We start from the raw sequence: 449,728 nt of genomic DNA on the forward strand, positions 1-449,728 counted from the left end.
TCCCGCGTACTGCTGCTCCCAATCATCGCCGCAAGCAGGACACTGAGTCGGGAACGGACTGACCGTCGCCATTTCCCGCCTTAGCTCACCTGAGCCGTTCCGCGCGACCTTCGCGTGGAAGCTCCAGCCGGTATAGCCGTTCGCTGTGTTCTTGACCTCGCCCGACCCGGGATTCAGCTTGCTCGGGCGAAACGAATATTGAACAGCCTGGCCATCCCGCGTCCATTCCGTGGCGTCGAGCGCGTCCAGCGTCTGCACTGGCCGCGGCCAGTAAACGATGTAGTTGTCCGCGGTGCGCTGAAGGCTGACTTGGTCAGGAAGCTTCGCGAGCTCGGGAACGTCAGCTAGGAGCATGGTCCGGACGGATTGCTCCTGCGGTTCGCCCTCTGGCGCGAAACCGCCAAGGAACACGTCGCCGCAGTTCTGGCAGTACAAGAGTTCAAGCACTCTCGCCCCGCACTCACATCGCGTCGCAGGCTCTGCGTAAAGTTTCCCGATGGCGCGGTCGGGCGATGGGTCCGTGACCGCTGAGCACGCGGGATCCGAGCATGCCCACATTCCTGCCACATTGCGGAAGAAGAGGTGGGCACGGAGCTTCGGGTCGCTTTCGTCGGGCGCAGCGGCGAGGCCCTCCAGCACGCGGGCAACTGCGTCGCGAGCAACGGATGAATCCGCCGCAGGGAAGATGGCCGAGGCGAGGTCCCCCAGCTTCTTGGCCGCGCCCCTTCTGTCGTGTAGCGCGGTCCGCAGCGATTCGACCACTCCCGCATCACGTGCTGTGCTAGCCGCTTCGTCGGCGGGCATCGCGGCCAGGGCGGCGGGATCTTGGGTTGACACCGGGTCCGTCGACGCGGGCACCTTGTTCGTGCCTTCGACGAAGGCGAAGGTGTCTGGTTCGACATCGAAGAACTGGTGCAGGTAATGGTGGTCGCGTTTTGGGTCTAGCGAAGCGGATGCGGCCAAAACGCGGAATTGCTCGGGGTGCTCATCGAGCCCGAGGCGACGTTTGAGGTGCCTTAGCAAATACGCGACCTCGCTACCGGCCGTGCCGCGATACGTGTGAAGTTCATCGACGACAAGCGTGAAACGGTTCGCGGGATCCTTGAGCCATTCGCGAGTCGAGTCGAAGAAGTGTGTGTCGCGGTCCCGCAGGAGCATGACGTTGAGCATCGAGTAATTGGTGATGAGAATGTCGGGCGGCGCGTCGACCATGTCCCAGCGCGAGCGCATTTCCGCGCCGTCCAGGCGCGGCACGAAGTATCGAAGGTCCTCATCTGAGAACTGCTCCGCGAGTTCTCTGGCTCGTTCACCGCGGGCTTCGGTGGCGCGAAGATAGCTTGCGAGCTCTCGTACCCTCAGCCCGTTAGTACGCGACCCAGTTACAGGCGTGGCGCCCGTGTACCTGCCGAAGTAAAAGCGGTGCCCATCCCGATGCTCGTCGAGCCACTCACGTACCTCGTCGCCATCGAGCGCACGTCGTAGCCGGATGAGCTGGTCGTCCACCAGGGCGTTCATCGGGTACAGAACGATGGCCCGGACGGCGGAGCGGCCTGCATCAGACTGACGTTGGGAGACGAAACGAGGGCTGCCTGACTGCCACCAGTTTTGTCCGCGAGTCGAGGGACCTTTCCAGCCTCTCGACTCTTCGAGCAGCGACGAGAGCAAGGGGAGCATGAACGACTCAGTCTTTCCTGAGCCCGTACCCGCGGTGATGACCATATTCCGGCCCGGGGTTACTCCTGCGGCAAGCGCTGCTTCCTGGTGACCGTGAAGCGCTCCAACGCCTTTCAGGAGGCCACGTGAGGCGAACTCGGCCAGCTCCGGCGCCGCACCCACTGTCTGCACCGACTCGGCCAGAGACCGGCCGGTGCCCTCGTACTCAGGGCGCAGCTCAAGCAGGGGCTCTCGGAAGACGCCGCCATCTCGGTCCAGGAGCGCCTGTCGTTCCGCCTGCAGGCTCGCGTCGGATAGTCCGAATGGGGTGTTGTAGTAATTGAAGTACGCCTCTCGCAGGTGCTCAAAGGTCTTGACTGCGTCGAGGTGACGCGGAGCAGGAGCGTTCATTAGAGGACAGACCTTTCAGTCGATGACAAGGGATTGACCGAGGGACATACCTACGCGGGCCGCGACTGTGCGAGGCACGTTTTCGAAGATGGCGGTCGTCGCGGTGGACCCATATTTTGGCGGTAGACCCGTACACAGGACGAGTGCGCGAGAGTGGACAGCTGGCAGGGGCGCTCCCCAGTCGACGAACACAGTGCCCACGTCGGCCGCCCTGCGTGCTGGGTCTGGTCGCCACCGCACCGCTGACTCTTTACGGCGAGCAAGCTCGGCGAAGATGCCGGTAGAGAGGTCGCACGCGAACCACTCGCCGTCCGAGCGTGTGATGTGCCGCCATCTTCCATGCACCTGCTCGCGATAGAGGCCATCGGGAGGGTTCGCCTGCGTAGCGCTTGTAGGCCGCCAGTCTCGGGGATGCATCGCTTCCAGCCGGCTGACCGCCGACCCATACGCGGGTGGCCCAGTGCGGACGTGAGGCCTGCACACGGACATCGTGCGGGCCATCCGCTCCGCCGCCGTGCCGGCGAACACCAAACCGCCTGCAGCGGTGGCCTCGACCAGCTCAGCTTCGCTCCGGAACGTTAAATAGTAGGTAATGGGCAACGGCACCTCCCCCGCGGGCGGAACCCGTCGTGCCATTGCGAGCGAGCCCCAGAACTCCTCCAACGAACGCATCGTGCGAGGTCGCCTGGCCCCCGCGATGACCGCCAGTCCGTCAGCGGCTGGAAGGCGGACGAGAGTCGGCGGTGCTACCGACCATAATCCCGCGTCCCAATCCACTTCGCAGTGACCGAGAGATGAAACGTCCCGGAGCCATCGTCCGCTCGCATAAGAGGGCGGTTCGAGGTTAACCGTCCTGCAGATCCAATCGATTCGACTGCGAAGGTCGGCGACTGTTCCTGATCCGACCTCACTCATCCATCGAAATAGGAGGTCGCCGACCGTCTCATCCACGGCCAAGTCCAAGCTGAAGTGCCCACAAAGTTTGGCCGGAAGAATCGTACGTCCGCGCCCACGTTTCTAGGACGTCAAACGATGCCCTGATCTCACTCGGCATCTCGGGAGTCAACCGCCTGAGGATCCAGGTAGATCCGCTGAGCTGCGCGATCCATCGCGCGGACTGGCTAGCCGGAACCTCAAAATATGCAGGCTCGAATGAGAACCCGGCTCCGTGCATGAAGAGCGGCGGGCCTGGCTCAATACAACGCTGAACCTCTCCGCCTTCGAGCAGAAGCCAGGTCTCTTCTCTGCCACGTCGGCACATCACCGGCGGAGTGTCCTCCGGCCCATCGACGACGGCCCCGAGGATGTGCGTATTTTCGGTCACTAGGGCGATGGTGCCGTCAGCAGACCAGCCCAGAGCGGCTGTGCCCTTCGGTGCTGCTTCGGCGACAGACTCGGCGTGGAGGGTGAAACGCAACTTCTGGCCATCCGCGATAACCTCGGTCTCTCCTTCGGGACGAGGGAAGCGTCGTATGGGGAAGGGAAACCCGCCGGCCATGACGAGTTCCTCCTTGCCGTTGAGTGACAGAATTACGGGGCGGGGCTCCTCTTCGGTTGGCAGCAGGATGTCAGGCTCGCCGCCGAGTAGATAGTGATTTGGGGCGAGCTCGCGATCGACAGGGAGGCCCCGGACGAACCGAGCCCGCGGAATCAGGGTGGGAGCGACACCGAGTGCTCGCAACTGGGGTTCGGCCTTAAGCGCGCTCTGCAGCGCCGTGTCATTACTGAATCGGACATTCTCATAAATGGTGAAGCTAGGAAGCAGGGGATTTCGTCCCTGCCTCCGCGGCGCCCAGCCGACATCGGCGGCGTGGTCGAGGACGCGAGATACCGCGGGTGACTCGGCCGTCGTAGCGGCGATAATGTGCGTCTCATACGGGGTGATTCCAGCGGTCGACGACCACGCGCCGGTCTGCGGGTCGCGGGCGAAGATGAGAACCTCCGCCTTCGGAAACTCCGCGGCGAACTCGGGCCCCCGCAAGCGGAAGCCTTGGCGGATGAGCTCACCGCTGACGGTCGGCGCGTGCTCGGCCAGGTAATAGCGGGATGGCGGGCGGAGGGAGAGAGACACTCGTGCGTCCACGGACGTGAGTCCGTCGAGCACGATGGGCGCTGGTGCTCTGTCCTGGACGGGGAACAACCACTCCGTTGTCCATTCCTCGAGGTCGATTCCCAGTCGGATGGCGATTCGGCTGCGGCCGTCTCTTGTGATGATCTGACCGTCCCACGCCGCGGCGCACGCCAGCACCACGAGGGCGATCAGACCCTTCGTTTCGGCGTTCTTCAGCGCAGCCATGAAAGTTTCACCGAGCCGGTTCTGATTTGCCGTCGTCCAGACCTCCAGGGCACGGAGCATCACATGTTCGTCCGGGAGACCGGATTCGCCAATGTTAAGCGCTGCAAAGAACCGAGTTAGCACGGCTCGGTCGCTGCGGGTGAGCAGCGCCTGCGATTGCGGATACCCGATGCGCCTCAGTCGTTCGTGCGTGCGAATTGTCGAGACTCCGATTCGACCCTCCTGCTCGGCGACCCATTCGTCCAGCGCGCACCACATCGTGACCACATCGAGGAATGCCGACCCAGCAACCTCGTCGCGCAACTCTGCCAACTGGGGGCCGGCGGCTTCCGGCTCGATCGATTCGGCGAGGCGCCGATAGTAGTTCGTCGAAAGGGCCTGCCCGTCCGAGTGCATCCGAGTAGCCGCCAGCACCGTAAGGGCAAGCACCGGGAGCACAGGCGGCGGCAGAGCGCGGTCTCCGCGCTTCCATTCCTGGCACGCTCCCTCCACTCGGCTGAAGTAAGCGCCCCGGGCCGGCGAGCTCGCATCGCGCACGGCGCGTGCCAAGTCGGCGGCCGGGTCGTTGAGCCCGGGCGCGATCTTCCGGAGCTCATCATCGTCGACAAAGAGCACTAGCGGGCCGACCTGTGGGACCAAGAACGAGTCTGAGAGCGCCTTCTGCCACCACCAGTAGCGCTCATCCATCATTGGCTACCAATCCCCCTGTCAAATAGTCACCAAGATCCTCAATAGACCCCTCATTGGATTATCGACGTCCCAATTTGTGGAACGGAGCCTAGTGAGTCCTGCCGGTTCAGAGGAGCACGATTCGGCCCTCGTACTAAGGGCTCGCCTGAAGGGGGGCGCCAAACTCAGTCGAACTGTAGCGTCGAGCGCCCCGCCCCAACGTGATCCGAGTACGGCTTGTCGAACTGGGCAGCACGTCTCCATGCTTCCGGCCGCCAGGACTAACTCACGCGATTCTGGTGGTTTTCGAAGTACTCGTGTCTGCCATGGTCGGCCTGACCCGTAAAACCCTTGAATTGTCCGAGACGATATCGAGTGCCGCGTGAAGTAACGTCCACTTCGAGCTCAAAGTCCTGCGATAGCCGAGCGAGTCGCGTTTCGACGCTCGCCAGACTGTTCGCATTGAGGGCCGCTACGAGAGCGTCCGCGCTTACAAACTCATCGGTTGCAGCCAACGCTCGGTAGACCGGGTCGTGCACGTCCGCGGTGAGTTCGTGGCGCTCGTGAGGGTTGCCGACGTGGTTTAGGGCATCCATGATTGCGCGGCCAACAGCCTCTGCCACGGGGGGCGGGAATGCGTTGCCGATCTGACGGTACTGGGCGGTCTTTCTCCCCATAAAGATCCAGTCATCCTCGGCCGACCACCCTTGAAGGCGTGCCACCATCTCATTCGTCAGGCGGGGAAGTACAACGGCGGGAGACGGTGAATCGGGACCCGGAGCAGCGTCAGCGATGCCCTTTCCATCGACGCCCAGTGCTTCCCACGCTCGCTTAGCACGTGTGGGACCGAGATCTGCGCCGCCATGCTTCTTGCTTCCCCCGACGATAGTAGGGCCGATGCCCGATGCCAGCCGTGCCCACTCATCTGCATGGAGCCACCCGTTTGCGCCCATGAGGTCGCGAAGAAGTTCACCCACTGTAGTCCGCGTCTTCTGCGGCTCTGGCCACCTGAAGTACGCGGCATCTTCGGGGCGCATCGCGACAAGAACAAACCTCGGGCGCAGTTGCGCGACACCGAAGTCCGATGCGTGGAGCAAGCGCCATTCCGCTGAGTAGCCAAGCTGGGCCAACCGGTCAAGCACCCGTTGCCGGTAGCCCGAGAACCTGGCAGAGGCGAGGCCCCTGACATTCTCGAGGAGCACCGCGCGCGGCCGGATAACCGCGACTTGCTCGATCGCCCAGGCAAAGAGGTCACGTTCATCGGACGAGCCCAGTTGCTTTCCGGCTATTGAGAACGGCGGGCAGGGGACGCCGCCTGCAAAGAGGTCGACGTGCTCGAACTCGGCTGGGCGCCATACTCTTGCGTCTGCTACATCTCCCACCGCAACACGCGACCCAGTGTTATGCCTGAGAGTTGCAGCCGCGGTCTCGTCTAGTTCCACGGCCAGAACGGACCGGAACCCAGCCTTGTGCAGCCCGAGCGCCTGACCCCCAGCGCCAGCGCAGATTTCAACAACCGAACGCCCGGCACCGTCCATCAGTTCGCTCTCCTTGCTCGTGCGTAAGTCAAGTCTCTCGCTTGCCGAGCATGGTGCCCCCCACCGACACTCGCCGTGCGTTCACGATAGGCAAGAGCTAAGACGTCTGAGACGATGCCCAGTGCTGTCTGGGGGGCAACATGCTCCCAGACCCGGATCACTCGCCAGCCAGCTGTCTCAAGGGCAACGGTCTGAGCTCGATCCCTTGCGCGGTTTCGTTCGAGCTTTGGCCGCCAGTAATCCGTGTTCCGTCGTGGCTCAGTGAAGTGCTCTGGGCATCCGTGCCAGAAGCATCCATCTACAAAAATCGCCACCTTGGCCCTGGGGAAGGCGATGTCCGGACGCGCGCGTACTCCTTCGAGGTCTACCCGAAAGTCGCAGCGGTAGCGGAACCCTTCTGCGAACAGCAGCGAACGCAGCGCCCGCTCTGGGGCGGTGTCTCGGCGGCGATTTGCCTGCATGTTCCGACGCCGGTCGTTCGGTTCAGCAGCGCTCACAAGTCAATTGTCACTGTTCCTGTAGCTCGGATGTGTCGCGCCGAGGTTCTCACTTTTCGCGAACCCCGCGATCCGGCAGCGTAGGAGCAGACGTTGTCACGAGGTCGCCTGGACGCCATCGCCGCCATCGTCGCCCGGCGATCATCACACCATGGGTGGGATCCTCCGATGGCACCACGCGCACAGATAGGTATTGCAGCGCAGTCAGTTCCGGGAAGCCGAGAGCTGCGACCAAATGAGCGTGGTACTTCCCACTCAGCACAAGGAATCCCTCGGGCGCCAAGGACGTGCGTGAGCCTCCGTTGGCCCGGACTCGCTTCTGGTCATCGAGCTGCATTGCAACGGTCCGTACCGTCGATCGATGAACAGCGCGCCCCTCCGCGACACGGAACAACTGGTCAACGCGCGCCGCGCCAGAGCGCTGACCAAAGATCCGGTCTACCTCGACTGGGGGAATCTGCAGAAGGACGCTTGCGGGAAACGGCGCATTCCGCCAAACCCACTGGACCTGCGTTCGGCCGAACCTGCTGAGAGTCAACTTCTTGTCACGATTGCCTTCTCCACTCGACAGGTACTCGCGCTTTGCGCGCACGACCCCCAGCGAGAACCGTGCAGAAGCGTCACTACCAGTCGCGACCAACGCAAGGTGTCCGATCACCTCCGGTGGAAGCATCCACTTCCCATCGTCCTGGCTCCATTTGGCGTCAACTTCGATGCCAGCAATTTCGAAATCAAGCTTTTGGCCGTCCGCGAACCTGAATGCGCGCTGGGCGTTGATCTCGAAGATGGTCCCGAAATGGGTCTTCTCCGTCTTCGCCAGCTGGTCCCATCGATACCTACCGGTCTCGGCTCCGTTGTAGATGGTGTCGTAGGTATGACGAACCACGGCCCCCCATCGCTCGCCGGACGGGTCCATCTCCATGAGCGCGCGGACGACTTCGTCGCGTTCTGCATCGGCTTCGGTTTCGTCGCCGAACAATAGGGTCACAACCGTCGACTGTAGTGTTTCGCGGGGCTTGTTCTCGACGGCGCCGCCCATACCGGTCATTTTCCTGGCCTGCGGGAGTGCGCGTTCACATGCGCCAGCGTGGTCTTCTCGTCGAATTCGATCTGGGTTCCACCGGCGACTGCATGGATGCCAGCGGCATCCATGTTCAGCCGCGGTCGAGGGGAGGTTTCTCGATTCGCGCAACTGGCGCAACGATCGGACTAGTGGACCCCGGCATAGACTGCGGACAATATGGACGAGTCGGCCGCCCTCGACACGACCGCGGCGCGCGCCGTCGAGACGGCTGACCGCGAGCGCGTGCCGTGGTCGGATGCCGACCGGGAGTGGGCGAGCCGAGCCGCCGCGACGATCGTGGGGGAGCGCGCGAGCGCCGAGGAGTTCCTGGGGCGGCGGGCGCAGCTCGTGCTCGAGCGGATCGGGACACGCCAGCCGGCCGTGACGCGGACGGTGCGCGGCATCCGTTGGCGGCCGTGGGTGGGCGTCGTGACCGTGATCGGAGCCTTCGTGTTCGGCGTGGTCATCGACCGCATCGGCGGCGGGTCGAGCATCAACCTGCTCGCGCCGCCCGTGTTCGCGCTCGTCGCGTGGAACCTGGTCGTGTACGTCTGGCTGCTCGTGCGGCCGCTGGTGCTCGGGCGCGGCGCGGCCGGTCCGTTGCGGTCGCTGCTCATCCGGGTCGCGTCGGTGAGGGCGCCGCTGCGAAGCGAGCCGGCGGATGCCGCGACCGCCGCCCGGCGCACCGTGCTCGCCGCCCTTCCGCGCGAGTGGGCGCGCGTCGCCGCGCCGCTCTACGGAGGGCGCGCTGCTCGCGTGCTGCACCTCGCCGCCGCGGCGACCGCGCTCGGCGTGATCGCCGGCCTCTACCTGCGCGGGCTCGCGTTCGAGTACCGCGCGTCGTGGGAGAGCACGTTCCTCGGCGCCGAGCAGGTGCACGCGCTGCTGAGCGTGACGCTCGCGCCGGGCTCGTGGATCACCGGCATCCCGGTGCCCGACGTCGCCGCGATCGAGGCGATCCGCGCGCCCGCGAGCGAGAACGCCGCGATGTGGATGCACCTCATGGCCGGCACGGTCGCCGTCGTCGTCATCGTGCCGCGGCTCGTGCTCGCGCTCGTCGCCGGGCTGGTCGAGCGGCGCCGCGCGAAGCGGGTGCAGCTGCCGCTCGACGAGCCGTACTACCGCCGGCTCGTCGCCGGTTGGGTCGGCGAGGCGACGCGCGTGCGCGTCATCCCGTACAGCTACACCCTCACACCCGAGGCGCGGGCGGGGCTCGAGGCGATCCTCGCGCGGGCGTACGGCAATGCGGTCGCGACGATCGACGAGCCGGTCGGGTGGGGCGATGACGAGTGGCTGAGTCCGTCGACGGATGCCGCGGGCGGCGGTTCCGAGGTTCGGGTCGCGTTGTTCGGGCTCACGGCGACGCCGGAGGAGGATGCGCATGGGGCGTTCCTGACGGAGCTCGGGTCGGGGAGTGGGCGGGGCGGGGCATCCGGTGGCGGCGCTGTGCTCGTGGATGAGTCGGGGTTTCTCGCGCGGTGGGGTCGGGATGCGCAGCGTCGGGAGGAGCGGCGGGCGGCATGGCGGGAGTTGGTCGAGGCGCACGGGGGTGTTGCGGTGTTCGTGGATCTCGGTGAGCCCGACCTGGCGGCGGCGGAGGCGGAGCTGGGGGATGCGGCATCCGGTCATGAAGGCAGCGAAGCGCGCGACGCGAGGCGACGGGGATGAGCGGGGGCGGATCCTCCCGTTCGTCGAGTAGCGCCGCTGCAGGCGACGCGTATCGAGACGAGGGGAGGGGTCTCGATACGCGTCCGGCTTCGCCGGGCGCTACTCGACCGCCGGAGGTGCCCGGGCTCGACGCCGGGGCCGTGTCGCTGTCGCTCATCTCGCACACGAACGCGGGCAAGACGACGCTCGCGCGCACGCTGCTCGGACGCGACGTCGGCGAGGTGCGCGACGCCCCGCACGTCACCGCCGAGGCGACGCCGTACCCGCTCGTGCAGACGCGGGACGGCGACCTGCTCACGCTCTGGGACACCCCGGGCTTCGGCGACAGCGTGCGGCTCGCGCGGCGGCTGCGGCAGGACCGGAACCCCATCGGCTGGTTCCTGTCGCAGGTGTGGGACCGCTACCAGGACCGCGCGCTGTGGCTCAGCCAGCTCGCGGTGCGCAACGTCGCCGAGCAGGCCGACGTGGTGCTCTACCTCGTGAACGCGGCCGAGGCGCCCGCCGACGCAGGCTACCTCGCGCCCGAACTCGAGGTGCTCGAGTGGATCGGCAAGCCCGTGCTCGTGCTGCTGAACCAGACCGGTCCGCCGCGCGAGCGCTCTCTTGAAGCAGCGGATGCCGCGCGCTGGCGCGCCGCGCTCGCCTCCTCGGGGCATGTGCGCGAGGTGCTCGCGTTCGACGCGTTCGCCCGCTGCTGGGTGCAGGAGTTCACGCTGTTCCGGGCGATCGAACCGCTGGTGCCGGATGCCTCGCGGCCGGCGTTCGCTCGTTTGTCGGAGGCGTGGCGCGAGCTGCGCATGTCGGCGTTCGCCTCGGCCATGGCGGCGCTCGCCGGGCCGATCGCGCGGGCTGCGGTCGATCGGGAGACGTTGCCGACCGAGCCGACGCTCACGAAGAAAGTCGGCGGGTCGCTCGGCCTGCCGAGTCCGGCGCGCACGCAGGCCCGAGCGGATGCCGCGGAGCAGCTGTCCGCTCGACTCGAGGCGGACCTGCGGCGGAGCATGGAGCGGCTCATCGCGATCCACGGGCTCGAGGGACGCGCCGCCGACGAGGTGCTCGAACGGGTGGCGGGCGACATCCGCATGGATGCGCCGCTCGACGCGACTCGCACCGCCGCGGTGGGCGGGGTCGTCTCGGGGGCGTTGACGGGGCTCGGTGCCGACCTGCTCGCCGGCGGACTCACGTTCGGGGCGGGCATGGTCGCGGGCGCGATCCTCGGTGCGCTCGGCGGCGCCGGCGTTGCTCGTGGCGTCAACGTCGTGCGCGGACGCAGCGAGTCGAGCCTGCGCTGGGAAGAGGCGTTCCTCGACGGGCTCGTGACGTCGGCGCTCCTGCGGTACCTCGCCGTCGCGCACTACGGACGCGGCCGCGGCGCCTGGCGGCAGGGCGAGTACCCGCCGTACTGGCGTCCGATGGTCGTCGACGCGGTCGTCGCGGAGGGGGACCGGCTCGCGCTGATCTGGTCACGTCGCGGCGAGGGCGAGGAGGCGCTGCAGCGAGAGCTCGAGGAGGTGCTCGAGGACCTGGCGCTCGGGCTGCTCGACGAGCTGTATCCGGGGGCGCTCGAGCCGCCGCCTCTGGGTGGACAAACTTACTAATCTCGGCTTCGGGTAATTCTCCACAGTTCGAACAGTTCTCCCCATCGTCCCGCCTCCGATGGGAGAATGAAGCATGTCCGAATCGCCCGCCGCGCTCCAGTCGCTGGAGGCGCTGCAGGCCGATCTGGCGGGCGTGTGGTCGGGCGCGCTGCTCGGGGCATCCGCCGACACCGAGTCCGATGTGCGACTTATGGGCGATGCTGGATTGGTGCGTGTCACCGAGGCGCTCGCCCGCGTGCAGCGTCGCGTCCAGGTGCTGCAGGCGCGCTGCGCGGCCGAGCTCGCGGCGCGGTCGCGCACGGGCGACGAGACCGACGTGGCGAAGCAGCACGGGTTCGCGTCGGCCGAGCGTCTCATCGTCGAGGCCACGGGCGGTCGCTACACGGATGCCGCGCGGCTGGTGTCCATCGGCGAGGCCACGGCGCACCGGGCGACGTTCACGGGCGAGGTGCTGCCCGCGCGACATCCGCACCTCGCCGCCGCCTTCGAGGCGGGGTCGGTGAGCCTCGAGGTCGCCGACGTGATCCGTCGCTTCCTCGACCATGTGGCTCCTCGCGCAGACCGTGACGACCTGCGCGAGGCCGAGACCCTGCTCGTCGAACGCGCGCCGAGCATCGGCGTCGAGGGCACGCAGCGGCTCATCAGGCAGCTCGAGGCCTACCTCGACCCTGACGGAGTGAAACCGCGCGAAGACGAGTTGCGCTCGGCGCGGTCGCTGAAGATCTGGCAGGATGCCGCGGGCATGATCAACCTCCGCGGAGCGTTCGATCCCGCGACCGGCGCACCGATCAAGCTGGCGATCGAGACGCTCGTGGGTGCCGAGCTGCACGCTGCGCGCGATGCGCGTCATGGGTTCGGTGCCCGCCACGGTGAGTCCGGCGTTGCCGCGACCGCGGGCGCGAGTTCGGAGGTAGGCAGCTCGCCCACCTCCGACTCGACGACCGGCTCCGGAGCATCCAACCCGACGGCCGGCGCGGCGGCATCCGATCCGCTGTTCGCCGAAGATCGGTCGATCGCCCAGATGAACGCCGATGCGCTCGCCGACATCGCGCGGCTCTCGCTCTCGAGCCCTGAGGCGCCGCCCGCACTGCGGTCGGCCACCGTCATCGCGCGCGTCGACGCCGAAGCCATCGTGACCGGCCGGGGGCACGCGACGATCGACGGCGTCGACCAGCCGGTGTCCATCCAGACCGCCCGTGAACTGGCCATGTCGGCGGGCATCTCGCCGTTGCTCATGGCCGACGGATGCGAGAAGGTGCAGCTCGGGCGCTCGCTCCGGTTGTTCAACTCCGCGCAACGGGCGGTGCTCATCGCGCGCGATGGTGGCTGCGCGTGGCCCGGATGCCAGCGGCCCCCGTCGCATACCCAGGCCCACCACATCGAGTGGTGGACCCGAGATCACGGACCGACCGACCTCGAGAACGGCATCATGCTCTGCGCCCACCACCATCACCGGGTGCACGGCGACGGCTGGAAGATCCTCATCCGCGAGGGGCGTAGCTGGTTCATCCCTCCGCCACACCTCGATCCCGTCCGGCGCCCGCGGCCGGGTAACACGGCTCCCGATCACCTCGCCCGCGGGCATCTCGCGGTTCGGCGGCGAGCCCGCAACGCGGGTGGGTACGCTTCCGCGCCAGCGCTCGCGGGCTCTGCGACCGCGTGATCAGCGCGCCCTCGGCATTGGGCGCGAGCGGTTCGCACTGACCGCACGCACGCGCGACCGCCGTCGCGTGCATGCGCCGCGCCGCGCCGCCGCGACCGAGACGCCGGACCGCAGAGGCTGCTCGACGATCGCGCCGCCCTGCGCTACCGATGCAGGTGCGCCGACTCGCCGGTGACGCCGGCGATGTCCTTCTCCGTCGTGTGCAGCAGGCGCTCCGAGAGGTTGCGCAGCGCGCGCGACACCGCGAGCTCGTCGCCGATCTCGTGCACGCTCGGATCGAGCGGATTGCGCTGCGCCTGCCCCACGCCGGTCACCTCCTGACCTGCGGGCGTGCGGACGCTGACGTGCGCCAGCGTGGTGTCCTCGTCGAATTCGTCGATGTCGACGGTGATGTCCCAGTGCTTCGTCGCAGACATGGAACTCACCACCCTCCCCGGTCTGGTTCCACGCTCAGCGTACCCACGTGTCGCACGCGCGGCGAGGGTCAAGATTCGGCGTCGACGCCCTACACGACGACCGCGATCGCGAGCCCGTCCCACCCCTTCGCGCCCACGGTCTGCAGCGCCGTGGCATCCACCCGCGGGTCGCTGCCAAGCAACTCGAGCCCGCGCTGCGTGCCGACCACCATCGAGTCCTTGCTGCCCGGGTCGGCGACGTCGCCCGCGCGGCCGATGTTGTCGACGACGATGACGGTGCCCGGATGCCCCAGCCGGATCGCCCAGTCGAGGTAGATCGTGTTCGACTCCTTGTCGGCGTCGATGAACACCAGGTCGAACGGCTCGTCGCTGCGCTCGGCGAGGCGCGGCAACGTGTCGGACGCCCGCCCGACGACGATCTCGACACGCGCCGACACGTCCGCCCGCTCGAGATTGGCCCGCGCGACGTCGGCGTGCTTCTGTAGCAGCTCGAGCGTCACCACACGACCGTCGCTCGGGATGCCGCGAGCCAGCCAGATCGTCGAGTAGCCGCCGAGCGTCCCGATCTCGAGCACGCGGCGCGCTCCGGTCATGCGCGCGAGCAGGTTGAGCAGCTTCCCGGCGACCGGGGTCACCTCGATGGCGGGAAGGCCCGCCGCATCCGAGTCCGCGCGGGCTGCGGTCAGGGCCGGATCGTCGTCGAGCAGGGTCGCGGCGAGATAGTCGTCGACGCGACGCCAGTTCTGCGGAGTGGAGTCAGCCATGCGGCCAGCCTCCTCGTGGTGACGACGGTCCGTCAACCGACCTCCCGCAGGGCCGGCAAGGTGCAGATGTGACACCGGCTGCGACCTGGGACGGCGATGACCAGGTGCAGCCCACGGCGGGCCGCACCTGGTCCGATCACCTCGGCCTACGACCGGTCACCGCCGTCGCGCGCCGGCGTGAGCACCACCTTGCCGCGGAGCTCGCCGGCCTCGCCGAGTCGGTGCACCGTGGCGAGTTCCTCGAGCGGATAGCGCGCGCTCACATCGACGCGCAGGTCTCCGGCGTCGACCAGCTGCGCCAGGCGTGCCAGCTGAGCCGCATCGCTGCGGACGAAGAGGCTCACGGTGCGGACATCGGTGCCTGCCGGTGCCACGCCCGGCGTGGTCGTGGAGACGAAGACGCCGCCGGGCTTCACGAGCGCCACGAGCGACTCGGTCTCCTCGGGTGACGTGCGCACGAGGTTCACCACGACGTCGAACGGCTCGGTCACGACGTCGGCCACCGACGCGGTCGTGTAGTCGATGACCTCGGCTGCGCCGTGCGTCGCGACCGCATCTCGGCTTCGCGCGCTCGCCGTGGCGATCACGGTCGCGCCGGTCGCGGCGGCGAGCTGCACGGCGAATCCGCCGACCCCGCCGCCCGCACCGTTCACGAGCACACGCTGACCGGCGCGGACGTCAGCCCGCTCGACGATCGCCTGCCAGGCGGTGAGGCCGCTCGAGGAGAGCGCCGCGGCATCCGGAAGCGGGATGGACGTCGGCGCAGGGGCGAGCAGCTCGGCGGGCACGATCGCGTACTCGGCGGAGGCGCCGGGCCCAGTCATCGGCAGGAACGCGAAGACGTTGCGGCCGATCAGGTCTGCCGGGACCCCTTCACCGACGGCGACCACCGTGCCGCTGACATCGATACCCGGCACGTGCGGCAGGTCGACAGGGAACACCTCCGTCAGGTAGCCGGCGCGCATGGTTGCGTCGACCGGGTTGAACGTCGTGCCCGCGACTCTGACGAGCGCCTCGCCGGGCCCCGCCTCGGGTCGGGGGAGTTCGACGGTCTCGAGCACCTCCGGCCGGCCATAGCGGGTGAACTGGACCGCGCGCATGGTGGTGGACCCGGCCGTGGTCGCGTTCATGCCGCGAGTCGTGTCTGAGATGGTCATGGATAACTCCTTCGAATTCGAACTATCTGTCCCACTCGACAACGCGCGCCACTCGTCAGCTATTTCCAATTCGAACCAAATGAGTGGATAGGCTTCGGGCATGTCGGACCCCATCGTTCCGCCGAGCCTGCCCAGGGAGTTCGGCGTGTACTTCGCGCTGCTCGAGGTGAGCGCCCTCGTGCAGCACGGCGTGGAGGGCCAGCTGCGGCGCGACGGCGGGCTCAGCTTCGTGCAGTTCCAGATCCTCGCGATCCTCGGCGAGGACCCGTCATCACCACGCAGCATGACCGAGCTCGCCGACCGGCTGGTGCACAGCAGGAGCGGCCTGACGTACCAGGTCGATCGACTCGAACGGACGGGGCTCGTCGCTCGCGTGCCCTCGGAGCACGATGAGCGTGGTGTGAACGTGACGCTCACCCCGAAGGGTGCCGCGGTGCTCGCGCGCGTCCTCCCCGGCCACGCCGACGAGGTGCGCGAGGTCATCGTCGATGCGCTCGACGGCGCCGACCGCGACGAGCTCACGCGCCTGCTCCGACAGGTCGCCCGGCACCTGCGTTCGCGACCGCCTCGCTCGGCTCGCCGGGCTCCGACCCGAAGCGCCGAGGCGTAACCACGACGCGCGTCGCTTGACGCATGTCATGTCGTGAGTCAGGATTGAGACGATTCATCGAGAAAGCGCTTTCCCAACCTGTCTCGATCCGATCACCGCGGCGAGCACGGACGCTGCACCCACCGAGCACCACGCATCGATCGAAGGAGATCCAGTGGGTCCAGTCGTCCGACATGGCCGCGCGCGGCCGATCATCGCCGCGCTCGCCGGCGCCGCACTCGTTGCGGGCGCCGCCCTCACCGCATCCCCGGCTGCCGCCGAAGAGCCCGCAGGAGACGGGGCGACGACGGCCGAGGCATCCGTCGACTACAGCTTCGACTTCGGCGGTCCGAGCACGCCGGTCGCCGCCGGCTTCATCGGCGTGCACCCGGGCACCACCTACAACGCGACGCAGGGCTACGGGTTCACGACGGCGCCAGCAAGCAACGGCTTCCGCGACCGCGGCGGCGACGACCTGCTGCGCCGCGACTTCACCATCGCGAACAACCAGGCGTTCGCGGTCGACGTGCCGAACGGCACGTACGAGGTCACCACGTGGGCCGGCGACCTCATCGCGGGCAACGGCACGAACTTCGATGTCGAGGGCACGGCCTACGCGGGTCCGCGCACGAGCACGGGCGTCATCCACGAGGCGTACTTCCCGGCCGTCGCGGTCGCCGACGGGCAGCTCAACATCCGGGTCACGGGCGGCGACGGGCGCGTCAACGGCATCCGGGTGCAGACCCCGCTGCCCGCACCAGCGGGCCTGCAGGCCACCGACATCGACGCGGTGAACGAGACCATCACGCTCGGCTGGCAGCCGGTGGCGGAGGCCACGGGCTACGCGATCTTCCGCTCTGCGCCAGGCGGCGAGCTCGCCGAGATCGGCCGGGTGGCGGATGCCGCGACGACGAGCTTCACCGACACGGGCGTGGCCCTCGGCGAGACCTACGACTACGCCGTGGCGACCGTGAAGGACGCACGCGTCTCGAAGCCGGGCGAGCGCGTCGCGGCATCCGTCGTCGACCCCGACGTCGCGAAGCCCGTGACGCCGACGGGCATCGCGACCGCCTCGATCGACCGCAACAGCGTCACCCTGAGCTGGACCGACGCGGGCGACGCGCTGCAGTGGAAGGTGTTCCGCACGACGCGCGAGGACATCCCGTTCGAGCAGGTCGGCACCACGACCGAGCCGACGTTCACCGACACCGACGTGCTGACGACGCGGCCGTACCTGTACCAGCTCGTGGCGTTGAACGCGGGCGGGGCGTCCGCGGCATCCGAGACGTATGCGACCGCGGTCGCGACCACGCTCGTGCGGCAGGCCGAGTACCTCGACCGCGCGCCCGTCGCCGTGCAGACCGACGACGGGGTCTACCTCGGCTGGCGCCTGCTCGGCCTCGACGCGCGAGACCTCGGGTTCAACGTGTACCGTGACGGCGAGCTCGTCAACGACGAGCCGATCACGGGGGCCACGAACCTCGTCGACGCCGAGGGCACGACCGAGTCGACGTACCTGATCACCGCGCTGCAGGGCGAGGACGACGCGGCCCGCGAGATCACCGTCGCCGATGACGTGACCGTGTGGGACGAGCAGTACCTCGACATCCCGTTGGACAAGCCGGCCCCGTCGACCCTGCCCGACGGCCAGACCGTCACCTACTGGCCGGGCGACGGCACGGTCGGCGACGTCGACGGTGACGGCGAGTACGAGCTCGTGTTCCTCTGGAACCCGTCGATCTCGAAGGACAACTCGCAGTCGGGCTACACCGGCACGGTCTACGCCGAGGCGGTCGAGTTCGACGGCACGAGCCTGTGGCGCATCGACCTCGGCGTGAACATCCGCGCCGGCGCGCACTACACGCAGCTCGAGGTCTTCGACTTCGACGGCGACGGACGCTCGGAGGTCGCGTTCAAGACGGCCGACGGCACGGTCGACGGCGTCGGCACCGTGATCGGCAACCCGAGCGCCGACTACCGCAACTCGAGCGGCTACATCCTGAGCGGGCCCGAGTACCTCACGGTCTTCGACGGCACGACGGGCGCGGCGATCGACACGGTCGACTACAAGCCGGGTCGCGGCAACGTCGGCTCCTGGGGCGACTCCTACGGCAACCGCGTCGATCGCTTCCTCGCCGGCGTCGCGTACCTCGACGGCGAGCACCCGTCGCTCATCACGAGCCGCGGGTACTACACGCGCACCGTGATCGTGGCGTGGGACCTCGTCGACGGGCAGCTCGTCGAGCGCTGGACATTCGACTCGAACCAGGCCGGCTCGACCTACGAGGGCCAGGGCAACCACCAGTTCGTGCCCGCCGACGTCGACCGCGACGGCCTCGACGAGATCGTGTTCGGCTCGATGACGATCGACGACGACGGCACGCCGCTCTACAACACGCGTCTCCTGCACGGCGACGCGCTGCACGTGGGCGACTTCGTCACCGACCGCGCGGGCCTCGAGGTCTACGCGGTGCACGAGACGCCGAGCGGCAACGGCGGAAAGATCGCGTCGATGCGCGACGCCGAGACCGGCGAGATCCTCTGGTCGAACGCGGGCAACCGCGATACCGGACGCGGCACCGCGGCCGACATCGACCCGGCTCACCCGGGCGCGGAGGCGTGGAACATCGGCGGCGACTACGCGTGGAACTCGCGCGTCGGCACGCTCAACGCGGCATCCGGCGACGTGCTCTCGACCGACATCCCGGCGGCGAACTTCGTCACGTGGTGGGACGGCGACCTCACCCGCGAGATCACCGACCACGACTACTCCGAGGCGAACGCCTCGGGCGTGCCGACGATCTCGAAGTGGGACCCGGCGACGGCATCGCAGGAGCTGCTGCTGCGCCTCGACGGCACGCTGACGAACAACACCACCAAGGGCAACCCCGTGATCCAGGCCGACTTGTTCGGCGACTGGCGCGAGGAGCTCGCGGTGCGCACCGCCGGCGGCGACGCGATCCGCATCTACACGACGACGGATGCCACGGACGCGCGCATCCCGACCCTGATGCACGACTCGCAGTACCGTGTCGGCGTCGCCGGGCAGAACTCGGCGTACAACCAGCCGCCGAACCCGTCGTACTTCATCGGCGCCGACATGGCGGAGCCGCCCGCGGCCTCCATCGCCTACGTGGGCGCGCCGGGCCTCGACGAGACGGCACCGGTGATCTCGGGCCTGCCGTCGGGCACGGTGGTGTCGGATGCCCCGCTGCAGCTCGGCATCGCGATCGAAGATGCCGAGAGCGGCATCCGTTCGCAGTCGGTGACGATCGGTGGTGTCGCGGTCGACGCGGATGCCGCGGTGGACCTCGCCGGACTCGGCATCGCCGGTGACGTGACGGTCGAGGTGACGGCGACGAACCACACGGGGCTCACGTCGACAGCCTCGTCGCAGCTGCTGGTCGTGCCGTCGTCGGATGCCACGACCGCACCCGGTCGCGGCACGCTCTCGAACACGAGCGGCTGGGAGTACGGCCTGCACGACGGGAACTTCGACGTCGTGATGAACCTCTGGTGGGGCACGCCGGGCACGATCTTCCGGCTCTACGAGAACGGCGCGCTCGTGTCGACTCGAGTGCTGGGCGACACCGCCGGAATGGCGCAGACCTCGGGGGTGTCGTTCGAGGGGAAGCCCAACGGCACCTACGTCTACACGGGCGAGCTCATGAACGCGCACGGTGCGACGGCCACCACCTCGACGACGGTCACGGTGACGGATGCCGCTCCGGGCATGCCTTCCGTGAGCACCGACCAGAAGAAGGGCGCGTCCTCGTTCACCGCCACCGCGAACCTGTGGTGGGGCACGAACGCGACGTCGTACCGGTTCGAGCTCGACGGCGTCGTGGTCGGGTCGGGATCGCTGACGGCGGCCTCGCCGGGCGCGCAGTCGGCGTCGGTGCCGCTCAGCGGCGTGGCATCCGGTGAGCACACGCTCGTCGCGGTGTTCGCGAACGCGAACGGCGAGACCGCGTCGAAGCCGCTGAAGGTGACGGTGAAGTAGCGGCTCGCTGCATCGCGACTGCGGTCGCGGCGAGGGGCCGGGCGCTGGTGCGCTCGGCCCATCGTGCGTCTCCGTACCGGGCACGGTGCCCGAGTGCCCAAGTGCCTACAGCTCGGGCGGGTCCTGCAGCGCTCGCACCTCGATGGGCGTCTGCACCGCGCGCGACGCCTGGGTCGCCCAGTCGATCGCCGCGGCCTCGTCGGGCGCCTCGATCACCCAGAAACCGCCGACGTAGGCGGGCGCCTCGACGAACGGCTCGTCGAGCACGCGCGGCTCGCCCGACGACGTGTCGACGGTCTTCGCGGTCGACGGCGGGTGGAGGCCGCCCGCGAACAGCCAGGCGCCCGAGTCCTGGAGTGCGGTGTTGAAGGCCTCGACGGCGGCCATCACCGCGGCGAGCTCCTCGGGGTCGAACTCCTGCATGGACTCCATGGTCGGCTCCGTCGCCGTGTCGTGGGGCATGGTCAGGAAGTACTGGGTCATCGCTCATCCTCTCGTCTGGGGATGCCGTAGGGCCGCCCTCACTGTGACGTCGAACGGGCGAGGGCCCCGATCGACATCCGGTTCGGATGACCTGCGGATTCGTTCTCGGTAGGTGGAGCACCCAAACGTCGGTAGTGCGCGGCGCGAATATCCGTATGGCCCACGGATTCGCCCGCGCGGCATCGAGAGGAGTGTGGTGTGCAGCGGGAATCCGCCCGCACAGCACTCACTCGAAGGAGGTGCACGAATGCTCGCAACGATGCTCGTCCTCGGGACGCTCGCCGCCACGGCGATCGCCTCGGCCGTCGTCCAGTTCGGCCGCGACGGCTACCGCCGTACGCCCACCATCTCGCAGTAAGGCACCCCGTCCACCGACCGCTCGGAAGATACGGCGATCGCCCGATCCGAACCCACCACCTCAGCGAAGAACCTGAATGCAGACGGCGACCCCCGCCCTCGCAGATCGAATGGAATGATCATGAACCTCGCAGCCGGCTACATCGCCCAGACGCTGCAGACCCACGACGAGCTCGTCGCCGCGCGTGTCAACCAGCACCGCCGCGCCGCTGCCGACCGCCGCGCCGACCGCGACGAGCAGGCTGTGCGCGCTGCGCGGCCCGGCCTGCTGCACCGCCTCGCGGCGCTCTGGCACGACGGCCGCACCGCGTCGACCATCCGACCCGCCCACTGACCGACCGTCAGTGCGGCGCGGCCGTGCGGCGGCGCTGAGCGCCCTGCCGCATGCAGCGGCACTCGCATGACGCCGACCGTCGGAGATGACCGTGCCTCGAGCACTGCACCCCGTGCGGGAGACCGCCACACGGGTTACCGTGGGCGCATCGACCGACGGAGGGCGAAATGAGCGACACCACCGACCGTGACGACGCGGAGCGCGAGCAGGTGCTGCGCCGTGCCGCCGAGGCGAACCCACCCGACGAGCGGCCGTTCGCCGACAGCGCGCGCGAGCAGGCGCGGCTCAAGGCCGAGCACGATCGCGAGCTCGGCGTCGACCCGTTCTGGGAGGGCGCGAACATCACCGAGAGCGACGGTCCCGACCTCGAGGCCGGCGACGACCTCGACCTGGGCGGCGGTCACCGCACGCCGCGCGACTGAGCCTCCGGCCGTTCCAGGGCGGCCGCGGCATCCGCATCGTGAGGTTCGGCGCGGGATTCGAGCTCAGGCGACCCGACCTCGATGCGATCCGCGAAGTAGAACCGTGAGAGACGCACCCGCAACCGCTCGGCGAGCGTGAGTGCGCCGCGCGCGTTCGGTCGGAGCTGCAGCGGGCGCGGGGCATCCGTCACCTTGATGCGGGCGCGCTCGGACTCGCTCAGCTGCTGGTGCACCTCGACGTACTCGCCACCCGGGAGGCGGACGATGCGTCCGGTCTCGAAGCCGTGCAGCAGGATGTCGCGGTCCTTGCGCTGGAGGCCGAGGCAGACGCGACGGGCGACGGAGAACCCGATGACGGGGCCGAGCAGGAGCGCAGCCTGCAGCGTGGCGATCACGGTCTCGAGGCTCACCGAGAACTGCGTCGCGATGAGGTCGGCGCTCGCAGCGAGCCAGAGGACGCCGTAGAACACGATCCCGGCGACGCCGATGCCGGTGCGGGTGGCCGTGTTGCGCGGCCGATCGAGGAGCTGGTGGTCGCGGTGGTCGCCCGTGATCCATTCCTCGACGAACGGGTACGCAACGACGGCGAGCAGGTAGACGCCGACGACCGCGAGCGGCACGAGGATCGCGAGCGTCCAGGTGCGGCCGAGCCAGACGAACTCCCAGTCGGGCGGCACAAGCCGGAGGGCGCCGTCGAGGAAGCCCGTGTACCAGTCGGGCTGGCTGCCGGCGCCGGCGGCAGCGGGGTCGGCCGGGCCGTAGAGCCAGATCGGGCTCACGGTGACGGTCGCCGACACGAGCAGCAGGAGCGCCGTGACGAGGAGGAACAGGCCGCCGGCGCGGGCGGCCGCGGTCGGCAGGAGCGGGACGCCGATGACGTTCGCCTCGGTGCGTCCGCGACCGGGGAACTGCGGGGGTCCGTGCCGCCAGGCGGCAAGGCCGCGCAGCACGACGAGCGCGATGAGCAGTGCCGGGAAGACAACGACGTGCAGCGGGTACAGGTGCTCGATGATCTGGCCCGGGAAGGAGCCGCCGAACAGCAGCGACGCGAGCCAGGTGCCGATGACCGGGATGCCGAGCGCGATGCCCTCGGTGATGCGCAGGCCGGTGCTCGAGAGCAGGTCGTCGGGGAGGGCATAGCCGCTCCAGCCTGCGGCGAGGGCGCTCACGAAGACCAGGAACAGCAGCACCCACATGCCGCGACGAGGACGGCGGAACGCGCCCGTGAAGAACGTCGTCAGCAGTTGCATGATGATCGCGGCGGGCAGCAGGAGCGCCGCCCAGTGGTGGGCCTGCCGGATGAGCAGGCCGCCCGGGACGTCGAACGTGATCGCCATGGTCGACGCGAACGCCTTCGACACCTCGGCGCCGTGCAGCGGCGCGTACCCGCCGGCGTACGTGGTCGTATCGCTCGACGGCGTGTAGAAGAACATCAGCCACAGGCCCGTGAGCGTCACGACCACGATGCACGCGAGGGTGACGATCCCGAAGAGGTTCGTCCAGTGGCTCGGCACGCGTCGGCGGCGGGCCTCGGCCCTGAGATCAGTGAGGCGGTGACCGAAGATGGTCGCCGCTCCGACGCGTGCGGTGATGCGGTCGGTGATGGAGTGGTTTCGCATTCGTGCTCCTCGAACGTCCTTCACTCCATACGACGCCGGACGGGGCCGATTTGTGACATCCCGGTTAGCCTGAGCGCGACCGAGCCACTCCGAATGATCGAGGGAGGCCGAGATGAGCGGCACCGAGGCACGCGTGGTCGTGAAGCTGCGCGAGGAGGTCCGAGGGCAGCGCGAGGTGCGGGATCCGTCGGCTGCGGGGTCGCGCGGCGGGGCGCCGCCCGACGACCTGGGACAGGCCATCGCCGACGCGTTGGCCTTTGTGGCCGACCTGATCGCGGAGTTCCAGGATCGCACCGCCGAGGAGGCGTACCTCGGTTCGGGCCGACCGAAGCGTGACCGCGACCGCCCCCGAGGCGCCGGGTTCGATGGGCACATCACGATCGGCATGCGCGACGCGGCATCCGCCGAGCGACTCTGGCACGAACTCGAAACGAACGACGGCGTCGAGCGCGTCGTCTTCGAAGTGGGCTCGACGCCGCGATGACATGACCCGGCCGAAACGCGCGACGCGTCCCGGCCGGGTGACCTGGAGTGGTGCCTACTCCTCGACGCCGGGGTCGCCGCCCTCGAGGCCGCCCTCGGTGGAGTCGGTCATCGGTTCGGCGCTCGTGGGCGCACCCGGCGTGTCGGCGCCGACCTTGCCGGGCTCGTCCGTCGGACCGCCAGCGGCCACGCGGTCGTCGTCGCTCTGGCTGCCTCCGGTGCCGGTCTTGCCGGTGTCGGCCTGCTCGGTGTCGTCGGGAACGGGCTGGATGTCGTCGGAGAGGTTCGAGTCGGTCATGGTCGCTCCTTCGTGATGTGGGGGGTGATGGTTTCATGCAGCGGTGCCCGTCAGGCCTCGGAGATCTCGGCGACGGTCTCTCCCGTCTCCTCGGCTGACAGCGCCAGCGCGACATCCGCCTGGCTGATGATGCCCACGAGGTCGTAGCCGTCGAGCACCGGGAGGCGGCGCACTTGGTACTTCTGCATCACCTCGAGCGCCTCGCTGATGTCGTCGTCGGCGCCGATCGTGGCGGGACGACCCTCGCCGAGGCTGCCGGCCGTGGTCGTGCGTGGGTCGCCGCCATCGGCGAGGCACTTCACCACGATGTCGCGGTCGGTCAGCATGCCGCGCAGGCGGTCGTCGTTGCCGCAGATGGGCAGCGCGCCCACGTCGAGGTCGCGCATCATGCGGGCGGCGTCGACCAGGGTCTGGTCCTCCCTCACGCACGTCGGGTCGGCGGTCATGAGGTCGCGTGCGACGGTCATCGGTTCGTCCTCTCTCCGGGTCCCGTCGGGTCTGGGATCCGGTTCCGGCAGGCTAACGAGCGTGGGCGCCGACGGCACGGGGGTTGACGCGGGCGGCGCCGGCCGTGCCCCGTTCTGGTGATGGTCTTTGCGCGGAGGCCGGTCGTACCGTGAGCACGTGGGCCGATCTCGGGCCCCGACCATGCTGCGCGACCTGGGTGACGCAGCCGCCGGAGCAGACGGTGCGGAGCAGCTGGCGACCGACGCCGGCACGCTCTTCGCGGTGTTCGCCGCGATCGCGCTCATTTCCTCGGTGATCGGCATCGGGACGGCGGTCGCCGCGGCGATGTTGCGGTCGAGCTCCGAGCCTGCGACCGACACCGCGCTGGCCACCCGCGATCCACTCAGATTCCTCGAAGCCGCCGGAGTGCTCGCAGTAGCGTACGTGGGAACGGGAGCGAAGCGATGGGTTCCGGCGACGATCCTTCAGCTCGCCTGCTCAGGGGTGCTCGCCGTGATCGATCGTCGGTCGGCGGTGACCGGGTCGTGGGAGACGGATGAGGACGACGACATCCAACTGGAGTTGGCCGCGCTGCCGCCCGGATTCGGGCCCGCAGATGCAGGTGCCGGAGCACTCGTCATCCGTGGACTGTTCGGCGAGCATCCCGCGGTGGGAATGCGGGTCGCAGCCGTTCGGGTGGGTGCGATCGCGGATCGATTGGGCGACGCGACGCGCGCGGGCTTCGCACGCGCGGATGAGCGGTACGTCGATCACCGCGCCGCGGCGCGGCTTCCGGCTGTTGCGATGGTCGCCAGCAGTATCGGTATCGTTTTCGCCTTCCTGGCGCTGGCGTTGGGCCGCTACGTGACCAGTCCCGTCCCTGGCATCGCGATCGTGCTCGGGATCGCCGGGGTCGTCATCAGCGCAATGCAATGGACTCGCGGCCCGTTGAACTCCTCGGGCCGCCTGCTCAGGGAGCGCGCCGGACGCGTCGCGACGCTGATCGATGCATCACCCGCGACGTCGGTCGCCGACGGCGAGCGGTTGCTGCCGTGGGCCGTGCTCTTCGACCGATGGGCGGTCATCGACCGGCTGGGCTCGGTCGTGCAACTCTCCGGTGTTGCACCCACGTGGTTCCGGTCGGACGCGCCGTTCCGGTGGAAGCGGTTCACATCCTGCATCGAAGCCATCGTGCTGCGGACCTCGAGCGTCGAGTACGTCGTGACGCTGCAGGGGTGATCGGCGTCCATCGCGACCGCCGGTTTCGAGAGTCGTCCGGGTGTGATCGAGGTGGCTCGGCATCCGTTCACCGCTCGAGGAACGAGCGCCCGTAGAGCGTGTCGGCGTTGCGCCATGCCATGAGCTCGGCGATGCGGATCATCTCGTCGACGGGCCAGCCGTGGTCGGCGACGTACGACCCGAGCACGCGGGTCGTCGCGTCGCGCCACACCGCGGCGCCGAGCAGCACGCGCTCGGGCACGCCCCACGCGTCGGTCGAGAAGAGCACCTTCGAGAACGGCGCGAGGTCGAGCGACTCGCGCACGAGCGTGTCGGCGTTCGCGCCGACGTGGGCGAGGGCGAGGCCCGCGTCGAGGAACACGTGCGGGTAGAGGTGCGCGAGCATGCTCGCCTCGCGGAGGTACGGGTGGCAGTGCAGCAGCGCGATCCGCCCGCCCGTCGCCTGCGTCGCCGCGATGAACGGCTGCAGCAGGAACGGGTCGGCCCGGTCGAGCCGCAGGTCGGGGTCGCCGAAGCCGACGTGCACCTGCAGCACGGCGGGTCCGCCGGCGTCGCCGTGCTCGAGCGCCCACCACGCGAGGTGCCTGATGATCACCGGGTCGACGAGGCGCACGGATGCCGCGCCGCCGCGCCGGCTCGCCGCGTGCCACGCCTCGGCGGCCTCCGCCAGCTCTGCGGGCGAGGGCTTCGCCGGATCGAGCGCGAGTCCGCCCCGGTACGCGGCGACGGTCTTGAACCCGACCGCGCTCGCGGCGGCGACCTCGAGCGCCACGACCAGCCGGTCGACGAAGTCGGCGCCCGACGCGGCATCCGTCATGACCGACTCGGCCAGCGTCTCGAGGCGCACGATGCGGTGGACGCGGACGTCGTCGGTGGCGCCACCATCGCCACCGCCGCCACCCGCGCCACCGGCGCCACCGGCGAGCTCGGCGAGCTCCGCGTCGGAGAGGAGCCGCTCGGGCGCGTGGCCGTCGTCGATCAGGTACGTGCGGATCCCGGAGGCGCCGAGCAACCGGCGGGTGGCCTCGTCGAAGCCGAGTCGCTCACGGGCGGCGAGGTAGTCCGCGCCATCCGCGAACGGCGGCAGCCCGAGCGCCGGGGCGCAGAAGCGGCGCAGGGCGAATCCGAGCTGGCTGTCGAGGATCGTGGCACGGTCGGTCGCGTGCTCGGCCTGGGTCAGCGCGTCGAGCAGGTCGCGCTCGGCGAGCGGCGGACGCAGCAGGCTGTGCGCGTGGTGGTCGACGAGCGGCATGGCCTCGATGGCATGCGCGAGCTCGGCGTTCGCGGTCATGGGGCGATTCTCTCGCGTGCGTGGCGTTCGCGGCGGCATCCGATCGCCCGATCCCACCCTCGAATTGGGGCGGAGGGCACACACGGAATGCGCGGTTCCACGCATGGCCCCGGATGCCGCGCGGGAGTAGCGTGCGGGTCATGGGATGCGTGCTCGTCCCGGCGCTGCACCAGGTGGCAGGGCACCTGGGCACCGCCGGCACAGGAGAGGGTTCGTACGCGTTGGAGGCACCGGCGCTCGCGCCGGCGCTGCTGCCGATCTTCGCGCTGATCGCCTCGGTCATCGCCGCGGTCGCGGTGGGATCGCTCGTCGTCATGTGGCTGCGCGTGCCCGAGCCGACGGGCCTCATCGAGGTGACCGATCCGAAGACGGCCGGGCTGATGTCGGTGGGGTTCGCTTCGGGCGGGGCGTCGCGACGGTGGCTGGCCGCGACGGTCGTGCAGCTCGCGTGCGACCGGGTCATCACCATCGACGACCGGCGAGCGGGGGCGGATGCCGCGGGTGTGCGTCCGAAGGACGTGCGGCTCGTCTTCGGCACCGCGAACGCCGAGGCGGAGCGGGCGGCGGCCGGCGTGCTGGCCGGCGGCGGGACGTACGAACGCGAGGGCGGAGTCGTCGCCGCGGTGTTCGAGCCCGGCATGACGGGTGGCCCCCGGGAGCCGGTGCCCGGCACGAGCGTCGACGTGGATCGCGTCGTGACCAGGAACGGGACGCTCGCCGCGCTCACCGGCGATCGGTTCAGGGAGGCGATCGGGTGGTACCGCGAGCCGAGGCCGAAAGCGCGCTTCCGAGTGGGGACGGTCGGCAGCCTGGTCGGCCTGGTGCTCGGGTTCCTCTCGGTCGGGCTCGATGCCACGTCCGCGTCGATCGCGTGGAGCGCGATCGTGATCGGGGCGATCTCGCTCGGGCTGCGCCTGCTGCTGCCGCGATGGATTCCGCTGAACGCCACGGGACTGCTGCTGCGCGAGCGGGCGAACCAGCTGCGCGAGATCATCGCCACGGCCGAGGTGCCGACGCTCGCCTCCGGTGAGCAGGTGCTGCCGTGGGCGGTGCTGTTCGACGAGCAGGGGACGATCCGGCGTATCGCTGAGGTGGCCGAGGGCTCGGGCGGTGCGCCGGCCTGGTACCGGTCGACGGAGCCGTTCACGGCAGATCGGCTCGTGTCGTGTCTCGCGATCGTGACGACCGAGCTGTCGCAGCCCATCCGCGTCGGGGCGAAGGCGCCGTGGATGCGTGACGACGGCCGCTTCGGCGTGCCGCTCGTCGGCGACTACCGCGGGTGGAGCAGTGCGTACTACTACGGCAACGCCGGCTTCGGCGGAACGGTCGGTCCGGGCGGAGGCGGGGTCGACGGAGGGACGGCCGGCGGGTTCGACGGCGGTGGCTTCGGCGGGTTCGACGGCGGCGGCGTCGGGGGCGGCGACGGCGGCGGGTTCTGAGGCGCCTCGGTCGGGGAGAGGATGAAGACGTGTCCCGACGTCACGCCACCCTGCCGACCGCGATCGGCGACCTCCTGGTCGTCGCCGACGGCGACGCGCTCGTGGGCATCTACTTCCCGGGGCACTGGCATCCGCCGGTTGCCGGCTCGCTCGGCGTCGAGGTCGACGGCGACTCCGACGCGCTCGTGCAGCGGCTGGGTTCGGAGCTCGCCGAGTACCTCGACGGTCGCCGCACCGAGTTCGACCTGCCGATGGCGCCGGTCGGCGACGAGTTCCAGCTGACGGTGTGGCGGATGCTGCGCGGCATCCGCTACGGCGAGACGACCACCTACGGCGAGCTCGCCGAGCGCCTCGGCGACCGCAACCTCGCGCGTCGCGTCGGCGGTGCGGTCGGGCGGAACCCGCTGAGCATCCTCGTGCCGTGCCACCGCGTGGTCGGCGCCGACGGCTCGCTCACCGGATACGCGGGCGGGCTCGACCGCAAGCGGTTGCTGCTCGAGCTCGAGGGCGCCGAGGTGGTGGCGCAGCGGCGGCTGTTCTGAGCCGGGACGTCGCTCGCGTCACCGCTCGTCGTCGCTGGTGACCCAGGGCGCGCCCCAACTGGATGCCGCCCGGCGGGCGGCGTTGCGGCCGTCCTCGTCGGCTCGCGAGGGACCGGGGAGCGTGTCCTCGCCTTCGACGCGCTGCATCTCCTCGTAGCCCGCTTCGACCTCGTCGTGGTCGCGTCGACCCATGGCGACCTCCTTCGCTCGCGCCGGTGCGAGGATTCCTCGCTCCAGCCAGTCTCCTCCGTCCGAACGGATGCCGCGACCACCGACCGCGCGAGTTCGGATGCTGTTCATCCGAGCCGGGGCCGCCGCGGCATCCGGGTCAGCCGAGCACCCCGTCGGGATCGAGCACGACGACTCGCGGCGACCCGTCGGGACGCGCTCCAACGGCCGCCGGCAGCGCGTGGAAGAGCTGGCGCACCGCACTGCCGACCCGGGTCACGCCCGAGAAGTCGAGCACGAGGCATCCGTCGTCGGTGACGAGTGGAGCGAGTCGGGTGAGCACCTCCTCGGCGGCCGCGAAGTAGATCTCGCCGCGGAGCGTCGCCACCGTCTCGCCGTCAGACGTGGTGAGCGAGGCGATCGGCGAGAGCGCATCGCCGCGGTGGGCCAGCATGTGCAGCCCGAACTGCGACGAGAGGCGCTCGAGCATCGTGACGCCGCGCACGCTGTTTCCGCGTGCATCCAGCCGCGGACTGAACGTGCCGATGCCGAACTGGCCCGGCTGCACCGCCACGATGCCGCCGCCGACGCCGCTCTTCGCGGGCAGGCCGACGTGCACCATCCAGTGGCCCGACTCGTCGTACATGCCGCAGCTCGTCATGACCGCGGTCGTCCAGCGCGCGGCATCCTCGCTGATCACGCGCTCGCCCGACACCGGGTTCACGCCGCCGGTCGCGAGCGTCGCTGCCATGATGGCGAGGTCGCGTGCGGTGACCGAGAGCGAGCACTGGCGGAAGTACGCGGTCGTCGCGACCTCCACGTCGGCGGCGAGCGTGCCCGCCGACTTCGTGAGGTAGGCGAGGGCGCGATTGCGGTCGCCGGTGCGCGCCTCCGATGAGAACACGTCCTCGTCGACGACCAGGTCGCGGCCCGCGAAGCGCTCGAGGCCCGAGCGGATGACGCCGAACTTGTCCTCCACGGTGTCGCCCGCGATGAGCGACGTGGTGACGATCGCGCCGGCATTGATCATCGGGTTGAGCGGGCGACCGGATGCCGCCTCGAGGCTGATCGCGTTGAACGGTTCGCCGCTCGGCTCCAGGCCGACGTGCTTCGTGACCTCGTCGACGCCGAGCGCGTCGAGCGCGAGCGCGAACACGAACGGCTTCGACACCGACTGGATCGTGAACGCCTCGTCGCTGTCGCCGGCGTCGTGCACGTCGCCGCGCGTGCTCACGAGCGCGATGCCGAGGCGCTCGGGCTCGACGTTCGCGAGCTCGGGGATGTACGACGCCACCTCGCCGCTCGTGTCGGGACGTGCGGCGTCGAGCACGGCGTCGAGCGTCGCGCGGACCGGATGATGCAGGTCGACCGGCATGCGGTCAGCCTATGGGGCACGGATGCCGCGCGTCACGAGTCGGGCTCGTGAAGCGTAGGTACGAGATCACGCCGGTCGAATCGCGGCATCCGGTCGATTCGCGGCATCCGCCTTCGTCGTACCAGCAGACGACCAGTACGCAACGGAGGGAACCGCCATGCTCACGAGCCTCGAACACGAGCGCCGCATCAACCAGGCCGAGGTCGCGTGGATCGTGTCGAAGCGTGCCGCGGCGATGCGCTCGCGCGACGCCGACTGGCTCGCCGCCCGCTACCTTCCGGGCGCGCCGGTCGTCGGTCCGACGCCGCCGGTGACGCGCATCGCCGACCCCGGCCGCGACGCCTCGCGGCTCTGGGAGTGGTTCGAGCTGCTGCAGGGACGCATTCGCTGGTCGACACGGGTCGAGAAAGTGCGAATGACGGGCGACCAGGCGATCTGCCACTGCGTCGAACAGGTCAGCGTGCGCGCCTGGATGCAGGCGCGGGTGCGGATGACGCTGACGACGACCGTCGCGCTGCGGCGCGTCGACGACGTGTGGCTCATCGAGTGGGAGCACGCCGTGGCGGCGTGAGCAGCCATAGCCCGCTCTCGGCTGCCATTCGGCCCGTGTAGAGCGCTCTCACAGCCGCGCGGGGTACATTTTCGATTGGGACATTCGACCCACTTCCCCCGGTGGGAGTCCCCCGGCCGGCGCCATGGGGCGGAGCCGCTCGACCCCCCGAGCCGAGCTCCTCGTGCCCCGGCGCCGGTCCGCGTGCGTCCGCGTGCCGGATCCGAACCCTATCCGGATCCGGCGCGCCGCACCGCGCTCCGTGACCACGCGCTCGACCGTCACCAGACGGATGCCGCGAACGCGCGCATACGCTCGGCGAGCTCGCCCGGCACTTCGGCCGCCGTGAAGTGCCCGCCCGCCTCGAGCCGACCGAACTCACGCAACCCGCGGTAGTGCTGCCGAGCGAGCGATTCGGGGTACTCGGCCTCGTGCCGCTGGATGTACACCGCGGCCGGCACGTCGGTCGGCGGGATCGGGTCGGGCTGGTCGGCGCCCTCGTGGTAGGGACGGAACGACGTGCCGATGGACTGGGTGACCCAGTAGATCATCGCCTCGGTGAGGATCCGCTCGCGCGAGATGCGGCGCTCGACGGCCGACGGATCGCCCGGCGGGGTGTCGCTCCACTCGACGAGCTTCTCGGCGAGCCACGCGAGCAGGCCCGCGGGGGAGTCGTTGAGCGCGGCGGCGAGCGTGTCGGGCCGCGTGGACTGCACGTGCCCGTAGGCGCCGTCGGTCTCGTGCTTCGCCGCGAGGGCCGCGAAGAACGCCTGCTCGTCGGGATCGGTGAGCTCCGCGCGTTCGTCGTACGTCGGGAAGTGCGAATGTGTGGCGAGGATGCCGGCCACCTCGGGGAAGCTCGCGGCGATGAGGTCGCTCACGTTCGCCGTGACGTCCTCGCCGTAGGTCACGTAGCGCTCGTAGCCGAGCACGTCGGTCATGAGGGCGTGCATCGTCGCGGCGAGGCGCTTCTCGGTCATCGGCCCGTCTGCGTACGGCGACGAGAAGGCGAATCCGGGCATGCTCGCCACGACGACGTGGAAATCGGGCAGTGCGTCGGCGAAGTCGAGCTGCAGCGCGAACGTGTGCGGCCAGCCGTGCATGACCAGCAGCACTGGGGCATCCGCTTGCTCGGCTCGACGGTGCATGAAGTGCACGACCGCGTCGTCGATGGGCACGGTGAACTGCGGATGCCCGTTGAGCCACGCCTCGCGTTCGCGCCAGTCCCACCCGAGCCACGTGTCGACGAGCTCGCGAAGGTAGGCGGCGCTCATGCCGGACGTCGGCTTGCGCGGCGAGTCGTCGAGGAAGCGGGTGCGCGCGAGGCGCTGGCGGAGGTCGACGAGGACCTCGTCGGGCACGTGGAGCTCGAAGGGCTGCGGCTCGCTCATGGGCTGACGCTACGCCTGCCCGCCGACATGCGAGCGGGCCCCGTGCGCCGATTGGAAACGACGGGCCCACCTCCGAGGAGACGGGCCCGCCGTGGTGTTGCGAGTGCGGATGCTGCCCTACTGCTGCGTCACCGCCGGGTTGGTCACCATGACGCTCATGGTGCCGCCCGTGTTCTGCTGGGTGACGGTCACCGAGACGCCGTGGCCGGCCACGTAGACGCCGCCGAGCGGGTTGCTCGCGTGGAAGTACGCGTCGGTCTTGGCGTCGGAGAACGTCGCCTGCCGATCCTCGGAACCGGTCGTGCCCACGGCCTCGACCGACTCCACGGTCTGGCTCTTGCCCTTGCCGACCAGGACCTCCTTGTGCAGCGACACCGCATCGAACTTCTTCAGCCCGAAGGTCGCGTCGAACGGCTGTCGGCGGTTGCTCGGCGCCGTGCCGTCGGGGTACGTGAACTTCGCCGGACGGGCGTCGATCGGCAGCGCCAGGCCGTGGCCCTGGTGGTCGATCGTGTTGTTGTCGGTGTAGGTCTCGTCGACCGCCCAGACGAGCATGCCGTCCTGGTAGGGGAAGCGCTCGACGTGGTCGGGCGCCGTGTACGCCTTGTCGAACTGGTACGGCCCGGTGCGGAGCGTGTCGTCGTAGCCGACGTAGGTGCGGTTCTCGACCAGGTAGTAGCGGTCGCCCGAGGAGGTCTCGGAACCGGTGCTGATCTTGAAGCCGCCCTCGGCCGTCCACTCGTTCTCGCCCGTCTCGGCGTCGTCGGTGAACAGCGTGGTGCCACCGTTCTTCACGACGATGTCGTCGAGGAACGCGCCCGCGAGGTGCACGCCGCCGTCGCTCTGGTAGCGGAAGCGGAACAGCGTCTCGGCGTTGCCGCCCGGGATCGAGTACTTCAGCGTGGTCCAGCGGCCGCTCGAGGTGTCGGAGAGCGTGCCGACCGTCGTCCAGTTCACGCCACCATCGGTCGAGTACTCGCCGTAGAGGTAGTCGTACCCGGCCTCGATGTCGTACCAGGCCTTCGCCTGCACCGTCGCCGAACGCACCGCGCTCAGGTCGAACGTGCGCGTGAGCGTGGTGTTCAGGTCGTCCGCGCTGGAGGTCCACCAGGCGTGGCCGCCATTCGGCGTCACGTACTCCTCGGTGATCTCCTGGTCCGGCACATCGACGACGAGCGCCTGGTCCTGGCCGTCCGTCTGGAGGGCGGCCGGGCTCAGCGTGTACGCGGCATCCGTCGTGCCCGGGTTCACGATCGAGTAGTCGAGCCAGCCGAGCTGGAGCTTCTCCCACGGGCCCATGTAGTTCGGCGTGGTGCCGATGTCGTCGCCGCCGCGGTTGAGCCACGAGCCGCTCGACATGAGCGTCCAGAACGCGGACGAGTTCTCGCCGCCATTCGTGTCGTAGAAGTCGGGCAGGCCGAGGTCGTGCGCGTACTCGTGCGCGAAGACGCCGAGGCCGCCGTTCTCCGCCTCCACGGTGTAGTCGCCGATCCAGAGTCCGGTGTCGCCGATCTGCGCGCCGCCGAACTTCGCGCCCTCGGGCCCGGTCACGCCGTAGTCGGTCGAGTTCACGTACCAGCGGTGCGACCAGATGGCGTCCTCGCCCTGTGCGCCGCCGCCGGCGTCCTCGCCCTCACCGGCGTGCACGGCCTGGAAGTGGTCGAGGTAGCCGTCGGGCTCGTCGAAGTCCCCGTCGTTGTCGTGGTCGTAGCGGTCCCACACGTCGAAGCTCGCGAGCTCGGCCTTGATCGCTTCGGGGCTCAGGCCGGCCGCGACCCGCGACTGATACCAGGCGTTGCCGGCGTCCTCGATGAACTGCCAGGCGCCGCCGTAGTCCTCGACGCTGTTGTCGCCGTAGGTCGAGGCGTTGCCGGGCACCTTCACCCACTTGCTCACCTCGCCGTCGACGGTGTACGCGCCGTTCGACTGCTTGGTGTAGAAGTCCGCGAACGACTCGCCGTCACCGAAGAAGAGCTCCTCGTACGACGCCGTGTTGAAGTCCGAGATCCAGTGCGTGCTGTTGTTGACATCGCGGTCGGGCTTCGGGATCTCGTTGTGCAGCGGGCCGGGCGTGGTGCCGAGCTTGCCGCTGCCCTCGTTGCCGAACTCGGCCAGGATCGTGAACAGCCGACCCGTGCCGGTGACGGCTGCCTCGTAGTACTTGTCGCCCGCGAGCTGGACGACGCCGTCCTCGCTCGGGGAGGCCTGACCCGAGAGGATCAGCTTCTGCGCCGCCTTGCGCCGCTCGTTCTGGCGTTCGGTCAGGGGACCGGGGCGGTTGTCGAGGCGCTGGGCCGCCGACGGGGCCGGGTCCTTGGCGGGGGCAGCGAACGCGGCCGGTGCGAACGCTGCACCGGCCACTACCGTCGCCCCCGCCGCAGCGACGGCCAGCAGGCCGCGCGTGCGTCGATTCACGGGTTTCTCCTTCGGATTGAATGCCCGGGATCGCCGGGCACAGTGCGGGAAATCTAGCACCGCGAATCCGCCTTGGGAAGATGTTGACTTCGGTCACCTTTTTCGCGTTAATGCAGCGAATTCGAAGATCCTGCAGTGCACGTCGAACGGATGCCGCGACGCCCCGTCGACGCCACTACACCCACCCGCGCCGCACGGCCTCCGCGCCGAGCTGGATGCGCGTCGTGACCTCAGCGAGCTCCATGAGTTCGGCCACGCGACGCTGCACCGTGCGCACCGACATGCCGAGCTGGGCGCCGGCCGCGGCATCCGTCAACCCGAGCAGGAGCAGCTTCAGCAGGTCGCGATCGACCGGCTCCTCGACGGGCTCCACTACTTCGGCGCGCTCGGCGAAGAGGCGCGGCGCGTTGCGCCAGGCCTCCTCGAACATCGCGACCACGAGGTCGAGCAGCCCGCTCGGGTGCACGAGCAGCGCGCCCGACACCTTGCGCTCGCCGTGCGAGTACATGGGCAGCAGCGCGAGCGAGCGATCGGCGAGGAAGAGGCGCGTGGGCAGGCTCGGGAGTACGCGCACCTCCTCTCCGAGCGGCTCGAGGTCACGCACGACGTCGACGAATCCCGGGCGGTCGAGTACGGCCGTCTCGACCACGACGCGATAGCGCACACCACGGGCGAGGGCACGGTCCTCCTCGGTGTTGTCGGCACCGCTGAGCAGCGCCACGTCCTCGAGCACGAACGCGCAGACCTCGTCCTTCGCGGCCGCCTGCAGCTGGCCGAGGCGCTGCACCACGGCCTCGGGGCCCAGCACCACGTCGACCACGTCGGGAGCCGCCCGCTGCGCCGCGCCCTCGCGGTACAGGTCGCTGAGGTGCACGAGCGCCTCGTGCGCCTCGGTCAGGCGGCGCTCTCGCTCGAGCAGGATCGGACGCAGCGCCACCGAGGGCGGCGACGCCACGACGCGGTCGGGCGCCGAGGCCTGCCGGGCGATGAGCCCGAGCTCCTCGAGGTCGTCGAGGATGCCGCGCGCCTCCCGCACCGACAGCGACGCCTCCTGGGCGACCTGTTCGAGGTCGGCCGAGGGCAGCGAGAGCAGCACGCGGTAGACGGCCGTGTGGGTCTCGTCCAGTCCGATCGCCTCGAGCACGAGCACCTCCTCACCGTGCCGGATCTGGGTGCGCCGCGACGACGAGAAGCATCCTCACGCGTGGCGGATGGCAGCCATGGCATGTCTCCGCCACCACCCTAACGGGGGACTCGTGGGAGCGTGCAAGGCAACCAGCCTCCTCCGAAAGGGGTTCCTCCATGCCACGACGACGCACCACGAGTGCCGCCCGTCGCCGGCGCGCGATCGCCGCCGCCATCGGCGGCCTCGCGATCGGCATCGCCGGTGTCGGCGCCGCGCTTCCCGCCGCCGCCGCGCCCGAACGCGGGAGCGGCGACGCGCCGCCCCCGGCGCCCGTGATCGCGGGCGCGCCGACCGGCGAGCACCGCGTGACGCTCATCACCGGCGACCGGGTGACGGTCACCGACCTCGCCGACGGCACCCATGCCGTCTCGGTCGAGACCGCCGTGCCGGGCGCCGGGTACCAGACGGTCACCGCCCACGGCGAGCTCAGCATCATCCCGGCCGCGGCCGAGCGCTTCCTCGCCGCGGGCGTCGTCGACCCCGACCTGTTCAACGTGACGCGCCTGATCGAGTACGGGTACGACGACGCCTCCGTCGACGCGACGCCCGTCATCGTCGAGCTCGACCAGGGGCCCGCTCCGTTCAGCGCCGAGCCGCCGGTGCCGGGTCTCGCCGTGGGCACGCCCCTCGAGAGCATCGGCGCCGCCGCAGCGACGGCGGGGCACGCGGATGCCGCGTCGACCTGGGCCGCGCTCACGGGCACGGATGCCGCGGCCGACGCCGGCCCGCGCAGCTTCGGCGCCGACTTCGACGACGCCTCCCTCGGCGGCGGCATCGCCGCCATCCACCTCGACGGCAAGGTGCGGGCCACGCTCGACTCGAGCGTGCCGTGGGTCGGCGCGCCCGAGGCGTGGGCCGAGGGCTACACCGGCACGGGCGTGACGGTCGCGGTGCTCGACACCGGCTACGACGACACGCATCCCGACCTCGCGGGCCGCGTGCTGCCCGACTCGACGAGCTTCGTGCCGGGCGAGGAGGTCGCTTGGGATCCGAACGGCCACGGCACGCACGTCGCGTCGACGATCGCGGGCACCGGTGCGGCGAGCGGCGGTGGCCACCGCGGTGTCGCCGACGGGGCGAGCCTGCTCGTCGGCAAGGTGCTCGACCAGAGCGGCTACGGCCAGGACTCGTGGATCATCGACGCCATGGAGTGGGCCGCCGAGCGCGCCCCGATCGTGTCGATGAGCCTCGGGTCGATGCAGGCGTCCGACGGCGACGACCTCATGGCCGACGCGCTCGATGGCATCGCCGAGCAGACCGGCGCGCTCTTCGTCGTCGCGGCCGGCAACAACGGCGCCCCCGAGACGATCGGATCGCCGGGCTCTGCCGAGCACGCCCTCACGGTCGGCTCGGTCGACGACCCGAGCGGCGCCCTCTCGTGGTTCTCGAGCCAGGGACCGCTCGTGCGGTCGGGTGCGATGAAGCCCGAGATCGCAGGGCCCGGCAACGAGGTGACGGCGGCGCGATCCGCCGACTACGCCGGTGGTGACGGGTCGTACCTCACGATGAGCGGCACGTCGATGGCGACGCCGCACGTCGCCGGCGGCGCGGCGATCGTGAAGCAGCAGCATCCGGAGTACACGGCCGACCAGTTGCGCGCCGCCCTGCTCAGCACCGCCACCGACGTCGGCCTCACGTCGTACCAGGCCGGTGCGGGCGTGCTCGACGTCGGCGAGGCCGTGGACGCGCCCGTCGTGGCCTCCGGTTCGGGCGACTTCGGCATGCTCGTGTGGGGCGAGGAGCCCGCCCCGGTCGTGCGCACCATCGAGTACGCGAATCGCGGCGACGCAGAGGTCGTGCTCGACCTGGCCGCGGCGCTCGCCGACACGACCCCGGGCGGCGGCGACGTCGATCCGATGTCGGCCGACGCGGCATCCGACGTGCTGGTGCTCGACATCGAGACGGTCACGATCCCGGCCGGCGAAACCCGGACGGTGATGCTCACCGCCGACCCCGCGAAGGTGCCCGCGGGCGCCCAGCTGTCGGGTGCGCTCGTGGCGTCGATCGACGGCGAGGCCGTCGCCCGCACCGCGCTCGGCATCATCGCCGAGCCCGAGCGCTACGACCTCACGATCACCGCCACGGGGTTCGACGGGGAGCCCGTGGAGGCCTACGCCGTGCTCTACGACCACGATGCGCAGCAGTACGGCCTCGTCGGCGTCGCCGGGGAGACCACGCTGCGGCTCCTCGCCGGCCGCTACTCGGTGATGTCGGTGCTGGAGCTCGACCGCGAGGCCGACACGGTGGCCCAGGTGCTCGTCGGCGACCCCGACCTCGTGCTCGACGGCGCGGCATCCGTCGCCCTCGACGCGCGGGCCGCGAAGCCCGTGACCGTCGACGTCGGCGAGGACGGCCTCGCGGCCACCGTGCGTCGCATGGACGTGAGCGCCGACGGCTACGGGAACGGCGTGTTCGCGCCGGTCTGGACCGACGAGCTCTGGGCGCAGCCGATGGACGCCCCGAACGTCGAGCACTTCGATTTCACCGCGCGCTGGCGCCTGCAGGAGGCGCCGCTCGCGCTCGAGGCGGGCAAGGAGCGCCTCGACCTCATCCCGCAGGCCGGATCCATCCGCCTCGACGGCTCGCTCAAGACCGGCGCGGTCGACGTCGGCACGGGCAGCGTCGACGAGTTCGCCGCGGTCGACGTGCGGGGTGCGGTCGCGATCGCGACCCGCTCCGACGCCGTGTCGCCGCGGGAGCGGGCCGCCAACGCGCTCGCCGCGGGGGCCGCGATGCTCCTCGTCGCGAACGACGCCGACGGCGAGCTCAGCGAGTGGGTCGGTGCCGACGACGGGACCGAGGTCGGGATCCCGGTCGCCGCGATGAGCGGCGTGCAGGGCAGGCAGGTGCTCGACGTGCTGGCATCGAAGGGCCGGCTCACGATCTCGGGCGAGGGCGTCGCCAACGCCGACGAGATCTGGGACCTCGCCCGCTACGACGAGGGCTCGATCCCCGAGGACCTCGACTACCGCCCGACCGACCTCGCCCGCATCGACACGACCTACCACGGCGACGAGGGCGACCTGGTCGGCGAGTTCCGCTGGGACTTCGCGCCCAACGCGAAGTACGGGTTCGGCCTGCCCATGGGCATGGGCCGCGGCATCGAGCGCACCGAGTGGGTGAACACCGACGTCGGCTGGTACCAGGACGCCACGGTCGTCGAGGTCGGCTGGCAGGTGCGCGACGTGCTGCGCACCTACGAGCCGGGCGAGCACGTCGAGACGAGCTACTTCGGCCCGATCGTGCGCCCGTTCGTCGGCCCCGGCTACTGGGCGCCGCACCGCACGGGCGACTTCCTCCAGGTGAACCTGCCCTCGTGGGCCGACGGCGGGGAGCCTGAGCACACGGGCACGTTCGACGTCTTCGCCGGGTACCCGGGCTTCTCGCAGACGACCGACCTCTACCTGAACGGCGAGTACGTGAAGTCGTCGCCGTTCCAGGGGGTCAACGTGTTCGGCCTGCCCGACGGCGACGCGGAGGTGCGCGTGGTGAACACCGCGGTGCACGACGGCACGTCACTCGCGTCGTCGACGAAGACGGTCTCGGAGTGGAACTTCACCACGTCGGGTTCGGTCGACGACTACTCGCTCCGGCTCGAACCGATGCTGCAGGCGGTCTACGACATCGAGCCGGATGCCGCGGGCACGGTCGGTGCCGGGCGCAGGAAGGGCGCTCCGGTGCAGCTCGGCCTCGAGATCGGGCACATCGCCGGCGCCGCTGACAGCGCGGCGGTGACCGGGACCACGCTCGAGATGCGGGTCGCCGGCGGCGACTGGGTGGCTGTTCCGCTCGAGGTCGTGTCGGGCGACTCCGGCCCGGGCGAGCCCCCGAGCTGGATCTTCCCCGAGGGTCGCGCCTTCGTGACCGCGTACCAGGCGGACCTCCCCGTCGCCGACGCGGGCGGTTGGATCGACTTCCGGGTGACGGCGGAGGATGCGGCGGGCAACACGTTCAGCCAGGAGATCGAGCGCGCCGTCGAGGTCGCGTCCGTGAAGCGCGGCGGGAACTGACCCCTCCGCTGGTCGAGTAGCGCCGGCGAAGCCGACGCGTATCGAGACCCGAGGCCCGGGCGTCCCCGTGACGTCCGGGCCTCGGCGTTGCGCCGAGTTCGCAGGATGAGCGCCACGATGCGGCCCACCGAGCCATCGATTGGTCCGGTCGTCCTGCGAACTCGGGTCGCGCGGCGTGCAGGCTACGCCGCGGCCGCTTCCCCGCCCACCGCGTCCCGCAGCGCGTCCACGAGCGGCGTCGTCGGCCGCCCGATCAGCCGCGACAGCGTTCCGTCGCTGTCGCCGAGGATGCCGCGACGGATCGCGTCGTCGATGCCGGCCACGAATGCCGCGGTGCCGGCGTCGAGCCCGACGGACTCGAGTGCGGCGACGTGCTCCTCGGTCGTGAGCCGCTGGTAGGCCACCTCGCGGCCGAGCACCTCGGATGCCGCGGCGGCGAGCTCGTCGTAGGTCCAGGGGGTGTCGCCGGCGAGCTCGTACACCTCGCCGAGGTGCCCGTCCTCGAGGAGCACGACCGCGGCGGCGTCGGCGTAGTCGGCGCGGGGAGCGCTGGCCACGCGACCGTCGGCCGCGGACGACGCGATCACGCCGGTGTCGGCAGCGCGCGCGACATCCGCCGTGTAGTTCTCGGTGTACCAGTCGTTGCGCAGGATCACGGCGGGCACGCCCGAGGCGGCGATCGCCTCCTCGGTGGCCTTGTGGTCGGCCGCGAGCGGGAAGTCCTCGGCGGTCGTGGCCTTCGGCGCGCTCGTGTAGACGAGCTTCGCGACGTCGGCGGCCTTCGCGGCGTCGATCACGTTGCGATGGCCCTGCACGCGGGCGCCGGGCACCGAGCCCGAGACGAGCAGCACCGCGTCGACACCCTCGAGCGCGGCGGCGATCGTGTCGGGGCGGTCGTAGTCGAGCTCGGCCGTGCGGATGCCGCGGGCCGCGAGGTCCTGCAACTTCGACGCGTCGCGCGCGGTCGCGACGACGTCGACGGGCGCGGCGCCGCGGGCGAGCAGCGCCTCGACGACGAGGCGGCCGAGGTGGCCCGACGTGGCGGTGACGAGGATGGTCATGGGAGCGGTTCCTTCCGGTCGGTGGCGCATCGCCCTCGAGGGGCGCGCTTCACCGATGGCAACCGGATGCCGCGGCTGTACCTTCCCTTTCGGAGGTACCCACTTTGAAGTAAGGTACCCACATGGTGGTAAGTCTTGCGGAAATCCGGGAGACGTCCGGCGAGGTCTTCATGGAAGGCTGTCCGACGCGCGTCGTGCTCGACCACATCATGAGCAAGTGGGGCGTGCTCGTGCTGCTCGCACTCACCGACGGCACGCACCGCTGGGGCGAACTGCGCCGCGAGGTGCAGGGCATCAGCGAGAAGATGCTCGCCTCGACGCTGCGCACGCTCGAGGCCGACGGCCTGGTCGTACGCGAGTCCTACCCCGAGGTGCCGCCGCGCGTCGAGTACGCGCTCTCGCCGCTCGGCCGGGAGCTGATGGATCGCATGCTCCCGCTCGTCGAGTGGGTGGCGCAGCACGCCGACGCCATCGTGGCCCGGCCTGCCTGAGCGGCCGACGCAGCCGACGGGCCCGGGCGGCGTCGCCCAGGCCCGTCGTCTCGGCCTGTCAGCTGACCGCCGACGCGACCAGCTCGGAGTAGCGCTGCTCGATCGCGGGTGTCCACGTGCGCACGGCGAAACCGATGGGCCAGAAGTCGCCGTCGTCGAGGTTCGCGCGGTCCTCGAACCCGATGGTCGCGTAGCGCGCCTTGAACTTGTCGGCAGGCTGCATGAACGTCACGACCTTGCCCTCGCCGTTGGCGAACGCCGGCATGCCGTAGTAGGTCTTCGGCATGAGCTGCGGAGCGACCTCCGAGACGACCTTGTAGAAGCCCTCGGCGATGGCGCGGTCCTCACCCGACATCGCCTCGATCGCCTCGCGGATCGCCTTCTCGCCTGCGGCACGGTTCTTGCCGGCCTTGGCCTCGGCCCGCAGCTCCTTCGCGCGGTCCTTGACGGCCTCGCGCTCGAACTCTGAGAGGCCCTCGGTCTTCTCGGCCATGATCATCTCCTCCAGGTCGGTGAGCCGCTTCGTTGGGCTCGTGCTCGTCACGTTACGCGGCCCCGCCGGCGCGTGCTTCTCGATTCCTGACCGACGCCGTGATCGTCGGCGGCCGGGAACATTCCGCACCCGACGGCGGTTCGCCTCAGCATGACGACGATCGGAATCATCGGAGCAGGCAACATCGGCAGCCAGGTCGCGCGCGCGGCCATCGCGAACGGCTACGACGTGGTGATCGCGAACTCGCGCGGGCCCGAGACGCTCGCCGACCTCGTGGCCGACCTCGGCCCGAAGGCGCGTGCGGCGACGGCGACCGAGGCGGCCGAGGCGGCGGATGTCGCCGTCGTGACCGTGCCGTTCAAGGCGTACGACGCGATCCCGGTCGAGCCGCTCGCCGGCAAGATCGTGATCGACACGAACAACTACTACTGGGAGCGCGACGGCCACGTGCCCGCGCTCGACCAGGGCCACGCGACCGTCAGCGGCCTGCTGCAGGAGCACCTGCCGACCAGCCACGTCGCCAAGGGCTTCAACCACATCATGGCGAGCGACATCACGACCGCCGGCCTGCCCGCGGGCACGCCCGGTCGCCGTGCGCTCGCGACGGCCAGCGACCACGCGGATGCCGCGCAGTTCGTGACCGACCTCTACGACGCGTTCGGCTTCGACACGGTGAACCTCGGCCCGCTCGCCGAGAGCTGGCGCGTCGAGCGCGACCAGCCCGCCTACGTGGTGCCGCAGGACCGCGACGAGCTCGTGGCGAACCTCGCGCGCGCGGAGCGGCTGGCGGCGTAGCCGACCTGCCGGCACGGGGGTCTCGATACGCGTCCGGCTTCGCCTGACGCTACTCGACCACCGGGGGTGGCAGGCTGGAGGGGTGTCCGCCAGCTCGCCGCACCCGCCCTCCGCGTTCCCGGCCGCCGCGATCGACGTGCTCGCCTCCCGCGTGCTGGCGCTCGCCGAGGCATCGGGCGGGCGCGTGCTCATCGGGGTGACCGGGTCGCCCGGCGCGGGCAAGACGACGCTCGCCCGCTCGGTGGTGGCGGCGCTCAACGAGCGGCACGCGGCATCCGCTGCGCACCTGCCGATGGACGGCTTCCACCTCGCGAACGCGACCCTCGACCGGCTCGGCCTGCGCGACCGCAAGGGCGCGATCGAGACGTTCGACGGCTGGGGGTTCGTCGGCCTGCTCGAGCGCGTGCGCCGCGAGGTCGACCACCCCGTGTACGCGCCGGCGTTCGAGCGTCACGTCGACGAACCGGTCGCGGGCGAGATCGCGATCGAGCCGAGCACCCGCGTGGTCGTGGCCGAGGGCAACTACCTGCTGAGCGACGAGGAGCCGTGGCGGCGCATCCGCGACCTCGTCGACGAGTCGTGGTTCTGCGCCGCCGACGACGACGAGCGGATGCCGCGACTCGTGCACCGGCACACCGAGTTCGGCCGCACGCCCGACGCCGCTCGCGCGTGGGCGGTCGAGGTCGACGGCGCGAACGCCCGGCGGATCGACCCGACGCGCGTGCACGCCGACCTCGTCGTGTCGGGCGTCACCGGCGAGATCCTCGGCGAGGTGGGCGAGGACGGCGGGGCGAGCGACGCTGGTGAGCGCCGTGAGCAGGGCTCGGCCTAGCCCGTCGCCGTGATCTCCATGATCGTGTTCAGCGCGAGCACGATGATGAACCCGTTGAAGAAGTAGCTGAGCACGGAGTGCCACGTCACGGTCCAACGGATGCGGGAGGTCGTGTTGATGTCGTTCGGCGTGAAGCTGGTGCCGATCATGAACGCGGCGTAGACGAAGTCGATCAGGCCCGGATCGTCGCGGTCGGGGAACATGAGCGGCCGGCCGCGCGGGTCGTCGGGCACGCGGTTGTCGAGCCGGTAGTAGATCTGCGCGAAGCCCCAGTGCAGGAAGCCCCAGGCGATCAGCATCGCCCACACGCCGACGAAGTTCATCGCCTCGCCGAGGTCGGGATCCTGGCGGAGGACCAGCAGCTGGCCGGCGGCCGTGACGCCGATGAGGCTCGACAGGATGGTCGTGACCAGGCTCGCGACGCGACCCGGCCGCCGGGTCGCGATGAGCGTCGGCGTCCCGCGCCACTCCCGTCTCGAGATCCGCCCGAGCACGATCATCCACGCGGCCATGTAGGCCGTCGACAGCAGGCACCACACCGCGAGCACGATGATCTCGAAGACCGGCTCCTCGCCGACGAGGAAGGTGATGCCGAGCACGACGATGACCGTGAGCGTCGTGATGTTCACCGCCCGCGCGACGCGGTGGTTGTGCGTCGTGACGGTCGCGCTCGTCGCCTCCGCCATGCGCGCCCCCCTTCGCCGTCGCGGTGGACACCACGATGGCCCCGAGTCCCGCGCCGCGTCAAGGTTCCTGCTCCGGCGGCCCGGTCACGGAGGAGGATGGGGTCGTGGACGCGAGGGTGCGATGGGACCGCGGGAACTGGCTGGTGTGGGCGCAGTTCGCGCTCTTCCTCCTGCTCCTGCTGCCCGGCGACCCGCTCTGGAGCGCCACCTGGATCACCGTGCTCGCGGCGCTGCTCGTGGCGGCGGGCCTGGGCGTGGCCATCGCGGGCTTCGCGGTGCTCGGGCGCGACCTCGTGGTGTGGGTCGCGCCGAAGCCCGACGCGCCGCTGCGCACCGACGGGATCTACCGCCTCACCCGCAACCCGATCTACCTCGGGCTCATGATCGCGGCCGCCGGATGGGTGCTCTGGCGGGCGCGCCTCGAGCTCGTCGTCGTGTGGCTGCTGCTCTGCGTCGTGCTCGTGATCAAGGCGCACGTGGAGCAGCACCGGCTCCTCGACGCGTTCGGCGACGACTACCGCGGGTATGCCGAGCGAACGCCGCTGCTGCTGTTCGGCCGCGGCATCCGCTGACGGGCGCTCAGGCCGGCCCTGACGAAGGCGCCGCAGGGGGCGCGGTCGACTCGCGGAGCATGCGGAACTCGTGCCGCCGCAGCATCCGGAGCAGCCACGACGCCGGTGGGCCGAACGCGCGCAGTCCGTCCTCGGTCGGGCACGGCCCGATGCGGTCGATGGAGTACTCGCGGCCGTGCCAGACCACCACGGCGTGGCTGGCCGCCACCACGTTCCGGTACCAGTTCACGCCCGCGCCGTAGGTGAGCTCGGCGACGAACCCGTCGGGCACGCGCGCGAGGATGAGCGGCGTCTCGAATGTCGCACCGCTCCTGCGCCCGACATGCCGAATGAGAGAGAACGGGCCGATCCCACGCCGCGCCATCCGCAGGGTGAGGGGATTGAACGTGTACTTGATGGTGGTCAGCCAGGCCTGCTTGAAGCGTCCCATCGCGTCGCCGTCCCGGTGGGTCAGGCCAGCGACGGAGTGGGCGCGTCGGGCTCGGACGCCGCGTCGCCCGCCCGGGTCGGCCCCGACTCGAGCAGGCTCATGATCGCGTGCAGCGGGATGGCCGCCCACGTCGGGCGGTTCCGGGTCTCGTAGATCGCCTCGTACACAGCCTTGTCGAGCTCGAACGCGGCGAGCAGGTCGCGGTAGCCGCTGAGGTCGAGGCCGGATGCCGCGACGTAGCCCTCGAGGAACGCCCGCCGCGCGGCATCCGCCCACGCGACGGCCGACCCGGCGCGCTCGGGCAGCGCGAGCCCCGTCGACCCGGCCACGTAGTCGAACGAGCGCAGCATGCCGGCGACGTCACGCGCAGGCACGTCGGGACGCTGCCGGTCGTGCATGGGGCGCATGGGCTCGCCCTCGAAGTCGAGGAGCACCCAGCCGCGGTCGGGCACGAGGAGCACCTGCCCGAGGTGCAGGTCGCCGTGGATGCGCTGCAGCTCGGGCCACGCGCCGTCCTTCGCCCGCGCGTAGAACGCCTCGATCGCCGCGCGGTGGGGTTCGAGCTCGGGCACCTCCGCCACCGCGATGGCGAGCCGTCGCGTCCAGGCCGACGTGATCGCGTGGATGTGCTCGGGCGTCGACGGCTCGCGGGGGAACAGCCGGCCGAGCGACAGGTGCACCTCGGCGACGGCGCCGCCGAGCGCGCGGGCCTCGTCGGTGAACGGCCTGCCCGACGCGGCCGACGAGAGCGCGACGCGCCACGCGTCCTCGACGCCGGGCAGGAACTCCTGCGCGAAGGCGAGGTGCCCGCGCGCGCGTCCGTCTGGACGCCCGACGTCGTCCCACTCGCCCACGACGTCGCCGACGCTCGCGGGCACGTGCGGGGAGCCCGACGCCGCGAGCGCGGTCTGCAGCGTGACGTCGGGGTTCTCGCCGTGGTGCAGCTGCCGGAAGACCTTGCAGATGATCGGTGCCGTGTCGGCCGGGCGGAAGATGATCGACGTGTTCGACTGCTCCCCACCGAGCACCGATGCCGGAGCGGTCGTCGGCGGGCGCGTCGCGTCGCCCGAGTAGTGCCCGATCGCGACGGCGCCGTCGGAGGTCGCCTCGCGATCGCCCACGATGGTGGCGAGCAGCGCGTCGGTGTAGGCGCGGTCGTGCGGTCCGTCGTAGAGGAAGCCGTCGTCGGGCAGTCGCCCGATGACGTGATCGGATGCCGCGGGAGACGCCAGGCGGTCGACCCGCTCGACGACCGGCACCTGGTACAGCACGGGCGGCTCCGACGCGTCGTCCATCACGAGGAGCGTGCGCACCCGCGCCTCCTCCTCGACCGTGGGCAGTTCGAACGCGCCGATGAGCCGCAGCGACGGCGTGTGGCCCTTGCCGCCGAACCAACGCTGCAGCGGCATCCACTCGGCGATCGCGGCCACGGCGCTGTCCATGCCTGAACCGTACGACGCGCCCCGGCCGATGTCGAGGAGCGACGCCGCGGGTCCCGACGCCGTTCAGACCCCCGGAACGGGGCGCACCGGGTCGCCGACCCGGATGAGCGCGGGGCCGCCGTCGTCGAGCCGGGGCACGAGCAGGATGCCGAACCAGGTCGTGCCGTCCCACTTGCGGTGCTTCGCGAGCGTGCGGATCGGCTCGGGGCCGCGCACGAGCGTGGTCGGGTCGATCGTGGTCATGACGCACCGGTCGCAGACCGCCGTCACGCGGAAACGCACGTCGCCGAGGTCGACGAACGGCCAGGCGTCCTCGGCGAACGGCACCTCGCCGTCGATGACGACGTTCGGGCGGAACCGCAGCATGTCGAGCGGCGGGACCTCCTCGCCGGTCCACGCGTCCAGCTGCGCGAGCGACGCCTCGCTCGTGAGCAGCAGCGGCGCCACGTCGGCGAGCGTCACGCGTTCGCCGGGCAGGCCGCCGTGCGACGGGTTCACGGTGCGCACCGTCGGGTCGGGCTGCCACACGAGGCGCACGCCGGCGCCGATCCGGGCGGCGAGCCACTCGTCGGCCTCGTCGCCCGCGGGTCGCGCGGTGCCCTGGCGCGTGAAGCCCACCGGGATCGGCGCAGCGTCGACGGGCGGGTCGACCTGCAAAGGATCGCTCCTGCCGTCGTCGAGCAGCACCCCGCCGCCCGCCAGCGGCTCGGCGCGCAGCGCGAGCAGCCCGTTGCGCTCGCGCGCGGTGACCACGGCGCCGGATGCCGCGTCGACCACGCCCCAACGACGGTCGGCCGCGAGCCCCCACGGCTCCACCACGGCCGAGCGCACGTCGTTGCCCGCGAACGACTTCACGGGGTGGACGCGGACGCGCGTGACCTGCATCCGATCACGCTACCGGGCGCACGCGCGTGTGCCGAGAATCGGGGGCTTGTCGCGGCATCCGCGTGCTCGTATCGTCGCGTTCGACCGCATCCCTTCGACGACGAACGGAGCCGACATGCCAGCGACCGCGCTGCCCTCGAGCGGAGATCAGCACGCAGCATCCGGCCCGCCCGTGAAGACGTGCGACGCGAGCGGCATGGCGGACATCCACCGCATGTTCCGCGCGGGGTTCGGCGAGGGGCGGATGCTCGTGGAAGCCGTGCCCGAGGGCGATGCGGCGCAGGCCGACCTCGTCGGCGATCACCTCGACATGCTCTCGGTCGGCCTGCACGCGCACCACGAGGGCGAGGACACCATGCTCTGGGCTCCGCTCGAGCAGCGCGCGCCGTCGTGCGCCGCGCACGTCGAGCGCATGAAGCAGCAGCACGCGGCGCTGCTCGTGCACCTCACGGCGATGGACGAGGCGCTGCCGGCCTGGCGGACGAGCGGGCGATCGGCGGATGCCGAGGACGTGCTCGCGGCGCTCGACGGCATCAACGCGGCGCTCGCGGCGCACCTGCCCGACGAGGAGTCGAACATCGTGCCCGTCATGGAGACGGTGATCACGCAGCCCGAGGTCGATGCGCTGTCGGAGCACGGCCGCAAGTCGACGCCGAAGGGCAAGGCGTTCCTGCAGCTCGGCGCGATCCTCGCCGCGCAGCCCGACGGTGGCGCAGAATGGCAGCGCAAGCACCTGCCGCCGCCCGTGCGGCTCATCTGGCGGTGGTTCGGCCGGCCGAAGTACGAGGCGCACCGTCAGGCGCTCGTGAAGGCGTAGCGCCGCGCACGCGGATGCCGCGCCGGGAGCGATCCCGACGCGGCATCCTGCTGCCCCCTTCCGTCAGTCGAGCAGGTGGTCCAGTGCGCGGCCCATCCACTCGGCCCGCGCGTCGGCGCCCGTGATGCCCTCGAACCCGAAGCCGGTCGTCAGCGAACGCGGCGTCGCCACCACCGCGGCCTCGGGGAACCCGGCGGCCGTCGTGAAGATGAAGTCGTTCGCGTTCGGAGCGCTGCCTTCGGGCGGTCCGGTGACCTCCCAGCCGCCGGTGTCGCCGCCCTCGAACGACGTCGTGCCCTGGCCGGTCGACACCGCGATGTCGTCGACGAACACGCCCAGCCCCTGGGAGGCCCAGTCGCTGATGTACGCGATCGACACCTCGACCTGTCCGCCGGCGTACGCCGACAGGTCGACGCTCCACTGCTGCCAGCCGCCCGAGTTCCCGGATGCCGCGTTCCACGCGCCGGTGGTGCCGGTCGGGTCGCACGACGTCTCGTCCACGAACGTCTGGTAGTGGTCCAGGTGCGGGTGCAGTTCGCGCCATCCGGCCGGGCAGCTCTGCCCGGTGCTCTGGGTCGTGTTCCCGTTGACGTCGGGAAGCGTCGTCCAGTCGTCCGCTCCGGCAGTGCGGGCCTCGACGGCCACGTGGTCCCACTCGCCCTCGGTGTCGTACGAGGTCCAGAACGTCAGGTCGGCGCCGCCCGCAGGCACGTCGATCGTCCGTGTCAGGCGCTTGTACGACACGTCGGCGATCTGCGAGTAGACGTAGGCGTCGCCGGTGTGCGGCTCGAACGGGCCGCCCGCACGGTCCCACCTGCCCGCGACCCAGCTCTCGAACTGCGGGTACTGCGCCGGGTCGAGGATGCCGCTCGTCGTGATGAACGAGTTGCTGTGGTCCTGGTTCTTGGCGCTCTGGCCGCCGTTGAACCCCCAATCGAGACCGGTGAACGGCGTGTCGACGCCGAGCACGTCGAGGAGGCCCTGGACCTTTCCATTGGCGTTGAAGACCGTCCCGGCATCGTTGACGACGAGGAACGCACCGAGCCAGTACTGCAGGGTGTCGTTCGTCAGGTCGCCCGACCCGCCGAGCAGCCGGCATCGCGCCTCGACCGCAGGATCGGCATGGCACTGCGCGTTCGCCTCGGTCGGGTCGTAGAACTGGAGGTTGACGAAGCCGGGGTTGTACTGCGTGCCGGCGTACTTCCCGGTGTACAGCACCTCGCCGCCCTCGTTGAGGAAGTCGCGCACCTCGAGGATCTGGTCCAGCGCCAGCCGTGAGGCGTTGCCGCCCGCCCAGCCGGGTTCTCGGGTGATGATGTCCTCGCCCGTGTACCAGATCACGGCGTCGTAGTGCGACAGCACGCCGAGCGCGTCCGAGGCGATGCGGCCGCGCGCGTCGACGTCGTACACGTCGAACCCGGTGCCGTTCGCGTCGAGCGCGTCCTCGTAGAACTCGAGGTAGTTCGGCCCACGACGCTGCACCGGCGAGGCGCCCGTGTAGTCCTCCGCCGCGACGATGAGCACGTCATCGGTCGACTCCTCCACGGCCTGGTAGGTGAACGACTCACTGGTCGCGCCGCCGCCCTCGAACCAGACCTCGACGGTGTCGCCGGGTTCGGTGCCGGTGACGAGTCCGCTCATGACGCGGTAGTAGACGCCGGTCTTGCCGCCGTAGCGGTCACCGCCCGTCCACTCCTCGGTGGCCGCGCTGACCGCCGGAGCGCCGTCGATGGAGTACTTCAGGGTCACGTCGCCCAGGCTGCGCTTCGCGATGACGCGCACCTCCTGCGGGTCGCCGTAGGAGGTGGAGAACGTGAAGTTCGCCAACGGCAGCCCGTACTTGTACGTGTCGTCGCTCTTCAGGTAGAACGGCTTCGTCTCGAGGCCCAGGTGCGAGACCGGGTTCTCGGGGTCGGCCGCGGACTTCGCCACGTCGAGCGCAAACGGCAGCACGCGTTCGAACTCGGCCTGCACGAGTTCCTCGTCGTCGGGGAACACGAACATCGAGCCGGGAATGCCCTCGCCGAGCTCGGGGGTCCAGGCGAGCGTTCCCCGCTGGGCGTGCGCGAAGTCGGTGGTCTCGCCGTTCGTCACGTACAGCACGTCGGACGACAGGCCCGGCTCGAAGTCGGGGATGGCCGGATCGTCCCGGTTGCCCGACAACGCGAAGTAGATCGGGTCATCCGCGGTCGGCGTGCCGGTCTGCCAGCCCTCGGCGTAGAGCAGCCACTGCCCGAACGAGTGCCAGTTGATCTGGAACGAGAAGTCGGCCCGGTCGAACAGCGACATCATGGCCTGCGTCTCGGGCTCGGATCCGGCCGACGGTCCGCGATAGGTGTCGCTCGAGATCACCGCCGACGAGCCCTCCTCGTCGTAGCCGAAGTGCTCGGGGTAGTTGCGGTTGGGGTCGACGCCGTCGGCCCGGGTGATCTGGCCGTCGCCGTCGTTGTCGCGAAGGTTCTTGCGCCACAGCCGCTCCGTGTCGAACGTGTACTGGTAGCCGTCGGGGTTGGCCACGACGAGGAACCAGAGCTCGTTGTTCTGCAGGAGGTCCCTGACCTCGGTGTTGTTCGCGCGCCACTGGTCGACATACCAGGTCATGAGACGCCGGTTCACCTCGGTCGAGATCCACTCGCGAGCATGCTGCGTCGAGCTGTGCAGCACCGCCGGGCGGGACCCGTCCGCGATGCCCTGCGCACCCTGGGTGAGCTTCAGCGCGATGAGCTCGCGACCCTGGTAGGTCTCGCCGAGCACCACGAGCTTCACCAGCTGCGGGTTGTCGGCGGCGAGCTGGTACAGCTCGTCGCGGATGCCGCCTGGCTCGTCCCACGACCGGAAGACCTCGAAGCCCGACGCGGCCTGCTCGGCCGCCATCTGCCGGGCGGACTTGCCGTCCTTGTTCTTCTTGACCGCGACGTCGAGGCCACGCTCCTGGAGGCCCTTCGCCTCCTCCGCGGTGAGCACGACGTCGACGCTGACCCCGGTGTCGGTGTACCTGCTGTCGGCGATCTCGATGCCGGCGGCGGCGAGGTCGGCCGCCTCGGCGGCGGTCACGTCCGCGGTGTACACGTCGAGTGCGCCCTCGTCGTCGGCGACGGCGCTCGCGCCGACGGGACCCAGCATGGAGAAGGCCACGGCGAGCGCGGCGACGCCGACCACGAGGCGCTTGGAAGCAGTGGAGCGAGATCCGGCCATGAGGGACTCCTTCGGTCCGTCTCGGCCAGAGCGCGGGTGTGTGACGTCATCGTCTCGGGTTCCCCAATGTCCGTCACGCCTCTGGTGCTCACTGCGGACCCTAGGAGCCAGCCTGCCGAGCCGCGCCCGCGGCGTCAAGAGGTTTCCGAGGTTTGCTCACTTACGCAGACGACGGATGCCGCGCCGGGCGAACCCGACGCGGCATCCGTTCACCTGCTCCCTTCGATCAGATCCCGAAATGGGCCAGGATGCGGCCGACGACCTCGGCCCGCTCCTCAGCGGTGGCCAGCTGCTCGAGGCCGAAGCCGAAGAGCAGCGTGTCCTCCGTGGCGGTCACGGACGCGAGCTCCGCGAGGCCGTCCGAGCGCTCCCAGTCGGAGAGGTTCTCCGGGCTGCCCTCGGGGGAGCCGAGCACCTGCCAGGCGCCGAGCCCCTGCTCGAAGCCCTCGGCCTGGGACGTGCCGGCCGTGGTGACCAGCTTCGTGTCGTCGATGATGGCGCCGAGGCCACCCGTCGCCGGGTCGGTCACGTAGCTCACGACGACCTCGACCTGGCCGCCCGCGTACGCACTGAGGTCGTACGAGACCGGAATCCAGAGCGTGGAGCCGGTCAGGGCGTTCCAGTCGCCCGTGCCGCCGGAAGCGGTGCACGGGTTGCCCGGGGTGAGGTAGTTCAGCAACCACGGGTGGAGGTCGAGGAGGAAGCCCGCCTCGCACTCCGTCGGGACGTCCGAACTGGTCGCGCCACTGGCCTCCGGCAGCGTGGTCCAGTCGTCGGATCCGACCGCACGGGCCTCGACGATGACGTTGTCGTAGCCCTCCTCCGTGTCGAACGCGATCTGGGCCGCGAACGCGGGAGCGTTCGCCGCGGTCAGCCCGGTCAGGTCGTACGTCCGCCCGAGCCGCTGGTAGCCGTCGTCCACGTGGCCGGCGGCCGCAGCCCAGTCACCCTCGACCGCCGCGAACGGGTCGGGGTACTCGGCGAGGCCCTCGCTCGCGAACTGCGGGAACTCGTCGACCGGGAGCACGTCGCTCGTCACGACGAACGCGCCCGCCTCGTTGACGTCGTTGTCGAGCTCTGCGTTGCTTCCGAACTCGACCGTGACGCCGTCGAGCGGAGGCGCGATGCCCTCGGTGCCCGATTCCGCCCCGGAGTTCTGCCGGCCGTACGCCCCCATCCAGTACTGGGTGAAGTCGTCCGCGAGCAGGAGGCAGTCGGAGAACGGGTCGACGGTGACCACGCAGTCCTCTTCGGGTGCACCGTCGAGTCCGTACCAGATGCCGCCGAAGTTGCTGGCGCCGAGGCCGTAGTACGCCGTCGTCTCGCCGTCGTACGCGACCTTGCCGCCCTCGTTGAGGTAGTCGCGCACCGCGAGCGTGAGGTACTGCTGGCGCTCCGCGACGGCCAGGTTGGGCAGCGGCGTGCCGAAGTACGAGGTGACGACGTCCTCCTGGTCCTGCGTCAACCGGTTGTCGCCGAGGTACCAGAGCACCGCGTCGTAGTGGCCGAGCACGCCGAGGTCGTGGGGCACGGCCTGGGCATCCACGTCCCAGACGTCCGCCGTCACGCCGTTCGCCGCGAGCGCCTCGACGCGCTCGTCGAGGTACTTCAGGCCGTCGTTGCGCGGCGCCGGCTCGGGGTTGTAGCCGGTGTAGTCCTCGTTCGCGAGGATGAGCACCGAACGGTCCGTGTCCTGCGCGACCTCGTAGGTGAAGTGCACGCTCTCGCGGGGTCCGGCCTTCTCGCCCTTCGGCAGGTCGTTCTTCGAGGCCACGCCCGTGAACCACACCTCGACCGAGTCACCGGGCTTCGCACCGTTCACGACCCCGCGGTACTCGGCGTAGTAGTCGTCGTTCTCGAAGCCGTAGCGCTCGCCGCCGTCCCACTCCGACAGGCTCGCCTCGACGGCGGGTCCGTCGTTGATGGAGTAGAAGAGCTTCTTCGCCTTGAGCGCTCGCTTGGCGGTCACGGCCACGGGCTGCGGATCGCCGTACGACACCGTGAAGCTGTCGACGCGGAAGTCCTCGGCGTCACGTCCGACCACCGAGACCGGGTCGTCGGGGTCGAGGGCCGACTTCGCGACGGCGAGGGCGAACGGGATGTTCTTCGCGAACTCCGCCTGGATCAGCTCCTCGTCGTCGGGGAAGTCGAATCCCTGCAGGTTGTCGGCGCAGTCCTCAGCCGTCCAGTCGTCCGAGGGGTTCGATTCCACGGCGGCGAGGCAGGTCGACATCTCGGGGGTGAAGCCGAGCGTGCCGTGCGCCTCCTGCATGTGGGAGTCGATGTCGCCGTTCGTCGTGTACAGCTCCGCCGAGATGTCGGGGTCGTACCCCGGCACGGCCGGGTGCGCGTCGTCGCCGACCATCGCCTCGTAGATCACGTCATCGGGCGACGGGGTCGCGACCTGCCAGCCGATGCCGTGCAGCAGGAGCTCGGCGGCCGAGTGGTAGTTGATGAAGAACTCGGGCGTGATCTTGCCGAACAGCGCGTCGATGGCCTCCGACTCCGGCTCGGAACCGGGCGACGGACCACGGTAGGTGAGGCTGACGGGGTTCGGCGACGAACCCTCGTTGTCGTAGCCCCAGCGCGTCGGCGAGTTGCGGTTCAGGTCGACGCCGTCCCCGCCGTCGAGCTCGCCGTTCTCGTTGTTGTCGCGCAGGTTCTTGCGCCACATCCGGGTGCCGGTGTCATCCGATGTCGGCGGCACCTCGAACGTGAAGTCGTACCCGTCGGGGTTCGCGACGGGGATGAACCACATCTCCGTGTTCCGCACGAGCTCGGTGATCTCGGGGTCGCTGCCGTACGACGTCAGCACCTCGTTCAGCAGGCGGCGCACCATCTCGGGCGTGATCCACTCGCGCGCGTGCTGCGCCGCGAGGAACACCGTCGTCGGCCGCTTGCCCTCGGCGACCTTGCCGGGGTTCCGCGTCACGCGGACGGCCTGCATCTCGGTGCCCTCCCACGTCTCGCCGAACGTGACGAGCTCGGCGATGTCGGGATATGCGGCGGCTTGGGCCGCGAGCTCCTCCGCGATGCCGCCCTCGCCGAGGTAGGTGCGGAACACGCCCTCGGGCACTGCCTCCGCGGCGAACGAGCGCATCCGCTGGTCGGCCGTACCCTCGTCGACCACGGGCTGCAGGTCGATGCCCTGCGCCCGGACCTGCTCGGCCTGCACAGCCGGCAGGACGACCTGCACGGCGAAGGTGCCCTCCCCGGCCGGCTCGACCCGGAGCTCGCCCTCCGCGCGGTCGACGCCGAGCTCGGCGATCGCCGCGAGGCCGTCCTCATCGACCGTGGCCTCGTACACACCGACGCCGACGTCATCGGGGAGGTCGGATGACGGTGGACTCGCCATGGCCGGCGCGGCGCCGACCCCCGAGATGACCAATGCCGCTGCGGTGGCGACGGCGAGCTGACGGAACATGCGTACCCCCTTGTGCGCGATGCGTCTTCGCCGGGGTGATCACCCGGCTGTCCGCTCGCGGAGGTTCGCCGCGACACGAACGTTCCTCATCTTGGTGCCCGCCTCGGGCGCGGGTCAACCCGTTGCGGAGAACATTCGCCGAATCGTGTGGCCGAGCCGCCCCGAGTGCGGCGGCTGCACGACGTCGGGCGCCCGGCGCGCGTGTCGGCGCCGCGTGCGAGCATGGGTGCATGCCCGCCGAGCCCGCGTCCCGCGCCGACGCGCGCGGCGAGCGGGCCTCCGACTGGCGTCGCGCGATCGCCTCGCTCACCGCCGCGCCGTCGGGTCCGCCGGCTGCGTCCGACGAGACGGATGCCGCGTCGCCCCGCGCGCGCGACGGGCGACCGGTCGCGGCTCCGCGCCCCCTCGCGCTCCAGTTCGAGCTGCGCCGCGACGTGCCACGACGGCCCGGGGAGTGGCAGGGTCGCCGCGACGAGCCCGCGCGGCGCGCGGCATCCGTCGACCGGCTCGCGGTGCGCCCCGGCACCGCCGGCGCCCGCGGTCGCTGGGTCAAGGCCGGGCTCACCTGGCAGAACATCGCCTACCAGGCGAGCGCCGGCGGGTTCGACCACGCGCAGTCCCGATGGTTCGGGCAGTTCGCGCTGCTGAAGGGCGGTTCGACCGCGGTCTACCAGCCTTCCGGGTCGGAGTGGATCGCGCTCGACGAGTTCGAGAGCCCGCTGCTCTGGGCGCTGCTCGCCGAGGCGAGACGGCTCGGCATCGCGCTCGCCGGGTCGACGGCGACGCCCACGGTCGTCGTGCACGACGCGGCATCCGTGGCGCTCGACGCGACGATCGACGACGACGGCGACCTCGTGCTCGAACCGATCGTGCGCATGGGCGAGGCGGGCGACGTCCGCCCCGTGCAGCACGTGCGGCTGATCGGCGGGCACGGGCTCTACCGCTTCGACTTCGACGCCGGGGTGCTCGAGCTCGCGCCGCTCGCGGCACCGCTCGGGCCGGCCGCGTCCGCCGCGCTCGACGAGGGTCGCACGGTGCGGGTGCCCGCCGCCGAGGTGGCCGAGTTCGTGCGCGCGCATGTCCACCGGCTCGCGCGGTCGATCGCGGTCGTGAGCCGCGACGGCAGCTTCGCGCCGCCGGCCGCGCCGCCCGCGACGCTCGTGCTCGACGCGCGGCACGAGCCGGGCGACGTGCTGCGCCTCGCGTGGCGGTGGGAGCACGCCGACGGGCGCACGACGGTCGTCGACGCATCGGTCGCGGCATCCGCCGAGGACCCCGACCTCGACGACGACCTGCTCGCCCGGGTCGCCGACGTGCTCGGCTGGGTGCCGCTCGACGCGGTGCTCCTGCGTGGCGCCGACGCCGCCGAGTTCACGGTCGAGCGGATGCCGCGACTCGAGCGGCTCGCGGAGCGCGGTCCGCTGCGCATCGACGTGCGCGGCATTCGGCCCGACTACCGCCGCGCCGAGGGCGAGCCGCGCCTCAGGGTCACGGCCGTCGAGTCGCAGAAGGCCGACTGGTTCGACCTCGGCGTGCAGCTCACCGTCGACGGTCGACCCGTGCCGTTCCAACGGCTGTTCACGGCGCTGGCGAAGGGCCAGCGCCGCCTGCTGCTCGTCGACAAGACGTACCTCTCGCTGGCGGATCCGCTGTTCGATCCGCTCCGTGAGCTCATCGAGGAGGCCGGCACGGTCGCCGAATGGGAGACCGGCACGCTCCCCATCCACCGCAGCCGCATGGGGCTCTGGGCCGACTTCGAGGACCTCGCGCACGAGGCCGAGCCCGCGGTCGCCTGGCGTCGCATCGTCGAGGGGCTCTCGCACGGGGGCGAAGGCGACGTCGTCGAGGAACTGGCACCGCCCGAGGGGCTCGCGCTGCCGTTGCGTCCCTACCAGCTCGCGGGGTTCCGGTGGCTCGCGTTCCTGTGGGCGAACCGGCTCGGCGGCGTGCTCGCCGACGACATGGGGCTCGGCAAGACCGCGCAGGCGCTCGCGCTCATGCAGCATGCGCGCAATACGGTGGCCGCACCTCCGTTCCTCGTCGTCGCGCCCACCTCGGTCGCGTCGAACTGGGTGCGCGAGGCGGCGCGCTTCACGCCCGGCCTCCGGGTCGCCGCCGTCACCGCGACCGAGGCGAGGCGTCGCGGCCGCATCGCCGAGGCCGCGGCGTCCGCCGACGTCGTGATCACGACCTACGCGGTGCTCCGGCTCGAGGCCGCAGCGTTCGCCGCGCTCGAGTGGGGCGGGCTCGTACTCGACGAGGCGCAGTTCGTGAAGAACTCCGCGACGAAGGTGCACGACGCCGCCCGCGGCATCCGTGCGCCGTTCCGGCTCGCCATGACCGGCACGCCGATCGAGAACCACGTGGGGGAGCTGTGGGCGATCCTGCGGATCGTCGCGCCCGGCCTGTTCCCGTCGCGGCGCGCGTTCGACGAGACCTACCGCCGCCCGATCGAGCAGGACGGCAACGCCGAGCGTCGCGAGCGGCTGCGCCGTCGCATCCGGCCGCTCATCCTGCGCCGCACGAAGGAGCTCGTCGCGCCCGAGCTGCCGCCGAAGCAGGAGCAGGTGCTCGCGGTCGAGCTCGCTCCGAAGCACCGGCGCCTCTACGACGCGACCCTGCAGCGCGAACGGCAGAAGCTCCTCGGACTCGTCGACGACCTCGATCGCCAGCGGTTCATCGTCTACCGGTCGCTCACGTTGCTGCGCATGCTCGCGCTCGACGCCGCGCTCATCGACGAGGAGCGCTACGCCGGCTACCCGTCGGCAAAGCTCGACGCGCTCTTCGAGCAGCTCGACGACGTGCTCGCCGAGGGCCATCGTGCGCTCGTGTTCAGCCAGTTCACTTCGTTCCTCGGGCGGGCGCGGGCTCGACTGGATGCCGCGGGCATCCCCTACGCCTACCTCGACGGGTCGACGCCGGTGCGCCGCCGCGACGCCGAGATCGCGCGGTTCCGCGCCGGCGAGGCATCCGTGTTCCTCATCAGCCTGAAGGCGGGCGGCTTCGGCCTGAACCTCACCGAGGCCGACTACGTGTTCCTGCTCGACCCGTGGTGGAACCCGGCGAGCGAGGCCCAGGCCGTCGATCGCGCCCACCGCATCGGCCAGGCGAAGCAGGTCATGGTCTACCGGCTCGTCGCGCAGGGCACCATCGAGGAGAAGGTGATGGCGCTGAAGGCGCGCAAGGGCGAGCTGGTCGCGTCGATCCTCGATGCCGGGGCGGATGTCGCGGGCTCGCGTGCCGGCGATGCGAGCGGCGCGTCGGGCCCCGCCCGCCTTCGGGGCGCCGACCTGCGCGCGGCCGAGATGCTCACGGCCGACGACCTGCGGGAGCTGCTCGAGGGGTGAGCCTCAGCGCGGCGCGACCGTCGTCGCGACCCGACGCCCCGGCTGACGGCTCGCCGCTCGGCGCCGACGCATCCACTTGTCGCCCTCGACCACCACGAGCAGGATCAGCGTCAGCCCGATGCACTCCAGCCACTGCCAGCCCGTGAGCGACACCGTGCCGAGCGCCCGCTGCAGCAGCCCGACCTCCGTCGACGCCACGATGAGCACGACCGGCCAGATGAGGATCTTCGTCACCGCCCAGATCGGGGGCAGCAGCCCCGACTCGGGCGTGCGACGCATGAGGAGTGCGCTCAGCACCGTCGCGAGGCCGAGCACCACGTAGGCCATGGTCATCGACGCCGTCGGCTCGCTCGGGCTCGGCTCGTCGGGACCCCAGACGAGCGGGACGAGCGCGATGAGGAAGATGACTGCGCCGTACACGAGCCACTCGACGAGCGACACCGGGTTCACGACGCCGATCCGCGGGTCGCGCGGCGGGTGGTTCATGATGCCGGGCGGGTTCGCGTCGGCGGCGATCGCGAGCACGGCGAACAGGGCGACGAAGAAGTTGATGAACAGCACCTGCGCGGGGAAGAGCGCGACGCCCTCGGCGATCGAGAACGCGCTCGCGGCGAGGAACAGCATGATCAGGCTGAGCAGCTGCGTCATCTGGAACCGGAGGTACGCCGTGATCTTCGAGTACACGATGCGGCCGAGCTCCACAGCGTGCACGAGCGTGGCGAAGTTGTCGTCGGTGAGCACGAGCTTCGCCGCCTGCTTCGTGACCTCGGAGCCCGAGCCCATCGCGACGCCGATGTTCGCCTGCTTGATCGCCGCCGCATCGTTCACGGCGTCGCCCGTCATGGCGACGATGTTGCCCTTCGCCTGGAGCAGTCCGACGAGCCGCAGCTTGTCGTCGGGTGTCACGCGACCGAAGACGTGCAGGTCGGGGAGGCGGCGCGAGAGCTCCTCGTCGCTCATCTGCTTGAGGTCGGCGCCGCTCACGGCGCCCGCCCCGAGCCCGAGCTCCGCGCCAATCGCGCCGGCCGTGACGGCGTGGTCGCCGGTGATCATGCGCACGTCGATGCCGGCGTTGTGGGCGATATCGACGGCCGCCTTGGCCTCGGGGCGCAGCGGGTCGACGATGCCCACGATGCCGATGAGCACGAGCTCCTCGACCCACGACATCGGATCGGCGGCGATGCGTCCCTCGTCGGCGTCGTCGACGAAGCGAGCCGCGAAGGCGAGGGTGCGCAGGCCGGTCGCCGAGAGGCGCTCGAGTTCGGCGGTCGCCGAGTCGGCTGCGACGGGGACGACCTCGCGGTCCTCGCCGAGCATCGTCGTGCACCGCTTGAGCACCACGTCGGGCGCGCCCTTCACGAGCAGCACGAGCCGCTTCTCGCCGCGGACGGGGATCCGCTGCAGCGTCGCCATGAACTTGTAGTCGGAGTCGAAGGGCACCTCCGCGAGCCTCGGGTACTCGCGGCGGGCGTCATCGGCGTCGACGCCGAGCTTGGCGGCGAGCACGATGAGCGCGGCCTCGGTCGGGTCGCCGACCACGTCGCCCTCGGTCGAGACCGTCGCGTCGTTGGGGAGCCCGATCGCGAGCCCGAGCGTCGGCGCGTCGAGCGGCTCGTCGGTCGTGCCGAGCACGCGTCCGTCGAACGAGTACCCCTCGCCCGTGACGCGGTAGGCGTTGCCACCCGCCCACGCGGTGCGCACGGTCATCTGGTTGAGCGTGAGGGTGCCGGTCTTGTCCGAGCAGATCGCGCTCGTCGCGCCGAGCGTCTCGACGTCGTTGAGCGACGCGACGATCGCCCGCTCCTTCGCGAGCTTCGAGGCGCCCCACGCGAGCAGGCTCTGCACGAACACGGGCAGGCCGGTCGGGATCGCGGAGATCGCCACGGCCGTCGCGAGGAACAGCAGCTCGTCGAGGCTCTGCCCCCGCGCGAAGCCGATGAGCACGATCACGAGCACGGCGCTCCAGGCGATGATGCCGAGCACCTTCGTCAGGCTGTCGAGCTCGAGCTGGAGCGGCGACTTCTTGTCGCCGACCTGGGTGAGCAGCGAGGCGATGCGGCCCATCTGGGTGCGCATGCCCGTCTCGACCACGACGATGCGCGCGGTCCCGCGCGTGACCGACGTGTTCTGGAACACCATCGAGGTGCGGTCGGCGAGCGCCGTGTCGGCGGTGTTCTCGGCCGGGCCCTTCGGGATCGGCAGTGACTCGCCCGTGAGGGCGGACTCCTGCGTCTCGAGGTTCGCCGACCGCAGGATGCGGCCGTCCGCCGGCACCAGGTCGCCCGACTCGAGCTCCACGATGTCGCCCGGGACGAGCTGGGTGGCGTCGACCTGCGACAGGCTGCCGTCGCGCACCACGCGGGCCTGCGGCGTCTGCAGCTTGGCGAGTGCGTCGACGCTGCGGCGCGCCTTCACCTCCTGCCGTGTGCCCGTGATGACGTTGAACAGCACGAGGATCGCCACGATGATCGCCGTCGTGAACTGCTGGATGAGCAGCGACACGATCGTCACCGCGATGAGCATGAGCGTCATGAGCTCGAGCACCTGGCTCAGCGCGATCCGCCACACGCTCGGCGGTGGGGCGCTCTGCAGGGCGTTCAGGCCGACCTCCGCGCGTCGCTTCTCGACCTCGGCCGCGGCCAGGCCGCGCGCCCCGTCGGTCTTCGCCTCGGTCACGGCGGTGTCGGGGGCGAGCGCCCACCATTCGACGCCGTGATCTTCCGCCTCGGTCGTGGTGCTCTGGACTTCGATGCTCACAGGACCCCCAGGGACGTCGTGCCGACTGTGGCCAGAGTAACGCCGCGGATGCCGCGAAGGGGAGAGTCCGAACGGGGCAATCCGAACCCTCAGCGCCCGAAGCGGCCCCAGCGGTCGCGGCGGCGCGAGCGCGGCTCGTCGAGCCCGATGTGCACGCGCGTGCGCTTGCGCTCCCAGATGATCATGCCCGCGCCGAGCGCCCAGAGCGGCACCTGTGTGAGGAACGCGATGCGGAAGGCCTCGAGCGAGTAGGTCGCGGGCGTGCCGGCGCCCTGCGCGTCCATGGCGATGCCGATGAACAGGATCGCGAGGAGGCCGGCCAGGAAGCCGCCGCCGTTCACGATTCCGGTCGCGGTGCTGAGGCGGTGGCTCGGGTTGAAGGTGCGCGCGTGGTCGAACGCGATCATCGACGCCGGGCCGCCCGTGCCGAGGGCGGCCGCGAGCAGGAACAGGAGCAGGAGGGGGGCCGGCCCGGGCCAGAGGATGACGGCGAGCCACGCGACCGCCTGGATCGCGATGGTCGGCAGCACGAGCATGCGGGACCGGCGCATCGGGTGCCGGCTCGACAGCGCTCCGATGACCGGGCCGACGAGGATGCCGAAGATCACGAACGACGTCACGACGAGCGACGCGACCGCGGGCGACAGGCCCTCGCCGGCAGTGAGGAACGGGAACCCCCAGAGCATGACGAACGCGGTGCCGGCGAACGGCGTCGCGAAGTGCGACCAGAACGCGAGCCGGGTCGCGGGGTGCGCCCACGACTCGCGGAAGCCCTCGCGCAGGTCGGCCGCGCTCGTCACGACGCGGATGGCGCCGGTCTCGGTGTCGACGGCGACGTCGGCGTTCCGATCGGGCGGGTGGTTGCGGATGATCGCGAACGTGAGGATCGTGAACAGCACGCCGAGCCCGGCAAGGCTGCCGAACGCGATGCTCCACGAGGTCGCGTGCAGCAGCGCGGCGAGCGGGAGGATCGAGATGATCTGTCCGAACTGGCCGATGAGCCCGGTGAACTGCACGAGCACGGGTGCCTGCCGATCGGGGAACCAGACGGCGATGAGGCGCAGCACGCTCGGGAAGACGGCCGCGTCGCCGGCGCCGATGAGCACGCGGGCGAGGATGCCGATGCCGACGTCGGTGGCGAACGCCATCACGAGCTGCCCGAGCGCCATGAGCACCATGCCGGCGGTCACGATCGGGCGGGCACCGAAGCGGTCGAGCAGCAGGCCCACGGGGATCTGCATCGCGCCGTACACGGCGAGCTGGATGACCGCGAACATCGACAGCGTCGAGGCATCCGCGTCGAACCGGACGGCGGCGTCGACGCCGACGGACGACAGCGACGTGCGGTTCGTGACCGAGAACACGTAGGCGGCCACGCCGACGGTCCACACCAGCCACATGCGCCACGGGCGCGCGGGGGTGGGGAGAATCGTCACTGGGCCTTCAGGGGGATCGGTGCCGCGGCGGCATCCGGGCGCCGCCGTTCCAGCCTAGCCGGGGTGGTCAGCGCTCCGAGGCGGAGAGCTCGGGGGCTGTGGAGAGCGCCGGCGCCTCGCCGACGCGCGCTGCCCGCACGCCGACCGCCGCGAGCACGTCGACCAGCGTTGAGGGGTCGCCGACGTTGCCGGGCACGACGATGTAGAGCTTCTCCTCGCGTTCGGGCGTGACCACCCGCCACGCCGAGACGCCCGGCAGCACCTGGCCGAGCACGGTCGCGGTGCGTGCGCCGAGGCCGACGCGGGCGATCTCGGCCGAGGTGATGCCGCCCTTCGACACGACCACGTCGACCGAGTCGCGCAGGCGCGCGGTGGCGGTCGTGAGCGCGGTCATCACGCGCTCGCCGTGGTCGAGCGTGTTGTGCGCGCGGTCGCGCCGGCGGGCGGATGCCACGACGGCGAGCCCGTGCACGGCCGCGGCCACCGCGGCGGCGTTCGCCACCCGTTCGCCCTCGGCCGCGGGGTCGTCGAGCGCGCGTCCGGTGTCGACCACGGATGCCGCGCCGAAGTCCCGCTCGACCGGCTCGAGCTGGCGCGTGGCGCCGATCGTGTGCGATCCGCAGACGAGCAGCGTCGGGGCGGGATCGCGCCGCAGCGGGCTCGGCAGCAGGCCCGTGCTCGCCACGCCGGCGAGCTCCGCCGCGAGCGGGGAGGCCGACCGCACCACGACGCCGACGCCCGACGCCCATGCGGCGCGCACCGCCGAGGCGATCGCCCGGACGTCGTCGTCGGTCTCGGCGTCGGGCACGACCACGGTCCCGGGCGCCGCGCCCACGAGCGCGGCGAGCAGGTCGGAGCCGCCCGAGCGCACGTCGCCCAGCGACACGTGCACGCCCAGGCGGCCGCTCTTCTCGGCGACGTACTCGGTGAGCACCGCGGTGCGGAACGGGAACACCGGGTCGTCGGCGTACTCGCTCTCGTGAGCGGGGACCACGCGGTCGCCGACCCGCACGTAGTGCGTGCCGTCGACGGTCGTGCGTCCGCCGTCGGGGAAGGCCGGGACGAACAGGATCACGTCGTCGGGCCCCGTGAAGACGGCGGTCTCGGGGAAGACGTGGCCGCGCAGGGTCGAGTCGCCGCGGAGCACGACGTGCACCGGCTCGCCGAGCGCTGCGGCCGCGGCATCCCGCTCGCGTCGGATGCGCCGGAGGAGCTCGACCGCGTCGGGCTCGTGCATGGCGCGGGTGTTGGTGAGCAGGTAGACGCTGTCGGCGCGCCGCAGCGCCTGCGTGAGCACCTCCGCGTCCCAGTCGAGCAGGACCTCCACGCCCGTGGCCGACTGCGTGCCGGTGGGATCGTCGTCGAGCACGATGAGCTTCATCGGAGCTCCTCCAGGACGCGCTCGACGATCGCGGCCTTCGAGAGGCCGTAGCGGTCGTGCAGGGTCGGCAGGGCGCCGGCGTCGAGGAACGCGTCGGGCAGGCCGATGGGCACGACCCGGCGGGTGCGGCCGCGGCGCACGAGCGCTGAGGCGACGGTCTCGAAGAGCCCGCCGACGACGGTGTGGTTCTCGAGGGTAACGGCGAGCCGCGGGGTGTCCAGCTCGGCGAGCACGGTGGCCTCGTCGAAGGGCTTGAGCGTCGGCGCATGCACCACGGCGACGTCGACCTTGTGCGCGGCGAGGGCCTCGGCCGCCTGCAGCGCTCGCATGGTCATGAGCCCGCTCGAGACGAGCACGACGTCGTTGCCTGGGCGCACGACCTTGGCCTTGCCGAGCTCGAACGCGTAGTCGTACTCGTCGAGCACGGTGGGCACGTTGCCGCGCAGCAGGCGCAGGTAGGTCGGCCCCGCGTGCGCGGCGAGCTGCGGCACCGCCTGCTCGAGGTCGACCGAGTCGCACGGATCGACGATGGTGAGGTTCGGCATGCCGCGGAAGATGGCGACGTCCTCGGTCGCCTGGTGGCTCGGGCCGTATCCGGTGGTGAGGCCGGGCAGGCCGCCGACGATGTTGACGTTGAGGTTCGGCTCGGCGATGTCGAGGCAGATGAAGTCGTAGGCCCGCCGCGCGGCGAACACCGAGTACGTCGACGCGAACGGCACGAGGCCGGTCTCGGCCATGCCCGCGGCCGCGCCGAACAGCAGCTGCTCGGCCATGCCGACCTGGAAGAACCGGTCGGGGTGGGCCTTCGCGAACACGTGCATGTCGGTGTACTTCGACAGGTCGGCCGAGAGGCCGACGATGCGCGGGTCGGTCTCGGCGAGGGCGGCGAGCGCGTGCCCGAACGGAGCCGGCGCGGTCTTCTGCCCCGGATCGGCGAACGAGGCGATCATCGCCGAGGTCTTCAGTCGGGGCGCGCGCACGGCGCCGTCCTTCACGGTGCTCATGCGTTCACGCTCCCTGCGTAGCCGGCGGTCAGTTGGTCGCGGCAGGCCTGCCACTCGTGCTCGTCGATGCGCATGAAGTGCGCCTTCTCGCGCTGCTCGAGGAGCGGCACCCCCCGGCCGATCCTCGTGTCGCAGAGGATGACCGAGGGCGTGCCCTCCGGTGCGGCGTGCGCCGCGGCGCGGTCGAACGCGTCGAGGAGGGCCTCGACGTCGTTGCCGTCGACGCGCTGGGTGAACCATCCGAACGACGCCCACTTGTCGTGGGCCGGTTCGATGCCGAGCACGGTCTCTGTCCTCCCGTCGGCCTGCAGCGCGTTCATGTCGACCATCACGATGAGGTTCCCCAGCCGGTGGTGGTGGGCGCCCATCGCGGCCTCCCACGTCGAGCCCTCGTCGAGCTCGCCGTCGGAGACGAAGGTGAACACGCGCGCCGGGTTGGCCTGGAGCCGCAGCCCCAGCGCCACCCCCACCGCCACCGCGAGGCCGTGGCCGAGCGACCCGCCCGAGATCTCCATGCCGGGCGTGTAGCTCGCCATGCCCGACATCGGCAGCCGCGAGTCATCCGACCCGTAGGTCTCGAGCTCCTCGACCGGGATCACGCCCGCCTCGGCGAGGGCTGCGTAGAGGCCGATGGCGTAGTGCCCCGTGGAGAGGAGGAACCGGTCGCGCTCGTTCCAGTGCGGGTCGTCGGCCCGGTACCGGAGCTGGTCGACGTAGGTCACGGCGAGCAGGTCGGCCACGCCGAGCGCCTGGCCCACGTAGCCCTGACCCTGCACCTCGCCCATGTCGAGCACGTGGTGTCGGATCCGGTAGGCGGCGTCGCGCACGGCGGTCACCCGGTCGGTGCGCACGGCGGTCGCGTTGTCGGTCATGGTGTTGCTCCCGTGGTGGTGGGGGTGGTGACGGATGCCGCGGCTCAGCCGAGCTCGCCGGTCTTGATCGGTGCGGTCTCCCTCGTGATCGCGGCGACCACGGTCGAGATCACGCCGAGCGCCATGAAGATCAGCGCGGGACCGACCCAGCCGATCCAGCCGTACATCGCCGTCGCGAGGAAGGGCAGGAGGCCGGCGACGATCGAGGCGCCGTTGTAGCCGAGCGAGATGCCCGAGGCGCGCACGTTGCGGTCGAACAGCTCGGAGAACCAGGATGCCTCGACGGCGAAGATCGGGTCGTGGCTGAAGAGGAGGCTCATCGCGACGGCGACGATCACCATCACGACGGCGCCCGTGTTGATGAGCAGGAACATCGGGAACGCGAAGAGGATCGTGAACACCGAGCCGATGAGGAACACGCGCTTGCGCCCGATCCTGTCGCTGAGCGCGCCGTAGAGCAGGTGGCTCACGAGGCCGAGGGCGGACCCGATGATCGTGCCGTAGAGCACGTACTGGGTCTCGGTGATGCCCGCGAGCACGACGTAGGAGATCACGAAGCTCGTGGTGATGTAGTAGCCGCCGGTCTCGGCGAGGCGGAGGCCGATGATGCGGAGCACCGAACGCCAGTCGCGCTTCAGCACCTCCACGGCCGGGCGCTTGTGGATCTCGCCGGCGGCCTTCATCTTCTCGAAGTCGGGGGACTCGGTGATGCCGAGGCGGATCCAGAGGCCGATGGCGACCATCACGATCGAGAGGAGGAACGGCACGCGCCACACCCAGTCGCCCTCGAAGATCGCCGCCGACAGCAGGAAGGTGCCGTTCGCCAGCAGGAGGCCCGCAGGGATGCCGATCTGCGTGACACTGCCGAAGAATCCGCGGCGCGCCTTCGGCGCGTGCTCGACGGTCATGAGCACGGCGCCGCCCCACTCCGCGCCGTAGCCGATGCCCTGCACGGCCCGCAGCACGATGAGGAGGATCGGCGCGAGGACGCCCACCGTCGCGTAGGTGGGCAGCACGCCGATGAGGAAGGTCGCGACGCCCATGATGGCGAGCGCGGCGATGAGGATGGTCTTGCGGCCGACGCGGTCGCCGAAGTGCCCGGCGAGGTAGCCGCCGAGGGGGCGGAAGAAGAACCCGATGGCGAGCGTCGCGAACGAGGCCAGGATGCCGATCAGCGGGGTGTCGGCGGCGAAGAACGCGGTGCCGAAGTAGGCGGCCGCGGCGGTGCCGTAGATGAAGAAGTCGTAGCTCTCCACCGCGGTGCCGATCATGGACGCGATGGAGACCTTCAGGGGATTGTCGCGCTGCACCGTGGTCGCGGGCGGGCGCTCGGCCGTGCTGGTCATGGGGTGTTCCTCCTTGAACGGATGCTGCAGGTCGGGTGTTGCGGGGTGGGTGGCTAACGCGTGAGCGCGGCGGCCCGGGTGTAGGTCTCGATGACGCGGGAGTCGTCGCGTGCGCCGAGGCCGGCGTCGGCCGCGGCGAGGTAGCGCGTGCGGGCCGCGTCGAGCAGTGGGGTCTCGGCGCCCGCGCCGCGAGCGGCGTCGGCGACGAGGCCGGAGTCCTTGACGAAGATGTTGATCTGGCTGGTGACCTCGACGTCGGTGTCGCCGAGCATCCGCGGGCCGCGGTCGGACAGCATCCAGGACGCGGCGGCGCCCGACTCGACGAGCGGGAGCACCTGGGCGGCGTCGAGCCCGAGCGACTCGGCCAGGGCGAGCGCCTCGGCCGCGGCGACGATGTGCACGGCGCAGAGGTGCTGGTTGACCACCTTGATCGCCTGCCCGTCGCCGAGCGAGGGGCCGACGACCTTCACCGTGCCGAGCGGCGCGAGCACCGGGACGATGCGGTCGGCGTCGGCGGGCGCGCCGGACAGGAACATCGTGAGCTCGCCCGTGCGGGCGCGGGCGACGCCGCCGGTCACGGGCGCGTCGACCACGTGGGCGCCCGCCCGCTCGAGCCGGTCGCCCTGCTCGACGACGGCGGCGGGGCCGACCGTGCTCATGACCACCCAGGTCTGGCCGGCGGTAGTGCCGGCCGCGAGTGCGGCATCGACGAGCTCGGCGAGCTGGTCGGGGGTGGCGACCATGACGATCACGGTCGCGGCGTCGGCGACGTCGGCGATGCTCGCGACGGCGCGGATGCCGGCGGCGGCGGCGCGCTCGTGGGCAGCGGGGAAGGGGTCGACACCCGTGACGTCGGCGCCGGCCTCGTGGAGGCGGACCGCCATCGGGAGCCCGATGGCCCCGATGCCGACGAAGGCGATGTGCTCGGTCATGGTGTCGAAGCTCCTTTGGTCCGGATCGCGGGCCGTTCAACTGGGGCGCTGATTGGTTCTACCAATCCGTTACGCGTCGATGATACGCACACCCCGGACGTGATGTCAACAATTGGTTGAACCAATGTTCCAAGCGGGCGAGCGGAGCCTCCGCACCGCGTGCGCGTCAGCGCACGGGTTCGATGTGGAGCTGCAGCCAGTTCTCGAAGTGCTCGCGCATGGCTGCTCGCGCGGCATCGGGATCGCGTGCCTCGAGCGCGTCGACGACGTCGTAGTGCACGGCGTCGGTGCGCCGCACCCCGTGCTCGTCGACCGGCTCGACCCGCACCGCCTGGAGCCGGCGATAGCGGATCGTCTCGCGGAGCACGTGGCTGAAGCCCTCGTGCATCAGCCGGAAGATCGGGTTGTCGACGATGCCGTTGAGCCGGGAGTGGAAGCGCACGTCGGCTTCGAACGCGGCTTCGTGGTCGCCGGCCTTCGTGGCGGCGATCATGGCGTCGACATCGGCCCGAAGGGCCTCGACCTGCTCGTCGGAGGCGACCCGGGCGGCCTGCTCGGCGATGGACTCCTCCAGGAGCACGCGTGCGTCGGCGAACTGCTGATCGTTGAGATAGCCGAGCTGGCGCGAGATCGTGAAGTAGCTGCGCACGAAGTCGTCGCCGGGGGTGTCGATGTAGGTGCCTCGACCCTGCGTGCGGTGGAGGAAGCCCAGCAGCTCGAGCACCGAGAGCTGCTCGCGCAGCGCGCCGCGGCTCATGTTGAGCGCCTCGCCGAGTTCCCGCTCGGGCGGCAGGCGTCGCGCGGTCGTGCCGGGCTCCGGCGTCGCGAGGCGCATGAGCTCGCTCACGATCGACTCGAGCGATGCCGTGGCCATGCCGTCTCCGTCTCCCCCGTGAAAGGTCCAACCATTCGAGACCATGCTACGGGAGCCGGCTGGAGATTCGTCCGAGGCACCGTGCGCGGCCGTCGGAGGCTCGGGTCACGCGGAGACGCCGGAGGGCCGGGGTGGACGCGCCACCCCGGCCCTCCGCGAACCGCATCGGCTCCTAGAGGTCGCCCTCCGCGGCCACCGCGTCGACCTTCTCCTCGATGATGTCCTCGAGGGGGCGGGTCGTCTGTGCGGGCGCCTTGCTCGCCTGCTCGGCGGCCTCTTCGGCGTCGAGGTCGGTCGCCGCCTGCTCGAACTGCGAGTTGTAGAGGCGCCAGTACGCGCCCTGCTTCGCGATGAGCTGCTCGTGGTCGCCCTGCTCGACGATGTCGCCGTGCTCCATCACGAGGATGAGGTCGGCGTCGCGGATCGTCGAGAGGCGGTGGGCGATCACGAACGAGGTGCGTCCCTGGCGCAGCGCCGCCATGGCGTGCTGCAGCAGCAGCTCGGTGCGGGTGTCGACCGAAGACGTCGCCTCGTCGAGGATCAGCACCGAGGGCTGCGACACGAACGCGCGGGCGATCGTGATGAGCTGCTTCTCGCCCGCCGAGACGTTCGAGGCCTCCTCGTCGAGCACGGTCTCGTACCCGTCGGGCAGCGAGTGCACGAACCGATCGACGTACGTCGCCTTCGCGGCGGCGATGATCTCGTCGTCGGTCGCGGTCTCGCGGCCGTAGCGGATGTTCTCACGGATCGTGCCGGCGAACAGCCACGGGTCCTGCAGCACCATGCCGGTGCGGGCGCGGACGTCGTGCCGGGTGAGCTCGGCGATGTCCTGCCCGTCGAGCAGGATTCGGCCGCCGTCGAGCTCGTAGAACCGCATGATGAGGTTCACGAGCGTCGTCTTGCCTGCCCCCGTCGGTCCGACGATCGCGACCGTCTGCCCGGGCTCGACGCGGAACGACAGGTCGCTGATGAGCGGACGGTCGGGCGTGTACGAGAACGAGACGTTCTGGAACTCGATCGTGCCGTCGCCCTCGACCGGCGCGGGCGCGTCGGCGGCGTCGGGGTCCTGCTCGTCGGCGTCGAGCAGCTCGAAGACGCGCTCGGCCGACGCGGTGCCCGACTGGACGACCGCGGCCATGCCGCCGAGCTGCGACAGCGGCTGCGTGAACTGCTGCGAGTACTGGATGAACGCCTGCACGTCGCCGAGTCGGAGCTGCCCGCTCGCGACCATGAGGCCGCCGAGCACCGCGATGCCCACGTACGTCAGGTTCCCGACGAACATCATGCCGGGCATGATGATGCCGGAGAGGAACTGCGCCTTGAAGGAGGCCTCGTAGAGCTCCTCGTTCTCATCGCGGAACTTCTGGCTCGAGTCCTGCTCGCGGCCGAAGACCTTGACGAGGGCGTGGCCCGAGAAGGACTCCTCGACGCGCGCGTTCAGGCGGCCGACCTTCTTCCACTGGATGCCGAACGCGGCCTGCGACTTCGGCCCGATGACGCCGAAGATCACGCCCATGAGGGGCAGCGCGACGAGGGCGACGAGCGAGAGCTGCCACGAGATCGAGAACATCATGACGATCACGCCGAGCACGGTGAGCACGCTCGTGAGCGCGCTCGACAACGACTGCTGCATCGTCTGCGTGATGTTGTCGATGTCGTTCGTGACACGCGAGATCAGCTCGCCGCGCTGCATCCGGTCGAAGTAGCTGAGCGGCAGGCGGTTGACCTTGGACTCGACGTCTTCACGGAGGCGGAACATGGCCTTCACCATGATCACGTTGATGACGTAGCCCTGGATCCACGAGAGCACCGACGCCACGATGTAGAGCATCAGCACCACGACGATCACCTGGCTGAGGCGCACGAAGTCGATGCCCTCGCCGGGGGTCAGCGTCGCCGCGCCGACGATGTTCGCGAGGTCGTCCTGCCCGGTGGCGCGGAGTTGCTCGACGACCTGCTCCTGCGTCACGCCCGAGGGGAGCTGCAGGGAGATGAAGCCCTCGAAGATGATGTTCGTCGCCTCGGCGAGCACCTTCGGTGCGATGACCGTGAGCACGACGCCGATGGCGCCGAGCAGCGAGACGAACGCGAACGACCACTTCCACGGCGCGAGCAGGCCGAGCATCCGCCGGAAGCTCTTGCCGAAGTCCTGCGCCTTGCCGGGCTTCACGCTGTCCCAGTCGCCGGAGTTGAGGCGGGCCTGCTCGGCGAGCTCGGCCTCCATCCGCTCCTCTTCGGTCAGCTCGGGCTCGACCACGGGTGCGCCGCGGCGGCCACGGCCGCGTCCGCGGCCCTCGTTCTGCATGTCCGCGCTCATGCCCGTGCTCCCGCCGCCAGCTGCGACTCGACGATCTGGCGATACGTCTCGCAGGTCTCGAGCAGCTCTTCGTGCGTGCCGATGCCCACCATGCCGCCGTCGTCGAGCACGACGATCCGGTCGGCGTCGGTGATCGTCGACACGCGCTGGGCGACGACGATCTTGGTCACGTTGGGCAACTCGCGCCACAACGCCTGCCGCAGCCTCGCGTCGGTGGTGAGGTCGAGCGCCGAGAACGAGTCGTCGAAGACGAGGATGTCGGGCTCGTGCACGATCGCCCGCGCGATGGCGAGGCGCTGGCGCTGTCCGCCGGAGACGTTCGTGCCGCCCTGGGAGATGCGCCCGTCGAGGCCGCCCTCCTTCTCGGCGACGAAGTCGCTGCCCTGGGCGATGGCGAGGGCCTCCCAGAGCTCGGCGTCCGTGGCATCCTCACGACCGAACCGCAGGTTCGAGGCGATCGTGCCGGCGAACAGGAACGGACGCTGCGGCACGAGGCCGATCGTCTTCCAGAGCCGGTCGAGGTCTGCGTCGCGCACGTCGACGCCGTTCACGAGCACGGAGCCGCCGGTCACGTCGAAGAGCCGGGGGATGAGCGACACGAGCGTCGTCTTGCCGGCACCCGTCGAGCCGACGATGGCGACGGTCTCTCCGCGGTTCGCGCGGAACGAGATGCCCTCGAGCACGGGGTGCTCGGCGCCCGGGTACTGGAACGCGACGTCGCGGAACTCGATCGTGCCGACCTCGGGGAAGGCCGAGACCGGGTTCTCGGGACGCGCGAGCGTCGACTGGTTGTCGAGCACCTCGCCGATGCGCTCGGCCGAGACCGCGGCGCGCGGGATCATGATCGTCATGAAGGCGGCCATGAGCACGCCGCCGAGGATGATGCCGACGTACTGCATGAAGGCGAAGAGCGTGCCGATCAGCACGTCGCCCTCGTCCACCTCGATCGCGCCGAACCAGAGCACGGCGACGACGGTCACGTTGAGCACGAGCATGAAGAGCGGGAAGAGCGTGATGAACAGGGTGCCGACACGGCGACCGACGTCCATGATGTCGGTGTTCGCCCCGCGGAAGCGCTGCTCCTCGATGCGCTCGCGCACGAACGCGCGCACGACGCGGATGCCCGTGAGCTGCTCGCGCAGGATGCGGTTCACGTTGTCGAGCTTCTTCTGGTACGTGCGGAACAGCGGCACCATGCGGGTGATCACGACGGCCGCGACGACCAGGATGATGAGCACCGAGGTCCAGATGAGCCAGCTCAGCCCGACGTCTTGACGCAGGGCCATGACGATGCCGCCGATGGCGAGCAGGGGCGCCTGCACGAGCATGGTCGCGCCCATCATGGCGAGCATCTGCACCTGCTGCACGTCGTTCGTGTTGCGCGTGATGAGCGAGCCCGGGCCGAACTGCGACACCTCGCGCTCGGAGAACCCGCTCACCTTGTCGAAGACGTCGTTGCGGATGTCGCGGCCGAGCTTCATCGCCGCCTTCGCCGCGAAGTAGGTCGCGATGATGGCCGCCGTGATCTGGGCGAGCGAGATCGCCAGCATGAACGCGCCGGTCGACCAGATGTACTCGGTGTCGCCCTTGCTCACCCCCTCGTCGATGATGTCGGCGTTGAGGCTGGGCAGGTAGAGCGACGCGAGCGCCGACACGAACTGGAACACCAGCACGCCGAGCAGGAGCCACCCGTATGGTCTGAGGTAGCGGATCAAGAGTTTGCCGAGCATGGTTCTCCGGGAAGGGCGGGGTGGATGGCGGGAGCGTGAGGGACCCGCGGGGACGCGACGCCGAACCCCCGATCGGCATCGCACCCGCTAGTCTGCATCGAACCCCTACCCTCCGACATCATCCGTCCGGCGGATATCGCTGAGAGCGCAATCATGCGCGTGATCGGGGCTCACAGCACGGGACTCGGCGCCATCCGATAGGCGGTCAGCGAGGCGATCGCGAGCCACGCCCAGCCGGTCACGACGGCGAGCCAGAGCAGTCCCACACCGGCGGGCACCATGGCGAGCGCCGCACCGCCGAGGAAGCCGAGCACGACGACGGCGGCCGCGACGTACGACGTGATCGCGACGCCGCGCCGGCGCTCGCGACGGAACCAGCCGCCGACGACCACGGCCGCCGCGGCGAGGCTCACGAACCCGATCGCGCCCGCCACGAGGTGCAGCAGGCCGCTCACCGACGCCGTCGTGGCATCCGTGCCCCCGGGCGGGAAGCCGCCCATCGGGTCGGGCGGGAAGAGCGCCGCGCCGAAGAGGCTCACACCGTAGAGGCCGAGCAGGATGCCGGTCGCGACCCCGCGAGCGCCGGGCAGCAGCCGCGCGAAGCCCACGGCCGCGGCGAGCACCATGAGCCCGCTGAGCACGAGGTTCAACGCCTGGATCCAGCCGAGCGGCCCGAGCAGCAGCAGGCTCAGGGCGTGCCGCGAGAGGTCGAAGCCCGGCACGAGCAGCGCCTGCGCGAGGCCGACCACGAGGTAGAAGGGTCCGGCGACGACGCCCCAGCCGAGGAGCGACTTCGTGACGGCGCGGCCGCGATCGAAGGTCGCGCGGGGCGTGGTTCCTGGGACTGCGTTCGACATCGTGCTCACCTGTTCGTCATCTCGTGGGTGTGCCGAGGGCATTATTGCCCTCATGGGTGTAATATTACACCGAGTCATGTAAAAGTAAACGGATGAGTGCAAGAGATTCGGAGCGGGGATGAACAGCGCGACGTCGACGACCGACCGGGCCGACTACGAGGACCCGCGGATCACGCGTTCCCGCGCGCTCATCATGGAGGCCGCCGCCCGCGTGTTCCTGCAGCGCGGCTACCCCGGCACGAGCGTCGACGACATCGCCGCCGAGGCCGGCGTCTCGAAGCGCACCGTCTACAACGTCTTCGACGACAAGGAGCAGCTGTTCCGCGCGATCCTCGACCAGGCGATCACGACGGCCGAGCGGTACTCGCTCGAGTTCGGCGAGACCGCGGCCGAGGCCGACGACGCCGAGACGGCGCTCACGGCGCTCGCGCGCGAGCTCGCGGCATCCGTGCTCAGCGGTCGCGTGGTGCCGCTGCGGCGGCTGCTCATCGGCGAGGCGTCGCGCTTCCCCGAGTTCGCCGCAGAGTACTACGAGCGGGCGCCCGGACGCGTGATGGCCGCCGTCGCGAACGCGCTCCGCGGCTTCGGCGAGCGGGGGCTGCTGCGCGTCGACGATCCCGAGCTCGCCGCCGAGCACTTCGCGTTCCTCGCGATCGGGCCGTCGCTCGACCGCGCGCTCTTCGACCTCGAGAGCGACACGGATGCCGCGACGGCGACCCGCGCGGTCGAGCGCGCCGAGCGCGGCGCCGCCGCGTTCCTCCGCGCCTACGCGGCCGCGGCCTGAGTCGGTCCTGATGCCGGTCGTCGTCTCGGCGCAGAATGGCATCCGGAGGTCGACGATGAGCACGCACGAGGTCCTGAACCAGGCACCGCCCCGCGAGGGGATCGACGAGTTCGCGGCGAACGTGCCGCTCGTCGAGGCCGTCGCGCGCTGGGGGCGCGGGGGGTCGCAGACGGGCGGCGGCTCGCCCGCGCCCGATTCGCCCGACGCCGACGGCATCGACGCGGCATCCGTGCTGCACGACCTCGGACGGCACGTCGGCACGGCCGCCTTCCAGCGCGACGCGGAGCGCGCGAACACCCGCCCGCCGGTGCTGCACACGCACGACCGGTGGGGGAACCGCATCGACGAGGTCGAGTACGACGACGCGTACCACCGCATCATGGCCGCGGCGGTGGGCGCCGGGGCGCACACGTCGGCGTGGGCCGAGCCGGGTCCTGGTGCGAACGTCGAGCGCGCGGCGACGTTCTACCTGCTCGCGCAGGTCGAGCCCGGGCATGCGTGCCCGGTGTCGATGACGCACGCCGCGGTGCCGACGCTCGAGCTCGCGGCATCCGGGCTCGCCGTCGACTGGATGCCGCGGCTGCTGAGCCGGGAGTACGAGCCGGGGCTCGGCGGGACGGGCGTCGTGAAGCGGTCGGCGCTCGTCGGCATGGCGATGACCGAGAAGCAGGGCGGATCCGACGTGCGCGCGAACACGACGCGCGCCGAGCCGACAGGGGCCGACGGGCCGTGGGGCAGCGAGTTCCGGCTGACGGGCCACAAGTGGTTCTGCAGCGCGCCGATGAGCGACGCGTTCCTCGTGCTCGCGCAGGCGCCGGGCGGGCTCAGCTGCTTCCTCGTGCCGCGCGTGCTGCCCGACGGCTCGCGCAACGTGTTCCGCATCCAGCGCCTGAAGGACAAGCTCGGAAACCGGTCGAACGCGTCGAGCGAGATCGAGCTCGACGGCACCGCGGCGTGGCTCGTCGGCGAGGAGGGCCGCGGCGTGGCCACGATCGTGCAGATGGTCACGCGAACGCGCCTCGACTGCGTCATCGGCACGGCGGCGGGGATGCGCCAGGCGGTCGCCGAGGCCGCGTGGCACGTGCGGCACCGTCGCGCGTTCGGCGAGCTCCTCGTCGACCAGCCCGCGATGCAGGCGGTCGTGGCCGACCTCGCGCTCGAGTCCGAGGCCGCGACGGTCACGGCGATGCGGCTGGCGCGCGCCTACGACGACGATACGGATGCCCCGGAGCAGGCGTTCCGGCGCCTCGCCACCGCCGTCTCGAAGTACTGGGTCTGCAAGCGCGGCCCCGGTCATGCCTCCGAAGCCCTCGAGTGCCTCGGCGGCAACGGCTACACGGAGGCGTTCCCGCTCGCGCGGCGCTACCGCGAGCAGCCGCTGCTCGCCATCTGGGAGGGCTCAGGGAACGTCATCGCGCTCGACGTGCTGCGGGTGCTCGCCCGGGAGCCCGAGGCGTTCGACGCCTTCTTCGGCGTGGTCGCCGACGCGACCGGGGAGTATCCCGCGCTCGACCTGGAGGTCGCCGAGGCGCAGGCGGTCGTGCTCGAGGTGTCGCGGGATCCCGCGAGTGGCGCCGTGCGCGCCCGGGAACTCACCGAGCGGCTCGCGCTCGTGCTGCAGGCGTCGTTGCTGGCGCAGCATGCGCCGGCCGCCGTCGCCGACGCGTTCGTGCGCTCGCGCATCGAGGGCGACGGCGGCACCATGTACGGCGCGCTGCCGCCCGGCCTCGACACGGCCGCGATCCTCGCGCGGGCGTAGGTCGCGAGCCTGCGCGGGCGCTCGCTCGCCTCAGCTCCGGATCGGCACGTACCGCGCGACCGTCACGCCCTTCGGCGTCGTCGTGCTGTGCGTGAGCTCCATCGGCTGGTGCGTCGAGCCGAACAGCTTCGTGCCGGTGCCCAGCACGAGCGGGTGGATCACGAGCACGTACTCGTCGATCAGGTGCGCCGCCGCGAGCGACCGCACGACCATTCCGCTGCCGAGGATCGAGAGGTCGGGTCCGTCGCCGTGCTTGAGCGTGGCCACCGTCTTGATCGCGTCGCCGGCGAGGAGCGTCGAGTTCTCCCACTCGAGCCGGGTCGCGGCGTTCCGCGACACCACGAACTTCTCGACGCGGTTCAGGTACTCGGTGAACGGGTTGCCGTCGGCCTGGTGCGGCCAGAACGCCGCCATGCTGCGGTACGTGCGGTGCCCGAACAGCATCGCGCCGTCGGCGCCCATGCCGACGGCCATCTCGGCCGCCAGCGCGTCGTCGCTCCCGGCGACGGCCCAGCCGCCGTACGGGAACTCGCCGCGGGTGTCCTCCTCACGCGACGCCGGCGCCTGCATGACGCCGTCGAGGGAGATGTTCTCGGTCACGGTGATCCTGCGCATGCGGCCCATCCTCCGCCCGGATGCCGCGCGCCGCCAGTGCGGGGTCAGCCCGCGAGCAGCCGCTCGAGCGCCGCGAGCGCCGGGCGCTGGCCCTTCACGAGGCGATCGAGGGCCTCGGCGGGGGTGAACCAGGCCGCAGCATCCAGCTCGGGGAACGACTGGCGCCGGCCCGACCGCGGCGGCCACTCGATCTCGAACAGGTTGCTCCGCACGTCGTCGGCGTCGAAGTCGGACTCGCCCGCGAACACGTGCACCACCTTGCCCGAGGAGTAGCGGAACGCGCCGAGCTCCCGGTACTCGACGTCGGGCGCGGGCCGGCCCACCTCCTCGGCGAACTCGCGCAGTGCGGCGGCAAGCGGCGTCTCGTCGGTGAAGGTGCCCTTCGGGATCGACCAGGCCGACGCATCCTTGCCGCGCCAGAACGGCCCGCCCATGTGCCCGAGGAACACCTCGAGCCCCGGCTGCCGCCGGTAGAGCAGGATGCCCGCGCTGGTCTCCGCCATGCGGACACGCTACCGCCAGAGGAACGGCGGATGCCCCGCCGGCGCCTCGTCCGCCGCGACGAGCCGCGCGAGCCGCACCGCCCCGTCGAGCGGCGTCCCCGCTGCCGCGACGAGCGACGCCGACGGCGCGAGCCGCCCGAACTCGGCCGCGAACGACTCCACGAACGCGCCGCCCGCCGCGAACACCCCGCCCGTCCCGGCCGCGAGCGGCGGCACCTCGGGGTCGAGCGCAGCGGCGAGCGTGGCCGCGACCTCGGTGCCGGCCCGCCGCATGATGCCGGATGCCACGGCGTCGCCGGATGCCGCGAGCCCCGCGACGTCCGCCGCGAACCCGGCGAGCAGGCCCGCACGGTCGGGCCGCGTGAGCAGCTGCCCGGGCCACGACGGCGCCGCGCCGAATCGCGCCACGGCCGCGTCGAGGAGCGCCGCGGCATCCGTCGTCACGCCGTCGTGCGTGCGGATCGCCGCCTTGAGCGCCTCGATGCCGATCCACGCGCCGGAGCCGCGGTCGTCGAACAGGTGGCCCCAGCCGCCGACGCGCTTCCAGCGGTCGCGCAGGTCGGTGCCGATCGCGATCGCGCCCGTGCCCACGGCGACGACCGCGCCGCCGCGTCCGCCGAGGGCGCCGAGGTGCGCGGTGACCGCGTCGATCGCCAGGGCCACGGGAGCGCCCGCGGCACGGGCGAGCCGGGCGGCCGCTTCGTCGGGGGAGCCGACGAGGGAGGCGAGGCCGGTGGCGCCGACGCCGACGCCCGCGAGCGCGGCATCCGGCCAGGCATCGCGCACGTCGGCGATGAGCGCGACGGCGACGTCGACGACGCTCGAGCCGGCGGATGCCACGGCGACCCGGCCGCCCTCGAGCACGCGCCGTTCGGCGCCCACGGGTGCGCCGGCCGCGCCGGGCCCCCCGAGCGGCTCGAGCGCGGCGCGCGATCCCGTGCCGCCGACGTCGATGCCGAGCACCCAGCTGGCGGCGCCGGACTCGCCGGACTCCCAGCCGCCCGATGCGACACTCTTCACGGCCCGAGCCTACGGCCGGGGCATCCGACGCGCCCTCGTGAGGTCGCAGGGTTCCGGAAGATCACGATTTCGGAAAAAACTTGCAAACATGACATCGCTCACGAATACTACTTCCCAGTGTCACATTCCGGGCGCGCGTCGCGCCATCGAGATTTCCAATGAAGGAGGCATCCATGAAGAAGCGCTTGCTGCCCGTCGCCGCGCTCGCCACGGCCGCGTTCGGGCTCACCGCGTGTGCGGGCGGGTCGAACAGTGGAGACGGCGGTGACGTCAGCGCCGAGGGCGAGACCCTCACCGTCTGGATCATGGAGGGCACGAACCCCGATTCCGACGCGTTCTTCGACGAGGTGGGCGAGGCGTTCACCGAGGCGACCGGTGCGGAGCTCGACGTCGAGTTCGTGCAGTGGGCCGACGCCCACGACCGGTTCGTGACGTCGATCGCCGGCGGCACGACCCCCGACGTCGCCGAGACCGGCACCACGTGGACCGCGGAGTTCGCCGACGCCGGCGCGCTCGCGCCCATCGGCGACTACGTCGACGACGAGGGCCTGGGCGACGACCTCGTCGAGGGCCTCGTGACCTCGGGCACCTACGACGACGAGCTCTACGGCATGCCCTGGTACGCCGGCGTGCGGTCGCTCGTGTACCGCTCCGACATCTTCGAGGAGCTCGGCCTCGAGGCGCCGACCAGCTGGGACGAGATCGTCGCGGCGGGCGAGGCCATCAAGGCCGCGCACCCCGAGATGATGGCGTTCGCGGTTCCGGGCGACGCCGAGTTCGGCGTGTACCCGTGGGTCTGGGGCGCCGGTGGCGAGGTCTCCGTCCAGGACGGCGACGAGTGGGTCTCGGGCCTCGACAGCGCTGAGTCGCAGGAGGGCATCCAGTTCTACACCGACCTCGCGCTGAAGCACGGCTTCTCCTCGGCCGGTGCCACGACGTGGAAGGAGACGGACGTCCTCGACAACTTCTCGCAGGGCAACGTCGCCATGGCGCTCATGGGCTCGTGGACGCCCGCCGCGATCGTCGAGAAGAACGCGGAGCTCGAGGGCAAGTTCGCCGCCACGCCGATCCCCGGCAAGGACGGCGGCATCGCGCCCTCGGTCCTGGGCGGCTCGCACCTGAGCATGTTCAACACCGCGAAGAACCCCGAGCTCGCGTGGGAGTTCATCAAGCTCATGACCACGGGCGAGTTCGCCGAGCAGTGGGGCGAGCAATCGGGCTACTTCCCGGGCCAGCAGTCGCTCCTCGCCGAGACCATGGAGTCGGACGACCCGCTGGTCGCGCCGTTCGCCACGCAGCTCGTCGACGGCGGCGGCACCGTGCCGGTGACGCCGAAGTTCGGCGCCGTGCAGGCGAAGAAGACCACGAACACCGCCATCCAGGCGATCCTCTCCGGGCAGAAGACGGTCGAGCAGGCCACGTCCGACGCCGCAGCGGAGATGAACGAGATCATGAACGGCAACTGAGTCCGTGACCTCGACGATCCAGGTACCGACGTCCGCGCGGGGGGCCGAGTCCCCCCGCGCGGGCGGCGGCCCCGTGCACCGCAAGAACCCGATCACGCGGCTGCGGCCGTGGCTGCTGCTGGCGCCCGCCCTCGCGGTGCTCGCCGTGCTGCTGCTCTGGCCGCTCGTGCGCGTGTTCCTCTTCTCCCTGCAGGACTACGGCCTGCGCGAGATCGTCTCGGGCGAGCCGAACTGGATCGGCATCGACAACTACCTCGAGGTCTTCACCGACCCCACCCTCTGGACCGTCGTCCTCCCCAACACCGTGGGCTTCGCGGTCCTCGCCGTCGCGGGCACCGTCGCCCTCGGCACGGCCGTCGCCGTGCTCATGGCCTCGCTCGGCCCCTTCTGGCGCACCGTCGTCGGCAGCGCCATCATGATCGCCTGGGCCATGCCCGCGGTCACCGGCACCTACGTCTGGGTCTGGATCTTCGACGCCGACCGCGGCATCTTCAACGAGACCCTCCAGGCGCTCGGGCTCCAGGACGAGCCCGTCAACTGGTTCACCAACCGGTACACCTTCTACGCCATCGTGCTGCTCAACGTCGTGCACCACGGCTTCCCGTTCGTCGCGATCACGATCCTCGCCGGCCTGCTCGGCGTGCCGAAGGAGATGCTCGAGGCCGCCGAGATGGACGGCGCCGGCCCGTGGCGCCGGTTCTGGCGCATCATCGTGCCGAACCTCAAGCAGGTCTTCGCGGTCGTCATCATCCTGTCGACCATCTGGGACTTCAAGGTCTTCGCGCAGGTCTACCTCATGCCCGGCGGCTCGGGCTCGAACCGAGAGGCGCTGAACCTCGGCGTGTGGTCGTACGTCGAGTCGTTCGGCCAGAACCGCTACGGCTTCGGCTCCGCCATCGCGGTGCTGCTCACCCTCGTGCTCCTCGCGATCACCGTCGTGTACGTGCGCACCATGCTGAAGGAGGAGGAGCTGTGAGCACCGTGACGCCGGCCCCCACGACCGCGCCCGCGGCATCCGCTGCCGTCGACGGCCCCGCCGACGAGACCCGCCGCATCGCGCGCAGCCGCCGCACCGGCCGCAAGACCCGCGCCGCCGCGCTGAAGGCCGTGCTCGTCGTGCTGCTGCTCGCGTTCACGCTGTTCCCCGCCTTCTGGATGCTCTCGAGCGCCTTCGACGCGAAGGCCGGCACCGGCGGCCAGACGCTCCTCCCGCGCGAGTTCACGCTCGACAACTTCGCCTACGTGCTCACCGAGGGCGGGTTCGACGTGTTCCTGCGCAACTCGGCGATCGTCGCGCTCGTCACCGTGCTGGCGAGCGCCGTGCTGGCGCTGCTCGCCTCGGTCGCGGTCGCCAGGTTCCGATTCCGGTCGCGCACGGCGATCCTGCTCATGATCCTCATCGTGCAGATGGTGCCGCTCGAGGCGCTCGTCATCCCGCTGTTCGTGCAGGTGCGCGACCTCGGCATGCTCAACACGCTGCTCGGGCTCATGGTCGTCTACGTCGCGCTCTCGCTGCCGTTCGGCATCTGGATGCTGCGCGGATTCGTCGCGGCCGTGCCGGTGGAGCTCGAGGAGGCCGCCTACATCGACGGCGCGAGCTGGGGGCGGATGTTCCGCTCCGTGCTCCTCCCCCTCGTGATGCCGGGCCTCGTCGCGACGTCGGTGTTCTCGTTCATCACCGCGTGGAACGAGTTCATCTTCGCCATGACGCTGCTCGGCGGGGCATCCGAGAACTACACCGTGGCCATCGGCCTGAAGCAGTTCTTCGGCGAGCACACCAACGAGTGGGGCTACATCATGGCCGCCTCGACGATCATCACGATCCCCGTCATGATCTTCTTCGTCATCGTGCAGCGCCGCCTGTCGGCCGGACTCGTGGCGGGTGCGGTCAAGGGATGAGCGCCATGCACGACCCTGCGCTGCGACGGCTCGTGGGCGCGGTGCTCTGGCCCGGGTACCTCGGGCGCGAGCTGCCCGACTGGCTGCGCCGCGAGCTCGCCGACGGCGGCCTCGCGGGGGCGGTGCTGTTCTCGCACAACCTCGCGATGCATCAGGGTCTCGATACGTCTGCTTCTCGGCCTCCTCGACCACCGGTCTCCGCCTTCCGCGACCTCCGCGACGACCTCCTCGTCGGCATCGACGAGGAGGGCGGCAACGTCACCCGCCTCGAGGCGGCGACGGGCTCCACGCTTCCGGGCGCCGCCCAGCTGGGCTTCGTCGATGACACGGATGCCACCGCCGCCACCGGCCGCGCGCTGGCGGAGCGTTCGCTCGCGGCCGGTGCGAACGTGGTGCTCGCCCCCGTCGCCGACGTGAACACCGACCCGCGCAACCCGGTGATCGGCGTGCGCGCGTTCGGCGACTCGCCCGAGCTCGTGTCGAGACACGTCGCCGCGGCCGTGCGCGGCATCCAGTCGGCGGGTGCCGCTGCCTGCGTGAAGCACTTCCCGGGCCACGGCGACACGCACGTCGACTCGCACCACGCGCTGCCGACGCTCACGATCGACGTCGACGAGATCGAGCGGATGCACCTCCCGCCGTTCCGCGCCGCGATCGAGGCCGGCGTCGCCGCCGTCATGACCGGGCACCTCGTCGTGCCCCAGTGGGGCGACGCGCCCGCGACGCTGAATCCGTCGGTGCTTTCGCGTCTGCGCGCGATGGGCTTCGAGGGCGTCATCGTGACGGACGCGCTCGACATGGCGGCCGTCCGCGCGACCGTCGGCGCGGGGCCAGGCGCCGTGCAGGCGCTCCTCGCCGGGGCCGACCTGCTCTGCATCGGCAACCCGCGCAACCCGGGCTCCGCCGCGGCGCCCGACCAGGACGAACAGGACTTCCGCGAGGTGCAGGCCGCGATCCTCGCCGCGCTCGACGATGGCACCCTACCCGTCGTCGCGCTCGAACGCGCGGCGGATCGGGTGCGGAAGCTCGGTGCCGCGCTCGCCGGTGGGGGATTCTCCGGCGGGCGCACCGAGGCGCCGGGAACGACGGATGCCGCGAACTGGGGAGTCGACGCGGCATCCGTCGCCCGGTTCGCCATGACGGTGGACGGACCCGTCGCGCCGGCGCCCGCACCCCGGACCGTGCTCGATGTGCGCGGTCGCGCGACCATCGCGGTCGACGGCGATGCCGACTACGTGGCCGACGCGCTCGCCGCGGGCGGACGCGTCGTGCGGCTCGACACGAGCGCGGTGCCCGGCGACGACCTGCGCGGCGCGGTCGCCGCGGCCGCCGAGGCGCGGGGCGCGTTCGTCGTGCTCGTCGACGCGGTCGGCGCGCACAGTGCACAGCGCGACGTGATCGAGCAGCTCGGCGCGATCCGCCCGGGCGCGGTCGTCGTGAACGTGGGGATGCCGGGAGCGCGACTCCCGCTCTCCGCCGTGCACACGCGGGCCGCGAGCCGGCTCGCCGCCGCGGCCGCGAGCGCGCTGCTCGCGTCGGGTTCGCGCCTGGAGGCGACCGCATGATCGTGCTGTCCCTGCAGTCGGGCACCTCCGCCGACGGCATCGACGTCGCCGTGGTCGACGTCACGAGGGTCGATGAGGGCTCGCACCTGGCCATGCGCGTCCTCCACGCCGACACCCTCGACTGGGCGCCCGACCTCCGCGCTCGCACACTCGCCGCGACCGCCGGCGAGCCGCTGACGGCCGGCGCCTTCTGCGAGCTCGACACCCGGCTGGGCCAGGCGTTCGCGGATGCCGCGGCCGACGGCTCCCGCGCCGCGGGCGTCGTGCCCGACCTCGTTGTCTCGCACGGCCAGACGATCTTCCACTGGGTGGCCGACGGCCGCGCCCGGGGAACCCTGCAGCTCGGCGAGCCCGCGTGGATCGCCGAGGCCGTCGGCGCTCCCGTGGTCTCCGACCTGCGCGCAGCCGACATCGCCGCCGGCGGTGAGGGCGCCCCGCTCATGGCGGTCTTCGACCGGGCCTGGCTCGGCGCCGAGGCCGCCGCGACCGGGCGCGCGCTCGCGACCGTGAACCTCGGCGGCATCGCGAACGTGCAGGTCGTGCATCCCGACGGCGACGTCGTGGCGTTCGACAGCGGACCCGGCAACGGGCTGATCGACGGCGTCGTGGCACGAGCCACCGACGGCGCGCGGTCCTTCGACGAGGATGGCCGGCTCGCGGCATCCGGACGCGTCGACGAGGCGCTCCTCGTCGAGCTGGGGCGGCATCCGTACTTCGCAGCACCCGTGCCGAAGACCACCGGACGCGAGACCTTCGACCTGCGCGTCGTCGACCGCGCCGTGGCGGCGGTCGGAGCATCCGTCGTCGTGGCATCGGGCGGCGCGGCACCCGCGAACGAGCCTGCGCTCGAGGACCTCGTCGCGACGCTCACCGAGCTGACCGCGCGCTCCGTGGTGGACGCGATCCCCGGCTACCCGGCCGTGCTCATCGCCTCGGGCGGCGGGGCGCGCAACCCCGTGCTGCTCGGCCGCATCGCGGCGCTGGCCGCCGAGCGCGGCATCGTCGTCGAGTCGAGCGAGGCGCGCGGGATCGACCCGTCGTTCAAGGAGTCGCTCATGTTCGCCCTGCTCGGCTACCTCGGTTGGCACGGCGTCCCGGCGCGACTGTCGTCGGGCGGTTCGGGGGAGCCACGCGTCGCCGGCCGGTTCACGAGCGGTCGGATGCCGCTCCGCCTGCCGCCGCCGCTCGCCGGCGTCGCATCCGTCACCATCACCAGCACCGACCACGGGGGAGCACCGCGATGAACCACACCGTCCCGGCCGAGGACCATCGCGCGTTGCGCGAGCTCCTCGGCGAGCTCGCCACCGAGGGCGTGAACGACGCGCACGGCGAGTTCGACCTGCTCGCGACCGAGGCGCAGCTCGCCGCGATGCAGGCGGAGAGCGCGCAGGCGGTCGCTGCGGTGACGGATGCCGCGCCGCAGGTCGCCGCGGCGATCGATGCGATCGTGCCCCGGCTTCGCGCCGGCGGGCGACTGATCTACCTTGGCGCCGGCACCGCCGGGCGCATGGGGGTGCTCGACGCGAGCGAGATCCCGCCGACGTTCGGCACCGACCCGTCGCTCGTCGTGGGTGTCATCGCGGGCGGAGAGGTCGCGCTGCGCTCCGCCGTCGAGGACGCCGAGGATGACGCCGACCGCGGCGCCGCCGACCTCGAGGCGATCGGGCTCACCCCCGCCGACGCGGTCGTCGGCATCTCGGCATCGGGGCGCACGCCCTACGTCGTCGGCGCGCTCGAGCACGCCCGAGCGCTCGGCGCGCTCACGGTCGGGCTCTCGTGCAACGCCGGGAGCCGGATCGGCGAGGTCGCCGACCTCGCGATCGAGACGGTCGTCGGACCCGAGATCGTCGCCGGGTCGACCCGCCTCAAGGGCGGCACCGCGCAGAAGCTCGTGCTCAACGCGATCTCGACGATCGCGATGGTACGGCTCGGCAAGGTCCACGGGAACCTCATGGTCGACGTGCAGGCGACCAATGCGAAGCTGCGCGCCCGTGCGGAGCGCATCGTCATGCTCGCGACGGGCGTCGATGCGGCGGCGGCATCCGAGGCCCTCGAATCGGTGGGCGGATCGGTGAAGGCGGCCATCCTCGTGACCATTACTGGGGTGTCACCCGATGACGCACTCGCGCGCCTCTCGACGCACGATGGGGTGTTGCGCGATGCTCTGACTGAGGTTCGCGCGGTGCCGCTGCCCGTGATCCGACCAGAGGAGACCGATGTCCGTTGACGTGCTCCAGAGCGTGCGGCAGTCCCTGCCGCGCCTGAGCTCGTCGGAGGCCCGCGTCGCGGAGGCGATCATCGCCGACCCCTCGATCGTCGTCGACCTCACGATCACCGACCTGGCGAAGCGGTGCGGCACGTCGCTCTCGACGGTCGCGCGGTTCTGCCAGACCCTCGGCTACAGCGGCTACCGCGAGTTCCGCATGGAGGTCGCGAGCGCCATTAGCCGCGAGGCTGCCGAACGCGACCGGTTCGGGCTCGCCGACTCCGACATCGGCCCCGACGACCCCGCCGCCGACGTGGTCGCCAAGATCGCGTTCCACGAGGTGCTCGCGATCGAGCAGACCGTGCAGGCGCTCGACATCGCGGAGCTCGACCGCGTCGTCGACGCGATCGCCGGCGCCGCGCACGTCGACCTCTACGGATTCGGCGCGAGCGGCCTCACCGCGCAGGACCTGCAGCAGAAGCTCGCGCGCATCGGCATCTCGGCGTTCTGCTCGGTCGACGTGCACCTCGCGCTCGTCTCGGCCGCGCTGCGCAAGCCCGGCGACGTCGCGATCGGCATCTCGCACTCGGGGCTCACGACCGAGACGGTCCACGCGCTGAGCGTCGCCCGGGATGCCGGTGCGACCACGGTCGCGCTCACGAACTCGCCCGAATCGCCCGTCACCGAGGTCGCCGACATGGTGCTGACGACCCAGGCGCGTGAGTCCACGTATCGCATGGGCGCCATGTCGAGCCGCATCGCGCAGCTCGCCGTCGTCGACTTCGTGTTCGTGCGCGTCGCCCAGCGACGGCACGAGGACGTGGCGGCGCCGCTGCGCCGGACCTACGAGGTGACCGCGAGCCACAAGGTGAGCTCGCGGAAGCGGCGCGAGCAGGGGTAGGGGTCTCCCGGACGATCGGCTCGATTGTGGCCGACCCGCGCGTGTACCCCAGGGGTTGTCGCCCTCCCGTGCGTACCGTGGGCGCCATGACGAACCAGGTGCAGATGACGGTCGCGCACGACGTGCTCGACGAGCCGTGCCCCCGCTGCGAGTCGACCGCCGTGCGAGCGGTCGTGTACACCCGCGCGGTCGACGTCGTCATCGACGCGGATGCCGCCGCCGACCCGTTCGCCGCAGACGGGCCCCTGTTCGACTGCCGCGAGTGCGGCTTCGAGTGGGGCGAGCTCGTCCGCGACCTCATGCGTTAGGCGGAGGCCCGGCGGAAACGGTCGGTCGGGCTGACGTGCGCGCCTGTGGATAACCCGGCGAGACGGGCGGCCGGGCTCACCTAGGCTCGACGCCATGCCGATCCCCCGCCGCCGCCGAGCCGTGCGACGGGCCGCTTCGGTCGTCGCGGCGACGGGCCTCGCGCTCGTGCTCGCCGGATGCGTCGGCGGGCCCACGCCGACGCCGACACCCACGACCGCTAAGACGCCCACGCCGATCTTCGCGTCGGACGAGGAGGCGCTCGCGGCGGCCGAAGCTGCGTACGCGAAGTACAACGCCGCGTCGGCTGTCGTTACGGCGGACGGAGGGACGAATCCCCAGCGTGTGGACGAAACGGTTACGTCGGAGTACGCCGAGACACTTCACGAAGAGTTCGCGGCACTTGCGGACGCGGGCCTTCGCATGACTGGCGAAACCACCTTTTATGAGGCGGCGCTTGCGGAGAATGCGGTGGATGGAGAAGGCGCAAGGGTCACGATCTACCTTTGCCGTGATGTGAGTGCCGTGAGGGTTGTTGCGTCGGACGGTAGCGACGTAACCCCCGCAGATCGTGACGCATCCGCTCCGACTCAAGTGTTCTTTGTGTCGACTGCCGAGAATCCCACTGTCCTGCTCGTCGACGGGGTAGATCGTTGGACTGGCGAAGATTTCTGTTGATACCGAGCGCGCTAGCGCTGACGGCGGCAATGGCAATTGCGTCGCCGGCGAAGGCGGATGGTGGTAGCGGCTGCTCTGACGCGCTGGCGGGTTTGGGCTGCCCCGATGTTGGAGGCAGCCTCAGCACAGGGGAGGCAATTCTCGAGGCCATTCGGCCAGGCGGTGAGCAAGGCTCCACTGAGGAATCCGAGCAGCCGGTGGGCGCTCCAACTGTTGGCAGCGACACCTCGGAGCCGCCGCAACCCCCGCCCCCACCAGCCAACTGCAGCCCCAACAACCTCACGCTCTGCGCGGGCGACCCGGCCGCGCCGCCGGAGGAGCCCGCGGCGCCGATCGTCGTGACGCTCCGCGACATCGCGTCATTCCGCCCGGCGACGCCCGGCAACGGGATGGAGCCCGGGGGATGGGCGGTGGTCGGGCTGCCGGCGAACTTCGTGGCCGCGGCATCCGTCGAGGTGGTCTCGGGCACCTTGCTCGGGCAGCCCGCCGACGTGCGATTCACCCCGGTCGGCTACCGCTGGAGCCACAGCGACGGCGGGATCGTCGAGTCGGGCAGCCCCGGCGCGACGTGGGACGCCCTCGGGCAGCGCGAGTTCACCCCGACGCCCACGAGCCATGCCTACCCTGCACCGGGTGAGTTCAGGGTGGAGCTGGAGGTCGCACTCCGCGCCGAGTACCGGTTCGCGGGTTCGCCCTGGCGGTCCATCGCGGGCACCCTCGCAGTGACGGGCCCGCCGCAGCGGGTGCTCGTGGGCGAGTTCGACACCGTGCTGACGCGCGGCGACTGCATCGCCGACCCGTCAGGGCCCGGCTGCTGAGTTCCAGCCCACGATGAGGTCGATCCCTACAGCGGCGACGTCGTCGGCTCGCCGCTGCGGCCCTGGTTCGCGACGATGGTCGCGTCGAGCAACCGCCGAACCCCGGCCATGCCGTCGATCGCGAAAGCCGCACGCTGCCGCTCCGCGCCGGTGCCCGCGCGGCGCAGACGTCGCACCGAGCTCTGGACGGCGTCGAGGTCGCCCTCCTCCTCGAGCTCGTCCGTGAGCAGGAGCACGAAGCGGCCCAGCACGTCGCCGGCCGGAGCGAGTCCGCCGGAGATCGGGTCGAACACGTCGGCGCGCATGCCGTGGTGCGCCGAGTGCAGCAGCGCCGCGCTGAGCAGCTCGGGCGGCACCTCGGCCGAGGCGTTCGCCGCGGCATCCGTCGCCGCGGGCCTCGTGAGTGCGTGACTCACGACCGCGCGGCAGAGCGCGGCGACGAGCAGGGTCGACTCGACGTCGAGCTGCGCGTCGGCCATGCGGAACTCGATCGTCGGGAGGTGCTCGGAGAGGCGCACGTCCCACGAGATCAGGCCGAGGTCCTTCGTGCCGCCGATGCCGAGGAGCCGGTGGACACGGCGGTCGTAGTCGGCGGCGTCGATGAACGACGGCGGGCAGCCCGAGATCGTCCAGCGGCGCAGCAGGATGGTGCGCCAGCTGTCGTAGCCCGTGTCGTGGCCACGCCACAGCGGAGAGTTCGTCGAGATGGCGGTGAGGAGGGGCATCCACGGCCGGACGGCGTTGAGCGCGACGACGCCCGCCTCGCGGTCGGGCACCCCGATGTGGACGTGCAGGCCGCTCAGCTGGTGGTCGGCGATGATCCCGCCCAGGTCGGCGACGATGCGGTGGTAGCGCTCGACGTCGGTGATCGAGGGGAACGGCGTCGTCTGCGGGGGAGTGCCCACGCTCGCGGCGACGACGCCGAGCGCGTCGGCGCGCTCGGCCACGAACCGCCGGAAGCCGAGCAGGGACGATCGCGCCTCCTCGAGCGAGGAGAACACCGCCGACGCGTGCTCGACCTGCGAGGCGAGGAACTCCTTGTGCGTGACGTCGGCCCACTGCGGCGACGCCATCAGGGCGCCGTACACGTCGGCCGCGACATCCGCCGGGCGCAGCGTCATGCGCTCGAGGAACTGGAACTCCTCTTCGATTCCGAACGTCCTCACGACGTGACCCCTCCGCCGACCCCGACCTGACCTCGAAACTGTCCCCCGATTCGACCATCGGTGGCTGGAATCCTCCTGTCAACCCCGTGACGGATGAACGGATCTCGGCTATCCGGTGACCCCCGAGGGAACGGCGCATCGGGCGGAAAGACCCGTCCGGGGGCACGTGTCGAGAACGCGCCGACAGCCTCGACATACTGGTGGGAGCGCGGTCCAGCCTCCTGAACGAAACGACGACGATGCACGATCGAAGGAGCTATTCCGATGAAGTACCTCATCCAGATCTATAGCAACCCCGAGTCGCGGGCGATGTGGGACAGCTTCACGCCCGAGCAGCAGGCCGAGGGCTACGCCTACTACCAGGCGATCAGCGAAGAGCTCGTGTCGAGCGGCGAGTACGTGGCCGCCGAGGCGCTCGCCGACGCCTCGCTCGCGAAGCGCGTGACGCAGGCCGACGGCAGCGCCGTGGCCAGCGACGGGCCCTTCGCCGAGACGAAGGAGCTGCTCGCCGGGTTCTACCTCGTCGACTGCGAGACCGAGGCGCGCGCCGTCGAGATCGCGGGCCGGTTCCCCGAGGCCGAGTTCGGGCTCATCGAGGTGCGCCCGGTGCTCGACATGGCCGCCCGCGGCGACGTCTGAGGCGACGAACGCGACGCCGGGCCAGGCGATGAGCGACGCCGTGAGCGACGCCGTCCGAGCACTGCGAGATGCCGCACCGTCGGCGCTCGCAGTGCTCGTGCGGCGCTACGGCGACTTCGAGGCGTGCGAGGACGCCATGCAGGAGGCGCTCATCGCGGCATCCGCCCAGTGGCCCCGCGACGGCGTGCCCGACAGCCCGCGCGCGTGGCTCGTGCAGGTGTCGTCGCGGCGATACATCGACCAGGTGCGATCGGATGCCGCGCGCCGCCGCCGCGAGTCGCTCGCCGCCGACCTCGAGCCGCCGCCCACGCCGATCCCCGCCGTCGACGACACCCTCGCCCTGTTCCTGCTCTGCTGCCATCCGGCGCTCACCACCCCGTCGCAGGTGGCGCTCACCCTGCGGGCGGTCGGCGGGCTCACCACGGCCGAGATCGCGCGCTCGCTGCTCGTGCCCGAGGCCACCGTCGCCCAGCGCATCTCGCGGGCGAAGGCGCGCATCAAGGCGAGCGACGAGGGCTTCCGGATGCCGCGCCCCGACGAGCTCGAAGCACGGCTCGGCGCGCTCCGCAGCGTGCTCTACCTCGTCTTCACCGAGGGGCACACCGCGAGCTCGGGCGACCGGCTCGCCCGGGTCGACCTCTCGGCCGAGGCGATCCGCCTCACGCGGCAGCTCCACGACGCCGACACCGATGCCTCGGGCGAGACGACCGGGCTCCTCGCCCTGATGCTCCTCACCGACGCGCGCCGTGCCGCCCGCACCGACGACGCGGGTGCGATCGTGCCGCTCGACGAGCAGGACCGCTCCCGCTGGGACCGGGTCATGATCGACGAGGGCGTCGCGCTCGTGACCGAGGTGCTCGATCGGGCGCCCGTCGGCCCGTACCAGCTGCAGGCCGCGATCGCGGCGGTGCACGACGAGGCGGACTCGACCGCGACGACCGACTGGCTCGAGATCCTCGGGCTCTACGACCTGCTCGCGCGCATGGCCCCGAGCCCGATGGTCACGCTCGGACGCATCGTCGCCCTCGCCATGGTGCAGGGCCCCGAGGCGGGACTCGCAGCGCTCGACCGCGCCGAGGCCGAACACGACGGCGGGCTGTCCGACCACCACCGCACCTGGGCCGTGCGCGCGCACCTGCTCGAGCAGTCGGGGTCGACGGATGCCGCATCGCTCGCGTTCGCGGAGGCCGCGCGCCGCACACTGAACGGCCCCGAGCAGCGCTACCTCGCCGCGAAGGCGGAGCGCCTGCGCAGCTCGGCCCGCTGAGCGGCCGCCCGCGGGATCGCGCACGCACCGCGGGAATCCCGTCCGTGCGCTGGAATCCCGACCGGGCGGGATTCCCGCGCGTCAGCGGGATTCCAGCGCGCGTTCAGAGGTCGAGGACCTCGAGGGCGACCTCGACGTCGTCGCCCTCCTCGATGCGCTCGGCGGTGCGCACGGCCTTCTTCACCGGCAGCACGTAGCTGCCCTGCTTCGAGTCGGGGAACACCGAGGTCGACCAGGTCGTGCCGCCCACCGTGACGCGCACGCGCACCGACCCGAAGCCGCGCGGCATGCGCGGCACCTCGCGGATGTCGTCGCCGATCTCTTCGGGCAGCGTCACGAAGAACCAGCCGCCTTGCGCGCTCCACTCCCAGAGCGGCGCCGTGAAGCGGAATCGCATGCCCGGATGCTACCGGCGACCGCCGACGCGCCGCCGGCCGCGCGGGTCGGACGCCGCCGGCTCGTCGGGCAGCGGAACCGTGGTGTGCTCGTCGGGGGCGCGCACGGGCAGCGTCACGGTGACGGTCGGCGCGGTCGTGCCACCCACGCCAGGCCCGACCGTCGCACTCGCCGGCTCCGCGTGCGGCGCAGTCCTGCGGGGCGGTGCGTCCTCCCGGAACAGCGCGACCAGCCGCTCGTGCGCGTCATCGTGCCCGGGCCGGGGCGCCGTGTGGGGACTCCACTTCGCGCCGTCCCAGTAGCGCAGGAGCGCGGCATCCGCGTCGTCGTCGTACCAGCCGGCCGCGCGCCGAGGCTCAGGCATCGTCGCGCTCCTTCCGCGTGAGCCGCACGGCGCGCACCGCGAGCTGCACGGCCGCGATGACCATGAGCGCGGCGAACAGCCACGCCGACCATTCGGGCGAGAGCAGGAACGCGATGGCGACGCCGCCGAACGAGGCGATCGTCGCCGCGATGCCGACCACGAGTGCGACCCGGAGGTCGACGATGCCCGCCCGCGTGTTCGCGACCGTGCCGCTGATCGCGGTGGGGAGCATCACGGCGAGCGACGTGCCCTTCGCCACGAGGTCGCTCATGCCGAACAGCGCGATGAACGCGGGCACCATGATCACGCCGCCGCCGATGCCGAACAGGCCCGAGGCGATGCCGATCACGATGCCGAGCGCGATCATGCCGAGGATGGGCAGGACGTCGAACTCGATCGACGTGTCACCGCGCACCGGCACCACGAGCACCATGCGCACCGCCACCGCGATGAGCAGCCCGACGAACAGCCACCGCAGCCAGCCGAGCGAGAGCCGGCGCAGCAGCCACGACCCGATCCACGACCCGACGATGCCGCCGATCGCGACGAACAGCGCCGCGAGCAGGTCGATCTCGCCGTTCGCGAAGTAGGTGAGCGATCCCGCGAGGGCGGCGGGCACGATGGCCGCGAGCGAGGTGGCCGACGCGCGCCGCTGGTCCATGCGCGCGAAGAGGATGAGGAGCGGGACCATGAGGATGCCGCCGCCGACGCCGAACGCGCCCGACAGCAGTCCGCCCGCCGCCCCGACGAGCGCGAGCCGCACCCACGGCACGCGCGCCTGATCGGCGGGAGCGTCGGGGGAGGTCACCCGCCCAGCGTAGCGGCGCGCGGCAGCCGGATCAGGCGGCGCGGTCGCCGGTCGCGAGCAGGACGGTGGACTCGGTGCGCTCGGTGGCGCCGACGCTCATCGACGGGTCGGCGACGACGTCGGGCAGCGACTCGATGGCCGGCACCGGCAGCGCGGCGGCGACCCGGGCGGATCGGCGCACCATGCGGCCGGCGAGCACGAGCAGCACGCCGAACACGGCGCCCGCCGTGTTCATCACGAGGTCGCGCGGGTCGGAGATGCGGTGCGGCTCTGGCACCTGGATGAGTTCGATGACGGTGGTGAACGCCAGCCCCGCGAGCAGCGCGAGCGCCCAGCGACGGCGCGGGATGAGCAGGGCCGCGAGCACGCCGACCGGGATGAACAGCGCCACGTTGAACGCCATCTCGGAGAGGTAGCCGGTGGTCCAGGTGGTCGTCGCCGTCCACGACTCGGGATTGAGGATGCCGCCGTCGAGCTGGCTGCCGCTGCTCGTGCGCCAGGGCGTCGGCCCGACCGTCGCCCACAGCACGAGGGCTGCGTAGGCGAGGGCGACGAATCGCAGGGGGCGGCGGTTCATCCCACGATTCTCCTCCGGTTCCCTATGAGCACGCTGGCACGTTGCCGCATGTCCGCCGATCGGCGGCAATGCCCACCTGTCGAGGACGAGTCGCTCGGGGTCGCGGACGAGGCGGCCGGGTCGGGAGCACCGCTCGGTTCAGGTCCGGGATCCACGTCACCGCACGTCACCTGTGGATGAAACCGTGCCGGATCGGCCCGAGTGCATTAGTGTTGGTTGACCTCCATCAGCGGGCATTCGCCCGCGCCTCCACCTGATTGCCCGGAGGCGGACCGATCCGCATGGCATGACCCGATACGAGACGGCGGATGCCGAGCGCATTCCGTCCCTCGCCCAAGACGCCTCGGCGGCACCGTGTCGCCGGAGCCGCGATCGACCGCCGATCGCACCGGGCACGCAGCCGGCGGCCCGCATGAGAGAAGGACAGCAGTATGGCAACCGGAACCGTCAAGTGGTTCAACGCCGAAAAGGGCTTCGGCTTCATCGCCCCCGACGACGGCAGCGCCGACGTCTTCGCGCACTTCAGCGCCATCACGGGCAGCGGCTACCGCTCGCTCGAAGAGGGCCAGAAGGTCGAGTTCGAGGTGGCGCAGGGTCCCAAGGGCCTGCAGGCCGAGAACATCCGCGGGCTCTAGGCTTCGCACAACCGGACGCCGTCGTGACTCGCTCGCGACGGCGTCCGTCGTCTCGGCCGGCGCCCGACCCGATGATGAGGATCGGGCTCAGCTGGGGCGCACGGATGCCGCGGCATCCGTCACCTCGTCGCGCCACGAGTGCCGCGGCTCATACCCGAGCATCCGGCGCGCCTTGTCGATCGAGAGCATCGTGTCGTTGACCCCGAGGTCACCGCGCACGGGCACGTCGGGGAACACCTCGGCGACGAGCTCGGCGTTCGGTCGGGTCATGACCGTGTCGGCCGCGGCGATGATGTAGCGCTCGAACCCGGGGTGCGCCGTGGCGAGCGCGAGGCTCACGGCCTGTGCGCCGTCGCGCGCGTCGATGTAGCCCCAGAGGTTCCACTTGCGCAGGCTCGCGTCGGCGTCGAACGACGGGAACGCGTCGTAGTCGGCGGGGTCCATCACGTTCGAGAAGCGCAGCGCCGTGATCGAGAGCTCGGGGTGCCAGCGCACGAGCTCGATCGCCATCTGCTCCTCGAGGTGCTTCACGAGCGAGTAGGTGCTCTCGGGCCGGGCCGCGTACTCCTCGTCGACGGGGATGTAGGGCGGCGGCACGTCGAACGGGAGGCCGAGCACGGTCTCGCTCGAGGCGTACACGATGCGCGTGATGCCGAGACGGCGGGCCGCCTGGAACGCGTTGAACGTCGACAGCATGTTGTTGTGGAACGTCGCGACGTCGCTCACGATGCCGGGCGCCGGGATCGCGGCGAGATGCACGATCGCGTCGACCCCGGCGTGCCGGTCGTCGACGCCCGCGATGGCGTCGATCACCTGCCCGTAGTCGGTGAGGTCGACGCGGGTCACCGACTCGCGGTCCCCCTGCTGGTCGAGGTTCACCACCTCGTGGCCCTCGTCGCGGAGCGTGCGGACGACGGTGCGGCCGAGCTTGCCCGAGCCACCGGTGACGGCGATGCGCATGCCCCAAGTCTGGCACCGGATGCCGCGGCGGCGCGTTGCGGCATCCGTCGCCGTTCACCGCGCTCGCGTGCGCGGCTTCGCCGCAGCCTTCGCCGTCGGTGCGCCGTTCTCGAGCGCCTTCGGCTTCGCGTTCGACCCGGTCGTCGCCCGGCCGCGCGCCGCCGGCCCCTTCGGCTTCGCGCCCGGCGGCTGCGCCATCAGGCGCTCGATCGCCTTCGCCATCGTGACGCCGCGCATGGCGTCGAGGTGGACCTCGATCGCGCGGAGGTCCTTCCGCAGCTCGGGGTCGTCGACGCGCGTCCGGAGCCGCCGCACGACCTTCACCCCAGCGTCGACCTCCTCGGCCGTGAGCTTCACCGTGTCGTCGCGGGCGAGGCCCGCGCTGCGCTTCATGAGCTCGGCGGTCTCGCCGAGCAGGTCGCGGTCGCCGAGCGCCGCCGCGAGGACGGGCACCTCGACGCGCTCGAACAGGGCGATCCACTCGCGTCCGGCGTCGGTCGTGGCGAGCAGCTTGTCGCGCACCTTCCGGAGCGCGTTGACCTCGGTCTGCGCGCGGAAGAACTGGAGTCCGATGAGCTCGATCGCGCAGATGCTCTGCTGGAGCAGCGCCACCATGCCCGACTTCGCGTCGCGCTTGACGGGCTCGGGGTCGGCGGGGTGGAACGACTCCTCGGCCGAGCCCACGTAGGGCCCCGTCTCGAACGTGAACCCGTAGGTCTTGCCGAGGCGGGAGCTCGCGATGTGCCGGCCGTAGGCGTAGTCGCTCCACGTGCCGGTGGTGGGGTAGAGGGCGACGCTCGCCTGATTCGCGTAGGTGCGGCCGCGCACGGCCGCGATGGCGTCGCGGATGCGTCCGCCCACGGTCTTGAACCGCTGCAGGTCGCGCGGCGCGAGGTACTCCTGGTACCCCGGGATGCCGATGGGCGCGCACGTGCCGGTCGGCAGGGTCGTGAACTTCTTCGACGGATCGGTCGTCTGCGTCGGGGCGTGCCCCCACGGCCAGAGGATGAGCTCGGAGTACGAGTGCACGTCGACGAACGTGTCGACCCGGTGCGTGTCGAGCAGGTGCTTGACGTTGCGGTTCTCGGGCTCGCTGAATGCGCTCGGCCCGACGTAGATGTCGGTGCACGGGTTGCACGAGGTCTGTCCCTGCGTCACGCCCCACACGAAGTCGGCGTTGCGGTTGAGGTCGACGCCGATGCACGACGTGCCCGCGTTCGTCCGGCGGTTCTTGCGCCACATCCCGTCGACCGTCATCACGTGGACCCGTCCGTCGGGGTTCACGCACGGCACCATCCAGATGTCGAGGGCCTCGAGCATGAGCTTGACGTCGGCGGCGGGCCAGCGCCGGCCGCCGTAGACGAGGTCGCGCTCGTTGACGTAGCTCGTGAACAGGTCGACGGCGAGCTCGACGATCGCGTCGGGATTCATGAGCTCGCGCGCGTGCGTGCCGCCGACGAGCAGCACGCCGCGTCGCTCGGGTCCCGTGCCGGCGCGCAGCCGGAGGGCGAAGACGGGGCGTCCCTGCACGGATGCCTCGGGGAGCTGGATCCGCGTGAAGAAGTCGGGGAACCACGTGGCGAGGAGCTGCGTCAGCGAGTCGAGCTGCGCGACCGTGCGGTACATCAGCCCTCCTCCTCACGCGGGATGCCGGCGACGCGTTCGTCGAGCCAGCGCTTCGCGTCCTCGTCGGACTGGATGAGCTTCGGATCGAGCGGCTCGATCGGCACGGTGCGGAACACCCGCACCTCGTAGCCGCGTCGCACGAGCTCGGCGAGCTCCTCCGCCGTGACGACGACGCGCACCCCGCCCTGCGGATCGGGGATGCGGTCGAGGTCGAGGTCGGACACCTGGCTCAGCGCGACGTCGCGCTCGCCCGGGTGCACCGTCGCCTCGAAGCGGCCGCCGTCCTGACGACCCGGCCTCTCGTCGACGCCGTCGTCGCCGTCATCGCGCTCTGCGCGCTTCGATCGCCTGGCCATGAGACTTCCCCCTCAGGTCGATGGCACGCCCGAAGGTCGATGGCGCGCCCGGCGCGCTCGCGCGGGCATGTCGACTCGCGCGGGCGCGTCGAACGGGCTCCCCCCGGACCCCTCTGGGCGTCAACGTACTCCCGCCGCAGAAGTGACGCAACCTCACGTGAGGCGGGCCACTGGATGCCGGTGGACGCGGCATCCGGCGCGCCTCACAGGCCGTGTTCATGTCGGGGCCGTAGCGTTCGAGCATCTGCAGCGGGCGATCGCCCGCGTGACCCGGCTGGGAAGTCGACGACCCGCTGGGAATCCGACATCTCACACACCGAAACGCTCGGTGCGATCAGGGCCACCAAGCCCCGCACCGGCTCTGCCGACATCACCCGCAGCTACACCGCCCTCTCCCGGGTCGTCCGAGAATCCGGTCTCCTGCATCGCACGCGCTGGTTCTACCTCGGACTCGTGTCGCTGCTGACGCTCGCCCTCGGCGGCGCCATCACGGGGTTCATCCTGCTCGGCGACTCCTGGTTCCAGCTCCTCATGGCCGGCGCGCTCGGGCTCATCTTCACGCAGTTCGCGTTCCTCGCGCACGAGGCGTCGCACCGCCAGGTACTGGAGTCCGGGCCCGCCAACGACCGCATCGGGCGGATCCTCGCCGCCGGCGTCGTCGGCATCAGCTACTCGTGGTGGATGACGAAGCACACCCGCCATCACGCCAACCCGAACCGGCTCGGCAAGGACCCCGACATCGAGTTCGACACGATCTCCTTCACCGAGACGGATGCCGCGAGGCAGCGCGGCGTGCTCGCGCTCATCACGCGCCGACAGGGCTGGCTGTTCTTCCCGCTGCTCACGCTCGAGGGCCTCAACCTGCACGCCCGGTCCATCCGGACCCTCTTCGACCGCGGGCCGGTCAAAGGTCGATGGATCGAGCTCGGGCTCATCGCCGCGCGATTCACCGTGTACGTCGGCGCGATCTTCTGGGTCCTTCCCCTTGGCATGGCATTCGCGTTCATCGGCGTGCAACTCGCCGTCTTCGGGGTGTACATGGGCGCCTCGTTCGCGCCGAACCACAAGGGCATGCCGCTCATCCCGGCCGATGCGAAGCTCGACTTCCTCTCGAAGCAGGTGCTCACCTCACGCAACATCTCGGGCGGATTCTGGGCGAGCGCGCTGCTCGGCGGCCTCAACTACCAGGTGGAGCACCACCTCTTCCCGAACATGCCGCGCCCGCACCTGGCGAAGGCGCGCGAGATCGTGCGCGAGCACTGCCGCACGCTCGACGTGCCCTACACCGAGACGACGCTCGTCCGCTCGTACGGGATCGTCATCCGCTACCTCAACGAGGTCGGACTCTCTGCGAGGGATCCGTTCGACTGCCCGATGGTGAATCGCTTCCGGCGGGCCTGACGCTCGTGCGGTTCGTCGGGGACCTCGATGGGCATCACGCCGACGTGTCGGCGTCTTCGGAGCTTCGCTCAATAGGGTCATGGTGACGCCGATGTTCGCGGACGACCCTGAGGAGGATCCCCCGATGCAGTGCCCCAATGACGGAACCGTGCTCGTGATGAGCGAGCGCAGCGGCATCGAGATCGACTACTGCCCGACGTGCCGCGGCGTGTGGCTCGACCGCGGCGAGCTCGACAAGATCATCGAGCGCGACGCCCGCGAATTCGGCCAGGCCGCGTCGGCCGCCCAGGCCCCCGCTGCGCCGGCCGCACCGCCCGCGCCGCCGCAGTACCAGCAGCCCGCCTACGGGCAGCAGTCGTACGACCCCCGCTACGACCGTGGCTACGACAATCGCGGCTACGGCGACCAGGGCTACCGCAAGAAGAAGAAGGAGAGCTGGCTCTCCGACCTCTTCGACTGAGTCGCAGCACTCCGCCGCTCGCTAGAAGCGGCGGAACACGTGGAACGACGTGGGCGTGCAGGTGTAGGTCGACGACCCGACCTCATGCACGCCGGTGCCGAGCTGGGCGCAGGTCTGTGCCGCATCCACGAGGTTCGGGACGATCGCCCCGAGGATGAGGAGCGTCACCGTGACGCCGACGCCCGCGATCACGATGCCGGCGATCGCGAACCCGTTCTGGTGGCCCGCTCGCTTCGATCGCACGAGCGCGACGATGCTCAGCGCGAGGGCGACGACGTTGACGAGCGCGAGGAACGAGAGGGCGAACCCGACGATCCCGAGGGTCCGCCCGGGGACCGGAGCGGTCGGCGAGGCCGCGGCAGGTGCAGCTGCGCCGGCGAGCGGCGGCCCGGGAGTCGGCGGCGAGTCGGAGGCGGACAGGGGCGTGGGGGCGTCGGCAGGGGCGACGTCGACCGGTTCGGGCATGAGCACCATCATGGCGGGTGCGGGGCGCCGGCGGCACCTCCCGAACGAGGGCGCCGGCACCTCCCGAATGAGGGCGGCAACCGGATGCCGCTGCGCCGTCCGCGTCAGTCGGCGAGCGCCTCGAGCACCCGGCGCGCGACCGAGGCGCTCGACTGGGGGTTCTGCCCGGTGATGAGATTGCCGTCGACGACGACGTGGTCGCTCCAGGGCGCAGCCGACTCGATGACGGCGCCGGCGTCGCGGAGCGCGGTCTCGACCCACCACGGGGTGTTCTCGCCGGTGCCGCCGGTGCGCTCCTCCTCGTCGGTGAAGACGGTGAGGCGGCGTCCGGCGAAGGCATTGGTGCCGTCGGCGAGCGTCGCGGACAGCAGCGCGGCGGGTCCGTGGCAGAACGGCGCGATGATCGTGCCGGCGTCGTTCGCGGCGACGAGCACGCGGCCGACGGCCGGGTCGGATGCGAGGTCGGCCATCGGGCCGTGGCCGCCCGGGAGCACGACCGCGGCGTAGTCGGCCGGGTCGACGTCGGCGACGGGCACCGCGGCGGTGAGCCCGTCGGCGATCGACGCGAGGTACGCCTCGAGTTCGCGCGCCGTCTCGGCGCTGCCGACGGCGGCCGCGTCCAGGCTCACGGCATCCACCGTCGGCGTGACGCCGCCGGGCGTCGCGATCGTGATCCGGTGGCCGGCCGCGACGAGGTCGCGGTGCGCCGTCACGAGCTCCTCGGCCCAGAAGCCGGTCGGATGCTCCGACCCGTCCTTCATGGTGAGGCTGGTCGCGCCGCTGACGATCATGAGGATGTCGCTCATTCGTGTTCCTGTTCTCGAAGCGGGGTCGGGTTCGGTCCTGGTCGATGTGCGACTCAGGCGACGGATGCCGCGGGCTCGCGCTCGGGCGAGGCGGGCGTCGTCGCGGCATCCGCTGCGGGCGTCGTCGCGGCATCCGCTCGCCCTTCGCGACGAGCCGTGACCGCCGCGACCGTCATGACCGCGAGCGCAGCGAGCGTGATGACCGCGCCCGCCCAGATGGGCGACGTGTAGCCGAGGCCCGCAGTGATGCCGACGCCGCCGGCGAACGCGCCGAGCGCGTTGCCGAGGTTGAACGCGCCGATGTTCGCGCCCGACGCGAGCGTGGGGGCCGAGGCGGCGTAGCGCATGATGCGGCTCTGGAGCCCGGGCACGGTGCCGAACCCGAAGGCGCCCATGAGCACGAGCAGCACCACGGTGGCGACGGGGCTCCAGGCGAGCCAGGCGAAGAGCGCCAGCACGACGACGAGTGCGCCGATGAAGGCGAGCAGCGTGCCGTCGATCGAGCGGTCGGCGAGGCGTCCGCCGACCCAGTTGCCGACGACGAGGCCCGCGCCGAAGAGCACGAGGAGCCACGGCACCGCGTTCGCCGCGAAGCCGCTCACCTCGGTGAGCGTGTAGGCGATGTAGGTGAACGCCCCGAACATGCCGCCGAAGCCGAGCACGGTGACGAGGAGCGAGAGCCACACCTGTCCCGAGCGGAAGGCGCCGAGCTCGCGACGCAGGCTCGGGGCCGGCCCGTCGCGGTGGAGCGCGGGGACGAGCGTGGCGATGCCGACGAGCGCGAGCACGCCGATCGCCGCGATCACCCAGAACGTCGAGCGCCAGCCGAACTGCTGGCCGAGGAACGTGCCGAACGGCACGCCGAGCACGTTCGCGGCGGTGAGACCCGTGAACATGATCGCGATGGCGCCGGCGGCCTTCTCGGGCGCGACGAGACCGGCTGCGACGACCGAGCCGATGCCGAAGAACGCGCCGTGGCAGAGCGCCGCGATGACGCGGCCCGTCATCATGAGCTCGTACGTCGGGGCCAGCGCCGACAGCGCGTTGCCGACGATGAAGAGCACGAGCAGGCCCATGAGCACGGGCTTGCGGGGGAGACGGGTGGTGGCGGCGGTGAGTCCGAGCGCGCCCACGACGACGGCGAGCGCGTAGCCCGAGATGAGCCAGCCCGCCGCGGCCTCGGTGACGCCGTAGTCGGCGGCCACCTCGGGCAGCAGGCCCATGATGACGAATTCGGTGAGGCCGATGCCGAAGCCCCCGATGGCGAGGGCGACGAGTCCGAGTGGCATGCGGAAGATCTCCTGGGAAGGGGTAAGATAGTTGCAGACGCGCTCTATTGCGAACGCGGGCACAATACTTGCACACGCAAATACAAAGCGCAAGCAACTACTTTCGGAACGAGATCCGAGGAGCATCACATGGGCATCGCCGACGACGCGGTCGAGGTGCGCGCACAGGGCTGGCGCACGCTGGCCGCCCTGCACGGCATGATCGAGGCGGAGCTCGAGCGCGCGCTCGCCGCATCCGTCGACCTCTCGGTCGTCGAGTACACCGTGCTCGACGCGCTGAGCCGGCAGGACGGCTGGCACATGCGCATGCAGCAGCTCGCGCGCGCCGCAGCCCTCAGCCCGAGCGCCACCACGCGCCTCGTGAACCGGCTCGAGGATCGCGCGCTGCTCACGCGCATCCTCTGCGCCGACGACCGGCGCGGCATCTACACCGAGCTCACGCCGGCCGGCCGTGCGCTCTACGAGCGTGCGCGGCCGATCCACAACGAGACGCTCGAACGCGTGCTCGCCGAGGCCGCGGATCAGCCCGAGCTCGCGCCCGTCGTCGAGGCGCTGCACGGCGCAGCCGTGCCGACCCGCTGACGCGTCGACGCGGCATCCGCCGCCTGAGGTGACGGATGCCGCGTCGTGATCGTCAGGCGGCCGCGCCGCCGATGTTGACGAGCCAGCTCACGCCGAAGCGGTCGACGAGCATGCCGAAGGCGTCGCCCCAGGGCGCGACCTCGAGCGGCTGCACGACGGTGCCGCCGTCGGCGAGCTTGTCCCAGTAGCCGCGCAGCGTCGCATCCTCGTCGTTCGTGCCCGAGAGCGACACCGAGAATCCCGAGATGCCGTTGTAGTCCATGCGCTTGGGCGTGTCCGCGCCCATGAGCGTGAGGCCCGGCCCGTCGAGCTGGGCGTGCATCACGAGGTCGTTCTCTGCGGGGTCCTCGGCCGACTGGAAGTCGGCGAACGTCGAGACGTTGAGGTCGCCCCCGAAGACGGAGTGGTAGAACTCCATCGCCTCGCGGGCGTTGTCGCGGAAGTTCAGGTACGGGTTGAGCGTGACCATCGTGGCCTCCAGATCGTCGTCGGTCCTCCGCCCGATTCTGCTCCGGATGCCGCGGCGATGCGAGGGGGTCCCGGCAAACTCTTGACGACCATCCGGGATGGGCGTACTCTCGTAATCAATCAAATGATTGATCAAGCATCGAGTTGACAAAGGAGGCGGCCATGATCTACGACCCGAGCGCCGACGACCGCCTCAACCGGGCCTTCATGGCCCTCGCCGACCCGGTGCGCCGCCGCATCATCGCCCGGCTCAGCCGGGGCCCGGCGACGGTCAACGAACTGGCCGAGCCGTTCGAGATCACCAAGCAGGCGGTCTCGAAGCACATCCAGGTGCTCGAGCAGGCGGGGCTCGTGACGCGCACGCGCGACGCGCAGCGCCGGCCCGTGCACCTGGATGCGGCGCAGCTCGAGGCGCTCACCGCATGGATCGACCGCTACCGGCTGATCCACGAGCGGCAGTTCCGCAACCTGGACGCGCTGCTCACCGGCCACGGCACGGACGCCGCGGCATCCGACACCGAAGCCCCGAACACCGGGGCCGCACAGGAAGCGACGGAACCATGACGAACCCCGTCACCATCAACGCCCCCGAGGGGCTCCCCTTCATCGAGATCATCCGCGAGTTCGACGCGCCCGTCGAGGCCGTCTTCCGCGCCCACGCCGAGCCCGAGCTGGTGAAGCAGTGGCTCGGACCGAACGGCTACGAGATGGACGTCGAGCGCTGGGACTTCACGACCCAGGGCGGCTACCGCTACGTGCACCGCAGCCCCGACGGCGAGGAGTACCGGTTCAACGGCACGTTCCACACGGTGCGCGACAACGAGTTCGCCGTGCAGACCTTCGAGTTCGAGGGCGTGCCCGACGTGGTCGCCGTCGAGAGCATGACCTTCGAGGACCTCGGCGACGGCCGCACCCGGCTCCGCGGCTGGTCGACCTACCCGAGCGTCGAGGCACGCGACGGCATGGTCGAGTCGGGCATGGAGATCGGCCTGCGCGAGGGCTTCGAGCGCCTCGACGCGATCCTCGCCGCCTGACCAGCACCCACCGGCGCGATCGCCTCGCGCCGACCCGCACCGACCGAGACGCCACGAGAAACGGAGCACACCATGGACTGGACCCTCGAGGTCGTCCTCCTCCCCGTCACCGACATCGACCGGTCCGTCGCGTTCTACCGCGACCAGGTCGGATTCGACCTCGACCACGACACGCGCAACGAGCACATGCACGTCGTGCAACTCACCCCGCGCGGATCCGGCTGCTCGATCGTGATCGGCGACCTGCCCTCCCAGCGCGAGATGGCGCCGGGCTCGATGCGCGGGCTGCAGCTCGTCGTCGCCGACGCGGCCGCCGCACGCGAGGAGCTCATCTCCCGCGGCATCGAATGCAGCGAGATCACCGTGTTCGACGAGCGCGACGGCGGCACCTTCTTCGGGTTCGCCGATCCCGACGGCAACACGTGGGCCGTGCAGCAGATCAAGGCGCGCGGCGAGCGGCCGCTCATCCCGCTCGACGCCCGCCAGCGCTTCGGCGCCGAGCAGGAGGGCTGACGGCGCGGCCGACCAGGCCTGCCGCACCCCGCAGCGGATGCCGCGAGCCCATCCCCCACGAGAGGATCGGCCCGCGGCATCCGCTCGTCTGCGCCCTCGCCCGCGCGTTCGCGCCGCCTCCCCCGATCCCGCGTGGAAACCCCGCGACATCCGACCGCCGAACCATTGCATCGAGCCGCGTCCGCAGCGATCATGATCCGGGGGGTTCTGAATGGGGAGGCAGGCGAAGGCGACCTGGATCGGCGAGCACGGAACCGCAGCATCCGTGACGCTGCACCTCGAGGCCGCTGGATTGCAGATCTCGGGCGAGCGCCGGGCGCGCGTGCCCCGTTCGGCGTGGTCGCATGTCGAGGCGGCCGACGGCGTGGTGTCGTTCGAGGCCGACGGGCGGATGTACCGGTTCGAGCTGGGCGCGGCGGCGCCGACGTGGGCGACGGCGCTCACCACGCCGCCGCCGTCGCTCGCCGAGAAGCTCGGGGTGTCCGACGGCGAGACGGTCGCAGTGCGAGGCGCGCTGCCACTGCACGAGCTCGACGACGCCCTGGCCGGCGCCATGCGGGTGCCCCCATGGGAGGCCGACGTGGTCGTGGTCGTCGTGCACAACGACGGGGAGCTCGAGTCGCTGCCCGCGTGGTTCCGCGAGTGCGGCATCGCCTCGCACGTGTGGGTCGTGCACGGCAAGGGCCGCGCGAGCACCGCGCCCGGCGACAACGCCGTGCGCGCCGTGCTGCGCGGCGCCGGGTGGCGCGATACGAAGGTCAGCGCGGTCGCCGACGACTGGTCGGCCACGCGCTACTCGCCGACGAAGGCGTCATGAGCTCGGAGCCCAGGGTCCTGCGGTACACCGCGTTCGCCGACGATCCCGAGGGCGGCAACCCGGCGGGCATCGTGCTCGACGCGTCGACGCTCGACGATGCGGCCATGCAGGCGATCGCGACCGAGGTCGACTACTCCGAGACCGCCTTCGTGACGGCTCACGAGGGCGACGTGCGCACCGTGCGCTACTTCTCGCCGATCTCCGAGGTGCCGTTCTGCGGGCACGCGACCATCGCCGCGGCGGTCGCCATCGCCGAGCGCGAGGGCCCCGGCGTCGTCCGGTTCGCCACGCCCGTCGGCGAGATCGTGATCGAGACCCGCGACGACGGCAACGGCCTGCGTGCGGCCTTCACGAGCGTCGACACCGACGTCGCGCACTTCCCCGAGTTCGCGCTCGACGCCCTGCTCGAGCTCATCGGCGTCGATCGCACCCACCTCGACGAGCGCTACCCGCCCCGGCTGGCATCCGCCGGCGCCTGGCACCCGATCATCGTCATCGCCGACTCGCACGTGTTCGACGACTTCGGCTTCGACCCCGGCGCCATGCGCGCGTTCATCGACGCGCAGGGCTGGCCGCTCACCATCGCCGTGCTGCATCGGGTGTCGGATGCCGCGGAGGGCGCCCTGCACTTCGAGGCGCGCAACATCTTCCCCGTCGGCCGCATCGCCGAGGACCCTGCGACCGGCTCGGCCGCCGCCGCGGTCGGCGGCTACCTGCGGGGGATCGGCGCGGTGCGTCCGCCCGCGCGCGTGGTGATCGAGCAGGGCCGGCACGTCGGACGCCCCGGGCGGCTCATCGTCGACATCCCCGAGCAGGGCGGCATCGTCGTGAGCGGGCGGGCGGTGGCGATCCGCTGACGCGCGGGCGCGGCATCCGTCGAGCAGCAGCGGCACCCGGCCGGCGTCGCGATCCCGGCAACCGCCTTCCGAGCTCGCGGCTAGGCTCGATCGCATGCAGACCCGCACCCTCGGCCGCACCGGCCGCACCGTCTCCGCGATCGGCCTCGGCACCTGGCAGCTCGGCGCCGACTGGGGCGACGTCGACGAGGCCGACGCGCTCGCCGTGCTCGACGCTGCCCACGAGTCGGGCGTCACGTTCTTCGACACCGCCGACGTCTACGGCGACGGCCGCAGCGAGACGCTGATCGGGCGCTGGCTGCGCGAGCACCCCGGCTCGGGCGTGACGGTGGCCACGAAGATGGGCCGGCGGATGCCGCAGGAGCACGCCAACTACTCGCTCGATCACTTCCGCGCCTGGACCGACCGCTCGCGCGCCAACCTCGGCATCGACACGCTCGACCTCGTGCAGCTGCACTGCCCGCCGACCTCGGTGTACGCCGACGACCGGGTGTTCGACGCGCTCGACACGCTCGTCGACGAGGGCGCCATCGCCGACTACGGCGTGAGCGTCGAGACGGTCGAGGAGGCGCTCACGGCGATCGCGCGTCCGCGGGTGGCGAGCGTGCAGATCATCCTCAACGCGTTCCGCCTGAAGCCGCTCGACGACGTGCTGCCCGCCGCCCGCGCGAACGGCGTCGGCATCATCGCGCGCGTCCCGCTCGCGAGCGGACTGCTCTCGGGGCGCTACACGCTCGAGACCGAGTTCCCGGCGAACGACCACCGCAGCTTCAACCGGCACGGCGAGTCGTTCGACGTCGGCGAGACGTTCTCGGGCGTCGACTATGCGACCGGCGTGCGCGCGGCATCCGAGTTCACCGAGCTCGCGCGCCAGGCCGCGCCTGACGCCACGGCCGCGCAGGTCGCGCTCGCGTGGGTCGCCGCGCAGGACGGCGTGAGCTCGGTCATCCCGGGCGCGCGCAGCCCCGAGCAGGCGCGGGCGAACGCGGACGCGGGCTCGCTCGAGCTGCCGGCATCGTTCCAGGCGCAAGTGCGCGAGCTCTACGACCGCGACATCCGCCCGCTCGTGCACGACCGCTGGTAGGCGAGCCCGCGGCGCACCTCAGCGCGACTCGTACTCCCAGCCGGTGACCCAGTCGGGGTCGATGCCGTGCTCGTACGCGTACTCGCGCGCAGCGGCCCGCGCCGCGTGCCACTCGTCGGCGATCTCGGCCACGCCGGGTCGCTCGGCGAGCCCCGGCACGCGGTGGATCACGTCGAGCGCGAGCCGGTAGCGATCGAGGTCGTTGAGGTGCAGCATGTCGAACGGCGTGGTCGTGGTGCCCTTCTCGACGAAGCCGCGCACGTGCAGGTTCTTGTGGTTGGTGCGCCGGTACGCGAGCTGGTGGATGAGCGACGGATACCCGTGGAACGCGAAGACCACGGGCCGGTCCTTCGTGAAGATCGCGTCGAACGCGAGGTCGTTGAGCCCGTGCGGATGGTGCGACGGATCCTGCAGCCGCATGAGGTCGACGACGTTCACCACGCGCACGCGCAGGTCGGGCAGCCGCTCGCGCAGCAGCAGCGCGGCCGCGACGGTCTCCATGGTCGGCACGTCGCCCGCGCAGGCAAGCACGACGTCGGGCACGGATGCCGCGGGGTCGGCTGCGTCGTACCCGGGCTCGTTGCTCGCCTCGGCCCAGATGCCGACCCCCTGCTCGACATGCGCCTCGGCCTCGGCGTGCGTCATCCACTGCGGCGCCGGCTGCTTGCCCGCCACGATGACGTTCACCCGGTTCTGCGTGTCGAACACGTGGCGCATGACGACGAGCAGGGTGTTCGCGTCGGGCGGCAGGTACACGCGCACGACGTCGGCCTGCTTGTTCACGACCACGTTGAGGAATCCCGGGTCCTGATGCGAGAACCCGTTGTGGTCCTGCCGCCACACGTGCGACGACAGCAGGTAGTTGAGCGAGGCGAGGTCGCCGCGCCATGGCACGTGCGTCGCGGACTCGAGCCACTTCGCGTGCTGGTTGAACATCGAGTCGACGATGTGGATGAACGCCTCGTAGCTCGTGATGAGCCCGTGCCGGCCGGTGAGCAGGTAGCCCTCGAGCATGCCCTGCATGAGGTGCTCGCTGAGCGCCTCCGTCACACGGCCCGACCGGGCCAGGTGCTCGTCGAGCGGATGCAGCGACTCCGCCCACACCCGCTTCGTCACGTCGAACACCGCGCCGAGCCGGTTCGAGAGCACCTCGTCGGGGCCGAAGAGCCGCACGTCGTCGGGATTGCGTCGCATGAGCTCGGCGAGCCAGTCGCCGAACACCCGCGTCGACTCGGCGGAGTCGCCGCGATCGCCGGGGTCGACGTCGACGGCGAAGTCCTCGGTCGGCGGCAGGTCGAGCGGCCGCACGATGCCGGCGTTCGCCACGGGGGTCGCGCTCATCCGCAGCTCGCCGCGGGGGCGCAGCAGGTCGAGGTCGGCGACGGGACGCCCGTCGGCGTCGAAGAGCTCCTCGGGGCGGTACGAGCGGAGCCAGGCCTCGAGCATCGCGAGGTGCTCGGGGTTCTCGCGCACCTCGGCGAGCGGCACCTGGTGGGCGTGGAACGTGCCCTCCACCTGCACCCCGTCGACCACGCCCGGGCCGGTCCAGCCCTTGGGCGTGCGCAGCACGATGGCGGGCCAGCGCGCGGCGTTCACGTCGAACGCGCCGGCCGCGGCATCCGCCCGGATCGCGCCGATGCGCTCGTAGGCGACGTCGATCGCGTCGGCGAGGCGGCCGTGCACGGCCATGTGGTCTTCACCGTCGAAGCCGCCCGTGACGAGCAGCGGCTCGTAGCCGTTGCCGCGGAAGAAGTCGACGAGCTCCGCCTCGGGTATTCGCGCGAGCAGCGTCGGGTTCGCGATCTTGTAGCCGTTGAGGTGCAGGATCGGCAGCACCGCTCCGTCGGTGACCGGATTCAGGAACGAGTGCCCGCGCCAGCTCGCGGCGAGCGGCCCGGTCTCGGCCTCGCCGTCGCCGATGACGCACGCCACCACGAGGCCCGGGTTGTCGAGCGCCGCGCCGAACGCGTGCATGAGCGAGTACCCGAGCTCGCCGCCCTCGTTGATCGAGCCGGGTGTCTCGGGCGCCGCGTGCGACGGGATGCCGCCGGGGAACGAGAACTGGCGGAACAGCTTCTCCATGCCCGGCCGGTCGGACGTGATCGCCGGGAACAGCTCGGAGTACGTGCCGTCGAGCCACGTGTTCGCGACCATCGCCGGGCCTCCGTGACCCGGCCCGCACACGTACAGCGTCGGCGTGCCGCGTTCGACGATCGCGCGGTTGAGGTGCGCGTAGACGAGGTTCAGCCCGGGGGACGTGCCCCAGTGCCCGAGCAGGCGGGGCTTGACGTCGTCGGGCTCGAGCGGGCGGTCGAGCAGCGGGTTCCGCATCAGGTAGATCTGGCCCACGCTCAGGTAGTTCGCCGCGCGCCACCACGCGTCGACGACCTCGAGGGCGACGGATGCCCCGCCGCTCGACGCCATGTCGTCGCCGCCGCTCAGACCGGCCGCCTCCCGAGTGCGAGCAACGACCAGCCGTAGAGCACGGCGATCACGCCCGTGCCGGCGGCGAGGAGCGCCACGCCGAACGCGACGATCGACGTGAACAGCGAGGTGCGCAGGTACGAGGCGGTCGCCGCCGTCTCGCGCAGCGGGTCGTCCTGGTCGAGCTCGGCGTAGGTCTTGCCCCCGGTCGCCTCGAGCGCGTGCTTCTGGATGACCTCGGCCTGGGCCCATGCGGTGATCGGGTCGAGCACCTGCTGGCCCTGCGCGAACGCGGCGTCGTCGCTGACGACGATGTTCTCCTCGGCCAACTGGGTCGTCACGCCGATCCAGGCGGCGACGCCGCCGAGGATCATCAGCGCGCCGATGATGATGCCGACGATGCCGGTGAATCGGGAGCCGCCGCCGCCTCGGCGCGGCTGCTCGGTCGTGGTGCGTTGGGTGTCGTCCACCTGTCCGCTCATGGCTTGTTCCCCCTCCCAGTCGGGGGCGATTCCCGCCCTCGGGGGCAGCGTATCGGGCGGCGCCGGTCGGGCGGAAGGACGAAAGTCCCGGTCCCGGGGCGATGCTCCACGTCGGCGTCGAGGGCGAGGGACGTCCGAGTCGTGCGCGCGCCGGTAGGCTCGTGGCGATGATCCGCCCGTCCCGTGCACCGCGTCAGGGCGTGCGCGCGTGATCGGCATCCTGACCGGCTTCGCGGTCATCGCCCTCGCCGTCTTCGTCGGCTGGCTGGCGGCGCGCACCGGGGTGCTCCCGCCCGAGGCGAGGCCCGTGCTCGCCCGCCTGAACTTCAACGTGCTGGCGCCGTTCCTGCTCTTCTCGGTGCTCGCGACGGCGGACGTCGGCGCGCTGTTCTCGGCGCTCCTGCCCGTCTCGGCGATGACGGCCGTCGCGATGATGGCGGTCTTCGCCCTCGTCGCGCTGCTCGCCTGGCGGCGCACGCTGGCCCAGACCGTGATCGGCTCCCTCGCCTCGGGGTACGTCAACGGCAACAACTTCGGCATCCCGATCGCCGTCTACATGCTCGGCGACGCCGCCTGGTCGGCACCCGTCGTGCTCCTCCAGCTGCTGCTCTTCGCCCCGATCGCGCTCGCGGTGCTCGGCGCGAAGGTCGAGGGTCGCGCGTCGGCGTGGGAGATCGTGCGGTCGACGTTCACCAACCCGATCATCGTCGGCTCGCTGCTCGGCGTCCTGGTGGCCGTCACGGGTCTGGAGCTGCCCGCGTACGTGCTCGAGCCGATCGAGCTCATCGGCCACGCCGCGGTGCCGCTCATGCTCATCGCCTATGGCCTCTCGCTGCACGGCCAGCGGCTCCTCGAGCCGGGCACCGGCCGCCGCGACGTGCTCCTCGCCGCGACGCTGAAGCTCGTGGCCATGCCGCTCGCCGCGTGGGCGCTCGGGCGGTTCGCGTTCGGGCTCGACGGCATCGAGCTCTACGCCGTCACCGTGCTCGCCGCGCTGCCGACGGCGCAGAACGTGTTCGTCTTCGCGCAGCGGTACGAGACGGCCGAGGTCGTGGCCCGCGACACGGTCTTCGTCACCACGATGGGATCGGTCCCGGTGCTCTTCGCGGTGGCGCTGCTGCTCGGCTGACCGCACGCGGCAGGATGGTCGCGAGCGCGCTCGCCGACCCACGGGCGTGCGCGACCTCGCGAGCGAAGGAGACCGCATGCCGTTCCGCACCGACGACGGGCAGCCCCTCGGCGAGCTGCTGCTCGCCCAGCGCCCCGCCGACGGCTACCGCTTCGAGGTGCGAGCCGGCTTCGTCTACGACGACCCGGTGTCGGGGCGCCGGTACACGGTGCCCGCTCGCGCGCCGCGCGCGCCCCTGCCCGACCCCGGCGTGCCGGAGCCGGCAACGCACGGCGTGACCGACCTGGCGTCGGTGCCCATGTGGATGTGGAGCTTCATCGCGAGCTACGGTCGCCAGTCCGCGCCGGCCATCCTGCACGACGAGCTCTCGCTCGACGCGGTGGAGCTCGGCGATCGACGTGCCACGCTCGTGCAGCGCCGCGAGGACGACCGCGTCTTCCGCACCGCCCTCCGCGAGCAGCGCGTCCCCGTGCTGCGGTCGTGGCTGATGTGGGCGTGGGTCGCCGTCGACCGCGAGCGGCAGTTCGGCGGGGCGGCGGGCGTGCTGCTGCTCGTGCAGGTGATCGTCGGCGCGATCGTCGTCGTCGGGGCATCCGTCGCCGCGTTCTGGAACCCGTGGTGGCTGCTCGCCCTGCCTGCTGTCGCGCTCGCCGGGTCGGCGTGGGCGGCCGCGGGCCTCGCGACGCTCGTGCTGCTGCTCTCGGGGTCGCTCGCGGTGCTCGGCCCGCTGCTCGCGCTGCACCTCGTCGCGCTCGTGCCGTTCCGCCTCGTCGAGGCGCTCGTCGAGGTGCTCGCGGGCGGCGACCCACGGGACGTGGTGCGACCGACGGCGCTGCCGCCCGTCAGATCACGGTGACTCGACGCGGGGGCGACGCCTGACCGCGCGCTCGTGGTCGCTCGATCGCCGGATCAAGCGCCCTTCTCACGAGCGCGCGGTGCGACGGCGGCGCAGCGCGACGTATGCGCGCATGAGCTGCGGAACGACGAGGTAGACGGCAAGCGGCACGACGACGAGCGTGAGCACGAAGGCCCGCAGCACCGGATGCCACGACTCCGCGATCGGGGCGATGAGCAGCATGCCGACGGCGACGAGCGGGAAGATCGCGAGCCACGTGATGACGGCGCGCACGTGCACCGACGGCGGGGTGGGGACGGCGCGCGCGGTCGCGGGCGCGGCAAGGTGCGCGGCGGTCGTCGGCGCGGAGGTCGTGGGCGCGGCGGCCTCGACGACGGGGGTGGGGGCGGTGGTCATGGCGACTCCTCAGGTCATTTCCAACTGAACGGTTGTAATTGAACCACGTCCCGATTGAATTCGCAACTGTTCGGTTGGAGATTGCTACACTGGGTGCATGGCCTGGGACACCGAGCGCACCAAGCGACTGCTGCTGGATGCCGCGACCGCCGAGTTCAGCGAGCACGGGCTGGCCGGTGCGCGAGTCGACCGCATCGCCGCGGCCGCGGGCGTCAACAAGGAGCGGATCTACCAGTACTTCGGCAAGAAGGACGACCTGTTCGCGGCCGTGCTCGCCGCTCGGCTCCGCACGTCGATGGACGAGGTCCCCATGCGCGGCGTCGGCGCCGAGGCCGTGGGCGACTACGCCGGCCGCCTGTTCGACCACCACCTCGTCGACGGGGTCATCCCCCGCCTCGTCTTCTGGGAGGGGCTCGAGCGCGGCGCGGCGACCGTGGCCGACGCGGCGCGCGCGGCCTACCACGAGCAGAAGGTCGAGCGGTTCCGCGAGCTGCTGCCGGGCGTCGACCGCGAGACGGCCGGCGAGCTCCTGCTCACGATCGTGTCGCTCGTGAACGCGTGGCCCGTGCTCGGGCACCTCGACGCGTTCCTCGTCGACGGCCACTCCGACCGGGCGACGCGCCGTCGCGCGGTGCTCGTCGCGTCAGCGTCGGCGCTCGCCCGCGAGGCGATCGACGCCGCGGCGTCCGCCGCCTGAGCCGCACGCTCGGCACCTCGCCGCGCATCCATCGCCCGCGTCGGCGAGGTTCAGTGATAACCCTGATGCCCGCCGTTCGGGGCGTCCGTAGCGTGGGAACCGGTCGTCGAGCCGCGGACCGCAGGGGGAACTGTCACCGCGGACGGCGACCGGAGAGCCGGTCGGCACCTCGGGTGCGACCGGCTCCCCCCGTTCTCCCCGGAATCACCGGGACCACCAGCCCACCAGCGCACACGACGAGCGCACACACGACCGGCCGCGACGAGTCCGGACCGACGAGCGGAGCACCAATGGACCACACCACGCGCGCCGAGCGCCTCACGCAGTCCCGACCGGCGCACGCCGCCCTGCTGCCGAAGCGGCTCGATCGCGCGGTGAGCTGGACCGACTTCCGCACCGCGGTGCGGTACGACCCGGCCAACCGGCTGCTCATCGCCGTCCCGGCCATCAGCGCCAAGCGCGCCGAGCACACGTGGCTCGGCGAGGCCGTCACGCTGCACACGCAGCTCGGCGACGCCGACGTGTACCGCCGCGGGTACGAGCACGGCGCGGTGTACTGGTCGGAGCGCACGGGCGCGCACGAGGTGCACGGCGAGATCGCCGAGCGCTGGCAGGCGGTCGGCGGCGAGCGGTCGTTCCTCGGCCTGCCGACGACCGACGAGCAGCGCCTCGGCGGGCTGTCGCTCGACGCCGGCGGCTTCGCGCACTTCGAGGGCGGCTCGATCTACCGGACGTCCCGCCACGGCGCCGCCATCGTGCACGGCATGGTGCGCGACATCTGGGCACTGCTCGGCTGGGAGCGCTCGAACCTGGGCCTGCCCGTCGCCGACGTGCTCGTGGACCCGGCGACCGGGGCGATGAGCGGATGCTTCGAGCACGGCACCATCGCCTGGTCGCCGTCGCGCGGGCCCGAGATCACCGTCGCCGACGCCGACGCCGCGCTCGACGCGGCCGACCGCGACGCGGTCGGACGGCTGCGCACCGCGTTCGCGCCGCAGGCGTAGCGGCGCGCCCCCGCTCGGCCGCATGACAGACTCGGTCGGGTGACCGCGCCGCTCCTCGACCTCGCCCCGCGCCCGTACGACGCCGACGCGATGTACGACGCGTTCGTGGAGTGGGCCGCCGGCCGGGGCTTCTCGCTCTATCCCGCGCAGGACGAGGCGGTCATCGAGATCGTCTCGGGCGCGAACGTGATCCTGTCGACCCCGACCGGCACGGGCAAGTCGCTCGTCGCGGTCGCTGCGCACGCGGCATCCGTCGCCCATGGCGGTCGCAGCTACTACACGGCGCCGATCAAGGCGCTCGTGAGCGAGAAGTTCTTCCAGCTCGTCGAGATCTTCGGCGCGCAGAACGTGGGCATGGTCACGGGTGACAGCTCGGTCAATCCGGATGCCCCGATCATCTGCTGCACGGCCGAGATCCTCGCGAACCTGGCCCTCCGGCACGGCGCTGACGCCGCCGTCGACCAGGTCGTCATGGACGAGTTCCACTACTACGGCGACCCCGAGCGCGGCTGGGCGTGGCAGGTGCCGCTCATCACGCTGCCGCGCGTGCAGTTCGTGCTGATGTCCGCGACGCTCGGCGACGTCACCGCCATCGCCGACGACCTCGCCCGCCGAACCGGCCGCGACACCGCCCGGGTCACGGGCGTCGATCGACCGGTGCCGCTCCACTTCTCGTACGCGAAGACGCCCGTGCAGGAGACCGTCGAGGAGCTGCTCGACACCCGGCTCGCCCCCGTCTACATCGTGCACTTCTCGCAGGCCGCGGCGATGGAGCGCGCGCAGGCACTCTCCTCGATCCGGGTCGTGTCGCGGGAGCAGCGCGACGAGATCGCCGAGGCGATCGGCGGGTTCCGGTTCACGACCGGGTTCGGCAAGACCCTCTCGCGGCTGGTACGGGCGGGCATCGGCGTGCACCACGCGGGCATGCTCCCGCGGTACCGACGGCTGGTCGAGACGCTCGCGCAGCGCGGGCTCCTCCGGGTCATCTGCGGCACCGACACGCTCGGCGTCGGCATCAACGTGCCGATCCGCACCGTGCTCATCACGGCGCTCTCGAAGTACGACGGCCAGCGGATGCGGCAGCTCACCGCCCGCGAGTTCCACCAGATCGCAGGGCGCGCCGGCCGCGCCGGCTACGACACGGCCGGCACCGTCGTCGTGCTCGCGCCCGACCACGAGATCGAGAACGAGGTCGCGGTGCGCAAGGCCGGCGACGATCCGAAGAAGCTCAAGAAGGTCGTGCGCAAGAAGGCGCCCGCCGGGTTCGTGACCTGGGGCGAGGGCTCGTTCGAGCGGCTCGTCGCCGCGGAGCCCGAGGCGCTCGTGCCGCAGCTGCAGCTGACGGCGGCGATGCTCATCAACGTGATCGGGCGGGGCGGCGACGTCGTCGGCGGCATCCGATCGCTCGTCTTCGACAATCACCAGTCGCGCGCCAGGCAGTACGAGCTCGCCCGCCGCGCGCTCGAGATCCTGCGGACGCTGAAGGTGGCGGGCGTGGTCGAGATCCTCGAGCCGACCGCGCCCGGACGACTCGCCGACCTGCGGCTCACGGTCGACCTGCAGCCGAACTTCGCGCTCAACCAGCCGCTGTCGCCGTTCGCGCTCGCGGCGATCGAGCTGCTCGATCCCGAGACGAGCGAGCAGGGCACGGGGCACTACGCGCTCGACGTCGTGAGCATCATCGAGTCGACGCTCGACGACCCGCGGCCGATCCTCTCGCAGCAGCAGTACAAGGCGCGCGGCGAGGCCGTCGCCGCGATGAAGCGCGACGGCATCGAGTACGACGAGCGCATGGCGCTGCTCGAGGAGGTGACCTGGCCGAAGCCGCTCGACGAGCTGCTCGCCGTCACGTTCGAGACGTTCGCCTCGAGCCAGCCGTGGGTGCGCGACTTCGAGCTCTCGCCGAAGGCGGTGGTGCGCGACATGTTCGAGCGCAGCATGTCGTTCGGCGAGTACGTCTCCTTCTACCAGCTGCAGCGCAGCGAGGGGCTGGTGCTGCGGTACCTCTCCGACGCGTTCCGGGCGGTCCGCCAGACGGTGCCGAGCGATGCGAAGGACGAGGAGCTGCTCGACATCATCGAGTGGCTCGGCGAGCTCGTGCGGCAGGTCGATTCGAGCCTCGTCGACGAGTGGGCCGAGCTCGTCGACCCCACGTCGCACCTGCCCGAGGACGAGCAGGCCGTCGTGCCGCCGGCGCCGCCCTCGGTCGTCACGAATCGCCGCGCCTTCACGGTGCTCGTGCGCAACGAGCTGTTCCGGCGCGTGCAGCTCGCGGCGCTCGAGCGCGACGAGGAGCTCGCCGAGCTCGACCCCGACGTCGGCTGGCCCGACGCGCTCGACCGCTACTACGGCGAGCACGACGAGATCCTCACGGGCGGTCCGGCGCGCTCGCCGCGACTTGTCACGATCGACGAATCGGATGCCGCGAGCGGCCTGTGGCGGGTCGAGCAGGTGATCGACGACCCCGCGGGCGACCACGACTGGCGCATCCGCGCGGAGATCGACCTCGAGGCGTCGGCCGAGGAGGGCGCCGCGGTCGTGCGGGTGACCGAGGTCGTACGGCTGTAGCCCGTCGGTCGAGGAGCGCCCGCCGGATACGGACGAGTCCGAAGACCCGACTACGCGACCGCGAGCATCCCCGCGGCGGTCAGCGCGAGCACGAGGCCGACCCATTGCACGGGCGCGATGCGCTCCTTGAGCACGAGCGCGGCGAGCAGGATCGTGCCCGCCGGGTACATCGCGCCGAGCACCGCCGCCACCGAGAGGTCGCCGGCGCGGATGCCGACGAGCAGCAGTCCGTTCGCCACGACGTCGACGGCGCCGCACGCGATCGCCAGCTGCACGCCCGCCGCGGTCGTGCTGCGCACCGGCGCGACGGCGGCGCCGATCGACGTCGGCCGCGGCATCCGCTCGGCCCTCGGCTCGTCGCGACGACGACGGCGAGCGACGCCGATGAGCGCCAGCACGCCGAGCACGGCGAACATGATGGCGCCGTTCACGACGCGGTTGACGAGGAGCGGGAGGACGCCGCTCTCCTCCGACGTCTGGTCGATCGTGATGAAGAACGTGCCGATCGCGATCCCCGACCCGATGGCCATGAGGATGCCGCGCAGGCTCGGTCGCACGGCGCCGCGCTCGGGCACGAACCCCACCAGCACCACCGCGACGAGCGCGAGCCCGAGCGCCCAGTAGCCGAGCGTCGCGAACCGCTCGCCGCCGACGACGAGCCCCCACACCATCGGCACGACCGCCGAGACGAGGGCGGTGAGCGGGGAGAGGATGCTCATCGGCCCGATCGCGAGGCATGCGTAGAGCAGTGAGATCGCCACGGCGCCGGCGATGCCCGAGAGCACGCTCCAGAGCAGGTCGTCGTCGGTCCAGGTGCCGCCGAGGAGCGGGAGGGCCGCGAGGAGCAGCACGAATCCGGTCAGCGACGCGACGGCCGTGGCGAGGATGGAGCTCACGCGCTTCGCGGCGAGACCGCCGAGGAAGTCGGCCGCGCCGAAGACGAGCGCTCCGGCGAGCGAGAAGACGGCGGTGAGCATGGTCGTTCCAGCGTAATGGCGGCGCTCGCGTGCTCATCCGAGCAGGGGGCGGGGCCTATGGTGCACATCTGCGCGCGATCCGTGAACACCGCATGAAAACCGGCGTACGAAGCAACGGAAACCCCTTGGCAGCGTCGGAAGGGGTGCTTAGGCTACGGGCAGTGCTCCCTGCGAACCCGACCCGACACCGTCGTCGAGCCTGAGTCCCCGCATGGCGCATCTATGAGGCAGTGGGGATCAGAGGAGAGTCATGCCACGTCGCAGCACCGTTCAACGTCTGTCAGCCGTGGCGGTCGCCGCGGCCGGCGCCCTGGTGGCGGGAGTCCTCTCCGCGCCAGCAGCGCACGCCGTCCCGGTCTCGCACACGATCGCGGCGGTGCAGGGCACCGGGACCGCGACGCCGGTCGCGAACCAGACCGTGACGGTCGAGGGCGTCGTGACCGCCGACCACCGCGTCGACGGCAGCTACCGGGGCTTCTACATCCAGACGCCGGGTCCCGATACGACGCCGGGCGCATCCGACGGCATCTTCGTCCTCGTCGGCACCGCGGCCACGCCGTCGTTCGCCATCGGCGACCTCGTGCGCGCGACGGGCGTGGCGCAGGAGTCCGGCTCGGTCACCCGGGTCAACGCCTCGGGTGCCGGCGCCTCGGTTGAGGTCGTGCAGGCCGGCTTCGGGGCGCTCGCGCCGACCAACCTGGCCGCGACCGTGCTCGGCTCTGCGCGGGAGGCGTTCGAGGGCATGCTCGTGCACCCGACCGGTACCTTCCGGGTCGTCTCGAGCCACAACCTGCAGAACTTCGGCGAGCTGTGGACGAGCGCGGGCGGCGCAATGCCGGTCGAGGCGTTCGAGCAGCAGGCTCCCACGACGACTGCCGCCAACAACATCACGGCCGCGAACAACAACGCCCGCCTGATCCTCGACGACGGATGGGACGTGAACACCTCCGACGCCAGGCACCCCGGCGGCCAGCCCTACTTCACCAAGGAGCTCGTCGTACGCAACGGCGACAACGTGACCTTCCCGACTGGTGGGGGCGTCCTGAGCTTCGGGTTCAGCAACTGGCGCGTGCAGCCGCCGTTGCCGATCAACGACGCGAGCCCCGCGAACCTGAAGCCGACGTTCACCGCGGTCAACACGCGCCCGGGCCTGACCGCGCCGGCGGTGGGCGGCGACGTGACCGTCGCCGCGTTCAACGTGCTCAACTACTTCACGACGTTCAGCGACGACAACCCCGAAGCCCGCGGTGCCGCGAACGCCGAGGAGTTCGCGATCCAGAAGTCGAAGATCGTCGAGGCGATCAACGGCCTGGACGCCGACGTCGTCGCGCTCCAGGAGATCGAGAACTCGGTGAAGCTCGGTGAGGCGCCCGACGAGGCGCTCGCCGATCTCGTCGCGGGCCTCAACGCCGACGCAGGCTCGAAGGTGTGGGACTACGTGCGCACGCCCGCCGCGCTGCACGACGCCGCGATCACCGACTTCATCACCAACGCGATCATCTTCAAGCCCGCCGTGGTGAAGCCGTCGGGCGAGGCGCAGACGATCATCGACGAGGCCGTGTGGGACATCGCGCGTGAGCCGATCGCCCAGACCTTCAAGTACGGCAAGTCGTTCCTGACCGTCGTCGCGAACCACTTCAAGTCGAAGAGCGGCACCGACCCGACACCGCAGCAGGGCCAGGACGCCTTCAACGACGAGCGCGTCGAGCAGGCGAATGACCTGCTGGAGTTCGCGAACACCCTCTCCGAGGGGAAGAAGAACGCGGTCTACCTCGTGGGCGACTTCAACGCGTACTCCAAGGAGGACCCGGTCCAGGTCTTCGCGAAGGCCGGTTGGACCGACCTCGCCTTCGCCAAGGCTCGCGGCCAGTACACCTACACCTTCGACGGAGAGCTCGGCTCGCTCGACCACGTGATCGCGTCGCCCGCGGCGACCGACCGGGTGGCCGGTGTCGGCGTCTGGCCGATCAACTCGCCCGAGTGGCAGCAGCGCGAGTACTGGGGAACGGCCGCCGAGGCCGGGACCCCGTACCGCTCGAGCGACCACGACCCGATCGTCGTGGGTGTCGGCTCGCCGAACGCGAGCACCAAGGTGGACATCGACCTCGTGACCGTGAACGACTTCCACGGTCGCATCGAGCAGTCGGCGCCGTCCGGCGGCATCGCCGCGCTGTCGTCCGCGGTCAAGCAGATCCGTGCGGCCAACCCCAACACGATCTTCGCCGCTGCAGGTGACATGATCGGCGCGTCGACGTTCACGTCCTTCATCCAGCAGGACGTGCCGACGATCGAGTCGCTGAACGCGGCCGGGCTCGACGTCAGCTCCGTGGGCAACCACGAGTTCGACCAGGGCTTCGCCGACCTCACCGATCGAGTCATGCCGCTCGCCCTCTGGGAGTACCTCGGCGCCAACATCTACGAGAAGGGCACCAAGATCCCGGCGTTGCCGGAGTACTTCATCCAGGAGTTCGAGGGGGTCCGCATCGGTTTCGTGGGTGCGGTCACCGATGAGCTGCCCTCGCTCGTGAGCCCTGACGGGATCGCGGACATCACGGTGGGCGACCCGACCGAGGCCGCCAACCGCGTCGCGAACCAGCTGAGCGACGGCAACGGCGGAAACGGCGAGGCCGACATCGTCGTGCTCCTCGTGCACGAGGGTGCGGCGACGACCAACAAGCCGGATGCGGTCGACCCCGCGTCGCGCTTCGGCAAGATCGTGCTCGGCGTGAACCAGAACGTCGACGCCATCGTCTCGGGCCACACGCACCTCGCCTACAACCACGTGATCACCGACAAGGACTCGACGCAGTTCAAGCACGCGCCGATGCCGGTCATCTCGAGCGGCCAGTACGGCGAGCGGTTCTCGAAGATGGACATCACGTACGACAAGAAGACCAAGACGTTCACCATGAACAACGAGATCTTCAACCTGATGGACGGCACGACGGCGCTCTACCCCGACGACCCGGCCGTGAAGCCGATCGTCGACGCGGCAGTGGCGAAGGCCAATGAGCTCGGCAGCGTCGTGCTCGGCACCGCGACGGCGGACTTCGGCCGCGCCGTGGCTTCGGCGCCGATTCCCGGCCAGTCGCTGCCCGAGAACCGAGGTGGCGAGTCCACGCTCGGCAACCTGGTTGCCGACGTGCAGCTCTGGTCGCTGAACGAGGACGGCACCCGCGACGTGGACATCGCGTTCATGAATCCGGGCGGCCTGCGCGCGGACCTCGCCGGCGGTGAGGTCACCTATCGCGAGGCGGCCGACGTCCAGCCGTTCGCCAACACGCTGGTGACGCTGAACCTCACCGGGGCGCAGGTCAAGCAGGTGCTCGAGGAGCAGTGGCAGCCCGCGGGTGCGACGCGTCCGTTCCTCAAGCTCGGCGTGAACAAGGAGCTCGAGTACACCTACAACCCGGCTGGTCCTGTGGGCAACCGAGTCACCGAGATGCTCTTGAACGGCGTCCCGATCGATCCCGCCGCGACCTACTCGGTCGGCGCCAACTCGTTCCTCGCGGCAGGTGGAGACAACTTCTTCACCCTCGCGCTGGGTACCAACAAGGCGGACAGCGGCAAGATCGACCTCGAGTCGATGGTCGACTACTTCAAGGAGTTCGGCTCCATCACGCCTGACAACGCCCAGCGCGCCGTCGGCGTGCAGGCGGCCGGCGACGGCACGTACGCGCCGGGCGAGCTGGTGACGGTGAACCTGTCATCGCTCGACTTCAGCCGCACCGAGCCCGCTGCCGAAACGGTCGTGGTGTCGTTCGGCGGCACCCAGCTCGACACCTCGCCCGTCGACCGAACCTTCACCCCGACGGTCGACGAGATCGGCAAGGCCACGGTCGAGTTCACGATTCCGGCCGGCACCTCCGGACCCACGCGGTTCGACATCACGGTGCCGACGACGGGAACGACGAGCTCGTTCGTGCTCAACGTCGGGTAGTCGGTCGATACAGAGAACGGCCCCGGGCGCGAGCCCGGGGCCGTTCCCGTCCGCTTGTGCCCCGTTCGCGATCAGCCGCGCCGGTTAGGCTGATCGGGTGATCTCCCGGGGCGCACGAGTTGCACGCGGAACGGCCGTGGCCGTGTTCGCGACCTTTGTGGCCGCCCTGGCGCACACCATCGGCGGCGGGGCGCCCCCGGGGCCCGTCGCCCTCGTGCTCGCGCTCGCCTTCTCCGCGCCGCTCGCCATGGTGCTCTCGGGCGCTCGGGCGAGGATGCTGCGCACCGCTGTCTCCGCCCTCGTCGCCCAGGGCGTCCTGCACCTCACGTACGCGATCGGCACACCGTCGACCCCGTCGATGCGGAGCGGACATGCGTCTGCGCACCTCAGCGTGCCCGCGGCATCCGTCGACCATGGAAACGCCTGGATGCCGCTCGCGCACCTCGCGGCCGCCGCGCTGACGCTCGCCGCGCTCGTGGCCGGCGACCGGGTGTTCGACGCGGTACGGCGTGCGCTCCGCGTCGTCGTGCGCCGACTCACGACGATCCCGGTGCCGATCGTCCCTCCGACGTTCTCGCTGCTCGCGGACGCGCCGCGGCCGCGCTTCGCCGCGCTGCTCCTGGTCTCGGGGCTGGGATCGAGAGGTCCGCCGAACGCCGTCGCCGCATCCTGACGCGGCCGACGCTTCCCACCTCTCCTTCCTTGCGGACACCTCGCGCACGCGCGCGCCCGCACCGAACACGAAAGCATCCCATCATGCGCATCGCACGCCTCTCCGCCGCCGGCCTCGCCGGCGGCGCCGTCCTCGCGCTCGCGGCCGTCCCGCTCGCCGCCAGCGCCCACGTGACCGTGACACCCAGCGGCACCGCCGCCGGCAGCTACACCGTGCTGACGTTCGCGTACAGCCACGGCTGCGAAGGCTCGCCGACCACCGCGATCGCGATCGACATCCCCGAGTCGATCGCGAGCGTCGCGCCGACGCTCAACCCGAATTACACGATCGAGAAGGTCGCCGACGGCGACCGCACCTCGCAGGTCGTCTACACCGCGATCACGCCGGTGCAGGACGGCTACCGCGACACCATCGAGCTCTCGCTGCAGCTGCCCGAGGACGCGGCCGGCGAGACGCTCGCATTCCCCGTGCTGCAGACCTGCGAGGTCGGCGAGACGAACTGGAACCAGGTCGCCGAGGAGGGCGAGGAGGAGCCCGAGAGCCCGGCACCCGCCATCGTCGTGACCGAGTCGACGGGCGACGAGCACGGTCACGGCGCCGCGACCGACGAGGCAGCCGCCGACGAGCACGGCGACGGCCACGCCGAAGGCACCGAGGAGGTCGCGGCCACGTCGGACGACGCCGACACCGTGGCCCGCGTGCTCGGCATCGGCGGCCTCGTCGTCGGCGTCGTGGGCATCGTGCTCGCGCTCGCCGCGCGTCGTCCGCGGTCGGGGGCGTGATGTCGCCGACGGGTGCGGTGCCGCGGCCGGCAGCGAGGCGGCGTCACGGCGCGGCGCGGCTGGGCCGGCTCGCGGCGGTCGTCGCGGCATCCGCGGCCCTCGCCCTGCTGCCCGCCCTGCCGGCGTCGGCGCACAACTACGTCGTGGCGACGACGCCCGCCAAGGGCGCGGTCGTCACCGCGCAACCCGGCACGGTCTCGCTCGAGACGAACGAGGCCCTGCTCGACGTCGAGGGCGGCTCCGTCATCCAGGTGCAGGGTCCCGACGGCCGGTACTACGGCGACGGATGCGCCGTGGTCGACGGTCCCGTCGCCACCACGCAGACGCAGCTCGGCGAACCCGGCGAGTACACCGTGACCTGGCGCGTGGTCTCCACCGACGGGCACCCGATCTCGGGCACGTGGGCGTTCACGTGGCAGCCCGTCGACGGCATCGCGCTCGCCGAGGGATCCGACGAGCCGGGCGCCTGCGGCAGCGCATCGACGGCCGCCGAGCCCGAGGCGACCGAGTCCGCGGACGAGTCCGAGGCGCCCGACGAGTCGAGTGACGCGGCATCCGCGGCACCGCTCGACGCGCTCTGGATCGTCGGCGGGGTACTGCTCGCCGCGGTCGCCGCGATCGTCACCTGGCTCGTCGTCCGCCGGAGGGCGTGACCGCCGTGCTCGCCTGAACCCGTCCTCCCCAGCCCGGCAGCCGGAGCCGGCCGCCGGGCTCGGGAGGGTTCCGGCTCACCCGTCGGGGGTGCTCGTTACACTCGACGGGTGAGCTGGAACGCGGAATCCCACGGCCCCGAGGAGGTCCCCTGGGATCCCGATGAGCTCGCTCCGCCGCCAGACGACGAGTGGGCTCCGCCGCCCCCCGACGATGGGAGGCCGCCGGCCGCCGAGCCGGGCTGGGTCCCGCCGACCGACGCCCCGATCGCAGGCCGCTCCGGCACCCGGGCCCACGCGGTGCGCCCCGCACCCGCCCGGTTCGCGACCGCCGACGAGGCGCTCCACACGGTGTTCGGCTACGACACTTTCCGCGGCGAGCAGGCGGCGATCATCGAGCAGGTCACCGGCGGCGGCGACGCCGTCGTGCTCATGCCCACGGGCGGCGGCAAGAGCCTCTGCTACCAGATCCCCGCGCTGCTGCGCGAGGGCACGGGCATCGTGGTCTCGCCGCTCATCGCGCTCATGCACGACCAGGTCGACGCCCTCGTGCGCAACGGCGTGCGAGCCGCCTACCTCAACTCGAGCCAGCTGCCGGCCGAGCGCGCCGAGGTGGAGCGGGCCTACCTCGCCGGCGAGCTCGACCTGCTCTACATCGCCCCCGAGCGCCTCAACGCCGAGCCCGTCAAGCGGTTCCTCGAGGGCGGCCGCATCGCCCTGTTCGCGATCGACGAGGCGCACTGCGTGTCGCAGTGGGGCCACGACTTCCGGCCCGACTACCTCGCCCTGTCCGAGCTCGCCGATCGCTGGCCCGACGTGCCGCGCATCGCGCTCACCGCCACGGCCACCGAGGCGACGCACCGCGAGATCACGACCCGCCTCTCGCTCGACGGCGCGAAGCACTTCGTCTCGAGCTTCGATCGGCCCAACATCCAGTACCGCATCGCGCCCAAGCTCGAGGTGCGCCGCCAGCTGCTCGACGTCATCCGCAGCGAGGGCATGGATGCCTCCGGCGCCCCGGTCTCGGGCATCGTCTACGCGCTCTCCCGCGCGAGCACTGAGAAGATCGCCGCGTTCCTCGCCCAGAACGGGGTGAATGCGCTGCCGTACCACGCGGGCCTCGAGGCGGGCGTCCGGCGTCGCACACAGGAGCGCTTCCTCCGGGAGGACGGCGTCGTCGTGGTCGCGACCATCGCGTTCGGCATGGGCATCGACAAGCCCGACGTGCGCTTCGTCGCGCACGTCGACCTGCCGAAGTCGGTCGAGGGCTACTACCAGGAGACCGGTCGAGCAGGCCGCGATGGTGCGCCCGCCACGGCCTGGCTCGCCTACGGGCTGCAAGACGTCGTGCAGCAGCGTCGCATGATCGACGAGAGCCCCGGCGACCTCGCGCACCGTCGTCGCTTGTCCCAGCACCTCGACGCGATGCTCGCCCTGTGCGAGACCGTGCAGTGCCGCCGGCAGAACCTGCTCGCGTACTTCGGCGAGCGCAGCGATCCCTGCGGCAACTGCGACACATGCCTCGAGCCGCCGGCCGCATGGGACGGCACGGTCCCGGCGCAGAAGCTCATGTCGACGATCGTTCGGCTGCAGCGCGAGCGGCGGCAGCGCTTCGGCGCCGGCCACCTCATCGACATCCTGCGCGGCAAGGAGACCCCCCGCGTGCGCCAGTACGGGCACGACGCGCTGGCGACCTGGTCGATCGGCGACGACCTGAGCGAGCAGCAGTGGCGCGGCGTCGTGCGGCAGCTGCTCGCGCAGGGCCTCCTCGAGACCCACGGCGAGTACGGCACCCTCGCGATCACCGATTCCGCGTCCGACGTGCTGTCGGGCGGGCGCACGGTCATGCTCCGCACCGAGCCCGAGCGAGCGGCGCGCTCGCGCGGGCAGAAGGCGGCCCCGGCAGCGGCCGACCTCGAGCCGGCCCAGGCCGAGCTCTTCGAGGCGCTGCGGGCGTGGCGCGCGGGGGAGGCGCGCGAGCAGGGCGTTCCCGCCTACATCGTGTTCGGCGACGCCACGCTTCGCGCCGTCGCCGTTGCGCGGCCCGCGAACCTCGGCGACCTCGACGGCATCACGGGCATCGGCGCGAAGAAGCGCGAGGCCTACGGCGAAGCGATCCTCGCGGTGGTCGCTGCGGCATAGCCCGGCCGTCGGCTGCCCCGCTAGGATCGCGGCAAGCGCGGTTCGCCGCGGCATCCGTTCGCCCGACCGAGGGAGTGCCATGTCAGACCAGTTCGCGACGAAACGGCCGCTCGGCGTCACGATCGTGGCGGCGCTCTCGATCATCGCCGGCATCATCGACGTGATCGCGGGCATCATGCTGCTCGCCGTGCAGCTGGACCCCGAGGTCGTCGAACGGATGGGTGGCTCCGGGCTGGTGGTGACCGCCGCGATCTTCTCGCTGCTGCTCGGCGCGGCGATCATCATCATCGCCTTCGGCCTGCTGCGCGGGAACGCGACCGCCCGGATCGCCGCGACCGTCGTGCAGGTGGTCTCGCTGGCGCAGTCGATCTGGCTCGCCGTCGTCAACCCGGCGCTGCTCCCGAGCGAGATCCTCAGCGCCCTCCTCGCGATCGCCCTGCTCTTCCTGCTGTGGTCGGGGGAGGCGAGCCGCTACTTCAAGGGCCTCGCGCCCGACGAACCCACCGCCTGAGCTCAAAACCAAGCGACAATTCCGCCGCACCGAGCCGTCGAGATCGCCATCGGCCGGCGGATGCCGCGCGCCCTCGCCGCGGCATCCGCCACCGCGCTAGCATCGGCCTCACGGGACGCAGTGGTCGCGTCTCCCGAAGCGAATGGGGTGCGCATCATGACGGATTCTGTAGAGGTCAAGCGGCCGGTCGTCGTCTCGATCGTCGCGGTCGTGGCGTTCATCTCGGGCGTGTACGACATCATCTCGGGCATCCTGCTGATCTTCCAGGCGAACGATCCCACGGTGAACGCCGCGTTCGGCGGGTCGGGCGGCGTGCTGGCCGCCTCGATCGGGTCGATGATCCTCGGCGCCATCGTGGTGGCCCTCTCGTTCGGCCTGTGGACCGGCAACTGGGTCGCGCGCATGATCGTGACCGTCGTGCGAGCGCTGTCGCTCATCAAGTCGCTCTTCCTCGCGGTGGCGTGGATGGGCAACCCGGTCGGGGAGTGGGCGAACGTCGCGCTCTCCGCGATCGTGCTCATCCTGCTCTGGACGCGCCCCGCGAGCGCCTACTTCAACGCGACGGCCCGCGCCAAGGAGCGTGCCAAGCGCTAGCATCGCACCAGGCGCGCCGCGTCCTGGCGGCGCCGACGAGGTGGGGGAGTCATCATGTCGAATTCCGTCGCGCGTCCCGGCGGGGTGACGCTCGTCGCAGTGTTGACCTGGATCGGCGGTGCGCTCGACATCCTGGGCGGCACGATCTTGCTGTTCCAGACGAGCATCGCGTCGACCGTCGAGCAGTTCGGCGGCGCCAGTCAGCTCATCCTGTTCGCGATCGGCGCGATCCTCGTCGGCGCCATCCTCATCGTCGTGGCCGTCAGCCTCATGCGAGGCCGCAGCTGGGCCCGGGTCGTGATCACGGTCTTCGAGGTGATCTCGATCATCATCTCGATCTTCTTCGCGATCGCGTACCCGGCCGGTGCGATCGGCGAGTACGTCGGCGTGGCCATCTCGCTCGTGATCATCGCCCTGCTCTGGACGCGCCGGGCGAGCGCCTTCTTCCGCAGCTGAACCGCGGTCCGATGGGCGGATGCCGCGGCATCCGCCCATCGTCGCCGTCGCGGGGCACGGATGCCGCGGCATCCGCTTGTGGACACTGCAACGCGCGGTCGACGCGCGTTTGTAGGGTCCCGACAGCCCCGTCCGAGGGGTCCCGCGCGCCGTTTGTAGGCGGCGGACGCCTCGTTTCCGGCCCTCGTGAGGGCGTCCTAGCGTGGAACGGCAGCCCGCCGAACAGCGAAGGACAGAACCGACGATGGTTGACACGGCAACCCCTACTTCCTCGAAGACCACCGGCGACACGACCGCCGCCACCGTTCCCGCGACGCCCGCGCGCGACCAGTCCGCCGCGCCCATCCAGGCGCCGCCCGCCGCGGCGCAGCCCGACTCGCCGCGCATCGACGTCGAGCAGCTCGCGCACCAGCTCCTCGGCACGTGGCCCGAGATCCGGCTCGCGGCCCGCGCCCGCGCGGCGGAGCCCGAGTACCAGCGCATCGACGGCCAGTCCATGGAGGAGCACCGCGAGCGCGTGCTCGGGCAGCTCAAGCGACTCGTCGAGTCGGGCGCCGTGCACAAGGCGTTCCCGAAGGAGCTCGGCGGCGAGGAGGACCACGGCGGCAACATCGCCGCGTTCGAGGAGCTCGTGCTCGCCGACCCCAGCCTGCAGATCAAGTCGGGCGTGCAGTGGGGCCTCTTCGGCGCCGCGGTGCTGCACCTCGGCACGACCCCGCACCACGAGAAGTGGCTACCGGGCATCATGAGCCTCGAGGTGCCCGGCGCCTTCGCGATGACCGAGACCGGGCACGGCTCCGACGTCGCGGCCATCGGCACCACGGCGACCTACGACCCCGAGACCGAGGAGTTCGTGATCCACACGCCGTTCCGCGGCGCCTGGAAGGACTACCTCGGCAACGCGGCTGTGCACGGCATCGCAGCGGTGGTGTTCGCCCAGCTCGTCACCAAGGGCGTGAACCACGGCGTGCACGCGTTCTACGTGCCGATCCGCGACGAGCAGGGCGAGTTCCTGCCCGGCATCGGCGGCGAGGACGACGGCCTCAAAGGCGGCCTGAACGGCATCGACAACGGCCGCCTGCACTTCACCGAGGTGCGCGTCCCGCGCGAGAACCTCCTCAACCGCTACGGCGACGTCGCGGTCGACGGCACGTACACGAGCCCCATCGCGAGCCCCGGCCGTCGCTTCTTCACGATGCTCGGCACGCTCGTGCAGGGTCGCGTGTCGCTCGACGGTGCGTCGACCATCGCCGCGGCGATGGGCCTCGACATCGCGATCACCTATGGCAACCAGCGCCGCCAGTTCAACGCCGCGAGCGACGTCGACGAGGAGGTGCTGCTCGACTACCAGCGTCACCAGCGCCGGCTCCTCCCGAAGCTCGCCACGACGTACGCGCAGGTCTTCGCGCACGACGAGTTCCTCGTGAAGTTCGACGCGGTGTTCTCGGGCAAGGCCGACACCGACGACGACCGGCAGGACCTCGAGACCATCGCCGCCGCGCTGAAGCCGCTCTCGACGTGGCACGCCCTCGAGACCCTGCAGGAGGCCCGCGAGGCCTGCGGCGGCGCCGGGTTCCTCGCCGAGAACCGCATCGTGGGCCTGCGCCAGGACCTCGACATCTACGTGACGTTCGAGGGCGACAACAACGTGCTGCTCCAGCTCGTCGCCAAGCGCCTGCTCACGGACTACTCGAAGCAGTTCGCGAACGCCGACGCCGGCGCGCTCGCGCGCTACGTCGTCGCGCAGACGGCCGACCGCGCGTACCACGGCTCCGGCCTGCGCCGGCTCGCGCAGACGATCGCCGACTTCGGGTCGACGGCCCGCTCGGTCTCGGAGCTCCGCGACGAGGAGACCCAGCGCGAGCTGCTCACCGGCCGCGTCGAGACCATGATCGCCGAGATCGCGGGCCGGCTCCGCGATGCGCGCAAGCTGCCGAAGGCGGACTCAGCGGCCGCGTTCAACCGCAACCAGAACGAGCTCATCGAGGCCGCCCGGGCGCACGCCGAGCTGCTGCAGTGGGAGGCGTTCACGCGCGGCCTCGCCAAGACGACCGACCCGGGCACCAAGCGGGTGCTCACGTGGGTGCGCGACCTGTTCGGCCTCGGCCTCGTCGAGAAGCACCTCGCGTGGTACCTCATGCACGGGCGCCTCTCGCCGCAGCGCGCACAGGCCGTCACGGCCTACATCGACCGGCTCGTCGAGCGCCTGCGCCCGCACGCGCAGGACCTCGTCGACGCGTTCGGCTTCGCGCCCGAGCACCTGCGTGCGAGCATCGCGTCGGGTGCCGAGCTCGAGCGCCAGGACGAGGCGCGCGCGTACTACGCGAAGCGCCGCGCGGCGGGCACGCTGCCCGCACCGGAGAAGAACTCGAAGAAGTAGTTCACCGGTGGTCGAGTAGCGCCCGCCGGAGGCGGACGCGTATCGAGACCTGGCGACCGATCTCGATACGCGTCGCGCTGCGCGCGGCGCTACTCGATCACCGGGGGCGGGGCGTTCACCGCCGCAGCCGCCGATACGCCGACGCCGCGAGCGGCACGAACACGAGGGCGATCACGAGCGGCCACACGGATGCCGCGAGCACCGCGTTCTCCGCGAGCCATCCGCTCGTGACCCCGGTCGGGTTGCCGAACAGCTCGCGCGCCGCCGTGGCGGTTGCCGACACCGGGTTCCACTCGGCGATCACCCCGAGCCACCCGGGCATCGTCTCGGCCGAGACGAACACGGTCGAGAGGAAGCCGACGGGCCACACGAGCACCTGCACCGCCGTCGTGGCCCCCGTGCCGCGGAAGCGGAGCCCGAGGAAGATCCCGACCCACAGCAGGGCGAACCGGAGCCAGAGCAGGAGCAGCACGCCCAACGCGATCTCCGCCGGCCCCGTCGTCGGCCGCCAGCCGATGAGCAGGCCGCCCACCATCAGCACCGCCAGGTTGAGCACCGAGTTGCCGAGGTCGGCGATCGCCCGCCCGAGCGCGACCGAGGCGCTCGAGATCGGCAGCGACCGGAAGCGATCGGTGATGCCGCGCTTCGCGTCCTCGGACATGGCGGTCATCGTGGTCTCGAGGCCGAACAGCATCGCCAGCGCGAACATCCCGGGCAGGAGGTAGGCGATGTAGTCGCCGCCGCCCGGCACCTCGATCGCGCCGCCGAAGAGGAACGCGAACAGCAGGATCAGCATGATGTTGAACGCGAGGCCGAAGACGACGCCCCACGGCTCGCGCACCTGGTGCAGCACGTCGCGCCCGGCGATGAGCGCGCCCTCGCGGAGCGGATTCGAGCGGCGGTCGCGCAGCCCGGGGGCGGCGGCGATGCCGCGGGCGGGCGTGGGGTGGTTCGCGGCGCTCATCGGGAGACCTCCTCGTCGGATCGGGCGGACGGTGGACGGTCGGAATCCGCGGCATCGGGCGCGGACTCGGGCGCCTGTGCGGGTGCGGTGAGGTGCAGGAACACCTCGTCGAGCGTCGGGCGGCGCAGCGCGAGGTCGTCGACGTCGAGCCCGGCGGCGTCGAGCGCCCGCACGATGGGGGCGAGCGCCTTGGCGCCGTCGGCGACCTCGACCGTGACCGTGCGGGTGTCCGCGTCGACGGATGCCGCGGCATCCGTGACCCGCGAGATCGCGTCCGCGGCATCCGCCAGCCGGTTCGCGTCGGCGAGCACGGCCTCGACCCGGTCGCCGCCGAGGCGACGCTTGAGCTCGGTGGGTGTGCCCTCGGCGATGACCCGGCCGTGGTCCATGACCGAGACGCGGTCGGCGAGCTGGTCGGCCTCGTCGAGGTACTGCGTCGTGAGGAGGACGGTGGTGCCGGCGGCGGCGACCTCGCGGACGGCCTGCCAGACGGCGGCGCGGCCGCGCGGGTCGAGTCCGGTGGTGGGCTCGTCGAGGAACAGGATGGCCGGAGTCAGCACGAGGCCGGCGGCGATGTCGAGGCGGCGGCGCATGCCGCCCGAGAACCCCGAGGTCGGGCGGTCCGCGGCATCCGCCAGCCCGAACGCGTCGAGCAGGTCGCCGGCGCGCGTCGCCGCGCGGCGCTTAGACAGGCCGCTGAGCCGGGCGAAGAGCATGAGGTTCTGCCGGGCGGAGAGGGCGTCGTCGACGGCGTGGAACTGGCCGACCAGGCCGATGCGCTCGCGCACGGTCGCCGGATCGCGCCGCACGTCGACGCCGGCGATCGCGGCGGTGCCCGCGTCGAACGAGGTCAGCGTGGTGAGGCAGCGGACGGCGGTGGTCTTGCCGGCGCCGTTCGGGCCGAGCAGGCCGTGCACGGTGCCGGCCGCGACGGTGAGGTCGAAGCCGTCGAGCGCCGGTTCGTGCCCGAAGCGCTTGCGCAGGCCCACGGCCTCGAGGGCTGGAGGGGGAGGGAGGGTGGCAGTCATCGAGCCCTTTCAACGTACGGCGTACGGGGTTGTTCCATTTGACCGTACACCATACGGAGAATGTAGGCTAGCCCCCGTGTCGACCGAATCCACGGGCCGGGGCGAGCCCGATCGCACGCTGCGCCTGCTGTGGCGCGACCGGCTCGGCGAGCCGGTGGGCTCGCGCGGTCCGAAGCAGCGCGCGAGCGTCGACGCGGTCGTCGACACGGCGATCGCGCTCGCCGACGAGGAGGGCATGGAGGCGCTCTCGATGCGCCGCATCGCCGAGCGCCTCGGCCTGAAGCCGATGTCGGTCTACACCTACGTGCCGGGCAAGGCCGAGCTCATCGACCTGATGGTCGACCGGGTCGCGGGCGAGCAGCCGCTCCCGGAGCTGCGGGGATCGCTGCGCGAGCGCCTCGAGCAGCTGGCGCAGCTGACGTGGAGCGAGCTGCTGCGGCATCCGTGGCTACTCTCGATCGACACGAGCCGGCCGCCGCTCGGCCCGAACGTCTCGGACCGCTGGGAGTGGAGCCTGCGGGCCATCGAGGGCCTCGGGCTCAGCGACCTCGACATGGACCAGGTGATCACGCTCGTGGTCGGCTTCGTCGCTGGGCCGGCGCGCGCGTACGTCGACGCCGAGCGCCTGCACCGCTCGACCACCGAGACCGACGAGGAGTGGTGGGAGCGGAACGCGCCGGTGCTCGGCGAGATCATGGACCCGACGCGCTACCCCATCTCAGGCCGGGTCGGGCAGGCGGCAGGTGAGGAGTACGGCGCGCCGTCCGATCCCGAGCGCGCGTTCCACTTCGGTCTCGCCCGCGTCATCGACGGGATCGAGGCGTACGTCGCGTCAGCGCGCTGAGCTCACTCCGACGGCGGCTTCATGAGCGCGCCGGCCGCGAGCCCGACCGCGAGGCCGGCCGCGAGCCACAGCCAGAACCCGGTCCAGAGGCTGATGCCGACGCCGACCACGGCTCCCACGACGAGCCCCACGATGAGCTGCTTGCGGCGGGCGCGGGACATCGGTTCGGAGGCCATGCCTCCAGCCTAGGCGGCGCGAGTGCGCGGTCAGCGGGGGCGGTACTCGCGCACGTGCGCCACCTCGAACACGAACGGCAGGGCGTCGAGGTCGCGCGGGGCATCCGTCGGCAGCTCGTAGACGTCGAGCATGAGCTGCACCGGGTAGGCGATCGACTGCTCCACGGTCTTCACGAGCCGACCGTCGACGAAGAAGCGCAGCCGCTCGGGCAGCCACTCGACGGCGTAGTCGTGGAACTCGGTGAGGTCGCCGTCGACGCGCACTTTCTCGAAGTCCATGACGAGTCGGGGGTCGTGCTGCGGCTTCACGCCGACGCCGACGAGGCCCGAGTCCTCGCCGACCTCGCTGCCGAAGATCTCGAAGATGCAGATCTCGCCGCAGTTCACCGTCTCGTCCTCGAATCCGATCGGCCAGAGCGCGACCATGGCCGACGGATGCCGGATAGCCCGCACGCGGGCCTCGATGACGCCGAAGTGGGGCAGCCAGAGCCGCTCCTCGTCCTGCTCCTCGCGAACGACGAGGCCCGCGCGGAAGCGGTGCTGGCCCACCGGGCTGCCGAGCGGGCCCGAGAACTGGCCCGTCTGCAGGTGCGAGACCCGTACGTCGCCGTCGTACTCGGGCGACCACGGCTCGGTGTCCCGGTCGATGCGCAGCTTCAGCGTGCCGTCGGAGACCTCGTATCGAGCACGTGTCGCCGCGCGCGAGCTCCAGTGCGGCGTGTAGTAGGGGAACCAGCGAGTGTCGGCGAGGTCGTCGCCGTCGAACAGCTCGTCGACCGCGAGCACGTAGCCGTCGAGGTCGAGGGTCGTGGCATCCGTCGTCATCGTCGGTCGCTCCCCTTCCGCGACGCACGCGTCGCCCGCTGCTGCTGTCGCTACACGAGGCCGAGGGCTCGCACCGCGTCGCGCTCGTCCTGGAGCTCGGCCACGGAGACGTCGATGCGGTGCCGGGCGAACGCGTCGAGCTCGAGCCCCTGCACGATGCGCCAGGCGCCGTCGACCGACTCGACCGGGAACGACGACACGAGGCCCTCGGGCACGCCGTACGATCCGTCGGACACCACGGCGGCGCTCGTCCACCCGTTGGAGGCGCCGAGCACCCAGTCGTGCACGTGGTCGATCGTCGCGCTCGCCGCAGACGCGACCGACGAGGAGCCGCGCACCTCGATGATCTCGGCGCCGCGCTTCGCCACGCGCGGGATGAAGTGGTCGACGAGCCATTCGCGTGCGGCCTCTGGTCCGCCGAGGCGGTACGAGAGGAGCGCGGCCACCGACTGCCCGCCAGCGGTGGCGTGCGCGACGTCGGGGAACTGCGTGGCCGAGTGATTGCCCCAGATCGTCAGGTCGCGGATGTCGCCCACGGGCGTGCCGACGGTCGGCGCGAGCTGCGCGAGCGCGCGGTTGTGGTCGAGGCGGGTGAGGGCCGTGAAGCGGTCGGCCGGGACATCCGGAGCATGCGCCGCCGCGATGAGCGCGTTCGTGTTCGCCGGATTGCCGACCACGACGATGCGGACGTCGTCGGCCGCGCCCGCGTTGATCGCCTCGCCCTGCGGGCCGAAGATGCCCGCGTTCGCCGCGAGCAGGTCACCGCGCTCCATGCCCGCGGTGCGGGGCCGCGCGCCCACCAGCAGGGCCAGGTTGGTGCCGCGGAACGCGGCCGCCGGGTCGTCGTAGACCTCGACGTGGGAGAGCAGCGGGAAGGCCGAGTCGTGCAGCTCGAGCGCCGCACCCTCGGCGCCGCGCAGCCCCTGCGGGATCTCGAGGAGGTTCAGTCGCACCTGGGTGTCGGGTCCGAGCATCGCGCCCGACGCGATGCGGAAGAGCAGCGCGTAGCCGATCTGCCCCCCGGCGCCCGTGATCGTGATCGTGATCGGCTTCTTCGCGGCCATACCCACAGACTATGCCCGGGTGCGCGGGCGCGAACGAGGAGCGGTCGCCACGAGCGGCGGCCGACGCCGCGCGCCCGGCGCCGGACGCATCACCAGCCGAACGAGCCCGGTCCGCCCTTGAACGGGCCGACGACGTTCGAGGTGATCCAGCCGCCGTAGAACCCGCCGGGTTGCGGCACCACCGTCTCGCCGTCGACGGTGCACGCGTCCATGGGCCCCGCATAGACGGCGACGCGATCGGCGAGCACCTCGAACCCGGCCGACGGGCTGGGGTAGTTCCACGCCGCACGCTTCGCGACGGTGCCGCCTCCCCGCACGGAGAAGTAGCGGGCCGCGCCCTTGAACTCGCAGAATGACCCGCCCGCGGCGGGATCGAGCGAACCGGGTGCGAAGGCCGCGATCGGCACGTAATAGACGGGCGGATGACTGGTCTCGAGCACGCGCACGACGTCACGAGTGTCCACCACGCGCTCGCCGCCGAGGACGATCGTCACGCGCACGTCCACGGCCTCGGCGCGCGGCGGACGCGGGTAGTCCCAGACGGACTCCTGGCCGGGTGCCGCGGATGCCGGGACGGGACGCATGGCGGGAGCGTACGACGCGAGGCTGGGAGCGCGCGGCACGGGGCGGGTCGGGGTCCAGCGGCGGCGCGGCGGGTGTCGGCGGCATCCGCGGATCGTCTAGCGTGTCGGCATGAGAGACCTCTATCCCGAGATCGAGCCGCTCGAGACGGGCATGCTCGACGTGGGGGACGGCCAGCACATCTACTGGGAGGTGTCGGGCAACCGCGAGGGCAAGCCCGTGGTGTTCCTCCACGGCGGCCCCGGCGCCGGCACGACCCCCGAGCACCGCCGCCTGTTCGACCCCGAGCGGTACCGGATCGTGCTGTTCGACCAGCGCGGCTGCGGCCTCTCCATCCCGCACGCGTCGGAGCCCGGCGCCGACCTCTCGGCGAACACCACGTGGCACCTCGTGGCCGACATGGAGCGGCTGCGCAACCACCTCGGCATCGACCGGTGGCAGGTCTTCGGCGGGTCGTGGGGCAGTGCCCTCGCCCTCGCCTACGCGCAGACGCACCCCGAGCGGGTCACCGAGCTCGTGCTGCGCGGCATCTTCACGTTGCGCCGGCAGGAGCTCGACTGGTTCTACGAGGGCGGTGCTGCTGCCGTGTATCCCGACCTCTGGGAGGAGTTCCTCGCGCCCGTCCCGGCGCTCGAGCGCGGGCACCTCATCGAGGCCTACGGCCGGCTGCTGAAGGACCCCGATCCCGAGGTGCACCAGCCCGCCGCGATCGCCTGGTCGCGCTGGGAGTCGTCGACGATCACGCTCCTGCCGCAGGCCGATACGATCTCGCGGTTCACGGCGCCCGAGTACGCCACGGCGTTCGCGCGCATCGAGAACCACTACTTCCGGCACGGCGGCTGGTGGGAGGAGGGGCAGCTCATCCGCGACGCACCGCGGCTCGCCGGCATCCCCGCCGTCATCGTGCAGGGCCGGTACGACATGTGCACGCCCGCGATGACCGCCTGGGACCTGCACAACGCCTGGCCCGAGGCCGAGTTCCACCTCATCTCCGACGCCGGGCACGCCTTCGACGAGCCGGGCATCCTCGATGCGCTCATTCGCGCGACCGACCGGTTCGCGGGCGATCACGAGGGTGACGGCGACGAGCCGGTGACGGATGCCGCGACCGGCGACTCGGAGGACGCGGAGAAGGTGAAGGATGCCGACGCGGACGATCGCGACGACGAGGTTGACGACGACCGCGACGACGCGGACGAAGACGGCGAAGCGGACGACGAAGCCGACGGCGACGAGAACGGCGACGACGACCGGGACGACGACGAGGATGCGGAGGTCGACGCGGTCACCGTCGACACGGGACCGCTCCGACACCGGAGGGGCTTCATTCCCGCCCGACCCGACGTCGTCAACCCCTCGCCGGAAGACGGCGGAGATCGGCTCCCGACGCCGCGCGAAGAGTAGCGTCATGCCATGACGTTCAACCCGAACGCCGACATCGGCGGTGGCAAGACCTCGAAGCGTGGACGCAACACCGGCATCGCCGTCGGCGGCGGCCTCGGCGTGATCGCACTGGTGATCATCTCGCAGCTCCTCGGCGTCGACGTGACCGGCCTCCTCGGCGGAGGCGGCGGCCAGCCCGCGGCCGAGGACTCGGCCCTCGAGGAGTGCCAGACCGGCCAGGACGCCAACGAGCGCATCGACTGCCGTATGAAGGGCGCGGCCGCGTCCCTCGAGGACTACTGGGTGGAGGCGGCGCCGACCATCGGGGTCGCCTACGCGAGCCCCCAGGGCTTCGTGCTCTTCACCGACGCCGTGTCGACCGGCTGCGGCAACGCCTCGTCGGCGACGGGTCCGTTCTACTGCCCGCCCGACCAGACCCTCTACGTCGACACGACCTTCTACGACCAGCTCGAGAGCCAGTTCGGCGCGAGCGGCGGCCCCCTCGCCGAGATGTACGTGGTCGCGCACGAGTGGGGACACCACATCCAGAATCTCGCGGGCATCCTCGAGCGCGCGCAGGACGGCCAGACCGGACCGACGTCGAACTCGGTGCGCACCGAGCTGCAGGCCGACTGCTTCGCCGGCTCGTGGGCCGCGGCCGCCTCGCAGACCACGGATGAGCGCGGCGTCCCGTTCCTGCAGCCGATCACCCGCGAGGAGTACGCCCAGGCGATCGATGCCGCTGCTGCCGTCGGCGACGACCGCATCCAGGAGGCGACGCAGGGCCAGGTGTCGCCGCACTCGTTCACCCACGGGTCGAGCGAGCAGCGCGTGCGCTGGTTCGAGACCGGGTACCAGGGCGGCGCGCAGTCGTGCGACACCTTCTCGATCGACGGCTCGCAGCTGTGATCGGCGCCGGTCGGTGATCCGCCGCCGCGTCGTCGGGATCGCCCTCGGCGTCGTCGGCGTGCTCGTGCTCGCCGTCGTCGTGTTCCTCGTCTGGGCGCACATCGTCATGGCGGGCGAGCGACCCGCCTCGCTCGAGGCGTGGCGCGACCCCGAGGTGACCATCACGCACACCGAGCGCTCGTTCGTCATCGAACCGGCCGAGGGCGGCAGCGACGTCGGGCTCGTGTTCATCCCGGGAGCGCGCGTCGACCCCTCCGCCTACCTGCGGAAGCTCAGCGGCATCGTCGCCGAGTCGGGCGCGACCGTCGTGATCACCGAGCCCGTGCTCAACCTCGCGTTCTTCGACACGCGCCCGCTGTCGGCGTTCACCGCCGACGCACCCGACGTGTCCGAGTGGTACGTCGGCGGCCACTCCCTGGGCGGCGTGCGCGCCTGCCAGCTCGCGGGCACGGGCACGGATGCCGCGGCCGACCCGCCGGTCGCCGGCGTCGTGCTGTTCGGCAGCTACTGCGCGAACGACCTCGCAGACACCGATCTGCGGGTGCTCTCGCTCGTCGGCGAGCGCGACGGACTCTCGACGCCCGAGAAGGTGGCCGACGCGGCGCACCTGCTGCCGCCGACCGCGGAGACCGTGCTGCTGCCGGGCGCGAACCACGCCGCGTTCGGCGACTACGGCCCGCAGCCGGGCGACAACACGGCGACCGCGTCCGACGAGGAGACCCGCGACCGCATCACCGATGCCGTCGCGGGGTTCCTCTCCTCAGTGCAGTGACCCGGACTCAGCCGATCGCGGCGGCGATCGCCTGGCCGAGCTGCACCGGCTTGGTGAACTGCGGCCAGTGCCCGGTGGGCAGGTCGACGTAGTCGACGTGCTTCACCTGCGCGAGCTCGCGCGTGAACGGCGAGTCGGCAGCGATCCACTCGACGAGGGCAGCACTCGGGAACTCCGACGCGATGATCGTGATCGGCACATCGTAGCGCCGGTCGTCGCCGAGCGAGATCGGGTCGTAGGCGACGCCCTTGGGCTCGGAGATGGCGCGCTCGCGGAACTGCGCGCGCAGCTCGTCGTCGAGGTCGACGAGGTCGGCGTCGTCGAACACCGACCAGTCGGGCAACGGGATCTCGCCGTCGACGACCGGCAGCTGGTCGTTGACGGCGTTGCCGTCGCCGAGCGGACCCGCGTCGACGTAGACCACGCGAGCGATGCGGTCGGGGCGGGCGTCGGCCACGCCGTGCGCGATCGCGCCGCCGCCCGAGTGGGCGACGAGCACGATCTGCGCGTCGGCCGGATAGCCGTCGACGATATCGGCGACCGCGTCGATGTGGTCGCGCAGGCCGATGCCCGAGCGATCGGCGTCGGGCGACTCGAGTCCTGGGAGGGTGAGGGGATTCACGCGGTGGCCCGCCTCTTCGATGAGGGGGGTCACCCGCTCCCATGACGACGCGTCGAGCCAGAAACCGGGGATGAGGATGACGTCCATCCTTCGACGCTATCGCCGACCGCCGACACGCGGACGGTCAGGCGACGGCCGGCTGAGGCGCCCGCCCGCGGCCCGTCGTGGCGAGCACGACGATGCCCGCCGCGAGGACCGCGAGGCCGAGCAGCCCGCCCGCCGACAGGGTCTCGCCGAGCACCGCGACGCCGAGGATGCCCGCCGTGAGCGGCTCGGCCAGGGTGAGCGTCGACACGGTCGCGGGGGCGAGTCCGCGCAGGCCGATCCCGAACAGCACGTACGCCAGCGTCGTCGCCACGAGGCCGAGCCACAGCGCCATGACGAGGCCCGGCCCGGTCGCGAGCCACGAGGCATCCGTCGACAGGAGCACCGGGAGGCTCACGATCGCGGCGACGCCGAAGAGCCCGCCCATGCTGCCGGTGGGCGTCCAGCCGCGATCGAGCAGCGCCTTGCCGGCCAGCGTGTAGACCGCGTACGAGGCGCCCGCGCCGAGGGAGGCGAGCAGTCCGAGCGGGCTGGCGCCCCCTGAGCCCTGGTCGGTCGCGGCGGCGAGGATCGCGACGCCCGCGGTGGCGATCGCGGTGGCGACGAGCCAGCGGTGTCCGGGGTAGCGGCGCCGCAGCATCCAGTCGAGCGCGCCCGTGATGACCGGGGCCGAACCGAGTGCCACGACGGTGCCCACCGCGACGCCGTTCGCGGCCGTGCCCGCGAAGAACGCGGGCTGGTACGCGAGCACGCCCAGCGCACCGATGCCGACGATCGCCCACGTGGGCACCCGTCGCCGAGTCGCGAGGCCGACGCCGGGCGTCGACGCGGCGGATGTCCCGGTCGCGCCGCCTCGACGCCCGGCGAAGTACAGGAAGAGGGCGATGAGCCCCAGCGCGCCACCGCCGATCAGGATGCGTGCGGCACCCACGGAGGCGGAGCTCGCCTCGGGCCCGAGCGCCTGCGCAGTGCCGGTCGTGCCGAAGCACACCGAGGCGAGGAGGACCGCGACGACGAAACGCATGCGATATTGTTACACAATCCTGTCGTGCCACCGCAACTCGCTGCGAACGCATGGACCTGCGCGGCGAGGTAACATCGCGGGTGTCGCGCGACCTGCGGCGACGGAACGCAGTGCCGCGGACCGTCTCCTCCCCCTCAACAGGTGCCGCCGCGGCATCCGTCACGTGGTTCCCCAGCCCGTCGGCGGAGCGACCCCGAACGGAGGACCCCTGTGCGTGCCGTGCTCGTGAACGCCTTCGGCGAGACGCCCCAGGTCGCCGACGTGCCGGAGCCGCTGTGCCCGCCGCGCGGCGCCGTGATCCGCGTGCGCGCCACGGGCGTCTGCCGCAGCGATTGGCACGCCTGGATGGGCCACGACGACACCGTCGCGCTGCCGCACGTTCCCGGCCACGAGTTCGCAGGGGAGATCGCCGCGCTCGGCTCGGAGGTGCCGGCCGAGGCGGGCTGGCGCGTCGGTGATCGCGTGACCGCGCCGTTCATCTGCGCGTGCGGCCGCTGCCCCGAGTGCCTCGCGGGCAACGAGCAGGTCTGCGACGCGCAGTCGCAGCCGGGCTTCACGCACTGGGGCTCGTTCGCCGAGCTCGTCGTGGTCGACGAGGCGGCGCGCAACCTCATCCGGTTGCCTGACTCGCTCGGCTTCGTCGAGGCCGCGTCGCTCGGATGCCGCTTCGCGACCGCCTACCGCGCGATCGTGTCGCGCAGCCGCCTCGCCCCGGGCGAGCAGATCGCGGTGCACGGATGCGGCGGTGTCGGCCTGTCGGCGATCATGATCGCCGTCGCGGCGGGCGTGACCGTCTACGGCGTCGACGTGTCCGACGCGGCGCTCGAGGCGGCGGAGCAGCTCGGCGCGGTGCCGGTGCGCGGCGGCGAGGGCGCCGCGGAGCGGATCGTCGCGGCATCCGGCGGCGGCGTCGACGTGTCGTTCGACGCGTACGGCTCGGCGGCGACCGCGCTCGACTCGGTGCGCAGCCTCAAGAAGCGCGGCCGGCACGTGCAGATCGGCCTCATGTTCGGCGACAACGCGCTCGCGGCCATGCCCATGGACGCCGTCATCGCGGGCGAGCTCGAGATCCTCGGCAGCCACGGCATGGCGGCGCACGAGTACCCGTCGATGCTCGGCGCGGTGGCGTCGGGCGACTTCCGTCCGGTCGAGCTCGTCGGCCGCACGATCGCGCTCGACGAGGTGCCCGCGGCGCTCGCCGCGATGGGCACGGCCGGCGGCGCAGGCTCGGGCATGACGGTCGTCGAGCTGTAGCGGCATCCGTCGCGCCCGACCACCGGGTGACGGATGCCGCGGCCATCGCCAGAATGGGGGGATGGATCCCGTCGCGGCGCTCGAGGAGATCGCCTTCCTGCTGGAGCGCGACCGAGCCTCGCGGTACAAGTCCACGGCGTTCCGCAGGGCCGCGGCGATCATCGAGGAGTACACGCCCGAGGAGCTCGCGGCGCGCGTGCGCGATGGCCGCCTGAAGCGCACGAAGGGCATCGGCGACAGCACGTACGCGGTCATCGCCCAGGCGGTCGGGGGCGAGGTGCCCGACTACCTCGCCGACCTGCGCGAGCGCAGCGGCCCGGCGGTCGCGGCCGCGAAGCCGGGGCTGCGTGCGCAGCTGAAGGGCGACCTGCACAGCCACACCGAGTGGAGCGACGGCACGACCCCCATCGCGACGATGGCCCGGGCGGCCGAGCTCGTCGGTCTCGAGTACCTCGTGGTCTCCGACCACTCGCCGAACCTCACGGTCGCGAACGGACTCAGTGTCGAGCGGCTGACCGAACAGCTCGGCGTGCTCGACGAGCTGGACGCGGCACGGGAGGGCGGCATCCGGCTGCTCTCGGGCATCGAGGTCGACATCCTGCTCGACGGAGCGCTCGACCAGACGCCCGAGATGCTCTCGCGCCTCGACGTGGTCGTCGCCAGCGTGCACTCGAAGCTGCGCATGGAGTCACGCGAGATGACCCGGCGGATGCTGGGCGCCATCGCCCACCCGCAGATGAACGTGCTCGGCCACTGCACCGGGCGCCTCGTCGAGGGCTCGCGCGGCACGCGGCCGCAGTCGACGTTCGACGCGCGCGCCGTCTTCGCCGCCTGCGCCGAGCACGGGGTCGCGGTCGAGATCAACTCCCGGCCCGAGCGCCAGGACCCGCCTGACGACCTCATCCAGCTCGCGCTCGAGGCCGGATGCCTCTTCAGCATCGACAGCGACGCGCACGCGCCGGGGCACTTCGCGTTCCTCGAGCTCGGGGCGGCGCGCGCGGAGGCGAACGGCGTGCCCGCCGAGCGGATCGTCACGACCTGGCCGGCGGACCGGCTGCTGGAGTGGTCGCGCCGGAACCGGTGATCGGCAGCTTCGCCCGTCGGGCGGGCGTCAGCCGCGTCGGGCTGCGTCGACGACCGCGGCGACGGTGGCCTCGTCCGTCGGCAGGTGCGCCTCCTCGAGTCGCTGGCGCGCCATGGCCGTGAGGTCGTCCACGTGTCCGAGCTCCGCGTCGCCGCGCATCTGCTGCGCCACGCCCGCGATCTTCTCGTCGATGCCGGCCTCGCGGCTGCCGTCCTCGATGGGTGCGTCCTGGGTGTCCATCGGCTCAGCCTCGCACGCGGGGGCCCTCGCCGCCGCCCCTTGACAGCCGCGCTCGAATACGGATCTTTGCCGGACGCAGGGGGGCGCGTACAGTGGTCGCACCGATGGGAGGACCCGACCCCCGAGGAGCTGGCATGAGCGGTGTGACGCGCACGGCGGTCGTCATCCACGACCTCGACTCGGCCGAGCGCGAGCTCGGCGCCCACTTCCCCGACGTCCGCCTCGGACGGGTCGAACGCGAGGGCTTCCGATCGACGTTCGCGACCACCGCCGGCGACCGCTTCACGGTCATGGAGTACTCGTTCGAGGGATCCGGCGCCGCGACGTCGGGATCGGAGGACCTCGTCGTCATCATGAGCCGTGGCCGCGGCTACGAGCTGGCGCACGGCCGGGAGGCCGTCGACACCTCGCGACCGTTCCTCGCGCCGGCGGAGGGACTCGCCGGGCGCTGGGACGCGTTCGACGCCAAGCTCGTGCGGCTCGACCTCGGTGCCGTCGAGCGGATCGCGCAGTCGGCCGCGGGGGATCCGTCGTTCCGCCTCGTCCGGCGAGGCACCGCGCCCGTGTCGGCCGAGCGCGCCCGCCACTGGAGCCTCGCGCTCGGCGCGTTCGAGCGCATGCTCGCCGAGGCGCCCGAGGCCTTCGACTCGCCGATCTTCGCCGAGGGGATGTTCCACCAGCTGGCCACGGCGTTCCTGCACGCCTTCGACACGAGCTGGGTCGACGTCGCCGAGCGCGGCGACGGCCACGGTTCGCCGACGGCGGTCGTGCGGCGCGCCGTCGAGTACATGCACGAGCACGCGGGCGAGGCCATCACGGTGCAGCAGGTCGCGGATGCCGCGTTCATCTCCACGCGCGGCCTGCACTACGCGTTCACGCGCGACCTCGGTCGATCGCCGTCGGAGGTGCTGCGGCGGATCCGACTCGAGCGGGCGCGCGCCGAGCTCGCGGCATCCGATGGACGACGCACCGTCGCCGCGATCGCGCGGCGCTGGGGCTTCGCCAACGCCTCGCGGTTCGCGCAGGCGTACCACCGGGCGTTCGGCGAGCACCCGGGCGAGACCCTCAGACGCTGACCGGCTCGGGGACGCCGACGGGCACGCCCTCGCCGGGGCGTCCGACGGGTCGCGGTGGCTCGAGCGGCTCGGGCACGGCCATGAGGCCGCTGTTCGCGTTGGCCGAGAGGGCGAGCAGTTCGAGCCAGGCCCGGTTCAGCGCCGGACGACGATTGCCTGAGTAGACGAACTCGATGGCGATCGACGGGCCGATCCAGCACACGATCTGCTGCGCGCCGTCGTCCCACGTGAACGTGAACGACTCGCGGCGGCGCAGCTTGTTGATGATGACCACCTGCAGGTGCGCCATGGTGCGGTCGTCGACGGCGAGCGAGATTCCGCCGTTGTAGATGAGGGTGCCCATCGGGGTCTCCAACCGGTCGGGGATCCGCGGGCGGGGTGTGCCGCGGAGGACGCGCGAACCGAGGGTTCGGCCGGCGGGGCCCCCACCGCCGGCGTTCGTCCGCTCACACCGTATGGCGGGCGCCGTCTCAGGTCGCCGCCGTCGGAGCATCCGTTCCGCCAGCGGATGCCGCCGTTCCGATCGCGGATGCCGCGGGGCGCCCGAGCACGGCCGGTCCGTGCCGGCGCGCGCCGGGCCGATCCCTCGCTCAGTGCGTGCGCAGCTCGTTCAGCACCTCGACGAGCACGTTCGAGATGCCGTTCGCCTGGATGGCGAGCTTCGCCACGGCGTCGAACACCGCGCTGCCGGGTGCGACCTCGCCGCTGTCGGCGAGCGCGCCGATCGCCTCGGTGGTCTCGGACGCCAGCGCCTTCAGCATCTGCGCCCGCTCGATCGGGTTGATGGCCATTCGGGCTCCTCGCGTTACGCGTCGGTGACGGGCGGATGGTGCGGGCTGCGGTGGACCTCCTCGACGTGCGCGAGCCCCGGCGCGTCGGGGTCGTCGACGATCGGACGGTCGGCCATGAAGAGCCGGATGACGTGCGCGAGCTCGTCGGGATGGCTGAAGTTGATGGCGTGCGCGGCACCCTCGATGACCACGAGCACGACGTGGTTGTCGGTGTTGGTCGCGACCTCGCGCACGATGGCGGGCGGCGGCATGAGCGGATCGCGGTCGCCGACCACCGCGAGCGTCGGGATGTGCAGGGCGAGCAGGCGCTCGTACGACGGGTAGCGCGTGAGCGACCTGAACATGCGCACGGTGCTCGGGATGCCGAACTTGAGGTAGTCGGGCACGGCGACCCGCAGCATGCGCTTCGGCTCGCGGCCGCCGTCGCGCGCGAGCTGCGTGATGGCCCCCATGAGTGGCTGGTTGTAGACCCCGCCGGCGGGTGAGACGAGGATCGCTCGGTCGATGCGGTCGGGGAAGCTGTAGGCGAACTCGGTGATCACCGGGCAGCCCATCGAGTTGCCGACGAGCGTCGCCCGCTCCACGCCGCGGTCGTCGAGGAACCGGGCGGCGGTCTGCGCCAGCCCGGGCACGTCGAGCGCCCGCGGCGCGCGCCAGCTCCGCCCGAACCCGGGGAGGTCGGGCACGTACGTGCGGTACTCGTCGGCGAGCCGCTCGGCCGTCGGCAGCAGGTACCGGCCCGAGAGCCCGAAGCCGTGCAGGTGCACCATGACGGGGGCGTCGGCCGGCGGGTGGGGGGACTCGCGATAGAACACGTCGACGCCGTCGATCCTCGTCCAGTGCTCGGCCAGGCTCGACTCCGGCCGGCGGGGTCCGCGCGGCTGGGGGCGCTGGGCGCCGCGGACGTCAGGTGCCGACAACGCCGCCCCCTCGCCCGATGGCCACCAGTGCCCAGACCATGCCGGCCCCCGATCCACGTCTGCGATGCCGCGCGGTGCTGCCTTCAGGGCGAGTCTAGATCGAAGCCCCGGCCCGAACGTATGGTGGGCACGACCCGTCCGAACATCCGGAAGGAGCACGCATGTCCATGCCAGCCGATCCATCCGCTGGGGCGAGCGTCCCGGCGAGGAACGTGGTCCTCGTGCACGGGGCGTACGCCGACGGGTCGTCGTGGGCCGACGTCATCGCCCTGCTGCAGCAGGCGGGCCTGTCGGTCACCTCGGTGCAGAACCCGCTCACCACGCTCGACGACGACGTCGCCGCCACCCGCCGTGCGCTCGACCGGCAGGACGGCCCGACGGTGCTCGCGGGTCACTCCTGGGGCGGCACGGTCATCTCGGAGGCGGGTCTGCACCCGAACGTCTCGGCGCTCGTGTTCGTGGCCGCCCGCGGCCCCGACGTCGGTGAGGACTACGCCGCGCTCGCCGCGCGCTTCCCGACGCCGCCCGCCATGGCGGGGCTCGTCAAGGAGGCCGGTTTCATCCAGTTCGGCGAGGAGGCGTTCCTGGAGGACTTCGCGAACGGGGTCGACCCCGACCGGGCGCGCGTGCTCTTCGCCGTCCAGGGCCCGATCTCGGACACGCTCTTCGCGAGCCGCACGACCGTGGCGGCCTGGCGCGAGAAGCCCAGCTGGTACGCGATCTCGGCGCAGGACCGCACCACGTCGCCCGAGCTCGAGCGGTTCGTCGCCGAGCGGATGGGGGCGACCAGGGTCGAGGTCGAGAGCGGGCACCTCTCGATGGTCACGCATCCCCGCCAGATCGCCGACCTGATCCTCGCGGCGAGCGGACGCGGCTGAAACGATCGAGAGTGCTCGAACGGTCGGAATGATCGCGTCATTCCGACGTTTCGAGCACTCTCGGCGCCGCGTCGCGGCATCCGTGGTCGTCGCTCAGCCCGACGTGCTGCCCGTGATCATCGCCGCGCGGACCTGCTCGAGCACGAGCTCGGGGCGCTCGTTGCCGATGAAGTGGCCGCTGTCGGTCTGCGTGACGTGCGCGGCGCCGAGCGAGGCCGCGAGCCGCGTCTGCGCCTCGATCCACGCCGGCCAGTAGGTGGTGGCGTCACCGATGCCGAGGTAGTCGAACGGCCGGTCGGCGGTGAGCACCGCCACCGGCATCGAGGGGAGCGGCGGCGTCGCGGCGAGCGCGGCGATGCTGGCGGGGTAGTCGGGCGCCTCGCCGCCGGGGTTCGCATCGCCGGCCTTCGCGATGTCGGCCATCCACTGCGCCCAGACGTCGGGCGGAAGCGTCTCCTGCAGGTACTGCGAGCCCGGGTCGACCAGCACGAGCCCGGCCACGTCCTCGGGATGCTCGCGCGCGAAGGTCGCCGCGATCATGCCACCCCACGAGTGCCCGACGACGACGTAGGGCCCCTCCACCTCGGCCTCGGCGAGCATCGCCGCGAGGTCGGATGCCGCGTCCTGAGACGTCGTCGGCTGCGGCACGTCGGTCGATCGGCTCGGCTGCCCGTCCATCTGCTCGGTGCCCGGACGGTCGTACGCGCACACGCGCGTGGACATGGCGGCCTGCGGGTACACCGCGTCGTCGGAGGGCACCGCCGGGTCGGTCGCACTGGTCGGGTCGCCGACGTACTCCCAGTCGTCGGCGGCCACGCCGGCGCCCGAGATCAGGACGACCGTCGGCGATCCGCTGCCGCTGCACTGCAGGAACACCTCGCGTCCGTCGCCGAGGTCGACGAGGCCTGACCGTTCGCCGTCACCGGGCACGAAGGCATCGGATGCCGCGGTCGAGGCGTCCGACGCGACGGGGCTGCCCGTCCCGGTCTGGGCGACCGGGCCCAGGCTGCAGCCCGCGAGCAGCGCAAGCACGCCGACGGCGCATCCCGCGGCGAGCGTGTGTCGGTGCTCCCGATGGGCCGGCATGCGAGACCTCGATTCGCCGGATGCGTCCCAGGTGCGGCACCTGCTCGACCAGGTGTCGGCGCGGCCCCCGACACGCCGCAATCTAGTCCCCGGCCTGCAGGTGCGGCAAGGTCGGCGATCGCGCCGTCGCGGCATCCGTCGAACGCCTGCGAAGAGCTGGATGTTGCGCGTCAGTGCGAATCGCGGCTGACCGTCGAGCCCGACCCACCGACGAGGAAGTCGAGGTCGGCGCCCTGGTCGGCCTGCAGGACGTGGTCGACGTAGAGGCGTTCCCAGCCGCGGCGCGGATTCGCGTAGCCGTCGATCGTCGCCTCGTTCGGCCGGCGGTTCGCGAGCTCGTCGGCCGGCACGTCGATGTCGAGTCGGCCGGCGCGCACGTCGAGGGAGATCCAGTCGCCGGAGTTGACGAGCGCGAGCGGCCCGCCGGCGGCGGCCTCGGGGGTGACGTGCAGCACGACGGTGCCGTAGGCGGTGCCCGACATGCGGCCGTCGCAGATGCGGACCATGTCGCGCACGCCCTGTTCGAGGAGCTTCTTCGGCAGCGGCATGTTGGCGACCTCGGGCATGCCCGGGTAGCCGCGCGGGCCGCAGCCGCGCAGGACCATGACCGAGTCGGCATCGATGTCGAGGTCGGGGTCGTCGATGCGGGCGTGGAAGTCCTCGATCGAGTCGAACACGACGGCCCGTCCGCGGTGCTTCAACAGGTGCGGGGATGCCGCCGCCGGTTTGATGATCGCCCCGCCGGGAGCGAGCGACCCACGCAGCACCGCGATCCCCGCGGCCGGGAGCAGCGGCGTTTCGCGCGGCGTGATGACCTCGGGATCCCAGATCCGGGCGTCGTCGAGGTACTCGACGAACGGGCGACCGGTGATCGTGAGCGCGTCGGGGTCGAGCAGGTCGCGAACCTCGCGCATGACGGCGAGGAATCCGCCGGCCCGGTAGAGGTCGTCCATCAGGTACTTCCCGGCGGGCTGCAGGTTCACCAGCAGCGGGACCTGCTCGCCGATGCGGTCGAAGTCGTCGATCGTCAGCTCGATCCCGAGGCGGCCCGCGATGGCGAGCAGGTGCACCACGGCGTTGGTCGAGCCACCGATCGCGGCGAGCGCGACGATCGCGTTGTGGAAGCTCCCGGCGGTGAGGAACGTCGACGGCCGCCGGTCGTCCGCGACGAGCTGCACCGCGAGCCGTCCGGTCTCGTGCGCCGCCTCGAGCAGCCGCGCGTCGGGCGCGGGTGTTCCGGCGAGCCCGGGCAGCACCGTGCCCAGCGCCTCCGCCACCAGCGCCATCGTCGACGCGGTGCCCATCGTGTTGCAGTGCCCCTTCGAGCGGATCATCGACGACTCCGACTTCAGGAACATCGCCTCGCTCAGCGTGCCGGCGCGCACCTCCTCGCTGAGCCGCCACACGTCGGTGCCGCAGCCGAGCGCCTCGTTCCGGAAGTGCCCGCTCAGCATCGGCCCACCCGGCACGACCACGGCGGGCAGGTCGACGGATGCCGCGGCCATCAGCAGCGACGGGATCGTCTTGTCGCACCCGCCGAGCAGCACCACGCCGTCGATCGGGTTCGCGCGCAGCATCTCCTCGGTCGCCATCGCCGCCATGTTCCGCCACAGCATCGCCGTCGGCCGCACCTGCGTCTCGCCAAGCGACACCACCGGGAGCTCGAGCGGGATGCCGCCCGCCTCGTAGATCCCGTTCTTCACCGACCGGGCGACCTCGGTCAGGTGCGCGTTGCACGGCGTGAGATCCGACGCGGTGTTGGCGATCGCGATCTGCGGCCGACCCGTGAACGCGGAGTCGGGGACCCCACGACGCATCCACGCCCGGTGGATGTACGCGTTCCGGTCGTCGCCCGCGTACCAGGCGGAACTCCGCAGGACCTTGCTCATGATCTCCACCCTTCGGAATAACGGGTCCGTCATGTGAGACTGCGGTGAGCATATGGCCCGAGAGGGGAGACGCGCGAGCATGTCGGCACCGGAGTCCCCCGCATGAGCGCCGACCGGCTGACGCTCGCCACGGCAGAGCCGGGCGTGCTGTCCGAGGGACCGTTCTGGGACCCGGTCCGCCGCAGCATCCACTGGGTCGACATCCGCCGCGGCGAGGTGCTCACCGGCACGCTCGCCGACGACGGGACGATCGACGCCGTCGGCCGAGTCTCGCTACCCGGCACGGTCGGCGCCATGGCCCCGTCGGCGACGGGGGAGTGGATCGTCGCGAACGGCGACGATCTCGTCGTGATTCGAGACGGCCGGGTGGTGCACCGCATGCCCGTGATCGGCAGCGACGGTGCGCGCCGGTTCAACGACGGCAAGCCGGATGCAGCGGGCCGATTCCTGGTGGGCACGATGTCGCTCGCGGGGCCGTCCGAGCGCGAGGAGCTGCTCGTGGTCGAGCGCGACGGCTCGCAGCGCGTGCTCGATGACGACCTCACCCTCGCGAACGGCCTCGGATGGTCGGTCGACGGCGCACGCCTCCACACGATCGACACGCTCCGGCGACGGGTGTACACGCGCGACTACGACATGGAGACCGGAGCGACCGGGCGCCGGGAGCTGCTCGTCGAGCTCGACGCGGGCTTCCCCGACGGCATGTGCGTCGACGCCGAGGACCACCTCTGGATCGCCGTCTGGGGGCTGGGACAGGTGCGCCGCTACACCCCGGGCGGCGATCTCGTTCGCGTGATCGAGGTGCCCGCCCCGCACACGTCGAGTGTCGCGTTCGCTGGGGCCCGGCTCGACACGCTCGTCATCACCACTGCGGCCGACGAGTTGTCGCCACCGCAGCTCGAGCAGTACCCGCACTCCGGATGCCTCTTCACGATCGTTCCGGGCGTCACCGGGCTGCCCCAGCCGCTGTGGGCCGGTTTCGTCGACGCGAGCGGCGGGGATCGAGCATGAGGGCGCTCGTCATCACCGGCCCGGGTCGTGCCGAGGTGCAGGACGTGCCCCCGCCCGCGGCAGTGCCTGGCGAGGTCGTCGTCGACGTGGGCCGCGCCGGAATCTGCGGGACCGACCTCGAGTTCTTCAGCGGCGAGATGCAGTATCTCCACGACGGGCACGCCACCTACCCGATGCGCATCGGCCACGAGTGGATGGGAACGGTGTCCGCGGTCGGCGACGGCGTCGATCCGTCGTGGCTCGGTCGTCGGGTCACCGGCGACACCATGCTCGGCTGCGGGGTGTGCCGTCGGTGCCGCACGGGCTACCAGCACGTCTGCGCCGACCGGTCCGAGATCGGCATCCGTCGTGGCCGGCCGGGCGCACTCGCCGAGCAGGTGGCCGTGCCCGCTCGCGCCCTGCATGCGCTGCCCGACACCGTGGACGACATGGCCGGCGCGCTCGTCGAGCCCGGCGGCAACGCCTTCCGCGCGGTGCAGGCCGCCGCCCTGGGGCCGGGCGACCGCGTGCTCGTCACGGGCCCCGGCACGATCGGACTGCTCTGCGCGATGTTCGCACGGGCAGGCGGCGCCGAGGTGCACCTCCTCGGGCGCAGCGAGCGCTCCCTCGACTTCGCGCGTGCGCTCGACTTCGAGCAGGTGTGGTCGGAGGATGCGCTCCCGGAGCTGCCGTGGGACGCCGTCATCGACGCATCCAACGCACCCGAACTTCCCGCCAGGGCGGTCGAGCTCGTGGAACCGGGCAAGCGCGTCGTCTACATCGGCCTCGCGGGCTCGCCCAGCCTGCTCGACACCCGGATGCTCGCGCTCGCCGACGTCACCGCGGTCGGGATCCTGAGTGCGTCACCCGGCCTCGAGGGCACGATCCGCGCCTTCGCGCACGACCAGGTCGATCCGCGCCCGCTCGTCGCCGCGACCGTGTCCCTCGGGGACCTGCCGGCGGTGCTCGCGGGCGAGCGCCCCGAGGGCTCGGGCCCGGGGCCGAAGTTCCACGTCGCGATCTGACGCGTGGTGACTCGCCTGCAAGCACCGAGACCCCGGGATGCCCCGGGGGTCTCGTCGCGGTCGCGTCGGCCTCAGAACGTGAGCAGCACCTTCGTGGCGCGTCGCTCGTCCATCGCGCGGTAGCCCTCGGCGGCCTGCTCGATCGGCAGCGTCAGGTCGAAGACCGTTCCCGGGTCGATCCGGTCGCGCATGATGAGGTCGACCAGGTCGGGCAGGAATCGGCGAACTGGCGCGGGTCCGCCGTGCAGGTGCACGCCGGAGAAGAACACCTCCAGTCCGGGGAGCTCCACGTCATGCGAGACGCCCACGTAGCCGACGTGGCCGCCCGGGCGGGTGGAGCGGATCGCCTGCATCATGGACTCCTGCGTGCCGACGGCCTCGATGACCGAGTGCGCGCCGAGCCCGCCGGTGAGCTCCTTGACCTTCGCCACGCCGGTGTCGCCGCGCTCCTCCACGATGTCGGTCGCGCCGAAGCTCCGCGCCAGCGCCTGCCGGTCGGCGTGCCGGCTGAACGCGATGATGCGCTCGGCGCCGAGCTCGTGGGCGGCGAGGATGCCGAGCAGTCCCACCGCACCGTCGCCGACGACCGCGACGGCCTTGCCCGGCCCCGCCTCGGCGGCGACGGCGGCGAACCAGCCGGTGCCGAGCACGTCGGATGCCGCGAGGAGGCCGCGGACCTGACGCTCGTCGGGCTGCCCCGGCACGGTCACGAGCGTGCCGTCCGCGAACGGGATGCGGGCGTACTCGGCCTGCGTGCCGTCGAGCCCGGTGGCGTGCACGCAGCGGGACTGGTAACCGGCCCGGCAGATCTCGCAGGTGTTGTCGGACGCGAAGAACGACCCCACGACGAAGTCGCCCGGCTTCAGGGTGGTCACGTCCGCGCCGATCTCCTCGACCACGCCGACGTATTCGTGGCCCATCGGGATCGGCCACTGCGGGTCCTCCGCGCCGCGATAGGGCCAGAGGTCCGATCCGCAGATGCAGGCGGCGGTGACGCGGATGATCGCGTCGGTCGGCTCCTGGATCACGGGATCGGGGCGGTCCTCGACGCGGATGTCGCCGGGGCCGTGCATGATGACACCACGCATGGGGGGTGTGCTCCTTCTCTTCGGGGTTATCGGTCCGCAGCCGTCGCGAGGGCGTCGGCTGCAGGGGTGTGGGGGTCGATCGAGGCCGCCCGCGTCTGGTCGCGACGCGGCGCGAGCAGGGCGACGGATGCCGCGGCGAGGGCGATCCCGGCGACGGTGACGATGCCGAGCGGCAGCATGGTCCCGGCGCCGGCGATCCCGACCAGCGGCGCCGCGGCGCCGCCGAAGGCGAAGCGCGCCATGCCGAGCAGCGAGGACGCGGTGCCCGCCATCTGCGGGTATCCGGCCAGGGCGATCGTGGTGGTCGGCGGCGAGGTGACCGCCACCCCGCTGACCATCATCAGCAGCGAGACGATGACGACGGCGACCGGCAGCGCGAGGATGCCGGCGGCCAGCAAGCTGAGGGCGCCGAGCGCGCACATCACGAGGCCAACCACGAGCGTGCCGTGCAGGCTCCATCGTTCGGCACTGCGTGCGGCGAGCCATCCGAAGACCATGAAGCCCGCGGAGTTCAGGCCGAACGCGAGCGCGTACTGCTGCGGCGAGAGGCCGTAGATGCCCTGGAGCACGTAGGTCGCGCCGGCGAGGTAGGCGAACAGTGCGGCGCTGACGAAGCCGCTCACGAGCACGGCGCCCACGAAGCGGCGATCGCGGAGGAGGGTGCGGTAGCTGCCGACCGTGTGCGCGAGCCCGCCCGTGGTGCGGTGATCCCGCGGCAGCGTCTCGCTGAAGGCGAGCAGCACGGCGAGCAGGATGGCGGCGCCGATGGCCGCGAGGAACAGGAAGAGGCCGCGCCAGTCGGTGACGGTCGCGAGCAGCCCGCCGGCCAGCGGGCCGAGGATCGCGGCGAGGCCGCTGAGCACCGTCACTCGCCCGAAGTAGCGCAGGAGCGCCCCGCCCGAGTACAGGTCACGGCCGGCGGCCTGCGCGATGACGAGTCCGACGCCGCCGGCGAGGCCCTGCACGAAGCGGGCGACGATGAGCAGCTCGACGCTCGGCGCGATGGCGCACCACGCGGAGGCGAGGATGTAGGCGGAGACGCCGATCAGGAGCGGTCCGCGTCGGCCGAACCGGTCGGACATCGGACCGGCGACCAGCTGGCCGAGGGCGAGGCCCACGAGGCACGCCGTCACGGTCAGCTGCGCCATCGATGTGGTGGCGCCCAGGTCGAGCGTCAGCGCGGGCAGCAGCGGCAGGTACAGGTCCATCGAGATCGGACCGAACACGGTGAGCAGGAGCAGCACGGCCGGCAGCAGCCGGCGGGTGGAGGCCGACGCATCGGGAGTGGAAGCGGTGATGGGCACGACATCAAGTGGACGCGATCGCCACCGTTCGAGGGAGTCCCTGACGAACCGTGTACTGGCAGGGCACCCCTCGTCGGCGGCATCCGACCTACCCTGTGAGCATGGACAACCGAGCCGAGGTGCGAGAGTTCCTCATGTCGCGCCGGGCGAAGCTCACGCCCGAGCAGGCGGGCCTGCCGGCCGGACCGAATCGCCGCGTGGCAGGCCTGCGGCGCACCGAGGTCGCCGTGCTCGCGGGCGTGAGCGTGGAGTACTACGCGAAGCTCGAGCGCGGCGCGATCGCCGGGGCATCCGCCTCGGTGCTCGACGCCATCGCCGACGCGCTGCAGCTCGACGACACGGAGCGAGCGCACCTGTTCGACCTCGCGCGTGCCGCCGACGGCATCCCCGCATCGGGCCGTCCACGCCGGCGGACCACCCGGCAGGCGCCCTCGCGGGCGAGCCTGCAGTGGACGCTCGAGTCCATCACGGGCGGCATCGCGTTCGTCCGCAACCAGTACTCGGACCTCCTCGCGACGAACGCCCTCGGACGCGCGTTCTACTCGCCGCTCATCGGCGACGGCGGTCGCACCCCGAATCTCGCCCGCTTCCAGTTCCTCGACACGGCGTCGCGCGAGTTCTACCCCGACTGGGACCTGTTCGCCGAGATGTGCGTCGCGATCATGCGGGCGGATGCCGGGCGCAATCCGCACGACCGAACGATGCAGGACCTCGTCGGGGAGCTCTCGACCCGCAGCGTGACGTTCCGCAGGCTCTGGGCCGCGCACGACGTGCGCACCCACGGGGCCGGCACGAAGCGCTTCAACCATCCCGTCGTCGGCGAGCTCACCCTGGCCTACGAGGAGTTCACGCTCACGGCCGAGCCCGGACTCGTCATGCTCGTCTACACGGCCGAGCCCGGCTCGCCCTCGGCGGAGCGGCTCCAGCTGCTCGCGTCGTGGGCGGCGACGCAGCACGCCACGGCCTGACGCGCCGGACGACGCCGATCCCGCGTTGCCGGTTCAGATCCTCACGAGGTCGTCGGGCTTCCAGGTCTGGTCGTAGAACGCATGCTCCGTGCCATACAACCGGAAGGCCACGATGAAGTTCCGGCCCGGAATCGTCTGCACGAACGCGGCATCCGCTGCTTCGTCGGGTTGGACGGGTCCGAACCAGAGGTCGATCGAGCCGTCGTCGTTGGCCGGGATGTCGTAGTACCCGTTCGTCGACGGCAGCAGCTGCTCGGTCTCGGGCATGGTGCCGTCGACGATGTTGTACGCCGTGGCGGCCCAGAAGAGGCCGGCCGGGATGTTCGGCGGCACGTGCAGCCGGTAGGTGCTGCCGCCGTCGAGGAACGCTCCGTCGGCGTCGCGGTAGGTGTACGGATACTTCGATCCCGCGCCCGTGCTGTGCATGTTCATGGCGGGAGCCGACGAGTAGGCGTACTGGAAGAATCGCGCCCGCGTGTTGACGTCGAGGTAGCTCTCCTGCATCCAGTCGTTCGTGCCGCCCGCCCATGCCAGCTCCCATTGCCGGTCGTGGTAGTACCGGTTCCGCTCGTCGTCGCGGCCGAGCTGCGCGAGCGCGAGGATCATCCGAGGCGCCGTCTCGAGCGCCCGCTCGAGCTGTTCGCGCTGCCATCCGCTCGGTTCGAACGGTCGCCCCTTGATGATGCCGATCGAGGCGAGGACGCCGCGCAGCTCCGGGTCGATGGCGCTCACGGGCTCGTAGTCGACGAACTCCTTGAGCTTCGTCCAGTACGCGAAGTCGGTCGGATACATCATGTCGAGGCGGATGCCGCTCGCGTTCGGGAACTCCATCGGCCGAACGTCCTTCTCCATCTCCCAGAGCGGGAAGACGCGGGTCTGCTCCGCGACCTCGACGCCCGCTGACGGGTCGGGTGCCCCATCGCCCCGTCCCATGATCGTGCGGAAGAACAGGAAGACGTTGTACGTGGACGACCGGAAGGGGAAGTACCCACCGGGCACCGGCCCGTCGTAGTCCGGCGGGAGCAGGAGGTACAGGCCGCCACGAGCGCGGTCGGGGCCGATCGCTCCCACGTCGGTGATGGTGCGCTGGAAGAAGTCGGTGAACATCCCGATGACGTTCGCGGGCGCGTTCACGACGAGCGGGCCGGTCTCCTTGAGGTCGAGGTAGCTCATCGAGTAGATGACATCCGCGTTCGGCGTCGGCACCCACGTGCGCGCGTCCATGCGGTCCTTCCAGATCGGCAGGACCTGGTAGCCGCGACCGAACGCCGCTTCCGAGCCGTCGCGCATGCCGATCACGTTCAGCGCGGGCTGCATGGTGAAGTACGCGTGGATCGCGCGCTGGTAGAAGAGCTCAGCTCGCAGCGCCTCGGCTTCCTCCTGGGGCAGCCAGTTGCCGCCGTTGACCTGCCGCACCAACGGCGACGTGGTCTCCGCGTCGCCGAACCCGATGTCACGCCCGTCATCCGTCATGGATCCCCCGATCGAACGCGCCGCACATGTCGGCGTCGGGCTTCAGCTTGACCGAGGGCGTCCCGTCAGGGCAAGTGCGTCGTCCGGGAATCCGGGCTCACGCCTCGGGGATGCTGCGTCCGTGCGTCTCGAGCCTGATGGCCGCCGGCTCGGGGCCGCCGCGGACCCCGGTGTCGAGGGCGTCGATCGCCGCCAGCTCGTCGGACGACAGCTCGAAGCCGAGCACGTCGAAGTTCTCCGCGATCCGCCGGGGGTTCGTCGACTTCGGGATCGCCGAACGACCCTGCTGGAGGTGCCAGCGCAGCATGACCTGCGCGGGCGTCCGGCCGTGCGCGTCGGCGATGCCGAGCAGCATCGGGTCGGCGAGGGTGCTGCGCCGATCGTCGCCGTAGCCGGGGTAGAACGTGATGCCGCCGATGGGCGACCAGGCCTGGTTGAGGATGTCGTGCTCGGCGTCGAGGGCGAGCAGCTCCCGTTGCTGGAAGTACGGGTGGACCTCGACCTGGTTGACGGCGGGCACGATCTCGGTCGCCTCGAGGAGCCGAGCCAGATGCTCGGGCATGAAGTTGCTGACGCCGATCGCACGGACCCGGCCTTCGGCCTGGAGTCGCTCCAGCGCGCGATAGGCGTCGATGGTGCGGTCGAAGGCGGACGGCAGCGGCTGGTGCAGGATCAACAGGTCGAGGCGATCGACGCCGAGCTTGGCCGCGGACTTGTCGAAGGCGTGGAGCGTCTTGTCGAAGCCGTAGTCGCTGATCCAGACTTTCGTCTCGAGGAACACGTCGTCGCGCGGTAGGCCCGACTCGGCGATGGCGCGGCCGACCTCGCGCTCGTTGCCGTAGGCGGCGGCGGTGTCGATGTGCCGATAGCCGACCCGCAGCGCCTCGGCCACAGCGCCGAGGGTCTCGTCGGGCGGGGTCTGGAAGACGCCGAAGCCGAGGGCGGGCAGCGTGACGCCGTTGTTCAGCGTGAGGTTCGGGACCGCCGAGTCCGTCGCACGTCGCGGTTCGATCCGGAGGGTCGTCGCCTTGGCCGTCGCGCTCGTGATGGCTCGAGTGGCCGATCCGCTGCCGTACTTCGCGGAGTAGGCGGCATCGATCTCGGGATCGTGGGTCGCGTCGTGGGCGTACCCGACGGCGACGAGCCGACCGTTCCAGGCGATCGCGCCTTCGAGTCGGCGCGTGACGCCTCGGTACCACTGTCCGTCCGCTCCCTTCACGGATCGCACGAAGAGGGCGCCGTCGACGACGACGTGCCAGACGATCGTGGGCGTACGGAGGGAGCCGTCCTTCCGCCCGCCTGCCACGCGGATCTCGGGGGCGCGGTCGAGGGAGCGGAGTTCGTCGGGGGTCCACGTGGGCATGGGGTTCCTTTCGTCACGTGCGACCTCCACTGTGAACCGCATGGCGCTCACGTGGCAGGCTCCGTCAATACCTGTCACGCCAGGGTCTCCCGCGCGCACGATGGAGGACGTGGGATGGAGGTGGCCGCGGGCACCACGCCGCCCCAGGAAGGAACGACCATGCACACGAGAACACTCGGCCAGGGCCTCGGGGTGTCGGCCATCGGGATCGGCGCCATGGGCATGTCCATGAGCTACGGGCCGAACCCGGGCGATCGCGACGACATGATCGACGTGCTGCGCTACGCCGTCGAGCACGGCGTGACGTTCATCGACACCGCCGAGGTCTACGGACCCTACGTGAACGAGGAGCTCGTCGGCGAGGCGATCGCGCCCGTCCGCGATCAGGTGGTGGTCGCGACGAAGTTCGGATGGAACATCGTCGACGGCCGCATGCAGGGCCTCGACTCGCGCCCCGAGCAGATCCGGCGGGTCGCCGAAGCCTCCCTCCAGCGGCTCGGGGTCGACCGGATCGACCTGTTCTACCAGCACCGCGTCGATCCCGACGTGCCCGTCGAGGACGTCGCCGGCGCCGTCGGCGAACTCATCGCCGAGGGCAAGGTCGCGCACTTCGGGCTCTCCGAGGCGGGGGCCACGACCATCCGTCGTGCGCACGCGGCCTTCCCGGTCACGGCCGTGCAGAGCGAGTACTCGCTGTGGACCCGCGACCCCGAGGGCGAGGTGCTGAACGCGTGTGCCGAGCTCGGCATCGGGTTCGTGCCGTTCAGCCCGCTCGGCAAGGGTTTCTTCACCGGTGCGGTCTCGGCCGACGCCACCTTCGCACCCGACGAGATCCGTGCGCGCGTGCCCCGCTTCGAAGCCGAGAACCTCGCCGCCAACCAGGTGCTGATCGACCAGGTTCGCGCGCTGGCGGAGCAGCGGGGCGCGACACCGGCGCAGGTCGCGCTCGCGTGGCTGCTCGCCCAGCGCCCGTTCATCGTGCCCATCCCCGGCACCCGCCGTCGCGAGCGCGTCGACGAGAACGCGGGCGCGACGTCCGTCGCCCTCTCGGCCGACGACCTCGCCGACCTCAACGCGCTCGTCGAGCGGGTCGGCGTGGCCGGCAACCGCTACGACGCGTCGGGCATGCAGATGGTCGGCCGGTGACGGATGCCGCGGCATCCGCTCATCGACGACCACGCGGCATCCGCCCGCCGACGAGTACCCACCGGCGTGAGCCGCGCAGCCGGTGAGGAGGCCTAGGGCTTCTTCGCCGGCGCGCTCGCGGGCACGGCCTCGTCGGCAGCCGCGAACTCCGCCTCGTGCGTCGCGGCCCACGAGGCGAGCAGCTTGAGCGCGTCCGCCGAGGGCGAGCCGGCCGGGGCGGTGTAGACGTTGAGCACGAGCCCGGGCTCGCTCGGCAGGTCCATCGACTCGTAGTCCAGGTCGAGGTCGCCGACGACCGGGTGGTGCAGGCGCTTCCGCCCGCTGCGGTGGAACTTCACGTCGCGCGAGGCCCAGCGCTCGCGGAACAGCTCGCTCTGCGTCGACAGTTCGCCGACGAGCCGGATGAGCTCGGGATCGTGCGGGTTGCGGCCGGCCTCCATGCGCAGCATCGCCGCGGCGTCGTGCGTGACCTGGTCGTAGTCGCGCCAGAACTCCTTGGCCGCGGGGTTCAGGTACGCGAAGCGGGTCGTGTTCACGGGCCGTCGCGGATCGTCGAACACCGGCGAGTAGAGGGCGCGAGCCAGCCGGTTGGCCGCGAGGATGTCGTGGCGTCCGTTGCGGACCCACGCCGGGGCATCCGAGAACGCATCGAGCACCTGCAGCACGGCCGGCCGCACCGAGGCCTTCGGCTTCGCGGTGCGCGTGAGGCCCGGCCCCGAGGCGCGCGCGAGGTCGTAGAGGTACTGCCGCTCGGCCTCGTCGAGCTGCAGCGTCGTCGCGAGCGCGTCGAGCACGCTGTCGGATGCCCCGCCGAGATTGCCGCGCTCGAGCCGCACGTAGTAGTCGACCGAGACTCCGGCGAGCATCGCCACCTCTTCGCGCCGCAGGCCCTTCACGCGCCGGTTGCCGCCGTACGCGGGGAGCCCGGCCTGCTCCGGGGTCAGCCGAGCGCGGCGGGAGCTCAGGAACTCCCGGACCTCGGCGCGAACATCAGCCATGCTCACCACGGTAGGCCGGACCGCGCGCTTCTGGGAGGGCCTGGCGGTGCCTGCCTGGCGTAGCATGCCCGCATGGCGCGAGCAGACTCGGACGGGGCCGAATTCACGATCAGGCCGCTCGGTCCCGAGACGTGGGACGCGTACGCCGCGCTCATCGAACGCCACAACGGCGTGTGGGGCGGGTGCTGGTGCACGTACTTCCACACGATGCCCGAGGAGAAGACCTACTCCGCCGACGACAATCGGGCGTTGAAACAGCGGCTCGTCGCGGAGGGTCGGGCGCATGCGGCGCTCGTGTTCGACGGCGAGGAGGCGATCGCCTGGTGCCAGTATGGCCCGCCCGCCGAACTGCCCAACATCTACCACCGCAAGGAGTACGACGCGGGCGTCGTCGAACCTCCCGACTACCGCCTCACCTGCTTCTTCGTCGACAAGCGCCATCGCCGAAGCGGCGTCGCGGCGGCGGCGTTGCGCGGCGCGCTCGAGCTGATCGCCGAGGCGGGCGGTGGCGTCGTCGAGGCCTATCCGCACGACACCCAGGGCAAGAAGACCTCGGCGTCCTTCCTGTACAGCGTCACCCGCAGCATGTTCGAGCAGGAGGGGTTCCGGTTCGACCGTCCGAAGGGCAAGAGCAACACCGTCATGGTGAAGACGGTCGCGCCGGCGCGTTCGCGTCGAAGCGCTCCCGCGCCTCGGTGATGCGCGGGTAGTTCTCGATCGCCCAGCCGGCCAGGGCCATGGACGGCTCGATGAGCGTGCGGCCGACGTCGGTGAGCTCGTACTCGACGCGCGGCGGGACCTCGGCGTGCACCGTGCGCGCGACGAGTCCGTCGCGCTCGAGCTGGCGCAGGGTCAGGGTCAGCATCCGCTGCGAGATGCCGGGGATGTGCCGCTGCAGCTCGGTGAAGCGCAGCAGGCCGTCGACGAGCGTGACGATGACGAGGAGCGACCACTTGTCGCCGATGCGGTCGAGCACCTCGCGCACGGCGCGCCCGTCGCCGTCACCACGGCTGGCGCACGCGCCCTCGTACTCGCTGCGAGCGGGCTGCGACTGCGAATCCAGGGCGATCGTCATCGTGTCCTCCGATGTTCCTCACGCACACGCATGTGCCTCCTGCACGCTGATGTGCCTTTTGCACGTCCCTCAATACTCACGCATCATGTGGTCACGCACAAACAGTAACTATCGCCACTCGAGAGGGGACCTCATGCTCATCGCGTTCTGGATCGTCAGCGGCCTCGTCGCACTCGCCTTCTTCGCCGCCGGCCTCATGAAGCTCGTCCGCCCGAAGGCGACGCTCGCGGCATCCGGCATGGCCTGGACCGAGGACTTCAGCGAGCCGACGCTGAAGGTCATCGGCGCCGCCGAGGTGCTCGGCGCCATCGGCATCGTGCTGCCCGCACTCACCGGCATCGCGCCGATCCTGAGCCCGATCGCCGCGTCCGCGCTCGCGCTCGTGATGGTGGGCGCCATCGTGGTGCACGTGCGTCGCAAGGAGAACCCCACGGCGAACGTGGTGCTGCTGCTCCTCGCGGCGACGAGCGCCGTGCTCGGGTTCGCCGCGCTCCTCGGCTGAGCGGCGAGCGGGCTGGGACGCTCCGGTTGCTGGGAAATCCCCTGACGCGTTCGGGGTTCCGTCGCGGACGGGTTCTGTTGAAACGCCTGATGACGGTGACGTTCGGTTCGCAGTGCCCCTGTTCGGGCGTTTGCACAATGCCGACCTGACGGCTTCAGGTGCGCGGTTCGACTCTGCTAAGAAAGGAACACCCCTGCCCTGCCAGTGATTGGAACGCACCGATGAACGCCAACCGTGACGAGCAGTCCGACACCCAAGCGCGAAGCGACTACGACGCGGTCGGCGGCGGCCAGGCGGTCGCCGCGGTGGTCGACCGGTTCTACGTCCTCATCCTCGACGACGACCGACTCCGCGGGTACTTCGACGGCGTCGAGATGGACCGACTCAAGCGACACCAGACGGCCCTCGTGTCCCAGGTGATGGGTGGTCCGGTCGAGTACTCCGGCCGTCAGCTGCGCACCGTCCACCAGGGCAAGGGCATCACGACCGATGCCTTCACCGCCGTCGCGGGTCACCTCGTGACCGCACTCACCGAGGCCGGGGTCGAGCCCGCGATCATCGACCGCACGGTGACGGCGGTCGCGGGCACGGCACCCGACATCATCGAGAACGACACGGCGGCCGGGTGACGCGGTGGACACCGCTGCGCTGAAGCGGACATGGGCGGCGGCCGAGAGCCTCGGCGATGAGGTGCCGCTGTTCTTCTACTCGCACCTGTTCCTGTCGCACCCCGAACTGCGGGGCATGTTCCCCGTCTCGATGGCGACGCAGCGCGATCGGCTCGTCGGTGCGCTCGGGCGGATCGTGTCGAGCGTCGACGAACTCGACGAGGTGGTCGGGTTCATCGAGCAGCTGGGCCGCGACCACCGGCGCTTCGAGGTCATCGCGGCGCACTATAACGCCGTCGGCGCATCGCTGCTCGCCACCCTGAAGCACTTCCTCGGCGACGGGTGGACGGATGAGGTCGCCGCCGACTGGGCCGAGGCCTACGGGCTGATCGCCACGGTCATGGTCAAGGCGGCCGAGGAGTCCGAGTCGACCAGCCCGGCATCCTGGGGCGGTCACGTGACCGCGGTCGATCGGCGCGGGATGGACCTCACGGTCATCCAGGTCCGCCCCGAACCTCAGCTGGCGTTCGAGCCGGGCCAGTCGGTTGCGGTGGAGATCCCGGCCCGGCCGAGGCTGTGGCGCTATCTCAGCCCGGCCAACGCACCGCGTGCCGACGGCAGCGTCGAGTTCCACATCCAGATGGTCCCCGGAGGCCAGGTCAGCAGCAGCATGGTCCGCCACCTCGAGGCCGGCGAGACCATCCGCATCGGCGCCCCCGTCGGCCAGGAGCTGACCCTCGACCAGGAGGAGCGCCGGCGCGACCTCATCATGGTGGCCGGCGGCACCGGCCTGGCTCCGCTCCGCTCCCACCTCGAACGGATCGACCTGGAGTGGCAGGCGACGGGCAAGGCTCCCCAGGTCCACCTCTTCCACGGTGCACGGCTGCCGTGGAACCTCTACGAGAACCGGTTGCTGAAGAACCTGGCGGTCCGGCCCTGGTTCACGTATACGCCCGTGGTCTCCGACGACCCGAGTTATCCCGGCCGGAAGGGCCTCGTCGGCGATGTCGCCGCGGAGGAGGGATCGCTGCACGGACGCCTCGCGCTGGTATGCGGCTCGCCCGAGATGGTGCGGCACACGGTGTCCCGGCTCCGTGCCGCGGGGATCGCCCCGACCGACGTCCGATTCGAGCAGTTCGCGACGCTCGACGAAGACAGTCATGAACTTCACCACCACACCCATGATCCGGAGCCGGTTCGGCTGCCGGGGAGCGAATAGGGGTACCACGCATGTCGCAGAACGAGACCGACCCCGACACCCTCGCCGAGTCGGGCAGCGGGCCCGAGCACGACCTGGCCGTCGCGGTGAGCCACCTCCCCGACCCCCATTCGGTCGAGTTCACCATGAAGATCCGGGGCGGCGCCTACGACCGCCTCGAGGTCGACAACTTCATGCGCGACCTCGCGACGGCGATCGCCGAGGTCAAGGCGGCCGCGGCCGCCACGCGGCAGGAACTCGCTGAACTGCGAGCCCAGAAGACCACGCAGGGTGCGTCCGGTCCCGACTCCGACGACGAGATCACGGCCGGCGCGGTCGGGCTGCTCACCCAGGCCCAGCTCATCGCCGACAAGGCCGTGGCCGACGCCGAGCAGTACGCACGCGACCTCGTGCTGACCGCACGCAGCCAGTACCGCGAGATCCTCGAGCGCGCCGAGAGCACCGCCAGCCAGGCGGCGACGGCGACCATCCCCGCCGAGCACGTTCCGCCCGTCCCCGAGATCGAGTACGTCCGCACCTACGCACAGGTCGCGCAGATCCAGCTGCGCTCGGTCCTCGAGGCGCTGACCGAGCAGGTCGACCGCCTCGGCAGCCTGCCGCAGCCGTCGGCCGAGGCCGGTGCGGCGCCCGCCGAAGCAGACGCCTCCACCGACGAGGACGAGGGTCCGACCGGGGAGCCGGATTGGGCGCCCTCGGCCTCGGGATCGGCCGCCGAGTCGCACTGAGGGTCCGTTCGTCAGTCGCCGCGTTCGACACGCTGCGCGGGCAGGGTGCGGTCGAGGCCCGGCCCAGTGCCCGGCGCTCCGTAGCGAAGCGGTGAGGCCGCGACGACCCCGCTCGCGACGAGGGCGAGCACGGTGCCGATCGAGCATGCGCGCACGATGACGGAGACGGTCCTCGTTGCATGCCGGCGACGTGCGCCGGCGATCAGTCCGAGGCCGGCCAGGCCGCCGCCGGTGTTCACGATGACGTCGGTCACGTCGGAGCTCCCGACCGCCAGCACGTACTGCGCGATCTCGAGGCCGAGGCTCGCGCCGGCGAACACACCCGCCGCCCTCCACCACGACCACGACGGCGCGAGGAGACGGAGGTAGACGCCGAACGGCACGAAGAGCAGGAGGTTCGCGACGACCTCGATCGGCCGGCTGGCCCCGGTTCCGTCGCCGGGCACGAACGGGACGAGCTTGACCACGCGCCGCCCGTCGTCGCCGACCCACGGGACCTCGAGCTTCCAGAGCACCAGCCACACGAGCAGGACGAGGTAGACGGCGAACAGCACGACCAGGACGGTCCTGGATCGCGACCCGTTCACTGCTGCATCCTCGGGTCCTGCGTGGGATCGGCATACGTCGCGGGGCATCCGCTGCCGACCGCCTCGGGGCGCAGCTCGTAGTGCCAGGGCTCGTTGTCGTACGTGGGGCAGAGGCCGTACGCGGCGCCGAACTCCGAGAGCCACGCCGCATCCGTCGCCCCGAGGTCGACCGCGTCCCCCGAGACGTGCGCGGAGGTGTCGGCCGTGGCGACCCACCGGGCGGCCTCCGCCTCCGAGCCGTACGTGGCGAGAGCCTCGCGGAGCAGCCGGTCCTGGTACTCCGCGGAACGCCACCCGCTGTTGACGAGGAACTCCACGCCGTCGGCGGAGGCATCCGTCGCCGCATCGCGCAGCGCCCGGAGCAGCTCGGGGTCGAGGTTGGTGACGCCGGCGTAACGGTCGTCGAAGACCGTCACGCCGTCGGGCAGGACGCCGTCGGCCTCGGTCATCGCGCCGTCGGTCTCGGTCGCTGCGCCGTCGGTCGCCGGGCCGGGGAGATCGCCTCGAGGGATCTCGCCGAACGGGGTCGCCGACGACGGCGGCGACTGGGCTGCGGATGCCCCGATGACGGCGGCGGTGGCGACGGCCAGGCCGACCGCGAGGAACGCGAGGGTCCGGCGCAGCCGTCGTCGTGCGGTGGTGGATCGACTCATGCGCCCAAGTCAACGCAGCGCGGCGTTGCCAGGCCGTATGCGGTTTTCGATAGGCGGACGATATGCGCCGCCTTCTAGCATCGAGGACATGCGCGTTCTGGTCGTCGAGGATGAGCCGTTCATGGCGGAGGCCATCCGCGCCGGGCTGCGCCTCGAGGCCATCGCGGCGGACATCGCCGGCGACGGCGACACGGCACTCGAGCTGCTGGGCATCAACGCCTACGACATCGCCGTGCTCGACCGCGACATCCCCGGGCCGTCGGGCGACGACATCGCCCGACGCATCGTCGCATCGGGCAGCGGCATGCCGATCCTGATGCTGACCGCCGCCGACCGGCTCGACGACAAGGCGTCGGGGTTCGAGCTCGGCGCCGACGACTACCTGACCAAGCCGTTCGAGCTGCGGGAGCTCGTGCTGCGGCTGCGGGCGCTCGACCGCCGGCGCGCGGTCAGCCGGCCGCCCGTGCGCGAGCTCGCGGGCCTGCGCCTCGATCCGTTCCGCCGCGAGGTCTTCCGCGACGGGCGGTACATCGCGCTGACGAGGAAGCAGTTCGCCGTGCTCGAGGTGCTGGTCGCCGCAGAGGGCGGCGTCGTCAGCGCCGAGGAACTGCTCGAGCGGGCTTGGGACGAGAACGCCGACCCGTTCACCAACGCCGTGCGCATCACGGTCTCCGCGCTGCGCAAGCGGCTCGGGGAACCGTGGCTGATCGCCACGGTTCCCGGCGTCGGCTACCGCATCGACACGGGACCCGCCTCGGACGGCGAGGGAGGCGGACATGGCTAGGGCGCCGGGCCTGAGCGTGCGGTTCAAGCTCACCCTGAGCTACGCCGGCTTCCTCATGGTCGCGGGCGCCGCGCTGCTCGCGGTCGTGTGGCTGTTCCTCCTGCGCTACGTGCCCCCCGAGGCGATCCAGACCATCGCCGGGTTCGTACCGGGCCGCGACGACCTCGTGCGCGCGTTCGTGCCCGCGGCGGCCTGGGCGCTGTGCTTCCTGCTCGTGTTCGGGCTGCTCGGCGGGTGGCTCCTCGCCGGCCGCATGCTCGCGCCGCTCGCGCGCATCACGACGGCGACCCGCAGGGCCGCGAGCGGGTCGCTCTCCCACCGGATCGAGCTGGAGGGCCGCCAGGACGAGTTCCGCGAGCTCGCCGACAGCTTCGACGCCATGCTCGCGCGGCTCGAGGCCCAGGTGGCCGAGCAGCAGCGGTTCGCGGCCAACGCCTCCCACGAGCTGCGGACTCCGCTCGCGATCACGCAGACCCTGCTGGAGGTCGCCCAGAACGATCCGCGGCGTGACGACGATGAGCTCATCGAACGCCTCCGCATGGTCAACGCCCGAGCCATCGAGCTCACCGAGGCGCTGCTCCTGCTCAGCCGCACCGACCAGCGGTCCTTCACCCGAACGCCGGTCGACCTGTCCCTCATCGCGGAGGAGGCCGCCGAGACGCTCCTCCCGCTCGCGGAGAAGCACGGCGTCGGCATCGAGACGTCGGGGGAGATCACCCCTGCCCTCGGATCGCACGCGCTCCTGCTGCAGCTGACGACGAACCTCATGCACAACGCGATCGTCCACAACCTGCCCGAGCACGGCACGGTGCACATCGAGACCGCGGTCCACGCCGAGTCGGCCGTGCTGACCGTCGAGAACACGGGCGAGCAGCTCAGCCCGCAGCTGGTCTCCACGCTCACCGAGCCGTTCCAGCGCGGCACCGAACGCATCCGCACCGACCACGCGGGGGTCGGCCTCGGGCTGGCCATCGTCGCGAGCATCACCCGGGCGCACGACGGGACGCTCGCCATCGCCGCCCGCCCCGGCGGAGGCCTGCGGGTCACGGTGCGGCTCCCCGCGGCATCCGTCATGGCGATGCACGGAGCGACCGCCGCCGACTGACGCCGAGGACCGGGATGCCGGGAGCACGATGACCCCGTGCGTCGCTCCGTGCGAATTCGGGACCGACGCGACCATTAGGATAGCCTTACCTACCGTCGTGAGGATCCCTTCTATGCGCCCCCTGCTCCGTGCTGCCCTCGTTCCGCTCGCCGCCGGCTCGCTCCTGCTCGCGGGTTGCGCCACGGGAGGAGGAGCCGCGCCCGACGACGCGCTCGTCGTCTACAACGCGCAGCACGAGCAGCTCACCGAGGAGTGGGTCGCGGCCTTCACGAAGGAGACGGGGATCGACGTCGTGCTCCGCAACGGCGGCGACAGCGAGCTGGCGAACCAGCTCGTCGCCGAGGGATCCGCCTCGCCTGCCGACGTGTTCCTCACCGAGAACTCGCCCGCCATGTCGCTCGTCGAGGAGGCCGGCCTGTTCGCGCCGGTCGACGAGGCCACGCTCGAGCTCGTGCCCGAGCAGTACCGACCCTCCACGGGGGCGTGGACCGGCATCGCCGCGCGCTCGACCGTGCTCGTCTACAACCCGTCGCTCATCACCGAGGCAGAGCTGCCGGCGTCGCTCATGGACCTCCAGCAGCCCGAGTGGAAGGGCCGCTGGGGCGCGGCGCCGAGCGGTGCCGACTTCCAGGCCATCGTCTCGGCCGTGCTCGAGACCCAGGGCGAGGACGCCACCAGCGCGTGGCTCGAGGGCATGCACGAGAACGCCACGATCTATCGCAACAACATCGCGACGATGAAGGCCGTCAACGCGGGCGAGGTGCCCGTCGGCGTGATCTACCACTACTACTGGTACCGCGACCAGGACGAGACGGCCGAGAACAGCGGCAACACCGAGCTGCACTACTTCGGCAACCAGGACCCCGGTGCGTTCGTGAGCGTCTCGGGCGGCGGGGTGCTGCAGTCGAGCGAGCGCGCCGAGGAGGCGCAGGAGTTCCTCGCGTGGCTCGCCGGCACCGAGGGGCAGACGATCCTCGGCGAGGGCTACAGCTTCGAGTACCCCGTGAGCTCGGGGGTGCCCGCCCGTGAGCCGCTGCCGGCGCTCGACTCCCTCGGCGCGCCCGCGATCGACCCCTCGAAGCTCAACGGCCCCCAAGTCATCGACCTCATGACGGAAGCCGGACTCCTCTGACCCAGACGGCGACGACACGAGCACCGGCGAGGGTCGCCGATCGGCGGCGACCGCCCGCCGGACTCGTCGTGCTCGTCGCCGTCCTCGGCGCCGCCGCGCTCATCCCCGTCGGCTACGTCGTCCAGGTCGCCGCCGAGATGGGGTGGCAGCAGCTCGCCGAGCTCGTGTTCCGCCCCCGCGTGGGCGAACTGCTCGTGAACACGGTCCTGCTGGTCGTGCTGGGGGTGCCGCTGACCGTCGTGCTCGGCGTCGGCGGAGCCTGGCTGGTCGAGCGCACGGCCCTCCCGGCCCGGCGCCTGTTCGCCGTGCTGCTCGTCGTGCCGCTGACGATCCCCGCGTTCGTCGCGAGCTACGGCTGGGCGAGCGCGATCCCATCGATCAACGGTCTCGGCGGCGGCCTGCTCGTCGCCGTGCTGGCCTACTACCCGCTGGTGTACCTGCCGGCGCTCGCCGCGCTCCGCGGCCTCGACCCGGCGCTCGAGGAGTCGGCGCGATCGCTGGGCATGGGTTCCTGGGTGGTGTTCCTCCGCGTCGTCCTCCCGCAGCTGCGGCTCGCGATGCTCGGCGGCGGCCTCGTCGTGGCCCTGCACCTGCTCGCCGAATACGGCGCGTTCGCGTTCCTCCGCTTCGAGACGTTCACCACCGCGATCGTCGTCGCCTACCAGTCGAGCTTCGCCGGCCCCAACGCCGCGGCGCTCGGCGTCGTGCTCGCGCTGCTCTGCTTCATCGTGCTCCTCGTCGAGGCCACCGCACGCGGTCGCCTGCGCTACGCCCGGGTCGGCGGCGGCTCGCCGCATCCGGCCCCGCGGCTCGGCCTCGGTCGCGCAACGCCGCTGGTCGTGATCGCGCTCGTCGCGCTGGCGGTAGCCTCGTCGGTCGTGCCGCTCGTCAGCGTGGTGCGCTGGGCGCTGGTGACGGATGCCGCGAGCTGGGCGCCCGTCGTCGACGCCACCGTGCAGACGCTGCTGCTCGCCGTCGGCGGCGCGGTCGCCGCGCTGGCGGTCGCCCTGCCGGCGGCCTGGCTCTCCGCGCGGTATCCGGGGCGGGTCGCTCGGACGCTCGAGGGCGCGTACTACTTCGCCAGCAGCCTGCCGGCGATCATCGTCGCGCTCGCGCTGGTGACCGTCACCCTCCGCGTGCTGCCGGGTCTCTACCAGGCGGTCGCGACGGTGATCGCGGCCTACGTGGTGATCTTCCTCCCACGCGCCCTCGTGTCGGTGCGGGCCGGCATCGCGCAGGTGCCCGAGTCCCTCGAGGAGGCGGCCCGCTCGCTGGGCACGTCGCCGTTCGCTGCGAAGCTCCGCGTGACGGGTCCGCTGCTGCTTCCGTCGCTCGCGGCCGGTGGCGCACTCGTCGCGCTCGGCGCCGCGAACGAGCTCACCGCGACGCTGCTGCTCGCCCCCACGGGGACTACGACGGTGGCCACGGGGTTCTGGGCCGCGGCATCCGCGGTCGACTACCCGGCCGCCGCACCCTACGCACTCACGCTCGTGCTGCTGTCGATCCCGGCGGTGGCGCTCATGCTCGCCCAAGTGAAAGCCAGGAGGACTCCATGAGCCTGCAGCTGACCGACGTCTCGAAGTCGTTCGGCCGCCTCGGCGTGCTCGACGCGGTGTCGATCGACGTGCCGCGCGGCGCGCGCCTGGCGATCGTCGGCGCCTCCGGGAGCGGCAAGAGCACGCTGCTGCGCATCATCGCCGGCTTCGAGCGCCCCGACTCGGGCACGGTCGCGCTCGACGGCCGCGCGCTCGCGGGTCGCGGCCCCGACGTTCCGGCGCATCGGCGGGGCATCGGCTACGTCGCCCAGGACGGCGCCCTGTTCCCGCACCTCACGGTGGCACGGAACATCGCCTTCGGCATCCGCCGTCGTCCCGACCGTGCTCGGCGCGTGCGCGAGGTGATGGACATCGCCTCGCTCGACCCCGCGCTCGCCGACCGGTACCCGCACCAGCTCTCGGGCGGGCAGCAGCAGCGCGTCGCACTCGCCCGTGCGCTCGCCCTCGAGCCGTCGGTGATCCTGCTCGACGAGCCGTTCAGCGCCCTCGACACCGGCCTGCGCGCGCACACGCGCGCGGCGATGGTGGAAGCGCTCGATCGAAGCGGCGTCACGACGGTGCTGGTCACACACGACCAGGAGGAGGCGCTGGCGTTCGGGCACCAGATCGGCGTCATCGCCGACGGTCGCCTCGTGCAGTCCGGTCGGCCGTCCGAGGTCTTCGACGCCCCGGTCGACGCGGAGATCGCGGAGTTCCTCGGCGACGTCGTGATGGTCCCGGCTGAGGCCGCGGGCGAGGCGCTCGCCATGTGCGCGTTCGGATGCCTCCAGGTGCGCCACGACCGCAGCGGGGGCGCTCCCCGCGTCTGCGCCATGCTCCGGCCGTCGCAGCTCCGGGTCGACGATGCCGCCGACGGCGGCAACGCGACCGTCGTGGGGATGCGCTCGGCGGGCAGCACCGCGGAGCTGCGGCTGCGGATCGGGGCATCCGAGATCCACGTCGAGGTGACCCACCGGGTGCCGCTGCACGAGGCGGCGCGGTTCAGCACCGGCTCCGCCGTGACGGTCGACGTCGACGGCGGTGTGGTGCTCTACCCCGAGACCGCGCTCCGGCGGCGCGCGCTCGTCCCCGACGCGACTCCGGCCGGCTGACGTCGGCGGCGCAACGCGCCGAGGCCCTTCGTCGCCAGGCGATAGGCGTACCACGCGGCCACGCCCACCGCGAGCGAGAGCAGCGTGCCGAGCCACGGCGCCGACTGCTCCCACGGTGGGTACACTACCCAGTGCGTCAGGTAGATGAAGAGGGATGCCCCGGCCAGGAGCCGCACGACGGGCACGAGCGGGCGCGGCATCCGAAGGCTCGGCGCCCAGACGAGCAGCAGGATGCCCGTGATCACCACCCCCTCGCGCACCGGATCGCCGAAGAACCCGACGGTGGCCGCAACGGCGACGGCCGACACGAGGAGCCGCTTGCGCACGGTGTCGGCCCGCGCGACCGCCCAGCCGAGCACCAGGCACCACAGCACGGTCGCCACGGCGTAGCGCTCGACGCCGTGCGCGTCGATGCCGACGAGCGCGAATCGCAGTCCCAGCGTCGCCGCGAGCAGCGCGAGTGCGAACGCCCACGGATGCCGCCGCTCGAGCCGGTCGACGGGCCGGACGGCGAACAGCAGGGCGAGGCCCAGCATCGTCCAGACGGCCGCCTCGAGGAACCAGAACTGCCACTGCTCGTTCCAGCGTCCGTCGCCCGGAACCAGGTTGTTCACGAGCAGCGCGGTCGTCGGCATGTACTTGCCGCTGACCAGCGCGACCGCGCCGATCCAGAGCACCGCGGGGATCGCGATCTGCGCCGCGCTGCGGAGCAGGCGCCGGGCGCGGGCACCGCCGGCCCCCGTCGCGAGCTGGAACCGGGCGAGGTTGTACCCCGCCACGGCGAGCAGGAGATGGGCGCCGCCCTTCACGCCGAGCAGGTCGGCGTGGGTCGCGACGATCAGGACGATGGCGATCGCCCGCAGGGTCGCCGGGGTCTCGACGTGCGGGAACCAGGAGCGGGAGCGCTTGGCGGCCTTCCGGCGGGGCTCGGCTCCCGGTGCGTCCGCTGTCGCCGGGGCTCCGTCGGGTGCGGATTCGGCGCCCGCGCGGCCGTCGGCGGCGGCATCCGTGGTCGCGTCGGCCTCGGCCAGGGCGCGTGGGGACTGCGAGGGCCAGTCGCGTGGAAGGCGGCCGAGCAGCTCCTCGAGCCGGAGGGAGACCTCGACATAGCTGAGCGAGTCGCCGCCCAGCCCGGCGAAGGTGTCGTCGGGCGTCGCGTCGGGCCGGCCCAGCAGCTCGGCGTAGAGGTCGCGAATGGTGTCGGCCGTGACCGTGCCGCCCGCGGCACCCGTGGCGGTCTCGTCGGCGCGGCGGTCGAGCAGGTCGGCGTGGCGCACGAGAGCGGCGAAGTCGGGCTTGCCGGTCGACGTGCACGGGAACTCCGCGATGGGGTAGGCCCGCACGGCGTGACCGGGGATGCCGAGCAGCGCCGCCGCCCGCGTCCGCGCCGCCTCGAGCTGTCGCTCGGCGCGGACGAACACGAGCAGCCGCTCGCCTGCGCTCGCGGTGCGCACCTCGATGCCCTCGTCGGCGAGAAGGCGCTGCACCGCGTCCAGGTCGACCCGGAGCCCGAAGACCTTGACGAACCGGTTCATGCGGCCGACGACCTCGAACAGGCCGTCCTCGCGCTGCTTCGCGAGGTCCCCGGTGCGGAGCTCGTGGACGGTGCGCCCGAGCGCGAAGTCCTCGGGCGACTCGGCGTACCCGAGCATCACGTTCGGGCCTTCGTACACGAGCTCCCCGACGTGCGCACCGGGCTCGGCGTCGATGCGGAGCCGGCCGCCCGGGATCGGCCGGCCGATCGAGCCAGCGGCCTGCTCGGCCAGCTCGGCGGGGACGTACGCCATGCGCGCCGTCGCCTCGGTCTGGCCGTACATGACGAAGAACTCGAACGCCCGGCGCTCGCCGAGCCGGGCGAACCGGCGCACGGCCTCGGGCGCCAGCCGTCCGCCGGCCTGCGTGAGGTAGCGGATGCTCGAGGGCATCCGCTCGGCGAACCCGCCGGCCTCGAGCAGCTCGAAGGTGTAGGGCACCCCGGCGAACGACGTGATCCGGTGCTCGGATGCCTCGTGCCAGAACCCGGCATCGGTGACCGAGCGCTCGGTGAGCACGAGGCTCGCACCGGCGACGAGGTGGCTGTTGATGACGGAGAGCCCGTAGCAGTAGTGCATCGGCAGGGTCGTCGCCGCCCGGTCGTCGGGTGTCAGCCGCAGGTACTCGGCGATCGCGCGCGCGTTGCTCTCGAGGTTCTTCCGCGAGAGGCGCACGAGCTTCGGGGACCCGGTCGAGCCCGACGTGCTGGCCAGCAGCGCGAGCTCAGGAGCGAACCGGTGCACACTGCCCTCGCGGACCTCGTGCAGCGCGACCGCGTCGCCCGACCCGGCCGCGACGAGGTCGGGGTCGAACCGCTCAGCGAGCGACGCGCGATGCCGGATCGATCCCTCGTCCTCGCCAGGGGCGACCAGCAGCACCGGGTGCCCGCCGGCCAGTGCGGACAAGTACGTGACGATGGGCTCCACGGCGTTCGCCGCCTGCAGCATCACGAGGCGTCGGCCGGTGCCGAGCTCGACCCGTCGCGCGTCGACCCGGTCGGCGAGCTCGCCGTAGCTGATCCGTTCGTCGCCCGACACCAGTGCGACGTCGTGGGGGTTCCCACCGAGGAGGGTCAGTCCGGGCGTGGGTGCGGTTCTGAGCACGACGGATCTCCGGTTGGCGAACAGGGGGTCAGGTTAGCCTACCCTAAGGCGCCAGTGTCGGCTCAGCTACTTCGCGTCCAGTGGTTCACCCTCTCCACCCTCGAGGTCGACGACGAAGACCTGCCGTTCGGGCCGTCCGAGCGATGGGGCCGCCGGCGTGCGTCCGACACCGGTGATGATCGTGACGTTCAGGAGCCGTCGACCGACCTGGAGCGCGTGGTACTGCTCGTGCACGGCCACCGGCTCGCCGATCCTGACGGAACTTCTCAGGTCGCGGTGGTGCCAGACCACGGCGGACGCATCCTCGAGCAGGTAGTCGACGGTCACCGCACCGTCGTCGATCGCGGTGATCACCCCGTCGCGCCACCCCTCCGGCGTGCGCCCGATGGCGCCGGCGTGGATCGGATGCAGCTGATGGCCGGGCCAGAATGAGTGGCACGGAGTGGATTCGCAGGGTCGGATGTCGTGCATGGATCGTCCCATCATCGGGGGCGTGCGCCCTTCTTACCCGCCGTCGGTCCACCGCGGGTCAGGTCTTCTCCGGTGGGCACCGTGCCGGGAGCGCGGTTGCCGTCCACCCTGTCCGGAGGCTGCGGGTGGATCTCTTGACCGGAACCCACCATAGACGTGAGCACCGACATCCGCCCATCCGCCCACCGATCAGCCGCGGTGGGATCTTCAGCTTGGCGGGCGCCTCGGGCGACACCGGCGAACCCTGCTACGGTGATCACCGCGCAGACTCCGCTCCTTCTTGGTAGGCCGCCCAGCCCGGGCGGCTCATTCCGAAGGAGACCCATGTCTGAGCACCTTTCCGTCACCTCGTCCGGCCCGAGCATCCCGATCGATGTCGCGTTGGTCCGTCAGCGGCACGCTGATGCCGAGGAGACGAACACCTTCTGGGCGTGGCTGATGGTTGCACGCTGGGTGCCGGCCCTCCTCGACGAGATCGTGGAGCTGCGACGGCGGTTGCGTGAGACTGAGGCCGTCTACCGACGGCGGGTGGAGGCACTCGGCGACGAGCCGGTCCATCCCGACGAGGACATCTGGCTCAGCGAGCTGAGCGCGTCGATCCTCGGCGAGTGACGGAGGGTGCCCGGCCACCCAGGGAAGGTGGGAGCCGGGCACAGCTCCTCCACCGGCCAGATGAAGGTGGTCGCCGGAGAGAGATGTAGATATCAGCACGCACGAGCGCCCAACGGGAAACCCCCGGACCTTCGTCCGGGGGTTTTCGATGTGGCTCCGACCGGCATCGATTCGGTGACCTTTCGATTTTGAGTCGGCCCGGATGCCGCGCCCCTTCGGGCTCGTCAGCGCGCGATCCCAATGAACACGCGGAATCCTGGTGCCACGTGATCACGTTGCGGCTCGATCAGACCGAACCCTCCCGTGGCAGTGGGGGTGGAACGCCCCAACGCAAACTGACTCTTGTGTGATTTGTGATCACAGATTACAGTTTTCTTCAATTCAGACGAAGGAGTACTGAGATGAAGGATGTCGTGATCGTCGGCGGGGGACTCGCCGGCCTCTCAGCGGCCTGGCGGCTGCGTCACTGGGACACGCTCGTTCTCGAGTCCGACCAACGGGTCGGCGGCCGTATCCGCTCCGAGCGTCGGGGCGACTACTGGTTGAACTGGGGCGGGCATGTGTTCGCCGGTCTGGGTTCGTCGACTGATGCCCTACTCAACGAGGTCGGGGTCATGGCGGTCGCCGTCCCCGGTTCGCTCCAAGCGCTTTCGATGAACGGGAAGTTCATCCGCAAGGGACATATCGCGACCTATCCGCTGCGCATTCCGATGTCACTCGGTGCTCGCGTGGCGACGTTCAAGGCGGGGCTCAAGATCGTCCAGGGCGTCGCGAAGTACACGGGTGTCGTGCGCAAGCGCCCAGGGGAGTCGGGCGCCATGCGACAGCAGCGGATCTACGACTTCGCCAACGGCGAGACGTTCGCGGACTTCATCGGCGACCTCCCCGAGGATGCGGCCGCGCTGTTCAAGACGACGGTGACACGCTCGGCGGGGAACATGGACCAGATCTCCGCCGGCGCGGGGATCGGATACTTCAGCCTCGTGCTCGGATTCGGCCAAGGCCTGAGCCGTGGGATCGTCGGCGGCCCCTCGACCCTGACCGAGTCGGTCGCCGCCGCGCTCGGAGACCGCGTGCAGCTCGGCGCCGAGGTGCAGGAAGTCATCCACAAGCAGAACTCCGTGGTCGTCCGCTACCGCCAGGACGGCACGGACCGTGAGGTGGAAGCCCGCACCGTGATCCTGGCCACGACGGCCGACGTGTCCCAGCGGATCGGCGTGGACCTGCCGGCCGAGCTTCGCGAGGCCCTCGGCCGCATCAAGTACGGCCCTCACGTGAGCTCCGCGTTCCTCACCGATGAGACGTCCCCCCGCCCCTGGGACGACATCTACGCGATCGCGGCGCCGAAGCGTTCGTTCGCGATCGCCCTCAACCAGGCCAGCATCGTGCGCGGCTCCGAGTCCGTTCGCCAGCCGGGCGGCAGCTTCATGACCTTCTCTCCGGCCGCCCTCGGCCGGGCGCTCCTCGACAAGAGCGACGACGAGATCACTCGAACTCACCTCGCCGACCTCGAGCAGGTGCTGGACGCACCGGGCTTCTCGAAGACGGTGGTGGAGGCGAAGGCCGAACGCTGGGAGGTCGCCTCCCCGTACTCGTTCCCCGGCCGCGCGAAGCTGCAGCCGACACTGCTGCGCGGCGCGCCTCGCGTGTTCCTCGCAGGCGACTACCTCGGCACGCTCTACACCGAGACGTCGATCACGTCGGGTTTCTCGGCCGCGCAGGATGCTGCGAGCGTGCTCGCCACCGAGCGGCAGACGCGCACGACGGTCAGCCGGCCCACTCCGCTGGCGTCCGCTGCGAAGACCACTTCACTCCACCCTGTCCAGGAAAGGACCATCGCATGACCAGCCAGCTCCGGGGCGTCCTCACCGCGCTCACCACCCCCTTCGGCCCTGACGAGTCCATCGACGTCGCGGCGCTGCGTCGAGTCGTGGACCGATCGATCGAGGCCGGTGTGGACGGCGTCGTCGCCGCCGGATCGACCGGTGAGGTCGGGGCGCTCTCGTCCGACGAGCGCCGCGAGCTCATCGACACGGTCATCGACCACACCGCCGGCCGCGTCCCCGTCATCGCCCAGACCGGGGCGACCTCGACCTCGGAGGCCATTCGACTCTCGCGGGCCGCCCAGCGGTCCGGTGCCGACGTGCTCATGCTCATCACGCCCTACTACGAGCCGCTCTCGACCGCCGAGACGGTGGTCTACCTCACGGATGTCGCGGAGGCGGTCGACCTGCCGGTCATGCTCTACAACATCCCGTCGGTGACGGGCGTCAACCTCGATCCCGACACCGTCCGCGCGCTCGCGAGCGACGTCGAGAACATCCGGTACATCAAGGATTCGAGCGCGAACTGGGAGCAGGCGCTCCAGCTCATCCACCACCACGACGACGTCATCGGCACGTTCATCGGCTGGGACGCCTACCTCTACAGCGCCCTGGTCGAGGGGGCAGCGGGCGTGATGGCCGGCACGGCCAATGTCGTGCCCAACGAGATCGTTGCGGTGAGCAGGCTCATCGCGCAGGGCGACCTCAACGGTGCGCTGACACGGTGGCAGGCACTGTACCCCGTGATCGACGCGTTGCTGTCGGCGCCGTTCATCCCCGCCGTGAAGGCCGGCCTCGCCCTGCAGGGCGAACCGGTCGGCTCGCCCCGTCGCCCGACCACGAAGCTCGGTCCCGAGGTCCTCGACCGCATCGAGGGGGCGCTCTCCGCGCTCGCTCCAGTCGGCGCGCGATGAAGTGATCGCTCGACAGTCCCGAGCGATCTCCAAGAACCTCCATCGGCACGGCGCCCTCGCCGAGTCGGCCCGAACTCAACGAAGAGCCGGAAGGACATCCCCATGACCACGATCAACGCGTTCGATGACGCGCCACTCTCGAAGTTCCACAAGCGCCTGGCCGTCTTCACGGCCGGCGGGCCGTTCCTCGACGGCTACATCCTCAGCATCATCGGCGTCGCGATGGTGCAGATCACGCCCGCCTTCGACCTGACCGCATCCGAACAGGGCCTCATCGGTGCAGCAGCACTGATCGGCATCTTCTTCGGTGCGTTCCTGGGCGGATGGCTCACGGACAAGTTCGGACGCCACCTGCTCTTCACGGTGGACCTGATCGCCCTCGTCGCGTGCTCGGTGCTGCAGGCGTTCGTCCACGATGCGTTCTGGCTCATCGTGCTGCGCCTGCTCATCGGCGTCGCCGTCGGCGCCGACTACCCGATCGCGACCTCCCTCCTTGCGGAGTTCACGCCGCGGCGATACCGCGGCCGGCTGCTCGGCGCCTTCGTCACGACGTGGTTCATCGGCGCTGCGGTGGCCTACATGGTCGGGCAGTTCCTGCTGCAGTTCGACGACGGCTGGCGCTGGATGCTCGCGAGCGCCGCCCTGCCCGGACTGATCATCGTCCTGGCGCGCATGGGCACACCCGAGTCGCCGCGCTGGCTCATGAAGCGAGGCCGCGTCGAGGAGGCGCAGGAGGTCATCACGAAGGTCTACGGGCGCGGAGTGACCACCGACGACCTCATGGCGGCCGATGAGGGCGCGAGCAAGGTGAGAATCCGAGACCTCCTTCGCGGGGGCTACGGCAAGCGGATCGCCTTCGTCACCCTGTTCTGGACCTGCTCCATCGTTCCGTTGTTCGCGGTCTACGCCTTCGGGCCGGCCATCCTCTCCGCCCTCCACATCGGCGACGACCTCGCCCACATCGGAGCCGCAGTCATCACCGTGATGTTCCTCGTCGGCTGCCTGATCGCCGTGGCGCTCGTCGAGCGGATGGGACGCCGTCCGCTCATCATCCACAGCTTCATCTGGAGCGGACTCGCCCTGCTCGCGCTCGGGATCTTCCCGAACGCCAGCACCGCCGTCATCCTGCTGCTATTCGCGGCGTACGCCGTGCTGATCGGCGGCACCCAGATCATGCAGTGGGTCTACCCGAACGAGCTGTTCCCGACGGAAGTGCGTGGGTCCGCCGTGGGTCTCGCCTCGTCGTTGAGCCGTATCGGTGCCGCCGTCGGCACGTACCTCGTGCCGCTCGCACTGTCGGGAATCGGCATCGGGCCCACCATGATCCTCGCAGGCGTGATCACACTCGCCGGAGGTGTGCTGTGCATCGTCATGGCGCCCGAGACGCGAGGGAAGACGCTGGCTGAAGCGGCATCCCTCACGCCCGCTCGTGAGAGAGCCCACAGCACGGTCGGGTAGGCGGACGCGACGATCACGGAGCACCGGCACTCGATCGAGCTCGAAAGGAGTTGAGGAACCATGCAGAGTCAGGCATACGACATCACGTCGAAGCGATCGCCCGTAACCGTCTCGCGTCCGTCACCGCGACGAATCTCGACTCCGCGCACCATGTCGCGATCGGCGAGGGGCATCGCCTGGTCGCTGCTCGCCAGCACGCTGTTCGGCCTGATGTTCTACGTCTCCGGGATCATCGACGCCTCGCCCGATGCCGTCTTCGCCTGGCGGATCGTCATCACCGCCGCGTGCTACGCGACCATGCTGATCGGCCGGGCCCAGCGTCGAGCGTTCCGCGAGTTGCGGATCGTCCTCACCGGGTCGTGGTGGTCCCCACTGCTGCTGCTCGTCACGAGCGGGTTGGTGGGGGTCCAGATGTGGTTGTTCGCCTGGGCACCGGCGCACGGGTTCGCGTTGGACGCGTCGCTCGGCTACCTGCTCCTGCCGATCGTGCTGGTGCTGGTGGGTCGCTTCGGATTCAGGGAACGCGTCTCCTCACTGCAGTGGATCGCAGTGGGCGTCGCAGGCGTGGCCGTCGGGCTGAACTTCGCCCTCACCGGTGCGGTCTCATGGGTCACCTTCGCGATCTGCGTCGGGTACGCCCTGTACTTCGCGGTGCGGAGGAAGTCGGGGCTCGACGGATCCGCAGCCTTCGGCGCGGAGGTGGCCCTGCTGAGCCCGTTGGCGATCTGGCTCCTGTTCACGACCGACGGAGCTGGGACCGCAGTCGGGCAGCTCGCCGTGATCGTGTCGGGGTTTGCGGGGGCCGTCGCCATGGCGTCGTACCTTGCGGCATCCCGCGCGCTCAGCATGCCCGTGTTCGGGATGCTCACGTATGTCGAGCCGCTCCTGCTCTTCGTCGCGGCGCTGCTGCTCGGCGAGCAACTGCACGGCACGGACGTCATGGTCTACCTCATCATCGCTGCCGCGCTGGCACTGCTCGCGGTCGACGCATTCGCGTCCGCCCGATCGTGGACGAGGAGAAGGAGGTTCGCCGATGCATCCGCGTGAGGCCGTGCTCGGAGCTCCGCTCGGCTGCAGTCTCGCGAGAATGCGCGCCCGATAGGATGCCGACCATGCCCCTGCCGAGACTCGAGACCAGCGGTCGTGTCGGCGACCAGGCGTTCGAGGCGATCCGCTCGGCGATCCTCAGTGGTGAGCTGCCCGTGGGTCAGCGGCTGCGCATCCGCGACCTCGCCGAGGAACTCGGAACCAGCGTCATGCCGGTCCGCGAGGCGATCCGGCGACTCGAGGAGATCGGACTCGCGGAGGCGATTCCGTACCGGGGCGCGATCGTGAAGGGATTCACCGACCGAGAGCTCCTCGACCTCTATGCCGTGCGCCGAGTGCTCGAGACGGAGGCCACGATCCTCGGCTCGACCCGGGTGTCGGCCCACGCGATCGCCCGCATGGAGGAGGAGTACGCCGCCATGGCGAACGCCTTGGCCGATCACGACATCGTGGAGTACCTCGCGCGGGACGAGGAATTCCTCGCCATCGTCTACGCGGCATCCGACAACTCGGTCCTGCTCGAGATGATCCGGGTGCTGTGGGATCGCTGTCGGTCGTACAAGATCGTCGGCGCACGGCGAGAGCTCGAATCGGGCGACCCGTCGATCCTCCTCCGGTACCAGCGCGACATCCTCGAAGCCGTTCGAGTTGCGGATGCCGCGGCGGCCGGTCGCGTCACCGCGGCGTCGCTCGATGCCGCCACCCAGCGCATCGAGCAAGCGCTGCATGCATCACCACACGCCTGACCGCACGAGTACCTCATTCCGCCGCGGGCCTGCCTGTGCCGAACAGGAGGGGCCGGCGGCCGCCGCGACGCTCGCCGCGCGCAAGGTCCGACGCCGACCGTGGGCATGCTCACCGCAAGCTCTTGCGAGCGCATGCCTTCTGGGCACGTCGCCCAGCGAGAAAGCCCCCAGACCTACGTCCGGGGGCTTTCGCTCGTGGCTCCGACCGGCATCGATCCGGTGACCGTTCGATTTTCGGTCGGCCCGGATGCCGCGGGATCTCACGGGTCGCGCCCTGCGATCCCAGTGGTTACGCGGAGGTTGGGGCCGCCGTAATCACTTGGGAAGTCCAAGAAACGCCTTCGGTTGTGGGCAACGTGTGGGCACGCCTCTCCGCATCCACGCGACGCCCGGCCGCGACGGGCAGGAGCGCTCGATCATTCTTGAGGCAGAGAGTTGGCGAGAGAACGCGCCACTGTACCGACCGCGCGTCCTTCAGTTCCCCTCGGTGAGACGTGTAGTGGACCCTTCGCCTGACGAGAGTCGCTGGCAACTCTGGCGCGACGGTCGGCGCACGGTAAGAGTGCCGCCGTCATCGTGTGAGGCCGAAGCTCCGTCGTTTGCAGGGTGCCATGTGACCTACGACCCAGCGAGGCGTCGCGTCCAGGGTCATCCTGAACGCATGTTCGCCAGGGTCATCGCAGGTTGGGACGGAACGCCGGAGTCGGAGGCGGCCGCGGAGTGGGCCGCCGAGTGTGATCAGGACGCACCACTGACGCTCCTCCATGCCATCGGCGCGAAGCCGACGGGCGGCGAGTACCCGCAGGCCGACGATGAACGAACGGAACGGTCGAGGTTGATGGACGCCGCGGAACGACTGCGGGCGTCGCACCACGGTCTCCGAGTGAAGACGGAGACCGTCCACGGCACGGCGATCGACGCGTTTGCAGAGCGGCTCGCGCCCGACACGCTCGTCGTGGTCGGCGGCCCGAACCACCGCTCGACGACCAGGTGGACCGTCGGATCGCGCCTGGCCGGCCGCCGCGAAGGGGGACCCGTGGCGGTCATTCCGAAGACCCCGGCGATCGAACGGCGGGGACCCGTGGTCGTCGGGGTCGACGGGTCGCAGGCGTCGATGGCCGCCCTCGAGATCGCGGTGACGGAGGCGGAACGCCTCGACGCACCGCTGGAGATCGTGCACGCATGGCAGGTCCCCGCCCAGTGGGACAGGGCGATGTCCGGGTACGGGGCGGACGTCGACACGCTCGAGGAGATCCACCGCGACCTCCTCGACGAGGCGGTCGAGTACGCGCGAGGGCTGGGCGCAAGGCCGACCGGTTGGCTCGAGATCGGCCCTGCGGCGGAGGTTCTGCGCACCATCGGCCGCACATCGCGGCTACTCGTCGTCGCGAGCCACGGCGCAGGGGCATTCACACGGTTCTACATTGGATCGGTCAGCCACGACCTCCTCGTGGAGCCGCCGACGCCGGTGCTGATCGTCACCCCAAGTGCGTGAGCATCACCGACGATGCGCCGGCGGAGATGCGAGGTGCTCCTCGAGTACTCCACCGATCGCTTGGCGCTTCTCGAGCTCGAGGTGTCAGGCGCCCAGCTTCGTTACAGGCGCGAGGATCGATCGTCCTGTCGAGGCGGGATCGCGTCACAAGCGGGTCGCTTCGCGCTCTGAACCCAAAAGGACAGGCAAGTATCCGGCCTCGATGGTCCGCAGAAGGTCCCAGGTATCGAGTTCGGGTGTGTCGTCGTGCATGCGCCAACTCCAGTATGTCCAGGCGGTGGCGGGCCTGAAGGCCTCGAGATGCGCCTCTGCGACCGTCCGGTTGTAGGTTCGCCGTTCGTCGTCCAGCATCTCGGCGAGTGCTCTCTGCTTCGTGTCGATGCACCACTCGCCGACCATCACGGGGAAGTGGCTCGAAGCCTCCGACAAGGTGGCGCCGAAGGTGTCGGCGATGTACTCGAGGTACCCCGCCAGATCGCGTTGGCCGGCCATCATGATGTACATGTGCGTGTCGACTACGAAGTTCTCGAACTCACCCGAATCGAGGACTCCGAACCACTCCCGCATGCGGAAGCCGTCGTGGAACACGATGCGAACCCCCGGCGCCACGGCCCGGATGCGTCGATAGGCATCGCGGTAGTACGCACGGAGGAACTCCGTCGGGACCGCCTCGGAACCCGCAGCTCGCGCCGGGTCAACTGCCGGGTAGCGCTTGGGCACGTCCAGCAGCTTCCAGAGGTCAGGCGAGATCGGCTCATTGAGGAGCTCGATGCCCCAGAGTCCGGGTCGTGAGCCGTATCTCGATGCGAGTCGTTCGAGCACGGAGAGCGCGAATTCGACATGCTCAGGTTCCTGGTGGAATCGACACACTCCGGTCACCCCGCCGTTGTCGAATCCGTTCTGGCTCTCCGGCACGGTGTGAAGGTCAAGGAGGATCTTCAGGCCGTATCGCTCGGCCCAGACGAACGCGCGGTCGAGATACTCGGCACAGCCGAGGAACGGTGGGACGTCGCCGAAGACGAAATACGGCACCGGGAGCCGGAGAAGTCGAATCCCGCGTGCGGCGAGATACGCGAAGTCACGGCCGGTCAGCCACGTGTCACGGTGCACAGTGAACCGTTCCCTGCGCGCGACGTCGCCCAGCGCGTGCGTCAGGTACCACTCGTCCTCGGTATCAGTCCCATCGAAGAGTTCCGGCGCCATCCACTTCTCGAGGACGAGCCAGTTCCCGAGGTTCACTCCCATCATCTCGCTCATGGTGATCCCTTCTCCGATTCCGGTTGGATGTACTCTTGGCGAACCCTCGGGAGCACGTCGTCGTCCTGCGCGGCGAGGTATGTCGAGAGTGCTTCGCGCACGTCGAACTTCAGCAGTTCGACGGCGTCGCTCGCGGCGCTGAACTGGGCGAGCAGCACGATGCCGTCGGGCGCTGTGTCGCCAACGCGAAGCTCCAGGACTCGGCCGTCCCAGTATGGAGACGACGAGACGACCCGTTTCAGCTCCTCCCGGACCTTCCCGACCGGTACCTGCCAAGCAGTGGTCATCCGCACCTCACCGATGGCGGTGTTGCCCGAGTGCGACCAATTCTCGAACGGCGTCGTGATGAAGTACGTGCACGGGAGAATGAGCCGGGTCTCGTTCCAGATCTGGATCACGATGTAGGTGAGGGTGATCTCCTCGATCCGCCCTTGGCGGCCTTCGACGACGACGATGTCGCCGACGCGGATCTCATCCGTGAATGCGATCTGGATGCCGGCGAAGATGTTTGCGAGGCTGGTCTGCGCTGCCAGGCCCGCGATGATGGAGAGGACCCCGGCCGAAGCGAGCAAGGTGACGCCGATGGCGCGGACTGAGGGAAACGTCCAGAGCACTGCGCCGACAACTACGGTTGCCACCGCGGCGACCGCAATGCGCTGGATGAGGAGGATCTTCGTTCGCGCGTGGCGAGATCGTTCGTCGCGCAGGCCCGTGTCGGGATAGCGTGCCAGCGCAGCCTTCGTCGCCGTCCGGATCAGGACGATCGCCAGCCAGCCGATCGCGCAGATCAGCAGGATGCTCAGCAGGTGCGCGAGTCCCGGTGCCCAACGGGAATCGATCTCCGCGACGACCGGCTGGATCGTCGCCAGCATGACGACGGCGACGACAGGAGACTGCCAGAGCCTTCCCGTGAGAACCGTGACATTCCACTTGCGCGCGAGCCGGCGCAGGAAGTAGACCGTCACGACGCCGACGAGGAATGAGACGAGAAGCACACTGAGGGCTATGAGCAACAGCTCGGACGCCGTGGCTTCGCTCAGGTCGGTCGTCATCAGGATCCTTCGCCTTCGCCAGGAGGATTGATCCATGACTGTAGGCGGGTGGTGGGCCGTCCTGCATCACGCGTGTGCGTAGTCTTCAGAGGTCGTCTGACACTGGCAGCCGGCGGGGTCCACCGTCTTCACCCCGCTCAGCCAGCGCCAGGTGAAGTCGACTCCGCGACGCGATCCCAAGCTTTCGGAACGTCTTTCGCAGGTGATAGTCGACGGTGCTCGCGCTCAGGTGCAGCCTCACGGCGATCTCGGTGTTCGACAGCCCCTCGCTCGCGAGCCGAGCGACCGTGGCCTCTTGTGTCGAGAGCTCCTCGGAATAGCGGTCCCGGTGGCCGTGCCCCCGTCCGAGGGCGGCGATCTCGGAGCGTGCTCGGCTCGCGAACCCGTGCGCATTCATCGCGGCGAACACCGTGAGCGCGGCTTCGAGTTGCGCTCGCGCGTCTGCTCGCCGGCGTTGACGTCGCAGCCACTCGCCGTAGACGAGCTGGGCGCGCGCGAGTTCTGCGCGGAGACCCGTGCGAGAGAGATGCCGCACGGCCGCTGCGTGAAGCTGCTCGGCCTCCTGCGGGTCGAGTTCCAGCAGCGCCGAAGCGCGCGCCTCGACCCCACGCGCCCAGTCCGTTCCAGCGGCCCTCGTTGAGACGCGAAGACGATCGAGTGCATCCTGGGCGATCTGCCGGTCGCCGGTCCGGGCGCCGGCTTCCACCAGTTCGACCAGACCCCACGTCGAGTACAGGATCGTCAGAGGAAAACGGGATGCAGCCTGCGCGTGCGGCACCGCCTCGGCGTATCGCCCATTCGCGTTCGCGTGGAGCGCTGTCGCCCAGTGCACCAGAGGCACTCCCATCCCCTCGCCACGAGCAGTGGACTCATTGAGGGCGGTCGAGAACACCCCTTCGCTCTCCGGCGAACCTTCCCACGCGGCCACCACGACAGCGCCATACGGGGCGGGCGGTATCTGGATGCTGTTCCAGATCTGGATCGCCTCGTCGGCCGACTGCCGGGCGGCGACGCCGTCGCCGCTGAGCAGTTCCACGGCGGCTTCGGTCGAGAGCGAGGCCGCCGCCGCCGTGAGGGCCCCGGCGGCGCGCGCGATCGCCACGCCCTCCCCGACGAACGCGCGCCACAGGTCCTCATCCCAGCCGATGGCGGCCAGCCGGCTGGCGACCCACAGCCACCGTGCGCGAACGCCGGGGTCGTCGTCGGCGTCGGAGAACTCGCGAAGGTGCCGCTTGAGGAGCGTGAGGCTCTTGGTCGGCGGATCGAGTGCGATACCCCGCATGACGTCGAGGAGGTGATCGGTTGCCCGAGCTTCCTCCGGGGACAGGACCGGTGCGGCCAGCGTTCGCGCTGCGGCATCCCGGATGCCCGATCCATCCGGTCCCGCCGCGGCGAGCGTCGCTGCTGAGAGGGCATCGAGGTACGCCTCACGTGCCGCGGGGACGTCGGAGGCAGCGAGGACGCTCGCCGCGGACAGGAACAGCTCCACCGGACGTTCACTTCTCTCGAGCGTGAACAGCAGGTGGCCGCGAACGAGATCGATGCGTGCACGAGTCTCGTCGTCGGCTGCGTACTCATGCGCGTCGTCGAGAATGCGCAACGCACGCGGCTGAGAGCCTGCGAGCTCGAGGGCTCCGGCGGCCGCCAGCGCGCAGCGGACGCGTGTCGCCGGCAGCTCCGCGATCTGCGCAGCCCGCTCGTAGAACGCGGCCGCTGCGAGGAATCCGCCACGCGCGCCGGCTCGGCCCGCGGAGTGTTCGAGCGCTGCGGCAACGGTCTCGGATAGGCCGAACGTTCCGAGCGCCGAGTGCCACGCCCTACGATCAGGGTCTCGCTGCCGGTCGGTGGCACGGGCGAGCGCGTCGTGCACTCGTCGTCGCATCTCCGGGTCAGCACGCTCATACACGCCCGATCGCACCAGTGGGTGCTCGAATGTGATCCGCCGCCCTACCCGGACGAGCCCCGCCGCCTCGGCCGGGATGAGGTCATTCACGGATGAACCGAGCAGGGGGGCGGCGCGGGCGAGCAGCCGCGGGTCGCCCGTGGGGTCCGCCGCCGCGAGCAGGAGGACGACGCTCGTAGCATCCGGCAGACGCGCGCTCCTGTTCGCGAAGGCTCGCTCCAGACGGCTGGCGATCGGAAGCGACGCATCGGACAGGTGCGTCGTCACTCCGATATCGGTGGACCCGCTCTCCCGTGCGAACTCGCGGATCAGCAACGGGTTGCCGCGGGCCTCCTCGACGATCCGCAACGCGATCGCGTGGTCCATCGGGCCCACGACGACGGTGTGCAGGAGGGCGAGCGAGTCCTGCTCATTCAGTCCCGGGACCGGCAGCACCGGCGTGGAGTCGAGATCGGGGACATCGAGACCCGATCGCTTCACGAACAGCATGGCAACCGGGATGTCCTGCGTACGCCGGGCCACGAACCCGAGCGCCTGTATGGTCGAACCATCCAGCCAGTGCACGTCATCGACCACGCACAACAGCGGTCGGTCTCGAGACGCCTCGGTGAACAGGCTCAAGAGTGCGAGCCCGACGAGCAACGGACTGGGCGCGGGATCGTCCGCGAGACCGAGTGCGACGCGGATGGCGCGACTCTGCGGCTCCGGCAGATCATCGGAGTAGTCCGGGAGGTCGGCGAGGAGCTGCTGGAGCCCCGCGAACGGCAGCTCCTGTTCGGCTTGGACGCCGACGCCGCTCACGATCCGGAACCCGCCAGCAGAATCGATCGCGCACTCGAGCAGTGCTGTCTTTCCGATCCCCGATTCTCCCTCGATCACGAGAGCGGCACCTCGTGCGCTGCGCGCGTCGTCGAGAACGCGTCGGAGAACCCGCGTTTCAGTTGTGCGTCCGAACACGGCTGTAGACCCCTGGACCAGTCTGCGAAGGAAGGTCGCTCCTCGGTGCGCCACCTGCCCATGTAAAGACTACGCGTTCTCGTGATGCATGGGCAGGACCGGCGCCATAACGTGGGCCGACACAGAACAACCAACCCGACTCGGAGGATCTCATGTCCATGGATACCGTCTTGGTCATCGCATCGACCTACGACACCGTCGACGATGCCATCGCCGACTACGACGCCCTCCGAGGGATGTGGGCAGAGACCGACATCGGCGACACATACGACGCCGCGGTCATCTCTCGCGACGAGGACGGGAAGGTGCGGGTCGAGAAACGGCACGAGGAGCCGACACTTCAGGGCGGCGTCCTCGGGGGTGGCATCGGCATCGCGGTCGGAGCGCTCGCGGCGCTCTTCCCCGCCATCGGGCTCGGTGCCGGCGTTCTCGTCGGAGGCGCGGTGGGAGCCGGCCTCGGCGCCGCTGCGGGACACGTGACCGCCGGCATGAGCCGATCCGACCTGAAAGACCTCGGCGAATTCCTTGATGACGGTTCCGCTGCCCTCCTGGCGGTCGTCGCGCAGGACACCGAAGCACGGGTCGAGGCGACGCTGAAGCGCGCCCGGAAGACCGTCAAGAAGCAGATGCGTGCCGACGAGAAGGCGCTGGAGCAGGCCCTCGACGACGCCGCTCGCGCATCCGGGGAGTGACTGGAACCATCCGATGCCGAACTGGCAGCCCGATATCCTCGGGACGCCCTTCGAGCGATTCGAGCTCGAGTTGGCGCCAGACGCAGAGGGTCCCGTATGCGCCACACTGGTGCGTCGCCCGCGGGATGAAGTCATCGACGGGCCCGGGGCTTTCGACGTCCTCTATGTGCACGGTTGGTCGGACTACTTCTTCCAACGCGAGCTCGCCGAATACTGGATCACTCGAGGCGCCCGTTTCTATGCACTCGACCTGCGCAAGTACGGGCGAAGCCTTCGGCCGCACCAGACACCAGGGTACGTCGAAGACCTCGCGACCTACGACGAGGACATTGCCGCTGCGCTCGACATCGTCCGCAGACGGTCGGCTGCTCCATTCGTGCTGATGGGTCACTCCACGGGCGGGCTGACGTTGAGCATTTGGGCGTCTCGGCATCCGGATGTTCCTGACGGACTCGTACTCAACGCGCCATGGCTCGAACTTCAGACACGCGCCGTCGGGCGCGCGCTGCTCGAGCCCGCGGTCGCACTCGGGGCGGTTGTCCATCCGCATGCCGAGTTCCTGGAGGTCGATCTGGGCTTCTACAGCCGCACCGTCTCGGCGCGGCTGGGTGGTGAGTGGGACTACGAGACCGTCTGGCGTCCGGAGCACGGATTCCGCGCGAACCGCGGCTGGCTGAACGCCGTCCTACGCGGTCAAGCGTCCGTCTCGAAGGGCCTCGGGCTACGGATGCCGGTCCTGGTTCTCCTTTCGACGCGGAGCATGCTGCAGCCGATGTGGTCGGAGCAGATGCGGCACGCCGACACGGCGATCGAGGTCGCCGGAGTCGCTCGTCGTGCCGCCGACCTCGGACTCGACATATCCATTCGGCGGATCGAAGGTGCCCTGCACGATGTCACGCTCTCGTCTGGGCCCGTCCGCGCCGCCGTCTGGGAAGCCATCGACCGATGGCTTCCGGCAGTGGTCGAGCCCGCCCCCCGGCCCATCGGGCGGGAAGGGCTGGGACCGGTTGGAAGAGCGGTGCCGAGTCGTCGCCCCGAGGAGGAGCTATGAACGCGCGTAGGAACGTCGGCACCTGGTTCGCCCGACTGCCGCGCTGGCTGCGAGCGGTGATCGGCGCTGCTGGCGTCCTGCTCGGCCTTGTCATCGTGTTCCGGCCGACGACGTCGCTGGGCGTATTGGCGATCCTCATCGGCACCGGCCTGGTCCTCAGCGGCGTGCTCGAACTCGTGGGCGGCGGGGAGGATGGGGGCGCGGAGCGAACGCCGGTATGGCGGATCCTGATGGCCGTCCTCTGGATTGCAGGCGGCGTATTCGTCCTCGTCTTCCCGGGGCTGACTGTGCGCGTTGTCGCGGTCGTCGTCGCGATCGGGTTGATCGTCAACGGCGGCGGCAACGTGATAGCAGCATTCGGACGCGGGAAGACCCTCGATGGACGGATCTCATCGGTCCTGCTCGGCGTTGCGGGCATCGCGTTCGGACTCCTCGCGCTGCTCTGGCCCGACATCACCCTGCTGGTGGTCGCCGTGGTGTTCGGTGCTCGGCTGATCATCGTGGGGCTGCTCGAACTCTGGCACGCGGTGCGCGGCACCACACGGGCGGAACGGACGGGCCCGCCGTCCGCCCTGCTGCGCTGGACGCGAACGATCGCGGCAGTGGTCGCGGTAATCCTTGCGGTCGTGGCGGGGTCGGTCAGCGCATCGCTCCGAGCGGGTTCGCCGGTGGTCGACGAGTTCTACGCAGCCCCGCGTGAGGTGCCCGACGAGCCAGGCCGGCTGATACGTGCCGAGCCGTTCGCACGCGGCCTGCCCGAGAACGCGACGGGCTGGCGCATTCTGTACACCACTACCGACGAGACCGGCGGCCCGGCGGTCGCGAGCGGCCTGGTCGTGGTGCCCGAATCGGGCGGCGGCGACTATCCCGTGATCGACTGGACGCACGGCACGACGGGATTCGCCCAGCCCTGCGCACCGTCCCTGCTCGCGGAGCCGTTCGAATCAGGGGCCCTGTTCCTGCTGCCGCAGATTATCGACCAGGGTTGGGCATTGGTTGCAACCGACTACATCGGCCTCGGCACACCTGGCCCGCACCCGTACCTGATCGGCGCATCGAGCGGATACGCCGCGCTCGACGCCAGGCGCGCGGCCGCCGAGCTCGACGCCGCCGACCTCGGCGAGCAGACCGTCGTGTGGGGGCACTCGCAGGGCGGTGGAGCAGCACTCTGGACCGGTGCCATCGCGGACTCGTACGCCCCCGACGTCGAGCTCGCCGGGGTGGCGGCGCTCGCGCCGGCGTCGAACCTCCAAGGGCTCATGCGGAACCTCCCTGAGGTGACCGGTGGGTCGGTGTTCGCCTCCTTCGTCATCGCCGCGTACACCTCGGTCTACCCCGACGTCACGTATCGTCAGTACGTACGCCCCGGCGCCGAGGTCACCGTGCGTCAAATGGCCGACCGGTGCCTCGCCGAGCCCGGGGTCGTCGCCTCCGTGCTCGACGTTGTGGGCCTGTCGAGGGATCCGGAGATATTCTCGGACGACCCGACCACCGGCTCGTTCGGCGACCGCCTCACGGAGAATGTTCCGCCTGCGACGATCAGCGCCCCCCTGCTGCTCGGTCAGGGCGCCGCGGACACCCTCGTCGTACCGTCGGCGCAGGACGCGTTCGTGGAGGACGCCTGTGCTGCCGGCCAGCAGATCGACTATCGCCTCTACGCCGGGCGCGACCACGTCCCGCTCGTCGAGGCCGACTCGCCGCTCGTGCCCGAGCTCATCGAGTGGACGACTGCACGCCTCGCCGGCGAGGACGTCGTTCCCGGCTGTACCCGGATCGAGCGATGAGAACCACCCCGCACAAAGGAGAGCGACATGAGTACGGGTGACCTTCCCCACAAGTATCGAACGCCGTGGTACCTCAGAGTCCTGCGCGCGACGACCTGGCTGCTCTATGCGTGGGTCGTGGTCGGCGTGGTGGCGCTCATTCTTCGCGTGATCCTGTTGCTTTTCGGAGCCAACCCCGCCAGCCCGTTCGTCGACCTGGTGTACCGGGTCTCGGAAAGCTACATGGCGCCCTTCAGGGATATCTTCCCCACGCCTGAGGTGGTGTCGGGGAGCTATCTCGATGTCTCTGCCATCTTCGCAATCATCGTCTACGGCCTCCTCGCCGGTTTGGTGAGCGCGGCCGTGGAAGCCATTGCGAGGAGCATCGCCCGAGCCGAGCAGCGCGAGCGTGACGAGCGGCAATGGTCCTCCGCCCCGCAGGCCGGCTCCGGCACTGTAGCCCAACGGCAGATACCGGAATCTCCGGCACCCGCTCCCATGGCTTCGCGAGTAGACGGCCCATGAGGGTGCCGGCCGCGGTGCTGGGCCCCATGAAGTGATCAGACGGGCCTCGTGGGGCGTGACGAGGCGTCCTCGACCTGGATCGCCTCGTCGCGATGGCGGCGGACGACAACGGAGCTTCGGCCGTGGTACGAGGCGCCGAAGGTGTCGGCACGTCGACGCTGCTCAGCTCAGTCCGTTGTTCAGCGGCCGACCGCGGCCGAATTCGGACGTCGGAATGGCAGCGGAGCGCGCGGAGACTACGAGAACACGTGATTTGGCCTCCGGCATCCCACGGCTAGCGTCGCCACTGTCAGTCGATGAAGGGGAGATCATGAGTTCCGCAGATCAGATGGAAGTGCTCCAGGCACGAGCCAAGGAGGCATCGGACCGGATTCGCATCGCGCAGGGCAAGGCCAAGGCGGATCTGGAGCAGCAGGTCGCCAGGGCCCGCGCCTCGGCCGATGAGTTCTCCGCTCAGGTGCGAAGCAAGGTCGACGACTCCCAGAGCCAAGTGTCCGCCTGGTGGGCCGACACCCAGCGGGCCTGGGACGAGCAGGCGAAGCGCATCCGTGACGGCGTCGCGGATCGCAAGGCGGAGCGCGACGCGAAGCACGCCGAACGTCGAGCAGAGAACGCCGAGGGCGACGCGCTGTACGCGATCGACTTCGCGCTCGGCGCGATCGAGGAAGCCGAGTACGCCGTGCTCGACGCCACGCTCGCGCGGATGGAGGCCGACGAGCTCGTCACTGGGTAGCGAGTCCCCAACCAAGACGATGCACCGCAGGGATTCGTCGCGCTGGCGCATCGACGTCGCAGAAACGACCTTCGGGCGCGGGCGCGGGCAGCGCCGTCATGCGACCATCCGGGCTCGCGCGAACGGCTGAGCAGGGAGGACGACCGATGGATCCCGCATCACTGATCAGCGTGGGGTTCCATGTCAGCTCTGGCTTGACCGCGTTCGCGTACGGACTGATCGCCTCGCGCGGGGACCTTCTCTACGTCTTCCGCCGACCGCGCCTCCTCGCGGTCTCCCTACTGGCGATGTTCGTCGTGGTACCCGTCCTCGCCCTCGCCCTCGACCTCTACTTCGACTTCCCGTACGCAGCGAGGGTTGGTCTGGTGGTGCTCGGACTGACACCGATCTCGGCGGGCCTTGCTGCGAAGGAGATCTCCGCTGGCGGACGAGCCGCGTACGCGTATGGACTCTCGTTCGCCGTCGCAGTCGTCGGGCTCGTGATCGTTCCGGCAATGACCGCGTTCCTCGGAGACGTCATGGGCCGAGAGTTCTCAGCGCCGTTCGCCCTGCTCGTCCCAGCGCTCATCGGCTACGTGCTCGCGCCTTTGGCTGTCGGCATCGTGATCGCACGATTGGCGCCGAAGCTCGTGTCGCGCGTCCGTGAGCCTGTTCGACAGATCTCCAACATCTTCCTCTGGGTGGCTCTCCTGCTGACGCTCGTCCTCATCTTCCCGAGCGTGATTTCGGTCGTGACACTGCGCACCGTTGCAGCCATGGCGTTGTTCGTCATCGCCGCCCTGGCCATCGGCCATGCGATGGGCGGCCCAGGCAAGAACCACGCCGTCGTCCTCGCGATCGCGTGTGCCAGCCGGAACCCGGGTCTCGCAATCGGGATCGCTGCAGCGAACTTCCCCGCAGAGAACTTCGTTGCGACGATGGTGCTGTACGGCATCCTTTCGGGACTGGTCATGCAGCCGTATCTCCGCTGGCAGACGAAGCGGCTCCTTCACGCCGAGGCACCGGCTACCCCCGCGCACGGCGCTGAAACAGATGGGAGCGAAACGGGCGACGGGTCGGCTCGCCCGTAGCGCCGACCGATCGCGAGGGCCAGGCCGCCAGCGCTTGGTGCTGGCCGACCCTCGAGGTCGTTGATGCGATGAGATCCATGCCGTTCGATATCTCGCCGTGAACAAAGTGTGGGCAAACAATGCACAGGCATGCGTTCAGATCTGCGAGCACAACGAGAAAACCCCCGGTCTCCCGGGCGTTTTCGATGTGGCTCCGACCGGCATCGATCCGGTGACCTTTCGATTTTCAGTCGAACGCTCTACCAACTGAGCTACAGAGCCTCGGGGCATCAGCTGACCTGGATGACCAGGTCAACACCACCTCGATAAGGAGAAAGCCCCTTCTCTCGAAAGGGAAAGGGCTTGTCGCCTGAGCGACCCTGACGGGACTTGAACCCGCGACCTCCGCCGTGACAGGGCGGCACGCTAACCAACTGCGCCACAGGGCCTCGTAAAGAAGCTGTTCAATTGTAATGCCTTCGTGGTGACCCCAACGGGATTCGAACCCGTGCTGCCGCCGTGAAAGGGCGGTGTCCTAGGCCACTAAACGATGGGGCCGGGTGGCCTTGCTTTAGGGGCATGACCGCCGACAGCCAAGCATACGTGCCAACGCGCGCGAGCGCAAAACGAGGCCGGCGGATGCCGCGAGCACCCCGTTCCCACGCCACGAGACGAGCCCCGCGGCATCCGCCACGCGCGCCCGAAATACCCGGAAACCGTCAACCTCGCGCCTAACGTGAAGGCTGCCACTGCCCGCACGGGCAGCCGATCACCGACCCACGAGAAGCCGAGAGACGCGAGGAGCGCGGGGCGAACGAGCCCGCGTGGACGGGGAACCATGGACCGCACCACCATCCGCATGCCGATCGCCCGAGACCGCACGACCTCGCCACGGGGCATCCGTCGCCGGCCCGGCCGACCGGCGTCGAGCGCGCCCGGAGCGACCGATGCGATGCGCGCGACGAGGACGCTGCGCCACCGCGTGCGGCACGTGATGGCCGGCATCTCGATCGCGGCGTTCGCGCTCGTGGGGGCGATTGCGGTGCCGGCGAGCGCACAGGCGGCGGCGTACCCGACCTGGGATGAGTTGCAGGCGGCGAAGGCGAACACCGCGGCGGGCGCCGCCGCCGTGCAGCAGATCACGGGACTCATCGCGCAGCTCGAGACGAACGTCCAGGTCACCAGGGCGGAGGCCGAGCTTCGCACCGACGAGCTCATCGTGGCGCAGCAGAAGTTCGACGACGCGGTCGCGCGCGCCGACCAGATCCAGGCGCAGGCCGACGCCGCAGCGGCCGAGGCGGCCGCGGCGGAGCGCAACGCGGGGCAGGTGGCGGCGCAGCTCTACCGCGCGGGCACGGGCGACGTGGGCGTGAGCCTGTTCCTCGACGCGGGCGACTCCGCCGCGACCGAGACGCTGCTCGCGAAGCTCGGCAGCATGGAGAAGATGGTCGAGCGCACGTCCGACATCTACAACTCGGCCCGGGAGAAGCAGAACGCGGCGAGCTCGCTGGCCGGACAGGCCGAGGTGGCCAGGGCGGAGCGCGAGAAGCTGCGCATCGCCGCCGAGGAGGCGCTCGCGGTGGCGCAGGCGGCCCAGGCGGCGGCCGAGGCGGCGCTGGCCGAGTCGCAGGCGAAGAAGATCGAGCTCGAGCAGCAGCTGAAGTTCCTGCAGGACACCGAGGCGAAGACCGCGGCGGCCTACCAGGAGGGCGAGCGCATCCGCAAGGAAGAGGAGGAGCGCCGCCGCCAGGAGGCGCTGAAGAACGGCTCCCCGGGCGCGGTGGCGGCGTCGGGCTGGGCGCGGCCGGCCGCGGGGCGCATCACGTCGGGCTACGGCTCGCGCAGCTCGATCTGCACCGGCGGCGGGTGCTCGAACTCGTTCCACTACGCGGTCGACCTCGGCACCGGATGCTCCGCGCCGATCTACGCGGCGAACAGCGGCGTCGTGCGCTTCGCGGGCTGGTCGGGCACCTACGGCAACTACGTGCAGATCGACCACGGCGGCGGCGTCTGGACCGGCTACGCGCACATCCGGCCCGGTGGCACGTTCGTGGGCACCGGACAGTGGGTGGAGGCCGGCCAGAACATCGCGTCGAGCGGCACGACCGGAGCCTCGACCGGATGCCACCTGCACTTCGAGGTCTTCGTCGGCGGCAGCCGCATCAATCCGATTCCGTTCATGGCCGACCGGGGAGTGGGCCTTGGCTGAGCACCGTACTCGACCGATCTCGCGGGTGAAGCCCGTGACCGTCTTCTCGACCGTCGCGGTCGGCGCCGTCACGGCGTCGGTGGTCGTGGCGGGCGGTCCGGCGATGGCCGAGCCCGACTACCCGTCATGGAGCGAGATCGAGCAGGCCAAACAGAACGAGCAGACCAAGCAGGCCGAGATCGCCCGCGTCGGCGAGCTCCTCGTGGGCTTGCAGCAGGCGGCGGATGCCGCGGCGATCGCGTCCATGCAGGCCGACGAGGCCTGGCGCATCGCCGTCGACCAGCGCGACCGGGCCGCCGAGCGCGAGCGCATGCTGGGCCAGCAGGCCGACGAGGCCGATGCCGTCGCCGAGATCTCGAAGATGCGCGCGGGCCTGCTCGCCGCCCACCTCGCGAAGACCGCCGGCAGCGACTTCACGACCGAGCTCATGTTCTCGGGCGACGATGCGCGCGGGCTGCTGCAGCAGCTCGGCATGGCCTCGAAGCTCGGCGAGCAGTCGAACGAGGTGTACGAGCAGGCGCTCGCCGACCGCAACACGGCCGACTCGCTGCGCGAGCAGGCAGCGGATGCCGCGGCGGAGCGCGAGCGGCTCGCCGGCCTCGCCGAGCAGCGCGCCGACGAGGCGCGCGAAGCCGCCGACCGGGCGAACGCCGCCGTCGCGGTGCAGGAGCAGAAGTCCGCCGAGCTGTACGCGCAGCTCGCGAGCCTCAAGGACACCACCGCCGAGCTCGAGCGCGAGCGTGCTGAGGGGCAGGCGCGCGAAGCCGCTGCCGCCGCAGCGGCGGCCGCGGTGGCTGCGGCAGCGGCCGCGTCGCGTGCGGCGCAGCCCCCCGCTCCCGCTCCGCCGGCGCCCGGCGAAGGCGGCGTGGCACCGGCTCCGCCGTCGGCGCCCGCCCCTCCGAACTCGGGTGCGGTCGAGACTGCGATCGCGTTCGCCCGCGCGCAGCTGGGGGAGCCGTACCGGCTCGGCGGTGCCGGGCCCAACGTGTGGGACTGCTCGGGTCTCACGAAGATGGCGTACGCCAACGCCGGCATCTACATCGGCACCCACTCGGCGACGAACCAGTACCGCACGCTCGCTGGGCGCGGCCTCGGCGTGGCGGTGTCGCAGGCCCAGCGCGGCGATCTGCTCTTCTGGGGATCGGGCGGCGACTACTACCACGTCGCGATCTCCCTCGGCGGCGGCCGCATCCTCGAGGCACCGCGCGAGGGCGTGCCGGTGCGCGAGTACTTCATCTGGGGCTCGCCCTCGGCGGCCGCCCGTCCGGCCGGCTGACCGCAGCCCCGGCTCGCACGGTCCCCGCAGGGGTGTGTACGGAATGCAGGAACAACGAGGGACACGCCGCTGCCCGCGTCACGACTCGCCAGTGGGACCCGAGTTCTTCCTGCATTTCGTGCACGCGGCCGGGTTTCGAGACGCGGGCTGCGCCCCGCTCCTCAACCCGCGGGTCCTCCGGACACGACGAAGGGGCGAGCCGAACGGCTCGCCCCTTCGTGCAGCTCAGGCCGGATCAGTGACCCGGGTAGGCCTCGATCGCCTTCTGGATGAGCGACTCGGCCTCCGCGGCATCCGCCCAGCCCTCGGTCTTGACCCACTTGCCGGGCTCGAGGTCCTTGTAGTGCTCGAAGAAGTGCTCGATCTCCTTGCGCGTGAACTCGGGGATGTCGGCGACGTCCTGGATGTGGTTCCAACGCGGGTCGCCCGCGGGCACGCCGATGATCTTGGCGTCGCCGCCGCCGTCGTCGGTCATGTTGAACACGCCCACCGGGCGCACGGTCACGCCCACGCCCGGGAACAGCGGGTACTGGGTGAGCACGAGCACGTCCAGCGGGTCGCCGTCGTCGCCGAGGGTGTTCTCGAAGAAGCCGTAGTCGGTCGGGTACTCGAACGACGTGTAGAGCACGCGGTCGAGGAAGACGCGGCCGGTCTCGTGGTCGACCTCGTACTTGTTGCGGCTCCCCTTCGGGATCTCGATGATGGCGGCGTACTCGCCCATGCTGGTTCTCCTTGCTGTCTGGCGGAAGCTTCGGCCGTGCAGGCCCGCGACAGGACGGCGGGAACGGCGCAATAAGGTTACTTGATGGCTCCCGAGGACCCTTCGGCGCGGCGTCCGCGCCTCACTCCGCCGATCGCCGACGTGCGTCGCGCGGTCAGGGCCGTGCTCCCGACCGGTGGTCGAGTAGCGCCGCCGGAGGCGGCGCGTATCGAGACCTCGTCGCCCGATCGAACCGAGGGTCTCGATACGCGTGCTTCGCTCGCTACTCGACCACCGGACCAACTCGTGCTCGTCGCGCTCTCGGGCGGCGCCGACTCGCTCGCGCTCGCCGCGGCCACCGCGTTCGAGGCGCCGCGCGCGGGGCTCCGCGCGGGGGCGGTGATCGTCGACCACGGCCTGCAGGATGCCTCCGCCGCCGTCGCCGAGGCGGCCGCCGACGCCGCGCGGGCCCTCGGGCTCGATCCCGTGCTCGTGCGCCGGGTCGAGGTGACGGGCGAGGGCGGCCCCGAGGCATCCGCTCGCGCCGCGCGCTACGCCGCGCTCGACGCGGCCGCCGACGAGACGGGCGCCGCGCTCGTGCTGCTCGGCCACACGCTCGACGACCAGGCCGAGACCGTGCTGCTCGGGCTCGCGAGGGGATCGGGCGCCGCGAGCCTCGCGGGCATGCCGCCGCGGACCGGCCGCTACGCTCGGCCGCTGCTCGGGATCCGCCGGGCGACCACCCGGCAGGCGTGCCTCGACGCGGGCCTCGAGCCGTGGGACGACCCGCACAACACCGACCCCGCGTACACGCGCGTGCGCGTGCGCGACCGCGTGCTGCCCGTGCTCGAGGCGGAGCTCGGACCCGGCGTCGCCGAGGCGCTCGCCCGCACGGCCGAGCAGCTGCGCGAGGACGAGCAGGCCTTCACGAGCCAGATCGACGAGTTCATCGAGGAGCTCTGCGAGCCCGCCGAGGCCGGGATCGCCGTGTCCGCCGCGGCCCTCGCCGCGAACCCCGCCGCGCTGCGGCAGCGGATCCTCCGGCACGTGGTCGCGAGCGAGTTCGGCGTCTCGCTGACGCGCACGCAGACCCTCGAGGTGGCCCGGCTCGTCACCGACTGGCACGGGCAGGGGCCGATCGACCTGCCCGGCGGCATCCGCGCCACCCGGGCGGGCAGCCGCATCGTGTTCAGCACGACCGGGTCGACCGAGGTGCTGCCGCACGACCACTGAGTCGTGCGCGGAGTCGTGCCGACCCTCTGGCCGTGCGCGCCTGCGGCGTTAGGCTCTGAGCATCCGTTCGCCACGACACCAGGGAGCAGGCATGGACGCGCGCGAGATCGACGGCGACCTGACCGAGGTGCTCGTCACCGAAGACGTGATCCATGCGAAGCTCGCCGAGCTCGCCCGTCGCATCGAGGCCGACTACGAGGGCCGCGACCTGCTACTCGTCGGTGTGCTGAAGGGCGCGGTCATGGTCATGGCCGATCTCGCCCGGGAGCTGCGACCGCACGTCGAGATGGACTGGATGGCGGTGTCGTCGTACGGTGCGGGCACGCAGTCGAGCGGCGTCGTGCGCATCGTCAAGGACCTCGACACCGACCTTACCGGGCGGCACGTGCTCATCGTCGAGGACATCATCGACTCGGGCCTCACGCTCAGCTGGCTGCTCGGCAACCTCGAGTCGCGCGGCGCCGAGTCGGTCGAGATCTGCGCGCTGCTGCGCAAGCCCGATGCCGCGAAGGTCGAAGTGACCGTCAAGTACCTCGGGTTCGACATCCCGAACCGGTTCGTCGTGGGCTACGGGCTGGACTACGCCGAGCGGTACCGGAACCTGCGCGACGTCGCGATCCTCGCGCCGCACGTGTACAGCTGAGGCGCGGGATCGGATCGGGGGGCGATCCATGGGCGACGGACGGGGTCGGAGCCGGCTGCGTGACGCGGCCGGCGCCTTCACGAGCAACGCGCTCAATCCCAACCTTCGGCGCGCGCAGCTGAGCTTCCTCGGCGCGTGGACCGCCGAGTGGGCGTTCACGGTGGCGCTCGGCATCGTCGCCTACCGCGACGGCGGCGCGGCTGCGGTCGGACTCGTCGGCCTGCTCCGCATGGTGCCCTCCGCGATCTGCGCACCGCTGCTGTCGCCCATCGCCGACCGCGGTCGCCGCGAGCGCGTGCTCGTGCTCGTGTCGACGGTGCGCGGCGTCGCGACCGCGGCCGCGGCGGTGGTCGCGGCGATCGCGGGCCCCGCGGCGATCGTCTACGCGCTCGCCATCGTGTCCACGATCGCGGCCACGCTCTTCCGGCCGGCGCACTCCGCGCTGCTGCCGTCGCTCTGCCGCACCGGCTACGAGCTCGCGAGCGCCAACATGGTGCGCGGCCTGCTCGACTCCGCCGCGACGCTCGTCGGGCCGCTGCTCGCGGCGATCCTGCTGCAGTTCACGGATGTCTCGGTCGTGTTCGCCGTCGCCGCGGCCGCGTCGCTGTGGGCGGCGGCGCTCCTCGCACGCGTGCGCTACGACGCCCCGCCGCGACCGCCCGCCCAGCGCAGGGACCTGCTGCGTGAGGCGGCCGAGGGCGTGAAGGCCGTCGCGCGCAACCGCGACCTCGCGATCATCATCGGGCTCGCCGGGGCGCAGGCGTTCACGCGGGGCGCGCTCACCGTCTTCTCCGTGGTCGTCGCGATCGAACTGCTCGGCACCGGCGAGCCGGGTGCCGGCGCGCTCATGACCGCGGTCGGCGTGGGCGCCGTGATCGCGTCGCTCGTCGCATCGCTCCTCGTCGGCACCAAGCGACTCGGAGCCTGGTTCGCGGTGGGCGTGGCCCTGTGGGGCCTGCCGCTCGCCCTCGTCGGGGTGTTCCCGCAGCAGGCGGCGGCGCTCGTGTTCCTGTCGTTCATCGGCGTCGGCAACGCGCTCATCGACCTCGCCGGATTCACGCTGCTCGGCCGGCTCGCGCCCGACGAGGTGCTCGCGCGCGTCTTCGGCGTGCTCGAGAGCTTCGTCGCCGTGTTCATCGGGATCGGCGCCGTCGCCACCTCCGGGCTGATCGCCTGGATCGGGCTGCAGCCGGCGCTCATCGCCGTCGGCCTGGTGTGCCCGGTGCTCGCGGTGGTCGCGTGGCGGCGCCTGCACGGCCTGGACCGGGCGGTGGGTGCGCTCGACGCGGACGTGGGGCTGCTCCAGCGGGTGCCGATGCTCGCGCCGCTGCCGCTGCCCTCGATCGAGCAGCTCGCACGCGGCCTCGAGCCGGCCGAGGTGCCGGCGGGCGCGACGGTGTTCTCCCAGGGCGACGTCGGCGACCGCTATTACGTGATCGAGTCGGGCGAGGCCGACGTCGTGGGCGGCGGCCGCGTCGTCGCGACGCTCGGCCCTGGGGAGGGCTTCGGCGAGATCGCACTGCTGCGGCGCACGCCGCGCACCGCGACCGTGGTCGCGACGAGCCGGCTCGAGCTCCGGATGCTCCGCTCCGACCAGTTCCTCCCGATCGTGCTCGGCTACACCCCGAGCGCGCGCGAGGCGGAGCTGGCGGTCGACGCCGAGCTCGAGCGCTACTCGCCCGACGAGGCATCCGGGGACCCGTCACCCCCGGCCTGACGCCGACCCGTTGAGTTGCCGACGCAGAGATGACAAGGTGAGGCATGGATTCGGGGCGGGCGGTCCTGCTGATCGCCGACATCGGTGGCTACACCGAGTACATGAGCACGCACCGCATGAGCCTGGCCCACGCCGAGGTCAACACGGCGCGGATGCTCGAGAAGATGATCGACGCCGCCCCCGGCTTCGACCTCATCGAGATCGAGGGCGACGCGGCGTTCCTCTCGCGGAAGGCCGAGAACGGCGACGCGCAGACCGCGATCGTCGAGATCCTCGAGGCGGCCGTCGCCATGCACCGCGCCTTCCACGAGGAGCGCCAGTACGTCGCCGCGAACCTGTGCCCGTGCACCGGGTGCAAGGGGGCCGCCGACCTGAAGCTGAAGTTCGTGGCCCACGTCGGCGACGTCGCCACCCAGACCATCCGCGACCGCATCAAGCTCGTCGGGATCGACGTCATCCTCGTGCATCGCCTCCTGAAGAACCCCGTCGGGATCCCCGAGTACGTCCTGCTCTCCGAGGACCTCTACCGCACCGGCCCCGACGCCGTGCGGCAGCCCGTGCAGGAGGTCGCCCCCGACCTCGAGGGCTTCGGCACTGTGCGCGCGTACTTCGTCGACGTGGGCGACCTCGAGGATCCGCTGCCGCCCCCGCCCCCGCCGGCCTGGCCCGGGCGCCTCTCGCGCACCGCGGCGGCCGCCGGCAAGGGGCTGCCGTACATGATGGGGCTCAAGCGGACTCGTCGCGAGGCATCCGATCAGGTCGACGCCTAGGGCCCTGCGCGCTTTCAGCGAACAGGGAGCCGGTGCCCAGCACCACCGGGGTAGCCTTGCAGGACCATGAACATGAAGAAGATCCTGCGCGGGCCGATCATCTACATCCTGCTCGCGATCGTCGCCGTGTGGATCGGATCGAGCCTCATCACCGCCTCCGGGTTCCGCGAGGTGTCGACCCAGAAGGGCCTCGAGCTCCTGCAGGACGACAAGGTCTCGTCGGTCAAGATCGTCGACGGTGAGAACCGCGTGGACCTCACGCTGAAGGAAGCCGACGACGAGCTCGGCAAGCAGGTGCAGTTCTACTACGTCACGCCCCGAGGTGAAGACGTCATCAACGCCGTCGACGCGGCCAACCCGACCGACGGCTTCAACGACGAGGTCCCGCAGCCGAACTGGTTCCTCTCGATGCTCGGCATCCTGCTGCCGCTCGTGCTCATCGGCCTCTTCTTCTGGATCATGCTCTCGGGCATGCAGGGCGGCGGCAACCGCGTCATGCAGTTCGGCAAGTCGAAGGCCAAGCTCGTCACGAAGGAGAGCCCGAAGGTCACGTTCGACGACGTGGCGGGCGCCGACGAGGCGATCGAGGAGCTCCAGGAGATCAAGGAGTTCCTGAAGGAGCCGGCGAAGTTCCAGGCCGTCGGCGCGCGCATTCCCAAGGGCGTGCTGCTCTACGGCCCTCCCGGCACCGGCAAGACGCTCCTCGCTCGCGCGGTCGCGGGTGAGGCGGGCGTGCCGTTCTACTCGATCTCGGGTTCCGACTTCGTCGAGATGTTCGTCGGCGTCGGCGCGAGCCGCGTGCGCGACCTCTTCGACCAGGCGAAGCAGAACGCGCCGGCCATCATCTTCGTCGACGAGATCGACGCGGTCGGCCGGCACCGCGGTGCGGGCCTCGGCGGCGGCCACGACGAGCGCGAGCAGACGCTCAACCAGCTGCTCGTCGAGATGGACGGCTTCGACCCCAAGACGAACGTCATCCTCATCGCGGCGACGAACCGCCCCGACATCCTCGACCCCGCGCTGCTGCGCCCGGGCCGCTTCGACCGCCAGATCGGCGTCGACGCACCCGACCTCAAGGGCCGCCAGAAGATCCTCGAGGTGCACTCGAAGGGCAAGCCGCTCGCGAAGGGCGTCGACCTCGAGGTGCTCGCGCGCAAGACGCCGGGCTTCACGGGCGCCGACCTCGCGAACGTGCTCAACGAGGCCGCGCTGCTCACGGCGCGCTCGAACGCGCAGCTCATTGACAACCGCGCCCTCGACGAGGCCGTCGATCGCGTGATCGCCGGCCCGCAGCGCCGCACCCGCGTGATGAAGAACAAGGAGAAGCTCATCACGGCCTACCACGAGGGCGGACACGCGCTCGCGGCGGCGGCGATGAACTACACCGACCCCGTCACGAAGATCACGATCCTCCCGCGCGGCCGGGCCCTCGGCTACACGATGGTGCTCCCGCTGGAGGACAAGTACTCCGTCACCCGCAACGAGCTGCTCGACCAGCTCACGTACGCGATGGGCGGCCGCGTGGCCGAGGAGATCGTGTTCCACGACCCGTCGACCGGCGCCTCGAACGACATCGAGAAGGCCACCGCGACCGCGCGCAAGATGGTCACCGAGTACGGCATGTCGGCGAACGTCGGCGCCGTGAAGCTCGGCCAGTCGCAGGGCGAGGTCTTCCTCGGGCGCGACATGGGCCACCAGCGCGACTACTCCGAGGAGATCGCGGAGCGGGTCGACGCCGAGGTTCGCACGCTCATCGAGCAGGCGCACGACGAGGCGTGGCAGGTGCTCAACGACAACCGTGACATCCTCGACAAGCTGGCGGCCGAGCTGCTCGAGCACGAGACGCTCGACCACAACCAGATCGCCGAGATCTTCAAGGACGTGAAGCGGCTCCCCGAGCGCCCGCTCTGGCTCTCGAGCGACCGTCGCCCCGTCTCCGACCGCCCGCCGATCGCGTTCCCCGCCGAGGAGAAGATGCCGATCGACCAGGGCGCCGTCGACGGCGGCGTCGACTCGGGCCAGACCCCGGTCGAGGAGCCGGCCGCAGCGCGCGCGCCGCGGACGGGGCCGCGGCCCGCGACGGCCTAGCCGACCGACCCGAAGAGGGGGTGCCATGGCCGGTGTGGACACCGGGCGCATCGAGCGCGCCGTGCACGAGATCTTGCTCGCGATCGGCGAGGACCCGGAACGCCCGGGGCTCGAGCGCACCCCCCAGCGGGTCGCCGAGGCGTACGCCGACTTCTTCGGCGGCCTCGCGGTCGACCCGATGACGCACCTGGCCGACACCGTGCCGCTCGGCGACACCGAGGCGGGCGTCCCCGCCACGTCCGACGCGGTCGTGCTGCGCGACATCGCCTTCCGCTCGGTGTGCGAGCACCACCTGCTGCCCTTCGTCGGCACGGCGCACGTCGCCTACCTGCCGGCCGAGCGCGTCGTGGGGCTCGGGCGCATCCCCGCGGTCATCGAGACGCTCGCGGCGCGGCCGCAGCTGCAGGAGCGGCTCACCGAGGAGATCGCGGACACGCTCGAGGCGGGCCTCGACCCGAAGGGCGTACTCGTCGTGCTCGACGCGCAGCACCGCTGCGTCACCACGCGCGGCTCCCGGCAGGAGCGCAGCTCGACGATCACCATCGCGAGCCGCGGCGCGCTCGGCGAGCCGGCCGCCCGTGCCGAGATCATCGCGCTGATCGGATCCGCCGACCGTGGGTGACGGATCGACCCTGATCATGGGCGTCGTGAACGTCACGCCCGACTCCTTCAGCGACGGCGGGCGCTGGTTCGACGCCGACGCCGCCATCGCGCACGGGCTCGAGCTCGTGGCCGACGGCGCCGACGTGCTCGACGTCGGCGGCGAGTCCACGCGTCCCGGCGCCGCGCGCGTCGAGCCCGAGGAGGAGCTGCGCCGGGTCGTGCCCGTCGTGCGCGAGCTCGCCGGTCGCGGCATCCGGGTCAGCGTCGACACCATGCGCGCGGCGACCGCCCTGGCCGCGGTCGAGGCCGGCGCCGAGATCATCAACGACGTGTCGGCCGGGCTCGCGGATGCCGCGATGGCGCCGATCGTGGCGGAGACGGGCGTGCACTACGTCGCGATGCACTGGCGCGGGCACTCCGATCGCATGGACGCGCTCGCCGAGTACGGCGACGTGGCGGTCGAGGTGCGCGACGAGCTCGCGGTGCGCGTCGACGCCCTGGCCGACGCCGGCGTCGCGCGCGAGCGCATCATCCTCGACCCGGGCCTGGGCTTCGCGAAGCGCGGCGCGCAGAACTGGGAGCTGCTCGGCCGGCTCGACGTGCTCGGTGAGCTGGGGCTGCCGATCCTCGTGGGCGCCTCGCGCAAGCGGTTCATCGGCGCGCTGCTCCCCGACGATGCGCCGATGGAGGACCGCGACCTGCCCACGGCGGTCGTGAGCGCCCTCTCGGCGCAGGCCGGCGCCTGGGGCGTGCGCGTGCACGACGTGCGCGGCACCCGCCGCGCGCTCGACGTCCTCGGGGCGTGGCAGAGTGGACGACGTGGCTAGGACCCCCGACCGCATCACCCTCACCGGCGTGCGCGTCCGCGCGCACCACGGGGTGTTCGACTTCGAGCGAGAGCAGGGCCAGGAGTTCGTGATCGACGTGTCCGTGGCGGTCGACCTCGCTGCCGCGGCATCCGGCGACGACTTGGGGCGCACCGTGCACTACGGCGAGCTCGCCGAGGCCGTGGCCGACGCGGTGCGCCGCGACCCGGTCGACCTCATCGAGACCGTGGCCGAGCGCGTCGCCGACGTCGCCCTCGCATACCCGGCGGTCGAGGAGGTGGAGGTCACGGTGCATAAGCCCGAGGCGCCCATCTCGGTGCCGTTCGACGACGTGGCCGTCACGATCGTGCGGAGCCGCGCATGACCCGCGCCGTCGTCGCGTTCGGGGCGAACCTCGGCGCACGCGAGGTCACGATCGACGCCGCCGTGCGCACCCTCGCCGAGACGCCGGGCGTCGAGCTCGTGGCCGTCTCGCCGATCTACGAGACCCCGGCGATCAAGGACTCCGGCGTCGACCGCGACGCGCCCGGGTACCTCAACGGCGTGCTCGTCGTCGAGACCGCCCTCGACGCGCACGCGCTGCTCGACGTGCTGCAGGGCCTCGAGCACGAGCACGGCAGGGTGCGCACCGAGCACTGGGGCGACCGCACGCTCGACCTCGACCTCATCGACTTCGGCGGGGCGGTGTCGTCCGACGAGCGGCTCGAGCTGCCGCACCCGCGTGCCTGGGAGCGCGCCTTCGTACTGCAGCCGTGGCTCGACGTCGACCCCGACGCCGTGCTCCCCGGGCGCGGCCCGGTCGCCGAGCTGCGCGCGGCGGCGCACGACGAGGTGGTGCGGCGATGAAGCGGACGCACGCCTCGACCGTCATCGCGTTCGTGCTCGCCGGCGCGGTCGGGGGCTACCTCGTCGACCTCGCCATCGTCTCGGCGGGCGGCAACGCGATCGTGCCGCCGCTGTCGCTGCCCATCACGCTCGCCGGCGTCGCCGCCCTCGTCGTCGCGTTCGCCTGGCCCATCCGGCGCGCCGTGAAGGGCAAGGCCACGAAGCACCTCGACCCGTTCCGCGCGATGCGCACCGCCGTGCTCGCCAAGGCGTGCAGCCTCAGCGGCTCCCTCGTGCTCGGATTCGGCATCGGCATCACGCTGTTCCTGCTCACGCGCAGCGTCGTGCCGCCCGCCGGCACGATCTGGCTCGCCCTCGCCACCGCGATCGGCGCCGGGCTGCTGCTCGCGGCCGGGCTCATCGCCGAGGCCTTCTGCACCCTCCCGCCCGACGACACCGAACCCGAGAAGGAAGAGCACGCGCATGCCTGAGATCCGCGACGACGCGGGCCGCATCGAGCCAGGCGAGGGCGCGGTGCCGGGTCAGCGTCCCGCTGCCGTGCCCGAGACGCCCGCGGCGCCGGGGGTGCAGCCGACGGATGCCGCATCCGCTCCGGTCTTCGCATCGGATGTCGGAGCGCAGCCGCTCGCACCGGAGCCCCCGGTCGCTCCGGCCGCTCCGGTCGCCCCGGCCGCACCCACGGACACCGGCTGGCTCCGCGTCTCCCCGAAGTACATCGTGGTGGAGGTCGTCGGCTCGCTCATCGGCATGGTCGTCTTCGTCGGCGGCCTGCTCGTGGCGTACGCCCTCTGGGGCATGTGGTGGACGCTCTGGGGCGCCATCGTGATCGGCGTGATCTCGCTCATCGGCATCGCGTTCGAGCCGCGGCGCGTGCGCTCGATCGGCTACCGCCTGCGCGAAGACGACCTCGTCTTCAAGCGGGGCATCATGTTCCAGCGCCAGGTCGCGGTGCCCTACGGCCGCATGCAGCTCGTCGACATCACGCGCGGGCCCGTTGCCCGGGCGCTCGGACTCGCCGACCTGAAGTTCGTGACCGCCGCGGCCGCCACCGCCGTCACCGTGCCCGGCCTCCCGATGGAGGAGGCCGACCGGCTCCGCGACGAGCTCGTGGCGCTCGCCGAGACCCGCCGAGCCGGGCTGTGAGCGCAGTGGGCGCAGGGAGCATCCGGTGACCGCACCCGTCCGGCCCCAGCCGGTCACGAACCTCGCCGACGGCGAGTGGCACCGGCTGCACCCCGCGAGCCCGCTGCTGCGCGGCGGCCTGGTGTTCATCGCCGTGCTCGGCTTCATCATCGCGAACCTGCGCGAGCGGCTCGTCGACATGTTCATCGTGGTCTTCGCTCCCGATCTCGGCGACGACTTCGAGGGCGAGTTCGAACGCTGGCAGGGCGACTGGGCCAACGACCCGATCGGCGGCATCGTCAACCGCGGCCTCGTGGGCTGGGCGGTCGCGGGCGTCGGCGTCGTGATCGTGCTCGTCATCATCGGGTTCTGGCTGTCGTGGCGCATGCACACGTTCCGCGTCACGAACGAGGCGGTCGAGGTGCGCAGCGGCATCCTGTTCCGGTCGCACCGCAGTGCACGGCTCGACCGCATCCAGGGCATCAACGTGAACCGGCCGGTGTTCGCGCGCCTCTTCGGCACGGCGAAGCTCGAGGTCTCGGTGGCGGGGCAGTCGGCGAACGTGCAGCTGTCCTACCTCGGCTCAGCGCTCGCCGACGGCCTCCGCGCCGACGTGCTGCGACTCGCCTCCGGGGCCCGCGCCGAGAAGGCGGCCGCGCAGGCGGCGCCGGTGACGGATGCCGCGGTCGTGACGGAGGCCGGTGCGGTGACGGATGCCGCGGGCCCCACGGTCGCCCCGACCGCACCGGGTGCGCCCGCGGCATCCGGGCCCGCAGCCAACGGACGCGCCTCGGTGTCGACCGTGATCGGGCACCGCGTCGACGAGTTCCTCGCCCCCGAGCTCGACCCGAACCTCGCGCCGCCCGAGTCGGTCGTGCACCTGCCGCTCGGCCGCGTGATCGGCTCGACACTGCTCGGCGGCTCGACGGTGTGGGCCATCATCCTCGTGGCGATCATCGTGATCGGCGTCTCGACGGGCCAGCTGTGGGTGCTGTTCTCGTTCGTGCCGGCCGCGATCGGCCTCGTGAGCTACCTCTGGTCGCGCATCACGAAGTCCCTGCGGTACTCGATCGCGGGCACGCCCGACGGCGTGCGCATCGGCCACGGGCTGCTCTCGACGGGCAACCAGACGATCCCGCCGGGCCGCATCCACGCGATCGAGGCGCAGCAGTGGATCCTCTGGCGGCCGTTCGGCTGGTGGTCGATCCGCATCAACGTCGCTGGCCAGTCGGTCAGCGCCGGGAACGAGGCCGCGCAGCGCACGCTCGTGCTCCCCGTCGGCACGGTCGTCGACGTGCACCGCGTGCTCGGCCTGCTCCTGCCCGACTCCGCGGCATCCGTCGACGCGTTCGTCGACGCGGGGCTCATCGGACGCGACGGCGACGGATTCTCGCGCACCCCGCGTCGGGCGGCCTGGCTGCGGCCGTTCTCGTGGCGGCGCATCGGCTGGAACGTGATCGACGGCGTCGCGCTCATCCGCCGCGGCTGGCTGCTGCGCAGCCTCACGCTCGCGCCCCTCGCGCGCATGCAGTCGGTCGCCATCCACGTCGGCCCGGTGAAGCGGATGCTGCGGCTCGCCGCCGTGCGCATCCACACGGTCGCCGGGCCCGTGTACGCGACCCTTCCGGTCGCCGACCGCGACGAGGCCGACGGGCTGTTCGAGCGGCTCGCCACGGAGGCGGTCGACCGCGCCGCTCGCGACACCTCGCACCACTGGGGCGCCGCGAGCGCTGCGGGCGGCGCGGGTGCCACCGCCGCCGGCGCACCGCAGGAGTCCGCCGATGCCCGCTGAGCGATCCGGCCGACTCGGCGTCGGCGCGATCGGCGCCGGACGCGTGGGCGCCGTGCTCACCGCGGCCCTCGCGGGCGCCGGCCACGCTGTCACGGGCATCGCAGCCGTGTCGGATGCGAGCCGCGAGCGCGCGGCGGCGATGCTGCCCGCCGTGCCGGTGCTGCCGATCCCCGAGATCGTCGAGCGCAGCGAGCTCGTGCTGCTCGCGGTGCCCGAGCGCGAGCTCGAGGGGCTCGTCGCGGGGCTCGCCGACGCCGGCGTGTGGCAGCCCGGCCAGCTCGTACTGCACACCGCCGCCCGCTTCGGCACGGGCGTGCTCGATCCCGCCCGCCGCGCCGGCGCGATCCCGCTCGCCGTGCACCCGGCCATGGCGTTCACGGGCACGAGCATCGACCTCGCGCGCCTCGCCGGCACGTGGTTCGCCGTCACGGCGCCGGCGCCGGTGCTGCCGATCGGCCAGGCCCTCGTGGTCGAGATGGGCGGGGAGCCGTTCGTCGTGGCCGAGGCCGACCGCCGGGCGTACGCGGAGGCGATCGACACCGCGGCATCCTTCTCGAGCGCCATCGTCGACCAGGCGAGCGGGTTGCTCGACGGCATCGGCGTCGCCCGGCCCGGCGCCGTGCTCGCGCCGCTCGTGCGGAGCGCCGTGGAGAACGCGCTGTCGCGGCACGACCCCGGGCCGTTCCTCGACGGGACCGGTACGATCGACGGGGCCGGCACCGACCGGCCACTGGGAGGTGGCTCGTGACCGAGGCGGCTTCGGGCATCCGCACCGTGCCCACGATCGCGGAGCTCCGCGAGCTCGTCGCCCGACGACGCGCCGACGGTGGGCGCGTCGCCCTCGTGCCCACCATGGGCGCACTCCACGACGGCCACTTCGCGCTCGTGCGGCGGGCCCGCGAGCTCGCCGACCTCGTCGTGGTCTCGATCTTCGTGAACCCGCTGCAGTTCGGCGCCGGCGAGGACCTCGATCGCTACCCGCGCACGTTCGACGCGGATGTCGCGGCGCTCGAGGAGCTCGGCGTCGACGCGGTCTTCGCCCCGGCCGTCGACGAGATGTACCCGAACGGACGAGGTGGCACGACCGTGCAGGCCGGGCCAGTCGGCTCGCAGTACGAGGGCGCCTCGCGCCCCGGCCACTTCGACGGGGTGCTCACGGTCGTGGCGAAGCTCTTCAACATCGTGCAGCCCGATGTGGCCCTGTTCGGCCAGAAGGACGCGCAGCAGGTCTTCCTCGTCACGCGCATGGTCGCCGAGCTCGACATGCCCCTGCGCATCGAGGTCGTGCCGACCGTGCGCGAGCACGACGGCCTCGCCCTGTCGAGCCGCAACCGCTACCTCGACGCGGGCCAGCGGCAGGCGGCGCTCGTGCTGGCCGAGTCGCTGCGGGCAGCGGATGCCGCGGCATCCGACGGCCCGTCGGAGCTGCTCGCCGAGGGCGTCGCCGCGTTCGGCGACCACGACGGCGTGAGCCTCGACTACCTCGTCGTGGTCGACCCCGACACCTTCCTGCCCGTCGGCGAGGACTACCGCGGGAGGGCGCTCGTGCTCGTCGCCGCGATCGTCGGCTCGACGCGGCTCATCGACAACGCCTTCGTCGAGGTCGGCGGCTGACCGAGCGGGTGCCGCGCTGCCGAGAACCTCGGAGCCACGGCTGAGTAGGCTTGGGCACGCACATTTCCGCGAACCGAGAGTGAACGATGGCCGAAACCACCACGGAAGCCGCAGCCGAGCCCACCGCCGAGGAGATCTCGGAGCAGAAGGCCGTGCGGCTCGCCAAGCGCGAGCGGCTCATCGCGGCATCCGACGACCTCGGACTCGGCGCGTACCCGGTGCGCCTGCCGATCACGGCGACCATCCCCGAGGTGCGCGACCGCTTCGTGGGCCTCGGCGTCGACGAGGCCAGCGGCCAGCAGGTCGGCCTCGCGGGCCGCATCGTCTACTCGCGCAACACCGGCAAGCTCTGCTTCGCGACGCTGCAGTCGGGTGACGGCAGCCGCATCCAGGCGATGGTGTCGCTCGCCGAGGTGGGCGAGGAGTCGCTCGCCGACTGGAAGGAGCTCGTCGACCTCGGCGACCACGTGTTCGTCTCGGGAGAGGTGATCACCAGCCGCCGCGGCGAGCTGTCGATCCTCGTGAAAGAGTGGCGCATCGCGTCGAAGGCGATCCTGCCGCTGCCGAACCTGCACAACGAGCTCTCCGAGGAGACCCGCGTGCGCAGCCGGTACCTCGACCTCATCGCCCGCGAGCAGGCCCGCCGCAACGTCGTCGACCGTGCCAAGGTCAACGCGAGCCTGCGCCGCACGTTCGATGCGCTCGGCTACATCGAGGTCGAGACCCCCATGCTGCAGGTCATGCACGGCGGGGCATCCGCTCGCCCGTTCGTGACCCGCTCGAACGCGTTCGACACCGAGCTCTACCTGCGCATCGCACCCGAGCTCTACCTGAAGCGCGCCGTGGTCGGCGGCATCGAGCGCGTCTTCGAGATCAACCGCAACTTCCGCAACGAGGGCGCCGACTCAACGCACAGCCCCGAGTTCGCGATGCTCGAGGCCTACGAGGCCTACGGCGACTACACCACCATGGCCGCGCTCACCCAGCAGCTGATCCAGGATGCCGCGGTGGCCACGAGCGGTTCGCACGTGGTGACCTGGGCCGACGGCACCGAGTTCGACCTCGGCGGCGAGTGGGACCGCATCTCGATGTACGGCACGCTGTCGGAGGCGGTGGGGGAGCAGATCACCGCCGAGACGCCGATGTCGCGGCTGAAGGAGCTCGCCGACGCCGAGGGCATCGAGATCGACCACCCGCTGCCCGGCAAGTACGTCGAGGAGCTGTGGGAGCACCACGTGAAGGGCTCGCTCGAGCGGCCGACGTTCGTGATGGACTTCCCGCTCGACACGTCGCCGCTGGTGCGCGCACACCGGTCGACCCCGGGCGTCGTCGAGAAGTGGGACCTCTACGTGCGCGGCTTCGAGCTCGCCACGGGCTACTCCGAGCTCGTCGACCCCGTCGTGCAGCGCGAGCGCTTCGTCGAGCAGGCGAAGCTCGCCGCCGGCGGCGACCCCGAGGCGATGCGCCTCGACGAGGAGTTCCTGCGGGCGCTCGAGTACGGCATGCCCCCGTCGGGCGGCATGGGCATGGGCATCGACCGCCTCCTCATGGCGGTGACCGGCCTCGGTATCCGCGAGACCATCCTCTTCCCCCTCGTCAAGTGAACGGATGCCGCGAATGAACGACTACCTCCCCAAGAAGGAACTCGAGCCCGACCCCGACCCGAAGCGCCCGTCGAACGCGCGCATCGCGATCTGGATCGTCGTCGGCGCGGTCGGCCTCTACCTGCTCGGCTCGGGCATCTGGGGCATCATCACCGCCGGCTGACCCACTCCGACGCACCATTCACGAAGGCCCGATCCCGCGCGGATCGGGCCTTCGCTGTCCCGCCCACTCGTTGTCGCTCGAGGCGGCGGTGCGTCATGCAGGAAGAGCTTCCCGACACGCCGTTCCGTGGTCCGCGACACACCGGTCCTGCCCGGGTTCTTCCTGCATTCGGGCGGCGTGCGATGCCACGGAGGCAGGGGCGCGGGCCGTCGATGAACATCGTCCCGGCATCCGATCGTCCCGAAATCTTTGAAGGTGTTGCTTTCTGTTGGTTCATGTGTGAATATTGCTCACAACACGTCGACGGCGACCGACCGGCGGCGGAATCACAGGCAGACGCAGACCGGAGGACGGGCCGATGTACGCGACGGAGCGACACCAGCAGATCGCCGACACGCTCGAGCTCGTCGGTCGCGTCTCGGTCGCGGGCCTCGCACGCGACTTCGGCGTCACAACCGAGACCATCCGCCGCGACCTCGATGCGCTCGAGGAGGCCGGGCGCCTCCGCCGCGTCCACGGCGGCGCGGTCCCCGCCGAGCAGTCGGCCCTCGCCGAGACCTCCCTCGTCGAGCGCCTCGGCCGCAACGCCCGGCAGAAGGACGCGATCGCGCGCGCCGCACTCCATCTCGTCCCGCCGACCTTCCGCGGATCCGTGCTGATCGACTCCGGCAGCACCACCGGCAGGCTCGCCGAGCTCCTCGAGAACTGGTCGCCCGACGTGTCCGGCGCGACGCTCGACGTCTCCACGAACTCCGTGCCGCTCGCCGCGCGCCTCCACGCCGCCGCGAACCCGCACCTGCAGCTCCGCAGCCTGGGCGGCTCGGTCCGCGGTATCACCGGCGCAGCCGTCGGACCGACCACGATCGCCCAGCTCAGCGACATCCGCCCCGACCTCGCCTTCGTCGGGGCCAACGGGGTGAGCTCCGCGTTCGGCTTCTCCACGCCCGACGAGACCGAGGCGGCCGCGAAGGCCGCGATGGTGCATGCCGCCCGCCGCGTCGTCGTGCTAGCCGACTCGACGAAGCTCGACGCCGAATCGCTCGTGCGGTTCGCGTGCCTCGATGAGGTCGACACGCTCATCACGGATGCCGCGCCCCCGCCCGAGCTCGCCGAGGCCCTCGCCGACGCCGACGTGCAGGTGGTGCTCGCATGATCGTCACGCTCACGGCCAACCCGTCGCTCGACCGCACCGTGGAGCTCGCCGAGGCGCTCGAGCCCGGCGCCGTGCAGCGCGCCACGAGCACCCGGCAGGACCCGGGCGGCAAGGGCGTCAACGTCACCCGCGCGCTGCGGGCGTCGGGCGTCGAGTCCATCGCCGTGCTCCCCGCCGGCAGCGGTGACCCGTTCCTCGCCGCACTCGACGCCGAGGGCGTGCCGCATCGCGCGGTGCCCATCCACGGCGCCGTGCGCACGAACCTCACGATCGTGGATGCCGCGGGCGTGACCACGAAGGTCAACGAGCCCGGCCCCGAGCTCGACGACGAGGCGCAGGCGCGCCTCGTCGAGGCGACCGCCGAGGCATCCGTCGGCGCCGACTGGCTCGTGCTCGCCGGCTCCCTCCCGCCCGGCGCACCCGACGACTTCTACGTGCGCGTCGTCGAGGCGGCTCGAGCCGCGGCCGAGCGAGCCGGCGCCGCGGCCCCGCGCGTCGCGGTCGACACCTCGGGGGCGGCGCTCGCCGCGCTCGTCGAGGCGGGCATGGGCGTCGACCTGATCAAGCCCAACGCCGAGGAGCTCGCCGAGCTCACCGGCTCCTCCGACGAGGCCGCCCTCGAGGCCGGCCCCCACGAGGCCATCGACCTCGCGCGCTCGATCCCCGTCGAGCGGGTGCGCGCGAGCCTCGTCACGCTCGGCGCCGAGGGCGCCGCACTCGTGTCCGAGGACCACGCCTGGTTCGCGCGGGCTCCCCGCGTCGTGCCGCGAAGCACCGTGGGGGCGGGCGACTGCTCGCTCGCGGGCTTCCTCGTCGCCGCGGTGGAGGGCGCGTCGCCGGCCGACGCGCTCGCCCGAGCCGTGGCCTCCGGCGCCGCCGCCGTCGCCCTCCCGGGCAGCGCGGTGCCCACCCGAGACCAGGTCGACCCGGCCCGCGTCGTCGTCACCGAGGTCGCCGGCCAGCCGGTCGGCGACCACCAGTAAGGAGAACCCCATGTCCGACATCATCGAACCGGGGCTGGTCGTGCTCGATGCCGACCTCGGGCCCGAGAAGTCCAGCGTCATCAAGGCGCTGGCCGCCCGGGTCGCCGAGAGCGGCCGCGCCACCGACGCCGAGGCCCTCTTCGCCGACGCGTGGAAGCGCGAGGAGCAGGCGCCCACCGGCCTCCCCGGTGGGATGGCCATCCCGCACGCGAAGTCGCCCGCCGTGAAGCAGGCGAGCCTCGCGGTCGCGCGACTCGCGCACCCCGTCGAGTTCGACGAGGGCGAGGACGCCGATCTCGTCTTCCTCATCGCAGCGCCCGACACCGCCGCACAGGACCACCTCGCGCTCCTGTCGACGCTCGCCCGCTCGCTCATGAAGGAGGACTTCGTCGCGTCGCTGCGCAGCGCCGCCACGCCCGACGAGGTCGTCGGCATCGTCCAGGGTGCGCTCGCGGGCGACGACGAGCAGGCATCGGATGCCGCGCCGGCAGCGGCTGCGGCGGCGACCGCGGGCGCGGCGGCCACGGCTGCAGCGCCGACGGATGCCGCTACGGTCGACGCCGGGGCATCCGATCGCCGTTCGATCGTCGCGGTGACCGCGTGCCCGACCGGCATCGCGCACACGTACATGGCCGCCGACGCGCTCGCCGCGGCCGCTGGACGAGCGGGCGTCGACTACCACGTCGAGACACAGGGCTCGTCGGGCGCGAAGCCGCTCGACCCCGCCGTCATCGCCGCGGCCGACGCCGTCATCTTCGCGGTCGACGTCGACGTGCGCGACAAGGCCCGGTTCGCCGGCAAGCCGGTCGTGCAGGTGCCCGTCAAGCGCGGCATCGACGAGCCCGACGCGCTCGTCGCGCAGGCGCTCGCCGCGGCATCCGACCCGAACGCCCCGCGCGTGCCGGCCGGCGGAGCGCCGACGGGCGCGACCGCGGTCGCCGGCGGCGCGTCGTTCGGCGCGAACCTCAAGCGGTGGCTGCTCACGGGCGTGAGCTACATGATCCCGTTCGTGGCCGCGGGCGGCCTGCTCATCGCGCTGTCGTTCCTCATCGGCGGGTACGACATCACCGACGGCGCCTTCGAGACCGTGCTCAACTCCGCGCTGTGGAACCTGCCGCCGGGCGGCCTGGCCGAGTACCTCGGGTCGGTGCTCTTCGTGATCGGCGCCTCGTCGATGGCGTTCCTCGTGCCGGCCCTCTCGGGCTACATCGCCTACGCCATGGCCGACCGGCCCGGCATCGCTCCCGGCTTCGTCGCCGGCTCGGTCGCCCTCGTCATGAACGCGGGCTTCCTCGGCGGCCTCGTCGGCGGACTGCTCGCCGGTCTCGCGGCCATGTGGCTCGGACGCCTCCGCCCGCCGCGCTGGCTGGCGGGCCTCATGCCCGTGGTGATCATCCCGCTGCTCGCCTCGGCGTTCTCGTCGGGTCTGCTGCTGCTCATCCTGGGTGCGCCCATCGCGACGCTCATGATGTGGCTCACCGACTGGCTGAACTCGCTGACGGGCGTCAGCGCGATCGCCCTCGGTGCGATCCTCGGCCTCATGATGGGCTTCGACCTCGGCGGCCCCGTGAACAAGGTCGCGTACGCCTTCGCGGTGACCGGGCTCGCGGCGGGTTCGCTCGAGAACCAGGCGCCGTGGATGATCATGGCCGCCGTCATGGCGGCGGGCATGGTGCCGCCGCTCGGCATGGCGCTCGCCTCGACGGTGCTCGCACGCAACCTGTTCACCGAGCCCGAACGCGAGAACGGCGTGGCCGCGTGGCTGCTCGGCCTCTCATTCATCTCCGAGGGCGCGATCCCGTTCGCGGCCGCCGACCCGATCCGCGTGATCGCGTCGTCGATGGTGGGCGGTGCGACCGCCGGCGCCATCTGCATGGCCGCGGGCGTCACCTCACAGGCACCCCACGGTGGCATCTTCGTGTTCTTCGCCATCGGCAACTTCGGGATGTTCATGCTCGCGATCCTCGTCGGCACGCTGGTGATGGGTTTCCTCGTGGTCGCCCTGAAGCGCTGGGCGCGCCGCGCCCCGGTCGCCGCCGAGGAGGCCGCGCCGGTGCCCGCCGCGGCCGCTGCAGCGGCCTGATCCGCACCGAAGGACGCGGCGGGTGGAGCACCCGCCGCGTCCTTCGACGTCGCCGTCGCGGCATCCGTTCACCGAACCCGAGGAAACCCCCGTATCCTTGAAGGGCTATGAACGAATTCTGGGCGAATGCGATCTGGTCGCTGGCGCCGACCGTGCTCATCGGGCTGATCTTCTGGTTCGTGATGCGCGCGATCATCCGCGCCGACCGCGGCGAGCGCAAGGCGTACGCCCGCATCGAAGCCGAGGAGCGAGCCAAGCTCGGGCGCGAACACCCGGCCGGATGACGGAACGCCCCGCCGGATGACGATCGACATCTCAGCGCCCGAGTTCACGGCGTTCGTCGCCGGCGCGATCATCCTGATCGACATCGTCATCCGCATCATCGCGGTCATCGTCGTGCCGCGGAACCGCCGCCCCACCGCGGGCATGGCCTGGCTGCTCGCGATCTTCTTCTTCCCGGTGGTCGGCGGCCTGATCTTCCTGCTCATCGGCAATCCCAAGCTGCCCAAGCGCCGCCGTGAGAAGCAGGCCGAGGTCGACGAGTACATCCGCGAGTCCACGCACGGCGTCGAGCGCATCAGCGACAGCCGCACCTGGCCGACGTGGTTCGACGGCGTGGTGCGCCTCAACCGCACGCTGGGCGCGATGCCGCTCATCGGCTCGAACAGCGCAAGCCTCATCAGCGACTACCAGGAGTCGCTCGACGCGATGACCGACGCGATCGACGCCGCGCAGCGCTACGTGCACGTGGAGTTCTACATCTTCGCGTACGACCCCACGACGGCCCGGTTCTTCGACGCCCTCGGCGACGCCGTGGCCCGGGGCGTCGAGGTGCGCGTGCTGCTCGACCACATCGCCTCGATCCGGGTGAAGGGCTACCGCAAGACCCTGAAGCGCCTCGACACGATGCAGGTGCGCTGGCACTTCATGCTGCCCGTGCAGCCGCTGAAGGGCCGGTACCAGCGTCCAGACCTGCGCAACCACCGCAAGATCCTCGTCGTCGACGGCGAGGTCGGGTTCATGGGCTCGCAGAACATCATCGACCGCTCCTACAACAAGCGGTCGAACATCCGCCGCGGCCTCATGTGGAAGGAGCTCGTCGCCCGCGTCGAGGGGCCGATCGTGTCGGGCCTCGAGGCGATCTTCGCCACCGACTGGTACCTCGAGACGGGCGAGGCGCCCATGCGCGAGATCGTGCCGCTCGGGCAGGAGGGCGAGGCGCAGGACCTCGACTGCCAGGTCGTGCCGAGCGGCCCCGGCTACACGAACGAGAACAACCTCAAGCTCTTCCTCGCGCTCATGTACGCGGCGCGCGAGCGCATCATCCTCACGAGCCCGTACTTCGTGCCCGACGAGGCGATGCTCCGCGCGATCAGCGGCGCCACGCAGCGCGGCGTGCACGTCGAGCTGTTCGTCTCGGAGATCGGCGACCAGGCGCTCGTGTACCACGCGCAGCGGTCGTACTACGAGGCCCTGCTGCGCGCCGGCGTGCGGATCTACCTCTATCAGGCGCCCTACATCCTGCACTCCAAGCACTTCAGCGTCGACGACGACGTCGCGGTCATCGGCTCCTCGAACATGGACATCCGGTCCTTCGAGCTCAACATGGAGGTGTCGCTGCTCGTGCGCGGCGCCTCGTTCGTGCGCGATATGCGCGCGGTCGAGAACGGCTACCGCGAGAACAGCGGCGAGCTCACGCTCGACGAGTGGCTCACGCAGCCGCTGCGCTCGACCGTGCTCGACAACCTCGCGCGCCTCACCTCCGCGCTGCAGTAGCGACGGGCGACGGATGCCGCGACCGGCGCGCTCCGACACACGCGCGTAACCCGACCGCACGTAGCCTCGACACGTCGGCGCAGGTCGAGCGGGGCGCAGCCGCCCACGCTCCCGGCGCCATGGCGTGCTGCGCGGCGACGAGCGAGACCGCACGAAAGTCGCAACAATCTTGATGCACACGCAATGAATCGGTCTGGAATGCGCTTCACGCCGCATGCCAGAGTGGCACTACCGCTCGACTGACGCAGGATTCCCGCATCATCGGATCCAGCGTCGTACACGCCCGCCCCGCACACCCGCGACGGCGGGCGCGCTCCACCCCTCTACCGACACACGCAACTGCCGACCACGCAACGCAACGCACGCTACGCAGAAGACCACGCAGAAACGGAGCACCATGTCGTTCCAACGCCTCCTCGCAGGCACGGGCATCACGGCGGTCGTCGCCGCGACGCTCGTCGCCGGTGCGGCGCCGGCGACCGCGGTCGAGGCCCTCACGGCCACGCCCATCGCCACGCCGATCTCCTCGCTCGTCGTCCCGCCCACGAGCTACCCGTCGCAGCCGCTGCTGCCGACCGTCCCCGACGACCCGACCGACGCCTCCATCGCCCGCGGCGTGACGCCGTACGACGAGATCGCGCCGTTCCTCAACTCGCTCATGGCGACGAGCGACCGCATCTCGGCGCAGGTCGTCGGGCAGTCGACGCTGGGCCGCGACATCCACCTCGTCACCCTCACCGCGAAGGAGACGAAGGCGCAGACCGCCAAGCAGAGGGAGTTCCGCGAGCTCATCAAGCAGGACCCGGCGGCGGCCGCGACGAACAAGCCGCTCCAGAACCAGTACAAGGTGCCGATCTGGTTCAACGGCAACATCCACGGCAACGAGTGGGAGGGCACCGACGGCATCCTCGACTACATCGAGTACCTCGCCACCGCGCCGTGGCCCGAGGTGCGCGACCTGCTCCAGGACTACCGGTTCTACTTCACGGTCACGAACAACCCCGACGGCCGTGCGCTCGGACAGCGCGCGAACGCCGACGGCTTCGACATCAACCGCGACATGATCACCGGCGCGACGCCGGAGTCCCGCATCGTCCGCGACCTGTCGAGCGTCATCCAGCCGACGTTCTTCATCGACCTGCACGGCTACACCAACGTGCTGCAGATCGAGCCGTGCGGTCCGCCCCACGGCGAGAACTACGAGTACGACCTGTTCCTGCCGCACGCCTACGCCGCGGCGCTCGAGATCGAGCAGGCCGTCGTCGACGCGAACATCCCGGGCAACACGTACCTCGACCGCACCACCGGGCAGGTCACGCAGACGAACACCGGCAACATCCGGATCCCGTACCGCGACATCCGCTCCGGCTGGGACGACTGGCCCCCGATCTTCACGCCGCAGTACGTCGCCTACCAGGGCGCGATCACGAACACCGTGGAGCTGCCGCTCGGCCGCACGAACAACCAGCAGACGAACCAGGCGAACTCGAAGGTCAACATCGAGGTCGCCGGCGTCGTGATCGAGACCGCGGTCGACTACGTGGCCGACCACGCCGACGCGCTGCTCGCGAACCAGATCGAGATCTTCCGTCGCGGCACGGCGGGCGAGCCGCTCCGGGTCACCCCGGCCGACGTCGACCCGGCGAGCGTGCCGGCGCCGAACGAGTGGGCCGAGATCTGGGACGAGACCGACGTCTACAGCGCCGAGTTCCCCCGCGCCTACGTGATCCCGGTCGACGAGTCGCAGCGTTCGGTGACGGATGCCGCGACCCTCGTCGACCAGCTCATCGCGAACGGCGTCGAGGTCTCCCGCGCCGCGAGCGACTTCACGGCCGGCGGCGTGGACTACGCCGCGGGCTCGTACGTGGTCGACATGCACCAGCCGCTGCGCGGCATGGCGAACGTGCTGCTCGCCGACGGGTCGGACATCTCGGACCGCGTGCCCGACATGTACGACATCTCCGCGTGGAGCCTCGCGCTCCTCTGGGGTGCCGACGTCGAGGCGGTCGGATCCACAACCGACGGCCCGCTCGACGTCGTGCTCGAGTCCGTCGCCGAGGCCGCGCCCACGGGCTCGGTGCCGGCGCAGGGCTCCTACCTCGAGCTCGCCACGAGCGGCGTCGCCGAGTACCAGGCGATCAACGCGCTCCTCGATGCGGGCATCCCGGTGTCGGCGTTCGAGGACGGCTCGGTCATCCTCGGCACCGACGCCGCGTCGTACGCCGCCGCGAGCGACGTGGCCGACGAGTACGGCGTCGCGTTCACCGCGTCCGACGGTGCTCGCCTCGCGACCGAGGAGAGCACCGGCCTCGACGAGCTCACCGTCGCCTACTCGGGCAGCCAGGACGAGCGCGTCTCGCTCGGCAAGCTCGGGTTCGACGACCTCAGGCAGGTCACCTCCGCGAACCTCACGAGCGGCCAGGTGCAGCTCGATGACGTCGACGTGCTCTGGATCGGCGCGAACCTCGCGTTCACCGGGAGCCAGGCCGCCGGACGCGCCGAGGTCGCCGACTACCTCGCGACGGGCAAGGGCGTCGCGGGCAAGGGCACGGCGATCGCGACCTTCGCGAACACGTTCGGGCTCGTCACCTCGACGGCGACGCAGGGCACCAGCGGCTCGAACGGCATCGTGTCGGTCGAGAACCCCGACGGCGGGCTGCTGTCGACCTACCCGCAGGACACGGCGTTCGTCTACCCGGCGGTCTGGTACACCGGCCTCGGCGCGAACGCGGTCGTCGAGCAGCGATACGCGACCGACGGCACGTTCATCTCGGGCCACTGGGCGGCCACGCAGGCCGGGCGTTCGATCGCGGATGCCGCGGGTCAGGCGTCGGTCGTCTCGGCCGAGTCGGCGGCGGGGTCGAAGGTGCTCATGTTCGGCACGTCGCTGAACTTCCGCACCCACCCGGTCGGCGGCTTCAGCCAGCTGGCGCGCGGCCTGTTCTGGGCCGGCACCGAAGGTGCGGAGGTGCCCGCACCGTAGTCGGCGGATGCCGCAGCACGGCGCCGGTCGGGAGCTCCCGGCCGGCGCCGTCGCGTGGGGGCGAGTCCGTCGTCAGGCCCGGGGCTTCAGCCGCACGGTCGGCAGGTCGGGCGCCGGGAGCGGTGAGCCGTCGTACCCCTGCACCGTGCCGAACCGGCCGTCGGGGTTGTCGCGGCCGATCACGTCGGCCTGCCACTGCCGGCGGAAGTCGACGATCTCGTCGTGCGTGCGGCCGATGAAGTTCCACCACATCACGATGGGTTCGCCGAACGGCGCGCCGCCGAGGAGCAGCACGCGCACGGCCACGTCGCCCGCGACGAGCTCGAGCCGACGGCGACCGGGCTCCACGTAGGCGAGCTCCGACCAGGCGACGTCGGTCGCGGCATCCGCACCCTCGACCCGGATCGACACCGGCCCCGCGTCGACGAGCACGCCGTGCTCGAAGGTCGGCTCGAGGTCGAGGCTCACCCGCCCGCCCGCCGGGAGGTCGACCTGCGCGCCGAGGAGCTCGGAGAAGACGGTGACGTCGGCGTCGAGGCCGGCGAGCGAGCCGACGAAGACCCGCACGGTCGCGTCGTCGACGGTCGTCGTCTGGGTCTCGGCGTGCTCGAAGAACGGGCCGATGTGGCGGGATGCCTCGGGCAGCGCCACCCACAGCTGCACGCCGTGCAGCGTGGTGGTGCCCGGCGTCGACACCTCGGAATGGGAGATGCCGCGACCCGCGGTCATGAGGTTCACGCCGCCGGGCCGCACGATCTCGTGGCTGCCGGCGCTGTCGCGGTGCTCGATCTCGCCCTCGAACAGCCAGCTCACGGTCTGCAGCCCGGTGTGCGGATGCGGCGGCACGACCATGCCCCCGGACTCGGCGACGTCGTCGGGGCCGTAGTGATCGGCGAAGCACCACGCGCCGATGGTCGTGCGACCGCGCTGGGGGAGGGTGCGACGCACGTTCATCGCGCGGGGACCGCCGAGGGGCACGTCGCGCGGCGCGAGCACCTGCACGACCGGGCCGACCGGCTCGTCGGGCGGACACAGCAGCTCCACCGGGTCGCGCTCGAGGTTGCTCATGTCGGCATGCTACCTTCGCGCGACGACGGCCACGGCCGCTGCCACCGCTGCGTAGCACGCGGCCAGCACGATCGCCGCGGCATCCGTCGAGGCGACCTCGGGCGGGAGGAGTCCCACCCCGATGTTGTGCGCCGCGTGCGCGACGAGCACGACGCCGAGCGCGCCCCGGGTGCGGCGGAGCAGCCACGCGTACACGACTGATGTCGCGATGAGGCGAACGGATGACGCGACGAGGTCGACGGCGTCCATGGCCGCGCCGGCGGGGGTGAGCAACGGCCACTGGTGCCACACGCTCCAGAGGGCTCCGACGAGCACGGCGGCGGTGACCATGCCGAACCGACGTTCAAGCCGGGGCTGGGCGAAACCGCGCCAGCCGAGCTCCTCGCCGAGGGAGCCTGCGATCACCGGCCCCACCAGGGCCAACGCCGATGCTGCGGTCGGCACGGCGATCCATGCCGTCGGTCGGGCGGTCCCCATCGCGACGACGACGGCCGTCGTCGCGAACACGATTGCGAGCGGGCCCAGGAGCGCGAGTGCGTACCACCCGACGTTCGCCCGCCAGCGCAGGAGCATCCGTGCCAGCGCCGACGCATCGTGGGTGAAGGCCGCGACGACCAGCGCGGTGAGTGATGGCGAGTAGGCGATCAGGATCACCGGGAGCGAGATCTCCTCGAAGCTTCCGCCGGAGGCGTTCAGCCAGAAGGCGCATGCGGCGGTCACCGCGAGGAGCACCGCCGCCCAGACGGCGACGGACCAGACACCCCCGACCGTGCGCGCCGGGTACGGTGGCGTCATCTGCGGGGCAGCTCCGACGGATCGCGCTCCAGGTGACCCATGCCCGCATGCTACTCGCGGAGCGTGCGGGCCGAGCGGCTCGGATCGAACTCCCGAACCTACCGCCGATTCGACCGTCCGTCCCGCTAGCATGGCCGCATGGCTCCCTCCGTGCGTCTTCGTCGAGTCGGCTTCGCAGCAGTGGCGCTCGCGTCCGTGTTCCTGCTCTCGGCGTGCAACCCGTCGGGCAACGCGGCCGAGAACTTCTCCGGCCTGCCGGTCGCCTCCGAGGCCGAGCCCATCGACGTCGACCCCGAGTCGGGCGGCGAGACCGATGACGTCTCCGAGGAGGAGGTCGAGGGACCGACGTTCGAGGAGTCCGACGAGCCGCAGGTCGCGTGGTGGGAGCAGGGCGGCCAGCTCGCCCTCGTCATCTACGGCAGCTCGAGCTGCCCGACGGTCGGCAAGGAGATCCGCGTGCTCGAGCCGGCCGGCGAGGGCAACCGCGTCGCTATCGACCTGGTGCAGCGCCCCGAAGACGAGATCTGCACCATGGACTTCGTGCCGCACACCACGATCTTCTGGACCCCCGTCGAGGTGACCACGACCGAGCCGCTCATCGTCGAGGTCGCGGGCTACGAGGTCGAGGTGCCGATCAAGTAGGGCTCGACCCGCGCGGCCGCAGCACGAGCAGCTCTCCGACCTCGCAGTCGAGCGCCCGGCAGATCGCCTGCAGCGTCGAGAAGCGGATGGCCCTCGCGCGATCGTTCTTCAGCACGCTGAGATTCACGAGGCTCACGCCGACCAGTTCGCTGAGCCGCGTGAGCGTCATGTCGCGGGCCTCGAGCAGCTCGTCGAGCCGGCAGTGCAGGTCGGATGCGTCGTCGGGCTCGGCCGGCGCCATCAGACGAGCCCCTCCGTGTCGCGCTGCAGTCGCTCGCCGATCGAGAAGACCGTGCTCATCATGGCGACGACGAACGCCGCGAGGACCAGCGTGAACGGGTCCACCGACATGATGACGTTGTCGAACGTGCGATCGCTGATGGCGGCGAATCCACCGTTCGCCGCCATGTTGCCGAAGAACGGGACCGCGGCGTACCCGAGCAGTCCGACGATGCCAGCGGTGGCGACCAGGGCGGTGTTCGTACGCGAGAAGGCGACGCCGCGGGCGAGGTTCCGGCTGAGCCAGATGAGGGCGGTGACGACCGTGACCACGGTCGCCACCAGCACCACCTGCTGGATGACGATCGCCCAGACCGAGGCGATCGGGAGCTCGGGCACCGTGAGCACCGCCTCCTCGAGTGCGACGGTCACCGGCGCGCCGTCGGGTCCGATCGGGGCCTCGGCAGGGGTTGCGGCGAACACGCCGAGCACCGCAACGTCGTGATTCGGCAGCACGTCGACGATGCGGGCGACGGCCGACCAGGCGACCCAGACCGCGATGGCCGCGCCCGCGGCGATGAACAGCCAGAGGCTGACCGCGTCAGCGCGCTTGACGAACTGGCGAGGGGTCGTGACGGTTGCCTGCATTTCCAGACCGATCCTAACGATAAACGATAATAACGATAAACGATAACTTACGGATGCCGCGTCATGCTGTCAAGGGCGGGGGTCGCGTCGCGGCATCCGTCATCGCGACGCTCACGAGGTCCCGTAACGGCGCTGCGCCCACGGCGAACATCCGCCCGCGCGGCATCCGCGGTGTCTACGCTCGTTGTATCGGAGCCCCCTACCTGAAGCCGGCGCCGTGAGGAGTTGAGGATGTTCGAGAGATTCACCGACCGAGCCCGCCGTGTCGTCGTCCTGGCCCAAGAAGAGGCCAAGATGCTGAACCACAACTACATCGGCACGGAGCACATCCTGCTCGGGCTCATCCACGAGGGTGAGGGCGTCGCAGCGAAGGCGCTCGAGTCGCTCGGCATCTCGCTCGACGCGGTGCGCGAGCAGGTGCAGGACATCATCGGGCAGGGTCAGCAGCAGCCGACGGGCCACATCCCGTTCACGCCGCGCGCCAAGAAGGTGCTCGAGCTGTCGCTGCGCGAGGCGCTGCAGCTCGGCCACAACTACATCGGAACCGAGCACATCCTGCTCGGCCTCATCCGCGAGGGCGAGGGCGTCGCCGCCCAGGTGCTCGTGAAGCTGGGCGCCGACCTCAACCGGGTGCGCCAGCAGGTCATCCAGCTCCTCTCCGGCTACCAGGGCAAGGAGCAGGTGCAGGTCGGCGCCAACGACCAGGCCCAGCCCCAGGGCGGCTCGCAGATCCTCGACCAGTTCGGCCGCAACCTCACGCAGGCCGCGCGCGAGTCCAAGCTCGACCCGGTCATCGGCCGCGAGAAGGAGATCGAGCGGGTCATGCAGATCCTCTCGCGCCGCTCGAAGAACAACCCCGTGCTGATCGGCGAGCCCGGCGTCGGCAAGACCGCCGTCGTCGAGGGCCTCGCGCAGGCGATCGTGAAGAACGAGGTCCCCGAGACGCTGAAGGACAAGCAGCTCTACTCGCTCGACCTCGGCTCGCTCATTGCGGGCAGCCGCTACCGCGGCGACTTCGAGGAGCGCCTGAAGAAGGTCACCAAGGAGATCCGCACGCGCGGCGACATCATCGTCTTCATCGACGAGATCCACACCCTCGTGGGTGCGGGCGCCGCCGAGGGTGCGATCGACGCGGCCTCGATCCTCAAGCCGCTGCTCGCCCGCGGCGAGCTGCAGACCATCGGCGCCACGACGCTCGACGAGTACCGCAAGCACTTCGAGAAGGATGCCGCGCTCGAGCGCCGCTTCCAGCCGATCCAGGTCCAGGAGCCCTCGCTGCCGCACGCGATCAACATCCTGAAGGGCCTGCGCGACCGCTACGAGGCGCACCACAAGGTCTCGATCACCGACGGCGCGATCGTGGCGGCGGCGAACCTCGCCGACCGCTACATCAGCGACCGCTTCCTGCCCGACAAGGCCATCGACCTGATCGACGAGGCCGGCGCCCGCCTGCGCCTGTCGATCCTGTCGTCGCCGCCCGAGCTGCGCGAGTTCGACGAGAAGATCGCCGTCGTGCGCGCCGCGAAGGAGACCGCGATCGAGGAGCAGGACTTCGAGAAGGCCGCCTCGCTGCGCGACGAGGAGAAGCAGCTGCTCGGTGAGCGCCTGCGCCTCGAGAAGCAGTGGAAGTCGGGCGACGTCAAGACCACCGCGGTCGTCGACGAGGGCCTGATCGCCGAGGTGCTCGCACAGGCCACCGGCATCCCCGTCTTCAAGCTGACGGAGGAGGAGTCGAGCCGGCTCGTCTTCATGGAGAAGGCGCTGCACGAGCGCGTCATCGGCCAGGAGGAGGCGATCTCCGCCCTCTCGAAGACGATCCGCCGCACGCGCGCCGGCCTCAAGGACCCGAAGCGTCCCTCGGGCTCGTTCATCTTCGCCGGCCCCACCGGCGTCGGAAAGACCGAGCTCGCCAAGGCGCTCGCCGAGTTCCTGTTCGACGACGAGGCGGCGATGATCTCGCTCGACATGTCGGAGTACGGCGAGAAGCACACGGTCTCGCGGCTGTTCGGCGCCCCTCCCGGCTTCGTCGGCTTCGAGGAGGGCGGCCAGCTCACCGAGAAGGTGCGCCGCAAGCCGTTCTCGGTCGTGCTCTTCGACGAGATCGAGAAGGCCCACCCCGACATCTTCAACTCGCTCCTCCAGATCCTCGAGGAGGGCCGCCTGACCGACGGCCAGGGTCGCGTGGTGGACTTCAAGAACACCGTGATCATCATGACCACCAACCTCGGCACGAAGGACATCTCGACCGGTCCCGTCGGCTTCCAGCTCGAGGGCGACCCGCGCACGGGCTACGACCTCATGCGCGGCAAGGTGAACGAGGAGCTGAAGAAGCACTTCAAGCCCGAGTTCCTGAACCGCGTCGACGAGATCATCGTGTTCCCGCAGCTCACCAAGGAAGAGCTGCTGCAGATCGTCGACCTGTTCATCAAGCGCCTCGGCGACCGCATGCTCGACCGCGACATGACGGTGGAGCTCACGCTCGCCGCCAAGGAGCGCCTCATCGAGGTCGGCTTCGACCCGGCGCTCGGCGCCCGGCCGCTGCGCCGCGCGGTGCAGCACGAGGTGGAGGACCGCCTGTCGGAGAAGATCCTGCACGGCGAGCTCAACTCGGGCGACCACGTGCTGGTCGACTACCGCGACGGCGAGTTCGTGATGACCACGACCCAGCGGGCCCTGCCCGTGGGCGTGGGCGTGAACTCCAGCGCCGCGATCGGCACGGGTCCCGTGAGCCCCGACCTGGCAGCCGCCTCGGGCGACTGAGCGCATGACACGAAGAGGGCGGATGCCGCGGCATCCGCCCTCTTCGCATGCGCCTACGATGATCGGATGACCGACTACACGGTGCGCCGGGCGCGCACCAGCGACGTGCCGAAGATCCTCGCGCTGGTGGAGCCGCTCGTCGCCCGACGCATCCTGCTCGGCAAGGAGCGCGTCGACCTCTACGGGTCGGTCCAGGAGTTCCGCGTCGCGGAGACCGACGGCGGCCGGCTCATCGGCGCCGGCGCGCTGCACGTGATGTGGGAGGACCTCGGCGAGGTGCGCACGCTCGCTGTCGACGACGCGTGGCTCGGCCACGGCGTCGGCCACGCCCTGCTCGAGGTGCTCGAGCAGGACGCCCGCGAGCTCGGCCTGAGCCGCCTGTTCTGCCTCACGTTCGAGGTCGAGTTCTTCGGCCGTCACGGCTTCGAGGACATGGGCGCCGAGACGGTCGACCCCGAGGTGTACGGCGAGCTCGTGCGCTCGCACGACGAGGGCGTCGCCGAGTTCCTCGACCTCGCCCGCGTGAAGCAGAACACGCTCGGCAACACCCGCATGCTGAAGCGCTTCTGAGCAGGCGCCCGGCGCGCCGCGAGGCTCCCGGGACGAACGGCCCGGCGGTCGTACCCTGTGGGCATGTCGACGAATCCCGCACCGGCGCGGCGGCATCCACCGCACGTGTACCGGCGTCGTCGGCTCATGGTGCTTCTCGGACTCGTCGCGGTGATCGTCGCGATCGTGCTCATCATCGTGCGCCCGGGCGCGAGCCAGGGCGACGAACCGGATGCCGCCGCCCAGGGCACCCCGTCGGCCACGCCGCGTGCGACCGAGCCGGCGACGCCCCCACCCACCGTGATCCCGACCGAACCCGCCGACGCGGACGGGGATCGCTGCAAGGAGGGCGCGCTCCTCGTGGAGGCGATCACCGACAAGTCGGTGTACGAGGCGGGGGAGCAGCCGGCGCTCTCGGTCACGATCACGAACATCGGCAAGAACGTCTGCGTCATCAACGCCGGCACGAAGGCGCAGGTCTTCACCATCACGAGCGGCACCGAGGTCTACTGGCTCTCGACCGACTGCCAGGTGGACCCCGTCGACGCAGAGGTCTCGCTCACCCCCGGAACGCCGATCAGCTCGAGCGTCCCGATCGTCTGGGACCGCACGCGATCGAGCGTCGACACGTGCCAGGGCCCGCGTGAGGCGGTGCCGGCGGGCGGCGCCTCGTACCACCTGGCAGTGACGGTCGACGGCTTCGCCTCCGAGGCGACGAAGCAGTTCCAGCTCTACTGAGCGGCCGTCGTCCTCTTCTCGCGTTCAGGCGACGCTCAGAAGGTGGGGACGACGTGGCCGCGGGTGGAGAACGCGCTGTCGTCGGTGAGGCCGGCGAGGTCGGGGGTGGGCGATGCCTCGATCGACGCGGAGCCGTCATCGTCGGAGAGCGGTGTCAACTCGGCGTCGGCCGACCAGAGGACGATCCCCATCACGAGTGCGACCACCGCCAGCATCAGCAGCGTGATGATCCCGCCGAGGATCCGATCGTCATCGAGTGCGCCCTTGACCATGCCCATCCTTCGACGCTAATCGCGGCGTTCGCCCCATCCATCGGGGACAGCCCTGAGTGTCCCCCGGACGGGCGTCAGGCGCGCGGCGCGCGGCCGTGCACCGCGGTGAACGCGATGGTCTCCGTCCACCACGCGGCATCCGTGCACCTCGTGAGGAAGCCGTCGATGAGCGCGTCGGTGAGATGGCCGCTCGCCGTGAGCTGGTCGCGCAGCTCGGTGACCGTGTCGATCCAGTAGGTGGCCCACGGCGAACCGCCGTTGTAGACGGCCGTCTCCGCGGTGCCCCCGAGGTCCTCGATGCCGAGGGCCGCCAGTCGCGGCGCGAGCGTGCGGCCGATGTGGTAGTCGATGCCCGCCTCGCGGGACCACGCGAGCCAGCCGTCCCAGAACGCCTTCACCTCGGGCGGCTCGGCGACGCTCACGGGCAGGAGGTCGGGCTCGATGAGCAGGATGCCGCCGCCGGGCTTCAACGAGGCGACGAGGTTGCGCGCCGCGGCATCCGCGTCGGCGACGTGGTGGAGCACCGCACGGGCGGTGACGAGGTCGAAGGTGCCCGCGTCGATGGGCCCGGCCACGATGTCGTCGGTGCGGAGCTCGAGGTTCGGCGCGCGCACGTCGACGAGGGAGAGGTCGATGTCGTCGGCCACGGCCGTGCCGCCGGGTGCCACCCGATCGGCCAGCCAGGCGGAGATCGAGCCGTTGCCGCATCCGACCTCGAGGGTTCGATCGCCCGGATGCACCCCGAGCGCCTCGAGGTGCCGCCGGTGCATCGGGTCGAGCAGGCGCGACATCAGGGCGAGTCGCGAGCGCTCGCCGTCGAGGTGGTGGTCCAGGACGTACTCGGCCATGGTGCTGCATCCTACGTGCGGCCGCTCCCTGACCGCAGCATGGGGGTCTTGATCGGCGCGGGTCACCGGCGCAGACTCATCGCATGAACGCCGAAGAGGAGGCGCGCGCCGTCGACCAGGTCGTGGATCGCCTCGCGCAGCGATTCCCCGACGTGCCCCGGGATCGCGTCGCCGCCATCGTGGGCGAGGAGCACCAAGTGCTCGCCGGCAACCGCATCCGCGACTTCGTCCCGGTGCTCGTCGAGCACGAGGCGCGCGACCGGCTCCGCGCCGAGGGCGCGACGCCGGTGCTCACGGCGGATGCCGCTGCGGCGCTCGAGCCAGGCGACGCGGTCTCGTAGCATCCGCTCGTTACGCTGGAGGCATGGCGCAGCGAAAGAAGTCCGGCAAGCCGAGCGAGCCGGTGGAGTTCCGATCGCAGGCGCTCGCCGATGCGCTCGAGCGGCAGGACATGGCAGCGGTGGCGCTCGCCCTGCGGCACGGCAACACCGTCGTGCCGCTCGTGAAGCCCGGACCGCGCGACATGCCGCTCGACGGCGGCGAGGTCTGGACGTACCGCGACCCCAAGACCGGCGAGGTCGCCCTGCTGCTGTTCAGCGACGCGGCGAACAAGCCCGCGAACCTGCCCCCGGCCGTCGGGCTGCAGAGCCCGGCGTGGCTGCGCACGTTCCTGAAGCGCTACGAGTCGACCATCACGACGGTGTTCCTCGACATCGCCGGGCCGCACCCGATGCAGGCGCCGCCCGGCGAGCTGCTGCGGGCGCTCGAGGCGTAGCCCCGGCGCCGCGCGTCAGAAGGCGGCGTCGAGCTCGCGTTCGCGGCTCGACGTGGACGCCAGCATCGCGCGCTCGACGGCGGCGCGCACGCTGCCGACCTCGACGTCGAGGATGGTCGTGTAGCCGAGGCGGCGCGCCTCGTTGCCGCGCTGCGTCGCCGAGGTGACGGGTCGCACCTCGCCGGCCAGGCTGATCTCGCCGAAGGCGGCGAGCTCGTGCGGCACCGCGCGATCGCGCATGGCCGAGGCGATCGCCACGGCGATGGCGAGGTCGGCGCCGGGCTCGGCGAGCCGCACGCCGCCCACCGTCGAGACGTAGACGTCGTGCTCGCCGAGGCGGCCGAGCCCGGCGCGACGTTCGAGCACGGCGATGATCATGGCGACGCGCGAGGGATCGACGCCGTTCACCACGCGGCGCGGCTGCGGCGCCTTCGTCGAGACGACCAGCGCCTGCACCTCGACGGGAAGCGCACGGCGTCCTTCGAGGGCGACCGTGACGCACGTGCCGCTGACGGCGGTGCGCGCGCGGCTGAGGAAGAGACCCGAGGGATCGGGCACCTCGGCGATGCCGTCGCCGGTCATCTCGAAGCATCCGACCTCATCAGTGGGGCCGAACCGGTTCTTGAGCGCCCGCACGAAGCGGAGCGCGGTCTGGCGGTCGCCCTCGAACTGGCAGACGACGTCGACGAGGTGCTCGAGCAGTCGCGGGCCGGCGATCGAGCCGTCTTTGGTGACGTGCCCGACGATGAGCACCGGCAGGCTGCGCTCCTTCGCCACGCGGATGAGGGTGGACGCGACCTCGCGCACCTGGCTCGGCTGTCCGGGGAGGCCGTCGGAGAGCGAGCTCGAGACCGTCTGCACCGAGTCGACGATGAGCAGGTCGGGCGCGACCTGGTCGACCTGCCCGAGGATCGTGGCGAGGTCGGTCTCGGCGGCGAGGTAGAGCTCGTCGTGCAGCGCGCCCGTGCGGCCGGCCCGCAGCCGCACCTGCGCCGTGGACTCCTCGGCGCTCACGTAGAGGACGCGCCGGCCGGTGGACGCGATGCGGGCCGCGACCTCGAGAAGCAGCGTGGACTTGCCGACGCCCGGCTCGCCCGAGAGCAGGATGGCGGCACCCGCGACGATGCCGCCGCCGAGCACGCGGTCGAACTCGCCGATGCCGCTCGGGCGGTGCGCAGTGTGCTCGGCCTCGACCTGGCCGATCGGCCGGGCCGCCCGCGCGGCGGTCGGCGTGACCGCCTGCACCGAGCGCACGATGCCGGTCTGCTCGGCGGCGTCGACCACGGTGCCCCACTGCTGGCACTCGGCGCAGCGGCCGACCCACTTGACGGTGCTCCAACCGCACTCGGTGCAACGGAACGCGGAGGTCGGTCGGGCCATGACCGCAGCCTAGCCACGGCATCCGACACCGCAGCCGCCCGCACTGGGGTGTCGCCCCGCAGGTCGCGCGGGCATACGCTGGCGGCATGTCCGCGGACGTGGACGTCCTGGTGATCGGGGCTGGCCAGGCCGGCCTGGCGATGAGCCACGAGCTGGGCTCCGCCGGGGTCGAGCACGTCCTGTTCGAGGCCGACCGCGTCGCCCGGTCGTGGGCGAGCCGATGGGACTCGTTCCGCCTCGTCACGCCGAACCACACCGTGCGGTTACCCGGCGGCGAGTACCGGGGCTCGGATGCCGCGGGCTTCCTCGCGCGCGACGAGATCGTGACCCACCTCCGCGACTATGCGGCCTCGTTCGACGCTCCCGTCGAGGAGGGGCGCCCCGTGACCGCGCTCGCGCAGGAGGACGGCGGATTCCGTGCCGAGACGCCGCTCGGCGGCATCCGTGCCCGGAACGTCGTGGTCTGCACGGGCGCGTACCAGCGCGAGAACCGGCCGCCGTGGGCGTCGGAACTCGCCCAGCGGGTGTACGTGACCGGTCCGGGCGGTTACCGCTCGCCGGACTCGTTGCCTGATGGTCGAGTGCTCGTGATCGGCGGCGGGCAGACCGCCGCGCAGCTGACGGAAGAGCTCCACGACGCGGGCCGCGACGTCGCGCTCGCCGCTGGGGCCGCGCCCTCCATGCCGCGGCGGATCGCCGGGCGCGACACGGTCGACTGGCTGGAGGACTCCGGCTTCTTCGAGCACACGCTGGCCGACATGCCCTCGCCGGCCGTGCGGTTCGCGGCGAATCCCCTCGCCACCGGAGCGAGCGGCGGCCACGACCTCACGCTGCGCACGCTCGCCGCGTCGGGCGTCCCGCTCAGCGGCCGCGTCACGGGCGTCGACGGGGACGAGTTCGTCGTCGCCGACGACCTCGCCGTGTCGGTCGCGGTCGGCGACGAGGCGTACCGGCAGATCTGGGGCGCGGCGATCTCGGTCGCCGAGGCGCAGGGGCTGCCCGCCCTCCCGCCGCTCGACCTGGACGACGCGCCGCTCGAGGCCACAGCGCCGCCTCGGGTGTCCGAGGTCGGTGCGGTGGTCGTCGCCTGCGGCTACCGGCCGGCGTACGGCTGGATCCGCATCCCCGGCCTGGTCGACGACATGGGGTTCCCGGTGCACGAGGGCGGTCGCAGCATCCATGCGCCCGGCCTGTGGTTCGTGGGCATGCCGTGGCTCACGCACCGCAAGTCGCCGCTGCTCCTGGGCGTCGGCGAGGATGCCGCGGCGGTCGCTCGGCGGATCGCGGCGTGACGGCGGCCTGGAGTCGACCGTCGCACCGGCGCCGCAGTCGGTCGGCCGGTCGGGCTGGGCTCAGGCGACCTCGGCGTGGTCGTGCCCCGCGTCTACGAGGCGGCGGGCGACGAGCGCGAGCAGGGCGGGACGGAAGGCGTCCGCCCAGATGCGGTAGCCGTGGTCGTTCGGGTGGAACATGTCCTCGGCGAACTGCGTCAGGATGCCGCGGAGCCCCTGCCGCTTCGTGAGTTCGTGCAGCGGCACGACCGTGAGCCCGCGCTCGGCGGCGAGCCGGCGGAGGATGCGATTGGCGACGGCGACCTTGCGCTCGTTCTTCGGGAAGTGGAAGCAGGGCAGGTCGGCCACGATCGCGTCACCGGGCACGGCGTCGAGGATCGCGCCGACGTTGCGCTCGAAGCGCGCGGGATCCCACTGGGCGATGTCGTTCGCGCCGATCGCGACGGTCACGAGGTCGGGATGCAGCTTCGCGAGTCGGGGGAGCTGGTCGAGCACGGCGAGCTCGGTCGTCGCGCCCGAGACGCTGAGGTTCACGACGCGCAGCGACCGGCCGGTGAGGTCGCGGATGTCGTCGGCGAGCACGCCGACATAGCTGCGGTCGGGCCGGCTCGCGCCGATGCCCTGGGCCGCGCTGTCGCCGATCGCGACGTAGAGCATCTCGCCGCGCTCCTTCGCGTGGTCGCGCCACCACTTGGAGTGGATGGGGAGCGTTTCGTTCAGCACGAGCGAATTCGCGCTGAGCTTCGCGCGGAACCGGCGCCAGCCCACCGCCGCGAGTGCGCCGACGGCGGCGATCGCCCCCATGGCGATCGCCGGAGCGAGTAGGCGCTTCGACGTCACGTGTGCCGACGGTACCCTCGACGGCTGGATGAGGGCTGGATGTTCGCTGGATGGTGGCGCGGCGTGGGTGGTCGTGCGGATGCCGCGACGGCCGCGGCATCCGCTCGTTTTGGCCGTTGCGCGGGAGTCGTCTAATATCGATCCCGGTACCGTGTCCGAGCGGCCGAAGGTGCAACTCTCGAAAAGTTGTGTGGGTTAACGCCCACCGTGGGTTCAAATCCCACCGGTACCGCCACGAAGAACCCCCCGACTCACGCAGGATTCCGCGGAAGTCGGGGGGTTCTTTCTTGTTCGAGACCGAGTGTCATCACAGCCGAGGCGTGGCCGAGCATCCATTGCACGGCCTTCACGTTCGCGCCGGCACTGATGGCCAAGCTCGCCGCAGAGTGTCGGAGATCGTCGCCTTGCAAATTCATAGATGGCGATCTATTCTTTGGCCATGAGAACTGCAGCGATCACCACGACGGGGTGGGTAGTCATCGCCGCATTCGCGCTGAGCGCGTGTGCCGGGCAGCCGAGCAGCGACTCCGGCGGAGGAGGCTCGAGCCTTCGCGGAACAGTCGTGACGGATGGATCGTCGACCGTGGGTCCGCTGACGAAGGCTGCCGCGATCGAGTTCGAAGGGGTCCAGCCCGATGTGCAGGTCACCGTGCAGATCACGGGAACCGGTGGCGGATTCGAATCCTTCTGCTCGGGGCAGACCGACATCTCGAACGCCTCTCGCCCGATCGACGACGACGAGGAGGCGAAGTGTGCCGACGCGGGCGTGGACTTCACCGAGATCGTGGTCGCCAACGACGGCATCTCCGTCGCGGTGAATCCCGAGAACGATTGGGTCGACTGCATCACCGTGGAGCAGCTGCAGAAGATCTGGGCACCCGAGTCCCAGGGGACCGTCACGAACTGGAACCAGGTCGACCCGTCGTTCCCGGACGAGCTGCTCACGCTCTTCGGTCCCGGAACCGCGTCAGGCACGTTCGACTACTTCACCGACGCGATCAACGGCGAAGAGGGAGCCAGCCGCACCGACTACGCCCCATCCGAGGACGACGAGGTGATCATCCAGGGCGTCAAGAGCGAAGCGGGCGCCACCGGCTACTTCGGCCTGACCTACCTCGAGGAGAACGCCGAGTCCGTCCGGGGTCTCGAAGTCGACGGCGGCGATGGATGCGTGTTCCCCTCCGTGGAGACGGTTCAAGACGGGACGTACACCCCCCTCAGTCGTCCGCTCTTCATCTACGTCAGCAACGCCTCGTACGCGGAGAAGGACGCGGTGAAGGCGTTCGTCGACTATTACGTGGACAACGCCGTCACGATCGCGGAGTCCGCCCTCTTCGTCCCCCTCACCACCGAGCAGACCAGAACCGCGCAGGACGAGCTCGCGAGCCTGGTCGGTTGACGCGCGCCCGACCGACCACCGACCGCCGCCGGCTGATCCGCGATACACGGTGTCGTTAATTCACGATGCGCTGTACTGTAGGCGCCATGACCACCGCAACCGCGACCGTCACGCATACGGCCGCGCTCGCCCGGCTCGGGCACGCCCTCTCGGATCCGACCCGGTCGAGCATCCTCCTGGCGCTTCGGGAGGCGCCGGCATACCCGTCCGACCTCGCCGATGCGCTGGGGGTCTCGCGGCAGGTCATGTCGAACCAGTTGGCCTGCCTGCGCGGATGCGGCCTGGTGGAGTCGATCCCCGATGGTCGTCGCACGTGGTATCGCCTCGCAGACCCGCATCTCGCGGAAGCGCTCGACGACCTCCTCCGCCTCGTCCTGTTCGTCGATCCCAACTGCTGCGAGGGCGAGGGGTGCACCTGCTGATGACCTCGACCGCCGCCATCACCGACGCGCGCCGAACGATCCTGCATCGTCGCATCCGCCTGATCGTCGCGGCGACCATCGGCTACAACGTGATCGAGGCCATCGTCGCGATCACCGCAGGTTCGATCGCGTCGTCGGTCGCGCTGCTCGGATTCGGGCTGGACTCGACGATCGAGGTGCTCTCGGCCGCCGCGGTGGCATGGCAGTTCACGCGCCGCGACCCTGAGCGATGGGAGCGAGCCACGCTGCGGGTCGTCGCGATCGCGTTCTTCGCCCTCGCGGCCTACGTGACCGTGTCCTCGGTGCTCGCGCTGGCCGGCGCCGTCGAGCCCGAGCACAGCACGGTCGGACTGGTCCTCACCGCCGTGAGTGTCGCCGTCATGCCGCTCCTGTCGTTCGCCGAGCGTCGCGCAGGACGCGAGCTCGGCTCCGCCGTCGCCGTCGCCGACTCCAAGCAGACCCTGATCTGCGCGTTCCTCTCCGCCGCGGTGCTCCTCGGGCTGGTGCTCAACAGCCTGTTCGGCTGGTGGTGGGCCGACCCGATCGCCGGCCTGGTGATCGTCGTCTTCGCCGTCCGCGAGGGCATCGAAGCGTGGAAGGGCGACGCCTGCGCGACCTCGGTCGGGATGATCCTCGAAGACGGCGAGTCGCAGGACCACGATCACGATCACGATCATGACCGCTGAGACCGACCCCGTGACCTCGCCCGGGACGGGGCATCGTGACGGTCGCGTGCGGATCGAACTCCTGCACATCGCCGACTGCCCGAACTGGGAGGAGACGCTGCGCCTGCTTCGCTCGGCGCTGGACGCGACGGGACACCGAGCCGTTCCGATCGGAGTGCGGATGCTCGACTCCCAGGAGGCAGCCGGCGCATGGGCGTTCGCGGGTTCGCCGACGATCCTCGTCGACGGGATCGACCTGTTCCCATCGGCTGGACGAACGCGATCGCCCGCCTGTCGCGTGTATGCGACGCCCCGGGGATTCTCGGGGCATCCGACGCAGGCTCAGCTCGAGGAGGCGATCGTCTCGAGGATGATCGCCGGCTGCTCCTCGACGGGCGTGGCAAGCCCACGCTCGGCGAGGTAATGCTCGGCATCGAGCGCGGCAGCGCACCCCGTGCCTGCGGCGGTGACCGCCTGTCGGTAGCGCTTGTCGACGAGATCGCCGCACGCGAAGACACCCTCGAGGTTCGTGTGCGTCGACGGATGCCGCACCCGCACGTAGCCGTCCGTGTCGAGTTCGATCTGGCCGGCGACGAGCTCGCTGCGGGGGTCGTGACCGATCGCGATGAACAGGCCGGTCGCGTGGAGTGCGGTCTCGGCACCGGTCACGGTGTCGCGGAGCTGGAGGCGCTCGACGCCGTCAGCGCCTTCCACCGCTGCAACCTCGGCGTTCCAGTAGGGCCGGATCTTCGGGTTGGACAGCGCTCGCTCCTGCATGATGCGGGAGCCGCGCAGCGAGTCACGCCGGTGGACGAGCGTCACGGAATCGGCGAACCGGGTGAGGAACATGGCCTCCTCGAGAGCTGAGTCGCCGCCGCCGACCACGGCGATGTCTTTGCCCTTGAAGAAGAATCCGTCGCAGGTCGCGCACCACGAGACGCCGCAGCCGGTGAGACGTTCCTCGCCCTCGACTCCGAGCTTGCGGTAGGCGGAGCCCATGGCCAGGACGACCGCGTGCGAACGGTACTCGACACCGTTGATGGTGCGGACGAACTTCACGTCGCCGGTCAGGTCGACCTCGGTCGCATCGTCGTAGACGATGCGAGCGCCGAAGCGCTCTGCCTGCGCACGCATCTGCTCCATCAGGTCGGGTCCCATGATGCCGTCGCTGAACCCGGGGAAGTTCTCCACCTCGGTGGTCGTCACGAGCGCTCCGCCGGCTTCGACCGAGCTTGCGAGCACGACGGGCGCCAATCCGGCGCGGGCGAGGTAGAGCGCCGCGGTGTAGCCCGAAGGGCCGGAGCCGATGACGACGACGTTCTCGACGCTCATGCGCGTGCGGGAAGGAGCTCGCCCACCAGCTGCGTCACGCGCCGCTTGATCTCGTCTCGGATCGGTCGAACGGCCTCGATGCCCTGACCTGCCGGGTCGTCGAGCTCCCAGTCCTCGTAGCGCTTGCCGGGGAAGATGGGGCAGGCGTCGCCGCACCCCATCGTGATCACCACGTCGGACTCCTTGACCGCATCGACGGTGAGGATCTTCGGCGTGTTGCCGGTGATGTCGATCCCGTCCTCGGCCATGGCCTCCACCGCGACCGGGTTGATCACGTCCTTCGGCTCCGATCCGGCAGAGCGGACTTCGATGCGGCCGGCGCCCAGCTCGCGGAGGTATCCGGCGGCCATCTGGGAACGCCCGGCGTTGTGGACGCAGACGAACAGGACGGAAGGGTTCTCGGTGGTCATGATCAAATAATAGACGACAATCTATGATTGCGCCAACGCCGACTCCACGGGGTGTCCGGACGTTCTCGAGGTCGGTGATCAGAGGGTGGCGAGGAGGTCTCGAACCCGACGATCGATGTCGTCGCGGATGGCGCGGACGTCCGCGATCGGCCGGCCGACCGGATCGTCGAGGTCCCAGTCGAGGTAGCGGCGTCCTGGGTAGATGGGGCAGGCGTCGCCGCAGCCCATCGTGATCACCACATCGGCGGCGCGGACGACTTCATCGGTGAGCGGCTTCGGGTACTCGCCGGCGAGGGGCACGCCGACCTCGTCCAACGCGGCGAGGATCGTGCCACGAACCTCCCCGGCGGGCTCCGAGCCCGCGGTGCGGACGTGCACGCGGTCGCCGGCGAGGTGCCGCAGGATCGCAGACGCCATCTGCGAACGTCCGGCGTTCTGCACGCAGACGAAGAGCACCTCGGGGACTCCGTCGGCGGGCCGCTCGTGCTCCTGGGCGAGGGCATCGAGGCGATCGGCGGCGAACGCTGCGGCATACGACGGCAGGTGGCGCCCGGCGTCGGGTCGCGCCGCGAGCAGGTCGTAACTCTCCTTCACGTACTGCTCGATCGTCTCGCGGCCGAAGGTGCCCTGGAACCGGGAGGTCAGGTTGTCGATGATCTGGTCGAGGCTGCTGTCGAGCGAACCCGACGCGTCCTGGGTTCGAAGGATCGCCCCAAGCCGGTCGATCCGATCCGGGGGTATGGAATACCACGTGCGACGACCGTCGGGCTGCTTCTCGACCAGGCCCTCGTCGAGCAGCGCCTTCAGGTGATGACTGACCGTGGGCTGCCGAAGCTGCAACTCCTCGGCGAGCCGTCCGGTCAGGACACGTCCCTCAGGAGCTTCGAGGATCGAGCGCAGGATGCTCGCTCGCGTCGGATCGGCGACGATCCTCAGTTCGCGTGCGGCCTCCGCGGTGGCATCCATAGATTGAAGTCTATGCCACGGAGGCCGCTCGCCGGCTCAGCTGCAGCAGCCCGATTGCGCCGTGCCCGCTACGGCGGTCTCGGTGCCGCAGGATGCCCCGTCGGCTGGGAGGCTGGTCGAGCACACGCCGGTCGCCGGCAGCTCGAGTGTGACGCGGCTGGCCGCGGCGACATCCCCGGCGATCCACGCCGTGATCGAGCGGACCTGCTCGTAGCCGGTGGCGAGCAGGAAGGTCGGAGCGCGTCCGTAGCTCTTCATGCCGGCGAGGAAGAAGTTCGGCTCGGGATGCTGCAGCTCAGCGAAGCCGTGCGGCTCGACCGTGCCGCACGTGTGGACGTTCGGGTCGATGAGCGGTGCGAGGCGCTTGGGCGCCTCGACGATGTCATCGAGTTCGAGGCGGATCTCACGGAGCATGTCGAGATTCGGCCGGAAGCCGGTGGCGTTCACGACGAGGTCGGTCTCGTGCTCGACGAGCTCGTCACCCCGCAGGCCGTAGAGGCGGACGCCGTCGTCGGTGCGAACCAGGCGGATGGTCTCGAACCGGTCGACGACGTCGATCCGGCCGGCGTGGACGAGCGCGTCGACTCGTCGGCCGATCGATGCGCGGGCGGCGAGGCCGTCGTCGTCGGACGTGGTGACACGGACCGCGCTCGCGTTGCGGATGAGCCACGTGACCCGCGTGCCCGGTTCCTGCTCCGCCAGCTCCGCCAGCGCGAGGATGGTGTTGGCAGCGGAGTGCCCGGCGCCCACCACGGTCGTGTGGTGCCCGGCGAAGCGCGCACGCTCCCGCCAGAGCACGTCGGGCAGCGCGTGGCTGACCCGATCCGCGACGTCGGGGAGGCCGAGGGGCTCGAGGCCGGAGGAGGCGAGGCTGTTCGGGTGGTCGTAGGTGCCCGAGGCGTCGATCACCGCTCGTGCGGTGATCTCCTCGACGCCGTCAGCGGTGCGGACCCGGAGGAGGAACGGCGTGGAGGACCGGCGCGCGGTGCGCGTGCGGTCCATGCCCTGACGCGTGATCGCGTCGACCGTGACGCCGGTGCGGATGCGGGATCCGATGGGCTCGAGTGCGGCGAGCGGTTCGAGGTACTGCTCCACGAGCTCTGCGCCGGTGGGGAGGCTCTCGGGCGCCGGCAACTCCCACCCGGTCGCTGCCAGCAGCTCACGTGAGGCCGGGTCGACGACGTGCTTCCACGGCGAGAACAGGCGCGTGTGGCCCCATTGACGGATGCTGCTGGCGATGTCGTCACCCGCTTCGAAGATCACGAAGTCGATGCCTCGTTGCACGAGGTTCGCCGCGGCGGCCAGGCCGATCGGGCCGGCGCCGACGATCGCGACGGGAAGGGCGTCGAGGCTGCGCTCGCGCAGGCTCGGGACGGTGAGGTCGACCAGGGTCATGATCGGGTAGCCTCCTATGGCATCGATGAACTTCGATATTGAGTGTCGTCAGTCCATCGATGTTTGTCAATATTCGGTTTAGGATGGCGTCATGACGACCACGCTGCTTCCGGTGATCCAGCCCGACCCCGAGGTGTGCTGCACGCCGCTCACGCGCGAGGCGATCGATGCCGAGCGCGCGGAAGACCTTGCTCGGAAGCTGAAGGCGTTGGCCGACCCGACCCGGCTGCGCCTCGTGTCGATCGTCGCGGCATCCGATGGCGAAGAAGCCTGCGTCTGCGACCTCATCGAGCCGGTCGGGCTGAGCCAGCCGACCGTGTCGCATCATCTGAAGATCCTCATGGAGGCCGGCTTCCTGAGCCGGAGCAAGCGGGGCACCTGGGCGTACTACAAGCTCGTGCCGGGCGCGCTCGGCCAGCTCTCACAGCTGCTCGACGTCACCGCGTCCCGGTGACCACCCTCTCGACCAGGCAGCACCGGCTCGGAGTCCGGCTCGGTGCGCTGTCGGTCGGGCAGGTCATCAGCTGGGGCATCCTCTACTACGCCCTGATCGTCGCCGGGCCCGCTATCGCGGATGAGACCGGCTGGACGCTCCCCGCGATCACGCTGGCCTTCTCCGCAGGGCTCATCGTCTCGGCGCTCTCGGGCATCCTCGTCGGCCGGTGGCTGGACCATCGCGGTCCCAGGCTCATCATGACCGCCGGTGCGCTCATCGGGGCCGTCGGCATGGTCGTCGTGAGCGCGGCGCCGAACCTCCTCGTCTTCGCGGCCGGCTGGCTCGTCTGCGGACTCGCCCAGTCGGCGGTGCTCTACCAGGCGGCGTTCACCGTGATCACCCGCCGTCACGGCGACGGGCGGCGCAGGGCGATGACGATCCTCACCCTCGCCGGCGGTCTGGCGTCGACGGTGTTCGCGCCGATCGTCGCAGGACTGCTGACCCAGCTCGACTGGCGTGCGACGTTCCTGGTGCTCGCGATCCTGCTCCTCGTGCTGACCGTGCCGTTGCACTGGTTCTTCCTCGAGCACGACTGGACGCCGCTGCCGCCGGCGCATCCCGACGAGCACGTCCATCACGTCGCATCCGTGGCTCGGACTCGGCGGTTCTGGGCGCTGGAGCTCTCGATGCTCTCGCTCGCGATCGCACTGTTCAGCGTGACGCTCGCCGTCATCCCGCTCTACATGGAGAAGGGCCTTTCGTACGAACTCGCGGCATGGGCGCTCGGCCTGCTCGGCGCCGGACAGGTCATCGGTCGATTGGTTTACGTGGTGTTGCCGCATCGCACCGCACCATGGGTGCCGCTGGCCATGACGTCGGGCCTCGCGGTCGTACTGCTTGGCCTGATGGCGCTTGTGCCCGGACCGCCATGGCTGCTCATCGCGATCGGGATGGCCGCGGGGGCTGTCCGAGGAGCGCAGACGCTCGTCCAGGGTTCAGCGGTCGCCGACCGCTGGGGAACGCGGAACTACGGGTCGATCAATGGCGTGTTCGCCGCCCCGATCACGGCGATCACCGCGCTCGGGCCGGCGCTTGGACCGGTCGTCGCGGCCGGGGTCGGGAGCTACGCGACCATGGCGCTCATCATGGCCGGCTTCGGTGCGATCGCACTCGTGTCGGCGCGATTCTCGTGAGCCGGGGCTTTCGTCGTCGGCGTCGCGGGACCTCCGCTGTCAACGGGGAGCGTGGTGATGCGTCGGCATCGTAGCGTTGAGAGGTCGAAAGGAGCACGATGCGACCTCACCCGCTCGGCCTCGTCGCGATCGTCGTGGCGTTCACGATGACGGCCTGTTCACCGGCGTACGACGCGGAGACGCGCGACGGCCTCCGCGAACACGTCGTCACCGTCAGCGAGGCGAGCGCCGCGGGGGATTGGCAGGCCGCCATCGATGAACTCGACGTGATGACCGCCGAACTCGCCACGGCGCGCGAGGACGGCCAGATTGACGACGATCGCTTCGAGGCGATCGTCGGAGCCATGGAACTCGTGCGCCTCGACCTGGAGGCCGCGATCGCCGCAGCCGCCGATGAGGCGGAGCGCCAGCGCCTCATCGAGGAGCAGGCGCGGCTGCAGCAGCAGATCGAAGAGCTCCAGAAGCAGGGCGACGACGACAAGGGCGAGAAGGGCAAGGGCGACAAGGAGGACACGGAGAAGGACGACGACCGGTGAACCGATGGGCTCGAGTCGGCGCCGCGCCTATTGCCGCTCCTTGCGCCCGTCCTGCAGGTTCCTGATCATCTCCGCGATGCGCACGGTCCGCTGCTCCGGGTTCCGCTTCGTCGAGTCGATCCACCGCAGCCAGGCGGTGCGGTAGAACTGCGCCAGCGAATCGAAGAACGCCGCGGCATCCGGAGCCTCATCGAGCGCCGCCGCCACGTCGGGTGCGAGGTCGGAACGCTGCGGTCCTTCGGGCTCGAGCACGACGTCGACCTCGGACCCATCGCGCAGGGGGAGGCGCGTCCACGCCGGTCCGAGCGTGATGGTGGGTCCGTCGTCGTGCTTCTCGATGTTGCCGCGCATCGAGCAACCGGCGATCGATCCGCGCACCGGGTGACGTGGTTTCACGCCCCACACCTCGTCGGGGTCGAACGGGATCGCCACGATCGTGCGCCCGCGCCGGTCGATCACCAGCGCGGTGTGGAAGCGCTGCTGCGTGCCCATGGTCGTAGCCTGCCACGCCGCATGCCGCACGAGAACGGGGCGAGGACGAGCGGTGGCCAAGCGGCCGGCGACCGCATCACCAGTGGAACCCGCCCCAGTGGTGTCCGTGGTGGTGGTCGAGCAGGTGGCCGGCCTTGGTCTCCGAGATGCGTTCCCCCGGGGCTCTGCGCGCATGGAAGAGCGCATAGCCCGACAGGATGAGCAGGCCCCAGGTCGGGGCCACGGAATCCAGGTGGGCGAGCGTGCCGAACAGGAGACCGACGCCGGTGGCGGTGACGCCCAGAACGACCTGGCAGAAGACGACCACCTCGATGTCGTCGTCCTGTCCGAGGTTGAGGTACATCCACGTCGACCGCGTGCTCGAGGTCGCCGCCCCACCGGCCGCGGCGAGCGTGATGACGACGCCGCTCAGGATGGGCAGGGCCACCTGGGCGCCGCCGTACTCCGTGATGAGCGCGATGACTCCGGCGGTAACGCCCAGCGCCGCGGCCGTCAGCAGGAGGCCCCGGATCGTCGCCCGATGCCGGCTCAGGGTCCAGAGCGCCGTGAAGAGCAGGCTCCCGACCGCGGTGAGCGCCACGATCTGGTGCAGGGCCTCCGATTCCTGGCCGTGCAGGGTCGCGCCGTGCACGCTGTAGAAGCTCGTTCCGAGTGAGATCGAGATGAACAGGATCTGCGTGATCAGGAACTCCCGGACCCACGGGTACCGGCGGTCGGGCCGGGCGCGCAACGCCGTGAGGATGCCGACCGGTCGGTGGCGGACGGCCGGACCGGATGCCGTCGGACGGATCGGCAGCAGGGCGAGGGCGGCGACGACCATCGCCGTGACGCCGATCCACAGGAGCGTCACGTGGGCGTCCTTGCCCCTCGGGTCGAGGAAGAGCAGGCCCATGACGACCGTGATCGCCAGCGTGAGGATGGAGCCGCCGGTGCTCTGCACGACGCTGATGGCCGACTTCTGCGACGGTGCGAGCGAGGAGGACATCACCTCCACCACGGCGATCGACGCCACGCCCGCGAGAACCCCGAGCACCGCGGCGACGATCCAGAGGGTGTTCAGCCACACCTCGTCGACCAGGGCGATCGCGATGCCCGTGATCGCGAACACGGTCGCGATGAGGATCAGGATCAGCGCGAGCGACCTCGAGACGGATCGCAGCCCCAGCACGCGCGGCGCCAGGATCACCCCGAGCAGGTTGGCGGCCGTGTAGGTGGGGAAGATCAGCGCGGCGGCGAAGGCGCTTCCGCCGAAGGCGACGCAGATGAACGGGAGCACGACGGCCACCGCAGTGAGCTGGTTCGCGACCGCGAAGCTCACGCTCTCCGTGGCCGCGGCGACGAAGTTCCGCCGAGTGGATGGCGCGATCACCACAGCACCACGGTACAAGCGACGGGTCGCGCACGGGGTGCCAGTGCGCTCACCACCCGCCGCGTGTCGGCATGTGTCCCTCCCGCGCGTCGTCGGGCATCGCCATCTCGGCGCGCAGCCCGAGGAGCCGGATCGGCCGGTCGGGTTCGATGCGGTCCGACGCCAGCTGCAGCACCCGCGCGAGCACGTCGTCGCGATCGAAGGACGAGGGAACGCGACGCTGGTACGTCTTCGTGACGAACGGGGCGTACCGCACCTTGAGCGTGAGGCCGATCACCGGCCGGCCCTCGGCGGCGACGTCGTCGAGCACGCGAGCTGCGAGCTCGCGCAGGGCGGCCTCCACCTCCGCCGGGTCCGCCAGGTCCTGCTGGTAGGTGGTCTCGCGGCTGTGCCCGCGGGCGACCCAGGGCGTGTCGTCAACCTCGCGCGCCCCCTCGCCGCGCCCGAGCAGCGCGTACCACGGGCCCATGCGCGGCCCGAACTCCTCGATCATGGGCGCCGGCCGCGCCGCGGCGAGCTCCGCCACGGTGGTGATCCCGAGCTTCGCGAGCCGCTGCGAGATGCGCGAGCCGACGCCCCACAGGTCGATCGTCGGCCTGTCGCCCATCACCTCGAGCCAGTTGTCGACGGTGAGCCGGAACACGCCGCGCGGCTTGCCGAAGCCCGTGGCCACCTTGGCGCGCACGAGGGTGTCGCCGATGCCGACCGTGCAGTGCAGCCGCGTCCGCTCGAGCACGTCCTGCTGCAGTCGCCGTGCGTACGCCTCGGGGTCGTCGGTCTCCACGCCAACGAAGGCCTCGTCCCAGCCGAGCACCTGCACCGTCGCTCCGGGTTGCGCGCGCAGCGTCGACATCACGGCCTCGGATGCCGCGAGGTAGTGCTCCGCGTCGACGGGCAGGATCACGGCATCGGGTGCCTTCCGCGCGGCGAGGCGCAGCGGCATCCCCGAGCCGACGCCGAACTCTCGTGCCTCGTAGGAGGCGGTCGAGACGACGGCCCGCTCGGTGGGATCGCCGCGTCCCCCGACGATCACGGGCTTGCCGGCGAGCTCGGGATGGCGCAGCACCTCGACCGCCGCGATGAACTGGTCGAGGTCGACGTGCAGCACCCACGGGTGCACGCGCCTACCACCACTCCGAGCCGATGACCTCGCCCTGCCCGGTCGCCCAGCCGCCCGCCCGGTCGCCCCGGTACATGAGCATCACGCCGTCGGCCCGGACGGCGAGCAGGTCGACCGCGGCATCGCCGCTGAAGTCGCCGGGTCCCGTGATGACGATGAACTGGTCCCACGAGGTGCCGACCACCCGGCCGTTGGAGTCCGACCATCCGCTCGTGCCGTTCCCCGGGTAGAGGCGGAGTGCGCCGCCGTCCACCGCGAGCACGTCGACCTTGCCGTCGCCGGTGAAGTCCCCGGGGGCGAGGACCTTCGAGAACCGGCCCCACCCGGAGCCGATCGGGGTTCCCGATCCGGTGAGCCAGCCCCCGGCGCCGTTGCCCGCGTACAGGAGCATGACGCCGTCGGGTCGGATCGCGATCACGTCGACGTTCCCGTCGCCGGTGAAGTCGCCCGGGGCGATCACGAATCGGAAGATGTTCCACGACGACCCGATCTGCCGGCCGCTCCCGGTCGCCCAGCCGCCCGCTCCGTTGCCGTCGTAGAGGCGCATGATGCCGTCGGTGCCGAGCCCGATGAGGTCCGACCGGTCGTCCCCGCCGAAGTCGCCGGGCGCGAGCACCAGGGAGAAGGCGTTCCATCCGCTGCCGATCAGGCTTCCCGACGGCTTCCACGATCCCCGCCCGTCTCCGCCGAGGAGGTAGAGGAGGCCGTCGCTGGTGACGCGGAAGACGTCGGCGAATCCGTCGCCGTCGAAGTCGGGACTGCCGATGGCCACCCTGGAGAGCACGCCGTCGGTCGACCGGGTCGGCTCCGACGGCAGGCGCAGGATCCCGGTCGCCGGCAGGGCGAGGTGGATGTGGTTGCACGCGTCCTCGATGCGACTCGTGATGTACTCGAACGCGACGTTGCTTCCGCACTGGGACTGGCCCGCCAGCGTCCCGCGCGGCACGAAGGAGTCGAGGTACCGCAGGAACGGCAGGGACTCCGATCCGCCGCGCAGCACGGTTCCGCCCACACGCACGAAGTCGATGGCGCGCGCCGGGTCTGCGCAGTGCGGCGAGATGTACGTCGTCGGGCAGGGCGGGTCCTGTGAGACACCGGGGCAGGACCGGGCCAGGTCGCTGATCACCAGCGATCCGAAGTGCTCCATGATCTGCACGAGCACCTGGAAGACGCGGACATCGATCCGGCACCCCGCCGCGGGAGTCTCACCCCGCGCGACCGGCGCGATGAGCACGTCGACGACGCCCCACGAGATCGAGTCGAAGCGGCCCGCGGCACGACCGTCGAGCAGGGCCTGCGCGAGCACGCGCGGATCGTCGGGGATCGCCTCGGCCCGGTCCGCCGGCGCAGGAACCACGGTCGTCACGAGGACGAGGGTGCCCAGCACGAGGGCGATGACCCACCGAAACGGCCTCGCCCGCCTGGGCACGGACCTCCCGTGCACCGGCGACCCGCTCACGCCATCCCCCCTTGCCGCGCGAACGTGCGCAGCCCCATCGACGACGCTAGGGGCAGATGACGACGCGGGCCGGAAGACCGCGCCGTGATCGGCGTAACCCGCTCAGTGGGTTGGACGCCGGGTGGGTCGAAAAGGGGACCCCCCGAACGGGGTATTGCGGGACAATGGAAGCCATGGACCCTTCCGCTCGCACGTCGCGAACCAGGCCGGCCGCACGAGGCGTACGCCGAGCGAGATCCGTCGGTCCCGGCGCCGGCCTCGCCGTCGGCCTCGCGGCGGCCCTGGTCCTCCAGCCCTCCCTCGTCGATGCGGCATCCGCGAGCGAGGGCGCTCGCGGCGAGCAGCTCGCGTCGGTGGCGACCGCACAGGCATCGACGGCGGCCGACGGGGGTCCCTCCCTCCGCGCCACCGGGACACGGGACTTCGACGGCGATCGCATCGGCGACGTCTTCCGCGTCACCGAGGACGGCGTGCTGCTGCTCTACCGAGGCGATGCGCGGGGCGGCTGGGTGAGTGGGGCGGGCACCGTCGTCGGCAGCGGCTGGAACGTGTTCGCCGGGATCGTCGCCCCGGGGGACTTCGACGGCGACGGCAACGCCGACCTCATCGGCGTCGGTGGCGGCGGCGCGCTGCGCCTCTACGCCGGCGATGGTCAAGCCGGCTGGCTCGACGGCGTCGGCGCGGACCCGCGCGGACCGGGCGAACCGCAGCGCGCGTTGCTGGCCCCGGGCGATTTCTCGGGCGACGGGATCGCGGATCTCATCGGCGTGGGTGCCGACGGGATCCTGCGGCTCTTCGCCGGCGATGGTGCCGGCGGCGTCAGCGTCGGGGTCCCGATCGGCTCCGGCTGGGATCCGTTCCTGCACGTGTTCACGGCGGGCGACTTCACCGGGGACACCAGGCCCGACGTCCTGGCCGTCACGCCCGAGGGTGCGTTCATGATCTACCCCGGTGACGGGCGCGGCGGGTGGCTCAACGAGTTCGGCTTCGCGCGCGGATCCGGGTGGGACATGTTCGCCGTGCTCACGAGCCCTGGCGACTTCACCGCCGACACGAAGCCCGACGTCCTCGGCGTGACCCCCGACGGCGCGATGCTCCTGTATCGCGGCAACGGCGTGGGCGCGTGGATCACGGGCGTCGGCGAGCTCATCGGGACCGAGTGGTGAGCCGCGGCGCCCGTCGGAGCTAGCGCGTCCGCCACCCCGTCGGCAAGGGGTTGCTCGCCGGGCGACGACGTGGAATCGTGCGGATCACCCCGATTCGAAGGAGCGCACATGAGTTTCCTCGCATTTCTCGTCCTCGGCCTCATCGCCGGCGCGATCGCCAAGCTGATCCTGCCCGGCAAGCAGGGCGGAGGCTGGTTCATCACCCTGCTGCTCGGGGTCGTCGGCGCACTGCTCGGCGGCTGGCTCGGCAGCCTGATCCTCAACCGTCCGCTGACGGAGTTCTGGGACCTGGGCACGTGGCTGCTCGCCATCGGCGGCTCGATCATCGTGCTGCTGATCTGGGGGCTCATCACGCGCAACCGCACCCGCACCACCTGAGCGGGCGAAGCCGATCCGAGCGGATGACGCGACCGCGCGTCATCCGCTCGATCGCGTTCGAGAGGCGTTCCAGCCGGGAGTGCCGGCGCAGCCGCGAGTGCTAGCGTGAGGCGAGACGCGCGAGAGGAGGCCGAGGTGGAGCTGCTCGTCATGCTGCTGCGCCAGGTGCAGTCCTCGCTCGACATCGCCGTCGCCTCGAACCCGCAGGTCACCGTGATCCTGCTGGGTGTGCTCGGTGCGGCGGCCGTGGTCCTCGTGGCCGCGGCGTGGAGCTCGGTGCCCGCGCTCGTCGCCGCCGACCAGAGCGGCGCCGCCACGCGACTTCGGCAGACGGCCGATCCCGGCACGCTGCTCGCGCAGAGCGACCCCGACGCGGCAGGGCGGCCGCGACCCAGGGCGCCCGGACGCGGCATCCCGGCCGCATAACCGCACCGACCATCGACGACCCTGCTCGGCAGGGTGCACGGTCGACCCCCGCTGTTCCGCGGCCAGACGGATCCCGCATCCCTCCGACCGTTTGGAACACCTCATGGACCTCTACGCCTTCCCGCCCATCGCCGCCGTGCTCGACGGCGCCCACGCACTGCTCATGGGCCTCGGCGACCTGCTCCAGCCGCTCGTCGGCGTCTCGAGCGCTGCAGCGGCGATCGTGCTCGTCACCCTCCTCGTGCGCGCCGCGCTCATCCCCGTCGGCGTCTCGCAGGCGAAGGCCGAGCGCACGCGCGCACGCCTCGCGCCGAAGCTCGCCGAACTGCGCCGGAAGCACGGCAGCGACCCCGAACGCCTCCAGCGCGAGACGATGGCGCTGTACTCCGACGAGGGCGCCTCGCCGTTCGCCGGCTGCCTGCCGATGCTCGTGCAGGCGCCGATCGTCGGCGTCATCTACGCGCTCTTCATCCTGCCGACCATCGCCGGTCACCCGAACGCGCTGCTCGACCACACCCTGTTCGGAGTGCCGCTTGGATCGAGCCTGGCGGGCGAGCTCGCCGCCGGCACCCTCGCGCCCGGGACGCTCGCCGTCTACGCCTCGGTGGTCGTCGCCATCGCGCTCGTCGGCGAGGTGACGCGGCGCGTCTTCCGACCGCAGCTGCCGGATGCCGCGACGACGGCTACCGCGACCTCCTCGGCCGGTGGCTCCGACACTGCTTCGAGAAACGCATCAGTGTCGGAGCCGCTCGCCGCCCTCTCGTCGGCCGGCATGCAACGCGCGCTCGGACTGCTGCAGTTCATCACGGCGGTGATCGCGGTGTTCGTGCCGCTCGCGGCCGCGTTGTACCTCCTCGTCACGGTGGCGTGGACGCTCGGCCAGCGGGTGGTGCTTCGCCGGGCGTATCCGCCGATGCCGCTGGCGGCCTGACGGCCCGTTGCCCGGGGCGTTCGCGCCTCGGGCGTCGGCGTCAGGCCTCGGCGTCGGCGAGCTCGACGAACCGCCGCAGCATCCGTCGCGGCTCGGTGACGGATGCCGCCGCCACGCGCGTGCTGAACTCCTCGAGCGCATCGGCCGCGAAGTAGCCGTGGTGACGGTACACGTGGCCGCGGGCGATGAAGTCGTCGGCCGTGACCTCGGGATGGAACTGCGTCGCGTAGACGCGGTCGCCGACCCGGTAGACCTGCGCCGGGCACGCCGCCGACGAGGCCAGCAGCACCGCCTCGGCGGGCAGCGCATCGGCGGCCTCCTTGTGCCCGCCGAACGCATGGAACCGCAGCGGGAGCACACCCACCAGCGGATCCGCGACGCCCTCGGCAGTCAGCGTGATCTCGATCGCGGCGGCGGGCTCGGCGTACCGCGTTCCCAATGTGCCGCCGATCACGCGCGTCAGCACCCCGATGCCGTAGCAGGTGTAGAGCACCGGGAAGTCGTGTGCGATGGCGGCCTCGGCGAGGCGGGCGAGGCCGTCCTCCAGGCGTCGCTGCGTCGCGGACTTCTCGTGCTCGGGCGTGATCACGTTGTACGGACTGCCGCCCACGACGATTCCTGCGACGTGGTCGAGGGGTGACTCGTCGAGCGGCTCGCGGTCGAGCCGCACGTGCACGAGGCGCTCGGGCTCGAGGCCCATGGCGAGGCGCATCGACTCGTACTCCGGGGCGGCCGCCTCCGACTCCGGACGGGCGCCGAGGAAGAGGAACGGCTTCATCGCCCGCGACCGCCGCGCTTGCGTGCGGTGCGACCCGAGCGGGCGGATGCCGCGCGCCCGGTGCCGCGACCCTTCCCGCCCGCCGTGCCGGCGCCGCCCTTCGCCGAGCCCTTGGCGGAGCCCTGGCCGGCCGCCGGCTTGGACGTGCCGGACGACGTGCCGGTCGCGTGGTCGTCGCCGGCGTCGCCGCGCGAGCTCCGCGTCGTGCGGCCGCGCACGACCCCGACGAACTCCTGGATGTCGGCGTCGTCGCGCTCGACGCGCCAGACGAGCGCGATGCGCGTCGGCGCGGCATCCGTCACCGGCACCGCCGTGACGTCGCGGCGGTGATGCAGCCGGGCGAGGCTGTGCGGCAGGATCGCGTAGCCCGTGCCCGCGGCGACGAGCTCGACGGTCATGGCCGGGTCGGGCTGGGCGGGCGCGGCGGGCTCGCCCTCGAGGTCGGCGAGCGTGAGGGCCGCGGCGTCGGCGAGCGGGTGGTCCTTCGGGAGCACGGCGACGGCGACCTCCTCCCAGAGCGGGATGCGGTGCAGGCCCTCGGCGTCGACGGGCAGCCGCACGAAGGCGAGGTCGGCGTCGCCGGAGAGGACCTCCGCAAGCTGCTCGGGCTGCTCGACGCGCACGGCCTCGAGGGGCAGGTCGGGGCGGCGCTCGGCCCAGGCGCGCAGCCACTTCGCGGGGCTCACCCCGGCGACGTAGCGGAGCCTCAGCGTCACAGCGCCCCCGTCCGATGTCCGACCCCTGCGGCCTGCCCACAGCCTAGCCACTCGGGTGCGCACGGCAGCCGCCGGGCGTCACACGACGAGCGGCGGGCGGATGCCGCGGAACGGGGCTACGGTGGCAGGGTGAGCCAGTCCCAGTCGATGAAACCCGAGACCGCCGCGAAGAAGCTCGGCATCCTCCTCGAGGCCGCCCCCGCGGACTTCCGCGAGGGCGTCGTGACGCGGGACGAGCTGAACGCGCTGCAGGCGGATCCGCCCGAGTGGCTGCAGGTGCTGCGCCGCGAGGGGCCGCACCCGCGCAGCGTCGTGGCCGCGAAGCTCGGGGTCTCGAACTCCGGACTCGCGCGCGGCGGGGTCACCGAGGCGCTCACGACCGCCGAGATCAAGGACCTGCTCGCCGCGCCGCCGCCCTGGCTCGTGCAGGAGCGCGCGACGCAGGCGGGCGTGCGCGCCGAGAAGCGCCGCGTCGCTGACCGCGACGTCGAGCGCGCTGCGAAGCGTGCCGAGGCGGGCGGCGGCGGAGGCGGCGCGGGCGTCTAGCTCGCGTACTGCGCGCGCAGGAACGCGGTCACGTCGGCGAGCTCCCGCTCGGAGACGGAATGGCCGAGGCCCTCGTAGATGCGCGCGTCGAGGTCGGCGTGCTCGGGCAGCCACTCCTGGGTGCGGGCGACGGATGCCGCGGGGATGACCTCGTCGTCGGTGCCGCGACCCCAGAAGACGGGCGGCGCGAGCTGCGACATCCGCTCGTCGCCATCGCGTACGCCGGGCAGCGCGAAACCGGAGAGGCTGACCGCGAACGCGAACCGGTCGGGTGCGCGGCGGAGCAGTTCGAGCGCGATCGCAGCGCCCTGCGAGAAGCCGAGGAGCCCGACCGACGCGGTGTCGGGCGCGACGCGATCGAGCCAGTCGATGATCGCCGTCGTCGCCTGGTCGGCGTTGTCGAGCGCCTGCGCTTCGCCCTGCGCGAGCAGCGGGAACCACGCGTAGCCGTAGCCGGCGTCGATCGGCGCCCGCAGCGACGCGATCGCCGGAGCGAGCGGGAGGTACGGGGCGAGTCCGAAGAGGTCGCCCTCGTGGGAGTTGAAGCCGTGCAGGAGCACCAGGAGCGGGCGCCCGGCCCGGTCGGCCGACGATGCCGACCAGAGCACCGCCTCGTCGTCGATCCGCATCAGGGCATCGTACCCCGGGCCGCCGAGCCGACCGTGAGGCAGAATCGAAGGCATGAGCGTGCGCACACCCGATCCGGACTGGAACCCCGGCGACGAGCCCGTCGTCCGTCCGCCCGCGAATCCGGGCTGGCTCAGCGATCTCGAGCTCGCCGAGGTGCGCGGCCGGCTCCCGCTGCTCTACGTCGAGGCGGTGCCCGTGCGGGTCGACGGGCTCGGGCAGGTCACCGAGGTCGGCATGCTGCTGCGGGCGAACGCGGTCGGCGAGATGACCCGCACCCTCGTCTCAGGACGCGTGATGTACGGCGAGACCATCCGCGACGCGCTGTTCCGGCACCTCGAGAAGGACCTGGGGCCCATGGCGTTCCCGCTGCTGCCCGCGAGTCCGGTGCCGTTCACGGTCGCCGAGTACTTCCCGCTGCCCGGCCTCACGCCGTTCACCGACGAACGACAGCACGCCGTGTCGCTCGCGTTCGTCGTGCCCGTCACGGGCACGTGCGAGCCGCGCCAGGACGCGCTCGAGGTCACGTGGATGACGCCGGTCGAGGCGGCATCCGAGGCGATCGCGGCCGAGATGGAGGGCGGCCGCGGAGTGCTGCTGCGCCAGGCGCTCGCCTCGGTGGGCGCGCTGCGCTGAGTCGCGCGGCGTCGGAGGGGCCCGCCTACCCCGAGAGCCCGAGCGTGTCGAGGAACAGCCGCGCGATGCGCTCGGCGTCGACGCCGAGCGCGACCTCGACCTGCGTCCACTCGCCGGCCAGGCCGTGCACCATGTCCTCGCCCGCGAAGGCGCGGCGGTCGACGAGCGTCTGCCCGCGACCGTAGCCCGCGAGCTCCACGCGCACCGGTCGCACCTCGGTGCGGATCGCCAGCGGATCGACGATCGAGCAGACCGCGCCGGCATCGCCGATGAGGCCGGTGTACTCGGCGCGCTCGTCCTCGGAGAGGGCGACGCGGTTGCCGATCAGCGCTCCGACCACCCGGCCGAGCCGGTCGTCGCCGTGCTCGAGCGCGATCGCCGTGTCGTGGTCGACGGCGACGCGGTTGAACACGTCGAGCCCGTACATGTAGGCCGGCACGCCCGAGTCGAGCACGATCGCCGCGGCCTCGGGGTCGTGCCACACGTTGAACTCGGCCACCGCGGTCGCGTTGCCGACGCTCGCCGATCCGCCCATGAACACGATGCGCTCGAGGTTGCCGGCGACCTCGGGGTACGTGCGCAGCAGCAGCGCGAGGTTGGTCTGCGGTGCGAGCGCCACGAGCGTCACCGGTCGGTCGTGCTCGAGGATGAGCCGGCGCAGGAGCTCGACCGCGGCGACGGGCTCGGGCTGCCGCGTGGTCGCCGGCAGCGCGATGCCGCCGAGTCCGTCGGCCCCGTGCACGTGGCGGGCCTCGCGCGGCGCCTCGAGGAGGGGTCGCGGGGCGCCGGCGGCCACTGGCACGTCGGGCGCGCCGACGGCGTCGAGCACGCGCAGCGTGTTGTCGACGACCTGCGCGAGCGGCGCGTTCCCGGCCACGCACGAGATGCCGAGCAGGTCGAGGCCCGGATGCCGCACCGCGAACATGATGGCCAGGGCGTCGTCGACGCCCGTGTCGACGTCGAGGATGACGGGAACGCTCATCGGATCACCGTAGCGCGGCCGCGGCATCCGCTGCCGTCATGCGTTCACCGGACGAAGCGGACCTCGTGGATCTCCTCGCCGAGGAACGGCACGACCTGCTCGCCGCCGTCGAGCGCGTACCCGTTGCGCTGGTAGAACCGGTGCGCACGCGGGTTGTCGGACGCCACCCAGAGGTAGGAGGGGTCGGTGCCGACGGCGGCATCGAAGAGCTTCTGGCCGATGCCGGTGCCGTGGTAGGCGTCGAGCAGGTAGATGAAGTAGAGCTCGCGCTCGCGCGGGGCGTCCTCGTCGCGGGCCGGGCCCGAGCCGACGAAGCCGACGATCTCGCCGTCGACGAGTGCGGCGAACTGCTGGTACTCCTCGCCGCGCTCGGCGTAGTGGTTCCACAGCTCGGCCATGCGCCGAGGGGAGAGCTTCTCGAAAGCGGCTGCGCTGATGAGGTGGTCGTACGTCTCGTGCCAGCAGATGGCGTGGACGCGCCCCAGGGCCTCGACGTCGGAATCGCGGATGGGACGGACGACGACTTCGGCAACAACATCGGTGCTCATGCCGAAAGGCTAAGCCAGCGCGCGCGCGACGCGAAATCGAGCGTCACGCAGCCGGTGGTCGAGTAGGGCCGGCGCAGCCGACCCGTATCGAGACCCATCGGTGCGTCTCGATACGCGTCCGGCTGCGCCGGGCGCTCCTCGACGAGCGGGGAGGGGGCTCAGCCCTGCGCGCGGCGGTTGGTGCGCTGGTTGCGGTTCGGCGAGACGAGGCTGCCGACGCGCAGCGGCTGCTTCGCAGTCGAGCGACCGGATGCCCCGCGCTGCGCGCCCGACGTCTGCGCGCCGCGGCTCTGGCCGGCGCCCTGCTTGGGGGCGTGCGCCTTCACCTCGGCCGGACGGCCTGAGCGGTCACGGCGCGGCGTCGCGGGCGCGACATCCGAGCTGCCCTGACCGCGACCGCGGCCGCGGCTGCGACGGCCCTCGCCGGCCGGGCGCTGCGCACCGGCACCGCCGGCGGCGAGCTCGTCGCGACGGGCACGCTTGCGCTGTGCGTTCGCGCCCTGCGAGCGGCCGCCTCCGCCGTTCCCCGAGCCCGTCGAAGGACGCGGCGCGGGCTTCACGTAGGGGGCGACCTCGCCGACGAGCGCCGTCACCGACGCCGACTCGGCGGTTACCCGCTCGGGCGTCACGGTGATGGCGGCCTTGCGGAGCAGGGTCTTGAGGTCCTGCTTCTGGCCGGGCAGGCAGATCGTCACGACGTCGCCCTCGCTGCCGGCACGCGCGGTGCGGCCCGAGCGGTGCAGGTACGCCTTGTGCTCCATGGGCGGGTCGACGTGGATCACGAGCTCGACGTTGTCGACGTGCACGCCGCGCGCCGCGACATCCGTCGCGACCATGACCTTGACCGAGCCGTCGCCGAACGCGGCGAGGTTGCGGTCGCGCTGCGGCTGCGACAGGTTGCCGTGCAGGTCGACGGCGGGGATGCCCTGCTCGGTGAGCTTCTTGGCGAGCTTCTTCGCGTGGTGCTTGGTGCGCATGAAGAGGATGCGGCGGCCGGTGCCCGACGCGAGCGTGCGCACGAGCTCGTTCTTCGCATCGACGTCGTCGATCTCGAAGACGTGGTGGGTCATCTGGGCGACGGGGGAGTTCGCCTCGTCGACCGAGTGCAGCACCTCGTTCTGCAGGTAGCGCTTCACGAGCTTGTCCACGCCGTTGTCGAGCGTGGCCGAGAAGAGCAGGCGCTGCCCGCCGCGGGGCGTCTTGTCGAGGATGCGCGTGACGACCGGCAGGAAGCCGAGGTCGGCCATGTGGTCGGCCTCGTCGAGCACCGTGATCTCCACGGCGTCGAGCGTGATGAAGCCCTGCTGCATGAGGTCCTCGAGGCGGCCCGGCGTAGCCACGACGATGTCGACGCCGGCACGCAGCGCGTCGACCTGGCGCTTCTGGTTGATGCCGCCGTAGATCGTGGTGGCCTTCAGGTCGTACGCGGCGGCGAGCGGCTCGAAGGTCGCGGTGATCTGCGTCGCGAGCTCGCGGGTCGGTGCGAGCACGAGGGCGAGCGGACGGCCCGGGCGGCGTCCGCCGCCCGCGAGGGAGGTGCCGAGGCGCGCGGCGATGGGCAGCGCGAAGGCGAGGGTCTTGCCCGAGCCGGTCTTGCCGCGGCCGAGCACGTCGCGTCCGGCGAGCGTGTCGGGCAGGGTGTCGACCTGGATCGGGAACGGGGAGGTCTTGCCGTCGGCGGCGAGGGCCGCGACGAGCGGAGCGGGCACGCCGAGCGTGCTGAAGCTGATGTCGGTCACTGGTGCCTTTCGGGGGCAGAGCGCACCGCAGGTCGGATCGACGCGCAGCTGCGCATCGGGACCCGGCGGTGGGAAGTGGCGAAGGCGCCGGTCGGCGCATCCGTTCGCCGTATGAGAGTCATCGGGCGCCCTCTCGAGGAGGCCCTGCCCGGAAGCGTTTCTACGACGCAGGCGGCGCGTTCGTCGCGCTCGCCGTCGACCACCATAGCGGATGCCGCAGGGCGATCGCTGTGAACGCGCGCGGTCGCGGTCGCGTCAGCCGGCTCAGCGCGGCATCCGCTCGCCCACCGGGATCTCGTCGCGCAGGGTGTTGCCCGGCTGCGCGAGCGGGCACGACCACGACGGGTCGTAGGCGCACGAGGGGTTGTAGGCGAAGTTGAAGTCGATGACGAGCGTGTCGTCGCCGGCGCCCGGACCGAGGTCGGCGCCCTTGACCGTGTCGAGCAGGTAGCGCCCGCCGCCGTACGTGCCGCCCGGGAGGCCCGCGAGGCCGTCCTTCACGGGCAGGAACAGGCCGCCGCCGTAGCCCGTGAGCCGCCACACGTCGAGCGAGCCCAGGTAGGGGAGGCGCACCGTGCCCACGAGCGAGAACGGGATCTTGCCGTCGGTGGCGCTGTCGACGACGATGCGCACGGGCTCCTCCGAGCGGTGCACCTCGAGCTCGAACCGCCAGTCGGGGTCGTAGCGCGCGATGCGCAGGCCCGTGAAGTTCGAGCGGTCGTCGGGCAGCAGCGGCGACTGCGGATGTCCGGCGAACAGCTCGTCGCGCCCCGACTTCCACAGCTCGTGGCCCGACGCGGGGTCGTGCACGCTGAGCTGGCGCACGCCGGCGTAGAGGCCGAAGACCCGTCGTCGCCAGTCCGCGAGCTGCAGCGACCCGATCGAGGTGTTCACGCGGCGGCTCCGGCGGTGACGGATGCCGCGCCGGACGCCCCGGCGGTGGCTGCGCTCGCCGTCGCGTCGCCCGCTGCGCCGGCGGCGGCCGCGGCATCCGCCGTGCCGGGCGGGTCGAACGACCACGTCGGCGCGAGCTGCCGGAGCCGCATGCCGCGCCACTGCCAGAACGCCCACGTCGGATACCAGGCGACCACGTCGAGCGCGCCCGCCCGTGCGAGCAGCTGGTCGCGGTAGAGCGTGCGCCCGTCGGGCAGGGCGGAGACCGCCATGCGGTGGTCCCATCGGTCGAAGACGGCGAGCGGGCCGGTGAGGGCGCCGCCGCCGTCGCGCAGCATCCGAACGCCCGCCGGCAGCCCGCCCGGGTAGCTCACGTCGACGAGCTCCTCGCCCGCCGGGAAGCGCCGGAACGCGAGCGCCAGCATGCGGTGCTGTCCCTCGGGCCACGTGGTCGGCAGGCCCTCCTGCTCGAGCGACGAGAAGTCGAGCCAGGGGGCGACGACCTCGCGCAGCACGGCCGGGCTCCGCAGCGCGCGCCACGCGGCATCCGGCGTGCAGTCGAGCGTGAGTTTGAGGAGCACCCGCATGTCCAGAGAGTAGGCCGAGCGGATGCCACTGCCAAGGATCCCCGCCGGATTCACGGCGCCCGCCCGGCCGGGGCTCGGCTGCGCGTCCTAGACTCCGGCCATGGCCGACGCGCTCTGGTGGTTGCCGTCTCTGGTCGTGTTCGGGGCCGCGGCTGTGGCGCTCGCCGCCGGGGTCGTGGGCTTCCGTCGGCTCGGCGCGCGGCGCGAGCGCGCGGAGCTCGGCGACGGGCACGCCCTCGAGGTGCGGGCGAAGGGCCTCATCGTGCAGGCCGACAACGCCGTGCGCGACGCCGACCGGGAGGTCGCGTTCGCCGAGGCCCAGTTCGGGCCCGCGGTCGCGCGCGACGTGCGGACCGCCCTCGAGACGGCCCGCGGGCGGCTCCGCGAGGCGTTCCTGCTGCAGCAGCGGCTCGACGACGCGGCACCCGCCACCGCGGCGTCGCGGCGGGCCTGGAGCACCCGCATCGTCGACCTCTGCGAGTCCGCACTGCGCGAGCTCCACGAAGCGGATGCCGCGCTCGCCGGCCGCCGCCGGGCCGAGCGCGGTGCCCGCGACGACGTGCCCGCCCTGCGCGCGGATTCCGCACGCCTCGAACGCCGTCGTGCGGAGGCGGAGGCGGGGCTCGAGCGGCTCGGCACGCGGTTCACGCCGTCGGCGCTCGGCGTCGCGCGGGCGGCGGCCTCGCGGGCCGCATCGGCGGTCGCGGGCGCGACCTCGGCGCTCGACACGGCCGAGCGGCAGGTCGCCGGGACCGAGCCGGCCGCCGACACGCTCGCGACGGTCGCGGACCTGCTCGATCGCGCCGGCCGTGACCTCGGGGTCGTGGAGGGCGTCGAGCTCGAACTCGCCGCCGCACAGGAGGAGGCAGCGACGCAGGCCGCGGCGCTCGACGCCGACCTCGTCGCCGCCCGCGGTGAGCGGGACGCGCAGGAGGACGCCGACGCGCAGCAGGCCCTCGGCACGGCGATCGGGGAGGCGTCCGCCGTGCTCGCCGCACGTCGCGACGTCGCGGGCGACCCGTTCGCCGACCGCGACCGGATCCACGCAGCCCGGGATCACCTCGAGGTGGCGCGGGCCGCGGCCCGGAACGCGCAGGGTCGGCTCGACGGAGCGCGCGGCGCATTGGGTGGTGCGATCGCGATAGCGGAGAGCCAGGCCCGTGTCGCCCGCGCCGCGATCGACCGGGCGGGTCCGCGCGTCGGGGCGGACGCCCGCACCCGACTCGCCGAGGCCGAGCGGCAGCTCGTCATCGCGCGCCAGGAGCCCGATCCCGTGGCCGCGCTCGATGCCGCGCGGCGGGCCGCCGCCCGCGCGAACGACGCCGAGGCGCTCGCCGCGTACGACACGCTCGGCGACGGGCGGTAGCGCGCGTCGTCGGGTTCCTCAGCGGGTGCCCGCGTCCGTCGCGACGTGCTACGGGCCGTCGGCGCGTGCGCAACTCCGGACGCGGCGGCGGCGCGCCGGGCGTGAGCGCCCGTCGGTCGGCGAGTCGGCCGCGGCATCCGGAGCTGTACTCCCCGAGGTAGCCTGTCGCGGTGAGCGAGACGAGCGCGCCCGGTGGGCAGGCGAAGTACCAGGTCCGACTCGACTGGGGTGTCGCGGGTGCGGAGCGCATCGTGCCAGGTGCGCACGTCGCGGTCGTCGTCGACGTGCTGCCGTCGCCCGACGGCGGAGTGATCGCCGCCGCGCTGGCCGGACGCGACCTCGTCGTGCTCGAGGGGTCGCTGCGCAACCGCAGCGCGGTGGCCCGATGCATCCTCGAGCTGCAGGAGGAGCGCGGGGAGCGACTCATGGTCGCGATCGTGGCCGCAGGCGAACGGGACGGCGGAGCCGACGGTGGCGCCGTCCGTTTCTCCGTCGAGGACCAGCTCGGCGCCGGCGCGATCGTCGACGCGCTCATCGCGCTCGGCATCGACCACACGTCACCCGAGGCTGCGGTGGCGTGCGCGGCGTTCGAGGGCCTGCGGCACGCGGCCGTGCACCTCATCGGCGCGTCGGCGAGCGGTGCCGAGCTCGTCGCGCAGGGCCGCCGGCCCGAGGTCCGCGCCGCGACGGAGGTCGACGCGTCCGACGAGGTGCCGTCGGCCGGCTGATCGGCGAGCAGGCTCGCGGCAGCGCCGTAGCCCGCCGCCGACTGATCGACCGGCGGGCGCAGGCTGCCGCGGGCGCCTAGCTGCTCGAGTTGTCCTTCTCGGGCAGGTACGGCTCGATCGCGGCCGCCAGCTTCGCGGGCGTCATCGACTGCAGCCACACATGGCCCGGGCCGTGCAGCTGCGCGAGCATGAGCGAGTCGCCGAAGAACTTGTTCTTCACGCCCTTCACCGTGGCGAACTCGAGTGGCATCTCGGCGCGGAACATCGCGAGGTGCCCGGGGTGGATGAGCAGCGACTGCCCGGCCTGCAGGTCGTACTCGACGAGCTCGCCGGCGAGCTGCACCCAGGCCGTCCCGTTGCCGGTGAGCTTCTGGAAGACGACGCCGGCGCCGCCGAAGATGCCCGCGCCGAGCTTCTTCTGCAGGCCCACCGAGACCACGACGCCGTGCGTGCTCGCCATGTAGGAGCCCGACTGGATCATGAACTCGTCGGACGGGTCGATGCGAAGCTCGCGGATCGTGCCGGGCAGCTGGGCTGCGAACGCGACGAACCCACCGCCCTGCGGCGCGGTGTACTCCGTGAGGAAGAGCTGGCCGCCGCCGAGGACGCGCTTCAGGCTGCTCATGAACCCGCCTTGGCCGCCGCTGCCGTGGGCGGTCGACGTGTCCATGCGGAATCCGTTGGTGAGCCAGGAGACGTCGCCGCCTTCTGCGACGATCTGCTCGCCCTGGGCGAGGGTGAGCTCGAGGATGGGCATGGTGGTTCCGACGATCTTGGGCTCCAAGGCCGCACGGTACCAGCGGATGCCTCGCGCGGCCGGGCCATCCGGAGGGAAGCCGCCGGTTCGACGTCCGAAGGTCGGTTCGACGGATGCCGCAGCCCGACGTGAAGTCAGCCCGGGAGGCTCAGGCCGCCTGGCGGTCCGCCTTCCGGGCGCGCGCCCGATGCGCTCGCACCTTGGCACGGTTGCCGCAGCGCTGCATCGAGCACCACCGCCGGGTGGCCGCCCGCGAGGTGTCGAGGTAGACGATGCCGCAGTCGCCGCTGCACTCGCGGATGCGGTCGGCGTTCGCGTCGTCGAAGAGGTCGACCGCATCGCGGGCGATGGTCGAGAGCGCCTGTCCGACCGTCTGCACCGAGCGGCCGGCCTGGCGCGAGCCGCCGGACAGCACGGGCGGGATGTCGGGCGTCGCCGCGTAGAGGTTCACGAGGTCGATGTCCTGCGCCCGCACGTCGTCGCCGCGCGCGGCGGCGAACGCCATGCGCCCGATCGCGTCGCGCAGCGAGATCGCGTCGAACAGGTCGCGCGACCGGGCCGTGCCGACGGCCACGGGGAACCGGTCGCGGAGCCACGTGGTGAGGTCGTCGGGCGCGTGCAGCCGCTCCCAGGCGGGGTTGCCGCCCATGGCGCCCGTGTAGGCGAAGTCGAGCGCGAACGATCCCGAGTCGAACCACCAGCGGACGCCCTCCGCCGACGTGAACCACTGTCCGACGGGGATGGAGACGGTGGAGACGGGCATGGGGGAACCATCCTCGGACGTCGCGGACGCCGCATCCGCGCTGCTGGGGAGGACGCATGCGCCGGCGGGCATGCGCTCGACGGCCCGGCCGACTCGGCGGTCAGCCGGCTGCCGCGCTCGCGGCCCGCCGCCGCACCGCAGGCGTGATCTCGCGATGACGCCAGACGATGAGGTTCGCCCGATCGAAGCCGCGACGGCACAGACCGCAACTCAGGGGGCGCTGGGGTTCACGGTAGCGGAAATGCTCGTGCCCCGCCGGGCAGCGACCCACCCACGGCGCCAACTCGTGCGCGACCTCGCCGTCGTGCGTGCGCCGGCCGACGTAGCCGAGGTCGGCCGCGACGGTCGCCCACTTCGGCCCGTGCCCGGCGCGCGGGCCGGCCACGGCGTGCGCGACCTCGTGCAGCAGGATCTGGTGGATCTCGTCGTCGTCGTAGCGGGCGGCGAGGTAGCGCGACACCGAGATGTGCTTGGCCGTGTAGTTGCACAGGCCGGCGCGCTTCTTCGCGTTGTCGAAGCCGAAGCTCCACACCGCGGCATCGAGGTGCAGGACGATGAGGGCCTCCGCCCACCGCCGAACCCGCTCGAGATCCGCCATGGGATGAGGATAGCCCTGCCCGCGGACCTGGCGGCGGAGGCGCTGGCCCCCGAACGGGGCCCGCGTTTCCCCGCCGTTCCGGGCTTTCCGGGTTCTCCGGGCCGGGTGCGGCGTCCGCTACCCCGCCGGCGCGAGCCGCACCCGGTACAGCCGGTCGTCGCCGTCGGTGGGCGAGCCGCGTCCGTCGGTGTTGTTGGAGATGAACCAGAGCTCGCCGTCGGGGCCCGCCGTCACGTCGCGCAGCCGCCCGAGCTCGCCGGTGAACCAGGGTGTCGAGGTGAGCCCGCCGCCAGCGGTCGCGGGCGCGATCGTCCAGAGCCGCTGGCCGCGGAGCGCGGCGAGGAAGAGCGTGTCCCCGACGATCGCGAGCCCGCTGGGGCTGGCCTCCGCCGTCGACCACTGCTGCACCGGGTCGACGAAGCGCGGGTCCCCGGCCTGCCCCTCCACGACCGGCCAGCCGTAGTTCGCCCCCGGCTCGATGCGGTTGAGCTCGTCCCACGTGTTCTGGCCGAACTCGGCGGCCCAGAGGTCGCCGTTCGCGTCCCAGGCGATGCCCTGCGGGTTCCGGTGCCCGTACGACCAGGTGAGGTTGCCGAACGGGTTCCCGGGCGCCGCCTGCCCCTCGGGCGTCATCCGCAGGATCTTGCCCGAGAGGGAGCTGGGATCCTGCGCGGCGTCGCGGTTCCCGGCGTCGCCCGCGGTGGCGTAGAGGAACCCGTCGGGTCCGAACGCGATGCGCCCGCCGTCGTGGTTGCCCGCCTTCGGGATGCCGGTGAGCACGTCCTCGGGGGCGCCGACGCCGAGCGACCCGGGCGCGCCGGTGAGCGGCATCCGCACGATGCGGTTGTCGGATGCCGCGGTGAAGTACGCGTAGATCCAGGCGGGGTCGTCGTCATCGCCGTCGGTCGGGCGGAGCGCGAGGCCCATCAGGCCGCCCTCGCCGCCGGGGACGACGCCCGGCACGGTGGCCGCCACCCGCAGCGACCCGTCGCCGAGCACCTCGACGATGTTCGCGGTGTCGCGCTCGCTCACGAGCACGCCGCCACCGGGCAGCCGGAGGATCGACCACGGTGCCTGCAGCCCCTGCGCGACGACCTCGACGCCGCCGCTCGGCAGCAGCACGGGCGGCGGGCCCGACGGGGTCGGAGGCTCCGAGGCGGTCGGCGATGCGGGCGTGCCGGGCGGTGTCGACGGCAGCGGGCTGCGCTGGGGGGCGCCGACGCACGCGGCGAGCACGGCGACGGCGGCGAGGGCGACGGATGCCGCGGCCGCGGCGCTCCGGGCACCGGATCGACGCCCCCGGCGCCGCGTACGTACCGCGTTCGGCATGCGACCTCCCCATCCCAGTGTGCGCGCTGCTTCGGCAGAATGGGAGCATGACGCCTGGGATCGACCTCAACAGCGACCTCGGCGAGTCCTTCGGGGCGTGGCGGGTCGGCGATGACGAGGCGATGTTCGCGATCGTCTCGAGCGCCAACGTCGCGTGCGGCTACCACGCCGGCGACGCCCTGACGATGGCCGAGAGCGCCGGCCGCGCGGTGCGCCACGGCGTCGCCCTGGGAGCCCACCCCGGCTACCGCGATCTCGTCGGCTTCGGGCGCCGCGCGCTCGACACGAGCCCGGCCGAGATCGCCGCCGAGCTCCTCGTGCAGCTCGGCGCGCTCGACGGCGTCGCCCGCGGCGCGGGCACGCGCGTGCGGTACGTGAAGGCGCACGGCGCCCTCTACCACCGGCTGTCCGCCGACGAGCGCGCCGCCCACGCGTTCGCGGAGGCCGTCGCCCGCTACGACCCGACCCTGCCGCTGCTCGGCTCGCCAGACAGCGAGCTCGAACGCGCAGCGGATGCCGCGGGCCTGCGCTTCGCCCGCGAGGCCTTCGTCGACCGCGGCTACGTCGCCGACGGCTCGCTCGTGCCGCGCGGCGAGCCGGGCGCCATCGTCGACGACCCCGCGGCTGCCGCCGACCGCGCGCTGGAGCTCGCCGAGACGGGAGGCCTCACCGCCGACGACGGCAGCCGCGTCGAGCTCGCTCCCGACTCGCTGTGCCTGCACGGCGACACCCCGGGCGCCGTGGCCATGGCGCGCGCCGTGCGCGATGCGCTCGAGGGCGCGGGCGTCGAGATCCGGTCGTTCGCATGAGCCGCCGACTGCTGCCGAGCGGCGATGCGGCCCTGCTCATCGAGTGCGACTCGCTCGAGGAGGTGCTCGCGCTGCACGACGCACTCGCTGCAGACCCGCGCCCGGGCGTGGTGGAGCTCGTGCCGGCCGCCCGCACGATCCTCGTCGCGGTCGACCCGGCGCGACTGCCGCTCGAGTCCGCGGCGACGTGGGTGCGTCGCATCCCGGCCGAGGCGGGCTCGCGGGTCGCCGGCGCCGCGGCGGACCCGGTCGTCATCCCCGTGACCTACGACGGCGAGGACCTCGCCGTCACGGCGACGCTCCTGGCCGTCTCGCCCGAGGCGCTCGTCGCGGCGCACACCGCGGCCGAGTGGCGCGTCGCGTTCGTCGGCTTCGCACCGGGCTTCGGCTACCTGGTAAGCGACGACTGGCCGTTCGAGGTCCCCCGGCTCGATGCCCCGCGTCCGCGCGTGCCCGCCGGCTCGGTCGCCGTCGCCGGTGCGTTCGGCGGCGTGTACCCGCGGCAGAGCCCGGGCGGCTGGCGGCTCATCGGGCGCACCGACGCGACCCTGTGGGACCCCGAGGCGGACGAGCCCGCGCTGCTGGCTCCGGGCCGCCGAGTGCGCTTCGAGGCGATCGGCTCGGCATGACCGGCCTGCGCGTCGAGCACCCGGGCGCCTCGGCGCTCGTGGAGGATCTCGGCCGGCCCGGCCTCGCGCACCTCGGCGTCCCGGCCTCGGGTGCGCTCGACCGCGGCGCGCTGACGCTCGCGAACCGGCTCGTCGGCAACCCAGACGGGGCTGCGGCGCTGGAGGTGCTGGTCGGCGGCTTCCGCGCCCGGTTCGACGGTGAGGCGTGGTTCGCGGTCACGGGCGCGTGGGGCCCGGTCACGCTCGACGGACGACCGGTCGCGCCGTACGCGGCGGCGCGGGCGCGCGACGGCTCGGTGCTCGAGCTCGGCACGGCGGCGCGCGGCATCCGCTACGTGCTCGCGGTGCGCGGCGGCCTCGACGTGCCGCCGGTGCTCGGTTCGCGATCGCGCGACACGCTCGCCGCGATCGGCCCCGAACCGGTGGCTGCGGGACAGGTGCTGCCGATCGGGCCGGAGCCCGCGGCATCCGTGCCCGTGATCGACCAGGACGTCGCGTTCCCGCCGCCCCAGGACGCGGTGCGGCTGTCGCTCCTGCCGGGCCCGCGCGCCGACTGGTTCACGGATGCCGCGCGCGCCGCCCTGTTCGAACGACCCTGGCGCGTCTCGGAGCAGGCCGACCGCATCGGCGTCCGGCTCGTGGGGCCGGCGCTCGAGCGGATCCGCCCGGGGGAGCTCGCGAGCGAGGCGACCGTGCCGGGCTCGATGCAGGTCGCCGGCGACGGGCAGCCGACGATCCTGCTCGCCGACCGGCCGGTCACGGGCGGCTATCCCGTCATCGCGATCCTCGATCCGGGCTCGCTGGATGCGATGGCGCAGGTGCGTCCGGGGCAGGAGGTGCGGTTCCGGCACGCGCACCGGAGCTGAGGGGACGATCTCGGAAGCAACGCTTCACAACCATCGGCGAGTATGGAAGTATCTTCCAAACCGAACTGCTTGGAGGATCGATGACGCACCCTGAGTCCACGCCCGCCGACCAACCCGCCGCAGCGCTCGGCCGCCGCGGCTTCCTCACGCTCGCGGTCGCGGGCGTCGCGGCATCCGCCTTCACCGTGACCATCGGCGGCCTCGCGCCGGCGCCGGCGCACGCGAACGCCTTCGGGGCGACGGCCGGCGCGACCGCGGCCGTCGTGGCACCGCGCAAGCGCGAACTGCGCGCGATGTGGATCTCGTCGGTCGTGAACATCGACTGGCCGAGCCGCACGGGCCTCAGCGCCGACGCGCAGCGCGCCGAGTTCCTCCACTGGCTCGACGTGGCCGAGCAGTTCCGGCTCAATGCGGTCTTCGTGCAGGTGCGGCCGACCGCCGACGCGTTCTGGCCGAGCCCGCTCGAGCCGTGGTCGCAGTACCTCACGGGCGTGCAAGGGCAGGACCCGGGCTACGACCCACTCGCGTTCATCGTCGAGGAGGCGCACGCGCGCAACCTCGAGCTGCACGCCTGGTACAACCCGTATCGCGTGTCGATGCAGGCCGACCCGGCGAAGCTCGTGCCCGAGCACCCGGCTCGCCTGCACCCCGACTGGATCTGGGCCTACGGTGGCAAGCTCTACTTCGACCCCGGCCTGCCCGAGGTGCAGGAGCACATCCAGCAGGCGATCCTGCACTCGGTCGAGCACTACGACCTCGACGGCGTGCACTTCGACGACTACTTCTATCCGTACCCGGTGGCGGGCCAGGTGATCCCGGACGCCGCGACCTACGCCGCGCACGGCGCCGGCTTCGGCGACGTCGCCGACTGGCGGCGGCACAACGTCGACACCTTCGTGCGGTCGATCTCGGAGCGCATCAAAGCGCTGAAGCCGTGGGTGAAGTTCGGCATCAGCCCGTTCGGCATCTGGCGCAACCGCGCGACCGACCCGCTCGGCTCCGAGACGGGCGGCTCGCAGTCGTACGACCTGCAGTTCGCCGACACCCGCAAGTGGGTGCTCGAGGGCTGGCTCGACTACATCAACCCGCAGGTGTACTGGCAGATCGGGCTCGCGGTGGCCGACTACGCGAAGCTCATGCCGTGGTGGGCCGACGTCGCCGCGGCATCCGGCACGCACCTCTACATCGGGGAGGCGCTCTACAAGGTGACCTCGGGCGTCTTCACCGACCCGGCGGAGCTGTCGAACCACCTCAGCATGGACCGCGGCATCGACGCGGCCGGATCGCCCGTGCACGGCAACGTCTACTTCTCGGCCAAGCACGTGCCCGCCGACCCCCAGGGCTCGATGTCGCGGGTCGTCGCCGACCACTACGCGCACCCCGCGATCGTGCCCGCCATGCCGTGGCTGCCGGCGACGGACGTGCGCCCCCCGGTGCTCGCGCGGGCCGAGCGCTCGGTTGGCGGCGTCGAGCTGCAGTGGTCGGATGCCGCGCCGCCGGCCCACCGTGCGACCTCGTTCGCGGTCTACCGCGTCGACGGACCGGCCGACGCGATCGACGTCGAGGACGCGACGAACCTCGTGGCGACCGTGCGCGCGGGGGCCGGCGTCGTGCAGACCTGGACCGACGCGACGGCCGAGGCCGGCCGCGACTACGCGTACGCGGTCACGGCGCTCGACCGGGTCTGGAACGAGAGCGGGCCGAGCGCGGTGCGCGTGGTCCGCTGACCGGCGGAATCCCGATGGTGCGGTGGAATCCCGCACGTACGGGATTCCACCGGCGTCACGGGATTCCTGCGCGAAGCCGTCGGCGCGGCGCGCACCGCGCGGTCAGCGACCGGGCTTCGACAGGAAGACCGAACGCGCGGGCGGCGGCGACGGCACCGCCGTGGCATCCGTCACCACCGGAGCGCCGGCGATGAACCGGCGGAGCTCGTCGCCGTCGACGAGCTTCGCCGGGGCCGGGTCGCTCGCGAGCCGTCGCGGCAGGCCCGCGAACGGCAGCTCGTCGGCCGACGCGTACATCACGACGTTGCCGAACCGTCGGCCCTTCAGCATCGACGTGTCGGCCGCGATGGCGACGTGCTCGAACACGTGCGCCAGCGTCGCCGCCTGCGAGCGGGCGAACGCGAGCCCGGCGCCGTCGGCGACGTTCACCGCCACGATGCCGCCCGGCGCGAGTCGCGGCTGGAGCAGGCCGTAGAACTCGGCGCTCGTCACGTGGGCGGGGGTGCGCGCACCCGAGAAGATGTCGACGACCGCGAGGTCGACCGCGCCGTCGAGGCCCGCCGGCAGCTTCTGCAGCACCTCGCGCGCGTCCCCGTGCCGGATGCGCACCTGCGCACCGCGGGGGAGCGGCAGGTGCTCGCGCACGAACTCGACGAGGTCGCTCTCGAGCTCGACCACCTGCTGCCGGGAGCCGGGCCGGGTCGCCGCAATGTAGCGGGGCAGGGTGAGCGCGCCGCCGCCGAGGTGCAGTGCCGTGATGGCCTCGCCGTCGGGACGCACGAGGTCGGCGGCGTGGCCGATGCGCCGCACGTACTCGAAGCCGAGCCAGTCGGGCCGGTCGAGCTCGACGTGCGACTGCGGCGTGCCGTCGACGAAGAGCGTCCACGATCCGGGCGCGCTGCGCGACTCCTCGAGGCGGGCGACGTGGCCGCTCACGGCGAGGCGGCGTTCGAGGTCGGGCACGGATGCCACGCTACCCGCCTCGTGCGCGACCGGAGGCGTGTGCGGCATCCGCTCGGAGCCGTTCGCAGCTCGCCGAGCTCAGCAGGCGCCCCAGAGCGCGGCGTCGAGCCGGTGCCCCGTGAGCACCGTCGCCGGGAACGGGCCGCTCAGCGCGAGCCGGTCCTCGAGGCCGGGCGGCAGCCCGTCGGGCGCTGCGACGAGGATCGCGTTCCCCTCCTCCGCGCCCGAGAGCACGGTCGGGTCGCCCGCGACGAGCAGGTCGGCGCCGGGATCCGCTCGCGCCAGCGCCAGCGCCCGCACCTGCGCGCGCAGGCGGGTGAGCCCGGCGGCGTCGGCCACGTTCACGGCCAGCAGCCCTCCGGGCGACAGCAGCGCGAGGCATCCGCCCATGAAGGCCGGCTCGTCGACGAAGGCCGGGGCGTCGAGCCCCGCGTAGAGGTCGACGACGACCGCGTCGAACCGGCGGGCCGCCGCGAGCGCCGAGAGCATGCCGTGGGCATCGGCGACGAGCACCGCGATGTCGGCGTCGGCGGGCAGCGGCAGCCGGTCGGCCACCAGGTCGACGATCTCGGCGTCGTGCTCGATGACGACCTGCGTGGAGGCGGGCCGGGTCGCGGCGACGTAGCGCGGGAGCGTGAACGCGCCGCCGCCGAGGTGCAGCGCCCGGATGGGCTCGCCCGGCGTGCGCACGGCGTCGAGCACGTGGCCGATGCGGCGCACGTACTCGAAGAACAGGCGAGTCGGATCGTCGGGATCGACGTGCGACTGCGCGGTGCCGTCGACGAGGAGCGTCATCCCGGTGGGGGAGAACACGTCGGCCTCGAACTCGATGCGCGGTGGCGCCATGCCTGCATCGTGCCACGATCCGGCGGCGGCGCGCCGGGTGAGCAATCGTTGCTCATGCGCTCCGGCCGGGAATGCCCGACACTGGGACCACGCGACGAGGAGGAGGCGGCATGGCCGAGGTCTACGAGCAGCTCGGCGGCCCTGACGGGGTGCGCACGGCGGTCACCGTCTTCTACAACCGCATCACCGCCGACGACGAGCTCGGCCGCTGGTTCGAGGGCATCGACCTCGATCGACTCAAGGCCCACCAGCGTGCGTTCCTGACGGCCGCGTTCGGCGGACCGCAGGTCTTCTCGGGCCGGAGCCTTCGTGACGCGCACGCCGACCTCGCGATCACGGATGCCGCGTTCGACACGATGGTGTCGACCCTGCTCACGAGCCTCGCCGACCTCGGCGTGGCGAAGGAGGCCGTGACCGCGGTCGGCGAGCGGCTCGAGGAGGCGCGGGCGGAGGTCGTCACCGCCTGAGCCGGCCCGCGGCCCTCAGGCCCGGAGCTCGTGCCGTCCGCGGATGCCGAGCTTCGCGTACGTCGACTGCAGGTGGTTGTTCACGGTGCGCGGCGAGAGGAAGAGGCGCGTCGCGATCTCGTTCGAGCTGAGCCCCTGTGCCGCGAGCGATGCGATCTCGCGCTCGCGCGGCGTGAGCGGCTCGGCGCCGTCGGAGAACCGCAGCAGCGGCGTGCGTGCGCCCTCGCAGCCGGCGGCGAGCGACGCCGCGCGCTGCAGGTCGGCGGTCGCCTCGCGTCCGTGGCCCGCCGCCCGAGCCGCCTGCCCGGCCGACGCGTACGCCTCGGCCGCGTAGAGCAGGTGCCCGATCGACTCCCACTCGGCGCCCACCGCTCGCAGATCGGCCGCGCCGGCGGCCGCCTCCGCCCTGGCGTGCGCGAGCCGACGGCGCACGGCCGGCGAATCGGATGCCGCCGCGAGCCGCGCCAGCCGCTCGGCCGCCGTGCGCGCGTGGGCGCGCGATCCGAACCGCACGAGGTGGTGCAGCAGGCCCGCCGCCACGCTCACGGCGCCGCGCTGCTCGATCACGTCGACGCGCGCGAGGATCGTGGCGGCCGCGGCATCCGGGCGCCCCTCGCCCACGGCGATCCAGGCGTCGGCGAGCGCGGTGACCGAGTTGTCCTCGTCGAGACCCGCGATGACCTGCGCGCGCAGCTCGCGTGCGCGCGCGAGGTCGCCCTGCTCGGCCGCGACGATCGCGAGGAAGCAGCGCGCGAACTCGCGCAGCGACTTCGGCCCGTGCAGCTCGGCGCCGCCGACCGTGTCGCGGAACCAGCGCGCGGCGGTGTCGAGGCGTCCCAGCTGCCAGAAGATGCGGCCCATCATGAACTCGTCGAGCCGGGCGGTCAGGGCGTCGTCGTGCCGGATCGCGTCGTGCAGCGATTCGATGACCGTCGCCCGGGCGTCGTCGAGCCGGTCGGCCGCGATGAGCACGTGCGCGAGTGCGAGCTCGGCGCGCCGGGGCACGAGGACCGAGCGGTCGCCCTTCGCGAACCGCACGGCGCGCTCGGCCGCCGCGATCGCCTCGGCGTCGCGTCCCAGCGTCACCAGCGGCATCGCACGCGACAGGTCGAGCACGGCCTGCTCGAACGTGCTGTCGCCCGCGACCGCTGCTGCGGAGTCGACATGGGCGAGCGCGTCGTGCGCGTACTCGAGGTTGACGAGGAGCACCGCCTTGCTGAGCGCGATCGTCGCCGACTGTCCGGGGAGCGCGTCCTCGAGCGACTCGAGCAGCTCGAGTCCGCGGGCGCTGCCGAGCGGGTCGCCGCCGAATACGTCGGCGCGGGCCGCGCCGATCGCGGCCAGCAGCTCGGGCGGGTCGTCGTCGGCCACGGCGCGCTCCTCGGCGCGCGCGAGCACGGTGAGCGCGTCCTCGGCCCGGCCGAGCGACCAGAGCAGCTCGCCGTGCAGCAGGAGGGCCGCCGCGTCGTCGGCGCCGGCGGCCACGGCCGCGGCGGCGAGGCGCTCTGCGGTACGGCGATCGTGGGCCAGGCGGGCGAGCGACGCCGAACGGGCGAGCACGCCGGCGTCGGACGGACGGCCGGCGTCGAGTCGCCAGATCGCCACCCGGAGCTCGTCGGCCGGGGTCATCGGCCGGCTGGCGACGAGGTCGGCCTGCTCGAGGAGGAGCGAGACGGAACGGAGCCGCGGAATGCTGTCGCGCACGGCCGAGGCGTAGTGCGGATGCGCCAGTCCCACCCGCATCCGGGCACCCGACTCGTCGACGCGGATGAGGCCGCGCATCTCGAGCCTGGCGAGCGCCTCGGGCGCACCCGGCCGGGCGAACTCGTCGAACGCCAGCGGCTCGCAGAGGGCGAGGCGTTCGACCGTGTCGCGCTCGTCGTCGCCGAGCACGCGCAGCCGGGCGCGGATGAGGTCGCGGAGGGCGGGCGTGCCGACGGGCTCGCCGACGAGCTGCCAGAGTCCGTCGGCCGAGACGAGCGAACCGGCGTCGGCCGCGCCGATCGCGAGCTCGCGGAGGAAGAGGGGATTGCCATGCGAGACGGCGTGCAGCTCGACGGCGTCGCGATGCGCGATCGGCCCCCCGAGCACGCGCGTGAGCAGTTCGCCGACCTCGTCGACGTCGAGCGGCGCGATGTCGAGGCGCACCGCGTCGCCGGCGGCGGCGAGTGGGAGGAGCCCCTCGGGCACCGGATCGGACTCGCGCACCGTGCCGATGAGGCGCAGCACGCCCGACTCCACGAGCTGGGCGATGAGCGCGACCGACACCGAGTCGACCGCTGAGACGTCGTCGACCGCGAGGATGGTGCGCCGTCCGGCCGCGACCTCGCGAACGGCGGCGCTCGCCGCGGCGTAGAGCGCGATCGGGTCGCCCGCCGCCGTCACCATCGCGACCGGGTCTCCCGCGAGCACCGGCGCGAGGGCGCCGAGGGGCACCGCGCTGAGGGCCGTGTTGCCGCTCGCCGTGAGCACGCACCAGTCGTCGTCGCCGAGGCGCTCGGTCACCGCCTGCATCACCCGGGTCTTGCCGATGCCCGAGGGGCCGTAGAGCAGCACCGTCCGTGCCGGGGCCGCGAGCGCGGCGACGCCGCGATCGACGAGCGCGTCCCGGCCGACCAGCGGCCACGCCTCGTCGAGCCCGCGCGGCGCGCCCCCCGACTCACCAGGTTCCACCGACACCCTCACCCTCGGTTCCCGGCGACGCCGGTGGACTCACTGTACGACCTCGCCCCTCGCCGGAGCAGGGCACCGCTGTCCCCCGAACGGGTGGTCCAGATGAGCAACGGAAGCACCTCCCTGAGCAATCGCCGTCGTCGCATGAGCAACGGATGCCGCGACGTGAGCAACGCCCTCCCGATGCGAATGAGCAGCACCTGCCCATCCGCGAGCGCACGTCGCCGAACGAAGCTGATCTCCGGCAGCCGACGCTGCCCGCGAGGCCGGGGGCCCCGCAGCCCACGACCAGCAGGAGCGAGCGAGATGCGATCCACCACCCACGTGCCCGAGTCGGCCAGCGACGCGCGTCGCACGATCACCGCGCGGCTCGCGGCACTCGGCCTCGTCGGGGTGCTCGCGACCACCGTGGCGCTCGTCGCGGCGCCGGCGGGCGTCTCGGCGAGCGATCGCGGGGCCTCCGGCGAGGCGCGGGTCGCGGCATCCGCGCGGCTCGTCGAGCTCGAGGCCTACGTCGAGCGCGCGGTCGCCGAGTACGACGTCGCACCGGCGCAGGCGCCGATCGCCGCATCCGCCACGCGGATCGGCCTCGCCGCCGATCGGCACTGACCCACAACCACACGAACACCGACACCGGGCGATCCCGGCACGCACCCTCAAGGAGCAGATGATGAAGATGTTCAAGCAGTTCGGCGACATGGCCAAGATGGTCCAGGCCGCGCCCGGCCTCATCGCCCAGGCCGACGCCCTCGCCGCCCAGTCCGAGGCGTATCGCGCCCGGATGGATGCGCAGGCGGTGCACGCGATGACCGCCCAGCCGCAGCCGGGCAACCTCGAGCCCATCGCGGGCGTCGACCTCGACCGGTACGCGCGCATCGTCAAGGGCATCGCCGCCTACCAGTACGACGAGACCAAGCTGCCCCTCGTCGCCGGGATGTTCGGCGTCGACCCGGCTTCGTGGGCCGAGGCGCAGGCGGGCTGGGGCGCGCGCATCCAGGCCGACCGCGGCGTCGGCCGCACGTTCAACGAAATCTACGCGGTGGTGTGAGATGGGCTTCCTGAAGGACCTCACGACGCTCACCCGCCAGGCGAACGCGGCCTACGACCGGATGGACGTCGGCGCCTCCATGGCCGCCGCGAGCCGTTCGATGGAGGATGCGAGCCGCGTCCTCGCGGCGACCACCCCGCAGCCCGAGGAGGCGGCGTTCGAGGCCGTGCGTCTGCACGCCACGGCGAACGTCGTCGACGCGCGGCAGCTGCCGATGGTCATCGGCATGAACGTCGTGGTCGAGCTCGACCTCGTCGTGGCGATGCCGAACGGGTTCCCGCTGCCCGTGACGCGCACCGAGCAGGTCGCCCCGCTGCATCTCGCCCGTGTGACGCCCGGCTCCACGGTCGACGTGAGCATGGTGCCCGGCCGGCCTGACACCGTACGGATCGAGTGGGGCGCCTGACCACGCCGACGCGCCTCCACGCACAGCCCGACGCCCCGCCGGCCCCCTCACCGGCGGGGCGTCGTGGCGTCGACGGGCGTCCGTCGCACGGGCGCGGGCGGGAATCAGCGGAGGCGTCGGGCGGGAATCAGCGGAGGCGTCGGGCGGGAATCAGCGGGGGCGTCGCGGGGTTATACCGGACATCGGCGGACCAGTCAAGATTTCAACTGGACATGGCGCGTCGCATGACATATAGTTGTTCTTTGCGCTCCCAGACCTACCCTGCCTTCATATTGTGGTCGGCTTTCGCGTGCCGGGGTTCATGACCTCAGGCAATCGCGACACGTCTCGGGGGTCCTACTCTCCGCTACCGACAGTGAACCGGCCCGACGGGGCCGATGGAGGTTAATTCACTTGGCTGCTGCGCGCAACGCAACCACGCCCACCCCCAAGAACGGACGCGGTGCAAGCCGCCTCTCGTTCGCAAAGGTCACCGACACCCTCACGGTACCCGACCTGCTCGCCCTCCAGACCGAGAGCTTCGACTGGCTCGTCGGCAACGACGCGTGGAAGGCGCGCGTCGAGGCGGCGGTCGAGGCCGGTCGTCAGGACCTGCCCGAGGCCACCGGCCTCGAGGAGATCTTCGAGGAGATCTCCCCCATCGAGGACCTCGGCGAGACCATGCAGCTCTCGTTCACGAACCCCGAGCTCGAGCCGCCGAAGTACACGATCGATGAGTGCAAGGAGAAGGGCAAGACCTATTCCGCCCCGCTCTACGTGAACGCCGAGTTCATGAACCACCTCACGGGCGAGATCAAGACCCAGACGGTGTTCATGGGCGACTTCCCGCTCATGACCCCCAAGGGCACCTTCGTCATCAACGGTACCGAGCGCGTCGTCGTGTCGCAGCTCGTCCGTTCGCCCGGCGTCTACTTCGAGCGCACCCCCGACAAGACCTCCGACAAGGACATCTACTCGGCGCGCGTCATCCCGAGCCGCGGCGCGTGGCTCGAGTTCGAGGTCGACAAGCGCGACCAGGTCGGCGTCCGCATCGACCGCAAGCGCAAGCAGTCGGTCACGGTCTTCCTGAAGGCCCTCGGCCTCACCTCCGAGGAGATCCTCGAGGAGTTCGCCGGCTACGAGTCCATCGCGCTCACCCTGGAGAAGGACAACATCCTCACCAAGGAGGAGGCGCTCAAGGACATCTACCGCAAGCTGCGTCCGGGCGAGCAGGTCGCCGCCGAGGCCGCGCGTGCGCTCCTCGACAACTTCTACTTCAACCCGAAGCGCTACGACCTCGCCAAGGTCGGCCGGTACAAGATCAACCAGAAGCTCGGCCTCGAGGCCCCGCTGACGGACTCGGTGCTCACGGTGCAGGACATCGTCGCCACGATCAAGTACCTCGTCGCCCTGCACGAGGACCGCCCCACGCTGCCCGGCCGCCGCGGCGGCCAGGACGTGGAGATCCGCCTCGACGTCGACGACATCGACAACTTCGGCAACCGTCGCATCCGCGCGGTGGGCGAGCTCATCCAGAACCAGGTGCGCACCGGCCTCAGCCGCATGGAGCGCGTCGTCCGCGAGCGCATGACGACGCAGGACATCGAGGCGATCACCCCGCAGACCCTGATCAACGTGCGACCCGTCGTCGCGGCGATCAAGGAGTTCTTCGGCACCTCGCAGCTGTCGCAGTTCATGGACCAGAACAACCCGCTCGCCGGCCTCACGCACAAGCGCCGCCTCTCGGCGCTCGGCCCCGGCGGCCTCTCGCGCGACCGCGCGGGCGTCGAGGTCCGCGACGTGCACCCCTCGCACTACGGCCGCATGTGCCCGATCGAGACGCCGGAAGGACCGAACATCGGCCTCATCGGCTCGCTCGCGTCGTTCGCGCGCATCAACTCGTTCGGCTTCATCGAGACGCCGTACCGCAAGGTCGTCACGGGCAAGGTCACCGAGCAGATCGACTACCTCACCGCGATGGAGGAGGACGACTACATCGTCGCCCAGGCCAACGCGCCCCTCAAGGCCGACGGCCACTTCGTGGAAGACCGAGTGCTCGCCCGCAAGAAGGGCGGCGAGGTCGACCTGTTCCCCGCCGACGAGATCGGCTACATGGACGTCTCGCCGCGCCAGATGGTGTCGGTCGCCACGTCGCTCATCCCGTTCCTCGAGCACGACGACGCCAACCGCGCCCTCATGGGTGCGAACATGCAGCGCCAGGCGGTGCCGCTGCTCCGCAGCGACTCGCCGTTCGTCGGCACCGGCATGGAGGGCTACGCCGCGGTCGACGCGGGTGACGTGGTCACCGCCGACCGTGCGGGCGTCGTCACCGAGGTCTCGGCCGACTTCGTGACCGTGCAGCTCGACGAGGGCGGCACCGACACGTACTACCTGCGCAAGTTCGACCGCTCGAACCAGGGCACGTCGTACAACAACCGCGTCATCGTCTCCGCAGGCGACCGCGTGGAGGCCGGCGAGGTCATCGCCGACGGTCCCGCGACCGACAACGGCGAGCTCGCGCTCGGCAAGAACCTCCTCGTGGCGTTCATGCCGTGGGAGGGCCACAACTTCGAGGACGCGATCATCCTCAGCCAGAACCTGGTGAAGGACGACGTCCTCTCCTCGATCCACATCGAGGAGTACGAGGTCGACGCGCGCGACACCAAGCTCGGCAAGGAGGAGATCACCCGCGACCTCCCCAACGTGAGCCCCGACCTGCTGGCCGACCTCGACGAGCGCGGCATCATCCGCATCGGCGCCGAGGTGCGTCCCGGCGACATCCTCGTCGGCAAGGTCACGCCGAAGGGCGAGACCGAGCTCTCGGCCGAGGAGCGCCTGCTCCGAGCGATCTTCAACGAGAAGAGCCGCGAGGTGCGCGACACGTCGCTGAAGGTCCCCCACGGCGAGCAGGGCACGATCATCGGCGTCAAGGTGTTCGACGCGCAGGACGGCGACGACGAGCTCGGCTCGGGCGTCAACCAGCGCGTGGTCGTCTACATCGCCCAGAAGCGCAAGATCACCGAGGGCGACAAGCTCGCGGGCCGTCACGGCAACAAGGGCGTCATCTCGAAGATCCTGCCGGTCGAGGACATGCCGTTCCTCGCCGACGGCACCCCGGTCGACGTCATCCTCAACCCGCTCGGCATCCCCGGCCGCATGAACTTCGGCCAGGTGCTGGAGACCCACCTCGGCTGGGTCGCCAAGCAGGGCTGGAAGGTCGAGGGCAAGCCGACGTGGGCGAAGCGCCTGCCCGAGGCGGCGCACGAGGCCGCTCCCGGCACGAAGGTCGCGACCCCGGTGTTCGACGGTGCGCTGGAGGAGGAGATCGCGGGCCTGCTCGACTCGACGCTCCCCAACCGCGACGGCGAGCGGCTCATCGACTCGAGCGGCAAGACGCAGCTCTTCGACGGTCGCTCCGGCGAGCCCTTCCCGTACCCGGTCTCGGTCGGCTACATGTATATCCTGAAGCTGCACCACCTCGTGGACGACAAGATCCACGCGCGCTCCACCGGCCCGTACTCGATGATCACCCAGCAGCCGCTCGGTGGGAAGGCGCAGTTCGGCGGCCAGCGCTTCGGTGAGATGGAAGTGTGGGCCCTCGAGGCCTACGGCGCCGCGTACGCGCTCCAGGAGCTCCTCACGATCAAGTCCGACGACATCCTCGGCCGCGTCAAGGTGTACGAGGCGATCGTCAAGGGCGAGAACATCCAGGAGCCCGGCATCCCCGAGTCCTTCAAGGTGCTCATGAAGGAGATGCAGTCGCTCTGCCTGAACGTCGAGGTCCTCTCGGCCGACGGCACCGCGGTGAGCCTGCGCGACACCGATGACGAGGCCTTCCGCGCAGCGGAGGAGCTCGGCATCAACATCTCCGCGCGCTTCGAGTCGTCGAACATCGACGAGATCTGATCCCCGGCCAGAACGACGACAGAGACTTTTTTCTAGGAGAGAAATTGCTCGACGCAACCACTTTTGACGAGCTTCGCATCGGTCTGGCCACCGCCGACGACATCCGTCGTTGGTCCTACGGCGAGGTCAAGAAGCCCGAGACCATCAACTACCGCACGCTCAAGCCCGAGAAGGACGGCCTCTTCGGCGAGCAGATCTTCGGCCCCAGCCGCGACTGGGAGTGCGCGTGCGGCAAGTACAAGCGCGTGCGCTTCAAGGGCATCGTCTGCGAGCGCTGCGGTGTCGAGGTCACGAAGTCCTCGGTGCGCCGTGAGCGGATGGGCCACATCGAGCTCGCCGCCCCGGTCACCCACATCTGGTACTTCAAGGGCGTGCCCTCGCGCCTCGGCTACCTGCTCGACATGGCGCCGAAGGACCTCGAGAAGGTCATCTACTTCGCCGCCTACATGGTCATCGACGTCGACGACGAGGGTCGTCACGCCGACATGCCCGGCCTCGAGAACGAGCTCCGCCTCGAGATCAAGACGATCGGCGACCAGCGCGACGCGCGCATCGCCGAGCTGATGGCCCGCAAGGAGGCCGAGCTCGCCGAGCTCGAGGCCGAGGGCGCCAAGAGCGACGTGCGCAAGCGCGCCGAGGCGGCCGCCGACAAGGAGATGGCCGGCGTCCGCAAGTCGGCCGACGAGCAGATCGCGCACCTCGAGCGCGTGTGGGAGGACTTCCGCACCCTCAAGGTCGGCGACCTCAAGCCCGAGGACTCGGTGTTCCACGAGCTCCAGGACCGCTTCGGCATGTACTTCGACGCCTACATGGGCGCCGAGGCCATCAAGAAGCGCCTCGAGGCGTTCGACCTCGCGGCCGAGGCCGAGGACCTGCACCTGCAGATCGCCGAGGGCAAGGGCCAGAAGAAGATCCGCGCGATCAAGCGCCTCCGGGTCGTCAACTCGTTCCTCGCCACGGGCAACTCGCCCGCCGCGATGGTGCTCGACGTCGTCCCGGTGATCCCGCCCGAGCTGCGCCCGATGGTGCAGCTCGACGGCGGCCGCTTCGCGACGTCCGACCTCAACGACCTGTACCGTCGCGTGATCAACCGCAACAACCGCCTCCGTCGCCTGCTCGACCTCGGTGCCCCCGAGATCATCGTGAACAACGAGAAGCGGATGCTGCAGGAGGCCGTCGACGCGCTGTTCGACAACGGCCGTCGTGGTCGCCCCGTCACGGGCACCGGCAACCGCGCCCTCAAGTCCCTGAGCGACATGCTCAAGGGCAAGCAGGGTCGCTTCCGCCAGAACCTGCTCGGCAAGCGCGTCGACTACTCGGGCCGTTCGGTCATCGTGGTCGGCCCGCAGCTCAAGCTGCACCAGTGCGGCCTGCCCAAGCAGATGGCGCTCGAGCTGTTCAAGCCGTTCGTCATCAAGCGCCTCATCGACCTCAGCCACGCGCAGAACATCAAGGCTGCCAAGCGCATGGTGGAGCGTTCGCGTCCGCAGGTGTGGGACGTGCTCGAGGAGATCATCCGCGAGCGCCCCGTGCTGCTGAACCGCGCGCCCACCCTGCACCGACTCGGCATCCAGGCGTTCGAGCCGCAGCTCGTCGAGGGCAAGGCCATCCAGCTGCACCCGCTCGTCTGCGCCGCGTTCAACGCGGACTTCGACGGCGACCAGATGGCCGTGCACCTGCCGCTGTCGGTCGAGGCCCAGGCCGAGGCCCGCATCCTCATGCTCGCGTCGAACAACATCCTGAAGCCGTCGGACGGCCGTCCGGTGACCCTGCCCTCGCAGGACATGATCATCGGCCTGCACCACCTGACGACGCAGAAGGACGGCGCAGCGGGTGAGGGCCGTGCGTTCTCGTCGATCGCCGAGGCCATCCTCGCGTTCGACCAGAACCGCTTCGGCGCGCTCGAGCTCGACCTCAACGCCAAGGTGCGGATCCGCCTCGACGACCTGCACTTCGCCGAGGGCGAGGAGCCCGAGGGCTTCGAGTCCGGCAAGCCGTTCCTCCTCGAGACCACGCTCGGTCGTGCGCTCTTCAACGAGGCGCTGCCGGCGGACTACCCGTACTTCAACCAGCAGGCCGGCAAGGGCCAGATCTCGTCGATCGTCAACGACCTCGCCGAGCGCTATCCGAAGACGGAGGTCGCCGCGACCCTCGACCGCATCAAGGACGCCGGCTTCCGCTGGGCGACCCGCTCGGGCGTGACCGTGGCCCTCTCCGACATCGTGACGCCGCCGAACAAGGGCGAGATCGTCTCGAAGTACGAGAAGCAGGCCGCCAAGGTGCAGTCGCAGTTCGAGAAGGGCCTCACGACCGACCTCGAGCGTCGCCAGGAGCTCATCCAGATCTGGACCAAGGCCACCGACGAGGTCGCCCGGGCCATGCAGGAGAACTTCCCGACCGACAACACCATCAACCGCATGGTGACCTCGGGCGCTCGAGGCAACTGGCTGCAGGTGCGCAACATCGCCGGCATGCGAGGCCTCGTGAACAACCCGAAGGGCGAGATCATCCCGCGTCCGATCATCTCCTCGTACCGCGAGGGGCTGTCGGTGGCGGAGTACTTCATCGCCACGCACGGTGCCCGCAAGGGCCTCGCCGACACCGCGCTCCGCACCGCCGACTCGGGGTACCTGACCCGTCGTCTGGTGGACGTCTCGCAGGACGTCATCATCCGCGAGGACGACTGCGGCACGACCAAGGGCCTCGACCTGCCGATCGCGACGACGGATGCCTCGGGCGAGCTCGTGCGCGACCCCAACGTCGAGAACTCGGTGTTCGCCCGCTCGCTCGCGGCCGACGCCGTGAACGCGAAGGGCGAGGTCGTGGCCGAGGCGGGCTCCGACGTCGGCGACGTGCTCATCAACGAGCTCATCGCGGCGGGCGTCGAGTCGATCAAGGTCCGCTCGGTCCTCACCTGCGAGTCCGCGGTCGGCGTCTGCGCGAAGTGCTACGGCCGTTCGCTCGCGACCGGCAAGCTCGTGGACATCGGCGAGGCCGTCGGCATCATCGCGGCCCAGTCGATCGGCGAGCCGGGCACCCAGCTCACCATGCGCACCTTCCACACCGGTGGCTCGGCCTCGGCCGACGACATCACGCAGGGTCTTCCCCGCGTGCAGGAGCTCTTCGAGGCCCGCACCCCCAAGGGCGCGTCGCCGATCGTCGAGGCCCCCGGCCGCATCACGATCGACGAGACCGAGAAGCAGCGGAAGGTCATCCTCACGCCCGACAACGGCGACGAGCCGATCGCGTACAACGTGCTCAAGCGCTCGACCCTCCTCGTGGAGGACGGCCAGCACGTCGAGCTCGGCCAGCAGCTGATCGTCGGCACCGTCGACCCGAAGGAGGTCCTCCGGGTCAAGGGCGTCCGCGAGGTGCAGAAGCACCTGGTGGACGGCGTGCAGGACGTGTACCGCTCGCAGGGCGTGCCGATCCACGACAAGCACATCGAGGTCATCGTCCGCCAGATGCTCCGCAAGGTCACCGTGGTCGACCACGGCGACACCGAGCTGCTGCCGGGTGAGCTCGTCGACCGCTCGCGGTACAACGAGATCAACCGTGCCGCGCTCACCGAGGGCAAGAAGACGGCGTCGGCCCGCCAGGAGGTCATGGGCATCACCAAGGCCTCGCTCGCGACCGAGTCGTGGCTGTCGGCCGCGTCCTTCCAGGAGACGACCCGCGTGCTCACGCAGGCCGCCATGGAGGGCAAGTCCGACCCGCTCGTCGGCCTCAAGGAGAACGTGATCATCGGAAAGCTGATCCCCGCAGGCACCGGTCTGAACAAGTACCGGAGCGTCGCGGTCGAGGCTACGGAGGAGGCGAAGGCGGAGCGCTACCCGAACCGCATCTTCGCCGACGACGCGGCCTTCGCCGAGGGCGACCTCAGCTTCGTCGACTTCGACGCGTTCTCGAGCGACGACTTCACCCCCGGCAACTACAGCTAGTCGCCGAACCGCACGAAGGGCCCCGGAGCATTCCGGGGCCCTTCGTCGTGCCGGGGACGTGCGAACCCGCCGCTCGGATGACGGGCGGGCGGTGCCGCCCGAGCGGTACCATTCGGGCACGACGACTCGACCTCGAGCCGCTCCGACGGAAGGATCTCCGTTGACGCAGGTGCCCGACGCCCCTCGTCCGCCGCTCGCGCGGCGGCCGTCGTTCTGGCTCGCACTGGCCGCCGGGCTGCTCCTCGCCGCGATCGCCGTGGTGCTCGTCGTCGCCCTGCTCGCACCCGAGGGCACCACGGATGCCGCGTCGACGTCCACGCCGACGACGGCCGCCGCCTCGACGTCCGCTCCGCCGACGACCGCCCCGGCGCCGGAGCCGCCGCCGGAGCCGGCGCCCGCGGTCGTCGCGATCCCGTCGTCGTGCGACGCGATCTACACCCGCGACTGGTCGGCCGACCTCGCGCCGCGCGTGCTCAACCCGGCGTGGATCGACGACCCCGCGAGCGGGTTCAAGCGGTGGGGGAGCAACGACGTCGGCCTCGTGACGATGCTCGAGGGCACGACGCAGCTCGAATGCAACTGGGTGCCCGAGAGCGGAACAGGACATGTCTTCCTGGTCACGAGCGTCGCGTCGCTCACCCCCGAGCAGCAGGGCAGCACGCTCGATTACCTCGTCACGACCGGGATGGACTGCTACGACCAATCGGGCGGGACGCGCTGCGTCGTCGAGGGCGACGAGGGCGGGGAGGCGTGGGGCGAGTCGCACTTCGTGCGCGAGGGGATCTGGATCGCCACGCGCTGGGGCGGCAGCGGTCCGACCGGCTACACGCAGGACATCGTGACGGCACTGTTCGGCTGAACGACGCCCGCGCGGCTCCGCGGCGGGGCGTGCGCCCGTTGCTACAGTGAGCCCAGTCGCGGGTGCGAGGGCGCCCGGAAGGAGCGCGATCATGAGCAGCACGACTCCCGGATCCGACCCGGAGCGCCCGCACGACCCCGACGCCGTCGACCACGAGCCGTCGGTCGACGACGCGTCGGCCGACACGGGCGCGCATGAGCCGCTCGGCGCCGATGACGCGGCCGCGGCATCCGCGCCCGACGCCCCGGCGGAGCCCGAGCCCGAGCCCGCCGTCTCGTCCGAGTCCGACGTGCGGTCGGCGGACGCCGCGCCGGAGGTCGAGCCCGAACGCGAGCCCGAGCCGGCGGTGACCGAGCCCGAACGCGAGCCCGAGCCGGTGGTGACCGAGCCCGCGGCATCCGAGCGCGCCGCCGCGCCGGAGCCCGAGCCGGCGCCCGCGGCACCCGTGGTGACGGAATCCGCCCCCGCCGACGACACGTCGCGGCTCGACGCGGCGGTGCAGCGGGCGAACGCCGAGCCCGTGGCATCCGACGACGTGGGGGAGCACGGCGCCCCCGAGCCCGTGCCCGCCGGCAGCGTGCGCCGCGAGACGTACGTGCCCGCCGCGACGGTCGCCGCCGGCACCGCTGCCGGCGCGGCGACGCTCGCCCCCGAGCCCGACGCCGTGCCCACGGCGCTCGCCGCCCCGCAGACCGTCTACGTGCAGGCGCCGAACCCGCCCAAGTCCCGCGGCAACCGGGGGTTCGGCGTGGTCGTCGCGCTCGTCGCGGCCGCCGTCTTCGCCCTGCTGTACGCGGGCATCGGCTACCTCGTGCTGCTCGCGCAGAGCGACCCGACGCGGGCCGCGACGGTGTTCGTCCAGTTCGCGGCGCAGCCCGTCTACTGGGTGCCGATCATCGCGACGTTCGTGGGCTTCACCCTCCTCGCCGCCGTCGTGAACCGCGGCGCCTGGTGGTACTACGCCGTGTTCGGCCTGCTGGTCGGCGTGTTCGTGTACCTCTCCTACATCGGCGCCGCGTTGCTGACCGTCGAGGCCTGGACCATGACGATCGAGCAGGCGAACGACTTCATCCGGGCGCGCTGGCTCGACCCGTTCGCCCTCATCGCGGGCATCCTCGCCCGCGAGATCACGATCTGGCTCGGCGGCTGGGTCGCCTCTCGCGGCCGCGCGGTCACCGAGCGCAACCGCCTGGCCCGCGAGGCCTACGACCGCGAGCTCGCGGCGGGGCCGCAGCCGATCCGCCCCTAGGGCTCCAGCAGCGACCGGAACGTACCCGGCGGCGTCGCGGCCGCCGGGTACGCTGCTGTGTCGGGGATGGTGACTCCTCCCCATCGACAGCGCCCGCGCGATCGGGTTTGCTGGCTCGTTGACCCTGCACCCGAGGAGCCACGTGAGCATCACCATGCACGTCGACGACGCGCCTGCGCCCGGTCTCGACGCCGCCGGGCGACCCGACCCGGCGTACGCGGCCCGTCTCGGACTCCGGCCCGCGCCGTCGGGTCGACGCGCCGCCGCGTTCACGCTCGACGCCGCCGCGTATGCGCTGGCGGCGTCGCCGGCGATCGTCGGCGCGGTGCTGCTGGCGAACGCGATCGTCGGGTCGGATGCCGCGACCGGCGTCGATCCGTCGTCGCTCGTGCTGCCCCTCGTGCTCGTCGCCGTCGGGCAGCTGCTCGTGACCGCGTTCGGCATCGCGCAGCTCGCGATGCACGGACGACGCGGCGTCACGCTGGGCAAGCGCGCGCTCGGACTCCGCTCGGTGCAGGTCGCCGACTTCGGACGCGCCGGGTTCTGGCGCGTCGTGCTGCGCGTGCTCGTGCTCTGGGCGTCGCAGGTCGTGCTGCCGCTCGTCGGACCCGCGCTGATGTTCGCATCGGGACTCTGGGACCCCGAGCAGCGCGGACGCAGCTGGCTCGACCGCGTCGGACGCTGCTGGGTCCTCGACGTGCGCGAGGGACTCGACCCGTTCGACCTCAAGGCGCTGCGCCACGCGCGCCGACAGCTCGACGCGCCGGCCGCCTCGGTCGCGCGCATGCCGTCGCTCGCGACGGATCGCGGGGTCGACGAGGAGACGTTCATCCCGCAGGCGCGCTCCGCCTCGGGGGTCGTCGCCGCAGTGGCCGAGGCCGGCGCATGGACGCCGCCGCCGATCGCGGCGCCAGCGGCGTCGTCGGCGGCGGTCGCGTCGCCGGGGGCGCCGGCCGTCGCGGCATCCGGTGCCGTGCCCGCTCTCGCCGTCGCGGCATCCGGTGCCGTGCCCGCCCCCGCCGTGGCGCCCGCCCCCGCGGCCGCGACCGCGCCGACCTCGTCGCCCGCCCCCGCCGCCGTGTTCGCGTTCGACGACGGCAGCCGCCTCGATGCCTCGGGCACCGGCCTCCTCGGCCGCCGCCCCGCGCGAGCCGATGGCGACCCTGCGGGCACCCTGCTCGTGCCCCTCGCCGACGACTCCATGGGCATCTCGAAGACCCACGCACGCTTCGACGTCGACGACGCCGGCATCTGGATCACCGACCGCTGGTCGCGCAACGGCACGAGCGTCGCCGCGCCGGGCCGCGCCCCGGTCGAGCTCGTCCCCGGCGCGCGCACGCGCGTGGACGGCGGCACGAAGGTCGAGCTCGGCGGCCGCTGGTTCGTCGTCGAGGAGGTGACGGCCCGATGAGGCTGAAGCTGGGCCTGCGCCGCCAGTCCGGCGCCGCCGCCGACGTCGTCGTGACGACCGACGCGACGGCGACGGTCGGCGACGTGGCGCGATCGATCGCCGATGACGATCCCGCGTCGGCGCACCTGCCGCGGCATGCTGGGCCGTTGACGCTCGCGGTCGCGCCGCCCACGTCGAGCGAGCCCGTCGTGCTCGACCCCGACCTGCTCGTCGCCGACGCGCCCATCGGCTCGGGCTTCAACGCGGCCGTGGTGTCGCCGAGCGCACGACGCGCGGCCGATGCGGGCACCGTCGCGATCCTGCACGTGCACACCGGGCCCGAGGCCGGCCGCCAGGTGCCGCTCGGCCGCGGCCAGCACGTCATCGGGCGCAGCGCCGACGCCGACGTCGTGCTGCAGGACGCCCTCGTCTCCAAGCGCCACGCGCGCATCGAGGTCGACCAGGCCGTCGAGCTCGTCGACCTCAACTCCGCGAACGGCCTCATCGTCGACGGCGGCCCCATGACGCGCATCCGGGTCATCCCCGGCCAGCGCGTCACGATCGGCGACACCGACGTGTCGTTCTCCATGGTCGCGGGCACGGATGCCGCGGCCGACCCCGTGCTCGAGCGCGGCGGCGCGCTCATGTTCAACCGCTCGCCCCGCGTCGAGGCCCGCTACCCGGGCACCGAGCATCCGCAGCCGCGCATCCCCACCGAGGAGAACCCGCGGCTGTTCCCCTGGCCGATGATCGTCTCGCCGATGATCGCCGGCCTCGCGATCTTCGCGCTCAACGGTCGCCCGGCGTCCCTCCTCATCGTCGTGCTCTCGCCGCTCATGCTGCTCGCGAACTGGTTCGGCTCGCGCACGCAGTCGAGCCGCAAGCTCAAGCAGGAGATCGAGACCTTCGAGGTGCAGCTCGAGGAGCTCGAGGAGACGCTGACGCGCGAGGTCGTCGTCGAGCGCGAGCGCCGGCAGGGCGAGACCCCGCCCGTCGCGGTCGTCTACGAGCAGGCGATGCGGCTCGGTCCGATGCTCTGGACGCGGCGCCCCGAGCACTGGAACTTCCTCGCGCTCCGGCTCGGGGTCGGCTGCGCGCCGAGCCGCAACACGATCGCGACGTCCGAGGCGGCGCTGCCCGGCATCGTCACGTACGCCCGTCAGGTGGAGGTGCTGCGCGACCGCTTCGCCGAGATCGACGACGTCCCCGTCATGGAGCTCCTCACGAGCTCCGGGGCGCTCGGCGTCGCCGGGCCGATGCACCTCGCGGCAGACGCCGTCCGCGGCCTCGCCGTGCAGCTGTTCGGCCTGCACGCGCCGAACGAGGTCGTCGCGGCTGCGATCGTGGACCCCGCCTGGAGCCGGGAGCTGGAGTGGCTGAAGTGGCTGCCGCACACGTCGAGCGCGCGGCATCCGCTCGCCGACGTCGCGCTCGCCGACAGCCAGTCGGCCGGGGCGAGCCTGCTGAGCGCGCTCGAGGAGACGATCCTCGAACGGCTGTCGGCCTCGGCCGCGCGCCGCGGACCGCTCGCCGACACGAAGGCGTCGATGTTGCGCGGTGCCGACATCGGCTCGCCGTCGGGCGAGCGCTCCGACGACCCGCGGCCGGACAGCGCGCTCATCCTCTTCGTGTCGGCGGATGCCCCGGTCGACCGCCCGCGGCTCATCCAGCTCATCGAGCGCGGGGCCGACGCCGGCATCCACACGGTGTTCGTCGGCCCGACGGTCGAGTCGCTGCCGGCCGCGTGCCGCACCTTCGTCGACGTGACCGCCGGCCTCGACCGGGCCACGGTCGGCGTCGTGCGCTCGGGCGCGGAGTACGCAGGTGTACGCGTCGAGGGCGTGTCGGCCAGGTACGCCGAGGTCTTCGCGCGCCGACTGGCTCCCGTCGTCGACGCGAGCACCGTGGTCGAGGACTCGAGCGACCTGCCCCGCAGCGTCTCGATGCTCACGCTCATCGGCGACGAGTTCGCCTCGAGCCCCGCGGGGGTCGTCGACCGCTGGCGGCAGAACAACTCGGTCGTCGACCGGTCGGGTGCGAAGCTGCCCCGGCTGAAGCGCGCCGGCACGCTGAAGGCGTTCATCGGCCAGTCGAGCCCCGACGCGATGACGCTCGACCTGCGCACGCAGGGGCCGCACGCGCTCGTCGGCGGCACGACCGGTGCGGGCAAGTCGGAGTTCCTGCAGGCGTGGGTGCTCGGCATGGCCGCGCAGTACAGCCCCGACCGCGTCACGTTCCTCTTCGTGGACTACAAGGGCGGCTCCGCCTTCGCCGACTGCGTCGACCTGCCGCACTGCGTGGGCCTCGTGACCGACCTCAGCCCGCACCTCGTGCGACGCGCGCTCACGAGCCTGCGCGCCGAGCTGCACCACCGCGAGCACCTGTTCAACCGCAAGAAGGCGAAGGACCTGCTCGAGCTCGAGAAGCGCCAGGACCCCGAGACGCCGCCGGCGCTCGTGCTCGTCATCGACGAGTTCGCGGCGCTCGCCGGAGAGGTGCCCGAGTTCGTCGACGGCGTCGTGGACATCGCGCAGCGCGGCCGGTCGCTCGGCATCCACCTCATCATGGCCACGCAGCGCCCCGCGGGCGTCATCAAGGACAACCTCCGCGCGAACACGAACCTGCGCGTGGCCCTGCGCATGGCCGACGAGTCGGACTCCCGCGACGTCGTGGGCGATGCGGTGGCCGCGGGCTTCGACCCGTCGATCCCCGGGCGCGGCATCGCGAAGACCGGGCCTGGACGGCTCGTGCCGTTCCAGTCGGCGTACGCCGGCGGCTGGACCACCGCCGAGGTGGCCGAGGCGGAGGTGAAGGTCGCCGAGCTGCGGTTCGGCTCGACGATCACCTGGGAGTCGGACGCCGAACCCGAGAGCGACGCGCACGACGAGGACCCGGGTCCCAACGACCAGAAGCGCATGGTGCGCACGTTCATCGCCGCGGCCGCCGAGGCCGGTGTTCCGGCGCCGCGACGTCCGTGGCTCGACGAGCTCGCCGCGACGGTCGCCGTCGAGTCGCTGCCGCAGCGCGGCGACGCCGAGATCGTCTTCGGCCTCGCCGACGTGCCCGAGCGGCAGCTGCAGGCGCCCATGGCCTTCGTGCCCGACCGCGACGGCGCCATGCTCGTCTACGGCACGAGCGGCTCGGGCAAGTCGACCGCGCTGCGAACGCTCGCGGTCGGCATCGGGCTGCGTCCCGACCTCGGTGCGGCCGAGGTGTACGGGCTCGACTTCGGCGCCGGCGCCCTGCGGTCGCTCGAGGCACTGCCGCACGTGGGCTCCGTCGTGTCGGGCGACGACCCCGAGCGGGTGCAGCGCCTGCTGCGCACGCTCAACGAGGTGCTCGATCGCCGTGCCAAGGCGCTCAGCGACGCGAACGCCGCGACCCTCACGGAGTACCGCGAGCTGACCGGCCGCGACGAGCCGCGCATCCTGCTCCTGCTCGACGGCTTCGCCGCGTTCAAGACCGAGTGGGACTCCACCACCGTGCGCATGCCGTTCTACAACGTGGTCATGCGCATCCTCGGCGAGGGCCGCCCGCTCGGCGTGCACGTCGTGGCGACGGCCGACCGTGCCGGCGCGGTGCCGACGGCGGTGAGCGCGAACGTCACGAAGCGCGTCGTGCTGCGCCTCAGCGACGAGTCGGGCTACCAGGTGCTCGGCGCGCCGAAGGACGTGCTCACCGAGCGCTCCGCTCCCGGCCGCGCGATCGTCGAGGGCTTCGAGACGCAGCTCGCCGTGCCCGGCGGCACTACGAACGTCGCCGAGCAGACCCGCGTGCTCGAGTCCCTCGCACGCGAGCTGCGTGCCCGCGGCGCTCGCGACGTCCCGCCGATCGGCTCGCTGCCCGCGGTCTTCGGGGCCGCCGAGCTGCCCTCGACCGTGGGGGAGGAGCCCGCGCTCGGCATCGCCGACGACACGCTCGCGCCGATCGGGTTCGAGCCCGTCGGCACGTTCGCGGTCACCGGCCCGCCGCAGAGCGGCAAGACGAACGCCATGCGCGCCATCGTCGACGCGGTGCGCCGGTTCGACCCAGAGGTGAAGCTCTTCCACCTGGCCGGACGCCGGGCGCAGCTCGCCGACCACGCGCCGTGGGTGCGCAGCGCCACCACGGTCGACGGGGTGAAGCTCCTCGCCAAGGAGCTCGTGGACGTCGTGGGCGACGCCGACGTGCCCGGACGATTCGTCATCGTGGTCGAGAACGTCACGCAGTTCGCCGACTCCGACGCCGAGCGACCGCTCAAGGAGCTGTTCCAGGCGATCAACCGCAGCGATCACTTCCTCGTGGGCGACGCGGAGGTGGCGACGCTCTCGGCCGGGTTCGGCTTCGTCGGCGACTTCAAGGCGGGCCGTCGCGGGCTGGCGCTGAAGCCCGACGCGTTCGACGGCGACTCCGTGTTCAAGACGCCGTTCCCGAAGGTCAAGCGCTCGGACTTCCCCGAGGGCCGCGGCATCTTCGTGCAGAACGGCCGGATCATGACCGTGCAGGTCCCGCTCGCGGGCTGATCCGCGGCGCCACCGTGCCGTGGAGACCGCCCGGCGTGGGCCTCGGCGACGCGGTCGACGAGGTGGGGAGTGGGCGGGGAGCAGGGTGGGGAGTGCTCCCCATGTGACCCGCGTTCGACCTTCCGTACTGTGGAGCACACCGGCCCGGACGAGGGTTCGGACCGATCGAACGGAAGGATCCCCCGATGGCGGATTTCGGCGCCTCCTACGGCGAGATGGAAGCGATGGCCAACAAGCTGAACGACGCGCGTGACGACATCCAGTCGCAGCTCGACCAGCTGAAGAACTCGGTGGACTCGCTGCTCGGCAACGACTTCAAGACGCAGCACGCGTCGGGCAAGTTCGGCCAGGGCTACGAGGAGCTCACCACCGGCCTCAAGAACGCGGTCGACGGCATCGGCGAGATGGGCGAGGCCCTCCGCGGCATGATGCAGGCGATCCAGGACCTCGACCAGCAGCTCGCCGGCCGCTGACGCATCGCACGGCGGGAGGCATGATCCTCCCGCCGTGCGTCGTCCCCGAGGCATCCGACGCGCGGATGCCGCGCCCCCACCCACGCACACCGCACACGACCGAGGAGCCCGCTGGTGACCGACATCCTGATCGAGTACTCCGTGCTGAACGAGCTCAACGGATCGCTGAAGCAGATCATCGTCGAGCTCGAGAAGGCCGAGGAGCGCGCCACGAGCCTCGAGGGCGACATCGGCGACCCCTACGGCCGCGACACGCTCCGCGAGGCGGCGGAGGAGTTCGAGGACGGCTGGGACGACCGCCGCGCCGCGCTCAAGGAGGACCTCATGAAGATCCAGGAGCGCGTCGAGGCGACCGGCAAGGGCTGGGCCGAGTGGGACACCGCGGCCGCCAAGGAACTCGCCGTCGAGGCGAACGAAGTCGACACCATGCCCCGGGCCTGACCCCGAGATCACGAGGAGCACCAACTAGATGGAGCCGTCACCCGCCGGGAACCCGATCGAGGTCGTCACCGGCAACGCCTTCGGCATCCGCACGCGCGGGCGCGCGATCGAGGACCTCGGCGACCAGATGATCGGCGCGGCCGGCGTGCTGCGGGCCATCGCCGACAACGGCGTGCCGCAGCAGGGCCTCTCGATCGACAAGATCAAGGAGGTCATCGGCGAGATCGACGGCGAGCTGAAGCTCGCCGGCGAGCGGTACAAGCCGTCGGGCACCGCGCTCGTGGCCTACGCGGACGCCCTCGACGGCGTGCAGCAGCAGATGCGCCTCATCGTGCCGCGCTGCCAGGACGCGTGGGACGACTACCAGGCCGCGCTCGGCCGCTACCAGGACGCCAACCACCCGCTGCCGCCCGGCCAGGCCGGCACGCCGCCGGCCGGTGGCGGGCAGAGCCCCGAGCAGGAGGCGCACGACCGCGACATCCAGTCGGCGCTGAACCGCGCGAACGACGCCTACGACGAGTTCCTCGCCGAGGCCCGCAGCTTCGACACGCAGTTCGAGACGTGGGAGGACGCGTTCGAGGCTGCGTCGAACGGCATCCGCGACGCCACCGGCGGCGGCATCTCCGACGGGTTCTGGGACGACGTCGACGGTTTCGTGGCCGGCGTGCTCGTCGTGCTGCAGTGGGCCGGGATCGTGCTCGCCGTGCTCGCGTTCGTCATCGGCGGTCCCATCATCGCGGCGCTCGGCGCGATCGTCGCCATCGCGACGCTCGCCATCACGATCTACCAGAAGGCCCGCGGCGACACGGGCTGGCTCGAGTTGGGACTCGCCATCGTGGGCGTCATCCCGTTCGGCAGCCTCGCCAAGTTCTCGGGCGGGTTCAAGCCCGGCATGACCGGCTTCCTCGACGACATGGTCGGCGGCCTCGGCACCTCGGGCAGCCGCGCGATCATCGGCAACGCCATCCGCCGGTTCCCCGACACCTACGGCATCAGTCGCGCGTTCGGCGCCTCGCCGTTCACCTCGTTCGTCGCCGCCGCCCGCGGCGGGCACTCGGGCGCCGACATCGCGGCCCGCCTCATGGGCATCGGGTTCGGCGACGAGTCGACCCGGGCGATGTCGAACGGCTGGGGCGCAGCGGCCCACGTCTTCGGCCACTACGGTTGGGTGGTGAACTCCCCGCTGAACGCCGGCATGACGATCGCCGACGCGGTGGGCGACCTCTTCGAGAACGACGTCGAGACCTGGGAAGCCCAGCTCGCCGCGTGACCGACCCCATCCACGACCGGAAGGCCGGCATGAACCTGCGCGACGAGCTGCTGGGCACCGCCCGCCCCGTGCCCGAGTACACCCTCGTCCTGCCCTCGGGCTGGGCCGAGTACGACGCGACGGCCGAGTCCGAACGTGAGCTCCTGCGCCTCGCGAGCACGCGGCTCCGGCAGCAGCACCGCCCCGACCTCGACGCACAGTTGCGGGCGCTGACCGGCCGCGCGTTCGCCGGCCTCCGCTCGGCGAACACGCACCGCATCTACCTCCAGACCGAGGCGTGGGCCGACGAGCTCGTGCTGCCGCTGTCGATCACGGCCGCGGTGCGCTCGGCGCCCGGCGGCGGCACGCTCGACGCGATCGTCGCCGAGCTCATCCGCGACGGCGCGACCTCGCTGCACGGCGACAAGCGCTTCGTGCGCTGGGAGCGCGACACCACCGTCGCGGTCGGCACCACGACCGTCGGGCAGCGCACGGCCGCCTACCTCACGCCGTTCCCCGACCGTCGCACGAAGGCGCTGCAGTTCACCGCCGTGGCCGTGCACCCCGTCGACGACCCGACCGAGGCGTGGCGCCCGGTGGTCGAGCGGATGCTGGAGCTCACCGACGCCGTCGTGAGCACGTTCGCGTGGCGGGCGACCGCATGAGGCTCGACGTCGAGGTGGACGAGCGCTACTGGGCGCACCTGCCGGGCGAGTTCCCGTCGGACGCCCATGCCGACCGCGGCGCCTGGGAGCGCGACGTCGTGGCTCGGTACCTCGCGGTCCGGCCCGATGCCGACGACGCGACGCGGGCCGCCGCGGCCGGCATCGCCGAGGCGGCGGTCGACGGCCTCATGCCCTCGGCGCTGTTCGGGCTCCTGTTCTGGCCGACCCGCCGGGCGGAGGCCGCGCTGCTGCACGTCGACCTCGCGCCGACGCTCCGGCCGGGCGACGATCCCGTGCGGGAGCTCCTCGACGGCGTCCCCACCGCCCTGCCGCCCAGCGTCGATCCGGTCGAGGTGCCGGGGGTCGGCAGCGGCGTCGCCGTGCGGTTCGTGCTGCCGGCCGCACCGGGCGAGACGCCCGTCGCGGGCATCGGCTACGTGCTGTCAGGCCCGCAGGGATCGGTGCGCATCGTCTCGTCGCCCACCAGCACGACCATGGTCGGCATGCTCGACGGGCCGCTGCGCGAGCTCGTGGGCACGCTCCGCTTCGTCGCATGACCGAGCCGAGCGCCCCGGTGGCGGCCAGGCCCACCGCGACCGAGTACGCCCGAGCCGTGTCCGGCGATGCTGAGCGGTTCGACTGGACCGAGTTCGAGCGCAGCCTGCTCTCGCGGCGCGCCGACCTCCTCGAGCAGTGGGAGTCCGCGTTGCGGGACCTGCGCGCGCCGCGGCGTGCCTCCGCCTGGCGTGGGGCGGGCGTGTTCGTGCTGTCGATCCTGCCGTTCGTCGTGCCGGGGTTCCTCGTCATCGGCATCCGCACCGACCAGCCGCTCGCGGGCTGGCTCGCCGCCGCGCTCGTGCTCTCGCTGGCACACGTCGTGTTCCGCCTCGTGCAGCTCCGCGCCGCCCGTCGCGGCGCCGCTCCCGACGCGCCGCAGGGCCTCGTGCTGGCCGGCGTCTCGGTCGCGTTCGCCGTGCTCGCCGCGGTGCTCGCGGCGCTCATCGCGATCCTGCGCCCGCAGCCGCTCGCCTGGCCAGCGGCGATCGCCGCCGTCGCGATGGCCGCGGTCCTGGTGACCTGGGTCGTCGCCGAGCGCCGTCGCAGCCGTGCGGCCGGCACCGCGGATGCCGCGCCCGGCGACGCCGTGGGGGCGCTTCGCGCCGCGGTCGACCGGCTCGCGCCGAACGACCGGGCCGCCATCGAGCGCGATCGCGACGACGCCCTCGAGCTGCTCGTGCGCAACGGCGTCTGCTCCGACGACGAGCGACGCGACGCTGCCGGCGCACCGCTCGGCGGGATCGCGCGGTGGGCCTGGGCCGCCGAGCGCCGAGCCTCCGACGCGCGCGGCTGACCGTCGTCGCGACGGCGGCGTACGCTCGGAACGATGGACCTCTCCCGTCGCAACGCCTGGGTCGTCGCCGCCTTCGCCGCCGCCCTGGACTTCGCCGCGATCGTGTGCGCGTGGGGATTCGTGAGCCTGCTGACCGACGCCGACGTGATCGCGGCTCCCGATGCGGGCCTGTTCGTCGGGCCGGCGGCGGCCGGGGCATCCGTCGCGGCCGTGCTGCTCACGCTCGCGCACACGCTGCGGCGCCCCGAGCGGCAGCTGCCGAGCGTGCTCTTCTCGGCGCTCTGGAGCTGGGTGGCGCTCGTCGTCGTGGCGACCGTCGGCTACGCGATCGCGACCGGGACGCTGCTCGCCGCGCTGCTCTTCGGCCTCGGGCTCGGCGTCACGTGGTTCGGGCTGCTCGTCCCGGCGCTCGCCGCCGTGGTCGCCTCGTTCGCGGTGCTCGTCGCACGCGGACGCTCGAGCGGCATGGCCCGTCCGCGGTGGCCGTGGGAGCGCGACGACGAGGAGTGACGAGCGCTCCGGGCTCGTCGACGACGGACCCCGAGCCCGTCGAAGGGCGTGCGCCGCGCCATCCGGTCGCCGGATCGGGGGCCGCCGCGCGGTCGCGCAGTATCGTGAACGCGTGGAGGGTTCGATCGAGGCGCGCGTGAGCCACGAGGTCGACCGATGGCTGGCGTGGTTGCCGAGGTGGCGGCCCGGCACGCATCGCGGCCGCGTGCGGCTCTGCACGCGCTGCTTCGGATCGCCCATCCTCGCCGCAGCCGGCCTCGACGTCGACGTCCCGCACCCCGTGCAGCACGCGTTCTCGATGCGCATGAAGGGCATCATCGATGGCGCCGTCGACGACTACACCGCACGCAACCTGCCGATGCTGCACCGCGAGATCCGACTCGCCGAGGAACGCAAGGCGCGGAGGCCGTACCGCGCGGGCGAGGGCCTCGACCCCGAGTTCCTCGGACTCGACCTCGACCCCGAGCCCGTGCCCGACCAGCCGTTCCTCTTCACCCTGACCGGCCTCGAGGCCGACACGGCGGCCGAGGCGAACGAGCCCGCGCCACGCCCGTTCACGCCCGAGGAGAAGGAGGCCCTGCGCGAGGAGGTGCGCATGGCCGACGAGTTCGCCAAGCAGCTCGGACGACGCATCTGCGTGGAGCTCGCCCAGCACCGCGAGCGGATCGGCGCGGCCGTCGTCGCCTACGTCGAGCCCCAGGTCGAGGAGCTGCTCGCCGACCTCGACCGCGAGCTCGACGCTCCGGGTTGGCCGGGAATGCCCTGAGAACCGCCGACGTTGCATGACACGGTGGAGTGCGCGAGCCCCGGCCACGCGCGGGTTCCGCCCTCGGAGAACGTGCCGCCCGCGGCATCCGTCGTCATTTGACCGTGAGGTTACGCGGCATTACCATTGAGCGGGTGTGCGCGTTGACGCGCGCTTGAACCGTGCCCGCCGGCAGATCTGCAGATCGACCGGCGGCACGTCTCCGGTTCGCACCAGAACGCACACGCCAGGGCACCCGACGGGTCGCCCCCACGGCATACCCACCACTCCAAGGCCCCGCAGCTCTGCGGTGCCGGTGGGTCGTGATGTGAATTCCATCAACCGCTGTCACCGTGCAGCACAACGAGGAGAAGCAGTGCCAACCATTCAGCAGTTGGTCCGCAAGGGTCGCTCGCCGAAGGTCACCAAGACCAAGGCTCCCGCCCTGAAGGCCAACCCCCAGCAGCGCGGCGTGTGCACGCGCGTGTACACCACCACCCCCAAGAAGCCGAACTCGGCGCTCCGCAAGGTCGCCCGTGTGAAGCTCTCGAACGGCACCGAGGTGACCGCCTACATCCCCGGCGAGGGCCACAACCTGCAGGAGCACTCGATGGTGCTCGTCCGCGGCGGTCGTGTGAAGGACCTCCCCGGCGTGCGCTACAAGATCATCCGCGGCGCGCTCGACACGCAGGCCGTCAAGAACCGCAAGCAGGCTCGTAGCCGCTACGGCGCGAAGATGGAGAAGAAGTAATGCCTCGCAAGGGACCCGCTCCGAAGCGCCCCGTCGTCGCCGACCCCGTCTACGGCTCGCCGGTCGTCAGCCAGCTCGTCAACAAGATCCTGATCGACGGCAAGAAGGACCTCGCGCAGCGCATCGTCTACGAGGCGCTCGAGAACGTCGCGAACAAGTCCGGCCAGGACGCCGTCGCCACCCTCAAGAAGGCGCTCGACAACGTGCGCCCCACCCTCGAGGTGCGCTCGCGCCGCGTCGGCGGTTCGACCTACCAGGTCCCCGTCGAGGTCAAGCCGCACCGCGCCAACACCCTCGCCCTTCGCTGGCTCACGAGCTACGCGAAGGCCCGCCGCGAGAAGACGATGACCGAGCGTCTCACCAACGAGATCCTCGACGCGTCGAACGGCCTCGGTGCCGCCGTGAAGCGTCGCGAGGACACGCACAAGATGGCCGAGTCGAACCGCGCCTTCGCCCACTACCGCTGGTAGCAGGTGAGCGGATGCCGCGAGGCCCGCGCCCGCGGCATCCGCTGCACCAACCCCATCCGAACCTGAACTCCCCCGGAGGAACCCCGTGGCACTTGACGTGCTCACCGACCTGAGCAAGGTCCGCAACATCGGCATCATGGCGCACATCGATGCCGGCAAGACCACCACCACCGAGCGCATCCTGTTCTACACGGGCGTCAACCACAAGATCGGCGAGACGCACGACGGCGCGTCGACGACCGACTGGATGGAGCAGGAGAAGGAGCGCGGCATCACGATCACGTCGGCCGCCGTGACCTGCTTCTGGAACAAGAACCAGATCAACATCATCGACACGCCCGGCCACGTGGACTTCACGGTCGAGGTGGAGCGCTCGCTCCGCGTGCTCGACGGTGCGGTCGCCGTCTTCGACGGCAAGGAGGGCGTCGAGCCCCAGTCCGAGACCGTGTGGCGTCAGGCCGACAAGTACAACGTCCCCCGCATCTGCTTCGTCAACAAGATGGACAAGCTCGGCGCGGACTTCTACTTCACGGTCGACACCATCGTCAGCCGCCTGGGCGCCAAGCCGCTCGTGCTGCAGCTGCCCATCGGCGCCGAGAACGACTTCGTCGGCGTCATCGACCTCATCGAGATGCGGGCCCTCGTGTGGCCCGGCGACGCCAAGGGCGACGTGACGATGGGTGCGAAGTACGAGATCCAGGAGATCCCGGCCGACCTCAAGGAGAAGGCCGAGGAGTACCGCAACACGCTCCTCGAGACCGTCGCCGAGACCGACGACGCGCTGCTCGAGAAGTTCTTCGGCGGCGAGGAGCTCACCGTCGAGGAGATCAAGGGCGCGATCCGCAAGCTCACGGTCAACTCCGAGATCTACCCCGTGCTCTGCGGCTCGGCCTTCAAGAACCGCGGCGTGCAGCCCATGCTCGACGCCGTCATCGACTACCTGCCGTCGCCACTCGACGTGCCGGCGGTCGAGGGTCGCAACCCGCGCAACGAAGAGGAGATCATCGAGCGTCACCCCGACGCGAACGACCCCTTCGCCGCGCTCGCGTTCAAGGTCGCGGTGCACCCGTTCTTCGGTCGCCTCACCTACATCCGCGTGTACTCGGGCCACCTCGACTCCGGCGGCCAGGTCGTGAACTCGACCAAGGGCAAGAAGGAGCGCATCGGCAAGATCTTCCAGATGCACGCCAACAAGGAGAACCCGGTCGACTCGGTCACCGCGGGCAACATCTACGCGGTCATCGGCCTCAAGGACACGACCACGGGCGACACCCTGTGCGACCCCGACAACCAGGTCGTCCTCGAGTCCATGACGTTCCCGGCCCCGGTCATCGAGGTCGCGATCGAGCCCAAGACCAAGGCCGACCAGGAGAAGCTGGGCACCGCGATCCAGAAGCTGGCCGAGGAGGACCCGACCTTCCGCACCGAGCTCAACCAGGAGACGGGCCAGACCGTCATCAAGGGCATGGGCGAGCTGCACCTCGACATCCTCGTCGACCGCATGAAGCGGGAGTTCAAGGTCGAGGCCAACGTCGGCAAGCCGCAGGTCGCGTACCGCGAGACCATCAAGCGCGCCGTCGAGAAGCACGACTACACCCACAAGAAGCAGACGGGTGGCTCGGGCCAGTTCGCGAAGATCCAGTTCGCGCTGGAGCCCCTCGAGATCGAGGGCGACAAGACGTACGAGTTCGAGAACAAGGTCACCGGTGGCCGCGTCCCGCGCGAGTACATCCCCTCGGTGGACGCCGGCTTCCAGGACGCCATGCAGTACGGCATCCTCGCGGGCTACCCGATGGTGGGCGTCAAGGGCATCCTGCTCGACGGCGCCGCCCACGACGTCGACTCCTCGGAGATGGCGTTCAAGATCGCCGGCTCGATGGGCTTCAAGGAGGCCGCTCGGAAGGCGAACCCGGTTCTGCTCGAGCCGCTCATGTCCGTCGAGGTGCGCACCCCTGAGGAGTACATGGGTGACGTCATCGGCGACCTGAACTCGCGTCGCGGTCAGATCCAGTCGATGGAGGACGCCGCCGGCGTCAAGGTCGTGCGCGCGCACGTCCCGCTCTCGGAGATGTTCGGGTACATCGGCGACCTGCGGTCGAAGACCTCGGGCCGTGCCGTGTACTCGATGGAGTTCGAGAGCTACGCGGAGGTCCCGAAGGCAGTCGCCGACGAGATCGTCCAGAAGAACAAGGGCGAATAGCCCTGGGAGCGCTGCCCGACCGGGTCGCGTAACATAACAACACAACCCCCGTAGCCAACCGTGCGCAATCCAGCGCCCGGCGACGGCTGCATGAAAGTCCTGAGGAGGACCCACAGTGGCTAAGGCCAAGTTCGAGCGGACCAAGCCGCACGTCAACATCGGTACGATCGGTCACGTCGACCACGGCAAGACGACGCTCACCGCGGCGATCTCGAAGGTGCTCGCCGACAAGTACCCGTCGGCAACCAACGTGCAGCGTGACTTCGCGTCGATCGACTCGGCTCCCGAGGAGCGCCAGCGCGGCATCACGATCAACATCTCGCACGTCGAGTACGAGACGCCGAAGCGCCACTACGCGCACGTCGACGCCCCGGGTCACGCCGACTACATCAAGAACATGATCACCGGTGCCGCCCAGATGGACGGCGCGATCCTCGTGGTCGCGGCGACCGACGGCCCGATGGCCCAGACCCGCGAGCACGTGCTGCTTGCGAAGCAGGTCGGCGTGCCCTACCTGCTCGTCGCGCTGAACAAGGCCGACATGGTCGACGACGAGGAGATCCTGGAGCTCGTCGAGCTCGAGGTCCGCGAGCTGCTCTCGAGCCAGGGCTTCCCCGGCGACGACGCTCCGGTCATCCGCGTCTCGGGCCTCAAGGCGCTCGAGGGCGACGCGCAGTGGACCCAGTCGGTCCTCGACCTCATGGACGCCGTCGACGAGTCGATCCCCGACCCCGTGCGTGACAAGGACAAGCCGTTCCTCATGCCGATCGAGGACGTCTTCACCATCACCGGTCGTGGCACGGTCGTCACGGGTCGCGCCGAGCGCGGCACGCTGAAGATCAACTCCGAGGTCGAGATCGTCGGCATCCGCCCGACGCAGAAGACCACGGTCACGGGTATCGAGATGTTCCACAAGCAGCTCGACGAGGCGTGGGCCGGCGAGAACTGCGGTCTCCTGCTCCGCGGCACCAAGCGCGAGGACGTCGAGCGCGGCCAGGTCGTCGTGGCCCCGGGCTCGGTCACCCCGCACACCAACTTCGAGGGCACTGCGTACATCCTCTCGAAGGAGGAGGGCGGCCGTCACAACCCGTTCTACGCGAACTACCGCCCGCAGTTCTACTTCCGCACCACCGACGTCACCGGCGTCATCACGCTGCCCGAGGGCACCGAGATGGTCATGCCCGGCGACACCACCGACATGACGGTCGAGCTCATCCAGCCGATCGCCATGGAGGAGGGCCTCGGCTTCGCCATCCGTGAGGGTGGTCGCACCGTGGGCGCCGGCACGGTCACGAAGATCATCAAGTAGCACCCTTCGCGTCGCTCGCGGCGCGGAACCGACACGGGGTCGGGCCTTCGGGTCCGGCCCCGTTTCGCGTCCCGGCACGGGGTCGGGGCTGCGCGGACGCTGCGGGGGTCCGGCCCCGTTTCGCGTCCCGGCACGGGGTCGGGGCTGCGCGGATGCCGCGAGGCATCGCCCCTTTCGTCGTGCCTGCGTCAGCACCGAGGCGAATGCGGGAACTTTCGAGGGTCCGGCGGCGTGCCGCGGGCGCGGCACGCCGGGAACGCGCCGGAAGTTCCTGCATTCGCGACAGGAACGCGGCGTCCGGGCACGGCATTCGGGCGCGGGATCCGGTACGCGCGACCACGTCCGAGCGGGCGCGTATCGTGCGGCGGGAGCCGCGTCAAGTGCGGTCACGGCGATTCGGCCACACCTCTCGAACGGGTTACCCTTGACCGGATGGCAGGTTCCCCCACGCCAGTGCCCCGCACCACCGTACGGCCCGAGATCCAAGCGCTCCGGGCCGTCGCCGTGGGCGCCGTCGTCCTCCACCACGGGTGGCCGGCCGTGGCCCCCGCCGGCTACATGGGTGTCGACGTGTTCTTCGTCGTCTCGGGCTACCTCATCACGGCCCTGCTCCTCCGCGAGGTCGCCCGCACGGGCCGCATCTCGCTGGGCGACTTCTACCTGCGCCGGGCGCGCCGGATCCTGCCCGCTGCCGTGGCGGTGCTCCTCGCTGTCTCCGCTGCCACGCTGGCCGTGGTGCCGCAGCAGGACTGGGCCGACTGGTTCCGCCAGATCGTGGCGAGCGCGCTGTACTACGAGAACTGGCAGCTCGCGGCCGACTCGCAGGTCCCCGCCCGGGCCGACCTCGCGTCGACGCCCGTGCAGCACTTCTGGTCGCTGTCAGTAGAGGAGCAGTTCTACCTCGTCTGGCCCTTGCTGCTCATCCTCGGCGTGCTCGTCGCCCGCCGACGCGGGCGCTCGGTCGTCACCCCGCTCCTGGTCGTGCTCGGCGTCGTCACGGCGGCCTCGTTCGCGCACTCGATGGTGCTCACCGCAGCCGACCACAACCTCGCGTACTTCTCGACGATCGCGCGCACGTGGGAGTTCGGCGCCGGCGGCCTGCTGGCGGTGCTTGCTGCGTCGCCGATGGCGGGCCGCGAGCGCCTCCGCAGCGCAGTCTCCTGGGCGGGCCTCGCGCTCATCGTCGTGCCGATCGTCACGTTCCGCGATCCGCAGGGCTTCCCGGGCCCGTGGGCGCTCCTGCCGGTGGTGGGCACGCTCGCCGTGATCTGGGCCGGCATGCCGGCGACCCGGTGGTCGACCGCCCGCCTCGCCGGCCTGGCGCCCGTGCAGTGGATGGGCGACGTCTCCTACTCGCTGTACCTCTGGCACTGGCCGATCTTCATGTTCACGCCGTTCCTCATCGGGATGCCGAGCCCGGCGTGGGTCATGGCGCTGCTGGTGGTGCTGTCGCTCCTCGTCGCAGGGCTCTCGAAGCGCCTCATCGAGGACCCGTTCCGCACGCGGACCAACCCGGTCGCTGCGCGGCCGGCCGTGCTCCTCGGCGCGATCGGCGTCGTGGTGGCTGCGGTGGTCGGCGCGGGGCTGGTCGCACCGGGCGTCGCGGCCGAGCGGCAGATGGCCTGCGAGCGGTCCGACGCGAACTGAGCGCGGCGCGCCGTAGGCGCCGAGCGGATGCCACGTGCGCGGCGCTGCCGCAGCATCCGTCAGCGCGGTGCGTGCCGGAGCTCGGTGCCGTCGACGGTCGTGGGCAGCTCGACCACCTCGTCGATCGTGCGGGCCACGGTGCATCCGCGCTCGATCGCCTTGGTCATCACGTCGAGGAGCTGCTGCCGCTCGTCGGCGTCGAGCGCCGACAGGTCGAGGAGGAACTCCTCGTCGATGCGGTGGTAGCGGTTGTCGTCGGCCGACTTGCCGTGCGCCCAGACCGTGAGGGCGAAGTCCTCGCCCAGTCGGCGCGCCGTGACACGGTCGGCGCTGAGGCCCGAACAGGCGATGAGGGCGAGCTTCAGCAGCTCCCCGGGCGTGAAGTGCTCGCCCTCGAGCTCGGGGCCGCCGACGCGCAGCGTCGCGCCGCGCTCGTTGAGCCCCTCGTACATGCGCGGGCCGATCCGCGCGACCGAGACGCTGCCCGGTCCGATGCGCTCGCTCACGGCGTGCGCGTGCTGGGTGGTGGGCTGCTCGTCTGCGGTCGTCATCCCTCGATTCCACCACTCCGGGAGGCCCGCGGCATCCGCAAACCGACAGGAGCCTGTGAACCCGCGGAGCGCGACACGCCCGGGTTGCACGGAGGGGCCCGGCTATGGCAAACTCGTTGGGTTCAACATTTCGAACGCGCGCCTTGTTGCGCGCCGTTTCGGATCACTGCCAGGCAGTGCATAACCACCGGAAACCGCGAGGTCACCGGGTCAGGTTAGGCCGCAGGCAGCAGAACACGACAATCGACACCCACCACTCACGGGGGAACCCGTGTGTGTTCGCGCGGGCGACACGCCCGAGCGCGGGGGTCGGGCTCGGGGTCGAGCGTGTCGAGGCCACCGCGGCTGTCCAACAGCGCAGCGGGGTGCCTTCGACAGGCTCGATCAACGGCCGTTGACAGCAGAACAGTGGTGCTCCATACAAGCAGTGCTACGCGGCGTCCAATGCCCTCGGAAGGGGTACGACGCCTTGACAGAGAGAGAGTCAGCAATGGCGGGACAGAAGATCCGCATTCGACTGAAGTCGTACGACCACGAGGTCATCGACACCTCGGCGCGCAAGATCGTCGACACGGTGACCCGCGCGGGCGCCACGGTCGTCGGCCCCGTGCCGCTTCCGACGGAGAAGAACGTGGTGTGCGTCATCCGCTCGCCCCACAAGTACAAGGACAGCCGCGAGCACTTCGAGATGCGCACCCACAAGCGCCTCATCGACATCGTGGACCCGACGCCCAAGGCCGTCGACTCGCTCATGCGTCTCGACCTCCCGGCCGACGTCAACATCGAGATCAAGCTCTGAGGTACCTGATGTCCACCGCTACCAAGAACGTGAAGGGTCTGCTCGGCACCAAGCTCGGCATGACCCAGGTGTGGGACGAGAACAACAAGCTCGTGCCCGTCACCGTCATCGAGATCGCCCCCAACGTGGTGACCCAGCTGCGCACCCCCGAGAAGGACGGCTACGAGGCCGTGCAGATCGCCGCGGGCGCCATCGACCCCCGCAAGGTCAACCAGCCCGCCGCCGGCCACTTCAAGGCCGCCGGCGTGACCCCGCGCCGCCACCTCGCCGAGGTCCGCACCGCTGACGCGGCGAGCTACGAGCTCGGCCAGGAGCTCACGGTCGACGGCACCTTCGAGGCCGGCCAGCTCGTCGACGTCGTCGGCACGAGCAAGGGCAAGGGCTTCGCGGGTGTCATGAAGCGCCACAACTTCAAGGGCGTCTCGGCTTCGCACGGTTCGCACCGCAACCACCGCAAGCCCGGCTCGATCGGTGCGTCCTCGACGCCCAGCCGTGTCTTCAAGGGCATGCGCATGGCCGGTCGCATGGGTGGCGAGCGCGTCACCGTCCTCAACCTCCGCGTGCACGCCGTCGACGCCGAGAAGGGCCTGCTGCTCGTCAAGGGCGCGGTTCCCGGTGCTCGCGGCCGTCTCGTGTTCGTCCGCAACGCAGTGAAGGGGGCGTAGTCCATGGCTACCGCGACCAACACCATCGACACCCTCGACGTCACCGGCAAGAAGTCCGGCACGGTCGAGCTCCCCGCTGAGCTCTTCGACGTGCAGACCAACGTGCCGCTGATCCACCAGGTCGTCGTCGCCCAGCTCGCCGCGGCGCGCCAGGGCACCCACAAGACCAAGACCCGCGGCGAGGTCTCCGGCGCCGGCCGCAAGCCCTTCAAGCAGAAGGGCACGGGCCGCGCCCGCCAGGGCTCGATCCGCGCGCCGCAGATGACCGGCGGTGGCATCGTCCACGGCCCGCAGCCGCGCGACTACTCGCAGCGCACCCCCAAGAAGATGATCGCCGCCGCCCTGCTCGGCGCGCTCTCCGACCGCGCCCGCGGCGGCCGCGTCCACGCGGTCGAGGCCTTCGTGGCCGGCGACGTGGCGAAGACCCGCGACGCGATCGCGCTCCTCGAGGGCATCGCCCCCGCCAAGCACTACCTGGTCGTGCTCACGCGCGACGAGGAGCTCAGCGAGCGCGCGGTGCGCAACATCCAGACCGTGCACGTGCTGCCGGTCGACCAGCTCAACGCCTACGACGTGCTCGTCGCCGACGACATCGTCTTCAGCACGGCCGCGCTCGAGGCGTTCATCGCCGCGAAGCAGGCGAAGAAGGAAGAGGTCTCCGCATGAGCGCCGCGAACAACAAGGACCCGCGCGACATCATCATCGCGCCCGTCGTCTCGGAGAAGAGCTACGGCCTGATCGACGAGGGCAAGTACACGTTCATCGTGGACCCCCGCTCGAACAAGACCGAGATCAAGCTCGCCATCGAGAAGATCTTCAACGTGCAGGTCGCGTCGATCAACACCCTGAACCGTCAGGGCAAGACCCGCCGCACCCGGTTCGGCATCGGCAAGCGCAAGGACACCAAGCGCGCGATCGTCACCCTCAAGTCCGGTTCCATCGACATCTTCACGGCTGTCGGCTGAGGAGCATAGAGAAACATGGCTATTCGTAAGTACAAGCCCACGACCCCGGGTCGTCGCGGTTCGTCGGTCGCCGACTTCGCGGAGATCACGCGTTCGACGCCCGAGAAGTCGCTGCTCCGCCCGCTGTCCAAGACCGGTGGCCGCAACAACCAGGGCCGCATCACGACGCGTCACATCGGTGGTGGCCACAAGCGCCAGTACCGCGTGATCGACTTCCGTCGCAACGACAAGGACGGCGTGCCCGCCAAGGTCGCGCACATCGAGTACGACCCGAACCGCACCGCGCGCATCGCGCTGCTGCACTTCGTGGACGGCACCAAGCGCTACATCCTCGCGCCGAACAAGCTGCAGCAGGGCGACCCGATCGAGTCGGGTCCCAACGCCGACATCAAGCCCGGCAACAACCTGCCGCTGCGCAACATCCCGACCGGTACGGTCATCCACGCCATCGAGCTCCGCCCCGGCGGCGGCGCGAAGATGGCGCGTTCGGCCGGTGCCGCCGTCCGCCTGGTGGCGAAGGACGGCCCCTACGCGCAGCTGCGCCTGCCCTCGGGCGAGATCCGCAACGTCGACGCGCGCTGCCGCGCGACCGTCGGCGAGGTCGGCAACGCCGAGCAGTCGAACATCAACTGGGGCAAGGCCGGCCGCAAGCGCTGGAAGGGCGTCCGCCCGACGGTCCGCGGTGTCGCGATGAACCCGATCGACCACCCGCACGGTGGTGGTGAGGGCAAGACCTCCGGTGGTCGCCACCCGGTGAGCCCCTGGGGTCAGCCCGAGGGCCGCACGCGTCGCCCCAACAAGGAGAGCGACAAGCTCATCGTCCGTCGTCGCACCGTCGGCAAGAAGCGCAAGTAGGAGTAAGAGAAGATGCCTCGCAGTCTCAAGAAGGGCCCCTTCGTCGACGAGCACCTGCTTCGCAAGGTCGTCGTCCAGAACGAAGCCGGCAGCAAGAACGTCATCAAGACGTGGTCGCGCCGCTCGATGATCATCCCGGCCATGCTCGGCCACACGATCGCCGTGCACGACGGCCGCAAGCACATCCCGGTGTTCGTCACCGAGACCATGGTGGGCCACAAGCTCGGCGAGTTCGCGCCCACCCGCACCTTCCGTGGACACGTGAAGGACGACAAGAAGGGCCGCCGCCGCTGACCGCGGTGGCGTGAAGGAGGAAGAAATGGTGGAGTCGATCGCCCGCGTGCGACACATCCGCGTCACCCCCATGAAGGCTCGCCGCGTCGTCGACCTGATCCGCGGCAAGCAGGCTCAGGAGGCCCTGGCCATCCTGAAGTTCGCACCCCAGGGTGCGAGCGAGCCCGTGTACAAGCTCGTCGCCTCGGCCATCGCGAACGCTCGCGTCAAGGCCGATGCCTCGAACACCTACCTGGACGAGCAGGACCTGTACATCACGCGCGCATTCGTCGACGAGGGCACCACCCTCAAGCGATTCCAGCCGCGTGCGCAGGGCCGTGCCTTCCGCATCAACAAGCGCACGAGCCACATCACCGTCGTGCTCGGCACGCCCGAGGAGGGTACGAAGTAATGGGTCAGAAAGTCAACCCGTACGGCTTCCGTCTCGGCATCACCACCGACCACGTGTCGCGCTGGTTCTCCGACTCGACGAAGCCCGGTCAGCGCTACGCCGACTACCTCGCCGAGGATGTCAAGATCCGTCGCCTGCTCCAGACGTCGCTCGACCGTGCGGGCGTGTCCCGCATCGAGATCGAGCGCACCCGCGACCGCGTCCGCGTGGACATCCACACGGCGCGTCCCGGCATCGTGATCGGCCGCCGCGGCGCCGAGGCCGAGCGCATCCGCGCCGACCTCGAGAAGCTCACCGGCAAGCAGATCCAGCTCAACATCCTCGAGGTGAAGAACCCCGAGGCCGACGCCCAGCTCGTCGCCCAGGGCATCGCCGAGCAGCTCTCCGCCCGCGTGGCGTTCCGCCGCGCGATGCGCAAGGGCCTGCAGGGCGCGCAGCGCGCCGGCGCCAAGGGCGTCCGCATCCAGGTGTCGGGCCGTCTCGGCGGCGCCGAGATGAGCCGCTCGGAGTTCTACCGCGAGGGCCGCGTGCCCCTGCACACGCTCCGCGCGAACATCGACTACGGCTTCTACGAGGCCAAGACCACGTTCGGCCGCATCGGCGTGAAGGTCTGGATCTACAAGGGCGACATCACCAACAAGGAACTCGCGCGCGAGCAGGCGGCCCAGAAGCCGTCCCGCGAGCGCAGTGACCGTCCCCGCCGCGACCGTGCCCCCAAGGCCGAGCCGGTGGCAGCAGGAGTTGAGGCATAAACCATGTTGATTCCCCGTCGAGTCAAGTACCGCAAGCAGCACCACCCCGGCCGTTCGGGCCAGGCCACCGGCGGCACGAAGGTCACCTTCGGCGAGTTCGGCATCCAGGCCCTGAGCCCCGCCTACGTGACGAACCGCCAGATCGAGTCCGCTCGTATCGCGATGACCCGTCACATCAAGCGTGGCGGCAAGGTGTGGATCAACATCTACCCCGACCGTCCGCTCACGAAGAAGCCGGCCGAGACCCGCATGGGTTCCGGTAAGGGTTCGCCCGAGTGGTGGGTCGCCAACGTCAAGCCGGGTCGCGTCCTCTTCGAGGTCTCGGGCGTCTCCGAGGAGCTCGCTCGCGAGGCCATGACCCGTGCCATCCACAAGCTGCCCCTCAAGGCACGCATCATCAAGCGCGAGGAGGGCGACGCATAATGGCCGTCGGAACCAAGGGGCTCGAGACCATCGAGCTCGACACCTTCGAAGACGAGCGACTCGTCGACGAGCTGAAGAAGGCCAAGGAAGAGCTGTTCAACCTGCGCTTCCAGTCGGCCACCGGCCAGCTCGAGAGCCACGGCCGCCTTCGTGCGGTCAAGCGCGACATCGCCCGCATCTACACGGTCATCCGTGAGCGCGAGCTCGGCATCCGTGCCACGCCCGCCCCGGTCGAGGCTCCGGCCAAGGCCGAGAAGAAGACGAAGAAGGCCAAGGCCGAGGCTGACGCCCCGGCCGAGGCCGCAGAGACGAAGGAGGCCTGATCATGGCTGAGACCAAGAAGGCTGATGCAGCCGAGGTCGCCGAGACGGCCTCGCACCGCCCGTACCGCAAGGTGCGTCGCGGTTACGTCGTCAGCGACAAGATGGACAAGACCATCGTCGTCGAGGTCGAGGACCGCGTGAAGCACCCGCTCTACGGCAAGGTCCTGCGCCGCTCGTCGAAGGTCAAGGCGCACGACGAGCAGAACACCGCCGGCATCGGCGACCTCGTCGTGATCAGCGAGACCCGTCCCCTCAGTGCCACCAAGCACTGGCGCCTGGTCGAGATCGTCGAGAAGGCCAAGTAAGCCCCCGGCTTGCTTGAGAGAAGGAATCCAAGATGCTTCAGCAGGAATCGCGCCTGAAGGTCGCCGACAACACCGGCGCCAAGGAGCTGCTCACGATCCGTGTCCTCGGTGGTTCGAAGCGCCGGTACGCCGGCCTCGGCGACGTCATCGTCGCGACCGTCAAGGACGCCATCCCCGGCGGCAACGTCAAGAAGGGCGACGTGGTCAAGGCCGTCGTCGTCCGCACCGTGAAGGAGACCCGTCGTCCCGACGGCTCCTACATCAAGTTCGATGAGAACGCCGCGGTGATCCTCAAGAACGACGGTGACCCCCGTGGCACCCGTATCTTCGGACCGGTCGGCCGCGAGCTCCGCGACCGCAAGTTCATGAAGATCATCTCGCTGGCACCGGAGGTTATCTGAGTCATGGCCAACATCAAGAAGGGTGACCTCGTGCAGGTCATCTCGGGCCGCAGCCAGGCCCGCGGCGGAGACCGCGGCAAGCAGGGCAAGGTCATCGAGGTGCTCGTCGCCGAGAACCGCGTCGTGGTCGAGGGCGTGAACTTCGTCACGAAGCACGTCCGCGTCGGCCAGACCCAGCGCGGCACGAAGACCGGCGGCATCGAGACCCACGAGGCCCCCATCCACGTCTCGAACGTCGCGCTCGTCGACCCCGAGTCGAAGAAGCCGACCCGCGTCGGCTTCCGCACCGAGACCGTCACCAAGGACGGCGTCACCAAGACGGTCCGCGTCCGCTACGCGAAGAAGTCAGGTAAGGACCTGTAACGATGACTGACACCGCGACTGCCGCGCCGGCTGGCAAGATCCAGCCGCGCCTCAAGCAGAAGTACAAGAGCGACATCACGAAGGCGCTCACCGAGGCCAACGGGTACACCAACCCGCACCAGGTCCCGGGCCTCGTGAAGATCGTCGTGAACATGGGCGTGGGCGAGGCCGCCCGCGATGGCAAGGTCATCGACGGCGCCATCGCCGACCTCACCCGCATCACCGGCCAGAAGCCGCAGGTCACCAAGGCCCGCAAGTCCATCGCGCAGTTCAAGCTGCGCGAGGGCCAGCCGATCGGCGCGCACGTCACGCTGCGCGGCGACCGCATGTGGGAGTTCCTCGACCGCCTGCTCTCGCTGGCGCTGCCCCGCATCCGCGACTTCCGCGGCCTGTCGGACCGCCAGTTCGACGGCACGGGCAACTACACCTTCGGCCTCGTGGAGCAGTCCGTGTTCCACGAGATCGACCAGGACAAGATCGACCGCGTCCGCGGCATGGACATCACCGTGGTGACCACCGCCAAGACCGACGACGAGGGTCGCGCGCTGCTCAAGGCGCTCGGCTTCCCGTTCCGGGCGACCACGCCCGAGAGCTGAACTCCGGATGCCGCGGGCGAGGCGTCCGCGGCATCCACCCGGTGACGGCATCCGCCGCCACCTCCCACCACAGGTCATCACTCGTGTAACGGGTGCTGAAACCTGGTGAACGTAAGGAAACATCCGTCATGACGATGACCGACCCGGTCGCTGACATGCTGACCCGCCTTCGCAACGCGAACTCGGCGCACCACGACTCCGTGTCGATGCCGAACTCGAAGCTCAAGGCGCACATCGCCGAGATCCTCGCCAACGAGGGCTACATCGCCGGCTTCGAGGTCACCGACGCTCGCGTGGGCAAGACGCTCACGCTGCAGCTGAAGTTCGGCCCGAACCGCGAGCGCTCCATCGCCGGCATCAAGCGGGTCTCGAAGCCCGGCCTCCGCGTGTACGCGAAGTCCACCGAGCTCCCCAAGGTGCTCGGCGGCCTCGGCGTCGCGATCCTGTCCACTTCCAGCGGTCTGCTCACCGACCGCCAGGCCGAGAAGAAGGGCGTGGGTGGGGAAGTCCTCGCCTACGTGTGGTAGTTCCATGTCACGAATCGGACGACTTCCCATCGACATCCCCAGCGGTGTCGACGTCACGGTCGACGGCAGCGCCGTCACCGTCAAGGGCCCCAAGGGCGAGCTCTCGCTGACCGTCCCCTCGCCGATCGAGGTCAAGATCGAGGACAACCAGGTCCTCGTCACGCGCCCCGACGACGAGCGCGACTCGCGTTCGCGCCACGGCCTCACCCGCACGCTCATCGCCAACGACATCTTCGGTGTCACCCAGGGCTACTCCAAGGGCCTCGAGATCGTCGGCACCGGCTACCGCGTCGCGCAGAAGGGCAGCGCGGTCGAGTTCGCGCTCGGCTTCTCGCACCCGGTGACCGTCGAGCCCCCGGCCGGCATCACGCTGACCGTCGAGGGCAACAACAAGATCACGGTGTCGGGCATCTCGAAGCAGGCCGTCGGTGAGACCGCCGCCAACATCCGCAAGATCAAGAAGCCCGAGCCGTACAAGGGCAAGGGCATCCGCTACGCCGGCGAGGTCGTGCGTCGCAAGGCCGGAAAGTCAGGTAAGTAATCATGGCTGTGAAGAGCAAGACGGCCGCGCGCTCGCGCCGCCACACCCGCCTTCGCAAGAAGATCGTCGGCACGGAGCTGCGTCCGCGCCTCGTCGTCACGCGTTCGGCCCGCCACGTCTTCGTGCAGGTCGTCGACGACAGCAAGGGCCGCACCGTGGCCTCGGCCTCGACCATGGAGGCGGACCTCCGCGCGTTCGAGGGCGACAAGACCGCCAAGGCCAAGAAGGTCGGCGAGCTCGTGGCCGAGCGTGCGAAGCAGGCCGGCATCGAGTCGGTCGTCTTCGACCGCGGCGGCAACAAGTACGCCGGTCGCGTCGCCGCCATCGCCGATGGTGCGCGAGAGGCGGGGCTGAGCCTGTGACCGACAACAAGAAGGAGAACGAGGTGGCTGCAGAGGCACCCGTGGAGACCGCCGCTTCGAGCGAGGCTCCCCAGAACGAGCCGCGCGAGGCCCGTCGCGGCAGCCGCGACCGTGGCCCGAGCCGCGACCGCGGTGGCCGTGACGCTGAGAAGAGCCAGTTCCTCGAGCGCGTCGTGACCATCAACCGCGTGTCCAAGGTCGTCAAGGGCGGCCGTCGCTTCAGCTTCACGGCGCTCGTCGTCGTGGGTGACGGCAACGGCATGGTCGGCGTCGGCTACGGCAAGGCGCGTGAGGTCCCGACCGCGATCTCGAAGGGCGTCGAGGAGGCGAAGAAGAACTTCTTCCGCGTCCCGCGCGTCGGCGCGACCATCCCGCACCCCGTGCAGGGTGAGGCCGCTGCGGGCGTCGTCCTGCTGCGTCCGGCGTCGCCCGGTACCGGCGTCATCGCCGGCGGCCCGGTGCGCGCCGTGCTCGAGTGCGCCGGCATCCACGACGTCCTGAGCAAGTCGCTCGGCTCGTCGAACACCATCAACATCGTGCACGCCACGGTCGAGGCCCTGTCGCAGCTCGAGGAGCCGCGTGCGGTCGCCGCCCGTCGTGGTCTCGACTACGACGAGGTCGCCCCGGCCCGTCTGCTGCGTGCCGAGGCCCAGGCGGCCGAGGCCGCTGCAGCAGCGAAGGCAGGTGCCTGATGGCCAAGCAGCTGAAGGTGACCCAGATCAAGTCCAAGGTGAGCGAGAAGCAGAACCAGCGCGACACGCTGCGCAGCCTCGGGCTCAAGCGCATCGGCGACTCGGTCGTCCGTGACGACACCCCGCAGAACCGCGGCTACGTCAAGACCGTCGCCCACCTCGTGAAGGTTGAGGAGATCGACTAATGGCTGAAGAGAAGAACGAGGCCGTGGCCGAGGAGACCCCGAAGAAGGCTCCGGCGCGCAAGGCCGCTGCGAAGCCGGCCGCCGAGAAGGCCGCCGCGAAGCCGGCTGCCGAGAAGGCCCCGGCGAAGAAGGCTCCCGCCAAGGCCGCCGCTGCCAAGGCCGACGACGCGAAGGCCGACAAGGCTCCCGCGAAGAAGGCCCCGGCGAAGAAGGCCGAGCAGGATGTCGCGAAGCGCGAGCCCGTGCTGAAGGTGCACCACCTGCGCCCCGCGCCCGGTGCCAAGAAGGACAAGACCCGCGTCGGACGCGGTGAGGGTTCGAAGGGCAAGACCGCCGGTCGCGGCACCAAGGGTTCGAAGGCCCGCAACAACATCCGCCCCGGCTTCGAGGGTGGCCAGCTTCCGTACCACATGCGTGCGCCGAAGCTCCGCGGCTTCAAGAACCCGTTCCGCGTCGAGTACCAGGTGGTCAACCTGGACAAGCTCGCCGAGCTCTACCCGAAGGGCGGCGATGTCACCGTCGCCGACCTCGTCGACAAGGGTGCCGTCCGCAAGAACGAGCGCGTCAAGGTGCTCGGCAACGGCGACATCCAGGTGAAGCTCAACGTCGAGGTCGATAAGGTCTCCGGCTCCGCCGAGCAGAAGATCGTCGCCGCCGGCGGCTCGGTCAAGTAGGCCGCAGCATCACCGATTGTTCGAGCCTGTCGGGACCTCGCGTATGATTCACGGGGGTCTCGACAGGCTCGAGCCGCATACGGACTGAGTCCGCAAGCGCAGCAACCCGCTCCACGACGGAGCTACAGGAGGACGAGTGTTCAACGCCATCGGGCGGATCTTCCGCACGCCGGATCTTCGACGCAAGATCGGATTCACGCTGGGCATCGTGGCCCTGTTCCGCCTCGGCTCGTTCATCCCGGCGCCGTTCGTGGACTTCGGCAACGTGCAGGCGTGTCTGGCGGCGAGCCAGGGGGCATCCGGCCTCTACGAGCTCGTGAACCTGTTCTCGGGCGGCGCGCTGCTCCAGCTGTCGATCTTCGCGCTGGGCATCATGCCGTACATCACGGCGTCGATCATCGTGCAGCTGCTGCGCGTCGTGATCCCCCACTTCGAGACCCTCTACAAGGAGGGCCAGGCGGGCCAGGCGCGCCTCACGCAGTACACGCGCTACCTCACCATCGCGCTGGGCGTGCTGCAGTCGACGACGCTCATCACCGTCGCCCGCTCGGGCGCGCTGTTCCCGTCGAGCGCCCCCGAGTGCTCGCAGCTCATCACGAACGACGCCTGGTACGCGATCCTGCTCATGGTCATCACCATGACCGCGGGCACCGGCCTCATCATGTGGATGGGCGAGCTCATCACCGAGCGCGGCATCGGCAACGGCATGTCGCTGCTCATCTTCACGTCGATCGCCGCGACCTTCCCCGGCGCGCTGTGGGCGATCGCGATCTCGCGCGGCTTCGACGTCTTCTTCGTCGTGCTCGCCATCGGCCTCCTGGTCGTCGTCGGCGTCGTGTTCGTCGAGCAGTCGCAGCGGCGCATCCCGGTGCAGTACGCGAAGCGCATGGTCGGTCGGCGCACCTACGGCGGCAACAACACGTACATCCCGATCAAGGTCAACATGGCCGGCGTCGTGCCCGTCATCTTCGCCTCGTCGCTGCTGTACCTGCCGGCGCTCATCGCCCAGTTCAACCAGCCTGCGGCGGGCGAGGAGCCGCAGCCGTGGGTCGTCTGGATCACCAACTACCTCACCCAGGGCGACCACCCGCTCTACATGCTCCTGTACTTCCTGCTCATCGTCGGGTTCACGTACTTCTACGTGGCGATCACGTTCAACCCCGACGAGGTCGCGGAGAACATGAAGAAGTACGGCGGCTTCATCCCCGGCATCCGTGCCGGTCGCCCGACCGCCGAGTACCTCGACTACGTGCTCACCCGCATCACGCTCCCGGGCTCGGTCTACCTGGGCCTCATCGCGCTCATCCCGCTCATCGCGTTCTCGCTCGTCGGGGCCAACCAGAACTTCCCGTTCGGCGGCGCCTCGATCCTCATCATCGTGGGCGTCGGCCTCGAGACGGTGAAGCAGATCGACGCGCAGCTCCAGCAGCGCCACTACGAAGGGCTCCTCCGATGACGGCTTCCGCGAACAGCTCCGCCCGCTTCCTGATCGTGGGGCCGCAGGGCTCCGGCAAGGGGACGCAGGGCGTGCTCGTCGCGGAGGCCTTCGGGGTCCCGTCCATCTCGACCGGCGACGTGTTCCGCGAGAACATCTCGGGCGGCACCGAGCTCGGCAAGCGAGTGCAGTCGATCGTCGAGGCGGGCGACCTCGTCCCCGACGAGCTCACCTGCGAGCTGGTGCGCGACCGGCTCTCGCAGTCGGATGCCGCGGGCGGCTTCCTGCTCGACGGGTTCCCGCGCAATCGCGGTCAGGTCGACGACCTCGCCGACTTCCTCGCCTCGCGCGGCGAGGCCCTCGACGCGGTCATCGAGCTCAGCGTGCCGCGCGACGAGAGCATCGCCCGCCTGCGGGGGCGTGCCATCGACCAGGGCCGCACCGACGACACCGAGGAGATCATCGCCAACCGCCTCGCGATCTACGAGCGGGAGACGGCGCCGATCCTCGACGTCTACCGCGGGCAGGGCCTCGTCGTCGACATCGACGGCGTGGGCACGCTCGACGAGGTCACCGCGCGCATCTTCGAGGCGCTCGCCGCCCGCGGGCTCTCTGCGAGCCACGACGGCGGCAACGGCGCGGCGGCCTGACCCGCCGCGTGTTCAAGCGCTCGATCTACAAGTCGCCCGCCGAGCTGCGCTCGATGCTGCCGGCCGGCGCCGCCACCGCGGCGGCGCTCGCGGAGGCTCGACGCCTCGTTGCGCCCGGCGCGACGCCGCTCGAGCTCGACGCGGCCGCGGAGCGCGTGATCCGCGGACTCGGCGGCCGGCCGAACTTCCAGCTCGTGCCCGGCTACCGGCACACGCTCTGCGTGTCCGTCGACGACGACGTCGTGCACGGCATCCCGGGTGAGCGCCCGTTCCGCCCCGGCGACATCGTGTCGGTCGACGGCGGCGCGGAGCTCGGCGGCTGGAACGGCGACGCGGCCTTCACGGTCGTGCTCCCCGACCTCGACCGCCCCGACGTGGTGCTCGCGCGGCAGGCGCTCTCCGACGTCACCGAATCCGCGCTCTGGCGCGGCATCGCCGAGCTCGCGACCGCGCGCCACCTCAACGAGGTCGGCGCCGCGATCGAGGAGCACGTCGAGGCGGCGGGCGGGTACGGCATCCTCACCGACTACGTCGGCCACGGCATCGGGCGCACCATGCACGAGGAACCGCCCGTCTTCAACTACCGGGTCAGGCAGAAGGGACCGGCGGTCCGGCCGGGCCTCGTCGTCGCGATCGAGCCGATGATCGTGGCGGGCTCGATCGACACCTTCGTGCGTGACGACGAGTGGACGGTCACGACCGCCGACGGCGCGGATGCCGCGCACTGGGAGCACTCCGTCGCGGTGCACGACGACGGCATCTGGGTGCTGACCGCCGAGGACGGCGGTGCGGCGGGCCTCGCGCCGTTCGGCGTCACGCCAGTGCCGATCGCCGGGCGCTGACGACCGACGCGCGCGACCCGACCGGTCACGCCGCGTGCGGCTCCATGAGTCGCGAGAGCTCCGCGAGCAGTCCCGGGTAGTCCGTCGCGCCCACCACGAGGCGCTGCACGTTCTCGCGCTCCGAGAACGCCTCGACGAACTGGTCGAACACCTCCTGGAACTCCGCCCGGCCGCTCTCGGCGAACGCGATGAGCGCGACCACGTTGACGCTCGCGCCGCCCCAGTCGATCGGCACGTCGTCGATCGCGATGGCGATCGCGGTGCGGCGCGCGGTCATGGTCATCGCGTGGGGCACCGCGAGGTGCTCGGTGAAGGCCGTCGACGACAGGCGCTCGCGTTCGAGCGCGCCCTCCACGTAGGAGCGGTCGATCACGCCGGCCGAGATCATGCGGTCGCCGAGCATGCGGATGGCGGCGTCGCGATCGAGGCCGCGCAACCCGCGCACGAAGAGCTCGGGCGCGATGTAACGCGACAGCGAGGCCGCGAGCCGGGCCCGCCGGCGCGCCCGGCGCACGCGCGCGATCTCGGCACGCACCCGCTCGAGGTCGACCTCGGTGGGGAAGGGCGCCACGAGCACGAGTCGCTCGACGGGCGACGACGGCTCGATCACGGCCACGAGCACGTCGGCGCGCTCGGCCTCCTCGCCCGGCGCGAGCACCTCGACCTCGTCGTCGACCGCCGAGCGGATGCGGGCCGCGAGCGCCGTGTGCACGTCGTGGTACGCCGGCGCCGAGACGGCCACGCGAACGGCCTCGCCCCGAGAGCGCCGCTGGTCGAGGTAGGCGCCCACGTGCATGGCGATGTACGCGATCTCGTCGTCGTCGACGGCGATGCCCTCGGTGCGCGCGAGCTCGCTCGCGATGTACACGGCGAGCTCGTAGATGAGCGGGTAGGCGGCCTTGATCGACGCGGTGAGCGGGTTGCGCGAGAGGTTCGACGTGCTCGCCCGCGCCACGAGGTTGTCGACGTGCAGCGCGAGCCGGTCGATGAAGTCCTCGTCGTCGAGGTCGACGAGGTACGCCGCGGAGGCGCTCGCGACGATCCGCCGCACGAGCGGCACCCGCGGCGAGATCGGGCGGCCCGGGGCATCCGCCTGCGCCGCCGCCGTCGTTCGCGTCGCCGCGCGCGTCTCGAGGAGCCGGGTGAGGTGCCCGAGGTCGGCCGGCCCCACCGAGGTGCCGAAGTGCTGAGCGACCAGCCTGGCGAGGAGCTCGGCGAGCGGCCCGGCCGGCGCGTCGGGCGTGGGCGCTGCGGATGCCACGGCCGGGGCCGTCGAGGCGTCCGACGACGCCGGGGGAGCCGCCGTCTCGGCCTCGTCGAGCGGATGGTTCGTGGCGACCCGGTCGAGCGCGATCGCGGTGTGCAGCAGCACGTCGTTGAGCCCGTACTCGTTCGGCGCGTAGCCGGCGTCGGCGAGCCCCGCGACCAGCGCCGTCCGGAACTCGGTCACCTCGGGGAACGCCGCCCGCAGCTGGTCGAGCTCGAGCATGCCGCGCGCCGACTCGTCGCGGAACAGTGCGCCGAGCAGGCGCCGGCGAGCGGTCTCGGGACCCTCGAGCGTGATGCGCGGCCCCTGCCGCACGAGTGTGAGTCCCGTGCCGTCGAGCCGCGCCCGCACGCGCCCGAGGTCGGCCTCGAAGGTCGAGTCGCTCACGTGGTTCGCGGCCGCCGTCTCATGCACGTCGAGGCCGTCGGTGGCGTCGATGAGCGAGCGGATGACGCGCGCGGCCCGCACCTGCGGCGACGAGTCGCGACGGGCGGGCGCGGCCCGGGACGCCCAGGCCGCGCGGTCGAGGCGGTACCCGGCCGGCCCCGACTCGACGATGACGCCGCCGGAGTTCGCCTGCGCGGCGTAGTTCCGGATCGTGCGCGTGGTCACGCCGAGGCGGTCGGCGAGCTCCGACGCGGTCGTCCAGCCGTCGGCATGGCCGAGCGCGTCGACGAGGCGCTCCCACTTCTCGGCCACTGCAGCTCCGGTTCCTCGGCGCCACGCGACGCCGTGCGGTGCAGACAGTCAACCACCGGTGCCGCACGGGATGGGCGGTTCCGTCGCGGATTTTCCGGGGGTGCGGAAGAAGATCGGGTGGAGGCCACCGGAGTCGCGCGGGCAGAATCGACCTGATCGCGGCACACGCCGCGGCCGAACGATCGACGAGGACCGGGCGATGGCCGGGCGAGGAGGCTCAGCGATGCGCATCATCGTGGTCTGCGGCGCGGGCGCGTCGAGCACCTTCGTCGCCCACCGGATCCGCCGGGCCGCCACGGCCAGGGGTCTCGAGGTGCGCGCGACGGCGACGAGCGAGTCCCAGCTCGACGTGGCGCTCGCAGACGCCGACGTGCTCCTCGTGGGCGCACATCTCGCCGATCGCGTCGACCTGCTGCGCGCACGCGCCGCCGCGGCATCCGTGCCGATCGCGATCCTCTCCGACGTCGTGGCGACCTCGCCCGACGGCGGCGGAGCCCTCGACGTCGCCCTCGAGATCGCTGGGGCGCCGTCATGAGCCCGCGCGTCCCGCGCGCCGTGGTTCCCACCGCAGAGCCCCCGGGCTATGGTGAACGAGGGAACGGAAGCCAGCGACGGGAACCGGAATCATGGTGGAACGCACTGTTCGAATCGGATCGACCCACGGCCTGCACGCACGGCCGGCCAAGCTCTTCACCCAGGCTGCTGCCGCATCGGGGTCGTCCGTCACGATCCAGAAGACCGGTGGCTCACCCGTCAATGCGGCGAGCATCCTCGCCGTCATCGCGCAGGGGATCGACCACGGCGACGAGGTCACGATCGTCGTCGACGGCGGCGACGAGCAGTCGACCCTCGACCAGCTCGTGGAGCTCCTCAGCACCGACCACGACGAATAGCGCGCGGCATCCGTCGCCCATTCAACCGAACTGGAGGGGCGAGTGATGGAGATCAACGGCACGGGCATCGGACAGGGTGTCGCGGTCGGACCGGTCGTGCGGATGGCCGAGCAGCTGCCCCCGCCCGTCGACCGGCCGAGCCACCTCGACCCCGAGCGCGAGGGCGAGCGCGCCCGCGCGTCGCTCTCGGTCGTCGCGGCCGAGCTCGCGAATCGCGGGGCGAAGGCCGGCGGCGCCGCGAAGGACGTGCTCGAGGCGCAGGCCATGATGGCCGAGGACCCGAGCCTCGTCGACGAGGTCACGAAGCTCCTCGCGACGGGCAAGACGGCCGAGCGGGCCGTGTACGAGTCCTTCGCCGCCTACCGCGACCTGCTGCTCGGCATGGGCGGGTACATGGCCGAGCGCGCCACCGACCTCGACGACATCTCCCAGCGCGTCATCGCGAACCTCCTGAAGCTGCCCGCGCCCGGCGTGCCGAACCCGGGGCATCCGTTCGTGCTCGTCGCCCGCGACCTCGCGCCGGCCGACACCGCCACGCTCGACCTCGACCAGGTGCTCGGGCTCGTCACGATCGACGGCGGCCCCACCTCGCACACCGCCATCCTCGCGCGCGAGAAGTCCATCGTCGCGATCGTGGGGGCGACGGATGCCGCGACCCTCGCTGACGGCGACACGGTCGTCGTGGACGCGGCGAACGACCTGGTGATCTCCGCCCCGACGTCCGAGCAGGTCGCCGACGCCGAGGCTCGGATCGCCGAGCGCGCGGCGCTCGAGGCCGCGCCGGTGACGCCGGGCGCGCTCGCCGACGGCACGCCCATGCCGCTCCTCGCGAACCTCGGCTCGGCCGACGGCGCCGCCGAGGCCGTGAAGCTCGGCGCAGAGGGCGTCGGCCTGTTCCGCACGGAGTTCCTCTTCCTCGACGCCGACACCGCGCCGAGCGTGCGCGAGCAGCAGGAGCACTACACGCGGCTCCTGAGCGCGTTCCCCGGCCGCAAGGTCGTCGTGCGCGTGCTCGACGCCGGCGCCGACAAGCCGCTCTCGTTCCTCAACGACGCGCACGAGGAGAACCCGGCGCTCGGGCTCCGCGGCATCCGTGCGCTCCGCCACTCCGAGATCATCCTGCGCGAGCAGCTCACGGCGCTCGCGATGGCGGATGCCACGACCGATGCCGACCTGTGGGTGATGGCGCCCATGATCGCCACCGTCGAGGAGACGGAGTACTTCACGAAGCTCGCCGACGAGCTCGGGATCAAGGTGGCCGGCGTGATGGTCGAGACCCCGTCGGCCGCGCTCATCGCCGACCGGGTCCTGCGCGTCGCCGCGTTCGCGTCGATCGGCACGAACGACCTCACCCAGTACACGATGGCGGCCGACCGGCTCCTCGGCACCGTGGCGAACCTGCAGAGCCCGTGGCACCCCGCGGTGCTGCAGCTCATCGCGGACGTCGGCGCGGCGGGCGCCGAGCTCGGCAAGCCCGTCGGCATCTGCGGCGAGGCCGCAGCCGACCCGCTCCTCGCCGTGGTCCTCGTCGGACTCGGCGCCACCAGCCTGTCGATGTCCCCATCGGCACTCGCAGATGTCCGCGCCTCCCTCGCGCGGTACACGCCCGACGACGCGAAGGCGCTCGCCCGGGCGGCCCTGGCCGCTGAGGGAGCGGCCGACGCCAAGCAGGCGGCCCAGGCCGTCGCGACCGAGATCACCACGACGCGGGCATCCGCGACGTGACCACGAGAGAGGCATTCGCATGACAACGACGTCACCCGAGACGAAGCGGCCGGGGGGAGCACGCGTCGCCGTCCAGAGGGTCGGTACATTCATGAGCGGCATGATCATGCCGAACATCCCGGCGCTCATCGCCTGGGGCATCTTCACCGCGTTCTTCATCGAAGTGGGATGGACGCCGAACGAAGCGTTGGCGACGATCGTCGGACCCTTCATCCACTACCTGCTGCCGCTGATCATCGGCTACACGGGCGGCAGCCTCGTCTACAACGTCCGTGGTGGCGTCGTCGGCGCGATCGCGACGATGGGTGCGATCGCCGGGTCGGACTACCTCGTCGCGCAGTTCAACGCGGGACTCGAGGAGGGCGCGGCCCCCCTCGGCCAGGTCCACATGTTCATCGGCGCGATGATCCTCGGACCCCTCGCCGCGTGGACGATGAAGTGGCTCGACTCGCTGTGGGAGGGCAAGATCAGGGCGGGCTTCGAGATGCTCGTCAACATGTTCTCGGCCGGCATCTGGGGCTTCGTGATGGCGATCGTGGGCTTCTACCCCATCGCCCTGCTCGTGAACTGGCTGATGGCGGTGCTCGGATTCGGCGTCGAATGGCTCGTGGATGCGAACCTCCTGCCGCTCACGAGCATCCTGATCGAGCCGGCGAAGGTGTTCTTCCTCAACAACGCGATCAACCACGGCGTCCTCACGCCGCTGGGTCTCTCGGAGGCGGCCGAGACCGGCTCCTCGATCCTGTTCCTGCTCGAGGCGAACCCCGGCCCCGGCGTCGGACTGCTCCTGGCGTTCACGTTCTTCGGGATCGGTGCGGCACGCGCGTCCGCTCCCGGTGCGGCCGTCATCCAGTTCTTCGGCGGCATCCACGAGGTGTACTTCCCGTACGCGCTCATGAAGCCGATCCTCATCCTCGCGCTCATCGCGGGCGGTGCGACCGGAGTCACGACCAACATGCTCCTCGGCGGGGCGCTGCGAGCGCCGGCGGCGCCGGGAAGCATCTTCGCGGTCATCCTGCAGACGGCGCCGGGCGCGTACTTCGCGGTGATCCTGTCCGTCATCCTCTCGGCGGGTGTCACGTTCCTCATCGCCTCGGTCATCCTCCGGGCCTCGCGCAAGCGGGACCTCGAGGCGATGGCGATCACGGACGACGCCTTCGGCGCGGCGATCACGCAGACGGAGGCGGCGAAGGGTCGGAGCTCCGACCACCTCACGAGCCTCCGCGGCGGCGCGGCGACCGAAGCCGACGGCCGCGGCGGCCCGGCGACGGGCACCGTGCCGGTGATCAAGAACGTCGTGTTCGCCTGCGACGCGGGCATGGGCTCGTCGGCGATGGGCGCCAGCGTCCTGCGCAACAAGTTCAAGAAGGCCGGGATCGACGACGTCACGGTGGTCAACAAGGCGATCGCGAACCTCGACTCCTCCGCCGACCTGGTCATCACGCAGAACCAGCTGACGGATCGCGCTCGGCACCAGACGCCCGACGCCGTCCATGTCTCGGTCGACAACTTCATGAACTCGCCGAGGTACGACGAGGTCGTGGACCTGGTCAAGGGACAGCACGAGGGACAGTCCGAGACGAAGTCCTGACGAGGGAGCTCCGGGGCCGGATGCGCGCGAGCGCCGGCCCCGGAGCTCTCGGCAGCATACGGAACCGACGAAAGGGCGAAGAAATGGCGCAGGAGATCCTCAGCATCGAGCAGGTTCGGATCCACCCCTCGGGCGCGGCCAAGGAGGTCGCGATGAAGGAGGCGGCCGACATGCTCGTGGCAGCAGGCGCCGTCACGAGCGGCTACTTCGACGCGATGCGCCAGCGCGAGGAGACGGCCTCGACCTACATGGGCAACGAGCTCGCCATCCCGCACGGCACGAACGAGACGAAGGACACCATCCTCGCCTCCGGGCTCTCGGTCGTGCGCTACGACGGCGGTGTGGACTGGGACGGCGAGCCCGTCACGTTCGTCATCGGCATCGCCGGGAAGGGCAACGAGCACCTCGAGATCCTGTCGCAGATCGCCATCCTGTTCTCGGACGAGGACGAGGTGGAGCGCCTCAAGACCGCGCAGACGCCTGAGGAGCTCTTCGGCATGCTGAGCTCGGTCAACGAATCGTGAAGGCCGTCCACTTCGGCGCCGGCAACATCGGGCGCGGCTTCGTCGGCCTCCTCCTGCACGAGGCCGGCTACGAAGTGGTGTTCGCCGACGTGGACGCCGAACTCATCGACGCGCTCGCGGCATCCGACCACTACACCGTGCACGAGGTCGGCGTCGGCGCCCGTGACCAGGTCGTCACCGGCTACCGGGCGATCAACAGCCAGGCGGATGCCGCGGCCCTCCTCGACGAGCTCCGCACCGCCGACGTGGCGACCACCGCCGTCGGCCCCACCATCCTGCGGTTCATCGCACCGCACCTCGTGATCGCGCTGCGCGAGCGGCCGGCGGATGCCCCGCCGCTCGTGATCATGGCGTGCGAGAACGCCATCAACGCGACGAACCTGCTGCGCGACGAGATCGCCGCGCTGTCGAGCCCCGAGGAGTGGCCCGAGCTCGAGGCGCGGGCGGTGTTCGCGAACACGGCGGTCGACCGGATCGTGCCGGGCCAGGCCGCCGACGCGGGCCTCGACGTGACGGTCGAGACGTTCTTCGAGTGGGCCATCGAGCGGCCGCCGTTCGGCCACGGGGCGCCCGACATCCCAGGCGCGCACTTCGTCGACGACCTCGCGCCGTACATCGAGCGCAAGCTCTTCACGGTCAACACCGGGCATGCTGCGACGGCGTACTTCGGCGCGGCCGCCGGGCACAGCCGGATCAGCGATGCACTCGCGGACCCGGCCGTCGCCGAGGCGGTCGAGCGTGCCCTCGAGGAGACGTCGGCGCTCATCGTCGCCAAGCACGACTTCACCGCCGAACAGCAGGACGGCTACCGCGCCACGATCCTCGAGCGGTTCCGCAACCCCGAGCTGCCCGACACGGTCGAGCGCGTCGGACGGCAGCCGCTGCGCAAGCTGAGCCGGCACGAGCGGTTCATCGGGCCCGCCGCGGAGCTCGCCGAGCTCGGGCGACCGGTGCCGGGGCTCCTGGCGGCCGTCGGCGCCGCGCTGCGCTTCGACGTGGCCGCCGATCCCGAGAGCGTCGAGCTGCAGGCCCTGCTCGCGAGCCGGGAGCCCGAGGTGTTCGTGCATGACGTCACGGGCATCGAGCCGGGGCATCCGCTCGAACCCGGACTCGTGGCGGTCGTCGAGGGGGCGAAGGGCGGGGCCTGAGCAGGCCGGTCACCGGCGGGTCGCGGCGCGGAATCCGGGCTCGGACCGGACCGCCGCGGCATCCGTGCGCTCGACTGGCGAAGATGCCCCGGATCGCCTATAGTTGACCCTTGGTGTTCTGGCACGCCCGCTTCGGCGTGCCCGACGAGCGATCGTCGTTGAGCACATCGCACGACCAGCATCCCAAACTCCAAGCGATAGTGAGGCTATGGCCAAGAAAGACGGCGTCATCGAGATCGAAGGCTCGGTCATCGAGGCACTCCCGAACGCGATGTTCCGGGTGGAGCTCACGAACGGGCACAAGGTCCTCGCGCACATCTCAGGGAAGATGCGCCAGCACTACATCCGGATCCTCCCCGAGGACCGCGTGATCGTCGAGCTGAGCCCGTACGACCTGACGCGCGGCCGCATCGTCTACCGCTACAAGTGAGGGCTGTCGGAAAGTAACGGCCCGCGGCACCCCGCGGGCACGAGGACAGCGAACCCAAGGAAACAACTGTGAAGGTCAACCCCTCCGTCAAGCGCATCTGCGACAAGTGCAAGGTCATCCGCCGCCACGGCCGCGTCATGGTGATCTGCGAGAACCCGCGCCACAAGCAGCGCCAGGGCTAGTCGCACGCACCGCGGGCCGGTCGCCGGCCCGCACCCACAACTGAACACCGCATCGGCAACGCCAGAACCCCGACCTTCGGATGTCGGGGGGACACCTCGGGTCGGAGGCCCGGGCACCGGCGCTGCTCCACACCTCCACTTCGAAACAGGAGAACAGCCAACATGGCACGTCTGGCAGGAGTCGACATCCCGCGCGAGAAGCGCGTGGAGATCGCACTGACGTACATCTACGGCGTCGGCCGCACGCGAGCGCTCACCACGCTCGCCGAGACCGGCATCGACGGGAACATCCGCGTGAAGGACCTCAGCGACGAGCAGCTCGTCGCCCTCCGCGACTACATCGAGGGCAACTTCAAGGTCGAGGGCGACCTCCGCCGCGAGGTCGCCGCCGACATCCGCCGCAAGGTCGAGATCGGATCCTACGAGGGCCTGCGCCACCGTCGCGGCCTCCCGGTCCGCGGCCAGCGCACCAAGACCAACGCTCGTACCCGCAAGGGCCCGAAGCGCACCGTCGCCGGCAAGAAGAAGCCCGGCCGCAAGTAACCGCTCGCGCCAAGATCTAGGAGATTTCGAACATGGCAGCACCCAAGGCGGCTACTCGCAAGCCGCGCAAGAAGGAAAAGAAGAACATCGCCGTGGGCCAGGCCCACATCAAGTCGACGTTCAACAACACGATCGTCTCGATCACCGACACCACCGGTGCCGTGATCAGCTGGGCCTCCTCCGGTGGCGTCGGCTTCAAGGGCTCGCGCAAGTCCACGCCGTTCGCCGCGCAGCTGGCCGCCGAGTCGGCCGCCCGCCAGGCGCAGGAGCACGGCATGAAGAAGGTCGACGTCTTCGTGAAGGGCCCGGGCTCGGGTCGCGAGACGGCGATCCGCTCGCTCCAGGCCGCCGGCCTCGAGGTCGGCAGCATCAACGACGTGACGCCGCAGGCGCACAACGGATGCCGCCCGCCCAAGCGTCGCCGCGTCTAGTTCTCCGTCCTGCGGACCGGGGGGCCGCAGGCCGCGCCGAGATCCCCGAGGGATCGCCGCGCCGTGCCCGCAACCGGGCCTCCCGGACTCCGCAGCTTCCGTTCTCTCAACAACTCAAGATCCTCGACCTCGCAGGTGTCATATAGCGGACACCCTGCCGAAAGGAATCCAACCGTGCTGATCGCACAGCGCCCGACGCTCACCGAAGAGAACATCTCGGAGTTCCGTTCGCGTTTCGTGATCGAGCCCCTCGAGCCGGGCTTCGGTTACACCCTGGGAAACTCCCTCCGTCGCACCCTCCTCTCGTCGATCCCCGGCGCGGCCGTGACGAGCATCCGCATCGACGGCGTGCTCCACGAGTTCTCGACCGTCCCCGGCGTGAAGGAGGACGTGACCGAGATCATCCTCAACATCAAGAACCTCGTCGTCTCGAGCGAGCACGACGAGCCCATCACCGCGTACCTCCGCAAGCAGGGCGCCGGTGAGGTCACCGCCGCCGACATCTCCGCTCCGGCCGGTGTCGAGGTGCACAACCCCGAGCTCGTGATCGCGACGCTCAACGACTCGGCGAAGTTCGAGCTCGAGCTCACGATCGAGCGCGGCCGCGGCTACGTCTCGGCCAGCCAGAACCGCAACGAGTACTCCGAGGCCGGCCAGATCCCGGTCGACTCGATCTACTCGCCGGTGCTCAAGGTCACCTACCGCGTCGAGGCCACCCGTGCCGGCGAGCGCACCGACTTCGACCGCCTCGTGGTCGACGTCGAGACGAAGCCCGCCATCTCGCCGCGCGACGCCATCGCCTCGGCCGGTCGCACGCTCACCGAGCTGTTCGGCCTCGCCCGTGAGCTCAACGTCGCCGCCGAGGGCATCGAGATCGGCCCCGCGCCGGTCGACGCCGTGCTCTCGAGCGAGCTCTCGATCCCGATCGAGGACCTCGACCTGTCCGTCCGCAGCTACAACTGCCTCAAGCGCGAGGGCATCAACACGGTCTCCGAGCTCGTCGCCCTGTCGGAGTCGCAGCTCATGAACATCCGCAACTTCGGCCAGAAGTCGGTGGATGAGGTCAAGGACAAGCTCACCGAGATGGGTCTTTCGCTGAAGGACTCCGTCCCCGGATTCGACGGCGCCCACTTCTACACGGGCTTCGACGACGAGAACTGAGTCGTCCCCCCGACGTACCGACCCCCCACCACTGGAGAGAACGAACCATGCCGAAGCCCACCAAGGGCCCCCGCCTCGGAGGCGGACCCGCGCACGAGCGGCTCCTGCTCGCGAACCTCGCCGCTGCGCTCTACACGCACGAGCGGATCACCACGACCGAGACGAAGGCCAAGCGCCTCCGTCCGCTGGCCGAGCGCCTCATCACGTTCGCGAAGCGCGGCGACCTTCACGCCCGTCGCCGCGTCCTCGCCGTGATCGGCGACAAGGCCGTGGTGCACAAGCTCTTCACCGAGATCGCGCCGCAGGTGGCCGACCGTGAGGGCGGCTACACCCGCATCACCAAGATCGGCAACCGCAAGGGCGACAACGCGCCCATGGCGGTCATCGAGCTCGTGCTCGAGCCCGTGACCCCGAAGAAGCGCGCCGCCAAGCCGGCCGCGGCTCCCGCCGCCGACGAGGCCCCCGCCGAGGAGCCCGTGGTCGAGGAGACGCCCGAGGAGGTCGTGACCGAGGCCGAGGCCGCGGTCGACGAGGCCGCCGGTGCCGAGGCGTCGGAGGAGTCCGCCGAGGAGCCCGCCGAGGTCAAGTAGCCTCGTAGCCACGCCGGAACGGGCCCCTGTGCACATCGCACAGGGGCCTGTTCCCGTCTGTGCCACAATCGTCGTCGTCGGCCGGCCGAGTGCCGGCGTGTGCGACGTCGCACACGTGAGCGCCGGCGAGGACGGCACGAAAGGGGCGGTGTGCGCGCACAGGTGCGGATTCCCGAGGATCGCGACCTCTCGATCGACTTCGCCCGGGCGCTCTGCCTCCCCGTCGTCGTGCTGCTGCATGCCCTGCAGATGGGCATCGGCGGCGAGCCGCTGCGCGCGTTCAACGCCCTCGACGGCTTCGAGCCCCTCGCGTGGGCGACGTGGCCGCTCATGATCATGCCGGTGTTCTTCATCTGCGGGGGCTTCGCGTCGATCACGCAGTGGCGCCGGCTGCGCGGCCACGGCGAGACGGTCGGCCATTACCTCAGGGTGCGCGCCGTGCGCCTCCTGCAGCCGGTCGTCTCGGTCACCGCCGCGGTCGGACTCGTCCTGGCGCTCATGCTCGCCTTCGGCGCGGACGCCGGATTCGTCGAGAGCTTCGCATTCCGGCTCGCCGAACCGCTCTGGTTCATCCCCGTCTACCTGATCTGCACGGCGCTCGTGCCGGTCATGTCGTGGCTGCACCGGCACGCGCCGTGGCCGACGTACCTCGGCCTCGCCGGTTCCGCGCTCCTCGTCGACGTGCTCACCCGCGCGCTCGGCCTTCCGCTCGGCGCGCTCAACTGGGTGTTCGTGTGGCTGTTCGCGCAGCAGCTCGGGTTCGGCCTGCGCGACGGGTGGTTCGCGCGTCGTTCGCCGTGGCTGCTCGGCGCGATCGCAGCCTTCGCCTACGGCTTCATCGGCCTGCTCGTCGCGGCGTTCGGCTACTCGCACGACATGCTCGACAACCTGAACCCGCCGAGCGTCGCGATCCTCGCGCTCGCGCTCGGACAGGTCTGCCTGTTCGCACTCCTGCAGCCCGCGATCCGTCGACTGGTCGGCCATCGCGCCGTGCTCGGTGTCGTCGTCGTGTTCGGCGTCTACGGCATGGTGATCTACCTCTGGCACACCTTCGCCATGGCCGTGGTCACGGCGACCCAGCTCGCCCTCGGCCTCCCGTTCCCGCCGGTGCTCTCGCCGGCGTGGTGGGCCACCCGGCCGGCGTGGGTGGTGGCGATCGCGGTCGTCGTCGCGGCGTGCTGCGCAGTGGTGCCGAAGCTCGAGCGCAGGTGGCCGAAGCCCGTCGACCGGCGAACGCCGCTCGCCGCGGTCGTCGTCTGGTCCGTGGTCGGCATCGTCGGCGTCGGCGTGTTCCTGACCATGGGGTACGTGCCGTGGCAGCACGGCGTGACGGCGTGGTCGCTCGTCACGGTCGCGGTCATCGCCCTCATCGTCGGCGGACCCGGTGCGCGGACGCCGCTGCCCCCCGCGGCCGTCGACGTCGCGCAGGCGGCTCGCGCGGCCTGACGGATCCGCTCGACGCGAACCAGGGCCGTTGTCGCATGCGGAGCCGTCGCGGGCGCCGCCGTAGGCTGGACGCATGTCCGAGCACGAGACGGTCGCCGATGCGGATGCCACGGCATCCGTCGTGCGCGTGCGGCTCGGCATCGCCTACGACGGCACCGACTTCAACGGCTGGAGTCGCCAGCCGGGACTCCGCACCGTTCAGGGCGTGCTCGAGGACGCGCTCGCCACGCTCTTCCGCCGCACGGGCACCGCGCCGCGGCTGACGGTCGCCGGCCGCACCGACGCGGGCGTGCACGCGCTCGGCCAGGTCGCGCACCTCGACATCGCGGAGGACGCCCTCGCCGCCGTCGCCCGTCCGCGCCGCGGGCAGGACCCCGACGCGTCCGCCGAGACGGCGCTGGCGCGGCGCCTCACGGGCATCATCGGCGCCGATGCCGACGTGGTGATCACGCACGCCGAGCGGGCGCCGGCGGGCTTCGACGCGCGCTTCTCCGCGATCTGGCGACGCTACGAGTACCGGGTGGCCGACGCATCCGCCGTGCGCGACCCGCTGGAGCGGCGCCGCACGGTCACGGTGCCCCGCGACCTCGACGAGCGCGCGATGGATGCCGCGGCGTCCTCCCTCGTCGGACTCCACGACTTCGCGGCGTTCTGCCGACCGCGCGAGGGCGCGACCACCATCCGCACGCTGCAGGCCTACCGCTGGACTCGGGCCGGCGACGGCGTGCTCGACGCGTCGCTCCAGGCCGACGCGTTCTGCCACTCCATGGTGCGTGCCCTCGTCGGGGCCTGCGTCGCGGTGGGGGAGGGGCGCCTCGACGCGTCCGACCCCGAGGCGCTGCTGCACGCGGGCGAGCGCACCAGCGCGTTCAAGGTGATGCCCGCGAAGGGGCTCGTGCTGACCGAGGTCGGCTACCCCGACGACCACGAGCTCGAGGCGCGTGCCACGCAGACCCGCGCACGTCGTGAATTGCACGTGGAGGGCCTCGTCGGCTAAGCTACCTCTTTGGTGCCGCCATCTGCGCCGGCATCCGAAGTTGAGCCCTCCACCAGGGCGTTCGCTCGCATCGCGGGTGAACACCCCCCGGAGCGGGATTCACGAACCCCTCACTCGATCAGAAAGCAGCACTTCCGTGACGCGCACCTACACCCCGAAGGCGAACGAGATCCAGCGCGACTGGGTCGTCATCGACGCCACCGACATCGTCCTCGGCCGCCTGGCCAGCCACTCCGCAGCCCTGCTGCGCGGCAAGCACAAGCCGATCTTCGCGAACCACGTCGACACCGGCGACTTCGTGATCATCGTCAACGCCGACAAGGTGGCCCTCACCGGCCAGAAGCTCGAGCAGAAGAAGGCGTACCGCCACTCCGGCTACCCTGGCGGCCTCAAGGCCGTCGGCTACGCCGAGCTCCTCGAGAAGAACCCCGTCCGCGCCGTCGAGAAGGCGATCCGCGGAATGCTCCCCAAGAACTCGCTCGGTCGCCAGCAGCTGAAGAAGCTGAAGGTCTACGCCGGCCCGGAGCACCCGCACGCGGCTCAGCAGCCCAAGCCGTACACCCTCACCCAGGTCGCCCAGTAAGCCCGGCGAACTCGACCTTCTCGAACTAAGGATTCACAACCACCATGGCGAAGATCGCAGACCAGATCGACCAGGCTCCCGAGAGCTACACGACCGAGAGCGCGCCCGCCGCGGCTCCGGCCACGCCCCGCCCCGTCCTCAACGTCTCGGGTGCGGCCGTCGGCCGCCGCAAGCAGGCCATCGCCCGCGTGCGCGTCGTGCCCGGCGCCGGCACCATCACGGTCAACGGCCGTGAGTTCGCGGACTACTTCCCGAACAAGCTGCACCAGCAGCTCATCACCGACCCGTTCACCGTGCTCGAGCTCACCGGCTCGTACGACGTGATCGCCCGCATCACCGGCGGCGGCCCCTCGGGCCAGGCCGGCGCGCTGCGCCTCGCGATCGCGCGTGCGCTCAACGAGATCGACCGCGAGAACAACCGCCCGACCCTCAAGAAGGCCGGCTTCCTCACGCGTGACGCCCGCGTCATCGAGCGCAAGAAGGCCGGTCTCAAGAAGGCCCGTAAGGCGCCTCAGTTCTCGAAGCGCTGATCCGGGTTCCCGGTTCTCCGTATGCCTCGGCTCTTCGGAACCGACGGGGTCCGGGGCCTGGCCAACCGTGAACTCACGGCTGACCTGGCCCTGGGCCTCGCCCAGGCGGCTGCGGCCGTCCTCACGCAGGGACGCCACGCCGACGAGCTCCGCGCGGCCGGTCGCCGGCCGGTCGCGGTCGTCGCGCGCGACCCCCGGGTCTCGGGCGAGTTCCTGACGTCGGCGGTCGCCGCCGGCCTCGCGAGCTCCGGCGTCGACGTGCTCGACGCCGGCGTCATCCCCACGCCCGCGACCGCGTTCCTCATCGACTCCATCCACGCCGACTTCGGCGTGATGATCTCGGCGTCGCACAACCCCGCGCCCGACAACGGCATCAAGTTCTTCTCGTTCGGCGGCACGAAGCTCCCCGACGAGGTCGAGGACCGCATCGAGTCCTACCTCGGCAAGCAGAAGCTCGCCCCCATCGGCGGGGGCGTCGGCCGCATCCGCCGCTTCTCCGACGCCGAGGACCGCTACGTCGTGCACCTGCTCGGCACGCTGCCGAACCGCCTCGACGGCCTGCACGTCGTGCTCGACTGCGCCCATGGTGCGGCCGCCGGCGTCTCGCCCGAGACGTTCCGCGACGCCGGGGCGAAGGTCACCGTCATCGGGGCCGACCCCGACGGCATGAACATCAACGACGGCGTCGGTTCGACCCACCTCGAGCAGCTGCAGGCCGCGGTGCTCGAGCACGGTGCCGACGTCGGCATCGCGCACGACGGCGACGCCGACCGCTGCCTCGCCGTGGACGCCGAGGGCAACGTCGTCGACGGCGACCGGATCATGGCGATCCTCGCCGTGTCGATGCACGAACGGGGCGTGCTCACCGACGACACGCTCGTCGTGACGGTGATGTCGAACCTCGGGCTGCGACGTGCGATGGCCGAGCGCGGCATCCGCGTGATCGAGACCAAGGTCGGCGACCGCTACGTGCTCGAGGCGCTCGCGGCCGAGGGGCTCGCCCTCGGCGGCGAACAGTCGGGCCACGTGATCATGACCGAGTTCGCCACGACGGGCGACGGCGTGCTCACCGGCCTGCACCTCGTGGCCGAGATGGCGCGCACCGGCAAGTCGCTCGCCGAGCTCGCCTCGGTCATGACGGTGTACCCCCAGGTGCTCGTCAACGTGCGCGGGGTCGACCACCACGCGCTCTCCGACGACGATGTGATCGCAGCCGCGGTGGCCGCTGCGGAGGCCGAACTGGGCGACACGGGTCGCGTGCTGCTGCGTCCGTCGGGCACCGAGCCCATGGTGCGCGTCATGGTCGAGGCCTCCGAGCAGGAGACCGCCGAGCGGCACTCCGCGACGCTGGCCGAGGTCGTGCGCGAGCGCCTGGCGCTGCCGGCCTAGAGCTTCCGCAGGAGCACGCTCGAGACCGTGTGGTCGGCGCTCTTGCGCAGCACGAGCGACGCCCGCGACCTCGTGGGGCGGATGTTCTGCAGCAGGTTGGGCTCGTTGATGGAGCGCCAGATCTCCCGAGCGCGCTGTCGCGCCTCCGTCTCGGTGAGGCTCTCGTAGCGGTGGAAGTACGAGCGCGGGTTCGAGAACGCCCCGCGCTGCAGCTTGAGGAACCGCTCCTCGTACCAGCGCGCGATGTCGCTCGTGCGCGCGTCGACGTAGATCGAGAAGTCGAACAGGTCGCTGACCGCCAGCCGATGGCCGGGGCCGGGCGGCTGCAGCACGTTGAGGCCCTCGAGGATGAGCACGTCGGGTCGGCGCACCGTGATCTTCGCGTCGGGGACGATGTCGTACGCGAGGTGCGAGTAGAACGGCGCCCGGACCTCGGGCGCGCCGGCCTTCACCTCGCTCACGAAGCGGAGCAGCGCGCGGCGGTCGTACGACTCGGGGAAGCCCTTGCGCGTCATCAGGCCGCGCCGCTCGAGCTCGGCGTTCGGGAACAGGAACCCGTCGGTGGTCACGAGCTCGACGCGGGGCGTGTGCTCCCAGCGCGCGAGGAGCTCGCGCAGCAGGCGCGCGATCGTCGACTTGCCGACGGCGACCGAGCCCGCGACGCCGATCACGAAGGGCGTCGGCTCCACGCGCTCCCGCAGGAACTCGCTCGTCACGCTGTGCAACGACTTCATGCCGCCCACGTAGAGGTTCAGGAGGCGGCTGAGCGGCAGGTACACCTCGGCGACCTCGCGGAGGTCGAGCGGCTCGCCGAGGCCGCGCAGCTGCACGATCTCGGTCTCGCGGAGGGGCGAGGGCATCGACGGTGCGAGCGCCGCCCAGTCCGCCCGGTCGAGCTCGGTGAAGGGCGAGATCTGCGCGGCGTTCGACGACGGGCTCAGCGGATCCAGCACCGTGTCAGTCTAGTGAAGGGGCGGGGGAGGCCTTCCCGGCCCGCGCTGGAGGGTCCGCGCACCGGGCTCCCAGCCCGCTGCGCATACAATCGAGCGCATGTGTGGAATCGTCGGATACGTCGGGGAGCGCAACAGCCTCGACGTCCTCATGGGCGGCCTTCGCCGCCTCGAATATCGCGGCTACGACTCGGCGGGAGTCGCGATCGTCGACGACGACGGCGTCATCGAGACCGCCAAGCGCGCGGGCAAGCTCCAGGTCCTGGCCGACGACCTTGCGGTCAGCCCCCTGCACGAGGGCGGCACCGGCATCGGCCACACGCGGTGGGCGACCCACGGCGGTCCCACCGACCGCAACGCGCACCCGCACCTCGGCGACGAGGGCCGGCTCGCGCTCATCCACAACGGCATCATCGAGAACTTCGCCGAGCTGAAGGACGAGCTCCTCGCCGAGGGCTTCACGTTCGAGTCCGAGACCGACACCGAGGTCGCCGCCGTGCTGCTCGGCCGCGAGTACCGCCGCATCGGCGAGCTCACCGAGGCGTTCCGTGCCACGGTCTCCCGCCTCGAGGGCGCGTTCACCCTGCTCGCCGTGCACCGGAACCAGCCGGGCGTCGTCGTCGGCGCCCGCCGCAACTCCCCGCTCGTGATCGGCCTGGGCGACGGCGAGAACTTCCTCGGCTCCGACGTCGCCGCGTTCGTGGAGTACACGAAGCGCGCCGTCGCGATCGGCCAGGACCAGATCGTCACCATCACGGCCGAGGGCGTCACCGTCACCGACTTCGACGGCGGGGCCGTCGAGGTCGAGCCGTTCGACGTCGCGTGGGACGCGTCGGCCGCCGAGAAGGGCGGCTGGTCGTCGTTCATGCGCAAGGAGGTGTCCGAGCAGCCCGAGGCCGTCGCGAACACCCTGCGCGGACGGGTCATGGACGGCAGGGTCGCCATCCCCGAGCTCGAGTCCTTCGGGGACGACGAGCTCCGCGGCATCCGTCGCATCACGGTCATCGCGTGCGGCACGGCCGCCTACGCCGGCATGGTCGCGAAGTACGCGATCGAGCAGTGGGCGCGCGTGCCCGTCGAGGTCGAGCTCAGCCACGAGTTCCGCTACCGCGAGCCGGTGCTCGACGACGGCACCCTCGTCGTCTCGATCAGCCAGTCGGGCGAGACGATGGACACCCTCATGGCGGTGAAGTACGCCCGCGAGATGGGCGCCCGAACGATCTCGATCTGCAACACCCAGGGCGCGACCATCCCGCGCGAGTCCGACGCGGTCGTGTACACGCACGCCGGCCCCGAGGTCGCGGTGGCGTCCACGAAGGCATTCGTGGCGCAGATCGCCGCGCTGTACCTGTTCGGCCTGCACCTCGCCCGCGTGCGCGGCACGCTCGACGACGCGGCGCTCGCCGAGAACCTCGCCGAGCTGCAGGCCGTGCCCGAGAAGCTCGCCACGGTGCTCGAGCAGGCGGAGCGCGTAGAGCAGCTCGCGCACTGGATGGCGGACACGCGCTCGGTGCTGTTCCTCGGCCGTCACGTCGGCTACCCGATCGCCCTCGAGGGCGCGCTGAAGCTCAAGGAGCTCGCGTACATCCACGCCGAGGGCTTCGCCGCCGGCGAGTTGAAGCACGGCCCCATCGCGCTCATCGAGCCCGGCCAGCCGGTGTTCGTGGTCGTGCCGAGCCCGCGCGGGTCGGCGAACCTGCACCCGAAGGTCGTGTCGAACATCCAGGAGATCCGTGCCCGCGGCGCCCGCGTCATCGCGATCGCCGAGGCCGGGGATGCCGCGGTGCTGCCGTTCGCCGACGAGGTGCTCCGCATCCCGCTCGCCGCGCCGCTGTTCGAGCCGCTGCTCGCGGTGGTGCCGCTGCAGGTGTTCGCGATGGAGCTCGCGCAGGCGAAGGGCCTCGACGTCGACCAGCCGCGGAACCTCGCGAAGTCCGTGACGGTGGAGTGACGACGAGGCGGGAGGTCGTGTCGTGATCGTCGGGATCGGCATCGACGTGGTCGACATCGTGCGCTTCGAGCGCTCGATCGAGCGCACGCCCGGGCTGGTCGAACGCCTGTTCGCCGAGAGCGAACGCGGTCGCCCGGCCCGCTCGCTCGCGGCCCGGTTCGCCGCCAAGGAGTCCCTCATCAAGGCGCTCGGCGGCCACACGATCATCCGCTGGCACGAGATGACGATCGTGCAGGATGCCGAGGGCAACCCCGACTTCCGGCTCACGGGCGGCATGGCCGAGCACATCCGCCTGCTCGGCATCGACCGCGTGCACCTCTCGATGAGCCACGACGCGGGCATCGCGAGCGCGTTCGTCGTGCTCGAGTCCGATCGGGGCGAGGGGTGAGCGAGACCCCGTCGATGGATGCCGCGTCGCGTCCGTTCCGCGAGGCCCTCATCGACCTCGACGCGGTGCGCGAGAACGTGGCCGCGCTGATCGCCCAGGTCGCGCCGGCCCGGGCCATGGTCGTGGTGAAGGCGGACGGGTACGGCCACGGCGCCGTGCCGGTCGCCCGTGCGGCGCTCGCCGGCGGCGCCGCGTGGCTCGGCGTCGCCGACCTCGACGAGGCGATCGCGCTCCGCGACGCGGGCATCGACGCGCCGATCCTCGCCTGGCTGCACGATCCCGACGCCGACTTCGCCCGGGCCGTGCGGCGGAACGTCGACGTCGGCGTCTCGTCGATCCCGCAGCTGCTGGCCGTCGCGGAGGCCGCGGCATCCGTCGGCGAACGCGCCGACGTGCACCTGAAGATCGACACCGGCCTCAGCCGCAACGGCGTCGCGCCCGACGAGTGGCAGGAGGCCGTCCGCACGTCCGCCGACCTCGAGGCGCAGAGCCGGGTGCGCGTGCGCGGCGTCTTCAGCCACCTGGCGAACACCTCGCCCGATGAGGACGCCGCGCAGCTCGCCGCGTTCGATGCCGCGCTCGCAGCGGCATCCGACGCCGGCCTCGCACCCGAGGTGCGGCACGTCGCGTCGACCGCGGGCGCGCTGCGCCGCCCCGAGTCGCGCTACGACCTCGTGCGCCTCGGCATCGGATGTTACGGCGTGCCCCCGTTCGGCGACGGCACGACGGCCGCCGAGCTCGGGCTCCGTCCCGCCATGACCCTGCGCGGGCGCGTCGCCGCCGTGCGCCGCATCGCACCGGGCACGGGCGTCTCCTACGGACACGTGTGGCGCGCCGACCGGCCCACGACCCTCGCGCTCGTGCCGCTCGGCTACGCCGACGGCGTGCCGCGGCAGGCGTCGGGCCGAGCGGAGGTCTGGCTCGCGGGAGCCCGCCGACCCGTCGTCGGGCGCATCGCGATGGACCAGTTCCTCGTGGAGGTCGGCGACGCCGCCGTCGCGGTCGGCGACGAGGTCGTGCTGTTCGGCGACCCCGCGACCGGCGCGCCGTCGGCCGACGACTGGGGCGACGCGGCCGACACGATCGGGTACGAGATCGTCACGCGCATCGGACCGCGGGTGCCGCGCACCTACGTCGGAGGCGCGTGATGCGGGTCGACGCTCCCGACACGGCGGCGATGGAGGCGTTCGGCCGCGAGCTCGCGACCGGGCTCCGCGCGGGCGACCTCGTGCTGCTCACGGGCCCGCTGGGCGCCGGCAAGACGACGCTGACCCGGGGCATCGGCGAGGGCCTCGGCGTCCGCGGACCCGTGCAGAGCCCCACGTTCGTGCTCGCCCGCACGCACCCGAACCTCGCCGGCGGGCCGCCGCTCGTGCACGTCGACGCGTACCGGCTCGAAAGCGCGCTGTACCTCGACGACCTCGACCTCGACTTCGACCGCTCCGTGGTGGTGGTCGAGTGGGGCGTGGGCCTGCTCGACGGCGCGAGCGACTCCTGGCTCGAGGTCGTCATCGAGCGGCCAGAAGGCGTGTCGGCCGAGACGACGACGGATGCCGCGGACGCCGAGCACCTCGGCGCCGACGAGCCGCGCGTGCTCCAGCTGCGCGGCTACGGGCCCCGCTGGGCGGGGACCCCCTTCGACGCGTCGAAGTAGGCTGGATCCATGCTCCTCGCGATCGACACCTCGACGGGCACGAGTGTCGCCGTCGTCGATCGCGATCGCGGCATCCTGGCCGAGGCAGGCACCGACGACACCATGCGGCACGCCGAGGTGGTCGGCGAGCTCATCCGCGACGCGCTCGCCGGCGCGGGCGTGCGTCCGGCCGACCTGTCGGGCGTGGCCGGCGGCATGGGTCCCGGGCCGTTCACCGGGCTCCGCGTGGGCATCGCCGCGGCGCATGCGTTCGCGGTCGGCATCGGCCGCCCGTTCGTGCCGGTCGTGAGCCACGACGCCGTGGCGTGGGCGTGGTACCGCGCCGGCAACGAGGGACCGCTCCAGGTGCTGACCGACGCGCGCCGGCGCGAGTTCGCCGTATCGGGCTACGACGGGCTCGACGACGACGACCTGCCCGTGCGCGTCGACGGCCCGGTGCTCAGCCCCCGCGACGACGTGCCCGACGCGGTCGGCACGCGGCTCGAGGCGCACTACGTGCAGGCCGGCGCCGTGGGCATGCTCGCCGAGCTCGCCTTCGCCGCGCGCCGGCTCCCGCTCGCGGAGGACGCGCCGCTCTACCTGCGCGCGCCCGACGTGACGCCCTCGGCCGGGAAGCGGGTCCTGCAGTGAGCGTGTTCATGCGACGGGCGAAGGTCGACGACCTCGAGGCGATCATGCGGCTCGAGCGCTCGACGTTCGTGAACGACGCCTGGCCCGAGGCATCCATGCGTCGCGAGCTCGAGAACCCGCACGCCTACTACCTCGTGGCCGTCGACGACGACGCCGAGGACCCCGAGCAGCGCCTGCTCGGCTACGCCGGCCTGCTCGCGCCGCCCGACGGCGGCCAGGGCGACATCCAGACCATCGCGGTCGCGGAGTTCGCGCGCGGGGTCGGCCTCGGCCGCGGCCTCATGCACGCCCTCATCACCGCGGCCCGCCGCAGGCACGTCGCCGAGATCTTCCTCGAGGTGCGCGCCGACAACCCGATCGCGCGCTCGCTGTACCGCTCGCTCGGCTTCGTCGAGATCGGCGTGCGTCGCGGGTACTACCAGCCCGACGGCGTCGACGCGATCTCGATGCGGCTCGAGGTGCCGGACGCCGTCACGCGCCCCGCGGCATCCGGGAGCGGCGCATGAACCGCGACGCCCCCCTCGTGCTGGGCATCGAGACGTCGTGCGACGAGACCGGGGTCGGCATCGTGCGCGGCTCCGACCTGCTCGCCAACGTGATCGCCTCCTCGATGGAGGAGCACGCGCGCTACGGCGGCGTCGTGCCCGAGGTCGCGGCGCGCGCCCACCTCGAGGCGCTCGGCCCGACCATCGAGGCGGCGCTCGCCGAGGCCGACGTGTCGCTGTCCGACGTCGAGGCCGTGGCCGTCACGAGCGGACCCGGGCTCGCCGGTGCGCTCATGGTGGGCGTCGGCGCCGCCAAGGCCCTCGCCCTCGCGCTCGACCTGCCCATCTACGCCGTGAACCACCTCGTCGGGCACGTCGGCGCCGACATCCTCGACGACGCGGCGCCGCTCGAGACGCCGACGATCGCGCTGCTCGTCTCGGGCGGGCACACGTCGTTGCTGCTCGTCCGCGACCTCGTCTCCGACGTCGAGCTCCTCGGCGAGACGATCGACGACGCGGCGGGCGAGGCGTTCGACAAGGTCGCGCGGCTGCTCGGCCTGCCGTACCCGGGCGGGCCCGAGATCGACCTCGCGGCGATCGACGGCGACCCGGCCGCGATCCGATTCCCGCGCGGACTCACCCAGCCGAAGGACCTTGCCGCGCACCGCTACGACTTCAGCTTCTCGGGGCTCAAGACCGCGGTGGCGCGCTGGGTCGAGCAGCGCGAGGCGGCGGGGGAGGCCGTGCCGCTGGCCGACGTCGCGGCGAGCTTCCGCGAGGCCGTCGTCGACGTGCTCGTCTCCAAGGCGATCGCGGCCTGCACCGACCTCGGCGTGCCCCGGCTGCTCCTCGGCGGGGGCGTCGTGGCCAACGCGCGGCTCCGCGAGGTGGCCGAGCAGCGGGCGGATGCCGCGGGCATCGCGCTGCGCATCCCGCCCCTGTCGCTGTGCACCGACAACGGCGCGATGATCGCCGCACTGGGGGCGCAGCTCATCATGGCCGGGCACGGCCCGTCGGGGCTCGGCTTCGGCGCCGACTCGACGCTTCCGGTCACCGACATCCAGGCCTGAACGCCCCGCGCGGGAGGCTGTGCGCGGCCGATCCGGAGCGATAGTGTGTGCAACGTAAGCGGATGCCGCGAATGCGCGCGCCGCCGCCGGCGCCCGGGTGTGGCGCGGCGACCAGTGAATCCACAGCACCGAGGGGACAACGACCGTGACCGATCCGAACCTTCCCGAGCAGCAGCCCGGCGGCGCGGTGCCGCCGCCTCCGCCTCCGCCGCCGCCGGCGCCCGACTACGGCACGCCGCAGCCCCAGCAGCCGGCTCCCGCCTACGGCCAGCAGGCCCCCGCGTACGGCCAGCCCGCACCGGCCTACGGGCAGCCCGCGCCCGGGTACGGCCAGCCCTACGGCCAGCCCGCCAAGAAGACCAACGTGCTCGCGATCGTCTCGCTCATCGCGTCGATCGCCGGCTTCGTGATCGCGTGGGGCATCGGCTCCATCGTCGGCATCATCTGCGGGCACATCTCGCTCAGCCAGATCAAGAAGACCGGCGAGGAGGGACGCGGGCTCGCCGTCGCCGGCCTCATCGTCGGCTACATCGGCCTCGCCCTGGCGATCCTCTCCGTCATCGTCCTCGCCATCGTGTTCGGTTCGATCGCCGCCTCCGGCGGGTTCACGACCCAGTACTGAGCATCACCGACTCCGACCACACGAAAGGCCGATGACATGAGCGATCCCAAGAACCCCGACGCGCCCGGTCCCGAGGAGCCGACCGTCCCGACGCCCGACGAGCCCACGGTTCCGTCGGAGCCCGAGCCGACGTTCCCGTCGCCCACCGAGCCCACGGTCCCCGACGCGCCGACCGCACCGCCCGCGCCCGAGGCGCCCTCGGCGCCGGGCACGCCCGAGGTGCCGTCCGCGCCCGTGCCGCCGTCGGCGCCCGAGCCTCCCGCGCCGCCCGCGCCGCCGAGCTACGGTGCCGCGACGCCGCCCCCGCCGCCTCCGCCCGCCACTGGCTACGGCGCGCCCGCTGCGGCGGCCGACCCCGGCTCGCCCTACGGCGCACCGCAGCCCGGATACGGAGCCCAGCAGCCCGGCTACGGCACGGGCCGCCCGCCCGGTTACGGCGAGCCCGGCTACGTCGCGCCCGCCTACGGCACGGGCGCGCCGGCGAAGCCGACGCCCGTGTTCAGCCTGATCTCGCTCATCGCCGGCATCATCGGCGTCGTGGGCGGGTTCGCCGTGGTGTGGATCCCGTTCGTGGGCGGCATCATGCAGCTCATCATCCCGGCCGGCGCCGTCGTGCTCGGCTTCCTCGGCCGCAAGAAGGAGCCCGCGGCCAAGGGCATGTGGCTCACGGGCATCATCCTCGGCTTCGTCGGCATCGCCATGGCCCTGCTCTCGATCATCTTCTGGAGCATCGCCTTCGCGTCCTTCCCGAACTACGTCGACTACACGTACTGAGGCCTTCCATGATCGACCGCGACGGGGTCCCGCCCACGGGCGGGGCCCCCGACCGTTCTCCACCCGAGGTGCCGCCCGCCGGGGGTGACACGCCGACCGCTCGGGAGCCGGGCGACGAGCGCGCGGCACGCGACGCGAGCGACGCTCCGGTCGCGCCCGACGCGAGCGACGCTTCGGTCGCGCCCGACGCGAGCGACGCACCCGTCGCGCCCGACGCGAGCGACGCACCGGTCGGGGCTGAGCCGATCGCGCGGGAGGCCGACGCGGCATCCGACCGTGGAGCCGACCGGGACGAGGCGCTCGTGGCGCCCCCGACCGAGCCGACGCTGCGCGCCGACCCCGCGGTTCGCGAGTTCGAGGTGCCGTTCGACACCGGCGAGCTGCAACGGGTTCCGACCGGCCAGCTCCTCGTGGTGCACCGGCCGGAGCTCCCCGACCGCGCGTCCGCCGACGACGAGGAGCAGGACGACACCCAGCGCCGCGTCTACAGCTGGGTGGCCGCGGTCATCGGCGTGATCGGCGCCGCCGCCTCGCTGTTCGTCGGCTGGATGCTGCCGCTCTCGATCGCCGCGCTCGTCTTCGGCGTGCTCGGGCTGCGCCGCGAGGAGGAGGGGCGCACGCTCGCGTTCGTGGGCATCGGCACCGGCATCGCGGGCCTCGTCTTCTCGGCCGTCTGGATCGGCTACTACGCCATCGTCTTCGGCGCGCTGCCCCGCTGATCGCGGCTCAGACGCGTTCCACGAGGAGCGCCACGTGTCGCCCCGCTTCGCGCGTGAGCACGATCGTCGCGCTCTCGTCGCCGCGCAGCTTCAGTCGCGTGCGCAGCGCCGCCGGGTCGACGTCGATGCCGCGCTTCTTGATCTCGAGCGTGCCGATGCCCCGCGCCGCCAGCGCCTGGCGCAGCTGCCGCTCGTCGGCGGGGAGGCGGTCGAGCACGCGGAAGCCGCGCGCGAACGGCGTCTCGAGCGCTGCGTCCGCGGTGAGGTACGCGATGCCGTCGCTCAGCATCCACGCGCCGTTCGCGCGGGCCAGGTCGCCGATGAGGCGCGCGCGGATGACGGCGCCGTCGGGCTCGTACAGGTAGTCGCCGAGGGGCCCGGTCGGGGCGTCCTCGCTGTCGGCCGGAGCCGTGAGCTCGGCGGCGCGGTCGTCGCGGATGACGAGCGCCGCGCGGCCGATGCCGGGCCGCGCCACCGCGCCGAGCCACACGGCGAGCTCGACCACGTCGCCGTCGACCGACACCCACTGCGCCTCGGCTCCGGCGGGGATGACATCACGGTCGGTGCCCGGGCCGAGCTTCACGCCCACCGGCAGGCGGTCGGCCAGCCCGAACGCGAACTCGAGGCTCGGCGAGTAGTCCGCGGCATCCGCGAGGCGACGGGTCGTGCCGCCCGAGGTCGTGCGGCGGGCGGGGTCGAGCCAGGCGCCGCCGATGCCGCCGAGGGGCACGTCCTCGGCGCGGGCGTGCAGCACGCGCGCCTTCGGGAAGGGCGTGAGGTTGAACGCGGCGATGGCGGCCGTCACCTCGTCGGCGTCGGCCGCGGTGACCTCGAGGTCGACCGCGGCGAGGGCGAGGGCGTCGCCGCCGATGCCGCAGCCGAGGTCGGCGACGTGGCCGATGCCCGCGCGCGCGAAGCGGCCGGCGTGCAGCGCCGCGACCTTCAGCCGCGTGGCCTGCTCGAGGCCCGCCTCGGTGAAGAGCATGCGCGACGCGAACTCGCCGAACTTGGCCTTCGCCCTGGCGCGCAGCTTCGACTGGCTGAGCACCGCGGCGACGAGGCCGGGCGGATGCCCCTGCCGACGCAGCTCGGCGACGGTGCGCACGATGTCGGCCTTCGAGTCCCATTCGGGGAGCTGGTCGAGGAGCCGCAGTCCCTCGGGGGAGAGGAGTTCGACGAGGTCGGCGCGGTCCACCCGGCCACGCTAGCATCGCGCACTGCGGAGTTCCGCAGCGGCTGGCACTCACGTTGCACGAGTGCCAAATCGCGCCTAGACTCGGCTTAGCACTCTCGCAATGAGGCTGCTAATCAGTCTTCGCAGACACAGTCATCCGCCAAACAGAGAAGGGGTCAACCGTGTCGGTTTCCATCAAGCCGCTCGAGGATCGCATCGTCATCAAGCAGGTCGAGGCAGAGCAGACCACCGCGTCGGGTCTCGTGATCCCCGACACCGCCAAGGAGAAGCCCCAGGAGGGCGAGGTCGTGGCGGTGGGCCCCGGTCGCATCGACGACAACGGCAACCGTGTCCCGCTCGACGTGGCCGTCGGCGACAAGGTCATCTACTCGAAGTACGGCGGCACCGAGGTGAAGTTCGGCGGCGAGGACTTCCTCGTGCTGTCGGCTCGCGACGTGCTCGCGGTCGTCGTCCGCTAGGTCGACACGAACCATCCGAGGCCCGGACGCCCATGCGGCGTCCGGGCCTCGTCGTATCCGGGGGGAGTGCCGGCGTAGTCTGAGCGGGTGTCATCCCGCTCCGAGACCGAGACCCCAGCACCGCCCGCGCACCACGCCTCGGTGAGCCGGTCGGGGCTCGCGTTCGCGATCGCGGCTTACGGCCTCTGGGGCTTCCTCCCCGTCTACTTCATCGCGCTCGAGCCGGCCGGTCCGATCGAGATCGTCGGATGGCGCGTGCTGCTCTCGCTCGTCTTCTGCGTGCTGCTCATCACGGTGACGCGCGCCTGGCGCCCGTTCATGGCGCTCGTGCGCGATCGGCGGGTGCTGTTCACGATGGGGCTCGCGGGCGTGCTCATCTTCGTGAATTGGTCGACGTACGTCTATGCGACGCTCACGAACCAGGTCGTCGAGGCGGCGCTCGGCTACTTCATCAACCCGATCGTCACGGTGTTCCTCGGCGTGCTCGTGCTCCGCGAGCGCCTGAACGTCACCCAGTGGATCGCCGTGGGCATCTCGATCGTGGCGGTCGTCGTGCTCGCCGTCGGCTACGGACAGCTGCCGTGGATCGCGCTGGTGCTCGCGTTCTCGTTCGGCTTCTACGGGCTCATCAAGAAGCGGGTCGGACCGAAGGTCGACGCAGTCTCGGGGCTGACGCTCGAGACGGCATGGCTCGCGCCGCTGGCAGTGGCGCAGCTCGTGTTCGTCGCCATGACGAGCGGGCTCACGATGGGCACGGTCAGCCCGTGGCACACGGTGCTGCTGCTCATGGCCGGCGTGGTGACGGCCATCCCGCTGCTGCTCTTCGCCGCGGCCTCGCGGCGCCTCCCGCTCATCTTCATGGGCTTCATCCAGTACTTCGCGCCCTTCATCCAGTTCCTCGTCGGGGTGTTCGTCCTGCAGGAGCCCATGCCGCCCGAGCGATGGATCGGGTTCGCCCTCGTCTGGCTCGCCCTCCTGGTGCTCACGTTCGACCTCGTGCGCGGCGCGCGGTCGGCGCGACGCGCTCCGGTGGAGCCGATCTAGGGGTTCGTCGTGGCGTCGGGGCCCGCGTCCGGGGGTCACGCGCGATCCGCGCGTCGGAAGCCTCCGACACGACGATTCCGTGCGTGCTCGCGCAGGAAGGTGTCGGCAAGGTAACGATTCCGAGGGTGTTACACGGTTGTGACCGGGTTCACTTGTTTCCTCCAGAGGCGGGCAATACTGTCAAAACCACGGCGTCTCCAGACGCTGCTTTGTGTACCAGTCCTTCAGTCCCAAGGAGCAACATGAGCGTATTCGCGAAGGCCACGGCCTCGCGCTCGGCTCGCGCAGCGTGGACGGGGGTCGCCATCGCCGGCGTCAGTGCCCTCCTCCTCACCGCGTGCAGCACGGGTGCCCCGGCCCCCGCCGAATCGGAAGAACCGACCGAGGCGGCCGGCGACGCCCTGCCCATCGAGGCCGGCGAACGCGACCTGACCCTCAAGGTCGGCACGATCCTCCCGCAGAGTGGAACGCTCGCATTCCTCGGCCCGCCCGAGGAGGCCGGTGTCGCGCTCGCGGCGCAGGAGATCAACGACGCCGACCTCGGCATCAACGTCGAGGTCGTCTACCGCGACTCGGGTGACACCACCACCGACATCGCCACCGTCTCGGTGACCGACCTCCTCTCGCAGGACGTCTCGGCCATCATCGGTGCCGCGTCGTCCGGTGTGTCGTTCACCGTGATCGACCAGATCACCGCCGCGGGCGTCGTGCAGTTCTCGCCGGCGAACACGTCGCCCGACTTCACCGACTACGAGGACAACGGCCTGTACTTCCGTACCGCGCCGTCCGACCTCCTCCAGGGTGAGGTGCTCGGCAACCTGATGGCCGAGGACGGCGCTTCGACGCTGGGCCTGCTCGTCCTGAACGACCCCTACGGCACGGGCCTCGCGGCCGCGACCAAGGAGTCCTTCGAGGCGGCGGGCGGCGAGGTCGTCGCCGAGGAGCTCTTCAACACGGGCGACTCGAACTTCGACGCGCAGCTCGCGGCCATCAACGCCGCGAACCCCGACGCCGTGGCGCTCATCACCTTCGATGAGTCCAAGGTCGTCATTCCGGCGCTCGTCGGTTCGGGTTACCCGGGCGACCAGCTCTACCTGGTCGACGGCAACCTGTTCGACTACAGCGCGGACTTCGCGCCCGGCCTGATCGCCGGCGCCAAGGGCACGCTGCCCGGCCCGAAGCTCGAAGACGACTTCCGTGACCGCATGCTCGGCATCAACGCCGACCTGCAGGACTACAGCTACGGACCCGAGTCGTACGACGCGCTGATGCTCATCGCCCTCGCGGCGTACGCGGCGAACAGCACCGAGGGTGCCGACATCGCCGAGTACCTGCGCCAGGTGTCGGGCGGCACCGGCGACGGCGAGGCGGTCTCCTCCTTCGCCGACGCTGCGGCGCTCCTCGCCGAGGGCCAGCAGATCGACTTCGACGGTGCGTCGGGTCCGATCACGCTCGACGAGAACGGTGACCCGACCGAGGCGACCATCGGAATCTACGAGTTCGGCGACGACAACACGTACTCGCGCATCAACTAGTACGCGTCGCCTGGAAGGGCCCCGGCTCCGGCCGGGGCCCTTTCGCGTGCCCGGGCGCTCTGGTCGTACTGCCGACCGCGGGGCTGGCCGTGTGGGCTCGGCGCGGCTCAGGCGATCGGCCGGGATATCAGGCCGCATTCGGCGATCCGGCCCTGAGCCGCGGCCGATCGCCGAAATCCGGGTCCGGTGGCGTCGACCGGCACAGCTCCGGTGGACGCGTCGGCAGGAGGTCCAGCCCCCATCGGACGCGTCGGGCCCAAGCGCCGCCCTCGGGCGGGGCAGCCGCGGTCGAGGCGTCCGTCGGATGCGCTCAAGCCCGTCCACCACGCGCTGCTTTCGCGACGCGGGGCGGATGCCGCGGATCCACGTGCCACATTCGGGCAAGCCGGAGCGGCATCCGTCGGACGCTGCGCTCACCGCCCCCTGCGGACGCGCGCGCCGTCCACCGGGCCGCAGGAGGCGGCCGCTGCGGCATCCGGGACCACGGCCCGCCCCTTTTCGCGCGCTGGACACGCGAAGAGGGGCGGATGCCGCGGCATCAGCCCCTCTTCGGGATCGATCGGGTCTACTCGTCCTGGCCGAGCGTGCCCAGGTACAGGCCGATGACCTTCGGGTCGTTCAGCAGGTCGCGACCGGTGCCCGTGTAGGCGTCGTGGCCCTGGTCGAGCACGTAGCCGCGGTCGCAGATCTGCAGGCAGCGGCGGGCGTTCTGCTCCACCATGATGGTCGTGACGCCGGCCCGGTTGATCTCCTTGACTCGCAGGAACGCCTCGTCCTGGCGCACCGGCGACAGGCCCGCGCTGGGCTCGTCGAGCAGCAGCACGTGCGGGCCCATCATGAGCGCGCGGGACATGGCGACCATCTGGCGCTCGCCGCCCGACAGCGATCCGGCCCGCTGGCCGAGGCGCTTGCCGAGCTCGGGGAAGATCTCGGTCACGAACGCGAGGCGTTCCTTGAGGCCCTTGGGCTTCTGGAACATCCCCATCTCGAGGTTCTCCTGGATCGTCAGCGAGGGGAAGACGTTGTTCGTCTGCGGGACGAAGCCGACTCCCTTCGCGACGAGCTTGTTCGCCTTGAGGTTGGTGATCTCCTCGCCCTGCAGCCGGATCGCGCCGTCGCGCACCTTCACGAGGCCGAAGATCGACTTCAGCAGCGTGGACTTGCCCGCGCCGTTCGGACCGATGATCCCGATGAGCTCGCCCTGCCTCGCGATGAGGGAGCACGAGTTGAGGATGTTCACGCCGGGGAGGTACCCCGCCGTGACGTTGTCGACCTCGACGACCGCGTCGGCCACTGGGTCGAGCACCGCGCCGGCAGCGGGTTCACTGTTCGTCATCGATGAGCTCCTTCATGGCCTCGACGTGCTCGGTGTCGGTGGCACCGAGGTCGGTGTCGTGGTGGGCGCCGAGGTAGGCGTCGATCACGGCCTGGTCCTGCATCACGGTGTGGGGGTCGCCCTCGGCCACGATCTTGCCCTCAGCCATCACGATCACCCAGTCGGCGATGTGACGCACCATGTGCATGTCGTGCTCGACGAAGAGCACCGTCATGCCCTGCGTCTTCAGGTCGAGGATGTGGTCGAGCAGCGACTGGGTGAGCGCCGGGTTGACGCCCGCCATCGGCTCGTCGAGCATCACGAGGGTCGGGTCGCTCATGAGCGCCCGCGCCATCTCGAGGAGCTTGCGCTGTCCGCCGGAGAGGCTCGCCGCGTAGTCCTCCTGCTTGGTGTCGAGCTTGAACCGGGTGAGCAGCTCGACCGCCTTGGAATGGATCTCGTCTTCCTGCTTGCGCCAGATGAACGGCAGCACCGAGCGGAACAGGTTCTCGCCGGTCTGGCCCTTCGCACCGAGCTTCATGTTGTCCATGACGGTGAGCAGGCCCAGTGCCTTCGTGAGCTGGAACGTGCGGATGAGGCCCATGCGCGCCACGCGGTAGGCGGGCACGTGTGCGAGCGACCGGCCGTCGAACTCCCACTTGCCCTCGTCGGGCTTGTCGAAGCCCGTGAGCAGGTTGAAGAACGTGGTCTTGCCGGCGCCGTTCGGACCGATGAGGGCCGTGATGGCCCCCCGCGGGATCTCGACGTGCTCGACGTCGACGGCGGTGAGGCCGCCGAAGGTGCGCTTCACGCCGTCGGCGATGAGGATCGGGTCGACCTTCTGGACGCCCGGTGCGGCGTCGCCGACGTGGAGTCCGGTGGACTTCACCGGCTTGGACGTGGGAGTGGTGTCACTTGACAAAGGCCAGCTCCTTCTTGTTTCCGAAGATGCCCTGAGGCCTGAACACGACGATCAGCATGATCGCCACGCCGACGAGGATGAACCGGAGCTGGCCGGCCTGCACCTGCGTCATGAACGGGAACCAGCCCGCCTCCACCGCACGGGCGACGAAGCCCGAGAAGAAGGAGAGCAGCACCCAGAAGATCATCGAGCCGATGATCGGCCCGAGGATCGTGGCGGCCCCGCCGAGGAGCAGGATCGCGTAGATGAAGAACGTGAGCGACGTCTGGTAGTTCGCCGGCACGACCGCGCGCGGCATGATGAAGATCATGCCGGCGAGGGTGCCGTACACACCACCGAGGATGAGGCTCTGCATCTTGTAGGAGTACACGTTCTTGCCGAGTGCGCGCACGGCGTCCTCGTCCTCGCGGATGCCCTTGATCACGCGGCCCCACGGGCTGCGCATGATCAGCCAGGTGAGCAGCGCGAAGATCACGACCAGCGTCCAGCCGACGATGCGGATCCACCAGTCGTACGCGTTGTACGTGAACGGTCCGAAGCCGTAGGTGCCCGGCGGGATGGGGTTGAGGGCGGCGAAGCCGTCCTTGTAGCCCTGGAGGCCGCTGGCGGAGCCCGTGATGGCGTCGAACGTGTTCGTGGTGAAGATGAGCCGCAGGATCTCCGCCGCCGCGATCGTCACGATCGCGAGGTAGTCGGCCCGTAGGCGCAGCGTCGGGATACCGAGGATCAGGGCGAAGATCACGGACGCTCCGATACCCACGAGCACGGCCGCCCACACGGGGAATCCGAACGTGAGGATGGAGATCGCGTACCCGTATGCGCCGAGGGCCATGAAGCCCGCCTGACCGAAGTTCAGGAGGCCCGTGTATCCGAAGTGGATCGCCAGGCCGAGGGCGGCCAGGGCGTAGGCGGCGGTGGTGGGGCTGATGAGCTCCTGCGCCGCGTTGGAGAGGATCTGAATCCAGTCGATCATTGTCGGCTCCTTATCCGATTCTCTCGCGGCGACCGAGGATGCCCTGCGGTCGGAACAGCAGCACGAGGATCAAGACGACCAGTGCGCCCACGTACTTCATGTCTGAAGGGATCCAGAGCGTCGACAGCTCGATGAAGAGGCCGACGATGAGGGAGCCGACGAGCGCCCCGTACGCGGTGCCCAGGCCGCCGAGGGTGACCGCGGCGAAGATGAGCAGGAGGATCTGGAAGCCCATGTCCCAGCTCACGCCTGGGCGGAAGTACGCCCAGAGGATGCCCGAGAGGCCGGCCAGCGCACCGCCCGCGATCCACACGATGCGGATGACCCGGTCGACGTCGATGCCGCTCGCCGCGGCGAGGCTGGCGTTGTCGGAGACCGCGCGAGTCGCCTTGCCGATGCGGGTGCGCTGCAGGAAGAACGCGAAGGCGAGGAGCACCACGATCGAGGTGGCCATGCTCGCGACGTCGATCCACGAGAGCGTGATCGGCCCGAGACGGATGTCCGAGGGGGCGGATGCGCCTGGCAGCTGCCGGGTCGACCCGCCGTAGAAGAACTGGAAGGTGTACCGGAGGGCGAGTGAGAGGCCGATGCTCACGATCATGAGCGGGATCAAAGCGACCCCGCGCCGTCTGAGCGGTTTCCAGATCGTGGCGTCGAGCGTGTAGCCGAGGCCGGCGCTGAGCACGATGGCGATGCCGATGGCGAGCCAGATCGGCAATGCCAGGTCGACGCCGAAGGTCAGCACCATCAACGCGCCGAACGTCACCATCTCCGCGTGCGCGAAGTTGGAGAGGCCCGTCGTGCCGAAGATCAGCGAGAGACCGATCGCCGCGAGCGCGAGGAGGAGGCCGAAGTTCAGGCCGTTGACCACGCGGATGAGCACCTGGGCGCCGATGTCCGTCGTGGTCCTCGTGCCTTCACCGAGGAAGAAGTTCACCGCCTTGCGGTTGGTGAGGCCGAACTCGGCGGTCACCGTGGACTGGCCGTCCTGGACGACGACGCCCTCGGGAAGGGTGTCCTCGTTCAGCGTGAGCTCGTACTCGGCCTTCTCGGGCACGCCGAGGGTCCAACGGCCATCGGCGTCGGTCTCGGTCGAGGCTTCGAAGCCGCCGCCCTCGACCGTGATCTCGACGCCCTCGAGGGGCTCGTCGTCGAACGTGACGTTCCCGACGAAGAAGTTCTCGAACTCTTCCTCGGAATTCGGGCTGGGCGTACTCCCATCCTCCGCCATCGCAGGGGACGCTGCGATGCCGGACAGAGTGAGTGCGGACAACAGAATTCCGAGGAGGATGAGCCACCTCCCGCGAGACCGTCTGGCGACTGTTTGCGTGGGTTCCACTGCACCTCCTGGGGTCCCGGGGGCTGTTGGCCGTCCGGGTCCGGTCTTTCCTGCCGACAACGTCGTCTGACAGTACGTGCCGATTATGTCCCATGTGTTTCGCACACAGTCACAATGGCCCTCGATTGTTATCCGGGGAATGCCCGCCGCGCAAACTCGCTTAAGATTGATGCATCCCGGGAGCTCCACCACTCACGGGTGCGCCATGACTCGGAGAGACGAAGGGGAGACATGGATCAGGCAGATCCGTTCGGATTCACAGGGCTGACCTACGACGACGTCCTGCTGCTGCCAGGTCACACCGACGTGATCCCGAGCGAGGCCGACACGACCTCGCGGCTGACACGACGCATCGACGTCGCGACGCCCCTGCTGTCCGCCGCGATGGACACCGTCACCGAGGCGCGCATGGCGATCGCCATGGCCCGCCAGGGCGGCATCGGCATCCTGCACCGCAACCTCTCCATCCAGGAGCAGGCCGACATGGTCGACCGGGTGAAGCGCAGCGAGTCGGGCATGGTCTCCAATCCGGTGACCACCACTCCCGACGCCACGGTCGCCGAGGTCGACCACCTGTGCGCCACCTATCGCGTGAGCGGCCTGCCGGTCGTCGACGGCGAGGGCGTGCTCGTCGGCATCATCACCAACCGCGACATGCGATTCGTCTCCGACTTCGAGAAGCCGAGCACCTACGTGCGCGACGTCATGACCAAGGCGCCGCTCATCACGGGCCGCGTGGGCATGGACCCCGACGAGGCGATCGCGATCTTCGCGCAGCACAAGGTCGAGAAGCTGCCGCTCGTCGACGGCGCCGGACGCTTGACCGGCCTCATCACCGTCAAGGACTTCGACAAGTCCGAGCAGTACCCGAACGCAACGAAGGACGCCGAGGGCCGCCTGCGCGTCGGCGCGGCCATGGGCTTCTTCGGCGACGCGTGGGAGCGCGCAGAGGCGCTGCGCGACGCGGGCGTCGACGTGCTCGTGGTCGACACGGCCAACGGAGAGAGCGCCGGCGTGCTCGACATCATCCGCCGCCTGAAGGCCGACCCGTCCTTCGCCCACATCGACGTGATCGGCGGCAACGTCGCGACGCGCGAGGGCGCCCAGGCGCTCGTCGACGCGGGCGCCGACGCCGTGAAGGTCGGCGTCGGACCCGGCTCGATCTGCACCACGCGCATCGTCGCGGGCGTGGGCGTGCCCCAGATCACCGCCGTGTACGAGGCGTCGAAGGCCACGAAGCCGGCGGGCGTCCCGCTCATCGCCGACGGCGGCCTGCAGTACTCTGGCGACATCGCGAAGGCGCTCGTCGCCGGCGCCGACACCGTCATGCTGGGCTCGCTCCTCGCGGGCACCGCCGAGAGCCCCGGCGAGCTCGTCTTCCAGAACGGCAAGCAGTTCAAGGCCTACCGCGGCATGGGTTCGCTCGGCGCGCTGCAGACCCGCGGCAAGAAGACGTCGTACTCGAAGGACCGCTACTTCCAGGCGGATGTCCCGTCGGACGACAAGCTCATCCCCGAGGGCATCGAGGGCCAGGTGCCGTTCCGCGGTCCCGTCTCGGCCGTCGCGTACCAGCTCGTCGGCGGGCTGCGCCAGTCGATGTTCTACGTGGGCGCGCGCGACATCGCCGAGCTGAAGACGAAGGGCCGGTTCGTGCGCATCACGCCCGCCGGCCTGAAGGAGTCCCACCCGCACGACGTGCAGTTCATCGTCGAGGCGCCGAACTACACCAGGTAGGCGTCAGCGCGCCTCGGCCAGCCGCGTCACCGCCTCCGCCAGCACCTCCGGCGTGCACGCGAAGTTGAGGCGTGCGTGGCCGCGGCCGACGGTTGCCCCGAAGGCGGGTCCGCCCGTGAGCGCCACCTTCGCGTGCTCGAGCGCGTGCGGTGCGGGGTCGTCGCCCCAGCCCAGCGCGGACAGGTCGAGCCAGGCGAGGTACGTGGCCTCCGGCATCCGATAGCGCACGTCGGGAAGTTCGTCGGCGAGGAGGTCGGCGAGCAGGCGGCGGTTGTCGTCGAGGCTCGCGAGCACGCCGTCGAGCCAGTGGCCGCCCTCGCGGAAGGCCGCGATCGTCGCAATGGCGCCGAACTGGCTCATGCGCCACGAGACCTCCTCGGGCATCCGGGTGCGCACGGCGTCGCCGCGTTCGCTCGCCGTGACGATGAGCGCCGCCTTCAGCCCCGCGATGTTGAACGCCTTGGTGGCACCGGTGACGGCGACGCCGTGCTCGCGCGCGGCATCCGACACCGTGAGGAACGGCGTGTACGGCGTCGTCGGCTGCGCGAGCGCGCCGTGCACCTCGTCCGACACGATCGTCACGCCGAACCGCGCGGCGAGCTCGGCCAGGGCGGCGAGCTCCGCCGATGCGGGGTTGATGCCGATCGGGTTGTGCGGGTTGCAGAGGACCATCGCGCGGGCGCCCGCCGCGAACGCCGCCTCGAGGCCGTCGAGGTCGAGGGACCAGCCCTCGTCGATGCCGCCGCGCATGGGCACCTCGACGACGGTGGCGCCCGCCTCGGCGACGAGGGCGTAGAACGGCGGGTAGACCGGCGGCGTGAGCACGACGCCGTCGCCCCGCTCGGTGACCTGGCGCAGCACCTCGACGATGCCCATGCTCACGTCGGCCGTGCACGTGATGCGGGCCGGATCGACGTCCCAGTCGAGGCGCGCGGCCGCGAAGCCCTGGAACGCCTCGGCGACCTGGCGCCCGCCCGACGCGTAGCCGGTGTCGGAGCGGTCGATCGCGGCGTGCAGCGCGTGCGCGATGGGCTCGGCCAGCGGGTAGTCCATCTCGGCGACGGGCAGCGGCAGCACGTCGGGCGGGAACGTGCGCCACTTGACGCTGGTCCGGCTGCGGAGGACGTCGAGGGGCTCTGCGGCGACGCGTTGCATGCGTCCAGCTTGCCCCACGACGGCACGGTGGCGTCGGATGCCGCTGACCGGTAGTCTGATCGGCTGCCCTCCGGGCGGCGCGGCTCACGCCGCGAACGGATCGGACATTCACCCATGGGCTTCATCGACGTCAACGGCGTCTCCTTCTCGCTCCCCGACGGGCGGCCGCTGCTCGCCGACCTCGCATTCCGCGTGACCGAGGGGCGCACGACCGCGGTCATCGGCGCGAACGGCGCCGGCAAGTCGACCCTCCTGCGGATCATCCGCGGCGACCTGCGATCCGACGAGGGGAGCGTGCAGGTCGACGGCGGGCTCGGCGTGATGGACCAGTTCGTGGGCACCGGACGGACCGTGCCGGGCGCCGCGCCGACCGTGGCGGGACTGCTCGTGTCGGTGGCGCCGGAGCGCGTCCGCGACGCGGCGCTCGAGCTCGAGGCATCCGAGGACGCCCTCATCGAACGCGACGACACCGAGACGCAGATGCGCTACGCGTCGGCGCTCGCCGAGTACGCGGAGGCCGGCGGCTACGAGCAGGAGGTCGTGTGGGACCACTGCACGATGGCCGCGCTGGGCATCCCGTTCGAGCGGGCGAAGTGGCGCGAGCTCGCAACGCTGTCGGGCGGCGAGCAGAAGCGGCTCGCGCTCGAGGCGCTGCTGCGCGGGCCCGAGCAGGTGCTCCTGCTCGACGAGCCCGACAACTCGCTCGACGTTCCCGGCAAGCGCTGGCTCGAGGCGCAGCTGCGCGCGACCCCGAAGACCGTGCTGCTCGTGTCCCACGACCGCGAACTGCTCGCGCGCGCCGCCGACCGCATCGTGACGCTCGAGCTCGGCGAGGCGGGCAACACCGCGTGGGTGCACGGCGGCAGCTTCGAGGGCTACCACGAGGCGCGCGAGGAGCGCTTCGCGCGGCTCGACGAGCTGCGCCGGCGCTGGGACGAGCAGCACGTCGCGCTGAAGACGCTCGTCGCGACCCTCAAGGTGAAGGCGACGTACAACGACGGCATGGCGTCGCGCTACCAGGCGGCGGTCACGCGCCTGCGCAAGTTCGAGGAGGCCGGGCCGCCCGAGGAGCGGCCGCCGGCGCGCGCGGTGTCGATGCGGCTGCGCGGCTCCCGCACGGGCAAGCGCGCGGTCGTGTGCGAGCGCCTCGAGCTGAGCGGGCTCATGAGGCCGTTCGACCTTGAGGTCTGGTACGGCGACCGCGTCGCCGTGCTCGGCTCGAACGGGTCGGGCAAGTCGCACTTCCTGCGGCTGCTCGCCGGCGGCGGCACCGAGCCCGACCGCACGCTCGGCCACGTGACGACGGTCGGCGAGACGCTGGCGCGCGTCCCGCACGAGGGCCGCGCCGTGCTCGGCGCCCGGGTGGTGCCGGGGTGGTTCGCACAGAACCACGAGCATCCCGAGTTCCACGGCCGCACGCTGCTCGACATCCTGCATCGCGGCGACGCGAACCGCGAGGGCATGGCCCGCGAGGCGGCGAGCTCGGCACTCGACCGGTACGGGCTCGCGGCCGCAGCGCAGCAGCGGTTCGAGTCGCTCTCGGGCGGGCAGCAGGCGCGGCTGCAGATCCTGCTGCTCGAGCTCTCGGGCGCCACGCTGCTCCTGCTCGACGAGCCGACCGACAACCTCGACCTCGTCTCGGCGGAGGCGCTCGAGGACGCGCTGTCGCGGTTCGACGGCACGGTGCTCGCGGTCACGCACGACCGGTGGTTCACGCGAAGCTTCGACCGGTTCCTGGTCTTCCGGTCCGACGGCGAGGTCGTCGAGTCGGATGCCCCGGTGTGGGACGAGGCGCGGGTGGTGCGGGCGCGGTAGCGGCGTCGTGCAGCGTCGCGTGGCGTCATCGTTCGGCGTCGCGTGGCGGCATCGTGCGGCGTCGCGTGGCGGCATCCGTGTGCCCTGAGGGGACCCTTCGGTAGGGTTGACGGGTGACCCAGGAGATCGAGATCGGCCGCTCCAAGCGAGGCCGCCGCGTCTACGCGTTCGACGACATCGCGATCGTGCCGAGCCGGCGCACGCGCGACCCCGAGGACGTGTCGGTCGGCTGGTCGATCGACGCGTACCAGTTCGACATCCCCTTCCTCGCCGCGCCGATGGACTCGGTGGTGTCGCCGCGCATCGCGATCATGATGGGCCAGCTCGGCGGCCTGGGCGTGCTCGACCTCGAGGGCCTCTGGACGCGCTACGAGGACCCCGAGCCCGTGCTCGCCGAGATCCGCAACCTCACGCCCGAGCGGGCCACGTCGCGCATGCAGCAGCTCTACGCCGAGCCGATCAAGCCCGACCTCGTCACGGCCCGGCTCGCCGAGATCCGCGCGGCCGGCGTGACGGTCGCGGGCGCGCTCTCGCCGCAGCGCACGCAGGAGCTCTACGAGACCGTCGTCGCGGCGGGCGTCGACCTCTTCGTCATCCGCGGCACCACCGTCTCGGCCGAGCACGTCTCGAAGAACGTCGAGCCCCTCAACCTCAAGAAGTTCATCTACGAGCTCGACGTGCCCGTCATCGTCGGCGGCGCGGCCACCTACACCGCGGCGCTGCACCTCATGCGCACGGGCGCGGCGGGCGTGCTCGTCGGCTTCGGCGGCGGCGCGGCCTCGACCACGCGCGCGACGCTCGGCATCCACGCGCCCATGGCGACGGCGGTGGCGGATGTCGCGGGCGCGCGTCGCGACTACCTCGACGAGTCCGGCGGCCGCTACGTGCACGTCATCGCCGACGGCGGCGTGGGCAAGTCGGGCGACATCGTGAAGGCGATCGCGTGCGGCGCGGACGCGGTGATGCTCGGCGCCGCGCTCGCCCGCGCGACCGACGCCCCCGGCGGCGGGTACCACTGGGGCGCCGAGGCGCATCACTCGAAGCTGCCCCGCGGCCAACGCGTGCAGGTCGGGCAGGTGGCGTCGCTCGAGGAGGTGCTCTACGGGCCGGCTCCGGCCGCCGACGGCAGCGCGAACCTCGTCGGCGCGCTGCGGCGCTCGATGGCGACGACCGGCTACTCCGACCTCAAGGAGTTCCAGCGCGTCGAGGTCGTCGTCGCGCCGTACCAGGGGGCCTGACGCTCCTGGCCGTCGGGCCCCAGTCGCTGCCACCCGTCCTCCACAGGCGGGCCCGGGTCGGCGGTGCTGGGAGACGTCCGCGCGTCCGTTCCATCCGTCCGGGCGCTCGGGTAGCGTGGATCCCGGATCACGCGGTCTCGCCGTGAAACCGCGGGGATGGGGTACGACGATGGCACGTCTCAAGTCGGTGACGCGTTCGACGAAACTCGGACCCGAGGAGCGCGAGGCCGCGCTCGCCCGGCTCAAGGAGAAGGAACTCGACATCCTCGTGGTGGGCGGCGGCATCGTCGGCACCGGCGCCGCGCTCGACGCGGTCACCCGAGGCCTCTCGACGGGGCTCCTCGAGGCCCGCGACTGGGCGTCGGGCACGTCGAGCCGATCGTCGAAGCTCGTGCACGGCGGCATCCGCTATCTCGAGCAGCTCGACTTCCGGCTCGTGCGCGAGGCGCTCATCGAACGAGGCCTGCTGCTGCAGCGCATCGCGCCACACCTCGTGAAGCCCGTGCGCTTCCTCTACCCCGTACAGAAGCGCATCTTCGAGCGCTTCTACGTGGGCGCCGGCATGATGCTCTACGACATCTTCAGCTATACCGGCGGTCGCCCACCCGGGGTGCCGCACCACCGCCACCTGTCCAAGCGCCAGGTCATGAAGGCCATCCCGTCGCTGTCGAACGATGCGCTCGTGGGCGGCATCACGTACTACGACGCCCAGGTCGACGACGCGCGCTACGTGGCGAGCCTCGCCCGCACGGCGTCGTTCTACGGCGCGCACGTCGCGAGCCGGGTCAACGTCGAGGGCTTCATCAAGGTCGGCGAGCGGGTCGTCGGCGTGAAGGCGCACGACCTGCAGACGGGCGAGCACTTCGAGGTGCGCGCGCGGCAGGTGGTGAACGCCACCGGCGTGTGGACCGACGACACGCAGCGCATGGTCGGCGAGCGCGGCACCTTCAAGGTCCGCGCGTCGAAGGGCATCCACCTCGTGGTGCCGCGCGATCGCATCCAGTCCGCCATGGGCATGATCTTCCGCACCGAGAAGAGCGTGCTGTTCGTCATCCCGTGGGGCCGGCACTGGCTCATCGGCACGACCGACACCGACTGGAACCTCGACAAGGCGCACCCTGCGGCCACGGCGGCCGACATCGACTACCTGCTCGAGCACGTGAACGCGGTGATGGCCGTGCCCCTCACGCGCGAAGACGTCGAGGGCGTGTTCGCCGGGCTGCGTCCGCTGCTCGCCGGCGAGAGCGACCAGACGTCGAAGCTGTCGCGCGAGCACATCGTCGCGCACACCGTGCCCGGGCTCGTCGTGGTCGCGGGCGGCAAGTGGACGACGTACCGGGTCATGGCGAAGGACGCGATCGACGCCGCCGCCGACGCGATGGACGGCCGGATCCCGCCGTCGACGACGCAGGACATCCCGTTGCTCGGCGCCGAGGGCTACCAGGCTGCCTGGAACAAGCGGGGCAAGATCGCCCACGCGTTCGGCGTGCACAAGGTGCGCATCGAGCATCTCCTCAACCGCTACGGCACCATGACCGATGAGCTGCTCGACCTCATCCGTGCCGAGCCCGAGCTGGGGGAGCCGCTGCCCGGCGCCGACGACTACCTCGCTGCCGAGGTCGTCTACGCGGCCTCGCACGAGGGCGCGCTGCATCTCGACGACGTGCTCGCCCGCCGCACCCGCATCTCGATCGAGGCATGGGACCGCGGCGTCTCGGCGGCCCCGGTGGCGGCGAGGCTCATGGGCAAGGTGCTCGGATGGGACGAGGAGCGCGAGGCGCTCGAGACCGAGCGCTACCTGCAGCGCGTCGCCGCCGAGCGCGCGTCGCAGCAGCAGCCCGACGACGAGTCCGCCGACCGCGTGCGGCTCGAGGCGCCCGACATCGTGAAGGTCGAATGACCCGGCGCGGATAGACTGGGGCGCGGGCCTGATCGAGTCCGAGGAGTGCGCGCCATGGTTGATGTCCGCCGGGTCACCCTTCCCGGTGTCGGCGTGCTGCACTCCTTCGCGGCGGCCGACGGCGGCGAGGTCGCCGTGGTCGCCCACCGCACGGGGTCCAGCGACCTGGTGAGCCGTCCCCCCGGCGCTCGCGACGACGACGATGCCGTGACCGTGCGGCTCGACGAGGAGGAGGCGCACACGCTCGCCGAGCTGCTCGGCGGCACGCGGATCGTCGAGTCCATCGCCGAGCTCGACGAGCTCCCCGGCGTGCCGATCGACTGGATGACGGTCGACGAGGGCGACGCGATCGTCGGTCGTCCCCTCGGCGAGGTGCCCGCGGCATCCGGCGTCGCGATCGTCGCGGTCGTGCGCGACGACCACGCCCACCCGTCGCCCGCCGCGGACTTCATCGTGCAGCCCGGCGACACGGTCGTGGCGGTCGGCCCCACCGACCGCATCGCCGAGGTGTTCCGGGTGATGAACGACGGCCCCGCGCGAGGTGCCGAGGCCTGATGCTCCAGATGATGCTGCGCCCCCGGTGGGTGCTCGCGCTCCTCCTCGCCCTCGGCATCGCCGCGGGCTTCGCGCTGCTCGGCCAGTGGCAGCTCGAGCGCGCAGTCGAGCAGGCCGTGGTGCAGGAGCGGCCCACCGAAGAGGTGCGCCCGCTCGCCGACGTCGCCCAGCCCGACGGGCCCACCGAGCAGGCGGCCACGGGCCAGCGCGTGGAGGTGACGGGCACGTTCGTGCCCGGCGACACGGTCATCGTCGAGGGTCGGCTCAACGACGGGGTCGCCGGCTACTGGCCGGTGGCGCACCTCGAGGTGACGGATGCCGCGCCGGGCGGCCTGCCCATTGCCCTCGGTTGGGCGCCCGACCTGGAGGCTGCGCAGCAGGCCGCCGACCGCTTCGACGCGCAGGCCGGCGGCGAGGCCACCGTGGTCGGACGCTTCCTGCCGAGCGAGGCGCCCATGACTCCCGACGACGAGGCCGACCCGAACTCGATGCAGACCGTCGCGGTGGCGCAGCTCATCAACGTCTGGGCGGACTACGACGATCGGCCCGTGTACTTCGGCTACGTCACGGTGACCGAGCCGGCCGCCGGGCTCGAGGCGATCTCGTCGCCCCCGCCCGAGGAGTCCGTGGAGCTCAACTGGCTCAACGTGTTCTACGCGGTCGAGTGGGTGGTGTTCGCCGGGTTCGCGATCTTCCTCTGGTACCGGCTCGTGCGCGACGCGGTCGAGCGCGAGCGGGACGCGGCGGAGGAGGCTGACGCTGACGCTGACGCCGACGCCGACGCCGAGGCCGAGGCCGATGCGCACCCGGAGGTCGCCGCGCCCGGCCCCGACCGGCCGGGGGGTTGACGGTCTGCGAGGCCGCGATGGAGCGCTGCCGGGCGGCGGTCACGGCGCGTTCGAGCCTCGCCGACGGATGAGTACCAAGGCGGCGCCGGTGGTGATCATCAGCACGCTGCCGATGGCGACCGCAACAGGCTCGACGCCCGAAGCGGCGAGCGCGGTCGCCTGCCCCGAGTCGGTCCCGCCGGCCGGCGCAGCTGGTGCTGGCGACGGGGACGGCGTGGGACCGGGCGTCTCGAGCGGCGCGACGATGACGGTGTCGCCGGTCTCCGTCGACGCCTCGACCGTGACCGTGAACCCTGCTTCGGGATCGGTGTAGCGCTCGCCGGGCAGCAGCGTGATGGCGTTCATCGCAGACGAGTCGGAGGGGCGATCCCGCCCGTCGGCCGCCTGCGCGACGATCGATCCGCTCGTCGTGTCCCCGATGACGCGGTAGATGAGCACCCCGGATTGCTGGGGCTCGTCGGCGTTGTCTGGGCTCGGCTCGGGGCGGCGGGATTCGATGGCCAATCCATTGAACCGTTCCGTCCTGATGACTGCAAGGGCGGTCTGGCCGCGCTGTTCGACGGCTTGGAGTGCGACACGGGTCGAGCGCGACGGATCGACGCAGAACACACGATCGTCGTCGATCCAGCCGAGTCGCCAGAGTGTCCACGCGATGAACTGCGACCGGCCGTCGGCGTAGCTCATGGGGTCCCATTGCCCGATGAACCGTGAAACGTCTTCCTGAGGGCCGGGGAGGATCGAACCGTCGACATCGTAGAGATCGGGAAGCCCGAGCGTGTGGCCCGTCTCGTGCAGCACCGTGCCGGTCAACAGGGAAGTCGGAAGGACCACACGCCGCGTGATCTCGTGTCCGTCTGCCAACCATGCCTCGTCGTTGTCCGCCGCGGCGCGTCGCGCGAGCGTCGGATCCGAGTGGTAGAAGACCCACACGACGTCGATCCCGGTGAAGTCGACAACCGGATCGGCGACGCCGATCGCCTCGGTCGTGATCTTCGTCATCGTCTCACCCGTCCAGACATCGCCCGGTCCTGCCGGGTAGGCGGTCGTCGGACTCGGTAGCGTCAGCCAAGATTCATGCGCCTGAATGCTCAGATCCAGGCGGTCGTCGGACTGCTCCTCGAGCTCGCCGGCCTCGGTATCGGCAATCCGCAGCAGTGCCGCCATCATCTCGCCGTCAGGGTCGTCGGCCAGTCGGTCGGGGAAGTCGACGAAGAGTGCCTGGGCACGCAGGGTCCCGACGGAAGCCGCGGCGCTCGGGTGGCCCGGGAAGGCCTGCTGGAATCCGAAGTTGATGGATTCCACCTTGCACTCCTCGGCAGGGAGGCGGTCTTCCGCGACGGCTGCGCTCGCCGCGGGTGCGCCCAAGGCGAGGCCACACAGCACCAGGGCGGGGCCGAGCAGGAGTGCGCTCGATCGTCGAGCGATGTTCGAGCGCATGGCGCTCCCATCCTCGGGTCGTCCCGAGCCTAGGGGCGACCCGAGGATCCCGACGAGTCCCACTTCGGGGCGCGGCATGCGCCCTTCGCGTTCCGCCCGGGGCGAACTCCGCCCGCGCGCGCCCGCCGCGGGCGGATGATCGACGTGTGGACGAAGCAGACCCCCTCGACGCGTACTCGGCCGTGGTGACGCGGGTCGCGGCATCCGTGCTGCCGAGCGTCGCGAGCCTCGCGGTGCGCACCTCGCGCGGCGAGGGCGCGGGCAGTGCGAGCGTGATCTCCACCGACGGCGTGCTGCTCACGAGCGCGCACGTCGTGTCGGGGGCGCGGTCGGTCGAGGCGACGTTCGCCGACGGCACATCGGTCACGGTCGACGTGATCGGACGCGACGTGCTCTCGGACCTCGCGGTGCTCCGCGCGCGGGCGAACGTGCCGGCGCCCGTCGAACTCGGCGACGCCGCCGGCCTCCGGGTCGGCCAGCTCGTCGTCGCACTCGGCAACCCCATGGGCCTCGCCGGCAGCGTCACGGCCGGCATCGTCTCGAACCTCGGCCGGTCGCTGCCGACCGCCTCAGGGCGCGTCATCGACGAGGTCATCCAGACGGATGCCGCGCTGAACCCCGGCAACTCGGGCGGCGTGCTCGCCGACGGCGCGGGCCGTATGGTCGGGGTGAACACCGCGGTCGCAGGCGTCGGGCTCGGACTCGCCGTGCCGATCAACCGGGCGACGCGCGACATCATCGCCACGCTCACGCGTGCCGGACGGGTGCGCCGGGCGTGGCTCGGCATCATCGGCACCAAGGTGCAGCTGGCCCCCGAGCTCGCGGCGCGCATCGGCTCGCCGACCGGGCTGCAGGTCGCGGGCGTCGCGCCCGACAGTCCGGCAGACCTCGCCGACATCCATCGCGGCGACATCGTCGTGTCGCTCGACGGCAACGACGTCGTGACGTCGACGTCGATCCAGCGGCTCATGGTGGAGGACGCGATCGACCGCCAGGTCGAGATGACCGTGTGGCGCAACGGTGCGCTCGTCGACGTGTTCGTAGTGCCGCGGGAGCTCGTCGACGCGTCGTAGCGCGCGGGCGGGCTTGCGTCTCGATACGCGTCGCCTCCGGCGGCGCTACTCGACGAGCGGTGCATCGCGTCGCCTCCGGCGGCGCTACTCGACGACCGGTGCATCGCGTCGCCTCCGGCGGCGCTACTCGACGAGCGGTGCATCGCGTCGCCTCCGGCGGCGCTACTCGACGAACGCCGCGGCGAACTCGGGTGCGGGCGGGATCTCGGTGATGACGTCGACGAGCACGCCGCCGGGGTCGCGCACGATCACGTGCCGCTGCCCGAACGGCTCACTGCGGAGCGCCTGCACGATCGGCACGCCCGCACCCTCGAGCCGGGTCGCGACGGCGTCGACGTCGTCGAGCTCGAGGTTCACGAGCACCCCGCGCGCGACCTCGCCGTAGCCGTCGGGCACCGACGGGTGCGACGGGTCGAGCAGCGCGAGCTCATCACCCGAATCGGGATGCCGCAGGCTCACGTACCAGTCGGCCTCGAACGCCGGCTCGAAGCCGAAGTGCTCGATGTAGAACGCCGCGCTCGCGGCGACATCGGCGGACCCGAGGACGGGGTAGCAACTGCGGAGCATGATCGATCCTCCCGAACAAGATACGTACAGTCTGTATGTATCCTCATCCTCGTTGACATACAGTGTGTATGTCAAGGGGAGGTGCGATGGCGACGAAAGCCGAGCAGCGCGAACGTACGCGCGCCGAGTTCGTGCGGATCGCGACCGTGCGGTTCGCCGAGCGCGGCTACGCCGGCGTCGCGCTCGAGGACCTCGTCGCCGAGGCGGGGCTCACCCGCGGCGCGCTCTACCACCACTTCGGCAGCAAGCAGGGACTGTTCCGGGCGGTTGTCGAGCACGCGCAGGCCGGCGTCGCCGACGCCGTCGAGCTCGCGGCATCCGGTCACGACGACGCGCTCGAGGACTTCCTCGCGGGCTGCCGCGCGTTCCTCGAGGCGAGCCTGGCGCCCGAGGTGCGGCGCATCCTGCTCGTCGACGGCCCGGCCGTGCTCGGCTGGGACGCCTGGCGGGCGGGCGACCTCGACACGAGCGTGCGCCAGCTCGACGCGGGCATGGCCGAGCTCGTCGAGGCCGGGGTGATCGAGGATCGCGCGCTCGCGACGGTCGGCGCGATGATCTCGGGCGGGCTCAACGAGGTCGCCCTCGCGAACGCGGCATCCGCCGACCCGGCCGCCGGCATCGACGAGGCCGTCGAGGTGCTGCGCCGCCTGCTGCGGGGTCTGGCGCCGTCGCGCGCCACGTAGACTGTTCGCATGCCCCTCGAGCCGAAACTCGCCGATCTGCCGCGCATTCGCGGGGCGCTCCGCTTCTACCAGGTCGCCGCGATCATCACCGGTGTGCTGCTCCTGGCGCTGTGCGCCGAGATGCTCATGAAGTACGCGTTCGGGCTCGAGCTCGAGCTCGGCGGCCCCAACGGCTTCCTCGCATTCGTGCCGACCGACACCGTGACGGCGGTCAACCTCTCGACCGGCATCCTCATCGTGCACGGCTGGTTCTACGTCGTGTACCTGTTCAGCGACTTCCGCCTGTGGAGCCTCATGCGCTGGCCGTTCATGCGGTTCATCGTCATCGCGCTCGGCGGCGTGATCCCGTTCCTCTCGTTCATCCTCGAGGCCCGCATCGGCCGCGAGGTGCGCGCGTACCTCGCACGACGCGAGTCCGAGGCATCCGTCGCACCGGGTGCCGCCACGGATGCCGCGACCGACCCCGCCGACTCCATGGAGGCCCAGCAGTGACCGACGCGTCCCCCGAGCAGCCCACCGAGCAGCGTCCCGTCCTCGTCGTCGACTTCGGGGCGCAGTACGCCCAGCTGATCGCGCGGCGCGTGCGCGAGGCATCCGTGTACTCGGAGATCGTGCCGCACACCATCACTGCCGAGGAGGTGCGCGCGAAGAACCCGGTCGGGATCGTGCTCTCGGGCGGGCCGTCGTCGGTCTACGAGGAGGGCGCGCCGGCGCTCGACGAGGGCATCCTGCAGCTCGGCGTGCCGACGCTCGGCATCTGCTACGGCTTCCAGGTCATGGCGCAGCAGCTCGGCGGCGAGGTCGCCCACACCGGCCACCGCGAGTACGGCTCGACGGCCGTCACCGCGCGCACCGACGACGACAACGCGCTGCTCTCGGGCCAGCCCGAGGCGCAGATCGTGTGGATGAGCCACGGCGACTCGGTGTCGCGCGCGCCCGAGGGCTTCGAGGTGCTCGCCTCCACGGCGACGACGCCCGTCGCGGCCTTCGCGAACGACGAGCGGTCGCTCTACGGCGTGCAGTGGCACCCCGAGGTGAAGCACTCCGAGTTCGGCCAGCGCGTGCTCGAGAACTTCCTGCACCGGGCGGCCGGCATCCCAGCCGACTGGAACCCCGACAACGTCATCGCCGAGCAGGTCGAACGCATCCGCGCGCAGGTCGGGTCGTCGCGCGTGATCTCGGCGCTCTCGGGCGGGGTCGACTCGGCCGTCTCGACCGCGCTCGTGCAGCGTGCCGTCGGCGACCAGCTCACCGCGGTGTTCGTCGACCACGGCCTGCTGCGGCAGGGCGAGCGCGAGCAGGTGCAGCAGGACTACGTCGAGGCGACCGGCGTCCGGCTCGTGACGATCGACGCGGTCGACACGTTCCTCGACGCGCTCTCCGGGGTGACCGACCCCGAGGAGAAGCGCAAGATCATCGGCCGCGAGTTCATCCGGGCCTTCGAGCAGGCCGAGCGCGACCTCATCGCCGAGGCGGCGGCCGACGGGGAGCCGATCCGCTTCCTCGTGCAGGGCACGCTCTACCCCGACGTCGTCGAGTCGGGCGGCGGCACGGGCACCGCGAACATCAAGAGCCACCACAACGTGGGCGGCCTGCCCGAGGACCTGCAGTTCGAGCTCGTCGAGCCGCTGCGCACGCTCTTCAAGGACGAGGTGCGCGCCATCGGCCGCGAGCTCGGGCTGCCCGAGGCGATCGTGGGACGCCAGCCGTTCCCGGGCCCGGGCCTCGGCATCCGCATCGTCGGCGAGGTCACCCGCGATCGCCTCGAGGTGCTGCGCCAGGCCGACGCGATCGCACGCGAGGAGCTCACGGCCGCGGGCCTCGACCAGGAGATCTGGCAGTGCCCGGTCGTGCTCCTCGCCGACGTGCGCTCGGTGGGCGTGCAGGGCGACGGCCGCACCTACGGGCACCCGATCGTGCTGCGTCCCGTCTCGTCGGAGGACGCGATGACCGCCGACTGGACGCGCCTGCCCTACGATGTGCTCGCGCGCATCTCGAACCGCATCACCAACGAGGTGCGCGAGGTGAACCGCGTGGTGCTCGACGTCACGTCGAAGCCGCCGGGCACCATCGAGTGGGAGTAGCGGGCCGGAGGTCCGCCGCTCCCACTCGCGATCAGCGCTGCGTGGCACTCGATGGCGCAGCGGAGCGGAGCCATCGAGTGGGAGTAGCGGGCGGGAGGTCCGCCACTCCCGCCTGACGGGCGACCCGGCAGCGCTGGCAGGATGGGCGCATGGGAGTCGTCGAGAATTCGAAGCTCACGGTCGTCGGTGCGGGCAGCGTGGGCGCCAGCCTCGCGTACGCCACGCTCATCCGCGGGTCGGCGAGCGAGGTCGCGCTGTACGACATCGCCGCCGAGAAGGTCGAGGCCGAGGTGCTCGACCTCGCGCACGGCACGCAGTTCACCGAGGCGCGCGTGACCGGAGGCACCGACCTGTCGGTGGTGGAGGGCTCGCACCTCGTCGTGGTCACGGCGGGGGCGAAGCAGCATCCGGGGCAATCGCGGCTCGAGCTGGCCGACACCAACGTGCGCATCCTCGAGGACCTGCTGCCCGCGCTGCAGGAGCGGGCGCCCGACGCGATCTTCCTGCTCGTGACGAACCCGGTCGACGTGCTCACGGTCGTGGCGCAGCGCATCACCGGCCTGCCGCCGAACCGCGTGTTCGGCTCGGGCACGGTGCTCGACACGTCGCGCCTGCGCTGGCTGCTCGCCGCGCGGGCGGGTGTGTCGACGTCGAGCGTGCACGCCGACATCGTGGGCGAGCACGGCGACACCGAGTTCCCGCTGTGGTCGAACGCCCGCATCGGGCCGGTGCCGATCATGGACTGGAGGGGCGGCGATCCGTTCACCCTCGGCGAGCTCGACGAGATCGCCGACGAGGTGCGCAACGCCGCCTACCGGGTCATCCGCGGCAAGGGGGCCACGAACTCGGCGATCGGGCTCGCGGGTGCGCGCATCGTCGAGGCGATCCTCGACGACGAGCACGCGGTGCTGCCCGTGAGCACCGTGCTCGACGGACCGTACGGGATCGAGGGCGTCGCGCTGTCGGTGCCGTGCGTCGTGGGCGGCGACGGCGCGTTCCCGCTCGAGGGCGTGCCGTTCTCGGCCGACGAGGTGGGGCAGCTGCGGGCGTCGGCCGACGCCATCCGGGCGTCGGTGGAGTCGCTCGGGCGGTGAGCTCACGGATGCCGCGGCATCCGTGTCGAACCCTTGGCCGATGCGTCGTGGCATCCGCCGGGAAATGCGGAACGGCCGCCCCGAGGGGCGGCCGTCCGAGTGTCGAGGCTTTCGCTAGTCCCGCGCGATGGCGAGGAAGCGGAGGATCTCGAGGTAGAGCCAGATGACGGTGACCATGATGCCGAAGGCGCCGGTCCAGCCGTACTTCTTGGGGGCGCGGTTGCGCACGCCCTGCTGGATCATGTCGAAGTCGAGCACGAGCGAGTAGGCGCCGAGCAGGATCACGAGCACGCCGATGATCAGGCCGAGCGGGATGCCGGCGATCTCGACCCCGCGGAGGCCCCACGGGTCGTTGTTGACGCCGGTCCACATGAGGATCACGTTGACGAGCGAGAACACGAGGTAGCCGACCATCGCGATGAGGAAGACCTTCGTGGCGCGCTTCGAGGCGCGGATCTTGCCGGTCGCGAACAGCGCGAGCGTGACGCCCACGACGGCCAGCGTGCCGATGACCGCCTGCGCGACGATGCCCGACCACTGGGTCTCGAACATGAGCGAGATGCCGCCCAGGAAGACGCCCTGCGCCGCGGCGTAGGCGAGGATGAGCGCCGGCGAGGGCTCCTTCTTGAAGATGTTGACGAGCGCCAGCACGAAGCCGACGAGCGAGGCGACCCAGAACACCCACGGCGCGGCCGGGGTGATCATCCAGCCGGCGGCGGCGAAGACGACGAGCACGCCGAACGCACCGGCCGTCTTCGCGACGGTGTTCTCGACCGTCATGACCTCGCGGTCGGGCAGCGTCGCGGGCTGGTCGTACATCGCCTGGAGCTGCTGCGCCGACACGTCTTGTGCGACGGACTGGGCTCCCTGCTGCGAGAATGCGGAATTCCGCGAGAACGCGGGATTGTCGAGAGCCATGAGGTTCCTCTGCTTTCGGCTGTCGTCGATGCTGGGGGCGGCGACCGGATGCGGCATCCGTGCCGTGCACCAATCTACCGGTGCTAGCAGTGATAACGCCCAGAGTTCTGCGCGGATTCCCCCGGTTGCGCGGGTCTCCGCCGCTACGCTGGGGCCCATGCTGCACGACTCCGGCGCGCGACCCCTCGTGATCGGGCACCGGGGCGCGTCGGGGTACCGCCCCGAGCACACGGGGTCGGCCTACGAGCTCGCGTTCGCGCTCGGCGCCGATGCCGTGGAGCCCGACATCGTGTCCACCCGCGACGGCGTGCTCGTGCTGCGGCACGAGAACGAGATCTCGGGCACGACGGATGTCGCGACGCGGCCCGAGTTCGCCGCGAAGCGCACCACGCGCGAGGTCGACGGCAAGCCGCTCACGGGCTGGTTCACCGAGGACTTCACGTGGGCGGAGCTCTCGACGCTGCGTGCCCGCGAGCGGCTCGGCGCCCTGCGCCAGGCGAGCGCGAGCTTCGACGACCGCTACCCCGTGATCCGGTTGCGCGACCTGTTCGGGCTCATCGACACGGCCGCCGACGAGCAGCGCCGCCTCATCCGCATGGTCGCGGAGTTCAAGCACGCGTCCCACTTCGCGGCGCTCGGCCTGCCGCTCGACGAGTTGTTCGCCGGAGAGCTCGACGACGCGGGGTGGGGCCGCGGCGACGACCGGCTGATCATGGAGGCGTTCGAGCTCGACGTGCTCGACCGGCTCGGGGCGCGCGGCATCCGTGGACCGCGGGTCTTCCTCGTCGAGGCGACCGGATCGCCCGTCGACCTGGTGCTCGCGGAGGGTCGCGGCGCGCCGAGCTACGACCAGTACATGACCGAGGCCGGGCTGCTCGGCCTCGCCGGGCGAGTCGACGGCGTGAGCGTCGGCAAGGCGCGGCTCGTCGGCCCATGGCGCAAGCCGGCGTCGCTCACCGGCTCCGACCTCGTCGACGCCGCACACTCGGCGGGACTCGTCGTCTACACGTGGACGCTGCGGCCCGAGAACCGGTTCCTCGCCACGGGCTTCCGCCGCGGCGCCGCGCGGTCGGCGTTCGGCGACTGGATGGGGGAGTTCCGCGAGGTGATCGGCACGGGCGTCGACGGCATCTTCGTCGACCACCCCGACCTCGGCGTCGAGGCGCGGCGCGCGGCATCCGGCGTGGCGTGAAGGTCGTTTGCGCCGCATCGCGCGCCCGCGGGCCCGCGCGGTCGTCGAATCACGAGTTCCGGTCGCTGCCAGGACGCGGATGCGGCGAGAACTCGTGAGTCGATGCAGCATCAGGGTCGCCAGCCACGCGACCTGAGCGCCGAATCGAGCCAGTCGAGCGCCGCGGGATCCGTCGTGCCCTTGTGGACGCGAACGACGAGCCAGCCGTCGCGTGCGAGGTCGTTCAACCGGTCGACGTCCCGCGTCGACTGCCGGGTGTCGGTGCGATGGTGGGCGCCGTCGTACTCGAGGACCACGCGGTACCGCCGGAAGACCAGGTCGCCGTGCGTCACTGCACCGGTCGACAGGCGGATGGGACCGTTGAGCTCGGGCTCGGGATACCCGGCGGGTGCGCGGAGCACGAGCAGTCGCAGCCCGGTCTCGCGCGGCGAAGCGGATCGGGGGCGCATCTCGCGACGAGCGGCACGCAGCGATCGGATGCCGCGGGTCGACCCGAAGCGGACGAGCGCCGCGTCGACCTCACCCGCCGTCGCGAGCGGCGACGGCCAGCCGAGGAGTCGGTCGCCCGCGAGGATGAGTTCGTCGACGGTGAGCCGGCGATTCGTCGGCCCGCGTTCGGAACTGGTCGGAATCGCGACGCTCGCGAGTTCGCACCACGCGTCGGCCGGCGCCGCCAGCGGGAGTCCGAGGTGGAAGCGGACGTCGCGGATTGCGGTGATCCGATGGCCGACGACGCCGCGTCGGGTCGGTTCCCGGCCCGTCGTGCTCACGTGCAGGCGCTGGTCCGCGCGCGCAACGCGCGGGAGCGGTAACCCCCACAGCAGGGCGGCGGTCGTATGGCTGAAGTACTGGCCGGGAGCCATCACGGCCTCGAGTGCGCGGCAGCGTGCGACGAGGTCCTCGGACGGCGTGCTCGACCGCACGCCGCGGAAGGGCGCGTGCAGGTCGGATGCCCGCAGTCGGCGAGGTGTGATGCCGAGCTGTTCTGCCTCGGAGACGCGGAAGGGCGCCATGCGCAGCAGGTCGGGGAGCGGGCGTGCACGCGGCATCCGTCGACTGTGGCATCTGCCGGCGTCGGCGGACGGCGGCTCTCCACATGGAGGCGCGGGTGGTGATCGACTCACGGGTTGTGGTCGCTCCTGCGACCTGGATGCGACAAGAACTCGTGACTCGCGAGCCGAGTAGGCGGGGAGCGGAAGAGCGCGGCATCACGGCGGCGCGCGGCATCCGGCGTGGCGTGAGAGCGCAGCGCGAAGCGCGCCCGCCGCAGGGCCGGCTGTCGGATGCCGCGCCTAGACTTGACGGGACATGACGCTGATCCTCGACCCCGACGACCCGGCCGGCTGGCGCGAGGCGCCGCCCGCGTCCGCCGCACCGTCCGCCGCCGCTCCGGTCGGCACCTCGCCCTCCGCCGGCGGCGACCGCCTCACCGACGGGCTCAACCCCGAGCAGCGCGAGGCCGTGGAGTACCGCGGGCCGGCGCTGCTCATCGTCGCGGGCGCCGGATCGGGCAAGACGCGCGTGCTCACGCACCGCATCGCGAGCCTCATCCAGAGCCGCGAGGCGTGGCCGAGCCAGATCCTCGCCATCACGTTCACGAACAAGGCCGCCGCCGAGATGCGCGAGCGCGTCGAGGCGCTGCTCGGCGAGGCCGCCGGCGGTATGTGGATCTCGACGTTCCACTCGGCGTGCGTGCGCATCCTGCGTCGCGAGGCCGAGTCGCTCGGGCTCTCGTCGACGTTCACGATCTACGACTCCGCCGACACCCGCACGGTGCTGAAGCGCATCATCAAGGAGCTCGACGCCGACACCATGGGCTTCACGCCCGCGAGCGCGCAGGCGAAGATCTCGCGGCTGAAGAACGAGCTCGCCGACGTCGAGACGTACGCGCGCAACGCGAACACGAACGACCCGAACGAGGTCATGTTCGTCGAGATCTTCCGGCAGTACACGCGTCGGCTGCGCGAAGCGAGCGCCCTCGACTTCGACGACCTCATCGCCGAGACCGTCTACCTGTTCCGGGCGTTCCCGAAGGTCGCGTCGCTCTACCAGCGCCGCTTCCGGCACATCCTCGTCGACGAGTACCAGGACACGAATCACGCCCAGTACGCGCTCATCCGCGAGCTCACCCAGTCGATCCCGGCCGATCGCGTGCACGAGATGGAGGGCCACGGCGTGAACGTGGCCGCGCTGACGGATGCCTCGGGCGGCATCCCCGGCGCCAGCCTCACGGTCGTCGGCGACTCCGACCAGTCCATCTACGCCTTCCGCGGCGCCGACATCCGCAACATCGTCGAGTTCGAGCGCGACTTCCCCGGAGCGAAGGTCGTGCTGCTCGAGCAGAACTACCGGTCGACGCAGAACATCCTCTCGGCCGCCAACGCCGTCATCTCCAACAACTTCGATAGGAAAGACAAGAAGCTGTGGACGGCCGTCGGCGACGGCGAACTGATCACCGGCTACACCGGTTACACGGCGCACGACGAGGCCCAGTTCGTCGCCGACGAGATCGAGTCGCTGCACCGCGCCGGCATCGCGTACCGCGATATCGCCGTGTTCTACCGCACCAACGCGCAGACGCGGGCGCTGGAGGAGATCTTCGTGCGGTCGGCCCTGCCGTACCGCGTCGTCGGCGGCACGAAGTTCTACGAACGCGCCGAGATCAAGGACGCGATGGCGTACCTCATCTCGGTGGCGAACCCGCTCGACGAGCTCGCGCTCCGCCGCATCCTGAACACCCCGAAGCGGGGCATCGGCCCCGCCACCGAGACGGCGCTCGCGAGCTTCGCCGAGCAGAACGGCATCTCGTTCCGCGAGGCGATGCGCAACGCCGATGCGCTCGGCCTCGGCCCGAAGGTCACGGGCGCCATCCTCGGGCTCGCTCGCGTGCTCGACGAGGCGGCCGCGAAGCTCGTGCCGTCGTCGCGCGGCGTCGCCGAGGGCACCAACGAGGGCGCCTCGCCGGTCTCCGACGTGCTCGTGTTCCTGCTCGAGAGCTCGGGCCTCATCGACGCGCTGCGCAACAGCCGCGACCCGCAAGACGAGACGCGCGCCGAGAACGTCGAGGAGCTCGTGGCGCAGACCCGCGACTTCGACCGGGAGAACCCGGGCGCGACGCTCGTCGACTTCCTCACGCAGGTGTCGCTCGTGGCGGCGGCCGACGAGATCGACGACGCCTCGGGCACCGTGTCGCTCATGACGCTCCACACCGCCAAGGGCCTCGAGTACCACGCGGTGTTCCTCACCGGGCTCGAGGAGGGCCTGCTGCCGCACCAGATGTCGGCGTCGGAGCCAGGCGGCCCCGCCGAGGAGCGCCGCCTGTTCTACGTCGGCATCACTCGCGCCCGCAAACGCCTCTTCCTCTCGCTCGCGATGAGCCGCGCCCAGTTCGGCGAGGTCGCCGTGGCGATGCCGTCGCGCTACCTGCAGGAGATCCCCGAGGGGCTCATCGACTGGCGGCAGTCGCCCGGCATGGCGACGTCGCGCGGCGGCACGCAGCCCCGTGCGCTCAACGCCCGCCGCCCAGGCGGCGCGTGGGGCACGCGCGACCGCGACCTCGAGAAGTTCAGCGTGCTGAAGAGCGCCGCGCCGAAGGCCGAGTGGGCGAACCGGGTCACGGGCACCGTGCGGGACAACGGCGACCTCACGCTCGAGGCCGGCGACCGCATCCGGCACGTCGACTTCGGCGAGGGTCGCGTGACCCAGGTCACCGGAGAGGGCACGAAGCGCATCGCGCACGTGGCGTTCGACACCGCGGGGCAGAAGAAGCTCCTGATCAAGATCGCGCCCATCGAGAAGCTCTGACGCGCCGCGGCCGGTGCAGCGGAATCCGGCTCGTGCAGCGGAATCCGGCTCGTACAGCGGAATCCCGTCGCAACGGGATTCCGCCACGGCAGCGGGATTCCCACGGACGTCCGCCATCAGCCGGAGGGCTCCGGCGGCAGCCCCGCCGGTCGCGGTAACCGAGCGATGAGCGCCATCGCGTCGAACGGCGCCCGCACCTTGACGTCGTTGTCGAAGTAGAGGAACGCGTCGCGGCCCGCGTCGAGGTGGGTGCGCGTCCACGCCGCCCAGCGGTCGAGCGACGCGTCGTCGTAGCCCGACGCGTACAGCTCCTCCTCGCCGTGCAGGCGCGCGTAGGCGAAGTCCGCGGTCGTACGGTCGATGCGCGGGTAGCGGCCCGCGGTGTCCGCCGTGACGGAGGCCACGCCGTGCCGGGCGAGCAGGTCGGTCCACTCGTCCTGCCGGTCCTCGAACTCGGGATGCCGCACCTCGATCGCGTGACGCAGCGGGCGCTCCGCGATCGCCGTCGCGTCGAACCACGAGCGCCCCGACATCCGCTCGTCGTGCCCGGCCGCGAGGGCCGCGGCATCCGTCGTCGTGCGGGGCAGCAGCCCGAGGAACCGGTCGGCGACCGCGGGGTCGAGCCCGAGGTTCGGCGGCAGCTGCCAGAGCACCGGACCGAGCTTCGACCCGAGCGCGAGTACGCCCGAGGCGAAGAAGTTCGCGAGCGGCGCCTCGACGTCGCCGAGCCGCTTGAGGTGCGTGATGAAGCGCGGTCCCTTCACGGCGAAGACGAACCCCTCGGGCGTCGCGTCGCGCCAGCGCACCCAGTTCGCCGGCTTCTGCAGCGAGTAGAACGAGCCGTTGACCTCGATCGACGTCATCCGCTCGGCGGCGTAGGCGAGCTCGTCGGCCTGGCGGAGTCCCCGCGGGTAGAAGCTCCGGCGCCAGTTCGGATACACCCAGCCCGAGATGCCGACGCGCGCCTCGGCCATGGCTACACGGCGGTCCCGAGGAGCGCCCCGATCACCCACGTGACCACCAGGGCGAGCGCCCCGCCGATGACCACGCGCAGCACGGCCCGCCCGCGCGGGCTGCCGCCGATCCATGCCGAGAGCCAGCCCGTGATCGCGAGCGCGACGAGCACCGCGACGAACGTCGTGGCGACGCGCCACTCGGGCGGGGGCAGCAGGATCGCGAGCATGGGCAGCACCGCGCCGATGAGGAACGACAGCGCGGAGGCCCAAGCCGCGTGCCAGGGGTTCACCACGTCGTCCTGCGAGATGTGCAGCTCCGTCTCGAGGTGGGCCGCGAGCGCATCGTGCGCCGTCAGCTCGACGGCGACGCGCTCGGCGGTCTCGGCCGAGAGGCCCTTCGCGCGGTAGAGGCTCGCGAGCTCGTCGAGCTCCTGCGACGGCATCGTCTCGAGCTCCCAGCGCTCCTTGGCGATGAGCGCGCGCTCGGTGTCGCGCTGGCTCGAGACCGAGACGTACTCGCCGAGCCCCATCGAGATCGCGCCGGCCAGCACGGCGGCCACGCCCGCGATGAGGATCGCGGCGACGTCGGTCGTGGCGGCCGCGACGCCGACCACGAGGGCCGCGACCGAGACGATGCCGTCGTTCGCGCCGAGCACGCCGGCGCGCAGCCAGTTGAGCTTCGCGTGCACCGATCCGTCGTGCGGATCGGTGCGATGGATCGGTTCCACGGGGTCGACCATTCCGCAAGTCTCCCAGCGGCGTCGCGGCCCCGCCAGCATGGCGAGCCTGTCCTCACGCGCGCTCGCCGCGACATCCGCTCGCTGTCATGGTCATCGGATGCCGCCGCCGCATGTCCGGGACCCCGGACATCCCGGTTCGGACGCCCCACGACGGGGGAGTACGATGGTCGTCGGCCCGCTATCTCGATATCGAGAGAATTCTCGACGTCGAGACAATCTTGGCCGGGCCTCTCATCCCACCATCCCTGCGCGATCACGCGCGGACCGATTGGAAGCAGAGCGTGGATCTTTACGAGTACCAGGCCAGAGACCTCTTCGAGAAGTACGGGGTGCCGGTGCTCGCCGGCATCGTCGCCGACACCCCCGAAGACGTGCGCAAGGCCGCCGAGCAGCTCGGCGGCGTCGTCGTGGTCAAGGCCCAGGTGAAGACGGGCGGCCGTGGCAAGGCCGGCGGCGTCAAGGTCGCCAAGACCCCCGACGAGGCGGAGGAGGCCGCGAAGGCGATCCTCGGGCTCGACATCAAGGGCCACGTCGTCAAGCGCGTCATGGTCGCCGCGGGCGCGAAGATCGCGCAGGAGTTCTACTTCTCGGTGCTCCTCGACCGCGCCAACCGCTCGTACCTCTCGCTCACGAGCGTCGAGGGCGGCATGGAGATCGAGCAGCTCGCCGTCGAGAAGCCCGAGGCGCTCGCGCGCGTCGAGGTCGACCCCGGCACGGGAATCACCCCCACCAAGGCGCGCGAGATCGCCGAGGCCGCGAACTTCCCGGCCGAGCTGGTCGACAAGGTCGCCGACGTGTTCGTCAAGCTCTACGACGTGTACGACAGCGAGGACGCGACGCTCGTCGAGGTCAACCCGCTCATCCTCGACGAGGATGGGAACATCATCGCCCTCGACGGCAAGGTCACGCTCGACGAGAACGCCGAGTTCCGCCACGCGGGCCACGCGCTGCTCGAGGACAAGGCCGCGGCCGACCCGCTCGAGGCGCAGGCCAAGGCGCTCGACCTCAACTACGTCAAGCTCGACGGCGAGGTCGGCATCATCGGCAACGGCGCAGGCCTCGTCATGTCGACGCTCGACGTGGTCGCCTACGCCGGCGAGAACCACGGCGGCGTGAAGCCCGCCAACTTCCTCGACATCGGCGGCGGCGCCTCGGCCGAGGTCATGGCCAACGGCCTCTCGATCATCCTCGGCGACCCGCAGGTCAAGGCCGTGTTCGTGAACGTCTTCGGCGGCATCACGGCGTGCGACCAGGTCGCGAAGGGCATCGTCGGCGCACTCGCCGAGCTCGGCTCGAGCGCGAACAAGCCGCTCGTCGTGCGCCTCGACGGCAACAACGTGGCCGAAGGCCGTCGCATCCTCGAGGAGGCGGCGCACCCGCTCGTCACCCTCGCCGACAACATGGACCAGGGCGCCGACAAGGCCGCCGAGCTGGCGAACGCGCAGTAAGGGACTCGAGACACATGACGATCTTCCTCAACTCGGACAACAAGGTCATCGTCCAGGGCATCACCGGCGGCGAGGGCTCGAAGCACACCGCGCGCATGCTCGCGGCGGGCACCCAGGTGGTCGGCGGCGTGAACGCCCGCAAGGCGGGCACCACGGTGCTGCACAAGGACAAGGACGGCAACGACGTCGAGCTGCCCGTGTTCGCGTCGGTGACCGAGGCCATCGAGGCGACGGGCGCGGATGTCTCGATCGCCTTCGTGCCGCCGGCCTTCACGAAGGACGCCGTGATCGAGGCCATCGACGCCGAGATCCCGCTCCTCGTCATCATCACCGAGGGCGTGCCCGTGCAGGACTCGGCCGAGTTCTGGGCCTACGCCAAGGAGCAGGGCGACAAGACCCGCATCATCGGCCCGAACTGCCCCGGCATCATCAGCCCGGGAGAGTCGCTCGTCGGCATCACCCCGGCGAACATCACCGGCAAGGGCCCCATCGGCCTCGTCTCGAAGTCGGGCACGCTCACGTACCAGATGATGTACGAGCTCCGCGACCTCGGCTTCTCGACCGCCATCGGCATCGGCGGCGACCCGATCATCGGCACCACGCACATCGACGCGCTCGCCGCGTTCGAGGCCGACCCCGAGACCAAGGCGATCGTGATGATCGGCGAGATCGGCGGCGACGCCGAGGAGCGCGCGGCCGACTTCATCAAGGCCAACGTGACGAAGCCCGTCGTCGGCTACGTCGCCGGCTTCACGGCGCCCGAGGGCAAGACCATGGGCCACGCCGGCGCCATCGTGTCGGGCTCGGCCGGCACCGCCCAGGCGAAGAAGGAGGCCCTCGAGGCCGCCGGCGTCAAGGTCGGCAAGACGCCGTCCGAGACGGCGCAGCTGCTGCGCGAGGTCTACGCGGCGCTGTAGTCGCGAGCGCGCAACAACGAGCGGATGCCGCGGCCCCACGCCGCCCGCAGCCGAACGGAACGGAGCCCCGCATGGCCATGGCCTGCGGGGCTCCTCCCTTGGTGGCGGACGTTCGGGGGGTCGCATCCGTCACCTCGTTGCTACCTCACGGGTCGATCACGACCGTGCACACGTAGGTGCCCGGCTGCAGGTTGCTCTTCGTGAACGATCCGTCGCCATTCGCACCGGTGGTGGCATCGAACGGCGGGTCGGCCGCGGCGTCGCAGTCGATCGTCGACGCGGTGCCGCCGTCGATCTGCGAGTTCACGCTCACCGTGATGTCCGTCAACGGCATGTTGGTGAACACGACGGGCGTGGCGGTGTCGCAGTCGGTGTCCTCGACCACGGTTCCGGTCTGCGGGTTGGCGGAGGTCACCGCGTAGCCCGTGGGCACCGTCTCGGTCACGGTGTAGCTGCCGGCGGTGATATCGGGGATGCAGGCCTCGCCGTTCGCGTCGGTCGTGACGGTCGTGCCGGCGGGGAGGTCCCCACCAGTCACCGAGAACACGACACCGGCGTGCGGGTGGTCACCGGGGCCGTCGGCCGCGTGCTTCTTCGTCTTCTCGATCGCGAGGGCGCCGCAGTTGTTGAGGCCGGTCGCGGTCGGGGCGATGAAGTCCTTCAGCGCTGCGGTGAACGAGTCGGAGGACCGGCTCTTCAGGTACGCGCTGCCGAACGCCACGCAGCCTTCTCCACCGAGCACGTCGAAGTCCACGGTGGCTTCGCCGAAGGTCCGCGCGGAGACGGGCCCCAGTCCGTCGGACTCGGCCGCCGGGATGGGCGTCGTGTTGATCGAGCCGGTCGCATCACCTGCGGCGGTGAGGTTGACCCGAACCCCCCAACACGGCGTGGAGTTCGACGCCTGGCACTGGTTACCCGGACCCGAGGCGACCCACGTCGAGAGGAACAGCTGCGGGTTGGTGCCGCCCTGCGCCAGGTCGTACTGGATCAGCAGGTCGCCGGCGGTGCGCACGGGTGTGATGCCGTTGGCCGACAGCGTCTCGGACTTGTTGAACTCGAAGTCCATGTTGGTCGTGCCGCTCGGCTCCTGGACGCGATGCCAGAACAGGTGCAGGAAGTCACCGGCCGCCGCCTCCTCGAGGTACAGGCCGAAGTTCAGCAGGTCGCTCTTGTTCGGCGGGATGCTCCCGTCGACGACCGACGGGACGGCGGTGTCCTCCTTCGAGCCCTGGCCGAACGAGTCGTCACCGGAGCCGCTCGGCGCGTCGGCCTTGCGGATCTCGCTGACGTTCGCCCAGTCGATCGACGGCGCCGGGTCGTCGACCTTCAGGTTCGCGTCGGTGTCGATCTCGAAGTCGCTGCCGGGCAGGCTCACCTCGGGGTGGGACGCCATGGCGGGGCCTGCGACGAGGGTGGCACCGACGAGTGCCGCGAAGCCGCCGGCTGCGGCCAGGCGTAGACATCGCTTGCGGAACGCCAGTCGTTCTTCGGGCGTTCGGATTCGGGTTGTGCGGGACATATTCGTCTCCCGGCTCGCAGTTACGTCCGGTCCGGGCGGGCCGGACGGTCCTCTGCGGGGCGACGGGGCGGGATCGGGTTCCCGTCGACGGCGCGTCCAGCGACGTGGGTAGGTCGTCACCGGGCGTGCATCGCGCCGTAGGGGGTATCTCACGCCACTCCGCACGTTACACCCGGGGCGGCTGGCCGGTAAGTGTTGCTGAGCAAAGCTCATATCCCCAAATCGGGGGTTACCGAACGGGCCTGAGGAGTCGACCAGGGCCCCGCCGACGCTGCCGGCGGGGCCCTGACGTGTCAACTGGAATCAGTTCAGTCGTGACTCACCTCCACCTCACGGGTCGATGACGACGGTGCACACCACCGTCTGCGGCTCGAGGTTGTTCAGCGACAGTGAGCCGTCGCCGCTCGCCGGCGTGGTGAAGTCCGGGTCGGGCAGACCCGGCACGCAGTCGATCGTCGACGAGGTTCCGCCGGGGATCTGCGAGTCGACCGACACCGTGAGGTTCGTCAGCGGCATGTTCTCGAACGCGACGCTGGCGCCCGGTGTGATCGGATCGCAGTCGGCCTCGCTCTCGCTCACGAACGCGGTCTGGGGGTTGGCCGAGACCACGTGGTATCCGCTGGGCACCGTCTCGGTGACCGTGTAGGTGCCGACCAGGTCGCTCACCACGAGCCCTGCCACGCAGGCCTCGCCGTTCGCGTCCGTCACGGCGGTCACGCCGGCGGCCGGCAGCTCGCCACCGGTGACCGTGAAGGTCACGCCGGCATGCGGCATCTCGCCGCCCGGCGCCGCAGCGTGCTTCGCGATCTTCGAGATGAGGATCGCGCCGCGCTCGCGGGCGTCGTGGAAGGTGCAGGTCACGGTCTCTCCAGCGGAGAGGCCGATCGCCGACGGATCCGAACCGTCGTCGCACGTCGCGCTCACGAGGTTCCAGTTCGCGGGAACCGTCTCGTCGACGTCGTAGGTGCCGGGCACCAGATCGGAGAAGGTCTCCGAGTCCTTGCCGGCATTCCCTGCCGCCGTCGTGGTGAGCGTGAACGGGCTGGGCGTCAGCGTGCCCGAGGTGAACTCGAACGCGCCGAAGCCGTCATCGGTGATCTTCTCGACGATGATCTCGCCGCGCGCGATGTTCGTGTACGTGCAGTCGAGCACGTCCGTGTTGTCATCGAGGTCGAACGTCACCAAGGGACCGACGATCGAGGGGGTCACCCCGGTGCTCGCCGAGCAGTTGACGTTGTCGAAGTCCCAGCCCGTGGGGGGTGGGTCCTCGCTGACCGTAAGGCCGGTGCCGAGGAACACGTTGTCGTACTCCTGGACGCCGCCGTCGCCGAGGCTGAAGGTCGGGTTGACCTCGGTCTCGGTCTCGAAGGCGGTGGTGTAGTCGAACATCGTGACCGCGGGGTCTTCGGCCGGATCGGTCACCTTGCGGATGATCACCTTCGCGCAGTTGTTCAGGTCGGTCGGTGCGGGTGCGATGAAGTCCTTCAGCGCCGCCGTGAAGGAGTCCGAAGAACGGCTCTTCAGGTAGGCGCTGCCGAACGAGATGCACTCGTCGTCGCCGACGATCGCCGAGAAGTCGACGCTCGCCTCACCGAACGTGCGTGCCGACACGTTGCCCAGTCCATCGGATTGGGCGGCCGGAATGGCGCTCGTGTTGATCGAACCCGTCGCGTCACCGGCCGCGCTCAGGCTGACTCTGGTTCCCCAGCAGGGCGTGCTGTTCGACGCCTGGCATTGGCTTCCCGGACCCGACGCGACCCAGAGCGAGAGGAACAGTTGCGGGTTGGTGCCGCCCTGCGCCAGATCGTACTGGATCAGCAGGTCTCCCGCTGTCCGAACGGGCGTGACCCCGTTGGCCGACAGCACATCGGACTGGTTGAACTCGAAGTCCATGTTCGTCGTGCCCGAGGGCTCCTGGACGCGGTGCCAGAACATGTGCAGGAAGTCGCCGGCCGGCGTCGATTCGAAGTACGTGCCGAAGTTGAGCAGGTCGCTCTTGTTGGGCGGAATGCTGCCGTCGACGACCGACGGGACCGCGGTGTCCTCCTTCGAGCCTTGGCCGAACGAATCGTCGCCGGAGCCGCTCGGCGCGTCGGCCTTGCGGATCTCGCTGACATTGGCCCAGTCGAGTGAAGGCGGCGCCGGGTCGTCTACTCGGAGGTTCGCGTCGGTGTCGATCTCGAAGTTGCTCCCGGGCAGGCTCACCTCGGGGTGCGAGGCGTAGGCGGGAGCAGCGAGGACTCCGGTCAGGACGAGGGCCGCCGCGCCGCCGAGCGCGACGAGGGCCCTACCGCGTCGGCGTCTGGGCGGACAGACGAGGTCGTCGGAGGGTGCGGGTTTCGTGAAAGGCATCATCGCCTCCCGGTTCGCAGTTCGTCCGGTCCGGGCGGGTCGGACGTCCCCTGCGGGCGACGGAGCGGGATCGGGCGCCCGTCGTGGTCGCATCCGCTGACGTGGGTAGGTCGTCGCAGAGCGTGGTCGCGCCGCAGGAGGTCTGGGGGCCTCACGCCGATGCTGACGTTACTCCCGTCCGGACGGCGGCGGAACTGATAATGAGGAATGCTCATGACCCCAGATCGGGGGGACTCCTCGCTCGCGCCACGGGGAGACCCCGCCGGCGATGCCGACGGGGCCTCCTGGATCATTCGGTCGACCGATCAGCTCCTCTCGATCACGGGTCGATCACGAAGTCGCACGTGATGTGCTGCGGCTCCAGGTTGTTCAGCTCGAGGCTGATGTCATCAACCTCATCGGTGATGCCGTCCACCTCCATCACTCCGTCCGGCGTACCGGTGACGTAGCAGTCGATGGTCGAGAACGTGCCGCCGTCGATCAGCGAGTCGACGCTCACCGTGATCTTCGTCAACGGGATGTTGTTGAACGACTTCTTCGCGCCGCCGTTCGCGTCGGAGCAGTCGAGCGCGCTCGCCTCGGCGACGTTCGCCGTCTGCGTGCCGTCGATCTCCATCACGTACCCGTCCGGTACGACCTCCTCGACCGTGTACAGCCCGGCGAGGCCGCTCACGAGCAGGCCCGTGGCGCAGGCCACGCCGTTCGCGTCGGTCGTGACGATGATGCCCTCGGCGGGCAGCTCGCCACCCGTGATCACGAAGTCGACCCCGGCGTGCGGGTGGTTCGCACCCAGGCCGTCGGCCGCGTGCTTGCGCGTCTTCGTGATCTCGATCGAACCGACCTCGCGCTCGTCGTGGAACGTGCACGTCACCGTCTCGCCCGGGCTCAGCCCGATCGCAGCCGGATCCGAGCCGTCGTCACACGTCGCGCTCACGAGGTTCCAGTAGTCCGGAACCGTCTCGGCCACGTCGTAGATGCCGGGGTCGAGGTCGGAGAAGGTCTCCGAGTCCTTGCCCGCGTCACCAGGAGCGGTCGTCGTAAGCGTGAACGCCGAGGGCGTGAGCGTGTTCGACGTGAAGTCGAACGACCCGTCACCGGTGTCCGTGACCTTCTCGACGACGATCGATCCCGATGCACGGTTGGTGTACGTGCAGTCGAGCAGGTCCTCGGAGTCATCGATCGTGAAGGTGATCGACGCGCCGACGATCGACGGAATCACACCCGAGCTCTCGCTGCAGTCGACGTCGACGAGCTCCCAACCTGGAGGCAGGGTGCCCTCGGTGACGTTCAGGCCCGAGCCGAACAGCACGTTGTCGTACGACTGGCTCCCCTGGTCCTTCAGCGAGAAGGTCGGGTCGACGTCGCCGCCGAGCGTCGACAGCACGGTCGAGTAGTCGAACGAGGTGTCGCTCGCGTCGGGACTCGGTTGCGTCACCTTGCGGATGATCACCTGTCCGCCCGTCTCGTTGCCGTAGGTGCAGTCGAGCAGGTCGTCGGCATCGTCGATATCGAACGTCACCGTGCCGGTCACCAGGTCGATGTTCGGCGTCACTCCGGAGCTCGCGTCGCAGTTGATCGACTCGAGGCTCCAGCCAGTTGGCAGCGTGTCCTCGGTCACCGTGTAGCCGGTGCCGAGCAGCACATCGGTGTAGGTCGAATCCTCGCCGTCCTTCAGGCTGAAGGAGGGATCATTCGCGCCCGACAGTCGATCGAAGCTCGACGAGAACCCGAACGACGAGTCGCTCGGATCCGGGCTCGGATCGGTCGCCTTGCGGATGATGACTGCGCCGCCCGTCTCGTTGAAGTACGTGCAGTCGAGGATGTCGGTGGCGGCGTTGAGGTCGAACGTGACCTCGGCGCCCGAGATCGACGGTGTCACGCCGGTGCTCGCGCTGCAGTCGACGTGGTCGAACTTCCAGCCGGCCGGGATGACATCCTCGGTGACCTTCAGGCCGGTTCCGAAGAACACGCCGTTGTAGGTCTGCACGCCGCCGTCGGCGAGGCTGAAGGTGTTCACGGACGTGGGAGCCGTCGTGAACGTCTTCGTGTAGCCGAAGGACGTGGTCGCGCCATCAGGATCGGTCTGCTTCCGGATGATCACCTTCGCGCAGTTCGAGATGTTCACGGCCGTCGGGGCGATGAAGTCCTTCAGTGCCGCCGTGAACGAGTCGGACGAGCGGCTCTTCAGGTAGGCGCTGCCGAAGGACGTGCAACCCTGGGTGCCGAGGAGCGTCGTGAAGTTGATCGACGCCTCACCGAAGGTCCGTGCGGAGATCGCGCCGAGACCGTCGGCCTCACCCGCGGGGATGGCCGTGGTGTTGATCGACCCGGTCGCGAGGCTCGCGGCCGAGAGGTTCGTGCGCAGGCCCCAGCAGGGGAACGAGTTCGACGACACGCAATTCGCCGGGGTGACCGCCGAGGCGGGGTTCTGGTACGGCGGGTTGAAGCTGGCATCCGTCAGCCAGTAGGCCACGAACAGCACCGGGTTGGTCCCGCCCTGAGAGAGGTCGTACTGGATGAGCAGGTCGCCCTCGGTCCGAACCGGGGTCACGTTGTTGCCGGAGATCGTCGGCGACTGGTTGAACTCGAAGTCCATGTTCGTCGTACCGTTGGGCTCCTGCACGCGGTGCCAGAACAGGTGCAGGAAGTCGGTCGTCCCGACGGTCTCCCGGTAGACGCCGAAGTTGAGCAGGTCGCTCTTGTTCGGCGGGATGCTGCCGTCGACCACGGAGGGTACTGCCGTGTCCTCCTTGGTGCCGTTGCCGAACGAGTCGTCGCCGGCGCCGCTCTGCAGGTCCGGCTTCCGGTTCTCGTTCACAGACGCCCAGTCGATCGCCGGCGCCGGGCCGTCGACCTTGAGGTTCGCGTTCGTGTCGATCTCGAAGTTGCTGCCGGGTAGGTTCGCGGCGGCAGCGGGGACCGCGAGGACGCCGGTCAGCACGAGCGCGGCGGCGCCGCCGAGCGCGACGAGGGCCCTGCCGCGTCGGCGTCTGGGCGGACAGACGAGGTCGTCAGAACGTGGGGGTTTCGTGAAAGGCATCATCGCCTCCGGGTGTTTCAGGTTCGTCCGGTTCGGGTGAGCCGGACGCTTCCCTCCCAGGGCGGTGCGCATGGCAGAGCGACGGCGCGCGGGCACGCGCCGGGGCGGTGTCGTTCGATGCCGGACCGCGGGGAATCGTTCCGGCCGCATCGATCCCCGGAGGGGAGTCTCACGTTCTGTCGCACAGTACACCCGCGGGTATGGCCGCCGAAACAGGATTCGAGCATTGCTCACCCTCCAAAACAGGGGTCATCAGGGGTTCGGCCGTGAGAAGGTGAATGCATGGGCGAGTCGCAATCGGATGCCCCGGGGCGCGCGCCGTCGGGTCGTGCGGCGAAGGCTCCGTCGAAGCTGCTCGCGCACCCCTTCATGCGCACGACTTTCGCGACCGAGGAGTCCGTCTACGGGGTGATCCTCGTCTCGGGCATGATCGTCGTCGCGGGCGGTCACGGCGAATCCTCGTGGTCGGTGTTCTGGACCGTGCTCGTCACGGTGATCGTCTTCTGGGCTGCCCACGTCTACGCGGGCACGGTGGCGCGGCACGGGCTCGATCACGAGCGCATGATCGGGCTCCGCGAGGCCTTCCGCATCTCATTCCGGCGATCGCTCGGCCTGCTCGCCTCCGCACTGATCCCGTCCTTCATCCTGCTGCTGGGCGCGACGCGTGCGATCCCCGACCAGTACGCGATCTGGACCGCGCTGTGGGTGGGCGTGGGCGTGCTCGCCGTGCTCGGCTGGATCGCGTTCTCGCGGCGCGGGTCGTCGTGGCCGGTCCGTGTGGCCGGCGCGCTCGGCACCGCGTCGTTCGGCATCGCGATGATCGTGCTGAAGGCCTTCATCCACTGACGGCGGACTCGCTCACGAGCTGAGGGCAGGGCCCTCGAACGGGGGAACCGGAATCCGCGCGGATCCACTGACCGCGCGAGCCCTCGGAGCGATATCGTCGTCCCAATGGGGAGGGGGCCGACATGGCCGAGATGAGCACGAGCGAGCTCCAGGCGCGGGTGGCGGAGCTCGAGGCGGAGAACCGGGCGCTCAAGTCCGAGGCGGATGCCGCGGCGACGGCGTTGGGCGCGACGCCCCCCGACGAGGCGGCGGCGCGCCGCGGTCGCGGACGGGGCCGGACGGCGGCCGCGATCGTGCTCGTCGTCATCGGTCTGCTCCTCGCCCCGGTCGCGGTGATCGCGGGCTGGGCCAGGCTCGAGCTCGTGGACACGGACCGGTTCGTCGCCACCTTCGCGCCGATGGCCGAGGACCCCGACGTGCAGGCGTACATCGCCGACCAGGTGACCGCGGCGATCGAGGAGCAGGTCGACATCCCGGGGCTCACCTCCGACCTCTTCGACGGGCTCGAGCAGCTCGACCTGCCGCCGCGTGCCGCGACCGCGCTCGGACTGCTCGAGCAGCCGGCGACGCAGGGCCTGCAGGCCCTCGTGTCGGGCGTCGTCGACCGCATCGTGACCTCCGAGGCGTTCGAGGACATCTGGGCGGCGGCGCTCCGCGCGTCGCACACGCAGTTCGTCGCGGCGGTGCAGGGCAGCCCCGACGCGGCCCTCGAGATCGGCAGCGGCGGAACGCTCTCGGTGCAGCTCGGCCCGATCATCGAGGCGGTGAAGCAGCGCCTCGAAGACCAGGGGGTCGGCTTCGCATCCGCGATCCCGGTGGTCGACAAGAGCATCGTCGTCGCGCAGGACGACGCGTTCACGGTCGTGCAGACGGTGTACGCGCTCGCGGTCGCGGCCGGCACCTGGATCCCGTGGATCTGCCTTCTCCTCCTCGTGGCCGGCGTGCTGATCGCGAAGAACCGGCCGAAGGCGCTGGTGTGGACGGCGGGCGGCTTCGCCCTCAGCATGGGGCTGCTCGCATCGGGCGTCGGCGTCGGGCGCCTCTACTTCGTCGGCGCGGTGAGTCCGTCGATCATGCCGAGGGATGCCGCGGAGTCGCTCTTCGACGGCCTGGTCGAGTTCATGCTCTCGACGATCCTCGCCCTCTTCGTGCTGGCGCTGCTCGTCGCGGTGATCGCATGGTTCACCGGACCGTGGCGTCCGGCGCGTGCAGCGAGGGACTTCGCGGGCTCGGGCTTCACGGCCGTCCGCAGATCCGCCGCCAAGCGCGGTCTCACGACCGGCGCGTTCGGGGTGGCGCTCGACCGCTGGCGCGGCGTGGCCTACACCCTCATCGCGCTCGTCGCTGCAGCCGTCGTCTGGCTCAACCGGCCGGTGACCCTCGGCCTCGTGTTCTGGACGCTCGTGCTGGCGCTGGTCCTGCTGCTCATCGTCGAGCTGCTCCGCCGACCGGCTGACGAGGTCGCGGCCGAGGAGGCGGAGGCGGCCGCGGCGGCGTCAGACGCCGCGGCATCCGACGACGACGCCGACACGCTCGTGCTCGCTGAGGCCGTGGTGGTCGACACGGGGGAGTCGACGCGGCCGCCCGCGAGTCCGTCCGATCCCGCACGTCGCACCGACTGAGCCCGGCGGGCCGGGTTAGGCTCGCCGAGGAATGAGACGCACGACGATCGCCCTGCTGGCTGCCCTCGAGGCATCCGTCGCGGCGCTCATCGGGCTCGGGCTCGTGCTCGTGCCGCTCATGCTGCTGTGGGCCGTGCACTTCGAGCTCGCGGTCGACGCCGGGGTGTTCCTCCGCACGTCGGCCGACGTGTGGCTGCTCGGCCACGGCGTGGACCTCGTCGTGCAGCTCGACCCGGTCACGGCCGGCCGCATCCCCGTCCCGGGCGCCGGCGACCCCTTCCCGATCACGATCGCCCTGCTCGGATTCGCCCTCATCACCGTCGCCTTCGGGCGCCGGATCGGACGCCGATCAGCGGCGGGCGGCCACTCGTTCAGCGGCGGGGTCGCGGCGGTGGTCGTCTACGTCGTCGCCGGAGCGGGGCTCGCCGTCCTCGCGGCCGACGACGCCGCCCGCGCCGACGTCTGGCAGGCGGCATGGCTGCCGGCGGCGATCGTGGCGCTCGGCGTCGTCATCGGCGCCGTCGGCGAGGTGCTGGGCACGTCGGGCACGACGGATGCCGCGACCGGCCTCGTGCGCCGGGCGCTCGCCGGGGTGCCCTCGGGCCTCGTCGCGGGCGGGCGTGCCGCCGTGCGGATCGGCGCCGGCGCGGTCTTCGGCGTACTCGGCGTCTCGGCCGTGCTCGTCGCCGTGCTGATCGCGCTGGACTACGCGACCATCGCCGGCCTCTACCAGGCGCTCGGGGCGGGCGTCGACGGTGGCATCGCGCTCACCGTCGCCGAGCTCGCGCTGCTGCCGAACCTCGTGATCTGGGCCGCGGCGTGGCTGCTCGGCCCGGGCTTCGCGATCGGCACCGGCAGCCTGGTCTCCCCGGGCGGCACGCTGCTGGGCCCGGTGCCCGGCATCCCGGTGCTCGGGGCGCTTCCGACGGATGCCCCGGCGCTCGGCGCACTCTGGCTCATCGTCCCCGTGCTGTTCGGATTCGTCGGCGGGTGGCTCGTCGGCGGCGGCGAGGACCCCGATCGCGACGTGCCGCGCGCCGCCGGATGGTGGGCGCCGCTCGCGGTCGCCGTCGCGGCATCCGTCGTCGCCGGCGTCGTGACGGGCCTGTTCGCGTGGTGGTCGGGCGGGGCGGCCGGTCCCGGTCGGCTCGCCGACGTCGGACCCGCGCCGCTGCCCGTCGCGATCGCCGCCGCCGCGACCGTCGGCATCGGCGCGCTCGTCGGGGTCTACGCCGCGCGATTCCGGGGCCGACGCGACGACGCCGACGAGCGCGACGAACGCATCGGACGCGACGACGCCCACCTGCGGCCGAACGCGCTGTCGGACCTCGTCGACCGCTGACCCCGCGGTCGCCCCGGGCCGGCAGTCGCGGCATCCGAGCGTCGTATGCCCCGCACGGTGCGCATCCGCGCAGCGGGTAGGCTCGAGTGGTGCAGAAGCTCGTCGTGCTCATCTCGGGCACAGGCTCCAATCTCCGCGCCCTGCTCGAAGCCTCAGAAGACGCCGAGTTCCCGGCGCGCGTCGTCGCCATCGGCGCCGACCGCGAGGCCGACGGCCTCCTCCTGGGCGAGGAGTTCGGCATCCCGACCTTCACGGTCCCGTTCACGGCCTACGCCGACCGCGAGTCGTGGGGCGAGGCGCTCATCGAGCAGGTGCGCCACTGGGAGCCCGACCTCGTCATCCTCTCGGGACTGATGCGGCTCGTCCCGCCCGCGGTGGTCGACGCGTTCTCGCCGCACCTCATCAACACGCACCCCGCGTACCTGCCCGAGTTCCCCGGGGCGCACGGCGTGCGCGACGCGATCGCCGCCGGCGTCGACCAGACCGGGGCGAGCCTCATCGTCGTCGACAACTCCGTCGACGGCGGCCCCATCATCGCGCAGGAGCGCGTGCCGGTCCTGCCGGGCGACACCGAGTCGACCCTGCACGACCGCATCAAGCCCGTCGAGCGCCGCCTGCTCATCCAGGCCGTGCTCGACATCGCCAACTCGCATCTCGACCTGAAGGAACTGAGCAGAAGATGAGCAGCGGCCGATCGATGGACCCGACCCTCTACCGGGAACGCGACCGAGTGCCCGTGCGGCGTGCGCTCGTCGCGGTCAGCGACAAGCGCGGGCTGGTCGAGCTCGCGACGGCGCTCGTCGACGCGGGCGTCGAGATCATCTCGACGGGCGGCACGAGCGCCGCGATCGCCGAGGCGGGCCTGCCCGTCACGCAGGTCGCCTCGGTCACCGGCTACCCCGAGCACCTCGACGGGCGCGTGCGCACGCTGCACCCCGCCGTGCACTCCGGGCTCCTCGCCGACCTGCGCCTCGAGCACCACGAGCGCGAGCTCGCCGAGCTCGCCATCAAGCCCTACGAGCTCGTGATCGTGAACCTCTACCCGTTCGCCGAGACGGTGGCCGCGGGCGCCTCGCCGAACGAGGCGATCGAGCAGATCGACATCGGCGGGCCGGCCATGGTGCGCGCCTCCGCGAAGAACCACGCGAACGTCGCCGTCGTCGTCTCGCCCGACCGCTACGACGAGGTCGTCGAGGCGGTCCGCGGCGGTGGCACCACCATCTCGCAGCGCCGCGAGCTCGCCCGCGAGGCCTTCCGCCACACGGCGACCTACGACATCGCCGTCGCCTCCTACCTCGGCAGCGTCGTCGCGCCCGACCAGGCCGTCGACGTGTCGCCGTTCCCGGCCTGGGTCGGCGGCTCCTGGACGAAGACCGCCGACCTCCGGTACGGCGAGAACTCGCACCAGCAGGCGGCGCTCTACGCGTCGCAGGGCGGCCGCCCGGGCATCGCGCAGGCCGTGCAGCTGCACGGCAAGGAGATGTCCTACAACAACTACGTCGACGCGGATGCCGCGGTGCGCGCCGCCTTCGACTTCGACGAGCCGGCCGTGGCGATCATCAAGCACGCCAACCCGTGCGGCATCGCGGTCGCGACACCCGGGTCAGCCGACCCCATCGCCGACGCCCACCGCCGCGCGCACGAGTGCGACCCGGTGTCGGCGTTCGGCGGCGTCATCGCGGCGAACCGCACCGTGACGCTCGGCATGGCCGAGACCGTGTCGGGCATCTTCACCGAGGTGCTCGTCGCGCCGGCGTTCGAGGCCGAGGCGGTCGAGCTGCTCACGCAGAAGAAGAACATCCGCCTCCTCACGCTGCCCGAGGGCTTCTCGCCGACCGCGGTCGAGCTCCGCCAGGTCTCGGGCGGGATGCTGCTGCAGCAGGCCGACCGGCGGTTCGCGTCCTCGGCGGAGTGGACGCTCGCCGCCGGCGACCCCGCCGACGAGGAGACCCTCGCCGACCTCGACTTCGCGTGGCGCGCCTGCCGGGCGGTCAAGTCGAACGCGATCCTGCTCGCCTCCGGCGGTGCGTCGGTCGGCGTCGGCATGGGGCAGGTGAACCGCGTCGACTCGTGCAAGCTCGCGGTGGAGCGCGCCGGTGACCGCGCCGCGGGCTCGGTCGCGGCATCCGATGCCTTCTTCCCGTTCGCCGACGGGCTGCAGATCCTCATCGACGGCGGCGTGCGTGCGGTCGTGCAGCCCGGCGGATCCGTGCGCGACGAGGAGGTGGTCGCCGCGGCCGACGCGGCAGGAATCACCATGTACTTCACCGGGGAGCGGCACTTCTTCCACTGAGTCGGCTGGCCGCCGCGGGCGCGCGACGGCGGTACCCTTGAAGGGAGGCGCTCAGAAGGCGCCCGCACGGTTCCGCCCACGAAGCGGATGGACAAGGAGACCGATCGATGACGATCACCCACGCCCCGGCCACCCCTGCAGCCGAGGTCAGCGCAGCACTTCCCACTGAGGCCCCCGAGCACGAGCGCGTGCTCATCACCCGCGGTCCCCGCTCCGGCCTCACCATCATCGTCGCCGTGCACTCCACGCGCCTCGGCCAGGCCCTCGGCGGCGCGCGCGTCTGGCGCTACGGCCACTGGACCGACGCCCTCGCCGACGCCCTGCGCCTCTCGCAGGCCATGACCCTCAAGAACGCCGCGGCCGGCCTCGCGCGCGGCGGCGGCAAGTCCGTCGTCTGCATCCCCTCGGGCGTCACGCTCGACGAGCAGACCACCATCGCCGCGATGCTCGACCTCGGCGACGCCGTCGAGTCGCTCGACGGAGCGTACATGACCGCCGAAGACGTGGGCACGAGCGCCGAGCTCATGGCCGTCGTCGCCGAGCGCACCGCGCACGTGTGCGGCCTCCCGCCCGAGCAGGGCGGCGTCGGCGAGCCCGCCGACGCGACCGCCGCGGGCGTCTACGCCTCGATCCTCGCGACCCTCGGGCACGTGTTCGGGTCGAACGACGTGACGGGTCGCCACTTCGTCGTCGCCGGCCTCGGCCAGGTCGGCGGCCGCCTCGCGCGCAGCCTCGCCGCCGCGGGCGCCCGTCTCACGGTGACGGATGTCGCGGAGTCGAAGCGTGCGCTCGCCGAGGAGCTCGGCGCCACCTGGGTGGCGCCCGACCAGGCGCACCTCGTCGAGGCCGACGTGTTCGTGCCCTGCGGCCTCGGCGGCGTGCTCACGCGCGAGGTCGTCGACGCGCTGCGCGTGCGCGCGGTGGTCGGCGCGGCGAACAACCAGCTCGCGTCGCGCGACGTCGCCGCCCGCCTCACCGAGCGTCGCATCGTGTGGGCGCCCGACTTCGTGGCCAACGCCGGCGGCGTGATCTACCTCGACGTCGCGAGCGCGCCCGACGCCGACCAGGCGGCGCTCGACGCCCGGATCGCGGGCATCGGCGACACCGTGGCATCCGTGCTGCGCTCGGCCGAGGAGCACGGCACGACGACGCTCGCGGCCGCCGAGCGACTCGCCCGCGCCCGCCTCGACGCCGCGCGCTGAGGGGTCGGCACCGGCCGATAGGCTCGGTGCCATGACGTCCCCCGCCGCCACGCCCCCGCCCGCCCCTGCCCGGTTCCGGCCGGCGCCGACCACGGGGCGGCGGGTGCTGGCGGTGCTCACGTCGGCCGCCGTGGTGGCCGTCTCGGCGATGGTCGTCGCGCTGTTCTCGTTCTTCGTCGGCAACGGCCAGGACCCGCGGATCTTCTCGCAGCTCGTCCCGCACTTCGCGCTCGTCGCGCTCATCACGTGGCTCCTGCTGTCGATCGCGAACGCGCTCGGCGCGACTCGGGCGTGGTTCCTCGCGCTCATCACGGGCCTGACCTCGTCGTGCCTCGCGGCGCTGCTCGCCACCACCGTGACCGCCGCCGGCGCCGGCAACCCGCTGTCGGCGCAGCTGTACCTGTTCGTGGTCGGCTCGCTCGTGAGCCTCAACCTCGTGTTCATCCTCGCGGCGACGGCGGCCGAGGTGTTCCTCGCGCCGAAGGTGCTGCGCGGCATCCTGGGCTACGCCCCGAATCGCGCCCCGCGGCGCATGGCGCTCGTGCGCATCCCCGCGTCGAACCTCGACGAGGCAGAGCTGACGCATCGCGATCGCCTCCCCGTCGACAAGGAGCTCGCCGATGAGCAGTGGGACAACTACTGCGCCGCGCTGCTCGCCGAGGGATGGGAGACGCTCGAGATCGATGCGGCCCCCGAGCTCGCCGACTCGGTCTTCGTCGAGGACACCGTCGTGCTCTTCGGCGACCTCGCCGTGATCACGAGCCCCGGCGCGGAGTCGCGACGCCCCGAGATCGAGGCGGTCGAGCGCACCGTGCGCGCCATCCCCGGGCTCACCGTGCAGCGCATCGAGCTGCCGGGCACGCTCGACGGCGGCGACGTGCTGAAGGTCGACTCCACGGTGTACGTCGGCGCGTCGAGCCGCACGAACGCCGAGGGCATCCGACAGCTGCGCAACCTGCTCACGCCGCACGGCTACTCCGTGGTCGCCGTCCCGGTGACGAAGGCGCTGCACCTGAAGAGCACCATGACCGCGCTGCCCGACGGCACGATCATCGGCGACGCCGACCTCGTCGACGTGCCGAGCCTGTTCCCGCGGTTCCTGCCGGTGCCCGAGCCCGAGGGCGTCGCCGTCGTCGAGCTGTCGCCCGAATCGCTGCTCATGTCCTCGGCGGCGCCGAAGACCGCGGCGATGCTCGCCGACCTCGGCTATCGCGTCGTCACGGTCGACATCGGCGAGTTCGAGAAGCTCGAGGGCTGCGTCACGTGCCTGTCGGTGCGAGTGCGGTAACCGTTCGGCGGATTCCGGCGGTCATCGCAACCCGACGGATCCACTCCAGCGATGACCGCGCGCTCTACAATCGGCGTCAGGCAGAGAACGGGGGATCGGATGTCCACCACTGCGTCCGATGGAGTCGCCTCGACGACCCGGACCAGGTTCAGTCGCTCCACCCGCATCACCCAGCACATCGACGCCGACGCCGCCACGGTATGGCGACTGCTGACCACTGCGGCAGAGCAGCCCAGGTGGAACTCGACGGTCATCTCGGTGGAAGGCCGGATCGCGCTCGGCTCGAGGATCAAGCTCGTCTCGACACTCGACCCGAGCCGCACGTTCTCCCTGAAGGTCAAGGAGTTCGAGCCGAACGCGCGCCTGACGTTCGGCGATGCGATGTTCACTCGCACGTGCTCCCTCAGCGGCGAGGCCGGCGGCACGCGAGTCGTGATCGTCGAGCGCATCGGCGGTCCGCTCTACCCGTTCGTCGCTCGGAGGATCCCGCCGTTGGAGGAGAACTTCGAGCAGTTCACCGCCGACCTGAAGCAGGCAGCGGAAGCCGCGGCGTCCTGAGGATCGACCGCGATCGACGTGCGGCAGGTGGATTCCAGGGTCGGCACCGCCGCACGTCAGAACCCGGGGTTCGTCTCAGGCGATCGACGGGGCCTTGGTCCGTCCATCGTGCAACTCGAGCACGCGATCGGCACGGCGCACGAGCGCCGCGTCGTGGGTGGTCACCACCGCCGCCACGCCGCGCGCGTGCACGAGCTCGCCGATGAGGTCCATGACGGTCGCGGCCGTGCCGCTGTCGAGCTGGCCAGTCGGCTCGTCGGCGAGCAGCAGCTGCGGGCGAGCCGCCAGCGCGCGGGCGATGCCGACGCGCTGCTGCTGTCCGCCCGAGAGCTCGTAGGGACGCTGTGCCGCGTGCCCGCCGAGGCCGACGAGCTCGAGCGACTCGGCGACGCGCGCGTCGCGCTCTCCCGGCGCCATCCGCTGCAACCGCAGCGGTACCTCGACGTTCTCCGCCGCCGACAGCACGGGGATGAGCCCGAACGACTGGAAGACGTAGCCCAGGCGGTCGCGACGCACCGCGGCGAGCTCGTCCTCGCCGAGCGCCGACAGCTCGTCGTCGCCCAGGAACACGCGGCCCGCGGTCGGCCGGTCGAGGCCGCCGAGCAGGTTGAGGAGCGTGGTCTTGCCCGCGCCCGACGGGCCGGTCACGACGAGGAGCTCGCCGGGGCGCACCTCGAGCGAGACGTCCTGCACGGCGTGCACTGCCTCGCCCGCCGTCTCGAAGACGCGGCTCACCGCTTCGGCTCGCAGCGTGGTCATCGGTCCTCCTCGGGTGCGGTGTCTGGGGCGTCGTCGGATGCCGGGGCGGCATGGCGGCCGCGGTGCGGCGGTGCCGCGTCGGGCACGGATGCCGCGGGCGGCATGCCAGCGGAGGGCACGCGTCGCGGCGGGGCATCCGCACCCTCGTGGCCCGGCCACACGCCCACGTGATCCGGCTCGAGCGCGAGCCGCACCCGATCGCGGAGCGCGAGGCTCTGCACGAACTCGTGGGGGAGCTGCAGGCGACCGACCCGGTCGAGCACCGCGAACTCCTCGGCGACGTGCTCCTCGGCGCCGTGCTCGTCGACACGCGTCGAGCGGAGCACCTCGGTGGACGTGCGGCCGTCGCGGATCTGCACCGTGCGCCGCACGTGGCCCGACACCGTCGGGTCGTGGGTCACGATGAGCGTCGTCACGCCGAGCTCCTCGTTGACGCCGCGCATCGCCTCGAGCACCGACGCCGAGGTGGCCTCGTCGAGCTCGCCGGTCGGCTCGTCGGCGAGCAGCACGAGAGGCGCATTCGCGAGCGCGACCGCGATGGCGACGCGCTGCTGCTGCCCGCCCGACAGCTCACTCGGACGACGGTCGCGCGCCTCGCCCACGCCGGTCAGCTCGAGCAGTTCGTCGACCCGATGCGCCCGCTCCGAGCCGCGGCGCGTGCGTGCGACGTTCATCGCGAGGGCGATGTTCTCGCCGGCCGTGAGGTAGGGCAGGAGGTTCCGCGAGGTCTGCTGCCACACGAAGCCGACGGTGCGCCGTTGGTAGACCACGCGTTCGCGCGAACCCATGGTGAGCAGGTCGTGGCCCGCCACTCGTGCGACACCCGCCGTGGCGGTGTCGAGCCCCGACAGGATCGTGAGCAGCGTCGACTTGCCCGAGCCCGAGGCGCCGACGACGGCCACCATCTCACCCGGGTCGACGCGGAGGTTGAGGCCCTGCAGCGCCTGCACCTCGACCCCGTCGGCGGTGAAGATCCGCACGAGGTCGGTGCACAGGATGTGCGGTTCCGTCGTCTCGGCCACGCCGATCATCCTTCCTCCTCCTTGCGCATCGCGCGAGCCGCGTTGACCCGGCTGCCGATGCGCGCGGCGGCCCATGCAGCCGCCACCGATACGAGCACCGAACCCGCGAGCACCGCCGTGATGAGCCACGGGTCGTAGGCGATCGCCGGCTGCGCGTCGCCGGCCGTGAACGCGCGCAGGTCGACGCCCTGCAGCACGACCACGGGCAGCACGACGCCGAGCGCGGCGCCGACGACGACCGCCACGACCGCCACGGGCCCGACCTCCCAGGCGACGAGCGCCTGTTCGCCGCGCCGCCCGAGGCCGAGCGTCGCGAGCAGGGGCAGCAGCCGGTCGCGGGCGGGTCGTCCCACCACGAGTGTGAGCACGATCGCAAGGGCCGTCAGCAGGCTCGCGAGCACGATCGCGGCGACGAGTCCCACCACGAGTCCCTGCGCGGTGGGACGGCTCGACAGCTCCGCGGCGAGATCGTCGGGCGTGGTCACGGTCGTGCCGTCGCCCGCGATCGACGCGAGGGCGGTGGTGACCGCTCGGGCGTCGGCGCCGGGCTCGAAGCGCACCAGCACCGTGCGCGGCACGAGCGTGTCGGTGAACGGCTCGGCGTTCGCGCGGTCCATGAGCACCCAGTTGGCGCGCGGGGAGTACGCGGTGCGGCCGTCGACCACGTCAAGCGCGCGGAACGCCTGGCCGTCGAGCTCGGCAGAGTCGGCCTGCCCGACGAGCTCGTCGACGATGCCCGAGAGGAGCACCGGCACGCCGTCGTCGTCCGTCGCGTCGGCGAGGGCCTCGGGCAGCGGGGTGGCGTCGGCGCGGCCGGCCTGCACGGCGCGCATCTCGGCGGCGTCCACGACGATGAGGGTCGTCGAGCGCGGTCGACCGTCGAGTGAGAGGTCCGCGCCGCGTGTCGAGTACACCGGGGCGATCGCCTCCACCCCGGGCACGGCGCGGAACTCGTCGAGCTGGGCGAGCGTCAGCGGCATGCCCGACACCGCGGCATCCGCCCCGACCTGCCGGTCGGCGGCCCGATCGACGCCGGACTGCACCGTGCCGAGCAGCACGGCCGAGAACACGGCGACCGAGACGCCGACGACGACCGCGAGCACCGGCACGAGGCCCGCGCTCGGGTCGCGCAGCGCCCGCGCCGAGCCGAGGAACGGCACGAGGCCCGACCGGGCGCCGGTAGCGCGGACCAGGCGAGCGAGCGGCAGCGGATAGAGGCGGAGCACCACGATGCAGGCGACGAGCGCGAGCAGCAGCGGCACCGCCGCGAGGAGCGGGTCCACGCCGGTCTCGGCGGCGGACGTCGAGAGTCCGCGCCGCAGGAGCAGCACCACGGCGGCCGCCGCCAGCAGCACCACGACGAGCTCGACGATCCACCGGAACCGGCCGCCGCGGGCGCCGCCGAGATCGGCACGGGCGCGCCGCAGGGGGCTCAGGGCCGGGGCCGACGCGACGAGCAGGATGGCGGGGGTCACGGCGAACGCGGCGACGAGCAGCCATCCGCCCGGCCCGGCGTCGGCGGCGACGGCCAAGGTGCCGGCGATGCCGCCGACCAGGGCCGCAGGCACGCCGATCATGAGCCCCTCGAGGCCGAGGATGCCGCGGAGCTGGCCGGTCGCGGCGCCGCGCGCCGCGGCGAGCTCGAGCCCGGTGCGACGTCGCTCGAAGACCACCCGGCCGCCGAGCACGAGCACGGCGATCATGACGCCGATCGGACCCGACGCGATGGTCGCGAGCACGGCGTCGCTCGCGGCCGCGGCGGACGCGGCCTCGCCGAGCGCCTCGCCGAGCCCGCTCAGGAAGCCGACGTCGCCGACCGTCGCGACGAAGCCGCTGAAGTCGCCGGAGCCGAGGTTGTGCACGGCGCTCGAGAACTCGCCAAGCTGTCCGCGCAATTCGGCCGTCTCGCCGGCGACGATCCGGTCGGGCTCGACGGGGATCCACGCCTGCATGATCGTCGGCAGGCTGACCTCCGCGAGGGCGGGCCACGAGCCCGGGTCGACGAAGACGACGCCCGTGATGATCGGCGGGGCGAGTCCGTTGTCGACGACCGACGGCGTCAGCGCGCTGGCCACGTGGGTCCAGATGCCCGCGTCGGCATCCACGGGCGCGGCGGTGCCCACGAGCCGGATGGGCTGGTCGAGGGTGCCCTGGCCGAACGTCCGCACCTCGCCGAGCTCCCAGTCCATGCGGTCGGCGACGGCATCGATGATCACGACGTCGAGGGGCGTCACGCCGTCGAGACCGCCCTGGACGGGCGTGGGCCAGTCGCCCGAGATGAGCTCGACGTGCTCGCGCAGGCGCGGGTCGAATCCGGGCATCACCCGGTACTCGGGCGAGCTCGGCGAGGCGCCGGGCACGCGCGCCCGGACCGGCCCCATGGTGAGCGCGGTAAGCGGCTCGCCCGTGATGCCGTGCAGCGGCTCGGGCAACCCGTCGCGGATGCCGCGGAGGAGGTCCTCCTGGTGCCCCCAGACCGCGTCGACGTCGTCGGCGAGCGACGTGCCCCCGGTCGACGGGCCGGCGTCGGGGTGCGCCCGCGTCTCGGTGGTGAGGTCGAGCTCGTTCGCCGGGAACTGCGCGAGGTGCTCGGCGAGGGCCGCGTCGTGCAGCGCGGCGACCGCCCGCGGCACGGCGGTGGCGAGGAACGCCCCGACGAGCACGAGCACCGCCAGCGCGATGGAGGCCCCGGGGCCGGCGAGGAACTGCCGGCGCAGCAGGCCGGGCGTCGACAGGTGCGAACGGTGCCCGCTCATCGCTCCTCCTCCCGCAGGCCCGGCTGGGCGGCCACGCGTCGCACGGATGCCGCGGCGCCCGCGCCGATCGCGGCCGCGAGCCCGAGGAACGCGACGAGCGCGACGGCCCATGGCAGCCAGTCGACCTGCGCCGGGACGGGCAGTGCGGCCGGTGCGCCGGCGACGGACGCCCGGGCGAGCTCGCGTGCGGTCACGAGGGCCGTGGCGGCGCCGACGAGGACGCCCACCGCGCTCGCCGCGAGCACCGCAGCGGCGAGCTCCGCGAAGCGGGCGCGCGCCTGCACGCGGGCGGGCACGCCCACCACGCGCAGCACCACGACCTCGCCGAAGCGGGCGCGGCCGAGGGCGGCGACGAGCGCGACGACGGCCACGAGGGCGAACAGCAGCGCGCCGACGGCCCCGACCCACAGCGCGGCGAGGGCGGTCGCGATGAACGGCGACGACGAGGCATCCGTCGCCGTGCGCGTGGTGAGGGCCGCCGTGCGGTCGCGCTCGATCGTCGCGGCGACACGGTCGGGCTCGGCGGTCGCGAGCCAGCGTTCGGTGGAGGCCGGCACGCCCGCGCCGGCGTCGAACGCGGCTCGGGACAGCGCGCCGAGATCGGCGAGGATGGCGGCGTCGCCCGCGCCGGGGACGGTGTCGACGACGCCGGCCACCACGGCGTCGACGTCGGCGCCGCCCGTGAGCAGGCGGAAGGCGAGCGGATCGCCGGGCCCGGCCTGGATGTCGTCGGCGAGGGCGGCGCCGAGGAGGACGGGGAGCGGGTCGGCGGATCCGGCAGCGGTCGGGATCCGCCCGCTCGGACGGGTCGAGGAGAGCTCGATCGTGCCGTCCACCGCGAGGTCCTCCGAGGCCCCGGCGTCATCGCCGCCGACGGCCGCCACCTCGTCGATCGCCACGGCGACGTCGTCGGCATCCTGCGCGCCCGACAGCGACGCGGCGAAACCCAGCAGGCGCAGGCCCGGTGCATCGGGCAGCTGCGCCTGGGCCGTGCCGCCGCCGTCGGCGACCGCGAACTCCCCGGCCGGCAGCCGGCTCGCGTCGCCGTCGGCGCCGAGGACCCAGGCCGACACCGCCACCGAGCCGGGCGTGCCGGCGGGCGCGTCGATGACCACGCGCGCGGTCACGGACTCGGCGCCGTCGGGAAGTGCGGGTGCGGCGGACTCGCCCGAGGCGACGAGCTGCTCGGCGGCATCGCCGGCGGCGCGGTCGTCGTCGAGCCCGGTCTCCGCCGACCACGCGGCAACGGGCAGCGCGAGGATGGTCGCGGGCTCCGAGCCGATCCGGGCCTCGCCGCGGGCCACCGGCACACTGCCGGCGACGCCCTCGACGTCGGCGAACGGATCGACGAGCGCGAGCGGGTCGTCGCCGCGCACGATGTCGCGTCCGGCGAAGACCACGCGCACGTCGCCGCCGGTCTCGACGGCCGAGGCGGCCCGGTCGAACGCCTGCCAGCTCCCCGCGAACACCGCCGCGAGCGTGATCCCGGCGACGCCGAGCATCGCCACGAGCGACGCCGACGAGTACGACGCCGCGCGCCGGGCCAGCTGGCGCATCGGCAGCGCGGGGACGAGGCCGGGCGGTCGCGCGCCGACGCGCTCGAGCAGCAGGCCGATCGGGCGCGTGAGCAGCTGCGCGGCGAGGCACAGGGCCACGAGCACGAGCACGGGCGCGAGCACGGCGAGCGGGTCGACCTCGACGGTCCCCGCCGCGCTCCGCACGAGCGGCGAGCCGTAGAGGCGGAACTGCCACAGCGCCACCGCCGCGGCGACCGCGAGCAGCACGGCGCCGCCCGCGGCGGCGAGGCGCGGCATCCGCCCGACCTCGTCGCCCGAGCCGCGCACGACCGGCCGTGCAGCGTCCCGCCAGGCCCGCCCGGCCGCGAGCAGCACGGCGCCGACGACCGCCACGGATGCCGCGACGAGCGCGAGCGGCCAGGCGCGGGCCTCCCCGGGGCGCAGCACCGCGAGCACCGCCTCGGCTGCGATCGCGCCGACGACCGCCGCCGGGACGCCGACCACGAGGACCTCGATCGCGGTGTCGCGTGCGAGCCGGGTCGCCGAGGCACCGCGGGCGCGCAGCAGCACCGTCTCGCCGCGGCGCGATGACGCGAGCAGCGCGGCGAGCCGGTCGAGCGCGGCGAATCCGGCGAAGGCGAGCAGGAGCAGGGGGAGCGGGGCGATCGCGCGCACCGCGCCGAGCCCGGCAAGCAGGCGGTCGAGGGTCGCGCCCAGGCCGCCGAGCGCGGCGAGTCCGTCGGTGCCGACCGCCTCGTCCGCCCGGAGCGCCGGCTCCACGTTCGGGAGGGCCGAGCGCAGCGCCGTGGCGGCGTCGGGCGTCAGCGCGTCGGCGTCGACGGTCGCCGTCCAGCGCACGATCGTGGCGGCCGGGAGGTCGTCCATGGCGTCGTCGCCGACGAGGAACGGGCCGCCGCCCTCCTCGACGGCGCCGGTGGCGACGATCGGCTCGCCGAACCAGGCGGGCTCGGCGGGATCGACGGGCGACCAGGTGCCGACGACGAGCAGCCGCCGCGGGCCGTCGCCGTCCTCCAGCTCGATCACGTCGCCCTCGGCGAGGTCGAGCGCGGCGGCTGCGGCGGCGCGCACCGCCGTGGGCAGCGCGTCGGCCTCGGCCGCGGCCGACATGGCGTCGTCGGCGTCGGGCCACGATCCGCTCTCGAGCTCGGCCCGGTCGGGCACGCCCGCGTCGGCGAGCAGCACGGCGCCGAACGCGGTGCCGTCGTCGGCGACGGCGTCGACGGGCGCGGTCTCGACGGTGCGGGTCCAGGCGGCGCCGTGCGGCACGATCATGCGGTCGAGCACGGATGCCGCGGCATCCGCCTGCGCGTCGGCGTCGCGTGCGAGGCGGATCTGCCAACGCGCGGCGGCGTCGATTCCCGTGGTCGACGCGAGCTCCGCACGCAGGCCCGAGGTCGACGCGCCCGCGAGCGCGTCCGCGACGCCCGTGCCGAGGCCGGCGAGGAGGAGCACGACGGCCGCGACCGATCCGAGCACGCCCGCACGCGCGGCAGCGCGCGCGAACGCGATGCGCAGTGCTCCCACGGGGTCTCCTCGAGACGTCGGTCCGGTCGCGCGAGGGCGTGGTGTAGGGCACCGCCGCGCGCGTCGACGAATTCGCACAGCGTACCCCGCAGATCGGTCTTGCATGCGACCGTCGAATCCCCATAGGCTGTAGGGCTGGCCTGGGCGAGAAATCGCCGGCCACGAGGTTCGACGACGACGACGCAGGAGGACACCATGACGACAGACAGCTACGCCCGCACGGTCGCGGTCGGCGGCGCTGCCCGTCCGGCGTTCCTCGTGCACGAGGGCATCTCCGGGTAGCTCCGCTCCCAGCCCCGCAGGCGCAGCCTGCACGATCCGCGGCATCGGCCCGCGCCCTGACGCGCCACTCGCGCGTCGCTCGATCCAGCACGCCGCTCGGCGTCCCACGAGGACGCCCAGCTGCGCCTTCCGGAAGGAACCGGCTTGTCAGCCACCCCGCTCCACCAGGACCCCTCCGTCGCACGCGTCGGCACCGTGCGTGCGCTGTACCGGCTGCGCACGTACATCGGCCCCGCGATGGTCGCGATCGTCGCCAGCATGGCGGCCTACCTCGTCGCGCAGCTCATCGCGCTCGCCATCCCGCAGGTGCTCGAGTCGATCGTCGACGGCCCGCTGGCCGACGGCGACCGCGCGGCCGTGGTGCCGCTGTCGCTGCTCGTGCTCGCCCTCGGCGTCGGCGAGGCGGCGATGTTCGCGCTGCGCCGGTGGCTCGTGCTCACGCCGACCACCCGGGTCGAGGCGCGCATGCGCAACGCGCTCTACGCCAAGCTCCAGGACCTGCCCGTGAGCTTCCACGACCGCTGGCCGAGCGGGCAGCTGCTCTCGCGCGCCGTGAGCGACCTCGGGCTCATCCGCCGCTGGCTCGCCTTCGGGCTCGTGCTGCTGGTCGGCAACCTGCTCGTGCTCATCGTGGGCGCGGTCGTGCTCATCTCGATGAACTGGGTGCTCGGGCTCGTCTTCCTCGCCTGCTCGGTCCCGCTGTGGATCGTCGGCTACCGCTTCGAGGGCCGCTACTCCGAGGTGTCGCGGCGCAGCCAGGACCAGTCGGGCGACCTCGCCACGGCGGTCGAGGAGTCGGTGCACGGCATCCGCGTGCTGAAGGCGTTCGGGCGCGGCAAGCACGCGCTCAGCTCGTTCCGCGCGCAGGCCGAGCAGCTGCGCTCGACCGAGATGGAGAAGGCGCGCCTCGACGCGAACATCTGGGTGTGGATCCTCATCGTGCCGACGGTCGCGCTCGCGATCTGCCTCGTGCTCGGGGTGTGGCTCGCATCGCAGGGGCAGCTCTCGATGGGCCAGCTCGTCGCGTTCTTCGCGACGGCGGCGGTGCTCGCGTGGCCGATCGAGTCGATCGGGTTCCTGCTCGCGTTCTCGCTGGACGCGCGCACGGCGACCGACCGGTTCTTCGACATCATGGACAGCCGAAACGACGTGACCGACCCGGAGCGTGCGGCGTCGGTCGAGCGCCCGCGCGGCGAGCTCGCGTTCGACGACGTGCACTTCCGCTACCAGGACTCCCCCGAGCGCTTCGGCGACCTGCTCGACGGGGTGGACCTCGTGCTGCAGCCGGGCGAGACCATGGCGCTCGTCGGACTCACGGGCAGCGGCAAGACCACCATGACGGCGCTCACGACGCGGCTCTACGACGTCACGTCGGGTTCCGTGACGCTCGACGGCGTCGACGTGCGCGCGCTCACGCGCGAGGAGCTGCGCCGGCACATCGCGATGGCGTTCGAGGACGCGACCCTGTTCTCGGCGTCGGTGCGCGAGAACGTGCTGCTCGGCCGCCCCGAGCTCGCGAGCGAGGACCCGGCCACCCGCGCCGAGGCCCAGCGTGTGCTCGACGAGGCGCTGCGCATCGCGCAGGCCGGCTTCGCGTACGACCTGCCCGACGGCGTGGAGACGAAGGTCGGCGAGGAGGGCATGAGCCTCTCGGGCGGCCAGCGGCAGCGTCTCGCGCTCGCACGCGCGGTGGCGGCGCGGCCGTCGGTGCTCGTGCTCGACGACCCGTTGTCGGCGCTCGACGTCACGACCGAGGCGAAGGTGGAGGCGGAGCTGCGCACCGTGCTCGCCGATACGACCGCGCTCATCGTCGCGCACCGTCCGTCGACGGTCATGCTCGCCGATCGGGTGGCGCTCCTCGAGGAGGGCCGCATCACCGCGGTCGGCACGCACTCGGAGCTCCTGCGCGAGTCCGAGCACTACCGCTTCGTCATCTCGAGCCTCGAGGACGAGGAGCGTCGCGCCAAGGCGGAGGCATCCGACCTGATCGAGGACGAGGAGCTGTCGGAGACGGCCGCGTCGGCCGGGACCCGACCACCCGAAGAGACCGTACGAGAGGAGGCGATCTGATGAGCACCGTGACCGGCGTGCAGGGCGAGGAGCGCCACGAGTACACGAAGGCCGAGTCGCGCCAGATCCGGGCGCGCAGCCTGCGGCTGCTCGGGTCGCTGCTGCACCCGCTGCGTGCGCAGCTGTGGGCCACGATGGCGATCATCGTGGTCTCGACCGCGGCGCAGGTCGCCGGCCCGGCGATCATCGCGTACGGCATCGACCAGGGCCTGCCCGCGCTCATGCAGCAGGACTGGATGCCGGTGGGCCTGGCCGGCGTGGCGTACCTCGTGACGGGCGCCGTCGGCGCGTTCCTCATCGCGTGGTACATCCGCCTGTCGGCGCGCGTCAGCCAGGCCGTGCTCATCGACCTGCGCACGCGCGTGTTCCTGCACACGCAGAAGCTCTCGCTCGAGTTCCACGAGTCGTACACGTCGGGTCGCATCATCTCGCGGCAGACGAGCGACCTCGACGCGATCCGGGAGCTGCTCGACGAGGGCATCAACCAGCTCGTGCGCGGCGTGCTCTACATGGTGTTCACCGCGATCGCGCTCGTGTGGCTGGACTGGGTATCGGGCCTCGTGCTCGTCGCCACGCTCCTGCCGCTCGCGCTGCTCACGCGGTGGTTCCAGCTGCGCTCGCAGAAGCTGTTCCGCCGCTCGCGGGTCGCGAGCGCGAAGCTCATCGTCCAGTTCGTCGAGACGATGACGGGCATCCGCGCCGTGCAGGCGTTCCGGAAGGAGCGACGCAACGAGCGCGAGTTCGGCGACCTCGTCGAGGACTACCGCGACGTGAACGCGCGCGTGCTCGGCCTGTTCGCGATCTACAACCCGTCGCTCGCGCTCATCGGCAACATCGCGGTCGCGGCCGTGCTGCTCATCGGCGGCTTCCGCGTCGTCGACGGGGCCCTCGAGGTCGGCGTGCTGCTCGCGGCGGTGCTGTACACCAAGCGCTTCTTCGACCCGATGGAGGAGCTGGCGATGTTCTACAACTCCTACCAGTCGGCAGCCTCCGCCCTCGAGAAGATCTCGGGCGTGCTGGAGGAGCAGCCCAGCGTGCCCGACCCGACGCACCCGGTCGACCTCTGGACGGCCGACGGCGCCGTGCGGTTCGAGCGCGTCGAGTTCGCGTACACGGCCGACCGCGTCGTGCTGCCCCGGTTCGACCTCGAGGTCCCGGCCGGGCAGACCGTCGCGCTCGTGGGGTCGACCGGCGCCGGGAAGTCGACGCTCGCGAAGCTCATCGCGCGGTTCTACGACCCGAGCGACGGGGTCGTGGAACTCGACGGCGTCGACCTGCGGCGGCTGCACCCGAAGGACCTGCGCCGCGCGATCGTCATGGTCACGCAGGAGGCGTACCTGTTCTCGGGTTCGGTCGCCGACAACATCGCCCTCGGGCGGCCCGACGCGTCGTTCGACGAGATCGTGGCTGCGGCGAAGGCGGTGGGCGCGCACGAGTTCATCGAGTCGCTGCCGAACGGCTACGACACCGACGTGAACAAGCGGGGCGGACGCGTGAGCGCGGGTCAGCGGCAGCTGATCTCGTTCGCGCGCGCGTTCCTCGCGAACCCGGCCGTGCTGATCCTCGACGAGGCGACCTCCTCGCTCGACATCCCGAGCGAGCGCCTCGTGCAGGAGGGCCTGCAGTCGCTGCTCGCCGACCGCACGGCGGTCATCATCGCGCACCGCCTCTCGACGGTCGCGATCGCCGACCGCGTGCTCGTCATGGAGCACGGCCGCATCGTCGAGGACGGCGCACCCGCCGACCTCATCGGCGGGGAGGGCCGGTTCGCGGCGCTGCATGCGGCCTGGCGCGACTCGCTCGTCTAGGGGGCGAGGCGAACGGGCGGATGCCGCGGGCACGGGCTCGCGGCATCCGCTCACGTCGTGCGGTGCACACGGGCTCGCGGCATCCGCTGACGCTCGGACGCTCACGCCGCCACGACGACGACGGGCGCCGTCGCGCTGCCGGTGGCGCCTGCGGCGGCGGCCACCGTGTACGCGCCCATCATCGGGCTGAGCAGCAGGTCGCCCGCATGCAGGGTCGGCAGCGGCATGGCCCTGGCGATCACGTCGAGGCGGTCGGACGCGGGTCCTGCGAGCGTGACCGGGCGGTGGCCGCGCATCCGGAGCCGTCGCTCGACGCGGGCCCGCTCGGGTTCGCGCACCGGCTGCGCGTCGAGCTCGGTCGCCGCGAAGACCAGCGGATGCGCCTGCTCGGAGGGGATGTTCGAGTACGCGCCGGAGGCGCCGTCGTCGAGGTACGCCCATTCCCCGTCGGGGCGCTCGGACGTGCCGACGACACGGGAGACGAGCGTCATCGCAGGTGCCGAGACGAATCGTCCGGGCTCGACGAGGATCCGGTAGCGCGACGGCGCGGCCGCGAGGGCCGAGCGGATGCCTCCCGCGAGCTGGGCGAACGCCGGGACGGGCTCGTCGTAGGCGATCGGGAACCCGCCGCCGATGTCGAGCGTGTCGAACCGGATGCCGTGCTCGTGCTCGAGCCGTCGCATCAGCACGAGCGTGCGGTGGATGGCGCGCATCCATGGCTCCGCCGAGACGGTCTGGCTGCCGACGTGGAACGTGAATCCGGCGACGCGCAGCCCCACGCGGAGGCAGTGCGCGATGAGCGCGTCGGCCTCCTCCGGCGGGACGCCGAACTCCGACGTGTCGCGGTCGGCGGCGGGATCGGGGAACGAGAGCCGCACGAGCGCGGCGACGCCGGGAAGCCAGCGGAACTTGTCGATCTCCGAGTGGCGGTCGACGACGAACGTCCGGATGCCGCGCAGGTACGCGCCCGTGATGTCGGCCACCGACTTCACGGGGTGGCTGTGGACGCACCGGCCGATCGCGACGCCCTCGCGCTCGAGGAGGTCGATCTCGCCGCGCGACTCGACCTCGAAGGTCGCGCCGAACGCGTCGACCGCTCGGATGACGGCGGGATGGGGGAGCGACGTGGTCGCGAAATGGATCTCCACGTCGGGCAGCTCGCGGCGGAGCGCGAGCAGCTGCGTCGTGACGCGGTCGACGTCGAGCACGAACAGGGGGCTGCCGTGCCGGCGCACGAGGTCGGTCACGTGCAGGCGGGCGGCGTCGGCGGCGAGCTGTCGCCGCACCTCCTCGCGGTGCGGCGGCTGCTCCGGCAGGATCGCATCCCGGTCGGTCCTGGTGATGCGGACGGCACGCCCGGCGATGCGCCGGGTCCGTTCCGCGATCGTGGTGGTCATCGCAGTGCCCCTTCACGGTGGGGTTCGGAGACGGGATCGTCTGCGGATGCCCCGGGCGAGCGGAGTGCGTCGCGGAGGCCCAGCTCCTGCAGCCGATCGATCGTGGACATGCCTCGATGGTGCTCGCGGGTCGAAGCGGCCGGGTCCGGGCGGTCACCCCGATCGCATGCACGCTGCCACTGAACGTTCGGACGGGTGCCCGGAGTCGGCCGCGCGGTGCGGAAACACGGGGATCCACCCCCAGAACTGGGTCGGACCGGGCACGGGGCGGACGCGATACAGTCGGCACAGGCGGGCGGCATCCCCCGAACGGTTGCGCCTGCCCTCGGACGGAGGTGCGATGAACGACGCTCGACCCCTGCGCGTCGCGATCGCGGACGACGCGCTGCTGCTGCGCGAGGGTATCGCGAAGGTCCTCGAAGGCGGTGGCATCGAGGTCGTGGCCTCGGTGGGCACCGGCGACGAACTGCTCGAGGTGGTGGGCGAGGGAGACGTCGACGTCGCCGTCCTCGACATCCGCATGCCGCCGAGCTACCGCGACGAGGGCATCGTCGCCCTCGAGCAGATCCGCGAGAGCGGATCGACGATCGGCGTGCTGCTCCTCTCGATGTACGCGACGCCCGAGTACGCGCTGCGCGTCATGGGCGCCGGCAGCGGCACGGGCTACCTGCTGAAGGAGCGCGTCTCCGAGCCGCAGACGCTCGTGCGCGCCGTCGAGACGGTCGCGTCGGGCGGCTCCGTGGTCGACCCCGAGGTGGTCGAGCAGCTCGTGAAGCGCACGAGGGCCGACGACCCGCTGTCGCGCCTCACCGAGCGGGAGCGATCGGTGCTCGAGCTCATGGCGCAGGGGTACTCCAACGGCGGCATCGCCCAGACCCTGTTCCTCGGCCTGAAGACGGTCGAGACGCACGTGCGGAGCATCCTGCAGAAGCTCGACCTCGAGGAGTCGCCCGAGCATCACCGCCGCGTGCTCGCGGTGCTCACGCTCCTCGGCGAACGGTGATGGCCCCCGGCCGCAGAGGCCGGATCGCCAGGCGCACCGCGATCATCGTCGCGGTCATCGTGCTGAGCCTGTTCATGGAGGTGTCCGGGTTCCTGGCCACGCCCGAGGAGTTCCGACCCGAGGTCGCCTACGTGACGATGCACGCGATCGTGCCGCTCGTCTACGCCGCGTGCGCGGGCGTCGCCTGGAGCCTCGGCCCCAACCCCGTGCCGGCGCGGATGATGGTGGCCTTCGTCGCGCTCTGGATCCCGACGACGTTCTTCCAGGTCGTCGAGGGCATCGGCTGGCTCTGGCCGCTCCTGTACGGTGCGCACCTCCTGTGGGCGATCGTCCCGATCCTGCTCCCGGTCGTGTACCCCCGCGGACAGCTCTCCTCCGGGATCGATCGCTGGCTCGTCGGCATCCTCCTCGGCATCTCGGTCGTCTTCTTCCTCGGGGCGGTGCTGCTCGTCAGCGAGCCCGCGGACCCCACGTGGTGCACCTGCGCGCCCAATCCCTACCAGATCGCCGACGCCCCGGGCCTCTTCGTCCTCATCGACAACGGGTACCGCATGGTCGGGGCCGCCGTCGCGCTCACCATCGCCGCCCGCCTGCTCGTGGGCTGGGTGCGCGGGAGCATCCCGGCGCGCGCCGTCGCGTTCCTCATGCCGGTCGCCCTCTTCGCGTGGACCGCGACCCTTGCGGCCCTGGTCGTGACCTACGCCGCGGAGACGACCGCCGACAAGGTGCTCATCACGGTCTCCCTCGTGGCGCTCGCCTCCATCCCCGTGAGCTTCGTCGCGGGCGTGGCGCACACGCGCAACATGCGCGCCCGTGTCGCCGACCTCATGCGCATCACGCGCGAGGGCGCCGACCGCGGCCTGTGGGCCGAGTCGCTCGCCCGCACCCTGCGCGACGCGTCGGTGCGCGTCTACTGGTGGGACGAGGAGAAGGGCCGGTACGCGGATGCCGCGGGCACGCCCATCGAGGACGCCGACGCGGATCCCCGTGGCAGCCACAGCATCCTCCCCGTCGCGTCACCGCTCGGCGCCCCGATCGCGCTCATCCGGCACGACCGCGTGCTCACCGACAACGCGCGCCTGCTCGACGGCGTGTCGAGCGCCCTCCGGCTCTCGGTCGACAACGGCCGGCTGCGATCCGAGATCGAGCGCACGCTCGAGCAGGTCCGCCAGTCCCGCCAGCGCATCGTCGAGGCGGGCGTCGAGGCGCGGCGACGCATCGAGCGCGACCTGCACGACGGCGCGCAGCAGCACCTCGTGTCGCTCGGCATGCGCCTGCGGCTCGCGGCGAACGAGGCGCGCGACACCGACGAGGTGCAGCTCGCGACCGAGCTCGAGGGCACGATCCAGATGCTCAACATGGCGCTCCGCGAGCTCCGCGAGCTCGCCCACGGCATCCACCCGAGCCTGCTCTCGTCGGGCGGCCTGTCGCTCGCGGTGCCCGAGCTCGCCGGTCGCTGCCCGGTGCCCGTCGAGGTCGACGTGCAGGCCGAGGGCCGGCTGCCCGAGCTCATCGAGTCGACCGCCTACTTCGTGCTCTCGGAGGCGCTCGCGAACGTGGCGAAGCACTCCGGCGCCAGCCGGGCGTGGGTGCGCGCCTACGTCGAGGACGGGGACCTCGAGCTCGTGGTGCGCGACAACGGCACCGGCGGGGCGTCGCTCGACAAGGGCACGGGCATGCTCGGCATCGCCGACCGCGTCGACGCCGTCGGCGGCACGCTCGAGGTCGACAGCCCGCCCGGCGCGGGCACGACCCTCACGGTGCGGATCCCGCTCGACGGGCCGCTCGCGGAAGCCTGACGCGCGGCGGCCCGGCGCGTGGCGCCCCGGGTCAGGGACGCCAGCGGCACGCGGCGATGACGATGCGGTAGCCGTCCTCGTCGGTCGTCGCGACGAGCGGCGTGCCCTCGGCGTCGTAGTGCGGCCGCGCCGAGGCGGCGTGCCCCGACGGCGGACGCCCGCCCGCGCGCACGACGCGCCACCACGGGGCATCCGAGCCGTACCTGGCCATGACCTGCCCGACGGCGCGCGCGCCGCGCGATCCGAGGATCGCGGCGACGTCGCCGTACGTGGCGACGCAGCCCGGCGGGATGTCGTCGACGACGGCGAGCACGGCCTCGACGAAGCCCGCCGGGGGCCCGGGAGCACGACGTGCGGCGGCCTGCGGCATCCGTTCGCCCTGCGGCATCCGCAGGCTCAGAGCTCGAGGGCGCCGATCACGTCGCCGTACTGCGTCTCGCCGACGTCCTGGAAGCCGATGCGGTGGAAGAACTCGCCGGGGCCCTCGGCGCCCGGCTCCCACAGCACCGTGATGCGGTCGAAGCCGCGACGCTTCGCCTCCTCGGCGAGGGCGTGCGCGAGGAAGCGGCCGACGCCCTTGCCCTGCACCTCGGCATCGACGTTGATGCGCCAGATGCAGGCGCGGAACTCCTCGTGGACGTTCTCGGGGTCGAAGTTGCCGTGGATGAATCCGACGACGCGCTCCTCGGAGAGGGCCACGCGCTGCCAGGCGGTGTCGGGGTTCACGACCGAGGCCTCGGCGGCGTAGGTGACGGGAGCGATGAACTGCTCCTGCCCGGGCTTCAGCGACAGGTTGTTCGCGGCCACGATGTTCGTCGCGTTCAGTTCTTCGAGTCGCAGATCAGCCATGCCGCTAAGGCTAACCCGTGGCGGCCCGCGTCAGGAAGCAGCCGTCGGAACGACGTGCCGGACGGGGCGGTGCCGGGCCGGCAGCACGCCCCAAGTTGTCTCGATGTCGAGATATTCGCGCGACGCGGTAAGCTGGCAGGCGGCGTGTCCGCCCACGAGACTTCCTCATTCCCCACGAGAGATCCAAGGAGAACTCAACTTGTCCAAGATCAAGGTTGAAGGCACCGTCGTCGAGCTCGACGGCGACGAGATGACCCGCATCATCTGGCAGGCCATCAAGGACCAGCTCATCCACCCGTACCTCGACGTCAACCTCGAGTACTACGACCTCTCGATCCAGAAGCGCGACGAGACCGACGACCAGATCACGGTCGACGCGGCGCACGCCATCCAGAAGCACGGCGTCGGCGTCAAGTGCGCCACGATCACGCCCGACGAGGCGCGCGTCGAGGAGTTCGGCCTCAAGAAGATGTGGCGCTCGCCCAACGGCACCATCCGCAACATCCTCGGCGGCGTGATCTTCCGCGAGCCGATCATCATCTCGAACATCCCGCGGCTCGTGCCCGGCTGGAACAAGCCGATCATCGTCGGCCGTCACGCGTTCGGCGACCAGTACCGCGCGACCGACTTCCGCTTCGAGGGCGAGGGCACGCTCACGATGACCTTCACCCCGAAGGACGGCTCCGAGCCGCAGTCGTTCGAGGTCTTCCAGTCCCCGGGCTCGGGCGTCGCGATGGGCATGTACAACCTCGACGAGTCCATCAAGGACTTCGCGCGCGCCTCGCTCAACTACGGCCTCGACCGCAACTACCCGGTGTACCTCTCGACGAAGAACACGATCCTGAAGGCCTACGACGGCCGCTTCAAGGACCTGTTCCAGGAGGTCTTCGACACCGAGTTCAAGGAGAAGTTCGACGCCGCGGGCCTCACCTACGAGCACCGCCTCATCGACGACATGGTCGCCGCCTCGCTGAAGTGGGAGGGCGGCTACGTCTGGGCGTGCAAGAACTACGACGGCGACGTGCAGTCCGACACCGTCGCGCAGGGCTTCGGCTCGCTCGGCCTCATGACCTCCGTGCTCGCCACGCCCGACGGCAAGGTCGTCGAGGCCGAGGCGGCGCACGGCACGGTCACGCGCCACTACCGCCAGCACCAGCAGGGCAAGCCCACCTCGACGAACCCGATCGCCTCGATCTACGCGTGGACGCGCGGCCTGTCGCACCGCGGCAAGCTCGACGGCAACCAGGAGCTGATCGACTTCTCGCACACCCTCGAGGACGTCGTGATCACGACCGTCGAGTCGGGCGCCATGACGAAGGACCTCGCGCTCCTCGTCGGCCCCGAGCAGCCGTACCAGACGACGGAGGAGTTCCTCCAGACGCTGAGCGACAACCTCAAGGCGCGGCTCGCGGCCTAGGTCGTCTTCTCGCTCGGTTCGAAGGGGTCGGATGCCGCGGCATCCGGCCCCTTCGCCGTCTCGCCCGCACCCGCCGCCACGGGTCCCGATCCGATGCAGGAACGTTCGGGCGTACGGCGGCGTGTCGCGCCGGCGACACTCCGCGTCCGCGGTGGTTCTTCCTGCGTTCGGAATGCGGATGCCGCGGCGGCCGACGGTTCGGTTCGCGATGCCGCGGCATCCGGAACCGACGCGGCAGGATGGGACGCATGGCTCGCCTGCTCCGGATCGCCCGCCGCTACTGGGTCGTGACGATCACGCTCGCGATCGGGCTGCTCGGCGTCGTGCTCGCGCTCGCCGGCGCCGGGGCGGCCGTGCCGTGGATCTTCAGCGGCTACGCGCTCGCGATCGCCGCGTGGCAGGCGGTCGGCATGGTGCGCGACATCCTGCGCGGGCACTGGGGCCTCGACATCCTCGCGGTGACCGCGATCGTCGCGACCGTGCTCGTGGGGGAGTACGTCGCGGCGCTCCTCGTGGTGCTCATGCTCACGGGCGGCGAGGCCCTCGAGGACTACGCGAACCGGCGCGCGAAGCGCGAGCTCGACGCGCTGCTCACGCGGGCGCCGCAGCTCGCGCACCGCATCGAGGGCGACGAGATCGTCGAGGTGCGGGCCGACGAGGTGCGTCCGGGCGACGTGCTGCTCGTGCGCCCGAGCGAGATCGTGCCCGTCGACGCGGCGCTGCGCTCGGCCGAGGCCGCGTTCGACGAATCCTCGATCACGGGCGAGAGCGTGCCCGTCGAGAAGGTCGCGGGCGACGCCGTGCTGAGCGGGTCGGTGAACGGCCAGGCGGCCGTCGAGGTCGTCGCGACGGCGACCGCCGCCGACAGCCAGTACCAGCAGATCGTCGCCCTCGTCACCGAGGCCGCGGCGTCGAAGGCACCAGTCGTGCGGCTCGCCGACCGGTACGCCGTACCGTTCACGGTGTTCTCGCTCGCGCTCGCCGGCGTCGCGTGGTGGGTGTCGGGCGACCCGGTGCGCTTCGCCGAGGTGCTCGTGCTCGCGACGCCGTGTCCGCTGCTCATCGCGGCGCCCGTGGCGTTCATCGGCGGCATGAGCCGCGCAGCGCGCAACGGCGTCATCGTGAAGGGCGGCGGCGTGCTCGAGCAGCTCTCCGCCGCGCGGACGGCCGTGTTCGACAAGACCGGCACGCTCACCTACGGGACGCCGAGGCTCGTGGCGATCCGCCCCGAGAACGGGTTCGGCGAGGACGAGCTCCTCGCGGCGGTCGCGTCGGCCGAGCAGTACTCGTCGCACGTGCTCGCGACGTCGATGATCTCGGCCGCGCACGACCGCGGGTTGCACCTCGACGAGGCCGAGTGGGCGCGCGAGGCGGCGACGAACGGCGTGCAGGCGCAGGTCGGCGGACGCGAGGTCGTGGTCGGCAAGTTCCGGTTCGTCGCCGAGCATGCGCCGGATGCCGCGCGCACTCCGATCGCGCCGGGCGAGCTCGCCGTGTACGTGGCGATCGACGGCCGCTTCGCCGGCGCCCTCCTCGCGAGCGACCGCCTGCGGGACAACGCCCGGGCGACGCTCGAGCGGCTCGACGAGCTCGGGGTGCACCAGACGATGATGCTCACCGGCGACGCGCAGGCGACCGCCGACCACATCGCCGCCGAGCTCGGCATCACGAAGGTGCGCGCCGACTGCCTGCCCGTCGACAAAGTGGAGGAGGTCGCGGGCATCGCCGAGCGGCCCGTGATCATGGTAGGCGACGGGGTCAACGACGCGCCCGTGCTCGCGGCGGCCGACGTCGGCATCGCGATGGGCGCGAAGGGCGCGACCGCGGCGAGCGAGTCCGCCTCGGCCGTGATCCTCGTCGATGACCTCTCACGCACCGCGAAAGCCGTCGAGATCGGCCGGGACACGGTGCGCATCGCGCTGCAGAGCATCTGGCTCGGGATCATCGTGAGCGTCGGGCTCATGATCGTGGCCGCGTTCGGGGTCATCCCCGCGACCGTCGGCGCGCTGCTGCAGGAGGTCGTCGACCTCGCCACGATCCTCGCGGCGCTCCGCGCGATCGGCGGGCGCCTCGACGCGAAGGCGGCGATCCCCGCCGTGGCCGTGCCCGCGGCATCCGCCCGCTGACCCGCGCAGATCACAAGTCGGTAACTCCCCGGGGAACCCGGAGGACAGGCTTGCATCTGGTTTGTTCGTAAGCTTTACTAACAAACGTGACGACGGACGCGCAACGGGGCCCCATCGAGGCCGGCACCCTCCACCAGGCCGGTGGCGACGTGCTCACCGTGCCGTTCGTCGACGCCCCGATCTTCACCCGGTCGCGGGCCCTCCGCCCGACCGGCAAGGTGCTGCCCGAGCACGCCCGCAGCCACAACCGGGCCCTCGTGCTGCAGACGCTCTACACCTCGGGCGCGCGCAGCCGGGCGGATGTCGCGCGCGAGACCGGGCTGACCCGGGTCACGGTGTCCGACCTCGTCGCCGAGCTCATCGCCGAGGGCCTCGTCGTCGAGCTCGGCCAGCGGGAGGACGCCCGCCCCGGCAAGCCCGCCACGCTCATCGACGTCGACCGCGGCGCGTTCCAGATCGTCGGCGTCGACCTCTCGGAGCACCAGCGCTTCCTCGGCGCGGTCGTCGACCTCGACGGCGGCATCGTCGCCCGTGACGAGGTCGCGTGCGACGGCGCGAGCGGCGACCACGCGGTCGAGCTCGTCGTCGAGCTCGTGCGCCGGCTCCTCGCCGCCGCGACGACTCGGGTGCTCGGCATCGGCGTCGGCTCGCCCGGTGTCGTCGACCCGCTCGGGGTCGTGCGCTCCGCCCCGAACCTCGGCTGGACCGATGTCGCCCTGCAGGCCCGCCTGCAGCGCGAGTTCGGCGTGCCCGTGCACGTCGCGAACGACGCGAACGTCGCGGTGCTCGCCGAGCACGGGTCCTCGCCGCACGACGACCTGCTGCTCGTGAAGGTGGGACACGGTGTCGGCGCGGGCCTCATCATCGGCGGCCGGCCCGTGATCGGCGGCGGCTTCGCCGCGGGCGAGATCGGGCACGTCGTCGTCGGCACCGACGGCGGTCCGCGCTGCGCGTGCGGCAAGCACGGATGCCTCGAGGCCTGGCTCGCCGTGCCGCGCCTCACCGCCCAGCTCGACGCGATCGACCCCGAGTCGCCCGACGCGGCATCCGCTCGCGACGAGATCCTGCACGAGGCCGGCCGCCGGCTCGGCATCGTGCTCGCCCCGGTGGTCGGGGCCCTGAACCTGTCGGAGGTCGTGCTCAGCGGCCCCGCCGAACTGCTCGACGGCGCGCTCCACGAGGCGACCGTCGACACGCTCCGGATGCGGACGATGGCGGAACACAACCGTGATCTGAGGCTCCGGATGACCGAGCAGGCGGAGGACATCGTCCTCCGCGGCGCGGCCGTCATGGTCCTGTCCGGACAACTCGGGGTCTCGTGAGGGACTCCACGCACCACGGGCACAGCGAACCCCCGCTGCTTCCCCCCACCCCATGAAAGGAAACGACAAATGAGGAAACTCGGCATCGTGGCGCTCGGCGCCGCGGCTGCGCTCACCCTCGCCGGTTGTGCCTCCGGAGGCAGCGGAGCCTCGGAGGAGAACGCCGAGATCCGCGTCTGGCTGGTCGGCACCGACACGCCCGACGAGGCGCGTCAGTACCTCATCGACACGTTCGAGGAGGAGAACCCCGGCTCGACCCTCGTCATCGAGGAGCAGTCGTGGGACGGCCTGGTCGACCGCCTGACCACGAGCCTCTCCGGCTCGGACAGCCCCGACGTCGTCGAGGTCGGCAACACGCAGGCGTCGGCGTTCACGTCGGCCGGCGCGTTCCTCGACCTCACCGAGTACTACGACCAGCTCGGCGGCGACGACCTGCTCCCCGGCTTCGTCGAGGCCGGTTCGTACGACGGCAAGTTCTACGCGGCCCCGCTCTACTCGGGCGCCCGCCTCGTGTTCTACAAGAAGGACGCGCTCGCCGCGTCGGGTCTCTCGGTGCCGACGACGCTCGACGAGTACATCGCCAACGGCGAGAAGCTCGCGGCCGACAATCCCGGCAAGTCGGGCATCTGGTGGCCCGGCCAGGACTGGTACAACGCCCTGCCCTACATCTGGGAGAACGGCGGCGAGGTCGCGGTTCCCGACGGCGAGGAGTGGGACGCGCAGCTCAGCTCCGACGAGTCGATCGCCGGTCTCGAGCAGGTCCAGCAGGTCATGACGAACGCCTCGCGCGCTCCGAAGGACGGCAACGAGACGAGCCCCGAGGTCGGGTTCTGCGACGGCACCACCCTGCAGCTGTCGGCTCCGAGCTGGGTCAAGTGGTCCATCCTCGCCCCGGCCGACGCCGAGGCGCCCGGCTGCCCCGACCAGGAGGCCAACCTCGGCGTCTACGCCCTCCCGGGCATGGACGGCGGCGCGGCGCAGGTCTTCGCCGGCGGCTCGAACATCGGCGTGTCGGCCAAGTCGGCGCACCCCGACCTCGCGGTGAAGGCGCTCGAGATCATCCTCTCGGACGAGTTCCAGACGATCTACGGCGAGAACGGCCTCGTGCCGGCCAAGCTCTCGCTCGCCGACACCCTCGGCACCGACGAGGTCGCCCAGGCGATCGCGGCGGCCGCGGGCAACGCGAAGCTCACCCCGGCCTCGCCGAAGTGGGCCGACGTCGAGGCCGCGGGCATCCTGCAGGACCTCTTCGTCAACATCGCGCAGGGCGGTGACGTGACGGCGCTCGCCGAGCAGGCCGACACGGACATCGAGGCCATCCTCAACGGCTAGTCGGACCCGTCCGGCTCGCGCGGTGCGGCGGCGATCCCCTTCCCGCCGCCGCACCGCACCCCAAGCCCCGGACCCGCGTCGACCACACACGTCGCGCGTCCGGATCGGGGGTGGGCACCGATCGCCCGCCCCCACCCCTCGACTTCGGGAGTACCACCATGACCACCCTCGACAGCGGACTCGATCCGACGCCGAGCGCCATCGAGGGCGAGCGCATCCTGGCGCCGTCGCCCAAGCGCACCGGCCGCCGCACGCGGCTGCGGGGCGGCCTCACCCCCTATGCCCTGCTCGGCCCCGCGATCGTCATCCTCGCCCTCATCACGGGCTGGCCGCTCGTGCAGCTCATCGTCACGTCGTTCCAGCAGTTCGGACGGGCCCAGGTCTTCGGCGCACCGCCCGAATGGGTGGGCTTCGAGAACTACGCGAACGTCCTCACCGATCCGGTCTTCTGGGGCGTGCTCGTGCGCACCCTCGTATTCGCCGGCGTGTGCGTGGTCGCCACGATGCTGGTCGGCACGCTCATCGCGCTCATGATGATGCGGCTCCCGAAGGGCTTCCGCCTCCTGCTCTCGGTGGGCATGCTGCTCGCGTGGGCGATGCCCGCCCTCACCGCCACCGTCGTGTGGGGCTGGATGTTCGACACCGCGTACGGCGTCGTCAACTACATCCTGGTGAACTGGTTCGGCCAGGAGGAGTACTTCCAGCACTCCTGGCTCATCGACCCGCTGAGCTTCTTCCTCGTCGCCGGCATCATCATCGTCTGGGGCGCCGTGCCGTTCGTCGCCTTCACCCTCTATGCAGGCCTCACGCAGGTGCCCGACGAGGTGCTCGAGGCCGCGCAGCTCGACGGCGCCGGCGGGTTCAAGCGGTTCCGGCTGATCATCTTCCCGTACCTCAAGCCGATCTTCCTCATCGTCACGATCCTGCAGATCATCTGGGATCTCCGCGTCTTCACGCAGATCTTCGCGCTGCAGGACATCGGCGGCATCCGCGCGCTCACCAACACGCTCGGCGTGTACATCTACCAGACCTCGATCGCGGGCGGCGACTTCGGCCAGGGCGGCGCGATCGCCGTGATCACGGCGATCCTGCTCATGTCCATCTCGATCTACTACGTCCGCCAGGTCACCAAGGAGGAGGAGCTGTGAGCGCCACCGTCGCCCCCGGCCAGCAGGTCGGCGGTCTCGTCGCCGAGACCGGGACCACCCGCGACCTCCGTCGCTCGGGCGGTGGACGCCGCCGGATCACGACGTGGGTGCTCAGCGCCGTCTCGGTCGTGCTCTTCCTGTTCTTCGTCTTCCCCGTCTACTGGATGATCAACACGTCGTTCCAGCCGAACAACGAGATCCGCGGCTCCGACGTCAACTTCTGGCCCGAGAACTTCACGCTGCGCAACTACGAGACGGTGCTCTTCGATCCGGGTCGCAGCCCGTTCCTCCCCGCAGCAGCCAACTCGATCGTGATCACGATCCTCACGGTGATCATCGCGCTGATCTTCGCATTCCTGGCGGCGATCGCGGTCACCCGGTTCCGGTTCAAGAGCCGCCGCACGTTCATCATCGCGATCCTCGTGATCCAGATGATCCCCGGCGAGGCGATGATCGTCTCGGTCTTCCGCGTCATCGACGGATGGCACCTCCTGAACACGATCATCGGCCTCACGATCGTGTACGTCGCCACGGTCCTCCCCTTCACGATCTGGACGCTCCGCGGCTTCGTGAACGGCGTCCCGGCCGAGCTCGAGGAGGCCGCCATGATCGACGGATGCTCCAGGGCCGGCGCGTTCTGGCGGGTCACGTTCCCGCTGCTCGCCCCGGGCCTCATCGCGACCGGCGTCTTCGGCTTCATCCAGGCCTGGAACGAGTTCATCATGGCCCTCGTGCTGAACGCCCGCCCCGAGTCGATGACGCTGCCCGTGTGGCAGCGCACGTTCCTCGTCGCCACCGGCACCACGAACTGGGCGGCGATGATGGCGGGCTCCGTGCTGATGGCCATCCCGGTCATCGTGTTCTTCCTCATCGTCCAGGGCCGCATGACGAGCGGCCTCGTGAGCGGGGCCGTCAAGGGATGACCGGGCAGCACCACACCGGCGCGGGCGACGACCTGCGCCGGGACATCCTCACGACCCTGCTCCCGGGCTTCCCGGGCGTGGCGGCGCCCGAGTGGCTGCTGCGGCGGCTGCGCGACGGGCTCGGCGGCGTGTGCCTCTTCGGGCAGAACCTCGCCTCGGCCGAGCAGCTCCTCGCCCTGAACACGACGCTGCGGACGGCGAATCCGCTCGCGGTCGTCGCCATCGACGAGGAGGGCGGCGACGTCACGCGCCTGTTCTACGACCGCGGCGCGCCCTACCCGGGCAACGCGCTCCTCGGCCGGATCGACGACGTCGACCTCACCGAGCGGGTCGCCCGCACGGTCGGCGACGCGCTCGCCGCCCTGGGCTGCACGGTGACGTTCGCGCCCGACGTCGACGTGAACTCGAACCCCGACAACCCTGTCATCGGCGTCCGCAGCTTCGGGGCCGACCCGGCGCTCGCGGCGCGGCACGCCGCCGCCTGGGTGCGCGGCGTGCAGTCGACGGGCGTGGCCGCCAGCGCGAAGCACTTCCCCGGGCACGGCGACACCGCGACCGACTCGCACCTCGCGCTGCCGGTGGTGGATGTCGCGATCGAGACGCTGCGCGAGCGCGAGCTCGTGCCGTTCCGCGCGGCGATCGCCGCCGGCACCCGCACGATCATGACCTCGCACATCCTCCTGCCCCGCCTCGACGCGGAGCAGCCCGCCACCCTCTCCCCGCACATCGTGCAGCGCCTGCTCCGCGGGGAGCTGGGGTTCGAGGGCGTCATCGTCACCGACGCCCTCGACATGCACGGGGCGAGCGGCGTGCACGGCATCCCCGAGGCCGCCGTGCTCGCCCTCGCCGCCGGCTGCGACCTGCTCTGCATCGGCAGCGACAACACCGACGAGCAGCTCGACGAGATCGTGGCGGCCGTCGAGGCCGCCGTCGCGGCGGGCCGACTCACCGCCGAGCGCGTCCGCGAGGCCGCCGCGCGGGTGCGCGGGCTCGGCGCGTCGGCGCCGGCGCTGCCCGCGTCGGTCGCGTCCGCGTCGCTCGAGCCGGCGCATGACGCGGGAGAGCTCGCCCGAATCGCCGCCGCCTTCGACGTGACGGATGCCGCGCGCGAGCGGCTCGCGGCATCCGACCGGCTCGGCACCGTGGTGCGCGTCGACACCGTCGCGAACATCGCGATCGGCATCGCGCCGTGGGGGCCGTTCGCGGTGGACGCCGCGACTGCGGGCGAGCGGTGGCCGGATGCCGCGGACGTCGTCGCCGTCTCGTCCGAGCGGTCGCTCGACGACCCCGCGTCGCTGCCCGGACCGGTGCTCGTCGTGGGCAAGGACCTGCACCGGCATCCGTTCGCCGTCGAGGCGATCGCCGCGCTGCGGGGCGCGCGCGACGACGTCGTCACGGTCGACATGGGGTGGCCGTCCGACGATCGCGCCTACGCCGACATCGCGACCTTCGGGGCCTCCCGCCTCGTGGGCGAGGCGCTCATCGCGCTGCTCGACTCGGCGCTCGCCACGCCGGCGACGTCCCCTGCGCGGACCCCTGTCGCGCTGGACGCGACATGAGGCTCGGCATCGACATCGGCGGCACGAAGACCGCCGCGGTCGCGATCGGCGCCGACGGGGAGCTCAGCGACCAGGTGCGCATGCCCACCGGCTTCGGCGCCGACGAGGTGGTCGCCACGGCGCTGCGCACCGTCGAGCGCATGACGCAGCTCGCGGGCGTCGCGGCGGGGGCGTTCACGTCGATCGGCATCGGCATCCCCGGCGCGGTCGACAGCACGACGGGCCGCGTCGCGCACGCCGTGAACCTCGGCCTCGAGGGCCTCGACCTCGGCCCCCGCCTCGCCGACCGGCTCGGAGTCGAGGTGCGCGTCGAGAACGACGTGAAGGCGGCCGCACTCGGCGCCCACCACCTGCTCGGCATCGCCGACGGCCTGCGCACGCACTCGATGGCCTACCTCAACCTCGGCACGGGGCTCGCGGCGGGCATCGTGCTCGACGGCCGGCTCCTCCGTGGCGGGCACGGCGTCGCCGGCGAGATCGGCCACATCCCGGTCGACCCGGCCGGCGAGACGTGCGGCTGCGGCCAGCGCGGATGCCTCGAGACCCTCGCCTCGGGCTGGGCGATCGCGCGCGCCTGGCCGACGGCCGACCGCCACCCGGCCCGAGCGATGTTCGACGCGGCCGCGGCCGGCGACCCGCGCGCGGTCGACGTGCGCGAGCGCTTCCTCACGGGTGTCGCCGCCGCCGTGCGACTGCTCGTGCTCACGACCGACGTCGACGACGTGGTGATCGGCGGCGGGCTCGCCGCCCTCGGCGACGACCTCCTCGGTGGGACGCACCGTATCCTGAACGGGTGGGCCGATTCGTCGGCCTTCCTCGCATCACTCGACCTCGCCGCTCGCGTGCAGGTCATCCCACCAGGATTCCCGGCGGCCGCCGTTGGTGCCGCCCTCGTAGGAGGACACCGATGGCCGAAGTCGTGATCGTCGCCGATGAGGACGCCGCCGGCGCCCTCGTGGCCGACGCGATCGTCTCCCTCATCCGGCACAAGCCCGACGCCGTGCTCGGGCTGGCGACGGGCTCGACGCCGCTCGCGAGCTACCGGGCGCTCGCCGACCGCATCGCCGAGGAGCGCATCGACGTGCGCGGCGTGCGCGGCTTCGCCCTCGACGAGTACGTGGGCCTGCCCGCCGGGCACCCCGAGAGCTACCGCTCGGTCATCTCTCGCGAGGTCGTGGAGCCGCTCGGCCTCACGCCCGAGCTCGTGCGCGTGCCGAACGGCGACCCGGCCACGATCCGCACCGCCGGGTCCGACTACGAGGCCGCGATCGACGCGGCCGGGGGGGTCGACCTGCAGATCCTCGGCATCGGCCGCACCGGGCACATCGGGTTCAACGAGCCCGGATCCTCACTCGCGTCGCTCACCCGCGTGAAGACCCTCACCGAGCCGACCCGCGTCGACAACGCGCGGTTCTTCGACTCGCCCGACGACGTGCCCATGCACTGCATCACGCAGGGCATCGGCACGATCCTGCGCGCGCGGCACCTCGTGCTGCTCGCGTTCGGCGAGGCCAAGGCGCACGCGGTCGCCGCGGCGGTCGAGGGCCCGGTCACGGCGAGCCAGCCCGGCTCGGCGATCCAGCTGCATCCGCACACGACCGTCATCGTCGACGAGGCGGCCGCGGCCGAGCTCGAGAACCTCGACTACTACCGGCACGCATGGGCGAACAAGCCCGCCTGGCAGGGCATCTGAGCACCCAGTCGCGGCGCGTGCCTCGTCGTCAGTGGATCAGGGCGGAGCCAGGCCGAGGTCGTGGGCGATGACCGTGAACGCGTTGCGTCCGGAGGCCATGGAGACCCCCGGTCCGGGGTGGGTGCCCGAGTCGCAGAGGTACACGTTCGGGACGGACGTGCGGTAGCCCGACAGTGCGGCGGTGGGCCGCAGGGCGCCGATCTGGTAGGGCAGCATCGCGCCGTGCGAGATCGTGCCGCGAACGGCGCTGGAGAGCTGTCGCTCCTGGTCGAGCGGTGAGAAGACCGTGCGCCGCATGATGCGCGCCGTGAGGCCGGGCACGTACCGCGCGTCGACCAGGTCGACGATGCGATCGGCGTACGCCTCGCGCACCTCGTCCCAGTGCCGACCGCCGAGGACGCCGGCAGCGTCGCCGGCGATCTCGTACGGCACGCCCAGGACGACGAGCTTCATCAGGGCCCTCCCCTGCGGCGCGACGCCGGGATCGATGGTCGAGTTGTTCCAGGCCACGATGAACGGCTCGCCGGGCAGCAGGCCCGCCCGGCACTCGACCGACGCCTGGGCGATCGCGGACAGTCCCGGCGACGACAGGTGCACCTGCGCCGCCTGCCCCACCGCCGGGCCCGCCGCGTACTCCGCCGGGCCGTCCAACGCGAGGTAGACGGTCATCACGGCGTCGCCCCACTCGATCCGGCGCACGGCTGCCACGTCGGATGCCTCGGCGACGCCGTCGCCCAGGAGCCCGGCCACCAGCTGCGCCGGATCCGTGGCCGAGACGACCACGCGACCCGCGTCGATCACGTCGCCGCCGGCGAGCCGCACGCCGCGGGCGACGCCGTCGCGCACCTCGATCGCCTCGACCCGGCTGCCGGTGCGGACCTGTCCGCCATGGGCCGCGAGGTCGGCATGCAGGGCGTCCGCGACGCCCTGCATGCCCCCGCGCACGAGGAAGTTCCCCTCGGCCTGCAGGACCGCGCCGAAGAGCCACGCGATCTCCGCTCCACCCGCATCGTCGGGCGCCGAGCCGACGAATGCCGCGAACCCGCCGAAGAGCGACTTCGCCTCGTCGCTCGCGAAGGTCGCGTCGGCCCAGGAGCGGACGCTCTGCAGGCTGAAGCGGACCTCGTCCCCCGGTGCGACGGCGCGCGGACCCGGCGGCGAGAAGAAGGTGTCGATGAAGGCGGCCCGACCGGCGCGATAGCGCTCGATGAGCGACCGGAAGGTCGCGGCATCCGCGGGGGAGATCCGGGCGAGGTCGGCGACGGACGCGTCGAGGTCGCGGGACACGACGATCGCCCGTCCGTCGGGGAAGGCGTGCGCGTAGACGTACTCGGGCGCGACGAGCTCGAGGCCGTGACGCACGAGATCGAGCTCGCCCGGCACCGGCGAGAGGTTGGCGAGCTGGTAGCCGCTGGCATGCACGTCCGACCGGAAGCCCGGCAGCGTCAGCTCCTCGGTCAGGGTCATGCCGCCGACTCGCTCGTACGCCTCCAGCACCAGGACCCGCAGCCCGGCGCGTGCGAGGTAGCACGCGCAGGCCAGCCCGTTCTGGCCGGCTCCGATCACGATGGCGTCCGGGTCGTCCATGCGCGTCCCCCTCGTTCCCCATCGCCCGGCCCCGTCGGGGAGTCGGTCGTTTCAGTGCGGAAGCAGCCCCGGCAGCGCCGACAGGTAGGCCTCCTCGTCGAAGTCCTCGATGATCGCGCGCTGCACCATGAACCCCGGACCGAGGCCCATGACCACGGGTGTCGCCCGAGCGGCCCACTCCTCCGGGTCGTCGTCGACGTGCCCGGGCACCGCCGCCCATTCGGCCAGCCCGGCCTGCACCGCGGCGCGGAGCCGGTGGAACACCTCCTGCACGAGCTCCCGGATGCCGGGATCCACGGCCGCCTCGCCCCACAGCTGCACGATCACGTGTCCGAACGGCTCGCGACGGATCCCCTCGATCAGCGTCGCGATGACCTGGCCGGGGGAGAGCGGCTCACCCGTGCCGCGGCGAGCCACGAGCTCGCTGCGACGTGCCTCGAGCACGCGGCCGGCGACCGCGGCGAAGAGCTCCTGCTTGCCGGCGAAGTGACCGTAGATCGCGCCCGCCGACAGGCCGGACTCCTCGATGATGTCCGACATCGACGTGCGCTGGTAGCCCTTCTCGGCGAAGCAGCGCAACGCGGCCGAGATGATCTCGTCGCGCCGCGCCGTGCGGTAGGCCTCGGTCACTCGCGGCATCCGTGAGACTCCTCCCGCAAACCGAATGAACGTTCTTGACAAGCATAGGCGGCGGGCGGAAACTAATAAAGAACGAACATTCGCTTTTTTTGGAGGACATGATGGCACACTCGGATGCCACGACCGGCCCCACCCCGATCGGTCGCGTGCTCGGCATCTCGCTGGCCCTCGCGGCGGTCGTCGCCGTGATCGTGCTCGCGTTCTCGTGGCCGTCGGTGACGGCGGAGCCCAAGGACCTTCCCATCGCCATCGCCGGGCCCGCGCAGGCCGTCGCCGCCGCCGAGGACGCGGTCGACCAGCAGGCGCCCGGCGTCATCGCGTTCCAGGAGGTCGACGACCGTGCGGCGTCGGTCGACGCCATCGAGGCGCGCGAGGCCTACGGCGCCATCGTGCTCGGCCAGGAGCCCGAGGTGCTCACCTCGTCGGCTTCGAGCCTCGCCGTGGCGCAGCTCCTCGGCACCGTCGGGGCACAGCTCGAAGAGGGCGTGAACGCCCAGGCGCAAGCCGCTGCGGAGGCCGCCGGTGCGCCCGCCGCGCCGCCCCACATCGACGTCGCGGTGACCGACGTCGTGCCGCTCGCCGAGACCGACCCCCGTGGCACCGGACTCACCGCGGCGCTGTTCCCGCTGGTGCTCGGTGGCATGCTCGGCGGCATCGCCATCTCACTGGCGGTGATCGGCGCCATGCGGCGCGTGCTCGCCGTCGTCGTCTACTCGGCCGTCGGCGGTCTCGCGCTCGCGGCCATCATGCAGGGCTGGTTCGGGTCGCTGCAGGGCGACTACTGGCTGAACTCGGCGGGCATCGCACTGGCGCTCGCCGCGATCGCGGCACCGATCACCGGGTTCGTCGCGCTGATGGGGCGCGCGGGCATCGCGGTCGGTCCGATCGTGATGCTGCTGTTCGCGAACCCCATCTCCTCGGCGGCCATTCCGAAGGAGTTCCTCCCCGTGCCATGGGGCGAGGTCGGCCAGTGGTTCCCGCCGGGCGCCGCGGCGACGCTGATGCGCGAGCTGTCGTACTTCCCGGCCGCCGACACGACCTTCCCGTGGCTCGTGCTCACGGCGTGGGCCGTCGGCGGCATCCTGCTCTCGCTCCTCGGGCACTTCCGCACGGCGGGCGGCGCGGAGCCCGACGCCGAGGCCGACGAGGTGGCGGACGCGGAGCACACGGAGCACCTCGCGCCGGCGCACTGACCGTTCCCGAGGCCCGGACCGACGGCCCCGAGGCTCCCGACCGAGCCCCGGGGCCGTCAGCGCCGCTCGGCCAGGATCCCGGCCGCGCGGCGCAGCATCCCGCGCACGACCGAGGGGTGCACGAGCTTCACGGGCGCGAAGTAGAGCCGGCCGCGCCATCCGTGCAATCGCACCACGGTCGTGACGCGCACGAGTCCGCGGTGGGCATCGACGCCGACGCCGCAGGTGAAGTCGAGGTGCCGGTCGGACTCGGCGAGCAGCGCCTCCTCGCCGACGACGCGGCGTACCGCGAACGCGGTGGCGGGGTCGCCGGGCCGCACGCCGATGAGCGGGACGAGCGCCTGCCGGAGGCCGAAGGCGACGCGGACCCACACGGGTGCGGCCGCGGTCGAGAAGATCGTGCGGGCCCACGTCTCGGGGTCGGTGGACGCGCCCGGCGGGAGCGGCACCGCGATGACGTCGACGTGGTCGGGGTGCGGCAGCTCGTCGAGCGCGAGGCTGCGGAACGCAGGCGCGTCGTCGCTCATGCGTCCGCCGCCGTCAGCCCGCGAGCTGCTTGCGCCCGTGCAGGATGCCGCTGACGGCCGCCACGACCGCGAACACCACCGCGACGACGGGCTGGCCCATCAGCCACCACGCGATCGCGGCGGACGAGAACACCGCGATCTCCACGAGCGCCTGGCCGAACGGGTCGATGCGGAGCACCGCCTTCGGCGAGAGGAAGAGCGCCCAGGCGAGGATCGCGAGCGCGGGAGCGCCGAGTCCGATGAGCACGCCGGGCCACGGCAGCGGGAACGCGGTGAAGCCCCAGATGCCGAGGGTCACGAACGCGAAGAGCTCCAGGAAGAAGCGGAGGACGTCGTTCGGGCCGATCTTCGGCTGGGACTGCGGGGGGACTGCGGTGCTCACGGCTCTCCAGCCTACTTCGCCCGAGGCACGGCCCGGGTCAGCGGAAGATGATCGTGCGGGCGCCGTCGAGCAGCACGCGGCGCTCGGCGAACCACTTCACCGCCTGGCTCAGCGTGCGGCTCTCCTCGTCCTGGCCGATGGCGACGAGCTCGGCGACCGACCGGGAGTGGTCGACGCGCACGACGTTCTGCTCGATGATCGGCCCCTCGTCGAGGTCGCTCGTCACGAAGTGCGCGGTGGCGCCGATGAGCTTCACGCCTCGGGCGTGCGCCTGCCGGTAGGGGTTGGCGCCCTTGAAACCCGGGAGGAACGAGTGGTGGATGTTGATGCAGCGCCCGGCGAGGGCGTCGCACAGCTCGGGGGTCAGGATCTGCATGTACCGCGCGAGCACGACGAGCTCGATGTCGTGTTCGTCGACCGCGGCGAGCACCCGCCGCTCGAACGCGGTCTTCGACGCGGCATCCGTCACCGCGGCCGACTCGAACGGCACGCCGTAGAAGTCGACGAGGTCGCGCAGCGTGCCGTGGTTCGACAGCACGAGCGGGATCTCGACGGGCAGCTGGCCGGCGCGCTGGCGGAACAAGAGGTCGTTGACGCAGTGCCCGGCGGTCGACGCGAGCACGAGCGTGCGCAGCGGACGGCCGACCTCGTCGAGGTGCCACGTCATGTCCCACTGCTCGACGACGGGCGCGAGCGCCGCCTCGAACTCCTCGCGGCCGGCGGGCGACTCGACCTGCACCCGCATGAAGAAGCGGCCCGTGTCGAGGCTCGCGAACTGCTGGCTCTCGGTGATGTTGCCGCGTGCGGCGACGATGGCCCCGCTCACGGCGTGCACGATGCCGGGCCCGTCGGTGCAGGCGAGCGTCACGACCCAGTGGTACAGGTGGGTGGGGGCGGCATCCGTGGTCATCCGCCCAGAGTAGTGCGTCCGGTACACTGGTCCGTGGTCGGCGGACAACGCATGGCCCTGGGCGCGCACATGAGCGCGTAGTCGACCCGCGCGGTGAGGTTTCCCGCAGCGGGGAACGCCGTCGGAGAGACATCCTGATGTCCGTCACCGAACCCGCGCGCGTGCGCGCACCCCGACTGCCCTGGCCCGGCCTCCTGCTGTTGGCCGCGGGCGTGTTCCTGTCCATCACCATCGAGATGCTGCCCACGGGCCTCCTGCCCGAGATGAGCGAGGGCCTCGGCGTCGCCGAGCCGTTCATCGGGCTGCTCGTCTCGGTCTTCGCCTTCACGGTCGTCGTCACGTCGACGCTGCTCACGGCCCTCACCAGCCGGATGCCGCGACACGGCCTGCTCGTGCTCGTGCTCGCGGTGCTCGGGCTCACCACGCTCGCGTCGGCCTTCGTGCCCGAGTACTGGATGCTCGCGTCCGTGCGCGTCGTCGGCGGCGTGGCGCACGGCCTGTTCTGGGCGATCGTGGCCGCCTATGCGTCGCGGCTCGTGCCCGAGGACCAGATCGGCCGTGCGATCTCGGTCACGCTCGGCGGCGGCACGCTCGCACTCGTCGCCGGCGTGCCGGCCACGACCGTGCTCGGCCAGGTCGTCGGCTGGCGACCCGTCTTCGCCATCGTCGCCGGGCTGACGCTCGTCGGCGCGCTCGCCGTGTGGCGGTTCCTGCCCCCGGTGGCCGCCGAGGCCGGTGCGACCGCCGCGCGCTTCCGCCGTGGCGACGCCGCGCTCGGGCCCGTGCTGCTCGTCTGCGCCGTGACCGCGGCCACCATGCTCGGGCAGTACGCGGTGTTCACCTACGTCGCGCCGCTCATCACCGACGTCGTCGGCCTCGAGCCCGGCGCGGTCGGCCCGCTCCTCTTCGTCTACGGCGTGACCGGCGCGATCGGCCTCGTGATCGCCGGCTCGCCGCTCGCGCGCCGGCCGACCGCGGCGATCGTGACCGCCATGGCCGTCGCCGCGGCGGCGCTCGTGGTGCTCGGGCTCGCGCCCGGCGTCGTGCCCTCGCTCATCGCGTTCGCGGTGTGGGGGCTCGCGTTCGGCGCGGTGCCGCCGCTGCTGCAGACGCGCCTGCTGCAGGCAACGCCGCCGCGCCAGCGGGATGCCGCGAGCGCGCTGTACACGACGGCGTTCAACGTGGGCATCGGCGGCGGCGCCCTCGTGGGCGCCGTGCTCTTCGAGCGGATCGGCGTGCAGGGCCTGCCGCTGCTCTACGCGGTGGTGCTGGTGCTCGTCGCGGTCGTGCTCGTCGGGGCGACCCGCCGCGCCGCCCGCGCGCGTCAGCCGCGCTCGAGCGTCGCCGTCGAGACGGGGCCCGTGCGGGCGTCGACCGCGTAGCGCACCTCGACCAGGCTCTCGGGCGTGATGAAGCCGAAGCCGATGTAGCGGACGGATCCGTTGCCGTCGAGCGTCACGGCGGCGGCCGGCGCGCCGTCGACGAGCAGCTGCACGTCGGCGGATGCCGCGCCGCCGAACGTGAGGTGCCACACGATGGGACCGCTCGGTCGCAGCACCAGCGAGGGGCTCGACAGCTCGACCACGACGGGGTCGCTCGTGGCGGAGGCGTTGCCCGCGACGTCGACCTGTCGGGCCGTCAGCCGGGTGGTGCCGGTCGGGAGCGCGTCGGCGACGAGGCTCCACGTGCCCGACGCGTCGGCGGTCGTGGACCAGGTGCGTCCGTCGCCGGACGTGACCGTGACGGCCGCGGCCGGCTCTGCGGTGCCCGAGAGCAGCGGGTCGACGAGGCCGCCCGCGGTGTCGGCGCTGAACGCCGGTGCCGCGGCCGTGTTTTCGACGGGCTCGGGGTCGGGCGTCGGGGTGGGGGTCGGCGTGGGCGTCGGACCCGGTGCGGGCGTCGGGCCGGGAGCCGTCGGTGCCTTCGGCGCGGCGGGCGGGGCGGCATCCGCGCCCTCGTCGTCGGCGTCACCGGTGGCGGGGGCGTCGGGGACGCCGGGCGGCGACGGGAGCGGCGTGGGCAGCACCGGGCCCGACGGGCCGGCCAGCTCGATGGGCGGTGCGTCGGGCTCCGCCTGCGCGACGATCGCCGCGGGCGCCTGGTCGGCGCTCACGAGCGCCGGCAGCACGACGACCGCGGTGACCGCCGCGGCCGCGAGGGCGACGGCCCCGATGCCGGCGCCGATCGCGACGCCGTTGGCGCCCGTGGTGCCCGCCGCTGCCGCGGTGGCCGCGCCTGCTGATGCGCCGCCGGCCGACCCTGTGGATGCGGCGCCCGCGCCGGAGCCCGCACCTGCACCTGCCGCGCCGGCCACAGCAGACCCGGCGCCGGCCGCTGATCCCGCACCCGACCCCGCGGCGACGTGCCCCGCGAGCACCGACGGCAACCCGGCCGCACCCAGAGCGACGTGCGCGACCGGCGCGCCCTGCGAGAGCCACGCCGAGTACGCGGTGGCCCCGCCGACGCCGGCCGCCAAGGGCAGCAGCACGAGGGCGAGCCGTGAGCCGACCTCACGCGCCTCGGCGGCGACGATGGTGCAGCGGGCGCAGTCGTCGAGGTGCGCCTCGAGTCGCGCCGTGTCGCGCGTGCGGAGTCGCCCGCGCGTGTAGCCGCCGAGCCGGTCGATCGTCCAGCGGCACTCGGGTTCCTCGGCGTTGCGCAGGTGCGCCTGGATCCACGCCTGCCGCAGCCCCTCGCGGGCGCGATAGGCGAGCGCGGCCGTGGCGTTCGCGCTCATGCCGACGAGCGGGGCGACCTGCGCCGGCTGCATGCCCTCGACCTCGGTGTACCAGAGCACCTCCTGCCAGCGCGTGGGCAGCGAGCGGAAGGCCTGCGCCGTCGTCGACCGGTCGAGCGCGTCGAGGGTCGCGGACTCGCTCGTCGCGGGGTCCTCGAACGACTCGAGCGTCTCGAGGGTCGTCTCGTGGCGGGCGCGTCCCCAGCTCGCGGCCGTGTTGCGCACGGTCGTGAAGAGGTACGGCCGGAAGGCGCCGGTCGGGCCGCGCCCCGCGAGGATCGCGTCGTAGATGCGCGTGAACGACTCGGCGACGAGGTCGTCGGGATCGAGCGAGCTGAACGAGCGGGCCACGGTGCGCGCCGACGGTGCGTGCCGCTGCCAGAGCTCGCCGTAGGCGGCACGGTCGCCGCGGCGCGTGCGCTCGATGAGCGCGCCGTCGGACAGGTCGGTGCGCAGGGGTGGCACGTCGCCTCCATGGGTGGGGGGAATGGGCGTCATGGAAGAGACGTGGAGCATGGGCGATCATGACGCGCCGCACGGGATTCGACCAATTCCAGCAGATTTTCCGCGAACGCGCGTCATGGATCCACCGCTCCGCCGTCTCTCAGGTGAAGGCCCGCGTACGGGCCGGATCGAACCGCCGCCTCCGCGTCCCCGACGCGGGGCGGGGCCGGCGCACGCCGGCGTGAGGCGCAGCATTCGGGGGGTCGAGGCGGCGCCTCGGAACGGGCGGAGGTCCGGAGGCGATGGGGAGCACGCCTCCGGACCCCGCCACGACCGTGCGCACGTCGCGCATCGGGCGCGTCGGGCAGGACGCGAGCCCCGGGCGAGCCCGCGGCAGCGTGCCCGTCTCAGGCGAGCCGCGCGCCCGCGCCCCAGACCGCCTCGATCTCGAGGTCGTCGGTGAGCAGCACGGCGTCGGCCGCGTAGCCGGCGTCGAGGCGTCCGAGGTCGCCCGAGCGGCCGATCGCCGCGGCCGGCGCGACGGTGAGCGCCCCCACGGCCTCGTGCAGCGGGATGCCGCTGTCGATCACGGCGCGGCGCAGGGCGACGTCCTGCGTGAGCGTCGAGCCCGCGATCGATCCCCCCTCGACGAGCCGTGCGACGCCGCCGTCGACGACGACCTCGAGCGAGCCGAGCACGTAGCGTCCGTCGGCCGCGCCGGCCGCCGCCATGGCGTCGGTGATGAGCGCCACGCGTCCGGGCGCCCCCGAGAACGCGAGCCGCACGACGTCTGGGTGCACGTGCACGCCGTCGTTGATGACCTCGAGCGTCACGTGGTCGGCGTGCATCGCGGCCACGACGGGACCCGGAGCCCGGTGGTGGATGCCGCGCATGCCGTTGAACGCGTGCGTGAGGATCGACGCGCCGGCCTCGAACGCCGCGAGCGCCGTGCCGAAGTCGGCGCCCGTGTGCCCGACGGCCACGGCGACGCCCGCGTCGACGAACGCCGCGATGGCCCCGTGCGCGCCGGGGTGCTCGGGCGCGATGGTGACCTGGCGCAGCATGCCCTCCGACGCGACGAGCAGTCGCTCGACCGACGCGTCGTCGGCGGTGCGCAGCTGCTCGGGGTCGTGCGCGCCGCGGAACTCGTGGTCGAGGAACGGTCCCTCGAGGTGCGCGCCGAGCACGCGCGGGTCGGATGCCGCGACGCGGGCGATCGTCGCCAGGTGCCCTTCGAGCACCTCGACGGGCGCCGTCACGAGGGAGAGGACGCTCCGGGTCGTGCCGTGCGCCGTGTGGACGGCGAGCGCCCGCTCGATCGCGGCCTCGCCCTCCTCGACGGAGGCGCCGCCGGCGCCGTGGCAGTGCAGGTCGATGAATCCGGGCACGAGCGTGCGGCCCTCGGCATCCGTCACCGTCGTCTCGGAGCCGAGGGCGGCGCGCCACTCGTCGCCGATGCCTCGCGCGACAACGCGGTCGCCCTCGAACCGCACCCACGCGTCGGCCACCGTGTCGCGGCCGGTCACGAGGCGGGCGGAGTGGATGACCGTCGAGGGGGTGCTCACCTACGCAACGATAACGTCGTAGCCGCTGTCCGCGAGGCGCTGGCGCTGCTCGCGAGTGGCCCCGGCGTCCGTGATGATCGTCGGGAACAGCCGTCGGTGGCCGATGGCCGCGAACGCGCGCTTGTCGATCTTCGACGCGTCGGCGACGAGCACGGGATGGGCGGCCCTCGACGCCATGAGGGCGTTCACCGCGGCCTCGCGCTCGTCGTGGGAGGTCGGGCCGACGGTCGCGTCGACGCCGTTCACGCCGATGAACGCGAGGTCGAGCGTGATGCTGCCGAGCACCGCGTCGGCGTAGGCGCCGACCAGCTCGTAGGAGCGCGCGTGCACGACGCCGCCCGTGACCACGGTCTTGATCTGCGGACGCATGGCCAGCTGCATCGCGATGTTGATGGCGTTCGTCACGATGGTGAGGCTCGGCTCGTGCGAGGGCTCCATGATGTCGGCACGCGACATGAGCGCGTCGGCGATGGCCGTGGCCGTGGTGCCGCCGCAGAGGCCGATGACCGCGCCGCGCGGCACCAGCGCGCTGGCGGCGCGGGCGATCGCCGCCTTCGCCTCGGGGTTCTGCTGGTTCTTGTAGCGGATGGGCAGGTCGTAGGCGACCGAGTGCGCGACCGCTCCGCCGCGCGTGCGCGTGAGCAGCTGCTGCTCGGCCAGCGCGTCGAGGTCGCGACGCGCGGTCGCCGGCGACACGTCCAGTCGCTCGACGATCTGGTCGACCTCCACCTGGCCGCCTTCGGCGAGCAGGTCGAGCACGGCGCTCAGCCGTTCGGCGCGGTTCATGCGGGCTCCTTCTCGATGGAGTGCTCGGTCGAGGCGAACAGGGCGAGGAGCCGGGCGGCCTCGTCGCGCACCGCAGCACGGCCCGCGGCGACGTACGTGCGCGAGTCTACGGCCGCGGGGTGCGCCGAGAGGTACGACCGCACCGCACCCGTGAACCCCCCGTTCAGGTGGGTGGAGACGTTGACCTTCACGAGCCCCGAGCGGATGCCGCGCACGATCGTCTCGTCGGGCACGCCCGAGGAGCCGTGCAGCACGAGCGGCACCGGCACCGCGGCCGCGAGCCGCGCGATCAGGTCGAGGTCGATCGCGGCGACCCGCTCGGTCATCGCGTGGGACGATCCGACGGCGACCGCGAGCGCGCCGACACCGGTCTCGGCGACGAACCGGGCCGCTTCGCCGGGGTCGGTGCGCACGCCGGGCGCATGGGCGCCGTCCTTGCCGCCGATCTCGCCGAGCTCGGCCTCGACGAGCACGCCCGCGGCATCCGCCCGCTCGACGACCCGTCGCGTCGTCGCGACGTTCTCGGCGAAGTCGAGCTTCGCGCCGTCGTACATGACCGACCCGAAGCCGCGATCGATCGCGCGCAGGGCGAGCTCGGGCTCCTCGGCGTGGTCGAGGTGCACGGCGACACGCGCCGACGACGCCTCGGCGATCGCGAGCGTCGCGAGGGCGATCGGATCGAGCGCGCCGTGGTACCGCACGCAGTTCTCCGAGATCTGCAGGATCACGGGCAGGCCCGCGTCCTCTGCGGCACCCGCGAGGGCCTCGGCCGTCTCGAGGTGCACGACGTTGAACGCGCCGATGCCGCGGCCGGCGGCGCGCGCCTCGTCGAGCAGCGTGCGGGTGGGCGTCAGCGTCATTCGGCGTCCTCGTCGATCATCGTGATGCGGACCTCGTCCGCGAGCTCGGCATGGTCGGGCGACAGCTCGCCCGCGAGCGGCATGAGCACGGCGCTCGCCGACCACGCGGTCGCGCGACGGGCGAGCCGCGCCCTGGCGTCGGTCGCGGCATCCGTGTCGGACCAGAGGTCGTCGCCGTCGGCGAGCGACACGGCGATCGCCGCGACGACGGCGTCGCCCGCGCCCGTGGCGTTGCCGTGCAGCACTCGGGGCAGTCGTGCGCGCACCGGCGCCCCGTCGCGGCCGACGACGAGCAGTCCGTCGGCGCCGAGCGACACCACCACGACGCGAGCACCGCGCGCGAGCAGCGATCGGGCGCCGTCGAGCGGGTCGGCGAGGCCCGTCGCGGCCGCGAGCTCCTCGCGGTTCGGCTTCAGTGCGGTGGCACCGGCGGATGCCGCGGCGAGCACGCCGGGACCGCTCGTGTCCACGATCACCGGCACGCCGGCGGCCACGAGCCGCTCGACGAGGGCGCCGAGCTTCCCGCGGCCGAACCCGGGCGGCAGGCTGCCGCTGATCGCCACGGCGTCCGCGGTGCGGCCGAGCTCGGCGGCGGAATCGGCCAGCGCCCGGGCCTCGGCCGGTGCGAGGGAGGCGCCGAACTCGTTGAGGATGGACGTCTCGCCGACGCGCTCGTCGACGATGGCGACGGTACGGCGCGTGGCCGCCCGCGTCGGCACGAGCCGGTGCGGCAGGCCGGATGCCTCGAGGTCGGCGCGCAGCTCGTCGCCGGTCGCGCCGCCCGCCGTCGCGACCGCCAGCACGTCGTGGTCCGTCGCATGCAGCACCCGCGCCACGTTGACACCCTTGCCGCCGGCGCGCGACGCGCCCGTCGGGACGCGATGCGTGGCGCCCGGCTCGAGCGCGTCGACGTGCCACGTGAGGTCGACCGCGGGATTCGGCGTGACGGTGAGGATCATGCGCCGACACTCTCGCGGGCGATGATCGCGGCGCCGAGCAGCCCGGCGTTGCCGCCCAGCTGTGCGGGCACGAGCAGGGGGCGGCGGTGGAAGCTGAGCCGGGCGTCGACGCGCTCGGCGAGCGGGACGAACAGGGCCGCGCCCGCACGGGAGAGCCCGCCGCCGATCACGATCGCCTCGGGCGCAACGGTCGCGGCCAGCTGCGCCACCGCGAAGGCGAGTGCGTCGAGCGCCGCCTCCCAGACCGTGCGGGCATCGGCGTCGCCGGCCTCGGCGCGGGCGAGCACCTCGCGGGCGCCGTCGACCGTCTCGCCGGTGCGCTCGGCGTAGCGGCGGACGATGGCCCCGGCCGAGCCGATGGCCTCGAGGCAGCCGCGCGCGCCGCACGGACACTGCGGCTCGTCGGCGACGGGGGAGTGGCCGATCTCGCCTGCATACCCGCCTCCGAGGTGCGGCCGCCCGTCGAGGATGAGCGACCCGGCGATGCCCGTGCCGATGACGAGCACCACGACGTCGTCGTACGCGCGTGCGGCGCCGAGCCGGTGCTCGGCCCAGCTCGCCGCCGTCACGTCGTGGTGGAACGCGACCGGGAGCCCGGTCGCCCGCTCGGCGAGGTCGCGGATGGGCGCGTCGCGCCAGCCGAGGTTGCTCGCGTAGACGCCGACGCCGCGCTCGGCGTCGACGATGCCCGGCACGAGCAGGCCCGCCGCGACCGGGCGGACGTCGGGATGCGCGTCCCGGAGGTCAGCGGCGAGCTCGGCGACGCGGCCGACGACGGCCTCGGCTGTGCGCGCGCCGTCGAGCGGCGTCGGCGTGCGGCGCAGGCCGAGCACGCGCCCGTCGGCGTCGATGAGCGCCGACTTGGTGTCGGTGCCGCCGACGTCGAACGCCAGCACGGCTTCGCCGGCCCCGAGTGGCGCCGGCGCGGCATCCGTCGTCGTGGTCACGCCCGTCAGCCCTCGAGGATGACCGAGCGCGTGAGGTTGCGCGGCGAGTCGGGGTCGAGGCCGCGGTCAAACGCCCGGGCGAGGGCGACGCGCTGCGCGCGCACGAGCTCGGCCATCGGGTCGAGGGGACCGGCCTCGAAGCGCGCGCCGGTCGCGGCGACCTCGTCGGCGAGGCCGGCGGGCGGCTCGCCGAAGTGCCAGGTCACGCGACCCGGTGCGGCGATCGAGATCGGGCCGTGCCGGTACTCCATCGCGGGGTACGACTCCGTCCAGGATTGCGAGGCCTCGCGCATCTTGAGCGCGGCCTCGTGCGCCAGCCCGACCGTCCAGCCACGACCGAGGAACGCGTACTGCTCGGCGGCGACGAGCTCGGGGTCGAGCTGCTCGTCGACCGCCCGGCGGCCGTCGGCGACGGCACCCTCGAGGTCCTCGCCGAGCGACGCGCGGAACAGCGCGAGCGCGGTGGTCGCGAAGCGGGTCTGCACCACGGACTGCTCGTCGGCGAACGGCAGGGTCACGGCCCGGTCGACGAGGTCGACGAGCGGCGAGGTCGGGTCGCCGATGACGCCGACGGTGGGCACGCGGCCGCGCACTCGCTCGACGAGCTCGAGCACCTCGGTCGTCGTGCCCGACCGCGTGAGCGCCACGACCGCGTCGTAGCCCCGGTCGACGAACGCCTCGGAGGCCGCGAACGCGTCGGTCTCGCCCTGCCCGCCCGTCTCGCGCAGCCACGCGTACGACTGGGCGATGAACCACGAGGTGCCGCAGCCGACGACGGCGATGCGTGCGCCGCGTGCGGGCAGGAGCGACTGCTCGTCGCGCAGCGTCGCCGCCCGCGCCCACGTCTCGGGCTGCGAGGCGAGCTCGGCGGCCATGTGCGCCCCGGGTGCGCTCACGCGATCGACGGGGTCGACGTGGCGGGCGGGCGGTGCGGCGTCGGTGCCGTGGGTCATCGAGAGTCCTCCATGCGGATCGGGGCGGCAAGCAAACACCATGATTGCAAATGATCGATGCGAGTGTCCAGTGATCATGCGTGTGAGCGAGAGGATGACACCCTCCGGTTCGAGTCGGCGCGGCATCCGCTTGGTAACGATCATGTGACCGGCACTTGACGGATCGACCGTCGCTCCGACATCATCGTGACCACGAAGTGACTGAAACTGATCGATGCTTGCTGTTTCGCGTCAGATTCATGCACATGGCGGAGAGGTTCCGCCACCCACCGCACCGGCGCGGCCATCGCGGCGCCTGTGATCACACCATGCACAGTGAGGAAGCACGAATGAAGAAGTCGCTACGCTTCGGCACCGCGATCGCACTCGCGGCCACCGCATCGCTCACGCTCGCGTCCTGCGGGTTCGGGGGCGGCGGCTCCGGCGGCGACGCCGAGGGCGACGGGAACACCCTGGACCTGCTCGTCCCGAGCTACTCCGACGCCACGCAGGGCCTCTGGGAGGACGTCATCGCGGGGTTCGAGGAGGAGAACCCCGACATCAGCGTCAACCTCGAGGTGCAGTCGTGGGACAACCTCGAGAGCGTGATCACCACGAAGATCCAGGGTGGCGAGGCTCCCGACATCTACAACGGCGGGCCGTTCGCCGGCTTCGCGGCCGACGGGCTGCTCTACCCGGCCGAGGAGGTCGTCTCCAGCGAGACCTTCGGCGACTTCCAGGAGTCGTTCCTCGCCAACGCCGAGGTCGACGGCACCGCCTACGCGCTGCCGCTCATCGCATCGGCGCGCGCCCTGTTCGTCAACAACGCCCTGCTCGAGCAGGCCGGCGTCGCGGCGCCGCCCGCCACGTGGGACGAGCTGCTCGACGCGGCGACGAAGATCTCCGCCCTCGGCGGCGGCATCGCCGGTTACGGCATGCCGCTCGGCTCCGAGGAGGCGCAGGCCGAGGCGGCCGTGTGGCTCTGGGGCGGCGGCGGCACGTTCGGCGACGCCGACGCGATCACCGTCGACGACCCGGCGAACCTCCCGGGAGCCGACCAGATCAAGAAGATGATCGACGCGGGCGCGACCCAGGCCGACCCCGGCTCGACCGACCGCTCGCCGCTCATGGACATCTTCATCCAGGGCAAGATCGGCATGCAGGTGGGCCTCCCGCCGACCGTCGGCCAGATCGAGGAGAACAACCCCGACCTGGACTACTCGATCGTGCCGATCCCCACGCAGGACGGCAGCCCCTTCACGCTCGGCGTCATGGACCAGCTCATGGCCTTCCAGAACGACGGCGACAAGCAGGACGCGATCACGAAGTTCTTCGACTACTACTACTCGTCGGACGTGTACGTCCCGTGGGTGCAGGCCGAGGGCTTCCTTCCGGTCACGAAGTCGGGCGCCGAGGCGCTCGGCGGCGAGGAGGCGCTCGCGCCGTTCCTCGAGGTGCTGCCCGACGCGCAGTTCTACCCGTCCACCAACCCGCAGTGGCAGGCGACGGATGCCGCGTTCAAGGCGCTCTTCGGCCAGATCCAGACGAAGCCCGCACAGGACGTGCTGACCGAGATCCAGGCCCAGGTCGACGCCGGCTGACGCCGCGGCATCCGTTTCGAATCGCACCACCACCGGAGGGATCGGTGACCATCGCACCATGAGCACCTCGACCGATACGTCATCGACCCCCGCGGGGGCGGCCACCGGCCGCCCCCGCACCGGCGGGGCCGGATCCGACGGGCCGGCCGCGCGCAAGCCGGGCGGCCGCGACCTGCTCGCCTCGCTGCCCTGGATCGGGCCCGCGCTCATCCTCATCCTCGGCGTCGTGCTGTTCCCGGCCGTCGTCATGTTCTACAACTCGACCCGTGACATCTCGATCTCGGGTCTCGACCAGGGATCGGTCGGCTTCGACAACTACGTCGAGGTGTTCTCGTTCCCCTACTTCTGGCCGATCTTCCTGCGCACCATCGTGTGGGTCGTCGTGGTCGTCGCCGCGACGGTGCTCATCTCGCTCGGGCTCGCGCAGATCCTCGACAAGGCGTTCCCCGGACGTCGCATCGTCCGGCTCGCGGTGATCATCCCGTGGGCGGCATCCGTCGTCATGACGACGCTCGTCGTCTACTACGGGCTCGAGCCGTACTTCGGCATCATCAACAAGTTCCTCGTCGACGTGGGCCTCATCGAGACGCCCGAGGGCTACGGCTGGACCCGCAACCCCACGACCGCCTTCGCGTGGTCGATCGTCGTCGCGGTGTTCGTCTCGCTGCCGTTCACGACCTACACGATCCTCGCGGGCCTCGCGACCGTGCCCGGCGACGTGGTCGAGGCCGCGAAGATGGACGGCGCCGGCCCGCTCCGCACCTACTTCAGCGTGGTGCTCCCGCAGCTGCGCGGGGCCCTGTCGGTGGCCGTGCTCATCAACATCATCAACGTCTTCAACTCGCTGCCGATCCTGAAGGTGATGACCGGGTCGATACCCGGCTACGACGCCGACACGATCATGACGCTGATCTTCAAGTACATCCAGAACCAGCACAAGGTCGACGTCGCGAGCGCCCTGTCCGTCGTCGCCTTCCTCATCGTCATCGTGATCGTCGCGGTGTACGTGAAGGTCGTCAAGCCCACCCGGGAGGTCTGACCCGTGGCCGTCACCGCACCCGCGTTCGAGACGATCGGCGCGCCCGCGCCGGTCAACCGGCGACGCCGTTACACCGAGGACCAGGTCTCGATCTGGCGCGTGCTGCTGCGCATGTTCGCCGGCGCGATCGTGCTCGTCGTGTTCATCCTCCCGTACACGATCATGTTCTTCGGCTCGGTGAAGACGAAGGCGCAGATCCGCTCGGTCGACCCCACCTACCTCCCCACGGAGTGGCACTGGGAGAACTACATCAACATGTGGTCGACCCCCGAGACGCCGCTGCCGCAGAACCTGATCTCGACGATCGTCATCTCGGTGTTCGCGACGCTGCTCGTGCTCGCCGTGGCGCTGCCCGCGGCGTACTACACGGCGCGGTTCCGGTTCCCCGGGCGCTTCGTGTTCCTCTTCCTCGTGATCGTCACGCAGATGCTGCAGCCCGCCGTGCTCACCTCGGGCCTGTTCCGCCAGTTCGTGACCCTCGGCCTCATCGACACCTGGGCGGCCATGATCTTCATCAACGCGGCGTTCAACCTGTCGTTCGCGGTGTGGATCATGCACTCGTTCTTCGCCGGGGTGCCGAAGGAGATCGACGAGGCCGCGCAGATCGACGGAGCCGGGCGGCTCACGGTGCTGTTCCGCATCCAGCTGCCGCTCGTGTGGCCCGGCATCGTCACCGCGATCGTCTTCACGTTCGTCGCGTGCTGGAACGAGTTCGCCGCCTCCCTCGTCATCCTCTCGACGGCGGGCAACCAGCCGCTCTCGGTCGCGCTCACGAAGTTCGTGGGCCAGTACGAGACCTCGTGGCACTACGTGTTCGGCGTCTCGATCGTGGCGATCATCCCCGTCGTGATCCTCTTCATGATCATCGAGAAGCGCCTCGTCGGCGGCCTCACCGCGGGCAGCGTGAAGTAGCGCGGCGGCGCCGGGGCTTCCGGCGCCGCGGCCCGCCGCTCAGCTCACCAGGGCAGGTCGCTCGAGCGGTGGAAGTTCACCCCGAGCACCTCGAAGTGCTGCAGGAACGCGACGAGGCGCGGTCCGAACTCCTCGAAGTCGCGTCCGGCGCCGTCCTCGGGCGCGGGCGACCAGGCGACCTCGGCGAGGGCGCCGAGCCTCGGGAACGCGAGGAACTCGGCGTCCTCGATCGAGGTCACGGTCTCGGTCCAGAGCGGCGCTTCGACGCCCAGGATCTGATCGTCGCCCACGCCGTCGAAGATGTCGGCCGGATCCCAGGTGTAGGACTCCTCCACGTCATGCAGGGGTGCCCAGTCCAGTCCGAGCGAGTCGTCGTCGGGGTAGACCTGGTCGACGTAGGCGACGTCGGGCGGAGACATGATGATGCGACCGCCCTGGTCGAGGAAGGAGTGCATGAGCTCGATCCCCGACTCGTTGGGCTCGGTGTAGCCCCAGTACTGTCCGATCGTGCCCTCGGGCAGCGAGTGGGACGCGCCCAGCTCCTGCCAGCCGATGGGGATCTTGCCCGCGTCGACGACCGCCTGGGTCGTCAGCCCCATGAAGTAGACGTACTCGTCCTCGGTGTAGCCCGACACCTCGTCGCCGCCGAGGTGCACGTAGGGGCCGGGCGCCAGCGCGGCGAGCTGCGTCACCACGTCGACGGCCATCTGCTCGGCCGCGAGGCTCGTCGGGCAGAGGGAGCTGCCGCCGCCCGCCGCGAGCGTGTGCGGCTGGGGCGCCTCGCCGTCGCAGGTGAGCTCGCCGTACGCGGTGAGCGCGGCGTGGGTGTGCCCGGGCATGTTGGCCTCGGGGACGATCATCACGTTCCGCGCCGCCGCGTAGTCGACGATCCCGGCGAACTCCTCCTGCGTGTAGAAGCCGGCAGGCCCGGCGTCGACCTCGAACTGCCCGCCGATCTCGGTGAGCAGGGGCCATCCCTCGATCTCGATGCGCCAGCCCTGGTCGTTGGCGAGATGCAGGTGGAGGGTGTTGATCTTGAGCATCGAGATGTCGTCGATGTACCGCTCCACCTCCTCGATGCTCATGAAGTGCCGCGCGACGTCGAGCATCGCGCTGCGGTAGGCGAATCGTGGGTGGTCGGTGATCTCGACGGCGACGACCTCGATCGGCTCGTCGATCGGCCGGCCAGACTCGATGGCCGCCGGCAGGAGCTGGCGGAGCGTCTGGACCCCGTTCCACAGTCCGCCGGAGGCACCCGCGCCGATGCGGATGCCCTCGCGTTCGACCCGGAGCGTGTAGCCCTCGTCCGCGTGTCCCTCGGGCGCCTCGTCGTCGGCGATGACGAGCGAGATGTCGGCCGAGCGGGGCTCTTCGCCGGCGACCACCGGGATCTCGAACCCGCTGGCCGGCCGGAGCATCGCGGCGAGGAGCTCCGCGGTGCCCGTCGCCGCCGGATCCTCGGCATCCACCACGATCCGGGTGCCGGACTCGAGCGCGTAGTCGTCACCTCGGACGCCCGAGATCTGCACGGGCTGCGGAACGACCGCGATGTCGGGCGGTGGCGGCACGGTCGCCCAGGACGCGCCGACCAGCGCGCCGGCGGCGATCACGGCTCCCGCCACCGCCACCCCCGCGATCGTCCATGCCGTTCGACGCTGCACGTCGGCCTCCTCCGCGGGTGTGAGGCGAGTATAGGCTGCGCCGCCGGGTACGAGCCGCCGCGCCGGAACCGTGGACGGGCGCTACGCCACCCAGGGCACCCCGCGCACGGGGTGGTACGCGACGCCGAGCGCGTCGAGGTGCCGCCCGACGGCGGCGACGCGACCGAAGAACTCCGGGATGTCGCCGTCGTCGCGCACGCCGACGCCCGCGTCGGGGCGCGGCGACCACGCGACCTCGGCGATCGCGAGGATCCGGGGGAACGCCATGAACTCCAGCTCGGAGTGCGCGCGGATGGTCTCCGTCCAGAGCGGCGCCTCGACGCCGAGGATCTCGTCGTCCCCGATGCCCGGCACGACCGCCGCCGGATCCCACTTGAAGGCCTCGTCGAGCGACGTCGGCCCCTTCGCCCAGTCGAGCCCGAGCCGGCCGCCGAGCGGACCCTGCGGGTCATCCACGTACTCCATGTCGAGATAGGCGACGTCGGCGGGCGACATGATCACGCGCCCGCCCTGCTCCACGAAGGCGAGCGTCTGCGCCGCGGCGTCGTCCTCGGGCTCGACGAAGCTCCAGTACTGCCCGATCGTGCCGGGCGGCAGCTCCCGCGATGCGCCCATCTCGTGCCAGCCGATCACGGTCTTGCCCGTCGCGGCGCCCGTGGCGGCGATGCGGCGCACGAGGTCGAGGTAGTCCTCGGTGCTCGTCGAGAGCGACTCGTCGCCGCCGAGGTGCAGCCACGGCCCGGGCGTGAGCTCGGCGACCTCGCGCGTGACATCCGCCAGGAACCGATCGGTGACCTCGGACCGCTCCGGCGACGCGCACAGCGAGGAGAACCCGACCTCGGTGCCCTCGTACGGCTCGGGCGCCACGCCGTCGCAGTTCAGCTCGGGGTAGGCGCTCAGCGCGGCGTTCGTGTGCCCCGGCAGGTCGACCTCGGGCACGATCGTGATGAACCGCTCGGCGGCGTGGTCGACGATGCGGCGGTAGTCGTCCTTCGTGTAGAAGCCGCCGCCGTCGCCGCCCACCGAGGTCGAGGCGCCGATTCCGGTGAGCTCGGGCCAGGAGTCGATCTGCAGGCGCCAGCCCTGGTCGTCGGTGAGGTGCAGGTGCAGCACGTTGAGCTTCACGAGCGCCATCGCGTCGAGGTAGGCGAGCACGTCCTCGACGGGGAAGAAGTGGCGGGCGACGTCGAGCATCGCCCCGCGGTAGGCGAACCGGGGCGCGTCGGCGACGGATGCCGCGGGCACGGTCCATCCGCCGGCGGGCTCGCCGCCCGCGGCATCCGTCCGCTCGATCGCCGGAGGCAGCAGCAGCCGCAGCGATTGCGTGCCGCGGAACAGCCCGGCCGCCGTGTCCGCCGCGATGCGCACGCCGTCGGCGGCGGCCTCGAGCGTGTAGCCCTCCTCGGCGCCGTCGGGTGCCGACCCGGCGGCCACCACGAACGAGAGGTCGGATGCCGCGGCCTCCCCGTCGACCACGGGCAGCTCGAACCCGGTGGCTCGCCGCGCCTGCTCGGCGAACAGCTCGGCGACCGCGGCGGCGCCCGCACCCGACGCGACGATGCGCGACGACGCGTCGAGCCGGAACGGCGCTGCGTCGGGGTACTCGGCGGACGTGGGGGCGGGGACGATGCCGGTCACGGCGTCTCCGTTCTCGTCGGATGACGTGCACGCGCTCGCGGCGGTCATGACGACCGCTGCGGCGAGCAGTAAGACAGGAATCCTTACGAACATCATCAGGCGTCCATCCTGCCACGCGGGAGCGGTCGATGGCGAGGCCTTCCCGGTCGGGTTCAGCGCGCCGGGTCGACCTCGGCGCGGTTGACCTCGGAGGGCGTGTCCCGCACAGTGGAACGGTGCAGTGGGCGCTCGCCATCCTCACGGTCATCGCATTCGTGACCCTGCCCCTCGGCTCCACGAGCTTCGAGCAGCAGCCGCTCCCGGCACTGCTCGCCGGGCTGGCCTACTGCGTGCTCGCGATCGTCGGCTTCCGGTTCGTGCAGCGACGCTCGATCTGGTGGGCGGTGGCCTATGTCGGGGTGCAACTGCCCCTGGGCTTCGCCGTGTTCTCGCTCTCGGGCGCGGCGGTGGGTGGTGCCCTCCTCCTCGTGGTGCTCGTCGTGCAGAGCGTCCTGCTCCTGCCGCTCCCGGCGGCGGCCGCCGTCGCCGCCGCCATCCCGCTCGTGCATCTCGGCATGGAGTGGCAGGACGGCCTGCGCGAGGGCCTCGGCACCCTCGCGGTCACGACCTTCACGCTCGTGGTCACCGAGCTCCTCGTGCGGGAGCGGAAGGCCAGGGCCGAGCTCGCCGAGGCCAACGAACGCCTGCGCGGGTATGCCGCCCAGGCCGAGCAGCTCGCCACCATCCAGGAGCGCAACCGCCTGGCCCGCGACATCCACGACGGCGTCGGACACCACCTCACGGTCGTGCAGATGCTGCTCGAGGCGGCCCGCGCCGTCATCCGCACGGCCGACCCCGCGCGCATCGACACCATGCTGGCCAAGGCCCAGGAGCAATCGGGCGAGGCCCTCGCGGAGGTACGGCGATCGGTGGCCGCACTGCGCGAACAGCGGCCCGATCTCGCCGAGGCCCTGCAGACCCTCGCGTCGGAGGCGACCGACGCGGGCGTCCCGACCGAGCTCGAGGTCCTCGGCCGGGCGCGTCCCGTCCGCGAGGACGTGGAGGAGTCGCTGTTCCGTGCGGCGCAGGAGGGACTCACCAACATCCGCAAGCACGCGGGCGCGAGCAGCGCGGCCGTGGTCCTCGACTATCGGCAGGACGATCAGGTCAAGCTCGAGGTGCACGACGACGGCCGGGGCCTCCCCGAGACGCCGGGCGCCGGCTTCGGACTCACCGGGCTGCGCGAGCGGACGGCGAGCCTCGGCGGACGGATGTCCCTGGACCCGGCCGACGACATGGGACTCACCCTCACCGTGGAGCTGCCGGGATGACGATCCGCGTGCTCGTCGCCGACGACCAGGCCCTCTTCCGCGAGGCGCTCACGACCCTGCTCGAGGTGCAGCCGGGGATCGAGGTCGTCGGCGAGGCGGCCGACGGCGAGGACGCCGTGCGACGCAGCGACGAACTGCGTCCGGACGTAGTCCTGATGGACCTCCGGATGCCGGTGCTCGACGGCATCGCCGCCACCGCACGCCTCCGCGCCGAGCAGCCCGCCGTGCGCGTGCTCGCGCTGACGACGTTCGACGACGACGAGGACGTGTTCGCGGCGCTGCGCGCGGGGGCCGTCGGCTACCTGCTGAAGGACGTGACCTCGTCGAGGCTCGTCGAGGCGCTCGTCGCAGCCGCACGAGGCGAGACGGTGCTCCAGCCCTCGGTGGCCGCCAAGGTCGTGGCACGGGTGACGCGCTTGCCGCAGGAGGCGCCGCCGGCGGAGCATCCGCTCTCGCACCGGGAGGTCGAGGTCGTGCGCCTGCTCGCCGAAGGGCGCAGCAACCGCGAGATCGCCGGCGCCCTCTTCCTCGCCGAGGGCACCGTGAAGAACCTCGTCACGAGCGTGCTGTCGAAGCTCGGGGTGCGCGACCGAACGCAGGCGGCCCTGCGCGCTCGGGACCTCGGCATCCTCTGATCCGACCGGCCCGAGGCGTCGCCGCGGTCGTCCTGGTCATCCCGGAACATGACCCCGGGCATGACCTTCGGCACCTGACGCCACCCCTGCGATGCGCCGAGGATTCCACGTGTCCGAACATCGGAGCACAGGAGGAGTCGAGATGGAGCACCACGAAGCGACGACCGCACGCCGCCGCCCGGCACTGCGGTTCGCACGGCACGCCCTGGAGATGGTGATCGCCATGGTGGCGGGCATGATCGTGCTGGAGCCGGTCTGGTCGTTCGCCTGGCCAGGGCTCAGCGCGAACACCACCGCGCAGGTGCTGGTGATGGTCACGAACATGTCGCTGGGCATGGCGGTGTGGATGCGCGTCCGCGGCCACGGCCTGGCCGCCATCGCCGAGATGTCCGCGGCGATGTACCTGCCGTTCGTCGTGCTGCTGCCGTTCCACTGGGCCGGAGCGCTGCCCGGGATGGCGCTCATGACCGCGGGCCACGTGCTGATGATCCCCGCGATGCTCGTGGCGATGCTGCGCCGCCGTCGAGAGTACGGGTGGCCGTCATCCGATCCGTCGGCCGGAGCCGCCGCCGAAGCCTGAGGTCGCGCGGACACGGCCGCGCGCGGCATCCGTTGCTATGCTTGCCACCGTCGCGACTGGCGTTGAGATGGGCACCCATCGGGGAGCGACTGGCACGGACCGACCGCACGCCTGGGCCGGTGCGCCTGCTGCCGCGCGAGTCGCGCTCGCAGCAGCACCCTTCAGGTCCGCATGTCATAAGGAGCCAGTCTTGGCCGAATCCGTCTTCAATGCCCCGCTGTCCGAGGTCGACCCCGAGATCGCCGAAGTCCTCGAGCTCGAGCTGGGCCGCCAGCGCGACTACCTCGAGATGATCGCGAGCGAGAACTTCGTCCCCGTCTCGGTGCTGCAGTCGCAGGGGTCGGTGCTCACCAACAAGTACGCCGAGGGCTACCCCGGCCGCCGCTACTACGGCGGCTGCGAGTACGTCGACATCGCCGAGTCGCTCGCGATCGAGCGGGCGAAGAGCCTGTTCGGCGCCGAGTACGCCAACGTGCAGCCCCACTCGGGCGCCACCGCCAACGCGGCCGTGCTGTCGGCCATCGCCACCCCCGGCGACACCATCCTCGGCCTCGAGCTCGCGCACGGCGGCCACCTCACGCACGGCATGAAGCTCAACTTCTCGGGCAAGCTCTACAACGCCGTGAGCTACGGCGTGAACCCCGAGACCTTCGTCGTCGACATGGACGTCGTGCGCGACAAGGCCATCGAGCACAAGCCGCAGGTCATCATCGCCGGCTGGTCGGCGTACCCGCGCCACCTCGACTTCGCGGCGTTCCGCGAGATCGCCGACGAGGTGGGCGCCAAGCTCTGGGTCGACATGGCGCACTTCGCGGGCCTCGTGGCCGCGGGCCTGCACCCGTCGCCCGTGCCCCACGCCGACGTCGTGTCGTCGACCGTGCACAAGACGATCGGCGGCCCGCGCTCGGGCTTCATCGTCGCGCGCGACATGGAGCTCGCGAAGAAGCTCAACTCCAACGTGTTCCCCGGCCAGCAGGGCGGCCCGCTCATGCACGTCATCGCGGCCAAGGCCACGGCGTTCAAGATCGCGGCATCCGCCGACTTCAAGGACCGCCAGGAGCGCACCATCCGCGGTGCGCAGATCCTCGCCGAGCGCCTGACGGCCGACGACTCGCGCGCCGCGGGCGTCGACGTGCTCACGGGCGGCACCGACGTGCACCTCGTGCTCGCCGACCTCCGCAACTCCGCGATGGACGGCCAGCAGGCCGAAGACCTGCTGCACGACGCGCTCATCACCGTGAACCGCAACGCCGTGCCGTTCGACCCGCGCCCGCCGATGGTCACCTCGGGCCTGCGCATCGGCACGCCGGCGCTCGCGACCCGCGGCTTCGGCGACGCCGAGTTCACCGAGGTCGCCGACATCATCGCGCTCGCGCTGCAGGGCGGGGCGGATGTCGCGGCCCTGCGTTCGCGCGTCGAGGCGCTCACGGTGGCGTTCCCGCTCTACCCCGGCCTCCAGCAGTAGGGAGCGGCATGACGGCGATCACCCTCGACGGCGTCGCCACCGCGTCGTCCGTCAAGAACGAGCTGAAGAGCCGGATCGCGCTGCTGCGCGCCCACGGGGTCGTGCCGGGGCTCGGCACGCTCCTCGTGGGCGACGACCCGGCCTCGCGGTCGTACGTCGCGGGCAAGCACCGCGACTGCGCCGAGGTCGGCATCGAGTCGATCCGCATCGACCTGCCCTCGTCGGCGACCACGGCCGACGTCAAGGCGGCGATCAGGGACCTCAACTCGTCGCCCGCGGTCACGGGCTACATCGTGCAGCTGCCGCTGCCCGCCGGGCACGACGAGAACGCGATGCTCGAGCTCATCGACCCCGACAAGGACGCCGACGGGCTGCACCCGACGAACCTCGGACGGCTCGTGCTCGGCATCGAGGGAGAGCTGCACTCGCCGCTGCCGTGCACGCCCGCCGGCATCGTCGAGATGCTACGCCGCTACGACGTGCCGATCCGGGGCCGCCACGTCACGGTCATCGGCCGCGGGCTCACGGTCGGACGCCCGCTCGGCCTGCTCTTCACCCGCAAGGGCCTCGACGCCACCGTCACGCTCACGCACTCGCGCACGGCCGACCTGGCTGCCGAGGTGCGTCGCGCCGACATCGTCGTGGCCGCCGTCGGGGTTCCGCACCTCGTGCAGCCCGACTGGATCAAGCCGGGCGCCGCGGTGCTCGACGTGGGCATCACGCGCGTGCAGGACGAGGAGACCGGCAAGGGCCGGCTCACGGGCGATGTCGACCCGGCGGTCGCCGAGGTCGCCGGTCACCTGTCGCCGAACCCCGGCGGCGTGGGTCCCATGACCCGCGCGATGCTGCTCGCCAACGTCGTGAAGGCGGCCGAGCAGCGCCTGCACCGCTAGGCGGGGCACCGACGCAGCAGCGCCGACGCAGCGGATGCCGCGGGCCTCGTGCCCGCGGCATCCGCTCGTTCGGGCGGGCCCCGCGCCGGCCCTGCGCACACCTTGCCGTCCGTCCGCCCTCCCGCAATCGGCCGTTCACCCCGCGTGCACGATCGCGCCACCGTCGCGGCATAGCTTCGCCGCATGGACCGCGACCAGCCGAGCGCCGACCGCGCGCACGCCGTGGCGATCATCCCGGCACGAGGCGGCTCGAAGGGCCTGCCCGGCAAGAACGTGATGCGCGTCGGCGGGATCCCGCTCGTCGCGCGGGCGGTCGCCGCCGCGCGCGACGCACGCACCGTGGGCCGCGTCGTCGTCACGACCGACGACGGTGAGATCGCGCGCGTCGCCCGCGAGGCCGGCGCCTCCGTCGTGCAGCGCCCCGCCGACCTCGCCGGCGACACCGCGTCGTCGGAGTCGGCGCTGCTCCATGCACTCGACGCCCTGCGGGGGAGCGACCTCGACGAGGCATCCGTCACGCTCTTCATCCAGGCGACGTCGCCGTTCATCGAGCCCGAGGACCTCGACGCCGCGGTCACCACCGTCGCGACGGGCGAGGCCGACAGCGTCTTCGCGGCGGTGCCGAGCCACGCCTTCATCTGGCGCGACGAGCACGGCCGCAACTCGCGCGGCGCGTTCGGCGTGAACCACGACGCCGGCGTCCGCCTGCGGCGCCAGGACCGCCCGGCGGAGTTCCGCGAGACCGGCGCGTTCTACGCCATGCGCACGAGCGGCTTCCGCGAGGCGCGGCACCGCTTCTTCGGCCGCATCGCCGTGCACCTCGTGCCCGACCTGCACGGCGTCGAGATCGACACGGCCTCCGACCTCGTCGTCGCGCAGGCGCTCGCCGACCTCATCGACGGCCGGACGCACGCCATCGACGTCGACGCCGTCGTCACCGACTTCGACGGCGTGCACACCGACGACACGGCCATCGTGGGCGAGGCGGGCGTCGAGTTCGTGCGGGTCAGCCGCAGCGACGGGCACGGCGTCGCACGCCTGCGCGAGGCCGGCATCCCGATGCTCATCCTCTCGGCCGAGACCCACCCCGTCGTGAGCGCCCGCGCCGCCAAGCTCGGCGTCGAGGTGCGACAGGGCGTCGCCGACAAGGCGACGGCGCTCACCGAGTGGGCGGACACCCGCGGCATCCGCCTCGACCGCATCGCGTACCTCGGCAACGACCGCGGCGACCTGCCCGCGCTCGACCTCGTCGGCTGGCCCGTGGCGGTCGCCGACGCGATCCCCGAGGTCAAGCGGCTCGCCCGTGTCGTCCTCGAGCGCGCCGGCGGGCAGGGCGCGGTGCGCGAGCTCGCCGACGCCGTCCTCGCCGCGCGCGCCGCGGCATCCCCCGTCCTCACCACCGCCCTCGAAGGAGCCTGACCAATGTCAGCAGTGCGCATCGGCCGTTCGGTCGTCGGACCCGGCATGCCCGTCTACGTCATCGGCGAGATCGGCCTGAACCACAATGGCGACGTGGAGATCGCCAAGCGGCTCATCGACGTGGCCGTCGAGTCGGGCGCGCAGGCGGTGAAGTTCCAGAAGCGCACGCCCGAGATCGCGACCCCCGAGCACATGCGCGACGTGCCGCGCGAGACGCCGTGGGGCACCATGACGTACCTCGACTACCGTCGCCGCGTGGAGTTCGGCGAGGCCGAGTACCTCGAGATCGCGTCGTACGCGCTGCGCGCGGGCGTCGACTGGTTCGCCTCCCCGTGGGACGTGCCCTCGGTGGAGTTCCTCGAGCGACTCGACGTCGTGGCGCACAAGATCGCGTCGGCGTCGGTCACCGACCTCGAGCTGCTCGAGGCCGTCGCCGCGACCGGCAAGCCCGTGATCCTCTCGACCGGCATGTCGACCCTCGACGAGATCGACCGCGCCGTCGAGGTGCTCGGCACCGACCGCCTCGTGCTCATGCACGCCACGTCGAGCTACCCGATGCCCGCGAACGAGGCCAACCTGCGCATGATCCCGGCGCTCCAGCGCCGGTTCCCGGGCGTGCCCGTCGGCTACTCGGGACACGAGCGCGGCCTGCAGATCTCGCTTGCGGCGGTCGCGCTCGGCGCCGTCGCGGTGGAGCGGCACATCACGCTCGACCGCGCGATGTGGGGCAGCGACCAGGCCGCCTCGCTCGAGCCGCAGGGCCTCGAGCACCTCGTGCGCGACATCCGCATCATCGGCGAGGCCATGGGCGACGGCGTGAAGCGCGTCTTCCCCGGCGAGGAGGCCCCGCGGGCGAAGCTGCGCCGGGTCCCGGCGTGACGGCCGGCTTCGAGCGGGCGGATGCCGCGGTCGCGGCCGATCCCGAGTGGGCGGATGCCGCGGCGCGCCGCCTCCTCGTCCTCGCCGACTCCGACTCCTACGTGAAGTGGGGCGCGGCGCTCGCCACGACCCTGCCCGACGCGTGGACGGCCACGCTCGTGATCCTCGCCTCGCCCGTGATGCCGAGCGGACGCCAACTCGCCGACGCACTCGTCGGCACGCGCTTCACGAGCGGTGACGTGCGCGTCATCCACCTCGACGACCTCGAGGCGCTCGTCGACGACGAGCAGCCGCACGCGGTGCTGCTCTCGCTGCGGGGACCGTTCGTGCGCGTCGTCGCGCCGCTCCTGCAGCGCCGGGCCGGCCGGCCCGCGCTCCTCAGCGGATTCCCCGGGCTCACGATCCCCGCGGTGCCGAAGGCGGTGATCTACCGCGAGCAGACCGACCTCATCGTGCTGCACAGCCGTCGCGAGGTGCGCGAGTTCGAGGGGAACGCGTTCGAGCTCGGCGTCGATCCCGCGCTCGGGCTCGCCACGCTGCCGTTCCTCGTGACCGGTGGTGGCGGAGCCGCGCGCGCGTCCGGCACATCGAGCGTCGCGGACGCGACGGGTGAGATCGTGCTCACGGCATCCGACGGCGACGTGGTGTTCGCCGCCCAGGCGAAGGTGCCCACCGACCTCGAGGATCGCCTGCTCGTGCTGGAGGCGCTCGCGGAGCTCGCCCGCCGGAATCCCGAGCGGCGCGTGGTCGTGAAGGTGCGGGCGCGACGCGGCGAGGCGCAGACCCACCGCGAGGAGCACGACTACGCCGAGCTCGTCGACGGGCTCGGGCCGGCCTCGCCGCCGAACCTCGTGGTCGAGCACGGTCCCATGGCCGCGAAGCTCGCCCGGGCCGGCGCACTCGTGACCGTCAGCTCGACGGCCGCACTCGAGGCCGTGGCGATGGACCTCCCGGTGCTCCTCCTCGACGACTTCGGCGTCTCGCCCGCGATGATCAACACGGTGTTCGAGGGGTCGGGCCTGTTCGGCTCGCTGCACGACCTCGTCGCGGGCCGCTTCCGGCGTGCCGCACCCGCGTGGACCGCCGACAACTACTTCCACGGGGCCGACGGCGACGACTGGACCGGACGGCTCGACGCGCTCGTCGCGGCCCGCGAGATCGTGCCGCTGCCGCCGATCGTGCGCCGGCACGACACGAGCGGCGGCGCGCTCCGCACCGCGTACGAGCGGCGCCGCATGCTCGGCGAGTACGACCGCGATCCGCTCGGCACGGTGGCGTGGACGTTCGGGGTCGTCGCTCGCACCGCGGTGCGGCGTGCGCGTCGCCTGCGCCGATGGCTGCAGGGCACGACGGATGCCGCGACGGGCGGCACT

General features: G+C 71.4%; 418 protein-coding genes, 4 tRNA genes, 5 pseudogenes and 2 riboswitches (1 of these 429 cut by a window edge). Of the genes and pseudogenes, 267 read left to right on the forward strand and 160 right to left on the reverse strand.

Annotation, left to right across the window (positions count from 1 at the left end):
- The 5 genes from ACWEOH_RS11100 to ACWEOH_RS11120 form a co-directional block, all read right to left on the reverse strand.
- Nucleotides 1–2,064 carry the beginning of a DEAD/DEAH box helicase gene (locus ACWEOH_RS11100; protein ID WP_452030895.1) on the reverse strand. It extends 3,366 nt beyond the left edge of the window, so the window shows 2,064 of its 5,430 coding nt (coding positions 1–2,064); the start codon lies at nt 2,062–2,064; its stop codon lies beyond the left edge, outside the window.
- A gap of 943 nt (nt 2,065–3,007) precedes the next feature.
- Entirely contained in the window at nt 3,008–5,050 is a 2,043-nt protein-coding gene (locus tag ACWEOH_RS11105; protein ID WP_452030897.1) for a hypothetical protein, read from the reverse strand.
- Nucleotides 5,051–5,310: 260 nt separating this feature from the next.
- A complete protein-coding gene (locus ACWEOH_RS11110; RefSeq protein ID WP_452030899.1) occupies nt 5,311–6,567 on the reverse strand; it encodes a DNA cytosine methyltransferase in 1,257 nt (418 codons plus the stop codon).
- Entirely contained in the window at nt 6,567–7,064 is a 498-nt protein-coding gene (locus tag ACWEOH_RS11115; RefSeq protein WP_452030901.1) for a very short patch repair endonuclease, read from the reverse strand. The genes ACWEOH_RS11110 and ACWEOH_RS11115 overlap by 1 nt, the downstream gene beginning before the upstream one ends.
- Nucleotides 7,065–7,113: 49 nt before the next feature.
- Nucleotides 7,114–8,103 carry a NaeI family type II restriction endonuclease gene (locus ACWEOH_RS11120; protein ID WP_452030902.1) on the reverse strand — a complete coding sequence of 330 codons (990 nt, stop codon included), beginning with the start codon at nt 8,101–8,103 and terminating at the stop codon, nt 7,114–7,116.
- A 201-nt stretch (nt 8,104–8,304) separates the two neighbouring features.
- Between ACWEOH_RS11120 and ACWEOH_RS11125 the strand changes: the two genes are divergently transcribed.
- From ACWEOH_RS11125 to ACWEOH_RS11135, 3 genes are all read left to right on the forward strand, one after another.
- The gene (locus tag ACWEOH_RS11125; RefSeq protein WP_452030904.1) at nt 8,305–9,795 is read left to right on the forward strand and encodes a DUF2868 domain-containing protein; all 1,491 of its coding nucleotides are present in this window, start codon (nt 8,305–8,307) and stop codon (nt 9,793–9,795) included.
- 116 nt (nt 9,796–9,911) lie between these two features.
- Nucleotides 9,912–11,393: a DUF3482 domain-containing protein gene (locus tag ACWEOH_RS11130; RefSeq protein ID WP_452030906.1), complete on the forward strand. Its 1,482-nt coding sequence runs from the start codon at nt 9,912–9,914 to the stop codon at nt 11,391–11,393.
- Between the two features lie 73 nt (nt 11,394–11,466).
- Nucleotides 11,467–13,056: a DUF222 domain-containing protein gene (locus tag ACWEOH_RS11135; RefSeq protein WP_452030908.1), complete on the forward strand. Its 1,590-nt coding sequence runs from the start codon at nt 11,467–11,469 to the stop codon at nt 13,054–13,056.
- A gap of 143 nt (nt 13,057–13,199) precedes the next feature.
- On the opposite strand, the gene ACWEOH_RS11140 is transcribed toward ACWEOH_RS11135, so the two are convergent.
- From ACWEOH_RS11140 to ACWEOH_RS11150, 3 genes are all read right to left on the reverse strand, one after another.
- Nucleotides 13,200–13,472 carry a DUF1876 domain-containing protein gene (locus tag ACWEOH_RS11140; protein ID WP_148733501.1) on the reverse strand — a complete coding sequence of 91 codons (273 nt, stop codon included), beginning with the start codon at nt 13,470–13,472 and terminating at the stop codon, nt 13,200–13,202.
- 89 nt (nt 13,473–13,561) lie between these two features.
- Nucleotides 13,562–14,236 carry an O-methyltransferase gene (locus tag ACWEOH_RS11145; RefSeq protein ID WP_452030911.1) on the reverse strand — a complete coding sequence of 225 codons (675 nt, stop codon included), beginning with the start codon at nt 14,234–14,236 and terminating at the stop codon, nt 13,562–13,564.
- Nucleotides 14,237–14,382: 146 nt separating this feature from the next.
- Nucleotides 14,383–15,393: an NADP-dependent oxidoreductase gene (locus ACWEOH_RS11150; protein ID WP_452030913.1), complete on the reverse strand. Its 1,011-nt coding sequence runs from the start codon at nt 15,391–15,393 to the stop codon at nt 14,383–14,385.
- A gap of 100 nt (nt 15,394–15,493) precedes the next feature.
- On the opposite strand from ACWEOH_RS11150, the gene ACWEOH_RS11155 reads away from it, so the two are divergent.
- Nucleotides 15,494–16,003: a MarR family winged helix-turn-helix transcriptional regulator gene (locus ACWEOH_RS11155; protein WP_452030915.1), complete on the forward strand. Its 510-nt coding sequence runs from the start codon at nt 15,494–15,496 to the stop codon at nt 16,001–16,003.
- Nucleotides 16,004–16,157: 154 nt separating this feature from the next.
- Nucleotides 16,158–19,985: a rhamnogalacturonan lyase family protein gene (locus ACWEOH_RS11160; RefSeq protein ID WP_452030917.1), complete on the forward strand. Its 3,828-nt coding sequence runs from the start codon at nt 16,158–16,160 to the stop codon at nt 19,983–19,985.
- A gap of 105 nt (nt 19,986–20,090) precedes the next feature.
- On the opposite strand, the gene ACWEOH_RS11165 is transcribed toward ACWEOH_RS11160, so the two are convergent.
- Nucleotides 20,091–20,468, reverse strand: a complete 378-nt coding sequence (locus ACWEOH_RS11165) for a YciI family protein (RefSeq protein ID WP_452030919.1) — start codon at nt 20,466–20,468, stop codon at nt 20,091–20,093.
- A 478-nt stretch (nt 20,469–20,946) separates the two neighbouring features.
- Here ACWEOH_RS11165 and ACWEOH_RS11170 point away from each other — a divergent pair, with 478 nt between their 5' ends.
- Together ACWEOH_RS11170 and ACWEOH_RS11175 are read left to right on the forward strand one after the other, a co-directional pair.
- A complete protein-coding gene (locus ACWEOH_RS11170; protein ID WP_452030921.1) occupies nt 20,947–21,159 on the forward strand; it encodes a hypothetical protein in 213 nt (70 codons plus the stop codon).
- Nucleotides 21,160–21,326: 167 nt separating this feature from the next.
- Nucleotides 21,327–21,581, forward strand: coding sequence for a hypothetical protein (locus ACWEOH_RS11175; protein ID WP_452030922.1), 255 nt, complete (start codon nt 21,327–21,329; stop codon nt 21,579–21,581).
- Here the strand turns inward: ACWEOH_RS11175 and qcrB are convergent.
- Nucleotides 21,560–23,200 carry a cytochrome bc1 complex cytochrome b subunit gene (gene qcrB / locus ACWEOH_RS11180; protein WP_452030924.1) on the reverse strand — a complete coding sequence of 547 codons (1,641 nt, stop codon included), beginning with the start codon at nt 23,198–23,200 and terminating at the stop codon, nt 21,560–21,562. The genes ACWEOH_RS11175 and qcrB overlap by 22 nt on opposite strands.
- Nucleotides 23,201–23,312: 112 nt before the next feature.
- Here qcrB and ACWEOH_RS11185 point away from each other — a divergent pair, with 112 nt between their 5' ends.
- Nucleotides 23,313–23,684 carry a hypothetical protein gene (locus ACWEOH_RS11185; RefSeq protein WP_452030926.1) on the forward strand — a complete coding sequence of 124 codons (372 nt, stop codon included), beginning with the start codon at nt 23,313–23,315 and terminating at the stop codon, nt 23,682–23,684.
- Nucleotides 23,685–23,738: 54 nt separating this feature from the next.
- Here ACWEOH_RS11185 and ACWEOH_RS11190 read toward each other — a convergent pair whose 3' ends face one another.
- Entirely contained in the window at nt 23,739–23,981 is a 243-nt protein-coding gene (locus ACWEOH_RS11190; protein ID WP_452030928.1) for a hypothetical protein, read from the reverse strand.
- A 50-nt stretch (nt 23,982–24,031) separates the two neighbouring features.
- Nucleotides 24,032–24,448: a CBS domain-containing protein gene (locus ACWEOH_RS11195; RefSeq protein ID WP_452030930.1), complete on the reverse strand. Its 417-nt coding sequence runs from the start codon at nt 24,446–24,448 to the stop codon at nt 24,032–24,034.
- Between the two features lie 181 nt (nt 24,449–24,629).
- On the opposite strand from ACWEOH_RS11195, the gene ACWEOH_RS11200 reads away from it, so the two are divergent.
- Entirely contained in the window at nt 24,630–25,667 is a 1,038-nt protein-coding gene (locus ACWEOH_RS11200) for a hypothetical protein (protein ID WP_452030932.1), read from the forward strand.
- A 67-nt stretch (nt 25,668–25,734) separates the two neighbouring features.
- Here the strand turns inward: ACWEOH_RS11200 and ACWEOH_RS11205 are convergent, their stop codons facing one another.
- Nucleotides 25,735–26,958 carry an amidohydrolase gene (locus ACWEOH_RS11205; protein WP_452030933.1) on the reverse strand — a complete coding sequence of 408 codons (1,224 nt, stop codon included), beginning with the start codon at nt 26,956–26,958 and terminating at the stop codon, nt 25,735–25,737.
- A gap of 140 nt (nt 26,959–27,098) precedes the next feature.
- Between ACWEOH_RS11205 and ACWEOH_RS11210 the strand changes: the two genes are divergently transcribed.
- A complete protein-coding gene (locus ACWEOH_RS11210; RefSeq protein WP_452030935.1) occupies nt 27,099–28,397 on the forward strand; it encodes a hypothetical protein in 1,299 nt (432 codons plus the stop codon).
- Between the two features lie 29 nt (nt 28,398–28,426).
- Nucleotides 28,427–28,939, forward strand: a complete 513-nt coding sequence (locus ACWEOH_RS11215) for a methylated-DNA--[protein]-cysteine S-methyltransferase (protein WP_452030937.1) — start codon at nt 28,427–28,429, stop codon at nt 28,937–28,939.
- An 18-nt stretch (nt 28,940–28,957) separates the two neighbouring features.
- Here ACWEOH_RS11215 and ACWEOH_RS11220 read toward each other — a convergent pair whose 3' ends face one another.
- Together ACWEOH_RS11220 and glsA are read right to left on the reverse strand one after the other, a co-directional pair.
- Nucleotides 28,958–29,131 carry a hypothetical protein gene (locus tag ACWEOH_RS11220; RefSeq protein ID WP_452030939.1) on the reverse strand — a complete coding sequence of 58 codons (174 nt, stop codon included), beginning with the start codon at nt 29,129–29,131 and terminating at the stop codon, nt 28,958–28,960.
- Nucleotides 29,132–29,267: 136 nt separating this feature from the next.
- On the reverse strand, nt 29,268–30,482 hold the full coding sequence (gene glsA, locus ACWEOH_RS11225; protein ID WP_452030941.1) for a glutaminase A: 1,215 nt from the start codon (nt 30,480–30,482) through the stop codon (nt 29,268–29,270).
- 157 nt (nt 30,483–30,639) lie between these two features.
- On the opposite strand from glsA, the gene ACWEOH_RS11230 reads away from it, so the two are divergent.
- A complete protein-coding gene (locus ACWEOH_RS11230) occupies nt 30,640–31,053 on the forward strand; it encodes a YybH family protein (RefSeq protein WP_452030943.1) in 414 nt (137 codons plus the stop codon).
- Nucleotides 31,054–31,313: 260 nt separating this feature from the next.
- Here the strand turns inward: ACWEOH_RS11230 and ACWEOH_RS11235 are convergent, their stop codons facing one another.
- From ACWEOH_RS11235 to ACWEOH_RS11245, 3 genes are all read right to left on the reverse strand, one after another.
- Nucleotides 31,314–32,423, reverse strand: a complete 1,110-nt coding sequence (locus tag ACWEOH_RS11235; protein WP_452030945.1) for an epoxide hydrolase family protein — start codon at nt 32,421–32,423, stop codon at nt 31,314–31,316.
- A 117-nt stretch (nt 32,424–32,540) separates the two neighbouring features.
- Nucleotides 32,541–34,838 (reverse strand): immune inhibitor A domain-containing protein, encoded by a 2,298-nt coding sequence (locus ACWEOH_RS11240; RefSeq protein ID WP_452030947.1) that lies wholly within the window; start codon nt 34,836–34,838, stop codon nt 32,541–32,543.
- A gap of 175 nt (nt 34,839–35,013) precedes the next feature.
- On the reverse strand, nt 35,014–35,982 hold the full coding sequence (locus ACWEOH_RS11245; RefSeq protein WP_452030949.1) for a TrmB family transcriptional regulator: 969 nt from the start codon (nt 35,980–35,982) through the stop codon (nt 35,014–35,016).
- 158 nt (nt 35,983–36,140) lie between these two features.
- On the opposite strand from ACWEOH_RS11245, the gene ACWEOH_RS11250 reads away from it, so the two are divergent.
- Nucleotides 36,141–40,034: a S8 family peptidase gene (locus ACWEOH_RS11250; RefSeq protein ID WP_452030951.1), complete on the forward strand. Its 3,894-nt coding sequence runs from the start codon at nt 36,141–36,143 to the stop codon at nt 40,032–40,034.
- A gap of 182 nt (nt 40,035–40,216) precedes the next feature.
- Here the strand turns inward: ACWEOH_RS11250 and ACWEOH_RS11255 are convergent, their stop codons facing one another.
- On the reverse strand, nt 40,217–41,095 hold the full coding sequence (locus ACWEOH_RS11255; RefSeq protein ID WP_452030953.1) for an NAD(P)H-binding protein: 879 nt from the start codon (nt 41,093–41,095) through the stop codon (nt 40,217–40,219).
- A gap of 122 nt (nt 41,096–41,217) precedes the next feature.
- Here ACWEOH_RS11255 and ACWEOH_RS11260 point away from each other — a divergent pair, with 122 nt between their 5' ends.
- Nucleotides 41,218–41,586: a winged helix-turn-helix transcriptional regulator gene (locus ACWEOH_RS11260; protein ID WP_452030954.1), complete on the forward strand. Its 369-nt coding sequence runs from the start codon at nt 41,218–41,220 to the stop codon at nt 41,584–41,586.
- Nucleotides 41,587–41,644: 58 nt separating this feature from the next.
- Here ACWEOH_RS11260 and ACWEOH_RS11265 read toward each other — a convergent pair whose 3' ends face one another.
- A complete protein-coding gene (locus ACWEOH_RS11265) occupies nt 41,645–42,079 on the reverse strand; it encodes a hypothetical protein (protein ID WP_452030956.1) in 435 nt (144 codons plus the stop codon).
- Nucleotides 42,080–42,199: 120 nt separating this feature from the next.
- Here ACWEOH_RS11265 and ACWEOH_RS11270 point away from each other — a divergent pair, with 120 nt between their 5' ends.
- Together ACWEOH_RS11270 and ACWEOH_RS11275 are read left to right on the forward strand one after the other, a co-directional pair.
- Nucleotides 42,200–42,874: an NADPH-dependent F420 reductase gene (locus tag ACWEOH_RS11270; protein ID WP_452031914.1), complete on the forward strand. Its 675-nt coding sequence runs from the start codon at nt 42,200–42,202 to the stop codon at nt 42,872–42,874.
- A gap of 82 nt (nt 42,875–42,956) precedes the next feature.
- The gene (locus ACWEOH_RS11275; protein ID WP_452030958.1) at nt 42,957–43,706 is read left to right on the forward strand and encodes a nucleoside/nucleotide kinase family protein; all 750 of its coding nucleotides are present in this window, start codon (nt 42,957–42,959) and stop codon (nt 43,704–43,706) included.
- On the opposite strand, the gene ACWEOH_RS11280 is transcribed toward ACWEOH_RS11275, so the two are convergent.
- Nucleotides 43,703–44,392, reverse strand: a complete 690-nt coding sequence (locus tag ACWEOH_RS11280; RefSeq protein ID WP_452030960.1) for a DUF1345 domain-containing protein — start codon at nt 44,390–44,392, stop codon at nt 43,703–43,705. The two genes, ACWEOH_RS11275 and ACWEOH_RS11280, sit on opposite strands and share 4 nt — an antisense overlap.
- A gap of 104 nt (nt 44,393–44,496) precedes the next feature.
- On the opposite strand from ACWEOH_RS11280, the gene ACWEOH_RS11285 reads away from it, so the two are divergent.
- Entirely contained in the window at nt 44,497–44,964 is a 468-nt protein-coding gene (locus ACWEOH_RS11285) for a methyltransferase family protein (protein WP_452030962.1), read from the forward strand.
- Nucleotides 44,965–44,971: 7 nt separating this feature from the next.
- Here ACWEOH_RS11285 and ACWEOH_RS11290 read toward each other — a convergent pair whose 3' ends face one another.
- From ACWEOH_RS11290 to ACWEOH_RS11300, 3 genes are all read right to left on the reverse strand, one after another.
- Complete coding sequence (locus tag ACWEOH_RS11290; protein WP_452030964.1) at nt 44,972–45,394, reverse strand: nitroreductase family deazaflavin-dependent oxidoreductase; 423 nt, start codon at nt 45,392–45,394, stop codon at nt 44,972–44,974.
- Between the two features lie 20 nt (nt 45,395–45,414).
- On the reverse strand, nt 45,415–46,836 hold the full coding sequence (locus tag ACWEOH_RS11295; RefSeq protein ID WP_452030966.1) for a maltokinase N-terminal cap-like domain-containing protein: 1,422 nt from the start codon (nt 46,834–46,836) through the stop codon (nt 45,415–45,417).
- Between the two features lie 63 nt (nt 46,837–46,899).
- Nucleotides 46,900–47,721 carry an MOSC domain-containing protein gene (locus ACWEOH_RS11300; protein WP_452030968.1) on the reverse strand — a complete coding sequence of 274 codons (822 nt, stop codon included), beginning with the start codon at nt 47,719–47,721 and terminating at the stop codon, nt 46,900–46,902.
- A gap of 115 nt (nt 47,722–47,836) precedes the next feature.
- On the opposite strand from ACWEOH_RS11300, the gene ACWEOH_RS11305 reads away from it, so the two are divergent.
- On the forward strand, nt 47,837–48,538 hold the full coding sequence (locus ACWEOH_RS11305) for a hemerythrin domain-containing protein (RefSeq protein WP_452030970.1): 702 nt from the start codon (nt 47,837–47,839) through the stop codon (nt 48,536–48,538).
- 63 nt (nt 48,539–48,601) lie between these two features.
- Here ACWEOH_RS11305 and ACWEOH_RS11310 read toward each other — a convergent pair whose 3' ends face one another.
- Entirely contained in the window at nt 48,602–51,733 is a 3,132-nt protein-coding gene (locus ACWEOH_RS11310) for a M14 family zinc carboxypeptidase (RefSeq protein WP_452030972.1), read from the reverse strand.
- Nucleotides 51,734–51,959: 226 nt separating this feature from the next.
- Nucleotides 51,960–55,157, reverse strand: a complete 3,198-nt coding sequence (locus ACWEOH_RS11315) for a M14 family zinc carboxypeptidase (protein WP_452030974.1) — start codon at nt 55,155–55,157, stop codon at nt 51,960–51,962.
- A gap of 230 nt (nt 55,158–55,387) precedes the next feature.
- Here ACWEOH_RS11315 and ACWEOH_RS11320 point away from each other — a divergent pair, with 230 nt between their 5' ends.
- Nucleotides 55,388–58,504 carry an SNF2-related protein gene (locus ACWEOH_RS11320; protein WP_452030976.1) on the forward strand — a complete coding sequence of 1,039 codons (3,117 nt, stop codon included), beginning with the start codon at nt 55,388–55,390 and terminating at the stop codon, nt 58,502–58,504.
- Between the two features lie 3 nt (nt 58,505–58,507).
- Here ACWEOH_RS11320 and ACWEOH_RS11325 read toward each other — a convergent pair whose 3' ends face one another.
- The 12 genes and pseudogenes from ACWEOH_RS11325 to ACWEOH_RS11380 all read right to left on the reverse strand — a co-directional run bounded on the left by ACWEOH_RS11325 (nt 58,508) and on the right by ACWEOH_RS11380 (nt 74,010).
- Complete coding sequence (locus ACWEOH_RS11325; protein ID WP_452030977.1) at nt 58,508–61,261, reverse strand: cation-translocating P-type ATPase; 2,754 nt, start codon at nt 61,259–61,261, stop codon at nt 58,508–58,510.
- 89 nt (nt 61,262–61,350) lie between these two features.
- Complete coding sequence (locus tag ACWEOH_RS11330; protein WP_452031916.1) at nt 61,351–62,661, reverse strand: MFS transporter; 1,311 nt, start codon at nt 62,659–62,661, stop codon at nt 61,351–61,353.
- 103 nt (nt 62,662–62,764) lie between these two features.
- A complete protein-coding gene (locus tag ACWEOH_RS11335) occupies nt 62,765–64,078 on the reverse strand; it encodes a four-carbon acid sugar kinase family protein (RefSeq protein ID WP_452030978.1) in 1,314 nt (437 codons plus the stop codon).
- Nucleotides 64,075–65,082 carry a transketolase family protein gene (locus tag ACWEOH_RS11340; protein WP_452030979.1) on the reverse strand — a complete coding sequence of 336 codons (1,008 nt, stop codon included), beginning with the start codon at nt 65,080–65,082 and terminating at the stop codon, nt 64,075–64,077. The genes ACWEOH_RS11335 and ACWEOH_RS11340 overlap by 4 nt, the downstream gene beginning before the upstream one ends.
- Nucleotides 65,079–65,954, reverse strand: a complete 876-nt coding sequence (locus tag ACWEOH_RS11345; RefSeq protein ID WP_452030981.1) for a transketolase — start codon at nt 65,952–65,954, stop codon at nt 65,079–65,081. Before ACWEOH_RS11345 ends, ACWEOH_RS11340 begins: the two co-directional genes overlap by 4 nt.
- 44 nt (nt 65,955–65,998) lie before the next feature.
- Nucleotides 65,999–67,300, reverse strand: coding sequence for an MFS transporter (locus ACWEOH_RS11350; RefSeq protein WP_452030983.1), 1,302 nt, complete (start codon nt 67,298–67,300; stop codon nt 65,999–66,001).
- A 53-nt stretch (nt 67,301–67,353) separates the two neighbouring features.
- The gene (locus ACWEOH_RS11355; RefSeq protein ID WP_420797244.1) at nt 67,354–67,791 is read right to left on the reverse strand and encodes an NAD-binding protein; all 438 of its coding nucleotides are present in this window, start codon (nt 67,789–67,791) and stop codon (nt 67,354–67,356) included.
- Nucleotides 67,783–68,235 (reverse strand): annotated as a pseudogene (locus ACWEOH_RS11360) (NAD(P)-binding domain-containing protein); the annotation flags it as partial. The pseudogene ACWEOH_RS11360 and the gene ACWEOH_RS11355, both read right to left, overlap by 9 nt.
- Nucleotides 68,236–68,398: 163 nt before the next feature.
- Nucleotides 68,399–69,106, reverse strand: coding sequence for a FadR/GntR family transcriptional regulator (locus ACWEOH_RS11365; protein WP_148733536.1), 708 nt, complete (start codon nt 69,104–69,106; stop codon nt 68,399–68,401).
- Nucleotides 69,107–69,278: 172 nt separating this feature from the next.
- Complete coding sequence (locus tag ACWEOH_RS11370; RefSeq protein ID WP_452030985.1) at nt 69,279–71,423, reverse strand: ABC transporter ATP-binding protein; 2,145 nt, start codon at nt 71,421–71,423, stop codon at nt 69,279–69,281.
- On the reverse strand, nt 71,420–73,153 hold the full coding sequence (locus tag ACWEOH_RS11375; RefSeq protein ID WP_452030987.1) for an ABC transporter ATP-binding protein: 1,734 nt from the start codon (nt 73,151–73,153) through the stop codon (nt 71,420–71,422). The genes ACWEOH_RS11370 and ACWEOH_RS11375 overlap by 4 nt, the downstream gene beginning before the upstream one ends.
- Before the next feature lie 170 nt (nt 73,154–73,323).
- Nucleotides 73,324–74,010 carry a DUF998 domain-containing protein gene (locus ACWEOH_RS11380; RefSeq protein WP_452030989.1) on the reverse strand — a complete coding sequence of 229 codons (687 nt, stop codon included), beginning with the start codon at nt 74,008–74,010 and terminating at the stop codon, nt 73,324–73,326.
- Between the two features lie 118 nt (nt 74,011–74,128).
- On the opposite strand from ACWEOH_RS11380, the gene ACWEOH_RS11385 reads away from it, so the two are divergent.
- Entirely contained in the window at nt 74,129–74,794 is a 666-nt protein-coding gene (locus ACWEOH_RS11385) for a TetR/AcrR family transcriptional regulator (RefSeq protein ID WP_452030991.1), read from the forward strand.
- A 55-nt stretch (nt 74,795–74,849) separates the two neighbouring features.
- Entirely contained in the window at nt 74,850–76,553 is a 1,704-nt protein-coding gene (locus ACWEOH_RS11390; RefSeq protein ID WP_452030993.1) for an acyl-CoA dehydrogenase family protein, read from the forward strand.
- Nucleotides 76,554–76,583: 30 nt separating this feature from the next.
- On the opposite strand, the gene ACWEOH_RS11395 is transcribed toward ACWEOH_RS11390, so the two are convergent.
- From ACWEOH_RS11395 to ACWEOH_RS11405, 3 genes are read right to left on the reverse strand one after another with little or no spacing between them, the layout of a single operon-like run.
- On the reverse strand, nt 76,584–77,168 hold the full coding sequence (locus ACWEOH_RS11395; protein WP_452030995.1) for a dihydrofolate reductase family protein: 585 nt from the start codon (nt 77,166–77,168) through the stop codon (nt 76,584–76,586).
- Nucleotides 77,169–77,212: 44 nt separating this feature from the next.
- A complete protein-coding gene (locus ACWEOH_RS11400; RefSeq protein ID WP_452030997.1) occupies nt 77,213–77,671 on the reverse strand; it encodes an NUDIX domain-containing protein in 459 nt (152 codons plus the stop codon).
- 9 nt (nt 77,672–77,680) lie between these two features.
- On the reverse strand, nt 77,681–78,691 hold the full coding sequence (locus ACWEOH_RS11405) for a BadF/BadG/BcrA/BcrD ATPase family protein (RefSeq protein WP_452030999.1): 1,011 nt from the start codon (nt 78,689–78,691) through the stop codon (nt 77,681–77,683).
- Nucleotides 78,692–78,864: 173 nt separating this feature from the next.
- Here ACWEOH_RS11405 and ACWEOH_RS11410 point away from each other — a divergent pair, with 173 nt between their 5' ends.
- The 10 genes from ACWEOH_RS11410 to ACWEOH_RS11455 all read left to right on the forward strand — a co-directional run bounded on the left by ACWEOH_RS11410 (nt 78,865) and on the right by ACWEOH_RS11455 (nt 88,530).
- Entirely contained in the window at nt 78,865–80,157 is a 1,293-nt protein-coding gene (locus ACWEOH_RS11410; protein ID WP_452031001.1) for a sugar ABC transporter substrate-binding protein, read from the forward strand.
- A 4-nt stretch (nt 80,158–80,161) separates the two neighbouring features.
- A complete protein-coding gene (locus tag ACWEOH_RS11415) occupies nt 80,162–81,133 on the forward strand; it encodes a carbohydrate ABC transporter permease (RefSeq protein WP_452031003.1) in 972 nt (323 codons plus the stop codon).
- A gap of 122 nt (nt 81,134–81,255) precedes the next feature.
- Nucleotides 81,256–82,056 carry a carbohydrate ABC transporter permease gene (locus tag ACWEOH_RS11420; protein ID WP_452031919.1) on the forward strand — a complete coding sequence of 267 codons (801 nt, stop codon included), beginning with the start codon at nt 81,256–81,258 and terminating at the stop codon, nt 82,054–82,056.
- A 5-nt stretch (nt 82,057–82,061) separates the two neighbouring features.
- Nucleotides 82,062–83,621 (forward strand): glycoside hydrolase family 3 protein, encoded by a 1,560-nt coding sequence (locus ACWEOH_RS11425; RefSeq protein ID WP_452031005.1) that lies wholly within the window; start codon nt 82,062–82,064, stop codon nt 83,619–83,621.
- Entirely contained in the window at nt 83,618–84,865 is a 1,248-nt protein-coding gene (locus tag ACWEOH_RS11430) for an anhydro-N-acetylmuramic acid kinase (protein ID WP_452031007.1), read from the forward strand. The genes ACWEOH_RS11425 and ACWEOH_RS11430 overlap by 4 nt, the downstream gene beginning before the upstream one ends.
- Nucleotides 84,862–85,848 (forward strand): N-acetylmuramic acid 6-phosphate etherase, encoded by a 987-nt coding sequence (gene murQ / locus ACWEOH_RS11435; RefSeq protein WP_452031009.1) that lies wholly within the window; start codon nt 84,862–84,864, stop codon nt 85,846–85,848. The genes ACWEOH_RS11430 and murQ overlap by 4 nt, the downstream gene beginning before the upstream one ends.
- Nucleotides 85,838–86,728 carry a MurR/RpiR family transcriptional regulator gene (locus ACWEOH_RS11440; protein WP_452031011.1) on the forward strand — a complete coding sequence of 297 codons (891 nt, stop codon included), beginning with the start codon at nt 85,838–85,840 and terminating at the stop codon, nt 86,726–86,728. The genes murQ and ACWEOH_RS11440 overlap by 11 nt, the downstream gene beginning before the upstream one ends.
- 86 nt (nt 86,729–86,814) lie before the next feature.
- Nucleotides 86,815–87,036 (forward strand): hypothetical protein, encoded by a 222-nt coding sequence (locus tag ACWEOH_RS11445; protein WP_352175318.1) that lies wholly within the window; start codon nt 86,815–86,817, stop codon nt 87,034–87,036.
- Between the two features lie 94 nt (nt 87,037–87,130).
- Nucleotides 87,131–87,712 carry a hypothetical protein gene (locus ACWEOH_RS11450; protein ID WP_452031013.1) on the forward strand — a complete coding sequence of 194 codons (582 nt, stop codon included), beginning with the start codon at nt 87,131–87,133 and terminating at the stop codon, nt 87,710–87,712.
- A 197-nt stretch (nt 87,713–87,909) separates the two neighbouring features.
- Complete coding sequence (locus tag ACWEOH_RS11455; protein WP_452031015.1) at nt 87,910–88,530, forward strand: PKD domain-containing protein; 621 nt, start codon at nt 87,910–87,912, stop codon at nt 88,528–88,530.
- A 26-nt stretch (nt 88,531–88,556) separates the two neighbouring features.
- Here the strand turns inward: ACWEOH_RS11455 and ACWEOH_RS11460 are convergent, their stop codons facing one another.
- A complete protein-coding gene (locus tag ACWEOH_RS11460) occupies nt 88,557–89,696 on the reverse strand; it encodes a carboxylate-amine ligase (RefSeq protein WP_452031017.1) in 1,140 nt (379 codons plus the stop codon).
- Nucleotides 89,697–89,960: 264 nt separating this feature from the next.
- Here ACWEOH_RS11460 and ACWEOH_RS11465 point away from each other — a divergent pair, with 264 nt between their 5' ends.
- Entirely contained in the window at nt 89,961–90,335 is a 375-nt protein-coding gene (locus ACWEOH_RS11465) for a YciI family protein (protein WP_452031018.1), read from the forward strand.
- A gap of 40 nt (nt 90,336–90,375) precedes the next feature.
- The gene (locus ACWEOH_RS11470) at nt 90,376–91,602 is read left to right on the forward strand and encodes an RNA polymerase sigma factor (RefSeq protein WP_452031020.1); all 1,227 of its coding nucleotides are present in this window, start codon (nt 90,376–90,378) and stop codon (nt 91,600–91,602) included.
- Nucleotides 91,603–91,705: 103 nt separating this feature from the next.
- Here ACWEOH_RS11470 and ACWEOH_RS11475 read toward each other — a convergent pair whose 3' ends face one another.
- From ACWEOH_RS11475 to ACWEOH_RS11490, 4 genes are read right to left on the reverse strand one after another with little or no spacing between them, the layout of a single operon-like run.
- Nucleotides 91,706–91,999, reverse strand: coding sequence for a DUF1905 domain-containing protein (locus tag ACWEOH_RS11475; RefSeq protein WP_148733556.1), 294 nt, complete (start codon nt 91,997–91,999; stop codon nt 91,706–91,708).
- A 9-nt stretch (nt 92,000–92,008) separates the two neighbouring features.
- Entirely contained in the window at nt 92,009–92,362 is a 354-nt protein-coding gene (locus tag ACWEOH_RS11480) for a DUF2510 domain-containing protein (RefSeq protein WP_452031022.1), read from the reverse strand.
- Entirely contained in the window at nt 92,355–93,170 is an 816-nt protein-coding gene (locus tag ACWEOH_RS11485; RefSeq protein WP_452031024.1) for a sulfite exporter TauE/SafE family protein, read from the reverse strand. Before ACWEOH_RS11485 ends, ACWEOH_RS11480 begins: the two co-directional genes overlap by 8 nt.
- A gap of 31 nt (nt 93,171–93,201) precedes the next feature.
- Nucleotides 93,202–93,747: a VanZ family protein gene (locus ACWEOH_RS11490; protein ID WP_452031026.1), complete on the reverse strand. Its 546-nt coding sequence runs from the start codon at nt 93,745–93,747 to the stop codon at nt 93,202–93,204.
- A gap of 431 nt (nt 93,748–94,178) precedes the next feature.
- On the opposite strand from ACWEOH_RS11490, the gene ACWEOH_RS11495 reads away from it, so the two are divergent.
- Complete coding sequence (locus tag ACWEOH_RS11495) at nt 94,179–94,382, forward strand: cold-shock protein (protein ID WP_056733649.1); 204 nt, start codon at nt 94,179–94,181, stop codon at nt 94,380–94,382.
- An 87-nt stretch (nt 94,383–94,469) separates the two neighbouring features.
- Here the strand turns inward: ACWEOH_RS11495 and ACWEOH_RS11500 are convergent, their stop codons facing one another.
- From ACWEOH_RS11500 to ACWEOH_RS11510, 3 genes are read right to left on the reverse strand one after another with little or no spacing between them, the layout of a single operon-like run.
- Nucleotides 94,470–95,342: an NAD-dependent epimerase/dehydratase family protein gene (locus ACWEOH_RS11500; protein WP_452031028.1), complete on the reverse strand. Its 873-nt coding sequence runs from the start codon at nt 95,340–95,342 to the stop codon at nt 94,470–94,472.
- A 54-nt stretch (nt 95,343–95,396) separates the two neighbouring features.
- Entirely contained in the window at nt 95,397–96,968 is a 1,572-nt protein-coding gene (locus ACWEOH_RS11505; protein WP_452031030.1) for a M14 family zinc carboxypeptidase, read from the reverse strand.
- On the reverse strand, nt 96,968–97,324 hold the full coding sequence (locus tag ACWEOH_RS11510) for a hypothetical protein (RefSeq protein ID WP_452031032.1): 357 nt from the start codon (nt 97,322–97,324) through the stop codon (nt 96,968–96,970). The genes ACWEOH_RS11505 and ACWEOH_RS11510 overlap by 1 nt, the downstream gene beginning before the upstream one ends.
- Before the next feature lie 174 nt (nt 97,325–97,498).
- Here ACWEOH_RS11510 and ACWEOH_RS11515 point away from each other — a divergent pair, with 174 nt between their 5' ends.
- Complete coding sequence (locus ACWEOH_RS11515; protein WP_452031034.1) at nt 97,499–98,725, forward strand: fatty acid desaturase family protein; 1,227 nt, start codon at nt 97,499–97,501, stop codon at nt 98,723–98,725.
- A gap of 124 nt (nt 98,726–98,849) precedes the next feature.
- A complete protein-coding gene (locus tag ACWEOH_RS11520; protein ID WP_452031036.1) occupies nt 98,850–99,185 on the forward strand; it encodes a TFIIB-type zinc ribbon-containing protein in 336 nt (111 codons plus the stop codon).
- A gap of 21 nt (nt 99,186–99,206) precedes the next feature.
- On the opposite strand, the gene ACWEOH_RS11525 is transcribed toward ACWEOH_RS11520, so the two are convergent.
- The 3 genes from ACWEOH_RS11525 to ACWEOH_RS11535 all read right to left on the reverse strand — a co-directional run bounded on the left by ACWEOH_RS11525 (nt 99,207) and on the right by ACWEOH_RS11535 (nt 101,745).
- Nucleotides 99,207–99,650: a hypothetical protein gene (locus tag ACWEOH_RS11525; protein ID WP_452031038.1), complete on the reverse strand. Its 444-nt coding sequence runs from the start codon at nt 99,648–99,650 to the stop codon at nt 99,207–99,209.
- 104 nt (nt 99,651–99,754) lie between these two features.
- The gene (locus tag ACWEOH_RS11530; protein ID WP_452031040.1) at nt 99,755–100,456 is read right to left on the reverse strand and encodes a type 1 glutamine amidotransferase domain-containing protein; all 702 of its coding nucleotides are present in this window, start codon (nt 100,454–100,456) and stop codon (nt 99,755–99,757) included.
- A 53-nt stretch (nt 100,457–100,509) separates the two neighbouring features.
- Nucleotides 100,510–101,745, reverse strand: a complete 1,236-nt coding sequence (locus tag ACWEOH_RS11535) for an MFS transporter (protein WP_452031042.1) — start codon at nt 101,743–101,745, stop codon at nt 100,510–100,512.
- A gap of 129 nt (nt 101,746–101,874) precedes the next feature.
- Here ACWEOH_RS11535 and ACWEOH_RS11540 point away from each other — a divergent pair, with 129 nt between their 5' ends.
- Entirely contained in the window at nt 101,875–102,327 is a 453-nt protein-coding gene (locus ACWEOH_RS11540) for a MarR family winged helix-turn-helix transcriptional regulator (RefSeq protein ID WP_452031044.1), read from the forward strand.
- Nucleotides 102,328–102,379: 52 nt separating this feature from the next.
- Here ACWEOH_RS11540 and ACWEOH_RS11545 read toward each other — a convergent pair whose 3' ends face one another.
- Entirely contained in the window at nt 102,380–102,796 is a 417-nt protein-coding gene (locus ACWEOH_RS11545) for a VOC family protein (protein ID WP_452031046.1), read from the reverse strand.
- A gap of 161 nt (nt 102,797–102,957) precedes the next feature.
- On the opposite strand from ACWEOH_RS11545, the gene ACWEOH_RS11550 reads away from it, so the two are divergent.
- From ACWEOH_RS11550 to ACWEOH_RS11575, 6 genes are all read left to right on the forward strand, one after another.
- A complete protein-coding gene (locus tag ACWEOH_RS11550) occupies nt 102,958–103,359 on the forward strand; it encodes an ArsR/SmtB family transcription factor (protein ID WP_452031048.1) in 402 nt (133 codons plus the stop codon).
- On the forward strand, nt 103,356–103,829 hold the full coding sequence (locus ACWEOH_RS11555; RefSeq protein ID WP_452031050.1) for an SRPBCC family protein: 474 nt from the start codon (nt 103,356–103,358) through the stop codon (nt 103,827–103,829). Before ACWEOH_RS11550 ends, ACWEOH_RS11555 begins: the two co-directional genes overlap by 4 nt.
- Before the next feature lie 72 nt (nt 103,830–103,901).
- Nucleotides 103,902–104,342 carry a VOC family protein gene (locus tag ACWEOH_RS11560; protein ID WP_452031052.1) on the forward strand — a complete coding sequence of 147 codons (441 nt, stop codon included), beginning with the start codon at nt 103,902–103,904 and terminating at the stop codon, nt 104,340–104,342.
- Between the two features lie 211 nt (nt 104,343–104,553).
- A complete protein-coding gene (locus tag ACWEOH_RS11565; protein ID WP_452031054.1) occupies nt 104,554–105,159 on the forward strand; it encodes a hypothetical protein in 606 nt (201 codons plus the stop codon).
- On the forward strand, nt 105,156–106,016 hold the full coding sequence (locus ACWEOH_RS11570) for a PhzF family phenazine biosynthesis protein (protein ID WP_452031056.1): 861 nt from the start codon (nt 105,156–105,158) through the stop codon (nt 106,014–106,016). The genes ACWEOH_RS11565 and ACWEOH_RS11570 overlap by 4 nt, the downstream gene beginning before the upstream one ends.
- A 94-nt stretch (nt 106,017–106,110) precedes the next feature.
- A complete protein-coding gene (locus tag ACWEOH_RS11575) occupies nt 106,111–107,100 on the forward strand; it encodes an aldo/keto reductase (RefSeq protein ID WP_452031058.1) in 990 nt (329 codons plus the stop codon).
- Nucleotides 107,101–107,118: 18 nt separating this feature from the next.
- On the opposite strand, the gene ACWEOH_RS11580 is transcribed toward ACWEOH_RS11575, so the two are convergent.
- Both ACWEOH_RS11580 and ACWEOH_RS11585 read right to left on the reverse strand, forming a co-directional pair.
- Nucleotides 107,119–109,524, reverse strand: a complete 2,406-nt coding sequence (locus ACWEOH_RS11580) for a phosphoketolase family protein (RefSeq protein WP_452031060.1) — start codon at nt 109,522–109,524, stop codon at nt 107,119–107,121.
- A 14-nt stretch (nt 109,525–109,538) separates the two neighbouring features.
- A complete protein-coding gene (locus tag ACWEOH_RS11585; protein WP_452031062.1) occupies nt 109,539–110,006 on the reverse strand; it encodes an aromatic ring-opening dioxygenase LigA in 468 nt (155 codons plus the stop codon).
- A gap of 208 nt (nt 110,007–110,214) precedes the next feature.
- Between ACWEOH_RS11585 and ACWEOH_RS11590 the strand changes: the two genes are divergently transcribed.
- Nucleotides 110,215–111,135 carry an AEC family transporter gene (locus tag ACWEOH_RS11590; protein ID WP_452031063.1) on the forward strand — a complete coding sequence of 307 codons (921 nt, stop codon included), beginning with the start codon at nt 110,215–110,217 and terminating at the stop codon, nt 111,133–111,135.
- Between the two features lie 76 nt (nt 111,136–111,211).
- The gene (locus ACWEOH_RS11595) at nt 111,212–111,991 is read left to right on the forward strand and encodes a DUF1353 domain-containing protein (RefSeq protein WP_452031065.1); all 780 of its coding nucleotides are present in this window, start codon (nt 111,212–111,214) and stop codon (nt 111,989–111,991) included.
- 66 nt (nt 111,992–112,057) lie between these two features.
- On the opposite strand, the gene ACWEOH_RS11600 is transcribed toward ACWEOH_RS11595, so the two are convergent.
- Nucleotides 112,058–112,387, reverse strand: a complete 330-nt coding sequence (locus tag ACWEOH_RS11600) for a hypothetical protein (RefSeq protein WP_452031067.1) — start codon at nt 112,385–112,387, stop codon at nt 112,058–112,060.
- Between the two features lie 97 nt (nt 112,388–112,484).
- Here ACWEOH_RS11600 and ACWEOH_RS11605 point away from each other — a divergent pair, with 97 nt between their 5' ends.
- From ACWEOH_RS11605 to ACWEOH_RS11615, 3 genes are all read left to right on the forward strand, one after another.
- Nucleotides 112,485–113,084: a TetR/AcrR family transcriptional regulator gene (locus ACWEOH_RS11605; RefSeq protein WP_452031068.1), complete on the forward strand. Its 600-nt coding sequence runs from the start codon at nt 112,485–112,487 to the stop codon at nt 113,082–113,084.
- A gap of 290 nt (nt 113,085–113,374) precedes the next feature.
- Nucleotides 113,375–114,088 (forward strand): LGFP repeat-containing protein, encoded by a 714-nt coding sequence (locus tag ACWEOH_RS11610; protein WP_452031070.1) that lies wholly within the window; start codon nt 113,375–113,377, stop codon nt 114,086–114,088.
- A gap of 90 nt (nt 114,089–114,178) precedes the next feature.
- Complete coding sequence (locus ACWEOH_RS11615) at nt 114,179–116,656, forward strand: DEAD/DEAH box helicase (RefSeq protein ID WP_452031921.1); 2,478 nt, start codon at nt 114,179–114,181, stop codon at nt 116,654–116,656.
- Nucleotides 116,657–116,706: 50 nt separating this feature from the next.
- Here ACWEOH_RS11615 and ACWEOH_RS11620 read toward each other — a convergent pair whose 3' ends face one another.
- Nucleotides 116,707–117,633, reverse strand: coding sequence for an EamA family transporter (locus ACWEOH_RS11620; protein ID WP_452031072.1), 927 nt, complete (start codon nt 117,631–117,633; stop codon nt 116,707–116,709).
- A gap of 250 nt (nt 117,634–117,883) precedes the next feature.
- Between ACWEOH_RS11620 and ACWEOH_RS11625 the strand changes: the two genes are divergently transcribed.
- The 9 genes from ACWEOH_RS11625 to ACWEOH_RS11665 all read left to right on the forward strand — a co-directional run bounded on the left by ACWEOH_RS11625 (nt 117,884) and on the right by ACWEOH_RS11665 (nt 129,761).
- Nucleotides 117,884–121,573 carry an ExeM/NucH family extracellular endonuclease gene (locus ACWEOH_RS11625; RefSeq protein WP_452031074.1) on the forward strand — a complete coding sequence of 1,230 codons (3,690 nt, stop codon included), beginning with the start codon at nt 117,884–117,886 and terminating at the stop codon, nt 121,571–121,573.
- 136 nt (nt 121,574–121,709) lie between these two features.
- Nucleotides 121,710–122,246, forward strand: a complete 537-nt coding sequence (locus tag ACWEOH_RS11630; protein WP_452031076.1) for a hypothetical protein — start codon at nt 121,710–121,712, stop codon at nt 122,244–122,246.
- 83 nt (nt 122,247–122,329) lie between these two features.
- The gene (locus tag ACWEOH_RS11635; RefSeq protein WP_452031078.1) at nt 122,330–123,028 is read left to right on the forward strand and encodes a YcnI family copper-binding membrane protein; all 699 of its coding nucleotides are present in this window, start codon (nt 122,330–122,332) and stop codon (nt 123,026–123,028) included.
- The gene (locus ACWEOH_RS11640) at nt 123,028–123,681 is read left to right on the forward strand and encodes a copper resistance CopC family protein (RefSeq protein ID WP_452031080.1); all 654 of its coding nucleotides are present in this window, start codon (nt 123,028–123,030) and stop codon (nt 123,679–123,681) included. Before ACWEOH_RS11635 ends, ACWEOH_RS11640 begins: the two co-directional genes overlap by 1 nt.
- A 108-nt stretch (nt 123,682–123,789) precedes the next feature.
- The gene (recQ, locus tag ACWEOH_RS11645; protein ID WP_452031082.1) at nt 123,790–125,820 is read left to right on the forward strand and encodes a DNA helicase RecQ; all 2,031 of its coding nucleotides are present in this window, start codon (nt 123,790–123,792) and stop codon (nt 125,818–125,820) included.
- 79 nt (nt 125,821–125,899) lie between these two features.
- Nucleotides 125,900–126,331 (forward strand): hypothetical protein, encoded by a 432-nt coding sequence (locus tag ACWEOH_RS11650; RefSeq protein ID WP_452031083.1) that lies wholly within the window; start codon nt 125,900–125,902, stop codon nt 126,329–126,331.
- A gap of 156 nt (nt 126,332–126,487) precedes the next feature.
- Entirely contained in the window at nt 126,488–126,925 is a 438-nt protein-coding gene (locus tag ACWEOH_RS11655) for a hypothetical protein (protein ID WP_452031085.1), read from the forward strand.
- 54 nt (nt 126,926–126,979) lie between these two features.
- On the forward strand, nt 126,980–127,381 hold the full coding sequence (locus ACWEOH_RS11660; RefSeq protein ID WP_452031087.1) for a DUF7144 family membrane protein: 402 nt from the start codon (nt 126,980–126,982) through the stop codon (nt 127,379–127,381).
- A gap of 244 nt (nt 127,382–127,625) precedes the next feature.
- Nucleotides 127,626–129,761, forward strand: coding sequence for an acyl-CoA dehydrogenase family protein (locus ACWEOH_RS11665; RefSeq protein WP_452031089.1), 2,136 nt, complete (start codon nt 127,626–127,628; stop codon nt 129,759–129,761).
- A gap of 115 nt (nt 129,762–129,876) precedes the next feature.
- Here ACWEOH_RS11665 and ACWEOH_RS11670 read toward each other — a convergent pair whose 3' ends face one another.
- Both ACWEOH_RS11670 and ACWEOH_RS11675 read right to left on the reverse strand, forming a co-directional pair.
- Nucleotides 129,877–130,725, reverse strand: coding sequence for an ABC transporter permease (locus tag ACWEOH_RS11670; protein ID WP_452031091.1), 849 nt, complete (start codon nt 130,723–130,725; stop codon nt 129,877–129,879).
- Nucleotides 130,722–131,753: an ATP-binding cassette domain-containing protein gene (locus ACWEOH_RS11675; RefSeq protein ID WP_452031093.1), complete on the reverse strand. Its 1,032-nt coding sequence runs from the start codon at nt 131,751–131,753 to the stop codon at nt 130,722–130,724. The genes ACWEOH_RS11670 and ACWEOH_RS11675 overlap by 4 nt, the downstream gene beginning before the upstream one ends.
- A gap of 76 nt (nt 131,754–131,829) precedes the next feature.
- Between ACWEOH_RS11675 and ACWEOH_RS11680 the strand changes: the two genes are divergently transcribed.
- Entirely contained in the window at nt 131,830–132,597 is a 768-nt protein-coding gene (locus ACWEOH_RS11680; protein ID WP_452031094.1) for a TetR/AcrR family transcriptional regulator, read from the forward strand.
- Nucleotides 132,598–132,599: 2 nt separating this feature from the next.
- Here ACWEOH_RS11680 and ACWEOH_RS11685 read toward each other — a convergent pair whose 3' ends face one another.
- The 4 genes from ACWEOH_RS11685 to ACWEOH_RS11700 form a co-directional block, all read right to left on the reverse strand.
- Nucleotides 132,600–132,773: an HPP family protein gene (locus tag ACWEOH_RS11685; RefSeq protein WP_452031096.1), complete on the reverse strand. Its 174-nt coding sequence runs from the start codon at nt 132,771–132,773 to the stop codon at nt 132,600–132,602.
- Nucleotides 132,774–132,803: 30 nt separating this feature from the next.
- A complete protein-coding gene (locus ACWEOH_RS11690) occupies nt 132,804–133,598 on the reverse strand; it encodes a glycoside hydrolase family 16 protein (protein WP_452031098.1) in 795 nt (264 codons plus the stop codon).
- Nucleotides 133,599–133,648: 50 nt separating this feature from the next.
- Nucleotides 133,649–134,662, reverse strand: a complete 1,014-nt coding sequence (locus ACWEOH_RS11695) for a malate dehydrogenase (protein ID WP_452031100.1) — start codon at nt 134,660–134,662, stop codon at nt 133,649–133,651.
- Nucleotides 134,663–134,751: 89 nt separating this feature from the next.
- Nucleotides 134,752–135,246 carry a DUF427 domain-containing protein gene (locus tag ACWEOH_RS11700; RefSeq protein ID WP_452031102.1) on the reverse strand — a complete coding sequence of 165 codons (495 nt, stop codon included), beginning with the start codon at nt 135,244–135,246 and terminating at the stop codon, nt 134,752–134,754.
- A 109-nt stretch (nt 135,247–135,355) separates the two neighbouring features.
- Here ACWEOH_RS11700 and pip point away from each other — a divergent pair.
- The 3 genes and pseudogenes from pip to ACWEOH_RS11715 form a co-directional block, all read left to right on the forward strand.
- Nucleotides 135,356–136,306, forward strand: a pseudogene (pip, locus tag ACWEOH_RS11705) (prolyl aminopeptidase); the annotation flags it as partial.
- A 351-nt stretch (nt 136,307–136,657) separates the two neighbouring features.
- Complete coding sequence (gene ypfJ, locus ACWEOH_RS11710; protein ID WP_452031104.1) at nt 136,658–137,536, forward strand: KPN_02809 family neutral zinc metallopeptidase; 879 nt, start codon at nt 136,658–136,660, stop codon at nt 137,534–137,536.
- Between the two features lie 13 nt (nt 137,537–137,549).
- Nucleotides 137,550–138,308, forward strand: a complete 759-nt coding sequence (locus ACWEOH_RS11715; protein ID WP_452031106.1) for an alpha/beta hydrolase — start codon at nt 137,550–137,552, stop codon at nt 138,306–138,308.
- 7 nt (nt 138,309–138,315) lie between these two features.
- Here the strand turns inward: ACWEOH_RS11715 and ACWEOH_RS11720 are convergent, their stop codons facing one another.
- Together ACWEOH_RS11720 and ACWEOH_RS11725 are read right to left on the reverse strand one after the other, a co-directional pair.
- Complete coding sequence (locus ACWEOH_RS11720; protein WP_452031108.1) at nt 138,316–139,017, reverse strand: alpha/beta fold hydrolase; 702 nt, start codon at nt 139,015–139,017, stop codon at nt 138,316–138,318.
- A 37-nt stretch (nt 139,018–139,054) separates the two neighbouring features.
- A complete protein-coding gene (locus ACWEOH_RS11725; protein WP_452031110.1) occupies nt 139,055–139,999 on the reverse strand; it encodes an EamA family transporter in 945 nt (314 codons plus the stop codon).
- Between the two features lie 210 nt (nt 140,000–140,209).
- Here ACWEOH_RS11725 and ACWEOH_RS11730 point away from each other — a divergent pair, with 210 nt between their 5' ends.
- On the forward strand, nt 140,210–141,253 hold the full coding sequence (locus tag ACWEOH_RS11730; RefSeq protein ID WP_452031112.1) for a zinc-dependent alcohol dehydrogenase family protein: 1,044 nt from the start codon (nt 140,210–140,212) through the stop codon (nt 141,251–141,253).
- Between the two features lie 61 nt (nt 141,254–141,314).
- Nucleotides 141,315–142,337 (forward strand): PHP domain-containing protein, encoded by a 1,023-nt coding sequence (locus tag ACWEOH_RS11735; protein WP_452031114.1) that lies wholly within the window; start codon nt 141,315–141,317, stop codon nt 142,335–142,337.
- A 27-nt stretch (nt 142,338–142,364) separates the two neighbouring features.
- Here ACWEOH_RS11735 and ACWEOH_RS11740 read toward each other — a convergent pair whose 3' ends face one another.
- Nucleotides 142,365–142,577 (reverse strand): hypothetical protein, encoded by a 213-nt coding sequence (locus ACWEOH_RS11740; protein ID WP_452031116.1) that lies wholly within the window; start codon nt 142,575–142,577, stop codon nt 142,365–142,367.
- Between the two features lie 134 nt (nt 142,578–142,711).
- Here ACWEOH_RS11740 and ACWEOH_RS11745 point away from each other — a divergent pair, with 134 nt between their 5' ends.
- The gene (locus tag ACWEOH_RS11745; RefSeq protein ID WP_452031118.1) at nt 142,712–143,653 is read left to right on the forward strand and encodes a helix-turn-helix transcriptional regulator; all 942 of its coding nucleotides are present in this window, start codon (nt 142,712–142,714) and stop codon (nt 143,651–143,653) included.
- On the opposite strand, the gene ACWEOH_RS11750 is transcribed toward ACWEOH_RS11745, so the two are convergent.
- The 3 genes from ACWEOH_RS11750 to ACWEOH_RS11760 form a co-directional block, all read right to left on the reverse strand.
- On the reverse strand, nt 143,643–143,996 hold the full coding sequence (locus ACWEOH_RS11750; RefSeq protein WP_452031119.1) for a DUF7882 family protein: 354 nt from the start codon (nt 143,994–143,996) through the stop codon (nt 143,643–143,645). The genes ACWEOH_RS11745 and ACWEOH_RS11750 overlap by 11 nt on opposite strands.
- A 247-nt stretch (nt 143,997–144,243) precedes the next feature.
- Nucleotides 144,244–144,444, reverse strand: a complete 201-nt coding sequence (locus ACWEOH_RS11755) for a hypothetical protein (protein ID WP_452031121.1) — start codon at nt 144,442–144,444, stop codon at nt 144,244–144,246.
- A 14-nt stretch (nt 144,445–144,458) separates the two neighbouring features.
- Nucleotides 144,459–145,364 (reverse strand): alpha/beta fold hydrolase, encoded by a 906-nt coding sequence (locus ACWEOH_RS11760; protein ID WP_452031123.1) that lies wholly within the window; start codon nt 145,362–145,364, stop codon nt 144,459–144,461.
- Nucleotides 145,365–145,531: 167 nt separating this feature from the next.
- Between ACWEOH_RS11760 and ACWEOH_RS11765 the strand changes: the two genes are divergently transcribed.
- Entirely contained in the window at nt 145,532–146,242 is a 711-nt protein-coding gene (locus ACWEOH_RS11765) for an alpha/beta fold hydrolase (RefSeq protein WP_452031125.1), read from the forward strand.
- A gap of 93 nt (nt 146,243–146,335) precedes the next feature.
- On the opposite strand, the gene ACWEOH_RS11770 is transcribed toward ACWEOH_RS11765, so the two are convergent.
- Both ACWEOH_RS11770 and ACWEOH_RS11775 read right to left on the reverse strand, forming a co-directional pair.
- Nucleotides 146,336–147,328: an alpha/beta fold hydrolase gene (locus ACWEOH_RS11770; RefSeq protein WP_452031126.1), complete on the reverse strand. Its 993-nt coding sequence runs from the start codon at nt 147,326–147,328 to the stop codon at nt 146,336–146,338.
- A gap of 170 nt (nt 147,329–147,498) precedes the next feature.
- Nucleotides 147,499–149,217, reverse strand: coding sequence for an IlvD/Edd family dehydratase (locus ACWEOH_RS11775; protein WP_452031128.1), 1,719 nt, complete (start codon nt 149,215–149,217; stop codon nt 147,499–147,501).
- Between the two features lie 102 nt (nt 149,218–149,319).
- On the opposite strand from ACWEOH_RS11775, the gene ACWEOH_RS11780 reads away from it, so the two are divergent.
- Nucleotides 149,320–150,228, forward strand: coding sequence for an SMP-30/gluconolactonase/LRE family protein (locus tag ACWEOH_RS11780; RefSeq protein WP_452031130.1), 909 nt, complete (start codon nt 149,320–149,322; stop codon nt 150,226–150,228).
- Nucleotides 150,225–151,232, forward strand: a complete 1,008-nt coding sequence (locus ACWEOH_RS11785; protein ID WP_452031132.1) for a zinc-dependent alcohol dehydrogenase — start codon at nt 150,225–150,227, stop codon at nt 151,230–151,232. The genes ACWEOH_RS11780 and ACWEOH_RS11785 overlap by 4 nt, the downstream gene beginning before the upstream one ends.
- 71 nt (nt 151,233–151,303) lie before the next feature.
- On the opposite strand, the gene ACWEOH_RS11790 is transcribed toward ACWEOH_RS11785, so the two are convergent.
- Both ACWEOH_RS11790 and ACWEOH_RS11795 read right to left on the reverse strand, forming a co-directional pair.
- Nucleotides 151,304–152,320: a zinc-dependent alcohol dehydrogenase family protein gene (locus ACWEOH_RS11790; protein ID WP_452031134.1), complete on the reverse strand. Its 1,017-nt coding sequence runs from the start codon at nt 152,318–152,320 to the stop codon at nt 151,304–151,306.
- A gap of 26 nt (nt 152,321–152,346) precedes the next feature.
- The gene (locus tag ACWEOH_RS11795) at nt 152,347–153,618 is read right to left on the reverse strand and encodes a multidrug effflux MFS transporter (RefSeq protein ID WP_452031923.1); all 1,272 of its coding nucleotides are present in this window, start codon (nt 153,616–153,618) and stop codon (nt 152,347–152,349) included.
- 107 nt (nt 153,619–153,725) lie between these two features.
- Here ACWEOH_RS11795 and ACWEOH_RS11800 point away from each other — a divergent pair, with 107 nt between their 5' ends.
- Nucleotides 153,726–154,592 (forward strand): helix-turn-helix transcriptional regulator, encoded by an 867-nt coding sequence (locus ACWEOH_RS11800; protein WP_452031136.1) that lies wholly within the window; start codon nt 153,726–153,728, stop codon nt 154,590–154,592.
- Nucleotides 154,593–154,625: 33 nt separating this feature from the next.
- Here the strand turns inward: ACWEOH_RS11800 and ACWEOH_RS11805 are convergent, their stop codons facing one another.
- The 3 genes and pseudogenes from ACWEOH_RS11805 to ACWEOH_RS11815 form a co-directional block, all read right to left on the reverse strand.
- Nucleotides 154,626–156,065, reverse strand: a complete 1,440-nt coding sequence (locus ACWEOH_RS11805) for a DUF1254 domain-containing protein (protein ID WP_452031138.1) — start codon at nt 156,063–156,065, stop codon at nt 154,626–154,628.
- Between the two features lie 97 nt (nt 156,066–156,162).
- Nucleotides 156,163–157,077, reverse strand: a complete 915-nt coding sequence (locus tag ACWEOH_RS11810) for an aldo/keto reductase (protein WP_452031925.1) — start codon at nt 157,075–157,077, stop codon at nt 156,163–156,165.
- Nucleotides 157,078–157,086: 9 nt separating this feature from the next.
- Nucleotides 157,087–157,470, reverse strand: a pseudogene (locus tag ACWEOH_RS11815) (DUF2255 family protein); the annotation flags it as partial.
- 117 nt (nt 157,471–157,587) lie between these two features.
- On the opposite strand from ACWEOH_RS11815, the gene ACWEOH_RS11820 reads away from it, so the two are divergent.
- Nucleotides 157,588–158,574: an aldo/keto reductase gene (locus tag ACWEOH_RS11820; RefSeq protein ID WP_452031140.1), complete on the forward strand. Its 987-nt coding sequence runs from the start codon at nt 157,588–157,590 to the stop codon at nt 158,572–158,574.
- A gap of 92 nt (nt 158,575–158,666) precedes the next feature.
- On the opposite strand, the gene ACWEOH_RS11825 is transcribed toward ACWEOH_RS11820, so the two are convergent.
- A complete protein-coding gene (locus tag ACWEOH_RS11825) occupies nt 158,667–159,572 on the reverse strand; it encodes a helix-turn-helix transcriptional regulator (RefSeq protein WP_452031142.1) in 906 nt (301 codons plus the stop codon).
- A 72-nt stretch (nt 159,573–159,644) separates the two neighbouring features.
- Here ACWEOH_RS11825 and ACWEOH_RS11830 point away from each other — a divergent pair, with 72 nt between their 5' ends.
- Nucleotides 159,645–160,271 carry a GNAT family N-acetyltransferase gene (locus ACWEOH_RS11830; RefSeq protein ID WP_452031144.1) on the forward strand — a complete coding sequence of 209 codons (627 nt, stop codon included), beginning with the start codon at nt 159,645–159,647 and terminating at the stop codon, nt 160,269–160,271.
- Here the strand turns inward: ACWEOH_RS11830 and ACWEOH_RS11835 are convergent.
- On the reverse strand, nt 160,213–160,647 hold the full coding sequence (locus ACWEOH_RS11835) for a winged helix-turn-helix transcriptional regulator (RefSeq protein ID WP_452031146.1): 435 nt from the start codon (nt 160,645–160,647) through the stop codon (nt 160,213–160,215). The two genes, ACWEOH_RS11830 and ACWEOH_RS11835, sit on opposite strands and share 59 nt — an antisense overlap.
- 133 nt (nt 160,648–160,780) lie before the next feature.
- Between ACWEOH_RS11835 and ACWEOH_RS11840 the strand changes: the two genes are divergently transcribed.
- From ACWEOH_RS11840 to ACWEOH_RS11855, 4 genes are all read left to right on the forward strand, one after another.
- Complete coding sequence (locus ACWEOH_RS11840) at nt 160,781–161,149, forward strand: DoxX family protein (protein WP_452031148.1); 369 nt, start codon at nt 160,781–160,783, stop codon at nt 161,147–161,149.
- A 221-nt stretch (nt 161,150–161,370) separates the two neighbouring features.
- A complete protein-coding gene (locus tag ACWEOH_RS11845) occupies nt 161,371–161,778 on the forward strand; it encodes a group I truncated hemoglobin (RefSeq protein WP_452031150.1) in 408 nt (135 codons plus the stop codon).
- A gap of 4 nt (nt 161,779–161,782) precedes the next feature.
- Nucleotides 161,783–162,976 (forward strand): globin domain-containing protein, encoded by a 1,194-nt coding sequence (locus ACWEOH_RS11850; protein WP_452031152.1) that lies wholly within the window; start codon nt 161,783–161,785, stop codon nt 162,974–162,976.
- Between the two features lie 11 nt (nt 162,977–162,987).
- A complete protein-coding gene (locus ACWEOH_RS11855; RefSeq protein WP_452031154.1) occupies nt 162,988–163,701 on the forward strand; it encodes a hypothetical protein in 714 nt (237 codons plus the stop codon).
- 11 nt (nt 163,702–163,712) lie between these two features.
- Here the strand turns inward: ACWEOH_RS11855 and ACWEOH_RS11860 are convergent, their stop codons facing one another.
- Together ACWEOH_RS11860 and ACWEOH_RS11865 are read right to left on the reverse strand one after the other, a co-directional pair.
- The gene (locus ACWEOH_RS11860; RefSeq protein ID WP_452031156.1) at nt 163,713–164,288 is read right to left on the reverse strand and encodes a VanZ family protein; all 576 of its coding nucleotides are present in this window, start codon (nt 164,286–164,288) and stop codon (nt 163,713–163,715) included.
- Nucleotides 164,285–164,941: a M15 family metallopeptidase gene (locus ACWEOH_RS11865; protein WP_452031158.1), complete on the reverse strand. Its 657-nt coding sequence runs from the start codon at nt 164,939–164,941 to the stop codon at nt 164,285–164,287. Before ACWEOH_RS11865 ends, ACWEOH_RS11860 begins: the two co-directional genes overlap by 4 nt.
- An 88-nt stretch (nt 164,942–165,029) precedes the next feature.
- Between ACWEOH_RS11865 and ACWEOH_RS11870 the strand changes: the two genes are divergently transcribed.
- From ACWEOH_RS11870 to ACWEOH_RS11890, 5 genes are all read left to right on the forward strand, one after another.
- A complete protein-coding gene (locus ACWEOH_RS11870; RefSeq protein ID WP_452031160.1) occupies nt 165,030–165,725 on the forward strand; it encodes a response regulator transcription factor in 696 nt (231 codons plus the stop codon).
- Entirely contained in the window at nt 165,718–166,830 is a 1,113-nt protein-coding gene (locus tag ACWEOH_RS11875) for a sensor histidine kinase (RefSeq protein WP_452031161.1), read from the forward strand. The genes ACWEOH_RS11870 and ACWEOH_RS11875 overlap by 8 nt, the downstream gene beginning before the upstream one ends.
- A gap of 112 nt (nt 166,831–166,942) precedes the next feature.
- Nucleotides 166,943–167,962 (forward strand): iron ABC transporter substrate-binding protein, encoded by a 1,020-nt coding sequence (locus ACWEOH_RS11880; protein WP_452031163.1) that lies wholly within the window; start codon nt 166,943–166,945, stop codon nt 167,960–167,962.
- 68 nt (nt 167,963–168,030) lie between these two features.
- Nucleotides 168,031–169,518, forward strand: a complete 1,488-nt coding sequence (locus ACWEOH_RS11885; protein WP_452031165.1) for an ABC transporter permease — start codon at nt 168,031–168,033, stop codon at nt 169,516–169,518.
- Entirely contained in the window at nt 169,515–170,609 is a 1,095-nt protein-coding gene (locus ACWEOH_RS11890; protein WP_452031167.1) for an ABC transporter ATP-binding protein, read from the forward strand. The genes ACWEOH_RS11885 and ACWEOH_RS11890 overlap by 4 nt, the downstream gene beginning before the upstream one ends.
- Here ACWEOH_RS11890 and ACWEOH_RS11895 read toward each other — a convergent pair.
- Both ACWEOH_RS11895 and ACWEOH_RS11900 read right to left on the reverse strand, forming a co-directional pair.
- The gene (locus ACWEOH_RS11895; RefSeq protein WP_452031169.1) at nt 170,549–173,245 is read right to left on the reverse strand and encodes an AMP-binding protein; all 2,697 of its coding nucleotides are present in this window, start codon (nt 173,243–173,245) and stop codon (nt 170,549–170,551) included. The two genes, ACWEOH_RS11890 and ACWEOH_RS11895, sit on opposite strands and share 61 nt — an antisense overlap.
- A gap of 66 nt (nt 173,246–173,311) precedes the next feature.
- Nucleotides 173,312–173,599, reverse strand: a complete 288-nt coding sequence (locus ACWEOH_RS11900; protein ID WP_452031171.1) for a hypothetical protein — start codon at nt 173,597–173,599, stop codon at nt 173,312–173,314.
- A 141-nt stretch (nt 173,600–173,740) separates the two neighbouring features.
- Nucleotides 173,741–173,856: riboswitch (SAM riboswitch) on the reverse strand.
- A 184-nt stretch (nt 173,857–174,040) separates the two neighbouring features.
- Here ACWEOH_RS11900 and ACWEOH_RS11905 point away from each other — a divergent pair.
- From ACWEOH_RS11905 to ACWEOH_RS11935, 7 genes are all read left to right on the forward strand, one after another.
- Nucleotides 174,041–174,328 carry a hypothetical protein gene (locus ACWEOH_RS11905; protein WP_452031173.1) on the forward strand — a complete coding sequence of 96 codons (288 nt, stop codon included), beginning with the start codon at nt 174,041–174,043 and terminating at the stop codon, nt 174,326–174,328.
- A 401-nt stretch (nt 174,329–174,729) separates the two neighbouring features.
- Nucleotides 174,730–176,172, forward strand: coding sequence for a protoporphyrinogen/coproporphyrinogen oxidase (locus tag ACWEOH_RS11910; RefSeq protein WP_452031175.1), 1,443 nt, complete (start codon nt 174,730–174,732; stop codon nt 176,170–176,172).
- Entirely contained in the window at nt 176,169–177,065 is an 897-nt protein-coding gene (dapA, locus tag ACWEOH_RS11915; protein WP_452031177.1) for a 4-hydroxy-tetrahydrodipicolinate synthase, read from the forward strand. The genes ACWEOH_RS11910 and dapA overlap by 4 nt, the downstream gene beginning before the upstream one ends.
- A 102-nt stretch (nt 177,066–177,167) precedes the next feature.
- Nucleotides 177,168–178,523, forward strand: a complete 1,356-nt coding sequence (locus tag ACWEOH_RS11920; RefSeq protein ID WP_452031179.1) for an MFS transporter — start codon at nt 177,168–177,170, stop codon at nt 178,521–178,523.
- 150 nt (nt 178,524–178,673) lie between these two features.
- Nucleotides 178,674–179,570: an EamA family transporter RarD gene (gene rarD, locus ACWEOH_RS11925; protein WP_452031181.1), complete on the forward strand. Its 897-nt coding sequence runs from the start codon at nt 178,674–178,676 to the stop codon at nt 179,568–179,570.
- A 65-nt stretch (nt 179,571–179,635) separates the two neighbouring features.
- Nucleotides 179,636–180,316: a GntR family transcriptional regulator gene (locus ACWEOH_RS11930; protein ID WP_452031183.1), complete on the forward strand. Its 681-nt coding sequence runs from the start codon at nt 179,636–179,638 to the stop codon at nt 180,314–180,316.
- Nucleotides 180,317–180,674: 358 nt separating this feature from the next.
- Nucleotides 180,675–181,811 (forward strand): universal stress protein, encoded by a 1,137-nt coding sequence (locus ACWEOH_RS11935; protein ID WP_452031184.1) that lies wholly within the window; start codon nt 180,675–180,677, stop codon nt 181,809–181,811.
- Nucleotides 181,812–181,955: 144 nt separating this feature from the next.
- Here the strand turns inward: ACWEOH_RS11935 and ACWEOH_RS11940 are convergent, their stop codons facing one another.
- The 3 genes from ACWEOH_RS11940 to ACWEOH_RS11950 form a co-directional block, all read right to left on the reverse strand.
- On the reverse strand, nt 181,956–183,068 hold the full coding sequence (locus ACWEOH_RS11940; RefSeq protein WP_452031186.1) for a glycoside hydrolase family 5 protein: 1,113 nt from the start codon (nt 183,066–183,068) through the stop codon (nt 181,956–181,958).
- Nucleotides 183,065–184,120, reverse strand: coding sequence for a mechanosensitive ion channel family protein (locus ACWEOH_RS11945; RefSeq protein WP_452031188.1), 1,056 nt, complete (start codon nt 184,118–184,120; stop codon nt 183,065–183,067). Before ACWEOH_RS11945 ends, ACWEOH_RS11940 begins: the two co-directional genes overlap by 4 nt.
- An 85-nt stretch (nt 184,121–184,205) precedes the next feature.
- Nucleotides 184,206–187,034 carry an AAA family ATPase gene (locus tag ACWEOH_RS11950; protein WP_452031190.1) on the reverse strand — a complete coding sequence of 943 codons (2,829 nt, stop codon included), beginning with the start codon at nt 187,032–187,034 and terminating at the stop codon, nt 184,206–184,208.
- Between the two features lie 98 nt (nt 187,035–187,132).
- On the opposite strand from ACWEOH_RS11950, the gene ACWEOH_RS11955 reads away from it, so the two are divergent.
- The 6 genes from ACWEOH_RS11955 to ACWEOH_RS11980 all read left to right on the forward strand — a co-directional run bounded on the left by ACWEOH_RS11955 (nt 187,133) and on the right by ACWEOH_RS11980 (nt 192,814).
- Nucleotides 187,133–187,672 carry a DUF1269 domain-containing protein gene (locus ACWEOH_RS11955; protein ID WP_452031192.1) on the forward strand — a complete coding sequence of 180 codons (540 nt, stop codon included), beginning with the start codon at nt 187,133–187,135 and terminating at the stop codon, nt 187,670–187,672.
- 13 nt (nt 187,673–187,685) lie between these two features.
- Nucleotides 187,686–188,723, forward strand: coding sequence for an alpha/beta hydrolase (locus tag ACWEOH_RS11960; RefSeq protein WP_452031194.1), 1,038 nt, complete (start codon nt 187,686–187,688; stop codon nt 188,721–188,723).
- Entirely contained in the window at nt 188,720–190,507 is a 1,788-nt protein-coding gene (locus ACWEOH_RS11965) for a lipase family protein (RefSeq protein ID WP_452031196.1), read from the forward strand. The genes ACWEOH_RS11960 and ACWEOH_RS11965 overlap by 4 nt, the downstream gene beginning before the upstream one ends.
- A gap of 27 nt (nt 190,508–190,534) precedes the next feature.
- A complete protein-coding gene (locus tag ACWEOH_RS11970; protein ID WP_452031198.1) occupies nt 190,535–191,011 on the forward strand; it encodes a YggT family protein in 477 nt (158 codons plus the stop codon).
- Nucleotides 191,012–191,321: 310 nt separating this feature from the next.
- Nucleotides 191,322–191,744: a hypothetical protein gene (locus ACWEOH_RS11975; RefSeq protein WP_452031200.1), complete on the forward strand. Its 423-nt coding sequence runs from the start codon at nt 191,322–191,324 to the stop codon at nt 191,742–191,744.
- Between the two features lie 146 nt (nt 191,745–191,890).
- On the forward strand, nt 191,891–192,814 hold the full coding sequence (locus tag ACWEOH_RS11980; RefSeq protein ID WP_452031202.1) for a bile acid:sodium symporter family protein: 924 nt from the start codon (nt 191,891–191,893) through the stop codon (nt 192,812–192,814).
- Nucleotides 192,815–193,002: 188 nt separating this feature from the next.
- Here the strand turns inward: ACWEOH_RS11980 and ACWEOH_RS11985 are convergent.
- The 3 genes from ACWEOH_RS11985 to ACWEOH_RS11995 all read right to left on the reverse strand — a co-directional run bounded on the left by ACWEOH_RS11985 (nt 193,003) and on the right by ACWEOH_RS11995 (nt 193,351).
- A tRNA-Phe gene (locus ACWEOH_RS11985) sits at nt 193,003–193,075 on the reverse strand.
- Between the two features lie 93 nt (nt 193,076–193,168).
- A tRNA-Asp gene (locus ACWEOH_RS11990) sits at nt 193,169–193,242 on the reverse strand.
- A 33-nt stretch (nt 193,243–193,275) separates the two neighbouring features.
- Nucleotides 193,276–193,351, reverse strand: a tRNA-Glu gene (locus ACWEOH_RS11995).
- 280 nt (nt 193,352–193,631) lie between these two features.
- Here ACWEOH_RS11995 and ACWEOH_RS12000 point away from each other — a divergent pair.
- Together ACWEOH_RS12000 and ACWEOH_RS12005 are read left to right on the forward strand one after the other, a co-directional pair.
- Nucleotides 193,632–195,002 carry a M23 family metallopeptidase gene (locus ACWEOH_RS12000; protein WP_452031204.1) on the forward strand — a complete coding sequence of 457 codons (1,371 nt, stop codon included), beginning with the start codon at nt 193,632–193,634 and terminating at the stop codon, nt 195,000–195,002.
- Nucleotides 194,995–196,278: a C40 family peptidase gene (locus ACWEOH_RS12005; RefSeq protein ID WP_452031206.1), complete on the forward strand. Its 1,284-nt coding sequence runs from the start codon at nt 194,995–194,997 to the stop codon at nt 196,276–196,278. Before ACWEOH_RS12000 ends, ACWEOH_RS12005 begins: the two co-directional genes overlap by 8 nt.
- A gap of 235 nt (nt 196,279–196,513) precedes the next feature.
- On the opposite strand, the gene ppa is transcribed toward ACWEOH_RS12005, so the two are convergent.
- Nucleotides 196,514–196,999, reverse strand: coding sequence for an inorganic diphosphatase (ppa, locus tag ACWEOH_RS12010; RefSeq protein ID WP_452031208.1), 486 nt, complete (start codon nt 196,997–196,999; stop codon nt 196,514–196,516).
- An 84-nt stretch (nt 197,000–197,083) separates the two neighbouring features.
- Between ppa and tilS the strand changes: the two genes are divergently transcribed.
- From tilS to ACWEOH_RS12120, 22 genes are all read left to right on the forward strand, one after another.
- Nucleotides 197,084–198,211 (forward strand): tRNA lysidine(34) synthetase TilS, encoded by a 1,128-nt coding sequence (gene tilS / locus ACWEOH_RS12015; RefSeq protein WP_452031209.1) that lies wholly within the window; start codon nt 197,084–197,086, stop codon nt 198,209–198,211.
- Nucleotides 198,212–198,302: 91 nt separating this feature from the next.
- Nucleotides 198,303–198,854 (forward strand): hypoxanthine phosphoribosyltransferase, encoded by a 552-nt coding sequence (hpt, locus tag ACWEOH_RS12020; protein ID WP_452031211.1) that lies wholly within the window; start codon nt 198,303–198,305, stop codon nt 198,852–198,854.
- 28 nt (nt 198,855–198,882) lie between these two features.
- Nucleotides 198,883–200,571, forward strand: a complete 1,689-nt coding sequence (locus ACWEOH_RS12025; protein ID WP_452031213.1) for an MFS transporter — start codon at nt 198,883–198,885, stop codon at nt 200,569–200,571.
- 44 nt (nt 200,572–200,615) lie between these two features.
- On the forward strand, nt 200,616–201,341 hold the full coding sequence (locus tag ACWEOH_RS12030) for a DUF2652 domain-containing protein (RefSeq protein WP_452031214.1): 726 nt from the start codon (nt 200,616–200,618) through the stop codon (nt 201,339–201,341).
- Nucleotides 201,342–201,407: 66 nt separating this feature from the next.
- Complete coding sequence (gene ftsH, locus ACWEOH_RS12035) at nt 201,408–203,429, forward strand: ATP-dependent zinc metalloprotease FtsH (protein ID WP_452031216.1); 2,022 nt, start codon at nt 201,408–201,410, stop codon at nt 203,427–203,429.
- Between the two features lie 25 nt (nt 203,430–203,454).
- Nucleotides 203,455–204,051 (forward strand): GTP cyclohydrolase I, encoded by a 597-nt coding sequence (gene folE / locus ACWEOH_RS12040; protein WP_148733661.1) that lies wholly within the window; start codon nt 203,455–203,457, stop codon nt 204,049–204,051.
- 16 nt (nt 204,052–204,067) lie between these two features.
- Nucleotides 204,068–204,859, forward strand: a complete 792-nt coding sequence (folP, locus tag ACWEOH_RS12045; RefSeq protein ID WP_452031927.1) for a dihydropteroate synthase — start codon at nt 204,068–204,070, stop codon at nt 204,857–204,859.
- Nucleotides 204,852–205,223 carry a dihydroneopterin aldolase gene (folB, locus tag ACWEOH_RS12050; RefSeq protein ID WP_187432594.1) on the forward strand — a complete coding sequence of 124 codons (372 nt, stop codon included), beginning with the start codon at nt 204,852–204,854 and terminating at the stop codon, nt 205,221–205,223. The genes folP and folB overlap by 8 nt, the downstream gene beginning before the upstream one ends.
- Nucleotides 205,220–205,705, forward strand: coding sequence for a 2-amino-4-hydroxy-6-hydroxymethyldihydropteridine diphosphokinase (gene folK, locus ACWEOH_RS12055; RefSeq protein WP_452031218.1), 486 nt, complete (start codon nt 205,220–205,222; stop codon nt 205,703–205,705). Before folB ends, folK begins: the two co-directional genes overlap by 4 nt.
- Nucleotides 205,702–206,175, forward strand: coding sequence for a DUF3180 domain-containing protein (locus ACWEOH_RS12060; RefSeq protein WP_452031220.1), 474 nt, complete (start codon nt 205,702–205,704; stop codon nt 206,173–206,175). Before folK ends, ACWEOH_RS12060 begins: the two co-directional genes overlap by 4 nt.
- A gap of 43 nt (nt 206,176–206,218) precedes the next feature.
- Nucleotides 206,219–206,848: a PH domain-containing protein gene (locus ACWEOH_RS12065; RefSeq protein WP_452031929.1), complete on the forward strand. Its 630-nt coding sequence runs from the start codon at nt 206,219–206,221 to the stop codon at nt 206,846–206,848.
- 25 nt (nt 206,849–206,873) lie between these two features.
- Nucleotides 206,874–208,619, forward strand: coding sequence for a PH domain-containing protein (locus tag ACWEOH_RS12070; RefSeq protein ID WP_452031222.1), 1,746 nt, complete (start codon nt 206,874–206,876; stop codon nt 208,617–208,619).
- Nucleotides 208,609–209,367, forward strand: coding sequence for a Rossmann-like and DUF2520 domain-containing protein (locus ACWEOH_RS12075; protein ID WP_452031224.1), 759 nt, complete (start codon nt 208,609–208,611; stop codon nt 209,365–209,367). Before ACWEOH_RS12070 ends, ACWEOH_RS12075 begins: the two co-directional genes overlap by 11 nt.
- Nucleotides 209,364–210,233: a pantoate--beta-alanine ligase gene (gene panC, locus ACWEOH_RS12080; RefSeq protein WP_452031226.1), complete on the forward strand. Its 870-nt coding sequence runs from the start codon at nt 209,364–209,366 to the stop codon at nt 210,231–210,233. Before ACWEOH_RS12075 ends, panC begins: the two co-directional genes overlap by 4 nt.
- Before the next feature lie 86 nt (nt 210,234–210,319).
- Complete coding sequence (gene lysS / locus ACWEOH_RS12085) at nt 210,320–211,837, forward strand: lysine--tRNA ligase (RefSeq protein WP_452031228.1); 1,518 nt, start codon at nt 210,320–210,322, stop codon at nt 211,835–211,837.
- Nucleotides 211,838–211,850: 13 nt separating this feature from the next.
- Complete coding sequence (locus ACWEOH_RS12090; protein WP_187432595.1) at nt 211,851–212,000, forward strand: hypothetical protein; 150 nt, start codon at nt 211,851–211,853, stop codon at nt 211,998–212,000.
- A gap of 358 nt (nt 212,001–212,358) precedes the next feature.
- Nucleotides 212,359–213,153 (forward strand): DeoR/GlpR family DNA-binding transcription regulator, encoded by a 795-nt coding sequence (locus ACWEOH_RS12095; protein ID WP_452031230.1) that lies wholly within the window; start codon nt 212,359–212,361, stop codon nt 213,151–213,153.
- A complete protein-coding gene (locus tag ACWEOH_RS12100; protein ID WP_452031232.1) occupies nt 213,150–214,136 on the forward strand; it encodes a 1-phosphofructokinase family hexose kinase in 987 nt (328 codons plus the stop codon). Before ACWEOH_RS12095 ends, ACWEOH_RS12100 begins: the two co-directional genes overlap by 4 nt.
- A gap of 10 nt (nt 214,137–214,146) precedes the next feature.
- Nucleotides 214,147–216,219: a PTS fructose transporter subunit IIABC gene (locus tag ACWEOH_RS12105; protein WP_452031233.1), complete on the forward strand. Its 2,073-nt coding sequence runs from the start codon at nt 214,147–214,149 to the stop codon at nt 216,217–216,219.
- Between the two features lie 107 nt (nt 216,220–216,326).
- Nucleotides 216,327–216,503 carry a hypothetical protein gene (locus ACWEOH_RS12110; RefSeq protein ID WP_187432596.1) on the forward strand — a complete coding sequence of 59 codons (177 nt, stop codon included), beginning with the start codon at nt 216,327–216,329 and terminating at the stop codon, nt 216,501–216,503.
- A gap of 16 nt (nt 216,504–216,519) precedes the next feature.
- A complete protein-coding gene (gene cls / locus ACWEOH_RS12115; protein WP_452031235.1) occupies nt 216,520–217,995 on the forward strand; it encodes a cardiolipin synthase in 1,476 nt (491 codons plus the stop codon).
- A 397-nt stretch (nt 217,996–218,392) separates the two neighbouring features.
- Complete coding sequence (locus tag ACWEOH_RS12120) at nt 218,393–220,978, forward strand: M14 family zinc carboxypeptidase (RefSeq protein WP_452031237.1); 2,586 nt, start codon at nt 218,393–218,395, stop codon at nt 220,976–220,978.
- A gap of 72 nt (nt 220,979–221,050) precedes the next feature.
- On the opposite strand, the gene ACWEOH_RS12125 is transcribed toward ACWEOH_RS12120, so the two are convergent.
- Both ACWEOH_RS12125 and ACWEOH_RS12130 read right to left on the reverse strand, forming a co-directional pair.
- A complete protein-coding gene (locus ACWEOH_RS12125) occupies nt 221,051–222,046 on the reverse strand; it encodes a pirin family protein (RefSeq protein WP_452031238.1) in 996 nt (331 codons plus the stop codon).
- Nucleotides 222,047–222,055: 9 nt separating this feature from the next.
- Entirely contained in the window at nt 222,056–222,841 is a 786-nt protein-coding gene (locus tag ACWEOH_RS12130; protein WP_452031240.1) for a CPBP family intramembrane glutamic endopeptidase, read from the reverse strand.
- A 138-nt stretch (nt 222,842–222,979) separates the two neighbouring features.
- Between ACWEOH_RS12130 and ACWEOH_RS12135 the strand changes: the two genes are divergently transcribed.
- Nucleotides 222,980–223,483: a hypothetical protein gene (locus ACWEOH_RS12135; RefSeq protein ID WP_452031242.1), complete on the forward strand. Its 504-nt coding sequence runs from the start codon at nt 222,980–222,982 to the stop codon at nt 223,481–223,483.
- Here ACWEOH_RS12135 and ACWEOH_RS12140 read toward each other — a convergent pair.
- Together ACWEOH_RS12140 and ACWEOH_RS12145 are read right to left on the reverse strand one after the other, a co-directional pair.
- The gene (locus ACWEOH_RS12140) at nt 223,476–223,724 is read right to left on the reverse strand and encodes a helix-turn-helix domain-containing protein (RefSeq protein ID WP_148733689.1); all 249 of its coding nucleotides are present in this window, start codon (nt 223,722–223,724) and stop codon (nt 223,476–223,478) included. The genes ACWEOH_RS12135 and ACWEOH_RS12140 overlap by 8 nt on opposite strands.
- Entirely contained in the window at nt 223,724–224,350 is a 627-nt protein-coding gene (locus ACWEOH_RS12145) for a DUF2975 domain-containing protein (protein WP_452031244.1), read from the reverse strand. Before ACWEOH_RS12145 ends, ACWEOH_RS12140 begins: the two co-directional genes overlap by 1 nt.
- A 231-nt stretch (nt 224,351–224,581) precedes the next feature.
- On the opposite strand from ACWEOH_RS12145, the gene ACWEOH_RS12150 reads away from it, so the two are divergent.
- From ACWEOH_RS12150 to ACWEOH_RS12160, 3 genes are all read left to right on the forward strand, one after another.
- Nucleotides 224,582–227,110, forward strand: coding sequence for an ATP-dependent Clp protease ATP-binding subunit (locus ACWEOH_RS12150; protein WP_148733692.1), 2,529 nt, complete (start codon nt 224,582–224,584; stop codon nt 227,108–227,110).
- A 66-nt stretch (nt 227,111–227,176) separates the two neighbouring features.
- On the forward strand, nt 227,177–227,680 hold the full coding sequence (locus ACWEOH_RS12155) for an amino-acid N-acetyltransferase (protein WP_452031246.1): 504 nt from the start codon (nt 227,177–227,179) through the stop codon (nt 227,678–227,680).
- A gap of 63 nt (nt 227,681–227,743) precedes the next feature.
- Entirely contained in the window at nt 227,744–228,397 is a 654-nt protein-coding gene (locus ACWEOH_RS12160; RefSeq protein ID WP_452031248.1) for a hypothetical protein, read from the forward strand.
- 35 nt (nt 228,398–228,432) lie between these two features.
- Here the strand turns inward: ACWEOH_RS12160 and ACWEOH_RS12165 are convergent, their stop codons facing one another.
- Nucleotides 228,433–228,669, reverse strand: a complete 237-nt coding sequence (locus ACWEOH_RS12165) for a hypothetical protein (RefSeq protein ID WP_452031250.1) — start codon at nt 228,667–228,669, stop codon at nt 228,433–228,435.
- A gap of 74 nt (nt 228,670–228,743) precedes the next feature.
- Nucleotides 228,744–229,517 carry a class I SAM-dependent methyltransferase gene (locus ACWEOH_RS12170; RefSeq protein ID WP_452031252.1) on the reverse strand — a complete coding sequence of 258 codons (774 nt, stop codon included), beginning with the start codon at nt 229,515–229,517 and terminating at the stop codon, nt 228,744–228,746.
- Between the two features lie 83 nt (nt 229,518–229,600).
- Between ACWEOH_RS12170 and ACWEOH_RS12175 the strand changes: the two genes are divergently transcribed.
- Together ACWEOH_RS12175 and ACWEOH_RS12180 are read left to right on the forward strand one after the other, a co-directional pair.
- Nucleotides 229,601–229,858: a three-helix bundle dimerization domain-containing protein gene (locus ACWEOH_RS12175; RefSeq protein WP_452031254.1), complete on the forward strand. Its 258-nt coding sequence runs from the start codon at nt 229,601–229,603 to the stop codon at nt 229,856–229,858.
- Nucleotides 229,859–229,881: 23 nt separating this feature from the next.
- A complete protein-coding gene (locus ACWEOH_RS12180; RefSeq protein ID WP_452031256.1) occupies nt 229,882–230,292 on the forward strand; it encodes a dehydrogenase in 411 nt (136 codons plus the stop codon).
- 15 nt (nt 230,293–230,307) lie between these two features.
- Here ACWEOH_RS12180 and radA read toward each other — a convergent pair whose 3' ends face one another.
- Complete coding sequence (gene radA, locus ACWEOH_RS12185) at nt 230,308–231,672, reverse strand: DNA repair protein RadA (protein WP_452031258.1); 1,365 nt, start codon at nt 231,670–231,672, stop codon at nt 230,308–230,310.
- A gap of 86 nt (nt 231,673–231,758) precedes the next feature.
- Here radA and ACWEOH_RS12190 point away from each other — a divergent pair, with 86 nt between their 5' ends.
- Entirely contained in the window at nt 231,759–232,964 is a 1,206-nt protein-coding gene (locus ACWEOH_RS12190) for a flavin-containing monooxygenase (protein WP_452031260.1), read from the forward strand.
- A gap of 60 nt (nt 232,965–233,024) precedes the next feature.
- Here ACWEOH_RS12190 and ACWEOH_RS12195 read toward each other — a convergent pair whose 3' ends face one another.
- Nucleotides 233,025–233,804 carry an SGNH/GDSL hydrolase family protein gene (locus ACWEOH_RS12195; RefSeq protein ID WP_452031261.1) on the reverse strand — a complete coding sequence of 260 codons (780 nt, stop codon included), beginning with the start codon at nt 233,802–233,804 and terminating at the stop codon, nt 233,025–233,027.
- 145 nt (nt 233,805–233,949) lie between these two features.
- Here ACWEOH_RS12195 and ACWEOH_RS12200 point away from each other — a divergent pair.
- Nucleotides 233,950–234,039, forward strand: a tRNA-Ser gene (locus ACWEOH_RS12200).
- A gap of 64 nt (nt 234,040–234,103) precedes the next feature.
- Here the strand turns inward: ACWEOH_RS12200 and ACWEOH_RS12205 are convergent.
- A pseudogene (locus tag ACWEOH_RS12205) lies at nt 234,104–234,202 on the reverse strand (tyrosine-type recombinase/integrase); the annotation flags it as partial.
- Nucleotides 234,203–234,243: 41 nt separating this feature from the next.
- Between ACWEOH_RS12205 and ACWEOH_RS12210 the strand changes: the two are divergent.
- The 3 genes from ACWEOH_RS12210 (at nt 234,244) to ACWEOH_RS12220 (ending at nt 236,311) form a co-directional block, all read left to right on the forward strand.
- Nucleotides 234,244–235,203 carry a PstS family phosphate ABC transporter substrate-binding protein gene (locus ACWEOH_RS12210; protein ID WP_452031263.1) on the forward strand — a complete coding sequence of 320 codons (960 nt, stop codon included), beginning with the start codon at nt 234,244–234,246 and terminating at the stop codon, nt 235,201–235,203.
- 86 nt (nt 235,204–235,289) lie between these two features.
- Nucleotides 235,290–235,625 carry an ArsR/SmtB family transcription factor gene (locus ACWEOH_RS12215; protein ID WP_452031265.1) on the forward strand — a complete coding sequence of 112 codons (336 nt, stop codon included), beginning with the start codon at nt 235,290–235,292 and terminating at the stop codon, nt 235,623–235,625.
- On the forward strand, nt 235,625–236,311 hold the full coding sequence (locus ACWEOH_RS12220; protein WP_452031267.1) for a cation diffusion facilitator family transporter: 687 nt from the start codon (nt 235,625–235,627) through the stop codon (nt 236,309–236,311). Before ACWEOH_RS12215 ends, ACWEOH_RS12220 begins: the two co-directional genes overlap by 1 nt.
- 321 nt (nt 236,312–236,632) lie before the next feature.
- Here the strand turns inward: ACWEOH_RS12220 and trxB are convergent, their stop codons facing one another.
- From trxB to ACWEOH_RS12240, 4 genes are all read right to left on the reverse strand, one after another.
- Nucleotides 236,633–237,622 carry a thioredoxin-disulfide reductase gene (gene trxB, locus ACWEOH_RS12225; protein ID WP_452031269.1) on the reverse strand — a complete coding sequence of 330 codons (990 nt, stop codon included), beginning with the start codon at nt 237,620–237,622 and terminating at the stop codon, nt 236,633–236,635.
- Nucleotides 237,619–238,032 (reverse strand): arsenate reductase ArsC, encoded by a 414-nt coding sequence (locus ACWEOH_RS12230; protein WP_452031271.1) that lies wholly within the window; start codon nt 238,030–238,032, stop codon nt 237,619–237,621. Before ACWEOH_RS12230 ends, trxB begins: the two co-directional genes overlap by 4 nt.
- 78 nt (nt 238,033–238,110) lie before the next feature.
- Nucleotides 238,111–238,998 carry a metalloregulator ArsR/SmtB family transcription factor gene (locus ACWEOH_RS12235; protein WP_452031273.1) on the reverse strand — a complete coding sequence of 296 codons (888 nt, stop codon included), beginning with the start codon at nt 238,996–238,998 and terminating at the stop codon, nt 238,111–238,113.
- Nucleotides 238,999–239,034: 36 nt separating this feature from the next.
- A complete protein-coding gene (locus tag ACWEOH_RS12240) occupies nt 239,035–240,393 on the reverse strand; it encodes an NAD(P)-binding domain-containing protein (RefSeq protein ID WP_452031275.1) in 1,359 nt (452 codons plus the stop codon).
- Nucleotides 240,394–240,484: 91 nt separating this feature from the next.
- Here ACWEOH_RS12240 and ACWEOH_RS12245 point away from each other — a divergent pair, with 91 nt between their 5' ends.
- The 3 genes from ACWEOH_RS12245 (at nt 240,485) to ACWEOH_RS12255 (ending at nt 242,558) form a co-directional block, all read left to right on the forward strand.
- Nucleotides 240,485–240,847: a metalloregulator ArsR/SmtB family transcription factor gene (locus tag ACWEOH_RS12245; protein WP_452031277.1), complete on the forward strand. Its 363-nt coding sequence runs from the start codon at nt 240,485–240,487 to the stop codon at nt 240,845–240,847.
- Nucleotides 240,844–242,022: an MFS transporter gene (locus ACWEOH_RS12250; protein ID WP_452031279.1), complete on the forward strand. Its 1,179-nt coding sequence runs from the start codon at nt 240,844–240,846 to the stop codon at nt 242,020–242,022. Before ACWEOH_RS12245 ends, ACWEOH_RS12250 begins: the two co-directional genes overlap by 4 nt.
- A 98-nt stretch (nt 242,023–242,120) precedes the next feature.
- The gene (locus ACWEOH_RS12255; RefSeq protein WP_452031281.1) at nt 242,121–242,558 is read left to right on the forward strand and encodes a hypothetical protein; all 438 of its coding nucleotides are present in this window, start codon (nt 242,121–242,123) and stop codon (nt 242,556–242,558) included.
- A gap of 27 nt (nt 242,559–242,585) precedes the next feature.
- On the opposite strand, the gene ACWEOH_RS12260 is transcribed toward ACWEOH_RS12255, so the two are convergent.
- The 4 genes from ACWEOH_RS12260 to ACWEOH_RS12275 form a co-directional block, all read right to left on the reverse strand.
- Nucleotides 242,586–243,050 carry a YdeI/OmpD-associated family protein gene (locus ACWEOH_RS12260; protein WP_452031283.1) on the reverse strand — a complete coding sequence of 155 codons (465 nt, stop codon included), beginning with the start codon at nt 243,048–243,050 and terminating at the stop codon, nt 242,586–242,588.
- Between the two features lie 76 nt (nt 243,051–243,126).
- Entirely contained in the window at nt 243,127–244,422 is a 1,296-nt protein-coding gene (locus ACWEOH_RS12265) for a hypothetical protein (RefSeq protein ID WP_452031285.1), read from the reverse strand.
- Nucleotides 244,423–244,468: 46 nt separating this feature from the next.
- Complete coding sequence (locus ACWEOH_RS12270) at nt 244,469–245,539, reverse strand: DNA polymerase IV (protein ID WP_452031286.1); 1,071 nt, start codon at nt 245,537–245,539, stop codon at nt 244,469–244,471.
- Nucleotides 245,540–245,543: 4 nt separating this feature from the next.
- Nucleotides 245,544–246,905: an FG-GAP-like repeat-containing protein gene (locus tag ACWEOH_RS12275; RefSeq protein ID WP_452031287.1), complete on the reverse strand. Its 1,362-nt coding sequence runs from the start codon at nt 246,903–246,905 to the stop codon at nt 245,544–245,546.
- A 266-nt stretch (nt 246,906–247,171) separates the two neighbouring features.
- Between ACWEOH_RS12275 and ACWEOH_RS12280 the strand changes: the two genes are divergently transcribed.
- The 4 genes from ACWEOH_RS12280 (at nt 247,172) to ACWEOH_RS12295 (ending at nt 249,899) form a co-directional block, all read left to right on the forward strand.
- Nucleotides 247,172–248,164, forward strand: coding sequence for an FG-GAP-like repeat-containing protein (locus ACWEOH_RS12280; RefSeq protein ID WP_452031288.1), 993 nt, complete (start codon nt 247,172–247,174; stop codon nt 248,162–248,164).
- Nucleotides 248,165–248,272: 108 nt separating this feature from the next.
- Nucleotides 248,273–248,542 carry a GlsB/YeaQ/YmgE family stress response membrane protein gene (locus ACWEOH_RS12285; RefSeq protein WP_452031289.1) on the forward strand — a complete coding sequence of 90 codons (270 nt, stop codon included), beginning with the start codon at nt 248,273–248,275 and terminating at the stop codon, nt 248,540–248,542.
- A gap of 135 nt (nt 248,543–248,677) precedes the next feature.
- Nucleotides 248,678–248,968, forward strand: a complete 291-nt coding sequence (locus ACWEOH_RS12290) for a DUF6412 domain-containing protein (protein ID WP_452031291.1) — start codon at nt 248,678–248,680, stop codon at nt 248,966–248,968.
- Nucleotides 248,969–249,071: 103 nt separating this feature from the next.
- On the forward strand, nt 249,072–249,899 hold the full coding sequence (locus ACWEOH_RS12295) for a YidC/Oxa1 family membrane protein insertase (protein WP_452031293.1): 828 nt from the start codon (nt 249,072–249,074) through the stop codon (nt 249,897–249,899).
- A 40-nt stretch (nt 249,900–249,939) separates the two neighbouring features.
- Here the strand turns inward: ACWEOH_RS12295 and ACWEOH_RS12300 are convergent, their stop codons facing one another.
- Nucleotides 249,940–250,677 carry a glutamine amidotransferase gene (locus ACWEOH_RS12300; protein ID WP_452031295.1) on the reverse strand — a complete coding sequence of 246 codons (738 nt, stop codon included), beginning with the start codon at nt 250,675–250,677 and terminating at the stop codon, nt 249,940–249,942.
- Complete coding sequence (locus ACWEOH_RS12305) at nt 250,674–251,393, reverse strand: LysR family transcriptional regulator substrate-binding protein (RefSeq protein ID WP_452031296.1); 720 nt, start codon at nt 251,391–251,393, stop codon at nt 250,674–250,676. Before ACWEOH_RS12305 ends, ACWEOH_RS12300 begins: the two co-directional genes overlap by 4 nt.
- 147 nt (nt 251,394–251,540) lie before the next feature.
- On the opposite strand from ACWEOH_RS12305, the gene ACWEOH_RS12310 reads away from it, so the two are divergent.
- The gene (locus ACWEOH_RS12310) at nt 251,541–251,939 is read left to right on the forward strand and encodes a DUF5997 family protein (RefSeq protein ID WP_452031931.1); all 399 of its coding nucleotides are present in this window, start codon (nt 251,541–251,543) and stop codon (nt 251,937–251,939) included.
- Here the strand turns inward: ACWEOH_RS12310 and ACWEOH_RS12315 are convergent.
- On the reverse strand, nt 251,936–252,568 hold the full coding sequence (locus tag ACWEOH_RS12315) for an alpha/beta hydrolase (protein WP_452031298.1): 633 nt from the start codon (nt 252,566–252,568) through the stop codon (nt 251,936–251,938). The two genes, ACWEOH_RS12310 and ACWEOH_RS12315, sit on opposite strands and share 4 nt — an antisense overlap.
- 52 nt (nt 252,569–252,620) lie before the next feature.
- Between ACWEOH_RS12315 and ACWEOH_RS12320 the strand changes: the two genes are divergently transcribed.
- Nucleotides 252,621–253,202 carry an NUDIX hydrolase family protein gene (locus tag ACWEOH_RS12320; RefSeq protein ID WP_148733738.1) on the forward strand — a complete coding sequence of 194 codons (582 nt, stop codon included), beginning with the start codon at nt 252,621–252,623 and terminating at the stop codon, nt 253,200–253,202.
- Between the two features lie 25 nt (nt 253,203–253,227).
- Here ACWEOH_RS12320 and ACWEOH_RS12325 read toward each other — a convergent pair whose 3' ends face one another.
- The 5 genes from ACWEOH_RS12325 to ACWEOH_RS12345 form a co-directional block, all read right to left on the reverse strand.
- The gene (locus tag ACWEOH_RS12325) at nt 253,228–254,184 is read right to left on the reverse strand and encodes a nucleoside hydrolase (protein ID WP_452031300.1); all 957 of its coding nucleotides are present in this window, start codon (nt 254,182–254,184) and stop codon (nt 253,228–253,230) included.
- A 44-nt stretch (nt 254,185–254,228) separates the two neighbouring features.
- On the reverse strand, nt 254,229–254,732 hold the full coding sequence (locus tag ACWEOH_RS12330) for a GNAT family N-acetyltransferase (protein ID WP_148733741.1): 504 nt from the start codon (nt 254,730–254,732) through the stop codon (nt 254,229–254,231).
- Between the two features lie 158 nt (nt 254,733–254,890).
- A complete protein-coding gene (locus ACWEOH_RS12335; RefSeq protein WP_452031303.1) occupies nt 254,891–256,471 on the reverse strand; it encodes a DEAD/DEAH box helicase in 1,581 nt (526 codons plus the stop codon).
- A gap of 264 nt (nt 256,472–256,735) precedes the next feature.
- Complete coding sequence (locus ACWEOH_RS12340; protein ID WP_452031305.1) at nt 256,736–257,365, reverse strand: DUF1684 domain-containing protein; 630 nt, start codon at nt 257,363–257,365, stop codon at nt 256,736–256,738.
- Nucleotides 257,362–257,952: a hypothetical protein gene (locus tag ACWEOH_RS12345; RefSeq protein WP_452031307.1), complete on the reverse strand. Its 591-nt coding sequence runs from the start codon at nt 257,950–257,952 to the stop codon at nt 257,362–257,364. Before ACWEOH_RS12345 ends, ACWEOH_RS12340 begins: the two co-directional genes overlap by 4 nt.
- 100 nt (nt 257,953–258,052) lie before the next feature.
- Here ACWEOH_RS12345 and ACWEOH_RS12350 point away from each other — a divergent pair, with 100 nt between their 5' ends.
- The gene (locus tag ACWEOH_RS12350; RefSeq protein ID WP_452031309.1) at nt 258,053–259,318 is read left to right on the forward strand and encodes a hypothetical protein; all 1,266 of its coding nucleotides are present in this window, start codon (nt 258,053–258,055) and stop codon (nt 259,316–259,318) included.
- A 170-nt stretch (nt 259,319–259,488) separates the two neighbouring features.
- Nucleotides 259,489–260,046, forward strand: a complete 558-nt coding sequence (locus tag ACWEOH_RS12355) for a 2-phosphosulfolactate phosphatase (RefSeq protein WP_452031311.1) — start codon at nt 259,489–259,491, stop codon at nt 260,044–260,046.
- A gap of 76 nt (nt 260,047–260,122) precedes the next feature.
- Here the strand turns inward: ACWEOH_RS12355 and ACWEOH_RS12360 are convergent, their stop codons facing one another.
- The 4 genes from ACWEOH_RS12360 to ACWEOH_RS12375 form a co-directional block, all read right to left on the reverse strand.
- A complete protein-coding gene (locus tag ACWEOH_RS12360) occupies nt 260,123–260,830 on the reverse strand; it encodes a TIGR00266 family protein (RefSeq protein ID WP_452031313.1) in 708 nt (235 codons plus the stop codon).
- A 121-nt stretch (nt 260,831–260,951) separates the two neighbouring features.
- Nucleotides 260,952–261,566, reverse strand: coding sequence for a CGNR zinc finger domain-containing protein (locus tag ACWEOH_RS12365; protein ID WP_452031315.1), 615 nt, complete (start codon nt 261,564–261,566; stop codon nt 260,952–260,954).
- Between the two features lie 100 nt (nt 261,567–261,666).
- Entirely contained in the window at nt 261,667–262,164 is a 498-nt protein-coding gene (locus ACWEOH_RS12370) for a SprT-like domain-containing protein (protein WP_452031317.1), read from the reverse strand.
- A gap of 117 nt (nt 262,165–262,281) precedes the next feature.
- Entirely contained in the window at nt 262,282–263,493 is a 1,212-nt protein-coding gene (locus ACWEOH_RS12375) for a PQQ-dependent sugar dehydrogenase (protein WP_452031319.1), read from the reverse strand.
- Between the two features lie 47 nt (nt 263,494–263,540).
- Here ACWEOH_RS12375 and ACWEOH_RS12380 point away from each other — a divergent pair, with 47 nt between their 5' ends.
- The 4 genes from ACWEOH_RS12380 to ACWEOH_RS12395 all read left to right on the forward strand — a co-directional run bounded on the left by ACWEOH_RS12380 (nt 263,541) and on the right by ACWEOH_RS12395 (nt 267,524).
- Nucleotides 263,541–264,302: a LamB/YcsF family protein gene (locus tag ACWEOH_RS12380; RefSeq protein ID WP_452031321.1), complete on the forward strand. Its 762-nt coding sequence runs from the start codon at nt 263,541–263,543 to the stop codon at nt 264,300–264,302.
- Nucleotides 264,299–264,931, forward strand: coding sequence for a 5-oxoprolinase subunit B family protein (locus ACWEOH_RS12385; protein WP_452031323.1), 633 nt, complete (start codon nt 264,299–264,301; stop codon nt 264,929–264,931). Before ACWEOH_RS12380 ends, ACWEOH_RS12385 begins: the two co-directional genes overlap by 4 nt.
- A complete protein-coding gene (locus ACWEOH_RS12390) occupies nt 264,928–265,797 on the forward strand; it encodes a 5-oxoprolinase subunit C family protein (RefSeq protein WP_452031325.1) in 870 nt (289 codons plus the stop codon). Before ACWEOH_RS12385 ends, ACWEOH_RS12390 begins: the two co-directional genes overlap by 4 nt.
- A gap of 80 nt (nt 265,798–265,877) precedes the next feature.
- Nucleotides 265,878–267,524 (forward strand): glycoside hydrolase family 10 protein, encoded by a 1,647-nt coding sequence (locus tag ACWEOH_RS12395; RefSeq protein ID WP_452031327.1) that lies wholly within the window; start codon nt 265,878–265,880, stop codon nt 267,522–267,524.
- 102 nt (nt 267,525–267,626) lie between these two features.
- On the opposite strand, the gene ACWEOH_RS12400 is transcribed toward ACWEOH_RS12395, so the two are convergent.
- Together ACWEOH_RS12400 and ACWEOH_RS12405 are read right to left on the reverse strand one after the other, a co-directional pair.
- Complete coding sequence (locus tag ACWEOH_RS12400; protein ID WP_452031329.1) at nt 267,627–268,487, reverse strand: spermidine synthase; 861 nt, start codon at nt 268,485–268,487, stop codon at nt 267,627–267,629.
- A gap of 78 nt (nt 268,488–268,565) precedes the next feature.
- Complete coding sequence (locus tag ACWEOH_RS12405) at nt 268,566–269,333, reverse strand: spermidine synthase (RefSeq protein ID WP_452031331.1); 768 nt, start codon at nt 269,331–269,333, stop codon at nt 268,566–268,568.
- 110 nt (nt 269,334–269,443) lie between these two features.
- Here ACWEOH_RS12405 and ACWEOH_RS12410 point away from each other — a divergent pair, with 110 nt between their 5' ends.
- A complete protein-coding gene (locus ACWEOH_RS12410; protein ID WP_452031333.1) occupies nt 269,444–269,800 on the forward strand; it encodes a group I truncated hemoglobin in 357 nt (118 codons plus the stop codon).
- 15 nt (nt 269,801–269,815) lie between these two features.
- Here the strand turns inward: ACWEOH_RS12410 and ACWEOH_RS12415 are convergent, their stop codons facing one another.
- Nucleotides 269,816–272,473: a LuxR C-terminal-related transcriptional regulator gene (locus ACWEOH_RS12415; protein ID WP_452031335.1), complete on the reverse strand. Its 2,658-nt coding sequence runs from the start codon at nt 272,471–272,473 to the stop codon at nt 269,816–269,818.
- Between the two features lie 306 nt (nt 272,474–272,779).
- Between ACWEOH_RS12415 and ACWEOH_RS12420 the strand changes: the two genes are divergently transcribed.
- The 22 genes from ACWEOH_RS12420 (at nt 272,780) to ACWEOH_RS12525 (ending at nt 301,564) form a co-directional block, all read left to right on the forward strand.
- Nucleotides 272,780–273,082 carry a hypothetical protein gene (locus ACWEOH_RS12420; RefSeq protein ID WP_452031337.1) on the forward strand — a complete coding sequence of 101 codons (303 nt, stop codon included), beginning with the start codon at nt 272,780–272,782 and terminating at the stop codon, nt 273,080–273,082.
- 61 nt (nt 273,083–273,143) lie between these two features.
- Nucleotides 273,144–273,521: a hypothetical protein gene (locus tag ACWEOH_RS12425; RefSeq protein WP_452031339.1), complete on the forward strand. Its 378-nt coding sequence runs from the start codon at nt 273,144–273,146 to the stop codon at nt 273,519–273,521.
- 1 nt (nt 273,522) lies between these two features.
- Nucleotides 273,523–273,927, forward strand: a complete 405-nt coding sequence (locus ACWEOH_RS12430; RefSeq protein ID WP_452031341.1) for a hypothetical protein — start codon at nt 273,523–273,525, stop codon at nt 273,925–273,927.
- Nucleotides 273,928–274,320: 393 nt separating this feature from the next.
- Nucleotides 274,321–277,812, forward strand: coding sequence for a DNA-directed RNA polymerase subunit beta (rpoB, locus tag ACWEOH_RS12435; protein ID WP_452031343.1), 3,492 nt, complete (start codon nt 274,321–274,323; stop codon nt 277,810–277,812).
- Nucleotides 277,813–277,856: 44 nt separating this feature from the next.
- Nucleotides 277,857–281,753: a DNA-directed RNA polymerase subunit beta' gene (gene rpoC / locus ACWEOH_RS12440; RefSeq protein WP_452031345.1), complete on the forward strand. Its 3,897-nt coding sequence runs from the start codon at nt 277,857–277,859 to the stop codon at nt 281,751–281,753.
- Nucleotides 281,754–281,913: 160 nt separating this feature from the next.
- Nucleotides 281,914–282,612 carry a hypothetical protein gene (locus ACWEOH_RS12445; RefSeq protein WP_452031347.1) on the forward strand — a complete coding sequence of 233 codons (699 nt, stop codon included), beginning with the start codon at nt 281,914–281,916 and terminating at the stop codon, nt 282,610–282,612.
- Between the two features lie 91 nt (nt 282,613–282,703).
- Nucleotides 282,704–283,861: a hypothetical protein gene (locus ACWEOH_RS12450; RefSeq protein WP_452031348.1), complete on the forward strand. Its 1,158-nt coding sequence runs from the start codon at nt 282,704–282,706 to the stop codon at nt 283,859–283,861.
- A gap of 142 nt (nt 283,862–284,003) precedes the next feature.
- Nucleotides 284,004–285,272, forward strand: a complete 1,269-nt coding sequence (locus tag ACWEOH_RS12455) for an RDD family protein (RefSeq protein ID WP_452031350.1) — start codon at nt 284,004–284,006, stop codon at nt 285,270–285,272.
- Nucleotides 285,269–289,753 carry an FtsK/SpoIIIE domain-containing protein gene (locus tag ACWEOH_RS12460; RefSeq protein WP_452031352.1) on the forward strand — a complete coding sequence of 1,495 codons (4,485 nt, stop codon included), beginning with the start codon at nt 285,269–285,271 and terminating at the stop codon, nt 289,751–289,753. The genes ACWEOH_RS12455 and ACWEOH_RS12460 overlap by 4 nt, the downstream gene beginning before the upstream one ends.
- Nucleotides 289,754–289,938: 185 nt before the next feature.
- A complete protein-coding gene (locus tag ACWEOH_RS12465; protein WP_148733778.1) occupies nt 289,939–290,226 on the forward strand; it encodes a WXG100 family type VII secretion target in 288 nt (95 codons plus the stop codon).
- Nucleotides 290,227–290,340: 114 nt separating this feature from the next.
- Nucleotides 290,341–290,667, forward strand: coding sequence for a hypothetical protein (locus ACWEOH_RS12470; protein WP_452031355.1), 327 nt, complete (start codon nt 290,341–290,343; stop codon nt 290,665–290,667).
- Nucleotides 290,668–290,695: 28 nt separating this feature from the next.
- Nucleotides 290,696–291,937, forward strand: coding sequence for a hypothetical protein (locus ACWEOH_RS12475; RefSeq protein WP_452031356.1), 1,242 nt, complete (start codon nt 290,696–290,698; stop codon nt 291,935–291,937).
- Nucleotides 291,934–292,581: a hypothetical protein gene (locus ACWEOH_RS12480; protein WP_452031358.1), complete on the forward strand. Its 648-nt coding sequence runs from the start codon at nt 291,934–291,936 to the stop codon at nt 292,579–292,581. The genes ACWEOH_RS12475 and ACWEOH_RS12480 overlap by 4 nt, the downstream gene beginning before the upstream one ends.
- On the forward strand, nt 292,578–293,138 hold the full coding sequence (locus ACWEOH_RS12485; RefSeq protein ID WP_452031359.1) for a hypothetical protein: 561 nt from the start codon (nt 292,578–292,580) through the stop codon (nt 293,136–293,138). The genes ACWEOH_RS12480 and ACWEOH_RS12485 overlap by 4 nt, the downstream gene beginning before the upstream one ends.
- Nucleotides 293,135–293,932, forward strand: a complete 798-nt coding sequence (locus tag ACWEOH_RS12490; RefSeq protein WP_452031361.1) for a hypothetical protein — start codon at nt 293,135–293,137, stop codon at nt 293,930–293,932. Before ACWEOH_RS12485 ends, ACWEOH_RS12490 begins: the two co-directional genes overlap by 4 nt.
- Before the next feature lie 33 nt (nt 293,933–293,965).
- Nucleotides 293,966–294,442 (forward strand): DUF6121 family protein, encoded by a 477-nt coding sequence (locus tag ACWEOH_RS12495; protein WP_452031363.1) that lies wholly within the window; start codon nt 293,966–293,968, stop codon nt 294,440–294,442.
- Between the two features lie 112 nt (nt 294,443–294,554).
- Entirely contained in the window at nt 294,555–295,208 is a 654-nt protein-coding gene (locus ACWEOH_RS12500) for a spermidine/putrescine ABC transporter substrate-binding protein (protein WP_452031365.1), read from the forward strand.
- Nucleotides 295,209–295,563: 355 nt separating this feature from the next.
- Nucleotides 295,564–295,938, forward strand: a complete 375-nt coding sequence (rpsL, locus tag ACWEOH_RS12505) for a 30S ribosomal protein S12 (protein WP_022889720.1) — start codon at nt 295,564–295,566, stop codon at nt 295,936–295,938.
- Complete coding sequence (gene rpsG / locus ACWEOH_RS12510) at nt 295,938–296,408, forward strand: 30S ribosomal protein S7 (protein WP_092668506.1); 471 nt, start codon at nt 295,938–295,940, stop codon at nt 296,406–296,408. Before rpsL ends, rpsG begins: the two co-directional genes overlap by 1 nt.
- An 85-nt stretch (nt 296,409–296,493) precedes the next feature.
- The gene (gene fusA / locus ACWEOH_RS12515) at nt 296,494–298,608 is read left to right on the forward strand and encodes an elongation factor G (RefSeq protein ID WP_452031368.1); all 2,115 of its coding nucleotides are present in this window, start codon (nt 296,494–296,496) and stop codon (nt 298,606–298,608) included.
- Nucleotides 298,609–298,723: 115 nt separating this feature from the next.
- The gene (gene tuf, locus ACWEOH_RS12520) at nt 298,724–299,917 is read left to right on the forward strand and encodes an elongation factor Tu (protein ID WP_148733795.1); all 1,194 of its coding nucleotides are present in this window, start codon (nt 298,724–298,726) and stop codon (nt 299,915–299,917) included.
- 432 nt (nt 299,918–300,349) lie between these two features.
- A complete protein-coding gene (locus ACWEOH_RS12525; RefSeq protein WP_452031370.1) occupies nt 300,350–301,564 on the forward strand; it encodes an acyltransferase family protein in 1,215 nt (404 codons plus the stop codon).
- A 59-nt stretch (nt 301,565–301,623) separates the two neighbouring features.
- Here the strand turns inward: ACWEOH_RS12525 and ACWEOH_RS12530 are convergent, their stop codons facing one another.
- Nucleotides 301,624–302,115 carry an OsmC family protein gene (locus ACWEOH_RS12530; protein ID WP_452031372.1) on the reverse strand — a complete coding sequence of 164 codons (492 nt, stop codon included), beginning with the start codon at nt 302,113–302,115 and terminating at the stop codon, nt 301,624–301,626.
- Nucleotides 302,116–302,605: 490 nt separating this feature from the next.
- Here ACWEOH_RS12530 and rpsJ point away from each other — a divergent pair, with 490 nt between their 5' ends.
- From rpsJ to map, 23 genes are all read left to right on the forward strand, one after another.
- Nucleotides 302,606–302,914 carry a 30S ribosomal protein S10 gene (rpsJ, locus tag ACWEOH_RS12535; protein ID WP_017201594.1) on the forward strand — a complete coding sequence of 103 codons (309 nt, stop codon included), beginning with the start codon at nt 302,606–302,608 and terminating at the stop codon, nt 302,912–302,914.
- An 8-nt stretch (nt 302,915–302,922) separates the two neighbouring features.
- Complete coding sequence (gene rplC / locus ACWEOH_RS12540; protein WP_452031375.1) at nt 302,923–303,579, forward strand: 50S ribosomal protein L3; 657 nt, start codon at nt 302,923–302,925, stop codon at nt 303,577–303,579.
- A gap of 3 nt (nt 303,580–303,582) precedes the next feature.
- Nucleotides 303,583–304,245: a 50S ribosomal protein L4 gene (rplD, locus tag ACWEOH_RS12545; protein ID WP_452031377.1), complete on the forward strand. Its 663-nt coding sequence runs from the start codon at nt 303,583–303,585 to the stop codon at nt 304,243–304,245.
- Nucleotides 304,242–304,544, forward strand: a complete 303-nt coding sequence (gene rplW, locus ACWEOH_RS12550; protein WP_452031379.1) for a 50S ribosomal protein L23 — start codon at nt 304,242–304,244, stop codon at nt 304,542–304,544. The genes rplD and rplW overlap by 4 nt, the downstream gene beginning before the upstream one ends.
- Nucleotides 304,545–304,559: 15 nt before the next feature.
- Nucleotides 304,560–305,399, forward strand: coding sequence for a 50S ribosomal protein L2 (gene rplB / locus ACWEOH_RS12555; RefSeq protein ID WP_148733807.1), 840 nt, complete (start codon nt 304,560–304,562; stop codon nt 305,397–305,399).
- A 12-nt stretch (nt 305,400–305,411) separates the two neighbouring features.
- Nucleotides 305,412–305,693 (forward strand): 30S ribosomal protein S19, encoded by a 282-nt coding sequence (gene rpsS / locus ACWEOH_RS12560; protein ID WP_022889728.1) that lies wholly within the window; start codon nt 305,412–305,414, stop codon nt 305,691–305,693.
- Nucleotides 305,694–305,718: 25 nt separating this feature from the next.
- On the forward strand, nt 305,719–306,084 hold the full coding sequence (gene rplV, locus ACWEOH_RS12565; protein ID WP_452031382.1) for a 50S ribosomal protein L22: 366 nt from the start codon (nt 305,719–305,721) through the stop codon (nt 306,082–306,084).
- Entirely contained in the window at nt 306,084–306,836 is a 753-nt protein-coding gene (gene rpsC, locus ACWEOH_RS12570) for a 30S ribosomal protein S3 (protein ID WP_148733811.1), read from the forward strand. The genes rplV and rpsC overlap by 1 nt, the downstream gene beginning before the upstream one ends.
- A 3-nt stretch (nt 306,837–306,839) precedes the next feature.
- Entirely contained in the window at nt 306,840–307,259 is a 420-nt protein-coding gene (rplP, locus tag ACWEOH_RS12575) for a 50S ribosomal protein L16 (RefSeq protein WP_148733813.1), read from the forward strand.
- Nucleotides 307,259–307,582: a 50S ribosomal protein L29 gene (rpmC, locus tag ACWEOH_RS12580; RefSeq protein ID WP_452031384.1), complete on the forward strand. Its 324-nt coding sequence runs from the start codon at nt 307,259–307,261 to the stop codon at nt 307,580–307,582. Before rplP ends, rpmC begins: the two co-directional genes overlap by 1 nt.
- Before the next feature lie 2 nt (nt 307,583–307,584).
- Nucleotides 307,585–307,887 carry a 30S ribosomal protein S17 gene (gene rpsQ / locus ACWEOH_RS12585; protein WP_148733815.1) on the forward strand — a complete coding sequence of 101 codons (303 nt, stop codon included), beginning with the start codon at nt 307,585–307,587 and terminating at the stop codon, nt 307,885–307,887.
- A gap of 32 nt (nt 307,888–307,919) precedes the next feature.
- Nucleotides 307,920–308,288, forward strand: coding sequence for a 50S ribosomal protein L14 (gene rplN / locus ACWEOH_RS12590; RefSeq protein ID WP_148733816.1), 369 nt, complete (start codon nt 307,920–307,922; stop codon nt 308,286–308,288).
- Nucleotides 308,289–308,291: 3 nt separating this feature from the next.
- A complete protein-coding gene (gene rplX, locus ACWEOH_RS12595) occupies nt 308,292–308,651 on the forward strand; it encodes a 50S ribosomal protein L24 (RefSeq protein ID WP_148733817.1) in 360 nt (119 codons plus the stop codon).
- Between the two features lie 2 nt (nt 308,652–308,653).
- On the forward strand, nt 308,654–309,247 hold the full coding sequence (rplE, locus tag ACWEOH_RS12600; RefSeq protein ID WP_148733818.1) for a 50S ribosomal protein L5: 594 nt from the start codon (nt 308,654–308,656) through the stop codon (nt 309,245–309,247).
- Nucleotides 309,248–309,375: 128 nt separating this feature from the next.
- On the forward strand, nt 309,376–309,774 hold the full coding sequence (gene rpsH / locus ACWEOH_RS12605) for a 30S ribosomal protein S8 (protein WP_148733819.1): 399 nt from the start codon (nt 309,376–309,378) through the stop codon (nt 309,772–309,774).
- Between the two features lie 4 nt (nt 309,775–309,778).
- The gene (rplF, locus tag ACWEOH_RS12610) at nt 309,779–310,315 is read left to right on the forward strand and encodes a 50S ribosomal protein L6 (RefSeq protein WP_148733820.1); all 537 of its coding nucleotides are present in this window, start codon (nt 309,779–309,781) and stop codon (nt 310,313–310,315) included.
- A gap of 2 nt (nt 310,316–310,317) precedes the next feature.
- Nucleotides 310,318–310,677 carry a 50S ribosomal protein L18 gene (rplR, locus tag ACWEOH_RS12615; protein WP_148733821.1) on the forward strand — a complete coding sequence of 120 codons (360 nt, stop codon included), beginning with the start codon at nt 310,318–310,320 and terminating at the stop codon, nt 310,675–310,677.
- A complete protein-coding gene (gene rpsE / locus ACWEOH_RS12620) occupies nt 310,674–311,369 on the forward strand; it encodes a 30S ribosomal protein S5 (protein ID WP_148733822.1) in 696 nt (231 codons plus the stop codon). Before rplR ends, rpsE begins: the two co-directional genes overlap by 4 nt.
- Nucleotides 311,369–311,554, forward strand: coding sequence for a 50S ribosomal protein L30 (rpmD, locus tag ACWEOH_RS12625; protein WP_148733823.1), 186 nt, complete (start codon nt 311,369–311,371; stop codon nt 311,552–311,554). The genes rpsE and rpmD overlap by 1 nt, the downstream gene beginning before the upstream one ends.
- Nucleotides 311,554–312,228, forward strand: a complete 675-nt coding sequence (gene rplO, locus ACWEOH_RS12630) for a 50S ribosomal protein L15 (protein ID WP_148733824.1) — start codon at nt 311,554–311,556, stop codon at nt 312,226–312,228. Before rpmD ends, rplO begins: the two co-directional genes overlap by 1 nt.
- A gap of 136 nt (nt 312,229–312,364) precedes the next feature.
- Nucleotides 312,365–313,684 carry a preprotein translocase subunit SecY gene (secY, locus tag ACWEOH_RS12635; RefSeq protein WP_148733825.1) on the forward strand — a complete coding sequence of 440 codons (1,320 nt, stop codon included), beginning with the start codon at nt 312,365–312,367 and terminating at the stop codon, nt 313,682–313,684.
- Nucleotides 313,681–314,313 carry an adenylate kinase gene (locus ACWEOH_RS12640; RefSeq protein ID WP_452031390.1) on the forward strand — a complete coding sequence of 211 codons (633 nt, stop codon included), beginning with the start codon at nt 313,681–313,683 and terminating at the stop codon, nt 314,311–314,313. The genes secY and ACWEOH_RS12640 overlap by 4 nt, the downstream gene beginning before the upstream one ends.
- An 8-nt stretch (nt 314,314–314,321) precedes the next feature.
- Nucleotides 314,322–315,155 carry a type I methionyl aminopeptidase gene (gene map, locus ACWEOH_RS12645; protein ID WP_452031392.1) on the forward strand — a complete coding sequence of 278 codons (834 nt, stop codon included), beginning with the start codon at nt 314,322–314,324 and terminating at the stop codon, nt 315,153–315,155.
- Nucleotides 315,156–315,180: 25 nt separating this feature from the next.
- Here the strand turns inward: map and ACWEOH_RS12650 are convergent, their stop codons facing one another.
- On the reverse strand, nt 315,181–317,121 hold the full coding sequence (locus tag ACWEOH_RS12650) for a BglG family transcription antiterminator (protein ID WP_452031394.1): 1,941 nt from the start codon (nt 317,119–317,121) through the stop codon (nt 315,181–315,183).
- Nucleotides 317,122–317,344: 223 nt separating this feature from the next.
- Between ACWEOH_RS12650 and ACWEOH_RS12655 the strand changes: the two genes are divergently transcribed.
- The 17 genes from ACWEOH_RS12655 (at nt 317,345) to glmM (ending at nt 331,284) form a co-directional block, all read left to right on the forward strand.
- Complete coding sequence (locus ACWEOH_RS12655) at nt 317,345–317,656, forward strand: PTS sugar transporter subunit IIB (RefSeq protein WP_452031396.1); 312 nt, start codon at nt 317,345–317,347, stop codon at nt 317,654–317,656.
- 91 nt (nt 317,657–317,747) lie between these two features.
- Entirely contained in the window at nt 317,748–318,014 is a 267-nt protein-coding gene (locus tag ACWEOH_RS12660; protein ID WP_148733830.1) for an HPr family phosphocarrier protein, read from the forward strand.
- Between the two features lie 45 nt (nt 318,015–318,059).
- Entirely contained in the window at nt 318,060–319,739 is a 1,680-nt protein-coding gene (gene ptsP / locus ACWEOH_RS12665; protein ID WP_452031398.1) for a phosphoenolpyruvate--protein phosphotransferase, read from the forward strand.
- Nucleotides 319,740–319,830: 91 nt separating this feature from the next.
- Nucleotides 319,831–321,330, forward strand: a complete 1,500-nt coding sequence (locus ACWEOH_RS12670) for a PTS mannitol transporter subunit IICB (protein WP_452031400.1) — start codon at nt 319,831–319,833, stop codon at nt 321,328–321,330.
- 83 nt (nt 321,331–321,413) lie between these two features.
- A complete protein-coding gene (locus tag ACWEOH_RS12675) occupies nt 321,414–321,854 on the forward strand; it encodes a PTS sugar transporter subunit IIA (RefSeq protein WP_452031402.1) in 441 nt (146 codons plus the stop codon).
- On the forward strand, nt 321,851–323,002 hold the full coding sequence (locus ACWEOH_RS12680; RefSeq protein ID WP_452031403.1) for a mannitol-1-phosphate 5-dehydrogenase: 1,152 nt from the start codon (nt 321,851–321,853) through the stop codon (nt 323,000–323,002). Before ACWEOH_RS12675 ends, ACWEOH_RS12680 begins: the two co-directional genes overlap by 4 nt.
- A 208-nt stretch (nt 323,003–323,210) precedes the next feature.
- On the forward strand, nt 323,211–323,432 hold the full coding sequence (gene infA, locus ACWEOH_RS12685) for a translation initiation factor IF-1 (protein WP_011186713.1): 222 nt from the start codon (nt 323,211–323,213) through the stop codon (nt 323,430–323,432).
- Nucleotides 323,433–323,500: 68 nt separating this feature from the next.
- The gene (gene rpmJ / locus ACWEOH_RS12690; protein ID WP_056734976.1) at nt 323,501–323,614 is read left to right on the forward strand and encodes a 50S ribosomal protein L36; all 114 of its coding nucleotides are present in this window, start codon (nt 323,501–323,503) and stop codon (nt 323,612–323,614) included.
- A gap of 162 nt (nt 323,615–323,776) precedes the next feature.
- Nucleotides 323,777–324,157 carry a 30S ribosomal protein S13 gene (gene rpsM, locus ACWEOH_RS12695; protein ID WP_148733835.1) on the forward strand — a complete coding sequence of 127 codons (381 nt, stop codon included), beginning with the start codon at nt 323,777–323,779 and terminating at the stop codon, nt 324,155–324,157.
- Nucleotides 324,158–324,189: 32 nt separating this feature from the next.
- Nucleotides 324,190–324,588 (forward strand): 30S ribosomal protein S11, encoded by a 399-nt coding sequence (gene rpsK / locus ACWEOH_RS12700; RefSeq protein WP_092668574.1) that lies wholly within the window; start codon nt 324,190–324,192, stop codon nt 324,586–324,588.
- A gap of 174 nt (nt 324,589–324,762) precedes the next feature.
- Nucleotides 324,763–325,749, forward strand: a complete 987-nt coding sequence (locus ACWEOH_RS12705) for a DNA-directed RNA polymerase subunit alpha (RefSeq protein WP_148733836.1) — start codon at nt 324,763–324,765, stop codon at nt 325,747–325,749.
- 47 nt (nt 325,750–325,796) lie between these two features.
- On the forward strand, nt 325,797–326,339 hold the full coding sequence (rplQ, locus tag ACWEOH_RS12710; RefSeq protein ID WP_148733837.1) for a 50S ribosomal protein L17: 543 nt from the start codon (nt 325,797–325,799) through the stop codon (nt 326,337–326,339).
- A gap of 150 nt (nt 326,340–326,489) precedes the next feature.
- Nucleotides 326,490–327,785, forward strand: a complete 1,296-nt coding sequence (locus ACWEOH_RS12715; RefSeq protein WP_452031406.1) for an acyltransferase family protein — start codon at nt 326,490–326,492, stop codon at nt 327,783–327,785.
- 73 nt (nt 327,786–327,858) lie between these two features.
- The gene (gene truA / locus ACWEOH_RS12720) at nt 327,859–328,782 is read left to right on the forward strand and encodes a tRNA pseudouridine(38-40) synthase TruA (protein WP_452031408.1); all 924 of its coding nucleotides are present in this window, start codon (nt 327,859–327,861) and stop codon (nt 328,780–328,782) included.
- Nucleotides 328,783–328,918: 136 nt separating this feature from the next.
- Complete coding sequence (gene rplM, locus ACWEOH_RS12725; RefSeq protein WP_148733840.1) at nt 328,919–329,365, forward strand: 50S ribosomal protein L13; 447 nt, start codon at nt 328,919–328,921, stop codon at nt 329,363–329,365.
- Between the two features lie 44 nt (nt 329,366–329,409).
- Nucleotides 329,410–329,895 (forward strand): 30S ribosomal protein S9, encoded by a 486-nt coding sequence (rpsI, locus tag ACWEOH_RS12730; RefSeq protein ID WP_148733841.1) that lies wholly within the window; start codon nt 329,410–329,412, stop codon nt 329,893–329,895.
- A 21-nt stretch (nt 329,896–329,916) separates the two neighbouring features.
- The gene (gene glmM, locus ACWEOH_RS12735) at nt 329,917–331,284 is read left to right on the forward strand and encodes a phosphoglucosamine mutase (protein ID WP_452031410.1); all 1,368 of its coding nucleotides are present in this window, start codon (nt 329,917–329,919) and stop codon (nt 331,282–331,284) included.
- Here the strand turns inward: glmM and coaA are convergent.
- Nucleotides 331,281–332,237, reverse strand: a complete 957-nt coding sequence (coaA, locus tag ACWEOH_RS12740) for a type I pantothenate kinase (protein ID WP_420797235.1) — start codon at nt 332,235–332,237, stop codon at nt 331,281–331,283. The genes glmM and coaA overlap by 4 nt on opposite strands.
- Before the next feature lie 97 nt (nt 332,238–332,334).
- On the opposite strand from coaA, the gene glmS reads away from it, so the two are divergent.
- The 10 genes from glmS (at nt 332,335) to ACWEOH_RS12790 (ending at nt 340,527) form a co-directional block, all read left to right on the forward strand.
- On the forward strand, nt 332,335–334,185 hold the full coding sequence (gene glmS / locus ACWEOH_RS12745; RefSeq protein ID WP_452031412.1) for a glutamine--fructose-6-phosphate transaminase (isomerizing): 1,851 nt from the start codon (nt 332,335–332,337) through the stop codon (nt 334,183–334,185).
- 22 nt (nt 334,186–334,207) lie between these two features.
- Nucleotides 334,208–334,573 (forward strand): holo-ACP synthase, encoded by a 366-nt coding sequence (locus ACWEOH_RS12750; protein WP_452031414.1) that lies wholly within the window; start codon nt 334,208–334,210, stop codon nt 334,571–334,573.
- 14 nt (nt 334,574–334,587) lie between these two features.
- Nucleotides 334,588–335,721, forward strand: coding sequence for an alanine racemase (gene alr / locus ACWEOH_RS12755; protein ID WP_452031933.1), 1,134 nt, complete (start codon nt 334,588–334,590; stop codon nt 335,719–335,721).
- Nucleotides 335,721–336,227 carry a tRNA (adenosine(37)-N6)-threonylcarbamoyltransferase complex ATPase subunit type 1 TsaE gene (gene tsaE / locus ACWEOH_RS12760; protein ID WP_452031416.1) on the forward strand — a complete coding sequence of 169 codons (507 nt, stop codon included), beginning with the start codon at nt 335,721–335,723 and terminating at the stop codon, nt 336,225–336,227. Before alr ends, tsaE begins: the two co-directional genes overlap by 1 nt.
- Nucleotides 336,228–336,236: 9 nt before the next feature.
- Nucleotides 336,237–336,857 carry a tRNA (adenosine(37)-N6)-threonylcarbamoyltransferase complex dimerization subunit type 1 TsaB gene (gene tsaB / locus ACWEOH_RS12765; RefSeq protein ID WP_452031418.1) on the forward strand — a complete coding sequence of 207 codons (621 nt, stop codon included), beginning with the start codon at nt 336,237–336,239 and terminating at the stop codon, nt 336,855–336,857.
- Nucleotides 336,854–337,363, forward strand: coding sequence for a ribosomal protein S18-alanine N-acetyltransferase (gene rimI / locus ACWEOH_RS12770; RefSeq protein ID WP_452031420.1), 510 nt, complete (start codon nt 336,854–336,856; stop codon nt 337,361–337,363). Before tsaB ends, rimI begins: the two co-directional genes overlap by 4 nt.
- The gene (gene tsaD / locus ACWEOH_RS12775; RefSeq protein ID WP_452031422.1) at nt 337,360–338,412 is read left to right on the forward strand and encodes a tRNA (adenosine(37)-N6)-threonylcarbamoyltransferase complex transferase subunit TsaD; all 1,053 of its coding nucleotides are present in this window, start codon (nt 337,360–337,362) and stop codon (nt 338,410–338,412) included. The genes rimI and tsaD overlap by 4 nt, the downstream gene beginning before the upstream one ends.
- 145 nt (nt 338,413–338,557) lie before the next feature.
- On the forward strand, nt 338,558–339,034 hold the full coding sequence (locus tag ACWEOH_RS12780) for a DUF4190 domain-containing protein (RefSeq protein ID WP_452031424.1): 477 nt from the start codon (nt 338,558–338,560) through the stop codon (nt 339,032–339,034).
- A 36-nt stretch (nt 339,035–339,070) separates the two neighbouring features.
- Nucleotides 339,071–339,808 (forward strand): DUF4190 domain-containing protein, encoded by a 738-nt coding sequence (locus tag ACWEOH_RS12785; protein ID WP_452031426.1) that lies wholly within the window; start codon nt 339,071–339,073, stop codon nt 339,806–339,808.
- A gap of 8 nt (nt 339,809–339,816) precedes the next feature.
- Nucleotides 339,817–340,527, forward strand: a complete 711-nt coding sequence (locus ACWEOH_RS12790) for a hypothetical protein (RefSeq protein ID WP_452031428.1) — start codon at nt 339,817–339,819, stop codon at nt 340,525–340,527.
- 7 nt (nt 340,528–340,534) lie between these two features.
- Here the strand turns inward: ACWEOH_RS12790 and ACWEOH_RS12795 are convergent, their stop codons facing one another.
- Nucleotides 340,535–341,722, reverse strand: coding sequence for a THUMP-like domain-containing protein (locus tag ACWEOH_RS12795; protein WP_452031430.1), 1,188 nt, complete (start codon nt 341,720–341,722; stop codon nt 340,535–340,537).
- 161 nt (nt 341,723–341,883) lie between these two features.
- Between ACWEOH_RS12795 and groES the strand changes: the two genes are divergently transcribed.
- The 3 genes from groES to ACWEOH_RS12810 all read left to right on the forward strand — a co-directional run bounded on the left by groES (nt 341,884) and on the right by ACWEOH_RS12810 (nt 344,759).
- A complete protein-coding gene (gene groES / locus ACWEOH_RS12800) occupies nt 341,884–342,180 on the forward strand; it encodes a co-chaperone GroES (RefSeq protein ID WP_022889766.1) in 297 nt (98 codons plus the stop codon).
- Between the two features lie 87 nt (nt 342,181–342,267).
- The gene (gene rarD, locus ACWEOH_RS12805) at nt 342,268–343,224 is read left to right on the forward strand and encodes an EamA family transporter RarD (RefSeq protein ID WP_452031432.1); all 957 of its coding nucleotides are present in this window, start codon (nt 342,268–342,270) and stop codon (nt 343,222–343,224) included.
- 242 nt (nt 343,225–343,466) lie between these two features.
- Nucleotides 343,467–344,759, forward strand: coding sequence for an ABC transporter substrate-binding protein (locus ACWEOH_RS12810; protein ID WP_452031434.1), 1,293 nt, complete (start codon nt 343,467–343,469; stop codon nt 344,757–344,759).
- A 565-nt stretch (nt 344,760–345,324) separates the two neighbouring features.
- Here the strand turns inward: ACWEOH_RS12810 and ACWEOH_RS12815 are convergent.
- From ACWEOH_RS12815 to ACWEOH_RS12830, 4 genes are read right to left on the reverse strand one after another with little or no spacing between them, the layout of a single operon-like run.
- On the reverse strand, nt 345,325–346,095 hold the full coding sequence (locus ACWEOH_RS12815; RefSeq protein ID WP_452031436.1) for an ABC transporter ATP-binding protein: 771 nt from the start codon (nt 346,093–346,095) through the stop codon (nt 345,325–345,327).
- Nucleotides 346,082–346,996, reverse strand: coding sequence for an ABC transporter ATP-binding protein (locus ACWEOH_RS12820; protein ID WP_452031438.1), 915 nt, complete (start codon nt 346,994–346,996; stop codon nt 346,082–346,084). The genes ACWEOH_RS12815 and ACWEOH_RS12820 overlap by 14 nt, the downstream gene beginning before the upstream one ends.
- Nucleotides 346,986–347,966, reverse strand: a complete 981-nt coding sequence (locus ACWEOH_RS12825) for a branched-chain amino acid ABC transporter permease (RefSeq protein ID WP_452031935.1) — start codon at nt 347,964–347,966, stop codon at nt 346,986–346,988. The genes ACWEOH_RS12820 and ACWEOH_RS12825 overlap by 11 nt, the downstream gene beginning before the upstream one ends.
- Before the next feature lie 13 nt (nt 347,967–347,979).
- Nucleotides 347,980–349,200: an ABC transporter permease subunit gene (locus ACWEOH_RS12830; RefSeq protein ID WP_452031440.1), complete on the reverse strand. Its 1,221-nt coding sequence runs from the start codon at nt 349,198–349,200 to the stop codon at nt 347,980–347,982.
- Between the two features lie 339 nt (nt 349,201–349,539).
- Between ACWEOH_RS12830 and guaB the strand changes: the two genes are divergently transcribed.
- Nucleotides 349,540–351,042, forward strand: coding sequence for an IMP dehydrogenase (guaB, locus tag ACWEOH_RS12835; RefSeq protein ID WP_148733857.1), 1,503 nt, complete (start codon nt 349,540–349,542; stop codon nt 351,040–351,042).
- 3 nt (nt 351,043–351,045) lie between these two features.
- Here guaB and ACWEOH_RS12840 read toward each other — a convergent pair whose 3' ends face one another.
- Nucleotides 351,046–352,197, reverse strand: a complete 1,152-nt coding sequence (locus ACWEOH_RS12840) for a MalY/PatB family protein (RefSeq protein ID WP_452031442.1) — start codon at nt 352,195–352,197, stop codon at nt 351,046–351,048.
- Nucleotides 352,198–352,311: 114 nt separating this feature from the next.
- Here ACWEOH_RS12840 and ACWEOH_RS12845 point away from each other — a divergent pair, with 114 nt between their 5' ends.
- The 5 genes from ACWEOH_RS12845 to ACWEOH_RS12865 all read left to right on the forward strand — a co-directional run bounded on the left by ACWEOH_RS12845 (nt 352,312) and on the right by ACWEOH_RS12865 (nt 358,553).
- Nucleotides 352,312–354,012, forward strand: coding sequence for an ABC-F family ATP-binding cassette domain-containing protein (locus tag ACWEOH_RS12845; protein WP_452031444.1), 1,701 nt, complete (start codon nt 352,312–352,314; stop codon nt 354,010–354,012).
- Nucleotides 354,013–354,125: 113 nt separating this feature from the next.
- Nucleotides 354,126–355,250 (forward strand): GuaB3 family IMP dehydrogenase-related protein, encoded by a 1,125-nt coding sequence (locus ACWEOH_RS12850; protein WP_148733860.1) that lies wholly within the window; start codon nt 354,126–354,128, stop codon nt 355,248–355,250.
- Between the two features lie 169 nt (nt 355,251–355,419).
- Entirely contained in the window at nt 355,420–357,150 is a 1,731-nt protein-coding gene (locus ACWEOH_RS12855; RefSeq protein ID WP_452031446.1) for a glycerol-3-phosphate dehydrogenase/oxidase, read from the forward strand.
- A gap of 54 nt (nt 357,151–357,204) precedes the next feature.
- Nucleotides 357,205–357,705, forward strand: coding sequence for a cation:proton antiporter regulatory subunit (locus tag ACWEOH_RS12860; RefSeq protein ID WP_452031448.1), 501 nt, complete (start codon nt 357,205–357,207; stop codon nt 357,703–357,705).
- 11 nt (nt 357,706–357,716) lie between these two features.
- On the forward strand, nt 357,717–358,553 hold the full coding sequence (locus ACWEOH_RS12865) for an SURF1 family protein (RefSeq protein WP_452031450.1): 837 nt from the start codon (nt 357,717–357,719) through the stop codon (nt 358,551–358,553).
- A 39-nt stretch (nt 358,554–358,592) separates the two neighbouring features.
- On the opposite strand, the gene ACWEOH_RS12870 is transcribed toward ACWEOH_RS12865, so the two are convergent.
- A complete protein-coding gene (locus ACWEOH_RS12870) occupies nt 358,593–359,990 on the reverse strand; it encodes a hypothetical protein (RefSeq protein ID WP_452031452.1) in 1,398 nt (465 codons plus the stop codon).
- Between the two features lie 146 nt (nt 359,991–360,136).
- On the opposite strand from ACWEOH_RS12870, the gene ACWEOH_RS12875 reads away from it, so the two are divergent.
- Nucleotides 360,137–361,063, forward strand: a complete 927-nt coding sequence (locus tag ACWEOH_RS12875) for a S1C family serine protease (RefSeq protein WP_452031454.1) — start codon at nt 360,137–360,139, stop codon at nt 361,061–361,063.
- 162 nt (nt 361,064–361,225) lie between these two features.
- Here ACWEOH_RS12875 and ACWEOH_RS12880 read toward each other — a convergent pair whose 3' ends face one another.
- Nucleotides 361,226–361,630 carry a VOC family protein gene (locus ACWEOH_RS12880; RefSeq protein ID WP_452031456.1) on the reverse strand — a complete coding sequence of 135 codons (405 nt, stop codon included), beginning with the start codon at nt 361,628–361,630 and terminating at the stop codon, nt 361,226–361,228.
- A gap of 86 nt (nt 361,631–361,716) precedes the next feature.
- Here ACWEOH_RS12880 and ACWEOH_RS12885 point away from each other — a divergent pair, with 86 nt between their 5' ends.
- From ACWEOH_RS12885 to ACWEOH_RS12900, 4 genes are all read left to right on the forward strand, one after another.
- Nucleotides 361,717–362,313, forward strand: a complete 597-nt coding sequence (locus ACWEOH_RS12885; RefSeq protein ID WP_452031458.1) for a TetR/AcrR family transcriptional regulator — start codon at nt 361,717–361,719, stop codon at nt 362,311–362,313.
- Nucleotides 362,314–362,322: 9 nt separating this feature from the next.
- Nucleotides 362,323–362,805 carry a DUF3817 domain-containing protein gene (locus ACWEOH_RS12890; protein WP_452031460.1) on the forward strand — a complete coding sequence of 161 codons (483 nt, stop codon included), beginning with the start codon at nt 362,323–362,325 and terminating at the stop codon, nt 362,803–362,805.
- Entirely contained in the window at nt 362,802–364,397 is a 1,596-nt protein-coding gene (guaA, locus tag ACWEOH_RS12895; protein WP_452031462.1) for a glutamine-hydrolyzing GMP synthase, read from the forward strand. Before ACWEOH_RS12890 ends, guaA begins: the two co-directional genes overlap by 4 nt.
- Before the next feature lie 149 nt (nt 364,398–364,546).
- Entirely contained in the window at nt 364,547–365,491 is a 945-nt protein-coding gene (locus tag ACWEOH_RS12900) for an L-lactate dehydrogenase (protein WP_452031464.1), read from the forward strand.
- A 114-nt stretch (nt 365,492–365,605) separates the two neighbouring features.
- On the opposite strand, the gene ACWEOH_RS12905 is transcribed toward ACWEOH_RS12900, so the two are convergent.
- Nucleotides 365,606–366,409 carry a Bax inhibitor-1/YccA family protein gene (locus tag ACWEOH_RS12905; protein WP_452031466.1) on the reverse strand — a complete coding sequence of 268 codons (804 nt, stop codon included), beginning with the start codon at nt 366,407–366,409 and terminating at the stop codon, nt 365,606–365,608.
- Nucleotides 366,410–366,566: 157 nt separating this feature from the next.
- On the opposite strand from ACWEOH_RS12905, the gene ACWEOH_RS12910 reads away from it, so the two are divergent.
- Nucleotides 366,567–367,601: a glycerophosphodiester phosphodiesterase family protein gene (locus tag ACWEOH_RS12910; protein ID WP_452031468.1), complete on the forward strand. Its 1,035-nt coding sequence runs from the start codon at nt 366,567–366,569 to the stop codon at nt 367,599–367,601.
- A gap of 110 nt (nt 367,602–367,711) precedes the next feature.
- Here ACWEOH_RS12910 and ACWEOH_RS12915 read toward each other — a convergent pair whose 3' ends face one another.
- Nucleotides 367,712–368,650 carry a hypothetical protein gene (locus ACWEOH_RS12915; protein WP_452031470.1) on the reverse strand — a complete coding sequence of 313 codons (939 nt, stop codon included), beginning with the start codon at nt 368,648–368,650 and terminating at the stop codon, nt 367,712–367,714.
- A 259-nt stretch (nt 368,651–368,909) separates the two neighbouring features.
- Here ACWEOH_RS12915 and ACWEOH_RS12920 point away from each other — a divergent pair, with 259 nt between their 5' ends.
- Nucleotides 368,910–371,405 carry an ATP-dependent helicase gene (locus ACWEOH_RS12920; protein WP_452031472.1) on the forward strand — a complete coding sequence of 832 codons (2,496 nt, stop codon included), beginning with the start codon at nt 368,910–368,912 and terminating at the stop codon, nt 371,403–371,405.
- A 116-nt stretch (nt 371,406–371,521) separates the two neighbouring features.
- Here ACWEOH_RS12920 and ACWEOH_RS12925 read toward each other — a convergent pair whose 3' ends face one another.
- On the reverse strand, nt 371,522–372,379 hold the full coding sequence (locus ACWEOH_RS12925) for a DUF72 domain-containing protein (RefSeq protein ID WP_452031474.1): 858 nt from the start codon (nt 372,377–372,379) through the stop codon (nt 371,522–371,524).
- 2 nt (nt 372,380–372,381) lie between these two features.
- Nucleotides 372,382–373,101 carry a VIT1/CCC1 transporter family protein gene (locus ACWEOH_RS12930; protein WP_452031476.1) on the reverse strand — a complete coding sequence of 240 codons (720 nt, stop codon included), beginning with the start codon at nt 373,099–373,101 and terminating at the stop codon, nt 372,382–372,384.
- A 281-nt stretch (nt 373,102–373,382) separates the two neighbouring features.
- Here ACWEOH_RS12930 and sucC point away from each other — a divergent pair, with 281 nt between their 5' ends.
- Both sucC and sucD read left to right on the forward strand, forming a co-directional pair.
- On the forward strand, nt 373,383–374,549 hold the full coding sequence (sucC, locus tag ACWEOH_RS12935) for an ADP-forming succinate--CoA ligase subunit beta (RefSeq protein WP_452031478.1): 1,167 nt from the start codon (nt 373,383–373,385) through the stop codon (nt 374,547–374,549).
- A gap of 14 nt (nt 374,550–374,563) precedes the next feature.
- Complete coding sequence (sucD, locus tag ACWEOH_RS12940; RefSeq protein WP_452031480.1) at nt 374,564–375,466, forward strand: succinate--CoA ligase subunit alpha; 903 nt, start codon at nt 374,564–374,566, stop codon at nt 375,464–375,466.
- 145 nt (nt 375,467–375,611) lie between these two features.
- On the opposite strand, the gene ACWEOH_RS12945 is transcribed toward sucD, so the two are convergent.
- From ACWEOH_RS12945 to ACWEOH_RS12955, 3 genes are all read right to left on the reverse strand, one after another.
- On the reverse strand, nt 375,612–376,985 hold the full coding sequence (locus ACWEOH_RS12945; RefSeq protein WP_452031481.1) for an MSCRAMM family protein: 1,374 nt from the start codon (nt 376,983–376,985) through the stop codon (nt 375,612–375,614).
- Between the two features lie 330 nt (nt 376,986–377,315).
- Nucleotides 377,316–379,190, reverse strand: a complete 1,875-nt coding sequence (locus ACWEOH_RS12950) for an MSCRAMM family protein (RefSeq protein ID WP_452031483.1) — start codon at nt 379,188–379,190, stop codon at nt 377,316–377,318.
- Nucleotides 379,191–379,656: 466 nt separating this feature from the next.
- Nucleotides 379,657–382,377 carry a prealbumin-like fold domain-containing protein gene (locus ACWEOH_RS12955; protein WP_452031485.1) on the reverse strand — a complete coding sequence of 907 codons (2,721 nt, stop codon included), beginning with the start codon at nt 382,375–382,377 and terminating at the stop codon, nt 379,657–379,659.
- 282 nt (nt 382,378–382,659) lie between these two features.
- On the opposite strand from ACWEOH_RS12955, the gene ACWEOH_RS12960 reads away from it, so the two are divergent.
- The 8 genes from ACWEOH_RS12960 (at nt 382,660) to ACWEOH_RS12995 (ending at nt 391,528) form a co-directional block, all read left to right on the forward strand.
- Complete coding sequence (locus tag ACWEOH_RS12960; RefSeq protein WP_452031487.1) at nt 382,660–383,223, forward strand: hypothetical protein; 564 nt, start codon at nt 382,660–382,662, stop codon at nt 383,221–383,223.
- A gap of 122 nt (nt 383,224–383,345) precedes the next feature.
- Nucleotides 383,346–384,845 (forward strand): hypothetical protein, encoded by a 1,500-nt coding sequence (locus tag ACWEOH_RS12965; RefSeq protein WP_452031488.1) that lies wholly within the window; start codon nt 383,346–383,348, stop codon nt 384,843–384,845.
- A gap of 31 nt (nt 384,846–384,876) precedes the next feature.
- Complete coding sequence (locus tag ACWEOH_RS12970; RefSeq protein WP_452031490.1) at nt 384,877–386,187, forward strand: cell division protein PerM; 1,311 nt, start codon at nt 384,877–384,879, stop codon at nt 386,185–386,187.
- A gap of 89 nt (nt 386,188–386,276) precedes the next feature.
- Nucleotides 386,277–386,870 carry a phosphoribosylglycinamide formyltransferase gene (gene purN / locus ACWEOH_RS12975; protein WP_452031492.1) on the forward strand — a complete coding sequence of 198 codons (594 nt, stop codon included), beginning with the start codon at nt 386,277–386,279 and terminating at the stop codon, nt 386,868–386,870.
- Nucleotides 386,867–388,480: a bifunctional phosphoribosylaminoimidazolecarboxamide formyltransferase/IMP cyclohydrolase gene (gene purH / locus ACWEOH_RS12980; protein WP_452031494.1), complete on the forward strand. Its 1,614-nt coding sequence runs from the start codon at nt 386,867–386,869 to the stop codon at nt 388,478–388,480. Before purN ends, purH begins: the two co-directional genes overlap by 4 nt.
- Nucleotides 388,481–388,587: 107 nt before the next feature.
- Complete coding sequence (locus tag ACWEOH_RS12985; RefSeq protein ID WP_452031496.1) at nt 388,588–389,682, forward strand: Glu/Leu/Phe/Val dehydrogenase dimerization domain-containing protein; 1,095 nt, start codon at nt 388,588–388,590, stop codon at nt 389,680–389,682.
- A 31-nt stretch (nt 389,683–389,713) separates the two neighbouring features.
- Nucleotides 389,714–390,970 (forward strand): dimethylargininase, encoded by a 1,257-nt coding sequence (gene ddaH, locus ACWEOH_RS12990; protein ID WP_452031498.1) that lies wholly within the window; start codon nt 389,714–389,716, stop codon nt 390,968–390,970.
- A 99-nt stretch (nt 390,971–391,069) separates the two neighbouring features.
- Complete coding sequence (locus ACWEOH_RS12995; protein ID WP_452031500.1) at nt 391,070–391,528, forward strand: SRPBCC domain-containing protein; 459 nt, start codon at nt 391,070–391,072, stop codon at nt 391,526–391,528.
- Between the two features lie 75 nt (nt 391,529–391,603).
- Here ACWEOH_RS12995 and ACWEOH_RS13000 read toward each other — a convergent pair whose 3' ends face one another.
- From ACWEOH_RS13000 to ACWEOH_RS13015, 4 genes are read right to left on the reverse strand one after another with little or no spacing between them, the layout of a single operon-like run.
- On the reverse strand, nt 391,604–392,287 hold the full coding sequence (locus ACWEOH_RS13000; protein ID WP_452031502.1) for an ABC transporter ATP-binding protein: 684 nt from the start codon (nt 392,285–392,287) through the stop codon (nt 391,604–391,606).
- Nucleotides 392,284–393,318: an ABC transporter ATP-binding protein gene (locus ACWEOH_RS13005; protein ID WP_452031504.1), complete on the reverse strand. Its 1,035-nt coding sequence runs from the start codon at nt 393,316–393,318 to the stop codon at nt 392,284–392,286. The genes ACWEOH_RS13000 and ACWEOH_RS13005 overlap by 4 nt, the downstream gene beginning before the upstream one ends.
- Entirely contained in the window at nt 393,315–396,065 is a 2,751-nt protein-coding gene (locus tag ACWEOH_RS13010) for an FtsX-like permease family protein (RefSeq protein WP_452031506.1), read from the reverse strand. Before ACWEOH_RS13010 ends, ACWEOH_RS13005 begins: the two co-directional genes overlap by 4 nt.
- On the reverse strand, nt 396,062–399,127 hold the full coding sequence (locus ACWEOH_RS13015; RefSeq protein WP_452031508.1) for a hypothetical protein: 3,066 nt from the start codon (nt 399,125–399,127) through the stop codon (nt 396,062–396,064). The genes ACWEOH_RS13010 and ACWEOH_RS13015 overlap by 4 nt, the downstream gene beginning before the upstream one ends.
- Nucleotides 399,128–399,553: 426 nt before the next feature.
- Between ACWEOH_RS13015 and ACWEOH_RS13020 the strand changes: the two genes are divergently transcribed.
- Both ACWEOH_RS13020 and ACWEOH_RS13025 read left to right on the forward strand, forming a co-directional pair.
- Nucleotides 399,554–401,479: an ABC transporter ATP-binding protein gene (locus ACWEOH_RS13020; RefSeq protein ID WP_452031510.1), complete on the forward strand. Its 1,926-nt coding sequence runs from the start codon at nt 399,554–399,556 to the stop codon at nt 401,477–401,479.
- Nucleotides 401,479–403,287, forward strand: coding sequence for an ABC transporter ATP-binding protein (locus tag ACWEOH_RS13025; protein ID WP_452031512.1), 1,809 nt, complete (start codon nt 401,479–401,481; stop codon nt 403,285–403,287). The genes ACWEOH_RS13020 and ACWEOH_RS13025 overlap by 1 nt, the downstream gene beginning before the upstream one ends.
- 101 nt (nt 403,288–403,388) lie before the next feature.
- Here ACWEOH_RS13025 and ACWEOH_RS13030 read toward each other — a convergent pair whose 3' ends face one another.
- The gene (locus ACWEOH_RS13030; protein WP_452031514.1) at nt 403,389–404,684 is read right to left on the reverse strand and encodes a type III PLP-dependent enzyme; all 1,296 of its coding nucleotides are present in this window, start codon (nt 404,682–404,684) and stop codon (nt 403,389–403,391) included.
- Between the two features lie 340 nt (nt 404,685–405,024).
- Between ACWEOH_RS13030 and ACWEOH_RS13035 the strand changes: the two genes are divergently transcribed.
- Both ACWEOH_RS13035 and ACWEOH_RS13040 read left to right on the forward strand, forming a co-directional pair.
- Entirely contained in the window at nt 405,025–405,687 is a 663-nt protein-coding gene (locus tag ACWEOH_RS13035) for a response regulator transcription factor (RefSeq protein WP_148733889.1), read from the forward strand.
- Nucleotides 405,687–407,486 carry a sensor histidine kinase gene (locus ACWEOH_RS13040; protein ID WP_452031517.1) on the forward strand — a complete coding sequence of 600 codons (1,800 nt, stop codon included), beginning with the start codon at nt 405,687–405,689 and terminating at the stop codon, nt 407,484–407,486. The genes ACWEOH_RS13035 and ACWEOH_RS13040 overlap by 1 nt, the downstream gene beginning before the upstream one ends.
- Before the next feature lie 31 nt (nt 407,487–407,517).
- Here the strand turns inward: ACWEOH_RS13040 and ACWEOH_RS13045 are convergent, their stop codons facing one another.
- Together ACWEOH_RS13045 and ACWEOH_RS13050 are read right to left on the reverse strand one after the other, a co-directional pair.
- Entirely contained in the window at nt 407,518–407,874 is a 357-nt protein-coding gene (locus ACWEOH_RS13045) for an MGMT family protein (protein WP_452031519.1), read from the reverse strand.
- A gap of 8 nt (nt 407,875–407,882) precedes the next feature.
- Nucleotides 407,883–408,335, reverse strand: a complete 453-nt coding sequence (locus ACWEOH_RS13050) for a GNAT family N-acetyltransferase (RefSeq protein WP_148733891.1) — start codon at nt 408,333–408,335, stop codon at nt 407,883–407,885.
- Nucleotides 408,336–408,534: 199 nt separating this feature from the next.
- On the opposite strand from ACWEOH_RS13050, the gene ACWEOH_RS13055 reads away from it, so the two are divergent.
- The 9 genes from ACWEOH_RS13055 to nagB all read left to right on the forward strand — a co-directional run bounded on the left by ACWEOH_RS13055 (nt 408,535) and on the right by nagB (nt 419,855).
- Nucleotides 408,535–409,752: an NADP-dependent isocitrate dehydrogenase gene (locus tag ACWEOH_RS13055; protein ID WP_148733892.1), complete on the forward strand. Its 1,218-nt coding sequence runs from the start codon at nt 408,535–408,537 to the stop codon at nt 409,750–409,752.
- A 248-nt stretch (nt 409,753–410,000) separates the two neighbouring features.
- Nucleotides 410,001–411,878, forward strand: a complete 1,878-nt coding sequence (locus tag ACWEOH_RS13060; protein WP_452031522.1) for a heavy metal translocating P-type ATPase — start codon at nt 410,001–410,003, stop codon at nt 411,876–411,878.
- Nucleotides 411,879–412,027: 149 nt separating this feature from the next.
- The gene (locus ACWEOH_RS13065) at nt 412,028–413,200 is read left to right on the forward strand and encodes an ROK family transcriptional regulator (RefSeq protein ID WP_452031937.1); all 1,173 of its coding nucleotides are present in this window, start codon (nt 412,028–412,030) and stop codon (nt 413,198–413,200) included.
- Between the two features lie 69 nt (nt 413,201–413,269).
- Nucleotides 413,270–414,532 (forward strand): extracellular solute-binding protein, encoded by a 1,263-nt coding sequence (locus ACWEOH_RS13070; RefSeq protein ID WP_452031523.1) that lies wholly within the window; start codon nt 413,270–413,272, stop codon nt 414,530–414,532.
- A gap of 158 nt (nt 414,533–414,690) precedes the next feature.
- Nucleotides 414,691–415,680: a carbohydrate ABC transporter permease gene (locus ACWEOH_RS13075; protein WP_452031525.1), complete on the forward strand. Its 990-nt coding sequence runs from the start codon at nt 414,691–414,693 to the stop codon at nt 415,678–415,680.
- Nucleotides 415,677–416,603 (forward strand): carbohydrate ABC transporter permease, encoded by a 927-nt coding sequence (locus tag ACWEOH_RS13080; protein ID WP_452031527.1) that lies wholly within the window; start codon nt 415,677–415,679, stop codon nt 416,601–416,603. The genes ACWEOH_RS13075 and ACWEOH_RS13080 overlap by 4 nt, the downstream gene beginning before the upstream one ends.
- Complete coding sequence (locus tag ACWEOH_RS13085; RefSeq protein WP_452031529.1) at nt 416,600–418,162, forward strand: glycoside hydrolase family 3 protein; 1,563 nt, start codon at nt 416,600–416,602, stop codon at nt 418,160–418,162. The genes ACWEOH_RS13080 and ACWEOH_RS13085 overlap by 4 nt, the downstream gene beginning before the upstream one ends.
- A complete protein-coding gene (locus ACWEOH_RS13090; protein WP_452031531.1) occupies nt 418,159–419,085 on the forward strand; it encodes an ROK family protein in 927 nt (308 codons plus the stop codon). The genes ACWEOH_RS13085 and ACWEOH_RS13090 overlap by 4 nt, the downstream gene beginning before the upstream one ends.
- Nucleotides 419,070–419,855 (forward strand): glucosamine-6-phosphate deaminase, encoded by a 786-nt coding sequence (gene nagB / locus ACWEOH_RS13095; RefSeq protein ID WP_452031533.1) that lies wholly within the window; start codon nt 419,070–419,072, stop codon nt 419,853–419,855. The genes ACWEOH_RS13090 and nagB overlap by 16 nt, the downstream gene beginning before the upstream one ends.
- A gap of 36 nt (nt 419,856–419,891) precedes the next feature.
- On the opposite strand, the gene ACWEOH_RS13100 is transcribed toward nagB, so the two are convergent.
- Nucleotides 419,892–421,442 (reverse strand): phytoene desaturase family protein, encoded by a 1,551-nt coding sequence (locus ACWEOH_RS13100; protein ID WP_452031535.1) that lies wholly within the window; start codon nt 421,440–421,442, stop codon nt 419,892–419,894.
- Between the two features lie 51 nt (nt 421,443–421,493).
- A complete protein-coding gene (locus ACWEOH_RS13105; protein WP_452031537.1) occupies nt 421,494–422,081 on the reverse strand; it encodes a TetR/AcrR family transcriptional regulator in 588 nt (195 codons plus the stop codon).
- Nucleotides 422,082–422,182: 101 nt separating this feature from the next.
- Between ACWEOH_RS13105 and ACWEOH_RS13110 the strand changes: the two genes are divergently transcribed.
- On the forward strand, nt 422,183–423,274 hold the full coding sequence (locus ACWEOH_RS13110; RefSeq protein ID WP_452031539.1) for a hypothetical protein: 1,092 nt from the start codon (nt 422,183–422,185) through the stop codon (nt 423,272–423,274).
- Between the two features lie 56 nt (nt 423,275–423,330).
- Here ACWEOH_RS13110 and ACWEOH_RS13115 read toward each other — a convergent pair whose 3' ends face one another.
- Genes ACWEOH_RS13115 through purU form a run of 3 tightly spaced genes read right to left on the reverse strand, consistent with a single transcriptional unit; the run spans nt 423,331 to nt 425,093 of the window.
- Nucleotides 423,331–423,801: a DUF2867 domain-containing protein gene (locus ACWEOH_RS13115; protein ID WP_452031541.1), complete on the reverse strand. Its 471-nt coding sequence runs from the start codon at nt 423,799–423,801 to the stop codon at nt 423,331–423,333.
- Nucleotides 423,802–423,814: 13 nt separating this feature from the next.
- Nucleotides 423,815–424,183 carry a YrdB family protein gene (locus ACWEOH_RS13120; protein ID WP_452031543.1) on the reverse strand — a complete coding sequence of 123 codons (369 nt, stop codon included), beginning with the start codon at nt 424,181–424,183 and terminating at the stop codon, nt 423,815–423,817.
- Between the two features lie 37 nt (nt 424,184–424,220).
- Entirely contained in the window at nt 424,221–425,093 is an 873-nt protein-coding gene (gene purU, locus ACWEOH_RS13125; RefSeq protein ID WP_452031545.1) for a formyltetrahydrofolate deformylase, read from the reverse strand.
- 137 nt (nt 425,094–425,230) lie between these two features.
- Between purU and ACWEOH_RS13130 the strand changes: the two genes are divergently transcribed.
- Nucleotides 425,231–426,475 (forward strand): MFS transporter, encoded by a 1,245-nt coding sequence (locus tag ACWEOH_RS13130; RefSeq protein WP_452031547.1) that lies wholly within the window; start codon nt 425,231–425,233, stop codon nt 426,473–426,475.
- On the opposite strand, the gene ACWEOH_RS13135 is transcribed toward ACWEOH_RS13130, so the two are convergent.
- From ACWEOH_RS13135 to ACWEOH_RS13165, 7 genes are all read right to left on the reverse strand, one after another.
- On the reverse strand, nt 426,418–428,295 hold the full coding sequence (locus ACWEOH_RS13135) for a sigma-70 family RNA polymerase sigma factor (protein WP_452031549.1): 1,878 nt from the start codon (nt 428,293–428,295) through the stop codon (nt 426,418–426,420). The genes ACWEOH_RS13130 and ACWEOH_RS13135 overlap by 58 nt on opposite strands.
- A gap of 386 nt (nt 428,296–428,681) precedes the next feature.
- Nucleotides 428,682–429,839: an N-acetylglucosamine-6-phosphate deacetylase gene (locus tag ACWEOH_RS13140; protein WP_452031551.1), complete on the reverse strand. Its 1,158-nt coding sequence runs from the start codon at nt 429,837–429,839 to the stop codon at nt 428,682–428,684.
- Nucleotides 429,840–430,625 (reverse strand): DeoR/GlpR family DNA-binding transcription regulator, encoded by a 786-nt coding sequence (locus tag ACWEOH_RS13145; protein ID WP_452031553.1) that lies wholly within the window; start codon nt 430,623–430,625, stop codon nt 429,840–429,842. It lies immediately after the preceding gene.
- Nucleotides 430,622–431,485 (reverse strand): class II fructose-bisphosphate aldolase, encoded by an 864-nt coding sequence (locus tag ACWEOH_RS13150; protein WP_452031555.1) that lies wholly within the window; start codon nt 431,483–431,485, stop codon nt 430,622–430,624. The genes ACWEOH_RS13145 and ACWEOH_RS13150 overlap by 4 nt, the downstream gene beginning before the upstream one ends.
- Nucleotides 431,482–432,444, reverse strand: a complete 963-nt coding sequence (locus ACWEOH_RS13155; RefSeq protein WP_452031557.1) for a 1-phosphofructokinase family hexose kinase — start codon at nt 432,442–432,444, stop codon at nt 431,482–431,484. The genes ACWEOH_RS13150 and ACWEOH_RS13155 overlap by 4 nt, the downstream gene beginning before the upstream one ends.
- Nucleotides 432,441–433,391: an ROK family protein gene (locus ACWEOH_RS13160; protein ID WP_452031559.1), complete on the reverse strand. Its 951-nt coding sequence runs from the start codon at nt 433,389–433,391 to the stop codon at nt 432,441–432,443. The genes ACWEOH_RS13155 and ACWEOH_RS13160 overlap by 4 nt, the downstream gene beginning before the upstream one ends.
- 5 nt (nt 433,392–433,396) lie before the next feature.
- Complete coding sequence (locus ACWEOH_RS13165; protein ID WP_452031939.1) at nt 433,397–434,266, reverse strand: SIS domain-containing protein; 870 nt, start codon at nt 434,264–434,266, stop codon at nt 433,397–433,399.
- 407 nt (nt 434,267–434,673) lie between these two features.
- Here ACWEOH_RS13165 and ACWEOH_RS13170 point away from each other — a divergent pair, with 407 nt between their 5' ends.
- Genes ACWEOH_RS13170 through ACWEOH_RS13180 form a run of 3 tightly spaced genes read left to right on the forward strand, consistent with a single transcriptional unit; the run spans nt 434,674 to nt 437,875 of the window.
- Complete coding sequence (locus tag ACWEOH_RS13170; protein WP_452031561.1) at nt 434,674–435,924, forward strand: extracellular solute-binding protein; 1,251 nt, start codon at nt 434,674–434,676, stop codon at nt 435,922–435,924.
- 58 nt (nt 435,925–435,982) lie between these two features.
- On the forward strand, nt 435,983–436,963 hold the full coding sequence (locus ACWEOH_RS13175) for a carbohydrate ABC transporter permease (protein ID WP_452031563.1): 981 nt from the start codon (nt 435,983–435,985) through the stop codon (nt 436,961–436,963).
- A 3-nt stretch (nt 436,964–436,966) separates the two neighbouring features.
- Complete coding sequence (locus ACWEOH_RS13180; RefSeq protein WP_452031565.1) at nt 436,967–437,875, forward strand: carbohydrate ABC transporter permease; 909 nt, start codon at nt 436,967–436,969, stop codon at nt 437,873–437,875.
- A 44-nt stretch (nt 437,876–437,919) separates the two neighbouring features.
- Here the strand turns inward: ACWEOH_RS13180 and ACWEOH_RS13185 are convergent, their stop codons facing one another.
- Nucleotides 437,920–439,536 (reverse strand): beta-N-acetylhexosaminidase, encoded by a 1,617-nt coding sequence (locus ACWEOH_RS13185; RefSeq protein ID WP_452031567.1) that lies wholly within the window; start codon nt 439,534–439,536, stop codon nt 437,920–437,922.
- Nucleotides 439,537–439,617: 81 nt separating this feature from the next.
- Entirely contained in the window at nt 439,618–441,174 is a 1,557-nt protein-coding gene (locus ACWEOH_RS13190) for a beta-N-acetylhexosaminidase (RefSeq protein ID WP_452031569.1), read from the reverse strand.
- 215 nt (nt 441,175–441,389) lie between these two features.
- On the opposite strand from ACWEOH_RS13190, the gene ACWEOH_RS13195 reads away from it, so the two are divergent.
- From ACWEOH_RS13195 to ACWEOH_RS13230, 8 genes and pseudogenes are all read left to right on the forward strand, one after another.
- A complete protein-coding gene (locus tag ACWEOH_RS13195; RefSeq protein ID WP_452031571.1) occupies nt 441,390–442,484 on the forward strand; it encodes a sensor histidine kinase in 1,095 nt (364 codons plus the stop codon).
- Nucleotides 442,481–443,119, forward strand: coding sequence for a response regulator (locus ACWEOH_RS13200; protein WP_452031573.1), 639 nt, complete (start codon nt 442,481–442,483; stop codon nt 443,117–443,119). The genes ACWEOH_RS13195 and ACWEOH_RS13200 overlap by 4 nt, the downstream gene beginning before the upstream one ends.
- Before the next feature lie 142 nt (nt 443,120–443,261).
- Nucleotides 443,262–443,699, forward strand: coding sequence for a hypothetical protein (locus tag ACWEOH_RS13205; RefSeq protein WP_452031575.1), 438 nt, complete (start codon nt 443,262–443,264; stop codon nt 443,697–443,699).
- 42 nt (nt 443,700–443,741) lie between these two features.
- Nucleotides 443,742–443,823: riboswitch (ZMP/ZTP riboswitch) on the forward strand.
- A gap of 66 nt (nt 443,824–443,889) precedes the next feature.
- A complete protein-coding gene (gene glyA / locus ACWEOH_RS13210) occupies nt 443,890–445,164 on the forward strand; it encodes a serine hydroxymethyltransferase (RefSeq protein WP_452031577.1) in 1,275 nt (424 codons plus the stop codon).
- 8 nt (nt 445,165–445,172) lie between these two features.
- A complete protein-coding gene (locus tag ACWEOH_RS13215) occupies nt 445,173–446,057 on the forward strand; it encodes a bifunctional methylenetetrahydrofolate dehydrogenase/methenyltetrahydrofolate cyclohydrolase (protein ID WP_452031579.1) in 885 nt (294 codons plus the stop codon).
- A 183-nt stretch (nt 446,058–446,240) separates the two neighbouring features.
- The gene (locus ACWEOH_RS13220) at nt 446,241–447,476 is read left to right on the forward strand and encodes a cytidylyltransferase domain-containing protein (protein WP_452031581.1); all 1,236 of its coding nucleotides are present in this window, start codon (nt 446,241–446,243) and stop codon (nt 447,474–447,476) included.
- Nucleotides 447,477–447,479: 3 nt separating this feature from the next.
- Nucleotides 447,480–448,355 carry an N-acetylneuraminate synthase family protein gene (locus ACWEOH_RS13225; RefSeq protein WP_148733915.1) on the forward strand — a complete coding sequence of 292 codons (876 nt, stop codon included), beginning with the start codon at nt 447,480–447,482 and terminating at the stop codon, nt 448,353–448,355.
- Nucleotides 448,352–449,485, forward strand: a pseudogene (locus ACWEOH_RS13230) (DUF6716 putative glycosyltransferase); the annotation flags it as partial. The gene ACWEOH_RS13225 and the pseudogene ACWEOH_RS13230, both read left to right, overlap by 4 nt.
- Nucleotides 449,486–449,728 lie beyond the last annotated feature (243 nt).

This window comes from Agromyces sp. NPDC004153 (genome assembly GCF_053603635.1).

Bases quoted from the DNA above. Each gene is read 5' to 3' on its own strand.
- ACWEOH_RS11105 (WP_452030897.1), bottom strand. From the start codon at position 5,050: ATGATGGATGAGCGCTACTGGTGGTGGCAGAAGGCGCTCTCAGACTCG.
- ACWEOH_RS11110 (WP_452030899.1), bottom strand. From the start codon at position 6,567: ATGGACGGTGCCGGGCGTTCGGTTGTTGAAATCTGCGCTGGCGCTGGG.
- ACWEOH_RS11120 (WP_452030902.1), bottom strand. From the start codon at position 8,103: ATGGGCGGCGCCGTCGAGAACAAGCCCCGCGAAACACTACAGTCGACG.
- ACWEOH_RS11125 (WP_452030904.1), top strand. From the start codon at position 8,305: ATGGACGAGTCGGCCGCCCTCGACACGACCGCGGCGCGCGCCGTCGAG.
- ACWEOH_RS11135 (WP_452030908.1), top strand. From the start codon at position 11,467: ATGTCCGAATCGCCCGCCGCGCTCCAGTCGCTGGAGGCGCTGCAGGCC.
- ACWEOH_RS11140 (WP_148733501.1), bottom strand. From the start codon at position 13,472: ATGTCTGCGACGAAGCACTGGGACATCACCGTCGACATCGACGAATTC.
- ACWEOH_RS11145 (WP_452030911.1), bottom strand. From the start codon at position 14,236: ATGGCTGACTCCACTCCGCAGAACTGGCGTCGCGTCGACGACTATCTC.
- ACWEOH_RS11150 (WP_452030913.1), bottom strand. From the start codon at position 15,393: ATGACCATCTCAGACACGACTCGCGGCATGAACGCGACCACGGCCGGG.
- ACWEOH_RS11155 (WP_452030915.1), top strand. From the start codon at position 15,494: ATGTCGGACCCCATCGTTCCGCCGAGCCTGCCCAGGGAGTTCGGCGTG.
- ACWEOH_RS11165 (WP_452030919.1), bottom strand. From the start codon at position 20,468: ATGACCCAGTACTTCCTGACCATGCCCCACGACACGGCGACGGAGCCG.
- ACWEOH_RS11170 (WP_452030921.1), top strand. From the start codon at position 20,947: ATGAACCTCGCAGCCGGCTACATCGCCCAGACGCTGCAGACCCACGAC.
- ACWEOH_RS11175 (WP_452030922.1), top strand. From the start codon at position 21,327: ATGAGCGACACCACCGACCGTGACGACGCGGAGCGCGAGCAGGTGCTG.
- qcrB (WP_452030924.1), bottom strand. From the start codon at position 23,200: ATGCGAAACCACTCCATCACCGACCGCATCACCGCACGCGTCGGAGCG.
- ACWEOH_RS11185 (WP_452030926.1), top strand. From the start codon at position 23,313: ATGAGCGGCACCGAGGCACGCGTGGTCGTGAAGCTGCGCGAGGAGGTC.
- ACWEOH_RS11190 (WP_452030928.1), bottom strand. From the start codon at position 23,981: ATGACCGACTCGAACCTCTCCGACGACATCCAGCCCGTTCCCGACGAC.
- ACWEOH_RS11195 (WP_452030930.1), bottom strand. From the start codon at position 24,448: ATGACCGTCGCACGCGACCTCATGACCGCCGACCCGACGTGCGTGAGG.
- ACWEOH_RS11200 (WP_452030932.1), top strand. From the start codon at position 24,630: ATGCTGCGCGACCTGGGTGACGCAGCCGCCGGAGCAGACGGTGCGGAG.
- ACWEOH_RS11205 (WP_452030933.1), bottom strand. From the start codon at position 26,958: ATGACCGCGAACGCCGAGCTCGCGCATGCCATCGAGGCCATGCCGCTC.
- ACWEOH_RS11210 (WP_452030935.1), top strand. From the start codon at position 27,099: ATGGGATGCGTGCTCGTCCCGGCGCTGCACCAGGTGGCAGGGCACCTG.
- ACWEOH_RS11220 (WP_452030939.1), bottom strand. From the start codon at position 29,131: ATGGGTCGACGCGACCACGACGAGGTCGAAGCGGGCTACGAGGAGATG.
- glsA (WP_452030941.1), bottom strand. From the start codon at position 30,482: ATGCCGGTCGACCTGCATCATCCGGTCCGCGCGACGCTCGACGCCGTG.
- ACWEOH_RS11230 (WP_452030943.1), top strand. From the start codon at position 30,640: ATGCTCACGAGCCTCGAACACGAGCGCCGCATCAACCAGGCCGAGGTC.
- ACWEOH_RS11235 (WP_452030945.1), bottom strand. From the start codon at position 32,423: ATGAGCGAGCCGCAGCCCTTCGAGCTCCACGTGCCCGACGAGGTCCTC.
- ACWEOH_RS11250 (WP_452030951.1), top strand. From the start codon at position 36,141: ATGCCACGACGACGCACCACGAGTGCCGCCCGTCGCCGGCGCGCGATC.
- ACWEOH_RS11255 (WP_452030953.1), bottom strand. From the start codon at position 41,095: ATGACCATCCTCGTCACCGCCACGTCGGGCCACCTCGGCCGCCTCGTC.
- ACWEOH_RS11260 (WP_452030954.1), top strand. From the start codon at position 41,218: ATGGTGGTAAGTCTTGCGGAAATCCGGGAGACGTCCGGCGAGGTCTTC.
- ACWEOH_RS11265 (WP_452030956.1), bottom strand. From the start codon at position 42,079: ATGGCCGAGAAGACCGAGGGCCTCTCAGAGTTCGAGCGCGAGGCCGTC.
- ACWEOH_RS11280 (WP_452030960.1), bottom strand. From the start codon at position 44,392: ATGGCGGAGGCGACGAGCGCGACCGTCACGACGCACAACCACCGCGTC.
- ACWEOH_RS11290 (WP_452030964.1), bottom strand. From the start codon at position 45,394: ATGGGACGCTTCAAGCAGGCCTGGCTGACCACCATCAAGTACACGTTC.
- ACWEOH_RS11295 (WP_452030966.1), bottom strand. From the start codon at position 46,836: ATGGACAGCGCCGTGGCCGCGATCGCCGAGTGGATGCCGCTGCAGCGT.
- ACWEOH_RS11300 (WP_452030968.1), bottom strand. From the start codon at position 47,721: ATGCAGGTCACGCGCGTCCGCGTCCACCCCGTGAAGTCGTTCGCGGGC.
- ACWEOH_RS11305 (WP_452030970.1), top strand. From the start codon at position 47,837: ATGCCAGCGACCGCGCTGCCCTCGAGCGGAGATCAGCACGCAGCATCC.
- ACWEOH_RS11310 (WP_452030972.1), bottom strand. From the start codon at position 51,733: ATGGCCGGATCTCGCTCCACTGCTTCCAAGCGCCTCGTGGTCGGCGTC.
- ACWEOH_RS11315 (WP_452030974.1), bottom strand. From the start codon at position 55,157: ATGTTCCGTCAGCTCGCCGTCGCCACCGCAGCGGCATTGGTCATCTCG.
- ACWEOH_RS11320 (WP_452030976.1), top strand. From the start codon at position 55,388: ATGCCCGCCGAGCCCGCGTCCCGCGCCGACGCGCGCGGCGAGCGGGCC.
- ACWEOH_RS11330 (WP_452031916.1), bottom strand. From the start codon at position 62,661: ATGTGGCTGGTGTGGACCGTCGGCGTGGCCGCCTACGTGTTCTCGGTC.
- ACWEOH_RS11335 (WP_452030978.1), bottom strand. From the start codon at position 64,078: ATGAAGCTCATCGTGCTCGACGACGATCCCACCGGCACGCAGTCGGCC.
- ACWEOH_RS11340 (WP_452030979.1), bottom strand. From the start codon at position 65,082: ATGAGCACCGTGAAGGACGGCGCCGTGCGCGCGCCCCGACTGAAGACC.
- ACWEOH_RS11345 (WP_452030981.1), bottom strand. From the start codon at position 65,954: ATGACCGACAACGCGACCGCCGTGCGCACCGACCGGGTGACCGCCGTG.
- ACWEOH_RS11350 (WP_452030983.1), bottom strand. From the start codon at position 67,300: ATGACCAGCACGGCCGAGCGCCCGCCCGCGACCACGGTGCAGCGCGAC.
- ACWEOH_RS11365 (WP_148733536.1), bottom strand. From the start codon at position 69,106: ATGGCCACGGCATCGCTCGAGTCGATCGTGAGCGAGCTCATGCGCCTC.
- ACWEOH_RS11370 (WP_452030985.1), bottom strand. From the start codon at position 71,423: ATGAGCGCGGACATGCAGAACGAGGGCCGCGGACGCGGCCGTGGCCGC.
- ACWEOH_RS11375 (WP_452030987.1), bottom strand. From the start codon at position 73,153: ATGCTCGGCAAACTCTTGATCCGCTACCTCAGACCATACGGGTGGCTC.
- ACWEOH_RS11380 (WP_452030989.1), bottom strand. From the start codon at position 74,010: ATGTCGAACGCAGTCCCAGGAACCACGCCCCGCGCGACCTTCGATCGC.
- ACWEOH_RS11385 (WP_452030991.1), top strand. From the start codon at position 74,129: ATGAACAGCGCGACGTCGACGACCGACCGGGCCGACTACGAGGACCCG.
- ACWEOH_RS11390 (WP_452030993.1), top strand. From the start codon at position 74,850: ATGAGCACGCACGAGGTCCTGAACCAGGCACCGCCCCGCGAGGGGATC.
- ACWEOH_RS11395 (WP_452030995.1), bottom strand. From the start codon at position 77,168: ATGCGCAGGATCACCGTGACCGAGAACATCTCCCTCGACGGCGTCATG.
- ACWEOH_RS11400 (WP_452030997.1), bottom strand. From the start codon at position 77,671: ATGGCGGAGACCAGCGCGGGCATCCTGCTCTACCGGCGGCAGCCGGGG.
- ACWEOH_RS11410 (WP_452031001.1), top strand. From the start codon at position 78,865: ATGAAGAAGCGCTTGCTGCCCGTCGCCGCGCTCGCCACGGCCGCGTTC.
- ACWEOH_RS11425 (WP_452031005.1), top strand. From the start codon at position 82,062: ATGCACGACCCTGCGCTGCGACGGCTCGTGGGCGCGGTGCTCTGGCCC.
- ACWEOH_RS11430 (WP_452031007.1), top strand. From the start codon at position 83,618: ATGATCGTGCTGTCCCTGCAGTCGGGCACCTCCGCCGACGGCATCGAC.
- murQ (WP_452031009.1), top strand. From the start codon at position 84,862: ATGAACCACACCGTCCCGGCCGAGGACCATCGCGCGTTGCGCGAGCTC.
- ACWEOH_RS11440 (WP_452031011.1), top strand. From the start codon at position 85,838: ATGTCCGTTGACGTGCTCCAGAGCGTGCGGCAGTCCCTGCCGCGCCTG.
- ACWEOH_RS11445 (WP_352175318.1), top strand. From the start codon at position 86,815: ATGACGAACCAGGTGCAGATGACGGTCGCGCACGACGTGCTCGACGAG.
- ACWEOH_RS11450 (WP_452031013.1), top strand. From the start codon at position 87,131: ATGCCGATCCCCCGCCGCCGCCGAGCCGTGCGACGGGCCGCTTCGGTC.
- ACWEOH_RS11465 (WP_452031018.1), top strand. From the start codon at position 89,961: ATGAAGTACCTCATCCAGATCTATAGCAACCCCGAGTCGCGGGCGATG.
- ACWEOH_RS11475 (WP_148733556.1), bottom strand. From the start codon at position 91,999: ATGCGATTCCGCTTCACGGCGCCGCTCTGGGAGTGGAGCGCGCAAGGC.
- ACWEOH_RS11480 (WP_452031022.1), bottom strand. From the start codon at position 92,362: ATGCCTGAGCCTCGGCGCGCGGCCGGCTGGTACGACGACGACGCGGAT.
- ACWEOH_RS11490 (WP_452031026.1), bottom strand. From the start codon at position 93,747: ATGAACCGCCGCCCCCTGCGATTCGTCGCCCTCGCCTACGCAGCCCTC.
- ACWEOH_RS11495 (WP_056733649.1), top strand. From the start codon at position 94,179: ATGGCAACCGGAACCGTCAAGTGGTTCAACGCCGAAAAGGGCTTCGGC.
- ACWEOH_RS11500 (WP_452031028.1), bottom strand. From the start codon at position 95,342: ATGCGCATCGCCGTCACCGGTGGCTCGGGCAAGCTCGGCCGCACCGTC.
- ACWEOH_RS11505 (WP_452031030.1), bottom strand. From the start codon at position 96,968: ATGTACCGCACGGTCGCGCAGCTCGACTCGCTGACGCAGCTCCTCGCC.
- ACWEOH_RS11510 (WP_452031032.1), bottom strand. From the start codon at position 97,324: ATGGCCAGGCGATCGAAGCGCGCAGAGCGCGATGACGGCGACGACGGC.
- ACWEOH_RS11515 (WP_452031034.1), top strand. From the start codon at position 97,499: ATGCCGGTGGACGCGGCATCCGGCGCGCCTCACAGGCCGTGTTCATGT.
- ACWEOH_RS11520 (WP_452031036.1), top strand. From the start codon at position 98,850: ATGCAGTGCCCCAATGACGGAACCGTGCTCGTGATGAGCGAGCGCAGC.
- ACWEOH_RS11525 (WP_452031038.1), bottom strand. From the start codon at position 99,650: ATGCCCGAACCGGTCGACGTCGCCCCTGCCGACGCCCCCACGCCCCTG.
- ACWEOH_RS11530 (WP_452031040.1), bottom strand. From the start codon at position 100,456: ATGAGCGACATCCTCATGATCGTCAGCGGCGCGACCAGCCTCACCATG.
- ACWEOH_RS11535 (WP_452031042.1), bottom strand. From the start codon at position 101,745: ATGCCACTCGGACTCGTCGCCCTCGCCATCGGGGGCTTCGGCATCGGC.
- ACWEOH_RS11540 (WP_452031044.1), top strand. From the start codon at position 101,875: ATGGGCATCGCCGACGACGCGGTCGAGGTGCGCGCACAGGGCTGGCGC.
- ACWEOH_RS11545 (WP_452031046.1), bottom strand. From the start codon at position 102,796: ATGGTCACGCTCAACCCGTACCTGAACTTCCGCGACAACGCCCGCGAG.
- ACWEOH_RS11550 (WP_452031048.1), top strand. From the start codon at position 102,958: ATGATCTACGACCCGAGCGCCGACGACCGCCTCAACCGGGCCTTCATG.
- ACWEOH_RS11555 (WP_452031050.1), top strand. From the start codon at position 103,356: ATGACGAACCCCGTCACCATCAACGCCCCCGAGGGGCTCCCCTTCATC.
- ACWEOH_RS11560 (WP_452031052.1), top strand. From the start codon at position 103,902: ATGGACTGGACCCTCGAGGTCGTCCTCCTCCCCGTCACCGACATCGAC.
- ACWEOH_RS11565 (WP_452031054.1), top strand. From the start codon at position 104,554: ATGGGGAGGCAGGCGAAGGCGACCTGGATCGGCGAGCACGGAACCGCA.
- ACWEOH_RS11570 (WP_452031056.1), top strand. From the start codon at position 105,156: ATGAGCTCGGAGCCCAGGGTCCTGCGGTACACCGCGTTCGCCGACGAT.
- ACWEOH_RS11575 (WP_452031058.1), top strand. From the start codon at position 106,111: ATGCAGACCCGCACCCTCGGCCGCACCGGCCGCACCGTCTCCGCGATC.
- ACWEOH_RS11580 (WP_452031060.1), bottom strand. From the start codon at position 109,524: ATGGCGTCGAGCGGCGGGGCATCCGTCGCCCTCGAGGTCGTCGACGCG.
- ACWEOH_RS11585 (WP_452031062.1), bottom strand. From the start codon at position 110,006: ATGAGCGGACAGGTGGACGACACCCAACGCACCACGACCGAGCAGCCG.
- ACWEOH_RS11595 (WP_452031065.1), top strand. From the start codon at position 111,212: ATGCCGTTCCGCACCGACGACGGGCAGCCCCTCGGCGAGCTGCTGCTC.
- ACWEOH_RS11600 (WP_452031067.1), bottom strand. From the start codon at position 112,387: ATGACCACCGCCCCCACCCCCGTCGTCGAGGCCGCCGCGCCCACGACC.
- ACWEOH_RS11605 (WP_452031068.1), top strand. From the start codon at position 112,485: ATGGCCTGGGACACCGAGCGCACCAAGCGACTGCTGCTGGATGCCGCG.
- ACWEOH_RS11610 (WP_452031070.1), top strand. From the start codon at position 113,375: ATGGACCACACCACGCGCGCCGAGCGCCTCACGCAGTCCCGACCGGCG.
- ACWEOH_RS11615 (WP_452031921.1), top strand. From the start codon at position 114,179: ATGTACGACGCGTTCGTGGAGTGGGCCGCCGGCCGGGGCTTCTCGCTC.
- ACWEOH_RS11620 (WP_452031072.1), bottom strand. From the start codon at position 117,633: ATGCTCACCGCCGTCTTCTCGCTCGCCGGAGCGCTCGTCTTCGGCGCG.
- ACWEOH_RS11625 (WP_452031074.1), top strand. From the start codon at position 117,884: ATGCCACGTCGCAGCACCGTTCAACGTCTGTCAGCCGTGGCGGTCGCC.
- ACWEOH_RS11635 (WP_452031078.1), top strand. From the start codon at position 122,330: ATGCGCATCGCACGCCTCTCCGCCGCCGGCCTCGCCGGCGGCGCCGTC.
- ACWEOH_RS11640 (WP_452031080.1), top strand. From the start codon at position 123,028: ATGTCGCCGACGGGTGCGGTGCCGCGGCCGGCAGCGAGGCGGCGTCAC.
- ACWEOH_RS11650 (WP_452031083.1), top strand. From the start codon at position 125,900: ATGTCAGACCAGTTCGCGACGAAACGGCCGCTCGGCGTCACGATCGTG.
- ACWEOH_RS11655 (WP_452031085.1), top strand. From the start codon at position 126,488: ATGACGGATTCTGTAGAGGTCAAGCGGCCGGTCGTCGTCTCGATCGTC.
- ACWEOH_RS11660 (WP_452031087.1), top strand. From the start codon at position 126,980: ATGTCGAATTCCGTCGCGCGTCCCGGCGGGGTGACGCTCGTCGCAGTG.
- ACWEOH_RS11665 (WP_452031089.1), top strand. From the start codon at position 127,626: ATGGTTGACACGGCAACCCCTACTTCCTCGAAGACCACCGGCGACACG.
- ACWEOH_RS11670 (WP_452031091.1), bottom strand. From the start codon at position 130,725: ATGAGCGCCGCGAACCACCCCACGCCCGCCCGCGGCATCGCCGCCGCC.
- ACWEOH_RS11675 (WP_452031093.1), bottom strand. From the start codon at position 131,753: ATGACTGCCACCCTCCCTCCCCCTCCAGCCCTCGAGGCCGTGGGCCTG.
- ACWEOH_RS11685 (WP_452031096.1), bottom strand. From the start codon at position 132,773: ATGGCCTCCGAACCGATGTCCCGCGCCCGCCGCAAGCAGCTCATCGTG.
- ACWEOH_RS11690 (WP_452031098.1), bottom strand. From the start codon at position 133,598: ATGACGACGGATGCCACGACCCTCGACCTCGACGGCTACGTGCTCGCG.
- ACWEOH_RS11695 (WP_452031100.1), bottom strand. From the start codon at position 134,662: ATGGCCGCGAAGAAGCCGATCACGATCACGATCACGGGCGCCGGGGGG.
- ACWEOH_RS11700 (WP_452031102.1), bottom strand. From the start codon at position 135,246: ATGCGTCCCGTCCCGGCATCCGCGGCACCCGGCCAGGAGTCCGTCTGG.
- ypfJ (WP_452031104.1), top strand. From the start codon at position 136,658: ATGACGTTCAACCCGAACGCCGACATCGGCGGTGGCAAGACCTCGAAG.
- ACWEOH_RS11720 (WP_452031108.1), bottom strand. From the start codon at position 139,017: ATGGACGTCATCCTCATCCCCGGTTTCTGGCTCGACGCGTCGTCATGG.
- ACWEOH_RS11725 (WP_452031110.1), bottom strand. From the start codon at position 139,999: ATGCGTTTCGTCGTCGCGGTCCTCCTCGCCTCGGTGTGCTTCGGCACG.
- ACWEOH_RS11735 (WP_452031114.1), top strand. From the start codon at position 141,315: ATGGATCCCGTCGCGGCGCTCGAGGAGATCGCCTTCCTGCTGGAGCGC.
- ACWEOH_RS11740 (WP_452031116.1), bottom strand. From the start codon at position 142,577: ATGGACACCCAGGACGCACCCATCGAGGACGGCAGCCGCGAGGCCGGC.
- ACWEOH_RS11745 (WP_452031118.1), top strand. From the start codon at position 142,712: ATGAGCGGTGTGACGCGCACGGCGGTCGTCATCCACGACCTCGACTCG.
- ACWEOH_RS11750 (WP_452031119.1), bottom strand. From the start codon at position 143,996: ATGGGCACCCTCATCTACAACGGCGGAATCTCGCTCGCCGTCGACGAC.
- ACWEOH_RS11755 (WP_452031121.1), bottom strand. From the start codon at position 144,444: ATGGCCATCAACCCGATCGAGCGGGCGCAGATGCTGAAGGCGCTGGCG.
- ACWEOH_RS11765 (WP_452031125.1), top strand. From the start codon at position 145,532: ATGCCAGCCGATCCATCCGCTGGGGCGAGCGTCCCGGCGAGGAACGTG.
- ACWEOH_RS11770 (WP_452031126.1), bottom strand. From the start codon at position 147,328: ATGCCGGCCCATCGGGAGCACCGACACACGCTCGCCGCGGGATGCGCC.
- ACWEOH_RS11775 (WP_452031128.1), bottom strand. From the start codon at position 149,217: ATGAGCAAGGTCCTGCGGAGTTCCGCCTGGTACGCGGGCGACGACCGG.
- ACWEOH_RS11780 (WP_452031130.1), top strand. From the start codon at position 149,320: ATGAGCGCCGACCGGCTGACGCTCGCCACGGCAGAGCCGGGCGTGCTG.
- ACWEOH_RS11785 (WP_452031132.1), top strand. From the start codon at position 150,225: ATGAGGGCGCTCGTCATCACCGGCCCGGGTCGTGCCGAGGTGCAGGAC.
- ACWEOH_RS11790 (WP_452031134.1), bottom strand. From the start codon at position 152,320: ATGCGTGGTGTCATCATGCACGGCCCCGGCGACATCCGCGTCGAGGAC.
- ACWEOH_RS11800 (WP_452031136.1), top strand. From the start codon at position 153,726: ATGGACAACCGAGCCGAGGTGCGAGAGTTCCTCATGTCGCGCCGGGCG.
- ACWEOH_RS11805 (WP_452031138.1), bottom strand. From the start codon at position 156,065: ATGACGGATGACGGGCGTGACATCGGGTTCGGCGACGCGGAGACCACG.
- ACWEOH_RS11820 (WP_452031140.1), top strand. From the start codon at position 157,588: ATGCACACGAGAACACTCGGCCAGGGCCTCGGGGTGTCGGCCATCGGG.
- ACWEOH_RS11825 (WP_452031142.1), bottom strand. From the start codon at position 159,572: ATGGCTGATGTTCGCGCCGAGGTCCGGGAGTTCCTGAGCTCCCGCCGC.
- ACWEOH_RS11830 (WP_452031144.1), top strand. From the start codon at position 159,645: ATGGCGCGAGCAGACTCGGACGGGGCCGAATTCACGATCAGGCCGCTC.
- ACWEOH_RS11835 (WP_452031146.1), bottom strand. From the start codon at position 160,647: ATGACGATCGCCCTGGATTCGCAGTCGCAGCCCGCTCGCAGCGAGTAC.
- ACWEOH_RS11840 (WP_452031148.1), top strand. From the start codon at position 160,781: ATGCTCATCGCGTTCTGGATCGTCAGCGGCCTCGTCGCACTCGCCTTC.
- ACWEOH_RS11845 (WP_452031150.1), top strand. From the start codon at position 161,371: ATGAACGCCAACCGTGACGAGCAGTCCGACACCCAAGCGCGAAGCGAC.
- ACWEOH_RS11855 (WP_452031154.1), top strand. From the start codon at position 162,988: ATGTCGCAGAACGAGACCGACCCCGACACCCTCGCCGAGTCGGGCAGC.
- ACWEOH_RS11865 (WP_452031158.1), bottom strand. From the start codon at position 164,941: ATGAGTCGATCCACCACCGCACGACGACGGCTGCGCCGGACCCTCGCG.
- ACWEOH_RS11870 (WP_452031160.1), top strand. From the start codon at position 165,030: ATGCGCGTTCTGGTCGTCGAGGATGAGCCGTTCATGGCGGAGGCCATC.
- ACWEOH_RS11875 (WP_452031161.1), top strand. From the start codon at position 165,718: ATGGCTAGGGCGCCGGGCCTGAGCGTGCGGTTCAAGCTCACCCTGAGC.
- ACWEOH_RS11880 (WP_452031163.1), top strand. From the start codon at position 166,943: ATGCGCCCCCTGCTCCGTGCTGCCCTCGTTCCGCTCGCCGCCGGCTCG.
- ACWEOH_RS11890 (WP_452031167.1), top strand. From the start codon at position 169,515: ATGAGCCTGCAGCTGACCGACGTCTCGAAGTCGTTCGGCCGCCTCGGC.
- ACWEOH_RS11905 (WP_452031173.1), top strand. From the start codon at position 174,041: ATGTCTGAGCACCTTTCCGTCACCTCGTCCGGCCCGAGCATCCCGATC.
- ACWEOH_RS11910 (WP_452031175.1), top strand. From the start codon at position 174,730: ATGAAGGATGTCGTGATCGTCGGCGGGGGACTCGCCGGCCTCTCAGCG.
- dapA (WP_452031177.1), top strand. From the start codon at position 176,169: ATGACCAGCCAGCTCCGGGGCGTCCTCACCGCGCTCACCACCCCCTTC.
- ACWEOH_RS11920 (WP_452031179.1), top strand. From the start codon at position 177,168: ATGACCACGATCAACGCGTTCGATGACGCGCCACTCTCGAAGTTCCAC.
- rarD (WP_452031181.1), top strand. From the start codon at position 178,674: ATGTCGCGATCGGCGAGGGGCATCGCCTGGTCGCTGCTCGCCAGCACG.
- ACWEOH_RS11930 (WP_452031183.1), top strand. From the start codon at position 179,636: ATGCCCCTGCCGAGACTCGAGACCAGCGGTCGTGTCGGCGACCAGGCG.
- ACWEOH_RS11940 (WP_452031186.1), bottom strand. From the start codon at position 183,068: ATGAGCGAGATGATGGGAGTGAACCTCGGGAACTGGCTCGTCCTCGAG.
- ACWEOH_RS11945 (WP_452031188.1), bottom strand. From the start codon at position 184,120: ATGACGACCGACCTGAGCGAAGCCACGGCGTCCGAGCTGTTGCTCATA.
- ACWEOH_RS11955 (WP_452031192.1), top strand. From the start codon at position 187,133: ATGTCCATGGATACCGTCTTGGTCATCGCATCGACCTACGACACCGTC.
- ACWEOH_RS11960 (WP_452031194.1), top strand. From the start codon at position 187,686: ATGCCGAACTGGCAGCCCGATATCCTCGGGACGCCCTTCGAGCGATTC.
- ACWEOH_RS11965 (WP_452031196.1), top strand. From the start codon at position 188,720: ATGAACGCGCGTAGGAACGTCGGCACCTGGTTCGCCCGACTGCCGCGC.
- ACWEOH_RS11970 (WP_452031198.1), top strand. From the start codon at position 190,535: ATGAGTACGGGTGACCTTCCCCACAAGTATCGAACGCCGTGGTACCTC.
- ACWEOH_RS11975 (WP_452031200.1), top strand. From the start codon at position 191,322: ATGAGTTCCGCAGATCAGATGGAAGTGCTCCAGGCACGAGCCAAGGAG.
- ACWEOH_RS11980 (WP_452031202.1), top strand. From the start codon at position 191,891: ATGGATCCCGCATCACTGATCAGCGTGGGGTTCCATGTCAGCTCTGGC.
- ACWEOH_RS12000 (WP_452031204.1), top strand. From the start codon at position 193,632: ATGGACCGCACCACCATCCGCATGCCGATCGCCCGAGACCGCACGACC.
- ppa (WP_452031208.1), bottom strand. From the start codon at position 196,999: ATGGGCGAGTACGCCGCCATCATCGAGATCCCGAAGGGGAGCCGCAAC.
- tilS (WP_452031209.1), top strand. From the start codon at position 197,084: ATGGCTCCCGAGGACCCTTCGGCGCGGCGTCCGCGCCTCACTCCGCCG.
- hpt (WP_452031211.1), top strand. From the start codon at position 198,303: ATGGACGCGCGCGAGATCGACGGCGACCTGACCGAGGTGCTCGTCACC.
- ACWEOH_RS12025 (WP_452031213.1), top strand. From the start codon at position 198,883: ATGGGCGACGGACGGGGTCGGAGCCGGCTGCGTGACGCGGCCGGCGCC.
- ACWEOH_RS12030 (WP_452031214.1), top strand. From the start codon at position 200,616: ATGGATTCGGGGCGGGCGGTCCTGCTGATCGCCGACATCGGTGGCTAC.
- ftsH (WP_452031216.1), top strand. From the start codon at position 201,408: ATGAACATGAAGAAGATCCTGCGCGGGCCGATCATCTACATCCTGCTC.
- folE (WP_148733661.1), top strand. From the start codon at position 203,455: ATGGCCGGTGTGGACACCGGGCGCATCGAGCGCGCCGTGCACGAGATC.
- folP (WP_452031927.1), top strand. From the start codon at position 204,068: ATGGGCGTCGTGAACGTCACGCCCGACTCCTTCAGCGACGGCGGGCGC.
- folK (WP_452031218.1), top strand. From the start codon at position 205,220: ATGACCCGCGCCGTCGTCGCGTTCGGGGCGAACCTCGGCGCACGCGAG.
- ACWEOH_RS12060 (WP_452031220.1), top strand. From the start codon at position 205,702: ATGAAGCGGACGCACGCCTCGACCGTCATCGCGTTCGTGCTCGCCGGC.
- ACWEOH_RS12075 (WP_452031224.1), top strand. From the start codon at position 208,609: ATGCCCGCTGAGCGATCCGGCCGACTCGGCGTCGGCGCGATCGGCGCC.
- lysS (WP_452031228.1), top strand. From the start codon at position 210,320: ATGGCCGAAACCACCACGGAAGCCGCAGCCGAGCCCACCGCCGAGGAG.
- ACWEOH_RS12090 (WP_187432595.1), top strand. From the start codon at position 211,851: ATGAACGACTACCTCCCCAAGAAGGAACTCGAGCCCGACCCCGACCCG.
- ACWEOH_RS12095 (WP_452031230.1), top strand. From the start codon at position 212,359: ATGTACGCGACGGAGCGACACCAGCAGATCGCCGACACGCTCGAGCTC.
- ACWEOH_RS12100 (WP_452031232.1), top strand. From the start codon at position 213,150: ATGATCGTCACGCTCACGGCCAACCCGTCGCTCGACCGCACCGTGGAG.
- ACWEOH_RS12105 (WP_452031233.1), top strand. From the start codon at position 214,147: ATGTCCGACATCATCGAACCGGGGCTGGTCGTGCTCGATGCCGACCTC.
- ACWEOH_RS12110 (WP_187432596.1), top strand. From the start codon at position 216,327: ATGAACGAATTCTGGGCGAATGCGATCTGGTCGCTGGCGCCGACCGTG.
- cls (WP_452031235.1), top strand. From the start codon at position 216,520: ATGACGATCGACATCTCAGCGCCCGAGTTCACGGCGTTCGTCGCCGGC.
- ACWEOH_RS12120 (WP_452031237.1), top strand. From the start codon at position 218,393: ATGTCGTTCCAACGCCTCCTCGCAGGCACGGGCATCACGGCGGTCGTC.
- ACWEOH_RS12125 (WP_452031238.1), bottom strand. From the start codon at position 222,046: ATGAGCAACCTCGAGCGCGACCCGGTGGAGCTGCTGTGTCCGCCCGAC.
- ACWEOH_RS12130 (WP_452031240.1), bottom strand. From the start codon at position 222,841: ATGACGCCACCGTACCCGGCGCGCACGGTCGGGGGTGTCTGGTCCGTC.
- ACWEOH_RS12135 (WP_452031242.1), top strand. From the start codon at position 222,980: ATGGCTCCCTCCGTGCGTCTTCGTCGAGTCGGCTTCGCAGCAGTGGCG.
- ACWEOH_RS12140 (WP_148733689.1), bottom strand. From the start codon at position 223,724: ATGGCGCCGGCCGAGCCCGACGACGCATCCGACCTGCACTGCCGGCTC.
- ACWEOH_RS12145 (WP_452031244.1), bottom strand. From the start codon at position 224,350: ATGCAGGCAACCGTCACGACCCCTCGCCAGTTCGTCAAGCGCGCTGAC.
- ACWEOH_RS12150 (WP_148733692.1), top strand. From the start codon at position 224,582: ATGTTCGAGAGATTCACCGACCGAGCCCGCCGTGTCGTCGTCCTGGCC.
- ACWEOH_RS12155 (WP_452031246.1), top strand. From the start codon at position 227,177: ATGACCGACTACACGGTGCGCCGGGCGCGCACCAGCGACGTGCCGAAG.
- ACWEOH_RS12160 (WP_452031248.1), top strand. From the start codon at position 227,744: ATGTCGACGAATCCCGCACCGGCGCGGCGGCATCCACCGCACGTGTAC.
- ACWEOH_RS12165 (WP_452031250.1), bottom strand. From the start codon at position 228,669: ATGGTCAAGGGCGCACTCGATGACGATCGGATCCTCGGCGGGATCATC.
- ACWEOH_RS12170 (WP_452031252.1), bottom strand. From the start codon at position 229,517: ATGGCCGAGTACGTCCTGGACCACCACCTCGACGGCGAGCGCTCGCGA.
- ACWEOH_RS12175 (WP_452031254.1), top strand. From the start codon at position 229,601: ATGAACGCCGAAGAGGAGGCGCGCGCCGTCGACCAGGTCGTGGATCGC.
- ACWEOH_RS12180 (WP_452031256.1), top strand. From the start codon at position 229,882: ATGGCGCAGCGAAAGAAGTCCGGCAAGCCGAGCGAGCCGGTGGAGTTC.
- radA (WP_452031258.1), bottom strand. From the start codon at position 231,672: ATGGCCCGACCGACCTCCGCGTTCCGTTGCACCGAGTGCGGTTGGAGC.
- ACWEOH_RS12190 (WP_452031260.1), top strand. From the start codon at position 231,759: ATGTCCGCGGACGTGGACGTCCTGGTGATCGGGGCTGGCCAGGCCGGC.
- ACWEOH_RS12210 (WP_452031263.1), top strand. From the start codon at position 234,244: ATGAGAACTGCAGCGATCACCACGACGGGGTGGGTAGTCATCGCCGCA.
- ACWEOH_RS12215 (WP_452031265.1), top strand. From the start codon at position 235,290: ATGACCACCGCAACCGCGACCGTCACGCATACGGCCGCGCTCGCCCGG.
- ACWEOH_RS12220 (WP_452031267.1), top strand. From the start codon at position 235,625: ATGACCTCGACCGCCGCCATCACCGACGCGCGCCGAACGATCCTGCAT.
- trxB (WP_452031269.1), bottom strand. From the start codon at position 237,622: ATGAGCGTCGAGAACGTCGTCGTCATCGGCTCCGGCCCTTCGGGCTAC.
- ACWEOH_RS12230 (WP_452031271.1), bottom strand. From the start codon at position 238,032: ATGACCACCGAGAACCCTTCCGTCCTGTTCGTCTGCGTCCACAACGCC.
- ACWEOH_RS12235 (WP_452031273.1), bottom strand. From the start codon at position 238,998: ATGGATGCCACCGCGGAGGCCGCACGCGAACTGAGGATCGTCGCCGAT.
- ACWEOH_RS12240 (WP_452031275.1), bottom strand. From the start codon at position 240,393: ATGACCCTGGTCGACCTCACCGTCCCGAGCCTGCGCGAGCGCAGCCTC.
- ACWEOH_RS12245 (WP_452031277.1), top strand. From the start codon at position 240,485: ATGACGACCACGCTGCTTCCGGTGATCCAGCCCGACCCCGAGGTGTGC.
- ACWEOH_RS12255 (WP_452031281.1), top strand. From the start codon at position 242,121: ATGCGACCTCACCCGCTCGGCCTCGTCGCGATCGTCGTGGCGTTCACG.
- ACWEOH_RS12260 (WP_452031283.1), bottom strand. From the start codon at position 243,050: ATGGGCACGCAGCAGCGCTTCCACACCGCGCTGGTGATCGACCGGCGC.
- ACWEOH_RS12280 (WP_452031288.1), top strand. From the start codon at position 247,172: ATGGACCCTTCCGCTCGCACGTCGCGAACCAGGCCGGCCGCACGAGGC.
- ACWEOH_RS12285 (WP_452031289.1), top strand. From the start codon at position 248,273: ATGAGTTTCCTCGCATTTCTCGTCCTCGGCCTCATCGCCGGCGCGATC.
- ACWEOH_RS12295 (WP_452031293.1), top strand. From the start codon at position 249,072: ATGGACCTCTACGCCTTCCCGCCCATCGCCGCCGTGCTCGACGGCGCC.
- ACWEOH_RS12300 (WP_452031295.1), bottom strand. From the start codon at position 250,677: ATGAAGCCGTTCCTCTTCCTCGGCGCCCGTCCGGAGTCGGAGGCGGCC.
- ACWEOH_RS12310 (WP_452031931.1), top strand. From the start codon at position 251,541: ATGAAACCCGAGACCGCCGCGAAGAAGCTCGGCATCCTCCTCGAGGCC.
- ACWEOH_RS12315 (WP_452031298.1), bottom strand. From the start codon at position 252,568: ATGCGGATCGACGACGAGGCGGTGCTCTGGTCGGCATCGTCGGCCGAC.
- ACWEOH_RS12320 (WP_148733738.1), top strand. From the start codon at position 252,621: ATGAGCGTGCGCACACCCGATCCGGACTGGAACCCCGGCGACGAGCCC.
- ACWEOH_RS12325 (WP_452031300.1), bottom strand. From the start codon at position 254,184: ATGAGCGTTCCCGTCATCCTCGACGTCGACACGGGCGTCGACGACGCC.
- ACWEOH_RS12330 (WP_148733741.1), bottom strand. From the start codon at position 254,732: ATGAGCACCGATGTTGTTGCCGAAGTCGTCGTCCGTCCCATCCGCGAT.
- ACWEOH_RS12345 (WP_452031307.1), bottom strand. From the start codon at position 257,952: ATGCGGGTGCTCCTCAAACTCACGCTCGACTGCACGCCGGATGCCGCG.
- ACWEOH_RS12350 (WP_452031309.1), top strand. From the start codon at position 258,053: ATGGCCGACGCGCTCTGGTGGTTGCCGTCTCTGGTCGTGTTCGGGGCC.
- ACWEOH_RS12365 (WP_452031315.1), bottom strand. From the start codon at position 261,566: ATGCCCGTCTCCACCGTCTCCATCCCCGTCGGACAGTGGTTCACGTCG.
- ACWEOH_RS12370 (WP_452031317.1), bottom strand. From the start codon at position 262,164: ATGGCGGATCTCGAGCGGGTTCGGCGGTGGGCGGAGGCCCTCATCGTC.
- ACWEOH_RS12375 (WP_452031319.1), bottom strand. From the start codon at position 263,493: ATGCCGAACGCGGTACGTACGCGGCGCCGGGGGCGTCGATCCGGTGCC.
- ACWEOH_RS12380 (WP_452031321.1), top strand. From the start codon at position 263,541: ATGACGCCTGGGATCGACCTCAACAGCGACCTCGGCGAGTCCTTCGGG.
- ACWEOH_RS12385 (WP_452031323.1), top strand. From the start codon at position 264,299: ATGAGCCGCCGACTGCTGCCGAGCGGCGATGCGGCCCTGCTCATCGAG.
- ACWEOH_RS12390 (WP_452031325.1), top strand. From the start codon at position 264,928: ATGACCGGCCTGCGCGTCGAGCACCCGGGCGCCTCGGCGCTCGTGGAG.
- ACWEOH_RS12395 (WP_452031327.1), top strand. From the start codon at position 265,878: ATGACGCACCCTGAGTCCACGCCCGCCGACCAACCCGCCGCAGCGCTC.
- ACWEOH_RS12405 (WP_452031331.1), bottom strand. From the start codon at position 269,333: ATGGCGCCACCGCGCATCGAGTTCGAGGCCGACGTGTTCTCCCCCACC.
- ACWEOH_RS12410 (WP_452031333.1), top strand. From the start codon at position 269,444: ATGGCCGAGGTCTACGAGCAGCTCGGCGGCCCTGACGGGGTGCGCACG.
- ACWEOH_RS12420 (WP_452031337.1), top strand. From the start codon at position 272,780: ATGCGATCCACCACCCACGTGCCCGAGTCGGCCAGCGACGCGCGTCGC.
- ACWEOH_RS12425 (WP_452031339.1), top strand. From the start codon at position 273,144: ATGAAGATGTTCAAGCAGTTCGGCGACATGGCCAAGATGGTCCAGGCC.
- ACWEOH_RS12430 (WP_452031341.1), top strand. From the start codon at position 273,523: ATGGGCTTCCTGAAGGACCTCACGACGCTCACCCGCCAGGCGAACGCG.
- ACWEOH_RS12450 (WP_452031348.1), top strand. From the start codon at position 282,704: ATGAGCAGCACGACTCCCGGATCCGACCCGGAGCGCCCGCACGACCCC.
- ACWEOH_RS12460 (WP_452031352.1), top strand. From the start codon at position 285,269: ATGAGGCTGAAGCTGGGCCTGCGCCGCCAGTCCGGCGCCGCCGCCGAC.
- ACWEOH_RS12465 (WP_148733778.1), top strand. From the start codon at position 289,939: ATGGCGGATTTCGGCGCCTCCTACGGCGAGATGGAAGCGATGGCCAAC.
- ACWEOH_RS12475 (WP_452031356.1), top strand. From the start codon at position 290,696: ATGGAGCCGTCACCCGCCGGGAACCCGATCGAGGTCGTCACCGGCAAC.
- ACWEOH_RS12485 (WP_452031359.1), top strand. From the start codon at position 292,578: ATGAGGCTCGACGTCGAGGTGGACGAGCGCTACTGGGCGCACCTGCCG.
- ACWEOH_RS12490 (WP_452031361.1), top strand. From the start codon at position 293,135: ATGACCGAGCCGAGCGCCCCGGTGGCGGCCAGGCCCACCGCGACCGAG.
- ACWEOH_RS12495 (WP_452031363.1), top strand. From the start codon at position 293,966: ATGGACCTCTCCCGTCGCAACGCCTGGGTCGTCGCCGCCTTCGCCGCC.
- rpsG (WP_092668506.1), top strand. From the start codon at position 295,938: ATGCCTCGCAAGGGACCCGCTCCGAAGCGCCCCGTCGTCGCCGACCCC.
- ACWEOH_RS12525 (WP_452031370.1), top strand. From the start codon at position 300,350: ATGGCAGGTTCCCCCACGCCAGTGCCCCGCACCACCGTACGGCCCGAG.
- ACWEOH_RS12530 (WP_452031372.1), bottom strand. From the start codon at position 302,115: ATGACGACCGCAGACGAGCAGCCCACCACCCAGCACGCGCACGCCGTG.
- rpsJ (WP_017201594.1), top strand. From the start codon at position 302,606: ATGGCGGGACAGAAGATCCGCATTCGACTGAAGTCGTACGACCACGAG.
- rplC (WP_452031375.1), top strand. From the start codon at position 302,923: ATGTCCACCGCTACCAAGAACGTGAAGGGTCTGCTCGGCACCAAGCTC.
- rplD (WP_452031377.1), top strand. From the start codon at position 303,583: ATGGCTACCGCGACCAACACCATCGACACCCTCGACGTCACCGGCAAG.
- rplW (WP_452031379.1), top strand. From the start codon at position 304,242: ATGAGCGCCGCGAACAACAAGGACCCGCGCGACATCATCATCGCGCCC.
- rplB (WP_148733807.1), top strand. From the start codon at position 304,560: ATGGCTATTCGTAAGTACAAGCCCACGACCCCGGGTCGTCGCGGTTCG.
- rpsS (WP_022889728.1), top strand. From the start codon at position 305,412: ATGCCTCGCAGTCTCAAGAAGGGCCCCTTCGTCGACGAGCACCTGCTT.
- rplV (WP_452031382.1), top strand. From the start codon at position 305,719: ATGGTGGAGTCGATCGCCCGCGTGCGACACATCCGCGTCACCCCCATG.
- rpsC (WP_148733811.1), top strand. From the start codon at position 306,084: ATGGGTCAGAAAGTCAACCCGTACGGCTTCCGTCTCGGCATCACCACC.
- rplP (WP_148733813.1), top strand. From the start codon at position 306,840: ATGTTGATTCCCCGTCGAGTCAAGTACCGCAAGCAGCACCACCCCGGC.
- rpmC (WP_452031384.1), top strand. From the start codon at position 307,259: ATGGCCGTCGGAACCAAGGGGCTCGAGACCATCGAGCTCGACACCTTC.
- rpsQ (WP_148733815.1), top strand. From the start codon at position 307,585: ATGGCTGAGACCAAGAAGGCTGATGCAGCCGAGGTCGCCGAGACGGCC.
- rplN (WP_148733816.1), top strand. From the start codon at position 307,920: ATGCTTCAGCAGGAATCGCGCCTGAAGGTCGCCGACAACACCGGCGCC.
- rplX (WP_148733817.1), top strand. From the start codon at position 308,292: ATGGCCAACATCAAGAAGGGTGACCTCGTGCAGGTCATCTCGGGCCGC.
- rplE (WP_148733818.1), top strand. From the start codon at position 308,654: ATGACTGACACCGCGACTGCCGCGCCGGCTGGCAAGATCCAGCCGCGC.
- rpsH (WP_148733819.1), top strand. From the start codon at position 309,376: ATGACGATGACCGACCCGGTCGCTGACATGCTGACCCGCCTTCGCAAC.
- rplF (WP_148733820.1), top strand. From the start codon at position 309,779: ATGTCACGAATCGGACGACTTCCCATCGACATCCCCAGCGGTGTCGAC.
- rplR (WP_148733821.1), top strand. From the start codon at position 310,318: ATGGCTGTGAAGAGCAAGACGGCCGCGCGCTCGCGCCGCCACACCCGC.
- rpmD (WP_148733823.1), top strand. From the start codon at position 311,369: ATGGCCAAGCAGCTGAAGGTGACCCAGATCAAGTCCAAGGTGAGCGAG.
- rplO (WP_148733824.1), top strand. From the start codon at position 311,554: ATGGCTGAAGAGAAGAACGAGGCCGTGGCCGAGGAGACCCCGAAGAAG.
- ACWEOH_RS12640 (WP_452031390.1), top strand. From the start codon at position 313,681: ATGACGGCTTCCGCGAACAGCTCCGCCCGCTTCCTGATCGTGGGGCCG.
- ACWEOH_RS12655 (WP_452031396.1), top strand. From the start codon at position 317,345: ATGCGCATCATCGTGGTCTGCGGCGCGGGCGCGTCGAGCACCTTCGTC.
- ACWEOH_RS12660 (WP_148733830.1), top strand. From the start codon at position 317,748: ATGGTGGAACGCACTGTTCGAATCGGATCGACCCACGGCCTGCACGCA.
- ptsP (WP_452031398.1), top strand. From the start codon at position 318,060: ATGGAGATCAACGGCACGGGCATCGGACAGGGTGTCGCGGTCGGACCG.
- ACWEOH_RS12670 (WP_452031400.1), top strand. From the start codon at position 319,831: ATGAGCGGCATGATCATGCCGAACATCCCGGCGCTCATCGCCTGGGGC.
- ACWEOH_RS12675 (WP_452031402.1), top strand. From the start codon at position 321,414: ATGGCGCAGGAGATCCTCAGCATCGAGCAGGTTCGGATCCACCCCTCG.
- infA (WP_011186713.1), top strand. From the start codon at position 323,211: ATGGCCAAGAAAGACGGCGTCATCGAGATCGAAGGCTCGGTCATCGAG.
- rpsM (WP_148733835.1), top strand. From the start codon at position 323,777: ATGGCACGTCTGGCAGGAGTCGACATCCCGCGCGAGAAGCGCGTGGAG.
- rpsK (WP_092668574.1), top strand. From the start codon at position 324,190: ATGGCAGCACCCAAGGCGGCTACTCGCAAGCCGCGCAAGAAGGAAAAG.
- rplQ (WP_148733837.1), top strand. From the start codon at position 325,797: ATGCCGAAGCCCACCAAGGGCCCCCGCCTCGGAGGCGGACCCGCGCAC.
- truA (WP_452031408.1), top strand. From the start codon at position 327,859: ATGTCCGAGCACGAGACGGTCGCCGATGCGGATGCCACGGCATCCGTC.
- rpsI (WP_148733841.1), top strand. From the start codon at position 329,410: ATGGCGAAGATCGCAGACCAGATCGACCAGGCTCCCGAGAGCTACACG.
- glmM (WP_452031410.1), top strand. From the start codon at position 329,917: ATGCCTCGGCTCTTCGGAACCGACGGGGTCCGGGGCCTGGCCAACCGT.
- glmS (WP_452031412.1), top strand. From the start codon at position 332,335: ATGTGTGGAATCGTCGGATACGTCGGGGAGCGCAACAGCCTCGACGTC.
- alr (WP_452031933.1), top strand. From the start codon at position 334,588: ATGGATGCCGCGTCGCGTCCGTTCCGCGAGGCCCTCATCGACCTCGAC.
- tsaE (WP_452031416.1), top strand. From the start codon at position 335,721: ATGCGGGTCGACGCTCCCGACACGGCGGCGATGGAGGCGTTCGGCCGC.
- tsaB (WP_452031418.1), top strand. From the start codon at position 336,237: ATGCTCCTCGCGATCGACACCTCGACGGGCACGAGTGTCGCCGTCGTC.
- tsaD (WP_452031422.1), top strand. From the start codon at position 337,360: ATGAACCGCGACGCCCCCCTCGTGCTGGGCATCGAGACGTCGTGCGAC.
- ACWEOH_RS12785 (WP_452031426.1), top strand. From the start codon at position 339,071: ATGAGCGATCCCAAGAACCCCGACGCGCCCGGTCCCGAGGAGCCGACC.
- ACWEOH_RS12790 (WP_452031428.1), top strand. From the start codon at position 339,817: ATGATCGACCGCGACGGGGTCCCGCCCACGGGCGGGGCCCCCGACCGT.
- ACWEOH_RS12810 (WP_452031434.1), top strand. From the start codon at position 343,467: ATGAGCGTATTCGCGAAGGCCACGGCCTCGCGCTCGGCTCGCGCAGCG.
- ACWEOH_RS12815 (WP_452031436.1), bottom strand. From the start codon at position 346,095: ATGACGAACAGTGAACCCGCTGCCGGCGCGGTGCTCGACCCAGTGGCC.
- ACWEOH_RS12830 (WP_452031440.1), bottom strand. From the start codon at position 349,200: ATGGCGGAGGATGGGAGTACGCCCAGCCCGAATTCCGAGGAAGAGTTC.
- guaB (WP_148733857.1), top strand. From the start codon at position 349,540: ATGGATCAGGCAGATCCGTTCGGATTCACAGGGCTGACCTACGACGAC.
- ACWEOH_RS12840 (WP_452031442.1), bottom strand. From the start codon at position 352,197: ATGCAACGCGTCGCCGCAGAGCCCCTCGACGTCCTCCGCAGCCGGACC.
- ACWEOH_RS12845 (WP_452031444.1), top strand. From the start codon at position 352,312: ATGGGCTTCATCGACGTCAACGGCGTCTCCTTCTCGCTCCCCGACGGG.
- ACWEOH_RS12855 (WP_452031446.1), top strand. From the start codon at position 355,420: ATGGCACGTCTCAAGTCGGTGACGCGTTCGACGAAACTCGGACCCGAG.
- ACWEOH_RS12860 (WP_452031448.1), top strand. From the start codon at position 357,205: ATGGTTGATGTCCGCCGGGTCACCCTTCCCGGTGTCGGCGTGCTGCAC.
- ACWEOH_RS12865 (WP_452031450.1), top strand. From the start codon at position 357,717: ATGCTGCGCCCCCGGTGGGTGCTCGCGCTCCTCCTCGCCCTCGGCATC.
- ACWEOH_RS12870 (WP_452031452.1), bottom strand. From the start codon at position 359,990: ATGCGCTCGAACATCGCTCGACGATCGAGCGCACTCCTGCTCGGCCCC.
- ACWEOH_RS12880 (WP_452031456.1), bottom strand. From the start codon at position 361,630: ATGCTCCGCAGTTGCTACCCCGTCCTCGGGTCCGCCGATGTCGCCGCG.
- ACWEOH_RS12885 (WP_452031458.1), top strand. From the start codon at position 361,717: ATGGCGACGAAAGCCGAGCAGCGCGAACGTACGCGCGCCGAGTTCGTG.
- ACWEOH_RS12890 (WP_452031460.1), top strand. From the start codon at position 362,323: ATGCCCCTCGAGCCGAAACTCGCCGATCTGCCGCGCATTCGCGGGGCG.
- ACWEOH_RS12900 (WP_452031464.1), top strand. From the start codon at position 364,547: ATGGGAGTCGTCGAGAATTCGAAGCTCACGGTCGTCGGTGCGGGCAGC.
- ACWEOH_RS12905 (WP_452031466.1), bottom strand. From the start codon at position 366,409: ATGGCTCTCGACAATCCCGCGTTCTCGCGGAATTCCGCATTCTCGCAG.
- ACWEOH_RS12910 (WP_452031468.1), top strand. From the start codon at position 366,567: ATGCTGCACGACTCCGGCGCGCGACCCCTCGTGATCGGGCACCGGGGC.
- ACWEOH_RS12915 (WP_452031470.1), bottom strand. From the start codon at position 368,650: ATGCCGCGTGCACGCCCGCTCCCCGACCTGCTGCGCATGGCGCCCTTC.
- ACWEOH_RS12920 (WP_452031472.1), top strand. From the start codon at position 368,910: ATGACGCTGATCCTCGACCCCGACGACCCGGCCGGCTGGCGCGAGGCG.
- ACWEOH_RS12925 (WP_452031474.1), bottom strand. From the start codon at position 372,379: ATGGCCGAGGCGCGCGTCGGCATCTCGGGCTGGGTGTATCCGAACTGG.
- ACWEOH_RS12930 (WP_452031476.1), bottom strand. From the start codon at position 373,101: ATGGTCGACCCCGTGGAACCGATCCATCGCACCGATCCGCACGACGGA.
- sucD (WP_452031480.1), top strand. From the start codon at position 374,564: ATGACGATCTTCCTCAACTCGGACAACAAGGTCATCGTCCAGGGCATC.
- ACWEOH_RS12945 (WP_452031481.1), bottom strand. From the start codon at position 376,985: ATGTCCCGCACAACCCGAATCCGAACGCCCGAAGAACGACTGGCGTTC.
- ACWEOH_RS12955 (WP_452031485.1), bottom strand. From the start codon at position 382,377: ATGCCTTTCACGAAACCCCCACGTTCTGACGACCTCGTCTGTCCGCCC.
- ACWEOH_RS12960 (WP_452031487.1), top strand. From the start codon at position 382,660: ATGGGCGAGTCGCAATCGGATGCCCCGGGGCGCGCGCCGTCGGGTCGT.
- ACWEOH_RS12965 (WP_452031488.1), top strand. From the start codon at position 383,346: ATGGCCGAGATGAGCACGAGCGAGCTCCAGGCGCGGGTGGCGGAGCTC.
- ACWEOH_RS12970 (WP_452031490.1), top strand. From the start codon at position 384,877: ATGAGACGCACGACGATCGCCCTGCTGGCTGCCCTCGAGGCATCCGTC.
- purH (WP_452031494.1), top strand. From the start codon at position 386,867: ATGAGCAGCGGCCGATCGATGGACCCGACCCTCTACCGGGAACGCGAC.
- ACWEOH_RS12985 (WP_452031496.1), top strand. From the start codon at position 388,588: ATGACGATCACCCACGCCCCGGCCACCCCTGCAGCCGAGGTCAGCGCA.
- ddaH (WP_452031498.1), top strand. From the start codon at position 389,714: ATGACGTCCCCCGCCGCCACGCCCCCGCCCGCCCCTGCCCGGTTCCGG.
- ACWEOH_RS12995 (WP_452031500.1), top strand. From the start codon at position 391,070: ATGTCCACCACTGCGTCCGATGGAGTCGCCTCGACGACCCGGACCAGG.
- ACWEOH_RS13000 (WP_452031502.1), bottom strand. From the start codon at position 392,287: ATGACCACGCTGCGAGCCGAAGCGGTGAGCCGCGTCTTCGAGACGGCG.
- ACWEOH_RS13005 (WP_452031504.1), bottom strand. From the start codon at position 393,318: ATGATCGGCGTGGCCGAGACGACGGAACCGCACATCCTGTGCACCGAC.
- ACWEOH_RS13010 (WP_452031506.1), bottom strand. From the start codon at position 396,065: ATGAGCGGGCACCGTTCGCACCTGTCGACGCCCGGCCTGCTGCGCCGG.
- ACWEOH_RS13025 (WP_452031512.1), top strand. From the start codon at position 401,479: ATGAGCACCGTGACCGGCGTGCAGGGCGAGGAGCGCCACGAGTACACG.
- ACWEOH_RS13030 (WP_452031514.1), bottom strand. From the start codon at position 404,684: ATGACCACCACGATCGCGGAACGGACCCGGCGCATCGCCGGGCGTGCC.
- ACWEOH_RS13035 (WP_148733889.1), top strand. From the start codon at position 405,025: ATGAACGACGCTCGACCCCTGCGCGTCGCGATCGCGGACGACGCGCTG.
- ACWEOH_RS13040 (WP_452031517.1), top strand. From the start codon at position 405,687: ATGGCCCCCGGCCGCAGAGGCCGGATCGCCAGGCGCACCGCGATCATC.
- ACWEOH_RS13045 (WP_452031519.1), bottom strand. From the start codon at position 407,874: ATGCCGCAGGGCGAACGGATGCCGCAGGCCGCCGCACGTCGTGCTCCC.
- ACWEOH_RS13050 (WP_148733891.1), bottom strand. From the start codon at position 408,335: ATGGCTGATCTGCGACTCGAAGAACTGAACGCGACGAACATCGTGGCC.
- ACWEOH_RS13060 (WP_452031522.1), top strand. From the start codon at position 410,001: ATGGCTCGCCTGCTCCGGATCGCCCGCCGCTACTGGGTCGTGACGATC.
- ACWEOH_RS13070 (WP_452031523.1), top strand. From the start codon at position 413,270: ATGAGGAAACTCGGCATCGTGGCGCTCGGCGCCGCGGCTGCGCTCACC.
- ACWEOH_RS13075 (WP_452031525.1), top strand. From the start codon at position 414,691: ATGACCACCCTCGACAGCGGACTCGATCCGACGCCGAGCGCCATCGAG.
- ACWEOH_RS13085 (WP_452031529.1), top strand. From the start codon at position 416,600: ATGACCGGGCAGCACCACACCGGCGCGGGCGACGACCTGCGCCGGGAC.
- ACWEOH_RS13090 (WP_452031531.1), top strand. From the start codon at position 418,159: ATGAGGCTCGGCATCGACATCGGCGGCACGAAGACCGCCGCGGTCGCG.
- nagB (WP_452031533.1), top strand. From the start codon at position 419,070: ATGGCCGAAGTCGTGATCGTCGCCGATGAGGACGCCGCCGGCGCCCTC.
- ACWEOH_RS13100 (WP_452031535.1), bottom strand. From the start codon at position 421,442: ATGGACGACCCGGACGCCATCGTGATCGGAGCCGGCCAGAACGGGCTG.
- ACWEOH_RS13105 (WP_452031537.1), bottom strand. From the start codon at position 422,081: ATGCCGCGAGTGACCGAGGCCTACCGCACGGCGCGGCGCGACGAGATC.
- ACWEOH_RS13110 (WP_452031539.1), top strand. From the start codon at position 422,183: ATGGCACACTCGGATGCCACGACCGGCCCCACCCCGATCGGTCGCGTG.
- ACWEOH_RS13115 (WP_452031541.1), bottom strand. From the start codon at position 423,801: ATGAGCGACGACGCGCCTGCGTTCCGCAGCCTCGCGCTCGACGAGCTG.
- purU (WP_452031545.1), bottom strand. From the start codon at position 425,093: ATGACCACGGATGCCGCCCCCACCCACCTGTACCACTGGGTCGTGACG.
- ACWEOH_RS13130 (WP_452031547.1), top strand. From the start codon at position 425,231: ATGTCCGTCACCGAACCCGCGCGCGTGCGCGCACCCCGACTGCCCTGG.
- ACWEOH_RS13145 (WP_452031553.1), bottom strand. From the start codon at position 430,625: ATGAACCGCGCCGAACGGCTGAGCGCCGTGCTCGACCTGCTCGCCGAA.
- ACWEOH_RS13150 (WP_452031555.1), bottom strand. From the start codon at position 431,485: ATGACGCTGACGCCCACCCGCACGCTGCTCGACGAGGCGCGCGCCGCC.
- ACWEOH_RS13155 (WP_452031557.1), bottom strand. From the start codon at position 432,444: ATGATCCTCACCGTCACGCCGAATCCCGCGGTCGACCTCACGTGGCAC.
- ACWEOH_RS13165 (WP_452031939.1), bottom strand. From the start codon at position 434,266: ATGGCCGCCGAGCTCGCCTCGCAGCCCGAGACGTGGGCGCGGGCGGCG.
- ACWEOH_RS13170 (WP_452031561.1), top strand. From the start codon at position 434,674: ATGAAGAAGTCGCTACGCTTCGGCACCGCGATCGCACTCGCGGCCACC.
- ACWEOH_RS13175 (WP_452031563.1), top strand. From the start codon at position 435,983: ATGAGCACCTCGACCGATACGTCATCGACCCCCGCGGGGGCGGCCACC.
- ACWEOH_RS13200 (WP_452031573.1), top strand. From the start codon at position 442,481: ATGACGATCCGCGTGCTCGTCGCCGACGACCAGGCCCTCTTCCGCGAG.
- ACWEOH_RS13205 (WP_452031575.1), top strand. From the start codon at position 443,262: ATGGAGCACCACGAAGCGACGACCGCACGCCGCCGCCCGGCACTGCGG.
- ACWEOH_RS13215 (WP_452031579.1), top strand. From the start codon at position 445,173: ATGACGGCGATCACCCTCGACGGCGTCGCCACCGCGTCGTCCGTCAAG.
- ACWEOH_RS13220 (WP_452031581.1), top strand. From the start codon at position 446,241: ATGGACCGCGACCAGCCGAGCGCCGACCGCGCGCACGCCGTGGCGATC.
- ACWEOH_RS13225 (WP_148733915.1), top strand. From the start codon at position 447,480: ATGTCAGCAGTGCGCATCGGCCGTTCGGTCGTCGGACCCGGCATGCCC.